General features: G+C 48.1%; 402 protein-coding genes, 3 tRNA genes, 10 rRNA genes, 1 other RNA gene and 2 pseudogenes (2 of these 418 running past the window's edge). 226 read left to right on the top strand and 192 right to left on the bottom strand.

Annotated elements, in window-relative coordinates:
* A pseudogene (locus tag K0H59_RS20470) lies at window positions 1–122 on the top strand (IS5 family transposase) (it extends 675 nt beyond the left edge of the window).
* 84 nt (window positions 123–206) lie between these two features.
* Here the strand turns inward: K0H59_RS20470 and K0H59_RS20465 are convergent.
* From K0H59_RS20465 to K0H59_RS20455, 3 genes are all read right to left on the bottom strand, one after another.
* On the bottom strand, window positions 207–722 hold the full coding sequence (locus tag K0H59_RS20465; RefSeq protein ID WP_220054224.1) for a tyrosine-type recombinase/integrase: 516 nt from the start codon (window positions 720–722) through the stop codon (window positions 207–209).
* Window positions 723–881: 159 nt separating this feature from the next.
* Window positions 882–2,297, bottom strand: coding sequence for a DEAD/DEAH box helicase (locus K0H59_RS20460; protein WP_220054223.1), 1,416 nt, complete (start codon window positions 2,295–2,297; stop codon window positions 882–884).
* A gap of 4 nt (window positions 2,298–2,301) precedes the next feature.
* Window positions 2,302–2,841, bottom strand: coding sequence for a response regulator (locus K0H59_RS20455; protein ID WP_220054222.1), 540 nt, complete (start codon window positions 2,839–2,841; stop codon window positions 2,302–2,304).
* Window positions 2,842–2,973: 132 nt separating this feature from the next.
* On the opposite strand from K0H59_RS20455, the gene K0H59_RS20450 reads away from it, so the two are divergent.
* The 4 genes from K0H59_RS20450 to K0H59_RS20435 all read left to right on the top strand — a co-directional run bounded on the left by K0H59_RS20450 (window position 2,974) and on the right by K0H59_RS20435 (window position 6,885).
* Entirely contained in the window at window positions 2,974–3,180 is a 207-nt protein-coding gene (locus K0H59_RS20450; protein ID WP_220054221.1) for a helix-turn-helix domain-containing protein, read from the top strand.
* Between the two features lie 1,659 nt (window positions 3,181–4,839).
* Window positions 4,840–5,241, top strand: a complete 402-nt coding sequence (locus tag K0H59_RS20445) for a hypothetical protein (protein WP_220054220.1) — start codon at window positions 4,840–4,842, stop codon at window positions 5,239–5,241.
* 240 nt (window positions 5,242–5,481) lie between these two features.
* Window positions 5,482–5,679: a hypothetical protein gene (locus K0H59_RS20440; protein WP_220054219.1), complete on the top strand. Its 198-nt coding sequence runs from the start codon at window positions 5,482–5,484 to the stop codon at window positions 5,677–5,679.
* An 861-nt stretch (window positions 5,680–6,540) separates the two neighbouring features.
* A complete protein-coding gene (locus tag K0H59_RS20435) occupies window positions 6,541–6,885 on the top strand; it encodes a hypothetical protein (RefSeq protein ID WP_258405867.1) in 345 nt (114 codons plus the stop codon).
* 716 nt (window positions 6,886–7,601) lie between these two features.
* Here K0H59_RS20435 and K0H59_RS20430 read toward each other — a convergent pair.
* From K0H59_RS20430 to K0H59_RS20390, 9 genes are all read right to left on the bottom strand, one after another.
* Window positions 7,602–8,414: a hypothetical protein gene (locus K0H59_RS20430; RefSeq protein ID WP_220054218.1), complete on the bottom strand. Its 813-nt coding sequence runs from the start codon at window positions 8,412–8,414 to the stop codon at window positions 7,602–7,604.
* Window positions 8,404–8,892: a hypothetical protein gene (locus K0H59_RS20425; protein ID WP_220054217.1), complete on the bottom strand. Its 489-nt coding sequence runs from the start codon at window positions 8,890–8,892 to the stop codon at window positions 8,404–8,406. Before K0H59_RS20425 ends, K0H59_RS20430 begins: the two co-directional genes overlap by 11 nt.
* A 68-nt stretch (window positions 8,893–8,960) precedes the next feature.
* Entirely contained in the window at window positions 8,961–9,179 is a 219-nt protein-coding gene (locus K0H59_RS20420; protein WP_220054216.1) for a hypothetical protein, read from the bottom strand.
* Window positions 9,180–9,192: 13 nt separating this feature from the next.
* Entirely contained in the window at window positions 9,193–9,819 is a 627-nt protein-coding gene (locus tag K0H59_RS20415) for a recombinase family protein (RefSeq protein ID WP_220054215.1), read from the bottom strand.
* Window positions 9,820–9,827: 8 nt separating this feature from the next.
* Window positions 9,828–10,217 carry a hypothetical protein gene (locus K0H59_RS20410; RefSeq protein ID WP_220054214.1) on the bottom strand — a complete coding sequence of 130 codons (390 nt, stop codon included), beginning with the start codon at window positions 10,215–10,217 and terminating at the stop codon, window positions 9,828–9,830.
* Window positions 10,218–10,230: 13 nt separating this feature from the next.
* A complete protein-coding gene (locus K0H59_RS20405) occupies window positions 10,231–10,449 on the bottom strand; it encodes a hypothetical protein (protein WP_220054213.1) in 219 nt (72 codons plus the stop codon).
* Between the two features lie 43 nt (window positions 10,450–10,492).
* A complete protein-coding gene (locus tag K0H59_RS20400) occupies window positions 10,493–10,690 on the bottom strand; it encodes a hypothetical protein (RefSeq protein ID WP_220054212.1) in 198 nt (65 codons plus the stop codon).
* 10 nt (window positions 10,691–10,700) lie between these two features.
* A complete protein-coding gene (locus K0H59_RS20395; RefSeq protein ID WP_220054211.1) occupies window positions 10,701–10,865 on the bottom strand; it encodes a hypothetical protein in 165 nt (54 codons plus the stop codon).
* A 23-nt stretch (window positions 10,866–10,888) separates the two neighbouring features.
* Window positions 10,889–11,212, bottom strand: a complete 324-nt coding sequence (locus K0H59_RS20390) for a hypothetical protein (protein ID WP_220054210.1) — start codon at window positions 11,210–11,212, stop codon at window positions 10,889–10,891.
* 482 nt (window positions 11,213–11,694) lie between these two features.
* Here K0H59_RS20390 and tenpIN point away from each other — a divergent pair, with 482 nt between their 5' ends.
* Window positions 11,695–12,135 carry a type III toxin-antitoxin system TenpIN family toxin gene (gene tenpIN, locus K0H59_RS20385; RefSeq protein ID WP_220054209.1) on the top strand — a complete coding sequence of 147 codons (441 nt, stop codon included), beginning with the start codon at window positions 11,695–11,697 and terminating at the stop codon, window positions 12,133–12,135.
* 502 nt (window positions 12,136–12,637) lie between these two features.
* On the opposite strand, the gene K0H59_RS20380 is transcribed toward tenpIN, so the two are convergent.
* The gene (locus K0H59_RS20380; RefSeq protein WP_220054208.1) at window positions 12,638–13,075 is read right to left on the bottom strand and encodes a PACE efflux transporter; all 438 of its coding nucleotides are present in this window, start codon (window positions 13,073–13,075) and stop codon (window positions 12,638–12,640) included.
* Between the two features lie 129 nt (window positions 13,076–13,204).
* On the opposite strand from K0H59_RS20380, the gene K0H59_RS20375 reads away from it, so the two are divergent.
* Window positions 13,205–14,086: a LysR family transcriptional regulator gene (locus K0H59_RS20375; protein ID WP_220054207.1), complete on the top strand. Its 882-nt coding sequence runs from the start codon at window positions 13,205–13,207 to the stop codon at window positions 14,084–14,086.
* Between the two features lie 103 nt (window positions 14,087–14,189).
* Here the strand turns inward: K0H59_RS20375 and rarD (K0H59_RS20370) are convergent, their stop codons facing one another.
* Window positions 14,190–15,089, bottom strand: coding sequence for an EamA family transporter RarD (gene rarD, locus K0H59_RS20370; RefSeq protein ID WP_220054206.1), 900 nt, complete (start codon window positions 15,087–15,089; stop codon window positions 14,190–14,192).
* 109 nt (window positions 15,090–15,198) lie between these two features.
* Here rarD (K0H59_RS20370) and K0H59_RS20365 point away from each other — a divergent pair, with 109 nt between their 5' ends.
* Both K0H59_RS20365 and K0H59_RS20360 read left to right on the top strand, forming a co-directional pair.
* The gene (locus K0H59_RS20365) at window positions 15,199–15,651 is read left to right on the top strand and encodes an Lrp/AsnC family transcriptional regulator (RefSeq protein ID WP_220054205.1); all 453 of its coding nucleotides are present in this window, start codon (window positions 15,199–15,201) and stop codon (window positions 15,649–15,651) included.
* 344 nt (window positions 15,652–15,995) lie between these two features.
* Complete coding sequence (locus K0H59_RS20360) at window positions 15,996–16,613, top strand: HAD family phosphatase (protein ID WP_220054204.1); 618 nt, start codon at window positions 15,996–15,998, stop codon at window positions 16,611–16,613.
* Window positions 16,614–16,715: 102 nt separating this feature from the next.
* Here K0H59_RS20360 and K0H59_RS20355 read toward each other — a convergent pair whose 3' ends face one another.
* Window positions 16,716–17,318, bottom strand: coding sequence for a helix-turn-helix transcriptional regulator (locus tag K0H59_RS20355; RefSeq protein WP_220054203.1), 603 nt, complete (start codon window positions 17,316–17,318; stop codon window positions 16,716–16,718).
* A 45-nt stretch (window positions 17,319–17,363) separates the two neighbouring features.
* Here K0H59_RS20355 and K0H59_RS20350 point away from each other — a divergent pair, with 45 nt between their 5' ends.
* From K0H59_RS20350 to K0H59_RS20335, 4 genes are read left to right on the top strand one after another with little or no spacing between them, the layout of a single operon-like run.
* The gene (locus K0H59_RS20350) at window positions 17,364–18,068 is read left to right on the top strand and encodes a B3/4 domain-containing protein (protein ID WP_220054202.1); all 705 of its coding nucleotides are present in this window, start codon (window positions 17,364–17,366) and stop codon (window positions 18,066–18,068) included.
* A 1-nt stretch (window position 18,069) separates the two neighbouring features.
* On the top strand, window positions 18,070–18,696 hold the full coding sequence (locus tag K0H59_RS20345) for a LysE/ArgO family amino acid transporter (RefSeq protein ID WP_258405866.1): 627 nt from the start codon (window positions 18,070–18,072) through the stop codon (window positions 18,694–18,696).
* Between the two features lie 56 nt (window positions 18,697–18,752).
* Window positions 18,753–19,646: a dihydrodipicolinate synthase family protein gene (locus tag K0H59_RS20340; protein ID WP_220054201.1), complete on the top strand. Its 894-nt coding sequence runs from the start codon at window positions 18,753–18,755 to the stop codon at window positions 19,644–19,646.
* Between the two features lie 58 nt (window positions 19,647–19,704).
* Window positions 19,705–20,331 carry a LysE family translocator gene (locus K0H59_RS20335; RefSeq protein WP_220054200.1) on the top strand — a complete coding sequence of 209 codons (627 nt, stop codon included), beginning with the start codon at window positions 19,705–19,707 and terminating at the stop codon, window positions 20,329–20,331.
* 612 nt (window positions 20,332–20,943) lie between these two features.
* Here K0H59_RS20335 and K0H59_RS20330 read toward each other — a convergent pair.
* The 4 genes from K0H59_RS20330 to K0H59_RS20315 form a co-directional block, all read right to left on the bottom strand.
* Window positions 20,944–22,065 carry a porin gene (locus K0H59_RS20330; protein ID WP_220054199.1) on the bottom strand — a complete coding sequence of 374 codons (1,122 nt, stop codon included), beginning with the start codon at window positions 22,063–22,065 and terminating at the stop codon, window positions 20,944–20,946.
* 72 nt (window positions 22,066–22,137) lie between these two features.
* Window positions 22,138–23,673 carry an ammonia-forming cytochrome c nitrite reductase subunit c552 gene (locus K0H59_RS20325; protein ID WP_220054198.1) on the bottom strand — a complete coding sequence of 512 codons (1,536 nt, stop codon included), beginning with the start codon at window positions 23,671–23,673 and terminating at the stop codon, window positions 22,138–22,140.
* Between the two features lie 821 nt (window positions 23,674–24,494).
* On the bottom strand, window positions 24,495–25,835 hold the full coding sequence (locus K0H59_RS20320) for a sigma-54 dependent transcriptional regulator (protein ID WP_220054197.1): 1,341 nt from the start codon (window positions 25,833–25,835) through the stop codon (window positions 24,495–24,497).
* The gene (locus K0H59_RS20315; protein WP_220054196.1) at window positions 25,825–27,843 is read right to left on the bottom strand and encodes an ATP-binding protein; all 2,019 of its coding nucleotides are present in this window, start codon (window positions 27,841–27,843) and stop codon (window positions 25,825–25,827) included. Before K0H59_RS20315 ends, K0H59_RS20320 begins: the two co-directional genes overlap by 11 nt.
* Before the next feature lie 367 nt (window positions 27,844–28,210).
* On the opposite strand from K0H59_RS20315, the gene K0H59_RS20310 reads away from it, so the two are divergent.
* The 6 genes from K0H59_RS20310 (at window position 28,211) to K0H59_RS20285 (ending at window position 34,486) form a co-directional block, all read left to right on the top strand.
* Complete coding sequence (locus tag K0H59_RS20310) at window positions 28,211–29,470, top strand: alpha-hydroxy-acid oxidizing protein (RefSeq protein WP_220054195.1); 1,260 nt, start codon at window positions 28,211–28,213, stop codon at window positions 29,468–29,470.
* Window positions 29,470–29,793, top strand: a complete 324-nt coding sequence (locus K0H59_RS20305) for a c(7)-type cytochrome triheme domain-containing protein (protein WP_220054194.1) — start codon at window positions 29,470–29,472, stop codon at window positions 29,791–29,793. The genes K0H59_RS20310 and K0H59_RS20305 overlap by 1 nt, the downstream gene beginning before the upstream one ends.
* A 57-nt stretch (window positions 29,794–29,850) precedes the next feature.
* A complete protein-coding gene (locus K0H59_RS20300) occupies window positions 29,851–30,435 on the top strand; it encodes a DUF1080 domain-containing protein (RefSeq protein WP_220054193.1) in 585 nt (194 codons plus the stop codon).
* 400 nt (window positions 30,436–30,835) lie between these two features.
* Complete coding sequence (locus K0H59_RS20295) at window positions 30,836–31,309, top strand: hypothetical protein (RefSeq protein WP_258405865.1); 474 nt, start codon at window positions 30,836–30,838, stop codon at window positions 31,307–31,309.
* 1,426 nt (window positions 31,310–32,735) lie between these two features.
* Window positions 32,736–33,959, top strand: a complete 1,224-nt coding sequence (locus K0H59_RS20290) for a polymorphic toxin type 44 domain-containing protein (RefSeq protein ID WP_220054191.1) — start codon at window positions 32,736–32,738, stop codon at window positions 33,957–33,959.
* A gap of 5 nt (window positions 33,960–33,964) precedes the next feature.
* Window positions 33,965–34,486 (top strand): hypothetical protein, encoded by a 522-nt coding sequence (locus tag K0H59_RS20285; RefSeq protein WP_220054190.1) that lies wholly within the window; start codon window positions 33,965–33,967, stop codon window positions 34,484–34,486.
* Window positions 34,487–34,681: 195 nt separating this feature from the next.
* On the opposite strand, the gene K0H59_RS20280 is transcribed toward K0H59_RS20285, so the two are convergent.
* From K0H59_RS20280 to gmtY, 5 genes are all read right to left on the bottom strand, one after another.
* Window positions 34,682–34,960 (bottom strand): hypothetical protein, encoded by a 279-nt coding sequence (locus K0H59_RS20280; RefSeq protein ID WP_220054189.1) that lies wholly within the window; start codon window positions 34,958–34,960, stop codon window positions 34,682–34,684.
* A gap of 100 nt (window positions 34,961–35,060) precedes the next feature.
* A complete protein-coding gene (gene greB / locus K0H59_RS20275) occupies window positions 35,061–35,531 on the bottom strand; it encodes a transcription elongation factor GreB (RefSeq protein ID WP_220054188.1) in 471 nt (156 codons plus the stop codon).
* Window positions 35,532–35,551: 20 nt separating this feature from the next.
* Complete coding sequence (gmtX, locus tag K0H59_RS20270) at window positions 35,552–36,172, bottom strand: gamma-mobile-trio protein GmtX (RefSeq protein WP_220054187.1); 621 nt, start codon at window positions 36,170–36,172, stop codon at window positions 35,552–35,554.
* Between the two features lies 1 nt (window position 36,173).
* Entirely contained in the window at window positions 36,174–40,667 is a 4,494-nt protein-coding gene (locus K0H59_RS20265; RefSeq protein WP_220054186.1) for a VPA1269 family protein, read from the bottom strand.
* Between the two features lie 155 nt (window positions 40,668–40,822).
* Window positions 40,823–42,124: a gamma-mobile-trio recombinase GmtY gene (gmtY, locus tag K0H59_RS20260; protein WP_220054185.1), complete on the bottom strand. Its 1,302-nt coding sequence runs from the start codon at window positions 42,122–42,124 to the stop codon at window positions 40,823–40,825.
* Window positions 42,125–42,261: 137 nt separating this feature from the next.
* Here gmtY and K0H59_RS20255 point away from each other — a divergent pair.
* From K0H59_RS20255 to K0H59_RS20245, 3 genes and pseudogenes are all read left to right on the top strand, one after another.
* Window positions 42,262–42,624: pseudogene (locus K0H59_RS20255) on the top strand (GreA/GreB family elongation factor); the annotation flags it as partial.
* A gap of 129 nt (window positions 42,625–42,753) precedes the next feature.
* Window positions 42,754–45,093: a Tex family protein gene (locus tag K0H59_RS20250; RefSeq protein ID WP_220054184.1), complete on the top strand. Its 2,340-nt coding sequence runs from the start codon at window positions 42,754–42,756 to the stop codon at window positions 45,091–45,093.
* A 218-nt stretch (window positions 45,094–45,311) separates the two neighbouring features.
* Complete coding sequence (locus tag K0H59_RS20245) at window positions 45,312–47,276, top strand: LTA synthase family protein (RefSeq protein ID WP_220054183.1); 1,965 nt, start codon at window positions 45,312–45,314, stop codon at window positions 47,274–47,276.
* Between the two features lie 66 nt (window positions 47,277–47,342).
* On the opposite strand, the gene K0H59_RS20240 is transcribed toward K0H59_RS20245, so the two are convergent.
* Both K0H59_RS20240 and bioH read right to left on the bottom strand, forming a co-directional pair.
* The gene (locus tag K0H59_RS20240) at window positions 47,343–47,897 is read right to left on the bottom strand and encodes a hypothetical protein (RefSeq protein WP_220054182.1); all 555 of its coding nucleotides are present in this window, start codon (window positions 47,895–47,897) and stop codon (window positions 47,343–47,345) included.
* Between the two features lie 61 nt (window positions 47,898–47,958).
* Window positions 47,959–48,753 carry a pimeloyl-ACP methyl ester esterase BioH gene (bioH, locus tag K0H59_RS20235; RefSeq protein ID WP_220054181.1) on the bottom strand — a complete coding sequence of 265 codons (795 nt, stop codon included), beginning with the start codon at window positions 48,751–48,753 and terminating at the stop codon, window positions 47,959–47,961.
* Window positions 48,754–48,778: 25 nt separating this feature from the next.
* Between bioH and K0H59_RS20230 the strand changes: the two genes are divergently transcribed.
* The 7 genes from K0H59_RS20230 (at window position 48,779) to nfuA (ending at window position 55,985) form a co-directional block, all read left to right on the top strand.
* On the top strand, window positions 48,779–49,567 hold the full coding sequence (locus K0H59_RS20230; protein WP_220054180.1) for a ComF family protein: 789 nt from the start codon (window positions 48,779–48,781) through the stop codon (window positions 49,565–49,567).
* Window positions 49,568–49,734: 167 nt separating this feature from the next.
* Entirely contained in the window at window positions 49,735–50,481 is a 747-nt protein-coding gene (locus tag K0H59_RS20225) for a helix-turn-helix transcriptional regulator (RefSeq protein WP_220054179.1), read from the top strand.
* A 2-nt stretch (window positions 50,482–50,483) separates the two neighbouring features.
* The gene (locus K0H59_RS20220; RefSeq protein ID WP_220054178.1) at window positions 50,484–51,161 is read left to right on the top strand and encodes a response regulator transcription factor; all 678 of its coding nucleotides are present in this window, start codon (window positions 50,484–50,486) and stop codon (window positions 51,159–51,161) included.
* Entirely contained in the window at window positions 51,148–52,389 is a 1,242-nt protein-coding gene (locus K0H59_RS20215) for a HAMP domain-containing sensor histidine kinase (protein ID WP_220054177.1), read from the top strand. The genes K0H59_RS20220 and K0H59_RS20215 overlap by 14 nt, the downstream gene beginning before the upstream one ends.
* 187 nt (window positions 52,390–52,576) lie before the next feature.
* Window positions 52,577–53,341: an outer membrane protein OmpK gene (locus K0H59_RS20210; RefSeq protein WP_011718721.1), complete on the top strand. Its 765-nt coding sequence runs from the start codon at window positions 52,577–52,579 to the stop codon at window positions 53,339–53,341.
* Between the two features lie 89 nt (window positions 53,342–53,430).
* Window positions 53,431–55,179 (top strand): urocanate reductase, encoded by a 1,749-nt coding sequence (gene urdA / locus K0H59_RS20205; RefSeq protein ID WP_220054176.1) that lies wholly within the window; start codon window positions 53,431–53,433, stop codon window positions 55,177–55,179.
* 227 nt (window positions 55,180–55,406) lie between these two features.
* Window positions 55,407–55,985 (top strand): Fe-S biogenesis protein NfuA, encoded by a 579-nt coding sequence (nfuA, locus tag K0H59_RS20200; RefSeq protein ID WP_011624525.1) that lies wholly within the window; start codon window positions 55,407–55,409, stop codon window positions 55,983–55,985.
* 64 nt (window positions 55,986–56,049) lie between these two features.
* Here the strand turns inward: nfuA and K0H59_RS20195 are convergent, their stop codons facing one another.
* Together K0H59_RS20195 and K0H59_RS20190 are read right to left on the bottom strand one after the other, a co-directional pair.
* Window positions 56,050–57,987 carry a S9 family peptidase gene (locus K0H59_RS20195; protein WP_220054175.1) on the bottom strand — a complete coding sequence of 646 codons (1,938 nt, stop codon included), beginning with the start codon at window positions 57,985–57,987 and terminating at the stop codon, window positions 56,050–56,052.
* Window positions 57,988–58,064: 77 nt separating this feature from the next.
* Window positions 58,065–59,432: an MATE family efflux transporter gene (locus tag K0H59_RS20190; protein WP_220054174.1), complete on the bottom strand. Its 1,368-nt coding sequence runs from the start codon at window positions 59,430–59,432 to the stop codon at window positions 58,065–58,067.
* A gap of 21 nt (window positions 59,433–59,453) precedes the next feature.
* On the opposite strand from K0H59_RS20190, the gene K0H59_RS20185 reads away from it, so the two are divergent.
* The gene (locus tag K0H59_RS20185; protein ID WP_088212508.1) at window positions 59,454–60,500 is read left to right on the top strand and encodes a polysaccharide deacetylase family protein; all 1,047 of its coding nucleotides are present in this window, start codon (window positions 59,454–59,456) and stop codon (window positions 60,498–60,500) included.
* Between the two features lie 14 nt (window positions 60,501–60,514).
* Here the strand turns inward: K0H59_RS20185 and K0H59_RS20180 are convergent, their stop codons facing one another.
* From K0H59_RS20180 to K0H59_RS20160, 5 genes are all read right to left on the bottom strand, one after another.
* Window positions 60,515–61,144: an SCO family protein gene (locus tag K0H59_RS20180; RefSeq protein ID WP_220055643.1), complete on the bottom strand. Its 630-nt coding sequence runs from the start codon at window positions 61,142–61,144 to the stop codon at window positions 60,515–60,517.
* A 54-nt stretch (window positions 61,145–61,198) separates the two neighbouring features.
* Window positions 61,199–62,101 (bottom strand): heme o synthase, encoded by a 903-nt coding sequence (gene cyoE, locus K0H59_RS20175; protein ID WP_133181680.1) that lies wholly within the window; start codon window positions 62,099–62,101, stop codon window positions 61,199–61,201.
* A gap of 17 nt (window positions 62,102–62,118) precedes the next feature.
* Window positions 62,119–63,177: a heme A synthase gene (locus tag K0H59_RS20170; RefSeq protein ID WP_220054173.1), complete on the bottom strand. Its 1,059-nt coding sequence runs from the start codon at window positions 63,175–63,177 to the stop codon at window positions 62,119–62,121.
* Window positions 63,177–63,722 (bottom strand): hypothetical protein, encoded by a 546-nt coding sequence (locus K0H59_RS20165; RefSeq protein WP_011718714.1) that lies wholly within the window; start codon window positions 63,720–63,722, stop codon window positions 63,177–63,179. The genes K0H59_RS20170 and K0H59_RS20165 overlap by 1 nt, the downstream gene beginning before the upstream one ends.
* 67 nt (window positions 63,723–63,789) lie before the next feature.
* On the bottom strand, window positions 63,790–64,701 hold the full coding sequence (locus K0H59_RS20160; protein ID WP_220054172.1) for an SURF1 family protein: 912 nt from the start codon (window positions 64,699–64,701) through the stop codon (window positions 63,790–63,792).
* Here K0H59_RS20160 and K0H59_RS20155 point away from each other — a divergent pair.
* A complete protein-coding gene (locus tag K0H59_RS20155; RefSeq protein ID WP_088212503.1) occupies window positions 64,646–64,876 on the top strand; it encodes a DUF2909 family protein in 231 nt (76 codons plus the stop codon). The genes K0H59_RS20160 and K0H59_RS20155 overlap by 56 nt on opposite strands.
* Before the next feature lie 28 nt (window positions 64,877–64,904).
* Here K0H59_RS20155 and K0H59_RS20150 read toward each other — a convergent pair whose 3' ends face one another.
* From K0H59_RS20150 to lexA, 6 genes are all read right to left on the bottom strand, one after another.
* The gene (locus K0H59_RS20150) at window positions 64,905–65,780 is read right to left on the bottom strand and encodes a cytochrome c oxidase subunit 3 (protein WP_133181674.1); all 876 of its coding nucleotides are present in this window, start codon (window positions 65,778–65,780) and stop codon (window positions 64,905–64,907) included.
* A complete protein-coding gene (locus K0H59_RS20145) occupies window positions 65,777–66,358 on the bottom strand; it encodes a cytochrome c oxidase assembly protein (RefSeq protein ID WP_188870788.1) in 582 nt (193 codons plus the stop codon). The genes K0H59_RS20150 and K0H59_RS20145 overlap by 4 nt, the downstream gene beginning before the upstream one ends.
* A gap of 1 nt (window position 66,359) precedes the next feature.
* The gene (gene ctaD / locus K0H59_RS20140) at window positions 66,360–67,952 is read right to left on the bottom strand and encodes a cytochrome c oxidase subunit I (RefSeq protein WP_011627583.1); all 1,593 of its coding nucleotides are present in this window, start codon (window positions 67,950–67,952) and stop codon (window positions 66,360–66,362) included.
* A 9-nt stretch (window positions 67,953–67,961) separates the two neighbouring features.
* Window positions 67,962–69,503 carry a cytochrome c oxidase subunit II gene (gene coxB / locus K0H59_RS20135; RefSeq protein WP_220054171.1) on the bottom strand — a complete coding sequence of 514 codons (1,542 nt, stop codon included), beginning with the start codon at window positions 69,501–69,503 and terminating at the stop codon, window positions 67,962–67,964.
* Window positions 69,504–69,910: 407 nt separating this feature from the next.
* Complete coding sequence (locus K0H59_RS20130; protein ID WP_011718708.1) at window positions 69,911–70,423, bottom strand: cell division inhibitor SulA; 513 nt, start codon at window positions 70,421–70,423, stop codon at window positions 69,911–69,913.
* Entirely contained in the window at window positions 70,420–71,040 is a 621-nt protein-coding gene (gene lexA / locus K0H59_RS20125; RefSeq protein ID WP_011624510.1) for a transcriptional repressor LexA, read from the bottom strand. Before lexA ends, K0H59_RS20130 begins: the two co-directional genes overlap by 4 nt.
* Before the next feature lie 161 nt (window positions 71,041–71,201).
* Between lexA and plsB the strand changes: the two genes are divergently transcribed.
* From plsB to K0H59_RS20110, 3 genes are all read left to right on the top strand, one after another.
* Complete coding sequence (plsB, locus tag K0H59_RS20120; protein WP_220054170.1) at window positions 71,202–73,625, top strand: glycerol-3-phosphate 1-O-acyltransferase PlsB; 2,424 nt, start codon at window positions 71,202–71,204, stop codon at window positions 73,623–73,625.
* On the top strand, window positions 73,625–74,881 hold the full coding sequence (gene mtr / locus K0H59_RS20115) for a tryptophan permease (RefSeq protein WP_220054169.1): 1,257 nt from the start codon (window positions 73,625–73,627) through the stop codon (window positions 74,879–74,881). Before plsB ends, mtr begins: the two co-directional genes overlap by 1 nt.
* Window positions 74,882–75,013: 132 nt before the next feature.
* The gene (locus K0H59_RS20110) at window positions 75,014–75,790 is read left to right on the top strand and encodes a VOC family protein (protein WP_220054168.1); all 777 of its coding nucleotides are present in this window, start codon (window positions 75,014–75,016) and stop codon (window positions 75,788–75,790) included.
* Between the two features lie 112 nt (window positions 75,791–75,902).
* Here the strand turns inward: K0H59_RS20110 and K0H59_RS20105 are convergent, their stop codons facing one another.
* Together K0H59_RS20105 and K0H59_RS20100 are read right to left on the bottom strand one after the other, a co-directional pair.
* Window positions 75,903–77,864: a methyl-accepting chemotaxis protein gene (locus K0H59_RS20105; RefSeq protein WP_220054167.1), complete on the bottom strand. Its 1,962-nt coding sequence runs from the start codon at window positions 77,862–77,864 to the stop codon at window positions 75,903–75,905.
* Between the two features lie 222 nt (window positions 77,865–78,086).
* On the bottom strand, window positions 78,087–79,244 hold the full coding sequence (locus K0H59_RS20100) for a ribonuclease T2 (RefSeq protein WP_220054166.1): 1,158 nt from the start codon (window positions 79,242–79,244) through the stop codon (window positions 78,087–78,089).
* 307 nt (window positions 79,245–79,551) lie between these two features.
* On the opposite strand from K0H59_RS20100, the gene trpS (K0H59_RS20095) reads away from it, so the two are divergent.
* Window positions 79,552–80,583 (top strand): tryptophan--tRNA ligase, encoded by a 1,032-nt coding sequence (gene trpS / locus K0H59_RS20095; RefSeq protein WP_220054165.1) that lies wholly within the window; start codon window positions 79,552–79,554, stop codon window positions 80,581–80,583.
* 67 nt (window positions 80,584–80,650) lie between these two features.
* Here trpS (K0H59_RS20095) and K0H59_RS20090 read toward each other — a convergent pair whose 3' ends face one another.
* The 6 genes from K0H59_RS20090 to K0H59_RS20065 form a co-directional block, all read right to left on the bottom strand.
* Window positions 80,651–83,788, bottom strand: coding sequence for an efflux RND transporter permease subunit (locus K0H59_RS20090; protein ID WP_220054164.1), 3,138 nt, complete (start codon window positions 83,786–83,788; stop codon window positions 80,651–80,653).
* A gap of 9 nt (window positions 83,789–83,797) precedes the next feature.
* Window positions 83,798–85,300 carry an efflux RND transporter periplasmic adaptor subunit gene (locus K0H59_RS20085; protein WP_220054163.1) on the bottom strand — a complete coding sequence of 501 codons (1,503 nt, stop codon included), beginning with the start codon at window positions 85,298–85,300 and terminating at the stop codon, window positions 83,798–83,800.
* Between the two features lie 21 nt (window positions 85,301–85,321).
* Window positions 85,322–85,582: a heavy metal-binding domain-containing protein gene (locus tag K0H59_RS20080; protein ID WP_088212491.1), complete on the bottom strand. Its 261-nt coding sequence runs from the start codon at window positions 85,580–85,582 to the stop codon at window positions 85,322–85,324.
* A 222-nt stretch (window positions 85,583–85,804) separates the two neighbouring features.
* Entirely contained in the window at window positions 85,805–86,245 is a 441-nt protein-coding gene (locus tag K0H59_RS20075; RefSeq protein ID WP_254915806.1) for a hypothetical protein, read from the bottom strand.
* Window positions 86,246–86,352: 107 nt separating this feature from the next.
* Window positions 86,353–86,811: a DUF2057 family protein gene (locus K0H59_RS20070; protein WP_088212489.1), complete on the bottom strand. Its 459-nt coding sequence runs from the start codon at window positions 86,809–86,811 to the stop codon at window positions 86,353–86,355.
* A 95-nt stretch (window positions 86,812–86,906) separates the two neighbouring features.
* On the bottom strand, window positions 86,907–87,284 hold the full coding sequence (locus tag K0H59_RS20065; protein WP_088212488.1) for a hypothetical protein: 378 nt from the start codon (window positions 87,282–87,284) through the stop codon (window positions 86,907–86,909).
* Between the two features lie 432 nt (window positions 87,285–87,716).
* Here K0H59_RS20065 and cymA point away from each other — a divergent pair, with 432 nt between their 5' ends.
* Window positions 87,717–88,280: a NapC/NirT family cytochrome c CymA gene (cymA, locus tag K0H59_RS20060; RefSeq protein WP_011718695.1), complete on the top strand. Its 564-nt coding sequence runs from the start codon at window positions 87,717–87,719 to the stop codon at window positions 88,278–88,280.
* Window positions 88,281–88,349: 69 nt separating this feature from the next.
* Here the strand turns inward: cymA and K0H59_RS20055 are convergent, their stop codons facing one another.
* Entirely contained in the window at window positions 88,350–88,886 is a 537-nt protein-coding gene (locus K0H59_RS20055) for a cysteine hydrolase family protein (protein WP_220054162.1), read from the bottom strand.
* A 97-nt stretch (window positions 88,887–88,983) separates the two neighbouring features.
* Between K0H59_RS20055 and K0H59_RS20050 the strand changes: the two genes are divergently transcribed.
* Window positions 88,984–89,985: a GlxA family transcriptional regulator gene (locus K0H59_RS20050; protein WP_258405929.1), complete on the top strand. Its 1,002-nt coding sequence runs from the start codon at window positions 88,984–88,986 to the stop codon at window positions 89,983–89,985.
* Here the strand turns inward: K0H59_RS20050 and K0H59_RS20045 are convergent.
* Together K0H59_RS20045 and rsmD are read right to left on the bottom strand one after the other, a co-directional pair.
* A complete protein-coding gene (locus tag K0H59_RS20045) occupies window positions 89,942–90,214 on the bottom strand; it encodes a DUF1145 domain-containing protein (RefSeq protein ID WP_047537927.1) in 273 nt (90 codons plus the stop codon). The two genes, K0H59_RS20050 and K0H59_RS20045, sit on opposite strands and share 44 nt — an antisense overlap.
* 1 nt (window position 90,215) lies before the next feature.
* Window positions 90,216–90,863, bottom strand: a complete 648-nt coding sequence (gene rsmD, locus K0H59_RS20040) for a 16S rRNA (guanine(966)-N(2))-methyltransferase RsmD (RefSeq protein ID WP_220054160.1) — start codon at window positions 90,861–90,863, stop codon at window positions 90,216–90,218.
* A gap of 213 nt (window positions 90,864–91,076) precedes the next feature.
* On the opposite strand from rsmD, the gene ftsY reads away from it, so the two are divergent.
* From ftsY to rpoH, 4 genes are all read left to right on the top strand, one after another.
* The gene (ftsY, locus tag K0H59_RS20035) at window positions 91,077–92,801 is read left to right on the top strand and encodes a signal recognition particle-docking protein FtsY (protein ID WP_220054159.1); all 1,725 of its coding nucleotides are present in this window, start codon (window positions 91,077–91,079) and stop codon (window positions 92,799–92,801) included.
* A gap of 3 nt (window positions 92,802–92,804) precedes the next feature.
* A complete protein-coding gene (gene ftsE, locus K0H59_RS20030) occupies window positions 92,805–93,506 on the top strand; it encodes a cell division ATP-binding protein FtsE (protein ID WP_011718689.1) in 702 nt (233 codons plus the stop codon).
* On the top strand, window positions 93,503–94,468 hold the full coding sequence (ftsX, locus tag K0H59_RS20025) for a permease-like cell division protein FtsX (protein ID WP_088212483.1): 966 nt from the start codon (window positions 93,503–93,505) through the stop codon (window positions 94,466–94,468). Before ftsE ends, ftsX begins: the two co-directional genes overlap by 4 nt.
* A gap of 230 nt (window positions 94,469–94,698) precedes the next feature.
* Window positions 94,699–95,556, top strand: coding sequence for an RNA polymerase sigma factor RpoH (gene rpoH, locus K0H59_RS20020; protein WP_011624492.1), 858 nt, complete (start codon window positions 94,699–94,701; stop codon window positions 95,554–95,556).
* Between the two features lie 58 nt (window positions 95,557–95,614).
* On the opposite strand, the gene menE is transcribed toward rpoH, so the two are convergent.
* The 5 genes from menE to K0H59_RS19995 all read right to left on the bottom strand — a co-directional run bounded on the left by menE (window position 95,615) and on the right by K0H59_RS19995 (window position 101,826).
* Window positions 95,615–97,078: an o-succinylbenzoate--CoA ligase gene (gene menE / locus K0H59_RS20015; RefSeq protein ID WP_220054158.1), complete on the bottom strand. Its 1,464-nt coding sequence runs from the start codon at window positions 97,076–97,078 to the stop codon at window positions 95,615–95,617.
* Between the two features lie 6 nt (window positions 97,079–97,084).
* Window positions 97,085–98,134 carry an o-succinylbenzoate synthase gene (gene menC, locus K0H59_RS20010; protein WP_220054157.1) on the bottom strand — a complete coding sequence of 350 codons (1,050 nt, stop codon included), beginning with the start codon at window positions 98,132–98,134 and terminating at the stop codon, window positions 97,085–97,087.
* 22 nt (window positions 98,135–98,156) lie between these two features.
* The gene (gene menH / locus K0H59_RS20005; RefSeq protein WP_220054156.1) at window positions 98,157–98,960 is read right to left on the bottom strand and encodes a 2-succinyl-6-hydroxy-2,4-cyclohexadiene-1-carboxylate synthase; all 804 of its coding nucleotides are present in this window, start codon (window positions 98,958–98,960) and stop codon (window positions 98,157–98,159) included.
* Window positions 98,960–100,681, bottom strand: coding sequence for a 2-succinyl-5-enolpyruvyl-6-hydroxy-3-cyclohexene-1-carboxylic-acid synthase (gene menD, locus K0H59_RS20000; RefSeq protein WP_220054155.1), 1,722 nt, complete (start codon window positions 100,679–100,681; stop codon window positions 98,960–98,962). Before menD ends, menH begins: the two co-directional genes overlap by 1 nt.
* A gap of 176 nt (window positions 100,682–100,857) precedes the next feature.
* Window positions 100,858–101,826, bottom strand: coding sequence for a LysR family transcriptional regulator (locus tag K0H59_RS19995; RefSeq protein ID WP_088212478.1), 969 nt, complete (start codon window positions 101,824–101,826; stop codon window positions 100,858–100,860).
* Window positions 101,827–102,239: 413 nt separating this feature from the next.
* Here K0H59_RS19995 and K0H59_RS19990 point away from each other — a divergent pair, with 413 nt between their 5' ends.
* The 4 genes from K0H59_RS19990 to nrfD all read left to right on the top strand — a co-directional run bounded on the left by K0H59_RS19990 (window position 102,240) and on the right by nrfD (window position 104,884).
* Window positions 102,240–102,713 carry a DUF2726 domain-containing protein gene (locus K0H59_RS19990; protein ID WP_088212527.1) on the top strand — a complete coding sequence of 158 codons (474 nt, stop codon included), beginning with the start codon at window positions 102,240–102,242 and terminating at the stop codon, window positions 102,711–102,713.
* A 77-nt stretch (window positions 102,714–102,790) separates the two neighbouring features.
* On the top strand, window positions 102,791–103,255 hold the full coding sequence (locus K0H59_RS19985; protein ID WP_088212477.1) for a nitrite reductase: 465 nt from the start codon (window positions 102,791–102,793) through the stop codon (window positions 103,253–103,255).
* 4 nt (window positions 103,256–103,259) lie between these two features.
* On the top strand, window positions 103,260–103,946 hold the full coding sequence (locus K0H59_RS19980) for a 4Fe-4S dicluster domain-containing protein (RefSeq protein WP_220054154.1): 687 nt from the start codon (window positions 103,260–103,262) through the stop codon (window positions 103,944–103,946).
* Complete coding sequence (gene nrfD, locus K0H59_RS19975) at window positions 103,943–104,884, top strand: cytochrome c nitrite reductase subunit NrfD (RefSeq protein ID WP_088212475.1); 942 nt, start codon at window positions 103,943–103,945, stop codon at window positions 104,882–104,884. The genes K0H59_RS19980 and nrfD overlap by 4 nt, the downstream gene beginning before the upstream one ends.
* 270 nt (window positions 104,885–105,154) lie before the next feature.
* Here the strand turns inward: nrfD and K0H59_RS19970 are convergent, their stop codons facing one another.
* Window positions 105,155–105,586: an Lrp/AsnC family transcriptional regulator gene (locus K0H59_RS19970; RefSeq protein ID WP_011624482.1), complete on the bottom strand. Its 432-nt coding sequence runs from the start codon at window positions 105,584–105,586 to the stop codon at window positions 105,155–105,157.
* Window positions 105,587–105,812: 226 nt separating this feature from the next.
* Here K0H59_RS19970 and yjeH point away from each other — a divergent pair, with 226 nt between their 5' ends.
* Complete coding sequence (gene yjeH / locus K0H59_RS19965; RefSeq protein ID WP_220054153.1) at window positions 105,813–107,081, top strand: L-methionine/branched-chain amino acid transporter; 1,269 nt, start codon at window positions 105,813–105,815, stop codon at window positions 107,079–107,081.
* A gap of 61 nt (window positions 107,082–107,142) precedes the next feature.
* On the opposite strand, the gene K0H59_RS19960 is transcribed toward yjeH, so the two are convergent.
* Window positions 107,143–107,754, bottom strand: coding sequence for an energy transducer TonB (locus K0H59_RS19960; RefSeq protein ID WP_220054152.1), 612 nt, complete (start codon window positions 107,752–107,754; stop codon window positions 107,143–107,145).
* Window positions 107,755–108,049: 295 nt separating this feature from the next.
* Between K0H59_RS19960 and K0H59_RS19955 the strand changes: the two genes are divergently transcribed.
* Window positions 108,050–108,874 carry an HDOD domain-containing protein gene (locus K0H59_RS19955; RefSeq protein ID WP_011718676.1) on the top strand — a complete coding sequence of 275 codons (825 nt, stop codon included), beginning with the start codon at window positions 108,050–108,052 and terminating at the stop codon, window positions 108,872–108,874.
* 90 nt (window positions 108,875–108,964) lie between these two features.
* Here K0H59_RS19955 and K0H59_RS19950 read toward each other — a convergent pair whose 3' ends face one another.
* Both K0H59_RS19950 and K0H59_RS19945 read right to left on the bottom strand, forming a co-directional pair.
* The gene (locus K0H59_RS19950) at window positions 108,965–109,426 is read right to left on the bottom strand and encodes a TerB family tellurite resistance protein (protein WP_220054151.1); all 462 of its coding nucleotides are present in this window, start codon (window positions 109,424–109,426) and stop codon (window positions 108,965–108,967) included.
* Window positions 109,427–109,522: 96 nt separating this feature from the next.
* On the bottom strand, window positions 109,523–110,050 hold the full coding sequence (locus K0H59_RS19945) for a DUF2780 domain-containing protein (RefSeq protein WP_011624477.1): 528 nt from the start codon (window positions 110,048–110,050) through the stop codon (window positions 109,523–109,525).
* Between the two features lie 190 nt (window positions 110,051–110,240).
* Here K0H59_RS19945 and K0H59_RS19940 point away from each other — a divergent pair, with 190 nt between their 5' ends.
* Window positions 110,241–110,948 (top strand): hypothetical protein, encoded by a 708-nt coding sequence (locus tag K0H59_RS19940; RefSeq protein WP_011718673.1) that lies wholly within the window; start codon window positions 110,241–110,243, stop codon window positions 110,946–110,948.
* A 36-nt stretch (window positions 110,949–110,984) separates the two neighbouring features.
* Window positions 110,985–112,442, top strand: coding sequence for a DUF4145 domain-containing protein (locus K0H59_RS19935; RefSeq protein ID WP_220054150.1), 1,458 nt, complete (start codon window positions 110,985–110,987; stop codon window positions 112,440–112,442).
* A 2-nt stretch (window positions 112,443–112,444) separates the two neighbouring features.
* On the opposite strand, the gene K0H59_RS19930 is transcribed toward K0H59_RS19935, so the two are convergent.
* Window positions 112,445–112,780 carry a hypothetical protein gene (locus tag K0H59_RS19930; RefSeq protein WP_011718671.1) on the bottom strand — a complete coding sequence of 112 codons (336 nt, stop codon included), beginning with the start codon at window positions 112,778–112,780 and terminating at the stop codon, window positions 112,445–112,447.
* A 433-nt stretch (window positions 112,781–113,213) separates the two neighbouring features.
* Between K0H59_RS19930 and K0H59_RS19925 the strand changes: the two genes are divergently transcribed.
* Window positions 113,214–115,085 (top strand): methyl-accepting chemotaxis protein, encoded by a 1,872-nt coding sequence (locus K0H59_RS19925; protein ID WP_220054149.1) that lies wholly within the window; start codon window positions 113,214–113,216, stop codon window positions 115,083–115,085.
* A 61-nt stretch (window positions 115,086–115,146) separates the two neighbouring features.
* Here the strand turns inward: K0H59_RS19925 and K0H59_RS19920 are convergent, their stop codons facing one another.
* Entirely contained in the window at window positions 115,147–116,106 is a 960-nt protein-coding gene (locus K0H59_RS19920) for a LysR family transcriptional regulator (RefSeq protein WP_220054148.1), read from the bottom strand.
* Between the two features lie 115 nt (window positions 116,107–116,221).
* Between K0H59_RS19920 and K0H59_RS19915 the strand changes: the two genes are divergently transcribed.
* On the top strand, window positions 116,222–117,430 hold the full coding sequence (locus tag K0H59_RS19915; RefSeq protein WP_220054147.1) for a multidrug effflux MFS transporter: 1,209 nt from the start codon (window positions 116,222–116,224) through the stop codon (window positions 117,428–117,430).
* A 72-nt stretch (window positions 117,431–117,502) separates the two neighbouring features.
* Here the strand turns inward: K0H59_RS19915 and K0H59_RS19910 are convergent, their stop codons facing one another.
* Window positions 117,503–118,336, bottom strand: a complete 834-nt coding sequence (locus K0H59_RS19910) for a putative porin (RefSeq protein WP_220054146.1) — start codon at window positions 118,334–118,336, stop codon at window positions 117,503–117,505.
* Window positions 118,337–118,539: 203 nt separating this feature from the next.
* Between K0H59_RS19910 and K0H59_RS19905 the strand changes: the two genes are divergently transcribed.
* A complete protein-coding gene (locus tag K0H59_RS19905; protein WP_220054145.1) occupies window positions 118,540–119,142 on the top strand; it encodes a tRNA-uridine aminocarboxypropyltransferase in 603 nt (200 codons plus the stop codon).
* Window positions 119,143–119,408: 266 nt separating this feature from the next.
* Here K0H59_RS19905 and K0H59_RS19900 read toward each other — a convergent pair whose 3' ends face one another.
* Complete coding sequence (locus tag K0H59_RS19900; RefSeq protein ID WP_220054144.1) at window positions 119,409–121,529, bottom strand: bifunctional diguanylate cyclase/phosphodiesterase; 2,121 nt, start codon at window positions 121,527–121,529, stop codon at window positions 119,409–119,411.
* A 293-nt stretch (window positions 121,530–121,822) separates the two neighbouring features.
* On the opposite strand from K0H59_RS19900, the gene K0H59_RS19895 reads away from it, so the two are divergent.
* Together K0H59_RS19895 and K0H59_RS19890 are read left to right on the top strand one after the other, a co-directional pair.
* Window positions 121,823–122,176 carry a hypothetical protein gene (locus K0H59_RS19895; RefSeq protein ID WP_220054143.1) on the top strand — a complete coding sequence of 118 codons (354 nt, stop codon included), beginning with the start codon at window positions 121,823–121,825 and terminating at the stop codon, window positions 122,174–122,176.
* A 58-nt stretch (window positions 122,177–122,234) separates the two neighbouring features.
* The gene (locus K0H59_RS19890) at window positions 122,235–122,873 is read left to right on the top strand and encodes a class I SAM-dependent methyltransferase (protein ID WP_220054142.1); all 639 of its coding nucleotides are present in this window, start codon (window positions 122,235–122,237) and stop codon (window positions 122,871–122,873) included.
* A gap of 16 nt (window positions 122,874–122,889) precedes the next feature.
* Here K0H59_RS19890 and ftsZ (K0H59_RS19885) read toward each other — a convergent pair whose 3' ends face one another.
* Together ftsZ (K0H59_RS19885) and K0H59_RS19880 are read right to left on the bottom strand one after the other, a co-directional pair.
* Complete coding sequence (gene ftsZ, locus K0H59_RS19885; RefSeq protein WP_220054141.1) at window positions 122,890–124,026, bottom strand: cell division protein FtsZ; 1,137 nt, start codon at window positions 124,024–124,026, stop codon at window positions 122,890–122,892.
* Between the two features lie 82 nt (window positions 124,027–124,108).
* Complete coding sequence (locus K0H59_RS19880) at window positions 124,109–125,104, bottom strand: YafY family protein (protein WP_220054140.1); 996 nt, start codon at window positions 125,102–125,104, stop codon at window positions 124,109–124,111.
* Window positions 125,105–125,423: 319 nt separating this feature from the next.
* On the opposite strand from K0H59_RS19880, the gene K0H59_RS19875 reads away from it, so the two are divergent.
* The 3 genes from K0H59_RS19875 to K0H59_RS19865 all read left to right on the top strand — a co-directional run bounded on the left by K0H59_RS19875 (window position 125,424) and on the right by K0H59_RS19865 (window position 129,765).
* Window positions 125,424–126,836, top strand: coding sequence for an amidohydrolase (locus K0H59_RS19875; protein ID WP_220054139.1), 1,413 nt, complete (start codon window positions 125,424–125,426; stop codon window positions 126,834–126,836).
* 137 nt (window positions 126,837–126,973) lie between these two features.
* Complete coding sequence (locus K0H59_RS19870; RefSeq protein WP_011627539.1) at window positions 126,974–128,305, top strand: pitrilysin family protein; 1,332 nt, start codon at window positions 126,974–126,976, stop codon at window positions 128,303–128,305.
* The gene (locus K0H59_RS19865) at window positions 128,302–129,765 is read left to right on the top strand and encodes a pitrilysin family protein (protein ID WP_220054138.1); all 1,464 of its coding nucleotides are present in this window, start codon (window positions 128,302–128,304) and stop codon (window positions 129,763–129,765) included. The genes K0H59_RS19870 and K0H59_RS19865 overlap by 4 nt, the downstream gene beginning before the upstream one ends.
* Before the next feature lie 80 nt (window positions 129,766–129,845).
* Here the strand turns inward: K0H59_RS19865 and K0H59_RS19860 are convergent, their stop codons facing one another.
* Window positions 129,846–131,873, bottom strand: a complete 2,028-nt coding sequence (locus K0H59_RS19860; protein ID WP_220054137.1) for a S9 family peptidase — start codon at window positions 131,871–131,873, stop codon at window positions 129,846–129,848.
* Window positions 131,874–132,117: 244 nt separating this feature from the next.
* On the opposite strand from K0H59_RS19860, the gene K0H59_RS19855 reads away from it, so the two are divergent.
* Entirely contained in the window at window positions 132,118–132,672 is a 555-nt protein-coding gene (locus tag K0H59_RS19855) for a hypothetical protein (protein ID WP_220054136.1), read from the top strand.
* 394 nt (window positions 132,673–133,066) lie between these two features.
* Here the strand turns inward: K0H59_RS19855 and K0H59_RS19850 are convergent, their stop codons facing one another.
* The 3 genes from K0H59_RS19850 to trmL form a co-directional block, all read right to left on the bottom strand.
* The gene (locus K0H59_RS19850; protein ID WP_220054135.1) at window positions 133,067–133,867 is read right to left on the bottom strand and encodes an AraC family transcriptional regulator; all 801 of its coding nucleotides are present in this window, start codon (window positions 133,865–133,867) and stop codon (window positions 133,067–133,069) included.
* A 1-nt stretch (window position 133,868) separates the two neighbouring features.
* A complete protein-coding gene (locus K0H59_RS19845; RefSeq protein ID WP_220054134.1) occupies window positions 133,869–134,900 on the bottom strand; it encodes an aldehyde reductase in 1,032 nt (343 codons plus the stop codon).
* 576 nt (window positions 134,901–135,476) lie between these two features.
* Entirely contained in the window at window positions 135,477–135,941 is a 465-nt protein-coding gene (gene trmL, locus K0H59_RS19840; RefSeq protein ID WP_088212461.1) for a tRNA (uridine(34)/cytosine(34)/5-carboxymethylaminomethyluridine(34)-2'-O)-methyltransferase TrmL, read from the bottom strand.
* A 197-nt stretch (window positions 135,942–136,138) separates the two neighbouring features.
* Here trmL and K0H59_RS19835 point away from each other — a divergent pair, with 197 nt between their 5' ends.
* Both K0H59_RS19835 and K0H59_RS19830 read left to right on the top strand, forming a co-directional pair.
* Complete coding sequence (locus K0H59_RS19835) at window positions 136,139–136,993, top strand: DMT family transporter (RefSeq protein WP_220054133.1); 855 nt, start codon at window positions 136,139–136,141, stop codon at window positions 136,991–136,993.
* Window positions 136,994–137,929 carry a LysR family transcriptional regulator gene (locus tag K0H59_RS19830; RefSeq protein ID WP_220054132.1) on the top strand — a complete coding sequence of 312 codons (936 nt, stop codon included), beginning with the start codon at window positions 136,994–136,996 and terminating at the stop codon, window positions 137,927–137,929. It abuts the gene before it with no gap.
* Here K0H59_RS19830 and K0H59_RS19825 read toward each other — a convergent pair.
* Together K0H59_RS19825 and K0H59_RS19820 are read right to left on the bottom strand one after the other, a co-directional pair.
* Window positions 137,922–138,794 carry a patatin family protein gene (locus tag K0H59_RS19825; RefSeq protein ID WP_088212458.1) on the bottom strand — a complete coding sequence of 291 codons (873 nt, stop codon included), beginning with the start codon at window positions 138,792–138,794 and terminating at the stop codon, window positions 137,922–137,924. The genes K0H59_RS19830 and K0H59_RS19825 overlap by 8 nt on opposite strands.
* A gap of 79 nt (window positions 138,795–138,873) precedes the next feature.
* Window positions 138,874–139,836, bottom strand: coding sequence for a LysR family transcriptional regulator (locus tag K0H59_RS19820; RefSeq protein ID WP_220054131.1), 963 nt, complete (start codon window positions 139,834–139,836; stop codon window positions 138,874–138,876).
* Between the two features lie 121 nt (window positions 139,837–139,957).
* Here K0H59_RS19820 and K0H59_RS19815 point away from each other — a divergent pair, with 121 nt between their 5' ends.
* The gene (locus K0H59_RS19815; protein ID WP_220054130.1) at window positions 139,958–141,949 is read left to right on the top strand and encodes a ligand-gated channel protein; all 1,992 of its coding nucleotides are present in this window, start codon (window positions 139,958–139,960) and stop codon (window positions 141,947–141,949) included.
* Window positions 141,950–142,006: 57 nt separating this feature from the next.
* Here the strand turns inward: K0H59_RS19815 and K0H59_RS19810 are convergent, their stop codons facing one another.
* From K0H59_RS19810 to K0H59_RS19800, 3 genes are all read right to left on the bottom strand, one after another.
* A complete protein-coding gene (locus K0H59_RS19810) occupies window positions 142,007–142,948 on the bottom strand; it encodes a DUF4424 domain-containing protein (RefSeq protein ID WP_220054129.1) in 942 nt (313 codons plus the stop codon).
* A 27-nt stretch (window positions 142,949–142,975) separates the two neighbouring features.
* A complete protein-coding gene (locus tag K0H59_RS19805; protein WP_011718648.1) occupies window positions 142,976–143,209 on the bottom strand; it encodes a hypothetical protein in 234 nt (77 codons plus the stop codon).
* A 115-nt stretch (window positions 143,210–143,324) separates the two neighbouring features.
* Window positions 143,325–144,662 carry a coproporphyrinogen III oxidase family protein gene (locus K0H59_RS19800; RefSeq protein ID WP_088212454.1) on the bottom strand — a complete coding sequence of 446 codons (1,338 nt, stop codon included), beginning with the start codon at window positions 144,660–144,662 and terminating at the stop codon, window positions 143,325–143,327.
* A 386-nt stretch (window positions 144,663–145,048) separates the two neighbouring features.
* Here K0H59_RS19800 and K0H59_RS19795 point away from each other — a divergent pair, with 386 nt between their 5' ends.
* Together K0H59_RS19795 and K0H59_RS19790 are read left to right on the top strand one after the other, a co-directional pair.
* Complete coding sequence (locus K0H59_RS19795; RefSeq protein ID WP_220054128.1) at window positions 145,049–145,984, top strand: bile acid:sodium symporter family protein; 936 nt, start codon at window positions 145,049–145,051, stop codon at window positions 145,982–145,984.
* A 257-nt stretch (window positions 145,985–146,241) separates the two neighbouring features.
* Window positions 146,242–148,212, top strand: coding sequence for a hypothetical protein (locus K0H59_RS19790; protein WP_220054127.1), 1,971 nt, complete (start codon window positions 146,242–146,244; stop codon window positions 148,210–148,212).
* A gap of 179 nt (window positions 148,213–148,391) precedes the next feature.
* Here K0H59_RS19790 and K0H59_RS19785 read toward each other — a convergent pair whose 3' ends face one another.
* From K0H59_RS19785 to K0H59_RS19725, 13 genes are all read right to left on the bottom strand, one after another.
* Window positions 148,392–149,975 (bottom strand): methyl-accepting chemotaxis protein, encoded by a 1,584-nt coding sequence (locus K0H59_RS19785; protein ID WP_220054126.1) that lies wholly within the window; start codon window positions 149,973–149,975, stop codon window positions 148,392–148,394.
* Between the two features lie 409 nt (window positions 149,976–150,384).
* Complete coding sequence (locus K0H59_RS19780) at window positions 150,385–151,368, bottom strand: formate dehydrogenase subunit gamma (protein WP_011624447.1); 984 nt, start codon at window positions 151,366–151,368, stop codon at window positions 150,385–150,387.
* A 76-nt stretch (window positions 151,369–151,444) separates the two neighbouring features.
* Window positions 151,445–152,014 carry a formate dehydrogenase FDH3 subunit beta gene (fdh3B, locus tag K0H59_RS19775; protein ID WP_011627524.1) on the bottom strand — a complete coding sequence of 190 codons (570 nt, stop codon included), beginning with the start codon at window positions 152,012–152,014 and terminating at the stop codon, window positions 151,445–151,447.
* A gap of 29 nt (window positions 152,015–152,043) precedes the next feature.
* The gene (locus K0H59_RS19770) at window positions 152,044–154,896 is read right to left on the bottom strand and encodes a molybdopterin-dependent oxidoreductase (protein ID WP_220054125.1); all 2,853 of its coding nucleotides are present in this window, start codon (window positions 154,894–154,896) and stop codon (window positions 152,044–152,046) included.
* Window positions 154,897–154,913: 17 nt separating this feature from the next.
* Window positions 154,914–155,114 (bottom strand): twin-arginine translocation signal domain-containing protein, encoded by a 201-nt coding sequence (locus K0H59_RS19765; protein ID WP_011624444.1) that lies wholly within the window; start codon window positions 155,112–155,114, stop codon window positions 154,914–154,916.
* Window positions 155,115–155,494: 380 nt separating this feature from the next.
* A complete protein-coding gene (locus K0H59_RS19760) occupies window positions 155,495–156,523 on the bottom strand; it encodes a formate dehydrogenase subunit gamma (RefSeq protein ID WP_220054124.1) in 1,029 nt (342 codons plus the stop codon).
* Window positions 156,524–156,572: 49 nt separating this feature from the next.
* Window positions 156,573–157,169 (bottom strand): formate dehydrogenase FDH3 subunit beta, encoded by a 597-nt coding sequence (gene fdh3B, locus K0H59_RS19755; RefSeq protein ID WP_007651894.1) that lies wholly within the window; start codon window positions 157,167–157,169, stop codon window positions 156,573–156,575.
* 26 nt (window positions 157,170–157,195) lie between these two features.
* Window positions 157,196–160,048 carry a molybdopterin-dependent oxidoreductase gene (locus K0H59_RS19750; RefSeq protein WP_220055642.1) on the bottom strand — a complete coding sequence of 951 codons (2,853 nt, stop codon included), beginning with the start codon at window positions 160,046–160,048 and terminating at the stop codon, window positions 157,196–157,198.
* 17 nt (window positions 160,049–160,065) lie between these two features.
* Complete coding sequence (locus K0H59_RS19745; protein WP_011074127.1) at window positions 160,066–160,263, bottom strand: twin-arginine translocation signal domain-containing protein; 198 nt, start codon at window positions 160,261–160,263, stop codon at window positions 160,066–160,068.
* Between the two features lie 167 nt (window positions 160,264–160,430).
* A complete protein-coding gene (locus K0H59_RS19740) occupies window positions 160,431–161,108 on the bottom strand; it encodes a molecular chaperone (RefSeq protein ID WP_088212448.1) in 678 nt (225 codons plus the stop codon).
* Between the two features lie 10 nt (window positions 161,109–161,118).
* Window positions 161,119–162,780 (bottom strand): 4Fe-4S binding protein, encoded by a 1,662-nt coding sequence (locus tag K0H59_RS19735; RefSeq protein WP_220055641.1) that lies wholly within the window; start codon window positions 162,778–162,780, stop codon window positions 161,119–161,121.
* A gap of 186 nt (window positions 162,781–162,966) precedes the next feature.
* A complete protein-coding gene (locus K0H59_RS19730; RefSeq protein ID WP_220054123.1) occupies window positions 162,967–163,635 on the bottom strand; it encodes a DUF3306 domain-containing protein in 669 nt (222 codons plus the stop codon).
* Entirely contained in the window at window positions 163,635–164,099 is a 465-nt protein-coding gene (locus tag K0H59_RS19725; protein WP_011718638.1) for a DUF3305 domain-containing protein, read from the bottom strand. Before K0H59_RS19725 ends, K0H59_RS19730 begins: the two co-directional genes overlap by 1 nt.
* A gap of 296 nt (window positions 164,100–164,395) precedes the next feature.
* Here K0H59_RS19725 and K0H59_RS19720 point away from each other — a divergent pair, with 296 nt between their 5' ends.
* From K0H59_RS19720 to K0H59_RS19695, 6 genes are all read left to right on the top strand, one after another.
* A complete protein-coding gene (locus K0H59_RS19720; RefSeq protein ID WP_011718637.1) occupies window positions 164,396–165,292 on the top strand; it encodes a formate dehydrogenase accessory sulfurtransferase FdhD in 897 nt (298 codons plus the stop codon).
* 56 nt (window positions 165,293–165,348) lie between these two features.
* Window positions 165,349–166,254, top strand: coding sequence for a helix-turn-helix transcriptional regulator (locus tag K0H59_RS19715; protein ID WP_011718636.1), 906 nt, complete (start codon window positions 165,349–165,351; stop codon window positions 166,252–166,254).
* 719 nt (window positions 166,255–166,973) lie between these two features.
* Window positions 166,974–168,516: ribosomal RNA gene (locus K0H59_RS19710) — 16S ribosomal RNA — on the top strand.
* 309 nt (window positions 168,517–168,825) lie between these two features.
* Window positions 168,826–171,718, top strand: a 23S ribosomal RNA gene (locus K0H59_RS19705).
* Window positions 171,719–171,848: 130 nt separating this feature from the next.
* Window positions 171,849–171,964: ribosomal RNA gene (gene rrf, locus K0H59_RS19700) — 5S ribosomal RNA — on the top strand.
* The 16S, 23S and 5S rRNA genes sit together here, the layout of an rRNA operon.
* A gap of 270 nt (window positions 171,965–172,234) precedes the next feature.
* The gene (locus tag K0H59_RS19695) at window positions 172,235–173,509 is read left to right on the top strand and encodes a CinA family nicotinamide mononucleotide deamidase-related protein (protein ID WP_041412847.1); all 1,275 of its coding nucleotides are present in this window, start codon (window positions 172,235–172,237) and stop codon (window positions 173,507–173,509) included.
* A 97-nt stretch (window positions 173,510–173,606) separates the two neighbouring features.
* On the opposite strand, the gene K0H59_RS19690 is transcribed toward K0H59_RS19695, so the two are convergent.
* Both K0H59_RS19690 and ppc read right to left on the bottom strand, forming a co-directional pair.
* Window positions 173,607–174,152, bottom strand: coding sequence for a DUF1439 domain-containing protein (locus tag K0H59_RS19690; protein ID WP_220054122.1), 546 nt, complete (start codon window positions 174,150–174,152; stop codon window positions 173,607–173,609).
* A complete protein-coding gene (ppc, locus tag K0H59_RS19685; protein WP_220054121.1) occupies window positions 174,152–176,821 on the bottom strand; it encodes a phosphoenolpyruvate carboxylase in 2,670 nt (889 codons plus the stop codon). The genes K0H59_RS19690 and ppc overlap by 1 nt, the downstream gene beginning before the upstream one ends.
* 670 nt (window positions 176,822–177,491) lie before the next feature.
* Between ppc and argC the strand changes: the two genes are divergently transcribed.
* The 5 genes from argC to argH all read left to right on the top strand — a co-directional run bounded on the left by argC (window position 177,492) and on the right by argH (window position 182,948).
* The gene (gene argC, locus K0H59_RS19680; RefSeq protein ID WP_220054120.1) at window positions 177,492–178,472 is read left to right on the top strand and encodes an N-acetyl-gamma-glutamyl-phosphate reductase; all 981 of its coding nucleotides are present in this window, start codon (window positions 177,492–177,494) and stop codon (window positions 178,470–178,472) included.
* Window positions 178,473–178,503: 31 nt separating this feature from the next.
* The gene (gene argB, locus K0H59_RS19675; protein WP_055647085.1) at window positions 178,504–179,286 is read left to right on the top strand and encodes an acetylglutamate kinase; all 783 of its coding nucleotides are present in this window, start codon (window positions 178,504–178,506) and stop codon (window positions 179,284–179,286) included.
* A gap of 12 nt (window positions 179,287–179,298) precedes the next feature.
* A complete protein-coding gene (locus K0H59_RS19670; protein ID WP_011624429.1) occupies window positions 179,299–180,204 on the top strand; it encodes an ornithine carbamoyltransferase in 906 nt (301 codons plus the stop codon).
* A gap of 60 nt (window positions 180,205–180,264) precedes the next feature.
* Window positions 180,265–181,488, top strand: a complete 1,224-nt coding sequence (locus K0H59_RS19665; protein WP_220054119.1) for an argininosuccinate synthase — start codon at window positions 180,265–180,267, stop codon at window positions 181,486–181,488.
* Between the two features lie 92 nt (window positions 181,489–181,580).
* Window positions 181,581–182,948, top strand: coding sequence for an argininosuccinate lyase (gene argH / locus K0H59_RS19660; protein ID WP_220054118.1), 1,368 nt, complete (start codon window positions 181,581–181,583; stop codon window positions 182,946–182,948).
* Window positions 182,949–183,012: 64 nt separating this feature from the next.
* On the opposite strand, the gene K0H59_RS19655 is transcribed toward argH, so the two are convergent.
* Entirely contained in the window at window positions 183,013–185,532 is a 2,520-nt protein-coding gene (locus K0H59_RS19655) for a penicillin-binding protein 1A (protein WP_220054117.1), read from the bottom strand.
* A 191-nt stretch (window positions 185,533–185,723) separates the two neighbouring features.
* On the opposite strand from K0H59_RS19655, the gene K0H59_RS19650 reads away from it, so the two are divergent.
* The 9 genes from K0H59_RS19650 to K0H59_RS19610 all read left to right on the top strand — a co-directional run bounded on the left by K0H59_RS19650 (window position 185,724) and on the right by K0H59_RS19610 (window position 194,725).
* Window positions 185,724–186,803, top strand: coding sequence for a pilus assembly protein PilM (locus tag K0H59_RS19650; RefSeq protein ID WP_011718628.1), 1,080 nt, complete (start codon window positions 185,724–185,726; stop codon window positions 186,801–186,803).
* Entirely contained in the window at window positions 186,791–187,375 is a 585-nt protein-coding gene (locus tag K0H59_RS19645; RefSeq protein WP_220054116.1) for a PilN domain-containing protein, read from the top strand. The genes K0H59_RS19650 and K0H59_RS19645 overlap by 13 nt, the downstream gene beginning before the upstream one ends.
* Window positions 187,372–187,998, top strand: a complete 627-nt coding sequence (locus K0H59_RS19640) for a type 4a pilus biogenesis protein PilO (RefSeq protein ID WP_220054115.1) — start codon at window positions 187,372–187,374, stop codon at window positions 187,996–187,998. The genes K0H59_RS19645 and K0H59_RS19640 overlap by 4 nt, the downstream gene beginning before the upstream one ends.
* Window positions 187,998–188,513 carry a pilus assembly protein PilP gene (locus tag K0H59_RS19635; protein ID WP_220054114.1) on the top strand — a complete coding sequence of 172 codons (516 nt, stop codon included), beginning with the start codon at window positions 187,998–188,000 and terminating at the stop codon, window positions 188,511–188,513. Before K0H59_RS19640 ends, K0H59_RS19635 begins: the two co-directional genes overlap by 1 nt.
* Window positions 188,514–188,534: 21 nt before the next feature.
* A complete protein-coding gene (locus K0H59_RS19630) occupies window positions 188,535–190,589 on the top strand; it encodes a type IV pilus secretin PilQ (protein ID WP_220054113.1) in 2,055 nt (684 codons plus the stop codon).
* A gap of 219 nt (window positions 190,590–190,808) precedes the next feature.
* Entirely contained in the window at window positions 190,809–191,324 is a 516-nt protein-coding gene (gene aroK, locus K0H59_RS19625; RefSeq protein ID WP_011718623.1) for a shikimate kinase AroK, read from the top strand.
* 5 nt (window positions 191,325–191,329) lie between these two features.
* Entirely contained in the window at window positions 191,330–192,409 is a 1,080-nt protein-coding gene (aroB, locus tag K0H59_RS19620; protein WP_220054112.1) for a 3-dehydroquinate synthase, read from the top strand.
* An 18-nt stretch (window positions 192,410–192,427) separates the two neighbouring features.
* Window positions 192,428–193,837, top strand: a complete 1,410-nt coding sequence (locus tag K0H59_RS19615; protein ID WP_220054111.1) for an AAA family ATPase — start codon at window positions 192,428–192,430, stop codon at window positions 193,835–193,837.
* 48 nt (window positions 193,838–193,885) lie between these two features.
* Window positions 193,886–194,725, top strand: a complete 840-nt coding sequence (locus K0H59_RS19610; protein ID WP_011718620.1) for a Dam family site-specific DNA-(adenine-N6)-methyltransferase — start codon at window positions 193,886–193,888, stop codon at window positions 194,723–194,725.
* A gap of 24 nt (window positions 194,726–194,749) precedes the next feature.
* On the opposite strand, the gene K0H59_RS19605 is transcribed toward K0H59_RS19610, so the two are convergent.
* Window positions 194,750–194,935 carry a DUF2970 domain-containing protein gene (locus K0H59_RS19605; RefSeq protein WP_011718619.1) on the bottom strand — a complete coding sequence of 62 codons (186 nt, stop codon included), beginning with the start codon at window positions 194,933–194,935 and terminating at the stop codon, window positions 194,750–194,752.
* On the bottom strand, window positions 194,935–195,300 hold the full coding sequence (locus tag K0H59_RS19600) for a hypothetical protein (RefSeq protein ID WP_011718618.1): 366 nt from the start codon (window positions 195,298–195,300) through the stop codon (window positions 194,935–194,937). The genes K0H59_RS19605 and K0H59_RS19600 overlap by 1 nt, the downstream gene beginning before the upstream one ends.
* A 262-nt stretch (window positions 195,301–195,562) precedes the next feature.
* Here K0H59_RS19600 and rpe point away from each other — a divergent pair, with 262 nt between their 5' ends.
* Genes rpe through trpS (K0H59_RS19585) form a run of 3 tightly spaced genes read left to right on the top strand, consistent with a single transcriptional unit; the run spans window position 195,563 to window position 197,958 of the window.
* Window positions 195,563–196,240, top strand: a complete 678-nt coding sequence (gene rpe / locus K0H59_RS19595) for a ribulose-phosphate 3-epimerase (protein ID WP_220054110.1) — start codon at window positions 195,563–195,565, stop codon at window positions 196,238–196,240.
* Window positions 196,240–196,923 carry a phosphoglycolate phosphatase gene (locus K0H59_RS19590; RefSeq protein WP_220054109.1) on the top strand — a complete coding sequence of 228 codons (684 nt, stop codon included), beginning with the start codon at window positions 196,240–196,242 and terminating at the stop codon, window positions 196,921–196,923. The genes rpe and K0H59_RS19590 overlap by 1 nt, the downstream gene beginning before the upstream one ends.
* Window positions 196,924–196,959: 36 nt before the next feature.
* Window positions 196,960–197,958, top strand: a complete 999-nt coding sequence (gene trpS, locus K0H59_RS19585) for a tryptophan--tRNA ligase (protein ID WP_011718615.1) — start codon at window positions 196,960–196,962, stop codon at window positions 197,956–197,958.
* 96 nt (window positions 197,959–198,054) lie between these two features.
* Here the strand turns inward: trpS (K0H59_RS19585) and K0H59_RS19580 are convergent, their stop codons facing one another.
* Window positions 198,055–198,927: a LysR substrate-binding domain-containing protein gene (locus K0H59_RS19580; protein ID WP_220054108.1), complete on the bottom strand. Its 873-nt coding sequence runs from the start codon at window positions 198,925–198,927 to the stop codon at window positions 198,055–198,057.
* Window positions 198,928–199,047: 120 nt separating this feature from the next.
* Between K0H59_RS19580 and K0H59_RS19575 the strand changes: the two genes are divergently transcribed.
* Window positions 199,048–199,968 carry a DMT family transporter gene (locus K0H59_RS19575; protein ID WP_220054107.1) on the top strand — a complete coding sequence of 307 codons (921 nt, stop codon included), beginning with the start codon at window positions 199,048–199,050 and terminating at the stop codon, window positions 199,966–199,968.
* A gap of 18 nt (window positions 199,969–199,986) precedes the next feature.
* Here the strand turns inward: K0H59_RS19575 and dolP are convergent, their stop codons facing one another.
* The 4 genes from dolP to K0H59_RS19555 form a co-directional block, all read right to left on the bottom strand.
* Window positions 199,987–200,553 (bottom strand): division/outer membrane stress-associated lipid-binding lipoprotein, encoded by a 567-nt coding sequence (gene dolP / locus K0H59_RS19570; protein ID WP_011624409.1) that lies wholly within the window; start codon window positions 200,551–200,553, stop codon window positions 199,987–199,989.
* Window positions 200,550–201,143: a phosphoheptose isomerase gene (locus tag K0H59_RS19565; RefSeq protein WP_011070670.1), complete on the bottom strand. Its 594-nt coding sequence runs from the start codon at window positions 201,141–201,143 to the stop codon at window positions 200,550–200,552. Before K0H59_RS19565 ends, dolP begins: the two co-directional genes overlap by 4 nt.
* Before the next feature lie 106 nt (window positions 201,144–201,249).
* Window positions 201,250–201,576, bottom strand: a complete 327-nt coding sequence (locus K0H59_RS19560; RefSeq protein ID WP_023266395.1) for a YraN family protein — start codon at window positions 201,574–201,576, stop codon at window positions 201,250–201,252.
* Window positions 201,573–203,456 (bottom strand): penicillin-binding protein activator, encoded by a 1,884-nt coding sequence (locus K0H59_RS19555; RefSeq protein ID WP_220054106.1) that lies wholly within the window; start codon window positions 203,454–203,456, stop codon window positions 201,573–201,575. The genes K0H59_RS19560 and K0H59_RS19555 overlap by 4 nt, the downstream gene beginning before the upstream one ends.
* Window positions 203,457–203,544: 88 nt before the next feature.
* Here K0H59_RS19555 and rsmI point away from each other — a divergent pair, with 88 nt between their 5' ends.
* The 3 genes from rsmI (at window position 203,545) to K0H59_RS19540 (ending at window position 206,282) form a co-directional block, all read left to right on the top strand.
* Window positions 203,545–204,390 carry a 16S rRNA (cytidine(1402)-2'-O)-methyltransferase gene (rsmI, locus tag K0H59_RS19550; protein WP_208661135.1) on the top strand — a complete coding sequence of 282 codons (846 nt, stop codon included), beginning with the start codon at window positions 203,545–203,547 and terminating at the stop codon, window positions 204,388–204,390.
* A 75-nt stretch (window positions 204,391–204,465) separates the two neighbouring features.
* Window positions 204,466–204,819: RNase P RNA component class A (gene rnpB / locus K0H59_RS19545), an RNA gene on the top strand.
* Window positions 204,820–204,857: 38 nt separating this feature from the next.
* Window positions 204,858–206,282, top strand: coding sequence for a tyrosine-type recombinase/integrase (locus K0H59_RS19540; protein ID WP_309304153.1), 1,425 nt, complete (start codon window positions 204,858–204,860; stop codon window positions 206,280–206,282).
* A 23-nt stretch (window positions 206,283–206,305) separates the two neighbouring features.
* On the opposite strand, the gene K0H59_RS19535 is transcribed toward K0H59_RS19540, so the two are convergent.
* Window positions 206,306–206,830 (bottom strand): hypothetical protein, encoded by a 525-nt coding sequence (locus K0H59_RS19535; protein WP_220054104.1) that lies wholly within the window; start codon window positions 206,828–206,830, stop codon window positions 206,306–206,308.
* A gap of 226 nt (window positions 206,831–207,056) precedes the next feature.
* Window positions 207,057–207,818, bottom strand: a complete 762-nt coding sequence (locus tag K0H59_RS19530) for a TIGR04255 family protein (protein WP_220054103.1) — start codon at window positions 207,816–207,818, stop codon at window positions 207,057–207,059.
* Between the two features lie 187 nt (window positions 207,819–208,005).
* Between K0H59_RS19530 and K0H59_RS19525 the strand changes: the two genes are divergently transcribed.
* The 6 genes from K0H59_RS19525 (at window position 208,006) to K0H59_RS19500 (ending at window position 211,360) form a co-directional block, all read left to right on the top strand.
* On the top strand, window positions 208,006–208,656 hold the full coding sequence (locus K0H59_RS19525) for a recombinase family protein (protein ID WP_258405864.1): 651 nt from the start codon (window positions 208,006–208,008) through the stop codon (window positions 208,654–208,656).
* Between the two features lie 184 nt (window positions 208,657–208,840).
* Complete coding sequence (locus K0H59_RS19520) at window positions 208,841–209,158, top strand: hypothetical protein (RefSeq protein WP_169548304.1); 318 nt, start codon at window positions 208,841–208,843, stop codon at window positions 209,156–209,158.
* Window positions 209,148–209,483: a hypothetical protein gene (locus K0H59_RS19515; protein WP_169548303.1), complete on the top strand. Its 336-nt coding sequence runs from the start codon at window positions 209,148–209,150 to the stop codon at window positions 209,481–209,483. The genes K0H59_RS19520 and K0H59_RS19515 overlap by 11 nt, the downstream gene beginning before the upstream one ends.
* Window position 209,484: 1 nt before the next feature.
* The gene (locus K0H59_RS19510) at window positions 209,485–209,664 is read left to right on the top strand and encodes a hypothetical protein (RefSeq protein ID WP_220054101.1); all 180 of its coding nucleotides are present in this window, start codon (window positions 209,485–209,487) and stop codon (window positions 209,662–209,664) included.
* Entirely contained in the window at window positions 209,657–210,178 is a 522-nt protein-coding gene (locus tag K0H59_RS19505; protein ID WP_220054100.1) for a helix-turn-helix domain containing protein, read from the top strand. The genes K0H59_RS19510 and K0H59_RS19505 overlap by 8 nt, the downstream gene beginning before the upstream one ends.
* A 78-nt stretch (window positions 210,179–210,256) precedes the next feature.
* The gene (locus tag K0H59_RS19500; protein ID WP_220054099.1) at window positions 210,257–211,360 is read left to right on the top strand and encodes a hypothetical protein; all 1,104 of its coding nucleotides are present in this window, start codon (window positions 210,257–210,259) and stop codon (window positions 211,358–211,360) included.
* Window positions 211,361–211,673: 313 nt separating this feature from the next.
* Here K0H59_RS19500 and K0H59_RS19495 read toward each other — a convergent pair whose 3' ends face one another.
* From K0H59_RS19495 to K0H59_RS19455, 9 genes are all read right to left on the bottom strand, one after another.
* On the bottom strand, window positions 211,674–212,123 hold the full coding sequence (locus K0H59_RS19495; protein WP_220054098.1) for a hypothetical protein: 450 nt from the start codon (window positions 212,121–212,123) through the stop codon (window positions 211,674–211,676).
* A gap of 30 nt (window positions 212,124–212,153) precedes the next feature.
* The gene (locus tag K0H59_RS19490; RefSeq protein ID WP_088212238.1) at window positions 212,154–212,819 is read right to left on the bottom strand and encodes a molecular chaperone; all 666 of its coding nucleotides are present in this window, start codon (window positions 212,817–212,819) and stop codon (window positions 212,154–212,156) included.
* Between the two features lie 64 nt (window positions 212,820–212,883).
* Window positions 212,884–213,543, bottom strand: a complete 660-nt coding sequence (locus tag K0H59_RS19485; protein ID WP_088212239.1) for a DMSO/selenate family reductase complex B subunit — start codon at window positions 213,541–213,543, stop codon at window positions 212,884–212,886.
* A gap of 13 nt (window positions 213,544–213,556) precedes the next feature.
* Complete coding sequence (locus K0H59_RS19480) at window positions 213,557–216,073, bottom strand: DMSO/selenate family reductase complex A subunit (protein WP_220054097.1); 2,517 nt, start codon at window positions 216,071–216,073, stop codon at window positions 213,557–213,559.
* A gap of 19 nt (window positions 216,074–216,092) precedes the next feature.
* Complete coding sequence (locus K0H59_RS19475) at window positions 216,093–218,096, bottom strand: MtrB/PioB family decaheme-associated outer membrane protein (protein ID WP_220054096.1); 2,004 nt, start codon at window positions 218,094–218,096, stop codon at window positions 216,093–216,095.
* Between the two features lie 14 nt (window positions 218,097–218,110).
* Entirely contained in the window at window positions 218,111–219,055 is a 945-nt protein-coding gene (locus K0H59_RS19470) for a DmsE family decaheme c-type cytochrome (protein ID WP_220054095.1), read from the bottom strand.
* A 528-nt stretch (window positions 219,056–219,583) separates the two neighbouring features.
* Entirely contained in the window at window positions 219,584–220,078 is a 495-nt protein-coding gene (locus K0H59_RS19465) for a hypothetical protein (RefSeq protein ID WP_220054094.1), read from the bottom strand.
* 132 nt (window positions 220,079–220,210) lie between these two features.
* Entirely contained in the window at window positions 220,211–221,851 is a 1,641-nt protein-coding gene (locus K0H59_RS19460) for a ShlB/FhaC/HecB family hemolysin secretion/activation protein (protein ID WP_088212243.1), read from the bottom strand.
* A gap of 175 nt (window positions 221,852–222,026) precedes the next feature.
* Window positions 222,027–223,247 carry a threonine/serine exporter ThrE family protein gene (locus K0H59_RS19455; RefSeq protein WP_011718608.1) on the bottom strand — a complete coding sequence of 407 codons (1,221 nt, stop codon included), beginning with the start codon at window positions 223,245–223,247 and terminating at the stop codon, window positions 222,027–222,029.
* Between the two features lie 155 nt (window positions 223,248–223,402).
* Here K0H59_RS19455 and K0H59_RS19450 point away from each other — a divergent pair, with 155 nt between their 5' ends.
* Both K0H59_RS19450 and K0H59_RS19445 read left to right on the top strand, forming a co-directional pair.
* Window positions 223,403–223,801: an MAPEG family protein gene (locus K0H59_RS19450; protein WP_088212244.1), complete on the top strand. Its 399-nt coding sequence runs from the start codon at window positions 223,403–223,405 to the stop codon at window positions 223,799–223,801.
* A 212-nt stretch (window positions 223,802–224,013) separates the two neighbouring features.
* Window positions 224,014–226,359, top strand: a complete 2,346-nt coding sequence (locus tag K0H59_RS19445) for a YgiQ family radical SAM protein (protein ID WP_220054093.1) — start codon at window positions 224,014–224,016, stop codon at window positions 226,357–226,359.
* 203 nt (window positions 226,360–226,562) lie between these two features.
* Here the strand turns inward: K0H59_RS19445 and K0H59_RS19440 are convergent, their stop codons facing one another.
* The 4 genes from K0H59_RS19440 to speFL form a co-directional block, all read right to left on the bottom strand.
* Window positions 226,563–227,717 carry a porin gene (locus K0H59_RS19440; protein ID WP_039977503.1) on the bottom strand — a complete coding sequence of 385 codons (1,155 nt, stop codon included), beginning with the start codon at window positions 227,715–227,717 and terminating at the stop codon, window positions 226,563–226,565.
* 124 nt (window positions 227,718–227,841) lie between these two features.
* On the bottom strand, window positions 227,842–229,161 hold the full coding sequence (gene potE / locus K0H59_RS19435) for a putrescine-ornithine antiporter (protein ID WP_086904100.1): 1,320 nt from the start codon (window positions 229,159–229,161) through the stop codon (window positions 227,842–227,844).
* Window positions 229,162–229,246: 85 nt separating this feature from the next.
* On the bottom strand, window positions 229,247–231,409 hold the full coding sequence (gene speF / locus K0H59_RS19430) for an ornithine decarboxylase SpeF (protein ID WP_220054092.1): 2,163 nt from the start codon (window positions 231,407–231,409) through the stop codon (window positions 229,247–229,249).
* A gap of 312 nt (window positions 231,410–231,721) precedes the next feature.
* Window positions 231,722–231,805 carry a leader peptide SpeFL gene (gene speFL, locus K0H59_RS21390; RefSeq protein WP_227499260.1) on the bottom strand — a complete coding sequence of 28 codons (84 nt, stop codon included), beginning with the start codon at window positions 231,803–231,805 and terminating at the stop codon, window positions 231,722–231,724.
* 502 nt (window positions 231,806–232,307) lie between these two features.
* Here speFL and K0H59_RS19420 point away from each other — a divergent pair.
* The 6 genes from K0H59_RS19420 (at window position 232,308) to K0H59_RS19395 (ending at window position 237,318) form a co-directional block, all read left to right on the top strand.
* Entirely contained in the window at window positions 232,308–232,856 is a 549-nt protein-coding gene (locus tag K0H59_RS19420) for a YbhB/YbcL family Raf kinase inhibitor-like protein (RefSeq protein WP_220054091.1), read from the top strand.
* 17 nt (window positions 232,857–232,873) lie between these two features.
* A complete protein-coding gene (locus K0H59_RS19415; protein WP_220054090.1) occupies window positions 232,874–233,632 on the top strand; it encodes a helix-turn-helix transcriptional regulator in 759 nt (252 codons plus the stop codon).
* A gap of 31 nt (window positions 233,633–233,663) precedes the next feature.
* Complete coding sequence (locus K0H59_RS19410) at window positions 233,664–234,014, top strand: YkvA family protein (protein WP_011718601.1); 351 nt, start codon at window positions 233,664–233,666, stop codon at window positions 234,012–234,014.
* A 178-nt stretch (window positions 234,015–234,192) separates the two neighbouring features.
* A complete protein-coding gene (locus K0H59_RS19405) occupies window positions 234,193–235,590 on the top strand; it encodes a hypothetical protein (protein ID WP_220054089.1) in 1,398 nt (465 codons plus the stop codon).
* A 1-nt stretch (window position 235,591) separates the two neighbouring features.
* A complete protein-coding gene (locus K0H59_RS19400) occupies window positions 235,592–236,629 on the top strand; it encodes an acyltransferase (protein WP_220054088.1) in 1,038 nt (345 codons plus the stop codon).
* An 86-nt stretch (window positions 236,630–236,715) separates the two neighbouring features.
* Entirely contained in the window at window positions 236,716–237,318 is a 603-nt protein-coding gene (locus K0H59_RS19395) for a hypothetical protein (protein WP_408733567.1), read from the top strand.
* A gap of 77 nt (window positions 237,319–237,395) precedes the next feature.
* On the opposite strand, the gene K0H59_RS19390 is transcribed toward K0H59_RS19395, so the two are convergent.
* The 4 genes from K0H59_RS19390 to K0H59_RS19375 form a co-directional block, all read right to left on the bottom strand.
* On the bottom strand, window positions 237,396–237,977 hold the full coding sequence (locus K0H59_RS19390) for a lipid-binding SYLF domain-containing protein (protein ID WP_011624854.1): 582 nt from the start codon (window positions 237,975–237,977) through the stop codon (window positions 237,396–237,398).
* Between the two features lie 138 nt (window positions 237,978–238,115).
* A complete protein-coding gene (locus K0H59_RS19385) occupies window positions 238,116–239,048 on the bottom strand; it encodes a hypothetical protein (RefSeq protein WP_220054086.1) in 933 nt (310 codons plus the stop codon).
* Between the two features lie 55 nt (window positions 239,049–239,103).
* On the bottom strand, window positions 239,104–239,505 hold the full coding sequence (locus K0H59_RS19380; RefSeq protein ID WP_011718580.1) for a nitrous oxide-stimulated promoter family protein: 402 nt from the start codon (window positions 239,503–239,505) through the stop codon (window positions 239,104–239,106).
* Between the two features lie 104 nt (window positions 239,506–239,609).
* The gene (locus K0H59_RS19375) at window positions 239,610–239,969 is read right to left on the bottom strand and encodes a DsrE/DsrF/TusD sulfur relay family protein (protein WP_086903021.1); all 360 of its coding nucleotides are present in this window, start codon (window positions 239,967–239,969) and stop codon (window positions 239,610–239,612) included.
* A 252-nt stretch (window positions 239,970–240,221) separates the two neighbouring features.
* Between K0H59_RS19375 and K0H59_RS19370 the strand changes: the two genes are divergently transcribed.
* The 7 genes from K0H59_RS19370 to K0H59_RS19340 all read left to right on the top strand — a co-directional run bounded on the left by K0H59_RS19370 (window position 240,222) and on the right by K0H59_RS19340 (window position 245,901).
* Window positions 240,222–241,139, top strand: coding sequence for a hypothetical protein (locus K0H59_RS19370; protein WP_086903022.1), 918 nt, complete (start codon window positions 240,222–240,224; stop codon window positions 241,137–241,139).
* Between the two features lie 217 nt (window positions 241,140–241,356).
* Window positions 241,357–241,668 (top strand): hypothetical protein, encoded by a 312-nt coding sequence (locus K0H59_RS19365; protein WP_176370303.1) that lies wholly within the window; start codon window positions 241,357–241,359, stop codon window positions 241,666–241,668.
* A gap of 11 nt (window positions 241,669–241,679) precedes the next feature.
* Window positions 241,680–243,134 carry a YdiU family protein gene (locus K0H59_RS19360; protein ID WP_220054085.1) on the top strand — a complete coding sequence of 485 codons (1,455 nt, stop codon included), beginning with the start codon at window positions 241,680–241,682 and terminating at the stop codon, window positions 243,132–243,134.
* A gap of 11 nt (window positions 243,135–243,145) precedes the next feature.
* On the top strand, window positions 243,146–243,439 hold the full coding sequence (locus K0H59_RS19355) for a DUF3630 family protein (protein WP_086017278.1): 294 nt from the start codon (window positions 243,146–243,148) through the stop codon (window positions 243,437–243,439).
* 10 nt (window positions 243,440–243,449) lie between these two features.
* Window positions 243,450–244,487, top strand: coding sequence for a serine/threonine protein kinase (locus tag K0H59_RS19350; protein ID WP_220054084.1), 1,038 nt, complete (start codon window positions 243,450–243,452; stop codon window positions 244,485–244,487).
* A gap of 127 nt (window positions 244,488–244,614) precedes the next feature.
* Window positions 244,615–245,226 carry a thiol:disulfide interchange protein DsbA/DsbL gene (locus K0H59_RS19345; RefSeq protein WP_086903027.1) on the top strand — a complete coding sequence of 204 codons (612 nt, stop codon included), beginning with the start codon at window positions 244,615–244,617 and terminating at the stop codon, window positions 245,224–245,226.
* Window positions 245,227–245,688: 462 nt separating this feature from the next.
* Window positions 245,689–245,901, top strand: coding sequence for a DUF1107 domain-containing protein (locus K0H59_RS19340; protein WP_011624366.1), 213 nt, complete (start codon window positions 245,689–245,691; stop codon window positions 245,899–245,901).
* Here K0H59_RS19340 and K0H59_RS19335 read toward each other — a convergent pair.
* Entirely contained in the window at window positions 245,898–246,119 is a 222-nt protein-coding gene (locus K0H59_RS19335) for a cell division protein ZapB (RefSeq protein WP_086903028.1), read from the bottom strand. The two genes, K0H59_RS19340 and K0H59_RS19335, sit on opposite strands and share 4 nt — an antisense overlap.
* Before the next feature lie 179 nt (window positions 246,120–246,298).
* On the opposite strand from K0H59_RS19335, the gene K0H59_RS19330 reads away from it, so the two are divergent.
* Window positions 246,299–247,804 carry a Na+/H+ antiporter NhaC family protein gene (locus K0H59_RS19330; RefSeq protein WP_220054083.1) on the top strand — a complete coding sequence of 502 codons (1,506 nt, stop codon included), beginning with the start codon at window positions 246,299–246,301 and terminating at the stop codon, window positions 247,802–247,804.
* Between the two features lie 57 nt (window positions 247,805–247,861).
* Entirely contained in the window at window positions 247,862–248,218 is a 357-nt protein-coding gene (locus K0H59_RS19325; protein ID WP_220054082.1) for a RidA family protein, read from the top strand.
* 160 nt (window positions 248,219–248,378) lie between these two features.
* Here the strand turns inward: K0H59_RS19325 and K0H59_RS19320 are convergent, their stop codons facing one another.
* Together K0H59_RS19320 and K0H59_RS19315 are read right to left on the bottom strand one after the other, a co-directional pair.
* Window positions 248,379–248,714 (bottom strand): hypothetical protein, encoded by a 336-nt coding sequence (locus K0H59_RS19320; RefSeq protein ID WP_220054081.1) that lies wholly within the window; start codon window positions 248,712–248,714, stop codon window positions 248,379–248,381.
* Window positions 248,715–248,731: 17 nt separating this feature from the next.
* Window positions 248,732–248,998: a Rho-binding antiterminator gene (locus K0H59_RS19315; RefSeq protein WP_011624863.1), complete on the bottom strand. Its 267-nt coding sequence runs from the start codon at window positions 248,996–248,998 to the stop codon at window positions 248,732–248,734.
* Window positions 248,999–249,068: 70 nt separating this feature from the next.
* Between K0H59_RS19315 and K0H59_RS19310 the strand changes: the two genes are divergently transcribed.
* Together K0H59_RS19310 and K0H59_RS19305 are read left to right on the top strand one after the other, a co-directional pair.
* On the top strand, window positions 249,069–249,884 hold the full coding sequence (locus tag K0H59_RS19310) for a DUF1223 domain-containing protein (RefSeq protein WP_258405863.1): 816 nt from the start codon (window positions 249,069–249,071) through the stop codon (window positions 249,882–249,884).
* A 156-nt stretch (window positions 249,885–250,040) separates the two neighbouring features.
* Window positions 250,041–251,132, top strand: coding sequence for a branched-chain amino acid aminotransferase (locus K0H59_RS19305; protein ID WP_011624359.1), 1,092 nt, complete (start codon window positions 250,041–250,043; stop codon window positions 251,130–251,132).
* A gap of 58 nt (window positions 251,133–251,190) precedes the next feature.
* Here K0H59_RS19305 and K0H59_RS19300 read toward each other — a convergent pair whose 3' ends face one another.
* The 6 genes from K0H59_RS19300 to K0H59_RS19275 form a co-directional block, all read right to left on the bottom strand.
* Window positions 251,191–255,708 carry an EAL domain-containing protein gene (locus K0H59_RS19300; protein WP_220054079.1) on the bottom strand — a complete coding sequence of 1,506 codons (4,518 nt, stop codon included), beginning with the start codon at window positions 255,706–255,708 and terminating at the stop codon, window positions 251,191–251,193.
* A 278-nt stretch (window positions 255,709–255,986) separates the two neighbouring features.
* Complete coding sequence (prpF, locus tag K0H59_RS19295) at window positions 255,987–257,180, bottom strand: 2-methylaconitate cis-trans isomerase PrpF (RefSeq protein WP_220054078.1); 1,194 nt, start codon at window positions 257,178–257,180, stop codon at window positions 255,987–255,989.
* A 129-nt stretch (window positions 257,181–257,309) separates the two neighbouring features.
* On the bottom strand, window positions 257,310–259,913 hold the full coding sequence (gene acnD, locus K0H59_RS19290) for a Fe/S-dependent 2-methylisocitrate dehydratase AcnD (RefSeq protein WP_220054077.1): 2,604 nt from the start codon (window positions 259,911–259,913) through the stop codon (window positions 257,310–257,312).
* Between the two features lie 126 nt (window positions 259,914–260,039).
* The gene (gene prpC / locus K0H59_RS19285; protein WP_220054076.1) at window positions 260,040–261,167 is read right to left on the bottom strand and encodes a 2-methylcitrate synthase; all 1,128 of its coding nucleotides are present in this window, start codon (window positions 261,165–261,167) and stop codon (window positions 260,040–260,042) included.
* Window positions 261,168–261,400: 233 nt separating this feature from the next.
* Window positions 261,401–262,279, bottom strand: a complete 879-nt coding sequence (gene prpB, locus K0H59_RS19280; RefSeq protein WP_089066750.1) for a methylisocitrate lyase — start codon at window positions 262,277–262,279, stop codon at window positions 261,401–261,403.
* 66 nt (window positions 262,280–262,345) lie between these two features.
* On the bottom strand, window positions 262,346–263,134 hold the full coding sequence (locus K0H59_RS19275; protein ID WP_109287226.1) for a GntR family transcriptional regulator: 789 nt from the start codon (window positions 263,132–263,134) through the stop codon (window positions 262,346–262,348).
* 348 nt (window positions 263,135–263,482) lie between these two features.
* On the opposite strand from K0H59_RS19275, the gene K0H59_RS19270 reads away from it, so the two are divergent.
* Window positions 263,483–263,956 (top strand): DUF523 domain-containing protein, encoded by a 474-nt coding sequence (locus tag K0H59_RS19270; RefSeq protein ID WP_220054075.1) that lies wholly within the window; start codon window positions 263,483–263,485, stop codon window positions 263,954–263,956.
* 60 nt (window positions 263,957–264,016) lie between these two features.
* On the opposite strand, the gene K0H59_RS19265 is transcribed toward K0H59_RS19270, so the two are convergent.
* The 3 genes from K0H59_RS19265 to K0H59_RS19255 form a co-directional block, all read right to left on the bottom strand.
* Window positions 264,017–264,958, bottom strand: a complete 942-nt coding sequence (locus tag K0H59_RS19265) for an acyltransferase (protein WP_220054074.1) — start codon at window positions 264,956–264,958, stop codon at window positions 264,017–264,019.
* Between the two features lie 7 nt (window positions 264,959–264,965).
* Window positions 264,966–265,868 (bottom strand): acyltransferase, encoded by a 903-nt coding sequence (locus K0H59_RS19260; RefSeq protein ID WP_088212274.1) that lies wholly within the window; start codon window positions 265,866–265,868, stop codon window positions 264,966–264,968.
* A 100-nt stretch (window positions 265,869–265,968) separates the two neighbouring features.
* Complete coding sequence (locus tag K0H59_RS19255; protein ID WP_088212275.1) at window positions 265,969–267,495, bottom strand: YifB family Mg chelatase-like AAA ATPase; 1,527 nt, start codon at window positions 267,493–267,495, stop codon at window positions 265,969–265,971.
* Between the two features lie 216 nt (window positions 267,496–267,711).
* On the opposite strand from K0H59_RS19255, the gene K0H59_RS19250 reads away from it, so the two are divergent.
* Window positions 267,712–268,827 (top strand): DUF1963 domain-containing protein, encoded by a 1,116-nt coding sequence (locus tag K0H59_RS19250; protein ID WP_220054073.1) that lies wholly within the window; start codon window positions 267,712–267,714, stop codon window positions 268,825–268,827.
* A 5-nt stretch (window positions 268,828–268,832) separates the two neighbouring features.
* Here K0H59_RS19250 and K0H59_RS19245 read toward each other — a convergent pair whose 3' ends face one another.
* The 9 genes from K0H59_RS19245 to gmk all read right to left on the bottom strand — a co-directional run bounded on the left by K0H59_RS19245 (window position 268,833) and on the right by gmk (window position 277,994).
* The gene (locus K0H59_RS19245; RefSeq protein ID WP_088212277.1) at window positions 268,833–269,429 is read right to left on the bottom strand and encodes a DNA-binding response regulator; all 597 of its coding nucleotides are present in this window, start codon (window positions 269,427–269,429) and stop codon (window positions 268,833–268,835) included.
* Window positions 269,429–270,508 (bottom strand): sensor histidine kinase, encoded by a 1,080-nt coding sequence (locus tag K0H59_RS19240; RefSeq protein ID WP_220054072.1) that lies wholly within the window; start codon window positions 270,506–270,508, stop codon window positions 269,429–269,431. Before K0H59_RS19240 ends, K0H59_RS19245 begins: the two co-directional genes overlap by 1 nt.
* Before the next feature lie 83 nt (window positions 270,509–270,591).
* A complete protein-coding gene (locus K0H59_RS19235) occupies window positions 270,592–271,296 on the bottom strand; it encodes a hypothetical protein (RefSeq protein ID WP_220054071.1) in 705 nt (234 codons plus the stop codon).
* Window positions 271,297–271,472: 176 nt separating this feature from the next.
* The gene (locus tag K0H59_RS19230) at window positions 271,473–272,423 is read right to left on the bottom strand and encodes a calcium/sodium antiporter (protein ID WP_220054070.1); all 951 of its coding nucleotides are present in this window, start codon (window positions 272,421–272,423) and stop codon (window positions 271,473–271,475) included.
* A 161-nt stretch (window positions 272,424–272,584) separates the two neighbouring features.
* A complete protein-coding gene (locus tag K0H59_RS19225; protein ID WP_220054069.1) occupies window positions 272,585–274,249 on the bottom strand; it encodes an AMP-binding protein in 1,665 nt (554 codons plus the stop codon).
* A 232-nt stretch (window positions 274,250–274,481) separates the two neighbouring features.
* Window positions 274,482–274,865 carry a RidA family protein gene (locus K0H59_RS19220; protein WP_220054068.1) on the bottom strand — a complete coding sequence of 128 codons (384 nt, stop codon included), beginning with the start codon at window positions 274,863–274,865 and terminating at the stop codon, window positions 274,482–274,484.
* A gap of 22 nt (window positions 274,866–274,887) precedes the next feature.
* Entirely contained in the window at window positions 274,888–276,990 is a 2,103-nt protein-coding gene (gene spoT / locus K0H59_RS19215; protein WP_011624879.1) for a bifunctional GTP diphosphokinase/guanosine-3',5'-bis pyrophosphate 3'-pyrophosphohydrolase, read from the bottom strand.
* A 43-nt stretch (window positions 276,991–277,033) separates the two neighbouring features.
* Window positions 277,034–277,312 (bottom strand): DNA-directed RNA polymerase subunit omega, encoded by a 279-nt coding sequence (rpoZ, locus tag K0H59_RS19210; RefSeq protein WP_011624339.1) that lies wholly within the window; start codon window positions 277,310–277,312, stop codon window positions 277,034–277,036.
* A 58-nt stretch (window positions 277,313–277,370) separates the two neighbouring features.
* Window positions 277,371–277,994: a guanylate kinase gene (gmk, locus tag K0H59_RS19205; protein ID WP_086903081.1), complete on the bottom strand. Its 624-nt coding sequence runs from the start codon at window positions 277,992–277,994 to the stop codon at window positions 277,371–277,373.
* A 376-nt stretch (window positions 277,995–278,370) separates the two neighbouring features.
* Here gmk and K0H59_RS19200 point away from each other — a divergent pair, with 376 nt between their 5' ends.
* The 4 genes from K0H59_RS19200 (at window position 278,371) to K0H59_RS19185 (ending at window position 283,482) form a co-directional block, all read left to right on the top strand.
* The gene (locus tag K0H59_RS19200) at window positions 278,371–279,867 is read left to right on the top strand and encodes a hypothetical protein (RefSeq protein ID WP_220054067.1); all 1,497 of its coding nucleotides are present in this window, start codon (window positions 278,371–278,373) and stop codon (window positions 279,865–279,867) included.
* A gap of 145 nt (window positions 279,868–280,012) precedes the next feature.
* The gene (locus K0H59_RS19195) at window positions 280,013–280,885 is read left to right on the top strand and encodes an NTP transferase domain-containing protein (protein WP_220054066.1); all 873 of its coding nucleotides are present in this window, start codon (window positions 280,013–280,015) and stop codon (window positions 280,883–280,885) included.
* Complete coding sequence (locus K0H59_RS19190; protein WP_220054065.1) at window positions 280,878–281,942, top strand: phosphotransferase enzyme family protein; 1,065 nt, start codon at window positions 280,878–280,880, stop codon at window positions 281,940–281,942. Before K0H59_RS19195 ends, K0H59_RS19190 begins: the two co-directional genes overlap by 8 nt.
* Before the next feature lie 115 nt (window positions 281,943–282,057).
* Window positions 282,058–283,482, top strand: coding sequence for an MFS transporter (locus tag K0H59_RS19185; protein WP_220054064.1), 1,425 nt, complete (start codon window positions 282,058–282,060; stop codon window positions 283,480–283,482).
* Between the two features lie 19 nt (window positions 283,483–283,501).
* Here the strand turns inward: K0H59_RS19185 and K0H59_RS19180 are convergent, their stop codons facing one another.
* Complete coding sequence (locus tag K0H59_RS19180; RefSeq protein ID WP_220054063.1) at window positions 283,502–284,320, bottom strand: sulfotransferase family protein; 819 nt, start codon at window positions 284,318–284,320, stop codon at window positions 283,502–283,504.
* Between the two features lie 304 nt (window positions 284,321–284,624).
* On the opposite strand from K0H59_RS19180, the gene K0H59_RS19175 reads away from it, so the two are divergent.
* From K0H59_RS19175 to K0H59_RS19165, 3 genes are all read left to right on the top strand, one after another.
* Window positions 284,625–285,740, top strand: a complete 1,116-nt coding sequence (locus K0H59_RS19175; protein ID WP_220054062.1) for a Fic family protein — start codon at window positions 284,625–284,627, stop codon at window positions 285,738–285,740.
* Window positions 285,741–285,900: 160 nt separating this feature from the next.
* Window positions 285,901–286,131, top strand: a complete 231-nt coding sequence (locus K0H59_RS19170; protein WP_011624886.1) for a helix-turn-helix domain-containing protein — start codon at window positions 285,901–285,903, stop codon at window positions 286,129–286,131.
* A complete protein-coding gene (locus tag K0H59_RS19165; RefSeq protein WP_220054061.1) occupies window positions 286,128–288,083 on the top strand; it encodes a DUF2075 domain-containing protein in 1,956 nt (651 codons plus the stop codon). Before K0H59_RS19170 ends, K0H59_RS19165 begins: the two co-directional genes overlap by 4 nt.
* Before the next feature lie 35 nt (window positions 288,084–288,118).
* Here the strand turns inward: K0H59_RS19165 and K0H59_RS19160 are convergent, their stop codons facing one another.
* Entirely contained in the window at window positions 288,119–288,595 is a 477-nt protein-coding gene (locus K0H59_RS19160) for a PD-(D/E)XK nuclease superfamily protein (protein WP_086903054.1), read from the bottom strand.
* Between the two features lie 103 nt (window positions 288,596–288,698).
* The gene (locus tag K0H59_RS19155; protein WP_220054060.1) at window positions 288,699–289,595 is read right to left on the bottom strand and encodes a LysR family transcriptional regulator; all 897 of its coding nucleotides are present in this window, start codon (window positions 289,593–289,595) and stop codon (window positions 288,699–288,701) included.
* 245 nt (window positions 289,596–289,840) lie between these two features.
* On the opposite strand from K0H59_RS19155, the gene K0H59_RS19150 reads away from it, so the two are divergent.
* The 3 genes from K0H59_RS19150 (at window position 289,841) to yjjG (ending at window position 291,710) form a co-directional block, all read left to right on the top strand.
* The gene (locus K0H59_RS19150; protein ID WP_220054059.1) at window positions 289,841–290,332 is read left to right on the top strand and encodes a DMT family transporter; all 492 of its coding nucleotides are present in this window, start codon (window positions 289,841–289,843) and stop codon (window positions 290,330–290,332) included.
* 22 nt (window positions 290,333–290,354) lie between these two features.
* Window positions 290,355–290,816 (top strand): DMT family transporter, encoded by a 462-nt coding sequence (locus K0H59_RS19145; RefSeq protein WP_220054058.1) that lies wholly within the window; start codon window positions 290,355–290,357, stop codon window positions 290,814–290,816.
* Window positions 290,817–290,993: 177 nt separating this feature from the next.
* Window positions 290,994–291,710 (top strand): pyrimidine 5'-nucleotidase, encoded by a 717-nt coding sequence (gene yjjG / locus K0H59_RS19140; protein ID WP_220054057.1) that lies wholly within the window; start codon window positions 290,994–290,996, stop codon window positions 291,708–291,710.
* Between the two features lie 59 nt (window positions 291,711–291,769).
* On the opposite strand, the gene K0H59_RS19135 is transcribed toward yjjG, so the two are convergent.
* Window positions 291,770–292,633: a YicC/YloC family endoribonuclease gene (locus K0H59_RS19135; protein ID WP_220054056.1), complete on the bottom strand. Its 864-nt coding sequence runs from the start codon at window positions 292,631–292,633 to the stop codon at window positions 291,770–291,772.
* A gap of 214 nt (window positions 292,634–292,847) precedes the next feature.
* Here K0H59_RS19135 and rph point away from each other — a divergent pair, with 214 nt between their 5' ends.
* Window positions 292,848–293,561, top strand: a complete 714-nt coding sequence (gene rph, locus K0H59_RS19130; protein WP_011624329.1) for a ribonuclease PH — start codon at window positions 292,848–292,850, stop codon at window positions 293,559–293,561.
* Window positions 293,562–293,657: 96 nt separating this feature from the next.
* Complete coding sequence (gene pyrE / locus K0H59_RS19125) at window positions 293,658–294,305, top strand: orotate phosphoribosyltransferase (RefSeq protein WP_220054055.1); 648 nt, start codon at window positions 293,658–293,660, stop codon at window positions 294,303–294,305.
* A gap of 94 nt (window positions 294,306–294,399) precedes the next feature.
* Here the strand turns inward: pyrE and folE are convergent, their stop codons facing one another.
* The 5 genes from folE to coaBC all read right to left on the bottom strand — a co-directional run bounded on the left by folE (window position 294,400) and on the right by coaBC (window position 300,035).
* Window positions 294,400–295,050 (bottom strand): GTP cyclohydrolase I FolE, encoded by a 651-nt coding sequence (gene folE, locus K0H59_RS19120; protein ID WP_011624327.1) that lies wholly within the window; start codon window positions 295,048–295,050, stop codon window positions 294,400–294,402.
* Between the two features lie 548 nt (window positions 295,051–295,598).
* Window positions 295,599–297,587, bottom strand: a complete 1,989-nt coding sequence (locus K0H59_RS19115; protein ID WP_220054054.1) for a S9 family peptidase — start codon at window positions 297,585–297,587, stop codon at window positions 295,599–295,601.
* 135 nt (window positions 297,588–297,722) lie between these two features.
* On the bottom strand, window positions 297,723–298,316 hold the full coding sequence (slmA, locus tag K0H59_RS19110) for a nucleoid occlusion factor SlmA (protein ID WP_011624325.1): 594 nt from the start codon (window positions 298,314–298,316) through the stop codon (window positions 297,723–297,725).
* A 30-nt stretch (window positions 298,317–298,346) separates the two neighbouring features.
* On the bottom strand, window positions 298,347–298,805 hold the full coding sequence (dut, locus tag K0H59_RS19105) for a dUTP diphosphatase (protein ID WP_011624324.1): 459 nt from the start codon (window positions 298,803–298,805) through the stop codon (window positions 298,347–298,349).
* Window positions 298,806–300,035, bottom strand: coding sequence for a bifunctional phosphopantothenoylcysteine decarboxylase/phosphopantothenate--cysteine ligase CoaBC (gene coaBC / locus K0H59_RS19100; protein ID WP_088212311.1), 1,230 nt, complete (start codon window positions 300,033–300,035; stop codon window positions 298,806–298,808).
* Between the two features lie 121 nt (window positions 300,036–300,156).
* On the opposite strand from coaBC, the gene radC reads away from it, so the two are divergent.
* The 5 genes from radC to K0H59_RS19075 all read left to right on the top strand — a co-directional run bounded on the left by radC (window position 300,157) and on the right by K0H59_RS19075 (window position 303,638).
* Complete coding sequence (gene radC / locus K0H59_RS19095; protein ID WP_011624904.1) at window positions 300,157–300,834, top strand: DNA repair protein RadC; 678 nt, start codon at window positions 300,157–300,159, stop codon at window positions 300,832–300,834.
* A 122-nt stretch (window positions 300,835–300,956) separates the two neighbouring features.
* Window positions 300,957–301,193: a 50S ribosomal protein L28 gene (gene rpmB / locus K0H59_RS19090; RefSeq protein ID WP_006079870.1), complete on the top strand. Its 237-nt coding sequence runs from the start codon at window positions 300,957–300,959 to the stop codon at window positions 301,191–301,193.
* A gap of 6 nt (window positions 301,194–301,199) precedes the next feature.
* Window positions 301,200–301,373, top strand: a complete 174-nt coding sequence (gene rpmG / locus K0H59_RS19085; RefSeq protein WP_006079871.1) for a 50S ribosomal protein L33 — start codon at window positions 301,200–301,202, stop codon at window positions 301,371–301,373.
* Window positions 301,374–301,696: 323 nt separating this feature from the next.
* Window positions 301,697–303,016: an amino-acid N-acetyltransferase gene (argA, locus tag K0H59_RS19080; RefSeq protein ID WP_041412827.1), complete on the top strand. Its 1,320-nt coding sequence runs from the start codon at window positions 301,697–301,699 to the stop codon at window positions 303,014–303,016.
* 103 nt (window positions 303,017–303,119) lie between these two features.
* Window positions 303,120–303,638, top strand: coding sequence for a PH domain-containing protein (locus K0H59_RS19075; protein ID WP_220054053.1), 519 nt, complete (start codon window positions 303,120–303,122; stop codon window positions 303,636–303,638).
* 58 nt (window positions 303,639–303,696) lie between these two features.
* Here the strand turns inward: K0H59_RS19075 and rarD (K0H59_RS19070) are convergent, their stop codons facing one another.
* Complete coding sequence (gene rarD, locus K0H59_RS19070) at window positions 303,697–304,584, bottom strand: EamA family transporter RarD (protein ID WP_220054052.1); 888 nt, start codon at window positions 304,582–304,584, stop codon at window positions 303,697–303,699.
* Between the two features lie 215 nt (window positions 304,585–304,799).
* Window positions 304,800–305,264 (bottom strand): thioesterase family protein, encoded by a 465-nt coding sequence (locus K0H59_RS19065; protein ID WP_220054051.1) that lies wholly within the window; start codon window positions 305,262–305,264, stop codon window positions 304,800–304,802.
* A 276-nt stretch (window positions 305,265–305,540) separates the two neighbouring features.
* On the opposite strand from K0H59_RS19065, the gene recQ reads away from it, so the two are divergent.
* Window positions 305,541–307,364 (top strand): DNA helicase RecQ, encoded by a 1,824-nt coding sequence (gene recQ, locus K0H59_RS19060; RefSeq protein ID WP_220054050.1) that lies wholly within the window; start codon window positions 305,541–305,543, stop codon window positions 307,362–307,364.
* Here recQ and K0H59_RS19055 read toward each other — a convergent pair.
* Window positions 307,346–309,124 (bottom strand): diguanylate cyclase domain-containing protein, encoded by a 1,779-nt coding sequence (locus tag K0H59_RS19055; protein ID WP_220054049.1) that lies wholly within the window; start codon window positions 309,122–309,124, stop codon window positions 307,346–307,348. The genes recQ and K0H59_RS19055 overlap by 19 nt on opposite strands.
* Before the next feature lie 496 nt (window positions 309,125–309,620).
* On the opposite strand from K0H59_RS19055, the gene leuA reads away from it, so the two are divergent.
* The 6 genes from leuA to glpK all read left to right on the top strand — a co-directional run bounded on the left by leuA (window position 309,621) and on the right by glpK (window position 317,938).
* A complete protein-coding gene (gene leuA, locus K0H59_RS19050; RefSeq protein WP_011718510.1) occupies window positions 309,621–311,189 on the top strand; it encodes a 2-isopropylmalate synthase in 1,569 nt (522 codons plus the stop codon).
* A gap of 51 nt (window positions 311,190–311,240) precedes the next feature.
* Window positions 311,241–312,335 (top strand): 3-isopropylmalate dehydrogenase, encoded by a 1,095-nt coding sequence (gene leuB / locus K0H59_RS19045; RefSeq protein WP_220054048.1) that lies wholly within the window; start codon window positions 311,241–311,243, stop codon window positions 312,333–312,335.
* Window positions 312,335–313,759, top strand: a complete 1,425-nt coding sequence (gene leuC / locus K0H59_RS19040; protein WP_220054047.1) for a 3-isopropylmalate dehydratase large subunit — start codon at window positions 312,335–312,337, stop codon at window positions 313,757–313,759. Before leuB ends, leuC begins: the two co-directional genes overlap by 1 nt.
* Window positions 313,760–313,783: 24 nt before the next feature.
* Window positions 313,784–314,389, top strand: a complete 606-nt coding sequence (leuD, locus tag K0H59_RS19035; protein ID WP_220054046.1) for a 3-isopropylmalate dehydratase small subunit — start codon at window positions 313,784–313,786, stop codon at window positions 314,387–314,389.
* A gap of 527 nt (window positions 314,390–314,916) precedes the next feature.
* The gene (locus tag K0H59_RS19030; protein ID WP_220054045.1) at window positions 314,917–316,266 is read left to right on the top strand and encodes an outer membrane protein transport protein; all 1,350 of its coding nucleotides are present in this window, start codon (window positions 314,917–314,919) and stop codon (window positions 316,264–316,266) included.
* A gap of 187 nt (window positions 316,267–316,453) precedes the next feature.
* Window positions 316,454–317,938, top strand: coding sequence for a glycerol kinase GlpK (gene glpK, locus K0H59_RS19025; RefSeq protein WP_220054044.1), 1,485 nt, complete (start codon window positions 316,454–316,456; stop codon window positions 317,936–317,938).
* A 67-nt stretch (window positions 317,939–318,005) separates the two neighbouring features.
* On the opposite strand, the gene K0H59_RS19020 is transcribed toward glpK, so the two are convergent.
* From K0H59_RS19020 to K0H59_RS19010, 3 genes are all read right to left on the bottom strand, one after another.
* Window positions 318,006–318,326: a hypothetical protein gene (locus tag K0H59_RS19020; protein WP_220054043.1), complete on the bottom strand. Its 321-nt coding sequence runs from the start codon at window positions 318,324–318,326 to the stop codon at window positions 318,006–318,008.
* Window positions 318,327–318,422: 96 nt separating this feature from the next.
* Window positions 318,423–319,502 carry a PepSY domain-containing protein gene (locus tag K0H59_RS19015; RefSeq protein WP_220054042.1) on the bottom strand — a complete coding sequence of 360 codons (1,080 nt, stop codon included), beginning with the start codon at window positions 319,500–319,502 and terminating at the stop codon, window positions 318,423–318,425.
* Window positions 319,499–320,203 (bottom strand): peptidase, encoded by a 705-nt coding sequence (locus tag K0H59_RS19010; protein WP_220054041.1) that lies wholly within the window; start codon window positions 320,201–320,203, stop codon window positions 319,499–319,501. Before K0H59_RS19010 ends, K0H59_RS19015 begins: the two co-directional genes overlap by 4 nt.
* A 517-nt stretch (window positions 320,204–320,720) precedes the next feature.
* On the opposite strand from K0H59_RS19010, the gene mraZ reads away from it, so the two are divergent.
* The 15 genes from mraZ to lpxC all read left to right on the top strand — a co-directional run bounded on the left by mraZ (window position 320,721) and on the right by lpxC (window position 337,700).
* The gene (mraZ, locus tag K0H59_RS19005; RefSeq protein ID WP_011624306.1) at window positions 320,721–321,179 is read left to right on the top strand and encodes a division/cell wall cluster transcriptional repressor MraZ; all 459 of its coding nucleotides are present in this window, start codon (window positions 320,721–320,723) and stop codon (window positions 321,177–321,179) included.
* A 30-nt stretch (window positions 321,180–321,209) separates the two neighbouring features.
* Window positions 321,210–322,151 (top strand): 16S rRNA (cytosine(1402)-N(4))-methyltransferase RsmH, encoded by a 942-nt coding sequence (gene rsmH, locus K0H59_RS19000; protein WP_011624305.1) that lies wholly within the window; start codon window positions 321,210–321,212, stop codon window positions 322,149–322,151.
* 12 nt (window positions 322,152–322,163) lie between these two features.
* A complete protein-coding gene (ftsL, locus tag K0H59_RS18995) occupies window positions 322,164–322,478 on the top strand; it encodes a cell division protein FtsL (RefSeq protein WP_011624304.1) in 315 nt (104 codons plus the stop codon).
* Between the two features lie 13 nt (window positions 322,479–322,491).
* On the top strand, window positions 322,492–324,243 hold the full coding sequence (locus K0H59_RS18990; RefSeq protein WP_220054040.1) for a penicillin-binding protein 2: 1,752 nt from the start codon (window positions 322,492–322,494) through the stop codon (window positions 324,241–324,243).
* Window positions 324,240–325,721: a UDP-N-acetylmuramoyl-L-alanyl-D-glutamate--2,6-diaminopimelate ligase gene (gene murE / locus K0H59_RS18985; protein ID WP_220054039.1), complete on the top strand. Its 1,482-nt coding sequence runs from the start codon at window positions 324,240–324,242 to the stop codon at window positions 325,719–325,721. The genes K0H59_RS18990 and murE overlap by 4 nt, the downstream gene beginning before the upstream one ends.
* Entirely contained in the window at window positions 325,718–327,100 is a 1,383-nt protein-coding gene (gene murF / locus K0H59_RS18980) for a UDP-N-acetylmuramoyl-tripeptide--D-alanyl-D-alanine ligase (protein WP_089066797.1), read from the top strand. Before murE ends, murF begins: the two co-directional genes overlap by 4 nt.
* Entirely contained in the window at window positions 327,101–328,183 is a 1,083-nt protein-coding gene (gene mraY, locus K0H59_RS18975; RefSeq protein WP_011624300.1) for a phospho-N-acetylmuramoyl-pentapeptide-transferase, read from the top strand.
* A 6-nt stretch (window positions 328,184–328,189) separates the two neighbouring features.
* On the top strand, window positions 328,190–329,509 hold the full coding sequence (gene murD / locus K0H59_RS18970) for a UDP-N-acetylmuramoyl-L-alanine--D-glutamate ligase (RefSeq protein WP_220054038.1): 1,320 nt from the start codon (window positions 328,190–328,192) through the stop codon (window positions 329,507–329,509).
* Entirely contained in the window at window positions 329,499–330,710 is a 1,212-nt protein-coding gene (ftsW, locus tag K0H59_RS18965) for a cell division protein FtsW (RefSeq protein WP_011624927.1), read from the top strand. Before murD ends, ftsW begins: the two co-directional genes overlap by 11 nt.
* Window positions 330,710–331,798, top strand: a complete 1,089-nt coding sequence (gene murG, locus K0H59_RS18960) for an undecaprenyldiphospho-muramoylpentapeptide beta-N-acetylglucosaminyltransferase (RefSeq protein ID WP_011624928.1) — start codon at window positions 330,710–330,712, stop codon at window positions 331,796–331,798. The genes ftsW and murG overlap by 1 nt, the downstream gene beginning before the upstream one ends.
* Window positions 331,799–331,800: 2 nt before the next feature.
* Complete coding sequence (gene murC / locus K0H59_RS18955) at window positions 331,801–333,267, top strand: UDP-N-acetylmuramate--L-alanine ligase (protein ID WP_011718496.1); 1,467 nt, start codon at window positions 331,801–331,803, stop codon at window positions 333,265–333,267.
* Window positions 333,268–333,418: 151 nt separating this feature from the next.
* Window positions 333,419–334,168, top strand: a complete 750-nt coding sequence (locus K0H59_RS18950) for a cell division protein FtsQ/DivIB (RefSeq protein WP_011718495.1) — start codon at window positions 333,419–333,421, stop codon at window positions 334,166–334,168.
* Window positions 334,149–335,384, top strand: a complete 1,236-nt coding sequence (gene ftsA / locus K0H59_RS18945; protein ID WP_011718494.1) for a cell division protein FtsA — start codon at window positions 334,149–334,151, stop codon at window positions 335,382–335,384. The genes K0H59_RS18950 and ftsA overlap by 20 nt, the downstream gene beginning before the upstream one ends.
* Window positions 335,385–335,411: 27 nt before the next feature.
* Window positions 335,412–336,599, top strand: a complete 1,188-nt coding sequence (gene ftsZ, locus K0H59_RS18940) for a cell division protein FtsZ (RefSeq protein WP_086903078.1) — start codon at window positions 335,412–335,414, stop codon at window positions 336,597–336,599.
* A 180-nt stretch (window positions 336,600–336,779) separates the two neighbouring features.
* Window positions 336,780–337,700, top strand: a complete 921-nt coding sequence (gene lpxC / locus K0H59_RS18935; protein WP_011624293.1) for a UDP-3-O-acyl-N-acetylglucosamine deacetylase — start codon at window positions 336,780–336,782, stop codon at window positions 337,698–337,700.
* Window positions 337,701–337,713: 13 nt separating this feature from the next.
* Here lpxC and K0H59_RS18930 read toward each other — a convergent pair whose 3' ends face one another.
* On the bottom strand, window positions 337,714–338,160 hold the full coding sequence (locus K0H59_RS18930) for a DUF721 domain-containing protein (RefSeq protein ID WP_011718492.1): 447 nt from the start codon (window positions 338,158–338,160) through the stop codon (window positions 337,714–337,716).
* 27 nt (window positions 338,161–338,187) lie between these two features.
* On the opposite strand from K0H59_RS18930, the gene K0H59_RS18925 reads away from it, so the two are divergent.
* The 12 genes from K0H59_RS18925 to rrf (K0H59_RS18870) all read left to right on the top strand — a co-directional run bounded on the left by K0H59_RS18925 (window position 338,188) and on the right by rrf (K0H59_RS18870) (window position 354,019).
* A complete protein-coding gene (locus tag K0H59_RS18925; RefSeq protein WP_011624932.1) occupies window positions 338,188–339,087 on the top strand; it encodes a M23 family metallopeptidase in 900 nt (299 codons plus the stop codon).
* A 60-nt stretch (window positions 339,088–339,147) separates the two neighbouring features.
* Window positions 339,148–341,874: a preprotein translocase subunit SecA gene (gene secA / locus K0H59_RS18920; RefSeq protein ID WP_011718491.1), complete on the top strand. Its 2,727-nt coding sequence runs from the start codon at window positions 339,148–339,150 to the stop codon at window positions 341,872–341,874.
* Between the two features lie 657 nt (window positions 341,875–342,531).
* Window positions 342,532–344,074 (top strand): 16S ribosomal RNA (locus K0H59_RS18915).
* Window positions 344,075–344,144: 70 nt separating this feature from the next.
* Window positions 344,145–344,221 (top strand) — tRNA-Ile (locus K0H59_RS18910).
* Window positions 344,222–344,265: 44 nt separating this feature from the next.
* Window positions 344,266–344,341 (top strand) — tRNA-Ala (locus K0H59_RS18905).
* Between the two features lie 272 nt (window positions 344,342–344,613).
* Window positions 344,614–347,506, top strand: a 23S ribosomal RNA gene (locus K0H59_RS18900).
* Between the two features lie 130 nt (window positions 347,507–347,636).
* A 5S ribosomal RNA gene (gene rrf, locus K0H59_RS18895) occupies window positions 347,637–347,752 on the top strand.
* A gap of 33 nt (window positions 347,753–347,785) precedes the next feature.
* A tRNA-Thr gene (locus tag K0H59_RS18890) sits at window positions 347,786–347,861 on the top strand.
* A 34-nt stretch (window positions 347,862–347,895) separates the two neighbouring features.
* Window positions 347,896–348,011 (top strand): 5S ribosomal RNA (gene rrf / locus K0H59_RS18885).
* 1,017 nt (window positions 348,012–349,028) lie between these two features.
* Window positions 349,029–350,571 (top strand): 16S ribosomal RNA (locus K0H59_RS18880).
* Window positions 350,572–350,880: 309 nt separating this feature from the next.
* A 23S ribosomal RNA gene (locus K0H59_RS18875) occupies window positions 350,881–353,773 on the top strand.
* A gap of 130 nt (window positions 353,774–353,903) precedes the next feature.
* Window positions 353,904–354,019: ribosomal RNA gene (gene rrf, locus K0H59_RS18870) — 5S ribosomal RNA — on the top strand.
* Between the two features lie 228 nt (window positions 354,020–354,247).
* Here rrf (K0H59_RS18870) and hemB read toward each other — a convergent pair.
* From hemB to rraA, 12 genes are all read right to left on the bottom strand, one after another.
* Window positions 354,248–355,258, bottom strand: coding sequence for a porphobilinogen synthase (hemB, locus tag K0H59_RS18865; protein ID WP_011624289.1), 1,011 nt, complete (start codon window positions 355,256–355,258; stop codon window positions 354,248–354,250).
* A gap of 9 nt (window positions 355,259–355,267) precedes the next feature.
* Window positions 355,268–357,154, bottom strand: a complete 1,887-nt coding sequence (locus K0H59_RS18860; protein WP_220054037.1) for a diguanylate cyclase — start codon at window positions 357,152–357,154, stop codon at window positions 355,268–355,270.
* A complete protein-coding gene (locus K0H59_RS18855) occupies window positions 357,147–357,950 on the bottom strand; it encodes a TatD family hydrolase (RefSeq protein ID WP_220054036.1) in 804 nt (267 codons plus the stop codon). Before K0H59_RS18855 ends, K0H59_RS18860 begins: the two co-directional genes overlap by 8 nt.
* A complete protein-coding gene (locus K0H59_RS18850; RefSeq protein ID WP_220054035.1) occupies window positions 357,950–358,486 on the bottom strand; it encodes a hypothetical protein in 537 nt (178 codons plus the stop codon). Before K0H59_RS18850 ends, K0H59_RS18855 begins: the two co-directional genes overlap by 1 nt.
* A gap of 44 nt (window positions 358,487–358,530) precedes the next feature.
* Window positions 358,531–359,280 carry a twin-arginine translocase subunit TatC gene (gene tatC, locus K0H59_RS18845; protein ID WP_011718487.1) on the bottom strand — a complete coding sequence of 250 codons (750 nt, stop codon included), beginning with the start codon at window positions 359,278–359,280 and terminating at the stop codon, window positions 358,531–358,533.
* Between the two features lie 3 nt (window positions 359,281–359,283).
* Window positions 359,284–359,727 carry a Sec-independent protein translocase protein TatB gene (gene tatB / locus K0H59_RS18840; protein WP_220054034.1) on the bottom strand — a complete coding sequence of 148 codons (444 nt, stop codon included), beginning with the start codon at window positions 359,725–359,727 and terminating at the stop codon, window positions 359,284–359,286.
* A 6-nt stretch (window positions 359,728–359,733) separates the two neighbouring features.
* The gene (gene tatA, locus K0H59_RS18835; protein ID WP_086902290.1) at window positions 359,734–359,991 is read right to left on the bottom strand and encodes a Sec-independent protein translocase subunit TatA; all 258 of its coding nucleotides are present in this window, start codon (window positions 359,989–359,991) and stop codon (window positions 359,734–359,736) included.
* Window positions 359,992–360,050: 59 nt separating this feature from the next.
* Window positions 360,051–361,700, bottom strand: a complete 1,650-nt coding sequence (ubiB, locus tag K0H59_RS18830; RefSeq protein WP_011718484.1) for a ubiquinone biosynthesis regulatory protein kinase UbiB — start codon at window positions 361,698–361,700, stop codon at window positions 360,051–360,053.
* Window positions 361,697–362,317 (bottom strand): SCP2 domain-containing protein, encoded by a 621-nt coding sequence (locus tag K0H59_RS18825; RefSeq protein ID WP_220054033.1) that lies wholly within the window; start codon window positions 362,315–362,317, stop codon window positions 361,697–361,699. Before K0H59_RS18825 ends, ubiB begins: the two co-directional genes overlap by 4 nt.
* Complete coding sequence (ubiE, locus tag K0H59_RS18820) at window positions 362,317–363,072, bottom strand: bifunctional demethylmenaquinone methyltransferase/2-methoxy-6-polyprenyl-1,4-benzoquinol methylase UbiE (RefSeq protein WP_011624280.1); 756 nt, start codon at window positions 363,070–363,072, stop codon at window positions 362,317–362,319. Before ubiE ends, K0H59_RS18825 begins: the two co-directional genes overlap by 1 nt.
* Window positions 363,073–363,313: 241 nt before the next feature.
* Window positions 363,314–364,366: a formimidoylglutamase gene (locus tag K0H59_RS18815; RefSeq protein ID WP_220054032.1), complete on the bottom strand. Its 1,053-nt coding sequence runs from the start codon at window positions 364,364–364,366 to the stop codon at window positions 363,314–363,316.
* Window positions 364,367–364,496: 130 nt separating this feature from the next.
* Window positions 364,497–364,982 carry a ribonuclease E activity regulator RraA gene (gene rraA, locus K0H59_RS18810; RefSeq protein WP_011624278.1) on the bottom strand — a complete coding sequence of 162 codons (486 nt, stop codon included), beginning with the start codon at window positions 364,980–364,982 and terminating at the stop codon, window positions 364,497–364,499.
* Between the two features lie 323 nt (window positions 364,983–365,305).
* Here rraA and K0H59_RS18805 point away from each other — a divergent pair, with 323 nt between their 5' ends.
* The 4 genes from K0H59_RS18805 (at window position 365,306) to K0H59_RS18790 (ending at window position 369,238) form a co-directional block, all read left to right on the top strand.
* Window positions 365,306–365,554 (top strand): YgjV family protein, encoded by a 249-nt coding sequence (locus K0H59_RS18805; protein ID WP_011073879.1) that lies wholly within the window; start codon window positions 365,306–365,308, stop codon window positions 365,552–365,554.
* Window positions 365,555–365,909: 355 nt separating this feature from the next.
* Window positions 365,910–366,422, top strand: a complete 513-nt coding sequence (locus K0H59_RS18800) for a phosphatase PAP2 family protein (protein ID WP_220054031.1) — start codon at window positions 365,910–365,912, stop codon at window positions 366,420–366,422.
* 73 nt (window positions 366,423–366,495) lie between these two features.
* Window positions 366,496–367,536, top strand: a complete 1,041-nt coding sequence (locus tag K0H59_RS18795; RefSeq protein WP_220054030.1) for an MJ1255/VC2487 family glycosyltransferase — start codon at window positions 366,496–366,498, stop codon at window positions 367,534–367,536.
* Between the two features lie 139 nt (window positions 367,537–367,675).
* Complete coding sequence (locus K0H59_RS18790; RefSeq protein ID WP_220054029.1) at window positions 367,676–369,238, top strand: thioesterase; 1,563 nt, start codon at window positions 367,676–367,678, stop codon at window positions 369,236–369,238.
* A gap of 15 nt (window positions 369,239–369,253) precedes the next feature.
* Here the strand turns inward: K0H59_RS18790 and K0H59_RS18785 are convergent, their stop codons facing one another.
* From K0H59_RS18785 to K0H59_RS18770, 4 genes are all read right to left on the bottom strand, one after another.
* Window positions 369,254–369,865: a DedA family protein gene (locus tag K0H59_RS18785; protein WP_220054028.1), complete on the bottom strand. Its 612-nt coding sequence runs from the start codon at window positions 369,863–369,865 to the stop codon at window positions 369,254–369,256.
* Between the two features lie 168 nt (window positions 369,866–370,033).
* Entirely contained in the window at window positions 370,034–370,954 is a 921-nt protein-coding gene (locus tag K0H59_RS18780; RefSeq protein ID WP_011624271.1) for a manganese-dependent inorganic pyrophosphatase, read from the bottom strand.
* 143 nt (window positions 370,955–371,097) lie between these two features.
* On the bottom strand, window positions 371,098–371,559 hold the full coding sequence (locus K0H59_RS18775) for a YhcH/YjgK/YiaL family protein (RefSeq protein WP_220054027.1): 462 nt from the start codon (window positions 371,557–371,559) through the stop codon (window positions 371,098–371,100).
* A 127-nt stretch (window positions 371,560–371,686) separates the two neighbouring features.
* A complete protein-coding gene (locus K0H59_RS18770) occupies window positions 371,687–374,080 on the bottom strand; it encodes a TonB-dependent siderophore receptor (protein ID WP_220054026.1) in 2,394 nt (797 codons plus the stop codon).
* Between the two features lie 573 nt (window positions 374,081–374,653).
* On the opposite strand from K0H59_RS18770, the gene K0H59_RS18765 reads away from it, so the two are divergent.
* The 4 genes from K0H59_RS18765 to K0H59_RS18750 all read left to right on the top strand — a co-directional run bounded on the left by K0H59_RS18765 (window position 374,654) and on the right by K0H59_RS18750 (window position 377,911).
* On the top strand, window positions 374,654–375,709 hold the full coding sequence (locus K0H59_RS18765; protein WP_220054025.1) for an alpha/beta hydrolase: 1,056 nt from the start codon (window positions 374,654–374,656) through the stop codon (window positions 375,707–375,709).
* 143 nt (window positions 375,710–375,852) lie between these two features.
* Window positions 375,853–376,428 (top strand): LON peptidase substrate-binding domain-containing protein, encoded by a 576-nt coding sequence (locus K0H59_RS18760; protein ID WP_011718472.1) that lies wholly within the window; start codon window positions 375,853–375,855, stop codon window positions 376,426–376,428.
* Between the two features lie 52 nt (window positions 376,429–376,480).
* Window positions 376,481–377,398 (top strand): pseudouridine synthase, encoded by a 918-nt coding sequence (locus tag K0H59_RS18755; RefSeq protein WP_220054024.1) that lies wholly within the window; start codon window positions 376,481–376,483, stop codon window positions 377,396–377,398.
* 147 nt (window positions 377,399–377,545) lie between these two features.
* Complete coding sequence (locus K0H59_RS18750; RefSeq protein WP_220054023.1) at window positions 377,546–377,911, top strand: hypothetical protein; 366 nt, start codon at window positions 377,546–377,548, stop codon at window positions 377,909–377,911.
* 1 nt (window position 377,912) lies between these two features.
* Here K0H59_RS18750 and K0H59_RS18745 read toward each other — a convergent pair whose 3' ends face one another.
* A complete protein-coding gene (locus K0H59_RS18745) occupies window positions 377,913–379,760 on the bottom strand; it encodes an alkaline phosphatase D family protein (protein WP_220055640.1) in 1,848 nt (615 codons plus the stop codon).
* 180 nt (window positions 379,761–379,940) lie between these two features.
* Between K0H59_RS18745 and K0H59_RS18740 the strand changes: the two genes are divergently transcribed.
* The 4 genes from K0H59_RS18740 to K0H59_RS18725 are packed head-to-tail and all read left to right on the top strand — an operon-like array spanning window position 379,941 to window position 383,208.
* Window positions 379,941–380,870, top strand: a complete 930-nt coding sequence (locus K0H59_RS18740; protein ID WP_220054022.1) for an SDR family oxidoreductase — start codon at window positions 379,941–379,943, stop codon at window positions 380,868–380,870.
* Complete coding sequence (locus K0H59_RS18735) at window positions 380,863–382,152, top strand: ATP-binding protein (RefSeq protein ID WP_220054021.1); 1,290 nt, start codon at window positions 380,863–380,865, stop codon at window positions 382,150–382,152. The genes K0H59_RS18740 and K0H59_RS18735 overlap by 8 nt, the downstream gene beginning before the upstream one ends.
* Window positions 382,149–382,700, top strand: a complete 552-nt coding sequence (locus K0H59_RS18730; protein ID WP_133182261.1) for a response regulator transcription factor — start codon at window positions 382,149–382,151, stop codon at window positions 382,698–382,700. The genes K0H59_RS18735 and K0H59_RS18730 overlap by 4 nt, the downstream gene beginning before the upstream one ends.
* A 31-nt stretch (window positions 382,701–382,731) precedes the next feature.
* Window positions 382,732–383,208 carry a hypothetical protein gene (locus tag K0H59_RS18725; RefSeq protein WP_220054020.1) on the top strand — a complete coding sequence of 159 codons (477 nt, stop codon included), beginning with the start codon at window positions 382,732–382,734 and terminating at the stop codon, window positions 383,206–383,208.
* 28 nt (window positions 383,209–383,236) lie between these two features.
* Here the strand turns inward: K0H59_RS18725 and K0H59_RS18720 are convergent, their stop codons facing one another.
* Entirely contained in the window at window positions 383,237–383,947 is a 711-nt protein-coding gene (locus K0H59_RS18720; protein WP_220054019.1) for an SDR family oxidoreductase, read from the bottom strand.
* Window positions 383,948–383,973: 26 nt separating this feature from the next.
* Window positions 383,974–385,539: a cryptochrome/photolyase family protein gene (locus K0H59_RS18715; RefSeq protein WP_220054018.1), complete on the bottom strand. Its 1,566-nt coding sequence runs from the start codon at window positions 385,537–385,539 to the stop codon at window positions 383,974–383,976.
* A 710-nt stretch (window positions 385,540–386,249) separates the two neighbouring features.
* Between K0H59_RS18715 and K0H59_RS18710 the strand changes: the two genes are divergently transcribed.
* Window positions 386,250–386,900: a DarT ssDNA thymidine ADP-ribosyltransferase family protein gene (locus tag K0H59_RS18710; RefSeq protein ID WP_220054017.1), complete on the top strand. Its 651-nt coding sequence runs from the start codon at window positions 386,250–386,252 to the stop codon at window positions 386,898–386,900.
* The gene (locus K0H59_RS18705; RefSeq protein WP_220054016.1) at window positions 386,893–387,585 is read left to right on the top strand and encodes a DUF6977 family protein; all 693 of its coding nucleotides are present in this window, start codon (window positions 386,893–386,895) and stop codon (window positions 387,583–387,585) included. Before K0H59_RS18710 ends, K0H59_RS18705 begins: the two co-directional genes overlap by 8 nt.
* 411 nt (window positions 387,586–387,996) lie before the next feature.
* Here K0H59_RS18705 and K0H59_RS18700 read toward each other — a convergent pair whose 3' ends face one another.
* The 6 genes from K0H59_RS18700 to K0H59_RS18675 all read right to left on the bottom strand — a co-directional run bounded on the left by K0H59_RS18700 (window position 387,997) and on the right by K0H59_RS18675 (window position 393,116).
* Complete coding sequence (locus K0H59_RS18700) at window positions 387,997–388,584, bottom strand: DMP19 family protein (RefSeq protein ID WP_220054015.1); 588 nt, start codon at window positions 388,582–388,584, stop codon at window positions 387,997–387,999.
* Between the two features lie 377 nt (window positions 388,585–388,961).
* On the bottom strand, window positions 388,962–389,348 hold the full coding sequence (locus K0H59_RS18695) for a gamma-butyrobetaine hydroxylase-like domain-containing protein (RefSeq protein ID WP_220054014.1): 387 nt from the start codon (window positions 389,346–389,348) through the stop codon (window positions 388,962–388,964).
* A 145-nt stretch (window positions 389,349–389,493) separates the two neighbouring features.
* Entirely contained in the window at window positions 389,494–390,822 is a 1,329-nt protein-coding gene (hslU, locus tag K0H59_RS18690; protein ID WP_088210006.1) for an ATP-dependent protease ATPase subunit HslU, read from the bottom strand.
* A gap of 18 nt (window positions 390,823–390,840) precedes the next feature.
* Window positions 390,841–391,365, bottom strand: a complete 525-nt coding sequence (gene hslV, locus K0H59_RS18685; protein WP_011073856.1) for an ATP-dependent protease subunit HslV — start codon at window positions 391,363–391,365, stop codon at window positions 390,841–390,843.
* Between the two features lie 144 nt (window positions 391,366–391,509).
* Complete coding sequence (locus tag K0H59_RS18680; RefSeq protein WP_220054013.1) at window positions 391,510–392,088, bottom strand: type II secretion system protein; 579 nt, start codon at window positions 392,086–392,088, stop codon at window positions 391,510–391,512.
* Window positions 392,089–392,510: 422 nt separating this feature from the next.
* Window positions 392,511–393,116: a response regulator transcription factor gene (locus K0H59_RS18675; RefSeq protein ID WP_220054012.1), complete on the bottom strand. Its 606-nt coding sequence runs from the start codon at window positions 393,114–393,116 to the stop codon at window positions 392,511–392,513.
* A 207-nt stretch (window positions 393,117–393,323) separates the two neighbouring features.
* On the opposite strand from K0H59_RS18675, the gene K0H59_RS18670 reads away from it, so the two are divergent.
* Entirely contained in the window at window positions 393,324–395,129 is a 1,806-nt protein-coding gene (locus K0H59_RS18670) for a PhnD/SsuA/transferrin family substrate-binding protein (protein WP_258405862.1), read from the top strand.
* A 60-nt stretch (window positions 395,130–395,189) separates the two neighbouring features.
* Here K0H59_RS18670 and K0H59_RS18665 read toward each other — a convergent pair whose 3' ends face one another.
* On the bottom strand, window positions 395,190–396,101 hold the full coding sequence (locus tag K0H59_RS18665; RefSeq protein ID WP_220054011.1) for a LysR family transcriptional regulator: 912 nt from the start codon (window positions 396,099–396,101) through the stop codon (window positions 395,190–395,192).
* 110 nt (window positions 396,102–396,211) lie between these two features.
* Between K0H59_RS18665 and K0H59_RS18660 the strand changes: the two genes are divergently transcribed.
* From K0H59_RS18660 to K0H59_RS18650, 3 genes are read left to right on the top strand one after another with little or no spacing between them, the layout of a single operon-like run.
* Complete coding sequence (locus tag K0H59_RS18660) at window positions 396,212–397,348, top strand: alkene reductase (protein ID WP_220054010.1); 1,137 nt, start codon at window positions 396,212–396,214, stop codon at window positions 397,346–397,348.
* Window positions 397,348–397,992, top strand: a complete 645-nt coding sequence (locus K0H59_RS18655) for an ester cyclase (protein ID WP_220054009.1) — start codon at window positions 397,348–397,350, stop codon at window positions 397,990–397,992. The genes K0H59_RS18660 and K0H59_RS18655 overlap by 1 nt, the downstream gene beginning before the upstream one ends.
* Complete coding sequence (locus tag K0H59_RS18650) at window positions 397,989–398,993, top strand: polysaccharide deacetylase family protein (protein ID WP_220054008.1); 1,005 nt, start codon at window positions 397,989–397,991, stop codon at window positions 398,991–398,993. Before K0H59_RS18655 ends, K0H59_RS18650 begins: the two co-directional genes overlap by 4 nt.
* 60 nt (window positions 398,994–399,053) lie before the next feature.
* On the opposite strand, the gene K0H59_RS18645 is transcribed toward K0H59_RS18650, so the two are convergent.
* The 5 genes from K0H59_RS18645 to K0H59_RS18625 form a co-directional block, all read right to left on the bottom strand.
* On the bottom strand, window positions 399,054–400,214 hold the full coding sequence (locus K0H59_RS18645) for a putative sulfate/molybdate transporter (protein WP_220055638.1): 1,161 nt from the start codon (window positions 400,212–400,214) through the stop codon (window positions 399,054–399,056).
* A 278-nt stretch (window positions 400,215–400,492) separates the two neighbouring features.
* Window positions 400,493–401,881 (bottom strand): tetrathionate reductase family octaheme c-type cytochrome, encoded by a 1,389-nt coding sequence (locus tag K0H59_RS18640; protein ID WP_220054007.1) that lies wholly within the window; start codon window positions 401,879–401,881, stop codon window positions 400,493–400,495.
* Between the two features lie 47 nt (window positions 401,882–401,928).
* Window positions 401,929–403,659: a DUF3373 domain-containing protein gene (locus tag K0H59_RS18635; RefSeq protein WP_220054006.1), complete on the bottom strand. Its 1,731-nt coding sequence runs from the start codon at window positions 403,657–403,659 to the stop codon at window positions 401,929–401,931.
* A gap of 177 nt (window positions 403,660–403,836) precedes the next feature.
* Window positions 403,837–404,166 (bottom strand): c-type cytochrome, encoded by a 330-nt coding sequence (locus K0H59_RS18630; protein ID WP_220054005.1) that lies wholly within the window; start codon window positions 404,164–404,166, stop codon window positions 403,837–403,839.
* Window positions 404,167–404,672: 506 nt separating this feature from the next.
* The gene (locus tag K0H59_RS18625; protein ID WP_220054004.1) at window positions 404,673–405,404 is read right to left on the bottom strand and encodes an SDR family oxidoreductase; all 732 of its coding nucleotides are present in this window, start codon (window positions 405,402–405,404) and stop codon (window positions 404,673–404,675) included.
* 161 nt (window positions 405,405–405,565) lie between these two features.
* Here K0H59_RS18625 and K0H59_RS18620 point away from each other — a divergent pair, with 161 nt between their 5' ends.
* Entirely contained in the window at window positions 405,566–406,405 is an 840-nt protein-coding gene (locus tag K0H59_RS18620) for a LysR family transcriptional regulator (protein ID WP_011718450.1), read from the top strand.
* 63 nt (window positions 406,406–406,468) lie between these two features.
* Here the strand turns inward: K0H59_RS18620 and K0H59_RS18615 are convergent, their stop codons facing one another.
* Window positions 406,469–408,007: a tetratricopeptide repeat protein gene (locus tag K0H59_RS18615; protein ID WP_220054003.1), complete on the bottom strand. Its 1,539-nt coding sequence runs from the start codon at window positions 408,005–408,007 to the stop codon at window positions 406,469–406,471.
* A 117-nt stretch (window positions 408,008–408,124) separates the two neighbouring features.
* The gene (locus tag K0H59_RS18610; RefSeq protein WP_220054002.1) at window positions 408,125–408,961 is read right to left on the bottom strand and encodes a mechanosensitive ion channel family protein; all 837 of its coding nucleotides are present in this window, start codon (window positions 408,959–408,961) and stop codon (window positions 408,125–408,127) included.
* A 168-nt stretch (window positions 408,962–409,129) separates the two neighbouring features.
* Here K0H59_RS18610 and K0H59_RS18605 point away from each other — a divergent pair, with 168 nt between their 5' ends.
* Both K0H59_RS18605 and K0H59_RS18600 read left to right on the top strand, forming a co-directional pair.
* Window positions 409,130–409,609 (top strand): hypothetical protein, encoded by a 480-nt coding sequence (locus K0H59_RS18605; protein ID WP_220054001.1) that lies wholly within the window; start codon window positions 409,130–409,132, stop codon window positions 409,607–409,609.
* A gap of 427 nt (window positions 409,610–410,036) precedes the next feature.
* On the top strand, window positions 410,037–411,212 hold the full coding sequence (locus K0H59_RS18600) for a type III PLP-dependent enzyme (RefSeq protein WP_220054000.1): 1,176 nt from the start codon (window positions 410,037–410,039) through the stop codon (window positions 411,210–411,212).
* 59 nt (window positions 411,213–411,271) lie between these two features.
* Here K0H59_RS18600 and K0H59_RS18595 read toward each other — a convergent pair whose 3' ends face one another.
* Window positions 411,272–411,484 (bottom strand): YdcH family protein, encoded by a 213-nt coding sequence (locus K0H59_RS18595; RefSeq protein WP_011624237.1) that lies wholly within the window; start codon window positions 411,482–411,484, stop codon window positions 411,272–411,274.
* 412 nt (window positions 411,485–411,896) lie between these two features.
* On the opposite strand from K0H59_RS18595, the gene udp reads away from it, so the two are divergent.
* Window positions 411,897–412,655 (top strand): uridine phosphorylase, encoded by a 759-nt coding sequence (gene udp / locus K0H59_RS18590; RefSeq protein WP_011624236.1) that lies wholly within the window; start codon window positions 411,897–411,899, stop codon window positions 412,653–412,655.
* A 109-nt stretch (window positions 412,656–412,764) separates the two neighbouring features.
* Here the strand turns inward: udp and K0H59_RS18585 are convergent, their stop codons facing one another.
* Window positions 412,765–413,517: an outer membrane protein OmpK gene (locus K0H59_RS18585; RefSeq protein ID WP_220053999.1), complete on the bottom strand. Its 753-nt coding sequence runs from the start codon at window positions 413,515–413,517 to the stop codon at window positions 412,765–412,767.
* A gap of 487 nt (window positions 413,518–414,004) precedes the next feature.
* On the opposite strand from K0H59_RS18585, the gene K0H59_RS18580 reads away from it, so the two are divergent.
* From K0H59_RS18580 to K0H59_RS18570, 3 genes are read left to right on the top strand one after another with little or no spacing between them, the layout of a single operon-like run.
* Entirely contained in the window at window positions 414,005–414,475 is a 471-nt protein-coding gene (locus K0H59_RS18580) for an NfeD family protein (RefSeq protein WP_220053998.1), read from the top strand.
* Window positions 414,476–414,486: 11 nt separating this feature from the next.
* Window positions 414,487–415,422 carry a slipin family protein gene (locus K0H59_RS18575; protein ID WP_011624233.1) on the top strand — a complete coding sequence of 312 codons (936 nt, stop codon included), beginning with the start codon at window positions 414,487–414,489 and terminating at the stop codon, window positions 415,420–415,422.
* Window positions 415,422–416,354 (top strand): SPFH domain-containing protein, encoded by a 933-nt coding sequence (locus tag K0H59_RS18570; RefSeq protein WP_088210025.1) that lies wholly within the window; start codon window positions 415,422–415,424, stop codon window positions 416,352–416,354. The genes K0H59_RS18575 and K0H59_RS18570 overlap by 1 nt, the downstream gene beginning before the upstream one ends.
* 206 nt (window positions 416,355–416,560) lie before the next feature.
* On the opposite strand, the gene K0H59_RS18565 is transcribed toward K0H59_RS18570, so the two are convergent.
* The 4 genes from K0H59_RS18565 to priA form a co-directional block, all read right to left on the bottom strand.
* Entirely contained in the window at window positions 416,561–416,785 is a 225-nt protein-coding gene (locus K0H59_RS18565) for a hypothetical protein (protein WP_011624229.1), read from the bottom strand.
* A gap of 303 nt (window positions 416,786–417,088) precedes the next feature.
* Complete coding sequence (locus K0H59_RS18560; protein WP_220053997.1) at window positions 417,089–417,784, bottom strand: SPOR domain-containing protein; 696 nt, start codon at window positions 417,782–417,784, stop codon at window positions 417,089–417,091.
* 3 nt (window positions 417,785–417,787) lie between these two features.
* Window positions 417,788–419,533 (bottom strand): arginine--tRNA ligase, encoded by a 1,746-nt coding sequence (gene argS / locus K0H59_RS18555; RefSeq protein ID WP_220053996.1) that lies wholly within the window; start codon window positions 419,531–419,533, stop codon window positions 417,788–417,790.
* Between the two features lie 111 nt (window positions 419,534–419,644).
* Window positions 419,645–421,855 (bottom strand): primosomal protein N', encoded by a 2,211-nt coding sequence (gene priA, locus K0H59_RS18550; protein ID WP_220053995.1) that lies wholly within the window; start codon window positions 421,853–421,855, stop codon window positions 419,645–419,647.
* A 103-nt stretch (window positions 421,856–421,958) separates the two neighbouring features.
* Between priA and K0H59_RS18545 the strand changes: the two genes are divergently transcribed.
* From K0H59_RS18545 to K0H59_RS18385, 33 genes are all read left to right on the top strand, one after another.
* Window positions 421,959–423,134: a FimV/HubP family polar landmark protein gene (locus tag K0H59_RS18545; RefSeq protein ID WP_220053994.1), complete on the top strand. Its 1,176-nt coding sequence runs from the start codon at window positions 421,959–421,961 to the stop codon at window positions 423,132–423,134.
* A gap of 165 nt (window positions 423,135–423,299) precedes the next feature.
* The gene (gene rpmE / locus K0H59_RS18540; protein ID WP_011624224.1) at window positions 423,300–423,512 is read left to right on the top strand and encodes a 50S ribosomal protein L31; all 213 of its coding nucleotides are present in this window, start codon (window positions 423,300–423,302) and stop codon (window positions 423,510–423,512) included.
* A gap of 511 nt (window positions 423,513–424,023) precedes the next feature.
* The gene (locus K0H59_RS18535; protein WP_220053993.1) at window positions 424,024–425,268 is read left to right on the top strand and encodes a malic enzyme-like NAD(P)-binding protein; all 1,245 of its coding nucleotides are present in this window, start codon (window positions 424,024–424,026) and stop codon (window positions 425,266–425,268) included.
* 213 nt (window positions 425,269–425,481) lie between these two features.
* Window positions 425,482–427,392: an RNase E specificity factor CsrD gene (gene csrD / locus K0H59_RS18530; RefSeq protein ID WP_086902250.1), complete on the top strand. Its 1,911-nt coding sequence runs from the start codon at window positions 425,482–425,484 to the stop codon at window positions 427,390–427,392.
* A 238-nt stretch (window positions 427,393–427,630) separates the two neighbouring features.
* Entirely contained in the window at window positions 427,631–428,509 is an 879-nt protein-coding gene (locus K0H59_RS18525) for an MSHA biogenesis protein MshI (RefSeq protein ID WP_220053992.1), read from the top strand.
* Window positions 428,506–429,108, top strand: a complete 603-nt coding sequence (locus K0H59_RS18520) for a DUF2681 domain-containing protein (protein WP_220053991.1) — start codon at window positions 428,506–428,508, stop codon at window positions 429,106–429,108. The genes K0H59_RS18525 and K0H59_RS18520 overlap by 4 nt, the downstream gene beginning before the upstream one ends.
* On the top strand, window positions 429,105–429,755 hold the full coding sequence (locus K0H59_RS18515; RefSeq protein WP_220053990.1) for a type 4a pilus biogenesis protein PilO: 651 nt from the start codon (window positions 429,105–429,107) through the stop codon (window positions 429,753–429,755). The genes K0H59_RS18520 and K0H59_RS18515 overlap by 4 nt, the downstream gene beginning before the upstream one ends.
* Window positions 429,742–430,059, top strand: coding sequence for an MSHA biogenesis protein MshK (locus tag K0H59_RS18510; RefSeq protein ID WP_088210033.1), 318 nt, complete (start codon window positions 429,742–429,744; stop codon window positions 430,057–430,059). Before K0H59_RS18515 ends, K0H59_RS18510 begins: the two co-directional genes overlap by 14 nt.
* 14 nt (window positions 430,060–430,073) lie before the next feature.
* Window positions 430,074–431,759, top strand: coding sequence for a pilus (MSHA type) biogenesis protein MshL (mshL, locus tag K0H59_RS18505; protein ID WP_220053989.1), 1,686 nt, complete (start codon window positions 430,074–430,076; stop codon window positions 431,757–431,759).
* A 6-nt stretch (window positions 431,760–431,765) separates the two neighbouring features.
* Window positions 431,766–432,695, top strand: coding sequence for an ExeA family protein (locus tag K0H59_RS18500; RefSeq protein WP_220053988.1), 930 nt, complete (start codon window positions 431,766–431,768; stop codon window positions 432,693–432,695).
* Complete coding sequence (locus K0H59_RS18495; RefSeq protein WP_220053987.1) at window positions 432,692–434,032, top strand: tetratricopeptide repeat protein; 1,341 nt, start codon at window positions 432,692–432,694, stop codon at window positions 434,030–434,032. Before K0H59_RS18500 ends, K0H59_RS18495 begins: the two co-directional genes overlap by 4 nt.
* Complete coding sequence (locus tag K0H59_RS18490) at window positions 434,029–435,789, top strand: GspE/PulE family protein (protein WP_011624214.1); 1,761 nt, start codon at window positions 434,029–434,031, stop codon at window positions 435,787–435,789. The genes K0H59_RS18495 and K0H59_RS18490 overlap by 4 nt, the downstream gene beginning before the upstream one ends.
* A gap of 2 nt (window positions 435,790–435,791) precedes the next feature.
* Window positions 435,792–437,012, top strand: coding sequence for a type II secretion system F family protein (locus K0H59_RS18485; protein ID WP_220053986.1), 1,221 nt, complete (start codon window positions 435,792–435,794; stop codon window positions 437,010–437,012).
* A gap of 38 nt (window positions 437,013–437,050) precedes the next feature.
* Window positions 437,051–437,545 carry an MSHA biogenesis protein MshF gene (locus K0H59_RS18480; protein WP_220053985.1) on the top strand — a complete coding sequence of 165 codons (495 nt, stop codon included), beginning with the start codon at window positions 437,051–437,053 and terminating at the stop codon, window positions 437,543–437,545.
* 76 nt (window positions 437,546–437,621) lie between these two features.
* Window positions 437,622–438,239, top strand: coding sequence for a prepilin-type N-terminal cleavage/methylation domain-containing protein (locus K0H59_RS18475; protein ID WP_126512030.1), 618 nt, complete (start codon window positions 437,622–437,624; stop codon window positions 438,237–438,239).
* 100 nt (window positions 438,240–438,339) lie between these two features.
* On the top strand, window positions 438,340–438,861 hold the full coding sequence (locus K0H59_RS18470; RefSeq protein ID WP_220053984.1) for a type II secretion system protein: 522 nt from the start codon (window positions 438,340–438,342) through the stop codon (window positions 438,859–438,861).
* 292 nt (window positions 438,862–439,153) lie between these two features.
* On the top strand, window positions 439,154–439,642 hold the full coding sequence (locus K0H59_RS18465) for a prepilin-type N-terminal cleavage/methylation domain-containing protein (protein WP_220053983.1): 489 nt from the start codon (window positions 439,154–439,156) through the stop codon (window positions 439,640–439,642).
* On the top strand, window positions 439,632–440,183 hold the full coding sequence (locus K0H59_RS18460) for a prepilin-type N-terminal cleavage/methylation domain-containing protein (RefSeq protein WP_220053982.1): 552 nt from the start codon (window positions 439,632–439,634) through the stop codon (window positions 440,181–440,183). The genes K0H59_RS18465 and K0H59_RS18460 overlap by 11 nt, the downstream gene beginning before the upstream one ends.
* Window positions 440,183–441,031 (top strand): PilW family protein, encoded by an 849-nt coding sequence (locus tag K0H59_RS18455; RefSeq protein ID WP_220053981.1) that lies wholly within the window; start codon window positions 440,183–440,185, stop codon window positions 441,029–441,031. The genes K0H59_RS18460 and K0H59_RS18455 overlap by 1 nt, the downstream gene beginning before the upstream one ends.
* On the top strand, window positions 441,021–441,479 hold the full coding sequence (locus K0H59_RS18450; protein WP_220053980.1) for an MSHA biogenesis protein MshP: 459 nt from the start codon (window positions 441,021–441,023) through the stop codon (window positions 441,477–441,479). Before K0H59_RS18455 ends, K0H59_RS18450 begins: the two co-directional genes overlap by 11 nt.
* Before the next feature lie 52 nt (window positions 441,480–441,531).
* On the top strand, window positions 441,532–445,236 hold the full coding sequence (locus K0H59_RS18445; protein WP_220053979.1) for a DUF6701 domain-containing protein: 3,705 nt from the start codon (window positions 441,532–441,534) through the stop codon (window positions 445,234–445,236).
* A 343-nt stretch (window positions 445,237–445,579) separates the two neighbouring features.
* Window positions 445,580–446,629, top strand: coding sequence for a rod shape-determining protein (locus K0H59_RS18440; RefSeq protein WP_011624203.1), 1,050 nt, complete (start codon window positions 445,580–445,582; stop codon window positions 446,627–446,629).
* A gap of 44 nt (window positions 446,630–446,673) precedes the next feature.
* Window positions 446,674–447,735: a rod shape-determining protein MreC gene (mreC, locus tag K0H59_RS18435; RefSeq protein ID WP_220053978.1), complete on the top strand. Its 1,062-nt coding sequence runs from the start codon at window positions 446,674–446,676 to the stop codon at window positions 447,733–447,735.
* On the top strand, window positions 447,735–448,223 hold the full coding sequence (gene mreD, locus K0H59_RS18430; protein WP_011718418.1) for a rod shape-determining protein MreD: 489 nt from the start codon (window positions 447,735–447,737) through the stop codon (window positions 448,221–448,223). Before mreC ends, mreD begins: the two co-directional genes overlap by 1 nt.
* Window positions 448,224–448,225: 2 nt before the next feature.
* Window positions 448,226–448,810, top strand: coding sequence for a nucleoside triphosphate pyrophosphatase (locus tag K0H59_RS18425; RefSeq protein ID WP_220053977.1), 585 nt, complete (start codon window positions 448,226–448,228; stop codon window positions 448,808–448,810).
* Between the two features lie 177 nt (window positions 448,811–448,987).
* Window positions 448,988–450,454 (top strand): ribonuclease G, encoded by a 1,467-nt coding sequence (gene rng, locus K0H59_RS18420; protein ID WP_049764552.1) that lies wholly within the window; start codon window positions 448,988–448,990, stop codon window positions 450,452–450,454.
* Entirely contained in the window at window positions 450,454–454,707 is a 4,254-nt protein-coding gene (locus K0H59_RS18415; protein ID WP_220053976.1) for a YhdP family protein, read from the top strand. Before rng ends, K0H59_RS18415 begins: the two co-directional genes overlap by 1 nt.
* Window positions 454,631–455,479, top strand: a complete 849-nt coding sequence (locus tag K0H59_RS18410; RefSeq protein ID WP_220053975.1) for a carbon-nitrogen hydrolase family protein — start codon at window positions 454,631–454,633, stop codon at window positions 455,477–455,479. The genes K0H59_RS18415 and K0H59_RS18410 overlap by 77 nt, the downstream gene beginning before the upstream one ends.
* A gap of 109 nt (window positions 455,480–455,588) precedes the next feature.
* Window positions 455,589–457,037, top strand: a complete 1,449-nt coding sequence (gene tldD / locus K0H59_RS18405; RefSeq protein ID WP_041408898.1) for a metalloprotease TldD — start codon at window positions 455,589–455,591, stop codon at window positions 457,035–457,037.
* A gap of 110 nt (window positions 457,038–457,147) precedes the next feature.
* Window positions 457,148–458,569, top strand: a complete 1,422-nt coding sequence (locus K0H59_RS18400) for a TolC family protein (RefSeq protein ID WP_220053974.1) — start codon at window positions 457,148–457,150, stop codon at window positions 458,567–458,569.
* Complete coding sequence (locus K0H59_RS18395) at window positions 458,559–459,533, top strand: HlyD family secretion protein (RefSeq protein WP_055648022.1); 975 nt, start codon at window positions 458,559–458,561, stop codon at window positions 459,531–459,533. Before K0H59_RS18400 ends, K0H59_RS18395 begins: the two co-directional genes overlap by 11 nt.
* 53 nt (window positions 459,534–459,586) lie before the next feature.
* Window positions 459,587–460,834: an ABC transporter permease gene (locus K0H59_RS18390; RefSeq protein ID WP_220055637.1), complete on the top strand. Its 1,248-nt coding sequence runs from the start codon at window positions 459,587–459,589 to the stop codon at window positions 460,832–460,834.
* Between the two features lies 1 nt (window position 460,835).
* Window positions 460,836–461,373 carry the start of an ABC transporter permease gene (locus K0H59_RS18385; RefSeq protein WP_220053973.1) on the top strand. The gene runs 614 nt beyond the window's last position, so only the first 538 of its 1,152 coding nucleotides appear in the window; the start codon lies at window positions 460,836–460,838; its stop codon lies beyond the right edge, outside the window.

Below are 461,373 nucleotides of genomic sequence, written 5' to 3'. Positions count from 1 at the left end.
TGTTAAGTGGCAGATTAAGCCTATGGAATTATAACAGTCAGCTAGGAGAAACCTACGCAATGATAAAGGCGTTGAACAAGCTTGCAGGGTTAGACATGCCCGAAACTCACTATGTAGTTTGAGCTTTAAACAATTATTAGGGGCTTTGTTCGCTGAATCGATTTAGGAAACAAAGCCCTAATATTTTTGAAGAAAATCTTGTCCATCTAGTTTTCTAAATTATGACGTTGATTGCTTTTTGATAAATAATGTGGGGTCATTAGAAGGCTGGTAAAACCAAGTAATTTTACTATTGAGTCAGATGACATTCCATCTTGAACAAATGAGTTTATTGCGGCTACTCTCAACGAAGCTAGAGAGAATGATTCTGATAGACCAATCATTTTGGCTGCGGTATTAAATGCCTCTATCGCTCCATCTCTTGTGACCATATTTTCTGGGAAGTAGCGATCAGGTGCTCCATGAGTAGCACGAAATTCATTTAAAAGTTTAAATGTTTCCTGTGGTAAGACAATGTTACGTGGTCCTCTTGTTGGAGAGATGGTTATAGCTTTATGAGCATCATCTGGATTATCACTGAATACTTTCAAGTTTATTGCTTCCTGTGTATTGAGTGCAGTTGAAAAAATCAGTTGAAATAAGACTTTATAAGGTACTTCTGAAGTGTGTTCTATCAACTGGATGGCTTGGGTTTTTGAAAGAGGCTCATGTATGGTTGTCATGAATGCATTTCCTTAATAAAAAATGAATATGATAGCGATGTAATTTGAGCAGCTTCTTTGATACAACGATATTTTAGTCTAATTATCTCCGAAACAGCTTAGAGTTTATTTTCCGCAATCTGAATTCAGGATTTACTACACAGATGAAGAATTTTGACTTTAAAACGGTGAGTTAAAAGTTGAGACAACTTTTTCTCTATAAGCACCTAAAAGTTCAAATGATAAGGATGTTGGTATACCTAAAATATGCCGCGATGAAAGATCTAAAGAATACGATTGTGTCTGTTTATCGATAGACCGCCTGCCATTATTGATAATAATGCTGTTAGTAGGTGGCAACGTTTTCACTGCCATATCATGGAGCTCCGGTAACTCTTGTTTGAGCTTTATCTCGTATGGCTCGCTAAATATCACTGGGATATCAGGTATTTCCTCTTCTATACGACTGGCAAATTCTACAAGTTTTGGTTCAGCAAAGGTGTATAGCCAAGCTTGCTGATTAAGCGAATCATTAGTGCGTAAAATACGACCTAGAACCTGTCTAAAGTACAGCTCAGTTTTTACTCGACTAAGGTGGCAACAAACCTGCAGGCGAGGGATATCAGTCCCCTCACTTATCATTCCTACACTCACGATCCAGTTAGTTGTGCTGTTTCTGAATTCATTAATCTTGGCAGATGGATCATCCTCTTTGTAGGTAACTATCTGAGCTGTTTCATTAAACTCTTTTTTGAGAGTGTTTAAGATATTTGCTGCGTGTGATACAGATGATGCGACAATAAGTCCGGCTGCATTAGGGTTGGACTGTTTTATGGCTTTTAACTTATTTGTTGCTAACGTTAAGATATAATGAATCGCCTCATGATTCTCGATAATAGACTGATAAGAGATTGATGAACGTTTCAATAACTCATCTAAAGAGCCATAAGTCTTTGTTTCGTTTTCTTCGTCTGTAACTGAAATTTTGTCGTTATCAATTAGCACAATGTAAGGGCTACGGCATACACCATCTGCAACGGCTTCCTTAAGGCCATAGACATAGTCACATTGAATCTGGTTATTTGGGTCTGTGTATCGAGATAAAACAATTGGTGCTTGGTCAGAGCGCCAAGGCGTGCCTGTTAATGCTAGAGTGTACTGCGCTTGGGCCTGAATGTTGAGTAGAATCTCTTCCCCCCATGCGTTTGCATCTTCAAGAGAGCTCCCAGCGCAATGATGGATCTCATCAAAGATGACGAGAACTCGATTTTTTCTCAATAATTGCCAAAAATCCTCTTTAAAAGCCAACATTCCTTGGTAAGTATAAGAACAACCAACTGAACCTATCACACCATCAAATCTGCACTCCAGACGATTGGAAAATGTCTGTTTCAACCCCTGAGAGATATTTACTGATGGAGAAAAGCACAACACAAAATCGATTAGAGCATCCTCAAATAGTTTCGCTGCAAGTTCCGCGGCCATGATTGATTTGCCTGCACCAGGTGTTGCTAAGCAAAGAAAATGCTTATGAGCACCATAAAAGTGCCTTAGAGCGCGTTCGACACACTCAGATTGCCATTGTCTAAGTTGCATTGAGTTACTTTTGTTGATGGGTAATAGCTGATTTAATGGCTTTTATTTGACCAAGCAATTTTGAGCTCGTTTCGCGAGCCAACAAATACTGTGATTCGAGATGAGCCTTCATTTCAGGGAAGGATTGGTATAAACGCATATACTCTTCCGACTCACCAATACTCGTTAGTAAATCGATTTCGGACTGCTTGAGCCGTTCTTCTAATTGTTTAATAGTATTATGCTTTTGCTTACTTGCGAGTGTTGCCCCTACGGATTCAGATTTTTTCGGATCTTGTAGGATGAAATTCGCTTGGAAAAAAATCGTTGTCTTTTGATAAGTCGTTTCGTTCGATTGTTGGTCCACATTTTTATCTAAGAGCCCCTTTTTCACGAGTCTGTGGACCTGTTGATAAATGAAGTTGTAAGTTTTACTGACAGTTATATAGCTAGTTGAAGCTGCAAGATAAGCGTCGCGTAAACTTTTAATTTGAAAATTGTTGAAGCTCTCGTCCTGGAGAATGGTATGCAAAGTCGGGCATATTTTGATTGAGGCTTTAGACATGACGTACTCGCAAGAGGCTGTTTAGTGCTCCAACTAGGCATTAGAAGAGCATTGATTGCACAAATGAGGATTATAATCCGTGGTAATATAAGCCGCAACTTTGGATAGTCTTTCTCTTTAACGAGATGAAAAATGAAAGACTTAGCAATCCAATTTGGGGCTAAATTACGAGAAGAGCGTAAACGGCGAGGCATTTCCCAAGAAAAAATTGCGCTACTAACAGAGATAGACCGCAGTTACATGGGGCGAATAGAGCGTGGAGAGGTAAACATCACGCTAGAAAAGGCATATCAGTTGGCAGAAGCCTTAGGCTGTGACATAAAGGCACTCTTACCATAGGTGCATCTTTATTGCACTTTCCAAGTGAGATTTCAGTCTTGCTTCAAGTTGGACTCTGGTGTGCCTTGTAATCTTTTGAGCGAGCTGTCCTCGTTTTCTTTTAGGTTCTGGTTCGATTGGCTTAATAATCTCCTTTTAACTTATTGCATAAAATTTGGTCGCTAAATCAAGTTAAACGAATGTGTTTAATTGTCAGATTATTTAGGGTTTGACTATTATAATTTTTCTCTACTAATACAGGTTGAACTAATGGACTTTTGCCCCAAAGCTTGTTTCGCATGACTTAACTAGCTCTGCTTGGTACTAGCTTGTTGACCTAATTTTTGTAATGCTAGAAAGTGACGACTGAAACTGTGGCGATTCACTTCGTCAAGTTGTTTTGTGGACCAACACGCACCATCAGGAGCGCTAAACGCTCCCCAAAAAAGTCAGAAGATAGTAAAGCACAAATTTTTCAAGCAATTAGTCTTCAATCGGTTAAAGAACCCCCTACCGTAAAAAGCAAATTCCTATAGCATGATTAATACCAAATAATACGGATGTGGCAGCGGCCAAGTCCAACAATCGATTGATGCCCAGCAAACAGCACAGGGCATCAATACTAATACGTTAGAGGTTGCAATGTTTTCCTGCCCGAGTTGCGATAAAAAGGGAATCGGTTTTTGGTCAAAATTATGGTCAGGGTCAGACACACCTTCTAAATGCAAGTTTTGTGATGCATTAGGTTGTGTTCATTCGAAGTATCGATTTGGGTGGCAAAGCGCCTGGCCAACAGTCGTAAAATTAGTCGGAGCAGGGTTATGTTTTTACCTGTTAAACATATTTGACAATCCATATTATTTGTTATTGTTTCCCGTAATTTGGGTAGCTTGTTCAGTTTGGGAATTAGCAATTTTACCAATGGTATTAATTACAGAGCAGCAGTCTTTGGAAGCTAATAAATTTGGAAACTGGTTTGTTTTGGGGATTTTATCTCTACTTTTGGTGCTGTATGTCACGAGCAACCTCTAACAAATTAAATCATCGTAAAACCACTCGCTGTTTAAAGCGTTAGAGGTATTCAAGGATGAGTCGATCTAAACTAAATAAAGTCACATTCTCAGAAAGGTTAATTAGTGTTTTTGCGTCACTTTTCTTTTCTGTACCTACATGTTTGTTGTTAAGTTTAAAGATCAGCCAAAACATTCTAGCGTTACAGCTTGATTTCACCGTTGGTGGAAAAGGTTTTTTATTATTGGTAACTATTGTTTCGTTAATAGCATTTTTCTTTCCTAGGTTTGTTCCCAACCTATTAGGTGGGATCTGGAATATATTTATAAAACATTAAATAGTATTGTATGTTTCAATACCTCTAACAAATAAGGATAGGCCGCGCTAAAGTGCGCCGCTTAGCTTTGCGTTAGTCCATAGAAATTTTAATCCGAAACTGACGAGTTAGAGTTAAGGATTTAACTCGGAAATGTTCCTGGCTGGGATTGGGGGGAATTTTTAACACGACGATGCCCCATTGTGTGTCAGAGAAGCCTTCCGCCGCCCATATGGCACAAGTCTGTTGACCAAATTATAGTAATGATTAAAGTGTTCAAGATTAACGGTGAAGAATAAAAAATGAAATTGCCGCAAAGCGGGGCGTTAGTAAAACACATGGAGTTTTAGATATTGAACATCGCGATACTTAGAGTTTGTGGAAAGTGTGAGGACTTGGAAAGATTAAGGGAAAACTATAAATTCGAAGTATATAGCCAGTGGAAAAAAGGGGCCCCTTTATCTAAGACTAAATCGTTCTCTGAATCAGGTTTTAAGGTGTCGATCCCTGATGGGAACTCTCCGAGTGATATGATAGAAATTTTGTCATCTCTACTATTAGATTTATCCATAAAAGGGATTAATTTTAAAGATTTTGATGTGACAGCTACGATAGACATTGGGTTTAGTATTGGTGAAGAAAATCAGTTTGCTGCAATATATGATTTGTCTCTGGGGTTCCTTGAGTTAGCTGTACAATGCGGCGTATCGATTAGTCTTTCTGGTTATCCTGTCGATGAAGACGATGAAGACTGAATGCCACTGCTAGGCAGACAGTGTTTTAATTCGATTGGAGTGGACCTTGATTTTTAACTTGGAGATAGCCTTTGCGATGGATTCGACTGGACCTATTTCGACGATGCCCCATTGTGAGTTTCGGACTTAGCTGGCTGACAGCCGAGCATGTATACCATTGACCAAATTTTAGTAATGCTACAGAGTGACTAGAGAACAGGTGGGGATTATCAATAAGTTGCCATAAAGGGTGGCAGAGTAATGACCCCTTTCACTTCTCTACGAATATTAGCTGATTCACAGTCATTGACGAATTCTCAGGCTAAAGCTACAAACGCTGAGTTAAAATCAGGTGCTGGGTATGGTGTTGACTCTTCAGCTGGAATGAATGCAGCGTCAAAAATTAGTACAGATCATGATAAGCAAACTCAGACAAAACCTGTAACTTTAATGGTATAAATGATGAGCTCAATAAAAATCTCGGATGCTAAATCTCCAACAGGAAGAATCATACGACTCATTTGCCACACTATAAATGCATCAATTATAATTGTATCCTTACTAAGGCTTTTTGACGTCATTCCCCGGTACTTCGGTCTGGATCCTAATATGCCAGGGAGACTACAAGATCCACTGTTGATGTCATTTTCCTTTGGAGCAATCTTTTTGATTATGTCTCTTATAATCTGTATTTTGATGTTTATCCTAAGTAGGCTATTTGTGCTATTTAAAATATGACTGTAAATAACCTGATATCGGTTTAATGAGCCATAACTTAATAGGACCCGAAACGCTTGGATTTTGTTCTTTCGTCGCCAAATTTAGCCAAGCTTTACTTGCGGTTTATTGCGGTGTTAAACCATAGCAATTTTTATCCGAAACGGACGAGTTAGAATAAGAATTTAACTCGAAATGTCTCTAGCAGAGTTGACTCATTCTAATAAGACGCACTCCCCATTACGTGTTTGGGCTCGTTGGCTCAATAGAAAACTCCTACTCTTATTGCCATACAAAATCGCATCCATTTACCTAATGTTTAGACCTAACGTAAAGCGACTAATAATGTATGGGTATACAGTCGTATTTAAATTTAGGTATTTTGGTATGATTTTTAGACAAAATCAGTGCGCACTAATTCCATCCGAAATAAATAAAACTCTATAAAATCAGGTGAATATAGTAACTGAATTTTAGTTAATAGGTTTGGAAAACGCGCATGCGCGTTTTTCCAGATGGTGTATTTGGCAGAAAGCTGATAAGTTCTTTTCATACAAATAGTTAACTGTGCGCGTTTTCACTGGTCCTACGAGGTAAACGCGCATGCGCACGAATAAAATGTTAAGTGTCATTATGAAATCAAGCATCGGTGGAGCAGTCATAGTTTTCTTAGTAGCCTTGGGTATATGGTTATCAGATATTGCCGAGGATCGAAGTATGTCTGTGAAAGTAACCGAGTCTGTTGCTGCGTACGATGATTGGGAATGTGGTAATCAGTATCAACTGGATTGCAAAGTGGTATTTGAAGCGGTAATTAACCAAAGTTATTCCGTTCAACGAATTCGGTATGGTAAAGACTTTATGGCAATTAAGGTTACTCAAGCTGGCATTAGTGGCTGGATATATGCTGGTAAAGGGGTTCAAGTCAGTGCAGAACCAAACACTTAACAAGGCAAGTCAGCATCGCACCTTCGGTGCTGGACTCGCTAACGCTCGCCGCTGCTTGCGGCGTTAGCTTAGCCATACAAATATTAATCTTAAACTCACTTTGTAGAGTTAAAATCCTAACTCAGAAATGTCCCGAAGTGAGCTACAACGAGTATGATACTTTAATCCTCAGTTGTAGTTTGATTCGGACTTGGTGGGAGCAATTAGTATCAATCTTTATTTTGGGACATGTTTAGTCTTAAACGGTTCGAGCAGGGTTGCTTGACTGTATAGTATGAAACTTAACCTTGGCCATTGCTGCGTCTTAAATTATGACGATAGTGCCACAGCCCAAGAAAAACTGGTTCCAGAGTTTAAGAACTACTAATCATATTACTCGTCATATTCGTTTGCATTCGGATGTCAAAAAGCTGCCCAAGTCATAACAAGTAGGGCTTCGCTCACTACCCAATAGCGATTAACTAACTAATATATATAATATTAACACTATAATTAAAATCATATTCTTTGGTTAAAAACACCAAGGTTAGCGCATCAACAGAAAACACCAAAGATAGAAACTTTATTCCTCTCCTACACTTAGACACGCTTTTAGCGCGTGGAGGTGATGTGCTTTGCTCTCGATGCCGGTGTTAAAATCATTCTCTGGCCTGTGCTGTTCCAGGGATGATTTTAGTGCTGTGGCCATTGCTGGACTTCAGCTTTTGTTAGCAGTTTTAATAGGGGAAAGTGATAGTTTCAGCATCACTTGGTAGCGGTTTTGAAAAAATGAAATCTATATGTGGTATTTCAACTTCATTTTTGTCTATGCAACACGCTCCAAATGTTTCCCCACTTTTACAAGGACACATATGATCTTTTGAAACTCTACTGAATCGTTCAATAGGGAATTTCATTTTTGTCCTACTAAGGTTCCAGTCTTCAAACGCATCATCTAAATTGCTCACTAAACTTTCTATAAGCGTAAAATCAAGCGTTGAATCATCATGCATTACTGAGTACTTTTGAACGGGCTTAGTAACTAAGGATATCCCAAGCATCTCCATTTCATGTACTTCATGAAGACACAATTCACCATTATATAGCATCCCCTTCTTATGCTCGCACCGAGATCTTGGCCTAACTTTATGACCACAAATGCTACAAGAATAATAACCCACTTTAAATTCAGGACTGCAAAACAAACAGTATGGATAAAGAGATTGAAACTTTACAACTTTATCTTGAATGAAATTTAATCTTGATGTATTTAAAAACTCTTGAGTTGAGTTTTTACTAATAAATAAATATTTGATTTCGCATTGTTCAAACTCAATCCATGCCTGTCTATAACATTTTGATTTTAAATTATTAAACGCCTGAATAAATAGAATATTTAACTCTAAACCCTCAAGCTCTCGCCAGCATTGATTGGCCTTATCTTCGTTACCGTTTCTGGCAGCCGCTTGCTTTTCTGATTTAAGTAACTCTATAGCTCGTTTTATCTGCTCACTTTTAGTGTCATCAACGGTAACTAACTTAATTTCCATCACTCAACCCCTTAACGGCATCGATAGCTTTGCTTAAATGTTCAACTTTTCCGTTGAACTCTACAGCAGTTGTTTTTCCTTCTTTATTTTCAACCATGAATTTCAATGCAATATTATCATCTTTTTTTGCCTTTAATTTATCGTAGATATATGAAGAAATTACATTGCAAAAAATTGGTACAACAACGCTTGAAATTAGAAATGAGCCAAGCCAAATATCCGCCCCATGTAAAGAAAGCTCTTTGTATTCATCATCAGATGCATAGACATCCGTTTTAATTCCTTTTTCATTTAAGAAGTCTAGAGTATCTAATGTCCCCGCATAAAATACATCTTCATATCCATGTGAAGGAAGAATTACTACACTTATTTCATTTAGGGTGCCAGTAACATTTTTAGAGGCATCATTAATTAATTTCTCAAGTGTTACACTAGATTCTTCAACTCTAAATATTTCTTTTTTTAACATTATATTCATGACAATTTCCTATTGATGATGTTTGTAGTCCATAAGAAGTGTCCACGTAAAAGCGCGGGTATCGCTAATTAAAAACCTGTTAGCTCTTGTTCTCTCAGACAAAACGCCGTGTTGATCGATTCGAGATTAGCAAACTTTTCTCGAGATGATAAGGATTGATTATGCAAGATTTTTCTTTCTGCACCAGACACTTGTATGTCCAGCGTATCGAGGCATTTACTCGCTTTAAATTTACGAAGCCAATCAAAATCCAATTCACTTAGCGAGGCAGGGTCTATAAAATTCATATAATTTAACTTCCTACTTACCTAAACTCTTCTTTTTAAACTGGCGCCATACCCGCTTTACTGTAGCTTCACTGCACTTAGCTTTTATCGCAGTGTCACTAATAGATTCACCCGATTTTCTCAACGCAATAATTAAATTGTGAGTATCTTCATTAGCTTGTCGGCCTTTGTATCGCCCTGCGACTTTGGCTAGTTCAATCCCCTGCTTCTGGCGCTCCCTGCGATCTTCATAATCATCCCTCGCAGACTGTAGGGCGAGCTTCAAAAGCATTGCTTGAACTGACTCCAAAACTATCCGCGCCATACCATCAGAATTATTTACTAAATCAGACAAATCCATAACGCCAGGTATGCACAATTTAGCGCCGGTATCTTTTATTGTTTGGATAAGACTCTCAGCTTCTTGGAGCGGCAACCGGCTAATTCTGTCTAATTTCTCAGATATAACGACTTCATCAGGTTGTAGGTCACTAATCAGGCGCAAAAGTTCTGGACGGTCTGCTCGAGCGCCTGAGGCTTTCTCTCTATAAATCCCCGCAATGTAATAGCCCTCGGCCTTGGCGTTAGTAACTAGCTGCTCTTGCCGTTCTAGGTCTTGGGTTTCAGAGCTAACCCGCATATAGATTCGAGCTACTTTCATAATACAGCCTAAATGACTTCTTCTTCGGTGAAGAAATATGTCATAAATCCCGTATCATCCTCGGTGTAAGCAACAACTTTCTCAATCGTTAATAATGAAAGCCGAAATGACATTGCCTCCTGATCAGTAATAGGCATCATGCCGAGGAATTCTTCTTCATCTATGACTGTATGAATTGTATTGTTACCTTCGGTAGCTACAAGATAGATCTTACCTCGAGTAAGGGATTTGAATATTTCAATATATTTAGACTCACTTTGAATGTACTCAATCAAGCGAGGCCGAACTAAATCAATTACTTTTTCGTTTGGCGCTAAGCCATATGCTTTAGAGTTAGAAATCTTTGACTTTTTTCTAGCTTGTCGGCGTTTGCTGTTTGCTGCACGTTTTACTGACATATAGAATCCCTACCTAGTCATTTAATTTTTCACGGATGAATTTTCGCCCCTGTGAAAACCACATTCTTGCTTCATCATGGTTGCCATGATCAATAGCACCAATGACATGGCCAAGCCCTGCAATAATGGCCTGTTTTGACACTAGCCCATTTTTATAATCATCAATAATCGCACCTATAAAGGCATCCATTTTGTCATGATCATTATTTGTTAGCTGATCTCTTTTCTGCATATCCAACTCCTACAAATTACCTTCTATCCAACTGATTTAAATGCTAATTTGGTTTACACCAAGTATTACCAAAGCTCAAATCACTAAGTTTTAGATCCCATGCTGTTAACATAACATCGGCAACGTCAGTCGAGAGTTTGTCCTTGTCTGCATCACTCAGCTCATAACGCCTTAAAAGAATTTCTACTTGCTGTTTAACCATTAATGCTTGTTGTTTTTTTTCTTCTAACTTATTAGACACTTGATTTCCCCTACTTATCATCTTTAAAGCCGACAGAACCAAGATTCACAGCGGCTAATATTAAACACAAAAATGTTAACCATAACGCAGCTTGAGTCTGTTCAAAACAAAAGGCAAAAACAACTGATCCACCCAAAAGTAAAAAACATAGGAAAAATATCTTAATGTTTTTCATACTGTTTTCTTAACCATTTCTGTTTAGTAACAAAACTCAGTATAGACTTCCGAGTCTGATCCAACCGTCGAATAACAAGTAAGGTCATGGAAGTTACGCTGTTCATCATAAAATCCGTTTGGTGCCGTTACTGCGATTTTCTGACTCGACAGCTCTTTTAAGTAATCAATGCTATTTTGCGTAAAAAAACCTCCAGCATTATAAATTTCTTCTTTCGCTTCAAGGGATAGTGATTTGTGTATCTGTTGTATATCCAGATACGCCTCCAAGTTTTTTAAATCCCAAGGGATATAACTTGGTTGCTGAAAAAGAACGAATGGATCTTGTACGGCTATAATTTCTTTCATAGTGAGATACTCTAATCACAAGTGATAAGTGAGGTTCCTTTGAGTATACCTATAAGAACCATTCATTATAACTAGGTTCATTAAAATACTAAGCAATATAAATGAGCTACATCAAATAAACCATTCAAATGAGCCACCTCCGCCCATTTTTAATGGGGGGAGAGCTTTTGAAGTCTACAGAAGTCCCCATGCGGTAAGGGATAATCTCCACTTTTACTTACATTGTTGACAGATGGGCTATATTATTAAGTTGTAGCTTGTGGAGGTAGGAAAATCCCCACGTAAAATAACCCCAAATTCCTGTATTATTGTGGAGGTAGGAAAATCCCCACGTAAAATAACTCCCAAATTCCCGTATTAGCTACCTTGAACCCCAGTTCTTTAACTGGGGTTTTTCGTATGGAGTAATTGTGCTTTTAAAGAAACTATCCACGTTGTTTTACGAAGATAACCAAACTCTAATTTAAGCTTTAGATTTTGATATGAAACTTGGCCAATGGATGCAAGGCACAGTCCCAGGAATGCTCGCTAAAGTCCGTGGCCATGGCATAGTGAAAATATCTTTAGGCGGTTTAACATTTGCAATCCCTGTTCATTCGAATATCAAGCACCGTGCTTGTTTGATCCTTCATCGAATCAAGAATCCAGCAAACCCTCAGATTAAAGGCATGGGGCTCGATTACTCAAAAGCAATGCTTATCAGAGATCAAGCCCACATATCAGATGAAGTTTTCGGACTTAAGCCAAGAGCAGCCTTCCAGCAACTTAAAGGCAAAGAAGCCGAAATTTTAGAGCAATTTACGGCCTACGTTGATAAATACATCCATGCAAGAAATTCCAGTGATAAGAATATCCTTAATAGTATGGAATATAGGCATACTACACTGGTTAATTACCACGCAGAGTTAGGATTATTGTGGTAGAGGAATAAAGTCTCTATCCTTGGTGTTTTCTGTTGATGTACTAACCTTGGTGTTTAAATCAAAGAATATGATTTGAATTATAGGTGTAATTTTATACTTATTAGTTAGTTATTCGATTTTTGATAGTTGGCGAAGCCCCACTTGTTATGACTTGGGCAGCTTTTTGACATCCGAATGCAAACGTATATGACGAGTAATATGATTACTGCTTCTTTTACGCTGGAACCCGTCTTTCGTGGGCTGTGGCACTATCGTCATAATTTAAGACGCAGCAATGGCCAAGGTTAAGTTTGATACTAAGTAATAAAGATTCATACTGAGTATTAAAGTATCATACTAGAGTGGCGGCGCTCACATAGGTACGCTGCCATTTCTAAATCCCTTATGCCCCAAAGCGAGTTTCGAGCAGCCTTGCGTACCGAGAAACGTCGCTCTTTTTGACCAAATTTTAGTAATGCAACACAGATTTCAGTATTAGTGGATTAAGCATTCGGTTTAATACCTAATGTGACATAGCCTCAGGTATTTCTCGAGGAATAGGAAATATCTTGTCGTAAACCCAGTTGTAAACAAAAGCATAGACTATATAAAATGCCACGAACCCCAGATCCAGCAATAGAGCTTCCAGCAAGCTAATGTTCAGCCACCAGGACATAACAGGAAGTGCCACCAAAAGCAGTCCCGCTTCAAAACCAAAAGTGTGCACCACTCTTTGATTCAAACTTTTATGACTGTAGCCTTGATTTTTGATCAAAAAATGGTCAAACCCAATGTTATAGACATAATTCCAGACCGTTGCCAACAGCGATAAGAACAGCGCTAATAAGCCCATGTGATTCAGTTCAACTCCTGCGATCCAGCTTGCCAACGGGGTGACAATCAATAATCCAATAAATTCGAAGCCAATAGCATGGCGCAGGCGATCATTTCGGGTACGCATAACAGATTTTCTCAATCAGGTTTGATCAAAGTAAAGCCAAATGTATAGGTATTTCTTGATATAAACACGTTGGTATCTATCGTTAAAACAGATAGATTTAATCCAGATAGTTCAATCCAAGGGGAATAAATGAATCCGACACTGGAATCTCTCAGGATATTAGTAGCCGCAGCTGAAACGGGTTCCTTTTCGGCGGCTGCACGCAAGCTAGGCAAGGCGCAATCAGTGGTTAGCACTGCTATCTCCAATCTGGAAATCGATCTTGCTCTGACCTTGTTCGAAAGATCTGGTCGTTATCCGCAACTGACACATGCTGGTGTTCGGATGGTACAGGAGGCAGAGACATTGCTAGCGCAGAGTGAGCGTTTACAGGCGGTTGCAGGTGAATTGGCTTCAGGTATTGAGTCGCGTCTGACACTTGCTATCGATGATGACTCCCACTTGCCATGGCTCGGTGGTTTATTGGAGCATTTTGCCACACGTTTTCCAATGGTAGAGCTTGAGTTACTTTTTCCATTGATGGAGGACGTCACTGATTTACTGCTCTCAGGCCGTGCCCAGCTTGGGATAAGTTATAAAAACGAAAATCCGCAGCGCGAGATTGTCTCTTGCTCACTAGGTGAAGTGGCTATGCCGATCGTGGTTTCTACTGAACATCCGCTGGCTCGAAAGCAGCCACTGGAAGAGATTGACTTGCAAGGCTCGCGACAGTTACTGGTTACTGGACGACGGGAAGGTAGCGAACGTCAGCGCTTTCGACTCTCTGCGCAGGTATGGTGGGTAGAGGGGGATCTTGGAGTGATGGAACTAGTGAAGCGGGGTTTGGGTTGGGCTTCAATTCCTGCTTTTTTAATCAAAGAGCCGCTGGCACGTCAAGAAATTGTGGTTCTGGAATCAAACTTGATAAGCAGTCATGCCCTAACGTTAGAGCTACAATGGCACCGCGCTCGGGCACTGGGACAAGCAGGTCGATGGCTCAAAGAAACACTGCAGGCGAGAAAGCCATTTTGAAGGCTACAATGAGATTTCTGTATTGCCCAATTGCGGTTTGACGTTATTAGCTAAGTGCTGATAACTGGTTAGTATCTATCCTAATTTGGCAGAGGAGCAACACCTAGACATTTCTTGATTTAAACATGTTAAGCGCACCCTCTAACATCAATACAATAACGGCTGACCAAATGCCTATATAAGTAGGCCATTCACTTGGGCTAATTGTCTCGCCAAGCATGATAGCAACGATCAGTAACAGTAAGGGCTCAACATAGATAAGTAGCCCGAAAAGGCTCAGATTCAAGTGGGGAGCTGATAATGATTGTAACCCAAGAGCTAAGGCACTGATTGCACCTAAGCCAATCACTAACCAAAGTGATTGGCTACTGTCACTATAACTTTCAATTACATAGCCACCATTTAAGATGAAGTAAATGCAGAACGGGACACTGAGCATCATATCAAACCAGACACCTCCAATGTTATTGGTGTCAGTTTTATGCCTTAGCCAGAAGTAGATTGGGTATCCTAAGCAGATAGCCAAGGTCGGCCAAGTTAAGGTTTGAGAAATAGCAACCTGGTTCACTACACCAAGTAAAGCAAACAGACATGCAATCCATTGCATTGTTGACATCTTGTCCTTAAAGGCAAATCGACCAACCACTACCATCGTGATAGGCATTATAAAATATCCTAGTGATACTGCTAAGCCATACCCATTACCGGGAGCCCACATGAATAACCAAAGTTGAATACCGATTAAAAAGCTGGATGCGATTCGAGTTAGCCAAAAGTTTTTTTCATGGATTAATCGGTGATAAATTGTGATGACTTGCGACCAATAACCCCGAACGATAATGAAGATGGTTAAAAGGGGAATAGTGAAGAAGATGCGCCAACCATATATTTCTTCTCCACTGAGAGCTTCCAATAAGGCCGTGTAAGCAAACATTAATGCAAAGAGTGCAGAGGCGGTCACATTAAGACTGACACCGAGCAAGGTATTGGGAGCTGATTTCATAACGTCCAAACGCAAATGAGCAATTGAGTTGTATTTTATTGTGTTCTCTTTGGGAAAAGATCTCTAAATTAATGCTATTTTCGATAAAATTTCTCACTTGGATATCATTATGTCGCTCGATAAATACGATCATGCGCTTCTCGCCTTGTTGCAAGTGAACTGTCAAACTCCACTGCGAGAGTTGGCTGAAGCTGTTCACTTGTCGACGGCTTCTGTTCAGCGTCGTATTCAAAAGCTGAAGGACAGCGGCTACATCCAATCGACAGTGGCAATTTTAGATCCCGATAAACTGAAAAAAGTCATCACTATCTTTGTTGAAGTTCAGGTTGAAAAAACCGATATCAATGCACTCAGACAATTGAAACTGGACTTTTCTGGTCCAGAAGTACAGCAATGTTACTACGTAACTGGGGATGCGGATTTTATGCTGGTTCTGCTTGTACCGCACATGCAACGTTTCCAAGAGCTTTGTGATCAAATGTTCCATAATAACGCGAATGTTAAATGGTTCAGAACAATTGTGGCTTTAGACCGAGTTAAGACGACTTTAGATGTGTTGTAGTATAACGCTGCATCAGCGGAGAGAGGTAATTCATTCCTAATTTGAAGATACCCCATTACGGGCTCTTCACTGATAGTATTTGGAGTTCTGGATATCAAGGAAAATAGTGAAAATTTTTGCGCGATCGTACAGATGCAATTGTATTGCTCATTATATCAATGACTTATTGGTTTTTATTTGATGTGATAGATTTGAAAAAAGCGCAAATAGGCGTAATTGAAGATGGTGTATTTGGCGGGAAGCTGATAAGTTTTTACATAAAGATAGTTAACAGTGTCACTAGTCCAACGAGGTAAACACATGCATGCTGAAGTAAAAATGTTATGTGAACAGGAGACTCCTTCATGAAGTCCAATAACATTAAAAATGTTATTTTTGATATTGGTAATGTCTTCGTTCGTTGGTCTCCGATAGAAATATGCAGACTCACATTCGGTGACAATGTTGAACTATCTGCTACAGCTAGTTCCATTTTCAATTCAGACATTTGGCTAGATTTAAATAAGGGCTTTTTCTCTGAGTCCAAAGCTAAGCAACACTTTATTAGAGCTTTTAACTTCACTGAAAATGACATTGAAGCTTTATTCTTTTACGTTAAAGAAAGTTTGATCCCTATTTATGGCACTCAATCTTTATTAGAACGAGTGAAATCATCTGGCTATAATGTATTTGCATTAACAGATAACGTCACTGAAATAATTGAACACCTTCAGTCCCGTTACACCTTCTGGCCTGCTTTTGATGGTGTTGTCACTTCTTGCGAACTGGGTGTCTTGAAACCTAATCCGGAGATTTATCAGCATTTATTTAACAAGTTTGGTTTGGAGCCAGCAGAATGCGTTTTCCTTGATGATATGCAGCATAACATTCAAGGCGCTAAAGCCGTGGGTATGCATGGCATTCAATTTTTAAATGCAACTCAATGTGAAGATGAACTAATCACTCTTGGATTAACGTTTTAACGTTCACTTAGCAGAACTTGGTGTGGGATTGCTTCACAATCCCACAAGTAAAAGTTTGGCGCTTTTGAGCTCAATCCGACAGCACACCCCGGATTGGAAAGCTTACCTATGCAACTCTGCAACACTCATCGTAAAAACCAAGTCAGAGTCAGCATGATTTGAGTAGCTGTGAGGGACATCCGTTTTAGCTATAGCTGATTGACCTTCAAATAGTTCTATTATTTGACCATCGATATTCAAAGTGAGTATTCCTGACTCAACATGAAAAAGTTCAAACGTGCCTTGTGGATGAGCTGAGGATTCAAACGTTTCTGATGGTTTCATATCCCAGCGCCAAAGTTCAATCATATCGGGACCGCTAGTTCCTGCCAGAAGTTTTGCGCTACCACCGTACTCGCCAGTCCAAAGCGTTGGAATGTCCTCTTTATCAATGACGTTGACGGTTGGACTACTCGCAACATTCACAATATCGGCAACAGAAATCCCAAGAGCAGCAGACAGTTTACATAACGTTGCAATGCTAGGGTTGGCGGCACCTTTTTCTACTTCTACTAACATACCTTTACTGATGCCAGCTCTTATTGACAGGGCATCCAGTGACAGTTTGAGATGTTTTCTATGTTCCTTGATCCTTGCTGCTACAGCTTGATTTATGAAATCAGCATCAGCACCATCAATGGTCGTTATATTGACTTTTTTAGTCATTTCAATGTATCTTGCATAAAAATGAAACACTGAAGGAATTATCTAATGGTTGTTATAGTCCCGTCAATCGATGCTCGAATTTCCCACATTGCACCGGAATTCAAAGCATTGAGCATATCCGTTAAAGGAACGGAAGTTCGAAACCCAGAGTACGCAAAACAGGTTCTGCAAGAAGCCTGTTCTTCCGTTATTGAGAATGACTATTCATGGGCAGAATCTCACATCAATGCGTGGGGAGACGTTTTTCGTCAATTTGGTTCTAAGCCAAATCGAACCCCTTGCTCTGCTTCGACACTTCGAAAACGAGTATTAAAAGATGGCGTGATGCAGAGCATTGACCCTATTGTAGATATTTATAATGCCATCAGTATTCGATACGCCATACCTGTTGGTGGTGAAGATATGGATAGTTATCAAGGAATTCCAACACTTACTATTGCAGATGGCACTGAATCCTTTGACACCATGAAAAATGGTGAGGCTTTAATTGAAAACCCTGAAGTTGGGGAAGTTATTTGGCGCGATGATATAGGTGTAACTTGTCGTCGTTGGAACTGGAGACAAGGTGTCAGAACCCGGATAGAACCTAATACTCGCAACATGTGGTTTATTCTAGAAAGCTTGCCGGAAATGCCACTAGAACACCTACAGGAAGCAGGAGATGAAATGATCAAACATTTGCAAGTGATCATGCCTGGTTCTGTGATAGAGCAATCGTTGGTGTTTGCTTCTAACTCAATTGAGGATTGATGTGATAATTACTTTGCTAACGGGTGCAGTTGTTTCTGGAAGTTTAATTGTCGCAATCGGTAGCCAAAATGCGTTTCTATTAAAGTGCGGATTAAAAAAGCAATATGCACTTTCTGTTGCCACTATCTGTTTCCTTGGCGACATTCTACTCATCAGTACAGGTGTACTGGGTATAGGAAACTTGTTCTATGAAGCACCATTATGGAAAGACATTTTGACTCTTGGCGGAGTCATATTTCTTTTCTGGTATGGCTACCAATCTGCAAAATCAGCCTGGAAAGGTTCAAGTCACCTTGCATTGGAAAAATCGGACATTGACCAAAGTTGGTTAAAAGCCATTTTGATGGCGATGGCTATCACTTTTTTAAATCCACATGTATATCTGGATACATTGGTGATACTTGGTGGTGTGACTGCTCAAATGACACCTGATGAAAAACTATTGTTTGTTATAGGGGCACTGGTTGCATCAGGGGTATGGTTTTATGGCTTGGTGTATTTGGCTAACAAGTTGATCCCACTCTTTAGTAAGCCAAGAACATGGCGAATGTTAGATTCAGTGATTTCATGCATCATGTTTGGTATTGCATTAAAGCTGGCAACACCTTTGTTAAGCCAATACACATAGAACGTCGCTATAACGCAATTTTTCAACAAGTTAATTCTATTTAGAAGGTGAATTTTATGTTTGTAGGGCTATCTGCATTTCCATTAACACCAATGTACGAAGATTCTATTGATGAAAAAGCTTTTATAGGGCTTATTCAGCGCTTGGTTAATGCTGAAGTGGATTCTATTGGGGTATTGGGTTCGACTGGCAATTATGCGTACTTCACAAGAGAAGAACGAAAAAGAGTCGCACAGATTGCGGTTCAACACGCAGAAAAAATACCTATCATGGTTGGTATTAGCGCCTTGAACCTAAGAGATGTACTCCAAAATGCTGAAGATGCGCAAATAGCAGGTGCGAATGCTGTGTTATTAGCGCCAATGTCATATCAAAAGTTGACTGAAATTGAAGTGTACAAGTTATATGAAGTTGTCACTTCCAAGCTATCTATTCCCCTGTGTGTCTATGATAACCCAGGAACAACACATTTTAATTTCAGTGATGAACTGCATGGGCGTATTGCTCAGTTACCCAATGTCAGATCAATAAAAATCCCTGGTGTGCCAATGGAACCTCAAGCAGCTTTAGATCGAGTAAACCGCCTCCGTGCTTTAATTCCGGAGCATGTATCAATAGGTATCAGTGGGGATTCATGTGCTGCAACAGGATTAAATGCAGGATGTGAAGTTTGGTATTCAGTCATTGGAGGCTTATATCCTGAAGTGGCTAAATCACTCACCACAGCTGCGCAAAAAGGGGATATAAATGAAGCTTTGCGCCTGTCAAAACGCTTAGATCCGATGTGGGAACTATTCCAACGTAATGGAGGAAGTCTCCGTGTTGTGGCTGCTGCGGCAGAGATTCAAACCTTAGTTAAGTCTCCTTGTTTACCGTTGCCAATTAGGGCATTAGAAGGTGACGCAAGAAAAGAGTTAGCAACATTACTTGAAAGTTTAGAGTTGTCATAGTTATAAATGTGGTGGGTAAGTTTTTGAATTCAAGGAGATGTAATTAAGGGATGTCGCTATGGAAGATATTAATTACCCACTAATTTTGGTCTCAGCATTGGCTGCAATATCAAGCCCTGGACCAGCAACACTAGCCATTGCTAGTGCATCGATGAGTAGTGGTCGTATTTACGGCTTAACCTTGGCATGTGGTGTTCTAACTGGTTCACTGTTCTGGTCTTGTAGTGCTGCATTTGGTTTGGCCGCACTACTAAATTCAAATATTTGGCTATTAGAATTTATGCGGTACTGTGGAGCTGCCTATCTGATTTATTTGTCACTTAAATCATTACGTTCTGCTTTTGGAACATCCACACTAACCCTATCTCAGAGTCATTCAGCAACGCTGTCCAATATCTATTTCAAAGGGCTACTTATTCACCTCGCTAATCCTAAAGCTATATTGTTTTTTATCTCTCTTTTTTCCATTGGTGTTCCTGCAACAGCAAAGACATCGGACTTGATATCAGTGATTTTATCGGTTGGATTATTGAGTTCTAGTGTCTTTCTTGGTTATGCACTTCTTTTCTCTAATCATAGAGCAAGATATATCTATCTAAAATCTAAAGTTATCTTTGAATGTACGTTTGCTGCATTTTTTGGTTTTGCTGGTATTAAAATTTTGACTGCAGGTATTGTTAAATAGTAGTAGTGTATTGGTACACTCATGGAGAGGTCACCATGCCGATAATGGTTTTCTCCCGATTATCCGCTTACTAGTAAACTGCTGCTGTTAGTGACAGACTTAGAAAGAGTACAACAGCTTATGGTGACGGCAATGAACGCCAACATTTCTGTATCTCTGCTCAGGTCAGGTGGGATGAGGGGGACTTAGATTGGGCATCTTTTACCAGCCATTCTGATCCAGCTGCCATTGGTACGTGTGGAAGTTCAAACACTGAAATCTGATTTATATCAACAGTAAAGCATTGACACTAGGGCTTCAATGGCATCGTGCAAGTGCGATTTTGCCTTAAAGGGGAATAACTGCCTCTAGCTCTTATGAAAGTGTTAGCAGCTTTTCTGACAAGGAGTATGAAAGAGTTACTTAAAATGGTAAAGAGCTATAATGGGACAGTAATTGATAGGGAAAGTGTAAAAATACTATTGCTGAGCTATTTTTAAAAATTAATAATACTCTGAGAGCTGACAATAATTATATCTCAAAAAATATTGATGCTTCAGCTCTAAACTGACTTCTAAATGTTATGTTTATGGAAAGTTTGGAGCTGAGCATTAAATTGTTTAATGTGTAATTTTAAAAGAAGAAGTTAATTCCTAAAGCTATTCCATTTAAGTCCCCAGAGTTCACGCCGTCAATATCGCTAAGGTCAATTTTATTTTCAACAAAAAAAACCGTGTCTTCACTAAATTTATAATGTAGTCCAATCATTAAAAACTCTTGGTTGAATTCTCCAGTGAAAAAATTGTCTTTGGTTGGTTCTAATTCTAGATGAGACAAAAGAGCCAATGGGATTAATCCATTGTCTAAATGGTATGCAATCATCAACTCATATCCCTTTGAATCAAATAGCTCTCCTTCATAAAGCTCATTTTTATCGCTGATATGAAAATTACCGCCTATATAAAGCCCATTTGCTTGGCGACCCTCGGAATAATGATAATACTTACCGTATGAAAATCCAAAGCCATATATTTGACTCGTTTCTTCATTGTATTTGTTATTGGTAGAATTAATTTTATATCTATTGAATCCTGCTACTAGTTTGAATTCATTAGTAAGATAATAGCTTCCACTCGCTCCATAGCTATCAGACAATTTTATATTGGCATCATTACTTTCTTCTACAACTATATTCTTATGATTATTGGCTTCATACTGTATGATAATACTCAATCCTCCCCAGCTATTACTGTATTGGAGAGCTGAATCAGCTCTTCCTGTGCCAGTTAGTCCACCATCTCCAAAGGTGTAAACTCCAACGCCATATCCTGTGTAAATATTGGGTAAGTCAGTTGTTTCTGCTACAGAGTAATATGCTCCCCATTGTTTACCAAAACTCAGCTTTCCCCATTTATCATTCTTTAAACCAATATAGCCTAATCTGTTGTATAAAAAATCATCATCCTTCTCATTGCTAAATTTCCCATTGTAAAATGTAGCATTATTCCCTCCATCTACTAAATTAATTCCCCACTCTGTAACTGCAAAGCTTGTCCAGCCATTATTTTCAGTTCTTTCAAATGAGAAGTTTATTCTTGATGAGTTATCTATAATCTCAGTATCTAACTCATCCCGTAGTGCAACACCCAGCCATCCATTTAAATTAAGGGTGTTAATTTCATCTTGATAAAGTGGAGTTGCATTTGATACACATGAAAACAAGGTAAAAATAATGCTTAATAGTATTTTTCTCATGATTATCTCAAAAGTATAATTTCATTAGATGCCACTACGTAAATGTAGTGGCACTTTTATATGGGGAATTATTTAGAGGTTTTTACACTCTTTATCAAAGGCACTTTTCATATCAATTGGATAAATTATGTTTTTGTCATAACTCTCTGTGCTGCTCGCCTTTTCAATCCACTCTTTACGAAGGTTTTTAATGAAATCACATTTACCTTTCATGTATTCAGGACGGTCCTGAAGGTTAAGGATTGCAAATGCTTTCTCTTTTGTATCAAATTCAGGTATTTTGAAATTTTTAACTCCATATTTATTGAAGATATTTTTCAAAGTATCTCTTGCTCGTTTCGCTTTGAATACTGCATCCTGAATTGCTTTAACTGTTTCTCTTGGTGCGTGCACATAAGCAGCCCTTGGGACAGAATTTAATTTCCAATATGAGCTTCTGATGTCTGCCAATACTGGAGCCATGTCAATATCTGTTGCTCCAGCTCTCCAAGCCTCTCCCGCCTCAAGATGAGCTTTGGCTAGATTATCTAAAGCATCAGCAGCCATTTCATCTCTATATTTTTTCTTTCCTGAAACCATAGATTTCATATCACTTTCATTTTTTTTATGACAGCGAATACAACTTTGTTCTATTGTCTCAAGTGGACTTCCAATTCTATGGTTACTAAAGGTCGCACTGTCATTAGAGGTTTTAGGCATGTGACAGTCAGGACAAGATAGCCCAACTTTTCCATGAATATCTGATTTTAGTAATTCAAAATCTGGATGTTCTGGCATTATAATAGGTGTTTTTGAAATTGGGTTTATAAAATCAAAATAAGGCTTCCCTGATGGAAAATTATCTCCATTATCATAAAACTTTTCCATATCATCTAATGAAAGGCCATTTTTCCATGGAGTTCTAGTAACTGTAGCAACTCTCTTTTCTCCATTTTTATCGACCCAATCAACTTGCTCGGTATATGCTTCAAAATGGCATTGAGCACAGACAAGAATCTTTTTATCTTTTTTTGATGAACTCGAAAAATCAGGTAGACCTGCTTTTTTCAACATTTCATCAAGCCAAGTAGGAACTACTCGAAGTTCGGCAGTTTTAGGATCATGACAATTAGCACATCCAATAGGGTTTAATGCTTCACTTCCATATTTTGTCCAAGAACTTGATAGGAACTCCATTTCACCATCTCGCTTAATTAACTCAGGTGAATTAGATGTGTGACATAAAAGGCAACGTGAGGTTGTGTCATCACTTCCATGTGCTCTCGGGGTTCCACCATCAGGTGCAAATGAAAAGTCGATTATTGAGTAGAAATGCCCTCTAAGCCCTTGATACACTGGGCCTGTAATATCACTTGTTCCAGCTCTAATTATAGCCTGAGCTGGATGAGTATTTATTGTATCCTCCCATTCAGATATTTCTTTAGTTTTTAACCACGATTCATATTGATTCGGGTATTTTTCACGCCAATTTGAGCTGTTTTCTGGATGAGCTATATCAGTCACGGCTACATTAGTTTTTTTGACACTATCAATATCATTCCCGGCATAACAAACTATCGATACAACGAATAGTGGTATGGAAAATACTTTTACTACTTTTTGTTTCATCATTCACTCCCAGTTTTAGAGGAACTTACGACATTTAGTTGCAAATCCCAGTCAGTATATTGGTTATTGTTGATCATTATACCGACCGACGTAACTGTTGAATGATGGTAAATTGAACTAGATCCCATATCTAACCCATTATTGCTATTGATCAAAAAGTTTAGTCACCAGAGCACATACTATTTCCATATCATCTTGAATAGAAAGGTTTTTATGGTAGTTGTTAATTAGGTTGACTAAATGTGTCTAGATACGGTAGGAGAGTAATAAGGTCTCTATCCTTGGTGTTTTCAATCAAAGAATAAGACTTGAAATATAGGTGTAATCTTAAATTTATTAGTCCGTTAATAGCATTTTAGTTGTGAGTGAAGCCCCATTAATTCTGATTTGGGCAGCTTTTAACACGCGAATGAAAGCGAATATGACGAGAAATATGATTAGTGGTTCTTTAACACAGGAGCCAGTCCTTCGTGGTCAGTTGCACTAACCTCATAATTTAAGGCACAGCACTTGCCATGGTTAAGATTGACACTAAGTAATAAAGAATCATACTGAAAGACACCGATCACATCGGTGTACTGCCTTTTCTAAAACATTTATGCCCCATTCCTTGTTTCGCATGACTTGACTAGCTCTGCTTGGTACTGGATTGTTGGCCTAATTTTTGTAATGCTGGAAAGTGGCTTCGATTTAAGTGGCGATTCAATATTTCACCCACACTATTGTTCAGAAGTTAGTTGGTTATAACGTTCGATAGTTGCGTCTCGTTTCTGCTCATATTTAATTGCTCAACAATACTGCGAATGATTCTTGAGCGATGGTCATTCATGTTTGCTTAATCGTCGACTTAAAGCACTTTGGGTGATCCCAAGTAATTTAGCCGCCGCGCTTTGGTTGTTATTGGTGCGGATAAGCGCCTCATGGATCAACTGCTGCGTTGTTTCGCTGATCGTAGGCAGAATAGCTGGGAAGGTCATCCGCTCTATTGGGGGCGTGAGTTGCGGTTGTTCTAACACCCTAAAAAAGGGCGCGAGTGCGAGTTCTTGGCCATGACTTATCCCAACGGCGGTAAAGGTGAGCGCTCTTAATTCGGCAATATTACCGGGGAAAGGGTAAGTTTCTAAGCGCCGGGCCAGGTCATGGGGCAGGGCGAGGTAGTCTTTACCCAACTCTTGGCAGGCTTGTTCGGTAAAATGCTGTAATAACAGGCCTATATCGGTAGTGCGCTCGCGAAGCGGCGGCAACTTTAGCCGCTGCGGTAGCAGGCAATAAAGTAAGCCGTGGGAAAATCCTTGCTGCTCTAGCTGTTCCAATGAGCTTGTGGTGCTAAACAGCAAACGGCATTTCAGGGCGGTTTCTCGCAGTGAACCTTGGGGAAAATAGCGTTTGCGTTGGCACAGTTGGCTGAGCAACCTTTGGACTTCGAAGCTTGCGAGCTCAAGATTATCCAGCAATAAAAAGCCCGTGCCTGCCATATCCAGTAGTCCCACTTGATTGGCGCTGCCAAACAGTTTTTGCTCCAGCATTTGCATCGATAAATCGGCGAGTGACACTTCTGGCAATGGTAGTTCAGGGCTCACCAGTTGTTGCAGCGCATGGGCAAATACGTGTTTGCCCGTGCCCATTTCTCCTTCGAGTAATATCGGCTCGCGACTGTCTTGCAAGGTCGCGGCGAAGTTAAAGCAGTCGTGCATTTTGATATCCGTGGTGAGTATCTGATTGAATGCACTGAGATCCATACGGTTAAAGAAACCGTCCTTAACTTGATGATAGCGCCGCTCCAGCCCAATGACTTCCATGGCGCGCCTTACACAGAGCAGTAGCTGGTCGGTGGAGCTGGTCTTAGTGATAAAATCGTAAGCACCTTGTTTCATGCACTCGACGGCTATTTCGGTCTCATTGAGGCCCGTGAGGATAATGACCCTGACATAGGGAGCTTGCTCGCGGATGTCCCTTAGCAGCTGCCGACCATCGAGTACGGGCATATTCAGGTCGAGCAGCACTAGCGCGATATCTAGATCATTGATCAATTGCAGTGCCTGACGGCTGTTCTCGCAGGTGTAGGTCTTGGCCTCGGGAATATGCCGATTAAGTAGCATATCTATGGTGCGTAACCAGCGGGTTTCGTCATCGACGAGCAGTATATTGCGACTAAGCTTCATTGCTCATTCCTAAGAGAATTTTCATTTCGGTGCCGATATTGGGCTGGGAGTGGATAAGCCACTGGGCGCCGTGTTCGACCAGAATTTTGTTGGTGGTTGAGAGTCCAAGCCCTGTGCCGCCCTGTTCGCGCCGAGTGGTGAAAAACGGTTCGCGGATCCGCGACTGAATATGGGGCTGCATACCGCAACCATTATCAATCACCTTAAGGTAGACTTGTCCCGCTTCCACTCCGGTTTCGATGGTCAGCAGTCTCTCGGGTTTATCCATCGCCAGACAGGCATTTTGAATAAGATTGATCAGCACCAACTGCAGCTGCAGTTCATCGCCCTTAATTGCAGGTAGATTAGGCGCAAGCGCGAGCTGTAAGGACAAGCGTTTGACATTGTTATGAGTTAAGCGCAGCGCCGTTTCAACAATTTGATTGAGCGCGAGTGGTTTGACATTGCTAAGCCCGTGGCGGGAGAAATGCTTAAGATCGTGGATAATACTGCCGATGCGCTCGGCAGATTCCTGCACCGATTGGCTGGTGAAATTTAGTTCCTCCAATCCCTGTTGTAGCTGCTGCGTGCTGGCAGCGAGCGATGCCCGCTTAAGATCGTCGATAATATCCTGCATTAGGCTTATGGATTGGGTGATTAACCCGACGGGATTGTTGATCTCATGGGCAATTCCCGTTGTGAGTTCCCCAAGGGAGGCTAGGCGGGTCGATAACTCACTTGCCTGTTTAAGTTCGAAGGATTCGGTAAAATCTTCTACAAACAGGGCGAGCATATTGTCTGAAATTAAATGCAGGCTGAATTTCCAGCGTTTATGGTCGAGGGAAAATTCGACCTGCTGTGAGTCTTCGCCGCTAAATCCCGAGGAAATTAATTGTGTGAGATCCACCTTTGGATGGGCCTTCGCGAGTGTATCGGGCTTTAATATCCAATGATATTTGCCGTTTTGCCAAAGGGTCTGTTGCTGTTTATCCAATAACATTACGCCGTAGGGCAGGCCATCAAGCACCGAATGAAACTGCGCCGACACGCGGCTAATTTCGGCTTCGGCCCGCTTACGTTGCAACAGTTCTTGCCTCAATGACTTGGTTTTTTGCCTAAGCACTAGGCTGATGTAAAGGGTAATGAGTAGCCCAATGCTGGAGATAATTGCTGCGATCAACGTGCCTTGAAACAAGTCTTTACGTACTTGTCCTAGCTCAATTTTTTCTTTACCAAAGCCGACCCATTTGTAGAGTAAATCATCGAAATAACCGCCGTGATAACGCTGCTTTAAGACCTCAGTAACCGCTTTGGCAAATATGGGGTCTTTATCTGACATGATTAAATAAAACTGACTAAAGAGTAATGGATTACCCGCGGTTTTGGTCATAGGGAACAGCGGTAATAGCCGCCGTGCGCAGTAAAATTCGGCCAGTACAAAATCCACCTTCCCTGCAGATAACTGCTCAAATCCCTGCTCATTGGTGACAACGGGGACGAGGATAAAATCCTGCGGATTGGCCTTAAGATACATATCCATCGACGAGCCTTGTTTCACGGCAACGCGTTTTTTTTTAAGCGCCAGCCACGAGTCAGCATTGCCTTCGGTGCGGCGATTGTAGGCACTGATATAAGTCGGCAGCAGCGGCAGGGCGCGATTGAGGTCAAGGTTTGTCCCAGCGGGCACATCGATTACGGCGAGCTGTCTTGCTTGTTGCGTTACGCTTTGCAGGGTTTTATCTAGGGTTTGACGTTTTATCGTGAGGTCATATTGCAGCTTTTGTGCGATCTGTCGCGCCAATTCGATGTTAAAGCCAGTTTCTTCTCCGGCCTCGTTTTGCCATTCAAACGGTGGTGTGTTGCTGTGGACATTAAAGGTGAATTCCTGCGGCGCAGGTTGAGGCGTGCTGATGTTTTCAGCTGCGCTTTGAACCACAACACTCGGGGTCAAGACTTGGGCTAAGAGTAAACCTATTCCCAATCCCCATGTCCGTAAATATTGCCAATCATTCACCAAAATTATCACCATCCCGCCTTGTCTTTGGCGCTAACCATAAGCCCAGTTTGCGCGCATTGGCAGTTTGTAGGCATTTTTCTGCTAATCATTTCACATTTAATTTGTTGATAGATTTCTATCGAGAGTTTTTATTGTATTGAAAATTAATGTGAATTTTGGTTTTTGGCGGCTAAATAATCCGCGATTATGCAAAAATGCATAATCGGGCGTGCGTGCATCAAACATTTTTAGACGAAGGGACCTATCGCTAAATTTTGGCTTTGCATGTTACCCCTTAGGAAATAGCGCGGCGTAAATTGATTCCCGTGAGCAAAACAACTGAGCACTCTAACAATCGAGTAGCATAAAAATCATCAGTAGGAACGTAGGGGACATCAAGATGGATAAACACTTAGACCAAAATCGCCGTGAATTTTTAACCAAGGGCGCCGTACTGGCCGCTGCTGCGGGCACCTTAGCGATGTCGGCATCATCTTCTGCCAATGCGGCGAACGCCTCTGTGGTTGCCGCAGCGGCAACTACCACAGAAGCGCCAAAAGCCGTTGCGGGTTACATTAAAGATCCTAAAAACTTAAAAGATGTGCTCAGTAATGCCCGCAAAATTTTAGATACCTGCGCTGCGTGTGACTTAGCGGGCGCTGGCCGCTGTAACGGTAAAGGCCCTTGCGGTGAGTCGGTTCCGGGTATGGGCGGCATGCGCCAAAGTTTCGTGCGTAACATCGAAGCGTTTGAGGGCATGAGCCTAAATATGCGCAGCCTGCACAATGTCACAAAACCGAAAATGGAAACCGAATTACTGGGCGTGAAATTAGCCATGCCAATCCTGACCGGGATCACCGGCGGCTTAACCTACAACATGGGCGCCGCCAACAAGTTAGCCTTCGATGGCGAAGTGATGACCGAGGAAAAATACGCCCGCGGCATTATTGAAGGCGCGGCCAAGGCGGGCTGTTTAGGCTGGGCGGCGGACGGTATTGGTGATCCATTAGAAACCTACAAACGCCGTTTAGAAGTGGTCAAAGAATTTAAAGGCCGCGCGATTGCGCAAATTAAACCCCGTACTCAACAGGAAATCTTCGAGCGTATCGATGCGGTACAAGAAGCGGGCGCGCCTTTCTTTGCCATCGATATCGACTCTGCAGGCCGCGCCGCGCGTGCACTGCCGGGCAAAACCGTTGAGCCAAAAGATTTAGCCAAACTCAAAGAAATCGTCAAATACGCCAAGATCCCGTTTATGGCCAAGGGCGTGATGACAGTGGAAGAAGCGCTGATGTGCGCCGAAGCGGGCTGCGGCGCGATTGTGGTTTCAAACCACGGCGGCCGCGTACTGAGCTCAACGCCTGCGACTATGCATGCGTTGCCAGCGATTGTGAAAGCGGTACGCGAGCGCGGCCATAAGATGGCAATCCTCGTCGATTCTGGTGTCCGTGATGGTGGTGATGTGCTCAAGGCGCTGGCGCTGGGCGCTCAAGCGGTATTAGTCGGTCGTCCTATGCTGCGCGCAAGTTTAGGCGGCGGCGCGGCTGGGGTTGAGATGCTGTTCAAACGCTTCCAAGGCGAGCTTGAATCTAGCATGGTACTGACTGGCACTGCGGATGTGAACAACGTCGACCCATCCATCCTTATTCGGGAGGTTTAATGAATATCACCACAGCATTTCGATTCGGTTTAGCCGCTGTGGTTGCCTCAATGTGGGTGTTACCGCAAGTACAGGCAACGCCCTCGGAGCAGGACAGGCACTATGGCGGTGGTGGTAAGGGCGCGGTGGTGTTCTCCTACGAGACCCATGCTCGAGGCGGCTTTTATACCTGTCAGGACTGCCACAGTACGGTAGATGGCAAGGCCCTGTTCGAGACGCAGCGTTACAGCTTTACCATGAAAGACCACAACAGCGGTCAATTCTGCTGGGCTTGCCACGATGGCAAAACCGCCGAGCGTGAATGTAAGACTTGCCACTATTAAGTTATACCCATCAAGTAAAGGGAAGTCACTGTGGCTTCCCTTTAATGAGGAGCTTAAATGAAATCTTGTGTAACTATGTTATTTGCCGCCCTCGGATTAAGTGCGAGCGTGCAAGCAACCGAGCAAACCTTTGCGCTGCCTGCCGAGTCAGGATTAACCGCACTCAAATTGGTTGAAGTGACCCCAGGTACCTCATGGGCACAAAAAGATGGCGTACTCATCAGCCAAGGTGAAGGCGAAAGTTATCTGGTGACCCAAGCCGATTACGGTAACTTTGTGTTAGAAATGGATTTTAAACCGAGCGATGAGATTAATGCTGGCGTGTATATGCGCTGCGCTGACATCACTAAAATCAAAGCCAATACCTGTTACGAAGCAAATATTTGGGATAAGAGCAAAAAGGAACAATTTCGTACAGGTGGGATAGTTGACCGTCAAGCAGTGACAAATGTGCAAGACACCATCAATCAATGGAACCACTATAAGTTGACTCTAAACGGCGACATCATTGAAGTCGAGCTCAACGGCAAAGTAACATCTACTTTAAAAGACAGCCAACTCTCACAAGGGTTTATCGGCTTTCAACATAAAGGACAAGGTAGAATAGAAATTAAAAATATTCAACTTACTAATATAAAGTAAGGGATTGAACATATCTCAATGTGGTTTAGAAAAACATAAAGTCCATAAGTATTTTGGACTTTATGCTTTCTGTATCATTATCATCTCATCCGACAGTCCAGTCTTTTTGTTCACTTAAAGATGAAGTAGATATCTCAAATTAATTGCCCCTGAATCTCCACCGCTTTTGTAGTTTGAATTAGGGCTCGAAGCTGTGCAGTCAGTTGATGAATTTGGCATGCCCATTCGGAGTTTCGTATGAGTGAGCAACGTCTACTTGCTACTAACTCGTTGACCAAATTTTAGTAATGATACAGAGTGCCTACTACTAATGGATGGAATATCATACAGTGGCCAAGCGCATCAACACTAAGAAGTAAGGCATTCTCGCATGTACAAATTTACATATTATAGAAATCTAATGTTAGCTGCTGTTTGCTTATTTTTTGGCGTATCTATTATGTATGTGCAATTAACTCAAGTAAACGGTGGCTTTCCATATAAAGAGGATTTGGCTGTACATGAAGGCTATATTGATTGGGTTCAAAAACATGATTACGGTATTCGCTTTGCGTTTGTAAATGATAAATATAATTTCAACTACCCATCCAAATCTAATGGTCAAGGTATTGTTTATGACTCTTTAATTAACTCCAAAGGTGTTCAAGTCAAAGTGCTATTTGAGCCAAGAGACGGAACTAAACCAATATATACCGTTAAAGAGTTCCACGATGTCTTCGAAATTAAGGTGGGAGAGAATATTGTTCGTTCTTATGCAGAATCTGAAAAGGATTGGAAATCAGACAATTTACTAATGCCTTTCATAGTAGTGCTCTTTTTATTTGGTGGACCATATATATGGTGGAAAACCAAAAAAGAGTTTAAGAATGCCTAACAAACGCTTTATGATGGGAAGCAAAAAGCTTGGCTTGCGCTCCTTCGTCGCTAATTTTAGCCAAGCTTTTCGCACCCCATAAGCGGGCATCATCTCCATAAAATTTTAATCCGAAACTCCAAAATTAGAGTTGGGGATCTAACACGCTTTTGTCCCGAAGTGAGCTACAACGAGTATGATACTTTAATACTCGGTTGTGGCTCGGTTCGGACTAATTTGTGGCAATTAGTATGAATCTTTATTTTTGGTATATTTAATCTAGAACCGTACGAGCAGGGAGTCGTGGTTGTTCAGTATGGAACTTTATTCCTCTCCAGCATTTTCAACCCAAACGGTGCTAGCAAGTCAAACTATACAAAAATCTTGAGCAAAGCCTTTGGTGTAGCAAACACAAAAAATGAACCAGAATAGTCAGTAAAGCTGACTTAGGCTTAATAAATCTTGAAGTTAGGCATGATGAGTATATTTTTATTTTTCCTAGGGCTTTTTGAGCTAGATTTTGGTTGCTGATATAAAGGCTTAGCTCCACTCAATACATGCTCAGCATAAACCAATTGTCGCCTCTTTTTTTCCTCTACTAGCTTGTCATATCCCACATACATACATCTACCTACTTAAAAGCCTATGCTGTTAAGCATAGACTAGCTCTTGTATGTAGAAATTACACTATAAAAATGGTTATGGTTTACGATCTATCGAGTGGAGTTGCTCTTTGAGCTAAGATCATAACACTGAGTTCATGGAGCAAGCATTGACATGAGATCTCTCAAGGTATGAGATGGTAGCTTTAATCTTGCCATTCATGTTAGGGATGCGAAAAGCTTTAATAGGCTTGCTGCAAAAGATGAGTCTGAATCGCTAACAATTCTGTAGACTGGATTTAAAAGCATGTAAAGTGGAACACAGATTAGGTCTAAAGTCCCCTTCAGCCACGAAGGGACTTAATCTTTATTTCGACGATGCCTCATTTCTTGTTTCTTATGACTGAACCAGCGTTGATTGGCACTGTTCTGTTGACTTGATTTTAGTAATTCTACAAAGTGTCTATGGTAGTCAGTGGAGATTCAGGCTTGATTGTATTGTTTCCAATTAGTTGTTATAGGGCGAGGTTGAGGTTCGATTGGTTGGTCTGAAAATGATGCTAGTCTCATCATTGGTTTAAAATTAACTCAACCTATTTTAAAAAAACAAGATCCAACTAATATACTTGCTTGATAAATAAGATTTATCAGTTAATAGATCTTATTACCACGGAACAACTCAATTACCGTTAATTAATTCAATTAACACCAATGTTGCATTTTTGTTGATATTAAACAAAAGTGAAACAATTGGTGTGAGTAGATAAATGTTGCAACAAACAAACAAGTGTCATAACATCTTTTCTAGATTGTAACGATCAAATTTCTTAAATGGACTTAATTACATGAAAAAATACCTTGCAGCAACAATAATAAGTTTTATTTCTTTTAACCTATATGCAAACACAGAAAACTGTGCATTAATTGAACCTAACAGTACTATGGAACTCACCATAAAAAGAGATAACAATTTCACGAATTGTTTCAAGGTAGGCTCAACAAATGAAGCAAATGAAATACAGATAACTGTACTTTCAACAGAGAAAATAAAGAACAACGTCACTCTTTTTTCAATAAATCCAGATTCTACCGCTGAATATGTAGCTGAGTATTTATCAGATGATGATTCGACAAATGCTATTGGCCTAAAGACTTACAATAGAGAGATTGGTTTTGAGATAAAACCTAAGACTTACACTCAACTTGACAAAAATATTAGAATAACCCACTTAACATATGAAAATACATCTCAATTGGTTATAGAGATAAATAATGTTGCAACACCGCCGAAAAAACCTAATCCAGATGATGGAACATGCCGTCAAGTTGGGGGGAAATGGGTGTGTAGGGCTCCAAAGGTTATTCAGCCCCCACAATTATTTGCTCAGGGACTAGCTGCAAATACGTGTTCAGCAGATCAAAAACCGCCTCAAGATAAAAATAAAAACTTTGATATTAACAAACACCTATCTCAATTTACTAAAGCTGGTAAAGCAGCATCTAGATTACCTGCTGGAGGATTAGGTGCTCGAGTAGCAATAATGACTTCAATGTTCTACTCAGGGCGTAAGTATGATTTGAAGAACAATCCTGGCACTGATTATAAATCAGGCCAAAATTTCGGGAATTGGTTTTATGGAGCCGCAGCACATGAGCTAGGTTTTTCGGAAAGCGACGCATTAAAAGCCGGGGCTATAGTTCAACAGTATCAAAACTACAACTATAAAAATAACCCAAACTACAATGATATAGGCGCTCTCGTTACTAATTTGACAGATGCATTAATAACTGGAAATGGTGATAATCCAGATGACCCTGGCGTTATCAGCGGTGGCTACAGTTATGCTCAAAATATTTATTCAAAAGATCCCAAAAAAGATAGTAACTCTGATTCATGCAATTCAAACAGTGTCGGTACAGGCACTGCATCTAATGGTGATACAGCATACGGAGGAGGATGGTCAACAGGTGTATTTATTGGTACAGGAACATGCTATGGTAATTGTGGATATGGAGCTTCAGGCTCTGTGACAATAATAGATTTCCCATATCCTAGAGATCAAAACTAATTACTATGAAACATACTTTAATAAGCTTAATAATATTACTCCTTTATATGTTGTTATCTTTAAGCGATTACAGCTTTTCCTGGAGCCACCTTAAAGATGGTCATTTTTATGATACATTATCTTTATCAATTTTTATTACGCTATTTATTGTATGTCTTTATGTGGATAAAATAAAAATCAGATGGTTTTTAAGCACAACTATTACGTTAGTTTTTGTTGTTTTTACAATCATAGGTTGGCAGTTTAAATTGCCAATCTATGAACAAAGAACCTCTTTAGACAAAGATATTGATTTGCTGCTTGAAAAGCATAGCGGAGGCGCGCTATCAAATGGGTTTTTAAATGTTTCGATTTTAGAGGGTAAATATTTTCTATTTGAAAAGCACACAGTGATAAAAAGTTATGACAATATCAATACAGGAGTTGTAATAACTGATAAAAACTATGTGTATCTAACCTTGATATCTTATGATGGGCGCGAGTCAACTGATAGGTTAAATATAAATGAAATTAGTAATATGTACTGACAAACTGACAAACTGACAAACTGACAAACTGACAAACTGACAAACTGACAAACTGACAAACTGACAAACTGACAAACTGACAAACTGACAAACTGATCAATATTAAATTTTTTAAACATTCCATCAAGATTCCATTACTTACAAACTTTGAACATAGGTCATAACCTACGCACAGATTGTTGGATAAATATAGACTCAATACGAATAATCTAGGATCAGTCTTTTGAACATGTGACTGCCTGGGTAAAGTGGGAACGACTCACCTGCTTGCCTTAACACTCCAGATTTTAACCATGCACCAATGATTTCTTTATAAATAGGGGGCAATTGTTCTATTGACGTACTGTCAGCGGTTCCCATTCCAGCATAATAACCTAAATGTAAGGTGCTATCTTCCTGGGAAATTAACAAGTAAGGAGTGCTAATCTCTTTGTTAGTCCAACTTTTAATGTTATCAATTTCAATTTGACTCATAGAGAACTTATCCAACTAAAATACAATAAAATGTACAAACATTTTAATTGTGTGATCAGAAAAACGGATTAACGCCTAGAAACCTAATATTTTTCTAGCATCATTTGTATTGTATTGAGTTTATGTACCATATTTGATCACCAACGGGAGTATGAACAGTAACCTCATCATCGACTTCTTTCTTTAACAATGCTCTCGCCATAGGTGCATCTATCGAAATATAGTCATTTCTACCATAGATCTCGTCAGGGCCAACTATACGGAACCTCTTTGTATTACCTGCGTCATTTTCGATTTGAACCCAAGCTCCGAAGAATACTTTTCCATCTTGTTGAGGGGAATATTCGACAACCTTAACCGCTTCAATGCGTTTTCTAAGGTAACGTACACGCGAATCAATTTGCCTAAGTAATCTCTTGTTTTCCTTGTAATCAGCATTCTCTGAGCGATCACCAAGACTCGCTGCCCATGCCACCTTTTTGGTGATTTCAGGCCTGTATTCACGCCAAAGATGGTTAAGTTCTGCATTCAGCTTTTCGAAACCTTCACGGGTGATCAAGTTAGTTTTCAAGGTTCTTCCTACAGATTTATCTAGAGGTACTGTAAAGCCTTTTTTATAGCATCTATCGTTGCAACGGGTAAAAAGGGCTCGTTATCATTGCCAGATACTATACTGCCATGCTGCCCTACCTCCAATTGATTCCGCCGTCTAAATTCATCAGACAACAGATACTCAAGAGCTTCTCGCTCAAGGCTTGTTAGCCTTTTTGTGAGAATATCAGACGATCTTCCATCAAAAATCTCTATAACTTGGTTAATAGGAGCTATTTCAGCGACTGCACGCTCGGCAACAATTTTTTGTGAATACAAGATCCTTGCCTGTAGTTTAACAACAGGATCTTTAAGTTCATCTATCCAAGCATAACTTTTGCCATAGCTTAGTTTGTTACTCTTTGGGGTGTTTGAGGATTGCTTGGCAAAGCTTGAAATTAAAGTGCGATAGACTTCACCTGTTTTATTTCGAATACTTTGTGCAGCGGGGACTCCTCTGCCTTTACCGAGACGGGCAATAGTCGCGTAGCTAAATTCATTTAGCCCCCGTTGTTGCTGCTCAGTACAAATTTGATATATAGCTTGCAGAGATTGACGGACTCGCTCTGAAACCTGTGATTTCAGTTGTTCTAAGACGATATCGGGAGAGGTTTCAGGCATATTAATCGACCAGCTTGAGCGGGGTCGCCCCCATAAATAGTTGTTTCAATTCATTCTTAGAAATTCGTTCACTATCATCGAAGTCATTCAACACCAAGTCTCCATCGATAAGGCGGTCGATTTTTTCCCAGCTTTTTAGCCTTGTTAACATCAACTGAGTCATTTGGTTACCCACTATGAGTTGTTCAGTTTCGTTTAGATGCAAAAATTGGGGACCAATACCATTTTTCATCAGCATTTTATCGAGTGATTGGCTCCTTCTTATTACCGCTTGCTCATCAGTGCAGCTGTGGTAAAGCTCTGCGTTTTCACATACTTCAGATAGTTGCTGAAAAGCGCTTGCTTCGCTGATTTCAAAATTCACAGAAAAGTCCCTAGGGACAATCAGTTGCAGCTTTGATTCTTCAGATGACAGGTCTTGGTTGATGATCGACTGACAGTTAAATAAGTGTTTATGGAGGGCGTTCATATCACTCATGTACAAATCCATTTTTTTCGCTTTGACTTCAATTTCTGAGTTCAGTTTTCTTCGTTCAGATTGAAGTTTAAGTTTTTCACCTTCCAAAATTGAAGTGTGAGTGCTTTGTGATTTCTGCTGATATATTTGATGTGAGAGTACATCTATCTTGGTTACAGTATCGTCGAGCTCTTTTTCTAAAAGACTGTAGCGTTGCGATTGGGTATTAATCGCTAAACACAATTCGTTAAATAAAGCAGCCAATCCCATCATAAATGCAGGGCCTGTAACAAAAAACCTGCATTGAACGCAGTTTTGCTCGCCAAGATAGCCCGCCGTCACAGGATGGTAAATATTGGCTTTCATCGCGACAGCAGCACCCCCTTCATTGCAAAATCCTCCGCCAACTGGGCATATGCCAAAGTCTCTGAAAAGATAACTCGATGCTGGTCTAGCGTTGTCGATTGTCGATAGAAACTCAGCATTGTTAGCGACAAGTTGGTTCTTACATTGTTCAATTCGTTGAGATTCAATAAAACTTTTTAGAGTATCTGTCGTTTTATTTATTGCCTGCTTCTCGCCAAGAGCAATTTTCTCGCGGATGTTGGCTCCCGTCTTGTCGCTCTTAATGTAGTAAATTGACATGATGATTGAAGAGTGACCAACCAGCTTCATAATAACTTCTATAGGCATGCCAAATTCATAAGCGTAGGCATTGATTAAGCTAACCCTCATAGCGTGTGGCGTGTAAGCTGATTTAAATGGTGCAAGGGCAATCGATTGCTGTTGCTTGAGTTGAGATGCACACTCGTGATGGTTTTGTCCTGCGTAGGAAGCAGAAACGAGCTGGTCGTCAGATGAAAAAAATAACGCCGCAGCAAGTCTAGATGCTAATCTTCCTGCGAATGTACCGGGTTCAATTTCCTGAAAATCACGAAATAAGAAGCAGTTTCTGCCTTTTTGTTTCCTTTGAAGTTCGTTCAAATTAGTTCTTGTGCATTCTAGCCATTCAGTCGGTTTCTCAATGGGGTTGTATTTTTCTTGCCATTTTCTTAATTTTATAAGCCAATACGCTAACTCAATCGGCATAAATGGAATGGCGTATCCTTTGCCGTCGAAGCTCGTTTTGTTGGAGGTGTAGTAAACACCGAAATCACCATCCCTAGTCTTATTTATCATGCTCTGTCTGGTGGTTAAGCCTGCCAATTTGCTTCTATTTGGTGACCAGGTTATTTTACCCGTCTGAAAATTTGGAACTTCGGCGTCCGCCTCCCCTGAGTCGCAATAGACAATTTGCCTTCCCCTTGCTGGCAATTGCATTAATGCATAGGTATAGGTCCAATAGATAGGAAGCCAAAGATATGTTTTCCCCCCTTCAACTTTGGTAACGCAGTCAGGATCTGATGGGTCAATTTCAATAGACTCATCTATTGGGACCCAATCTGCTTGGAATTTATGTAGATGAAGAAGTTCTGAATAGCTGGCTTTTTCAAATTGTGTTTGGGGAAAAATCCACTCGCGTGCGCTTTTTACAAATTGATAAGGCAATGCCAATTTATTGGTTTCATTAAGTGAAACTGGTATTTGTTCATCATCAAAATTGATGTGAGAAAATGGGTTTTTTGCTCCCTTTATACGAGAAACTTCACCTGTATCTTCATCTTCGATGGTCAAGAATTTTACGATGAGCCAATCCAAAAATTCATTGATGGAAAACAGCCATTTTTTCTTTCGAGTAATAGGCACTAATTCAAATAGTTCGAGCATGGGTTGAATATTTGTTTTGCCACGAGTGAGGTAATCAAGTGGAGATATTTCGAACTTATTGGGTTCAATATATTCTCGGACAAATTCACACAAGTCTTTGACTTTTGTATCTCCCCCTTTGGCTGTTTTCAAAAACTCGGTTATCAAATCGCCCCATGGCTTCCACTCTGGTTCAAAATATTGGACTTGATACGGTCTTTTGACTCCGAAGAAGTCAAAAGTGTTGGTCCAGCCTTTATCTTTATAATAATCAATCGGAGATGCTGGCATTTTGGGGTCGTTCAGTGTGCTGCGTAATTTTTTATAATTAGCTAGAGATGTACATTTATGAGAATGGACAATTTTTTTTAGCTTATGAAGTTCATATGGTTTGGGAATTTCTAGTAAATCATACCAATCGATCCAGTCTTTGAATTTTTTATCTGGTTTCGAAGGGAGTTGCGCATAGTCCTTTTGGATTTGACGGTATTGAAGAGAGTCTCGGATTCCAAGCACTTTGCATGCGTTCTTTAGTATCCCAAGTGTATCTATCCTATTTGGCAGTAAAAATTGAGGCCAGGATTGCCAGTCGGCGGCATAGATTACATGCGGGCTACTGGGTAAGCGCGGGTCTTCACGGTAGCGTTGCTGGTACTCTTCACTTGATGTGATATCGAGGGCTTGGGTGGCCTGTTGGGCTTCAGCGAGAGTGGCGTAGAACATATCTGCAGTCCCTAAAAACTGGGGCCAAGATTGCCAGTCGGCGGCATAGATTCTATGCGGGTTACTGGGCAAGCGTGGGGCTTCACGGTAGCGTTGCTTGTACTCTCGTAGTGTCGTGATGCCGAGGGCTTGGGTGGCCTGCTGGGCTTCAGCGAGAGTGGCGTAGAACATATCTGCAGTCCCTAAAAACTGGGGCCAAGATTGCCAATCGGCGGCATAGATTCTATGCGGGTTACAGGGTAAGCGCGGGTCTTCACGGTAGCGTTGCTTGTACTCTCGTTGTGTCGTGATGCCGAGGGCTTGGGTGGCCTGCTGGGCTTTGGCGAGAGTGGCGTAGAAATTTTTTTCCTCCTTGCCGAGGAAGTGGGGCCAAGATTGCCAGTCGGCGGCGTAGGGGCCATGCGGGCTACTGGGTAAGCGCGGGTCTTCACGGTAGCGTTGCAGGTACTCTTCACTTGATGTGATATCGAGGGCTTGGGTGGCCTGTTGGGCTTCGGCGAGAGTGGCGTAGAAATTTTTTTCCTCCTTGCCGAGGAAGTGGGGCCAAGATTGCCAATCGGCGGCATAGATTCTATGCGGGTTACTGGGTAAGCGCGGGGCTTCACGGTAGCATTGCAGGTACTCTTCCCTTGATGTGATGCCGAGGGCTTGGGTGGCCTGCTGGGCTTCGGCGAGAGTGGCGTAGAAATTTTTTTCCTCCTTGCCGAGGAAGTGGGGCCAAGATTGCCAGTCGGCGGCGTAGGGGCCATGCGGGCTACTGGGTAAGCGCGGGTCTTCACGGTAGCGTTGCAGGTACTCTTCACTTGATGTGATATCGAGGGCTTGGGTGGCCTGTTGGGCTTCGGCGAGAGTGGCGTAGAAATTTTTTTCCTCCTTGCCGAGGAAGTGGGGCCAAGATTGCCAATCGGCGGCATAGATTCTATGCGGGTTACTGGGTAAGCGCGGGGCTTCACGGTAGCGTTGCAGGTACTCTTCACTTGATGTGATATCGAGGGCTTGGGTGGCCTGCTGGGCTTCGGCGAGAGTGGCGTAGAAATTTTTTTCCTCCTTGCCGAGGAAGTGGGGCCAAGATTGCCAGTCGGCGGCGTAGGGGCCATGCGGGCTACTGGGTAAGCGCGGGTCTTCACGGTAGCGTTGCAGGTACTCTTCACTTGATGTGATATCGAGGGCTTGGGTGGCCTGTTGGGCTTCGGCGAGAGTGGCGTAGAAATTTTTTTCCTCCTTGCCGAGGAAGTGGGGCCAAGATTGCCAGTTTGCGGCATAGATTAAATGCGGGCTACTGGGCAAGCGCGGGGCTTCACGGTAGCGTTGCTTGTACTCTTGTTGTGTCGTGATGCCGAGGGCTTGGGTGGCCTGCTGGGCTTCGGCGAGAGTGGCGTAGAAAATTTTTTCTTCCTTGCCGAGGAAGTGGAGCCAAGATTGCCAATCGGCGGCATAGATTCTATGCGGGTTACTGGGTAAGCGCGGGGCTTCACGGTAGCGTTGCTTGTACTCTCGTTGTGTCGTGATGCCGAGGGCTAGGGTGGCCTGCTGGGCTTCAGCGAGAGTGGCGTAAAAACATATTTTCATAGATCTAACACCCTCGCATTTTTTCTAATTTCTTTTATATACCAAACAGCTATCAGGGTCTTCACGGTAGCACTGTTGGTACTCTTCCCTCGATGTGATGCCGAGGGCTTGGGTGGCCTGCCGGGCTTCGGCGACAGTGGCATAAAAAATTTTTTTCATAGACTTAACTCCCTCGCTTTTTCTCTAATTTCATCGTCTTGTGGTTTTATATATACCAAACAGCTATCAGGGTTTTTATGGTGCATGGCCTTTTGGATTTCTAACTGATTGAATCCCGAAGTCGCGAGCCTATAACCATACGAGTGTCTGTGGGAGTGCGGACTGGTTCCCTGATGCTTATTTGAAACTAGTCCGATACGTTCAATTGCTTTTTGATATTTTTTTATAAAATTTTTCTTGGATTCGGGTTGCCCTTTGCTGTTAGTAAATAGAAACGGATGATCACCATTAATTCTTGATGTCAGATAGTCTCTAAGCAGATGAGTAAATTCGATGGCTTTAATGTGGGGGAAAATCATGACATTGAAAGAAAGGTTGCGGACAGTAAGAAGTGCTCCTTTCCAACCTGCATAAAGTCTGTGTGAGCGTGGATATTCATTTCGGGGCTTAAGATGAAACTGTAGATTTAAAAAATCGCGGCGATTAGTAAAATTAGGTGATGGGCTTGCCCCATCACTGGGATGAAATACAGATATGTGCGCTGCACCAGTTTTACTATCAATCGCAACATCATGAGTATAGATGTGGAAGCATTCGGATAATCTTAGGCCGCCGTAGTGCATAAGCATCACGATGAGTATGCTGCATAAATCGAATTCCCCAGCTTGATTGGTAAATCCATATTGTAAAAAACGTTCAAAATGTTCATCTGGAAATCGGGAAACGCATTCAACTGAAAGTACATGTGCGCTTGGCGCTTGTACCCTTCGACTCATTGAAAATTTGTTTGGAGATGGGTGATTTAGGTGATTTATAAAGCAGTTCGATTGACGTTTGTAGTAGGCACACCATCGGATTCTTTCTTCTGCTTTAGTGGCTCTTCTTAGGGGATTTAAGTTGGGTAATTCGTGTCCATAAATTCCATCAATGTAATCACAATACAAGTTGATATGACTTAGCAGGGTATTAACATCTGCAACTCGTCGAGGGAACCAATAGAGGTTCAATTCATCAATCTGTTGGCTGTCTAAAGTTCCAAAGTTTAGGGCATCAACGAAAGATTGGAGCAACTCAGTTGCAGACATGTCTGAATGTTGATGTGCATCTATGAACTTCAAAAGTAGCTGAATTGCAAACGTATTCCGTTCAATCCAAGATTGGGATTTATTTCGTTTTGAGAAAAGAAATCTTAAATGAGAAATGAGCAAGCCATTTTCAGTGAAAAGAGCAGGAAGTTTTATCGCTGTAGTTGCATGAGAGGCGGTAAATGCAACATTGCGCTTTAGAACTGAAGGCATTTTTATACCAACAAATTAATAGTATAAAGTATATAGTTGGGGATTCTAATTTTGTCAAAGTGATAAAGATTAGGAAGAAAAATGATCTCATTGAGAAGATAACGATGTATTTAGTATAATGTTGTTAGGGGTACTAATACACTTACAATAAAAGGCTTCTACGTCAAATAGATAGCCGGGTTAGATATCTGGTCAAACGCCTCGAAGAACTCAAAATCGTCGACTATTCTCCCCAGCAGGAAGGCAAAATTTACTTTGGCGCTTGGTTCGAGCTCGAAAACGAAGCAGGCGAGTGCGTGCGTTATCGTATTGTCGGCAAGGATGAGCTCGACACTAAACTCGGCTACATAACCATAGACTCTCCCATGGCGCGGGCACTGATCGGCAAACAGGTCGATGATGAAGTGGTCGTGCAAACCCCCTCGGGTCCGAAGGAATGGTATATCAACGATATCCGCTATACCCCATTCGAGGCGCCGCTTGAGGGCGAGCCAGAATAACCTTTAGTAGATCAAACTCTCGTCGATTTTCATGCTGAAATCGACAGCATCATATGAAATAACGACTGCGCCTGTGGTATCTTGGGCGCAATTAGGATCAATCAAACCCTTAGGCACGATACTTTATTTATGCAGACTATTGCCCAAATTATTGCTCAGGAACTGAATGTTCAGGAGCATCAAGTCACTGCCACCATAGATTTGCTCGACAATGGTGCCACAGTTCCCTTCGTCGCCCGTTACCGTAAAGAAGCGACCGGTGGTTTAGATGACACCCAATTACGTACACTGCACACCCGTTTAGGCTATTTGCGTGAGCTGAATGACAGACGTCAGGTCATTTTATCCAGCGTTCAAACTCAGGGTAAGTTAACGCCTGAATTACAAAGGGAAATCGAAGGTGCCGACAGTAAGACCCGCCTCGAGGATCTGTATCTTCCCTTCAAGCCTAAGCGCCGCACTAAGGGGCAAATTGCGATTGAAGCGGGATTAGAGCCGCTTGTTGAAGCTGTGCTTGCCGATCGCAAGGCGGATATTGAAGCATTGGCCGCGGGTTATCTAAATCTTGAAGCTGGTTTTGCCGATACCAAAGCCGTGCTGGAAGGCGCCCGTTATATTCTGATGGAGCGTTACGCCGAAGATGCGGAATTACTGCGTAAAGTTCGTGAACACTTAAGCCAAAACAGTGTGTTAGAAAGCCGTGTTATCGCAGGCAAAGAGAAGGAAGGCGCGAAGTTTCGCGACTATTTCGAGCACAATGAACCTCTGGCGAAAGTGCCGTCCCACCGCGCCTTGGCGATGCTGCGTGGCCGCAATGAGGGCTTCCTCTCCTTATCGATGAATGCCGATCCTGCTGCCGAAGCGGGTCAGGGCAGTTACTGCGAAGTCATTATTAGCGAACACTTAGGCTTAAAACTTGGCGAGAGCAGTGTTGACCAATGGCTTAAGACCGTCGTGACCGCCACATGGCGGATTAAAATTGCCCTGCAGATGGAAACCGAGTTTATCTCGCAAATGCGTGAGCGCGCCGAAGCAGAAGCCATTAAAGTGTTTGCCCGTAACTTAGGCGACTTGTTAATGGCCGCGCCAGCGGGCGCCAAGGCAACTATGGGGCTAGACCCAGGTCTACGCACGGGCGTTAAAGTGGCTATAGTGGATAACACGGGTAAGTTAGTGGCACACACGACTATCTTCCCCCATGCGCCGCAGAATTTGTGGGACAAGTCGATTCGCACCCTCGCCAACCTAGCGCAAATGCATAAGGTGGAATTAATCGCGATTGGTAACGGCACCGCATCCCGCGAAACAGACAAGTTAGCGGGTGAATTGATTGCCAGCCTTAAGGATAGCCAACCGCAACTGACCAAGGTGATGGTGAGTGAAGCGGGCGCTTCCGTCTATTCCGCCTCTGAACTCGCCGCTCTGGAGTTCCCAGAGCTAGATGTGTCTATCCGTGGCGCCGTTTCGATTGCTCGCCGTTTACAGGATCCCTTAGCGGAACTGGTGAAGATTGAGCCTAAGTCCATCGGTGTGGGTCAATATCAGCACGATGTGAGTCAAAGTCAGCTGTCTAGCTCACTCGAAGCCGTGGTCGAAGACTGCGTAAACGGTGTGGGTGTGGATTTAAACATGGCATCGGTGCCTTTGCTGTCGCAAGTTGCTGGTTTAAACAAAACCTTAGCGAAAAACGTGGTCGACTACCGCGATGCTAATGGCGCCTTCAAAAACCGTAAAGAGCTGTTAAAAGTACCACGCTTAGGCCCTAAAGCCTTTGAACAAGCCGCGGGCTTTTTGCGGATCCGTGATGGCGACAATCCCTTGGATATGTCGGCGGTTCACCCCGAAGCCTATGCACTGGTCGAAACCATTGCTAAGACCAAGCAAGTGGAGTTGGCGAGCCTTATCGGTAATTCCGAGCTGCTACGTAATATCAAGCCGCAGGAGTTTACGACCCCTGAGTTTGGTTTACCGACAGTGACCGACATCCTAAGCGAGCTGGATAAACCGGGCCGTGACCCCCGTGGTGAGTTTAAAACCGCCAAATTTAAGGATGGGGTTGAGGAGCTTAAGGATCTGAAACCTGAGATGATCCTCGAAGGTGTTGTCACTAACGTGACTAACTTTGGTGCCTTTGTGGATATCGGCGTGCATCAAGATGGTTTAGTGCATATCTCGTCATTAACCGACAAGTTTATTACCGATCCCCATACCGTGGTGAAAGCGGGTGATGTAGTGAAAGTGAAGGTGATGGAGGTCGATGTCGAGCGTCGTCGTATTGGCTTGAGTATGCGTCTGGACGAGGCTATCGATCAGAGCAAGAGTCAATCACGCGGTCCATCTCAAGGTAAGCCACAGGCTCATAAGGGCAATGCCCAGCATAAGTCTGCGCGTCCTGCGCCAAAAGCGGCACCTGTCAACGCGGCCATGGGCAATGCCTTTGCCGACGCCTTCGCTAAGCTGAAAAAGTAATCTGACTCAGGTCGGCTCGAATATACACTTGTGTGCGAGCCGACATTTTTTTACTTGTTAGCCACAAAATTGTTGCATATATGCTGTCCTAGGTAATATAAAGTCGGCATTTAATGCAACGTTAAGCAAAATCGGTTGTCATAACACAACTTTTTCACCGATTTTTCTCAAATTGACACTCCAAAGCTGAGTGGAAGTTTACTGTTTTGGGGTTATACATGCAGTCAGGTTTATCCGCTCGTGGACGTCAGCCCGCCCATGGGCCGTTTCGCGTCATTCTTATTTTCAGTCTGTTAGTACTCGCTATTGCTACGGCAAGCCGCATTGGCTTAGGCCTGTGGCAGGGCGAACGTGTGGCCGCCGTTGACGGTTGGTCGCATCTGTTACTGCAAGGTATTCGTGTCGATATCGCAACCCTATGTTGGTTATGGGGCGTCGCAGCCTTGGGTACGGCGTTGTTTTCGGGCGATCATCTGCTTGGCCGCATTTGGCAATGGGTGCTGCGCCTATGGCTAACCTTAGGTCTGTGGGCCATTGTATTCCTTGAGGTTTCAACGCCAGCCTTTATTGAAGAATACGGCATTCGCCCGAACCGCTTGTATGTGGAGTATTTGATTTACCCCAAAGAAGTGCTGTCGATGCTGTGGGCGGGACGCAAGCTGGAGCTGATTTTCTCTGTGTTGCTCACCCTCGCGACGCTGTGGGGCGGTTGGACTCTCAGTGGTAAGTTGACTAAGAATCTGCGTTTCCCCCGTTGGTATTGGCGTCCTGTGCTCGCTGTCATGGTAATAGTCGTGACTCTATTGGGCGCGCGCTCAACTTTAGGCCATCGTCCAATCAACCCCGCGATGGTGGCATTTGCCGACGATCCATTAGTGAACTCTTTGGTGATTAACTCCGCTTATTCGCTGGTGTTTGCGATTAAGCAAATGGGCAGCGAAGAAGACGCTTCTAAGGTGTATGGCTCATTAGACAGAGATGAGATCATCAAGACCATCAGGCAAGAGAGTGGCCGCCCTGAGAGTGCCTTTACCTCGAGCGACATCCCCTCATTAAGCTTTAACCAAGCCAGTTACAACGGTAAACCGAAAAATCTCGTGATCCTGTTGCAGGAGAGCTTAGGCGCCCGTTTTGTGGGGAGCTTAGGCGGTATGCCTTTAACGCCGAATATCGATGCGCTCTCACAGGAAGGTTGGTATTTCGATAATCTCTACGCCACTGGCACACGTTCAGTGCGCGGAATCGAAGCGGTGACGACAGGTTTTACCCCAACACCGGCCCGTGCCGTGGTGAAACTTGGTAAGAGCCAGACGGGCTTTTTCACCCTCGCCGAATTGCTGAAAAACCACGGCTATACCACCCAATTTATCTACGGTGGTGAGAGCCATTTCGACAACATGCGCAGCTTCTTCCTCGGTAATGGATTTAGCGACATTATCGACCAGAAGGATTATCAGTCCCCGGTCTTTGTTGGCTCTTGGGGCGCATCCGACGAAGATTTAATGCGTAAGGCGAACAGTGAGTTTGAGCGTCTTCACAGTGAAGGTAAGCCATTCTTTAGTTTGGTCTTTAGCTCGAGTAACCACGATCCATTCGAATTCCCCGATGGCCGTATTGAGCTGTATGAACAACCTAAGCAAACCCGTAATAACGCGGCTAAATATGCCGATTATGCGATTGGTGAGTTCTTCAAACTGGCGAAAAATGCTGACTACTGGAAGGACACTATCTTCATCGTGGTCGCCGACCACGATAGCCGTGTCGGTGGGGCCGATCTGGTGCCAGTATCGCGCTTCCGTATTCCGGGGCTAATTATTGGGGATAATGTTGCGCCAAAACGAGATCACCGTGTCGTGAGTCAAATCGACTTGCCGCCAACCCTACTATCTTTGATTGGTATTTCAGACACTTACCCTATGTTAGGTCGTGACTTAACTCAGGTCAGTGACGATTGGCCGGGGCGCGCGCTGATGCAATACGATAAAAACTTTGCCCTGATGGAAGGTAAAGATGTAGTTATCCTGCAGCCTGAGAAAGAGGCGCAGGGCTTCCTGTACGATGAAAAGACCGAGCACTTAACCCCTTATGCCCCAGCGGCGCAGGCGTTGGAGAAAAAGGCCTTAGGTTGGGCCCTGTGGGGCAGCCTAGCCTACCAGCAAGAGCTGTATCGCTCGGGTAAATAACCGAATTAAAAATGCCGCTGATTAGCGGCATTTTTATTTTGAAACTTATCTTTAAACCAGCAGATCTTAAATCCAAGCCGACATAGCAGGTTCGGCTTCGGGCTGAGTCTGCTGCGCATAATATTGCCCAATACGCTGGCCAACCTGTTGATAAAACTGAGGAGACTCCCCTTGCATCGGCTGACGCGTCGTCGCTGTCGTGGTTTTCGCCGTGGTATTGGCGGGGCGAGGAGTGTTTTGACCGACCTTTAGTCGAATATCTTTACGCTGCAGCGCCGCTGGGCCACGCACTGGCACTTTAAGAGTTTTGGGGAGCGCCCGATCGGCAGCAACTATCGGAGCTTGCTTCTCTTGCTGTTGCTGACTCTGTTGCTGTGAAGACTGCTGCTGTTGCTGTTTGTCTTGAACTTGTTGCTGATTTTGCTCGAGCAAACGTGCCTGTTGCTGAGTTTGATCTGCGGTACGTTCATTTTGCGGATTAAAGGCGCGCTCTTCATGGTCCTTAGTCGCGGCCTGCGGCGGGATAACCACGGGTTTGAGCTGATTGTCGACCCGAGCCGAGTCCGTCGCGACATTGGTCGTCGCTATCGGAACTTGGGGGTAGTTACTGACAAGCAGCATGAAAAATTCCTTGTGGCCTTAATGGTTAAATACTAGCCACTTATTGCACAAAGATAAAGCACTAGTCCTTGAATTGCGCCAGCCAAGGTGTGATTGCCTGCACGAATTCTTCCCTGTGGGACACAAACGGTGCGTGGGATGCCTTGGCGAGCATCACATCTGTGATGTGGCTTGCTGTGGGCATCTTAGGTTGAACACGTTTAGGCACGAGTCCATCGAGTCGACCCCAGATCCGCAGCCAAGGTTGCTGTATCGCCGATAATTGCGGCCTAAGATCGATTTGATTCAACATATCAAGACCTTGCGTTAAGGTAGCCGCATCGGGTAGCGGGCGCGCTAGCACTAAATCCCGCAGCTGCTTGATATCGTCTTTGGCGGTTTCGCTGCCCATGGCCTGAATTGCTAAAAAGCGCTCAATCGTCTTTGGTAAATTTTGTCCAAGCTGCTCGCCAAACATGCTAAGCACCTGCGGTGGAATGCCAGGCCATGCTTTTTCCTCCCTCGCCATAAAACAGGGCGAGGAGGCGATAGTGATTAATCCTCTGACATGGGATGGATAGCTTATGGCTGCTTGGGTGGCCACTAATCCACCCAGTGACCAGCCGGCCCAAATCGCATTGGCGGGTAAGGCATGGATTAAGGCATCCACCCAAGTCGATAAATTGCCTGCGATAGGCTGACTTAAGCCAAAGCCCGGCAGATCGACATAGTGGACTCTATACTCAGAAAGCTGCTCATGGAGCGGCGTAAAGACGGCGCTATTAACGCCCCAACCGTGGAGCATTACCAGATCCGGCCCTTGGCCTCGGGTGTCGATATGCAGTTGGGGATGATGGGCTGGCGTCGCAGAGTTCACTAAAATACCTCTAATAGGAAGTTGTATGTCGGGCGATAGCAAATGGACTTGGTCGCAACAGGGGGCGAAGCTGTTACGCATAGTTTCGCATTTGGGGCAGCGTTACTTGGCGGGCAGTTTACCTAACCGCTGCTTACTCTGCCACCAATCCCTCAATGCAAAGGAAGCAGGATTTTGCCAGGTATGCCTGCAAACGGGTTTGTATCACAGCCCAATTTGCTTAGGTTGTGGCAAATCCATGCCACTTGAACTCGAATATTGCGGAGAGTGCCAACGGCATCAGCCGCGAAAAGTCATCGCACCTTGTAGTTATCATCAAGGCTTTGGTCCTTGGATAGCGGCCATTAAATATCAGGGGCAACTCGCCGCCTTACCCATTCTGTGCCAAGCCTTAGTGGCGCGCATTGGTCAGCTTGAACAGCAAGAATTCATCACGCTGCCGCAGGCCATAGTGCCAGTCCCTTTACACCCAAATCGGCTGCGCCAACGTGGATTTAATCAAGCATGGTTAATTGCCCATGAATTATCGAAGCAGTTCTCGCTGCCACTGGTCAGTGACGGATTAACTCGGCGGCAGGATACCCGCCCACAAGCCGGACTCAATGGTACGCAGCGACGACGAAATCTACAGGATGCTTTTGAGTTAAATGCTGATTTTGCCTATCAACGGATTGCGCTTGTGGATGATGTGGTCACCACAGGTACCACTGTGGCAGAAATCGCTCGTTTGTTCGAGGCGCGATATATACAGGTGCAAATATGGTGTCTCGCCAGAGCCGAAGCACCAGGGTTGTTGGAAGCGTTCGAGGAGTAGGCAAACGGCAATGCATTTTACCTTTGCTTACGTCAAAACAATGTCAAAAAAACGGGAAATAAAAAATAAGTTTTATTTTTGGGATCAGATGTAAGTATATGTATCAATAGATTTTGTTTGTTTTTTGTATTGAGGTAATTTACTTATTATTTGGTTTGGGGGTATTTATGGATGCTAAACAGGCGCTATCAAATGCCAGTACAGTATCGACGTTAAAAGATGTTATTCAGGGGATTAGTACTTCATTGAAACTGCACGGTTTTAGTGGTTTCTGGTTTCAAGGGATCCCACACTGCGCCTATGAAAACTATCATTTTCCGGAAGATACTAGTCTATTTTCCCCAATAGCACTGCGTAAACCGATCGCTAGCGTAGCTTCTTCACCCATCGTTGCTCAATTGCAGCGTTTTTATTTAAATCAGGTGGCAGCGAATGACACTAATTTTGGGTTTTCACTCGATACATCAAAACCCTATGTATATAGACTGATAAATGAAAAAGATACTAAGGCCAGTGTGCTGTTTCAGAAACATAATATTCAAACAGTCTTGAGTTGGCCGATTGTGTGTCACGACCAATGTCGTTGGACTGGCCGCTTTATGCTGTTGAGTCAACAAAGTTACTCAGAAATTGTGTTAGACGGATTGGCCGATGTATTGAAGGAGGCTCAGTACAAACTGTTTGAATGCAACAAGCCAATGTTTAACCCATTTCTACAAAGTTCCCTGCTAAAAGAAAATGCCAGAGATATTTTGCAAATGGTCGCCAATGGTCTGCAAAACGATGAAATTTCTACTCAGCTCCCGATAAGTGTTAGGGGGGTTGAATATCATATGGAATCCATGCGAAAAAAATTTGGTGCAGCTAATCGAGCAAACTTGATTCATTTGGCACATCAATATGAGTTGATTTAAATATGTTGGTCTTACTGGTTGAGGATAATCGACTTTTATCAAATAACATCATTCAATACCTTGAGTTAAGTGGCATCGAATGTGATTACGCATTTAACTTGGCGCAAGCTGATATGCTTATTAGTCAGCAACAATTCGACGTAGTTATTCTTGACCTGAATTTACCGGATGGTGATGGAATAAAAGCCTGTGAACGATGGAAAGCGCAGTGCATTACTTCACCAATTATTATGTTAACTGCACGCAGTAGCTTGAGGGAACGTTTGGATGGATTCGCCGTTGGTGCTGACGATTATTTAGTAAAACCCTTCGCGATGGAAGAGTTAGTCGCACGGTTGAAAGTCGTTGCCCAACGTCGACCTGCACCTCAACGTTTAGTTATTGGCGATCTAGAAATAGATTTTGGAAATCATTTAGTTTATCGACAAGATCAACTGCTTACCTTATCTAAAACGAGTTGGCAGATCTTAGCTTTATTAGCGCGACGCAGCCCTGAAACCGTCAGTCGAGAAGAAATCGAGCGAGCCATTTGGCCCGATACTATTCCTGATAGTGATAGCCTACGTAGTCATATTCATCTTCTACGAAGAGTGATCGATAGACCCTTCAAAAGCCAATTATTGCATACGATTCGTGGGGTCGGATTAAGCCTTAGGGACGATTTTGATGCAAATGCCTAAGCTCAGTCTAAAACGAAGTTATCAAGTTTGGGGTGTTATTTTTCTATTAATAACATTAGCAGTTAATAGTTTTATCCCTCTATGCATGATGTGCGCTGGGATGATTTCTATGCATGAAGTCACTATCCATAATGTTGGGCAAGCAGCTGAAGTGCTATTGAAAACGAGTCCGCATATTCAATCACAGCAAGCGATTAATCCGCCAATTCTAAAAACTGATCACTTAACCGTATATCTTCATTGGTTAGATATTCCGGCTCAAATTAGAGAGTTAAGTAATAATGAGGTCTTAACAGATGCGAACAAAATTTTGTATGAGCATGCCGAAGGTCCTTTTGTTGATGCATTAAGTGTGTACTACACGCAAGCAGGTCAACCCCTCTATATTTGGCTGAACTACAGTGTTACACATGATTTGCAATTTGCGCCAAAAAACATGACGGCCATCTTGTTACTTGTACTGATAACCTTTTGTGCAAGTGCAAGCCTTGCATTTTATATGCAGAGCAAAGTGATTAAACCAGTTCATCAAATTAGTCATGCGATTAAACAGCATGATTGGGAGGTGAGGGGCAGACTTAGTTTGCCAAAACAAGAATATGCTGAATTAAAGGCAATTGTTGATGCATTAGATCATTCTATATTACAACTCCAAGAAGCTCAGCAGCGAGAGCTGAATTTCTTACGTTTTGCTAGTCACGAATTACGTACGCCAGTTGCAATATGTCAGTCTTCATTCGAAATCCTCGAGTTGCAGCAAGGTGAGCTGACTGGTGCGACTTTACATGCTTCGCAAGCAACGAGACAAATGAAGTCACTCATTGAAACATTACTCTGGCTAACAAATAAGGAGTGCTCTGTCATGGAAAAGGAGATGGTGGCCATTTCTCCTTTACTTGTTGGTATTGTAGAGGAGCAAAAGTGGGTGCATGGATTGGACCGCAATATACAGTTAGTGACAGATAATACTCGACTCTTAGTTCAGCTCCATCCGTTGCGGATTATTATCAGTAATTTGTTAAGAAATAGTATTGAGCATGGCAGTGTAGATATATTTATCACTCAAGAGGGTTGCACAATAGAGATTGTTAACTCGTATAGCGATCAAGATCATAGTGGTTTTGGCTTAGGTTTATTATTAGTCAGACGGTTAGCGCAGCAATTAGGATGGATTTTTTATACATCATCAAAAAACAATCTATTTATAGCAAGATTAGAAATAATGTAAGCCGATTAAATTATGCATTTACTGCATAAAACCACACACATTCAAAACTCCAAAAAAATTTAAATCATAGATCACATAGCCATTTTAACTATTGTTGTAAAAATATCCATAAATGGTTTCTATATCGATAAATCTATTGTCGGTAAGGGAACTACCTTCTAGTAATATATAAGGGTATGGAGGATTTATGTTGAATAAAAGCATAGTGGCTGCTTTGTTAAGTACAGTGTTTATTAGTACTTCAATCTATGCCGATGTGGCTAAAACTAGTGTCGATCTTGGTTATAAGTTTTATACCAATAGTACAGAAGATGATAACCCAGGAGTATTTAATCAACCATTTGTTAAGTTAAATCATTTGGGAATTGCGGATTGGGGTACCTATTTTGCGAATGTAAAATTAGAAAACCCTGCTGAACTGGCGGAGAATCAGAAGAATCAAGATGGAAAAACAACACTTAAGTCATTAATGATACTGGAAAATAAAATTGGTGAATCAAATTTCAATTTTTGGACGCAAAACTTTGTATCAGCAAGTGAAACCTTAGTTGAAGATAATCTTTATTTCGGCTTTACACATAATGCAAAAATTAAGGCGCTATCACTAAATTACGGCGTTGGCTTCAATTATACCTTTGGTAACTTTTCTCCTACATCAGAGAAATTCAACGATTTATCCGGCTACGCAGTTGTATTGAATGCAAAATATCCGTTTGAGCTATTAGGACTTAAACATAGTTTTAGTCTAAATTACGAGGCTCAAATTGATCGGGATAAAGCGCATCAGGAACTTTTTTCTTATGATAGTTATGGTCATCAAATCATAACCACTTTGCAAACATTATTAACCGACTCAATATACACCAAACTACATCTTACCCATTATGATAGTTGGGGATCACAATATAATGATGGTATTGAATATGGTGTGTCTATTGGTTACCAGTTTTAAATGATTGTATAACTTGCTAAATATTTTAAATAAGCCTTTTACTTCTAATTCATATTAATTTTTAAAATTTTTTATACAGAGGGACTGTAATGCATTATAAACAATCCATCATAGGTCTTGCTATTACTGCACTCATTGTGGTTGCGGGCTGTCAAGTGACACATCAAATAGTCAAAAGCCAAGGTACGGCTCAGGGTAAACATGGCGAGGTGCAGGTTGAAACGACATTTGAAGACGGGCATATCGTTGCGATTGATGTACTCAAGCAAAAGGAAAATAAAGTTCTTGCGGGAGCAGTATTTCGTGATGTGAAGCAAGCGATTATTGATAACAACTCTGTTGATGTTGACGGTATTACTGGGGCGACAGTGACTTCAAATGCACTTAAAGAAGCCGTCAGTAAAAGTATTGAAGCCGCTGGCGTCACATTGGCTGCCGTTGCTGCCGCGAAAAAAACGGAAGCTGTAACACCGACTGAATATACCTACGACGTAGTTGTGATTGGTTCGGGTGGGGCTGGCTTTAGTGCAGGTTTAGAGGCTATGGCGGCTGGTCGAACGGCTGTTATTATTGAAAAAATGCCGATCGTTGGTGGTAACTCATTGATTTCAGGCGCTGAGATGAATGTGGCCGGAAGCTGGGTACAGAAAAACATGGGTATAACTGATAGCAAAGAGCTGTTTATTAGCGACACGCTAAAAGGTGGCGATTTCAAAGGTGACCCTGAAATGGTTAAGACCATGGCTGACAATGCTGTCGAGGCCGCAGAGTGGTTAAGGGATTATGTAAAAGTTGAGTTTTATCCCGATCAATTATTCCAGTTTGGTGGGCATAGCGTTAAACGGGCTTTAATCCCTAAAGGTCACACTGGCGCTGAAGTGATCAGCAAGTTTTCTATCAAGGCTGAAGAAGTCGGTTTGCCTGTCCACACCAACACCAAAGCGGAGCGATTACTTCAAGATCAAACCGGTCGGGTTGTTGGGGTCGAGGCGACTCACAATGGTAAAACCATCACTTATCATGCAAAACGCGGAGTGATTGTTGCCACTGGTGGCTTCTCATCGAATATGGAAATGCGTAAGAAATACAATCCTGAGTTAGATGAACGCTATGGCAGTACGGGTCATTCAGGTGGTACTGGTGATGGGATTGTTATGGCGGAGAAGATTCACGCTGCGGCTAAAAATATGGGCTATATCCAGTCATATCCTATCTGTAGCCCAACCTCAGGTGCGATTGCTTTAATTGCCGATGCGCGTTTTTTTGGTGCAGTGTTAATTAACCAGAAGGGTGAGCGTTTTGTGGAAGAATTAGAGCGTCGTGACGTGATTTCACAAGCTATTCTGGGCCAACCTGGTCGTTATACCTATGTGTTGTGGAATCAAGCTATCGAGGACGTTGCCCATACGGTTGAAATGCACCAAGGCGAACTTAAAGAATTTACCAAAGATGGGCTAATGCACAAGGTTGACACCTTAGAAGAAGCAGCCAAAGTCTTTAATATTCCTGAAGATAAGCTATTAGCAACAATTAAAGACGTTAATCACTATGCCGCAACTGGCAAGGATGAAGCCTTTAATCATCGCTCTGGTTTAGTCGATTTAAGCAAAGGACCATATTGGATTTTAAAAGCGACCCCTTCAGTGCATCACACTATGGGTGGCCTAGTGGTTGATACTCACACTCGTGTGTTAGATGAAAAAGGAAATATCATTCCAGGCTTATTTGCCGCAGGTGAAGTGACAGGCTTAACCCACGGTACAAACCGACTGGGTGGAAATGCGTACACAGATATTATTGTGTTTGGTCGAATCGCAGGCCAAGAAGCCGCTAAGTAGAGTATTGTTTGTCCCAAGTAAAAGCGGCCTTTCGGTCGCTTTTTTGCTTTTAAAGAAGGGTATTTTACTCATTTATTTGAGCTCTTTATCTGATCGTGAAAGCGTGATGGATTTTGCAAAATTCCAGAACTTGCTACCCTAGGGACTACAAAGCGCGTGTGAGTAGGAGTATCATACGCCTAATTCTTACTAAAACACTCAGGTATCCCCTGACGGAGCTGGTTTCCATGATTACTATTTCCGATGCGGCTCAGGCCCATTTTGTAAAGTTGTTAGCCGATCAACCTGAAGGCACTCATATTCGCGTATTTGTGATCAGTCCAGGTACCGCACAAGCCGAGTGTGGCGTGTCTTACTGCCCGCCTGACGCCGTTGAAAGCGATGATATTGAATTAGAATTCAATGGCTTTAGCGCTATGGTTGATGAGAAGAGTGCGCCTTTCTTAGAAGAAGCCTCAATCGACTTCGTAACCGATCAATTAGGTTCGCAATTAACCCTTAAAGCCCCGAACGCTAAAATGCGTAAAGTGGCTTCCGATGCGCCTTTAGCAGAGCGTGTTGAATATGTGATCCAATCTGAAATCAACCCACAACTGGCAAGCCATGGTGGTAACATCATGTTGGTTGAAATCACCCAAGAAGGCGTAGCAGTACTGCAGTTTGGTGGCGGTTGTAACGGTTGTTCACAGGTCGATATCACTTTAAAAGATGGTATCGAGAAGCAACTATTAGATATGTTCCCAGGTGAACTCTCTGGTGTGAGCGATGTGACCGATCACCAACACGGCGCGCATTCTTACGCTTAAGCTGTTGTTGAACGGAATAAAAAAACGCGACCTATGAGTCGCGTTTTTTTATGGTACTTTGTTGTTACAGTTGGGTTTTCAGGTTGTCGGCTAAAAACTTATCGAGCGCCTTAAAGGTGGTTAACCTATGGTCATTGTTACTTAAATAATGGTCGCCATTTTCGAGCTCAATATATTCGACGTTTTTCTTACGTGATTTGAGTTCGTCGAACATTTCGCGACTATGTTGCACCTTAACCACTCGGTCCTTATCGCCATGCAGTAGTAATACCGGGATGGTGATCTTATCGGCTTTACTAACGGGTGAGCGCTCATAGAGGGCGCTAAAATCATCGCCAATTTGTTCTTTAACGACTTCATAATTGGTAAAACGGCGACTGGATTTTACTAGGTAAGCCACATCTGTTACTCCAGCCACACTGACCGCGCAGCGGTACAGGTCGGGTGTCATCGCCGCGCCCATTAAGGCGGCATAACCACCATAACTCGCGCCGACGATACAGATACGCTGTGGATCGCTAATCCCTTGATTGATTAGGTAACGTGTACCATCTTCCACATCGTTTTGCATTTCGAGCCCCCAGCTTTTGAGGCCGGCCTTCATAAACTCATAGCCGTAGCCCGCCGAGCCCCTAAAGTTCATTCGAAATACCGCGTAGCCACGGTTAGCGAAAAACTGCGCCCAATAATCGAAGTCGTTACTGTCGTAACTTATGGGGCCGCCGTGGGGGAAGATAATGGTGGGGAGTTGCTTGGCCTCCAACCCCTTTGGCACTGTTAGGTAAGCATCGATTTTCAGTTTATCCCGCGCTTCGTAGCTCAAATATTGAGTGTCGGCGAGTTGCTCGCTGCTTAGCTGGCTATATCTATCGGCAATCGGAAATAACGCCTTTTCATCCCTATCGCCGAAGTAATAGGTTCCAGGTTGAGTCGAACTGGTGGAGTAGACGATATAGCGGCGTTCATCCGCGCTAAATTGGGTAATGTAGTTATGGGCATTGGGCAATACTGCTTTTAGTCCATTTTGCAGACCCGCATATTCAGGATCCCAGAAGGTATACTCTTCGCCGTCGCCTTCACTGATCCCAATGACTTTTTTCTTGAGTTCTGAATAGATGAGATTGCCTTCAACATCGGTATCTTTGTTGGCGTACACCAGCTCCTTCGTGAGCTTAGGATCGGTTAAATTCACCTTGAAGATAGCTTCAAAGCCTTGGTGGTAGGCGCGTACGAACAAGATGTTGGGATCGGCATCGAAGCCCAGTGGCCAGACACTCTCATCGGAGAAGGCTTTAAAGGTCCAGAGTAAGCGTGGCTCCGTTTTTTGTTCCGGCTGCTCATAGATCCGGTACTCAGTGTCATCGTTATAGATGGAGATACGAACCTTGTGCTGCCTGTCAGTAATCCAGCCGATGATTTTACGTTTAGAGTTTTGAATAAATGCGGATTTTCCCTGAGAGAGATTGACTCTCAGCACGCTGTCTTCACCCACTTCTTCGCCCATACCGTCGAGGGAGAGCAAGATATTATCGGGATCATCCGGCATCATATCGATAATCTGTCCTTGATGTTGGGGGATCCAACTGAGTCGGTCGATGACGCTACGGGCGAGTACGCTAGTGGATTTTCGCGTAGTTAAATCGTACTTCACCAAGCGAGTTTCGGTCGTCGGCGTACCGTAGCGGTTTGCCGGAAACTTAGCGCTGATCAGCAAAGTGTTGTCATTTGCCCACTGTAATGACAGCAGAACAAACTTCTGGTTATCGGTGTGAATCGCGTAATCTTTGTTGCCCGTTTCTAAATCGAGAATACTGACCACAGTGCCCTTTAGTTTGGGCTGGTCGACGCGAACGATAGAGGCAATTTTTTTGCCATCGGGCGACAGTTGCACTGAGCTGACATCGGGAATACTAGCAAAGGCCTCGACGGGAAGCTGGGGAACGGTTTGGGCAAGCAGTGGCAGACTTAGCCACAGGAGTAACAAAGGTAAAATCCTTTTCATAGCGCGTCACAATTTTATTACAATAATGACGCGTATCTTAATGGGATAACCTTAAGTAAGCTACTGTCTTTACAACACTAATTAAGAATAAATGCCTTGCTAAAGCGGTAATGTGTCGCTAGGGTGAGGCTGCGCGTTAGCATAAAGGCCGTCATGGCCGCCCACTGTGCATGGTTAGCCTGCTCGGGAGGCAACAGCGACTGCAGCAAATACCATGTCGGGAAGAAGGCGCCAAATGTGGCGATAATCATGCTGTTACGCATCACTTTGCCCTTAGCGGCGCCAATATAGACCCCATCGAAAAGGTAAGAACCAAAAGACCAAAGCGGCAGTAATATCAGCCAAGGCAAATAAATTAGCGCTGTGGTTCTCACTTCATCAATGCTGGTTAGCAGCCCGATGATATGGTCTCCAAAAAGATAAAATATTAGGCTGAAACCCAATGCAGAGATGGCGGACCAACACCAAGCCAGGAGTACTGCTTCGCGCAGTGGTTGTGTGCGTTTTTGTCCGTAGGCTTTGCCCACTTCCGCCTCGGCATAATAGGCAATGCCATCGAGGGCGTAGGCGATTAATAACAGTAAATTCAATAACACCGCATTGGCTGCGACCGTATTATCCCCAAGGCCCGCACCATGAAAGGTCATAAAGGCGAAGGCGGCTTGCAAGCATAGGCTGCGGATAAAAATATCGGTATTGAGCCTAAGCAGTTTGCTATAACCGGCAAAAGTTAGATGGACACGCAAGTGGTCAAATGTAAATTGAGACGACAGCTTAAGCTGTTGTAATACCATGTAGAGCGCAACGCTAAAGGCGGTGATATCCGCACATACTGAGGCGAGTGCCGCTCCTTTAACGTCCCAGCCAAATCCTATTACAAACAGTACATCGAGGATAATATTAGCTAAGTTGGCGAAGATGAGCTGCCACATGGCGGCCTTAGGTTGCTGTCTGCCAAGGAGCCAGCCGAGCATAACTAAATTGAGCAGGGCGAATGGCGTCGACCAAACGCGGACTTGAAAATATTCTCGGCAATAACGCTCTACTTCCACACTTGCCTCGGAGAGGCTAAGCGCTAAATTCAATATCGGGATCTGCAATAGGATCACCGCGATACCCAGCCCTGTCGCCAACATGGCGCCTTGGACTAGCAATTTTAATTGGGCGTTAACATCATTTGCGCCATAGGCCTGTGCGACCAATCCCGTGGTCGCCATCCGTAAAAAGCCTAATAACCAAATGATTAATGTGATAATCGTTGACCCGAGTGCAACGCCCCCTAAATAATAGGCGTCACTTAAATGCCCGATGACAGCCGTATCGACTAATCCCAACAGCGGAACCGTGATATTGGAGAGGATCATCGGCAGGGCAAGCGCGAGCAGCTGGCGATTCTTGGTGCCATTCAACAGGAGCGCGAGTGCGGTGGATTTTGCGGTAGTCATTGATTCAGAGGTATTCACATTATGGTTAAACGTGCGTTATTGGCACTCTTAGGGCTGATGACCTTCTCGGCCCATGCTGTGGTCATTTTACAGTATCACCATGTGTCAGAAACCACGCCGGCGGCGACGAGCGTCACGCCTGCACAATTTCGTGAGCAAATGCAGTTTCTGGCGGACGATGGTTTTAAGGTAATCCCCTTGTCGCAGGTGGTTGAGGCGATCAAAAACAAGCAAGATTTACCCGCAAAAACGGTGGCGATCACCTTCGATGATGGTTATCGCAGCATTGCGACCACAGCGCACCCTATCCTAAAGGAATTTGGTTTTCCCTACACCCTATTTGTGGCAATTGAGCCGATTAAACAAAAGTTTACCGAGATGATGACCTGGGAAGAGCTGATTAAGCTCTCCAAGGAAGGGGCTGACATTGCGAACCACAGCTGGGCCCATGAGCATTTGATCCGCAAACTCGATAATGAATCCCAAAGCCAATGGTTAGCGCGAATTAAAGCCAATATTCAGGACACCGAAAACGCGATTCGTGAGGCGACGGGGCAGAACTTTAAAATGCTGGCCTATCCCTATGGCGAATACAATCAGGCGATTCAGGATATGTTGAGCGACAATGGCTTTGTCGCCTTTGGCCAGCAGTCTGGTGCGGCGGGGCCTTATTCGCCACTCACGGCGCTGCCGCGTTTCCCTGTGGCGGGGCAATATGCGGATCTAAAGAGCCTAAAAGCCAAGTTATACAGCCTCAATATGCCAGTACTTGAGCAAACGCCTAGCGATCCTGAGCTCAAGGGCGGGCATTGGCGCCCCGAGCTTAAGGTTAAGCTCGATATGAGCGACATTTCGGCCAAGCAGGTCATGTGTTATATCCAAGGGCAAGGCGCTAAAACGCCGACTTGGAGCAGCGACAATGAGTTTAGTATTCAAGCCGATTTAGCCCTGCCAGCGGGTCGCTCACGCTACAATTGTACGGCGCCAAGCAAGACGCGCAATGGCTATTACTGGTTTTCGCAGGCATGGGTGAGACCCAAAGACGACGGCACTTGGGTTAAAGAGTAACACTTCTGCGGTGGTTATTTAGGTTTGTAGCTTTTAACGATTTTATCGAAGTCGCTAATCAAGGCTTGGTTGAGTACTTGAGGGGCTTTACCTAAGGCTGCCGTGGGTTTAAACACCGCGACCCGCGTGCCTTGGGGAGAAACCAGTACATAACCCGCACTATGATCGACTTGATAATTATCCCCTTCGCCGACCATGGCATAGGTTAGGCCTAGGCTGCGGGTGAGGGGGAATATTTGGGTTTGCTCACCCGTCACGGCCTTAAACTCAGGATTAAAGAAATTCACATAGGTGAGGAGTTTCTCTGGGGTATCCCGCTTCGGATCTACGGATAAAAACACGATTTGAATGGGCGCAATTTTTTTCAGCTCAGGATAGGCGGCAGCGATCTTGTTTAAGGTGGTCGGACAGACATCGGGGCAATAGGTAAAGCCGATAAAGAATAGGCTCCATTGGTCCTTCAAATTCGCATTGGTAAAGGGTTTCTGCTGTTGATCGACAAGTTCAAAGGGCGCTAGCTCGAACGCCTCGGGAAACAAAAAACCACTCTCTAACTCAACGGGCTTAGGTGGATTGAACTTCACTGCAAATAGTCCGCCCAATCCTATTAGTAGAATCGCTATCACTAAGATCTTGTTGGAGATTCTTGTTTGCATATTTTGTCCTTTGACCATGCTCGCCCCATCGCTCGTTGCACATTAAGCCCAAAGATAGTGATCGAGCAGTAATGCCATGAATAACAACATTAAATGATAAATCGAAAAACGAAACACCTGCATCGCCAGCCCTTCGCTATCCTGATACTTTAACTGCCACGCTTTATAAATAAATCCCGTGCTGAGCAAGCTTGAACACACAAAGTAGAGCGGTCCGCTCATCCCGACTAATACGGGCAATAGACAAGCAATCGCCAGCAAAATCGTATAGAGCAAGATACAAGTCTTAGTAAATTCTACCCCATGGGTCACGGGCAGCATGGGAATATCCACTTTGGCATATTCTGCGCGTCTGTGAATCGCCAGTGCCCAAAAATGCGGCGGCGTCCACAGGAATATGATGATGACGAGCAATAGTGCATGACCATGGAATTGATTCGTCACCGCCGTCCAGCCCAAGAGCGGCGGCATTGCGCCCGCTAAACCGCCAATGACAATGTTTTGTGGCGTGGCCCGTTTTAAATAGGCGGTATAAATCAAGGCGTAACCAATCAAACTGGCAAAGGTGAGCCAAGCGGTGAGCGGATTAGTAAAAACATACAGGATCACAAAACCTAGGCTGCCTAAGAGTGCCGCGAACAGCAGCGCCCTCGTCGCCGAGACCCGACCCTTGGGCAGTGGTCGGTTATAGGTGCGTGCCATCATGCCGTCGATTCGCCTGTCTATTAGATGGTTTAAGGCTGCGGCCGACCCCGCCATCATGGCGATGCCGAGCAAGCCTGCCACTAAAGGTTTAACGGGCAATATGGTGGGCATGGCTAAACACATGCCGACTAAGACGGTGAGCAGCATTAAGGCCACTACCTTAGGTTTGGTCATCTCGAAATAGGCACGCCAAGCCAAGTGAACACTGGGGTGACTGCTGATAGAGAGTGGTTTTGCCATGATAAATCCCCCGATGATTAAGGTGCCCTGCGCCAAAGGAAATAGTTAATCGCGACTATGGTGAGTAGTAACAGCGCCGCGCCGCCGTTGTGGGAAACGGCAATCCCCAGTGGTAAATGCATCACCACGTTTGAAATCCCTAAACTGACCTGCAGTATCACTAAGGCGACCAACAATAGGCTCAGGGCCTTGAGCTGGGTGCTGAAAAATAACCGATAGGCGAGCAACAACAATAGACTGGCGGTAATGATGGCGCCAACACGGTGGGCGATATGAATGGTCATGCGGGCATGGTAATCCAATACGCCAAATTCAAAGCTTGGGTGTTGCCCTTGGAAAGGGGAAAACGCATCGGCAATGGCGAGGTTTTCCATCCAATTACCTTCACAAATCGGCAAAGCCGTGCAGGCTAGGGCCGCATAGTTGGAGGAGGTCCAAGCGCCGAGCATGATCTGACCTATCAGCACCACCAGACTCAGCAACGCCAGTTTCGGTAAGTGTTTACTCTGGCCGAGAAATTTAAGGCTTGTGCCTATCCGCGAACCATGGGCGCCATTAAATCCTGCGCTCGCAACACGCTGACTGTGAATATCAGCGGTTTCGAAAATCCGCCTCGGACGTGTTCGCAGATACAGCAAGAGCAGGAGCGAGAGCAAGCTAAAGCCGCCAATTAAATGGGACATCACGACAATCGGCATTAATTTCATCGTCACAGTCCACATCCCCAACGCCGCCTGAAAGATGATGAGTAACACTATGGCAAAGGGGAGCTTTTTGGGGGCTTGGGATGTTTTCAAGCAAAGGATCAAAATCAGTAACACCAGTATGCCCAAGGCGCCTGCGATGTACCTGTGGATCATCTCGAGCCAGGCTTTTTCGGGATGGATATCGTGGTCTGGAAACAGGGTTTGGGCATGGGAGATCTCATGGTCGTGGGTGGGCACTTTGATATGGCCGTAGCAACCGGGCCAATCTGGGCAGCCAAGTCCCGCGTCCGAGAGCCGAGTGTAAGCCCCCATTAAAATCACTAACAGAGTAAAAACTATGGTGACGCGTAGGAGCCAAGTCAGTTGCATTAGTCTACCCTCGAGAGTTTCAATAACTTACGGAGATCCGCGACCAAGGCCTTACCCTGAGCTAAATGCGCCGCCTTGCCTTGCACTTGGGGGTAACGCAGCACGAGTGCGCCGAGTGGATCGACAATAATCAGCTGCTGTTGGTCAAGCCAATGGCTGAGGCTTTGACTGGCGGGCTGAGTGTTGAAGTTAAAGCTGCTTAATGCGCTTAAGTCACTGTCTGGATTCACCAGAATAAGCGGTTCGACACGAGCCTGATCTGGCCCTAAGGCGGTATGGCTCTGACGCAGGATATACAAGCGCTCGCGGCAAGCTTCATCGCACTTTGCGGGCAATAAATACAGCAGTTGCCATTCCTTAGGCTGAGGATTGTTAAGGCCAAGACTGGTATAACTGGTTTCTGGGCTGATGAGCTCACCGTGGTTGGTGGAGCCGCCTTGATACCAATGCATGCTCAGCACTAACTTAGCGATGACCACAGGCGCGATAAAGGCCAGTAGCAATAACCCCAATGCGCGGTATTTGGCTGTTTGTTGGGAGTCCATATTTGCTCCTCTTATTGTCCCTAATGCTTTGTTTTATTGTTTTTTATTAAAATCTTGCAGGTATCTGTTACTCGGTCTTAGTCGCTTCCTTATCGGCTTGATGCCGTTGTCGTGATTTTTTGAGGTATTTCGCTCCTTGCCAACCCATCAGCCCCGCAAACACAGTTGCCATGGCAAACCATTGCAATGCATAACCCCAATGCTTTTGTGCCGAGAGCGGGAAAGGTTGCCAAGGGTGGGGCAAGGCCTGCGCTGATTGTAATTGGGGTAAGGCATCGGGTTGTAACACCGCGGGCAGGATGGGATGCCCTAACATCTGTGCCATCTCGGGCAGATTGAGATTTTGAAACCGAATCCGTTCACCTTGTTCCGTGGTGGAGGGTTCTGCCAATAAATGATGACTCAAAGGATTAATCTGTTTTTGATAGAGGCGGCCTGTAAGAGTCAATTCACCAACTATGGGGCTGACTTCGGGCAAGGTATCTCGGTGTGATTTAGCAGCAATAAAGCCGAGTTCGAGTAACAGCCAAGGTTGCTCGCGATTATCTGTATGACTTTCTGACGTTATTTGCAGTAATTGAAAGGCGAGATAGCCCACTTGCCCTTGATAGACCTGATTGTCGAGTAACCAGATTTGTGGATTAACGGGGCTGGCTTGAACCTCAAGGCGATAGCCAGTAACGCCACCTTTAGCTAATTCAGCTATGAGCTGTTCAGGATTGAGTGCGGCCGCGGATTGTCTTGCTTCCATTTGTGCGAGTAGTTCGGTTTTTTCAGCGGCCCTGTCCATTTGCCACAAACCCAGCTTGACCAAAATCACGAATACCACCACAGTCAATATCAGCAGTAACAACATTCCCCTATGCAGCCAAATATATCTGGGCAACCCCATTAATTTTGTCAGCAAAACATAAGGATAGCGTATGAACATTCCGTTCATTTTTAAGTGTGTTTTAGTACTGCTGTTACTGTTTATCATTTTTAACCTAGGCAGAGCCTTAATCATTATGGTTAAAGGTGACGATCAAACCGCTGATCACCCTGTGCCTATGAGCCGCTATTTGGGCCGTAGGGTGATGTTTTCTGTACTAGTGATCCTGCTCTTGCTGGTGGCTTTGGGGACTGGAATGCTTGGTCTCAATCCCACGCCGTAAGCTTTCAACTTATTGTTTCAATGAATCTTTAAAGCACATAAACAAAGATAAACAGGCAGAGCCAGACTACGTCGACAAAGTGCCAGTACCAACTGCCCGCTTGGAAGGCAAAATGCTTATCCGCACTAAAGTGGCCTTTTAACACTCTGAAAAACAAGACTAATAGAAATATAGTGCCCAAAGTGACATGCATGCCGTGGAAACCCGTCAGCAGGAAAAAGGTGTTGCCATACACGCCAGAGGTGAGCGTTAGCCCCATCTCATGGTAGGCATGGCTATATTCCTCGGCCTGCAAAGCAAGGAAGCTAATTCCGAGCAAAATCGTGAGTCCCAGCCAGAGGGTGATGGCCGAACGCTTACCCTTTTCTAAGCTGGTATGGGCGAAATGCAGCGTGACAGAGGAGGTTAGCAGCACAATGGTGTTGACTAACGGTAGTCCATTCCATGGCATGGCTTCGGTTTTGGTGCCATCAGGCGTGGTGAGGAGTGGCCAAACGGCCTCGAAGTGTGGCCACAGGACTTCATGGGTCATGGCATTATTGGACGCGCCGCCGAGCCAAGGCACTGCGACCATGCGGGCGTAAAATAAGGCGCCGAAGAAGGCGGCGAAGAACATCACCTCGGAGAAGATAAACCAGCTCATGCCTTGGCGAAACGATCTATCCATTTGATGGGAATAGAGGCCCGTCATCGATTCTTGGATCACGGTTCTAAACCAGCCTACCAGCATAAACAGGATGACGGCTATGCCTGCCAGTAGAATATAGCCACCACCCGAAGCGCCAGATTTGAGTTGATGAACAAAATGTCCTGCCCCAAAGGCAATTAAAAACAAGCCGATAGCACCAACAATCGGCCAAGCACTCTGGGCGGGGACGTAGTAAGTCTCATGTTTAGTGGTCATTTTGCAGCTCCTTGCTCTATGGCAGACGCTAACTGCTTGTCGGTAATGTCGTAGAGGGTGTAAGAGAGGGTTAAAGTGTGGATAGACTCGGGTAATTGAGGATCCACGAAGAAGATCAACGGAAGTTCGGCGCGACTCGCCGCGGCTAAGTGTTGTTGGTTAAAACAAAAACATTCGGTTTTATTGAAATAAGCCGCACCTTGTCCGGGCGAAATAGAGGGAATCGCCTGGCCCACAGTCGCTCTATTCGAGACGTTTTGCGCCAGAAATGCCGTGTGGATAAGTTCTCCCGGATGCACTTCGAGCCGTTTCGTTTGTGGCTCAAATTTCCACGGCATCCCCGTCTGCACCTGCGAGATAAACTCGACCGTTACCACGCGGTTTTTATCCACAGTGATCGCCTGATAACTGCTGGCAGTATTGGAGGTTTTGCCATTAATGCCCAGTTTTTCGCACAGTACATCGTAGAGCGGCACTAAGGCGAACCCAAAGCCAAACATCGCAAGGCAACCTAGCACCAGCAGGCTGATAAGCTTACGGTTGGACTTGATGTTGGGCTGATGGGGTTGGCCTTGCATGTTATTTCACCTCGGGTGGCGTGGTGAAAGAGTGGTAGGGGGCGGGACTTGGTAGGGTCCACTCTAAGCCTTCACTGCCTTCCCAAGGTTTGGCGGGCGCCTTTTCACCGCCCCGAATGCACTTAATCACCAGCACGAGGAAGATAAGCTGAGATAGACCGAAGGCAAAACCTCCAATCGACACGATTTGATTCACATCGGCAAATTGAATCGAGTAATCGGGAATACGCCTTGGCATACCCGCAAGACCTAAGAAATGCATCGGGAAAAACAACACGTTGACCGAAATCACCGAACACCAAAAATGCCACTGGCCGAGCTTTTCGCTGTACATATGGCCAGTCCATTTAGGTAGCCAGTAATAGGCCGCTGCCATGATGGAGAAAATCGCACCCGTGACCAACACATAGTGGAAGTGAGCCACCACAAAGTAGGTATCGTGGTATTGGAAGTCGGCTGGCGTGATGGCGAGCATCAAACCAGAGAAGCCGCCAATAGTGAACAGTATAATAAAGGCCACCGCGAACAACATAGGGGTTTCAAAACTCAGTGAGCCGCGCCACATGGTCGCTACCCAGTTAAACACTTTTACCCCAGTCGGCACGGCAATCAGCATAGTGCAGTACATAAAAAACAACTCGGCAAACACAGGCATACCGGTTGTGAACATATGGTGCGCCCACACGAGGAAGGACAGAATCGCAATACTCGCCGTGGCATACACCATGGATGAATAGCCGAACAATTTCTTGCGACTAAAGGCCGGAACTATGGCGGAGATAATGCCGAAGGATGGCAAAATCATGATGTAGACTTCGGGGTGACCGAAGAACCAGAAGATATGCTGGAACATCACAGGGTCGCCGCCGCCTGCCGCCTCGAAGAAGCTAGTACCGAAAAACTTATCGGTTAACACCATAGTCACGGCGCCAGCGAGTACGGGCATGACGGCGATCAGCAAGAAGGCGGTAATCAGCCAAGTCCAGACAAACAGCGGTAACTTCATCCATGTCATGCCGGGAGCGCGTAGGTTGACTATGGTTACGATCACGTTGATGGCGCCCATGATCGAACTTATTCCCATGATATGAATCGAGAATACAAATAATGCTGTGCTGTCAGGGCTATAAGTGGTCGAGAGTGGTGCGTAGAAGGTCCAACCGAAGTTAGGGCCGCCGCCTTCCATAAACAATGAGCTCAACAATATGGCAAAGGCGAAGGGGAGGATCCAAAAACTCCAGTTATTCATCCTTGGAAGCGCCATATCGGGCGCACCAATCATCATCGGGATCAGCCAGTTAGCCAGTCCTGTAAAGGCTGGCATCACGGCGCCGAATACCATGATTAACCCATGCACTGTGGTCATTTGGTTGAAGAAGTTAGGTTCAACGAGTTGTAATCCGGGCTGAAAGAGTTCGGCGCGGATCACCATGGCCATTGCACCACCGGTTAAAAACATTATGAAACTAAACCATAGGTACAGGGTGCCAATGTCCTTGTGGTTGGTGGTGAGTAACCAGCGCATGATGCCTTTAGGTGCACCGTGATGGTGTTCATCATGGGCGGCAATTTGATCTTGAGTCAGTGTGCTCATCTTAATCCCCTACTGTCCATGGCGAGCAATATCAGCGGGTTGCACTGTATCGCCAGTATTATTGCCCCACGCATTGCGCTCATAGGTAATTATGGCGGCAAGCTGTTGTGGCGTGAGTTGTGTGCCAAATGCCTGCATCGCCGTGCCCGGTTTACCGTGTATCACTATGTCGATGTGATTGGCGACAGGACCCGTTGCGATAGCGCTACCAGCAAGGGCGGGGAAGGCGGGAGGCATACCTGCACCCGTTAGCTGGTGGCAGGCGGCGCAAATCGTGGCATAGGTTTTTTCCCCTTCGGCCATTAGTTCATCATGGCTAAGCGTGGGGAGACTCGCGGGATCGACGCTGGCGGTAGGTTCTGTCGCCGCTTTGGGGGCATCGGTGGTTGCGGGAGGTGGAGTCGTTGCTACTGGTTCGCTACTCGTGCCACCGGATTTATGGGCATCAACGTCTTTGGCTTGCACCGCATCACCCGTGTTATTGCCCCACGCATTACGCTCATAGGTAATCACGGCGGCAATTTCTTGGGTCGTTAATTGTTTGCCAAAGGCTTGCATGGCCGTACCCGCTTTACCATTGAGCACGATTTCAAGATGGCCACTCAGTGGTCCTGTCGCAATGGTGCTGCCTTTGAGGTGTGGGAATACTCCTTGTAAACCTTCACCATTAGGTTGGTGACAGGCCGCGCAGTGACCGAGGTAAACTTGCTCACCCTGAGCCATCAACTCTTCTTTCGTCAGTGTTTGCGATAACGCGGCTTGTGCGGCTTGGGCTGCGGCATTGGCGGCTTGCTTTTGCTCTTCAACCCAAGCATCGAACTCTGCTTCGGGTAATGCCTGCACCACTATCGGCATAAAACCATGGTCTTTACCGCAAAGCTCGGCACATTGGCCACGGTAAATACCGGGTTTGTCGATACGGGTCCACGCCTCGTTGATAAAACCTGGGTTAGCGTCTTTTTTAACGGCAAAGGCGGGCATCCACCATGAGTGGATGACATCCTCTGAGGTCATCAAGAAACGGATTTTGCGATTGATGGGTAATACTAGGGGTTTGTCGACCTCGAGTAAGTAGTGCTCACCCTTGGCTTCACTACCTTCGATTTGAGGTCTTGGGGTTGCGAGAATGCTGTAAAAATCAATGTCTTGATCGAAGTAACTATAATGCCATTTCCATTGAGAGCCCGTAACTTTTACCGTGAGATCGGCATTGCTGGGATCTTCCATGGCAATCAGAGTTTTCGTGGCGGGAATTGCCATTAAGATCAGAATGACAAAAGGAATAATCGTCCACGCGATTTCGACTTTTGTACTCTCATGGAAGTGAGACGCGACCGCGCCCTTGGATTTTCTGTGGTTGATCATGGCATAAATCATCACGCCAAAAACCACTAGGCCTATTGCGCAGCAGATATACAGAATCGTCATGTGAAGGTGATATACCTTGCCACTGATTTCTGTTACGCCAGGGGTCATGTTGAACCGCATGTCCGCTGCGGCCAACGGTGGGGCGAATAGCACCACGAGTAAACAATACAACCATTGCTTCACAAGACTTCTCCTCTGCCAATTGCGAATAGCAACTACAAAGAAGAGCAACACAGTAAGTCTCAACTCTATGCAAACTCTTCAGTTCCCAAAAAAGCTTCTCTGACTTCAACGTGCGTTGGCGGCTTACTTTTGATTAAGTATTGTTACTGCTGGTATTAGCCACACTGGCACATACTGCTGAATAAAACCCATTATTCTCGATTTTTGTGGGCAAGAGATATTCGATAAATCGTCGATATTTTTTGCCTAAACGGGCGATATATTATGCTCGTCTGAATCAAACATACTTGCTGTTTAAAAATTGATCAAGATCACTTCTTTTTCTAATTGTCTGAAAAATTGCCAAAAAAAAGCCCCACATTCACAGGTGAGGCGGCTTTCAAGGCTAAATACGCAGTGCAAAAATTTTAATGAACAGAGCTAAAAAAACTACCTTGGGCAAAGTGAGCGGGTTGCTTGAGTGTCGCGTCCGTAGTCGAGTGATTTACAACACCTTCGAGCACGATTCCCATGGCGCGGGCACTCTTGGCCACAATTTGCAAACGACGATTGTCGCGGGCATCGAGTGAGTGGATCCAAGTAATTACTGCGCTTGAAGTGCCACTGGTTAAGGCTTTTTCCATTGCCCACAGGGTTTCGACTTCATCTTTCGCATGGACTAAGAGAACGCGATCCATACGCACGCCAGCGCTGGCCAGTAACTGTTTGTAGCCAATACTAGGAGGGTTGATGAGCACAACCCAGCGGCCTTGTTGGCTCAGTTGTGCTAACTGCTTGCTAAGCTGCATCAGCTCTTGGCGCCCTTGGCTCTCTGTAGGCATAGTGATGATAGGCGTATGCTGCCAGTCAGTATCGGTTTCGCGTACCGCATCGAGCCATAAACCGGGGTGACGCGGGGCATTACCTAGTAGTTTGTTCATAGCCAATCTCCATTGCGGATCACCCCTACGGCGAGCCCTTCTATTGTTAGACTTTGGAAACTTAAATCGACTTTAATTGGGGAGTAATCTTCATTCTCCGCATGTAGATAAACTAGATTCCCTTTCTTTTCAAAGCGTTTAACTGTTACATCATCGTCAACGCGAGCAACAACTACTTGGCCATTGCGCGCTTGCTGTACTTTATGAACGGCGAGCAGATCCCCCTCGAGGATACCGATGTTCTTCATACTGTCGCCTCTGACACGCAGTAAGAAATCGGCGGCAGGGTGGAACATGCTAGGGTCGACTTGGTAATACTGTTCGACATGCTCTTGGGCGAGGATAGGTTCGCCAGCAGCCACTTGGCCAATCAGTGGTAAGCCTGATTCGCTGTTATCTTCTTCCTCAACTGGGAGGCGGATCCCGCGGGAAGTACCAGGCATGATCTCGATGCAGCCTTTTTTCGCCAATGCCTTAAGGTGTTCCTCGGCGGCATTTGCACTTTTAAAACCCAAACGGGTGGCGATTTCGGCCCGGGTGGGTGGCATGCCAGTCTCGGCAATATTACGTTTAATCAGCTCTAAAATTTCGGCTTGGCGTGGCGTCAACGGTCTCATGTTCTTTCCTGTTTTTCTATACAGTTACTGTTAGTATATACAGTATTATTCGTAGTGCAAGTATTAACCACTTTTTAACGCGATTGGAGAGTATTAGCGAATGTTCCCTAGAATCTGGTATTCTATGGGGCTAATGAACGTACTTACATTGCATAAGAATAATGCCTAAACAAGACTCTCTTTGGTTGAAATCATTACGCTGGATCCAAAAACACTTAGTGCACACTATTGTTGTGCCGCAGGATCCCTTTGCCGATCTGAATCTGGACGCCTCCAGACCGCTTGCTTATGTAATGAAAACAGAATCCCTGAGTGATATTGCTGCGTTAAGCGAAATCACCACTAAGCTGGGTTTGCCAAGCCCTTACGAGCCGCTCGTGGTAAATGGCGTTGTTGCGCCCCGCGTAGTTTGCCTCGAAGGGCGTAAGCCTTTGTTTGGCGAACGTGCTAGTAATGAGCCATTCCTCGAATGTTTTATGCGTTTGTTGGCCGTACATAAAGAAAAGCCTGAGTTAGATATTCAGCTGGTGCCTGTGAGCCTGTATTGGGGCCGTACTCCGGGTAAAGAAGACGACACCATGAAGGCGGCTGTACTTGAGCGTGAAAACCCAACTTGGTTACGTAAGTGCCTGATGATCCTATTTTTAGGCCGCCACAACTTTGTTCAGTTTTCTAATGCCGTATCGCTGCGTTACATGGCCGACGAACACGGCACCGATATGGGGATTGCCCATAAGTTAGCGCGGGTGGCGAGAGTGCATTTCCGCCGCCAGCGCAAGGTGATGACAGGACCTGTGCTGCCTAATCGTCAGGCGATGTTCCACTCCCTGTTGAAATCCGAATCCTTACGCAAGGCGATTCAAGAAGAAGCGGCGAGTAAGAAGATTTCCGAAACCCAAGCTCGTGAAACAGCAATTGAATATCTTGATGAAATTGCAGCGAATTATTCCGATAGCTTAGTGCGTATTGCCGAGCGTTTCTTAACTTGGTTATGGAACAAGCTCTACAGCGGTATCAATATCAAAGGTGCTGAGCAAATCCGCCAGCTTCACCATGATGGTCACGAGATTGTGTATGTACCTTGCCATCGCAGCCATATGGATTACCTGCTGTTATCCTACATTTTGTATTACCAAGGCATGGTGCCACCGCATATTGCGGCGGGGATTAACCTAAACTTCTGGCCAGCTGGGCCGCTGTTCCGCCGTGGCGGTGCTTTCTTTATTCGCCGTAGTTTTAACGGCAATAAACTCTATACGGCCGTGTTCCGTGAATACCTCGATCAGCTGTTTGCTAAGGGATATTCGGTGGAGTATTTCTCTGAGGGTGGTCGTTCTCGTACCGGTCGTTTGTTGGCGCCTAAAACGGGCATGATCGCCATGACGATCAACAGTGTGCTGCGTGGCATCGAACGCCCTGTCACCTTAGTGCCTGTGTATTTAGGTTATGATCACGTGATGGAAGTGGCGACTTATCACAAAGAGTTGAGTGGTAAGAAAAAACAGAAAGAATCTGTATGGCAAGTCTTTGGTGCTATTCGTAAATTAGGTAATTTTGGCCAAGGTTATGTCAACTTTGGTGAGCCGATTACACTGCAAAACTTCTTGAATGAAACAGCGCCTAACTGGCGCACTGAAGTGGCCGACGATCCCGAACAAAAACCGACTTGGTTAACCCCAGCGGTCAACGTGTTAGCGAATCGTGTGATGACCCGCATTAACGATGCCGCCGCCGCCAGTTCTATCACCTTGACCAGCTTAGTGCTGCTGGCGTCGGAACAAAATGCCCTAGAGCGTTGCTTGCTCGAGCGTCAGTTAGATTTGTATCTAACTCTGCTTAAGCGTGTGCCTTACACTTCGTTTACGTCGGTGGCCGAAGGTGATGGCAAGCACTTAGTGCAGCAAGGATTAGAGCTGAATAAGTTCTCCATCCACGCCGATCCTCTGGGTGAGATAGTCTCTATTGATGCGAATCAAGCGATTTCAATGACTTACTATCGTAACAATATCATCCACTTGTTTATCATTCCGTCGTTGATTGCCAGCTGCTTAACCAACAATAAGCAGATTTCAAGAGCCCATATCCTAGGGATTGTGAGTGACTTTTATCCGCTACTGAAGGCGGAGTTATTCATGGGTATCAAGGACCTCCCAAGTTATGTGAATCAAGTGCTGGATCTGTTTATTGAACAGGGCTTAGTGCAGGAAAGCGATACGCTGTCGGTGGTGACCGAGCACACTAGCCAAATGTTGTTGCTGGCCGGAAGCGTTAGCGAGACTTTGCAACGCTATGCGATTATCTTCAATCTGCTGGCCCACAGACCTAAGATGGAGCGTTCGGAGCTGGAGTCTGAAAGCCATCTGCTTGCCCAACGTTTAGGGGCGCTGCATGGAATTACTGCACCAGAATTCTACGACAAGAAACTCTATAACACCTTGAGTGTTAAGCTTAAAGAGTTGGGTTATTTCTCCGAGAAGGAAGATAAATCCGACGTTGAGCGCATTCGCGATCAAGCCAATAGCTTACTTCGAGCCTCAGTGAGACAAACCATAGTGGCGAGTGTGACCGCGGAGCATATCGTTTAATGGCTAACCATATGAATGCGGCGAAGAATAAGCCGGTGGGCAAGTCTTTGCTCGGTGGTGCCATGATTATTGCTGGCACCACAGTTGGGGCGGGGATGTTTTCTTTGCCCGTTGTGGGTGCTGGCATGTGGTTTGGCTACTCGGTACTGATGTTACTCGGTATTTGGTTCTGCATGTTGATGTCGGGACTGTTACTGCTCGAAACCAACCTGCATTTCGAGCCGGGAGCGAGTTTCGATACCCTGACCAAGGAAACCCTAGGCCAGTTTTGGCGGATCGTGAATGGGGTATCGATTGCCTTCGTGCTTTACATCTTAACCTACGCCTACATCAGTGGCGGCGGCTCGATTGTTAACCATAGCCTACAGGGTATGGGGATTGAGCTACCCCAGAGTGTTGCCGGATTAGTATTTGCGGTTGTGCTCGCCTGTATCGTGTTGATCAGCACCAAGGCGGTGGACCGTATTACGACCATAATGCTCGGCGGGATGATCATCACTTTCTTCCTCGCGATTGGTAATTTACTGATCGAGATTGATGTGACTAAGTTGCTCGAGCCGGATGGAAGTCAAAGCTTTATGCCTTATCTGTGGGCGGCTTTGCCCTTTGGTCTGGCAAGTTTTGGCTACCATGGCAACGTGCCGAGTCTGGTGAAGTATTATGGCAAAGATTCATCGACCATCATCAAAGCGATTTTCGTTGGCACTTTCATCGCGCTGATCATTTATGCCTGCTGGTTAGTCGCCACTATGGGCAACATTCCACGCAGCCAGTTTAGTGAGATTATTGCCCAGGGTGGCAATATGGGTGTGTTAGTCGGTGCCTTGTCGAAAGTGATGGAAAGCAGCTGGTTAAACAGCATGTTAACCCTGTTTGCTAACTTAGCTGTGGCGTCTTCTTTCCTCGGTGTGACCTTAGGTTTATTCGATTATTTGGCCGATTTATTCGGGTTCGACGATACGCGTTCGGGGCGGATGAAAACGGCGGTAGTCACCTTTGTGCCGCCGACCATTTTAGGTTTGTTATTCCCCGATGGCTTTTTGATTGCCATAGGTTTTGCTGCCTTAGCGGCAACCGTGTGGGCCGTAATAGTGCCTGCACTGATGGCTTATAAATCGAGACAGCAGTTCCCTAATCATCAAGGTTTTAGAGTCTTTGGTGGCACGCCCTTAATTATCCTTGTGGTGTTATACGGCGTGGTGACTGGGGCTTGTCATCTACTCGCGATGGCGAATTTATTGCCGCAGTTCTCCTAAGTATTTCGCCTACGAATCAAGCCCTCAAACTGAGGGCTTTTTCTTTATATTCATCTTTTTATCGCCAAAACTGGACAGTTGCTCAAACTCCAGCTTAACTCGAACACATTATCTGTTTGATTGGAGTCTGCAATGAGGATTACTCAGTACGCGCAGGGACAGGCCTGTTGGGTCGAACTGGCGAGCCATGACTGGCAGGGTGCACAGGCGTTTTACCACGCGCTGTTTGGGTGGAATGCGGTGGAAATGGCGATTCCTAATGGCCATTTCTCGCTGTTCAACCTCGACGGTGATGACTTAGGTGCCATGTATCAAATCCCTGAGTCGGAACCACAGATCCCTAGCCATTGGCGGATTTATTTTGCGGTTAAGGATATCGAAGCCACGGTTGCCGCCATCCTTGCTGCGGGTGGGCACTTACATATGGGACCGCATGTGGTGGGTGATGCGGGCGTGATGGCGCAGGTGAGTGATCCCGAAGGCGCGCGCTTTGCCCTGTGGCAGGCGAAAAACCACCCTGGCTCACGTCGCCAAGGGGAAGAAAATACCCTGTGTTGGGTGGAGCTGGCCTGCCGCGAACCTAGCGCCGAAGCACGTTTTTACACTCAAGTGTTTCCTTGGACCACGCTCCCCAGTCATGTACCCGGCATCGATTACACCGAGTGGCAAATTAACGGTCAGTCTATAGGGGGCATGATGAAAATGATGCCGGAATGGGGCGAGATCCCCGCCCATTGGATGCCTTATTTTGTAGTTGCGGATTGTGATGCCTTGGCCGCTAAGGCGCAGGGGCTAGGCGCACAGTTATGCGTGCCGCCCAGTGATATCCCAGATGTGGGACGTTTTGCGGTGATTGCCGACGCGCAAGGGGCAACCTTCGCGGTCATCAAATTAAATGAGCTATCTTAAGCTGGCGAGATGACACTTCAGCATAAGCGATCATAAAACCTAGGTTTATTGAGTCATACCTAGGTTTTATATGGTCTTATGTCGATACGCTTATTTCTTTAACCGCTATTGGTTACACCTTAAACTCACTCACTAAACCATCCAGCTGTTGACCTATCCCCAGTAAGCCATTGGCAGAGCTTGCCGCCTGTTTCACCCCCGTCAGAGTACGGTTAGCACTGTCATTGACGCTGTTGATCGACATATTAATTTCTTCCACCACGGTCGACTGCTGCTCGGCAGCGTGGGCCATTTGCGAGACCGAGTGGGTGATCGACATGACCATTTCGGTAATAGTCGAGAGGGCCGATTCCACTTGGGTCACTTGCTCAACCGTGCTGTTGGTGGCTTCTCGGCTTTGTCCCATCATGGTCGCTGCTGAGCTGGATCTATCCTGCAGTGTTTGGATGATTTGTTGGATTTGCTTGGTCGATTCTTGCGTGCGGCTGGCAAGTGAGCGTACTTCATCGGCTACTACCGCAAAGCCACGTCCTTGCTCGCCCGCCCGAGCCGCTTCAATCGCCGCGTTGAGCGCCAACAGATTGGTTTGCTCGGCAATGGCGCGGATCACATCCAGCACGGCACCAATCTTATCGCTGTCGTTACGTAACTGCTCTATGGTGGTGGCTGAGGCTTCGACTTTGCTCGCCAGTTCCTTCATCGAATGAGTGGCGCGGGTGACTGTCTCGCGGCCGAGGAGGGCTTGTGCTTTGGCATCCTCCGAGAGCTTATTGGCGGTATCGGCACTGGCAGCGACTTCGACGGCACTGGCGGCCATTTCGGTAATGGCCGAGGCGACCAGTTGGGTTTCATTCTGCTGCGAACTCATGTCTTGGGTCGCGCTGTGAGTCACACTGTTGAGCTGGGTTGATGCGCTAACCATTTGAACTGTCGTGTCTTTGACTTCGGCCACTAATTGCTGGATCCGCAATACAAAGCGGTTAAAGTTTTTGGCTAGTTGAGTCAGTTCGTCATGGCCATTCTCGGGCAGTCGCTGGGTGAGATCGGCCTCGCCATCGGCGATTTCATTCAGCAGTGCCACCACTTCGCGTATGGTACGCAGCAGGTTTTGGGTCACTATCACTGTGATTAAGGCGGAAAACAAAATTGCGATCAGCAGGATGATGTTGATAAAGGTGATTTTTTGGCTGACCTCCTTAGCAGCTTTATCGCCCGCTTCAGACAGCGACTTCATCGTATTATCTTGCAAATCAGAGGTCATCTGCGCCATTTCGATGCCAATATTATCCAGCTGCACTATGGCTTGATTGCGGTTATTGATTGCCGTGACGACGCTGTTTGCCGCTTGCTCATATTCAGTTAACAGCCCTGCTGCTTGTTTTACCTGAGACTGATAGGTCAGATTATCGAGCGCCGCGGCAAGCTCATCCATAGTGGTGTGAGTATTGACGATTTCATCCCGAAAACGCTGCGCCTGATCGGCTTGGTTATCGAGGAGAAACTTGCTGACATAGAGGCGAGCCAAGAGCAGTTCACGCAGATTTTTACCGGCGTAGAAGGCGCCTTGCACATCGCCATCGGTAAAGGAGTACTGCATGATCTGGGATATTATTTTCTCTATTTCAGGCCCTTTTACATCAAGTATGCCAGTGACTAGCTTGGCTCTTTGTTGTTGATTGGGGACGACTTGCTGATTAAAGATATCCACATAGTCTTTTTCATGCTCAATGATCCGTTGGAGCATTTGGCTGCGCTCCTGATTATCTATATGAGCCTTAGCTTTAGCTAATATGTCGCGGGTTTTACTGTCTTGGGCGCTAAATTCGGCTGCCGTTTCGCTGGAACCAGTTTTGACATAGGTTTTGACCGTCAGGCGCAAGCGATAAATTTCCTGAAGCAGGCTACTGGTGAGATCGCTTTCTGGAGCAAGATCTTCAGTCACGGTGCGCATCCGATTATCAATGTCGGTCAGGGCGAAGTAGCTTAATACCCCTAAAGTGATCAGCATGGCAACGAGAAAGACAGGAACGATAGCAAGCTTTTTAGTGAGCGTTAACTGATTGATAGAAAACATAGTTACCTCAGAGTGAACTTGTCTTCCATGGCTTGGGTTAAAGCGCTAGCTCCTGTACTAGGCACGGCTTGTTTGAGTATAGGAGACTTATTTCGAGGTAAGAGAAAGCTTAAATGAAGTTTCGTTAATATTGGGGCTCATTTGCGAGGGATAACTACATTTAGCTCCTTGGTTTGTAAGAGCAGGCCAGTGGCGATATACCTCGCCACTGGCCGTATGCGGTTAGTTTGGATTGTCGATTAACAGTGTGGCTGGGCAATTAGTCTTTTTCGCCTTCGGCGCCTTCGCGAGCAGACTCGGTAAAGAGTCGGAGCTGTTGATGACCTGAGGCAGGCTGATGCGGATTTCACTCAAGAGTCCTTTGGCACAGTCTAGGGTGACCTTAGTGTGTGCACCTTGGCCAAAGCTGGCATCAAAGCTTTGATTTAGCTCTTGTTGAGTCACTTTTTTACCAATTCTTTCATGGATAAATTGTTGTACCCATGCCGAGGCATTCACTTCCTGCGTCAGCTGAGTCGCCAGTAAGAAGTAGTCATTAGGGTCTTGGTTGCGACAGGTGCCATGTTTCCACCATTCATGGCGCTCTAAACAGCTGCCGTAGCGGGCACTTGGCATCACTTCCTCGAGATTTTTTTGGACAGAGGCATTCAGCGGCACCTCGGGATAATCACAAAAATCACTCGGTTGTTGTTTCACGCTGCTGCAAAAGCCGTAACGGGTGCCACATTGCTGGCGATTCGGCCACAGGCCATGCAGACTAAAGTGTTGCCACTGAGGCGCATCACTCGTTTGGCTTAAGGCGCGGCACTCGGGTTTACGACTGCCATAGAGTTCGCAAAAGGTGCTCTGCCAACTTAGGGCTAGCACATTGGAGTCGTAGTTATCCTCGATTTGGCACACATTGCCTTGGCGCTTCTCTGGCGTGCCACGTTCTTGCGGGTTTTCACTCTTAACCGCCGTGCTCTCACTAGTGAGGTTTGTTTGCGCGGGCTCGACATTCGCTGTGGGCTGAGCGGTCGCTATGGATTCGGCGGGCGCTGTAGCTGCGGCATTGTATTGTCCGCAATCACCTTTTATCCAACGCAGTGGCGAACTGGTAGCATTGGTGCGCACCCTGAGCCAATCGGGGTTGGCACTGTTACCTAAAATTTCGGCAACGGGATAACGCTCGCCAATATTGCTCTGCCAATCATCGGGATTGGTTTGTTTATTTTTAGACTGAAACAGTTCGCAGCGCTTGTTAGCGACAAACTCTCCCGAGGCGGGCGCCGCCTGAAGGGCTATGGGCGTTAAAGCAATCAACAACAGCCCCAGCAAGCCAAAACTATGGCGACAAATACCTGCGCGGTTGTGGAGGGGAAGAGAAAATAAAGCTGTCATTCGCTGGCGTCCTTTCTGCTATAGCGGTGGCACAAACACATGGCGTTGCAAGCTGCTATTGTGCAGTGAAATTGTAGAATGTGCTAATGGGATAGCTACTCGATGTTTGCAAAATCTTCGAGTTCTGGTTAAGGTGCCATGATGAAAAAATATTCTATTGCTTTTCTTACATTTACTTTCGTAACCACTTGGTGGCGCTCAGTCATATAGAGCGGCGCTAGGCTTTTTACATTCACTAGCTGCCGGATGGCAACGAGTGAATATCTATCAGTGTGTCTCCGGTCGGCTAATTTTTTGGAGATATACCATGCAACAACATTCATCACTATCCATTCCTGCCCAACCAGATAAAGTGCTGACTGGCGATAGAGCCACAGGGCCTTTGCATTTAGGTCATTATGTTGGTTCGCTGAAGCAACGAATTGAGTTACAGCATAGATTTGAGCAGACTATTCTCGTCGCCGATATGCAAGGATTGACGGATAACGGTCATCAGCCACAAAAAGTGGCTGCAAATATCTTAAATGTGGTTGCCGACTATCTCGCAGTGGGCATAGATCCTGCGAAAACAACTATTTGCTTGCAATCTTCTATCCCCGCGTTAGCTGAGTTGACTATGTACTATGCAAACTTGGTTTCGATTGCCAGATTAGAACGTAATCCCACTGTTAAAAATGAAATCAATAGCAAGGCCTTTGGGCGTTCGATTCCCGCAGGATTTTTGACTTATCCAATTAGCCAAGCGGCGGATATCACAGCGTTCAAAGCCACATTGATTCCTGTCGGGGATGATCAGTTGCCAATGTTGGAACAGACTAATGAAATTGTCAGAAAACTGAACCAGATTGCGCAGGATGAGGTGCTGGTTGAATGTCGACCGCTGTTAAGTCATATGACACGTCTACCGAGTGTGGATGGAAAAAGTAAGATGTCAAAAACGATCGGCAATACCATTATGCTTGGATCGAGTGAACAAGATATTTCGAAGGCTGTGAAGGCTATGTATACCGATCCCACGCATATAAATATAAACGATCCCGGTCGAGTCGAAGGCAACGTTGTATTTACCTATCTCGACGCTTTTCATCCTGATCTTCAATATGTTGCTGAACTAAAGTCCCATTATCGTGCAGGTGGATTAGGGGATGGAAAAACGAAAGCGATTTTAGAGGAATGCTTACAAAGCTTACTTGCCCCCATTCGTAAGCGTCGCGCTTTGCTCTTAGCCGATAAGGCTCAGTTAGTGTCGATTCTTAAGGAGGGAACCGCTAAGGCTCGCGAAGAGTCGGATGGGGTTTTAAGACGAGTCAAAACTGCCTTTGGTTTAAATCTATTTTGAAATGACCTAAAAAACATAACCCCTAGCGTTAATCACGCTAGGGGTTACGCTGAATTAAAGCAAAGGATTACTCTGCTTTATTGATTTGGCGCGCGTAGATCAACAGATACAGTGCTGGCAGCACAAACAGCGACAATATCGGTGCTGTGACCATACCGCCGACCATAGGTGCGGCGATTTTTTGCATCACATCGTTACCCGAACCTGCGCCCCACATAATGGGTAATAGGCCGAAGAAGATGGTTGCGACTGTCATTGCTTTAGGGCGAATACGCATGACCGCACCTTCAATCAAGGCTTCTTTTAAGTCCTCGACTGTGTGGTAAGTGTTTTTCTCCTGCCGATGTTTAATGGCGTTATTGAGGTACACCAACATCACCACCCCGAATTCGGCTGCGACCCCAGCAAGGGCGATCATCCCCACTGCGACGGCGACCGAGATGTTGTAGTCGAGCAGATACAATAACCAAGTGCTACCCACGAGGGCGAAGGGGAGGCTGAGCATAATAATGCTGGCCTGCATGGTCGAGCCAAAGGTCATCATCAGCAGGATAAAGATCACCCCGAGTGCCATAGGGATCACTTGCTTAAGCTTGGCATCGACCCGCTGCATATACTCGTACTGACCCGCAAAACTATAGCTGTAACGGGGCGGCACAACGAGTTCTTCATCTAAAGCAGTTTTTGCTGCGGCGATATATTCACCAATCGAAGTGCCTTCGATATCGATAAATACCCACGAAATTAACCGGCCGTTCTCACTCTTAAGCATTGGCGCGCCATCGTTAATTTCGATATCGGCCAAGTTACGCAGCGGCAAATAATGCCCTGATTTAGTGATCACCGGCAGTTCGCGCAGTTTCTCGATATTGTCACGCAGTTCACGTGGGTAGCGCAGGTTAATGGGGTAACGCTCCGCGCCTTGAACCGACTCACCAATGTCCATACCGCCAATCGCGTAACGTACTACATCTTGGATATCCTGTAGCGTCATGCCGTAGCGGGCGGCCACATCGAGTTTAGGGCTGATATCGATATAGCGACCGCCACCACTGCGTTCGGCGTAGGCCGATTTAGTGTGTGGCACTTTACTCAAGATGGCCTCAATCTTAGCACCTAGGGTTTGTAGCTCATTGACATCGGCGCCAGTGATCTTAATCCCTACGGGGGTTTTAATCCCCGTCGACAGCATATCGATACGAGTTTTAATCGGTTGCACCCAAGCGTTGGTTAGGCCGGGCACTTTTACCGTTTGTTGCAGCTGATTGATGATGCCGTCTAAGGTCATGCCCTCACGCCACTCTTCGTGGGGTTTAAGCATAATCGTGGTTTCGAGCATAGTCAGTGGCGCAGGATCGGTCGCGGTTTCGGCGCGGCCGACCTTACCAAATACGCGGGCTACCTCAGGGACGGTTTTAATCAAACGGTCGGTCTGTTGCAGCACTTCGGCGGCTTTACTGGCGCTGATCCCTGGCAGTGCCGTTGGCATATAGAGTAAATCCCCCTCTTCTAGGGCGGGCATAAACTCACTGCCCATACGCGTCATAGGATACCAAGCGCTCGCCAATGCCACTAAGGCAAGCAGAATGGTGATTTTAGGGAACTTAAGCACCAGCTTTAATGCCGGTTGATACAGGGCAATCAACACGCGGCTGATAGGGTTACTGCGCTCGCTTGGGATTTTCCCACGGATAAAGTAACCCATGAGAATCGGCACTAAGGTGATAGATAAAAATGCGGCCGCCGCCATGGCAAAGGTTTTGGTGTAGGCGAGCGGTGCGAATAAGCGTCCTTCCTGCGCCTCTAGCGCGAAGACCGGTACAAAGCTTAAGGTGATGATAATCAGTGAGAAAAACAGCGCGGGGCCGACTTCAATCGAGGCTTCAGTCACAATGCGCCAATGCTCTTTTACCGAAGGCTCACGGTCGTGCTTGGCTTTAAAATGCTCCAAATGTTTGTGCAGGTTTTCGATCATCACGATGGCGCCGTCAACCACAGCACCGATAGCGATGGCGATCCCGCCAAGGCTCATGATGTTGGCATTCACGCCCATTTTATTCATCACGATAAAGGCGATAAGAATCGACAGCGGCAAGGTGATAACGGCCACTAAGGTTGAGCGCGCATGCAGCAAAAACAGCAGACACACTAAGCCCACGACCAGCATTTCTTCGACCACTTTGCTGAACAGGTTATCCACGGACTTTTGGATCAGTTGCGAGCGGTCATAGGTTGGAATGATTTCCACGCCGTCAGGCAGACCGGTTTTTAACTCTTCAAGTTTGACTTTAACCGCATCGATAGTTGCTAGGGCGTTTTCACCGTAACGCATGACCACAATGCCGCCCACGACTTCGCCTTCGCCATCTAGCTCGGCAATACCACGGCGAGAAGCCGGGCCTTTACGGACGGTGGCAACATCCTTGAGCAACAAACCTGTGCCTGATGGGCTAGTGATCCCTAAAGGAATTTCGCGAAAATCCTCTAAGGTTTGGCGATAACCCTTAGCGCGCACCATGTACTCTGCTTCGGCCATTTCGACCACAGAACCACCGGCCTCGCTATTGGCTTTATCTATCGCTTGCTTAACGGCGGCGATATCGAGCTTGTAAATCGCCATTTTGTCCGGCTCAAGCACGATTTGATAGGTTTGCTCCATGCCGCCGACGGTCGCAACTTCGGAGACACCAGCAACACTTTGTAGCTCAAGTTTGAGATACCAATCCTGTAAGCTTTTCAGTTGCGACAGGTCTAAGTTGCCGGAGCGATCGACCAGTGCGTACTCAAACACCCAACCCACACCTGAGGCATCGGGGCCGAGCGAGGGTTGCACCCCTTGGGGTAAGCGACTGCTGATCTGACTTAAATACTCCAACACTCGTGAGCGTGCCCAATAGATGTCGGTGCCATCTTCGAAGATCACATAGACATAGGAATCACCAAACATCGAATAACCCCGCACGGTTTTCGCACCGGGCACGGCTAACATGGCGGTTGAGAGTGGGTAAGTCACTTGTTCTTCAACCAATTTTGGCGCTTGACCCGGATAAGGAGTCTTAATAATCACCTGCACGTCGGATAAATCCGGCAAAGCATCGAGCGGCGTTTTACGCAGCTCCTGTATCCCCCAGACAGTGATCATCATGGCGATAATCAACACCATGAGCCTTTGTCTGATCGAGGACTCGATAATATATTTCAACATAATCCGCTCCTAGTGCTGATGGCCGCTGCTTAAACGCATTAAGCTGCCCTTGAGGCTAGCCTCGGAGTCGAGTAGGAATTGTCCCGATGTCACCACGCGTTCACCTTCGCTCAGGCCTGAGACTATTTCGGCCTTACCTTGGCTCATCATGCCGACCGTCACGGCCTTAGCGGTGAAGCTGTCATCAGCCTGTTTTACTATCACGCGGTTTTCTTTACCCGTTTGGATCAGGGCTTCCTGCGGGATCACTAACACATCTTTATTCGGGCCGCCGAAGAGCGAGACCTTGGCGAGTGTCTTAGGTCTTAGGGATATGTCGGTATTATTCAGTACCACGCGTACTCTTAAGCTGCGGGTGACGGGGTCAAGCTCTGGGTAGATATAGTCAATCGTGCCTTCGATACCGCTGATATTCATCGCGGGTACCGAGACTTCGGCTTTTTGCCCTAGGGCAATCCAGCTTTGCTCATTTTCAAACACGTCGGCGATGACCCAGACTTTAGAGAGGTCGACGATAGACATCACTTCTGTTGATGGCTGGATATACATGCCATCGCGCACAGCTAACTCTTTAACAATACCATCTTGCAGGGCATAGAAAGGCACCCGGTATTGGGTTTTGCGTGAGTCAGCAAGTTGTTGGATTTGTTTTTCATTCATGCCAAGCAACGATAAACGCAGCCCAGCTTTGCGGACTAGATCCTGATAACGGCCACTGTTACCCGCAGATTTGGCGGTATCGAGTGCTAACAGATAATCATCCTGGGCGTTAATCAGATCGGGTGAATAGATCTCGTATAGTAACTGGCCTTTTTTAACTGAGTCGCCCACAGATTTGATCATCAGCTTCTCAATCCAGCCAGTTACACGGGCGTGCACATGGTTGATTTGGCTCTCGTCGTAGTCAATTTGGCCGACGGTTTCGACAAATTTCCACAGGGTATCGCGTTTTGCCTCTGCGACTTTCAGCGCAAGCGCCTGTTGCATGCTGCCAGAGACATTAATGTTGATTTCCTGAGTATTGCCGCCAGTTTCAACCTTTTCTAAATTCATGCCGCAGATAGGGCAAGTGCCTGGCACATCACTAATAATGTGGGCGTGCATAGGGCAGACATATTTAATGGTCGCACCCGAGCTTTGGCTTTTAACTAAGCTATTCGCTTTGGGTGTTGGTGTATCAAAGACTTGCGCCGCATTTTGGCTTGCCGCTTGATGCTCTGCATGTTGGGCGGCAGTGCTGGTTTCTTCCTCTTCTTCTTTTTCAACGAGGAACATATTGCACTTAGGGCAACGACCGGGTTCGTGGCTTTCGACCTCGGGGTGCATAGGGCAAGTGTAGGTTTTGACTTGATTTGCACTGTGAGTATCGTGCGCATGCTCGTGGCCTGCCTCTGCTTGAGTGGCTGGATTCGCGAGCTGGGCCTGGGTTAACCAAGGCGTACCCATCAGTAAACTACTGAGTATCAATACTGCCTTAGGGCCCGGCTTTTTTACTTTGTGAAATTGGTTCATATGCCTCATCTCCAGCCTAGCTTAGTGGTGCGCGTGATCTTTGTGCATTGCACCGTCAGCCATTTTTTCTTCCGTCGCTTTTGGCTCTAAGTTCATGCCACATTTAGGGCAAGTATCGCCTTTGTTGCCTGTCACTTCGGGGTGCATAGGGCAAATATAGGTCTGAGCTTGTTCCTGTGGCGCTGCATTGTCATGGTGGTGCTCATGGGGTGTTGCCGTGGCAAACACACTGGTGCTGGTCATTAAAAATGCAACTAAGGCAAGATTAGTTAAGGTTTTCATATTGTTCACTCCATCGGGTTTTACAGCCGAATATGAGTGCATAAAACGTGACTGCGAGATTCTGGCGCTTTGAGGCGCGAGAAAGGGTCGACACAGTGGCCTGTGTGCTCAGTACAACGCTTTTGCTTTACTCTGGGTGCTTAGATGTTGGCGCACCACAATAAACGGCGAAATAAATTGTTTTGTTAGCTTGGTTTGCCCTGAAAAAAGGGCGCAATGAGGCTAGGCTATCGGCGGTTTGAAGGCCGAGGACAAAGAGATAGAGTGGAAATGAGGCATAGGAGTGGCCACTGGGGTATCGCTCAGACTCACACTCGGCCAGAGGTGTGGGCTGAAAAGAGTGCCAGCAACTGAAATCATTAAACAATGTCCACAGTCGTTGAGACAGGATGTGGTGCCATCACAGCAGTGCTGCTTCGCGCCGGGAAGCATTTGATCGTTACAGCAATCTGTATTGGCCATTGTACTTGAGTCAGAGCGGTTTTCTGTGTTCATCTGCATCATGGCTGCATGGTCCATCCCTTGGCTGGAAGGGTTATGAACCATAGCGCTCATCTCCATAGAGCGCATCACCATCGCGTGACCATTAGACGCAACACTTTGCCCGACGAGTGCGAGTAAAGTGAAAATGACTAATAGTGAACGACCCAGTGTGTGATGCATATGTATTCCAAATAATGAACGACCCGATTTTAGCATAGAGGCATTATCCTGCAATGCGTTAACTCACATTTCAGTTAATGCCCCTGCTTGTAAACTCCTAAGGTTTATTATTTAGAAGGGTGGCTTTCCAGCATATCCGCCATTAATTGGCTGTGGTTTTGCAGTGGTAGTTGCTGCGGAGCGGCGCCATCCACGCTTAACTGAATACTAGGGTTTTTAATAAAACGTTTAGCATCGGCTTCGCTGACTAATTTAGTTGGGGTGTTGATTTGGTAATTAGACTCAGGCGCGACATTTAAGGTAAAGAATAAAGGCTCTGATTTGACCCAAGTGCCGCTATCATCGGCGCGATAGCTAAACAGATCTTGATATTTAACTTCGACCAGCACTTTACCTTCTGGCAATTGCACAGGTTTAAAGGCTTTAGTGGCTTGGCCATTAATACTGACCACATTGAGGGTATCAGTGCCTTTTAAGGTTGCCGCAGTTGCAGTCACGCTAATCGCCAGAGTGCTCATGATTAAAGTAGCGCCAACGAATGCTTTATTTAATAAAGTGGTTTTCATAATAAACTCCAAAAATTTGCTGTATCGCGAGGGTGCGCAATCGTGGTGGCACAGTCGCAGAATATTGAATCGATTTAATCGTTAAAAAAGATCGGTTACAGCAAAGCGGAGTTGGGAGGAGGCGTGGTTAACCCGAGGTCGGCCGTTTGAATCGCCCAACCTTGGACCGCAATACGCTTACTTGCATGATTCATCAAGGCAAGTTGAGGCTGTGAGGCGGTAAGATAAAGTTGTGCGAGACAATGGGTTTTACAATGGTTGGTGAGGGAGTCTTGGCAATGCAGCATGCATTCGTCTGGAGGACAATCAGGCATAGCACAATTCATTTTGCCATCGGCCATTTGCATGCTAGTCATTTGCACATTGTGAGCATCATACAAGTCATTCATCGCTGACGTTGGCATAGCATTCACCATCGCCGATTGGGCGATAAGTGAAAATAACAATGCTATGGTGATCCAAAACTTAGCCATAAAAACTCGATTAATGTGTACCTGTTCCTAAAGACCAATAAAAGTCCGAAAAAGTTTCATCCAAAATTCATTTTTTTCTTTTTTATCGGAAAAAACACCTTAAAAGAAAGCTATAAACGGGGTAAATGTCGCGTGGATCACATTTTTGTATTCTAAAAATGATTTCATTGTCTTAGCTTCTTAAGGTAGTACTTAATCATTGATCGCTTAGCATAATGATTAATGTATTAGTGAGAGTTGAAGTACCACATGGCTCTGCTAAGCTGGTTTGAGCGAGTTGTCGTATTAAGAGTTAGACCTAAGTCTCATTTTGCACTTTTAAGTTTAAATTAATCGGCATTTTTAGGCTTAGAATCAAATTTCTAATAAATGAAAAAATATAAAATAGTCTTATAAAAACTAATTTTGACAATATTTTTTGGAGATAGAGTGATGAACTGGCGTGCACTATTTAAACCAAGCGCAAAATATTCCATCCTGGCGCTGATCGTCGTCGGTATTGTTATCGGTGTTGTCGGCTATTTTGCAACCCAACAAACCTTACATGCGACAAGCGAAGACGCATTCTGTATGAGCTGCCATAGCAACCACTCATTGAAAGATGAAGTGTTAGCTTCTGCCCACGGCGGTGGTCGTGCTGGTGTGACTGTACAATGTCAAGACTGCCACTTACCACACGGTCCTGTGGATTACTTGATCAAGAAGATCATCGTATCTAAAGACTTATATGGTTTCTTAACGATCGATGGGTTTAACACTCAAGCTTGGTTAGACGAAAACCGCAAAGAGCAAGCAGACAAAGCTTTAGCTTACTTCCGTGGTAATGACTCTGCGAACTGCCAACACTGCCATACTCGTATTTATGAAAATCAACCTGATACTATGAAGCCAATGGCTGTAAGAATGCACAGCAACAACTTCAAGAAAGATCCTGAAGCGAGAAAGACCTGTGTGGATTGTCACAAAGGTGTCGCTCACCCCTATCCAAAAGGATAAGGTTTAGCGCTTCAATAGCTTGATATTCAAATAAAAAGCCCTCGTAAGAGGGCTTTTTGCTTTCTAACCTTATAAGTCTTGGCTATTGATTAATGCCACTCTGCGGGACAAGGCGCTTAGCGCAATGTGATGCACCATTTGCGTAGGGGCTGTGCAGGCATCGGCAATAACTTGTACTGAATAGGCCTGTGCCGCGGGCGATAGCGCCGTATGGGTCACGCAGTTTTGCGTCATGATGCCGCATAACAGTAAATGCTTGATCTGCATATCTTGGAGTAGATTGGCCAGCTCTGTGCCATCGAAACTGTCGGCAAATTGTTTTACCACAATAGGGGCATTGGGCAGCTCTGCTAAAAGCACTGGATGGATTTCAACTCCTTGGGTGTTTGGGTTAAAAAAGGGCGCCTCACCCTGAGTCGTATCGGCGATATGCTGCACGAGAATAATAGGTATCGCCTGTTGCTGGGCTCGCTGCACTGAGTGTAAGGTGCGCGCTAATGCCTCATCGACTTGCCATTGTGGGTAAGCCCCATGGGCAAAGTAGTCATTCTGCACATCAATAATCACTAAGGCGCTGTTCGCTGGGATCTTGTTTAAGCTCGACATATTTCTCTCCTATTCGTTTTCTCTTGCAAAAGATGTCTTCGAAGGAGAGTTTGCGGTAGATTCATGCCTATTAAGAGTGGCAGAAATGACATCTATGGTGCTTAAATTGACAAATTTTGCCGAACCATCTCCATTAAAAGTGGCGATATTAGTCATACCCGGTTGTTTAACTTCGGCCGTATTTGGCTTAGAAGAGATGTTGCTGGTGGCTAACAAGCTGATGTTAGCTGACGAACATAAATCCCTAGGCTCAAGCAGTTTTGCAGTGACTCGGTTATCCCTAGAGGAGATGAGTCTCGAAGAGTGCTATCAATTAGTGATTATCCCGCCGAGCATAGAAACTGAGTTTTACTTCAATGCGGCGCCTTCATTGCGATTATGGTTACAGCAGCAACATGCCCAAGGCGCTATCCTCTGCTCCGCCTGTGCGGGAGCATTTGTGCTGGCCGCTGCGGGTTTACTCGATGGCCGCAAGGCGACAACCCATTGGGGATTAGTGGAAACATTTGAGACTCAATATCCGCAGGTAAAACTCGATATCGAGAAAATCATGGTCAACGAGGGCGATATCATCACAGCTGCTGGCATGATGTCTTGGCTCGACTTGGGGCTAGAGTTAGTGGCGCAGTTTTGCCATGTGAAAGTCATGCGCCAACTGGGAAAGTACCTCGTTATCGACACCGGCGGACGTGAACAACGTTATTACCAACAGTTTTTACCTAAGCGAGATCATGGGGATACTGTTATCTTAGGTCTGCAAAATCGCCTACAGACTGACTATGGTCAGCCGACGAGTGTTGCGGCTTTGGCGCAGCAGTGCTGCATGGGCGAGCGAACTTTTTTGCGACGTTTTGTAAAAGCGACAGGGCATAAGCCTAATGAATACCTGCAAAAACTCAGGATCCAAAAGGCTTGTGACTTACTCGAAAATAGTCCACTGAATTTCAAGACCATAGCGCACCAAGTGGGCTATGAGGATGTGAGCGCCTGTCGCAAAGCGTTTACCCGTATTACCGGCTTAACACCGAGTGCGTTTCGGCAGCGGTTTAGTGCGCTTACGCCTGCGCCAACACCTGTCGACGATAGCTCAATAAACTAAATACGCCGAAGATAAACACTTGCAGATAATCTTGCTTGCGTAGCGTCAGTAGGTTTTTAAACAGCATATGGAAGATGGCAACTTGGAAGCAATGCATCAAGCAAGTAATGCCAAGCAAGATATTGAGAATAATGCCGATATTGCCTGCAAAAGGCATAACAAGGTTATAAGCCATCATCAACCACGCGATTAAAGTGATGGCTTTGCCCATATTGATCAGTAGCGACATGCTATTCCTCGGTGTTAGCCGAAGAGTCTTCGGCTTGGTATTGATATAAGCGATAGCTAACTTGCCCTGCGGTCTTGTCTTTGAGCGGTTGCCAAGTCGCAGGGACTGCCATTTGGGTTAATTCCGACTCAATCTCCACATAAATTAGCGCGCCATCATTAAGCCAACCTTTGCTATCCAATAGTTGAATGGTTTTTTCTGCCAAGCCTTTACGGAAAGGTGGATCGATAAACACCACATCAAACCCTTGCTCGCAGCCATTTTGTAGCACGACTAAGGTGTCGGCGTTGAGTACCTCTGCATTGTCGCACTTGAGGGTATTGAGATTCGCTTTAAGTTGCATGGCGGCAGGACGTTGCAACTCGATAATCTTGGCGTAACTGGCGTAGCGCGAGAGAGACTCAAGCGCCAAAGCACCACTGCCACCGAAGCAGTCGAGCACCCTTGCATGGGCAATATCATTGGCGAGCCAGTTAAATAGGGTTTCGCGGACTCTATCAGTGGTCGGCCGCAGGCCGTCTAAATCGTGGATGGGGAGTTTGCGCGAACGCCATTGCCCGGCAATGATCCGCACTTGGCCGCTACCGGCTTTCTTATTGGCCGTTTGACTCTTGGTCACTTGCTTGTTGTTTGCACGATTATTAGCCAAAGTGCCCCCGTGATTTTGCCTGAAGAAAGAAAGTGGTAGACTATGCCACCTTTATAAAGGCCACTATTTTATATCAAACTCCTCGTAAAAGGTGAGAAGGCTGATAGAGCAGAACTAATTGCCGACTTTTTGGGCGTAATTGCCGCGGTAATCTGGTATAACGGCAGGGTCTTATTTTAAATTCAACACTGAAGTAGAGCGCTGGAATTACACATGGCAAAGAAAGGTTTTTTCTCCTGGTTTCGTAAAGATAAATCACAAGATGAGGTTGTCGAGCAAACCCCAGTCTCTACTCCATCGCAAACCGAGCAAGCCGAAGCATTAGCAAAGCAGCAAGCTGAAGAAGCCCGTCTCGCGGCTGAAAAAGCGGCAGCCGAGCAGGCGCTAGCCGACAAATTAGCGGCCGAAAAAGCCGAAGCGGAAAGAATTGCTGCGGAACAAGCCGCAAAAGCTCAAGCTGAAGCGCAGCGTGTTGCTGAAGAGCAAGCTGCTCGTTTAGCCGAACAACAGGCAGCAGAAGCCGCGCGTTTAGCGGCGGAGCAAGCGCAAGCTGAGCAGTTAGCTGCTGAAAAAGCCGAAGCGGAAAGAATTGCTGCAGAGCAAGCCGCAAAAGCCCAAGCCCAAGCCCAAGCAGAAGCAGAAGCAGAAGCGCAGCGTGTCGCCGAAGAACAAGCCGCACGTTTAGTCGAACAACAGGCCACCGAAGCCGCGCGTTTAGCGGCGGAGCAAGCACAGGCAGAACAGTTAGCTGCAGAAAAAGCCGAAGCGGAAAGAGTTGCTGCGGAACAAGCCGCACGTTTAGCCGAACAACAAGCGGCCGAAGCTGCACGTTTAGCGGCGGAGCAAGCTCAGGCAGAACAGTTAGCCGCTGAAAAAGCCGAAGCGGAAAGAGTTGCCGCGCAGCAGGCCGCAGCAGCCCAAGCTGAAGCTGAGCGAATTGCCGCTGCACAGATCCAAGCTGAACAACCCCTTGAGCAACAACCCGAACCTCAGGCAAAGCCCGCTAAAGAAAGCTTTTTCGCGCGTCTAAAGCGTGGCCTGATGCGCACCAGCGAAAATATTGGTAGCGGTTTCATCGGGTTATTCCGTGGTAAAAAAATTGATGATGATCTGTTTGAAGAGCTGGAAGAGCAGCTATTAATCGCCGACGTGGGTGTCGAAACCACTTCACGCCTTATCCAGAGCCTGACCGAACACGCGTCTCGCAAGCAATTAAAGGATGCCGAAGCACTCTACGATCTGCTGCGTGATGAAATGCAGAAGACGCTCGATCCTGTTGCTATCCCTTTAGTGCCTGAAAATGCTAACGGCCCCTATGTGATTTTAATGGTTGGCGTTAACGGCGTGGGTAAAACCACCACAATCGGCAAACTGGCGAAGCAATATCAGCGTCAGGGTAAGTCTGTGATGTTAGCGGCTGGCGATACCTTCCGTGCAGCAGCCGTCGAGCAATTACAGGTTTGGGGTCAACGCAATAATATTCCCGTGGTGGCTCAGCATACGGGCGCAGACAGTGCCTCGGTACTCTTCGATGCGCTGCAAGCGGCCAAGGCCCGTAAGATTGATATCTTGATTGCCGACACCGCGGGTCGTCTGCAAAACAAGTCGCACCTAATGGAAGAGCTTAAGAAAGTGGTGCGGGTGATGAAGAAACTCGACCCAGAGGCGCCGCATGAAGTCATGCTGACCTTAGATGCGAGCACTGGCCAAAATGCCATTAGCCAAGCGCAGCTATTCCAAGAGGCTGTGGGCGTCACCGGCATGACCATCAGCAAGCTCGACGGTACCGCCAAGGGCGGCGTGGTGTTTGCGATTGCCGACAAGTTTAAAATCCCGCTGCGCTATATTGGCGTAGGTGAGCAAATTGATGATTTGCGTACCTTTAATTCTAAAGAATTTATTGATGCCTTGTTCACTCAAGAAAAAGCGGATAGCTAATTTATGATTGATTTTCAGCAGGTCAGTAAGATTTATCCTGGTGGCCAAATGGCACTGGAAGAGGTGAATTTTCATCTACAAAAAGGTGAAATGGCATTCTTAACCGGCCATTCGGGCGCGGGTAAGAGTACCCTGTTGAAATTAATCACAGTGATCGAGCGCGCAACCACTGGTCGCGTGGCGATTAATGGCCATGATATTGCCAAAATCAGCCCTAAACACGTGCCCTATTTGCGCCGCAATATTGGGATGATTTTCCAAAACCATCATCTATTGATGGATAGAAGCGTATTCGACAACGTCGCCTTACCATTAGTGATTGAAGGTTTCTCCCACGGCGAGATCCGCAAGCGTGTCGCTGGCGCGCTGGATATGGTGGGTTTATATGGCAAAGAGCGCCATAACCCCATTATGTTATCCGGTGGTGAGCAGCAACGTGTCGGTATTGCCCGCGCCATTGTGAATAAACCGCCACTATTGCTGGCCGACGAGCCAACGGGCAACTTGGATCCTAAGTTGTCGATGGATATCTTGCGCTTATTCGAAACCTTTAACGATGCAGGCACGAGCGTGCTTATCGCTACCCACGATTTGGGACTGATCGCGCGGATGAAGTACCGCACTTTCACCCTGAAACAGGGTCGTATGCTTGGCGCACAGGAATTACACCATGGACACGCGACTGCTCGAGGTGATGGGCTATGAGTGATAATGCCAAACTAACGCGCAGCAAGTTGCCCATCTCGGGGCGTATCGTGATGTTTTTTATTCGTCATGTGCAGCAAGCCATGGCGAGTATGGGTGAGTTGTGGCGCAGCCCGGTTTCTTCTCTGATGACCATGGCGGTTCTCGGGGTGAGTTTAAGCTTACCTGCGGCGCTGCAAGTATTAGTTAAAAATGCTGAGACTATTACCAGCTCTTGGAACAGCGCGGCGGAGATTTCATTGTTTATCGATGAGAATCGCAGCGAGCAGACGATCCAAAGCTTGCTGACCCGCATCCGAGCCTATGCCGAAGTGGAAAAGGTGCAGTATATCGACCGTAATCAAGCGCTCGAAGAGTTTCAGCGCCTGTCGGGGTTTGGTGAGGCGTTAGCCTATCTCGATAAAAACCCGCTACCAGCGGTGATTACTGTAACGCCGACTCAGCGTTATTCCACCCCCGTGGGTGCCCGTGAGTTGTTATCTAAGCTGGAGCGCGAGCCTGAAATCAGTTTTGGTCGCTTAGATATCGAATGGCTAGAGCGCCTGCAAGCCGTGGTGCGCTTGCTCGAACGTACCGTGATGGCGATTGCAGCCTTATTAGTGCTCGCCGTGGTGTTGGTAATAGGTAACACCATTCGCTTGGCGATTATGAACCGTCGCACCGAAATTGAAGTGATGAAGCTGGTTGGCGCGACAGAGTCCTTTATTCAGCGCCCTTTCCTTTATACCGGCATTTGGTACGGAGTGATTGGCGGCGTATTGGCTTGGCTTATCATTAACATATTGGTTTGGTATCTGGATTCTGCCTTAGCTGAGCTGCTCGGTTTGTACGGCAGTCAGTTAGAGATGAAATCTCTGACCTTTACCGAACTGCTACAATTAGTGGGCTTAGCCTCCTTCTTAGGTTGGCTGGGCTCTTACCTTTCGGTAAGGCAACATTTAAGAGCGATTGAACCCTCTTAATGATCAATCGTTTATCGTTTAAAAATACGAGTAGATAAGGCAAGCGATGAACTTTTGTTCACTTGCAATGTCTATTCAACGGGGTTAAAAGTAACACCCCAGACGAGCGAAGGTTGACATACTCTGTCAATTAGCCGATAGTTCGTCAGCTCATCCTTAAGGTGTTTTGAGTTAAACCACGGGATGAAATCGACTTATATTTGATAAGTAGTAAGAGAGTAGGAGCGCGAATGACCTTTCAAACGCAATCAATGGCACTAACAGTCCCTCAGGGCAGCAGTAGTTTAGAAGCTTATATCCATTCAGTGACTAGCATGACAATGTTAGACGCTGAGACTGAGTATGAGTTAGCCAAGCGTTTGCAGGAAACGGGTGATCTGCAAGCGGCGAAGCAACTGATTATGTCGCACTTACGTTTTGTGGTGCACGTTGCTAAGGGCTACTCAGGTTACGGTCTGCCACAGGCGGATTTGATCCAAGAAGGCAACATCGGTCTGATGAAAGCGGTTAAGCGCTTCGATCCCGATGTGGGTGTCCGTCTAGTGTCTTTTGCTGTGCACTGGATTAAAGCTGAAATTCACGAATATGTGCTGAAAAACTGGCGCATTGTTAAAGTCGCAACCACCAAAGCACAACGTAAGTTGTTCTTTAATATCCGCAAAGCGAAAACTCGCCTCGGTTGGTTTAGCGATGATGAAGTCGCAATGGTGGCAGAAAACTTAGGTGTATCTAAGGCCGATGTGACTGAGATGGAATCACGTATGGCGGCGCAGGATCCTGCGTTTGACCTGAGCAGTGATAACGATGATGAGCAGGATTTTGCCCCTGTACATTATCTCGAAGATCATTCATCGGATTTAGCCGAAAACATCGAAAACGATAACTGGGAATCCAATGCCCAAGGTCGTTTATTATCGGCCATCAAAACCTTAGACGAGCGTAGCCAGCATATTCTGCGTGCCCGTTGGTTAGACGATGATAAAACCACACTGCAAGAATTGGCAGAAACCTATCAAGTCTCGGCTGAGCGCATTCGCCAGTTAGAGAAAAACGCCATGAACAAGCTTAAGGCTTGTATGGAAGCCTAATTCGGCTCGGCGTGAGACATAGAAAAACCTGCTACGGCAGGTTTTTTTATGTTTGAAATTAACAGGATTCGGATTGAATCGCGGCAATAAGCTGCTTGCGATTCACTTTTAAACCCGTTTGTTCGGTATTTTCTGGCCAAGGGTAATAGCGGCGCGGTCGTTTAAAGCGGGCGATTTTGTCGGCGAGAAAGATTTCAAGCTCAGCCTCTATCGCACTTATCTCTTGGCTTGTGCTGCCGAGAATAATGTCGCCACGAATAATGGCGGCGGGGAGTTGACCGAAGGTGACATCAGGTTGAGGGAAGACGATCGCCTCATCAATTAGCGGATGCAGTTTGAGCGCCGCTTCAATTTCCTCTGGCTGAATGTTCTCGCCGCCACTGATAAACATATTATCGACGCGGCCTAGTATCTTTAGATTACCGTTAGCATCCCACTCGCCCCTGTCTTTGGTATAAAACCAACCCTCGGCATCGAGTGGTTTTTCGATCCCCTTATCCGTGAGATAGCCCATAAATAAGCAATCTCCCCGCACCCAAATCACCCCATCGACAATTTTGAGCTCACGTCCTGGGAGTAATTTGCCACTGGTGCCATCGCTTAGCGCTGGGCCTGTGGTAATTTGCGAGCCCATCTCGGTCATGCCGTAACTGGTAAAGCTGGCAATATGCCGCTGTTCGAGCTGTTTAAGCAAATCGACAGAAATTGCGCCGCCGCCGAGTAGCAGGGCTTTAATACTCTTGAGTGAAGCCTGTTTGTCGGCGAGTAGATTGAGTAACTGTGTCGGCACGAGGGAAGCATGGGTTAAGCCGTCGCGCTCGATTTGTGCCTGCAGCGGGAGAGTCGGATCCGGCAGCACTACCGTCGCCGCCACTAAGGCGCAGCGGTTGAGAATGGCGAGGCCGCCAATATGAAACAGGGGTAACGACAACAACCAAGCATCACCTGTGACCAGCGGGATCAGGCTGCGGGCGCCCTCGGCATTGGCAATGTGATTCGCAAGATGGTGCACGGCCGCCTTAGGAAAACCGCTGGAGCCAGAGGTTAAAATCACATTGCTCGGGCGATAAAGATCAAAGGCTGTCGCGGCTTGCTCACTGGCTGGACTCACGTCGAGGCTAAAATCCAACGTGAGTGGATGACTGCCTGACAAGGCCAACTCAGTTTCGCTCCAATAGAAAGGGATTTGGTGGCTATCGATAAGCCCTTGAACTTGCGCTAGAGGAAAACGCGGCGAGATAGGAAAGAAGATTGCGCCAATATCCACACAGGCCCAATACAGGCAAATCATCTCTAAATTATTGCGGCTGATACACGCCAGAGGTTGCCCTTGGCCAACACCTATGCGCGTGAGCTGTTCACCCAAGCCCAGCACCATATGGCTTAAGCGGGCGTAGCTGATGTCATGACCATTACACTTAACCGCCGTTTGTGTGGGCGAGGTGAGCGCAGCGCTATGTAATGGCGAGATACCTTGCGGTGAAATGGATTGGGATGATGCCAATGTTTGAGATTCGGACATTGGCAATTAATCCTGCTGTGTATTGGCGACAAGTTTAAGTTGATGAAGCTTCAAGCATTGAGACTTGCCGCTTGGTACGATTAAATCTTGGCTAAAGGCGCTCAAAGTATCGAGCCCTGGAATTTCATCGGGCGTCAGTATGGCGGCTAAGTGAGCCAAGTCATTGATGCCTAAGCTGGACTCAAGACTTGAGCTTAAGATGCAGCGCACGCCATGGCTGTGGGCCTCGTCGATAAGGCACTGAATTTTTTCAATACTGCCAAGTAGCATGGGTTTGATGATGAGTGCCGTGAGTCCCTCATGCATCACAAATTGATAATCCGGATCATTGAGGGATTCATCTAAGGCGTAGGGCAGAGGAATGGCGCGATACAGAGTTTGATTATCCTGCGGATGCTGACAAGGTTCCTCAATATATTCAATGCTCTCTAGCGGTAAACAGGCGGCAAAATCGAGGGCTTGTTCTAAGCTAAAGCCACGGTTGGCATCTAAGCGCAACTTGAGATCGGATCTCTGGCCTAAGATGCCATAAATCAGGCCCAACTCATCTTCCATTGAGGTTTGTGCGACTTTCACTTTGACTGAGCGCACGCCGCTATCGAGACTCGCAATGTTAGCGATCAATTCGGTTTTGGGCGCATCCGCCGGCTGATAGATGAGCGGTACTGTGCTGGTAACTGGGCGCACCGATTCGAGTTTTCCGTTAAGTTTGGCGTGCAATAGGCTCAAGCCAAAGGCAATGGATGGAAAGGGACTCGCTTCGGCCTGCTCGAGCAAGCAATCGATAGGCTGGTTTTGCAGCTTGGGCAATAACGCCACTAAGGCCTGCTGTACTTCATCTAGGCTCTCGCGGCTAAAGCCGGACAATGGCTGTTGGTCGATATCAAACCCTGAGAGCGGCGCGATTTCAACCAGTCGCTCGCTTTCTTCGCCCTCTGCTTGTGCCTTTGCCTGCAACACTAAGCCCGTTCTGTGGTCGATGCGCTGTTTCCCCACGGGCAAAAAGCGGTCTAAGGGCAGGCGATATAAGTACAAGCTGAGCGAAGTTAAGATCATATTTTCCCTAAATTTATCTGTATCAAGTCATCGATTTTTTAAGCTTTAGTGCGCTTAAGCAGGCGACTAATGCCGCGGGATTGGCTTGATGTATGTTATGCCCAGCCTGTTCAATCTGATGCAAGATGATGGGTTGTTGCGCTTGCCAAGCCTTTGCTATTGCGGTGAATTTCGCATCTTGGCTGCCCGCAAAAAAATGGCATTCGCAGTCAAGGCTTGCAGGTACATCCCAGAGAGAGGCTTGGCGAGCCAGTGATGTGGCTAAAAAAATCTGTTTTAGCGTTTGCTTGGGATGTTGGTCGAGCAGCGCCGCACGCTTGGCTATCAAGGCATGCCGCGCCTTGTCCGACATATCGGCAAACACTGCCTGTTGATACCAAAGCTGTAAAAAATCTCGGCTGCTTAAGCTGTGCAAACGCTTGGCCCACAGGTTGTCGTTTTTGCTGCGTGCGGCTGGCTCTGCGGTATCGGTTAGCCCTGGATGACAGGACTCTAGCCATAAGCTCAAAATGCGCTGCGGATACGTCTTGGCAAGATGTAAGGCAATCCGGCCACCGAGGGAGTAACCGTAAAGAAAAAAGGATCCAATACCCAGGCGGTCGAGGCGGTTGATAATGTCTTGGACACAATAGTCGAAACCATTGGTGAGCGTCGATGACGGCTCTTGCTGATTATCACCGTGTCCGGGTAAATCGAGGCAGATACAATGGAAATGCTGGCTCAGTGCGGTGATAAGCGGCAGCCAATCGGCCTTAGTCCCTAAAAAGCCGTGAAGCAGGACTAAGTTTGGCTGCGAGACTTCCCCGTAACGGGCCACGGTTGGCATTAGCTTTGTTTCACCCATAAATTAAGCGCGGCAATCTGCTCGCTGGCTTGATGTTGGCTCACACTGACTTCGATCACTGAAGCGCCCTGATAATCGAGGGCTTCGTGATAACAACTTTGGAAATCGGCTAAATTATCCACTTGATTATAGGGCAGATTAAACATGGCAGCCGCGTAACCAAACTCTAGACCATGGCTTAAGCGGTAGTAATCACTGCGCAGCTCCTCGTTGGGAACGGGCAAGAGATTAAAGATATTGCCGCCATCGTTGTTGAGAATAATGATCACCAGCGGACTGGTTAAGCTGCGGGCAATGGCAAAAGAGTTGAGATCATGCAGCTGGGATAAGTCCCCAATAATCAAGCTCGTGGGCTTACCTTGGTGCGCGGCAATGCCGTAGGCGGTGGCCAGTAAGCCATCGATCCCCGATGCGCCGCGGTTAGTGTAAGTGGTGGCCGTGCAACAACTCACTGGGGCGTACATATCGTATAAGCGCACGGGCAGACTATTGCCGATAAACAATTGCTGTTCTAACGGCCGCGTATTGGCAATGGCGCGGATAACCTGCGCCTCACCAAACTCACCTTGATCGATATTACGCACAAATAAACTATGCAATTCATCGTTGTAGGAGACTAAGGTGTTGGCCCAATTGGCCGAAGAAGAACGATACCAATTAAGTTGAGCAAATTGCGCGGCGTTGGCGTGCCAAATGTGTTTGGCATTATGGCTTGGGTCGAGCCTGTCCTGCTGTGGCAGCACTTGCCAGTAACTGTGCCAGTTTTGCTCGGCAAGGTAAGCAATCAAACGCTTAGACAATAAACGCCCGCCAAACACCAGCACGCGATCCGCTTCTTGTAACAGATTGCGCGCCTTGGGGTGTTGCAGTAGTTGGTCAATATTGCCAATCGCCGCCGGATGTTGTCGCAGTTGCGACTGTGCATCGGTCAGCAATGGCCAACCAATTTTTTGTGAGAGGGTGATAAGCTGCTGTGGATCTTGCTCCGGCGTGAGCGTACCCGCAATGATGACGCCCTTGCCGTGGACGAAACGCATAATGGCGTCATCGCTCGGGCTGCTGAGTTGTTCACTCTTACCATATTGAGTGTAGGGTCTGGCGTGTTGTAACCAAGTTTGCAGTGGCCTCAGATAAGGCGATTCGCTATCGAGAATGCTGTCACTCATCTCACTCGGATATAAAGGTTCACGGTACATGCAGTTGATATGCACTGGGCGTGTTTGGTTTGCCACCGCCTCATCGAGCGTTGTGAGCAACATCTGCGGCGCAATGTGCGCATCCGGCGTGGGCAGGTTTACCTGCTGGGCATAATTGGCAAAAATCGCCGGTTGCACTATGGCTTGATTGGCGCCACAGCCGAGTAATTCTGGCGGTCTGTCACCGCTTAAGACAATCAAAGGCACATGGGTGAGCCAAGCTTCGACTATCGCAGGATAAAGGTTGGCGACGGCCGTGCCTGAGGTGGTGATAATTGCCACCGGAGCGCAGCTGGCTTTGGCTAATCCGAGGGCCATAAAACCTAAGCCACGCTCATCGAAATGCAAGTGACGTTTAAGCTTAGTTTGCTGAGCCGCGGCTAAGGTTAGCGGCGTTGAGCGAGATCCCGGTGCCATGCAGACATGCTGCACACCAAGACGTGCTAATTCTTCCAGAATAAGTGCGCCCCACATCAGGTTCAGTGTGGCTGTGTTTTCGGTTCGCATAGCAAGATCTATCAGGATAAAGATGGGCTTAGTGTAACGTGTTTGGCGGCTAAGATGTATGTCTGGCTTAACAAAACTTGGGGTTGTGCGTAGGAGGGTGAGGTGGAGCCTAAGCTAAGGCGCAGGTTGCCTATCACCTCGTATAACAAGATGGAAAATGAACAGTCATTTAGTGGTTAGATAATATTATCGACGATTTTCTTTATCTGCCCGCTTAGCCAGAGCAAGTCTTCATTCACTTTATTCGGTTGGTTTTTTTGCACGAGGAAAATCGTCGGCGCCTCGGTATGGGCGTACAAACGTTCGGCCTCAAGTTGCGATAACTGGCAGGTGTGTAACTCGGGAATATCGCTCACCATTTCATAAACTACCCGATAGGGCAGTAAGGAAATCGTCTGACTCTCGCCGAGATATTCAAACAGACTCGAAATACTGGTAATGGTAATTTCAGTATTGAGTTTTATGCCATGTTTAATACAGAACTCTTGGTACGGACTGAGCCGAGTGCTGGGATTACCGAGGTCCGTGTTGACATAAGGATATTCGGCAATGCTCTCAAGCGTGATTTCGCGCTTAAAAATCGGATGATTACGACTGGCGATGAGATAAACCTTGTCCATGTGTTGCAGCGTCGTGGTTTGCAACTTATCACCAAAAGCCGCCACATCGGCGGTGCTCTTATTGCAGCAAATGCCTAAGGACACATCGCCATTGATGATGTCCTGTGTCGTGTGCAGCGACCAGGGGGTGATATTAATCTGCATGGGCTTTTGTTCATCCTTAATGGCCTGCATCAAGGCTTTAGGAAACGCATAGGCAATAAGGCCCGGCGCTGCAATTTCAACATGGGTTTTGACTTGGCTTGCATTTGCCGCGCGCACCTTTTGAAATTTATCCGAGCATTCTATGGTTTGTTTCGCAATGGGATATAAATGAGTGACAAACTCATTGGGAAATAAGCCGTATTTTTTTCGAATGAAAAGTTCATCACCAAATGTCTCCCGCAGGTTTTTAAGGCTACGACTTATTTTTGGGGCAGGAATGTCCAGCGCCTTTGATACATAGGTTGCGGATTTGTTCTCATATAATGAAACAAGTATTTTTAAACTCAAAATATCGAGGTTGTCCATGTTATTAATATGCATTTTTAATATTCCTTAATATTGAGTTAACGCTATGAATAACACCTGATTATGATGTTATTTATTAGATTTAATGTGAAACCCGTCCCAAGTTTTGCACCTTTGATTTATCTATGTGTAACAGAAAGTTTAGATTTATATTTTTTATTTTTCAAAAAATATTTTTAATTTAATTTGAAATTTTACTTTCTGGTATTTGATTATTTGAATTTCAATTTTTCAATTAACTATTATCAATATATGCATTTAAGATTTATGTTAAACAGTAATGTGCTCAGCATCTTAACTTATTGTTTATGTTTAATTTGCCATTTTTAAATGTGACGAAGATCAAAAAAATAATTCGGATTAACAATAATACTGAAGCTGCTTTAAAAGGAGATAACAAAAATATAATTGTGTTATTGGAGGCGTATATGAACACTTCAGTCATTCTCAGCTATGCGTTTATGTACTTTGTACTATTCGTCGCAGTGCCATTCGTGTTTGTAATGTTTGTCATGACCTGCATTAAGTTTTTTAGAGCAGATCCTGATGAAGCACATCATGAAATGAAACTGAAACCAGTGTTATTTGATGAAGAGAGTTTTAACTTTTTTAAATCACTCAAAACTGTCGTAGAAGGTAAATACGATGTCTGCTGCAATGTGCCATTAGACACAGTATTTGATATGGACCAGCATGATGCTGATTTAAATCATGAATGCCGTCTAGACTATGTGTTGATTGACCATGACTCATCTGAAGTCAAAATGGTGATCAGTGATGCTGGTAAGCAAATCAACTCACCCATGAAAAAGCTGTTCGGTAAATTCAATATTGGTTTTATTGAAATGAACCAGCATAAGCAGTGGGATCCCCAAAGCCTTAAGCAAGCTTTAGCCGTCTGACCACGACTGTCGGGTTCGGAGCCTTCCGAACCCTGCTTCCTCTTTGCCTTCCCAATCTATCGATATGAGGACTCGCTATGTCTACACGACAATGGCTGTGGTCATTACGCTTGGGTGCCGTGGCTTTGCTACTCAGCTTTTCTGCAACGAGTGCCGAACCCGCTCAGCAAATCAACAGTGATGCTTGCATGAAGTGTCATAAGCGTAATGGTCAAATGTTAGGGCATCACGGCCAGGATGCCATGAAAATGACCTGTTCAAGTTGTCATGGTGAAAAGGGTGATCACCCTAAGAAACCGAATGATTTAGTGGTATTTGGATTAGAAGATGCGTCCGATACCGCAGCCCAGTTGAAAGTATGCCGAAAATGCCATACTCCCGCCAAGCTCAGTGCCCAAGAGTGGACGCATAATGTGCATGCGCAAAAAGTGGCTTGTGCCGCTTGCCATAAATTACATAGCCCCACCGATCCTATGGCAGAGATGACGCCTAAGGTTCGCAGTGAGCTGTGCCGTAATTGTCATACAGGCCAGCAGGAGTAAGGTTATGGAAAATTCAAAAAGAAGATTTCTCAAAGGGACATGCGCCCTGTTGGCCGGCGCTTCGGGAGCGACTCTGCTCGCGACTGTCAGTGCTTCGAATGAGGCGAAGGCCGAACCCAGCGTGAAGTATGCGCTGATCCACGATGAGACTAAGTGCATAGGTTGCAAGGCCTGTGAGGTTGCATGCCGTGAAACCAACCAGGTGCCAGAGGGAGTTTCTCGGCTGAAGATAGAACAAACCGGACCTTACGGAGAATATCCAAACCAGTTTTATCACTTTAGTCGTAAGTCTTGTCAGCACTGTGAAGACGCGCCCTGTGTCAATGTCTGCCCGACCGGTGCCGCTTTTATCGATAAAGAAACGGGAATCGTGTCGGTGGATGCGTGGAAGTGTGTGGGCTGTCAGTATTGTATTGCGGCTTGTCCCTACAAAATTCGCTTTATCAATCCCGTTACCCATGCCGCGGACAAGTGTGATTTTTGCCGTGAAACTAATCTGGCCCAAGGTAAACAGCCCGCCTGCGTCGCGGCTTGTCCAACTAAGGCATTGGTGTTTGGCAACTTAAAGGATCCCAGTTCACAGGTGGTACAAGTGCTGAAGGCTAACCCGACCCAAAGGGCTAAGGTTGACCTAGGTACGCGGCCAAAACTGTTCCGTATCGTGGCCAAATCAGGGGAGGTAGCAATATGAGCGCCCTACATTTTGATACGCTAGTGTGGCATTGGCCGATCGCGATTTACCTGTTTTTAGCGGGCGCATCGGCCGGCGCCATGTTCTTTGCGGTGTTACTCAAACATTTTGTGTTAAAGCATAACGCCTACCAGTCTGGCTTTGTACAAGCGGCCTGTATTGTGGCGCCCGTGGCTGTGATGGCGGGTTTGGGCATCTTAGTCTTGGACTTAACTAAGCCCTTCGATTTTTGGAAGATCTTAGTCTTCTATAATCCCAAGTCAGTGATGTCGATGGGGGTGCTGATTCTGCTGATTTACCAAGTCTTTATGTTTATGTGGATTGGCTTGCTATTCCGTAAACCTATCGATGCTTGGTGTGAGAATCGCTTCCCCATAGTGCTGAAGTTCACCGCCTGGCTGAGCCGTTTCGAGGCAACGATTACTGGTTTATTGGTGATCTTCTCCCTCGCGCTTGGGGCTTATACCGGCTTTTTGCTGTCGGCTTTACCCGGTTATCCGATGTTGAAAAATCCCGTGTTGCCGCTGCTGTTTTTGGCTTCGGGGCTTTCATCGGGCGCCGCATCCTCTCTACTGGGTGGTGTGCTGCTTAATGCGAATCCTAATGCCAAGGAAGTGCACTTTATCCACAAGGTTGAGATCCCACTGATTTTGGTGGAGATAGTGCTGATTTTCACTTTCTTTATGGGGCTGGTCTTGTCTGGAGGTCAGAGTAAGTTTGCAGCCTTCAATGCGATAGGTTACGGCTTCTGGGGATGGATCTTCTGGATTGGCATTGTCGGGCTGGGATTGTCTGGCCCATTGGCGATGAACCTGTTTATGACGGCCACTTCAAAACGTAAGTGGGCCTATGTTGCAGGCACAGCATGCTTAAGTCTCATTGGTGTGTTACTGCTGCGTAACTTTATTCTCTACACGGGGCAAATGACGGTCGTTTAATTGGGCACGGTTCGCCCAAGGTTATAGATAATAAGGAATTACGGTGAATGGCGAAGCGGTGTTTAAGGAATGCACCGTGAGCCAACCCCTTTAATGACGCTGGCTGAGTGATTAAAGGAGTGTTGTCTTGTCGCGATTTGCTGTCACAGGGAGGTTATTGGGAAGGGAAGCCATATTTTTACATTTAGGTATTGTTTGCCCTGCCTCCACAAGGGCCTCGCCACCTTTATTCCTTAGGGGTGGCGTTTCTTGTTTGGGGGCAAAGCATGTTTATTCACCAGCGTTATTTATCCACTCACTCATCACCACATGGGTTTTAATTTTAATGATGTCCGTGTGGGTATCGATATATTCACGAATTTCATGCAAGCGGCGCATCGAAGGGGCATGCACATACACCAGTAAATCCATATCGCCAGAGATACCACGGCAAGTGATCACCTCGGGGATGGCATGAAAAACATGCACCACATCGGCGCAGCGCGGGCATTTATGCTGGATTTCGAAATAAGCCGATACTCCTTCCTTTTGCGATTCGCTCAGTAAAACCTGATAGCCGCGGATCACCCCAGTTTGCTCGAGTTTTTTAATCCGCTCGGCAACGGCGCTGCGGGAAAGATTCACCTGCTCGGCAATACTGGAGACACTCTGGCGAGCATCTTGGCGCAGGCTGTGGATGATGGCGGTATCAAACTTATCCAACTTGAGCTCCGATAAAACGGGTTGTAAAAAAGCACGAGGCACATTGCCAAGGCAAGCTAATATCAGTTAAGCACCTTGTGCTAGGGCTGTGTCGTCATTTTGGCGGAAATATGCATTTTTGCCGTCATTTTGCCGGTATTTGCCACGAAGAACACTGAGATTGACGGCAGATTGCGGCGTAGAATCTCACTATACTGACGGCTTCAAAACCACTGAATTTTAACAGATGAACTCACATAGCGGAACTATAGGACGTTGGCAAGGTGCAGGCTTAATGGCCACCACTTTGCTGGGCACAGGGGTGTTTATTCTCCCGCAAATGACAATCGACAAAGCCCAGGCCGGCGCGCTTATCGCCTGGTCACTCCTGACCTTAGCCATTATTCCAGTGGCATTGATTTTTGGTCGACTGGCGAGCGTCTTTCCCCATGCTGCGGGTCCTGCATATTTTGTGGAAAAGGCCTTTGGTCGCACTGCTGGCCGTACTATTGGGCTGATTTTTTTGCTGGTGGTGCCCATGGGCGCGCCGGCCGCGATTTTGATGACCTTCCAGTTTGTTAATGCACTCATTCCCCTCGATGGCTGGCCTAAGGTTGGCGCCGAGGTATTAGTGATTTTCGGTTTATTCCTGCTTAATCTGCGTGGCATTCAAATCTCGGCCAAACTGCAATTTGGCTTAACCCTTTGTATTGTTGCGATTGTGGTGCTGTTATTTGGGGCGAGCAGTGTGCAACCTGGGCACTTAACCTCATTAGCTAGCTATGGCACGCCAGAAATCCCCACCATTATGATTGCCGCAGGTATCGCTTTTTGGAGCTTTTTGGGGATTGAGGCCATGACTCACCTCGCCGATGATTTTCGCCGTCCACAGCAGGATATGATCCCCGCGATGATGATGGGCACTGTGCTGGTGGGTATTATTTATGTGGCCTGTACCTTGATTTTACTGTTAGTGCCGACCGATAAAAGCGTGGCCATGATCGGCGTGTTCGATGCGCTCTTGGGCGGCTATGGTGCACAAGTGATTGGTGTGCTGGGGATTGCCAGCGGTCTTGCCACGGTTAACGTGTATGCCGCCAGTGCCGCGCGTCTTATCTGGAGCTTTAGTAACGAAGGTATTTTGCCGCGCTGCTTTGCGGTAAAAAATCGTCACGGTGTGCCAATCCGTGCCTTGGCGGCGTTACTCAGCGTGATGGCGAGTGTAATAGTGCTGACCCACACAACGGGCCAAGAGCTCGAACATTTAATTGCTTGGAGTAATGGGGTGTTCGTGGTGATCTACTTAATGGCCATGTTAGCCGCGGCGAAGTTATTGCCCCGCAGTAACTTACCCTTAGTGATACTAGGTTGTTGCTTCTGTTTGGCCTTAGGTATCGCGCTTGGGGCAAGTATGGCCTACGTGCTGGTGTTGATCTTGTTCGTGGCACCATTCCTGTGGTGGCAGAAGACGCATATCAGTCGCAAACAGAGCTTAGCGGTAAATAAAGTGTCCTAGTGGCCGATATCACTGAATGACAGACCAGAACGCCAACCAGCGTGCGTTCTGGCCTCTTACCTTAAATCTTCTGATCCAGTTTAAAGTCGAGCTGCACCTGTTGATTCATCTGTGGCACGGCCTTGCCCGAATCAAACTTAGGTTTGTATTTCCAGTTTTGCACCGCTGACAGCGCGGCCTTATCAAACACCCGCTTCGGATTGGCATCGAGCACGCGCACATTGCTAACAGTACCATCTGCCGTAATATCAAATCCCACGACCACATAACCTTCCTTGCCATTTTGCGCCGCATCAATGGGATAGCGAGGGGACACTTGCACCACTGGTAAGGCTTCTGCCGTCATTGCCGATTGGGTAAAGAGTGTAGTTTGGGTTGGTATTTCGGGGGTAAAAGTCTGAGTGTTGAAATCGACGAGCTGATTGCTCTCTCCCGGAGCGGTAACGCGCTCCCTTGCCGGAATGGGTTTAGGTGGCTCAGGTTTACGGCTTTCCTTCGGCGGAATTGGCGTTCGCTCCGTCATCAAAATATTGATCTGCGGCGCATCGCTCGCTTGTCCGCTCAAGGGCTGCGGATTATGGATAAGTTGCGCCATAAACACGAACAAACCTAAGGTGATCAGTGCGCTAACAAGGATAATACCTGTGCGATTAACGAGTGCATTTTGGCCCATAGTGCTTCCTTACAATGGATGAACAAGATTTAATCTATATCACTCATTACTAAAATTTAGAAACATTTATTTACAAATAAGCATAATTGTTGAACGATTTTTCAGGGACTGGAATGGCATAAAGTACGAGCCCATTGTGTTATCGAACGGATTTGTGGGGGATTGCTGTCTGTTTTAAAAGCCGTTTGAAGGCAGACGAAAGTTGCAGACGCCATTGATATACGGCGATATCTTTGCAAGCGAGGCGAAGTTCTGTGTTCTATATTTTGATCATTCACGTCGAAGGAGAATAAATATGGATTCTGCTGCGCTACTGAGTCGAGTCGATGACTTACCCCGTTTACCTAAAGCCATCAGTGAACTGCTTGAAGTGGTTAACGATGATAATGCCACGGTCAAAAATATTGCGACTAAGGTGTCCCACGATCCCTTGATCAGCGCAAAGGTGCTGAGACTAGCCAATTGCGCCCACTATGGCCACAGCCGTGAGGTGGGCAGTATTGACGAAGCCGTAGTACGCCTTGGCATGCAGACGCTGCGGACGTTAGTCCTAGCGTCGGCGGTGATGGGATCAGTGCCTAAATGCCAAGGGGTCGACCTCGCGCAGTTTTGGGGGCAGACCTTTGAAATTGCACTCTATTGCCAAGAGATGGCCAAACGTTGTGGAGTGCAGCCCGATGAGGCCTTTACCTGCGGTATCCTTCACCGGATTGGTGACTTACTGATCGCGGCGATTTCCCCCGAAGATGCCGAGAAGATTACCGAAGCGGTGGCTCAGGGCAAAGATAAACATGCGTTTGAGCGTGAACTGCTCGGCTATGACTCGCCCGATATTGGCGCTTTGTTGGCTAAAAACTGGAAATTCACCCCCGCGTTGGTGCAGGGCATCCTTTATCAGGATCATCCCAAGGATTCGAACCCTTTCTCTAAATTGGCCGCCTTGCTGTGCCTCGCCTATAAAGTGCTGGAGGAGTGGGACAGCATCGACGATGACGATAAAACCAGTTGGTTATCGCAATTAGCGACCAAGAAGGGCTTAAAGATGGAAATGGGAGGATTGCGAGCCAAGTTAACTGAGCTTAGAGGCGCAGGATTCGAAATCGGTAAGGCGCTCGCCTAAGCCTGCTGGAACAGTAAACGGCAATCTACAGCCTTGATTCAAAAGCATGAATGGCAACGCTGCGATTCATGCTTTTTTTATGTAGTGCTTTTAGCGTGCTGCTTGGGTAGTTTCGATAGCCTGATTACGCATCTGGATAAGTTCGCTGTGCTTGAGGTACAGCAAATCGGCGGTGCGGCGAATGATTTGATCTTCGTACTGGGAGAGTTGTCCATCGGCATAGGCTAATTGCCACATAGCTAACAGCAATTGTTGTTTTTGCTCCAAGCTAAATTCGGCATTGATGGTATTGGTAAACTCAAAGAGCGAGGTAGCATTACCTTGGGCTTTTTTCGCTTCTTCAATCAGTTCATTGGCTTCCTGCGCTGGCATCGACAGTGTTTCCGTCAGCAAGGTCGGCAGTAACGCCATTTCTTCTGCCGCGAGGGTTTCATCGGCAAATACCACTTCGAGTAACATACTCGCCGACGCCAACTTGAGCTGGTGGGCTTTCTCCTCGGGGGAGATGGCCTGGGTGTGGGATTGAAGGAATCGTTTCAGCTTAGCAATCATAAAAGGGCACTGCTCTGGCAAGAAGGGATAACTAAATAGAGTGATTTACGGCGCTAAAGTTCACCCTAAACCATGGGCTTAGGGTGAAAGCGAGGATTACAGCAGGGAATTTAGGCCCTTCATCAGGAGATCTGAGCTGCCTTCGGCGCCATTTGTCTCAAGGTAAGACTTGGCGATATTGATCATCGGCATGGCCAAATCTTTAGAAATACCCAATTTTTCAAAGGCATCTAACACCATAGCACTGCCTTGAAGGGAAGAGCCAATATTACCCGCCTTAGACAATAAGCCTGAAACGCCCGAGTTAGCGTCAAGCTTTGGCGCTGCGGCTAATAGGCTGTCGGCATTCGGGATGCTGGCGGCTAATTTGGTGTAATCATTCGAACCTAGGCTAGACTGGGCTAGGCCTAATAGGCTGCCTAAACCGCCTTCGGCTTGGTTTTGGCTTAAACCGAGTTGCGACATCACGCTACCGACTAACTCGTTGGATTGAGTCGCGGTGCCTGTGGCTACTTTTTCCGTTTTTGCTTGTGTTCCTGCGAGGTTATCTAACCAGCCTGCACTGGCGGGAGCCGCTAAAAGCGTGGCGCTGATCAGGATTGAGAGAGTGAGAGTGTGTTTCATGAGTGGCATCCTTTGAGGGTTTGCGCGCAATAAAGGGCCACAGTGTAACGGCTTTGCGACTTTTGTTGCAGTCCTTTTCTGTGATTTACGGTTCACTCAAGTGATTTGTGTTGTGCATTGGGGCGGGATTTTGGGTATCCTTAGCGGCAATTCACGGTGTTAATTTACTTCAATTATTTTGGAAAGGCGCATGTCACTATCCGCAATTTTGACCGAAGCTTATAACTTTTTCCGTAATCATCTCACTCAGCTTGCCATGCTGACAGTGCCATTGCTGTTAGTGCAGGTGGGGATCCAGCTGTGGCTAGGCACAGAGATGAGCAAAGTCGATCTGGAAAACCCGCAGTTTGGCGCGCCGCATATGATCGCCATGATGCTACTGCTGCTGATTTTTTCGGTGCTGATCGCCGCATTAACGCTGTTTTTAGAGCTGAGATCCCAAGGGCATAATCCCTCGACGGGAATGGTATTGAAGGCCAGCTTACCCTTTGTACCACCCCTGCTGCTGGCGGGTGTGTTTTCGGGACTGGCGATTTTAGCGCCTGTAATGCTATTTGCTGCGTTTGGCCCACTGTGGTTAGTCGGCCTCGTCATCAGTTTCTATCTATTTGCGCGACTCGCCTATGTGAACTTTATGGTGGTAGTTGAACGTCTAACACCGCTGGAAGCCATTAAGGCAAGCTTTAGCTTTAGTGGTCCTATCGTACTGAAAACCATCGCCTTATTGATGCTTTATCTGCCGCTTTCTGTCGTGGGTGCTCAGCTCTCTGGCGCAGCTTCTCTTGGCGGCCTGCCAGTGCAAATGCTGGCGGATACCTTGATGGCATTTATCGGTTTATTCGTGAATTTAGCGCTGTTCCGCCTGTATATGGTGACTAAACAGCCTACCGCGGAATAATATCAACCGAGTACATTCGAGCTGAGGTAAGGATTTATGGGAACAGGGGCTGAGTTACTGGATAGCGAATTTATCCAAGGTTTTTCGGCCTCTCTTCTCGATGATTATCTCAATGCCAAAAACTATGTGCAGGATGTGCCCACCCAGTCACTGTTGCATATCCGCAGTTTTACCCACAGGCTGACCGAACTGCTCGGTCAGGATAAAGCCGTCAGCTTCGCTAGTCCTAATCTCTATGACCGTATCGAGCTGTTAAACCAAAAGCGGTTGATCGATGTGAAGACGACACGAGCCTTACATCGTCTGCGTGGTGATGGCAACCGTGGCGCCCACCCTGAAAAATACCATTTAACTCAAGAGCAATTGCTCGCCTTGGCCCAAAAGGCCATCAAGGATGTGTTGGCCTTAATTGAGCACTTGTATCCTAAGGTGATTGGGCGTGCGGCTCCCGCTTATCGTTACCAAGCCAGTGACGCCGTTACCATCAAAGACCTCTGTTACCGTGCGGTGATGGAAGACGACCCTAAGGCGCAATACCTTGTGGGGATCTCTTTTAAAACCAAAGCATTAATGCTTAAAGAGCAAGAGCTTGCCTTAGTCGATCAATCCTATGGTAATGAAGATGAAAATGGCCCAGCGGTAAAGGAAGTGGCGCAAAAAGCCAGTGATACCTTTGCTAAAGCCGCCTATTGGTTTGCCCTTGCGGCGCCAAATCATTCCGATGCCCTCTATGAACATGGGGTTGGGCTTATCCATGGCTATCAAGGACGGGCCGATGCCATTCACGGCGAAGCTGCGATTGCCAAGGCCGCTGAGGCGGGTGTCGTCAATGCAATGGCGTTATTGGGGTATTTTTATCTGGTGGGCAGTGAGTCATTTAAGCCGGATTTAGCGCAGGCGAAGCACTATTTACAACTGGCGGCCGAGGGTGAACAGACCGAAGCCATGGCGAATTTAGGTGTGCTCTATTATCAGACCAAAGATCTGACCCAAGCCTATCATTTTATTAATAAAGCGGCGCAAGCGGGTTATCCCCATGCCCAGTACCATTTAGCCTTAATGCTCGCCAACGGCGATGGTTGTCAGCGCGATCCTATCGTGAGTGAGTATTGGATGGCCGAAGCGGCCGAGCAAGGTCAGCTGGATGCCATGCTTACCCGCGCGCAGCACATGCTAAACGATGAAAGTGGTTTGGGTGGCGATGTGAGTCAGGCGGAGCGTTATCTACGTGAAGTAATTAAATACGGTCACAGTGTGCCAGCCATGATTGAACTGAGCATGGCACTCGCGGACGGTATTTTAGGGCGTATCGATGTGGTGGGCTCTGCGGCGCTGCTCAACCTGGCGCGCCGTCATGCTAATGCCAAAGAGGCCGAGATCATCGAGCCCCTGTGGCAATCACTCGCATTGCAAGTTGATACTGTGCTGGAGATGACCCAAGATCCCGGCGAGATTCAAACCCTTAAGCGCGCAAAAACCTTACTAAGCGCTTAGTATTATTTCTCATCCTGTTGATGTTCAAAGGTGCGGCCGCGATATTGCTCTGCATGGATTTCACGCACCACATTGGTGGAACGATAAAACTCAGTCTCTTGGCTCGCCGCTTCCTGCGCTTGTGCCTGGGCACGATTAAACTTACTCACTTGGCGCGCCACGTAAATGCGGCTAAATAACACTAAGCAGCCGAGCGCAATGGCGCCAAATAAAAGCACAAAAGGCAATAAAAACAGTGATAAACAGATTAGGCTGACACTCACGGCCATGGCTAACCAAGCCCGTGCTCCTGAAATGCGTGGCTGAAATGGGCTCTGTTGAAATTGTTGATAGATCATAAGAACTCCTAATCAAAATGGGGCGAGGCGTAAGGTAAATCATCTAAGGATTTGCCAACTTGGCGTTATCGAGAGGCCTCTTTCCCAATGCTATGGAGAGTCAGTGTGCAATAAATAAACGGATTGGGTCACGTTAATTTGGGTTAATTTACGTTGTTTTACGTCTAGGAGCTCAAATTGTTGTTTAATCTGAGGTGTCTGTGATCTTTTGGTTATCATTAGGTTTTTAATGATTTGGTTAAAGTTATCTTTATGTTTTTGCTTAATTATTTATTAATTTGATGATAAGTGATTCTTTGTTTGTTGTGCAAGATGTGCGAAAATTTAACCGATATTTTGATTGGTTATGGCTAAATCTGTAAATTTATTACATTGAGTGATGACCATTCGTCCAATACCTTCCTTCAGTGCTGTGTAAATCGTAGATACCAAAATGAACTCATATTCACTTAAACAAAAGATCCTGATTTCGGTCGTGATCGCCTTGTCCCTCGTGATCAGCTTGCTGTCTTGGCAAAGCTACTCCAGTCAAAAATCATTGTTATTGCAAAATAGCCTAGAGCAGGTGCAACGCTTAGGTGAACAACAGGCCGAGCGCATTCAAGAATGGCTGGCTGGACGCCAAGATATCGTAGGCGCATTGGCCTCTAAGGTGGAAGGTAACAGTTTAAGTGCATTGCAACAGGCGCAGGCCTCAGGGCGATTTCAGCTAACTTATTATGGTACCGAGACAGGACAGATGTTGGACTCAGATCCAAGTATTGACCGTACCGGTTACGATCCGAGAACGCGTCCTTGGTATAAACAGGCGATGAATGAGCGCGGTTTAATCCTGACTAAACCCTATGTCGACGTGGCCTATAACGTGTTAGTGGTCACTATGGCGCAGGCCACTTCTCAAGGTGTGGTAGGTGGCGATCTCTCGATTGCGAGCCTAGTCGAGAGCGTGAATCGCATGACGCTCCCCGCCAATGGCTATGCGATCATGATGCACAAAGACGGCACTGTGATTGCTTACAAAGATGCCTCTAAGGCGATGAAGCCTGTCGGCCAAATCGACAACGATCTGAATCATGATTTACCCCAGCAGAGCCGCCAAGCGGGAGCCTTGCTGCCCATGTATTTTGAGAATGAGGGCCGTGATAAGTTAGTCTGGGGTGTCGATATTCCCAATACCGATTGGGAGCTGGTGATAGTGCTGGATAAGGAGACCCTAGAGGCACCTCTGACCGATCTTCTGCTGACGCAATTTGGACTTTCTGCCGTAGTGTTATTGCTGAGTGTATTGGCGATTTCCTGGTTGGTGAATCTACTATTAGGTCCACTAGGGCGCGTGTCACAGGCACTGGCACGCATTGCCGACGGCAATGGCGATTTTACTCAACGAATAGAGGTCGATACTCAGGATGAAGTAGGCGTGTTGGCCGATAGCTTTAACCGTTTTGTCGGCAGCCAGCATCAATTGATCAGCCATATTCGTCAGTTAGCCAGCGAGCTAGATACGGATGCAGAGCGCAGCCTTAAAACCAACCATATTGCGGTGGCGGAGCTGCAACGTCAGCAGCAGGAAGTGGCCATGGTGGCAACTGCGGTGACCGAAATGGCGAGCGCGACCAATGAAATTGCCGCTAATGCGGAAAACACTGCGACAGCGGCGCAGCAGTCGGCCGCGAGCAGTTTCCAAGGCAAAGAGTTGGTCAATAAAACCCGCAGTTCGATCAATTCCCTCGCCGATGAAGTCGCTCAGGCAACGGACGTGATTGAAGATTTAAGTCGCCATGCTCAGTCGATTTCTAGCATTTTAGCGACTATTCAAGGGATTGCGGAGCAGACTAACCTATTAGCGCTCAACGCAGCGATTGAAGCCGCCCGCGCGGGTGAGCAGGGCCGTGGTTTTGCCGTGGTCGCCGATGAGGTGCGGGTATTGTCGCGTCGGACGCAGGATTCGACCCAAGAAGTACATGCAACCATTGAAACCTTGCAACGCACCACAGCAAAAGCCGTGAGTTTGATGGAAAGCAGTCAAATGCTTGCGGGCAACAGCGTGGAAGATGCAAATGCTGCCGTGAAGGCGCTGGAGGAAATCACCCAAGCCGTGAATGTGATTTCGGATATGGCGGGGCAAATTGCCACTGCCGCCGAAGAGCAAACCCAAGTTACGGGGGAGATCACCCAAAATACGGTGGCGATCAAAGACGTGACCGACGAAATCACCGAGGCCGCGAAATCGGATCTGACCCAAGCCCAAGCATTAAAGGCGCGTGCGAACGATCTCAATGCTCAGGTAGCGACCTTTATTCTGTAAGTGTGTTGAGTTTAATCGGCCCTGGATACGCTTGTGTCCTGGGCTTTTTATGGCTTTTCCCCTAGGGTTGCATAAGCTTTTCAACACTTTGGCAGATGGTATCGCGCATCCATTTATGCCCTTGGTCTTCATCGTTGCGCTGATGCCAGATCAGCACATAGGCCATAGGAATAAATTCAAAGGGCAGAGGAAACAGCCTTAATGGATAGAGTTTACAAGCGTGCAATGCAAAGCTCGATGGTAAGGTAAAAATCAAATCACTGTGGGCGCAGATGCTAGCCGCGCCATAAAAATCGGGCACAGTCGTGCTGATTTTGCGCCTGTGGCCAAGGTCGGCCAGAAAGTAATCTAGCGCCCACCAATCACTCCCTTCACAGCGCACCTGCACATGCGCCATATCCAAATACAAATTTAAATCCCACTGGGGTGAGGTGAGAGCGGTCATCAAAGGATGATCTTGGCGAACCAAACACACTTGCCTGTCGGTAAACAGGGTTTGGCAGCTAATGCCATCTGGGAGTCTGTCCGTTTGCGAGTCTGAAAGCGGGTGTAGATCCCGCCCCGAGATCCCAAAGTCAATTTGCCCCTGCTGCAAATCGTGCATCGATTTCTCGGTCCACACATAGGAGTCGAGCTTCAGGTTCGGCGCAGTGCTTAACAATGGGCCGATAAAATAGGGGATTAAGGTTTCGTAGGCACTTTCAACCATGGCAAAGGAAAACTGCCTGTTACTGCTGGCCGGTGTAAACGTCGGCGGCTGAGTGAGTTGATATAAGTCTTGCAAAATATTTGGCAACTTGAGCCCAATATTGAGCGCATGGGCCGTGGGTTTAAGGCCATGGGCAGTGCGTTGGAACAGGGGATCATCTAAGGTTTCTCGCAGGCGATTCAAGCTCTTGCTCAATGCCGATTGGCTAATATGTAATCGACTCGCTGCGCGGGTGACACTCTGTTCTTCGAGCAAAACCTTCAATATCACCAGTAGGTTGAGATCGATTCTGGCTAAGTTGTCGAGATTCATAGATATTCCTCAGAGGAAATTCACTTTGGAAATTATACCATTTCTGTTCATACCTTGAGTTATTTAAAATAGCGCCCACTGAAATACCTTTTACTGTTTAACCGAGATAAGTTTTATGCGGCGCAATCTGTTACCTATTTTGATGTCTTTGGTGCTACTCAGCCCATTGGCGATTGATATTTATCTACCTTCTATGCCAACCATGGCGGCAGAGTTCGCCGTGTCTGCCAGTGAAGTACAGTCCACATTAGTACTGTTTTTATTTGCTATGGGTGTGGGCCAAATTTTGATTGGCCCCTTAGCCGACCGTTACGGACGTCGACCCGTGGCACTCTTTGGTGTGTTGCTCTACGGCGCGAGTAGTTTACTTGCCGCCGCTGCGATTGAATTCCATTGGTTACAACTTGCCCGCGTGTTGCAAGGGTTAGCGGCCTGTTCAACCTCGATTGTAGTCTTTAGCGCGGTGCGTGACTGTTATTCGCCCAAGGAAGGCGCCCGTATCTACAGCTACTTAAATGGGGCTATCTGCGTGATCCCCGCACTGGCGCCCACCCTTGGCGGACTATTAGCCATGCAATTTGGCTGGCGTTCGACCTTTGTGTTTATGACCCTATACGCGATTTTGATGATGCTCTTGGTGGGCTATCGTTTACCCGAAACCCGTCCAGCCAATACGGTTAGCACAGGTCCTCTGTACCGCTGGAGTCGTTATAAACCTGTGCTGAGCAATACCCATTTCTTGTTCTATGCCTTTGCCTGTATGTCGGCGATGGCGGCGATTTTAAGTTATGTGTCTTACTCTCCCGTGTGGCTTATCGGCCATTTAGGGGTGTCAGAGTTGGCTTTTAGTGGGTTGTTTGGCTTGAATGCCTTGGTCAATATTGTGGCCTGTTTTGCCGCGCCAGTGGTGATCCGCAAGTTAGGCAACCGTCCAACCGCCATCCTTGCCTTAGTGTTACTGGTGCTCTCGGCGGTATTGATTATTGCAGCTCAAGCATTTGGCCCAAGTGTGGGTATGGCTGCCGCTTTTGCCTTTATGTTGCCTATGATGTTGTTGTGTATTGGTTTTGCTTTCTTATTAGGCCCAGCGACCAGTATGGCACTGTCAGCCTTTGGCGAGCGCGCAGGCACCGCAACGGCGATGTTAGGTTTTATTCAGATGAGTGGCGCGTCAGTCATAGCAGGCCTAGTACAGCAAACAAATCTGACAGCCCCCTATGCGGTGGCGTTAGTGATGGGCGTATTTTCTGTCGGATTACTCTCGATGATGGCATTAAGCCGCTTCGACCACTGGCACCAAGAACAGTTAGCCGCCGAGCATTAATACACCCTAAACGGCTAATCAAAGAAACACCCTTTGCCCGTAGCTTATTTGACCATAGCTACGGGCATTTTTTTAGAAGCGACCGTTGATACCTAATGCTAAGAAGACATCATCTGCATCTGAATCAATGAATTTTGAGATACTTGTCTGAGCGGAGATAAAATCAGTAATACGCCAGTAATAAGAAGTATAAATGGTTGAGGGATCATCCTCATCCTGGATTGTATGACTTGCTCCCACGGCCCAAGATTTGTTGATAAACCAACGTGCACCGAGGTTTAAAGATGTGTCATTACTCGTATAACGGTACTGGGTGTCTATGTTGTAAGTTGATGAGCTCTCACGGTGCGAGTAGCTTAAGTCTGCGTACAGGTCAACGCCTGCTGTTGATTCTAATGGAATAAAACTACGAATACCAAGACCCACACTGTCGACGTCAATTTCACCTTTGTAATATGTCCCATAGGCAAGATCAGTATTGTCAGTAGAATATTTCAGGTAAACGGCCGAATTGTCGTTAAAGTAATAACCAAGTTTGGCACCGTAGTTATTCGTATCCTGATAATCACTATCTACCACACCATAACTGAGTCCAATAAACCATTTAGAATCAAAAACATATTCCCCATCAATGAGATAGAAGTCGGAATGGTCACTAACGTTATAACCAACACGGATATTAGATGATTGTGCTAAAAAGCCGCTAAGTGCATAGGGAACAGTATCTTGGCTAACAGGCGTAAAGTAATAGCGGTAATCCGCATCCCAAGAACCATCGCTAAACTCGTCAGTTGAACTGGCGTATACCAAGTTCACATCATGCTGGTAAGTGTTATCTGTCACGGCGAGGGTTGTGGTACTGGTTAGGGCGAGTAAGAGTGCGAGGTTAAGTCGATTAATGAGCATTGCAGTTCCTTTTATTATTAATGACGAATAACAGCCTCAAGATGGGGAGAAGCGTTATCGGCCGTAGCGTCCTAGTGAGCGGAAGATACATTTTGTAAACAAAATGTCAATAATGTTTAACATTCATGCACTAAACGGGGTGCCATACTAATTTTGAGGTGAACTGCTATACTGCAGGATAAACGTTTTATAGAGATTTTGTTTTGAGCCGCCACTATTGCCCTCATTGTCGTTATCCCCTTACAGCTTGCCTCTGTGCCCATGTGCAACTCATACAGCCGCAAACGCAGCTAGTGGTATTGCAACATCCCTCCGAAGTCGAGCATAAAAAGAATAGCGTCAAGATGTTAAGTCTAGTTATCCCTAACACCCAAGTGTATGTGGGCGAGACGGAAGCGGACTTTGCCTTATTGCGTGAACAATTGATGGATTGTGGGCGCTCTGTCTATCTTGTGTATCCCTCTGAGCAGAGTGTGAGTGTCGAACAACAGAGGCTTAACACCGATTGTGTACTGTTGTTGATCGATGGCACCTGGCGAAAAGCCTTTAAAATCTTGCAACTCAATCCATGGTTGGCTCAATTGCCAGCGGTGCACTTGGCCGAAGGTTATGCTTCGAGATACAAGATCCGCAAATCGAGCCGCAGTGATAGTTTGTCAACCTTAGAAGCGAGTGCTTATATGCTAAAAGCCCTCGAGCCGGATTTAGACGTGTCACCTTTACTGAATGCCTTCGATGCCATGGTGGAGCTGCGCATTCGGGCCATGCCAGCTCAGGTTAGGCTGCGTTATCAGAACGGAGAGTAAGTGATTTTAAATTCTTACGTTTTTGAGACCCCGTACGAATTAAAATAGTTAAAATCTTATTCAGATCACGCTAACGTAACGTAAAACAAGGTTTAATAATGAGGATTCATTTGCGCTGCAAATGATGAGATAGCTTTGCCAGCCAATTGCTTTGCAGGGGAGTGATTCCATACTTATGGTGTGCTGGCAGGGCTATCGAGCCAATGATTCACCTTGAAACATCCACTCGATAAACCAATCAATTCTTACTGCGTTGCCGCTCAACCTTAAGCGATACACCTTTCGGCTAAAAAGGCTTGGGTAAACTGCTCAACCGAACTGGGATAGCCAAACAAAAAGCCTTGCGCAAAACCTTGTCCCATATGGGTAATGATGTCTTTTTGCTGCTGCGTTTCAATGCCTTCTGCCACAAAGTGAATATCGAGAGCCTGTGCTAATTGCACTATGGCATGGCAAAGTTTTTGCCCGGAGGCATCGTGTAAACGCAGGGCAAATTCAGCATCAATTTTCACGCTGTCTATTGGTAAAGTGCCTAAGCGACTCAGTGATGAGAGGCCCGTGCCAAAGTCATCAATCGCGATACCGACACCTAAGGCTTTAATGCGCTCAAGGGTCTGGCGAGCCAACTCGGGTTGACGTAACAATGCAGACTCGGTGATTTCTAAAATCAGTGCTTCAGCGGGCAGGGCGACCATTTCTAGGGCGCTAATTACTTGACCGACAAAATCCACATGCTCCAGCTGCAAGGGAGACACATTGACCGACACTTTAAAATCAGGCTGATAACTTGCGCGCCATATGGCCGCTTGTTTACAGGCTTGCTCAAGTGCCCATTGCCCAATGGTGATGATGAGCCCGGTTTCCTCGAGTAAAGGGACGAACTCGGCCGCTTCATAATGCTCATTTGGGGATTTTTGCCAGCGCAACAGCGCCTCGGCACCTATGGGCTTATTGGTATGTAAATCCACAATCGCCTGATAGGCAAGATTGAACTGCTTTAGGCTATGAGCATGCCTTAGGTTGTTGATAAGCTTTAATTTAAGCTCGGCAGCTTGGCTCATCGCCTTGTCATAAAAGACTAAGTGCGGTTGGTTTTTCTTAGCGCTGTACATAGCGGTATCGGCCAAGCTAATCAGCTGTCCCGCTTGATCACTGTGGGTTGGGAACAGCGCGATACCAATACTGGTACCGAGGAAGAACTTTTGCCCTTCGATTTCAAATGGACTGTCGAATAGACTCAGTATTTGCTCGGCAAATAATTGAATTTCTTCCTTACAGCTGCATTCCTGTAGTACTAGGGTAAACTCATCGCCCCCCATACGGGCGATATCAGCCTTCTCAATGCAGCCCGCTTCTAAACGCGCGGCCACCAGTTGCAATACCCTGTCCCCCATGGAATGACCAAAGCTGTCATTGATGTTCTTAAAACCATTGAGATCTAAAAACATCAGTGCGCCGAGGGCGGAAGGATCATCCTTCAGTTTGTCGAGGGCGCTATTGAGTATTTGCTTGAGATGATAACGGTTCGGCAGCCCTGTGAGTGTGTCGTACATGGCGCGGGTAGTGAGCTGCGTTTCGAGCAGCTTTTTGGTGCTGATATCGCTGAAAATATTCACATGATACAGGGCATTATCATCGGTCTCGATTCGGCGACTGCTTTGCCATGCGGGAAAGTGACTCCCGTCAGAACGCTGTTTAAGTGTCTCACCGTGCCAAAATCCCCGTTGTTTGATGGCGGCTTGGCAATCGGTTTCTTGCCCTGGTGGAAGGAGTTTTGCCTCTAAAAACTCAGGGGTTTTACCGATCAATTGCTCGGCACTGTAACCACAGATACGGCACATTGCCTTGTTCACTGCCAAGATGCGATTGTCAGCATCTGTGATGTAAACGGCCTCAGCACTCTCTTCGAGCGTGGTCGCCATAATTTCCCGAGGGATATGGGCAAAGCCATCGGAGATCGACGGCCGAACTTGAGTGCGACGGTTGAGTGCTTGCAGCTCAACAAGCACCACGGCCTGTTGCTGCAAATAACAAGGGTAGAGTCTAACCTTGGTGGGGAGTTCTTTACCCTGTTGGCTTAGGTGGAGCCAGCTAAATTCGACATGGTTCCCCGATGCAGCCTCAATAATCATTTCCCGAGCAAATTCAACGCTATTACGCCCAGAAGATTGGATCCTCGGTGAAAAGTCATAGGGCGTGGTATTCACTAAGGCACCGTATTCGGTGCCAAAGTAATCGAGGGTGGCGCTATTTGCGCTAATAAAGCTAAAGCCTTGGATCAGGGCGAGGGGAGTCTGGTGCGGATCGGCTTGCCAGCATGACAGCTTGTCTTGCAATACAGGGTCATCTGTACTGAGTTTATTGAGCAAGTGTTGCCATCTGATCATTTAGGATACTCCCTTGTGACGCAAATTAAGGTCACATCCTACAGCCTAGGTACTTCGTTTATAACGAAATTAATTCAAATAGTACATCATTCCATTGAGGTTAAAAATAAACCTAATCGAGGTTTTGTTTAAATCACAACTAAAAACTGACAGTTTAAGATAGCTGATTTTCAGTGTTATACACGAAAATTCTCCTAACTCATCACTGCAAAATACGGTTTTATGCTATGTTTTGCCCTGAATGTTCAGTTTGCCGTGCCAATCAGCCGAAGAAGGACTCTAAGGAACATAGGATGCAAAAACTTATCCCCACCATCGTATTAAGTGTCGTTGTCGGTCTGGTATTGCCTATCGCGCAAGCGGCTGAACAGCCAAAGCCACGGCTGACCTTAGAACAAAGGGCCGATAAGGCGCGCATCGATTCAGAAAGAATCGAGCAAGCGCAGCTTGAAAAGGCCCGCCGAGCCGCCCAAGAGACCTCGGCACGGGAAGAAAAAATCCGCCAACAGTCCAATCCGCAGGATTGGGAAGCCCAACAAAAGCTTAAGGCTCAAAAGCAGTTCGATGAAAGGGAAAGCCGCGAGCAAAAATATCTGCAAGAAGCCAAGGAAGCGGCCGCCAAAGAGCGTAAAATCCCCAAACCTTAATCTTTTTAGTCAAAGGCAATATCCGTCGTTTGCCTTACGATGTCTCTAGGAACCGTCGTTGAACATCTGTCCCCTTTGCCACAGTACCGAATTAGTGGCCTACCACCAAGATAAACGCCGTCGTTACCAACAGTGCCAGCAGTGTGCCTTGGTGAGTGTACCTACCGAATTTTATCTAAGCCCTGAAGCCGAAAAGGCCGAATACGATAAGCACGAAAATCACCCGCAGGATCTCGGTTATCAGCAGTTTCTAGACAGAACCCTCGCTCCTTTGTTGGCTCGCGTTTCCCCTTCGGCTGCTGGGCTCGATTTTGGTTGTGGCGAGGGAAAAGCATTAAGTCTGCTGGCGCAAACGCGGGGGTATCGAGTCGAGAACTATGATCTCTATTACGCCAACCACCCAGAGTTACTCACGCGGCAATATGATTTCATTACCCTGACGGAGGTCATTGAGCATGTGAGTGATGCCGATGCGTTACTAACCTTATTAAACACCTTGCTCAAGCCCAAGGGTATTTTGGCCGTGATGACCAAGCGAGTACTCAACCCCACGGCATTTAGCACTTGGCATTATAAAAATGATCCTACCCATATTAACTTTTACTCCGAAGCCACCTTTCAATGGCTCGCCGAGCATTACGGCTGGCGGCTGGAAATCATCAACAAAGATGTGGTGTTTTTGCATCAAGCTAATTAACCTGAACTTAGGTTAATTAATGCGCTTGGGGCTTTTGCTGCCGCAGATAAGTTGGGATCTGTAAGTTTTCTAAATCGAACTTGGATGGTGCGGAGTCTGCGATGGATATCGCCTGACGCTTAATAAAATCATGCACATTGATATAGTTGTCATTAACTGCCTGGATAGGATCTTGAATTTCCGGCTGCGCAAATCCAATCCCCGTTGCTATCACCATGATTTCGAGCTCCGATTCGAGCTCAGGGTCGATAGTGAGCCCAATAATCACTAGGGCATCCCGCGGTAATTGCTCGTGTACAGTTGCGCCGATTTGGTTGTATTGACTGAGCTCTATCGTGTCTTTTGCGACAACGCTGACAATTGCCGCTTGCGCTTGATTGAGTTCGATATTATCGAGCAAGGGATGTTGCATGGCGCGTTTAACCGCCGAGATAAGATCCTCATCGCCCTGGAGGCAACTTACGCCCATTGCGGCGCGACCTTGGCGGCTGATGACGGAAATAAAGTCATTTAAATCAATATTGATAAGCCCAGCTTGGCTGATGGTATTGGCAAGCCCCAATAACACATCCTGTAAAATTTTATTGCTCTCTTTGAAGGCATTGAGCAGGGTCACTTTGGCCCCAAGCACCTCGGCAAGCTTATCGTTGGGGAGAACGATAACGGCATTGGCGCTCTCCAATAATTCTTGCAGTCCGGCTTCGGCATTGGCCTTTCTGTGCTGGCCTTCAAAGCTAAAAGGCATGGTCACAACGGCGATAACGGGTTTGGTTAACTCTCGAGCGAGCTTTGCCACCTGTGGTAGCGCGCCCGTACCTGTGCCGCCGCCTAATCCCGCCGTGAGAAACACTATATCGCTATGCTGCATTTGTTCAGTTAATGCCTGCGCCGACTCAATCGCTGCCGCGCAGCCGACATCGGGCTTGGCGCCTGCGCCTAAGCCTTTCGTCGTTTGTGGACCAATTTGAATACGGTAATGGCTGCTGGTGGCAGCCATGGCTTGTGCATCGGTATTGACGGAAATTAATTCTACGCTGGATGGCAGATTGACTTGGCTGAGTTGATTAATGGTATTACAACCACAGCCTCCAACACCGAATACCGTTAATTTGGGCATGGCGCCAGTGGCGGTTTCATGAATAAGTTCAAACATAGCGACTCTCACAGTTAGCAATGGTAAAGCAAGACTAACCTTGAGTTGCGACTCAGCTTGTCGCATCAATGCGATAAACGGTTTAACGGTATTTCGCCGCCATTTTTTGGCTGAGTGCGGCAAAGTGCTCCCGCAGTTTTACCGGTGCCAGTACCTCCACGGTATCGGCCATTTCCCACAATGATGTGCGCAGTTTTGGGGTATCAGTGACCTCCGCTACCACATAAAAGCGGCCATCTTCACGTAATTGCATGGTCTGATTATCACTAAACTTGGCTTCACGCATGATAAAACTCGCCTTATCGGAGAGCAGCAGTTCGAGACGCATCTTCTCGCCACGCGAGCCCTGTGCGGTTTTATTGATATCAAAATCGGCACTCTTAACCGCCGCGCTAGACAATAGCTGTGCGTTACGCAGTAAGCCTATCGGTTTGTGATGGCGGCGCTTATCAAAGCTGCCAATGGTAAAGGCGAGTAGCGCCACCCCATCGCGAATTAAAATTCCTTGTGGATTAATGGGGTTGTAATGCAGCCAATGCATTTTGCCATTGATCCATTTTTTGATATCGCAGCGAATTTGTTTCTTATCCAAAATAGCTTGCTGTATGACTTCTAAAGATTGAGGTTGGTGCTGGGGTAGGATAAAGGGGTAAGGCTCGGGAAGCTGTGCGACTCTGCACGCCCAATAGAGCCAAGGATTTTCTGGATCGCTAGCCAGCACCTGATCGGCCCTGTCGAAGTAGGGCTGTAGTTGTTGCAAGCTTTGTGGTGGCATCAACTGACTGGCACTGCGCTTTAAGGTGGTTAACGCCAGCGCCATATGTTGGTCCATTAGCTCTAGGTTCAACCCGCGCCAGCAGGACTCAATAGACCAACCATAGGGCTTGTTTCTATCATCGAGGCGTAAGCCAAAGGTGCCCATTTCATACATGGCCTTTAAATCCCTTTGCACCGAACGCTTACTGATATCCTGCGTGCGGTTTGCCAGTCGTTCGACTAATTCGTTTACCGAGATTTTACGTGGCGCCCGCGGGATTAAGCTCAGTAGTGTCACTTGGCGTTGAAAGTTAGGCTGCATAGTAGATTTTTCGATGTTTAGCGGAATAACAGTATATTAATCAAAGACTGCGACAAAAGCTGTCGCAGGTTTTGTATGGTGTGTGAAAATCTATCAAAATCCCGACTGACTCACCTTATGCGAGTAATCGCTTTGCCTCGTCTTTTGATTTCAGAAGGCCATCAACAATGGGTTTTCGGCATATTTTGCAAGCCGCGTGATTTACACTGAGTGCACTAAAGCATCCTTGCGCAATGTCTCCTTACTATTAAATCTATTAACAATTTCTCAATGTCCGTGTAGTTTAGATAGCTTATAAAAACAACAATAGGTTATCGCTATGACTGTATCCTCGGTATCGCGCGCTTTATCAACATCCTCTGTAGCCACATCCTTTGCACCTTATGTGAGTTCACTCGGTGTGAGTCCATCAAGATTCACCAAGAGCTTAATCGCCTCTGCTCTAACTTTGAGTTTGCTGGGGGCTGGGTTAAGTTCTGCCTATGCGGCGCAGCCCGACGCGGCTAAGTTGGCGGCGGGTGTGGAGCAAAAGGTGATCGACTGGCGCCGTGATTTACACCAGCATCCTGAGTTATCTAACCGCGAGTTTCGCACTAGCAAGATTATTGAAAAGCATCTGAAATCCCTCGGGTTAGAAGTACAAACGGGTATCGCCCATACTGGGGTTGTTGCTATCTTGAAAGGCGGAAAGTTAAAGGGCGGTAAACCCGGTCCCTTGATTGCGATCCGCGCGGATATGGATGCTTTGCCCGTGACCGAAGTCGTCGATGTGCCCTTTGCCTCTAAAGCGACGGATACCTATCGCGGTCAAACCGTAGGGGTGATGCATGCCTGCGGCCATGATACCCATGTGGCTATGTTAATGGGCGTGGCCGAGAGTTTAGTGAAAGTGAAAGATAGCCTTGCTGGCGACGTGATGTTTATCTTCCAACCCGCCGAAGAAGGTGCGCCCGATGGCGAAGAGGGCGGCGCGGAATTAATGCTAAAACAAGGGCTGTTTGCCAAGCGTAAGCCGGACCAAGTGTTTGGTATGCATGTGACCTCGAGTATGCCAAGCGGCATGATTGGGGTGCGTAGTGGCCCTGCTATGGCGAGTGAAGATTCCTTTACTATCAAAGTGAAAGGCCGCCAAACCCATGGCTCGCGCCCTTGGAATGGCGTCGACCCTATCGTCGCCGCGGCGCAAATTATTACCAATGTGCAAACTATTGTGAGTCGTCAGGTGGATATTACCAAAGCGCCCGCTGTGGTGAGTTTTGGCGCGGTAAATGGTGGTATTCGCTCGAATATTATTCCCGATGAAGTGGAACTGATTGGCACCATCCGCACCTTTGACCAACCTATGCGTGCCGATATTAAGGTGCGCTTGGCCGAAATCGCCGAGTTATCGGCAAAAACCTTAGGCGCTACTGCGACAACCGAAATCCATCAAGGTTACCCTGTGGTGGTGAACAATCCTGAATTGGTCGCCAGTATGCGCCCCGTGCTTGCTAGCGTGGTCGGCGATAAGATGCTGATAGAGCCTGGATTGATCACAGGCGCCGAGGACTTTTCCTTCTATGCCTTAGAGTCACCTGGGATGTTTTTCTTCCTTGGGGTGACGCCGAAGGGCACAGATCCTGAAACGGCGGCCAGTAACCATTCTCCCGCCTTCTATGTGGATGAAAGTGCGTTAAAAGTTGGCGTTGAAGCCATGACCAAGGTTGCCCTTACGGCACTTAAGGTGCAATAAATCGCTTAAGCCCTATTCCGTCAGCTTTTCGGTATAACTTGAGCTTACAAAAAATCGGCGCGGGAAGGCCTTCCCGCGCTTGATTTGCTAGGCAATTTGCCTTCATATGTGGATTTTTACAGCAAGGAGCGAACAAGATGAAGCGCACGCTATCGGCGCTGGTGTTGGCGATGGGACTCTTTAATCCCTTGAGCCAAGCACAGGCCACAACGGCAGAAGACATCAAGAGTTTTACGCTAGCCAACGGCATGAAAATCATGGTGCTAGAGGACTCTTCTATTCCCAATGCCAACATGTATCTGTTTTGGAAAGTCGGTTCCCGCAACGAAGTCCCGGGGATTACCGGTATCTCACACTTTTTCGAGCATATGATGTTTAACGGCTCGAAAAAATACGGCCCTAAGATGTTCGACCGTACCATGGAAGCCGCGGGTGGGGCTAACAATGCTTACACCACTGAAGATATGACGGTCTACACCGACTGGTTCCCAGCTAATGCGCTAGAGACCATGTTCGACCTCGAGGCTGACCGTATCGCCAATTTAGATATCAATCCCGATATGGTGGAAAGCGAGCGTGGCGTAGTGCAGTCGGAGCGTTCGACTGGGCTTGAAAACTCCAACTGGAATACCCTCGAAGGCGAAGTTAAAGGCGTGGCCTTTTTAGCGCATCCCTATTCTTGGTCCGTGATTGGCCATGAGTCGGATATTGCCGCTTGGACGCTAGAAGATTTAGTGCAATACCATAAAACCTACTATGCGCCGAACAATGCGGTCGTGGTGATTGCCGGTGATGTAAAGTTGGCTCAAGTTAAGGCTTTGGCGGATAAGTATTTTGCGCCCATTCCTGCGCAAACACCGCCTAAGGCCGTGCGTACCGTCGAGCCTTTGCAAAAGGGTGAGCGCCGTACCTTCGTTCAAAAAGCCTCGGTCAGTACACCTAACGTGATGTTGGCGTACCATGTGCCAGCGGCGACCCATGCCGATTATTATGCCTTGGATCTGCTTAGTTCTATCCTAAGCCAAGGTAATAGCTCGCGTTTATATCAAGCGCTGGTGGATAAACAAGTCGCGCTCGAAGCCGAGACCTATATGCCGATGTCGGTCGACCCTAACCTGTTCTATGTGATGGGTGTCGCCACGCCTGAAGTGAATGCTAACACCTTAGAGCGCGCGCTGATCGAACAAATCAATAGCATCGCGACTAATGGTGTGACCCAGCAAGAGCTAGATAAAGTCAAAAATATCAAGTTGATGGACTTTTATCGTGCGATGGAAACCATCAATGGTAAGGCCAACACCATAGGCACCTACGAAATGTATTTTGGTAGCTACGATAAATTATTTAATGCACCAGAGGCCTATAACAAGGTAACGCCTGCGGATATCCAACGTGTTGCCCAAACCTATTTACGCAAATCGAATCGCACTGTTGCGGTGCTGGCGGCAAACGAGGAGTCGGATCAATGAAACTCTCCTTTGTAAAATCATCCTTTATAACATCATCTCTGCAGCCGACTAAGTTAATGGTCGCATTAGCCCTAGGCACTAGCTTAGCCTTATCCGGCTGCGCCTCCACCACGGCACCCAAACGCGTCGATACTGGCAGCTTTGCCATGCCAAGTTACGACAAGTTAGTGCTAGATAACGGTCTAACAGTGTATTTAATGCCGCAGCGCGAAGTGCCGTTGATCACCTTAAACGCGGTAGTGCGTGCCGGGGCGGTTAACGACACCACAGCGGGTATTGCCCAAATGACCGCCGAAGGTTTACTCCTTGGCGCGGCGGGTAAATCCAAGGCAGAGATTGAGCAGCAAGTGGATTTTCTCGGCGCTAGTTTAGGGGCCGAAGCCGACAAAGAAGGCAGTTATCTGGCCGCCGATTTTATGGCAAAAGATACCGATGTGATGCTCGGCCTATTCAGCGCCGCGCTATTAAGCCCCGACTTTGATTCGGCCGAGTTCGACAAACTTAAGCAGCGTGCCATTGCGGGTTTACAGCAGGATAAAGAAAGCCCGCGCGCCGTGATTGGTCGCTACTTCGATAAACTGGTGTTCGGTGCTCATCCCTACGGTAATGCCTCATCGGGTAATCGCGAGTCACTTGAGCAAGTCACAGTGTCGCAGCTGCGCGCCTTCCATAAGAGCTACTATCAACCCGCCAATACCGCATTAACTGTAGTGGGGGATTTTGATGTGGCGGCGATGAAGGCCAAGCTAACTCAGACTTTTGGCCAGTGGAAAGGCAGCGAAAAACTCGTTCAGCCCGACTTAAACCAAGGTTTGCCTAAGTTAACTGAGGCCAAAGTGCTGCTGGTGGATAAGCCAGATGCGATGGAAACCACCTTTGTTATCGGTGGTTTAGGCATTAGCCGTGATAACCCTGACTATGTGGGGCTAACGGTAGTGAACACCATTTTAGGTGGCCGCTTTACCTCTTGGCTGAACGATGAGCTGCGAGTGAATGCGGGGCTAACCTATGGTGCGCGCTCCGGTTTTAGTCCTTATACCGACGCTGGCGTGTTTACCATTAGCACCTTCACTAAGACGGAAACCACCCAAGAAGCGATTGATTTAGCGCTGAAAACCTATGCTCGTTTATGGGAAAAAGGCGTCGACCAAGCGACTCTTGATTCGGCTAAGGCCTATGTTAAAGGTCAGTTCCCGCCTAAGTTTGAAACCTCGGGCCAATTGGCTGGACTCTTATCAGGCATGTATCTCTACGGCTTCGATGATAAGTTTATCAACGAGTTCCAAGCCAAAGTGGATGGCTTAACCTTAGAAGAAACCCAAAGGTTAGTGAAAACTTACTTCCCGCAAAAGGACTTACAGTTTGTGCTGATTGGTAATGCTAGCAAGATAGCGCCTATCGCGGCCAAGTATGGCCAAGTGCAAACCGTCGATATTAATGCGGTGGGTTTTGGTCAATAACCACTGGCGTTAGTTATTTCGTCCAATAAAAAGGTCTGCATAACGCAGACCTTTTGTTTTTATCTGTGAGTCGCTAAGCCTTATTGGGCACCGGGCTTGGCATAGTGGGTCATCCAATCCTTCACTTGGTTATACCAATAGATGGAGTTGTTGGGTTTCATGATCCAATGGTTTTCATCGGGGAAATAGATCATCCGCGATTCGACATTACGGGTTTGCAGAGTACGGAACAGCTCAAAACCTTGGCCGACGGGCACACGGTAATCGAGTTGACCATGGCTGACTAAGGTTGGAGTATTAAAGTTGGCGGCAAAGTAGTGGGGTGAAATAGCTTTATACAGCTCAGGATTATCCCAGTAGTTACCAAAGCGGGTGCTGTGGACGGCAAAGTCCGCCGACATTTGTGAGTACATGTCGTACACCGCCGCGTGGATCAGCAGCGCCTTGAAGGGATGCGGCTGGCCTAAAATAATCGAGGTTAAGTAGCCACCATAGCTGGCGCCGCCGGCGACCATACGATCACTATCGATCCAACGTTGTTGCTTAAACCAGTCTGCGGCTTTGAGCACATCTTCGAGGGATTTGTTTTTCCAATCCGGGTTAATGGCGTCGGCAAACTCTTGTCCGAAGCCGCTAGAGCCGTGGAAGTTTGGCCACGCGGTGACATAACCCCAAGAGGCAAAGGTTTGCGCATTCCAGCGGAAGTGGAAACCATCGCTAATGGCGTTGTGTGGGCCGCCGTGGATTAACATAAACAGCGGGTATTTTTTGCTGCGATCGAACCCTGGTGGATAGTGCACCCACATTTGAATGTCTTGGCCCTGATAACCTTTGTAGGTGACCGACTCATAGCTGCCTAAATCGACATCTTTTAAAATCTCGTCGTTAAACTGCTCTAAACGCTCGGTTTTTCCATTGCGAGGGTTGATGCTGACTAAACGCGCGGGATACAAAAAGCTCTGATTGGTCGCAATCAACTGGCCATCTTTAGCGATAGCAGGCTGGCTAAAGTCGGTCGCTTGGGTGATGGCCTTGGCCTTACCGCTCTTAGCATCGATATGATAAATACGGTTTGTCGCCGCATCATCAATGCTGGCATAGAAGCCCTTGCTGTCGGGTGTCCACTCGAATTGAGACACTGAGCGATCCCACTCCGCGGTGAGCGTGGTGAGTTTGCGACTGCTCACATCCAGCAGCATCAGCCTTGCGGTATCGGCATAAAATCCGGGGATTTTTTGCCGAGTAAAGGCGAGGGTTTTACCGTTAGGGCTAAATGTGGGGTTCAGATCCGGCGCTGGGTTATCTGGAGTGACGTTGTCGGCTTTGCTGCCGCCAATGGTGGCGAGGAACAAGTCTAACTTAGGGTCGACGCGATTATCCGAACCATAGGCGCTGAAGGCGATTAAGCGTTCATCGGGGGAAATATCGTAACTTGAGCTGCTTTGGCTTGAGCGAGGCAGTTCATGGCCTAAAGGCTGAGTCACGGCTTCAACCGCGCCGCCTGTCGCTGGGATCCTAAACACGTGGGCCTGACGGCGCTCATCTAACCAATGATCGAACTGCGAATAGGGCAGCGCGTTCCACTGGCGGGCGGAGACTTTATTATCTTTATCAGTCTTGAGCTGGGCCTTCATTTGCTCCCAGTTCTGCTCAGGGAAGATATTGCTGATAAAATACAAATGCTTGCCAACCCACTTGATACCATTGACGCCGGTGGGGATATCCGTGAGTTTGCTGGCTTCACCCGGGTCGTCCATAGGTAACAGGTAAATTTGGCCCGCGTCGTCATCGTTACGTTCGCTGATAAAGGCTAAGGTTTTGCCGTCTGGCGAGAACACTGGCTCGCTGACTTTTAAGCCTTTGGCGGTAATCGCACGGTTATGTTTACCTTCACCGTCGAAGCGCCACAGTTGGGTTGAGCCTTTGTCTTCCTTAAGGTCGTATTCAGTCACTGGCGCAATAATGTGCTCGCCCGTGGAGGACACCACTGGGCTACCTATGCGCTTGAGTTGCCAAAGTAATTCGACTGAGAGTGGTTTGCTGGCTTCTGCAAATGCCGTGCTGAGGGGCATTAGCAGACTCAGCAGTATAATTCCTGCCTTCTTCACTAGATGTCTCCTTATCATTCAGAGTGTTATCGTTATTTTTCCCATTAAACCCCAAAGTATAAAAACCGAGCATGAAATCAAGCTGAGTCTGTGAAGGTTGAGGCGGACTTTTATGTAAGTAACTGTAACCACTGGCCACATTTTGGTGACTAGGCATAACTGGCATGGCGCAAACTGTCGTAGCGTATTTGTGGCTAAGGGGTTTTAACGCTAATGTATTGGAAGATTGAAATAGGACTCGAATATGGCGTTAATCATCCCGCAAAGACTGGGCAAGCTATTGATAAAAAATGTATTGATACTCGCCTTGGGCAGCTTGGCTCTCTTTCCAGCGCAAGCCGCTAAGATCAGTTTTAAAGCCTTTTGCCCGCAAATGGTGGGGCAGTGGCAGGGCAATGCCGCTAAGGTGGGGGAGATCCCTAAGCAAGTTATCGTCAACGGTTTTTGCTCCCATGATCAGCGCCAGTTGATCCTTTCCGTGAGTGTCGGTACGCGCGCTCCCTACAGCGAGACTTGGTGGTTTCGGGAGCAAGGCGAGCAAGTGCTGTTAACCTATTACGACGGTGTTTCGCAGGAAAAGCAGCAACTCTTTAGTTTATATCAACAAAATGGCGATTATTCCCTGCTGGGCGAGGGAGTCGTGAATGCGCGCGCCGCCTTAATCCAACTGTTATTCGAGGCTAAATCGCCCCAGGGCGCATGGCAGTGGACGCAAAATATCCAATATTTAGACGATGATATCGACCGCTATCAGCTCTTTCGTGGGATAGAGATGGCGCCTGTCGCACCATCGCATTAAGCAGACTTATTCATACTCGACAATACGCAACTCACTTTGGGACAAAAGCGTGTTAGGTCATTAGCCATTGCATATGAATTTCGCATAAAAGTCTCTATGGATAACACGCAGCGGGTAATTTTTTCGTAGTTAGCAAATTGTTAGCCACAAACCGATAACCTCGATCCATTCAGATATGTACAGATACATGCTGTTGAATTCGTTTGGAAGGATAATTTGATTATGTTTGATGAAATTACGAGACTTTTCGAGCTTTTCTATTCTCTGTTTTAGCCAATGCAGTGATGGCATAGAGTGTTCAACGAAACCGGGATTTGTTATTACTAAAAATTTACATTACCTACTGAGGATGGACTTCCAGAAGTGAGAGTTTGCATTAATCCATATCGGTTAATCAAAATATCTTTTCATTCATCAGTTGGCTTGGGTTATACCCAAAGCGTTTTTTAAATGAAAAAGAAAAATGTGAAAGGTTTTCAAAGCCGAGTTCAAGATATATATCTGAAGGTTTCTGTTGTTTCTGTTCAATTAAAAAGTGCGCTTCATCCAACCGTTTTGCGGTTAACCAAGCAGCCGGTGACTGCTGAAATATTTGTTTAAAATCGCGTTTAAACGCCGACAAACTACGACCGCTTAAATAAGCAAAACGCTCAAGGCTGACGTTAAACTTATAGTTTTGTTGCATAAAGGCTTTCAGAACGAGCCTACCGGGTTGCCGGAAATCAAACAGAATTCGGGCTAAATCCGGCTGTTGTTGTAGCAAAATAAGCAGCAGTTCTTCACGTTTTAAATCCGCAAAACGCTGGTCGATATTGCCAGCACCCTGATAGTAAGGCGCCAATGACTGAATAAAGCTTTGTAACAACGAACTTAGTGGAATGCCTACATAAGCTTGCTGCGGTGCTGGGTGCTCTAGATTAATCGGATACTTATCCGCAAAACCCTGCAAAAAAGACTGCTCAAAGATCACCACCACCTTTTCAAAGTGCCCGTCAGTAGGTTGCTTGTTGTAACGTGCCAGATGATTTTTACGCGCTAAACAGCACTGCCCTGCGCGTAATTGATGACGATTTTTACCATCAAAACCGGTTAATACACCCTGCGCCAAAAATATAAACATATGCTCAGGCACAAACTGCTCGGGGGAAATCTCCGGCCCTAAGTAACAAGACTTAATTTCGTTCAGTTTCATCATGTTAAATTAGCTTGTAGTGAACCAGTGACTGAGCGGCGGCCAGCATGGCCTGTTCATTTGAGCGCGGTTGCCAGCCCAACAAAGTACGAGCCTTTTGGTTAGACGCCTGTCGATAAACTCCCACCAAAGGTTTAATCGCTCGCGCTTTGGGATTAAATAATGCCACGATTTTTAATAACCAGGTAGGCAGCGCTTTAGTCGAAATATTAGCACTATGTTGCGGCATGGCTTTTTTCAAATAATGGGCAATATCGATCAATGACATCGTCCCTCCTGCCAGCGCCAAAAAACGCTCCCCCGCCGCCTGTGGTGACAGCATGGCACGTATATGCAAATCCGCCACGTCGCGCACATCTACTATGCCCATGTTAATATCGGGCAACCTTTGCATTTCGCCGCTCATTAGCTGACGCAGCAAGCTATGTCCAGCAGATAGACGTTGATTAATTAAAGGACCAAAGATCCCCATTGGGTTGATAACGGACAACTCCAACCCTTGCCCGTCACTATGGATATAGTCCCATGCGGCGCGCTCCGCCAGCACTTTGGATTTATTATACACAGACAAACCCTTTTGCTTGGGGTTAGTCCAGCTTTGTTCCGTGATCACTTGGCTGGTATCGGTGTTGCTGTAGCCCACAGCACCAAAATTGGATGTCATTACCACGCGTTTAACCCCCGCCTTTTTGGCAAAAGTTAACACTCTAAGTGTGCCCTCAACCGCAGGTTTAATCACATCATCTTCATTTTTGGGATCGCCCATCGGCAGCGGTGAGGCAACATGCAGCACATAATCACAACCTTGCATTGCAGTTAACCAATTAGTGTCATTTAACAAGTCAGCCTCAATAAGCTGCACGTTATCTTGGCTTGCTTGCATACCGGCACTTTTCAATGTTTCAAACAATTGGCTTTGACTACTCAAACTACGCACTGTGGTGTTGACCCGATAGCCCTGCTGCAACAATTGCACTATCACATGTGTTGCGACAAATCCGGTACCACCGGTGACTAATACTGTTTGTTGTTGCATGCTGACCTCATTCATATTCAATATTTGCCAGACCAAATAACCAAGCCTGCGTGGATATTGGCATTATAGAGGCACTCAATAATTTGATGGTTTATTCAAAAGCTCAGCTTTGTTTTGTTGATTGGCTCAGTGTATGCAGAAAAACTCTGTCAGTGAATCGCCAACATCGCAGTAGCTTTTTAGCCGGATGAACAGTTAAATGGTCGTTAGAACTGTCATTGTTGCAACAGTGACCGTTGGTGGCATGACCGCTCTTTCACATCTGACCCATAGGGATATGGGAAATGCCACTATGATGTTGGGAACATCATTGGCCATGTGAACGCGGCATTTACACTTCCGTGTGCTGCAGATGCCGCCGTCGAGCCTATAGGGATACTTCTTGTAAAATAAAAGGACGGCGTGTCACAGGGGAAACAATGACAATTGATACAGTGCACCTAGCGGCAAAGTTATCTGGCTTTGGTGTGAATTGAGTTAAAGAAATCTTTTAGAGCTGATGGCTGAATGATTTGGCTGAGTAATTGGAATATTGGCTGGTTCAGCCCAGCCAATTCAAATCAGTATTCCTACCTATTAAATAGCGCCTTCAAACCCAAGCTGACGCCAGGCTTCGTAGCTGATAATCGCCACGGCATTGGAGAGGTTGAGGCTGCGACTGGTGGCCGCCATCGGAATGCGTAATCGCTGCTCAGTTGGGATTGACTCGATAATCGACATAGGTAGCCCACGGGTTTCAGGGCCAAATAACAGCACGTCATCCTTGGCAAAACTGAGTTCAGTATGAGGGCGACTGCCCTTAGTGGTACAGGCCATAATGCGTTTTCCTGCCATGGCTTCGAGGAAGGCATCGAAGTTTTTATGGCGAGTCACATTGGTTAAATCGGCATAGTCTAGGCCCGCGCGACGCAGTTTTTTCTCTTCAAAATCAAACCCTAGTGGCTCAATTAGATGAAGTTGGCTGCCGTTGTTTGCACAAAGGCGAATGATATTACCCGTGTTGGGTGCGATTTCTGGCTCATAGAGTGCGATATGGAACATGCTTGCCCGCCTATAAAAAATGACGCCCGATTATACGGCAAACAAGGCATAAGCACAGCTCTGCTTGCGCATATCTAAAGCGGCATAAACGCGGGTCCATTTTTCTTTTCTCCCTATTAACCTTATTTCAGCACTTGCCTGTTTTATTCTCTCAAAGTAATATATCTCAACATCAAGATACTTTTTAAGAAGTCATTATGCCGTTTGTGATTGCGTTACTCGCCCCGGTGTTTTGGGGGACCACCTATGCATTGGTGAGTCTTTACTTACAGGATATGTCGCCCTACTGGGTGGCGGTTTGGCGCGCGCTGCCTGCCGGTATATTGCTGCTGATGCTGCGGCCGCGTTTGCCGACGCTGGCATGGTCTAAATTAAGCTTGCTGGCGTTTTGTAATATTGGCGCCTTCTTTGCGCTGCTGTTTATTGGCGCCTATCGGCTACCCGGCGCCGTTGCGGGTACGCTGGGGGCGACATTGCCATTAATCTTTTTGATCCTCGCTTGGCTGATTGATAAAAAACGCCCGGGAATGAAGTGGCTACTGCTCGGCTTAATGGGCCTCGGTGGCGTGATTTTATTGCTTAATCCCTCGGCGGATCTCGACCCGATTGGTGTCCTGTGTATGCTGAGTGCGACGACGCTGATTGCCTTTGCTTCCCGCTGGATGCAGCGCTGGGATGTGGGCGACTTTTTAGTGCTCACCGCCTGGCAATTACTCTTGGGGGGCTTGATGTTAATCCCGCTGGCGTGGTTTATGGCGGGGCCGCCACAGATCCCGAGTATGGATGTGGTTCCCTCGTTAATTTGGCTAGTTACCGCCAATACCGCGGTGGCCTATTGGGCTTGGCTCTGGTCAATGCGAAATTTAGGACCAGAAATCATGGGGATGGTGGCTTTAGTCAATCCCGTGGTTGCCGTATCATTAGGCGTATTGATTGTGGGTGAAGCCTTAGATATGCGCCAGTGGGCAGGGATTTTAGTGATTTTACTGTCGCTACTGCTGATGAAGTTGCCGCAAAACTTGAGGTGGAATCCCTTAAAAGCGAGGGGTTAAATGCTAAAACACTTAGACTTGAACTTACTGCCCGTACTGGAAATTCTCCTTGAGGAGCAGAGTGTCACGGCCGCGGCGGCGCGGCTGCATTTAAGTCAGTCGGCGGTGAGCAAGCAATTGACTCGCCTGCGCGAAGTGTTTGATGACCCCTTATTCGAACGTACCGCCTACGGCCTCAAACCGACGCCCAAGGCGCTGTCGCTGGCGCCCGACTTGCGCCAATGCTTACAGCAATTAGCGCAATTTACTCGGCCAGATAGTTTTGAGCCCGCCCTAAGCCAACGTCAGTTTCGGATGCATCTGGTCGAAACCACCTATTCACTGACGTTCCCACACTTTATGCCTTCGCTTTTAGCGCAGGCGCCCGGTGTGAGCATTAATTGCCAAACCTGGCGGCTGGATACCATGGAAAGATTGATGCGCTGCGATATCGATCTCGCCATAGGTTGCCGCGAATGGGATGAACGTTCGCCCATGCATGTAAACCATATCCCGGATGATATCCATTATGTTGAATTGGTTCAGGATTACACTGTATGCCTGATGCGCCGTGACCATCCAGCCCTTTCGCAGGAATGGAATCTCGACACCTTTTTAAGCTATCGCCAGTTACAGGTTGCCTTTGGTGGCTTGGAGCATTGGTTATTAGACGATGTGCTGCAAATCCAAGGGCGTAAACGGGATATTGCGGTGAATATGACGGACTTTCAGAGCGCGCTGGCCCTGTGCGAGCAGAGCGATTTGATCCTCTGTGCCCCTTCCCGTTACGCCTTAGCTGTGATGAAGTCGTTTGATCTTATGTATTTACCCTCACCGATTAAGCTGATCCCCGGTGCGTATCTGCTGATGTGGCATAAGCATTTCGAACACGATCTCAGCCATAAATGGCTGCGGGAACTGATTATCGACAAGGTCCGCGCCTCGCTCCCTAACTAACTTCTGCCCCAGTGTTTAGCCAAGCCTGTAACTTGGGCAAAATCGCCTGTCCATCGGCTAGGCCTTGGTGATACACGGCGGTCACTTTATCGATATTGCGGTCAAGCCGCGAAAGATTAAGCGGCGCAGCAGGGCGGATCACAAAGATATTGCCACTGGCAACACTCTGGGCGAGTTCCTCTAGGGATTGGTTATAACGTTGGTGACGCACTTTGAGCGCGGCGGCTACCGCCGGATAAGCTTGATAACGCTTGCGCGCTAACCAATTGAACTTCATTGGTGATTTTCGATAGTTTGCATCCTGAGTCAGGATCACCACCTGGCGTTTATAGCCCTCTTGCTGCGCCTGCGCGACCGGAATAGGCGCAGCGATGCCGCCATCGAGGTAGGTTTGGTGGTTTATCGGATAGGGATTGGCCATAAAAGGCAGGCTAGAGGAGGCGATAAGCACGTCGAGCAATTTGTCGTGCTCCTGAAAATCGGCCATGCCAAAGTAATCGGTTTGTCCTGTCTGGCAGTTAAATGCCCCGACCTTAAACTCAGTTCCGCTGGTTAAAAAGGTTTTAAAATCAAAAGGCAGTAACTCATAGGCCATGCGCTTATAGGTAAAATCGGTATTGACGTAATTACCCGTGGCTAACCAGTGGCGCAGCCCCATGTAGCGCTTATCCCGCAGATATTGCTGCTGAATTTGTAAATTGCGGCCAAATTGGCGTGAAACATAAGAAGCGGGATAAATCGCCCCCGCCGATACACCAATCACATAGGGGAAGTGCAATTGTTGCTGCAAAAAGGCATCTAACACGCCGGCGGTATAAATTGCCCTCAGGCCGCCGCCCTCTAACACTAAGGCCACATCTTGCATTGAGTTACTACTGTTTAATCGAATGGATAGAACAGCATACTCTAACTCCACTGAGAAATGAAACGCCTGCCAACAAGGGTTAGGCGGGGATGGCAAATCTTGGCGTGAGCTCGCAGGCGTTGGGCTGAACCAGTGACGCTGGGGTCGGGCTAAAATCCATCTGGCTAAAATATTGACTGAGTGCCGCTATGGCTTCTTTCACTTTAGCGGGCTGTTTGTCCCGCGCGGAGGTCACGCTGTAAACGCTGTAGGTGCGTAGCGACCACTCTGGTAAAAGTGTCACTAGTTGGCCAGATGCAAGATATTGATGCACTTCGGGCTCTGGCAACACAGCAAAGCCTAATCCATCGAGGGTGAGTTGGATTAGCGTCTGCATATTATTGACGTTGATGCGCTGGGCAGGGAGTTCTATTCGCTCTTGAGTCTGTAAATGGGTTAAGAACTCGGGCTTAGCATAGCTGTGGCTAATACGGTTGAACCCTTGTAAGTCGTCAGGGTGTTGCAGGCTCTGATGCTGGGGAATATAGCTCGGAGCGGCACACAGCAACATGCGCCAATCCGCCAAGGGGCGAGCGATAAGGTTCGAATCCGATAGGGGACCGATGCAAATCGCCAGATCGATTCCTTCGTTAACTATATCGATTGGGCCGTCCTGCAACTGCAGATTGAGGCTGATCTGCGGATGAGCCGCCAACAGGTGCGCTAATGGCTGGCTGAGTAAACCACCACCGAAACCGACTGGGGCGGCGATTTTAAGCTCCCCCGAAGGTGTGCCCTTTAATGCGTGCAGCTGATGTTCGGCGCTTTCTACTATTTTTATGATTTTAATGCAGTTTTCATAAAATAATGCCCCCGCCTCTGTGAGTGTAAGATGGCGGGTATTACGGTGAAACAGACTAATTCCCATATCCATTTCAAGTTTTGCGACTTGTTGGCTCACCGCCGATGAACTCAGATTAAGCTGTGTTGCCGCAGCACTCATCGAACCTTTTTCCGCGATGGCGGCAAACACGATCATGCCCTTGACCATATTTCTATTCATTCTTAAGCAACTCTTACAAGTGATTACTCAAAGTCTAACTTGAGCCGATTGTAACATAGGGATACATTGCCGTATTGAAAATTATTATCATTTACAAAGGATCGAGGGAGATTCGTTGGTTATGTTGTTACGTCGTAAAAAGATCCTCGCACAGCTAGTTTCTGCCGCATTATTGCTACCCGCCACTCAGGTTTTGGCGGATGCCGCACCCGATCAAGACAAGATGATGGAAAGGATTGTCGTCACCGCATCGGGTTTCGAGCAGCAAGTGCGTGACGCGCCCGCTTCTATCAGCGTGATCACCCGTGAGGATCTCGATACACGTTTTTACCGTGACTTAACCGATGCTATGTTAGAAGTGCCCGGCGTGGTGGTGACTGGCGGTGCCGACCGTCGGGACATTAGTCTGCGGGGTATGGGCAGCCAATACACGCTGATCCTCGTCGATGGTAAACGCCAGTCTTCCCGCGAGACCCGCACCAACAGCGACGGTCCTGGTGTTGAAGGCGCTTGGACGCCGCCGCTCGCCGCAATCGATAGGATTGAAATTGTCCGCGGACCCATGTCATCCCTTTATGGCTCCGATGCTATCGGTGGGGTGATCAACATAATCACCCGTAAAGTGCCGAATGAGTGGCAGGGGGAATTGCGCCTCGATACTACGCTGCAGGAGAAGTCGTCCTCGGGCAATGTGTATCAGGGCAACTTTTTTGTGAACGGTGGCTTGATTAAAGATCTGCTCGGCGTGCAGTTATACGGCCAATATACCCAGCGTGAAGAAGATAGTATCTACGGCGGTTACCGAGGTCGCGATGCGGATAATCTCACCGCCAGATTTGCCCTCACGCCTAACCAAGACCATGACATCATGTTAGAGGTCGGCATCGCCAACCAAGAGTTGGATAGCACCTTAGGGAAAACCGTTGCGCCATTGGCGCCGGGCGCCAGTTGTGGCCGCAGTGGTTGCCCAGCTTCGTCGACAACCGAATATGAAAACAGCACCATTTCCCTATCACACACCGGGCGTTGGGACTTTGGCACCTCGGATACTTATATCAAGCACGAAGTATTTGATAACAAGTCCCGCAAGATGAAGATCAAGAATACCGATGCTCAAACTAGCCTGATCGCCACCTTGGGGGAAAGCCATACCGCCACCTTCGGTGCGGCCTTCAATAAGCAAGATCTTACCGATGAAACCGGCAATCAGGTCAGTGACTTAACCGATATTAGTCGCCGCCAATGGTCGGTGTTCTCAGAGGATGAATGGCGTATCGTCGATAATTTTGCTTTAACCTTGGGCCTGCGTTTAGACGATGATGAAAACTTTGGCGACCACCTCAGCCCGCGGATTTACGGTGTATGGGGGCTGACCGAACATACTACCTTAAAAGGCGGTGTGTCGACCGGCTTTAGGGCGCCGAGCCTGAGGCAAACTGTGCCCGATTGGGGGCAGGTAAGCCGAGGCGGCAATATGTACGGTAACCCAGATTTACAACCCGAAACCTCTGTAAACTATGAGCTAGGCATTTACACCGATCTCACCGATTCCATCACCACCAGTGCTGGCGTGTTTTATAACGAGTTTGAGGACAAGATCACCCGTGTCGCTTGCCCTGCGACTCAATGTACCGATGGGCCGAATCAGTTTGGCTCTGACCCGACTACCTATGTGAATATCGATGAGGCAGTCACCCAAGGGGTTGAGTTTAGTATCGACTATAAAATCTTGAGCAACTTGGCATTGACGGGTAACTACACTTATACCGACTCGGAGCAAAAGACGGGCGCATATAAAGGTAGTCCATTGAATCAATTGCCTAAACATCTGGTGCAATTGTCGGTTAACTATGAGCCGATAGATAAATTAAGTACTTGGCTGCGGGTTAACTATCGTGGTGAAGAGAGCCAGCCAACCACTGGGCCTTCCTCGAGCAGCTTGATTGCGCCTTCCTATACGCTGTTAGATTTAGGGGCCAACTATCGCGTTAATGACAGCATTAAATTCAGCGCGGGTATTTATAACGCTTTCGATAAGGAAATCACTCAAGAAGAATATGGCTACATCGAAGATGGACGCCGTTACTGGTTAGGTATGACCTATAGCTTTTAACCGTGTTTAAAAATAGTCGCTTAATACAAAAAGCCAGCATTTAGCTGGCTTTTTTGATTATTCAAAATCCGGTTTACGGATAAATAGGATGCTGAGATCCTGCGTTGGCGTGAACTGCTTTTGCTGGAACTCAAAGGTGAGTGGATCGGTTTTTTTAAGCTCGCCATCAAAACACAGGCTAATGAGATCTGTGGGCTGGGATTTTTTCAGCGTCAGTTTGAAGTCCTTAATCGCCCCTTGCCAGTTATTGGCCGTCACCAAAATATAGCTAAGATGGCTCCACTCGACGCCAATCTCCTGATCTTCACCTTCTTGTTTAACGATAAGGTTTCGCTTACGAATCCCTTGCTTGGCGCTTTCATCTAAACAGGCAAGTCCAGTGTAAGTATCGATAATACTATTGGCAGTATCGGGGATGCCCGTTGAGAGGCTCGGTGTATAACTGTGGCTGATAGAGACAGATTGGCCCGCGGGAAAGGTTTGTTCCCACACAAAGTAATCGCTTAGGGTAAAGGCGATTTGTTGCTCCTCATCTAACCATTGGCTGGGGAGTGCGGGTTTGCCCTTGGGGACTTTGGCATATTCGGCAAAGTAAGCGACTTCATCTATCCCCCAACCAAGCTGTTTCAGCTCGGCAGTAATATCGGTTTTATCGGCAAGTTGGGCGACGAGCCTATGCTGAGTTGGCTGGGTTTTACCATTCACTTTAAGGGTGAAGTTATCGATACTGCTGTGATCGGCGGAGCCAAAAAACATCGGCGGCATGGGGAAGGCAATGGGGACGATAAGATCCTGCGAACTGGTGTTGGTAAACAGATAATCGACCCTAACTTCGGCCTCGCTGATAAAGAGCGACTCCTTGTCCATACTGATATGCGGCTGATATTTAAGGGTGATAGAGCCATTAGCATCACCAAAACTGCTGTCATTGGCAAAGGTTGCTGTGCTCACGAGCAGCGCGAGTAAACTGCCCATTAAGGCGCGAATATGGATTGGCATAAACATCTCTAAAAATAGCAATAAAGATTAGGCGCGGCGGGCAAGCTCAATGGCAGCGGCAATAGCATTGCGTGCCTGTGGGCTGTTCTTCCAGCAAGTGGTGCGTAACATGCTGGCGACTAGGTTGGCGATATCTTCGACCTCATGCTCGGCTAACTGCGCGAGTGAGCTAATGCCGATTTCTTCAAAGCGTTTAATGACAGTCGGGCCAACGCCTTTAACGGCGAGTAGTGCTTGTTTTTCTTGCTCATTAAAACCCATAACGAATACTCCTTTATTACTGGGTGACAGACTCATGCGTGAGTGGTGGCAAGCGTAGCCTGAAATGGCGCTAACAAAAAGGCCCATCATGGGCCTTTTGTGGTGTAACTGATATTTACATATCGCAGGGCTTGAGTGGTTTACGCAATTGGGCGCGTACGTTATCCATGCCAGCGTAGAACTCTTTCATCATTAATAGGCCCATCATCTTGCCGTTATCTGTGATGATCAGATTATCGGGATCGGTGGGGTCGTTCTTGATGGCGCCAATCAGCTTCATCGAGGTCATTTCCTTAAACAGGGCTGTGTCTAAGTTAACCCCAAAGGTCTCGCGGAAATATTTGCGCGATAGACGGCCAGAGAACATCCCCAGCAGGAAGCGATACTGCATCACATCCTTTTTACTGTAGTTTTTCTGTTGCTCGACGCCCATCTTGCCAGCGGCGATTCGTTCTTGGTATTTACGCAGCGAGAAAGTGTTAACGTATAAAGTGTCGTTCAGGAAGCTAAATGAGCCAGAACCCACCCCTAAATACTCATCGTAGTCGATTACATATTCGTCGAAGCCTTCGTCATTCGCCTTACCAAAGGCCCATGCAGACAACTGATTATATTGACCATTTAAACTGTTTAAGATTTGGCGATATTGGTTGGCCATATCCGCCTGTGGCGCGGCGAGCTTGCCCTTAACACTCTTACGCGTTTGATGCGTGATCATCAGCGGATAGGTGGTGATCTGTCTTGGGTCGAGGCGCGAGGCCATGTCTAAGTCGTGCTGGATCACTTCATCGGTTTGACCGCGGAAGCCAAAAATCAGGTCGACGTTGATAATGGGGAACAGCTCTTTGGCCGCCATGATCTTGTCGAAGGTTTGCTGACCCGTGCCGAATTTTTCGAGGCGGTCGGTCATTTTTAAAATATCGTCGTTAAAGCTTTGTACGCCGATGGACATGCGGTCCACTAAGCCCTTAAGTTGCTTAAAGCCTGGGCTGTCTAAATGCTGTGGATCCGACTCGCAGGACACTTCTTTAATGCTTGGGAAGAGGGTCTTGGCATGCTCAATGGTGCGGGCGAGTTCGTCTTCTAATACTGTGGTGGTGCCGCCGCCAATGTACATAGATTCAAAGTCATAGCCTAAGGCTTTGACCATCTCCATCTCTTTACGCAGAGAGATAAAGTAAGCGCGCGCCTTGTCTTCCTTAAACATAAAACGGTGGAAGGTACAGTAAGAACACAAGGTATGGCAGAAGGGCACATGGGCATAAAGCATGTACTTTTTACCTTCGACCGGGGCGGGCATGATGTCGGCGGAGAGCGTATCGAGGCGAAGATTCTTATCGACATAATACTGCATGACTCGTTCCATCGAGCTGAGCATCCAGTTAGGGACGGTAATATTCGCTTGATAAGGCGTTGCGATCGCGCCATTGAGCGTTTGAATAACTGAAGACATAACGATTCCTATCTGAGAGTGCTAACCGTAAACACCGAAATTGCTTTAGGTAATTCACGACCACCTAGCGCAATTAGACTACCTCGTATGGAGTAAGCAAAACGTGAACTGGTTATAAGTTACGGTTTCCTAACAAGGAAATCACTGGCTTTTTGTTAAGCGGATCATGTTTTAGTAATTGTAGATGCATATTTACTGAGGTTTTTGGACCTTTGTTATTGAATTTGAGCGATTAACTTTAGTGCTCAATCGAAAGACTGAAATGATAAAAAGTTGAGCTTCTTACTTGTGGGTATTTTGACTTGTACTGAGGGTATCTGGCTGTCATTATCCCTGCGGTCATGGCTTAATCTCCCCAAACTGCCTGAAATCTCGGAGGATCTCCATTGGTTAATATCAACCGCTTTTTTCCGCTATTTGCCTTAGTCGGGGCGGGTACGGCGTATTTGATGCCCGCGTGGTTTAGCGAATTGAAAACCAGCATAGTGCCGCTGCTGGTGGTGATTATGTTATCCATGGGATTGACCTTAGATGTGCGGGATTTTGCCAATGCATTCAAGCAGAAGCGCGCCGTTATCACCGGCTTAATCTTACAATTTACCCTAATGCCCTTAAGTGCCTTGGCCATTAGTTTGCTGTTAGGGCTCAATCGGGAATTGACCATAGGCATGGTGCTGGTGGGGAGCGTGGCGGGCGGCACGGCATCGAACGTGATCTGCTATTTGGCCAAGGGCGATGTCGCCTTATCTATCACTATGACGGCGTTATCCACCTTAGCGGGGGTGGTGCTCACGCCGTTGATTATTCAGCTATTAATCGGTGAGATGGTCGCAATTCCTTTAATGGATATGCTAGTCAGCCTTGTTAAAATCGTGCTTATCCCAGTGACTGTGGGTGTAGTGTTGAATCACTTCTTTAAACCGCAGGTGGCTAAACTTGCCCCTGCATTACCCATCATTTCTATCGTGGCGATTGTACTGGCCATCAGCATTATTGTGGCCTTAAATGCGGGCCAATTTACGCAGGTAGGGCCTGTGATTTTACTCGCGGTGTTTCTACATAATGGCTTGGGACTCGCCTTGGGTTATACCTGCTGCCGCTTGCTCGGCTTTGACCATACAGTGTGTAAAACCATTTCGATTGAGGTGGGGCTGCAAAACTCAGGCCTTGCGACCGCATTATGCATCAAGTTTTTTAGCCCGCTCTCCGCCGTCCCTAGCGCGATTTTCTCGATTTGGCATAATTTATCGGGCGCTATGCTGGCAGGATATTGGGCGAGCTTAGAGCAAGATCCAGATGGGGTGAAAACCATCACCAAATAGTGGGAAACGATAGCAGCTTATTAATAGGTTGAAGCAACGTATATCTTAATGTCGTAGATGAAATATATGAGTGTTTTATTGATAAGTGAATATGTTGTCACTCACTCATAAATGCACATCACTTAATTAGCATCAACTTATACCAGCAGATTAACTTGTTGTTAAATTATAGATACTTGTTGTTAACTTTAATTAATTCGGTAAAGTAGCAGGCAAATTAAAAATATGATCTGTTTTTGCTAGTTTAGGGAACGAATATGACCGCAAAAGGAATCTGTCTATTACTAGGCAGCACACTAGTCTTATCTGCTTGTGGCGGGGGAGGTGGCGACTCTACAACGCCCACATCACCGACCAATCCTCCTCCGACAACAACTTTTAAAGTTGCTGATTACCCAACGGAAGTTGCTGTCACTTCGCTATCGCTAGCGGAGAGTGTTTTGCAAGTTGGTTTTTTTGCTAATGACATCTTAGGCAGCTTCGATATCGAGGCTAATGGCGCTGAAAAGTCGTGCTCTAACGGCGGTTTAGCGACGATTGAGTTGATTGATAAGGATGACTCAAAAGGCATTTCTGTCGGCGATAGTCTTAATATGTCTTACCGTGATTGTTACATTCAAGCACTCGACAGTACAGTGAATGGCGAAGGTTCATTAACGCTATCAGAATATCAACAGGGCACTAAGGCAAAGGGGTCGATTGATATTTCTAATCTGCAGGTTAATGGAGATGATAACTTCAATTTGGTTGGTCAAATGTTGTTCGAAAATAACATTTCACCGCTGCAAAGACAGTTGAACATTCAAAGCAAAAGCACTGTTAAATTAGTTGTAAATAGTAATTCGGCGTTAAGTTTTACTAATCTCTCTTTAACGAGAGTGGAAAACTTTTCCGATGCAACTTATGCGATTAGTGGTAAAGGCCAGATTTCGGTCGCACAATTTAATAATGGCTTTGGTTTTGAGTTTACTAAACCATTGAAAGGACATTTTAACGAATTTCCCCATGAAGGCTCGATTGTCGCCAGTACATCAGCTCAGGACTCAGTTCAAATGACGAGTAACTTCGTTACTGACTCTAAAATGCTCAATGTGAATACTGCTAAAGAAGCTTACATGGTTTATTGGAGTCAAATTGTTGAGGGAAGTTTGTGGCATCTTGAAGGTGGAAAATCTAACTCATCATTTGAGTTTCGCTCTGACAACTTTAACTATGTAGGCATGATTGAAGACCAGGATTTACAAGCATTTCCTGTGTCCGGCGGGACGATTCGATTACTCATGTCACGCCCTATCAAAGACCAAGTTTACGAAAGTTCTTTTGATGAGGATTCATGGCCATACAGAAAAGTTGCAGCCAAAATTAGCGTGAATGGTGCGATATTAAACATCACGCCAGAGACAGATTTAAAGGCAAATACGGTATATCGCTTTAATGGGGTTTTGCTTGAAAGCAAATTTGGTGCAGTGGCGAATACCATGTGGTCTGAACGTTTTAAAACCAGCGATGCAATCATTATCGATGTGGCTGCAAGTAGCTATTTATATAAAGCCAACGACACGCCAAAGCTCGATGCTTCACAAACCGTCATGAATAAAGGTAGTGCGCTGACATTTAAGTGGGTAGATGTGAATAATGTCGGTATTGTTTTTTCAAATCCAACCAGTGCCAAGACAGGTTTTACCGTTCCAAATGAAGTGACATCTGATGTCGAGATAAAGTTAGAAGTGTCCAATGGACAGGGATACCAAGTATTCCGAACTTTAACGATTCACTATTACGCTGGCAGTGACACATTCATGCACTATGTGAGCCCGCAAGGCGACTACATTGGTGGTGGGAAAACAGTGATTATGGATTCGAGCAGTGCAGTGTTCACTCCAACGAATTACGACAACAGCTTAAATGCAATCACCTTATCTATTGACGGAAATACTTGGTGGAGCTTTGATATTGCTGCACCCGCTGGCGAAAACCTGCAAGTGAAGAAATATATCAATGCTACTCGTTATCCGTTTCAAGGCCCCCTGACGGCAGGTTTGTCATTTACGGGTGATGGCCGTGGCTGCAATCAAAGTATCGGAGATTTTGAGGTGCTTGAGTTGAGTTATAATGCTGATAAATCCGTTAAATCTCTAGCAGTTAACTTTAATCAGCGTTGTGAAAATTCCATGCCGCCTTTAAATGGTGTGATTCGTTATCACTCTTCGGTGGGAATTAACCACTAATCGATTATGAAGGCACCTTAGGGTGCCTTTATTTTTTTGATGTATTTAATGGCTCATTATGAATGAAGTGTACGAGTGCAGAGATTGTGATGTTGTCATTAATATCTGTTCAGCCCTTAATCGAAAATGGCCTAACATCTTGCGATATTAGGCCATGGTAACGACTTAGCTGACTCGAGTTAGAGTCTAAAATGCGAGACTACGCCTGTTAACTGTTCTTTAGTGGCGGCCAAAGAGGTCGCGCTATTGAGGGTCGCTTTACCACTTTGATTTAACTCTTCAACCATTTCGCGAATGGTATTCAAGTTACGATTAATCTCTTCACTCACTGCGCTTTGTTCTTCGGCGGCGGTTGCGATTTGATTGCTCAATCCATTGATATCAAATACATAGGTGGTCAATGTCTCAAGGCTTTCGGTGACCAGCGTGGTGGTGTCCGCTGCGTCTTGGCAACTCTGTTTAGTCTCATCCATCGCATTCACGGCGCTGTTAGCACCCGTGCGCAGGCGTTCTAACATTTGATTGATTTCGGCCGTGCTCGCCTGAGTGCGAGCGGCGAGGGCGCGTACTTCGTCGGCGACGACGGCAAAGCCTCGGCCCTGTTCTCCGGCGCGTGCGGCTTCGATGGCGGCGTTAAGGGCGAGTAAGTTGGTTTGGTCGGCGATATCTCCAATCACATCTAAGATGGTGGCGATATGGCGGGTGTTTTCATTCATTTCCGCGATGGTGTGAGCGGCAGTGTCGACCTTACCAACCAAGGCGACGACGGTGTTTGCAGCCTGTTCGACAGCCTTTTTCGACTTATCAGCCTGTTCATTCGCCTGTTGGGTAAAGCGTGCGGCGGAGGCGGCATCACCGGCAACGTTATGGGCGGTGGCACTCATTTCGGTCATGGCCGTAACCACTTGGTCGGTTTCTACCGCGTGGGTTTGCAGTGCGTGGCTATTGGCATTGGACTGCACATTCAGCTGACCAATTTGATCTGACATATGTTCAGAGGCCTGGGCAATATCGGAAATCATATGGCGCAAGTGGTCAATTACCCGGTCAAGATCGGCGCCAAGCGCACAGAGTTCGTTTTGACCACTGATTTGAGTCTTCTGGGTGAGATCGCCATCGGCAAGGTGCTCTACAACACGCTTGATTTGATTAACGATATTGACCAAACGTCTGCTCATAAACAGGGCGCTTAGTAAAGAAGCGACTATGGCGATCAGGATTAAACCAAGGAGCAAAGCCTCGGTGGCATTGACTTTGTCTTCGGCCTGTTTGCCTAGTTCATGGTTGCGTTGGGTGATCAATTTGACTAATTGATTGATCTCATTGCTCACTTTGGGCCCAAGTGCACCACGTTCTGACGTGAGTTCAGGTTCGGTGCCCGTTTGTTTGGCGAAGGCTAACTCCTGCTGATAGAGACGCACATATTGCTCGATTTGTGGCAATAGCGTGCGGATCGTTCTGGCATCTTGCCCCATAAAATCGGTGTTAAATTCTGCGAGTTGCTCGACAAGCTGCCGCACATTGCGTTGCTGCAAGCTGATGGCGTCGCTGTTATGGACTAAGGTGGCTAAGCGCAACTCGAAGAAGGCTTCACGCACATTGGTGAAGGTTTCGGCGAGCTTGGTATTGTTGACGAGTCGACTGCTTGTGTTATTGAGTTCAGCAAAGCCCCGATAGGAGGAAATGCCGATAATGATCAATAAAATACTCGCAAACACTGATGGCAGCGCCGTCAATGTGCTGGTTTTTGCATTGTTAAACATGGTGGCCTACTGGGGTATCAATCAAGAAGGGGTGTAATTAAATTACACATTGAGGCCATTTTAACGCTTGGATTTCACTGGTCGCAAGGCGATATTTTGAACGTAATATCCATAACGCTATGTTTTTAAATATGTTGTTTTTAGTGTGTTAACTGTGGATGGCGTACTGGTTGCAAGGTGTTATGTAAGTTAAATTCATTATATTTGCAGGTGATTGATTTTATTGTGAAAGCGGTTTTGCGAGCGAGTGCTCTTCTACAGTGAATTAACAGACCAAACAGCCATTGTGAAGCGGATCGCAAAAGTCACAAATGTTTTAAGTTGTATCGTTAACATTTGTCTGTGCGTTCAAAATAAAACACCCCAGCAGAGTCGCCCTGCTAGGGTGTTTAATCAGTCAGCGAATCGCTTACTCTTTATATTTGAGTGTGCCGTTGGCCTTGATTTCGTCGTACCACAGGTTGTGGTGTTGGGTTGCCCAGTTTTCGTCACAATAACCAGACACCATACACTCCATACCGCCTTCAGACATTACCGTTGCCATGAAGATATGCACGATAGAGAAGGCGCAGATCACGATGGCACTTACTGAGTGCAATACCAGCGCGATTAAGCTTAAGGTGCGGCTTGGTTCGAAAAGATTTGGGAACAGTAACAACATGCCTGAGGCTGAAATCACTAATCCAAACAGGGCAAAGGCCCAGAACCACATTTTCTCACCAGCGTTAGCAAAACCTGCATCAGGGTGCTTACCTTTGAAGGGGCCGAAGTTGATGTAACCACCAACAACGAGGAACCATTTCACGTCGTACATTTTTGGCAGCTGGTTCTTCGCCCATAACACTGTCATCAATGCCCAGCCGATCATGAACGGAATCGCCATCACATCGTGGATTTGCTTCGCGCCATAGACTATGGCTTCCCAGATGCCTTCGCCCAACCAAGGTTGGAAGAAGAAACGACCCGCTAACAAAGTTAAGCCCGTTAGAATCAACATTAAGCACGGGATCGCACCTAACCAGTGGATTGAAACGTCAAACTTTGACCAGCGATGCACTAGCTTGCCCGAAAAACCATGGTGTAGCTTGGAGATGCCGTTCACCTTGATAAATAAGACAAAGATAATGATCATGCCGAATAACGCCGCCATTAAGGCCGGTGCTAACCAGTCGCTACGCAGCTCCAGTACACGCAGATCATAGGTATTGATCGGTTGTGCGTGGAACTCGCTTTGGGAGGTAGTGTATCCCGTGGCGCCGTCCTTCAGCTGTGCCCAAATTTGGGCATCAGAGGCTTGAGGTTGGAGCGCCTGTTCATCACCACCATTGGCTAGACACACGGCACTAAACAGCAGTGCTATGGCTAAACCTATGTGTTTGAACCATTTGTTCATCATACATCCTCTCTCGCTTAGTGGCGCCTGCTAGCAGGCGCCAAGCTAAGTCTGTGGACAGATCCTGTGACCTGAATTAATTCCAAGCCGCGTTTTTAGCGCCACGGTAAGCCACACGCTCACGGAAGATGCTAGAAACCACTTCTGCATCACCCGCTAACAGGGCCTTAGTCGCACATAGTTCTGCGCACATTGGCAGTTTGCCTTCGGCAATACGGTTTGAACCGTACTTCTGGCGCTCTGCCTCTGAGTGGTTTTCTTCTGGGCCACCGGCACAGAAGGTACATTTATCCATCTTACCGCGGCTACCAAAGGCACCTTTTTTCGGGAACTGTGGTGCGCCAAATGGGCAGGCGTACAAGCAGTAACCGCAACCAATACAGGCATCTTTGTTGTGTAGCACAATGCCGTCTTCGGTTCTGTAGAAGCAGTTTGCTGGGCAAACCGCCATACATGGCGCGTCTGAGCAATGCATACAGGCGACAGAGATTGAAGCTTCACCGGGTTGACCATCGTTGATAGTCACGACGCGGCGGCGTTGGATACCCCACTCGAGAGCGGAATCGTTTTCGTTTTTACATGCGGTGACACAGCCGTTACATTCGATGCAGCGCTTGGTGTCACACAAAAATTTCATTGTAGCCATAGTGGCAATTCTCCTAGCTTAAGCTGCACTTACGCTTTAACGATCTGACAGAGCGACGCTTTGGTTTCCTGCATTTGAGTCACAGGGTCATAACCATAGGTCAGTGCCGTGTTAGCGGATTCACCGATAACGTAAGGCACAGTGCCCTCAGGGTAGTTAGGCGCTAAGCTTTCACCGTGCATCACACCCGCAAAGTGGTATGGCATAAAGGTCACACCTGGTTTAACGCGTGGCGTTACCAGAGCTTGTACTTTAATGCGGCCACCTTCGGCGCCCTCTAACCACACAAACTCACCGTTGCGGATACCGCGATCGGCTGCGTCACTTGGGTTGATTTCAACAAACATTTCCTGTTGAAGCTCAGCCAGCCATGGGTTAGAACGAGATTCTTCACCACCACCTTCGTATTCCACTAAACGACCAGAGGTCAGTACCAGTGGGTACTTGCCGCTGAAGTCTTTCTCTTGGATTGACTTGTACAGTGTTGGCAGACGATGAACTTGCATATCGTCGTAGGTTGGGTATTTAGCCACTAAGTCACGGCGTGCTGTGTATAACGGCTCGCGGTGAACTGGCACTTGGTCTGGGAAAGTCCAAACAATACAACGGGCTTTAGCGTTACCAAATGGAATACAACCGTGCTTTATAGCTACGCGCACGATACCGCCTGATAAGTCGGTCTTCCAGTTGCGGCCTTCTGCTTCGGCTTTTTCTTCCGCAGTCAGGTCATCCCACCAACCGAGTTGCTTCAGCAGCTTATCGGTAAATTCTGGGTAACCGTCTTGGATCTCGGCACCTTTAGAGAAAGAGCCTTCGGCCAGCAGGTTTTTACCATTGTATTCAACGCCATAACGAGCACGGAAGTTACCGCCGCCGTCTTTAACGTGTTTGGATTGGTTATACAGAATTTGGGTACCAGGGTGTTTAGCTTCTGGTGTGCCCCAACATGGCCAAGGTAAACCGTAGGTTTCGCCCTTCGCTGGGCCGCCAGCGGCTTCGAGCGTTTTGTTGCTGAAAGTGCCCCAGTTTTGGGTGTGCAGCTTGATACGCTCAGGGCTTTGACCTGTCATACCGATGGTCCACATGCCGCGGTTGATTTCGCGGGTGATCTCTTCGATAACAGGTAAGCCGTTTTCTTTGGCGATGCGTTTAGTGTATTGCTCGGCGATACCGAGTTTTTGCGCTAAACGGTACATGATTTCGATGTCGGTTTTTGACTCGAATAAAGGTTGGATAACCTGCTCACGCCATTGGATAGAACGGCCTGAGTTAGACACTGAACCTTGAGTTTCAAACTGAGTCGCAGCAGGTAACAGATACACGCCATTCTTACGACGGTGCATAACACCCGCCATGGTTGGGAATGGATCGACAACCACGACTGTGTCCATCTTGTCTAAGGCATCACGCACTTCACGTTGACGGGTTTCAGTGTTGACCGATTGACCCCAGAAGAAGGCCATACGGATGTTGTCTTTCTGTGCCAGCTTGCTCTTGTCTTCTAACACGCCATCGTGCCAGCGAGAACAAGGAATACCTGGGGTGGTCATTGGATCTTTGCCTAAATAGGCGTTTTGATCGAAGCGGCTCTTCACCCACTCCATATCCAGATCCCACACATGGGTCCAGTGAGTCCAAGCGGCTGAGGTTAAACCGTAATAACCTGGCAAGTTGTCGAACAGCAGACCTAAGTCAGTCGCGCCTTGTACGTTGTCGTGGCCACGGAAAATGTTAGTACCGCCGCCAGAAACGCCCATGTTGCCTAAGGCTAATTGCAGAATACAGTAAGCACGGGTGTTAGCGTTACCGACGTGGTGCTGAGTACCACCCATACACCAAATCACAGTACCTGGACGGTTTTCTGCCATCAGTTTTGCGGCTTGATAAACCACTTCTTCGCTCACGCCAGTGATATCCGCCACTTCTTTAGGTGGGAACTTTTTCACTTCTTCGCGGATGGTTTCCATCTCGAATACGCGTTGTTGGATAAAGGTTTTATCTTCCCAACCGTTTTCGAAAATGTGCCATAACATACCGTAGATAAAGGGAATGTCGGTACCTGGACGAATCGCGCAGTGCAGATCTGAGTGCGCGGCAGTGCGAGAGAAACGTGGGTCAACAACGATGATTTTCGCGTTGTTTTTCTCTTTGGCGATCAGAATATGCTGCATCGATACTGGATGCGCTTCCGCTGGGTTTGCCCCGATCAGGAAGATGGCATTGGCATTCTGAATGTCGTTGAAAGAGTTAGTTTGCGCACCGTAACCCCAAGTGTTAGCAACACCGGCTACCGTGGTAGAGTGACAAATACGAGCAGAGTGGTCGACGTTGTTTGTGCCCCACATGGCCGCGAGTTTGCGGTACATATAGCAGCCTTCGTTAGAGAACTTAGCGCTACCCATGAAGTACACAGAGTCTGGGCCAGATTCTTTACGAATGTTGAGCATTTGGTCGCCCACTTCGTTAATCGCATCTTCCCAAGAGATTTTTTTCCACTTGCCATCAACCAATTTCATTGGGTATTTCAGGCGTTTTTCACCGTGGCCATGCTCACGCAGTGCAGCACCTTTGGCGCAGTGACCGCCAGCATTGAATGGGTGATCGAATGCGGGCTCTTGACCTGTCCACACACCATTTTGCACTTCGGCATACAGACCACAACCCACAGCACAGGCACTACAAATCGTACGTTTAACTTCGATCGGCGCGTCGTGTGGCACATCTTTGGCTTCTGCGCGGCGCATCATGCCAGTACCCAAGAGAGAAGCGGCTGCGATACCACCGGTAGTAATACCTGCTTGCTTCATAAATTGACGACGGCTAATGCCTAACGTCGGTTTGTCGGCCACTTGGGCGACATCGGACTTGCGAGTTAACTTCATCGCTGACTTCTCCTAGATTAGCTACGCAGGCTATCGTAATAGCTGATAATGTGCGCAGTTTCGTGGTAACCCTTAGGCTCTTTGGTTGTTACCTTGCTGCTCTCGCTGGCTTGGGCTGCGCTCATGCCGGTAGCGGCAATTGCGGCGCCGGCAACGCTGCCAACGGTGAGTGCTTTAAGCAAAGAACGGCGAGATAAATCGCTAGGTTGTTGCTTCATGCTGACTCCTGAATGAGGGGTTATGGTTCTTGGATGGCGCGACTTTTCGAGGGGTTTAACTTGTTATCAAAAAGTGAAGATTAGAGGTGGAAAAGATAATGAAATCATCTTGCTTGCCGTTAATCATCGCGCGTGAGGGCAATATAGTAGGAAAAGATTGAGTAGGATTTGATCTAGAACAGTTTGCAGCCGGACAGGCAGGCGCGCTGATGCAAAAGCGTTAACTCGCTCATGGTTTCAGCACTTGTGTGAGCGCGAAAAAATGGGTCGATTTTCGGATGAAAATGAAACGCTTGTTAATGGTTTGTTGTTTGAGCTTTAGGTAAAAAAACACCCCGCAGTGCGAGGTGTTTTTATTGGGGTAAAGCATTAGGCTTTAGTTAGTCTTTATAACGCAGACTGCCGTTGGCTTTGATTTCGTCATACCATAAATTGTGGTGCTGGATGGCCCAGTTTTCATCACAATAGCCTGACTTCATACACTCCATACCGCCTTCACTGAGTACGGTCGCCATCCAGATATGCACTATGGTAAAGGCAATCAGGATAACGGCACTGATCGAGTGGATCAGCAGCGCGCCCATCGAGGCTTCACGGGGTAGATCTAAGCCGGGTAATACCAACATGATGCCAGACACACTGATAAACAGCCCGAATAGGGTCAGTGTCCAGAACCACATTTTTTCACCAGCGTTAGCAAAACCACTGTCAGGGTGTTTGCCTTTGAATGGGCCAAAGTTGATATAGCCACCGACCACTAAGAACCATTTAAGATCGTACATCTTAAAGGTTTGTAGCGGCATCCATTTCACCACGCAGACAATCCACGCCATGATAAAGATGGGACCAGCCCAGTCGTGCACGGTTTTACTGCCGTAGATTAGCGGTGCCCAGATGTCCGGCCCTAGCAGCTCTTGCACAACATGCTTACCGAGCATAATGGTTAAGCCGGTAAACATCAGCGTGAGACAGCTAATTGCCATGATCCAGTGGATCCACAGATCCGCCTTAGACCAACGTGCCACCATCTTGCCTGAAAAGCCGTGGCTGAGTCTTGAAGGACCATTCACCAGATAAAACAGTAAGAAAGCGCCAAACACACCCGTTACAGCTAAGGCCATAATCGGGGTGATGTATTGGTTTCTCAGTTCTTTACCTTGGTTGCCGGCAACGTTAATCAACACCCCAGTTTCGACCCCTTTAGCCGTGGTATAGCCAGTTTCACCCGACTTTACCGCGCGCCACAGATCGGCTTCGCTGGTTTGCGCTTTCGCCTGTTGTTGACTCGATTGCTGATCACTTGCCTGTACTGGGCTTACGCTCATTACTGAACCTAGGCCCAATCCCATCACGAGTACCATCAGAGCAAACAGACTGCGCAGTGATTTGTTTAACTGTTTGTTTAACATTTTCACTCCTTGCCAGAGGTTAGGGATGACTCCCTAACCTTCACTCTGCTTAGTTAATCTCACCGGTCTTTGGGTTGTAACCCCAAATCACGTTAGGATTGCCTCGAGAGGCCATACGTTGACGGTAGATGTTTGATACCACTTCCGCATCACCCGCAAGCAGCGCTTTGGTTGAACAAAGCTCAGCACACATAGGTAGCTTGCCTTCAGCAATACGGTTTGCACCGTACTTTTTATGCTCGGCTTCAGAGAAGGTTTCTTCTGGGCCACCGGCACAGAAAGTACACTTGTCCATTTTACCGCGGCTACCGAAGGCGGTTTTCTTCGGAAATTGTGGTGCACCAAACGGACAGGCATAGAAGCAGTAGCCACAACCGATACAGGTATCTTTGTTGTGTAGCACAATGCCATCGTCGGTTCGGTAGAAACAATCTGCCGGACATACGGCCATGCAAGGTGCGTCGGTACAGTGCATACATGCGACTGAAATCGATGCTTCACCCGGTTGACCATCGTTAATCGTCACCACGCGGCGACGTTGAATACCCCACTCAAGCGCGGAGTCGTTTTCGTTTTTACATGCTGTGACGCAGCCGTTACACTCGATGCAGCGTTTGGTGTCACACAAAAATTTCATGACTGCCATAATGGCTTATCTCCTCATCAAGTAGGTTAGGCTTTGCTAACTTGGCAAAGGCTGGACTTAGTTTCTTGCATCTGAGTCACAACGTCATAGCCGTAAGTTAAAATGGTGTTTGCCGATTCACCTTGTACATAAGGTACTGTACCTTCTGGGTAATTCTTCGCGAGGTTTTCACCTTCGAAGATACCGGCGAAGTGGTATGGCATAAAACATTCACCCGGAACAACCCGTGGTGTCACCATTGCCTTCACTGTGATCTTGGCGCCTTCAGGGCTATGAACAAAGACATTGTCACCGTCACGGATACCACGGTCAGCAGCGTCTGCCGGGTTCATTTCGATAAACATTTCTTGTTGTAGCTCGGCCAACCAAGGGTTAGAACGAGATTCTTCACCACCACCTTCGTATTCCACTAAACGACCCGAGGTCAGTGTCAGTGGGAAGCCTTGGGTAAAGTCCTTATCCTGAATTGACTTATACAGGGTCGGTAGACGAGCAACCATACGGTCTTCGTAGGTTGGGTACTTAGCGACTAAGTCACGACGAGGAGTGTAGAGTGGCTCGCGGTGCAGCGGGATATCGTCTGGGAAAGTCCACACGATACAACGTGCCTTCGCGTTACCGAAAGGAATACAGCCGTGCTTGATAGCAACACGTTGGATACCGCCAGACAGGTCTGTCTTCCAGTTTTTGCCTTCGGCCAGTTTCTTCTCGTCTTCGGTTAAGTCATCCCACCAACCCAATTGCTTGAGCATGTCGGCGGTAAACTCAGGATAACCATCTTGAATTTCACTGCCTTTAGAGAATGAACCGTTGGCAAGAATGCTGACGCCATTGTGTTCAACACCATAACGGGCACGGAAATTACCGCCACCGTCTTTCACTTCTTTAGATTGATCGTAAAGAATTTGGGTACCAGGGTGTTTCATTTCTGGTGTACCCCAGCATGGCCAAGGTAAGCCGTAAACTTCACCTTTAGCTGGGCCGCCCGGTGCGGTCAGGCTGTTTACATCGAAGGTGCCCCAGTTTTCTTGGTGCATTTTCAAACGTTCAGGGCTTTGACCTGTGTAACCGACGGTCCACATACCTTTGTTGAACTCGCGAGTCACATCTTCAATCAATGGCTCTTCGCCATTGACTTGGATGTGCTTACAGAATTCTTTTTCGATACCCAGCTTTTTCGCCAGTTTATACATGATCACGTGGTCAGGCAGAGACTCAAACAGTGGCTCGATGACTTTAGAGCGCCATTGAATCGAACGGTTAGTGGCAGACACTGAGCCGTAGGTTTCAAATTGGGTCGCCGCTGGGAGCAGATATACCCCATCTTTACGCTGGTGCATAACACCGGCCATCGTTGGGATTGGGTCGACAACGACCACAGTATCTAACTTGTTCAGCGCTTCACGCACTTCACGGCCACGGGTTTCGGTGTTAACTGATTGACCCCAGAAGAACGCCAGACGGATATTGTCCTTCTGCGCGATCTTGGTTTTATCTTCTAGTACACCGTCGTGCCAGCGAGAGCAGGGGATACCCGTTGAGGTTTGTGGCGTTTGACCTAAGTATTCGCCTTGGTCGAAACGGCCAGCAACCCATTTTGGATCTAAGTCCCAAACGCCAGACCAGTGAGCCCAAGCGCCAGAGGTTAAACCGTAGTAACCGGGTAAGTTGTCGAATAACAGACCAAAGTCTGTTGCACCTTGCACGTTATCGTGACCACGGAAAATGTTGGTACCGCCGCCAGATACGCCCATGTTGCCCAGCGCTAACTGTAAAATACAGTATGAACGGGTGTTGGCGTTACCGACGTGGTGCTGAGTACCGCCCATACACCATACGATGGTGCCTGGTTTGGTTTCGGCTAACATTTTTGCGATACGATACATTTGCGCCTTAGGCACGCCTGCAACGTTTTCGACTTCCTCAGGGGTATATTTTTTCACTTCATCGCGAATACGTTCCATGCCGTAAACACGTTGATTGATGAACTCTTTATCTTCCCAGCCGTTTTCAAAAATGTGCCATAACAGACCATAGATGAAGGGGATATCGGTACCTGGGCGGATATGCACGTATTCGTCAGACTTGGCTGCAGTACGGGTGAAACGGGGGTCAACAACGATAATCTTAGCGCCGCGCTCTTTTGCCACCAGAATGTGTTGCATGGCGACAGGGTGTGCTTCACTTGGGTTTGAACCCACGAACATGATGCACTTAGAGTTGCGGATATCGTTTAACGAGTTGGTTTGCGCACCGTAGCCCCAAGTGTTAGCAACACCGGCTACCGTGGTAGAGTGACAAATACGGGCTGAGTGGTCGACGTTGTTTGTGCCCCACAGTGCCGCGAGTTTGCGATATAAGTAAGCCTGTTCGTTAGAGAACTTAGCACTACCCATAAAGTAGATAGAGTCTGGACCCGATTCTTGACGAATCGCCGTCATTTTATCGCCCACTTCATTGATAGCTTGATCCCAAGAGATCTTCTTCCACTTACCGCCTTCTAACTTCATTGGGTATTTCAGGCGTTTTTCACCGTGGCCGTGTTCACGCAGTGCAGCCCCTTTCGCGCAGTGGCCGCCTTGGTTAAATGGATGATCGAACGCGGGTTCTTGACCTGTCCACACACCGTTTTGCACTTCGGCATAGATACCACAACCCACAGCGCAGTGAGAGCAGATGGTACGCTTGACTTCAGTCGGTGCATTATGGGGGATATGTTCCTGCGCCTGTGCTTTACGCATCATACCTGTGCCAAGCATAGACGCGGCGGCAATACCACCAGTGGCAAGACCTGCAGATTTTAAGAATTGGCGACGATTAAGACCGAGGGCGGGCACTTTGGGCTCGACGACTTGGTCTGTTTTGCGGGTTAATCGCATCACACACACTCCTCTGGTTAGTTGTTCAACGACGCATAGTAGTTACGGATATGGTCGGTTTCGCGATAGTTGTCACTCTTAGGTTCGCTTGGGGCAACTGTTGGGGTGGCAGCCAGAGCTTGGCTACTGACAGTCGCAACCGCGCCAGCCGCACTGCCGAGTGCCAATGCTTTGAGCAATTGACGACGGCCCATGTCGGAAGCTTGCTTCTTCATAGTGTCTCCTTGTGTTACTGGATGAGGTGATGCATACCACGACCACCTCGGTTACTGTGGAAGCCTAAGCTTCCTTTTTGTGGCAAAGGTGAACCTTAAGTCCACCTTTGCCTATCAAACTAAAACGCGATAGGCACTGAATCTGCGTATCGCCAACCGTTTTAAGTTTAGTTCATTAATTCCACTTGTTTTTCTAAATCGCTGGCGGCGGGTTGTAGCTCCGCACTGCCGGGGCAATTGACGGGAATGTCTAAACTCAGTTGTTCAAATTCGGTGGCTTCCATCTCGAAAAATGCCTTCGCAAGATGGGCGACCGTGGCATAAAACGCCGCGCTTGGGGCTTTGCTGACGGCGTCGCAGAAGCGTTGAATCCAACTGCCGATGTGGCGTTGATAGAATGCCAATTGACGGTAGCCTGGCGCTTCAAGGATCAAGATGCCCATGACTTCGCACAGCGCGGCCACATGATCCTCGGGTTCTTTGACGTTTTCTTCACGTTCAAAACCGAGTTGCATTAAGTCGTTACGCAATAATGCCAGCGGTTTATCCATCAGTGAGCCTGTCATAAACCAGCTGCCATAGGGTAGGATTTCGCCGCAACCCACACCGAGGAACAGGGCAAAATACTCATCTTCTAATTGTTCACTGCTGAACTGCTGGGCGGCTAATTGCAGGGATAACCAAGCCTTGGTCATCTCATTGTCTTCATTGGCATCGATTTCAAGATTGGCCAAAAATTGCAGCAATTCAGGGCTTGGATGGCGACGCAACAGGGCGGCCAACAGTTGATAGATATCGGCTCTCAACTGATCGTTTTCTGATACTTGTCTTACTGATTCGGTCATAGCGGATCTCTTATCGCAGTTGCTTTTCAGGATCTTGAAGAATGTCTTCAAACATGTCTTTTACCCGGCAATCGCCACACATTTTCAGTCGTTCAATATTGGCTGAGAATGCGCTGTGCGCGCCGACCATATCCAGCATCCGATGCACCATAGATTGGGTCGCAAAAGGAGAGCCGCAGCGAATACATTCGAATGGGGCTTCTTCTTTCAGGGTTTGTAATTGCTGACGAGCAGCTTTATCAAAGTTAATTTGTGGCGTCAGGCTGATGACCTTTTCAGGACACGCCGCCTCACATAAGCCACATTGAACACAGTTTTGCTCAATAAAGTGTAGTGCAGGTTTGTCGCCACCATCTTGCAATGCCATGGTGGGGCAAATCGCCACGCAGGACATACACAGAGTACATTTCTCGACATTGACGCTGACTTTGCCGTAGGGGACGTTGTTGATACTTAAACTACTGTTGATTTCACCTGCCTGGCTGTTCAGATGGTCAATCGCGTCAAACAAGGTGTTACGTTTGGTGGTCGATGCAAAAGCGCCCGGCACAATCACCGGCCAATCGAGGCTGATATCGAGCAGCGGCTCTAAATTCGTTAGCATGCTTGGGTCGATAAGGCTCAGGCGCTGCGGTTGGCCGATTTCATCTAACATGCTGTTGGCTAAAGCGAGTTCACCTTTCAACATTTGCGTGAGTGTGGGAGCTGTCGCCTCGGTATTGAGGATTAACACTTGGCGTGCGCCCCAAGCCAAAGCCGCTAACCAATGGTCAATGCTGGCAACGGTGATTTCTTCGAGGGCAACGGGGAGCACATCCCCGGCTAAGTCGTCACCTATCAAGCTAGCGCCAACCGCGTTGTCGTGGAATAGGATCACGGGGGCGGTTTGGGCTTGCTCACGGTAACGGTTGATAATCTTATTCAGGTAAGAATGCAGTGCCTGTGGCGTCGGTAAGTCGTAACCAATCGCACCCGTCGGGCAGGCGCTCGCACAGCTGCCAGCGCCGTGGCAGAGGTAAGGGTCGACCTCAATTTTCTTCGCAACACTGCTAATCGCATCGGCGGGGCAGAAATTGAGGCAACGGTTACAACCGTTGATGCCATTACGATCATGGGCGCACAGATCGGCATTAATTTTAACGTAACGGGGTTTATCAAACTGGCCCACCAGTTCGGGCAGTTGCTCCAGCGCATCGGCCAGTTTGGCTTGGTCTTGACCGACATAGAAATAGCCCGGCGGCAGCATTTCTAAATTCAAGCAAGGTGTGCAGCTTAAATCGAGGATCAAATCAAAATGAGGTTTACGAATGGCGACAACACTCAATTCAGCCGCGCCATTTTGATGCTCGACGCTGACTTGGAATTGACCTAAAAATCCTTTAATGCCAATGAGTTTGTTGTAGTAGCTTTCGACATCCGTCGACGCAGCCATCACCTGTTCAAGGTGGGTTTCATCTTGGCTGGTAATCGCTTCGTTAGCCAAAATCACACGGCTCGCCATAGTGGACAATTTGTCCGCCGCGAGGCGTGCCAGATCCTCAGGGCCAATAATTAGCACAGTGCCTTCAGTGGTGTAGCTCACTGTTGGCGGGATCAGATTCTGTAAAATCTGCGTTTGGGCTAACACATTTTGCCGCGCTTGTTTTAGCGCAAGCTGGGTTTGATTGGTCATCAAATGAGTGCTCACATTGCGTTCCTGAACAGTACTTTGGCTGCTCTTTTATAGCTGTTTTGCTGCAGATTTAGGCGGTAATTTGAGACTAAGTCCTTGCCTTTTCTGCTTTTATCTAAGTTTTTATCCCTTAGTACAGCAATTCACATACCAAAGTTATGGACATAAAAATTAGCTAAACTGACATTAAACAACAGGCTTTTGCATCTGAGCGACTGGCTCTGGTGCATTTTGGGGTAGGTCATCAGTCTCCCCATCCAAATTGTCCGTGATCTGAGTGTTTGCTAATTCGGTTTCGACATCACTGTTTTTTGATTCCATTGCATTTTCTGTATTCACCACCGCATCGCTGGGGATTGAGGTCGGATCTTCGTCTGACTCTTCATTCTCTTTGGTGATAAAACGGAATACTTTTTGGGCTAACTCGGCGGACACCTCTGGCGTCAGCTTGGGCTGATTACTGTAGTCGAGCGCATATTCCAAGAGACCATCTATCTCATTGAAATGGGGCTGTTTCCACAAGGCTCGTAGCGCCGCCGTTTTGGCCGCTGGGTCAACATTGGCTCCCATAAACTTAGCAAAGCTGCCGCCAATCTCAATTTCTTCGGGATTGGGCAACTCTTCCGCGGTGAGGAGGCGGTTGGGATCCTCATCGGTTTGTGGGAGGGTATCCTGAGGTTCAGAAGTCGGCGCGGCAGGCTCAACCACGGTGGGCTCAGTTGTGGTATTTAAGTTTGCTTCCGCGGTTTTTTCGGCCGTTTGAGCTGCAAGTGCGGCTTCTTCGGCGGCGACCTGCTCACGGCGCTGGCTCCAACGGCTAAAAAAGCCGTTAGCCTTTGGGGTTGAGTCAGCCATTAGTCCCTCCGCAATGGGTCGCGGCTAGGGCCTTGGTTTTTACGGTGGTCGACATGCTTGCGGCGATATGCGGCGATTTCAACTTCGCCGTATTGGGTGATAAAGGCTTCAATCCAGCAGGCGATCGCCTCTGGCATCAGCATGTTGATAACGGGGGTGTTGCCTTCAAGGCAGCCTGCCGCCACGTTTTGATCCGCCGAGAGTAGCGCGGGTACCCAAGTGCCGTCTGCCATTTCATCGCAGACCAAGTACAGCATGGCATTATCCATGTCGAGGTTGATGCGATAACTGGCGCGCTCGTCTTTGTGCAGTTCTAGCAGTACTAAGGTTGCGCCTTCGGGAGCTTCGTGGGTGGCGGGCAGTAGATGATCGATTTCCCATTGTACTGAGGTCCAACGACCCATTTGTTTCTCTACTTTTTTGAGCGAAACGTACATTGGCCAAACACTAGTGGTATGTTGCATTGTCTCTCCGTTTCAGCCGAGAGGGGCGAACCTGAGCGAACGGTTCTCTTTCCCCTACTGATTGCGATAAAAGGTCACTGCAATATTAATGCCATTAAACAGGGGGTATTTGTTTGAGGTGGATCATCAAAATAAGGGTAAATTTAGGACATTTTGTCTAATGGGTCATTTTGTCTGGGACATTTACGCCCACTGGAATATTCATAATTGCGACGGATCACGCATTTAGCCCAGAGTTTCATACCTAGGTATAAATATTGCTATGCTGATGCCATCACACGTAAAGCGGTAACATTATGATTTCTGATAATAGTTCTAATATTGCTCAGCAAGCACAGCCCAATGACCACCCATCGCCAGCGAAACCAGCCTTCACTTTTGTGAAAACCCAGGCTGAAGTGCCGTTAACGATTGCCGTCAAAGCCGTAGACGAATCGGGTGAAGTGATCGATAAGCATGTTGCCTGTGAGCGACCTTTAACGGTTTACCTGAACTGGCGTCCGATTGTGACCTTAATGACCTTAGGGGCTAAACCCGAGTCGCTTGCGTTAGGCTATCTTAAAAATCAAGGCTTTATTTCCGATGTTAGCCAGTTGGACTCAGTGATTGTCGATTGGGATGTGAACTCCGCCGCCGTGTTAACCCGCGAGCAAACTGCCGATATCGAGCAAAAATTATCAGAAAAAACCGTGACTTCAGGCTGTGGCCAAGGAACAGTTTATGGCAGTTTTATGCAGGATTTAGATGATATCCAGCTGCCCACACCAAGCCTGAAGCAAAGTACGCTCTACAGTTTGCTTAAAAATATCAATGAATATAATGACACTTATAAGAATGCCGGCGCCGTTCATGGCTGTGGTGTCTGCGAGAACGACCAAATTCTTGCCTTCGTAGAAGATGTCGGGCGCCACAATGCTGTGGACACCTTAGCGGGCGATATGTGGTTGGCTCAGGATCGGGGCGATAACAAGATTTTCTATACCACGGGGCGACTCACCTCGGAGATGGTGATCAAGGTTGCCAAGATGGGGATCCCCGTTTTGCTATCGCGCAGTGGCGTGACGCAAATGGGGCTAGAGCTTGCGCAGCAGCTGGGCATCACCATTATTGCCCGAGCGAAAGGGCGCCACTTTTTGATCTATCACGGTAGTGAAAACATCGAATTTGATGCGAATACCACTGTAGGCAAATAAGCTGCTAATGATGGTATCGGTTGAATTTAGAAGAGATAGGACGACAAGGATATAAGATGACATCCGCCAGTGAATTGATTTACATGAGCGCGAAGCAGGTTGCTGAGTATTTAGATCTGAACGAGAAGAAAGTCTACGCTATGGCGAATGACCGAATTCTGCCTGCAACGAAAATCACCGGTAAATGGTTATTCCCTAAGGTTCTAATTGACCGCTGGGTGATGGACTCCTGCCACAGCGGTATGTTAACCGACCGGCTCTTGATCACTGGCAGCGATGATCCTCTGCTTTCTATGTTAGTGGCGCGCTTGATGGCACAGGTAGGGAGCCGTGAACTGATCAGTTACAGCGCAACGGGCTCGCGCCTCGGGTTAGAGCTATTAGCAAAGGGCTATGCCGACGTTTGTACCCTGCACTGGGGTAGCATGGAGGATAGGAATATCCGTCATCCAGCCTTACTTAAAGGTTATCAAAACCACCAACAATGGATCATGGTGCATGGTTATTCCCGCCAGCAAGGCTTGATCATGCGTACCGATATGCACCACAGATGCCAAGAAGAGGATAAGGTACTCACCTTACCCTGGCGTTGGGTCAGTCGCCAAGGTGGCGCTGGTAGTCAGCAACATCTAGAACAATGGCTATTAAAGCAAGGGGCACGTTTAGATCAACTCAATGTGGTGCTAACGGCCTATAGCGAACGTGAACTTGCAGGATATATCGCGCGGGGTGATGCCGACATTGGTTTCGGTTGCCAATCCGTTGCCCTAGAGAGCGGCTTAAGCTTCGTGCCTCTCGTCAAAGAGTCCTTCGACTTTGTGATGCCCCAAAGCATTTACTTCCGCAGACAACTGCAACAGCTCTTTACTATGTTAAGTAGCGGGCATACGCGCCAAATGGCTTCGTTATTAGGTGGGTACGATCTTACCGATTGCGGCCAGTTACTGTGGAGTGCTAACTAACACCACAAGTAAGCGCGCGTTGCGCGACCTTATACTTTATATAGCTATAATAAGTATAAGGTCGCGACTTCCTCTATTTACCTTTTCTATCCTCATTGCCGAATTTCATCTTTATTCCTTCTTTAATATTGCAACCACGCGTCTGTATTGAGTGATAAATTGTTTCACTTAGCGATTTTGAGCTGCACTTAGTGGTGATAAATACAGCGGCTGTGGATAACTATGGGTATAACTCGTGGGTAGCTTGTGCCTAATTTGGGTGTAAAAAGGCATTTGAAAAATAATGCAAAAAACTTCAAAAAAGCCCTTGCGCAAAAAGTTCTGCTGCCTATAATGCGCATCCACTGACACGGCAGACAGCGAAAGCGAACGCGGTATCAGTGAGAATCGAATGCAAAATGTGCAGTTGATTCGAAAGCATCAAGAAGTTTGCAAAAACGCCTTGACGCGACACGGGAAATGCGTAGAATACGCAGCCCTGACCCGCTGAGCGGTAACGCGAAAGCTGAGGTCAAATGCTCTTTAACAATCTAAACAAGAAATCTGTGTGGACACTCACAGGTGTTGAGTTAATCGAAATTACTCTGCCGTTTGGCGAGTAATCAAAATTTAAATCAATGAATGAGTGTTCATAGCAATATGTACAGTTTGTTTTGACTTTCGGGTTGAAACGACAAATCAGAATTCATTGAGCCGAACCTTAGGGTTCACAAAACTTTTAATTGAAGAGTTTGATCATGGCTCAGATTGAACGCTGGCGGCAGGCCTAACACATGCAAGTCGAGCGGCAGCACAAGGGAGTTTACTCCTGAGGTGGCGAGCGGCGGACGGGTGAGTAATGCCTAGGGATCTGCCCAGTCGTGGGGGATAACAGTTGGAAACGACTGCTAATACCGCATACGCCCTACGGGGGAAAGGAGGGGACCTTCGGGCCTTCCGCGATTGGATGAACCTAGGTGGGATTAGCTAGTTGGTGAGGTAATGGCTCACCAAGGCGACGATCCCTAGCTGTTCTGAGAGGATGATCAGCCACACTGGGACTGAGACACGGCCCAGACTCCTACGGGAGGCAGCAGTGGGGAATATTGCACAATGGGGGAAACCCTGATGCAGCCATGCCGCGTGTGTGAAGAAGGCCTTCGGGTTGTAAAGCACTTTCAGTAGGGAGGAAAGGTTGTAAGTTAATACCTTGCAGCTGTGACGTTACCTACAGAAGAAGGACCGGCTAACTCCGTGCCAGCAGCCGCGGTAATACGGAGGGTCCAAGCGTTAATCGGAATTACTGGGCGTAAAGCGTGCGCAGGCGGTTTGTTAAGCGAGATGTGAAAGCCCCGGGCTCAACCTGGGAATTGCATTTCGAACTGGCAAACTAGAGTCTTGTAGAGGGGGGTAGAATTCCAGGTGTAGCGGTGAAATGCGTAGAGATCTGGAGGAATACCGGTGGCGAAGGCGGCCCCCTGGACAAAGACTGACGCTCAGGCACGAAAGCGTGGGGAGCAAACAGGATTAGATACCCTGGTAGTCCACGCCGTAAACGATGTCTACTCGGAGTTTGGTGTCTTGAACACTGGGCTCTCAAGCTAACGCATTAAGTAGACCGCCTGGGGAGTACGGCCGCAAGGTTAAAACTCAAATGAATTGACGGGGGCCCGCACAAGCGGTGGAGCATGTGGTTTAATTCGATGCAACGCGAAGAACCTTACCTACTCTTGACATCCAGAGAATTCGCTAGAGATAGCTTAGTGCCTTCGGGAACTCTGAGACAGGTGCTGCATGGCTGTCGTCAGCTCGTGTTGTGAAATGTTGGGTTAAGTCCCGCAACGAGCGCAACCCCTATCCTTATTTGCCAGCGCGTAATGGCGGGAACTCTAGGGAGACTGCCGGTGATAAACCGGAGGAAGGTGGGGACGACGTCAAGTCATCATGGCCCTTACGAGTAGGGCTACACACGTGCTACAATGGCGAGTACAGAGGGTTGCAAAGCCGCGAGGTGGAGCTAATCTCACAAAGCTCGTCGTAGTCCGGATTGGAGTCTGCAACTCGACTCCATGAAGTCGGAATCGCTAGTAATCGTGGATCAGAATGCCACGGTGAATACGTTCCCGGGCCTTGTACACACCGCCCGTCACACCATGGGAGTGGGCTGCAAAAGAAGTGGGTAGCTTAACCTTCGGGAGGGCGCTCACCACTTTGTGGTTCATGACTGGGGTGAAGTCGTAACAAGGTAGCCCTAGGGGAACCTGGGGCTGGATCACCTCCTTACCTATACGACTAACTCGATGTTTGTTGAGTGTTCACACAGATGGCTTGTTGAACTTCTCGAAAGAGGAGGGAGAGCGAAATGCACCGCTTGCCGGTAAGCATTGTTCTTTAACAATTTGGAAAGCTGATAGTAATTAATGCAATGATGTCTGTCGTTGTGTTAATACGAAAAAATTGAGTTCTTAAAACACTTTTTAAGTGTCTTGAATATTCAAGTCTAAGGCGAGTCCATTTCCTTGGTCGGAAATGAGACAAGTAAAACCAGCTGGTCGCAACGACCTAGGTGAGTGAAACTCATTTGGGTTGTATGGTTAAGCGACTAAGCGTATACGGTGGATGCCTTGGCAGTCAGAGGCGATGAAGGACGTAGTAACTTGCGAAAAGCGTTGGCGAGCTAGTAACAAGCATTTGAGCTAACGATGTCCGAATGGGGGAACCCAGCAGCATAAGCTGTTATCGTAACGTGAATACATAGCGTTGCGAGGCAAACGAGGGGAACTGAAACATCTAAGTACCCTTAGGAAAAGAAATCAACCGAGATTCCCCTAGTAGCGGCGAGCGAACGGGGATTAGCCCTTAAGTCAGAGGGGTGTTAGTGGAATGGTCTGGAAAGTCCAGCGGCACAGGGTGATAGCCCCGTACACGAAAACTAACCTTTGATGAAAACGAGTAAGGCGGGACACGTGATATCCTGTTTGAATATGGGGGGACCATCCTCCAAGGCTAAATACTCCTGACTGACCGATAGTGAACCAGTACCGTGAGGGAAAGGCGAAAAGAACCCCTGTGAGGGGAGTGAAATAGAACCTGAAACCGTATACGTACAAGCAGTGGGAGCGGTTCTTGAGACCGTGACTGCGTACCTTTTGTATAATGGGTCAGCGACTTACGTTTTGTAGCGAGGTTAAGCGAATAGCGGAGCCGTAGGGAAACCGAGTGTTAACTGCGCGTTTAGTTGCAAGGCGTAGACCCGAAACCCGGTGATCTAGCCATGGGCAGGTTGAAGGTTGAGTAACATCAACTGGAGGACCGAACCGACTAATGTTGAAAAATTAGCGGATGACTTGTGGCTGGGGGTGAAAGGCCAATCAAACCGGGAGATATCTGGTTCTCCTCGAAAGCTATTTAGGTAGCGCCTCGGACGAACACCTTTGGGGGTAGAGCACTGTTAAGGCTAGGGGGTCATCCCGACTTACCAACCCTTTGCAAACTCCGAATACCAAAGAGTGCTATCCGGGAGACAGACGGCGGGTGCTAACGTCCGTCGTCAAAAGGGAAACAACCCAGACCGTCAGCTAAGGTCCCAAAGTGTATGTTAAGTGGGAAACGATGTGGGAAGGCTTAGACAGCTAGGATGTTGGCTTAGAAGCAGCCATCATTTAAAGAAAGCGTAATAGCTCACTAGTCGAGTCGGCCTGCGCGGAAGATGTAACGGGGCTAAACATACCACCGAAGCTACGGGTGCAATCCTTTAGGGTTGCGCGGTAGAGGAGCGTTCTGTAAGCCGTTGAAGGTGAAGGGGTAACCCACGCTGGAGGTATCAGAAGTGCGAATGCTGACATGAGTAACGATAAAGGGGGTGAAAAACCCCCTCGCCGAAAGACCAAGGGTTCCTGTCCAACGTTAATCGGGGCAGGGTGAGTCGACCCCTAAGGCGAGGCCGAAAGGCGTAGTCGATGGGAAACAGATTAATATTTCTGTACTTCCGCTAACTGCGATGGAGAGACGGAGAAGGCTAGGCTAGCGCGGCGTTGGTAGTCCGCGTTTAAGGTGGTAGGTGGGTGACTTAGGCAAATCCGGGTCACTATACACTGAGAGCTGATGACGAGTCCCCAAGGGGATGAAGTAGTTGATGCCATGCTTCCAGGAAAATCTTCTAAGCTTCAGGTTAGCGGGAATCGTACCCCAAACCGACACAGGTGGTCGGGTAGAGAATACCAAGGCGCTTGAGAGAACTCGGCTGAAGGAACTAGGCAAAATGGTACCGTAACTTCGGGAGAAGGTACGCTGCTGTTGGTGATGGGACTTGCTCCCTAAGCTGACGGCAGTCGCAGATACCAGGTGGCTGCAACTGTTTATCAAAAACACAGCACTGTGCAAAATCGCAAGATGACGTATACGGTGTGACGCCTGCCCGGTGCCGGAAGGTTAATTGATTGGGTTATCGCAAGAGAAGCTCATGATCGAAGCCCCGGTAAACGGCGGCCGTAACTATAACGGTCCTAAGGTAGCGAAATTCCTTGTCGGGTAAGTTCCGACCTGCACGAATGGCGTAATGATGGCCACGCTGTCTCCAGCCGAGACTCAGTGAAGTTGAAATTGCGGTGAAGATGCCGTATACCCGCGGCTAGACGGAAAGACCCCGTGAACCTTTACTATAGCTTGGCACTGAACATTGACCCTACATGTGTAGGATAGGTGGGAGACTTTGAAGTTGGAACGCTAGTTCTGATGGAGTCGTCCTTGAAATACCACCCTTGTAGTGTTGATGTTCTAACTTGGGCCCCTAATCGGGGTTAAGGACAGTGCCTGGTGGGTAGTTTGACTGGGGCGGTCTCCTCCCAAAGAGTAACGGAGGAGCACGAAGGTTGGCTAAGTACGGTCGGACATCGTACGGTTAGTGCAATGGCATAAGCCAGCTTAACTGCGAGACAGACACGTCGAGCAGGTACGAAAGTAGGTCATAGTGATCCGGTGGTTCTGAATGGAAGGGCCATCGCTCAACGGATAAAAGGTACTCCGGGGATAACAGGCTGATACCGCCCAAGAGTTCATATCGACGGCGGTGTTTGGCACCTCGATGTCGGCTCATCACATCCTGGGGCTGAAGTCGGTCCCAAGGGTATGGCTGTTCGCCATTTAAAGTGGTACGCGAGCTGGGTTCAGAACGTCGTGAGACAGTTCGGTCCCTATCTGCCGTGGGCGTTGGATGATTGAGGGGAGTTGCTCCTAGTACGAGAGGACCGGAGTGAACGAACCGCTGGTGTTCGGGTTGTCATGCCAATGGCATTGCCCGGTAGCTATGTTCGGAATCGATAACCGCTGAAAGCATCTAAGCGGGAAGCGAGCCCCAAGATGAGTCATCCCTTGGACTATAAGTCCACTAAAGAGCCGTTCGAGACTAGGACGTTGATAGGTCAGGTGTGTAAGCGTTGTGAGGCGTTGAGCTAACTGATACTAATGACTCGAGAGGCTTAACCATACAACCCAGATGGGTTTTGCTAAGAGTACTTAGCTTGAATACAAACACTTAAGAAGTGCAACTCAAACCAGCTTTCCGAATTTAATTTACTGTCTGCATGAGATAAGACGGGTAGTAAATAACAAATTTGCTTGGTGACAATAGCATTGTGGTCCCACCTGATCCCATCCCGAACTCAGAAGTGAAACGCAATCGCGCCGATGGTAGTGTGGGGTCTCCCCATGTGAGAGTAGGTCATCGCCAAGCGCCTAATTTTCTCGTGAAGAGAGCATGAAGCCAGCTGAATAAGCTGGCTTTTTGTTTTTGGCGTTTGCCATTTTTAGATTGTGATTTTGAAATCATTCATTCCAATTTTCAGCCTCTTTAACTCGCACACTCCTAATGTTCGCTAAATCGCGACTTACAGCCTTATTTTCTTCACACTACGGAACCCTACCAGCCGATAGCGGCTCTTGCTATTACTTCAGAGGTTACTTACCTTATGCAGTAATTTATTGGGGTAGCTAAGGATCTATGATGAAGTTAGAGATGATTTGTACTGGGGAAGAGGTGCTGTCGGGTCAGATTGTTGATACTAACGCGGCCTGGTTTGCCAGCACTATGATGGAACATGGCATTGAGATCCAACGACGAGTGACTGTGGGGGATCGCCTCGAGGATTTAATTGCGGTTTTCCAAGAGCGTAGCTTGCATGCCGATGTCATCTTAGTAAATGGCGGCTTGGGGCCTACCAGTGATGATATGTCTGCCGAAGCAATGGCTAAGGCTAAGGGAGAGTCTCTGGTTGAGAATCGCGAATGGCGTCAGCATTTAGAAGATTGGTTTACACGCAATAACCGTGAGATGCCCGTCAGTAATTTGAAGCAGGCGATGTTGCCTGAGTCCGCAGTGATGGTGGATAACCCCGTCGGCACGGCCTGTGGATTTAGAGTGAAGTTGAATCGGGCCTGGTTGTTCTTCACCCCTGGCGTGCCATTTGAACTCAAGCATATGGTAAAGGAGCAATTTATTCCTTTTATCCGTGAAGAGTTTGACCTCGACGCTAAGGTGGCATTGAAGAAGTTGCTGACCATAGGCCATGGCGAGTCTTCCCTTGCCGACAAAATTGAGCCATTGGAGTTGCCTGAGGGGATTACCATTGGTTATCGCTCCTCCATGCCGCATATTGAAATCAAGATCTTTGCCCGCGGTGAGAAGGCGATAGCTTTGCTACCACGAGTGACTGGGCACATCAAAATGGTGTTGGGTACTGCGGTTGTCGCCGAAGATAAAGCAACGCTTGCCGAGGAAATCCATACTAAGTTACTGAATTCTGGCTTGACCTTGAGTGTTGCCGAGTCTTGTACGGGTGGTATGATTACCAGTCAGTTAGTGGACTTCCCGGGCAGTTCTTCCTATTTGCAACATGGTCTGGTGACTTACAGTAATGAATCTAAGGTACGAGTGTTAGGGGTTAATCCGGCGACCTTAGATGATCACGGCGCTGTTTCTATTCCCACGGTCGAAGAAATGGCCAAGGGTGCGCGTGCTATCTTAGACAGTGATTTTGCCTTAGCGACCAGTGGGATAGCGGGACCTGATGGCGGAACCGAAGAGAAGCCCGTAGGGACAGTTGCAATTGCCTTGGCAACCCGCAGTGGCGTTTACAGCCAAATGATTAAACTGCCGCGACGTTCACGGGATTTAGTGCGTAGCTTAAGTGCGGCGGTGGCGTACGATATGTTAAGACGTGAATTACTCACCGAAGCTGTGATTGTGGATTACCAGTCTATAGGGCGTTTCAGCAAGTAACTTTTGCGGACTAACGGGGTTTAGTCAGTCTAACTGGATTAACAAAAATGCTCCCGAGGGAGCATTTTTTATGGCGAATGGTTGGCAGCACAAGCCGTTATTTAGTGAATTTAAGGACTAATTTGCCAGGAGCCACTTGAATGCTCTCGGTCATCTTCGCCATCAGCGCCTGATTACTGTCCTTCGTATCGAGTACATAAACGGGCTGATTCTCGAGGAAATGCCTTAAGTAGCCCATAACCTGTGGCGTTGCGCTACTGATGGCTTTCTCGATATCCTTAGGCGTTGATTCGACTTTCACCAATTCAAGCTGGCGTAGGTAGACACTGTGGGTGGCACTGTCATACCAAGGCTTAGCCTCAAAGGTGGTTGAAAGTTGCGCTTTCAACGGAAAAATAGGATTAGTGATGGACACTTGAGTGGCCGCACTTACGCTCATAGTGTCAGGCTTTTCGCCGAGTCTGACACTGATGTCGTTAATGCGCACTTGCGCGCCCACCAGTTGATTACCTTGTTTCACCTCAAAATGGATCTCTTTGCTGAGATACTGCTCCATTTCATGCTCGCTGATACTGTACTGCGTGACGCAGCCGCCAAGCAGTACAGATAATCCCATGCAAAGGCTAAGCGTGAGTTTTTTCATTAACCTGTGTTTCTCATGCCCGCCGCGACACCGGCAATCGTCAGCATTAAGGCGAGTTGCACGTGTTCGGAAGCGGGAGCTTCGGTTGTTTCCTTGCGGGTACGAGCCAATAACTCGGTCTGCAGGAAGTTTAATGGATCGATATAGGGATTGCGCAGTTTGACTGATTCGCGATTCCACGGTGTATGCGCCATTAAGGTATCCGATTTAGTTAGCTCCAGCACCACTTTAATGCCGAGATCTAAACGCTGGCGTAAAGTTTCGCCTAAGTGATGTAGATTGGTCGGTACTAAGCAGGTTTCATAGTAACGCGCCAAGTTAGGTTCCGCCTTGGCGTATACCATCTCCAGCATGGAAATCCGTGTGCTAAAGAAAGGCCATTCGCGCTCCATATCTTGTAGTAAGCCCATTTCGCCACGTTGGCAGGCAGCCTGTAATGCTTCACCGGCGCCGAGCCATGCTGGCAACATTAAGCGGTTTTGTGACCAAGCAAAAATCCAAGGAATGGCACGTAAGCTCTCGATACCGCCATCGACACGGCGTTTGGCTGGGCGACTGCCTAATGGTAGTTTGCCCAGTTCAACTTCCGGTGTGGCTGCACGGAAATAAGGCACAAAATCCGGCTCTTCACGGACAATACCGCGGTAAGCACTCACTGACTCCTCAGCAATACGCTCCATACAATTGCGCCATTCCTGCTTAGGCTCGGGCGGTGGAAGCAAGGTCGCTTCTAACACTGCTGAGGTGTACAGGGCTAAGCTTTGCACCGCCAATTTAGGCAGGCCGAACTTAAAGCGGATCATCTCACCTTGCTCGGTGACGCGAATACGACCATCAACTGAGCCGGGCGGTTGTGACAGAATCGCTTTGTGAGCAGGGCCGCCGCCGCGACCAATACTGCCACCACGACCATGGAACAGCGTCAGCTTAACGCCAGCCTGTTTACAGACGGCGACTAACTGTTCCTGTGCACGGTATTGTGCCCAAGCGGCTGCCATTACACCTGCGTCTTTGGCCGAGTCAGAATAGCCGATCATCACCTCTTGCATGCCTTTGGTGTAACCACGATACCAGTCGATATCGAGCAGTGCGGTAATACACTCGGCGGCATTATTTAAGTCGCTTAAGGTTTCAAATAGCGGCACAACTCGCATAGGGTGAGTGCAGCCGGTTTCTTTGAGCAGTAATAATACGGTTAATACATCTGAAGGCTTGCTCGCCATCGAGATCACATAGGAGCCCAAGGCCTTAGCAGGATGTTTAGCAATTAAGCGGCAAGTGTTAAGCACTTCGGCTACGTCGGCGGAAGGTTGCCAGTTGCTTGGGATCAGCGGACGACGGTTACTGAGTTCACGCAGTAAGAAGGCTTGTTTTTCAGTTTCATCCCAATGATTAAAGTCACCCATACCTAGATAGCGGGTTAACTCTGCAAGGACATCGCAGTGACGGCCGGCGTCTTGGCGGATGTCGAGCCTTAACATATGGATGCCAAAACAAGCGAGGCGGCGCAGAATGTCGAGTAGTAAACCGTTAGCTATCAAACGCATGCCGCAGTCACATAGACTCTTGTACAGCATCTCTAGCGGCGCTTTCAGGTCGCTTTCTTGCCAAATCAGCGTCGATTTATCCACTTCTGGATTGTGGCCTTCGATGCGGGCGTTTAAGTAATCTATGGTGTCGCGCAGTTTTTGTCTTAGTGAGCGCAGCACAAAACGATAGGGTTCGCAGCTATTGTTGGTATACGCCATCAGCTCGCTGTTGGCTTCTTCCATCGATAACTCGCCAACCAGCAACACTATATCCTTGAGGAATAAACGGGCGGCGGCATGGCGATTACGATCTAGCACTTCTTGGGTGACTTTAGCGGTCACAAAGGGGTTGCCGTCGCGATCGCCACCCATCCAGCTTGAGAAGCGTACTGGCGCGATATCGATAGGCAATTGCTGGCCAGTGCGATCTTGTACTTGATCGTTGAGTTGCCTTAAAAAGTCGGGAACAGCATGCCAGAGGGATTCTTCAATCGTCGATAACCCCCAGCGGGCTTCATCCACTGGTGTTGGGCGTTCACGGCGAATTTCATTGGTGTGCCAGATTTGGGCGATTAACTGGCGCAGACGCAGATTAATTTGGCGGCGCTCTCTGTCGGACAGTTGATTGTTTTCTTGCTCGGCGAGGCAATCCACAATCGCAGCATATTTTTGGATCAGTGTGCGGCGAGAGATTTCCGTTGGATGCGCGGTGAGGACTAAGTCGATATCCAGCGTCTTTAAGCAATCCAACATCTTGGTTTGATCGATGCGGCCATTAAGCATGCGGCCAAGCAACTGTTCGACCGGATCCGGTACGCAAACCAGTTCATCGCAGTTACGGCTAATAGTATGAAATTGTTCGGATAAGTTTGCTAAGTTGAGGAATTGGTTGAAGGCTTTGGCAAAAGGCACTAACTCTTCATCGGGGAGTGCGGTGAGCAGTTCTAGCATTTGCTCCCGTGCTGCTTCATCGCCACGGCGGGAGTCTTTTGCGAGTTTACGAATTTGCTCAACCTTCTCGAGGAAAGAATCGCCGAGGTGGGTGCGCATCGTATCGCCCAGGATCTGCCCTAACATACTCACGTTCGATCTTAACGACGCATACATGTCGGTCACATTGTCTGCCACATTACCTGCCATAGTTACTCCGAATTGAAAAATATAAAAATCCGCAATATACCCAAATAACCTGTAGGTGATGAAACTCGTCTCTTCAGGTCGCTTGGGTATATAGCCCGCTAGCACAATACCCACCACTGAGGGCAATGGTCAACAGCAGAACTTATAACTTATACGACTGGCTTATCTTATATGCAACTAATCGCGATAATTGTTGAGGAATATTCAATATAAATGCGAGCTAACGCAATATTTTATTATGTTTAGTGGAAGTGAATATGAACTGCATCATTTTCGGTTTTGCGGGTATGTGTATTCGGTGTTAATAAAAAGGACTGATTTTTCAGTCTTTCATCCATAGATAACTGAGTTATTAAGCAGTTAGTGAAGTATGGTGTTATTTGCTCAGCGTGCTTGAATGCAGATAAAAGGCAAAATTTAATAAAAATATATATTCACATATATTGCATAAATAGATCTTTGTGGTAGTCTAGCCAGCAGTTGAGATGAGTCACCCCTTGTGACCTGTAGAGTAAATATCATGATGTATAGCGTTAAGCCGTCAGTGAATAAAATAACGACCCATTACAATTTCCTACGACGATAGTCTTGTCATCATAGATATACGCTGGTGCGTGTACGCTATTCATCTATTCTTTAAGTCTCTTTGATTCGGTTTATAAAAATACATATGAAAAACATCGCCATTATCGGTGCCAGTGGTTACACAGGCGCACAACTAACAGCTTTAGTCCATGCGGAGTCTGAATTATCGATTCAAGGTCTGTATGTCTCTGAAAATAGTTTAGATAAAGGTAGAGCTTTAGCAGATTTGTACCCTGTCTACTGCCACATTGACTTAGCGCTGTCACCACTGACTGAAGAGGCGAAGGCGAAGATCGTCGCCGAGGCGGATGCCGTAGTGTTAGCGACCGAGCACTCGGTGAGTTTGCATTTAGCGGCTTGGTTCTATAACCAAGGTTTAGCCGTGTTTGACTTGAGCGGTGCCTATCGTTTCAGCGATGTGGCGCAGTACCCCAAGTGGTACGGTTTTGAGCATGAATATCCCGAAGTGTTGGCCAAGGCTGTCTATGGTCTAGCCGAGTGGAATGCCAAAGAAGTCGCCGCGACTAAAATGATTGCTGTGCCAGGTTGTTACCCAACAGCATCATTAACAGCATTGAAACCATTAAAGAATTTACTGTCGTCAGCCTATCCAGTGATCAATGCGGTCAGCGGTGTGACGGGTGCGGGTCGTAAGGCGCAACTGCATACCAGTTTTTGCGAAGTGAGCCTCACACCCTACGGCGTATTAGGCCACAGACATCAACCCGAAATTGCCACTCAACTGGGACAAGAGGTGATCTTCACGCCGCACCTTGGCAACTTCAAGCGCGGCATTTTAGCGACCATAACGGTACAGCTAAAACCAGGCACTACCACCGCCGATGTGGCTGCGGCATACAGTGTGTATGACCAAGCTGCGCTGGTAACGGTGAAACAGAACCAGTTCCCGAAAGTGGATGATGTGGTGCTGACTCCGAATTGCCACTTAGGTTGGAAGTTTGATGAGAACAGTGGCTACTTAGTGGTTGCCAGTGCCATCGACAATTTGATGAAAGGCGCGGCGAGCCAAGCCCTGCAATGCATAAAGATTCACTTTAACCTTTAACCGTTCATCCTTATTTAAGAGAGTCGTCAAGATGTCTACTAACAACTCAGTATTAGTTCTTAAAGTCGGCGGCGCCCTGCTGCAGTGTGAAATGGGGATGGCGCGTTTAATGGATACCGCGGCAGCAATGATCGCCAATGGCCAGCAAGTGCTGATGGTGCATGGCGGCGGCTGTTTGGTCGACGAGCAATTAGCCGCAAACGGCATGGAAACCGTCAAGTTAGAAGGCCTGCGGGTGACCCCGCCGGAGCAAATGCCGATCATTGCCGGTGCACTGGCCGGAACATCAAACAAGATCCTCCAAGGCGCAGCGACAAAGGCTGGGATTGTGAGCGTTGGCATGAGCTTAGCCGATGGCAACACAGTATCGGCCAAGATCAAAGACGAGCGTTTAGGCTTAGTGGGCGAGGTTTCTCCTAAAGACGCCACTTACCTCAAGTTTATTCTGTCCCAAGGCTGGATGCCGATTTGTAGCTCGATTGCCATGATGGACGATGGCCAAATGCTGAACGTGAACGCCGACCAAGCGGCGACGGTATTAGCTAAGTTGGTCGGTGGCAAGTTGGTGCTGCTATCGGATGTGTCTGGCGTGCTCGACGGTAAAGGTCAATTAATCCCTTCACTGAATGGTAAGCAGATTGCGGATTTGGTGAAGCAAGGCGTGATCGAAAAGGGAATGAAGGTAAAAGTAGAAGCTGCGCTCGAAGTGGCGCAGTGGATGGGGCAGGCGGTTCAAGTTGCCTCATGGCGTGATGCAAGCCAATTAGTCGCATTAGCAAAAGGTGAGGCCGTGGGCACACAAATCCAACCATAAGCGGAGTAGGTTATGAAGCATTTACTATCGATAAAAGAGTTAACCCAGCAACAGTTGCTGGATCTGATTACCTTAGCCAAGACGATTAAAGCGAATCCCGCTGAGTATCGTCATGCGCTGGACGGTAAGAGTGTGGTGATGTTATTTGAAAAGCCATCCCTGCGTACTCGTGTTAGCTTCGATATCGGTATTAACAAGCTCGGCGGCCACTGTTTATACCTAGACCAACAAAATGGTGCCTTAGGTAAGCGGGAATCGGTCGCTGACTTTGCTTCTAACCTGTCCTGTTGGGCCGATGCCATTGTGGCGAGAACTTTCTCCCACAAGACCATCGAACAATTGGCCGAGTTTGGCACTGTGCCTGTGATAAATGCGCTTTCGGATTTATACCATCCCTGCCAAGCGCTGGCCGATTTCTTAACCTTGGCCGAGCATTTTGAAAATATCAGTGATGTTAAGTTAGCGTACGTAGGTGACGGTAATAACGTGACGAATTCATTGATGTATTGCGCGGCCATTCTCGGTGCCACCATGACAGTGATCTGCCCAGCGGGTCACTTTCCTGATGGCTACGTCGTGGCCGAAGTGCAAGAACTTGCCAGCCGATATGGCGGCAAGGTTGTACTGACTTCAGATATTGGTGCTATCGAAGGTCACGATGCTATCTATACTGATACTTGGATTTCCATGGGTGATCCAACACCGTTAGCGGAAATTAAGGATAAGTTTGCACCTTATCAGGTCAATAAGGGCTTGATGGCGAAAGCGGGTGCTCACTTCTTTATGCACTGCTTACCCGCTCACCGCGGTGTTGAAGTGACCGATGAAGTGATGGATGGCGAAGGCTCCTTGATCCTGCAACAAGCAGAGAATCGGATGCACGCCCAAAACGCAGTACTAGTAACCCTATTTAGTTAATTTAACCCTGTTTAGCAGCCTACTTTCTCCAAGGTGAGAAACGAGTTATAGGAATTTAAGATGTCTATCGAGAACAAAAACACTGGCGTGAAAAAAGTCGTTTTAGCCTATTCGGGTGGTCTAGATACTTCGGCCATTATTCCTTGGTTAAAAGAAACCTACGACAACTGTGAAATCATCGCCTTTTGCGCTGACGTAGGTCAGGGTGAAGAAGAGTTAGTGGGTCTGACTGAAAAGGCATTGGCTTCTGGCGCATCAGAATGCCATATCGTCGATCTGAAAGAAGAATTCGTTAAAGACTATATCTACCCAACCATGGCAACGGGTGCGATCTACGAAGGGACTTACCTGTTAGGTACTTCAATGGCGCGTCCAATCATTGCTAAGGCGCAGGTTGAAGTGGCACGTAAAGTGGGTGCCGATGCCCTGTGTCACGGTTGTACTGGTAAAGGTAACGACCAAGTGCGTTTCGAAGGTTGCTTTGCGGCATTAGCGCCTGATTTAAAAGTGATTGCACCATGGCGTGAATGGACCATGCAGAGCCGTGAAGATCTACTGGCTTACTTAGCTGAGCGTAATATCAAAACGTCGGCTTCTGCCACTAAGATCTACAGCCGTGATGCTAACGCATTCCACATTTCCCACGAAGGTGGTGAGTTGGAAGATCCATGGAACGAGCCAAGCAAAGGTGTGTGGACCTTGACTGCCGATCCAGAAGATGCGCCAAACCAAGCTGAATATGTGTCACTCGAAGTTGAAAACGGCCGTGTGACTAAAGTAAATGGCGAAGCTTTAACACCTTACGCTGCACTGATGAAGCTGAACGCTATCGCTGCACCACATGGCGTGGGTCGTATTGATATCACCGAAAACCGTTTAGTGGGCATGAAGTCTCGTGGTTGTTACGAAACCCCAGGCGGCACTGTGATGTTTGCCGCACTGCGCGCGATTGAAGAGTTAGTGCTGGATAAAACCAGCCGTACTTGGCGTGAGCAAGTGGGTGCCCAAATGGCACACTTAGTGTACGACGGTCGTTGGTTTACACCTCTGTGTAAGTCGCTGCTGGCGGCATCTGAGTCATTAGCCGAGTCTGTTAACGGTGAAGTTGTGGTTAAGCTCTACAAAGGTCACGCGATTGCCGTTAAGAAGCGTTCGCCAAACAGCTTGTACTCTGAAGCCTTTGCCACCTTCGGTGAAGACCAAGTGTACGACCAAAAACACGCTGAAGGCTTTATCCGTCTGTACTCGTTAGCAAGCCGCATCCGCGCGCTCAACGCTAAGTAATAGGCTGACTGAAAGGGCGCCTAGCGCCCTTTTTTATATCTTAAGTTTTAATGGCTTTAACGTATTCAAAGCAGTGACCGAGGGGATTGAGTATGGCTTTATGGGGTGGAAGATTTCAGGGCGAAACCAGCGCGCTATTTAAATTATTCAACGATTCACTGCCAGTGGATTACCGCTTGTTTGAGCAGGATGTGGTCGGCTCTATCGCGTGGGCCGATGCGATTGCTAGCGTCGGCATTATCACTGCCACCGAGTGCAGCGACTTGAAGAAAGCACTGAACGAGCTGCTGGTGGAAGTGAAGGGCGATCCTGCGATTATTCTCGCCTCGGGCGCGGAAGATATTCACAGCTTCGTGGAGTCGGCGCTGATCGCTAAAGTTGGCGATCTCGGTAAAAAACTCCATACGGGCCGTAGCCGTAACGACCAAGTCGCAACCGATTTAAAACTCTGGTGCCAATCCGAAGGTGCGGCATTAGTGGCTCGCCTGCAAACCTTACGCAGCGAACTTATTGCGCTTGCTGAGCGTGAGTTCGACGCTGTGATGCCAGGTTATACTCACTTGCAACGTGCTCAGCCTGTGACCTTCGGCCACTGGTGTTTGGCCTATGTGGAGATGATTGAGCGTGATCTTAGCCGCTTAACCGATGCCTTAAAGCGCGCCAATACCTGTCCGCTCGGTTCAGGAGCTTTGGCGGGCACAGCCTATCAAATGGATAGACATGCGCTGGCTGCGGCACTGAACTTTGCATCGCCAACCTTAAACAGTTTGGACAGTGTGTCGGATCGCGACCATGTGGTTGAGCTGTGTTCAACTGCCTCAATCAGCATGATGCATTTAAGCCGCATGGCCGAAGATTTGATTTTCTTCAACTCGGGTGAAGCGGGCTTTATCTCATTAAGTGATGAAGTGACTTCGGGATCATCTTTGATGCCACAAAAGAAAAACCCCGATGCGCTGGAGCTGATTCGCGGTAAAACGGGCCGTGTGTACGGCAGCTTAGTGGGCATTCTCACCACCATGAAAGCCCTACCTCTCGCCTACAACAAAGACATGCAGGAAGACAAAGAAGGCTTGTTCGATATGGTCGACAGCTGGGCAATCTGCTTGGATATGGCGGCGTTAGTGTTATCTGGCTTAGTAGTGAATCGCCCGAATGCCTTGTTAGCCGCGCAGCAAGGTTATGCCAACGCGACCGAATTGGCGGATTATCTGGTTTCTAAAGGCATGCCATTCCGCGAAGCACACCATGTAGTCGGTGTGGCTGTGGTTGCGGCGATCGCCAAGAAGATCCCGTTAGAAGGTTTTACGCTGGCCGAGTTTAAAACCTTTGCCGAGATTATCGAAGATGACGTCTATCCCAACCTCACCATCGAAGCCTGTTTGGCAAAACGTGATGTCCTCGGCGGCACGGCGCTGACTCAGGTGAAGCAAGCCATCGCGGCGAAGCAAGCGGGCTAATGCTTTAATCGGGTAATAAAAAACGCGACTCTAGGGTCGCGTTTTTTGTTTCTGTCACAGAGGCCTATTGGAATAAATCGTCTGTCGGCGCATCGATGAACAGATTGTTTTCATCTTGGCTTTCACTGATGTATTCCTTAGGTTCAGTGCCCGAGATAAAGTATTCAAATGCGCTGGTGTAATCTGTTTTGCGAGTCAGCTTGCCAGTCGCCAGATCGATCCGCACCGAGATAATCCCTTCGGGCGGAATCGCTGTGGTTTCAGGTACGCCCTTCAGCACGTTATTCATGAACTCGTTCCAGCCAGGGCCTGCGGTCTTTGCGCCGGCCTCGGTCCCTGTGATCTGATCCTTCTCGCCGTTGGAGTTCCATGCAGTCCTGCCTAACTGGCGACCGTGGTCATCAAACCCTACCCAGAAGGTGCTGGTTAGTGTCGGACCAAAACCACTGAACCAAGTGTCGCGTGATTCGTTGGTTGTACCCGTTTTACCCGCAATATCATGACGTTTGATTAACTGCGCCGCACGCCACGCTGTACCTTGCCAGCCAGTGCCTTTACTCCAATCGCCGCCACCCCAGATCACGCTCTTCAGTGCTTCGGTGATCAGGAATGCCGTTTGTTCAGAGATAATTTGCGGAGCATAACGGCCTGTTTGCTCAAAACAATGAGCGACAGGTTCATCGGTTTGAGTCGTTGGCTCACCAAAACTCATTGGATCGCTGCTAGGCTGCATTGAGCCGTTGTTAGGCTTACAGGCTAAGGTCGGATTGGCCTTCTCAATCACATTACCGAAGGAGTCTTCTACTCGTTCGATATAGTATGGTTCCACCAAGAAGCCGCCGTTTGCGAACACGTTGAAAGCGGTCGCCACTTGCAGCGGGGTGACCGAAGGAGAACCTAAGGCTAACGACTCGTTACGAGGTAAGTCGTTAGGATCGAAGCCAAACTTAGTCAGCTCGGCGATGGCCGCATCTAAACCAATATGGCGCATGGCGCGAACCGACATTACGTTGATCGATTGCGCTAAGCCCACACGTAGGCGTGTTGGACCGCCATAGATATCGGGCGAGTTTTTAGGGCGCCACGCCGTACCTTGGCTAATATCGGGTTTGTTAATCGGCGCGTTGTTAATCAGGGTCGCGAGGGTAAAGCCTTTCTCTAATGCCGCAGCATAGATGAAAGGTTTTATATTCGAACCTAATTGACGTTTCGCTTGGGTCACGCGGTTGTATTGGCTTTGGCTGAAGCTGTAGCCGCCCACTAAGGTACGGATTGCACCATTTGTAGGATCGAGCGCAACAGTAGCGCTGGCCACTTCAGGCACTTGCGATAATTGTAAGTACTGACCGTTATCGCGGATCCAAATACGCTCACCGACTTTTAGCATATCCGAGGCCGATTTTGGCACCGAGCCTTGGCGTTTATCGGTGATAAATTTGCGCGCCCATTTTAGGCCATCCCACTTAATGACTTTGGTTTCGCCCTTGGCGGTTAATACGCTGGCTTGCTGACCATCGATGTTTAATACCGCAGCAGGTTGCAACTCTTGCACAGGCGTAATTTTTGCGAGCTCAGCTTTGATTTGTGCATCGTCCGGTTTGGCATCGGTCCAGAGAACTGCCGCAGGACCGCGGTAACCGTGGCGCTCATCATAGGCATAGACGTTATTGCGTAATGCTTGCTGTGCTAGTAGTTGCTGCTCTGATGAAATCGTGGTGTAGACGTTATAGCCATTGGTGTAGGCTTCTTCTTCACCGTATTTCTGCACCATATAATCCCGAGCCATTTCAGAGATATAAGGGGCGTAAAGATCGATTTCAGCGCCATGGTATTTGGCGACGAGCGGTTCTTGCACAGCAGCTTGGTATTCAGCCTTGCTGATGTAACCCACTTCGTTCATCCGCATCAATACCACGTTGCGGCGAGCGAGTGCACGTGAAGGGGAGGTGATAGGGTTTAGCGTCGACGGTGCTTTAGGCAGACCCGCGATCATGCTCATTTCGGAAAGCGTCAGATCTTGAACGTTTTTACCAAAATACACTTGAGCGGCTGCGCCGACACCATAGGCTCTCTGACCTAAATAAATACGGTTAACGTAGAGCTCTAAAATCTCATCTTTAGTTAACAATTGCTCGATGTGGTAGGAAATAAAAATTTCCTTCACTTTACGAATAATGGTCTTGTCGCGGGTCAGGAAGAAGTTACGCGCCACCTGCATGGTGATCGTACTCGCGCCTTGTTTCTTTTCACCCGTGGTGAGCATGACGATTGCGGCACGCATCACCCCAACAGGATCGATGCCGCCATGCTCATAAAAGCGCGCATCTTCGGTGGCGAGGAAGGCTTGCAGCAGCGGTTTAGGCACTTCTTCGAGTTTCAGCGGAATACGGCGCTTCTCACCAAATTGAGAGATGAGTTTGCCGTCGCTACTGTAAATGCGCAAAGGTGTTTGTAATTGCACATTTTTTAGTGTCGATACATCCGGCAGATCCGGCAAAACATAAAAGTATGCTGCAACAATGGCGCCCACGCCCAAAAGGGCTAGACTGAATAGAGCTATAACAATACGTTTTAACCACTTCACCTAAATTGATCCTAATGTTCAGTTAAGTGCGACAGTATATAAGGCGCGCACGTTTGGGTGAAGCAAAAACGTGACGGCCCTAAAATAGCGTTTGTAAAATCTTGAAACATTCTATACAAATACGTATAACGGGTTGATTTTGTGCTAATCTCTTTTACTACTGAATACAAATAATAAAGTGACAACGGACTATGCTTTCAAATTTATGGAAGCGTCAGGCTCCGCAAATGGTCGGGATTGATATTGGTTCCCATGAAGTAAAGGCTATTCTGCTGAGTAAGACTGCTGATGGATATAAAATACTAAGTCATGCAGCGGTTCCCGTAAAAAAGGGGGCTATTAACGATCATGATATTCGTGATGCCGATGCCGTTGTTGAATGTCTCAAACAGATTAAGCGTATTTTACCTAAATCGGTTAAATATGCAGCGGTCGCGGTCTCAGGTTCTGCGGTGATGACTAAGGTTATCTACATGGATGCCTCGCTGAGCGAGGAGGAAATGGAAGCGCAAATTGAGATTGAAGCCGATAACCTGATCCCATACTCCCTCGATGAAGTTAGCATTGATTTTGAAACCTTAAATGTTAATAGCACCGATCCTTCTAAGGTCGACGTGCTACTGAGCGCATGCCGCACTGACAATATTGATGCTAGAGTCGATGCGCTCGATGAAGTCGAGCTCGAAACCAAAGTTGTTGATGTGGAAGGTTATGCTCTGGGCCGAGCCGTTGAGTTGGTGCTAGGGCAGTTACCCGAAGGCGCTCGGCAGAAGGCGGTGGCCATGGTTGATATTGGCGCCAACATGACGACCTTCTGCGTGGTGGAATCGGGTGAAACGACCTTTATTCGTGAGCAGGCCTTTGGCGGCGAGTTATTTACTCAGTCGATTCTGTCGTTTTATGGCATGTCCTACGAACAAGCAGAGAAAGCCAAAATTGAAGGCGATTTGCCGCGTAATTATATGTTCGAAGTGCTATCACCCTTCCAAACGCAATTACTGCAACAAATTAAACGAACGTTGCAAATTTATTGTACTTCGAGCGGCAAAGATAAAGTCGATTATCTCGTATTATGCGGTGGAACATCTAAACTGGAAGGCATGGCTAACTTATTAACGAATGAGTTAGGCGTCCACACTATTATTGCTGATCCTTTCCAAGGGTGTCTGCACGCAGATGAATCCGTTAAAAATATACTGCAACCTAGCATTAGCAAATATATGGTTGCTTGTGGCTTAGCGCTGAGGAGCTACGGTCAATGGCGAACATAAACCTGCTTCCCTGGCGTGAAGAAGCGAGAGAAAAGCAGAAGCGCGATTATTTTGGCATATTGGCCGCGGTATTTTTAGGCTCAGCGATTTTAGTCTATGTGGCTCTGTCTTTACTCGACATGATGACCGATGAACAGCGTGGTCGGAATGCTTATTTGCAGCAAGAAATTCAGCAACTCGATGCACAAATCGCCGAGATTAAAAAGATCACCGAGCGTAAGAAAGATATTGAGCGTCGCACCGAGATCATTTTGAACCTTCAGCAATCCCGTAATTTGCCGACACACGTATTAGATGAGCTGGTGCGTATCGTGCCGCCCGGAATATATCTATCTAGCCTAGAGAAAAAGGGCAGTCTATTACTGATTGAAGGCCGCAGTGAATCGAACAACAACGTGGCAAATATGATGCGTAAGGTGAAGGCGTCCGAATGGTTAACCGATCCCAATATGCAATCTATCGTGTCTCAAGATGATGAGCTAAGACAATTACAACGCTTTAGCTTAAGAGTGAGCATTAAAGGTGCCATGGCTGATGAGCCTATTAAAACGGCAAAAGGAGCGAGTAAATGAAGCTCGATCTAAGTCAGTTTAATGATATTGATTTTGAAAATATCGGCGGTTGGCCAAATCAAGTCAAAGTGTTTTTCGCTGTGCTATTGGCACTCTGTGTATTTGCTGCGGGTTATTTTCTCGTGGTTTCGGATGCTATTGATGTGTATAACGCGGAGCAAACAAAGGAAGAGCAACTCAGAGAAGATTTTAAAACCAAATATCAGCTTGCCGCTAACCTTAAATTGTACCGTGAACAGTTAGCTGTGATGGAGGAGCAATTTGCCGAGTTACTCAAAATGCTGCCCTCTGAAAATGAAATGCCAGGGCTGCTCGATGACTTAACCTTTGTGGCCACTGACGCTGGATTACGGATTAACAGCTTAAATTGGGAACCTGAGATTCAACGGGATTTCTATATTGAGTTCCCGATTAAAATGTCGGTTACAGGTGATTATCATCAAATAGGCAATATGGTCAGCGGCGTGGCTAAACTGCCTCGTATCGTCAGCTTGCACGATTTTACGATTAAGCGCGATGAGAGCGGTAATCTGGCCATGGATATTCTGGCGAAAACCTATCGCTTTAAAGAGGGCGCTGAATTACCTCCCGAAAAACCAGCCAATAACAAGGGGAAGAAATAATGAAACTCTTACCTCTGTTAGCATTAAGTATTTTTTTAATGGGTTGTGTTGGCGATCGTAGTGATTTAGAGCTATTTGTTACTACTACCAAGGCACAGCATGTGGCGCATATTCCACCCTTAAAAGAGCCACCTAAGTTTGAGCATTTTGCGTATCAAGCCGAATTAATGCGTAGCCCCTTTGTTCCTCCTTCTCGAGAGTTAACGGAAGAAGTGGTTGATACCAGCAAAAACTGCTTACAGCCGGATTTAAAACGTCGTAAAGGCCGTTTAGAAACCTATGCTTTAGACAATCTAAAAATGCGCGGTACTTTAAGTGAAGGTAATTCAATTTGGGCGCTTATTGAAACTAATGATGGCAGTGTATATCGGATGGGCGTGGGTGAGTATCTTGGATTGTTTAATGGCCATATAGCGAAAGTGACTTCTCAGAATGTGGAAGTTGTAGAATTAATTCCCGATGGTTCTGGTTGTTGGTCTGAACGCACAAACAACATCGAACTTTCTGGAAAATAACAAGCGAAGGATGAGGGAATAATGAAATCTTCTGCCGCGATAAAAATCCCGTTATCGTTTTTATCTTCAGGCTTAGCCAAGTCTGTTATTGGGATCGCATTAGTATTTGGGTTTTTGCCATCGAGTTTTGCGGCAAATAGGTTGATGGATGTTAAATACCATGCTCTTGTCGATCATCAATTAGAAGTCGAGTTAGTTTTTGAGGAGGCGATTAGCGCGCCCACAATTGACTCTAATGCTTCTCCTGCTCAGTTGGTATTAACCTTCGATGACAGTATTTCGGGTCTTTCTAAGGACCGTCTGCCGATTAACCAAGTCGGTGTGAAGGACATAGTGACAACGCAGCAAGATGCCCATCTAATGGTGACGTTGGGCTTATCTAAGGTTAAACCGTATCAAGGCAGTGTCGTTGGTAATTCTTACCGTTTAACCATTAACGACGAAGTTGCGGGCTCACAAGCGGGTAATAATCCGTTCGTTAATAGTGTTAAAAATATCGATTTTCGTCGCAACGCGAATGGTGGTGGTGATTTATTAGTCTATTTAAATAATCGCTCAGTTGCAGCTAACGTTGAACAAATCGGTGCCAAACTTGAGGTTCAGCTCTACAACACTGATATTAACAGTGATTTGTTATATGTGATGGATGTGCAGGATTTCTCCACCCCCGTAAAGCATTTTGAAACCTTTAAAGACGATTTAACGACCCGGATTTTAGTCGATGTCTCGGGCAATTATGAGTTCAATTACAAACAGGAAGACAATCTCTTTAGGCTCTCAATCAACAAAGTAGAGCGCGTTGCGGCGACCAAAGAGGTGAAGAAATATAACGGTAAAACCCTTTCGTTAAATTTCCAGAATATTTCAGTCCGTACTGTGTTGCAGATTATTGCCGACTACAACAACTTCAACTTAGTCACCAGTGACACGGTTGAAGGTGATATCACTTTAAGACTTGATGACGTGCCTTGGGACCAAGCATTGGACTTGATCCTGCAAACCAAAGGACTCGATAAGCGTATCGAAGGTAACATTCTGATGGTGGCGCCAAGTGAAGAGCTGGCGATTCGCGAAAGCCAAAACCTCAAGAATAAGCAGGAAGTGAAAGAGCTGGCGCCACTCTACTCTGAGTATCTGCAAATCAACTATGCCAAGGCGACTGATATTGCTGAGTTACTCAAAGGGGCGGATTCTAGCTTATTGTCACCACGTGGATCTGTGGCTGTCGATGAGCGTACCAATACCGTGTTAGTGAAAGATACCGCTGAAATCATCGAGAATATTCATCGTTTGGTCGAAGTGCTCGATATTCCTATCCGCCAAGTGTTGATAGAATCTCGCATGGTCACGGTAAAAGACGACGTGTCTGAAGATTTAGGTATCCGTTGGGGCGTAACTGACCAACAGGGGAGTAAAGGGACATCAGGAACGCTTGAAGGGGCTGGAAGCATTGCTAATGGTGTGGTTCCATCTCTAGACAATCGTTTGAACGTGAATTTACCTGCGGCGGTGACAAACCCAACCAGCATCGCTTTCCATGTGGCCAAGCTTGCCGATGGCACTATTTTAGATTTAGAGCTGAGTGCGCTTGAGCAGGAAAACAAAGGTGAAATTATCGCGAGCCCTCGTATCACCACCTCTAACCAAAAGGCGGCGTATATCGAGCAGGGTGTGGAAATCCCTTATGTGCAATCCACTTCCAGCGGCGCCACATCGGTGACCTTTAAGAAGGCTGTATTGTCATTAAGAGTGACACCACAAATTACGCCTGATAACCGTGTAATTCTGGATCTTGAAATCACTCAAGACTCTCAGGGTAAAACGGTGGACACTCCTACAGGTCCGGCAGTCGCTATCGATACTCAACGTATTGGTACGCAAGTGTTAGTGGATAATGGGGAAACCATTGTGCTCGGTGGTATCTATCAACAGAACTTGATCAGCCGCGTGAGCAAGGTGCCTATCCTGGGTGACATTCCTTTAGTCGGCTTCTTATTCCGTAATACTACCGACAAGAATGAGCGCCAAGAGCTGTTGATTTTCGTGACGCCTAAAATCGTGAACGAGAAACTCTAATCTTTTGTTACGAGTCGAATAAAGCCAGCATTCCTTGCTGGCTTTATTGTGTCTGAAATACAATTCTTATCATAAATAGCGTGCATCACTTGCCAGACTAGACATGAAACTGAGATAATCCTCGGTCAAGTCTCATTAGAGCAAGGTAACATACAGTAGGTCGGCTTGTTCATGAGTCGACATAGGCATACTTTTCATTAAGATTCAGACGTACAAGAAATGGCTGAAAAACGTAATATTTTTCTGGTAGGCCCAATGGGCGCAGGTAAAAGCACAATTGGTCGCCATCTGGCGCAAATGCTGCATTTAGAATTCCACGATTCAGATCAAGAGATTGAGCAACGCACAGGCGCTGATATTGCTTGGGTGTTTGACGTTGAAGGCGAAGAAGGTTTCCGTCGTCGCGAAGCTCAGGTTATTGCTGATCTGTCTGAAAAACAAGGTATTGTCCTTGCCACTGGTGGTGGTTCAGTTCAGAGCAAAGATATCCGTAATCATTTATCTGCTCGCGGTATCGTGGTGTATCTCGAAACCACTATCGACAAACAGGTTGCGCGCACTCAAAGAGACAAGCGTCGCCCATTACTGCAAGTAGATGATCCGCGAGAAGTATTAGAAAACCTCGCAGAAATCCGTAACCCTCTGTACGAAGAAATTGCTGATGTGATCGTTAAGACCGACGATCAAAGTGCAAAGGTTGTTGCGAATCAAATCATTGAGCAATTAGGTTTCTAGGCAGAATGACAAAACAAATTCAGGTTGATTTAGGTGAACGCAGTTATCCCATTTATATTGGCCAGAGTTTGATGAGTGATGGCGAGACCCTGTCTCGCTACCTGCTGAAAAAACGTATCCTTATCGTCACCAATGAAACTGTCGCGCCCTTGTATCTTAAGCAGATCCAAGACACGATGGCTTCGTTTGGTGAGGTAACCAGCGTCATCCTTCCCGATGGCGAACAATTCAAAGATTTAACGCATTTAGATTCTATTTTTACGGCTTTGCTGCAACGCAATTATGGCCGTGATTCAGTGCTGGTGGCCCTCGGTGGTGGGGTGATTGGTGATATGACGGGTTTTGCCGCAGCCTGTTACCAACGTGGTGTCGATTTTATTCAAATTCCAACCACGCTACTATCGCAAGTTGATTCTTCCGTTGGCGGAAAAACCGCAGTTAATCATCCGCTTGGCAAAAATATGATCGGGGCTTTTTACCAGCCACAGACCGTCATTATCGATACTGAATGCTTACAGACCTTGCCCGCGCGTGAATTCGCGGCTGGGATGGCAGAAGTTATTAAGTATGGCATCATGTGGGATGCTGAATTTTTTCAATGGCTTGAGAACAATGTTCAAGCATTGAAAAGCCTAGATACTCAAGCTTTGGTCTATGCGATTTCTCGCTGCTGTGAGATTAAAGCCGATGTCGTGAGTCAGGATGAGACCGAGCAGGGCGTCCGCGCGCTATTAAACCTTGGGCACACCTTTGGTCATGCGATCGAAGCCGAGATGGGTTATGGTAATTGGCTGCATGGTGAAGCGGTTGCGGCTGGCACAGTCCTTGCTGCACAAACGGCTAAGTCTATGGGATTGATTGATGAGTCAATTGTTCGTCGTATTGTGCAATTGTTCCATGCTTTCGATCTGCCAGTAACAGCGCCGGAATCTATGGATTTCGATAGTTTTATTAAACACATGCGTCGCGATAAGAAAGTCTTAGGTGGTCAGATCCGGCTGGTACTCCCGACGGCCATTGGTCGAGCTGATGTCTTTAGCCAAGTCCCGGAATCGACCCTAGAACAGGTTATCTGCTGCGCATAAACCTTGTGTGGTGGATGAGTGACGTTTCAGGGGCAAGTCTTGCTTCCTTCACAGGAAGCCCTCGTAGAAAGATTGCATCATGTGGCCAGTTATAGCGACCAGCTACTGGTGCTTGTGGGTGCCCACGGCTCGGGTAAGACGACACTGCTGACTGCGTTAGCCACAGATTTTGATGAGTCGAATGCAGCGTTAGTCATTTGTCCTATGCACGCCGACAATGCTGAAATTCGTCGCAAGATTTTAGTGCAATTGGTGTCATCTCCGATTTTTGATGACGAAATCTCCCTCGCTGAAACCATACTGCGTGTCGCGCCAAAACAAAGTAAGCCGCTGCACATCATTATCGATGACGCCCATTTACTCTCTAAAGAATTGTGGGCCGAGTGCATCATACTCAATCAAGTGCAATGTGCGGGTCAGCGTATTGCCGTGACGTTAGCGGTTCCGCCTGCATTTTTAGCCGACTTACTCCCCCAATTACCTGAGTCATTAAGACGACAGATCCTCCCGGTCAGCATTGATCCCTTAAGCCTGCCTGAGCGTGAGGCGCTGTATCAAACCTTGCTGCGCTATAGTGACCAAAATCCGTTTACGCCAAGAGACATAGTGCGTGCTCAGCTCGAGAAGCAAATTGGCACTCCTCAGGAGGTGGTTGCCTTACTGGAGCTGGCTCTACACGGTCAGGGTGAGAAAAAATCAGTATGGACACAATACAAAGTCGCGCTTCTTGGGTTTGCCAGTGTGCTGATTGCCCTCGTGATTTGGCTTGGTTTGGCGAAACCCTTTTCAAGTGAACCAATTCCCGAGGTCGTGACTTATCCTGCTGTGGATTCCGCAGAGTTTCTTGCCCATGGCAAACAGCTGTTAGCGCCGTATTTTAAACTGCGAGCCGAGTCGTTAACGCAGGCATTATTAGCGGAAGCGGTGGAGCAAGCGGACCCATTGGCGAAGTTCCATGGGGAAGAACCTCAAGTAGAAGAAGAGGCTGGCATAGAACCGCCTGTCGATGAAGCGACAAGTAAGGGCGACAGTGCCGCCACAGAGGTTGATGACGCAGCGCCTGCGCCTACAGAGCAAGCGAAAGATGATGCTGCTACTCAGGTGGTGCATGTAACTCCTGCGCCTGTATCAGCCGTATCGGTGCGGCCAAAAACGGGTTATGCCATCCAAATTGCCACAGTCTCTCAGCGTGAAACTGTGCAGTCACTTCTTAAGAAATTGCATAATGTGCCAGAGGTGCGAGTTGCCAAGTACAAACAGTTTTGGGTGGTGTTGGTAGGGCAGTTTAACGACAGTCAATCGGCACAGCAGGCGGCCGCAGAATTGGTCAAAGAGTATCATCTTAGCCAACCCCTGATAAAAAAATGGGCAGAACTCGGCGGTTATCAACTACAAGAAACGCGCTCAAGCGGTGAAATTTCAGAATAAACAGAGTACAATCATGGCCTTTATTTTTGTCGGCATTCATCAAGTTAAATGATCAAAAAACATAGAGCCTTCCTGAAATGGGCCGGCGGAAAATTTAAATTGGTGGATGAGCTCGCGAACTACTTACCAACAGGTGAGCGTTTAGTTGAGCCCTTTGTCGGCGCAGGTTCAGTCTTTTTAAATACTGACTATCCCAGCTATTTACTCTGCGACATCAATCAAGATCTGATCAATCTCTACAACATAGTGAAAGAAAGGCCTGCCGAGTACATTGCTGCTGCCAAGAAGCTATTCGTCGATGAGATGAATCAAAAGGATGCCTACTACCGTGTGCGTACAGACTTTAATAAATCTCGCGATCCTTTTTTGCGCTCGGTTTATTTTCTGTACTTGAATCGCCATGGTTTTAATGGTCTGTGCCGTTATAACCGCAAAGGGGGCTTTAATGTGCCTTTTGGCTCCTACAAAAAGCCTTATTTCCCAGAGAAGGAAATCTTAGCATTTTCAAAGAAAGCGCAGCGCGCCGAGTTTAAGTGCATCGGCTATGAAAAAGCCTTCGAGCAAATCCGCACTGGCGATGTGATCTATTGCGATCCGCCCTATGCGCCGCTATCGACCACCGCGAGTTTCACCACTTATGTTGGTGCGGGTTTTAGTTTGGATGATCAGGCGCTGCTGGCGCGTTACTCGCGGCATATGGCCTTAGAGCAGCGCATTCCTGTTGTGATCAGTAACCATGATATTCCGCTGACACGTGAGTTGTATCGCGGTGCCCACCTTGCCAAGATCCAAGTGCAACGCAACATTAGTCAAAATGGCAGTGGTCGCAATAAAGTCGACGAGCTGATTGCGTTGTACGACGAGAATTATGACCCGCAGGATGATTGATACTAAGTTGTAGTATCGAGTGACTTAGCCAACGACTTGGCTAACAAGCAGAATCAGGCTGGCGACTAAGGCTATCGCTAGCACTATCCCCATAAAAATGTACGGTAATGGCGAGTTGGTCTGGAAGTCTTTTTGACGATTTCTATCTGACTGCACCCCAAAGAAGGCGGCTATCGTACTGTGAAAGACTTGCCAGATCCGGCTTAGCATCAATAGGACTGTTGTGAATTAGCAGGCTTCAGGTCATCGATAGGTTTGTCTTGATGACCATGGAGTAATTCAAGCAAGTCGACAAAATGGAACTGGCTAGAGCGATTTTTGCCAGTGAGCCAAGTCTTCCAGCTTAAGGTTTGTGCCTGTTCGGCACAGCGGTTATTTGGATGGCTGCTAGGTAAACTGTTGTTGTAGCGAGTATCGCTGCTGCAAGCGCAGGCTGAGGTATCGTTACTTGCGGTGAGTTTTTCCACGCCAAAGGCTAAGGAGGCGACTACCACTGCGGTAAATGCCAACATTATCGATGACTTAAATGTCACCGAGCCCAAAATGTGTGAAAACTGTGTTAACCGCCCCTTCATGATACTTCCTTTGAAACCACTAAATGATCCACGTTAGCGACCCGAGTATAACAAACTCGCTTAGTTTATGAACAATAATTTATCAATCTTCACTAAAAACTTTCTAACGCTTCAGCATCTCCTTGAGTTTACCGTACGTTATGAGTACTCCAATTGTGTTTCTATTGGGTTTCAATCGCGATAAATGTGGCATTTGCTATAGAGGCATGGCCTAGCTAAGGGTAAAATAAGGCACTTTTTGTTCAATAGCAGCGAGTGTCCTATGCGCCCATTTTTAATTGCTCCATCGATTTTATCCGCCGATTTCGCCCGTTTAGGGGATGACGTTAAAGCCGTGTTAGATGCAGGGGCTGACGTAGTACATTTTGATGTGATGGATAACCACTATGTGCCCAACTTAACCATTGGCCCTATGGTGTGCAAAGCGTTACGCGACTATGGCATCACGGCCGATATCGATGTGCATTTAATGGTTAAGCCTGTTGACCGTATCGTGCCTGATTTTGCCAAGGCGGGTGCGTCTATTATTACTTTCCACCCAGAGGCCTCTGAGCATATCGACCGCACTCTGCAACTGATTAAAGAATCGGGTTGTAAAGCGGGTTTAGTGTTTAATCCAGCAACGCCGCTGCACTATCTTGACCATGTAATGGATAAGTTAGATGTGATTCTGCTGATGTCAGTCAACCCAGGTTTTGGCGGCCAATCCTTTATTCCTTCGACTTTAGATAAATTACGCCAAGTGCGTGAGCGTATCGATGCCAGCGGGTTCGATATTCGTTTAGAAGTCGATGGTGGCGTTAAAGTGGATAACATTGCTGAAATCGCCGCCGCAGGCGCCGATATGTTTGTCGCCGGCTCTGCCATTTTCGGTAAACCAGACTATAAAGCCGTCGTCGACGAGATGCACGCCGAGTTAGCGAAAGTAGAGGTCAAATAATGCGGGAACAGATTAAAGCGATTGCCTTTGATCTCGACGGCACACTGATTGACAGTGTGCCCGATCTTGCGGTCGCGACTCAGGCGGCACTCGCCGAATTAGGTTTAGCAAGGTGTACCGAGGCACAGGTGAGAACTTGGGTGGGCAATGGCGCTGAGATGCTGATGCGCCGCGCCATGAGCTACGCTTTAGGCACAGATGTTGAGCAAACGGCATTGGATGCGGCTATGCCCATCTTTATGCATCACTATCAAGAAAATCTTGAGAAGCACAGTGCACTCTATGCCGATGTGCACCAAGTGCTGCAAATCCTGTTTGATGCAGGATTTAAGCTGGCGGTGGTGACCAATAAGCCTTATCGCTTTACCTTGCCCCTGCTTGAAGCCTTTAAGATTAATGACTTCTTTAGCTTGGTACTTGGCGGCGATTCGCTGGCGAAGATGAAACCCGATCCATTACCGCTACAGCATCTATTAGCCGAATGGCAACTCGATAAAAGTGAGTTGTTGATGGTGGGCGATTCTAAAAATGACATTTTAGCGGCGAAAGCGGCGGGTGTTGCATCAATCGGCTTGACCTATGGCTACAACTACGGTGAAGATATTGGGCTCACTGGCCCTGACGCTGTATGCGAGCAGTTTGTCGAGATCCTGCGCTGGCTAAATCTCGCTCAGCCAGTTTAATCGAATCTTTTTATCTTTATTTGGAGCAATGACGTAATGACCAAACCCATAGTACTCAGCGGTGCACAGCCGTCCGGCGAATTAACCATAGGTAACTACATGGGTGCATTGCGTCAATGGGTTGCCATGCAAGATAGCCACGACTGCCTATATTGCGTGGTGGATTTGCATGCCATTACCGTGCGCCAAGACCCTCAAGCATTGCGTGAAGCCTGTTTAGATACGCTCGCGCTGTATTTAGCCTGCGGTGTCGATCCAAAGAAGAGCACAGTGTTTATCCAATCCCAAGTGCCACAGCATACCCAGTTGGGTTGGGCGTTAAATTGCTACACCCAAATGGGTGAATTGAGCCGTATGACGCAGTTTAAGGATAAGTCACAAAAGCACGCCAACAATATTAACGTCGGTTTGTTTGGTTATCCGGTACTGATGGCGGCGGATATTCTGCTGTATCAAGCAAATGAAATCCCCGTTGGCCAAGATCAGAAACAACATCTTGAATTAACTCGTGATATCGCCACTCGCTTTAACAACGCGTACGGCGAGACGTTTACCATTCCTGAGCCTTTTATCCCTGAGCATGGCGCTAAGGTGATGTCGCTTCAGGATCCGCTGAAGAAGATGTCTAAGTCGGACGACAACCGTAACAACGTGATTGGCCTGCTTGAAGATCCAAAAGCGGTTATGAAAAAGCTGAAAAAAGCCATGACCGACAGTGATGAGCCGCCAGTCGTGCGTTTCGATATGGAAAACAAGCCAGGCGTGTCTAACCTGCTGAGCTTAATGTCGGGTATCACAGGCCAAAGCATTGCCAGCCTCGAAGCCGAGTTTGAAGGCAAGATGTATGGTCACTTAAAAGGTGCAGCGGGTGAAGCAGTAGTGGGCATGTTAGAGCCGCTGCAAGAGCGTTACCGTGCGCTGCGTGCCGACCGTGCTTACCTCGATCAAGTGATGAGAGCGGGCGCTGAAAATGCTCAAGCTCGCGCCGAAGTGACGCTTAAAAAGGTGTACGAGAAGATTGGTTTGTTAGTGTAATTTGACCTAAAAAGCGCATTACACAACACTCGATTAAGCCGACCCATTCTTAGGTCGGCTTTTTTATGTCTGTTATTCATTGGGCTGGTTAAGCGTTTAGGCCTGTGACTTTAGCCAAGAGGAAAATGCGGCGATGGCAGGCTCTGTGAGACGGCGCTGCTTACAGATAAAGCTAAACTCAAAGCCCGTATGAACATCGGGTAGGTTAACCGCAACCAGTCTGCTGGTGCTGATATCACCCGCCACCATAAAATCGGGGGCGAGGGCGAGGCCTTGGCCTGCAATCGCGGCCTCAATTGCCATTACGATATGGCTAAAAATATGTTGCTGCTCGTTATTCAGCGGGATCTGATGGGCCGATGACCATTTGTGCCAATCGAGTCCCAGCGGCCCCTCATCCACAATCAGCAATGCCTGTTGTTGGAAATTGCTCAAGTTAATATCACGCCACTTGGGGTAAAAACTCGGGCTGCATACAGGGATGAGCCGCTCCTTATGCAATAACTGTTGCCAATAGCCCCGTTGGTTAAGTTTGCCCGCGATAAAGATATCGGCCGTGCTGGTGCTGAGATCGGGGTCTTGAGTGATCATCTCGAGGCGAATTTTAACGCTGGGATACTGGCGTCTAAAATCCGCTAATCTCGGGATCAACCATTTCACCGCAAAAGAGCTGTACACCGCCAAACAGAGTTGTTGGTTTGGGGTGTCGCGGATCTTGAGATTTAGATCGCTTAACTCATTAAAAATCCTTTCTAACTCAATAAATAAGCTTTGGCCTTTAGGCGTGAGTTGCAATTTTCGTCCCTGACGGTCGAAAAGCTGCTCGCCAAAATATTCCTCTAATACACGCACTTGGTGTGAAACCGCGCTTTGGGTAATGCAAAGTTCGGCGGCAGCCTTGGAAAAATGCTGTTGTCTAGCGGCGGTCTCAAAGACTTGTAGTGCGCGTAATGGAGGCAGCTTTCTCATGATTTTCAACGCCTAAAAGATTTAGTATGAATTTAATTCATCTAGCATGAGAAAGCATCATTTCAGCTTAAGTTTTGTGGGGATTATCATGCCAGCATTGAGATTTGCGGATGGTAAAAAATGCAGCGCCCTGTAGTTATCGGTTTGATTTTATTGATAGTGGGTAATCTATTTAGTGCTTTTTACGATGTATCGATCAAATGGTTGCCAGAAGATGCAAATGCGGCCACTTTTCTACTCGTGAGACAAATCACCTCAGTATTGATGTTACTCCCCATTTGGTTGTACTCGCAGCGACCTAAGACGGAACATATTTCGGTCCACCTTTGGCGTGCCAACATAGGCTCGGTTGGCGCGCTTTTTTTAATTATTGGCCTAATGGCTTTGCCTTTAGCGACGGTTAGCTCCCTGTTTTACTCGGCGCCGCTGATGATTATTCTGATGGGCTATTGGTTTTTAAAGGAGCGGATCACCACAGGGCAAGTGGTATGTACATTACTCGGGTTTGTCGGGATCTTAATTATCCTCAGACCGAGTGAGATGAACTGGTTTGGATTGGCAGTGTTATTTTCGGCATTTACCTTTGCGGTCAATCAGTTGACCCTGAAAAAAGTCCCAAATACTGAGCATCCAGTATTAACCTTGATGTTGTATAACCTGCTGGGTATTCCTGCGACCTTAATCATCGCGGCATTTCAGGGGCTTGAGGGCCTGAGTTGGGGATTGTTAGCCGTAGCGCTGCTCAGTAATGCCTTCTTACTGATATATCACTGGTTCTGCGTGCTGGCCTATCGTCGCGCACAGGCGAGCGATATTGCGATTGCCGAATATACTGGCCTGTTATTTATCGTCTTTTTGGGCTGGCTGTTATTCGATGAATGGTTAGATAGCCTAAGTTGGCTGGGCGCCGCATTGATTGTGTTGCCGTCACTGTTTTTACCTTGGATTGGCATGTGGGTGGCTAAGTCACCCAAGGTTATGGATAACATCCAAGTAAAAGCGTTAGGGCTGGAAGCGGTAGAAGGCGAGCCTAAACCCTAAGAGCTTAGGCTCAATCGGTTATTCGATGTATTCGAATACTTTAACGACTTTACGCACACCGGCGGTGTTACGCGCGATATCGACGGCCATATCGGCTTGAGAGCGGTGAATGAGTCCGAGTAGGAAGACTTCACCGTTTTCAGTGATGACCTTAATGCGGGTGACATCCAACTCTTTCTCGTTGAGCATGCGTCCCTTCACTTTCGTTGTCACCCAAGTGTCATTGCTACGGGTGGTGAAAGAGGTCGGGTTACCGATGCGGATCTGATTGTGGATTTTACCGCCAAGCTTAAGATCTTGTACGACCTTAATCGCCTTATCCCTCAACATAGAGTTGGGGGCTTGACCAATCATCAGCACATTACCGTTAACCGAAACACCCGTGATATTCGTTTGTTTCTTCAGATCTTCATGCTCTAGCAGGGCACTGGTGATCTTAAAATCGGTATTGGTATCGTCGAGCTGAGTCTTCACCGAACGCTCATCGTTGGCCATCATGGCGCCACTGACTGCGCCCACCATAACGGCACCGGCGCAACCTTGCAGCAGCATGCAAACCATTAACAGTGGGGCAGCATATCTCATTGCTGTTCGTCCTGCGGGAAGAGCGTGCGATCGATATTGTCACAGAGACAGTGGATAACCAGTAAGTGCACTTCTTGAATGCGTGCCGTCACGTTAGAAGGTACACGGATTTCCACGTCGCCGACGCTCAGTAATCCCGCCATCGCGCCACCGTCTTTACCGGTTAAGGCAACGATAGTCATATCGCGGCTCAGGGCGGCTTCCATGGCTTTAATCACGTTGCCTGAGTTACCGCTGGTGGAAATCGCCAGCAGAATGTCACCGGGCTGACCTAAGGCTAAGATTTGTTTTGAGAAAATCTCATCATAGCTGTAGTCGTTGGCAATCGCAGTGATGGTTGAAGTGTCGGTTGACAGCGCAATCGCGGGCAATGGTGGACGTTCAATTTCGTAGCGATTTAATAGCTCGGCCGAGAAGTGTTGAGCATCACCGGCACTGCCGCCGTTACCGCAGGCAAGAATTTTATTGCCGCCCAAAAGACATTGCACCATCATCTCGGCCGCTTTGGCGATGGATTCTGGCAGTGCTTCGGCTGCATCGATTTTGGTCTGGATAGATTCAGTAAAGCTGTCTTTAATGCGTTCTAACATGGATACATCCTTTCAGGATAAAGTGTGGCTATGATGCCATATTTCCACGGTGGAGTTGAGGCATAAGCGTTAAAAATTATTCGATTAGCTGAGTCGAAGGCCTCGTTTAAAAGGCATCGACTAGCCAGTGGATTTGCGCGTCCTCGATGGCGACAACGTCGAATCGGCACGGCACATCCAGTTTATGCGTCTGTAAATAGTGGCTGGCCGCCATGCGGATCCTGCCGATTTGTGCTTTGCTAAGTGCTTGTATTGCGCCGCCAAATTGATTTGCTGAGCGATATTTTACTTCAACAAATACCCAGTGGTGTTTATGGCGCATGACGAGGTCTATTTCACCAAAGGGATAGCGGACATTGCGCTCGACAAAGGTTAAACCTTGCTGTTCGAGGTAACCTTGAGCGAGCGACTCTGCCTGCTGTCCGAGTGTCATAGTTGACGGAAACTGCCTCTTTGATAGCGTCCCCAGCTTAATTGGCGGTTAATCACGCCGTCTGGATTGACGGATAACACGCCGCTACGTCCATTGAACTGGTAACCTGTGAATGAGCGCATCTGCGCCAGTTTGCTGATCAAATCCATGGCATCATAACCCATCACGAACAGGCGTTTCTGGCCGTTATTCCAGCCCGACCATAGTGTGTTAACCATCAGGTTTTCTTCACTGTTTTGCATTAGCCAAGGAGCATCGCTCATGGTCAGGTTATTTAAATCCTGCGCCGTTTGGCTCGATTCGTTGTCGATGCGGCTGCGGCTTGAGGTGTACAGCGGCACTGGTTGAGTAAAGACGCTGAAGTTCACATCGATAAAGGCCTTGAGCAAGGTTAAATCCTGCGGCGTCGAGATCATATAGATCGCATCGATATCTTGGCGTGAGCGAAAATCGGCCTGTACCGAATTGCCGAGCAGCTCCTTTATCCGCGCGATACGCGCTTGGCTATCACGGACACCGAGTGCATCCTGCACTGTGGTTTTCATCTTGTCGCCACCATCGTAGTAATAGACTTCGATAGGGGTGTCGCTTTTCTTTTTCCAGGCTTGGATAAAGCTTTCTGCCATGCGTTTACCGATGGCGTCGTTGCTCGCAAGCAGTAGTGGCATAGTCACGCCATCTTGATACATGCGCGTTGCGGCATCGGCGGCTTCTTGGGCTGGTGACAGCGCAAAGTAGAACTTATTGATATCGGGCACAAACTTATCGGTTTGGTTTAAAAACAACTGCGGGATAGGTGCTATCGGAGTCGTAGGCGCAGCGGGTGCTGCTCCCGATGGCGTGCTGGTTGCGGGGGCTGTGTTATTCAGTGCCAGTAATTGATCGATTTCATTTGGCAGTAAGGGGCCAATAATAAACTCAGCGCCTGCGTTTACCGCTTGCTGATAGGCGGCGACGGCATCATTGGCGGTATCGTAAAAATTGACCGCAACTTGCTTATTGGGTTTGGCTAAATAGCTGGCCAAAATCCCTTGGCGAATCGCGTTGGCTGCACTGGCGCGTTGACCTGTGAGCGGCAACAAGACGGCGATATTCTTCGGCATAAAAGGCTTGGCATTGAGCGCCCGATCCAAATCGGTCGGCAATTTGGCTGCCGCAGGATGATAAGGATTCTGCTTTTGCCAGTCGCCTAAGTAACGAACCAGTTGATTAGGGTCGACCGCATAATGTTTGGCGATATAGGCGAGCTGCAACCAACCAGCAAATACTGGGTTGTTGGCATCGCGGATAAAGGTTTGCAAGGTTTGCTCATGCATTGGCTGCAACACTTGCCAGATCTGGTTATTGACTTCACTCGCCTCGGCGGGCGGTAAATAGGTGGTCAATAAACTCAGCTCGCGCACTTGTTCGACAGGTTGCTTATTCAACTGGAATAAATGCGCTCTAAATTGATGATACGCGGCCATTTGCCAGCCGGGTAACACCCAAGTGCTTGGATAGCTCAGGGTCTTGAGCGCCTCGACATAGGTCGATGTATGCTCTAATACCCGCGCCGTCAGGTATTTATGCTCGGCCACCAGAGTGGGAGTCTGGGTCAGGCTTGGCTGCATCGACTTCAGCAGTTTCTGCGCCGCCGCATAGTCATTGGCATTGATATAGGCATGCGCCGCCAGCAGCAGGCTAGTGTCGCGCTGCTGCGGATCTTTGCTATTCGCGGCCTGTGCTAAATACACATTGGGCGCCAATGGAGCAGAGGCTAAAGAGGTGGCCACTGTGGGGGCAGTACCGGTTGAGCTGGGCGCTTGGCTGCCGCAACCCGCCAACACTGCGGATAAAATGGCCACGGAAACGAACTTAGTTGTATTCAGGCTTTTTAACACTGGGCTTCACTCTGGTAAGATGCTGCCTCTAGTTTAACCTTCTCTTGCGCTTGACGAAAGTCTTGGCACTGTCATTACCGAGGTATATATGGACCAAAGCGTCGCACTCTACATTGTTCCCACTCCCATTGGTAACCTGGGGGACATGAGCCCACGTGCTATCGAAGTGCTCACTCAGGTCGCATTGATTGCCTGTGAAGATACGCGCCACAGCGGCAAGTTATTGAGTCATTTTGGTATTTCCACTAAAACGATCGCACTGCATGATCATAATGAGCGCGCCCGAGCCCAATGGATTGTGGAGCAGTTAGCCGCCGGGCAATCGATTGCGCTGATTTCCGATGCAGGTACACCGCTGATTTCAGACCCCGGCTATCACTTAGTCTCCCATGTGCGCCAATCGGGTTTTAGCGTGATCCCATTACCCGGCCCTTGCGCGGCGATTACTGCATTAAGCGCGTCGGGTTTACCGTCGGATCGTTTCTCCTTCGAGGGTTTCTTACCTTCTAAAGAGAAGGCGCGTGCCGATAAGCTGCTCGAGCTTAAGGAAGATTCTCGCACGCTGATTTTTTATGAATCTCCGCACCGCATCGAGCATAGCCTGACGACCATGGTTGAAGTGTTAGGCGGCGAGCGGCAAGTGGTGATGGCGCGGGAAGTCACTAAAACCTTCGAGACCTTCCTCTCAGGCCCTGTGGCCGAGGTGCTGGCTACGGTCAGCAGCGATCCTAACCAGCAAAAAGGCGAGATAGTGCTGATGGTACATGGTCACCGCGCCGCGGAGGATGATGACGCCATTCCGACTGTCGCCATCAACACCCTGAAATTACTCTGTGAAGAATTGCCCCTCAAAAAGGCCGCTGCAATTGCCGCGCAAATTCACGGCCTTAAAAAGAATGCTCTGTATAAGTTCGGTTTAGAGTCGGATTTATAAGCGGATCTTTGAGATAGACACACATGGGCGGGATTAACAGTGGTACGCGCAGATTGCTTAGGCTATAATCCGCGCCGAGTTGGCCAGACAGTCGCTGCGCTCGCAAGAGCGGGGAGGAAAGTCCGGGCTTCAAAGAGCGGGGTGCCAGGTAACGCCTGGGCGGTGCGAACCGACGACAAGTGCAACAGAGAGGAGACCGCCATCATAGCTTCGGCTAAGGTGGTAAGGGTGAAAGGGTGCGGTAAGAGCGCACCGTGCGGCTAGCAATAGTCCGTAGCAAGGTAAACTCCACCCGAAGCAAGACCAAATAGGGTTCCGTATGGCGTGGCTCGCGTTGGAACCGGGTAGGTCGCTTGAGCCTGCGAGCGATTGCAGGCCTAGATGAATGACTGTCCAAGACAGGACCCGGCTTATCGGCCAGCTCAACCTTCTTGTAAACAGAGGCCTCGCAGCTATGCGAGGCCTTTGTGCTACAAGATGTGCTACAAACTGAGACACGAAAAATTCCCCATACCTATCTACGGAATGGGATCTATTACTTGCGGTATCGAGTACCGAGAGTAGTCCAAGATATGACCGGATTACCTGCCGTCTTAAGGCAGAGTTTAAATACAAGATCGCCAGATGTTGCTTTGGAATTCACTAGGATAGTTGTATCTAAAATTTGTGAATTAAAAGGTGTTGTAATGGCTCGAAATCTTGAAACCTCTCTGAAAATGCATTTCTCCATGATAAAAACAATCTACGGTGATGTAGTAATTCATGATGAAAATGACGCTGTGGAGGCTCGAAAAGTCCGCACTTTTATGGTGGAGAATGATGATATAATTGTTAAAAATCATTCTGTTATACCGAATGCTCAAGCCTGCCCTCCTAATGTTGATGTATCATTGTCTGAAGCAATTTGCCAGTACATGTCTTGGCGTGGAAATCGCAGAAATAAAGATGGTTCACTGGGGTTAACTGTTTCTGCTAAAAATGCTCGAATGCGGAACTTTGACCTTTTACTCCTGATACTTGGTGATATCAGTATTTATGAGGTTACGAAATTTAAACTTCGTGATTTGTTAGACTGTATTTCGAATATGCCGAGACGTAACAAAAGGCCTTACTGTGGCTGGACTCTCAAAGAAACGGTTGAAGCCGCAAGAGAAAGAAGTGTTCCCGAAGAAGATTTGGTTGCATCTAAGCAAGCTAAAGAAGCATTGAAAGATTATCAGTCATTGTTCTCGCGATATCTGACAGATGAAATGGGCTGGTTAAAGGTTGCACCTACGGCAGGAGTTCGTGTCGAGTTTGAATCACGTTCATACGCTTCATTTTCTCATACTCAAATTAGTCAGGTAGTCGATTACTGGAACTCGCAGCCGTGTTCTGACTACAAATGGATTATGTTGCTTGGATTGTATACTGGAGCTAGGCGTGGAGATCTTTTCAATCTAAAGATTTCATCGGTTCGTTTTGATAAGAGTTGTGACAGATTATTCTTGCTCATTGAAAAGGGAAAAAATGAGAATGCTGAACGTATGATTCCGCTACATAAGTCACTGGTTGAAAAGGGTTTTATTAAATTTTATAAGGCTAAGAAGTCTTCTCTGGACATAGGGGGAAAACTTTTTGGAGATGTGAAAGTTGATAATTACATTACCTCAAAGTTTAGGCTTAGTCTGGATACGATCGGCATACCCAAAACGACGCAGAAAAAGAGGCGTTATTCATTCCACAGTTTGAGACATACGGTAGTGACCAAAGCCAGAGGTCAGGATATTAGTCTCGCTAAAATACAAACTGTAATTGGTCATGAACTTTCAGAAGGTGGCACTACTGATATTTATACAGGTGAGTTTGAGCTAAAGGATTTGCTCTGCGTAATTGATTGTATTGATTGGTAAGATGTAATGTAAAACCTAGCAGATCAACTGCTAGGTATTGACTCTTCATTAGGTAAACCAATTCTCGATAAGTAGCTAGTAAATCTCTGTGAAATTAACTCCCTATAAAGAGGGTTAATTCCACAGATTCTATTTTCCATATTAGTCTCTAGCCAATTTAAAGAAACTGAAAAGTAATGTTTGAAATCGATTGCAGAGTCAGGAATGATAACATCGTTGCCAAATTCAATATAATGATATCTTGGATTGCTATTTTGCTTGATTGGTCTTTTTAAGCTGGAATTAAGGACTTGAGTTTCTATACCTATAGCTTCTAGATGCTTTCCGCTGGTTAAGTGTTCAAAGTTATATAGGGGAGCAACAATTACAGAAACTAAGTGTTTATCATTGGTTATTTTGGGTGAGTTTTCCTCAATTTGTTGTCGAGCATTCTTGTTTTGCTCTAAATCACAGTCTTGAGTAATGACAACCACATATGGAAACTCATACATGGTGAGTGCGAACTCTCCATTTTCTTCGGTATATGACTCATAAAAGGGGACATTCATAAAAACATCTCCTTGTCTGACTCGAGCTACGTTATCCTTATTACTCTGATGGAGAGTCATTTTTTAATGCGCCCCTTATGATAATCTTTCTTACCTTGTTAGTTGCTTGAGGTATAGAAGTTATTATTTCTTTTTCTCTTGCAAACTCAGGTTCGTTTGTTGTTGAACCATATGATTCTGAAGTGTTTATCTCCACTTCGTAGTTGTTTTTAATCATGACAGTTATTTAAGTCGATAAAATACGTTTGAGATTTTCTGTTATACAACTTTCAAAGTGCATTTGTACTTTTTGATGTAGGTCATCAAGATAGGTATCTATCTCATTAAATGCATGAGGTGTATCTACATAAGCATCGAGATCTACAATGAAATCAAGTTTTTTTATTTTTGCTGGGTAATCAGGGTTATAAATCCCAGTTTGCATCCGAAGCTTAATTTCATTGTGAAGGTATTCGGTGATTAAAAAACTTCTAGAGCAATTGCTTTCATTGTCTAAATTGGAAATAGGCGAAGCAATCATGGGCGAGAAGTAAGTATCGACATCTTGTCTCGTGTTTAACACATCATCAAAAATATTAATGAATCTTAGCCCTGTTCTAGCTATATACGCGGTAGATTCACAGGCAACGATTGATTTTATAGGCTCAAAAACATCGAGTTTAAATTCTTTCCAGTCTATATATTTTTTCAGTGAGACTGTAATGGAGTCTTTATTGATGGTGATACTCTTTTCTCTTTCTGAACCACTGAAAGTCCACTGATAATACTCTTCGTTTTGAGATTTAACTCCATGTTCCGAAATTTCAAATCCTTGACGAACTCCTTTATTCGATTCATGTATTGCATATCTTTTTGTAATTATGTCTCTTACTGCTTTTGGAAGTACTGGAGTAGATAAACTCTCTGCAGGGGTTGCAAAATCAATACGTGCTACTACCTCAACTAGGTAGTTTTTATTGTAGCAAATTGGTTCTAATGAATGGTTCATGTTCATCTCAATGGGTTACAGCATACTTCTCAATACTATCACATTAATAAAATTCTTAGACAAGATGTAAAATTTTCACACTTTATTGGTCACCATGTATACTTCAATGAATACATTTGGTATAACGTAAGAATGCGGCTTTCAGAGCCAAATGAATACACCTAAATGTAATGACTTGAGACACCACATGCTGAATACACCTAATCTTACCATTCGTGCCTACCTTCGAGCTTCAACCAAAGATCAAGACAGCTTACGCGCCAAACCGGAGTTAATCGACTTCGCTAAAGCTCACCACGTAAAGATTACGACCTTTTATCAAGAAAACGTATCAGGAAACGACCCTGACCGCCCAGAGCTAAATCGGCTTATTGAGGAAGCATCCGAGGGGGACATTCTGCTCATTGAGAAGATGGATCGCTTGAGCCGCTTACCTTGGGAAACTTGGCAGAGTTTAAAGAGCAAGATTGCGAGTAAAGGGATCATCATTGTGATAGCCGACCAACCTCAAACACATTCAGCACTAACAGCAAACGATGTGAATTCCGGTTTCATCCAAAAGGCTCTCACTAACTTTATGATTGACCTTGCTGCGGGTATGGCTCGGGACGATTACGAAACGAGAAGGGTTAGACAAGCCCAAGGCATTGCCAAAGCCAAAGCAGAAGGGAAAACATGGGGAGGCCAAAACAAGGATGAAAAGCTTCACCAAGCAATTCAGACTCACCTGCAAACCATGAGTATTCGTAAAACTGCTGAGATGCTCGGGTGTTCAGTTTCAACAGTCCAAAGGGTAAAAAAGCAAAACTCGATCAAATTAGAAGCGATCGAACTATAAGAGCAAAATATTTTGCTGGCACTAACCCGCTGATAAAGATCTACTTTTCTACATATCCACTGATTATGCACAGCTTACAAACAGTTGATGTAGCTATGTGATGTAGCTACATTTCTTCATTGTGTGTATAATGCAGGTGTCTGAATCATAAAGATTTATCCTTATAGAGAGTAAAAGAAAATTTATGAGAAATAACATATCTAAAACGCTAGATATCTTAATTCTGGATCTCCAAGAGCAAGGTTTAGAATTAAGCTATTTAAATCAACTTTCAGAGTACGAGATTTATCGACTAGCTAATAAATACAAGCAGAATGAACCCCAAAAAATCTCATTCGAGGAGCAAGAACTAATCAATCAACAGTCCAAGCAAAAAGAAGCGCAGAGGAAACAGAGACAGTTAGAGCAGGAGGTCAAGGAAACCTCTAAATATCAACACTTAGGTGGTTTATACCGAATCAGCGCTTCTTTAGCTAAACAAGGACTTAATAATGTTAGATAGAATCCACTTTTGTTCAGATCTCGTTTCTACAGCCATTAACGCCATTGAGACGAATGACCAAACCTCGGCACTTGCAAACCTTAATGCACTCAAGAATGTCATCAACGGCCTAAAGTTTGGTGATCAAGTCACAGCGAAAGCAATCAAGCAGGTCGCAAAGAACACTGGCCTTGATGATATTAAAGCGTTGGAAGCCTTGGTGCTCACTGGTTGCACTACTTTTGGGCGTGGTCACGGCCTACAACAATCCACATTGGCAGACTTCTTACTTCGTGAAGCTAATATTGCTAAAAACGTAACCTTGCCGATCTTGGGGGTGAAGTAATATGAGCATCAACACAAGCCACCCTATTCGTATACGTAAAGAGCTGAATGAAATCATCATTGGGCTTGCTGAGCACTCCGATATGGAGTATCGGGATTTGGTTGCGTATCTGATAGCTGAAGGCTTAAACACTCTAAGATTACGGTCAAACCTGAACGAAGAAGGAGAAGTTATTGGCTAAGACTCCGCCCCATATCGAAGGCGAAGTTTTAGCGATGATTGCGGCAGGTTACTCACTTGCCGCTGTATCAAGCCAGTTCGGCCTTTCGTATCACACCGTCAGAGGCATTCAGAAGCGAGCAGGTATCAAATCCGGTGAAATTAAGAAGCAAGTTATCCTCAAATATCAAAATGCCCTGAAAGACTCCCTAGCTAGTGATTTCATAAGAGATAAGGCATCTGCCCTGCTTATGGATGATCTAGCTTTGTCGTCAAAGCTACGCTGTAAATTACATGTACTTTTGGATGAACTACCGGACTCACCAAGGGACACCAAAGAGGCGGTACTTATTGCACGTTCCCTGTCAGCAATAGCCACCAGCTTAAAGCTTTCAAATGACACCCTAAGAGCAAGCTTTAAGTTAGGTGAAGAACCTGAGATCAACGAAGACCTACCGGAGCTGATAGTTAGAGAAATGCTAGAGGTTGAAATTCTCGATGTAAAAGGGAAATTCACTACCGTAGAAGCTTCCTAATGCAGCCTTATCTGATGCCTCTCTCTCGAGAGGCAATTTTTTATTAGAACATCACTGAGTTTATAAGAGCAAACCGCTATGAAATCTAACTTCGAAACCAATCACTCTAGCCTAGAAAGTGTGCAATTTTTGTCCGAGAAAAATGGTAATGAAAATACGATTTTGGATTTCGAAAATTTAACTTCGGAAAATACCCGTATCCCAGCTGTGTTGCGGGCTATAGAGTATGCAAAAGCAGCTGGAATGGACGATAGTCCAGTAGGTAGTAATATCCATTACTATAACTTACTAGATAGAGAGCAAGAGACAACTGAGCTAGAAGAACAAGAATTAGATGATTGCTTAATACAGGATGAGGCTGAAGAGTTAGAAACTCCGAAAGCAGAAGTCAAAGGTAAGGGATCACATCTCAATAGCTATCACTACAAGCCCCTAGTTAGCATCGATAGAAAAGAGAAAAAAAGAGCACGAGAAACAAAGCTCTGTCTTACCAATAGTGGCGAGATTAGATTTTTCTCCAGAGAACTAGAAAACGCATTCTTGGCGATGAAAGACCTCATTATTAAGCGAATCGTTACAGGTCGCTTAGTGTTAGCCACGGTATACTTTTCTCACAAAGCCAAGGCTAAGAATCTTTCAGCTCATGCTTACGGTAAGAAGTTAAGAGAAAGAGGTTGGGGATTGCCAACCATAATTGTTTTAGAACACGGGAAAGCCTCTAAAAAGCTCTCACACGCCCATATCATCACAATCAGTGAGGAGTCTGCCTCAAATCGATTTCCTGCGCTGAGAGAGCTTCTCAAGAAGGATGCTAACCATTATGACAGTGCTATTAAGATTCAAGATAGCTACATAACAAAGTTTCGGTATACAGATTTAACCGCTCTAGAGGAAGAACAGAGTGGGAATGTGATTCCTCCAATCGAGGAGCACAATTCTGAATATTGGATGAATACGTGGCGTCCTGAAGGCTCCAATTATATCCATAGAAGATTGCCTATAGACGTCGGCATTGCAGATTACTTGTCAAAGCAACTTACCGATGAGAACGATAACCAACGACTTAATTTCATTAACTTCGGAACTATGATTAGCGACAAAAAGAGAGAGCTAGTGAAGTTATCTAGAGAGTTCAGAAAGAAATATAAGACCCCACCAGCTTCTAAGGCCTCAAAGTCCTAGAAAAAACGCGTTTCCCTAAAGCCACCCGTTTCATTGTTTTTGGGGTATTTTTTGAAAATTCACCCCAAAAGCACACCAGCTAAATACTCGTTTGCAAAATTCTGACTATCCGGTAGTCTGGTTTTAGTGTGCTACATTTTGTGTCTCAAACTGAGACACAAAAGATTGTAAAGCGCCTTTAACCCTTACCATTACTGAACAGATTCCGCTGCGAGGAGTCGGCTTATCGGCCAACTCATTAAATTCAGTAAAAAGCCCGTTTATCTATTAGGTAAACGGGCTTTTTATTTGGGTTCAATTCTAGGTTATGTGCCTAGCAACGCCCCATATTTGAGTGCTGACGGCGTAATTGCGTTCTTTGCTTTACTAGCTTTTCCATCGCCGAGAGTATGATATGACTCTTGCTCTGAACCTCTGCATCCACTTCGCTCTGTTGTGATGCCTGCTGGGCGATAAGCTCTGTCAGTGAGACGATAAGCTGTTCAGCCTGAGTGAGGCTTTGGTGTTGTACCTCTTTCACATAGAGCAGCAAAAAACGTTGCAATAAGACGTTGAGCAGCAAAGGTAAGGTGATATTGAAGTTGCCTTCCTCTGATTTGGGGGGCAATTCTCCCATCGCCGCAATCAAGTGGCATACTGTTTGGCAGCCAGTCGCGCCGATAAAGAGTCGCATCGCATCTCGATTCGATGCAATATACCGTTCCAGTTGATGGGCAAATTCTGCCTTATCCCATTGATGGGCAATAGAGTGGATAACGCTCATACTGTTGACTCATCACCTTTCTATCCGTTGTTAACGAAAGAGCATGGATTGCTGCTTTATGATCCCGAGCTGTTGAGATACATGCTCGAGATAGACTCGGCTCAAGATAGCAATGCCTCTATAAAATTCGCTGTCGGCATGTTGCTCCGCTAATTCGAGGCAGCGATCCGCCCAGGGCTGTAGATGCTGTTGTAATAGTAGCGTGCAGGTTCCGAGGACATTTTTGTCTTCGGGCGTGGCCGCAAGTTGGTTACATAAATATTCTAATGTCAGTAAAATCAAACCAATATGATCTATCGGCTCGTTTCTCTCTAATGTGAATTCGATATTATGTGCCTTATAGAAGGCCATGAGTTTTTGCGTCGAATCACCATTTAATGACTGTTCTTCCCCGGTATACACTGACCCCCAAGGTGCAGCCTTAGGGTCGCTTGGGCCAAAAAACAATTGTCCGTAATCCACTTTTAACTCGGTCAGTTGCGCCTCAGTGCTTTGCCAGTGGCTTAAATAATTGCCTAGATAGGTTCGCCCCTGTTTTTCATATTCAGAATCCACAAGCTGCGGCCAGTTGATGTGGAGTTCATCCTGCTTAAAATTGTCGATTAAGGGAGCTTCTGGGTAGGTATATAAAATATTATGCAGAACCTTAGCGATAGCTCCCCATGTCAGGTAATCATCCGCTTTTATCTTTGACATAACTCTTCTCTTATCTCGAGACGGAACCAATGAGGGGCGCCATGCCCCTCATTAATCCGATGACTTAAATTTCAGACCAATTAAGCACTTGCCCACCTGATTGCGCATTTGGGTTCTTTTTGACAATCAGATTGGGAGAGGTAATAGATGACGATGGCAATGGTGCAATGTGCCCGTCACCTTCACCATATTTGGCTTTTAGGTTCTCCATGGTGTCAAAGTCGAGTGCCCGTAATGGGCAAGCATTGACACAAATCGGTTTTTTGCCATCGACGAGTCGGTCATAACAGCCATCACACTTAGTCATGACTTTACGCTGAGTATCTAATTGTGGCGCGTCATAGGGACAAGCTCTTGCGCAGCTACCACAACCAATACAGATGGATGACTCCACCAACACTAAGCCGTTATCTTGGCGTTTATGCATGGCACCCGTCGGGCAGGCTTTTACGCACACAGGCTCGCTGCAGTGGTTACAGCCTATAGATGTGTAGTATGCAAATACGTTTTGCTCGAAACTACCATCGGCATTTTGGCCCCAGTTACCACCACCGTACTCAGTCACGCGGCGCCACAGCACTCCAGGAAGATTGGCAACGCTACCATTGCCGTCATTTGCGCGGATAAGACCGGTCATTCTGTCTTTACAGGCGATATGGCACGCCTTACATCCAGTGCATTTGCTGCTGTCAAAGTAAAAACCATATTGTGTTTCTTGAGTCATTTGTATTTACCTCTTAAGCCTTAGCAATCTGCACGCGGTTAGTGTGTTGTGGGTTACCTTTTGCTGCAGGGCTAGGTTGGTAGCGAGTAAGCGTGTTAATGCAGCCCCCAATATCAATTACATGGCCGGATGGGCCGACTCGGCCCGATGGATCTGGGGTATACCAAGCGCCTTGACCCAGGGCCGCCACGCCTGGCGCAACCCTTGGGGTAATGCGAACAGGAACTTCAATGGTGCCACGCTGGCTCCATACATGAACGGTATCTCCCTGCGCTAAGCCACGAGCATTGGCATCCATCGGGTTCATCCACACTGCGTCTTCAACGGCTTCACGTAGCCAAGCCACGTTGTGATAGCTGGAGTGGGTGCGGCCCTTGGTGTGATAACCCATTAATTGCAGTGGGTAGGTCTCTATAGTGTCGGCATCCTCATAGCCTTCCCAAGTTGGTTGGTATTTGGGTAATGCGGTGATGTAGTTGCCTTTGACGCTTGCATCAAACTCCCATTCGGCCGCTTTTTGCGCAAAATCGAGTGAGTAGAATTCGACTTTACCAGTAGGTGTGCCGAGAGCTTTACCGCCATTGATATAGCTATCTAAGGCGATACGTTTGGTGCCATTGAAGGCGCGGAAAACCCCAATTTTTTGAGCTTCTTCATAGGTGCTTGGTAATGCTGGAATGGCGTTCGCGCTTGAAGGTGCTGTCAAAGTGCCAGCATAGAGTTGATTTAACCATGCAGCTTCATCTTTACCTTCAGAGTACTGTTGATAAACGCCCATTTTTTCTGCAATGAGGCCGCACATGTCATACATGGACTTGCATTCCCACATTGGCTTCACTGCCGCCTTCATCGCAACTAAGTAGCCCATAAGACCCGTGGCATAGCTGCCATCGACTAGGTCATTCGACTCTAACCAACTGGTATCTGGCAGGAGGATATCGGCGTATCGTGCTGAAGGTGTCATCCAGCAATCGGCCACCACGATTAGTTCACACTTAGTATCGTCCTCCAAAATCTTCGAAGTCCCGTTAGAGTCGGCATGTTGGTTGACGAGTGAGTTAGAGTTAATGGCGAAAATGGCTTTAATATTCTGCCCCAATGGCGTATCTAAATCGGCCATACCTCTTACACCATCTTTACGGGCGGTCATTTCTGCGCCGCGCTCAATGGCTTCAGAGAAGGTGAAGAAGGAAATGGATTCTTTAATCGGATTAGACAAGCCCGATAGACTTGATTTGCTCATGCTGCCTTGTACTGGTAAGGCGCCATTGTTGACACCTGCTTGCCCCACTTTGCCAGTTAAGAAGGGCAGCATATAGCAAGCGCGCATCGCCTGTTCGCCGTTCGCATGGCGGTTAACACCTGCACCTATGATGATATAAGGTGCCTTGGCATTCATGATCTTCTGGGCGATAGCTTTGATATTGGCTTCCGAAATCCCACAAACGGTTGCCGCCCACGCGGGTGTTTTGGCCTTGGTGAATTTACCCACGCCGAGGATGTAATCGCGGTAGTTTTCTTCGACATCGATAAACTTGGCGTATTCCAGTTTTGTCGCATCACCCGATGCTTCGAATTCGGCTTTGGTTTGTTCCAGTGAGGCCTTGTCATAACCAACGCAATATTTATCTAAGAAGGCTTTAGAGTTGGCATCGACCCAGCCTGAAGAAATCATTTCATAGGCAATGGCTTCCGCAAATGCGGCATCTGTGCCAGGGCGGATCGGATACCAGTGGTCTTCTTTACCCGCCATGGAGTCTGTATATCGTGGGTCGACCATGATGACTTCAATGCTTGGGTTATTTTGAATGGCTTGCAGGTAATCGTAACCTTCGCCCGAACCGCTTTGGCGCATTTCGCTAGGGTTATAACCAATGCCTAAAAACAGATCGCTGTCGGCAACACAGACCATAGAGCTGCCGTTAGTAGAGCTGCCACCCCAAGTGGCGGCGGCTGCTTCAATTTGTTGTGCCCAAGAATAGTTACCATAAATATTCAGGAAGCCACCGTTGAGATTCAGCAGGCGGTTGAAGCAGTTTGAGCTAGAGAAACCGTAATAAGCACCTGAACCGTATAGTTTTAAAATTGAACGGTTGGTGTATTCGGCGGTAATACGTTGCAGTTCACTGGCAATCGTTGATGCCGCTTCATCCCAAGTAATGGGGACAAATTTACCTTCACCGCGCTTACCAACACGCTTCATGGGTGTCTTTAAGCGATCCGCAGCATAGGTGCGTTGTCTGAGTGAGCGTCCACGCGCACAAGCACGGATCTGGTGGTTGTAGCCATATTCGTCAGTAGTCTCATTGTCGGCTTCTACGCGCGTGATCACACCATCTTTAGTAAATACCTTGATTGGGCAGTTAGAGCCACAGTTAACAAGGCAGGATGACCAGGTTTGGACCTCACCATCGGTTACCGGAGGCGTTGGTGGTACCACATCGACATCTTTCGAGCTGGAGTCACAACCTGTGACGGCCGCCGCTGCACTCAGTGCGGCACTCATCTTTAAAAAACTTCTACGTTCCATTCTCTTCACCTCTGTTAAATCAAGGCAGCATGTAGCTGAAGGTCAACATCAGCAGATGCGCGTTGTAGTTATGATTAAGCTCACCCAAGGTCACTAATCCTGGGACGGCATAGGGGCTGACCTCGGCGTAGTCAGTGTCGTAGTAACGTTCGAACTGGTAGCTCAGCTTGAGTCCCATGCGCTCGTTCAGGGCATAACGGCCATACAGCTCAAGGTTGTGGCTGTAGGAGTAGTAATCGCCGTAAGGTTGGTCTGTGGTTGTGGTGATTAGGGTGTCACTTGCGGAGTTCGCAAATTGGTAATTCCCCCCAATGCTTAAGCGGTCATCCATCAGTCCGTCGTAGGTAAAACCAATGTTGAGGTCGATAAACTCATCGTCGACATTGGTGTACCAATCTGGGGAGGAATAGGCTTGGCTTCCTGCCATGTCAGACTCAATCCACTGTTGCCCTGCGCTAGCAAAAACGTTGAGTCTGTTGGATAGCTGGGCACTGAGTTGTACGTTGTACCCGTAGTCCTTCACCCCCGTTAAACCAATAAGGGTGCTGTCGTAGTCGTCGTTGTTGTAATGGGCATCGAAATCAACCGTTAGCCATTGCAGGGGAGTATGATTAACCCTGAGTTCGAGCCCATTACGGTTTCTATCAGCAAGGTAAAACTTGCGTAGCAGTGTATTTTCTTCGATTGAGGTGGCTTCTAGACTGTCGTAGGTTGAGCCGTCACGGGTTTCGTAACTGGCTTTCAGGTCAACCACGGTTTTAGGGATGACGCGGATATTCAGCTTAGCCCATAGCGCGCTGTCTTCGGTCTTTTCACGCTCGGTATAGTTACGCTCAACCGCTTTGTAATCAAAACCGCCGAGTAAGCGATAGTCGCTGTTGAAACGGTAACTACTCTGCAGTTTGAAGTTGGTGCGTTGAATATCCATCGCCACGTTTTGCTTAAAAGCACCACTGACGTTGTCGACTTCAAATTGGGCAAAATCCCAGGTAGAGCTTTTATTGTCACGGTCGCTGTAATCCAGTTGACCGTTCAGGCGCCAGCGGGGGCTTAACATACTGCTGAAGCCGATACGCGCGTCCAAGGTCTCCACTTCGCCGTCCCAGCTTTGCAGCGGATTACCGCTGACTTGGATGAGATTGTCATCCTGGATCATTCGGCCTGTGGCAAGACGGCCGTTAATCACACTGCTGCCAAGCAAATATTGGCCTGTCAACGAGACTTGATGGGCGTCGTTATCCGGCGTGGCGGCATACACATTGTCAGCATAGGGCAGACTTAAGTGATTAATGTGATTGCGGTAGTAACTGCCGTTATAGGCCAGTTCACTCTGCCATTGGTGTTGGTCGATGCTGATACCTGCATTGATATTTTGAGTGGTTGCATCCACGGGTAAGGCGAAGTTTATTGGGCCAGAGTTGGCTAATAAACTGCTGCGACGATTTCCCGTTTTATCCTCGTGGTCATAGTTGATATAACCCTTAAGGCCGTTAAGCAGTGCATCTAACTCGCCCTCAAGGCCGATACCGACTTTTTCACGTTGTAATTCGAGGTCAAGGGAACGAGTGTGGCTATCGGGTAGCAGCAATCCATTGTTATGCCATAGTTGGGTTTGGGCCGTGGCGTCATAACGGGTCAGTAGGCTGTAATCGAGTTGGATGCCGCCCAGATTGTTTTTGCCTGCTTCCAAATGCAAATAACCGTTGTCCGAACCGAGTTCATCGGCTTGCATCGCTGCGTGGTATTCACCTTGTCGATAACTTACATCCCCACCGACACTGCCGCGCCAGCCCGCATCACTGTCACCAAAGTTATTACCTGAGTGGATATCGTCACTGCTTGCCCAGCCAACATTGGCGTTAACTTCGCCCTGGTAGCCCTGCTTTACGGTACAGGACTTACATTGATAGGCGTTGGTGTTGACCTTGCTGGTATTGGCTTGCTTAACCGAAAAGTCTGCTGCGTTAACGCTTGCAGAGACGGCAAGCAGTCCAATGGTGATTAAATTCAAGTTAAATTTCATCTCAGACTCCTTAATCAACGCGCAAAATTGCTGCCAGCAGGGTGGTTGGAGCCGTGGATTTGGCTATGGCAATTCAAACAACCCATACCCGCCCCAAAAGCATTGGTACTCGGTTGGCTAACCACGCGGCTCGCATGGCCATCGTCGGCATGACATTGTTGGCATAACTGCGGCACACGTTGTTTAACTAGGGCCTCGTTCACGCTGCCGTGAGGGTTATGGCAGGTTGAGCAGTTTTCGGTGACGGGCGCATGCTCCCATAGGAAGGGGCCGCGCTTTTCGGCATGACAGCTATAACAAGTGTCATTTACCGTGGCTTTTTTGAGGGCGCTCTCATTCGATGAACCGTGGGGAGCATGGCAATCGATACACGTCATCTGGTTCCACTTCAACGGATGGGATGAGCGTTTGCTCATGTCCGCTTTTTCGCGGGTATGACATGAGGTACAGGTCTGATTAATTTGTTGTTTGTCTAAGATTGGATCTTTAGCTGCATGCACCTGATGGCAGGAGGCACAGGCGATTTCCTCCAGATTATGCAAGCTATTATGCCAACCCGTTTTCGCAGTATTTTGGTGGCAACCCAAACACACAGTATTTTGCGTCGGCGCGGATAACTTACTGGCTTGACCAAAGGTGATCATTGGCTCTTTGCCACCTTTGTTATGGTTACCGAGAGGGCCGTGACAAGATTCGCACTGCAATCCCGCCATTGGGGAATTTGAGTTGCTCATGTCACCATGCTTGCCCTCAAAAATAGCCATGACTTTGCCATTTTTCTTATGACACATTAGGCAGGTGTCAGCACCTTTTGAAGAATATTGACCCGCGGTGAATTTTTGTTCTAATAGCTTTTCAAGTTGCTCACTGCTCTGGGTCTTTTCTGCTATTACTGAGGGAGATAATAAAAGTAATGCACTAACTCCTATTATCCAGCGTTTTATTTTATGCCATCTCATATTAGCTGCCTTTTATTTACTGTTTTTACGGTTGGAATTATTAATTCCTGTAAATGTTACCTTCGAGGCGGCGCTTAATTAAGGCATATGAAAGGCTTGTTTTAAAAACTGGATTTGGCACATAAAACGTATGGTTATATAGGGTCTGTCACAGTAAAGAGTAACTGATTCTCAATTGAGTGATATTATTTTCCTTTAAATACAGCCTAATGCGTTTCAGATTTGAATGGGGTGTATTTTGGGTTAAATGAAGGTTGCAATAATGATTTTTACAGTTATTGTTGGCCGGATATTGAAATTGTTCGATGTCACAAAAATAAGAATTACTTATCTTGTTCTTGATTTTTAAATCTCGAAATTACGAGTTTAAAGGTTGTAAATTGAAATTGTTATATCGTTTATTAATTAGATATTTTTAAGTGGAGACTGATATTGGTAAGAATTTGGGGGGGGTAATTAAAATGATTGCCATAAATTAATCATCTTAATTAGGATTGGTTAAAATACAGCAAAGCATTGTTGAACGGATTATTGTACTGCTTGCATTGTGTTATTTGAGGGCTGGCTCGCAAGCACTTGCGCAATATTAATAAGATTCTGAGCGAGTTCTTTTGCTTGCTCCTCGGGGAATTTGGTCGCCAGTGAGGCTTGCAGCTTTTCCTGCAGGTTTGCTAATAGGGTTTGCTTATCGATATCGGCGACTGTCTGTTTGAGGTTGGTGACTCCACTGGCGAGGGCCTGTAGTTCTGGGAACAACTGCGCGTTCTTTAACGGGGCTAAAAGTGCTACGTCCTTTAAATTTGCGTCGTCGACTTTATTGTCTAAGGTGAGAAGCAGATTATCGACTTTGTCGAAGGTCTGTTCGCTGCGACTAATTAAAGGCGCGATGGCGGCGTCTTCTATGAGTCCGGTGAATTTATCGACGGTGGCGTATAACAATCCTGCGACGATAATCAGCGGCAGCATGATCCCCGTGAATAATCCCACCCAAAAGTTGTTAAGCCCAGCGGCGAAGTTTTTCATCTTAGTCCCTTATTCCCGTTAAACGCTTAAGTTACGCTATGCGCTTTGTCGATGGCTGACAAGCGGTTACTGCTAAAACTGCGTGCTCAGCGATAAAACGAGGCGCATATCCGATGCGCGCTAAACCATGGATTAGAAACTGCGCTTCACTAAGAATCGCCATTCCCAACTGTTGACCGAATCGCCCCCAGTGTAGGGCACTGAGAGGTCAATATGGGCGACGTTGCCGTAACTGGAGCGTGAGGAATAAATCCGCGCGCCAATACCTATACTGGCAAGCGGGCCACTCACTTCGTTATTGGCCGCTAACGGACCGCCCGAGGCTTGGCCGACATCGGCAAATACCGCCCAACCGAGTTCGGCCAATTGGTATAGGTTGATATTGGGATAATTACGGATTTCGGCGGTGAGTAACCATTGGTTATCGCCCTGTTGATATTCGTTGGGATAACCGCGTACCCCGGTTTCATCGCCAAGCCCTTCGGTGAGATCAAGGTAAGTATTATTTGATACACTCGCCCACGCCTTGCCATAGGCTATCCATTTAGGATTGATTTGATAGAAGTACTCGGCCTGAACATTGGCTTGATAGGTATCTTTTTGGGTGGTGCCTAAGGTGCTGGTGGCGCCCATTTCGAGTAACCATAAATGCTCATCAAACTTATATCCACGGGTGGTTTGCCATTTGAAGTGGTAGCCCACTGGGTTATTGTCGCCTATATCATTGGTCTCGATACCCAATTGAATATAGTGGTGCCAACCTAAGTTAAAGTCTTCGTTATTACGAATAAGGTGCACGTTATTGAGTACCTGAAAGTCATCCTGAATAAACTCATAGGCGACCCAGGGATACATAAAGTCTCTGTCCTGGGGTAACTCGGAAGTGGGGTACACCTCTGAATTGGCAAACTCGTGCTTATCTTGGGTAAAACCAGTGATAAAGCGCGATAAGTGTTCGTTATTCTTATTGATTAGCCAGCCATATTGCAGATTGAGATAGTCGACAGTGTGCTCAAACTCGTTCACCTCTTGGCCGTTTTGCCGCAAGATATCGGTGCGGCTATCATCTAAAAACTCCGCCGAGTACATGGTCTCAGTATTCAATGAATAGAAGGGCTTACTGACATACACATGCTTAGCTTGGCCGTCGCTATTATCGTAAAACTCGGCGGCAACAATACCGTGGTCGATGATGCTAATGGGCGCCTCGAAGGCGAACTTATAGCCAGTACGGGATTCATCGGATTGATATTTTAAGCGGGTGCGTATGCCTGTTCCGAAGAGGTTGTCTTCTTTCACACCAAAGGAGTAGCGGGTGTCACCGCCTGAGCTACTAAAGCTGGCCGTGGGGAGCAGTGACCAGTTATCCCAGGTTTCGATAACAATCGACTCATCATCGGGATGGGCATCTGCCTCAGGGTCTTTCTCGCTGACATAGACTTTTGCATCGCGGATATAGGGTTCGGCACGCAGCAAACGTTGGGATTCGTCGAGGTCTTTTTGGGTAACAGTATCGTTTTCACCAAAGGTCAGCCTATCCTTAACCACATATTCCTTAGTGTTGATATGCAGATAGTTTGCCCAGCGGTGGATGAAAAATGTATCGGGATCGGATTCATCGAAAATCGGGTTGCTCACCACGACAATCTTACTCACCTTTTTCGGGGCCTCGGCGGTTGCAGTTTTGGGCACGACCTCATCCGCTCTGGCTAGGCTGACTAGACCACAGAGGCAACAAGGTAGAATCGATGCATACAGGGTAAACTTCTGCATAAAACCACTCCCGTAAACTGGATGGCGACAGCTTAAGATTCTGCTGTGCTTCACAATTTAATAACACACGGGAAGTGGCGATTAGTCAAGGAAACATTTTAATAAGATTATGATTTTACTTAAGGTTACTTTAAGAATCGGGCTGGAGTTGGCGCCAGCCCTGAGAGAGGGGATGTTACAGCGTACGTCTTGGTGGTACCACGACGTTGGCAAAAATCAGTCCGGCGATAAGCGACATAAAGATCAAAAAGATCTGCGATCCAATATGGGATTGGTTAAGCATAGTTTCGCCGGAGATCAGCGCGTTCAGCCCTATGTAGGTTTTACTGCCGGGCACTAAGATCACGATACCTTGCAGCAATGCAATCGAGGCGGGCGCCTTCATCCAACGGGCGAAGAGATTGGAATACACTCCAACCGCCAAGGCGCCGAAGAAGATCCCCACAGAATCGCCAAAAAAGTGCCCGCCTAACATGGCGGAGAAGAATGCCACTATCCCCGCTAGTACGCCCCAAGGTGAATCTTGCATCCGCGCCTTAAAGATAAACACCAGCGCCATCGAGAGAATCGGCACCGCCGACCAAATTGCCCAGCGCGGTAATCCCTCAGGCTCGATATGAATGGCTTCACCGAAGAAGGCTTTACCAATTGCCATCCCCAGCACTGCGCCAAAGTACAGCTTAAACAACAACATACTGGCATCCATAATCCGCGCTGTGCCCGAGATCAGGTCGCGTGCCGCCAGTTCCGCCAGCCCTAAGGTTAGGGCTAAGCCGGGAATGAAGATAATGATGGAGGAGAGGATCACCACGGGAATATTAATATTGGGGTCAATGCGGGCAATGGCGCAGGCGGCAATGGCGCAAACAATCGTCGCAAAGGGCTCTAAGACTTCCGCCATGCGCGTCGAGCGCTCGGCGCGGTACACAAAGCCATAGACCAGTAAGCCTAACAAACCTGACCAAAAGACATCGTTCCAACCCGTGCCCATCAACATGGCAAAGGCGGCCGCCGAGGTGCCAAAGGAGAAACAGGTTAATGCTGGGCCGTAGGGGTTGGGTTTATTGGCGATTTCCTCTAGCCTGTCTAAGGCTTCGGTGAGTGTGCGTTTACCCGAGGTGAGTTCATCCACCAGTTCATCGGTGCGGGCGAGGGAGCCTAAATCCAATTCGCCGGGTTTAACCCGCGCGACATGGTTATATTCTTGATCGGTATCGTGTTGTAATACGAAGGTCATGGAGGTCGGCGAGATTAAAAAATAACCTTCGATTCCGAGCGTCCGTGAGACGGTTTGCAAATGGGTTTCAAGACGGTAAGCGGGTGTGCCAAACTTATGTAAAGCCTTGCCTAGCTTAATGATAAATTTACGCTTTTCGAGAAACTGTTCGTTATCCAATCGGGCTATTCACTGTATAAAAAGTTGTAAGAGATCACGCGCGCATATTAACCTATCTTGTCGCTAAAAGGTTAATGGCTTTTAAGCTTAATACAAATAAATTGCTGAATTTTTGCGGAAAATGCCGCGGTGGTGTTAATTAAAAGGGAATCGCTATGCCGTTGATGGTAACAGGGTTTTACGCCAGCTTGACTGGGTTGTTGATAATAGCGCTGGCTTATCGAGTGGTGAAATTAAGACGAAGCCAAAAAATCGGACTCGGCGATGGCGGCAACAATGCCTTGACGCTGGCGGGCAGGGTGCATGCGAATCTGATTGAGAATGCGCCCATCGTATTGATTTTAATGCTGGTGGCCGAGGCGGGTGGCTTAGCGCATTTCTATTTGCATTGTTTTGGTACTGTGTGGATTGTGGCGCGCTTGCTCCATGCAATAGGGTTAACTCAGGGGAAAGGCGGCTATCATTTCGGCCGTTTTTGGGGCGTGTTGCTCACTTGGTTAGTGACTATCAGCCTAGCCTTGGTCAACTTAGTGCATTTTGCCCAAAGTCTGTAATTGCTGAGATAGGGTAATGGCCGTCTAGGCCATATCCCTAGCCACTTTAGGGGTATTGAGCACATTGGTGCAAATACCCCGAAAAACACCTCGGCTGCTGTTTTTTTAATCGCACTTATCCCTGTTTGCCTGCTATACTCCGCGTCCCTAAATCGGTGCGGCCCGTTTTTGCCTGCACCTTTGTTTGACATTACGCTTTTGGGTCAAAATCGATGCAAGTTGAATCCACACTGTTTAGCCATCCCAAGTATTGGGCCGAGTGCTTTGGCACAGCGCCTTTTTTACCTATGTCTCGCAAGGAGATGGAGAAATTAGGCTGGGACAGCTGTGACATTATTATTGTCACTGGTGACGCCTATGTGGATCATCCAAGCTTTGGCATGGCGGTCATTGGCCGGATGTTAGAAGCCCAAGGCTACCGCGTTGGGATTATTTCTCAGCCCGATTGGTCGAGCAAAGATGCCTTTATGCAGCTTGGTCGCCCGAATCTGTTTTTTGGTGTCACCGCTGGCAACATGGATTCGATGATCAACCGTTACACCGCCGATCGTCGCATTCGTAGCGATGATGCCTATACTCCTGGCGATGTGGGTGGTAAGCGCCCCGACCGTGCCGTGACCGTTTATACCCAACGTTGTAAAGAAGCCTTTAAAGATGTGCCAGTGATCATTGGCGGCATCGAGGCGAGTCTGCGCCGTATTGCGCACTACGATTATTGGTCAGACAAAGTCCGTCGCAGCGTGATTTTCGATGCTAAGGCCGACATCTTGATGTACGGCAACGCTGAGCGTCCGCTGGTTGAAGTGGCGCGTCGTTTAGCCGCAGGTGAAGCGATTGCGGATATCCAGGATGTGCGCGGCACAGCGGTTATCCGTAAAGAGCCTATGCCCGAGTGGCGTGGTATGGATTCGCGCAAGATCGACCAACTGCATAAGATCGATCCTATCCCGAACCCCTATGGCGCCGACGATGTGGGCTGCGCCAACTTATCTGGCCCATCGGATGTTAAAATTTTCGATAACGATGCGCCGAAACCCATCAGTGTGCAGCCTGCACGCCCTAAGCCTTGGGATAAAACCTATGTGCTGTTGCCTGCCTTTGAAAAGGTCTCTGAGGACAAATATTTATACGCCCATGCCTCGCGGATTTTGCACCAAGAGCAAAACCCGGGGTGCGCGCGAGCGCTGTTCCAGCCCCACGGTGACCGTGGCGTGTGGGTGAACCCGCCTGCTTGGCCTCTCAATACCGACGAGATGGATGCCGTTTTCGATTTACCCTATAAACGGGTGCCGCATCCTGCCTACGGTAAGGACAAAATCCCCGCCTATGACATGATCAAGACGTCGATCAACATCATGCGCGGTTGCTTTGGCGGCTGTTCATTCTGCTCGATTACCGAGCACGAAGGCCGAATTATCCAGAGTCGTTCGCAAGAATCGATTATCAAAGAAATCAAAGATATTCAGGATAAGGTGCCCGGTTTTACTGGGGTGATTTCCGACTTAGGCGGCCCAACTGCCAACATGTATCGCCTCGGCTGTACCAGTGAAAAAGCGGAGAAAACCTGTCGCCGTTTATCCTGTGTGTATCCATCGATTTGCGGCCACTTAGGCACAGATCATAAACACACTATCGACTTATACCGCGCCGCTCGCGCCGTGCCCGGCATTAAGAAAATCTTGATTGCTTCGGGTGTGCGTTACGACTTAGCGATTGAAGATCCGGCCTATGTCAAAGAGTTGGTCCAGCACCATGTAGGCGGCTATTTGAAAATCGCCCCTGAGCATACCGAAGAAGGGCCGCTCAGCAAGATGATGAAACCCGGCATGGGCGCCTACGATAAGTTTAAAGAGCTGTTCGACAAGTATTCTAAGGAAGCGGGTAAAGAACAGTTCCTGATCCCTTATTTTATTTCGGCGCATCCGGGCACGACCGACGAGGATATGCTCAACCTCGCGCTCTGGTTGAAGGAGCGTAAGTTTAAGCTCGACCAAGTACAAAACTTCTATCCATCGCCAATGGCAAACGCAACGACCATTTATCACACTGAGTTGAACTCGTTGAAAAACGTGAAGCACACAAGTGAAGTGGTGCCTGTGCCGAAGAAGGGCCGCCAACGCCGCCTGCATAAGGCGCTGCTGCGCTACCACGACCCAGCAGGTTGGCCGATTATCCGCGAAGGTTTGATTGCCATGGGACGCGAAGATTTGATTGGTAACAGTCCGAATCACCTCGTTCCACCAGAAGGGCGCAACGAACGTGGCCCGAAATGGATGAAGGATGCTAACCAAGGCCAAAAAGCCCTGACGCGTTTCTCGGGCAATCAGTTCGATGAGCGTAAGGGCAAAGGCGATGCCAAGGGCAAACCGAGCACAAGCAAGCCTAAGGGGCCTAAGTCTGGGGCGAATGCAACGCAAAGTCAGCAACCTAATAGCAGCCGTCCGGGAGCTAAGGCTCCTTTTGGTCAGTCGGGTTTTAAGGGAAAATCTGAGCAGGGTAAAGCTAGGCACCAAGGCCGCGGAAATAAGGCCTCTTCAGGCCGTCAGCACGCTAAGTAACGGCGAAAAAAAGCCACTCCAGTAAACCTATTTGGAGTGGCGCAGAGATGATGGTAAACCAGCGGTACCATCCAATGAGTGTGTGGCGAGCGTTTGTAGACGGAACGTGCGCCGCACCTCAGTCTCAAATGGGCCCACGGATATGAGGAACGTGAGCCACTATCCCTCAATGTACGGGAGAGCCTGATGAAGACTTTCCATTCCTAAAAGAAGTAGTTAATCCCTACCGCAAAGCCATTATCTTCCTGCGCTTCGAGTGCTGGATCATCCATGTCGCTGAAATCTAACTTCATTTCGGCAAACATCACAGTGTCGTTACTGTAACGGTAGTGCAGGCCAAGCATAGCGAATTGGCGGGTCCATTTGCCTTGGATGGGTGTGCTGGCATCTGTATCTAAGTCCAAATAGCTGAGGACAATCATAGGCACAAAGCCATTATCGAATTGGTAGGCCGTCATCAACTCGGCACCAGTGGCATCGTAGAGATCGCCGCCGACCAGCTCATTGTTCTTACTCTGATGGGCGTTAAAGCCGACGTAGAGACCGCTTGCTTCGCGGTTATCGGCATAGTGGTAATAGTCACCATACATGGCGCCGATACCGACGATTTCGTTGGTTTCATCGACTTGGGTGTTACCTAGGTGGCCTTCAAAGTCGCCACGGTTAAAGCCGGCGAGCAGTTTAAATTTGTCGGTGAGTGAGTAGGTCAAGCTGGCACCGTAACTGCTGTCGAAATCGAGCTCAGAGTTAGCCATTTCGCTGCCGTCATCGTTTTTTAAGGTGACATTACCGTTGGTTTTGGCGGCGTATTGTAGGGCAATTTGCACTGGGCCAAAGCTATTTCGATAGATAAACGCGGAGTCGGCGCGGCCTGTTCCTGTTAGCCCGCCATCGCTAAAGGCGTAGGCGCCGACACTATATCCGGCGAAGACGTTCGGTAAATCCGTTGTGCCTGCGACATCGTAGTAAGCGCCCCATTGCTTACCAAAGCTGAGGCTACCCCATTCATCGTGGGACATACCGACATAACCTAAACGGTTATAGAGGAAGTCTTCGGTTTTTTCGGCGGCCAGTTTGCCACCTTGCATCACTAAACTGTCATCGCTGGACACCATGTTGATGCCCCATTCCGTGGTGGCAAAGGCGGTCCAGCCATTTCTCTCGCTGCGTTCAAAGCTAAATCGTACTCGGGAGGAGTCATCAATGACTGAGGTATCGTGGCTGTCGTTGAGTGCCGCGAAGCCTAACCAACCACTTAAATCTAATGAGTTTTTTTGATCGTTATAGAGTTCAACCGCTTGGCTGCTGGTGGCGGCCAACAGCATAGGTAGCATTAGAGCGATGCATGTTTTTTTCATAGTTCCACCGAAATTAGGCAAGTTTTGTCTGGGGACCTTAGGCACTGTGGCTTAAGGTCCCTGAAGACGGATTGGTGTTATGTTTCTTATCTAGTAATGGGTGAGAATCGCAGGGGAGACGTGCTCACGCTGCTTTGATCTCAGCTGTGGGTGTTTTATTGGAAATCACCCCGTAGATAGTCCAACCGAAGAAGGTCGCGATAGCGCCTAACATCACTGCGGTTTCACCAGAGCTATAGAGGGCGTAGAAGCTATACAGGGCGCCGATAACCGCAATCACGTTGGCAACACGGGCCTTGTTCGCTGGTACTTTGAGTTGTTTTTGCATCACACCTAGGGCTGCCATCGATAGTATGTAAGGCACAATGTTAGTCACCACGGCGAGGTTTACTAGGGCTTCAAACTGTTTGCTCAGTGATGGACTGATAGTCATCAAAGACAGCAGGGTTTGAATCGAAACGATGATAGTCATACCCCAAATTGGCGCATCGGCTTTGCTGACTTTCGAGAACACTTTAGGGAAGAAACCTTCATCGGCAGAGGCCTTAAACACTTGCGCGATAGTGAACTGCCAACCCAACAGTGAGCCAGTACAGGAGATAATGGCGCAGGCCATCACGATTTTACCGACCACAGGGTTAAACATTTGCGCGAAGGCGAGACCGAAAGGTGCGTTTGAGTTAGCAAGGTCGGCGTTAGGCACAATACCGGCAATCACGTTGGTTGAAACAATATAGATAAGCGCTGCACCTAAGGTACCACCCATGACGGCGATAGGAACGTTTTTCTCTGGGTTATCAACTGTCTCTGAGTTAGCACAAGCCGATTCTAAGCCAAGGAATGCCCATAGAGTCATCGCAATTGAACCGCCTAAGGCTTTAAAGAAAGGCAGTTCATGTGGGTTCCAAGCGCCTTTGTAGAGGTCAATGTCGAACCAGAACCAACCGATTAACGACACGCCAATTACAGGCAGAATAATCCCCCACACGGTGACGCTACTCACGCGACCCGTAATGCGGGCGCCACCAAAGTTAGCCACTGTGGCTAACCAAAGCACGCCAATGGTGGCAAGACAGATAGCCATTGGGCTTAAGTTCACTTCGAGTAGCACCGCGGCATAACCCACTGCAGAGATAGCGATGGCGACGTTAGCGATTAAAAGCGATACCGCATAGGTGTAGTTCGCCATAAAGTTACCGCTGCGGCCGAAGGCATATTCGGCATAACCGCCCATACCACCGGATTTTTTACTGAACATACCGCATTTGGCAAAGGCATAGGCAAGCGCCGTAGACCCCGCCGCCGTGACTAACCAAGAAAGGATAGAAATAGTACCTACTTGGGCTAATTGGGTAGGCAACATGATAATACCTGAACCCATCATATTGACTATGGTGATAATAGTTAATTGGACGACACCAATTTTATTTGCTGATTTACTCATAATAATGACCTAATAATGTTATTCATTATAGAAGTTTGAAATTGACTGCAGAGCGGGGTTAATTAACTCTGCAGTCGGCTTTCAATTATTTATTTAATACATAACCTAGGGCTTGGATTTTTCCGTCTGGGGTGTTTTCGAGGTAAACACCTTGTAATTCAGGGGAGAATCCGGGTAATAAGTTGATGCCTTCTTCAAGGGCTAAGAAATAACGTTGTACCGCGCCGCCCCATATTTCACCTGGGACCACACATAACACCCCTGGTGGGTAAGGCAATGCACCTTCTGCGGCAATGCGTCCCTCAATTTGTGACAGTGGCACTAACTCCACTTTGCCACGGATAAACTCGAGGTTGGCTTCCTGTGGATCCATCACTTTGGTTGGGAAATGCGCCTGACGGAACATTTCTTTTTGCAGTTGTTTTACGTCATGGTTGACATAAAGGTTATGCATTTCTTGGCACAATTGACGAATGGTATAGTCTTTATAACGGGCTTTATTGGCGTTATAGACGTTAGGTAATACTTCAGATAATGGCGCATCTTCGTCGACTAATTTCTCGAAGCGAGATATTTGCGACACTAAGTGCTGCATCTTTGCCATATCTTCCGCAGGCGTCATCAGGAATAAAATCGAATTTAAGTCGCACTTCTCGGGAATAATATTATTTTCACGTAAGAAGTTAGCCAAAATAGTCGCTGGAATACCAAACTCAGTATATTTACCGGTTTCGGCATCGATACCAGGCGTGGTTAATAGGAACTTACAAGGGTCAACGAAATATTGGCCTTTTTCGTAACCATCGAAGGAGTGCCATTTTTGTCCGGGTTCAAACTCGAAGAAACGTAAATCATCAGCCATTTGTTCCGTTTGATAATCCTGCCATGGGCGTCCCTCGATCATACTAGGGATAAATGGCTTGATATATTTACATTTTTTGAGCAGTAACTTGCGAGCTTCGATACCGGCTTTGACCGCTTCACGCCACAGATAACGGCCGCTGGCGCCTTCGTGCATCTTAGCGTTCACATCCAATGCGGCAAACAGCGGATAGAAGGGGCTGGTAGAGGCATGCATCATAAAGGCGTTGTTGAAGCGTTTATGGTTGCAATATCTGGCTTGGCCTTTGATATGTGAGTCTTTTTTGTGAATTTGCGAGGTTTGTGAGAAGCCAGCCTGCTGTTTATGCACTGACTGAGTCACGATAATACCGGGATCTTCAGGTGTCAGTTCGAGCAGCAGAGGCGAGCAGTCATTCATCATAGGAATAAACTGCTCATAACCAACCCAAGCTGAGTCAAACAGGATGTAATCACATAGATGACCAATACGATCAACGACTTGGCGAGCGTTGTAGATAGTGCCGTCGTAGGTGCCCAGCTGGATAATGGCTAAACGGAATGGACGTTGTTCATCGGCACGCTCAGGCGCAACGGTGCGGATCTGCTCTCTTAAATAAGACTCTTGGAAACAGTGGGCGTCGATACCACCAATAAAGCCGAAGGGGTTACGGGCGGTTTCTAAATAAATCGGTGTTGCACCGGCTTGAATTAACGCGCCATGGTGGTTGGATTTATGGTTGTTACGGTCGAATAATACCAGGTCGCCCTTCGCCAGCAGTGCGTTGGTCGCCACTTTGTTTGAAGAAGAAGTGCCGTTGAGCACAAAGTAGGTTTTATCGGCGTTAAAGACCTTAGCCGCGTATTTTTGTGCATCCAGCGGCGCGCCTTCGTGGATTAATAGATCGCCGAGTTTAACGTCGGCATTACACATATCTGAGCGGAAAATGGTTTCGCCAAAGAAATCGAAAAATTGGCGACCCACAGGATGTTTACGGAAGAATTGACCGCCCTGATGGCCTGGGCAGGCGAAGGTGGAGTTGCCCATTTCCACGTATTTTTTCAGTGTGCCAAAGAAAGGCGGTAATAGGGCTTGCTCATATTTTTGGACGGCGGTTTCGACCTGTTTGCCATAGAAATCGGTATTGCTACCGCAGAGTTCAAATACCCCGGTAATAGAAGAGCAAATATCATCTGGGAAGGTTTCTTCACAACAAACTGATACGAAAATAGGCAGTTTCAATCCGGTATTTTTAATTTTCTCAACAATACCATTTCTAACATCATCAACAGAGACTACAGCCGCGCCCACATCGCAAAAATCTGTGGTTAATACATTGACGACTTCTCTGTCTATTTCAAAACATGATCTAACAGATAAGCTGGCGGCAACTTTTAATGATTTCATCGTTAATTTCCCTTTTACTTTAAAAAGTTTTGGATACAACTTGGCCTATACCTAATTAAAAAATATTAATGGCATTAAATTAGATATGGCTATTCCGTGTGCAGATATGATGAGGCTATAAATCGTCCAAGAATAAAATAGAGATATTTATTCCGAGAGAATTATTTGGCCGCAGCTTGGCTGCACTGACTAAAGAATGCTTTGATTTAGATGCGAGATAATAAACCTGCAAAAACAGTACGATAAGTGTATGCGCTTACAAGGGTAATACCACTTTAGACCTGTTAATTGGCCTACTATCCTACGCGAAGATTAGCGAAGGAAGATGTATGAATGGTCGAAATAGTCGCGTTGGCTAGGCATCATGATATGTCTAGTGCGCCGGATATGTGCCATGATTTTTGATTTCCTCTTCATATACAACTCCATTATGAGATTAGAGAAAATGATTGATACGTTTTATTACGGTATGGAGTTTATCTATGTGTTATCAATAAAAATATGATCTGTGTCTTATTTTTAATTAACTGTAATTATTTATTTCACTATTTTCTATCTATTTAAATACAGTCAATCATCCTTAAGTATCATTATCTAAATAACGAAAGTAAATGTTGTCAAATTAATTTAAGAATCAAAAACTGCATAAATTAATAAAGGGTAAATATCTAATTTCGCTCTAATCACTGTATTAATTCATTTGGTGTTTTATAAAGTACGGCATATTTGAATAAAAATGCAGATAAAGTCTTTACAAAATCACTTGAGTGCTTAAAGATGACAAAAAGTCGACACTTTTTCTCAATTTTGAGCATTTAGGGAAGAAACTTGGCGTTTTGAGGCAGGTTTATCACTTAAGACTGACGTAAATTAGCCCTGTTACCTAAAGGAGATAAAGATGATGTATTTACATAAGTGGATAGTCGGAGTTGGGTTATTAACGGCGGCATTCGGCTCGGCGCAGGCCATGACCTTATCGAGTAAAGATATTGGTGAAGGTCAGCAATTATCGAATCAATTTGTTTTTAATGGGTTTGGCTGTAATGGTGAGAATCTTTCTCCCGAACTCACTTGGAGCGACGCCCCCAAGGGCACAAAAGCCTATGCGGTGACAGCCTATGATCCCGATGCGCCTACAGGCAGTGGTTGGTGGCACTGGGCCGTTTACAATATTAACGGCGATCAACAACAGCTAGCCCAAGGTGCGGGCTCTAAAGCCAATGCATTACCTAAAGGAGCGATTGCGCTAAAGAATGACTTTGGCACCACCGAATTTGGTGGCGCTTGCCCGCCGCAGGGGCATGGCATGCACAGATATATATTTACTGTGTGGGCGCTAGCCTCGCCATTAGCGTTACCTAAAGAGGCATCTCCTGCGCTATTAGGCTTTATGCTCAATGCGCAGGCCTTAGGCAGCGCTAAGCTGACCGCTGTGTATCAGCGTTAATAGTGCAGGGCTGATGCATGATCCGCATGTTTGAATACGACTCTAAACTGGCGCAGTCACTTTCGCGGGTGCCAGTGCATCAGCCCTCGATTATCCGCGTGATCCAAGGCGAGAAGTCGCTGCTCTGGCAAGATGATGCCCTCGCCGTGAATGCTGAGCAGCTATTATTGCTACCCGCCGGAAGCCATATTAGCTTCGTCAATCGGCCGATGAGTGGACGCTACCGAGCGGTGCAACTCCTCTTGCCCTATGAGTTGCCCTCGGGCGTTATGCTGGCGGCGACCGACAGGCAGATACCTAAACCCACGCAAACGATTTCCCGCTCGGTCGATTTTGCCTGGAATGCGCTATTGCACAGCCTGACCTTGGCGCTACCCACGTCGGTGCAGATGCATTATTTAGCCGCCTTGCTACTCAGTCTGCCGCAGCAAGCGAGCGTTAATTGGCTCTACAGTCATAAACCTGCGAATGTGAGCCAAGCTGTGCTGGGCTTATTGGGGCAACATCCTTCAGCCCCATGGCAGCAAGAGGAAATCGCCGACAAGTTGTATATGAGCAGTGCCAGTTTAAGACGTAAACTGGCGCAGGAAAACACTAGTTTTAGGCAATTGCTCGCCGAAGTGCGTTTGTGTCAGGGCTTAACGCTGTTGCAAAACTCTACGGATTCCGTGCTGCAAATCGCACTGGCCTGCGGCTATTTATCGGCAGAAAAATTCTCGGCGCGCTTTAAACAGGCCTTTGGCCTGACACCCGCCGCGTATCGCCGTACACTGTGAGCTACGTTAATCGTCATTACAAGGAGTCGACATGGCAGAAGAACAATTCACTGAGACTGGTTTTTGGAACAAAATTAAACTGTTTGGTCGCCAAGCTGGGCGTGAAGTGGTTGAGCGTGCCCTGTGGCTTTATTATGCGGCGCAAAAGCCCAATACGCCTAAGTGGGCCAAGTCGGTGATTTTTGGGGCCTTGGCTTACTTTATCTCGCCCTTGGATGCGATCCCGGATTTGACACCTTTGGTGGGCTTTACCGATGACTTGGGCGCCTTAGCGGCGGCGCTCACTATGGTTATGCTCTATATTGATGATGAAGTGAAATCCCAAGCGGCGGATAAGTTGGCGCTGTGGTTTGGTGATGAGCCCGCTGAGCCTAAGCCTTAGTCGCGAAAATGGTGGCATCTTTTAGGCTAAAAATATGATTTTATTAGTGGTTAATGAATAGGCTTTACCCACGTTTTTTAAGGGTAAAAATATTTTTTGTGAAACGTTTCACTATTGGTTAATTGCGCTATATGCTAGCGCTGTTTTGTGAACCCATTGTGTGTGTTTAGGCAATTAAATGAAAAATATTATGGCGGTGATCCTGTGGTTTTTAGGAGTCTCTGCCGCCACCCCCGTGTTCGCCGATAAGGCCTCGCCAGAACAACTCGCCCGCCTGTACCTCGATTTTATGGCTCAGACCAGTCGCCAGAGTGAAGCCCTGTGGCCAGGATTTCGTCTCGACGATAAAGTGCATCTCTTCAGCTATGCAGGCAATGTGTGGTTACGCCAACCCGGCGGTGAAATTATCCAAGACAACAGCGTGTTAGAGTCGGTTAACTTGCACTCTGGGTTGTCGATTAACTTTGGTTTCCCGCAATATCAAGGGCAAGCGGGTGTGCTTATCCAGCTCGAGTCGCCCACGATTCAATTCGATAGCACGACTAAAACCGCCGATTTACCTTTTGTGATTTGGGCTGGCAACAGTGTGCACGAGGCGTTTCATTTTTATGCCCAATCCGAGTGGCGAGTGTTAGAGGATGCGCGTCGATATGAAGGCGAGGTTTATCCACTTAACCTAGATGCTCGCTATTACCGTTTACAACTGTTTAATGCCTTGATGGCGGCCTTAAAACAACCCGAGCAGCAGGCGCAGTATTTAGGCTATGCCGCATACTGGCTACAAGTGTGGCGGCAAACGGCGCTTAACGAAGATAAAGTCAGTTATGTAAATGACTTAGTCGAAGGCAGCGCGCGCTATGTCGAGTTAATCGCAGGTGCGCGCTTCTTAAGTCAAAACCAGTCCTACCTCGGCTATCAGCAAATCCTGTTGCAGTACGTGCAGGATTATTATCAACAACAGCAAATGCTTGGCGGCTGGACCGCCGAGGCTGAGAATATTGGCGCGCTGGCTGGAATATTGCTCGATAGCACTCAAGATGCCTATGTGTGGAAAGAGTCAGTGATGTCGGGCATGTTGCCCGTGGATTTACTGCTGAGCCGAATCAAGCCGATTGCTCCGCCCGTTGCCCAGAATATGGCGCAGAAGAAACGGCTGCAGGACATGCTGGCCTACTATCCGGCGACGGAGCAAAAACTGACCCAGTTACTTAAGGATGTGCAAGACCCGAAAGTGCCGTTATTGGTGATGCCGAGTGTGAGCGATAGCAGCAGTTTTATCGACGTGGGTGAGGTGCGTTCTGGGTTTTATGTGGTGCCCTATCAAGAAGAAATGACCCAAGCCTATTTAGGTATGAGTTCACAATTCAGTAACTTAAATGTGAGTGGTAGTCCGTTGTTGGATGTGCCATTACAGAATTATTGTGAGGGCATTGAAGCCGCAACTCTGTTACCTTTGGGGTTCACCTTTCAGCGCGAAGGTCAGTATTTGGTGTTCAATGAGCCGGAAATCCATGGCACCATCCGGGTTTCTGCAAGTGTTGTTGAGGGAAGAACCCTCTACTGTGCGATGAATTAATATGAGAAAAAATCAGCTCGAATTTACCTACATGCGCGGCATCGCGATTATTTTTATCGTGCTTGGCCACAGTATTTATAACTCTGGGGAAGGGTTTCCGTTATTGCTGGAAAATTTACTCAGGGGGGGCACGGCGTTGTTCGTGTTTATCTCTGGCTATTTTTTCCATCGGATTTTTTATAAGGACTTCGATTACGGCAAGTTTATGAAGAATAAAGTGCAAAACGTACTTTATCCCTTTTTGGTCGTCTCTGCCGTTGGCTTGTTCTTCTTGTGTTTACGTTGGTTTTTCTTGGAACATCAGTCGCTTGATAAGCTACTGTTGAGCGTTTTCTACACCGTGCGTAACGGCTATATCCTGTATCCGCACTGGTATATCCCTTTTATCATGGCGGTGTTTTTATTCTCGCCAGTGTTTTTGTGGTTTATCCGCTGCTCGCAGCAGATGCGTTGGACCCTATTCGTGCTGAGTTGTGTGGTGGCGATTCTGCTCCACCGACCCATAGGTAACGTCAACTTTATCCACTCGGTGGTGTATTTTATGCCTTTCTATTTGATTGGTATTTTATATTCCCAAGATGAACATATTGTGACGCGCTATGGCTCGATTTTCAGTGCGTTAGCAGTGATCTTCCTGATTGTGAGTCTGGTCGAGCAAAGCTACATAGTGCAGCACATTGGTAACTACCATAAGGCGCCGTTTGAATATAACGGTATCGACTGGCAGTTTATCCAAAAGCTGAGTCTGTGTGTGCTAGTGCTTAACTTCTGTGATTGGTTGTCGAAACGCAGCCGCATTCCTTGGTTAGTGGAAACCGCCGAGATGAGCTTTGCAATTTTCTTCATCCACCCGTTATTCGACATGTTGTTTAATACGGTCGCCACTGTGTTGCGTTATCGCTTACCGCCAGGGTCTTGGGTCACCAGCATCCTGTTCTCGGCGGCGATTTTTACCTTCCTGATGGTGGGCAGTATTATCACGGCTCGCTTTATCAAAAAACGTTTAGGCAACCGTTCACGCCTGTATATCGGTTGGTAACGCCTCTAAGCTAAACAGGGGAATTAAGTTTAAATTTATTCCCCTGTGTTAGCGTGTTTTTCATCGAATTTTCCATGGAAAACATAATGAAAACTATCACCCTATCACGCCTTGGAATCGTCGGCCTTATGCTGGCGACGCCAGTATTTGCCAATGCGGCAACCGAACCTACACTTGCCATGGTGCAAGAGACTTTCTTCAATCAATTAGCATCCCATTGCGGTAAAGCCTTTGCGGGTAAAGTAGTGTCAACGGACAGTGCAGATGCGGCTTTTCGTGATAAAGCACTGGTGATGCATGTGCGCGAATGCAGTGATACTGAGCTGAAAATCCCGTTCCATGTGGGTGATGACCACTCCCGTACTTGGGTGATCACGAAAACGACTCAAGGTTTAAGGTTAAAGCATGATCACCGCCATCAAGACGGAACGGAAGATAAAGTGACTATGTATGGCGGCGATACGGCGAGTGTCGGCAGCAGCCAAAAACAGTCATTCCCTATCGATCAGGCATCGATTGATAACTTTATGCAGAACGGCCTGACCCAGTCAGTCACCAATGTGTGGCATATGGAGGTTACGCCTAGTACCTTCAGCTACCTGCTGACCCGCGAGAATCGTCATTTCCAAGTGGATTTTGATTTGAGCCAACCGCAGCCGTTGCCGCCAGCCCCTTGGGGACATGAGTAAGCGCAATCGAGGATAAAAGAAAACCTCCTAACCCTGTGGGATTGGAGGTTTTTTTATGGGGACGACACGACTAAAGCTTAGTTGCCTCTGGGCTCGAAGGAGAAGGATTGTCCCGCCAGCGCCGCTTCAAACATTAATCCACCCTTGGCAACGGTAAATACCGCCATACCATTGATATAGGCGGCAGTTGCCGATTGATTACCACCCGCTTGGCCTGCGCCTGCCGAGTTGCCTGTGGTGCCTGCTTTAGCATTTGCGCCCATGTTAATCGCAACAGCCGAGGCCTGTGCATCGAACTCGAAACTGCCACTGGTGAACTCGTTGTAGGATTTGGCATCCTTAAAGAAGATGATTTCGCTATAGGCTTGTCCGCCTAGCTGAAAACCAATGGAGAGCTGGGTCAGGCTAGAGTCTCCCATATATTGACCTGCTTGAAAGACGCGACCTTTGCCGTAGGCTGCACCAATACCAATTCCGCCTTTACCGACCGTAGGGAAGAGGGCATAACCATAGGCGGTATCAAAAAATTTGCGGGTTTCCTTTGCTTGGTGAAAATTATTTAAAGCCTCGGTGTAGCTATCGTCGGCCTGAGCTGCGGGTGCCATAAAGCTGGCAATCAGACAGGTTGATGCGACGATAAGGGATAAAAATGATTTCATGGCGTTCCTCCTTAATGCTTAGGTTCCATCAGACTACCTTTTGTTTTAACAAATGACAGCCTAAAGCTGCATTTGTGTCAGCTCGGGTTCAGTTTATTCAGTGTGGCATATTGCCAGTTTTGATTACTCAGTGCTGATTTAGTTCTGTGGCTTTGGGGGCGTATCGGTCGATTTTTCTTTGTTATCGGTCGATTCCTGCTGCAGTTGTTGCAGGAATTCAAACTCTTCGGGCGTGAGTATTTCAGAAGATTGAGGCTCTGCCTTTGGCTGTGGGGCCGACATATGTCCTCTTAGATAGGCGGTGCGGGTGATCTGCTTGAGGCCATAAGCTGCCAGCAGGTAAAAACTTAACAGCAGGCTTAAGCGTGGCAGCGCGTGGGATAGGGTCGAGAGTGAATCCCCAAGATAAAAGGGGAGCACTACCACAAATACCCTTAACAACCAGTTAAATAGCATGGCTAAGGTCAGGCCGAACAACCAGCGGAAACGGATCAGCTTTAAGGTTTGCTGCGGTGCATCGTTATTCTGTTGCTGGCGCAGTTTATGCCGTTGGAACAGTCGCCAAAGCGCAACAAAATAGGTTGCCGTTTGGATAAACAGCAGTAGCGGTAAGGCCAGACTCCAGTGGCTGAAATCGATATCTTGCCGATATTTAAAGAATTCCGCCTGAAACCAAATCGCATTTTTGTGTAGATTCAACCGCACCGCGATATCAATCATGGCCAAGCATAAGGTGACTAGTGCTGGCCAATAATGCCGCGAAAAGCCAATGGGTGAGGTGTTTTGCTCTAGACTGCGTTTGCAGTAGAGGTATAGCAGCGGCATGAGTAAGAAGTAAATCGGGGTGATCAGGTTAAATAACACATGGATAGGGATCGGCGTGTTATCGCGGTTGAGCATGCCCGTCAGGAAGTACAAGCCGATAAGACTCAAGAAGCCAGCAAGCAGTTTTTGGTTATTGTTTGAGTGGTAGAAGTAGCGAATATAAATAGCTAGCGCGAGGCAATGTAAGCCACCAAATAAGGATAACCACCAATAGGCTTGAGCAAAAAACGTATTAAATTCGTTCATTTTAAGCACCTCGACGCCTTGTTATAACAGGGAATTTCGAGGTGCAAAAGTGTTACTAAAGGTTTTTCTGTGAAATTGCGATGCGTTGATGGCGATTAGATGCCGCCTCGGGTACAGATGCGGGTACTGGCTGACGCTCTGCCAGTAAGTGTTTGATTGCGCGAATGGGATGCGGTAACAGCATTCGTGGGCCAGCGAAAATCATGATCTCTTTGACCTGCGCCTTTTGCGCCGGTTTATAGCAGTGCACTGGGCACTTATTGCAGGTGGGTTTATCTTGTCCGTAGGGGCAACGATCGAGGCGAACGGCGGCATACTCTAGCAGCGCTAAACACTCTTCACACAGGCCGGATGCCGTTTGGCCTTGGTGCTTAGCTTTGCAATAAATCTTCGCCATCGCGCTAATGGTTTCATGTTCGTAGCGCAGTTTACCTGTGAGTAGTGCCGCTGAGTCCATGGGAATACCTTAGTCTGTTACTCGGATAATCCCATCATAAGCAGCGGCGCGGGCTTGTTCAAAATTGAAGTGTCAATTTATGAAGGTGCGCACAAAATGAGACTTTAAATATGCATCACCTTATCGGCGGCCAGCGTCCAGCGAGTGAGATCCTGTAAAGTGCCAATTTCGGCACCTTCGAGCAACATCTCGGGGTTAACACCCCGCGCTTGGGCGCAGGTTTTACAGAGTAAAATCGGGACTTGCTGAGCGCTTAGGATCTCAAACATCTGTTGTAGGTTGTAACTGAGGTCTGGAGTCGTTTGATGCTTAAGGGCGCCAAACACCGCATCTGACATTAAAAAGATTTTTAAATCAACTTGTTGCTCGGTTTGGTCCTTCAGCGCCAACGCGATACGTAGGCTATTGAAGAGCTTTTCAGTGCCATAGGGGCTAGCGTGGGCAACGATCAGAATGTTTTGCATTAGGCTTTCCTTAATTTTTGCAAATGGTCATAAACCCTAACAGTCTAGCCGAATTGCGCCTATCGATTTGCGTGCAAGATCTGATAAAACGGCATAAATACTTGATTTACACAGACACTATGGACTTTAATAGCGGTTAATCTCTGCTCAACTTTTGGACAGAATCCCTTGTCAGCTTCAGGTTATTGAGTCGCCCTGGCAAGCCAACTGCAATCGCTTCTGATGGGAAGCAGCCATTAAAGGTGAAGAAGAATGAAGGTCGTTGTCGTTTTTATACTGATCGCTATCGGAGTGTTTTTATTTCGTCGTGCCCAGCGCTTGGCGAAGGAAGAACAAGAAGCAATGATGGCGAAGAAATCAACCGAAAAGACAAGGGATACAAGCGCTTCGCCCGATGAGGCTGAACCTACGCCTGACATTGCTCCTGCTGCGGCGAACGAGTCAGCAGCTGCTTCTGAGGCTAAAGCACCCGAAGTTGAATTAATGCCAAGGGACGTTGAGCCGGCGAGTCGGGTCGAGATAAGCGAAGATATTATCGATGTCGACCTCCCAGCCGCTAGTAATGAAAAGAGTGTGATTATCCTTGCCGATGTCCATTCTGCCGATGCCGATAAAGACTCTGCAATCCCTAAGGATGAAGCTCCGGTCACCCAGGCGAGTGAGGCCCAAGAAGAGCCGGTAGTCGTCGACACCCCAGTTAAGGCTAAAGAAAGCGCCGAGAGTTCGCCTGAGGTGGCAAGCACTCGTTTGGCAAAAGACGAACCACTTGCAGCACTAAGTTCATGGGCGAATGTGACCCTGCAACGCGCAGTAGAAGAATACCAAAGTGCAGAGACGGCGCAGGCGCGCTATAACGCGTTACAAAACGTGATTGCCGAGTGCTACAAGCAGCGAAAATCGCCCGAATATTTAACCTATGGTGCAGCGCTGCATGGGTTGTATCTTGCGTTATTCCACAGTGTGAATGCCGAAAAGTCCAAAGATCTTGAGCTTAAAACCCCTGGTTTTATGCAGCTTGCGACCTTGTTAAACGATACCCAAGACTTTGATAAAGCGATTGCACTCTGCCAAGAGGCGATCAAATTTGGTTTAACCGATGGCACAGTCACGGGATTTGAAGGGCGAATTAGCCGTATAGAGAAGGCGCAGGCGAAAGCGGCAACGGCCTAAGGTCGTTGTCTGCTTGCGATTGTAGGATTCTAGCCTTTGGCGCTCCAACGCGATTAACACTGCGCTTGAGATACCCTTAGCCGAAAAGCGGTTATTTAACCGAGTAAAGCCGTGTAGAATCTTGATACTTACCGCGCAAAAGGCGAACTAAGGTTCGCTTTTTTTATGGGCTATTTTTATGAAGTGTGTTGCGAGCTGTTTTAACCGAATCGGCAAAATGAAATTATCCTTGGCCATCTTGTTTGCCAGCCTCAGCCTTGGCTTGAGTGGTTGCACTAAAACCCCAGAATGGACGTTATTCTATTATCCTACGGCGACCTCACTGCCAACGACGCCATTACAAACCGATGATATCAATGGTTATTACGACACTCTCGAACAATGCCAACGCAAAGCCCAAGGGTTACAACGCTTAACGGGATCGGGAGTGAGCGGCTTCGAGGCCAGCGGCGCCGGCGTCTATCAATGCGGCCTGCAGTGCGAGTTTAACGACAAGTCCGTGCTCATGTGTAAGCAGCTCGTTCAATAGGGAAAGCATTGATGAAGTTTAAACAGGATTTTTTTACCCAGTTGCCTGAGTTTTACGCTCAAGTCTATCCACAGGGGATAAGCAATCCCCATTGGCTGGCGTGGAGCGAGGATGCCGCCAAGTTAATCGACTTACAGCAGCCGACGGATGCCTTATTGCAGGGATTATCGGGTAACGCGGCCGTTGAGGGCGCAAGTTATTATGCGCAGGTGTACAGTGGCCATCAGTTTGGTGGCTATACGCCTAGATTAGGCGATGGTCGCTCGATTATTTTGGGTGAGGCATTAGGTCCCCAAGGCGCTTGGGATGTAGCACTCAAAGGCGGCGGGCCGACGCCCTATTCTCGCCATGGCGATGGCAGAGCCGTGATGCGCTCTGCGGTGCGGGAGTTCCTTGTCTCCGAAGCACTGCATCATTTAGGTGTGCCGACGACTCGAGCCCTGGCGGTAATCGGCTCTGATATGCCCGTCTGGCGTGAGAGCCAAGAAACCGCAGCCATTACCGTACGTTTGGCGCGCAGCCATATCCGTTTTGGTCATTTCGAATTTTTCTGCCATAGCGAGCGTGGCCAAGCCGATAAGCTCACGCAGTTACTCAACTTTACCTTGAGGCAGCATTATCCACATTTGAGCTGCGATCTGGCGGGCTATAAAGCCTGGTTTTTGCAGGTGGTGCAAGATACCGCTAAGCTCATCGCCCATTGGCAGGCTATCGGCTTTGCCCACGGGGTGATGAATACCGACAATATGTCGATTCTGGGAGACAGTTTCGATTTTGGCCCGTTTGCCTTCCTCGATACCTTTCAAGAAGACTTTATTTGCAATCATTCCGATCCAGAAGGGCGTTACGCCTTTGGTCAGCAGCCCGGCATTGGCCTGTGGAACCTGCAACGTTTAGCGCAGGCGTTGACGCCTGTGATCCCATCCGATGATCTAATTGCCGCCTTGAATCAATATCAACATGCTCTAGTGCAGCATTATTTGATGCTGATGCGCGCTAAGTTAGGGCTCGCTGCACGAGCGGATTCGACAGCCGAGCAGGATCAGCTGGACTTAGAACTGATTGGCCGCTTTACCGTGCTGATGGAGAAAAATCAGCTGGATTACAGCAACACGTGGCGCCGCTTCGGTCAGCTTGACCCTAGCAGTGTGCACTCTTCGCTGCGGGATGATTTTATCGACCTCAAGGACTTTGATGCTTGGTATCAGACCTATCAGGCGCGGCTGGGTAAAGTTGCCGATGTTGAGGCATGGCAACAGGCGCGTAATAGCGTCAATCCCAAGTACATTCTGCGCAACTATTTGGCTCAAGAGGCCATTATTGCCGTGGAGGAGGGAAATCTTGCGCCGCTAGAGCGTTTGCATCAAGTATTGCGCCAGCCGTTTGCCGAACAAGTTGAGCATGAAGATCTGGCCAAACGTCCACCCGATTGGGGACAAGGGCTGATTATGTCGTGCAGCAGTTGATGGAAGTAAAGATGAAATTAGAAGCCATTCAGTTAGATAGAGCCGCGTTAAGCTTAAGTGTGAGCGGCGATATCGATTTTGACCATTTCGAGGCCTTTGCCGAACCATTAGCCCATGCCTTAGACTGCCGAGTGCGCGAGCGCCAATGGGGCGCTGATCGCCATCAATGGCTATTGGAGTTTGAGGGCACCTCGCTTTGGCTCAATTATGAGTTTTACGGCAATATCTGTTGGCTGAGTGTGGAACGTGAGGCCGATTTTGAGGTGCTGGAATACCTTGCCACACTGTTAAAGTCCTATGTATGAGAGAGTCGCAATGAGCCAAGATAAGTTAGCCCCATCTCAGGGTGTCGTTGATGATGCGCATTCGGGCGCAGCCTTTGACTTTCAAGCCTTAACGCCGGATTTGATTTTAGATGCGATCGAGAGTCTTGGGGTGTATCCAGAGACAGGCCTACTCGCGCTCAATAGCTACGAAAACCGCGTGTATCAATTTCGCAGCGATGAAGGGCAACGCTATGTGGTGAAGTTTTATCGCCCCGATCGTTGGACCGATGCACAGATCCAAGAAGAACACGACTATGCCATCGCGCTTGCCGAGCAGGAAATCCCAATGGCGGTGCCCGCATCTGTGCAAGGGCAGACCTTACATCATTTCCATGGCTTTCGGTTTGCACTGTTTCCCTCCATCGGCGGTCGTCCCTTCGAGGTGGATAATTTAGAGCAGTTGGAATTTGTCGGGCGTTTTATCGGTCGTATACACCAGTACGGTGTTCAGTCGACGTTTAAGGCCCGTGAGCCACTGAATCCCCAGATCTTAGGCGATGAACCTTTAGCCTGGTTAAAGCAGTCAGACTTAGTGCCAAGCACACTGCGCCCCGCGTTTTTTACCGTGGTGGAGCAAGTGTTGGCTAAGGTGAATCAGCTTTGGGCGCAGCAATCTTTTACGCCCATTCGTCTGCATGGGGATTTACACCCGGGGAATATTCTTTGGACACCCGATGGGCCTGGGTTTGTGGATTTAGACGATGCCCGCATGGGACCGGCTATTCAAGATTTATGGATGATGCTGACGGGCGATAGAGCGCAGCAGCAACTGCAACTCGAGGTATTACTCGAGGCCTATGAAGAGTTTTGTGAGTTCGATACTCGGCAGTTGGCGTTGATTGAACCCCTACGCGCATTACGGATGGTGCACTATAACGCTTGGATTGGCAGGCGTTGGCAGGATCCTGCTTTCCCTATGCATTTCCCCTGGTTTGGGGATGAAAAGTATTGGGAGCAGCAGATCTTGGCTTTTAAGGAGCAACTCGCGGCACTCGATGAACCGCCGCTGAGCCTGATCCCCTACTAAATGTGTGAACAGGGTGGAATTACGCACCTCTTAGCCCAAACCGATTGAACTCTCGGCTTGAGTTACACTCAAAAAATGAAATATGTTAGGCTCCAGCTAGTTTTGAAAATTGATTTAAGGAAAATTCATGAAAAAAGCATTACTTATGGTGGCAGCGCTGTTATTGGCTCCATTAACTGTATCGGCAGTTGAGTACAAAGAAGGCGTACACTACACAGTGATTAATGACGGCCCAGCGACAGCTAAGCCTGAAATCACCGAGTTTTTCTCTTTCTATTGCCCACATTGCTTCAACTTCTCTAAAACTGTGGTGCCTAAAATTTTGGCTGAGAAGCCAGAAGGTGTGGCATTCAATCAAGCACACGTAGACTTTATCGGTAAGGAAATGGGCGTAGAAATGTCACGCGCCTTTGCCGTTGCACACCAATTGAATGTGGACGAGAAAATGGATGCGGCTCTATTTTCTGCCATCCATGAGAAGAAACAACACTTCACTAACCGTGATGACGTGCGCGCCTTGTTCGTGGCTAACGGCGTAGACGGCAAGGCCTTCGATGCGGCGGCTGACTCTTTTATGGTGAAAGCGCAAATGGCGAAGATGAAGCGTGATACCGAAAACGCGAAGATTTCTGGTGTGCCTGCCTTGGTGGTGAATGGCAAGTACCGCGTCGAAACCGGTGCAATCAAGTCTTACGATGAACTGTTAGATATCGCTTACTACTTAGCCAAGAAACAGTAATGATCACCAGATTGCCGTCGTTTTATCATCATTTTGTAATCTAACTGATTGATACTGCGAGCATAAAATTAAAGGAGCCTAGCGCTCCTTTTTTATTGGCTGAAGCTTGAGCCCTTGGTAGTGACAGTTAAACTCGCCGCTTGCGGACTTAGGTGTTTGGCAAAAAAGAGTAAAAAAAAACCGTACTTCCGATAATCGGAAAGTACGGACTTGAGCCAGAGGGCTCATTTTTACCCTGAGTAACCTGGCTAATCTAACGATGCGTCAAAATAATGTCAATAGTCAATTTTTTGACTATTGTTTATTGTGAAATAAACTGAACTGATTATTTAATTAAATCATTTGGTTAAGCTGTTTGAATTGTAAATCTTGAAAAAAATCTATCAGAGATGAAACTCAATAGGTAATGCTTCTGTCAAACAACTGTAATCAATAACAACAAGAATGCATGTAGGGGGTTGTATGAGAGTTTTCCCTGTATACGCACCGAAGCTTATTGCAAAGCATGCGCGTATTTTTCTCACTGGCGTGATATGGGTTAAAGACTTAGGTCGATTAGAATTTGAAAAGGGGCGTTTTTTATTGCCAAGAAAAAGCCTGCCAAAAGTGAAGCAGGCTATCTTAGAGCTGAACGAACTGATTGAATCGCAGAATCATCAAACTAAAACAGCTTAGATTTCACTGTTGAGCAGGCCAACAAGTCCAGTGACTTTGTCGTTCCAAGAAGCGAGTTCTTGTTGCAGTTGTTGGTTTTGCTCAGATAATTGTTGATTTTGCTCATTCAAGGTCGACGTCTTTTGCTTCTCTTCCTCTAGCTCCATTTTTAGAAGCTCGATAGTTTCGAGTGTAGCCTGGATCTTGGTTTCCAGTTTGGACAGTAATTCAAGGCTCATCTGGAGAGTCCTATAGTTTCTGGATGGGACTGTGATTCTAGCAGTGCCAAGAGCATAAGGAATAGCAGTCTTTTTCGTTTGGTCAAAAAATACCCGATAACCGCGTGCGAATTTAAGTTTTTTTGCATTTGTTACTAACTCGTTAGTATTCTTGGGTTTATTTATTATCGGAAAGGCCCATGTCGCCGAATCTGCTTGCGATACTTCCCCTGTTATTAACCCTAGTGTTAGCCCTTTGGCTGCGGCGTACCTTAGTGGCGCTGGGTGTCGGTATCATCTCGGGCGCTTTAATCATTGCCAAGTTCGATATCCTGCAAAGCTTGGGCTATCTCTTGGAAATAGGCGCTAAGCAGTTTTACAGCCAAGACGCTTGGCAGTGGTGGCATTTAAACGTGCTGACGGCCATGTTACTGCTGGGCAGCATGACGCAGCTCCTCGCCAGAAGCGGTGCGGTCGAGCAATTTGGTGATTGGCTATATCGACGTATTCGCACGGGGCGACAGGCGCGTATTGGTGTGGTGCTGTTGGGTTGGTTGGTCTTTATCGACGGTATTTTTAGTTGCCTCGCTGTGGGGCATGTGTGCCAACCTTTGAGCCAGCGTTATGGTATCCGGCAGACGCAGCTGGCCTATTTAGTCGACTCTAATGCGTCGCCGCTCTGTTCACTCTTGCCTTTTTCTAGCTGGGGTCCCTATGTGATGGCGCTGCTGGCGGGACTCAGCATTTTACCCGTTTCTGCCCTTGAAGCCTTTATCGACGTCGCCCTATCCAATTTTTATGCGATAACCACCTTAGGCTTGTCGCTGATTGTGGCTTGGTTTGGGATAGGATTTCGCCCCATCGAGAAGGCGCTATTGGCGGCTGAGCCCGTTGAGCCAAGTTTATCGCCTTCAAAGGGGAATCCTTGGCTGCTTGCGATCCCTATGCTGACCTTACTGGGCGCCTCAGTCGGTTTAACTCTCTGGTCTGGCGCGCAGCAGGTGCCATCATGGGATATTTCGGCCTGGTTAGCCAAGGCCGATATTGGCGCGGCGATGCGCGATGCTTGTCTGTTATCGACCTTAGTGACGCTAGTGTTGTTGATGTTGTCGGGCCGAAGCATAGGGAAACTGCTGGGGGACTTGGCGCATGGGGTGCGGATGATCGCCTTTGCCATCGCGATTTTACTCTGTACTTGGATGATAGGCGCGGTGATCCAAGATCTGGGCGTGGCGAGCTTGTTGGCGGCTTGGGCTAAATTGTATTTATCCCCGAGTCTGCTGGTGGCGGGGATGTTCCTGCTCTGCGCTATCATGGCCTTTGCCACTGGCTCAAGCTGGGGCACCTTCGCGATTATGATCCCCATCGGCGGGGAAATTGCCCATAACATGGATGCTAGCTTGCTGTTACCTGTATTGAGTGCGGTGATGGCGGGCTCGGTATTTGGCGATCATTGCTCACCGATTTCCGATACTAGCGTGCTGAGCGCGACGAGCTCAGGCTGCTTACCCCATGACCATGTGGTGACTCAACTGCCCTTTGCGTTAATTGGGGCGGGTGCGGCATTAGTGGGATTTCAGTTAGTTAACTTATCGGTTGCAACCCTATTAGTGTGGTGCGGGGTTATAGGTACTGCGCTTGGGTTATTGGCCTTAATGACACGCTTTTATCCACCTTGGGTGAGCGCACGTTCGCAGACAAACTGAGCCTTTCGGGGTAGAATGCCCGCCAGAATTAACCATTTGATTTAAGAGATTATCCCTATGAGCATTACCCGTTTAGATGTTGGTACACGTATGAGCAGCATAGTGATCCACCAAGGCACAGTGTACTTATGTGGCCAAGTGGCAAAGGACAAGTATCAAAACATCACCGAACAAACGACGACTATGCTAGAGGAAGTCGACACCCTGTTAGCGCAGGCGGGCAGTTCTCGGGAGCACTTGTTGTCAGCCACTATCTATTTAAAAGATATGAATGACTACGATGCCATGAATGCCGTTTGGGATGCTTGGGTGCCACAGGGTCATGCGCCAGCCCGTGCCTGTGTGCAGGCGGCGATTGCCGAGCCAGAATACCTGGTTGAAATTTCTGTGATTGCCGCAGTCGCTAAGGCGTAACTCGCTATCTTATCTCAGTAAGTAGTAAAGCTAAGTTGAACTTGGCTTTACTCGTCCTCAACCATTGCAGCCTCAAATGATGCTGCACATCTATCGTGACAAAGTGACGCAACGCAACCTTCAATTAGAACGCGATCTTTAGTTATAACAATCGCTTCAGTTAGAAATAGCGGGCTAAGTTTGCCGGAATATTGGGGCTGTGCGAGGGATACTGCGCCAGCAAGCCTTGGGAAATGGCCTCAATATCCAGCGTTGGTAAACTTTGCTCTATGATGCTCGCAGCCCAAGGTGCGTGGAGCTTGAGTTGATGATAATCCTCAGTTTCGACAAACCGTTCCAACGAATAACGGCTGCCGCCTAATCCGTGTCCCCAACCTTCGCTGACGTCAAAGGGGGAATCGAGTCGCTTGCTATCAAACTCCACCAAGTAGGGGGATTGGCCGTGGTGACCACCAGTCCAATCGCCTAAGTCCAATAACAGAATCATCCTTGCCATTGAGTTATGCTCCTTTGCTACTGGCTGGCAATCATAACACGGCCAAAACTGGCATGGGGATCCGTGGGGGTGATGGCGATAATGCTATCTAGCCGCAGTGTCTGCTGGCCCGCTTGATGTTCGACGACCAGCCATTCGGTCTTATCGGCGTGGGTCTGGGTTGTGATTGCCCGTGCTTGGCAAAGGCTGCCGTCCTGCAGCTCAATGTCGAGGCGATAGCCGTGCATACAAGCTAGCTCAAGGTAGTCGTAGTGGGCACAGGGGATCATTTTGTAGTCAGACATCATCTTTCCTCTGGTGTGAATGATTTGGATGCGATTCAAGGTCTTCTTCTCTATTAAGGGAGGAGAAATAATGAAACGCATCCTATTAGCGAGCATCTTGTTCTGGCAGCTGTTGCAACCCGTGCTTGCTCAAACCTTGGCACCTTTTGAAGTGCAAAGTGCCGTGACCCGCCCCTATATTATCGAACTTTATACGTCACAGGGCTGCAGTAGTTGTCCGCCCGCCGAAGCTTGGTTAGCTGAGCAATTTAATAAGACCGACCTATGGCAGAAATATTTTCCATTAGCCTTTCATGTCACCTATTGGGATTACCTAGGGTGGAAGGATATTTTTGGCCAAAGGGCTTTCAGTGATCGCCAATATCAGCATTTAAACCAAAAGCATACGCGGCAAGTGTATACACCACAGTTTGTGATTAATGCTAAGGAGTGGCGTGGTTGGTTCTCGGGTGAGTTAAACGGGATATTTGCTATGCCTCAGCCTGAGGTCGGTGTGCTTAAGGTGCGCATCGCCAATCAGCAACTTGAGGCGAGTTTTGCACCGCAGCCCAGTTGGTCGCAGGATAAAGACTTACATCAAGCGCGTTTGCACTTGGCCTTGGTCGGTTCGGGGTTTACGACTGAGATAAAGCGCGGCGAGAATCGCCATAAACAATTACCCCATGATTTTGTGGTGCTGAGTTTGCAATCTCTGCCCGAGACGGCTGTGTTTGCGGGCGCAATTGAGCCTACGCTGCAGTTTTCTCAACCCCTCAATGCCATTCCCGCATCAGCGTTTAACGCGCCCCGTCTGGCGTGGGTGGTCTGGTTAACGCTAAATGAAGAACCCATACAAGCCGTGGGCGGCTGGCTTGAGGCGCAGCAGGGCGAAATCCAAAGTCAATAAGCGAGTATGAATGAGGCTATTTGCCCTAACGGCAAGTTGTTAAGACATCTTTTTAACAGCTTATTTTATCGGCTAAGACTTTTAGATGAATCTCACCTATTGACTTTATTCCTGCCGCTACCTAGTCTGCTTGTTCAGTAATCAAGGTGGTATGCGATGGAAATAAAATACGATTTAAAACCTGCGTCCGAACGCCGTACTGAGCAATTCAAGCCCGAAGGAAATGTGGGCTTCGGTAGCCTCAGAACCGATCATATGTTTTTAATGGATTATCGCGATGGTGAATGGCGCGATCCACGTATTGTGCCCTACGGTCCGTTTGAAATGGCACCGGGCGCGATGGCCCTGCATTATGGTCAGTCAATCTTCGAAGGCGCCAAGGCCTTTATGCATGAAGATGGTGAAATTTACACTTTCCGTATCAACAAAAACGCTGAGCGTATGAATCGCTCTGCGGATATTGTCTGTATTCCTAATATCGATGAGCAGATGCAAATCGATGCGATCAACGCCTTGATCGACGTAGACCGTCTCTGGTTCCCGATGCAAGAAGGTGCCTGTTTATACATTCGCCCCTTTATTTTTGCGACCGAAGATCGTCTGTCTGTGAGTCCTAGTACGCGCTACACATTCTGCGTGGTGTTAAGCCCTAGTGGTGCTTACTACGCGGCGGGTGTGAATAAAGGCATTCGTCTGCTGATCAGCAAGACTTACCATCGCGCCGTGTCGGGTGGTACTGGTGCCTCTAAAGCGGCGGGTAACTATGCCGCCTCATTACGTGCCGGTAAAGCTGCCGCGCAGTTTGGTGCTTCGCAGGTGCTGTATTTAGATGCCAACAACCAACAGATTGAAGAAGCGGGCGCCATGAACCACTTCCACATTCTGAAAGACGGCACAGTGATTATTCCAACCTTCACCGATACCATCTTAAAATCCATTACCTCGCAATCCATTATGGAGCTGGGTGAGTTACTCGGCTGCGAAGTGCGCCAAGAGACTGTTATGCTGGATAAGTTTATCGCCGATATCGAGTCCGGTGAGATTATCGAAGCAGGTGGTTTTGGTACGGCCGCCGTAGTGTCTGCTGTCGGTTCCTATATTTTTGAAGATGGTCGAGTGGTGACCGTGGGCAACGGTGAAGTGGGTGAGCATATTCAGCGCATCTATAAGCTGTATACCGATATCCAAAAAGGCCATATCCAGGGCCCGGATGGCTGGGTGAAACGTGTTGAGCGTGTAGCACCTTAATCGTCAGATTAATCAATAAAATAAGGCTCCTTTAGGGAGCCTTATTTTTTATCTGGTTTTATTTTATCCGTTGTTGCAACAGCGCTAAGCAATCTTGGGCACTGAGCGGTTTACTCAGCAGGAAGCCCTGTACCTGATCGCAACCTTGCAGCGCTAAGAAGTTCAGCTGCTCTTGGGTTTCTACCCCTTCCGCCACCACATTTAACTCTAGGCTGTGGGCGAGGGCGATAATCGCACTGGTAATGGCCGCATCGTCGGGGTCATTGGTAATGTCGCGCACAAACTCACGGTCAATCTTTAAGGTATCGATGGGAAAACGTTTTAGATAACTCAAGCTTGAGTAACCGGTACCGAAATCATCCACGGCGATGGTCAAACCTAACGCCTTGAGTTTAGAGAGGATATTCACCGACTCCTGCGGATTACCCATGATCATCGACTCGGTTAATTCCAGCTCGAGCGCCTTGGCGGGCAGGCCCGATACCGCAAGGGCGACTTCGATGGTTGAGATAATATCGGCCTTCAATTGCCGCGCTGACAGGTTCACTGCCATGCTGATATCGCCAAAGCCTAACTCACTCCACTCGGCAAGCTGTTGGCAGGCGTGGTTGATCACCCAATGGCCAATCTGGTTAATAATGCCGGTTTCCTCCGCCAGCGGAATAAATTCGGCGGGTGAGATGGGGCCTAATTCGGAATGGTGCCAGCGTAGCAGCGCCTCGAGTCCGGTCAGAGAACCTTTGCGCAGGCAGAATTTGGGCTGATAGACCAAGCTTAACTCGTTGCGAGAAATAGCCTGTTTAAGCCCCGCCTCGAGTTGCACATGGCGTGTTGCCATCTCATTGAGTTTATTGGTGTAAAACTGGAAGTTATTCCGCCCGAGCGCCTTAGCGTGGTACATGGCAGTGTCGGCAAACTTAATCAGCGAATCCACATCTTCTGCATCGTTGGGATAGAGGCTGATACCAATCGAGGTCGAAATGGTCAGTGACTTATCATCGAGTAAGAAGGGCGCTTGGAAGGCTTTGAGCACTTTCTCGGAGATCAGCGTCGCCGCTTTGGTTTTCGCCACGCCTTCTAAAATAATAGTAAATTCATCGCCACCTAAGCGGGCCACAGTGTCCCCTTCGCGGACGGCATTTTGCAGTCTGTGGGCCACGGCTTTGAGGAGCAGATCGCCAATATGGTGCCCCATGGAGTCATTGATATGCTTAAAGCGGTCGAGATCTAAAAACAGCAGTGCGACGATATTATTCGACCTATGGGCTTGAGATATGGCGTGGTTGAGCCTGTCCTGGAATAAGGTGCGATTCGGCAGTCCAGTCAAGGTGTCGAAACTGGCAAGGAAGCGGAGATCCTCTTCGGCCTTTTTACGCTCTGTGATATCGGTAAACACCGCCACAAAGTGGCTAGTTTCGCCTTTTACATCGATCACTTGGTTGATCTCAAGCCACACCAGAATCGCCTTACGCGCCCTGTTGCGGATCCAAATTTCACCCGCCCAATGTTTATGGCGTAGCAGTTGCTGCTCAATACTGTTGAACAGATCTCGCTGCTGCCGGCTGTAGGCTAAGTGAATTAAATATTTATCACTGATTTGCCGCTCCGAATATCCGGTAATCGCGCTAAAGGCGGGGTTTACCGAGCGGATACGATAGTCTAAACCTGCTACCACAACGGCTTCGTTCATGCTGTTAAGCACTTGGGAGGAGAGCACCAGCTCATTCTCGATCAGCTTGCGGGAGGTGATATTACGGGTGGTGCCCGTCATCCGCATGGGCTGTTCCTGGTTATTGGTCTCAACCACTTTGCCGCGCTCGAGGATCCACAGCCAGTTGCCCGGTGAGTGCTCGATGCGATATTCCATTTCAAAAAACGGTGTGCGCCCTTGTAAATGGTCGGTCAAGACTTGTTTAAAGCGCTCTCTATCCTCTGGGTGAGCATTGTCGTGCAGCAGCGTGTGGCTGCTCCACTGGGAAACCGGAATATCCGTATGAGTACGATAGACCTGCTGTTCTTGGATATTCCAGTCCCACATGCCATCGCCCGAGGCCCACAGTGCCAGTTTGAGTCGTTCTTCTGAGGCACGGATGCTGGTTTCAAACTCTTGTTGCTGTTCGCGCTTCTGTTTACGCCACAACACTATCCAGCCCAGTAGCCCAAGTGCTAGCAGGACATAGAGTGCATAGGCAATTTGCGAGCGATAGAAGGGCGCTTTGACCGTTAAATTGACCAGCAGCGCATAGCTGCCCTCGCTGTTGTACTCCAAAGAATGGCGAACATGGAGCACATAGTGGCCGGGGTTGATATTGGTAAAGGTGATTTCATTCCCCGAGGGCAGATCATGCCATTGGTTATCAAACCCTTCGAGATAATAACTAAAGCGATTTTTCCCCGTGTAACTGAAATCGAGGGAAGTGACCTCAAAGCTGACGAGCTGGTCGTCATAGTTCATCAGGATTTTAGGCGGATGGCTAAGATCGAGGATAGTGTGCCTCTTACCCGCAATTTTATAGGCCGTTAGGGCGACTTTGGCTTCGCTTCTTTGGTCGGGTATCGCCTTAGGATTAAAGCGGTTGATGCCGTTAATGCCACCAAACCAGAGGTCGCCATCGCTGTCTTTGAGTTTGACGCCGCCGTTAAACTCCAACGCCTGCAAACCTTCTTGCTCGTTGAAGTTGATGATTTTGCCATTGGTGGGATTCAACTTGCCGATGCCCGCATTGCTGCTGAACCAAATATGGTGCTCATCGTCTTCGAGCAGGGCGTAAATCGTGTCGCTCGGCAGGCCTTGTTCGCGGGTGTAATCCCTAAAAACCATATCCTCGGCTTGAGCCGATAGCCTGCTAATACCGCCGTGGGTCGCGAACCAGACGTCGCCATTGCTTGCGACTAAAACGTCTCGAATCCGATTGTTAATAATGGTGTTTTTATTTTCTGGGTCATGGTAAAAGGCTTGGCCTTGACCCGTTTGCATATCGAGTTTAACTAAACCATTGAGTGAACCAATCCACAGAGTATTGCCGTCGGTTCTAAGTATCAGCAGTAGGTTTTGTGTGGGATGAAAATTCTCAATATCTGTGAGTGGGACAGAGGTAAACTCATCCTTTTCAAGCGCCTTTCGGTACAAGGCGTGGGAAGTTGCGACCCAGAGTTGGCCCTGAGCATCCAGCTCTAAGCTACGAATATAGTTCGCTTCTGAGGCTGGATCTTGGCTTTGAGTAAGCTTAAGCAGACTAAATTCACCGCTCGGAGTTAAGCGCCCTAAGCCATAATTGCTGGCAAACCAGAGCACGCCTTGCCTGTCTTGGGTGATCGCACGCAGGACAAGATTTAAATGGCGCGTTTCTTTACCGAGTGCCTTAGCAAAAGCCGAAGTGTAATGTTCATATTGTTTAGCATTGAAGGCTAAGCGCTTGAGGCCCGCGCCCTCGGTACCTATCCACAGTGCTTTATCCTGACTACGAAAAATGGTGCGGATATTATTGCTCTGCTGAGGTAATTCGGTTGTATATTCAAATAGATGTTGGAAGTACTGCCGACGGGTGTTGATCTTATTCAAGCCAGAATAACTTCCCCCGAGCCAGAGATTGCCGAAGGTGTCTTGCAATAAACAGAGGATATTATTGTCGCTGATACTGTTGGGACGCTGCATATCGTATTTATGGTAAGCCGCAACGAAACGCCCCGCCTCACGCTCTAGCTGGATAAGACCCGCTTCGGGACCGACCACCCAAAACTGTCCTTGGGGTGTTTGAATAAAATCCTTGAGGTAAGGAATATCGTCCTCTGCCTGCCAGAGAATACTTCCTTGGTGTGAAACCAAATCGTAATGCCATAGCTGATTGCCCAACGCTAAGGTGATGGCGCGAGTCGAATTCGCTTTAATCTGGTAGGCAGTCAGATCCTGCGGCACATTCAGCCTAGTGATGGCATTTGAACTCAGCGCAAAGGTGCCACTGGCCCTTGTTCCCGCTAGTAGATAGGTGTTTTCAACATTGGCGAGGCTAGTGATATGTGGCTCGACGCTGTTGCCGAGGGAGACTTGCGTGATCCGCTGAGTTTTAATCGACAGTGAAAACAACCCGCCTTGGGTACCAATCCACAGCGTATTGCCGACAATATTGAGCTTGGTCACTCTAGGATCGGTTAGGCCCTGTTCAAGGCCAAAGCGCTCAAAGGTCCCCGTATTGAGATCGAGCCGATTAACCCCTTGGCTAAAGGTGCCAATCCACAGATAACCTTCCGCATCTTGAATAATGTCGGAAATAAAGCTTTCTGAAATGCTGCTGGGATTATTTGGCGAATGAATAAAGAGATTGAAATTATAGCCATTGTAACTATGTAGGCCGTCCTGAGTTCCAATCCAAAGCATACCCGCACTGTCCATAAACAGGCTGGTAATTGTATTCTGATTTAAGCCTTCTTCGCTGCGGATATGTTCAAATTTCAGCTGTGTGTTAGCCGCATTTAAAGGTAATGCTGAGCCTGTGAGCGGCGCCCCGCACAAGCTTAGTAAGCAGAGCGCGCCGAAGAAAAGTTTAAGGACTGGATGGCTCAAAATTACCCCTATCAAAACCCATTAACCCATTACTGGGAGGTATTATGCATTTACCTTGGGGATGCCGCGTGTAGTGCAACGAAAGACGCAGCTCAGTTAAATTTCAAAATTAATAATCAGTATATTCACGGATTTATAGGACGCAAAATGCTTGTTGTTATTATTTGCTGTCGGGGGGATTTTAGCAGTTTTTACCGTATGTCGACACAAGCTGATAACACGATGAGACAAATAAAAAAAGACCTTGCCGGAAGGGGGAGAAGCAAGGTCTTTGGTTGAACTCTTTTCTTGGCTTAAGCCGTAGGTACGCGAACAAAGCCTTCCATTAGCACGCGCGCACTGCGGCTCATTATGGCTTTAACCACAGTCCATTCACCGTTTGCTTGCATGGCCTGGGCACCCACTCGTAAGGTGCCCGATGGGTGACCAAAGCGCACCGCTTCTTTTTCACCACCGCCAGCCGCGAGATTCACTAAAGTGCCGGGAATCGCCGCAGCCGTGCCAATCGCTACGGCTGCTGTGCCCATCATCGCATGGTGTAATTTCCCCATGGAAAGGGCGCGAACCAGCAGGTCGATTTCCTCTGCTGCGACAGCCTTACCACTTGATGACACATAGCTGCTGGGTTTCGCCACAAAGGCCACTTTGGGCGTATGTTGGCGTGATGCGGCCTCATCAATATGCTTGATAAGTCCCATACGCACCGCGCCGTGGGCACGAATGGTTTCAAATTTGGCAAGGGCGGCGTTATCGCTGTTGATATCGTCTTGCAGCTCAGTGCCCGTGTAGCCTAAGTCTTCGGCATTGATAAAGATGGTCGGGATGCCTGCATTAATCATGGTCGCATTAAAGCTGCCAATGCCCGGCACTTCTAACACATCCACTAAGTTGCCCGTGGGGAACATGCTGCCACCGTCTCCGTCTTCATCGGCGGCGGGATTCATAAATTCGATTTGCACTTCGGCTGCGGGGAAGGTCACGCCATCGAGCTCAAAATCACCGGTCTCTTGCACCATGCCATCGGTAATAGGCACGTGGGCAATAATGGTTTTACCAATATTGGCCTGCCAAATGCGTACGGTGCAGATACCGTTTTGTGGAATACGATCAGCATCAATCAGACCATTGCTAATGGCAAAGGCGCCGACGGCGGCGGTTAAGTTGCCACAATTTCCGCTCCAATCCACAAAGGGTTTGTCGATAGACACTTGGCCGAACAGATAGTCAACATCGTGGTCGGCTTGAGTACTTTTAGACAGGATCACCGTTTTGCTGGTGCTTGAGGTGGCGCCGCCCATACCGTCAATTTGTTTACCATAGGGATCTGGGCTGCCAATCACGCGAAGCAGCAGCGCATCGCGCGCAGGGCCTGGCACTTGGGCTGCCTCGGGTAAATCCAATAGATTGAAAAACACCCCTTTACTGGTGCCGCCGCGCATATAAGTTGCGGCCACTTTAATCTGAGGCGGGAAAAGATGATTACTCATGCTATTAACTCCAAGGGGAATAGCGATTTGTTAAACGCTGCGTTAGTCGCAAAGCGCGGCGTCTCAGTGTCGAGTTGCCGCCCCTTGTGCGATGTTAGTTGTTTTGCGGGTGTTATTTGTTTGCGAAAGTTACTTCAGATTTGACTCTAAAAAGTCCTGCGCAAAACGCTGTAGCACGCCGCCAGCCGAGTAGATAGACACTTCTTCTGCGGTATCTAAACGACAGGTCACGGGCACTTCGACACGCTCACCGTTTTTACGGGTGATGATAACGGTCAGATCTGCACGTGGCGCGATGTCACCATAAACGTCAAACACCTCGGTACCATCGATGCCGTAGGTCGCGCGATTCTCGCCCGCTTTAAATTCCAGCGGTAATACGCCCATACCCACTAAGTTAGTGCGGTGAATACGCTCGAAGCCTTCGGCAACAATCGCCTCAACCCCTGCTAAACGCACGCCCTTAGCGGCCCAGTCACGGGAAGAACCTTGACCGTAGTCTGCGCCGGCGATGATGATCAATGGCTGTTTGCGATCCATATAGGTTTCAATGGCTTCCCACATGCGGGTCACTTGGCCTTCCGGTTCGATACGCGCCAGTGAGCCTTGCTTCACCTTGCCATCGACAATCGCCATCTCGTTTTTGAGTTTAGGGTTGGCAAAGGTCGCGCGCTGCGCCGTTAGGTGGTCGCCCCTGTGGGTGGCATAGGAGTTAAAGTCTTCCTCTGGCAGGCCCATCTTATGCAGATATTCGCCCGCCGCGCTGTCCATCATGATCGCGTTCGATGGCGATAAATGGTCGGTGGTGATGTTGTCGCCTAATACCGCGAGTGGACGCATACCCTTGAGGGTACGCTCGCCCGCTAATGCGCCTTCCCAGTAGGGTGGGCGGCGGATATAGGTCGATTGTGGGCGCCAGTCATACAGTGGCGTAACCTTATCGCCGTAGTCGACGCTTAAATCAAACATGGGCTCGTAGACTTTACGGAACTGCTCAGGCTTAACGCTTTTCGCAATCACGGCATCGATTTCGGCATCGCTTGGCCAAATGTCGATAAGGCGAACTGGGTTGCCGTCTTTATCGTGGCCTAACACATCCTTCTCGATATCGAAGCGGATGGTGCCCGCAATCGCATAGGCCACCACTAATGGCGGTGATGCGAGGAAGGCTTGCTTAGCATAAGGGTGAATACGGCCGTCGAAGTTACGGTTACCGGATAATACGGCGGTGGCGTAAAGGTCGCGATCGATCACTTCCTGTTGGATAACAGGGTCTAAGGCGCCGCTCATGCCGTTACAAGTAGTACAGGCAAAACCAACGATTCCGAAGCCTAGAGATTCAAGCTCGGGTAAAAGATTGGCTTCTTCTAAATACAGTTGCACTGCCTTAGAGCCGGGAGCGAGTGAGGTTTTCACCCACGGTTTACGGCTTAAGCCCTTGGTATTAGCGTTACGTGCCAGCAGGCCCGCCGCAATCACGTTGCGTGGATTACTGGTGTTGGTGCAGCTGGTGATGGCGGCAATAATCACGGCGCCATCTGGCATTAAGCCGGGCTCGTTTTCAACTACGCCGCTAATGCCGCGCGCGGCAAGTTCAGAGGTTGGCACGCGGGCATGTGGGTTAGACGGACCCGCGATAGTGCGCACAACCGATGACAGATCAAAGTGCAGGGTACGTGGGTATTCTGCATGTTTAAGGTCATCGCTCCACAAACCTGTGGTCTTAGCATAGGTTTCAACCAGCTTAACTTGCTCGTCGCTACGGCCCGTGAGGGTTAAGTAGTCCAGCGTCTGTTGGTCGATATAGAACATGGCGGCGGTGGCGCCAAATTCTGGGGTCATGTTAGAGATGGTTGCGCGATCACCAAGAGTTAAGGCCTCTGCGCCTTCGCCGAAGAACTCTAAGTAGGATGAAACCACTTTTTCCTTACGCAGGAATTCGGTCAGGGCCAATACGATATCGGTAGCGGTAATGCCAGGCTGCGGTTTGCCCGTTAACTCAACGCCGATAATGTCTGGCAGACGCATATAAGAGGCGCGGCCTAACATCACGCTCTCGGCCTCAAGGCCACCCACACCAATAGCGATAACACCTAGTGCATCTACGTGTGGCGTGTGGCTGTCGGTGCCCACTAAGGTATCTGGGAAGGCAACGCCATCGCGTGCATGCACCACGGGTGACATACGCTCTAGGTTGATCTGGTGCATGATGCCGTTACCCTGAGGGATCACATCGATGTTTTTAAAGGCTTTTTGCGTCCAGTTGATAAAGTGGAATCTGTCTTCGTTACGTCTGTCTTCGATGGCGCGGTTTTTCGCAAACGCGTCCTTATCGAAGCCGCCGTATTCCACCGCCAGCGAGTGGTCAACAATCAGCTGGGTTGGCACCACAGGGTTAACCTGCGCAGGATCGCCACCCTTAGCGGCAATCGCATCGCGCAGACCCGCTAAGTCAACCAGTGCGGTTTGGCCCAAAATATCGTGGCACACGACGCGGGCAGGGAACCAAGGGAAATCCAATTCTTGTTTTGATTCAATAATTTGTTTTAGTGAGGCGGTTAGCGCCTCTGGCTCGCAGCGACGGACTAAGTTTTCAGCCAGTACACGAGAGGTGTAGGGCAGTTTCGCGTAGGCGCCTGGGCTGATGGCTTCAACGGCTTCACGGGTATCGAAATAGTCGAGTGCAGTGCCTGGTAAGGGCTTGCGATATAAGGTATTCATGGCTGTGGTCATAACCTAACCTATTCTTATTACATCAGTTCTCATTACATCAGTGCATAAACATTTGAGTTTGCACATTATTCACACTGGGTTCTGTTGGCAAAACTGACGCCTAAGCGCCAGTTTCTGTTGTGCCGATTAACGATCCGAAATCGGCACGACTTTACGTAACGCAACACCCACATAGTCGGCACTTGGGCGAATGATGCGGTTGTTTGAACGTTGTTCCATCACGTGCGCCGTCCAACCCGTTACCCGTGAACATACGAAGATTGGGGTAAATAGCTTGGTTGGAATGCCCATGAAGTGGTAAGCACTGGCGTGGAAGAAGTCGGCGTTACAGAAGAGTTTCTTCTGTTCCCACATCAGGGCTTCACAGGCGACCGATACGCGGTAGAGGCGATCGTCACCGTAATCGGCGGCCAGCTTTTCAGACCATTCTTTGATGATGGCGTTACGTGGGTCTGACTCACGGTAGATGGCGTGACCAAAGCCCATGATCTTCTCTTTACGCTCGAGTTTACCCATCAACACATCGCGGGCATCGGCTTCGTCTTTCATATCTTGGATCAGTTCCATCGCCGCTTCGTTAGCGCCGCCATGTAGCGGACCACGTAGCGAACCGATAGCACCTGTGACGCAGGAATGCATATCCGACAGGGTCGATGCACACACACGGGCGGTAAAGGTTGAAGCGTTAAACTCATGCTCTGCATACAGAATTAAGGATACGTCCATCACCTTAGCGTGCAGCGCCGATGGGGCTTTGCCGTGTAGCAGGTGCAGGAAGTGGGCACCGATTTGCTCATCATTAGTTTCGGTTTCGATGCGCACGCCATCGTGGCTAAAGCGATACCAGTAGCAGATGATCGATGGGAAGGCCGCCAGTAAACGGTCGGCAATTTGGCTTTGCTCGCTAAAGCTGTGCTCGGCTTCGAGGTTACCCAGCATAGAACAACCGGTACGCATCACATCCATTGGATGAGCGTCGGCAGGAATGCGCTCTAACACTTCTTTTAATGCCTGTGGCAGGCCGCGCATGCCTTTAAGTTTGGTTTTATAGGCATCGAGTTGTGCTGTGGTTGGCAACTCACCGTAGAGGATGAGGTGGGCGACTTCTTCAAAAGTCGCGTTTTCGGCCAGATCTTTCACATCGTAACCGCGGTAGGTCAGGCCACTGCCCGATACACCTACGGTACTTAATGCGGTTTCACCCGCGCTCTGGCCACGTAATCCTGCACCACTTAATTTTTTTGCGTCTGACATAATCCTTCCCTTCCGTTAACGCTATGGTTATTGCAGACAGGCTCAAAATTGGCCGTCTACCTTTTTGGTTAAAGCTGCATAATGTTGGCGAAATACTCGTTTCGGCCTTATGTAGGGTTGCAGCGTGTCGGTGATGCATGAGCCGTTATTTGAGGTCACGGCTCACGCATCTGGGTATCAGTAACAACGCGAAGCCAAAGCTTCTACTGACGTCCATGGTCTGTACTTATCTTTTACTTATCTTGGCTAAACAATTGGTCTAACTTGTCTTCAAAGGCGTGGTAGCCCAAGTACTTATACAGATCCGCTCGGGTCTGCATAGTGTCTAAGACATTGCGTTGATGACCATCATTCATCAGCGCTTGCATCACTTTCAGTGCGGCTTGGTTAGCGGCGCGGAAAGTGCCTAGTGGGTAAAGCACCATGTCGGCGCCCGCTTCGGCAAGTTCTTCTTTATTGAACAATTGGGTTTGGCCAAATTCGGTCATGTTCGCCAGGATTGGCGCGTTAACCTGAGCCTTGAAGTGACGGTATTGGTCGAGCTCAGTTAAGGCTTCGGCGAAAATCATATCGGCACCGGCGGCGATATAGGCTTTTGCACGTTCGATACCCGCTTCTAAACCTTCAACGGCAACCGCATCGGTACGCGCCATGATCACAAAGTTAGGATCGGTGCGGGCATCGACAGCGGCCTTGATACGGTCAACCATTTCTTCTGTGCTTACCACGGCCTTGTTGGGTCTGTGGCCACAACGTTTTTGCGATACTTGGTCTTCCATGTGCACGGCGGCAACACCAGCTTTTTCAAATTCTTTAATGGTGCGGGCGATGTTGAAAGCGCCGCCCCAACCTGTGTCGATATCGACCAGCAGTGGCAGCTTGGTTGCAGAGGTGATACGACCGGCGTCGATCAGCACGTCATTCATCGAGGTCATGCCTAAATCCGGTAAACCGTAGGAGGCGTTCGCTACACCCGCGCCCGACAGATACAGGGCTTGGAAACCCGTTTGCTCCGCCATCAGGGCGAAATAGGCATTGGTGGTGCCGACGATTTGCAGCGGTTTTGAGTTAGCAAGAGCTTGGCGAAAACGTAATCCTGCGCTTTGGGTCATGGTCTTGTCCTTATCCTGTTTAGGGTACTGAGTGTTCAGCATTGGATGCTTATGGGCCGCAACGCCTTAGTTAATATTGGCTAAGGTTTCTTTCGCGGCGGCGTTAGCTTGTAATTCAATCAAGCGTAATTCGGTATTTTTACGGCCTTGCTCAATATGGCGACGCATCAACAGGCTGGCGAGTTCGCCATCACGTTGTGCAATGGCCTCGACGATACGTCTATGTTCGGCAATGGCTTTTACTGGGCGATTCTTATTGGTGCACTGATAGCGATACATCCGCAGCAGGTGGTAGAGCCCGCCAATTAAGGTTTCTTGCAGATGCTTATTGCCGCTGGCTTGGATAATTTGATAGTGGAAGTCGACATCGCCTTCCTCTTGGAAATAGGTATCGCCATTGGCCAGCGCGGTTTCTTGCACGGCGAGCAGGTCTTGCAACTTCGCAAGCTGCTCTGGGGTAATACGGCTGGCGGCGAGTTCGCAGGCCATGCCTTCGAGCACGCTACGTAATTGATATAAATCGTTTAACTCGCTCACAGTCAGTTGAGCAACACGGGCACCGACATGGGGGGCGCGGACAACGAGACGTTGTCTCTCTAAGGTTTGCAGCGCCTCACGGGTCGGGCCACGACTGATGCCATATTTTTCGGCGAGGGCTTGCTCGTTGATCTTACTGCCCGCAGGCAGTTCGCCCTTGATGATGCTGGTTTGTATTTGCACCAAAATTTGATCAGCTAAGGTGGTCGACGATTTTTCGCTGGCGAGGGATTTCACCTTATTCGTTGGGCTCGTCGCGGCATGGGCCACTGAGCTTGGGGTGTCATCTGTTGGGAATATGGTCTCTTGCTTCAACATACTTCGAATCACTCGTTGATTGCTGGATTGTCGACAATGGGTAAAAAATAGTCCCGATAAAGGTTATTGTCAACAATGTGTTTACTTAGACGTAAGTCTATATATTTGGCTTAAATAATGCTAATCGATGTATTTATTGATTATTTTGTGTGTTTGTTGATTTTGATTATTTTTTCTTCTTTATTTTGTAATTGATAATTGTCGACAATTTTGGTGTTGAGTGATGTCTGATAGTGCGATAAAACGCAGCTTTTACCCCATTGCGACTTATTGAGTACAATGCTGAGAAGGTATCGGTTGGCACTCACAGGGTTAAGGCTCTCGGGGTTAAGGCATTAGGGGGACAGGATGGAGAAAATCCTCATTAGCAGTTGTTTGCTCGGGCAGGCGGTACGTTATGACGGCGGTCATAATCTGCTGCAAGACGAGTGGATGCTGCGATGGCAGCGAGAAGGCCGCATAGTGGCGTTTTGTCCTGAATGTGCGGGCGGATTACCCACACCAAGGCCTGCGGCCGAACGTGTCGGTGAGCTAGTGCTAACGGCGGAGGGGGAGGATGTAACAGCGGCCTTTAGGCTGGGGGCACAAAAGGCACTTATTCTGATTCAGGATCAAGGTATTAAGATTGCGATTTTAAAGGCGCGTAGTCCTTCCTGTGGCAATCAACATATTTATGATGGCACCTTCAGTAAACGTTTAATCGCAGGACGGGGAATGACGGCGGAATTACTGCAGGCGGCGGGTGTGAGCGTGTTTAATGAAACCGAATTAGCGCAAGTGGCAACGAGGCTGGCACAGCTTGAGGCGGAATCAGCGGGCTAGGTAAGCCTAACCCGCTATCGACTCACTTTACGTCAGTGAAGCTGTATTCGTAAATCTGTATTAGGGAAGCTGTGTGTGGGTGCTGGTGGCGCTATCCGTGAGTTGTCGATGTTGCAGTAATAGCGCATCGATTTGCTCGTCCTTCTCGACCCAAATTTGGTTTAACCAACGCTGAAACTCGACGCGGTACTCGGATTCGGCAAAGTAACGAGTCGCATCGACTTGCGGCACTGGTAAGGCGCGAACTCGCACCACAATCTTACGCACTTTGCCGTTCATCACGCCGAATAACACATCATCCGGGGCATCGGGATACACTAAGGTTACATCCAACAAATTGGTAAATTGCTCACCCATGGCCGACAGAGTAAAGGCAATTCCGCCAGCCTTGGGACGGAGTAAATTGCGGTAAGGTGAATCCTGACGCTGGCGTTTGTCTTCGGTAAAACGGCTGCCCTCAACATAGTTAATGATCGAGGTGGGCATATTTTTAAACTTCTCACAGGCGCGGCGAGTAGTGGCTAAATCTTTACCCTTAAGCTTTGGATTTTTCTTGAGTTTTGCCGGGCTAGTTCTGTCCATAAAGGGCATGTCGAGCGCCCAGCAACCTAGGCCCATAATAGGGACATAGATCAGCTCTTTCTTGAGGAAGAACTTCAGCATAGGGATATGGTTACGCAGCAGATAGGTCTGCGCGGCAATATCAAAGCCACTGAGGTGGTTACTGATTAACAAGTACCAGCCGTTTTTATCCAATCCTTCGAGGCCTTGGACATCCCACTCGATTTTGGCAATCAAATATAAAATGCCACCATTGCAGCTCGCCCATGCCCACATAAAACGGTTCATCAGTGCTGTTACGGCGTTGCGTGCACTTGGCACTGGCATCAGCATTTTCACTACACCACCGAGGCAAACCAAGGTTCCCCAAAGGGCGGTGTTAATGATCAGCAGGCTCAGACTGAGAATAAACAGCACTGGGCCGGGAAGGAAATTCAACATAGAGGTTTTACCTTACTTCTTGGTCCGCTTGGCCAGCCAGTTGGCTGAGCACTTGATCTTTAGCGAGCCAAATGTCGTTCAATTGTTCTTGGAAGCCAATTTTGAAATCACGGTCATTCATGTAGTCGCCACGCATGTCCGGCGCAATATCACTCACTTTGATGTGTACTTTAACCTTTGGCAGCTTGCCTGTCAGGTAGTCCCAAAAGCTAGGGACTGGGCCTGGGTAGTAAATCGCAACATCCACTAACTTGTGGATCTGTTCTCCCATCGCCGATAGCGCGAAGGCCATGCCACCCGCTTTAGGTTTTAACAGATGTTGGAACTGTGAGTTTTGCTTTTTATGTTTAGCCTTAGTAAAGCGCGTACCCTCGACAAAGTTCATCACACTGACGGGTTTTGTCTTAAATTTCGCGCAGGCTTTACGTGTAATTTCAATATCTTTGCCCTTAAGCTTTGGATTTTTCTTCAGCTGTGCCGTGCTATAGCGGCGCATAAAGGGAAAGTCTAATGCCCACCACGCCAGTCCTAATACTGGTACATAAAGCAGTTCCTGTTTGAGGAAGAACTTCAGGAAAGGAATGCGGCGGTTAAACACCCGTTGTAGGATTAAAATATCGACCCAAGACTGATGGTTAGCAATCACCATATACCATTCTTTGGTCGAGAATTGGGTGTCACCCGTGAGTTCGACGTCGACTGGGTGCAGCACTCGCTCAATCACGCCATTGACGCTGATCCAGGCACTCGCGCAAAAGTCGAGAAAGTAGCTGATGGCCGTTCTCAGTGGCGGCAGAGGGATAAGCTTTATCAGGCTGCCGAGCACTATAGGTATCACCCAAAACAAGGTATTCACGACATAGCCTAAGAAGGCAATGCAGCCTTTTAATTGTGAAAACAGCGTCCCCATTAGTGCCTCCTGATAAAAATTGGAGGCCTATGTTACTCGGTGTCGGCGTTTGGCTCAATCTTACGGCAGCTGGTCGGGGCATTTGTTAACATTTGGAGCCTCAATACTGCTGGGATAAGCGAGCTAATAGTTTGTCCATGGCGCGATAACCTAAGGCTTGGGCGAGGTGGCGCCGTTCGGTATTGGGGGCTTGCTCCAGATCGGCAATGGTGCGGGCAACACGTTGAATGCGATGGAAGCTGCGAACGGATAACCCGAGCTTGACGACACTCTGCTCTAAAAAGCCTAAGTCGGCGTCGCTGAGGCCACCGAATTGTTTTAGCTGTTTTCCCGAGAGTTCACTGTTGAGCATGCCAGCTCGCGCCAGTTGACTATCGCGGGCGCGTTTGACTCGCTTGGCTATTTCATCACTGGTTTCGCTGGCACTTGTTGGTTGTGTGAGTGTGCCCGCGGGGAGTTTTGGGACTTCGATGGTGAGGTCGAACCTATCTAAGAAAGGCCCCGAGAGTCTGGCGAGATAACGCTGAACCTGATCGGGTGTGGCGCGGTTCGCCCCTTCAATATCGCCGCTGGGACTGGGATTCATGGCGGCGATCAACTGAAAGCGGCTCAAAAAGGTTAACTTAGCGGCGGCGCGGGAGATCACTACTTCACCCGTTTCCATGGGTTCACGCAGGCAATCGAGCACCTTACGGGGGAACTCGGCGACTTCATCCAAAAACAACACCCCGCGATGGGCTAGGGAGATTTCCCCAGGTTTAGGAATGCTGCCACCGCCGACCAAGGAGATGGACGAACTGGTATGGTGCGGCGCGCGAAATGGCCGCTTCAAAAAATCCTGCGGTTTGATATTAATGCCCGCCACCGAATGAATGGCGGCGACCTCTAATGCCTCTTCGTAATTGAGTATGGGCAATAAGGCCATAATTCGGCTGGCTAACATGGTTTTGCCTGTGCCCGGCGGGCCGAGCATCAGTAAGTTATGGTTTCCGGCCGCAGCGATTTCGAGGGCTTGTTTGGCTTGATACTGGCCTATAACGTCGCTTAGACAAGGCTGGGTGGTTGGCGCCTCGTCGCTAATCCACTCGAGCTGTTGCTCGAGCATAGGCAGTGGCGCCTGTCCGTGGAGAAACGCGGCTAAGCTTTGCAAATGGGAAGCAAAATAGACGCCGTGATAGCCCACAAGCTCGGCATCGTGGCGATTCTCTAAGGGAAGAATTAACTGATTATTATGGCGTTTAGCCGCAATGATGGCGGGCAGTAACCCTTGGCAATGGCGTATCTGCCCTGAGAGCGCGAGCTCGCCAACAAATTCGGTATTTTTAAGGCTGCTGGCGGGGATTTGCTCCGAAGCCGCCAGAATGCCTATGGCGATGGGCAAATCGTAACGGCCCCCTTGTTTAGGCAAGTCCGCCGGCGCGAGATTAACCGTTATCCTGCGCATGGGGAATTCAAATCCCGCATTGATCAAAGCGCTGCGTACACGCTCGCGCGCTTCTTTGACCGAGGCTTCGGGTAAGCCCACCAGATTAAAGGCGGGTAGACCATTACTGAGATGCACTTCCACTATGACTTCTGGAGCCTCAACACCGCAACTGGCTCGGGTATGCACGCAGGCTATCGCCATAAACAAATCCTTTTGTTGATCTTTTTGCGCAGAATTTGAGTTTAGCAGTAATTTGCCTAAGGGTTTTCAATTCACTTGGCCGCTGTCCGCCAGAGTCGTAAGCGGCTGACTCAGGCGGTAGCGTTAGCGTGACAGCATTGGCAGCTTGAACGGTTAAGCGATAGCAAATATTTGATAGAAATGATAAAAAGCCAATATTGGAGCAGTGAGGTAAATATGGATATGTTGTTAGCAGAAAATTCCCCCATTCGTCAGCAGCTACTCGAGCAAAAGCTGGCACAGTTTAAAGACCCCAAGCTTGCCAACGTCCTTTCGGCGTTTATTCGCAGTAGTGTCGACCTCTATCCCTGTGCAAATGAAGACTATGCCCAGTTAGGTAACAGCCGACTAGGTGGATTGCCGGATTTGCCTGTCGGCATGGATTATCCGGTGACTCTGGTTGGAAGGGAGGAGATGCTGGATGCTTACGCTGAGGAATTCGACCACACTCGCGAGTATATCGAGGAGCATTATTGCTGGTCGCAGGATTGGGACTGGGACGAGGCGGCGCAGGCCTTTCGTGTGCCCATGCAATTTATCGCACAGCTCAACTGTAGCGAACTGAAGGCGTTTCAATCTTACTTGCCTCGAGAAGGGCGATTGTTGTTCTTTTTGGAGCGCTGGCGATTCTCGGAAATGCTTCGCGGCCATGTTTATTATGTCGCTGAAGATCAGCAACTGAACTCTGGGAAAGCGATTGCCGAACCTAAGTTCGACGATGCTGTATGTGCAAATTATGAGTATGAGGCGGCTTATCAACTTCAGGGGATTGCCAGCATTAAGATGATAGCCCCTGACATGATTAATAGTGACAACCCGCATTTAGTAAAGATAGCCAAGGCACGTTTACAAGCGCTACCAGAACCGCAACAAGCCATGGTGCTGGAAGCCCTTGAGGTTGTGGATGATGAATTGGTACCAGAGTGGCAAGATCAGCTCAAGGGCTATGAGCTGATACAATTGAATGAGCACGGGTTTATCCCTGGTCAGATTCTCACTCAATCGCAATGGGCTAATACCGACTGGCAGTCATCCAACTTGCAGGCATTGCTCGTCCCCGAGCAGCCGCTGCCGTATTACAATGGTATCGCCAGCATTAATGGACATGGTGATAGCCGCTATAAAGCCCCGGAGCTCCACGCCGCGACTGAGTTAGGCGGTAATGCCGAAGATTATCTGGTGCTGTTCAAAGCCGTCTATAGTGAGCACTCAATGCAGTTGAATTTTATTATCCACCAAGCGGATTTAGCGTTAGGCAAATTCGATCGCATTTACTGCATTTATGACAACTAGCAGAGCTATAACCAACCTTTTTGCTTGGCGATGCGGGCGGCATCGATTCGGTTGCTCGCATTGAGTTTGGCAATGGCTTCGGATAAATAGTTACGTACCGTGCCTTCGGCAATAAACAGCATCTCGGCTATCTCGGCGGTGGACTTGCCTTCACTGGCAAAACGTAGGGCGCGGCGCTCTTTATCATTGAGGGGATCGATATCGCCAATCGCCATGATTGCCAGCTCAGGATCGATAACCCGCTTACCCGCGATCACCTGTTGGATGGCGTTGACTAAGGTTTCCGAGGGCGCATCTTTCAGTAAAAAACCACCCACGCCCGCTTCAATGGCGCGTTTGATGTAACCTGCGCGGCCAAAGGTAGTGATAACTACGACCTTGGTATGGCTATGTTGTTCTTTCAACCAAGACGCTAATTCTAGGCCGGTGCGACCTGGCATTTCGATATCCGTCAGCAATAGGTCGAAATGTTGTTGTTTCAGCAGGCTTAAGGCTTCATCGCCATTGCTGGCTTGGGTGATGGTAAAACCACCCGCTAGGGTTAACAGTGCTGCGAGCGCACCGCGTACCATAGCCTGATCTTCCGCGAGAAGAATGTGCATTAATCTGTTGCTCCCTGCAAAGGTAAGCTGACGCTAAAGGCGTATCCCTGTTCAAGATCATAGCTTAAATGTCCCCCAAGGCTAGCGAGCCGCTCGCGGATCCCTGTTAGGCCGTTACCCTCGATAATAGGGCTTGTTGGGGCGTTATCTTGCACATCGACGATAAGGCTATCGGCCTGCTCGCGAAACTGAATGCGACATTGGCTGGCGCTGCTGTGGCGCAGAATATTATTCACCAGCTCGGTTAACACTAAACCGAGCTGACTCTCTGCTCTGGCGGATAATTTGGGTAACTCGCCTAGTAGCTCCACCACGATGCCCTTGTCCCTCAGGGTGTTACATAATTGAGTGACGCAGCTAGCCAACCCTTTATGTTTATAATCTGAGACCGTATGCCTTATTTGGCTCAAGCTCTCCCGAGCGATTTGTCCTAGCTCTTGCAACTGAGTGGTCGCTAATTGATATTCGTGTTTGGCGAGCAGTTTTTCCGCCAGTTCAGCCTTTAGGGCAATCGATGACAGACTGTGCCCCATGATATCGTGCAAGTCTCTGGCGATGCGCTCCCGTTCAACCATGGTCGCTAAGGTGCTGATCTCCTGCGCGCTTTGTCGCTCCTTCAATCTATGCTGATAACGTTTTTGCTCGGCAATCCCCAGCATGCCAACGCCGAAAACTAACGCTGAGCCATACACTGGGAAATACAAATTGTTGAACTGGCTAAAGTGGTTGAGTAGGAACAGTAAAACCAAAATCCCAAGCCAACTTAACAGGCTAACTCTGAGCGGATAGAAGAAGCCAATAAAGAAACTGGCAAAGGTAAAGAGAGAAATAGAGCCAGGATTGATGGGTGTGATGGCAATGGCCAGTAATAGCATGACGCTGATGGGTCGATAAGCCACTCGAGTATGGCAGCGATAGGCCCAAAAGTAGCTGTAAATAAAGGGAATAAGTACGGCTAAAATGAGTCCTATCTGCCAGCTCGGATAGGGCGTGACAAACAGCGGGATCAGATAAAACGCCAGGTTAATCAGGTAAACCCATGCGATTTTTTGTTCTATTTGCACTGAATGTTGAGTCATGACGCTTCGCCTAAGGCCAATAGCTGGCTACCGATGGCAGGATTGGCCGCAAACGTCAGCCAATCCTTTTGCCTGTTCAGGGGTTATTTTGCACTTATTTGCTGATTTTGTTGAAGTAAAAACTTAGCCCAACCATAATCTTTTTCCACTTGCAGCGCCTGTTGCCAATCTTTGATCGCCCCTTGGGCGTCACCTAACTCCTGTTTTGCGAGTCCGCGCCAAGTGTAAGCTTCGGCCTCACCCCAGCAAATGTCCTCGCAAGGTTGATTAAACCGCTCAATGGCGCTGCTGGCGAGGGTCTTTGCATGCAGCATGCTGCCACCAAACATGGCGGGCGTATTATAGGCGGCAATCGCTTTCACTAATGCGACTCGCGGATTAAGCGGTGCCAGCTGTTCGGCTTGGGCGATGGCATTGGCGGATCTAATCCCAAGTTCGGCACCTTTACTGTTATCCAAGGCGATTTGCATGCCGTAGACGGACGATAATAGCGCGAGGGACTCGGCATCGGCTTGGGTATTATTGAGGGTTTCTAAGCTGGTTTGAGCTGAGGCTAAGGCATTTTCTGCAATTGTTTTTTGTCCCATCACATTAGCGCTAATGGCTAAGCGGTAGTTGGCATAAGCCGCTTCGTAATCCTGCGTTGTTGTGCTGAGCTGTTGCAATTTTTCGATATTCAAGGTGCTTGCCGCTTTGTCGACTTCTGCGATATTGAGGCTCGAGTTGGAAGCCGCGAATACCGGCGTGCAGGCGAGGGCAAGGCTCGATAATAGTAAGAGTGTTTTCATGGTATTTCCTTATTGAAGTGATAACCCATTGCTTGGGGACGGCTTCATTATCAGAAATACCTTGGCCTGAGTGCAGACACAAAGGTCATCAATTGGGCATGACAAATGTCATGTCTTAAGCCTAAAAGCAAAACACCGGAGAGGCTCCGGTGTTTTGTAAGATGAGGCGCTGCGCGTTATACGACGGCTTGAGTGCTGGCTTGGTTGACTAGGTAAACCATGTAGCCTAAGTAAGCGACAAGCAGCGTGGCACCTTCACGGCGACCGATACGCAGACCTGACCAAGCGAAGGGTAAAATCACTACGGCTAAGGCGAGCATCACGATAAAGTCGAAGGATTGGAAACCTAGGGCCGATACCGGGTGCACAATCGCAGTCACACCTAAAATACCTAAAATGTTGAATAGGTTAGAGCCAACCACGTTACCGATAGCGATATCGCTCTCACCTTTGAGCGCCGCTAAAACAGAGGTCACTAACTCGGGCATACTGGTGCCGATAGCGACAATGGTTAAGCCGATAATGACTTCGCTCACGCCAAATACCTTGGCTAAATCGACCGCGCCATTCACAAATAAAATCCCGCCACCGACTAACATGCCGATGCCTACCACAATAAATGCTACTGATAGTAATGGGTTTTTAGGGCCTTCTTCGATGATTTCGCCGTCGGCATCTGTGGTGTTTTTCGAGCTGAAATAGCTGAATACTAGGTAGCCAACAAGCAGTGATAATAAAATCACGCCGTCAATCAGGCTGAGTTCGCCATCAAATAACAATCCCCAAAACAGCATAGAGGCGAGGATCATCAAGGGGATATCCCGTCTTACCATTTGTGACTGTACTTGAATCGGGCGAATAAGCGCAGTTATCGCCAAAATCAAACCAATGTTAGCAATGTTCGAGCCAATCACGTTACCCAGTGCAATGCCGCTATTGCCCGCCAGAGCTGACTTAACACTCACCGCAAGTTCGGGCGCGCTGGTACCAAAGGCCACAATGGTTAAGCCGATGATGAGGGGCGTGATGCCAAGACGTAGGGCGATCGAGCTCGCGCCACGGACTAAGGCTTCTGCGCCTAAGGTTAAAATGATAAAGCCGCCGATAATTGAAAGTGCAATGAGCATTTTAGACTCTGTTAAACCTGATTGAGTGAATTGATTTAAGGTGTATCAGCTTATGCTGACAGGCGCACATGATACGTGTTTTTCAACCGTTTTGACAGAATATGTCATAAAAAAGCACACCGAAAAGGTGTGCTTTAGAGGTGAGTTAAGGATTCGATGGGTTATTTTGCAGATAACTCATCTTCCCAGCGCACTTGCGCGCCGCGAATACCGTCGACACGTTCACTAAACGCCTTCTCGAGCACATGGCGTTTGATCTTCAGTGTCGGAGTTAACACATCGTTTTCGATGGTCCAAGGTTCGTTCACGACCACAATCGCATCCACATGCTCATGGGACTCTAAATGTGGGTTCACGCTATCGAGTGTCGCTTTTAAAGATGCACGAACTTCTTCGCGGGCTTGTAAGGTCGCGCCCTCGGAAAGTTGCACTAACGCGACGGGATGCGGCAGGCCGGAACCAATGACGCAAATCAGCTCCACATGGGGATCCTGCGCGAGCTTACGTTCAATGGGTACTGGGGCGACATATTTACCCTTGGCGGTTTTAAAGTTGTCCTTCACCCGACCGGTAATAGTCACGCAACCATCGGCATCGATGGCACAGAGATCGCCAGTATGGAAGAAACCATCGGGATCGAAGGCCGCCGCTGTCGCTTCGGGTTGCAGATAATAGGCTGTCATCAGGCCGGGACTCTTCAGCAGCAGTTCGCCGTCTTCACCTTGGCGGATTTGGCAATCCTGCACAGGTTTACCCACAGTGCCAATTTTACGCGCATCGAAGGGGTAGTTGATGATGGAGTAAGCACAGTTTTCCGTCATGCCCCAGGCTTCACAAATATCCAAGCCAATGCTGTGGTACCAATGAATGAGTGAAGGCGGAATAGGCGCCGAGCCAGAGCCGAGTAAGCGGCAATGGTTGAGTCCTAACCCTTTGTGGATCTTGTGTTTTACTAGGCTACTAATCAGTGGGATCTTAAGCAGTAGATTGAGTTTGCCAACACCAATCTTGTCGATAATGTTCTTCTGGAACAGGCTCCATAGCCGTGGAACCGAGAAAAACACCGTCGGTTTAGCGCGCTGCACATCGGCAACGAAGGAGTCTAAGCTTTCGACGAAGGCAACTGTGCTGCCGGAATAAAAAGATGAGCCTTCGATCGCCACACGCTCGGTAATATGCGCTAACGGTAAGTAGGACAATAATCTGTCGTTACCATTGGTACGTAGATCGCGCACCACGGCTTGGCAAGTCCAGCCATAGCTGGCAAACGTCTGAATCGCACCCTTAGGTTGGCCCGTTGAGCCCGAGGTGTAAATCAGGGTCATGGTCTGATCTGGCTCAGGTAACGGCGCTTCAATCAAAGGGTTGCCCATCTTGAGCAGTTGTTCCCATTGATATTGAGCCGGCATGGTTTCATAGGGCATGGCAAGGCGGAGTAATTCGCCGCCGACGCCGGCTTCTTGATCGGCCCAGTGGTCGAGCTTGCCGAGGAAAATCGCTTTGGCACCACTATGTTGAAGCACATAGCGGATAGTATCTGTATTGGCGGTTGGGTAGATGGGAACGCTGATATAGCCGCCGTGCATCAGGGCGAGGTCGGTAATAAACCATTCGGCGCAGTTTTTAGAGAGCACGGCAATCTTATCGCCCGGCTCTAGGCCTAAATGGCGCAGTGCACCCGCGAGTTGCTGCACTTTTTCTTGCACTTCATTCCACGTGAAATCAAGGTATTGACCCTTGATGGGCTGGCGCAAATAGATTTCATCCCCACGCGTATTCGCCCAGTGCGCCAACATTTCGATTGGCGTCTTAATCGCATTATCCATAGGCAATTCCCTGTTCTTTATTGTTATTTTAACCCCAACATAGGTGCCCAGTATGGCGAGTTTTGTGAGGCCACGCAAATAGTTTGCAAGATTGTAAAATCTTAAAATTGACGGACTAGCCTATCGTTTGAGTATGAAATGAAAATGAACTTAATCACAGGTCAGAGCAGGAGCCGCGGGCGCATTAGGCAATAAAAAAGGCGCCTCAGCGCCTCTTAACATCGGTGGAAGCTTACAGCTCCATCACGCCGTCCATTTCGACTTGAGCATCCTTAGGCAGTTGCTTCACACCGATAGCGGCGCGAGCTGGGTAAGGTTGGCTAAAGTAACGGCTCATGATTTCATTCACTTTCGCGAAGTGGCTTAAGTCCGTCAGGAAGATATTGAGCTTAACGATATCGTTGATCGTGCCGCCAACTGCGGTACAAACGGCGGTTAAGTTTTCAAACACTTGCACTACCTGCGCCTCAAAATCATCGCTCACGATTTGCATTGTGCTTGGCACCAGTGGGATTTGGCCGGATAAATACACTGTATTGCCGACTTTAACCGCTTGAGAATAAGTGCCAATTGCCGCAGGGGCGTTTTCGGTCGCGATAATGATTTTTTCTGCCATGACGCTCTCTCTAAAGTAATGATTAACGATTACGGGATGTACGCAACACCTCGGGGAGTACCCGGATACGGCGCATCACGTTAGCTAAATGGATCCTGTCCTTCACCGAAATCCGCAGGTTAATCAAGTAAACGCGGCCATCGCGCTCTTCGGTGCTAAGGTTGTGAATGTTCGAGCCTTCGGCGGCGATAATCGAGGTGATCTTCGCCAGCGCGCCTTGGTGGTTAACAATTTCCACCCGCAGATTGGCTTGATACTCGACGCCTTCGACATTGTCCCACTGTACGGGAATGTATTTATCTGGCTCGCCCTGGTAACCGCGAATGTTAGCGCAGTTTTCCATGTGGACGACTAAGCCTTTACCTTGGCTCACGTGGGCTATCACCGCATCACCTGGAATAGGGCGGCAGCAGTTGGCGAAGGTTACTAACATGCCTTCGGCGCCACGGATTGGCATCAGGTGAGAATCGCGGCTCTCTTGATTCTCTAAATTATCGCCAATCAAACGTTGGGCGATGACGATGCTCATGGCATTGCCAAGGCCTATGTCGGCGAGTAAGGAATTTAAATTGGCGTGCTTGGTATCGCGCACGACTTTATCAATCTGCTCGGCTGGAATGCTATCGAGTTTGGTTTTACCCAGCGCATGGTTAAGCAAGCGGCGGCCAAGGGCGATAGCATCATCTGCTTTTAGGCTCTTGAGCACTTGGCGGATTTTGGCGCGGGCTTTACCCGTCACCACAAAGTTAAGCCAAGCGGCATTCGGACGCGCGCCTTTAGCAGTAATGATCTCAACGGTTTGACCGGAGATTAATGGCTGGCTTAACGGATAAGCTTGGCGGTTAACACGGGCGCCGACACAGGTATTGCCCACATCTGTGTGGACTTCATAGGCAAAGTCGACGGCGGTGGCGTTAACCGGTAATTCTAAAATGCGACCTTCGGGGGTAAAGACGTAAATCTCTTCGGGGAAGAGTTCAGTTTTAACGTTTTCCACGAATTCGAAGGAAGTGCTGGCGCTCTGTTGCAGTTCCAGCAAACTTTGCATCCACTTGCGGGCACGCACTTGCGTGGTGGTGCCTTGACCATCGGCGCCGCCTTTGTAAGCCCAGTGGGCAGCAACCCCTTTGTCGGCCATTTGGTCCATATCTTCGGTACGAATTTGGATCTCGACGGGTACGCCGTGGGGACCGAATAACGAGGTATGTAGCGACTGATAACCGTTGGCTTTGGGGATAGCGATATAATCTTTAAAGCGACCCGGACGCGGTTTATACAGGCCGTGCATGGCACCGAGCACGCGGTAACAGGTATCGATGGAGTCGACGATGACGCGAAAGGCGTAGATATCCATCACCTCTTGGAACTGCAGTTCCTTGCTCTGCATTTTGTTATAGATGGAGTAGAGGTTTTTCTCGCGACCTTTAACTTTGCCTTTAATGCCCGCATCGTTTAGGCGGGTGAGTACCGCAGCCTCAATGCCTTGAATGAGCTCTTTACGGTTGCCACGGGCAGCTTTAACCACTTCCTTTAACACCCTATAGCGCATGGGATAATAGGCTTGGAAGCCTAAATCCTCTAACTCCGTCTTGATATTGTGAATACCGAGTCGGTTGGCAATCGGCGCGTAAATCTCTAAGGTTTCGCGGGCAATGCGGCGGCGTTTATCGGGGCGCAACGCACCTAAGGTACGCATGTTGTGGGTGCGGTCGGCAAGCTTGATGAGAATAACGCGGATATCCTGCGTCATCGCCATCATCATTTTGCGAAAGTTTTCCGCTTGGGCTTCTTTTTTGTCGCGAAATTTCAGCTTGTCGAGCTTAGACACCCCTTCAACCAACTCTGCCACGGCTTCGCCAAATTGTTCGGCCAAGTCCTCTTTGGTGACATAGGTATCTTCGATGGTGTCGTGCAACAAGGCCGCCATCAGCGTCTCGTGATCGAGACGCATCTCGGCGAGGATGCGGGCAACCGCAACCGGATGGGTAATATAAGGTTCGCCGCTGGTGCGCATTTGCCCTTCATGGGCATCACGCGCAACTTGGTACGCCTGCTTGAGCAATTCTACCTGTTCGGGTTCTAAGTAACCGGAAGCAGACTCCTTTAGACCTTCAAACAGATACAAGTGGCAGCTCTCCTTTACCCAAACAGGTGTGACTCAATTAGACTTATAGTGAACGGCCTTCAGCGATGGCGGCAACAGCTGCGATTTCAGCTGCTTCACGCTCACGCACTGATTGACGCTCGTCAGCATCTAAAGTGTGAGCATTCACTAAACCTAGTTCGATTTCACGCAGGGCGATAACCGTTGGCTTGTCGTTCATCTCTTCAACCATAGGGTCTTTACCCTGCACGGCGATTTGGCGAGCACGACGCGCCGCAACCAGGATCATATCAAAACGGTTGCCGATTTGTTCTACGGCGTCTTCTACAGTTACGCGAGCCATGTGTTGAAACTCCAGTTTATCTAGGGAAAAAATGACGCAAAATTGTACACTAAGGCAGTTAGCCTGCCAACAGATCGTTAAGCATATCATTTTGCGCGTGGATCTGACTAGCACCCGTTAAGCGTTGGCTGCGAATGATCGCCCGCAGATCGGCCAGTGCTGTGTCAAAATCGTCATTGACGATAATAAAATCATATTCTTTATAGTGCGACATTTCAGAAACCGCCTGTGCCATACGGCTAGCGATCACATCAGCACTGTCTTGGCCGCGGCCTGTGAGTCGTCGTTCTAGCTCATCCCTTGAGGGCGGTAGAATAAACACGCCAACGGCCTCAGGCATCACGGCTTTAACCTGCTGGGCACCTTGCCAGTCGATATCGAGGAAGACATCGATGCCTTGAGTCAAAGTGTGCTCAATGACGTGGCGTGACGTGCCATAGTAGTTACCGAACACTTCAGCCCACTCGAAAAAGGCATTTTGCGCGATCAGCGCTTTAAATTCTTCAACATTAACAAAATGGTAGTGCTGACCATTCACTTCGCCGGGGCGAGGCGCGCGGGTAGTGTGCGACACTGAAACCTGCATGTCGGCGGGTTTGTCTTTCAGCAGCGCCGAAATCAGCGAGGATTTACCAGCACCACTCGGGGCTGAAACAATAAATAAATTTCCGCGTGCGGTCATGAGCAAAATATCCAGTTGGTTAACGCAAGAAGGGCCCAGAAAGCCGAGTATTATACAGATTTTGACCTTAAAAACGCTAGGGCTAGTTAGTCGGCAATTGTAGTCTATGGCGGTTTTTATTGAAGGACGTTGTCCCGATTGGCGAATTTCACTCTTCACCGTTACTGCGTGGGCCAAGGTTTGAAATCGCAGTGCTTAGACACAGAGCCGTTGACCTGAGATTTAAGCCTGATTTAGTTTTAGATAGATATTATCGGCATTTTTATCCGTCTAGCGCCTTATTGCACTGACAATTGCGGCTAAATTCGTTACGCTCGTGCATATGCGACATTGAGAGTCGTGTGCGCTAGGATAATTTCACTATAAAGGAAGGGTCGTGCTGTTAAAATCTCTTTTCTGCCTTCATGGGCGTGATTCCCGTCCCCGCTTTGTGGCCATCAGTGTTGGTGTGTATTTGGGCATATCACTGGCTGTCGCCGCGTTTGGGCCGAACTTTTTAATGTATCTTTTAGCGCTAGTGGGCTTACCTTTGCTCGCTCTTACGGCGCTGCGCCGTTTAAATGATGCGGCTAAGCCTAAGGCCTTGGTTGCGGTATTTATTCTGCCGCTACTAATTTTACTGGCGCTGTATATAGTGGCTGCGCCGCCCGTAGTCGCCATTCTAGGGCTGGTCTTGGGCGCTGGTGCGACCTTTTGGGGCACGCGTTTAACCTCTCCCACGTTAGTGGAATACCGTTTGGGCTATTATGGCCCTGCATTAGATACCCCTACCTCGCAGGCCATTCCTCGTCGCCGAGTCGAACCCGTATTAACACCAAAGGCTGCTGCGGCACAGAATGCCACAGTCTCCCATGCTGCGCCGGATATTCCGGTATCGACAGAGACCGAAACCTATTCTCATACTGAGCCTACGAGTGCTTCTCCAGTTGTGGACGCCGAGTTGGATGCCTTGCGTCAAGATGAGCTGCGTTTCGATGCGTTAACGAAAATGACGCAAAATCCAGCTGACTTTGTCGTGCAAGATGCGTTACTAGAGGGCCACGCCGATTTTCGCCCTGCTAATCAGAGCCGAGTAGAGCAAACTCGTATCGACATCGCCGATGTGGATTTAGCCCAAGTCGATTTACAGGGCGCGGAGTTTAAGCGCGCACCGCTCGACCCTGCCGAGCATAGTGATGAGCCAGTATGGCGTTTCGACCCCGATGAAGATACCGCGGCCTTTAACGATACTGAGCATGCTGAAGAAGTGCGCCGTCGCCGCGCCGAGGCGAAAGAGTCGGGCTCGATGACAGAGCTGTTTAGAGGTGTGGCTGAGTTTTTTGCCCCCTATAGACGTTTTATTAAGTTACCTTCTTTACCCAAGCTTGAGCGCCGTTATTGGTTGCCAGTCGGCGGCGGTGTGGGGGCGGTATTGTTAGTGCTGTTAGTGTGGGGATTATGGCCCAATAGCGATGAGTCTCAGGCTGACGAGGCTGTTCCTGTCGTGCCCTCGGCGCCTATTGCTGCAAGCGATCGTGTGACCTTAGATATGCCCGATGGTTTTTCGGTAGCGTTAGAGCAAGATGTGTTAATTATTCGCTGGTTAGGTGAACGTGGTAAGCCGCAAAACCTTTGGTCGATTGCCACTGCCAAGGGCGATAAGAGTTGTAGTGCGTTGGTATTTAATAATGGCACTGAGTATCGCACTATCAGCGTAGACTTGCTGGATGATTCTGCAACGGAGGCGCGTTTCACGCCGCTGGATACCGCCAGCATTATCACTGATCTGGCTCGCCGTGGCAGCATTGGTTTGTGTGGTTACAAGTTCAGCCTCAAGGGCAGCCAAGCGGTTTTAGAGCCTAATCGCAATTTTGGTAATTATTTAGCCCGTTAAATCGATAAAATTCTAGTCAGGACTAGAGGGGTAGATTACACTTTTGCTCCTCTTTTTCTCCAATCTTGTTTTAAATGTGCTCGCAAAGCCGATTGCGGCGAGGTTCGGGAAAATATCTTTAATACGAACTGAACACTAATCCCACATGAATACAGATTTGACCTTAGTCATTATGGCGGCAGGGCTAGGTAGTCGTTTTGGCGGCGATAAGCAATTGGCCTCCCTCGGTCCTGCGGGCGAACCCATGTTGGTGTTATCGATACAGTCGGCGATCCGCAGCGGGTTTAAGCGTGCCGTGCTGGTGATCCGCCCCGAATTAGAAGCGGAACTCCACGAACTGTTGATACGCTTTTTACCAGCTCACTTTGAGTATCACTTTTGTTATCAGTCGCTCACCGATTTGCCCGCCGAAGCGCAACTTGCAGATGTGAGCCATCGTTTAAAGCCCTGGGGAACGGCTCATGCCCTGTGGTGCGCCCGTGATAGTGTCAATGGGCCAATGGCGGTGATCAATGCCGATGATTTTTATGGCGACAGCGCCTTTGCTTCTTTAGCGAAGGGATTAACCGCAAGACCTAACGATTGGATGATGGTGGCTTATCCGATTGAGCTGACGTTATCTGAGCACGGTGGCGTGAATCGTGGCTTATGCCAAGTGGAGCAGGGGCAACTGCGTTCAGTCGCCGAATGGTTGAATATTCAAGCTCAAGATCATGGTTTTATCGGCGAAGGCCCTGAGGGATTGACACCGCTTCCTTCACAGTCGCTGGTCTCAATGACCTGTTGGGGCTTCTCGCCAAGCATATTTGATGTTATTAAACGTGAATTAACGGTATTTATCGAACAACAAGGCCAATTGCCTAAATCTGAATGCTATTTGCCCGCCGTGGTTCAGGCGGGAATTGAGCAAGGTGTGCCCGTGTTTGTTGATGTGGCCAGCGAACCTTGGCTCGGTGTGACCTATCCGCAGGATACTGTCTGGGTAAAGCAAAAATTAATGGAGTTATTGAGTGATTAAACTCATCAGGCAGTCAGTGTTGCCTCATTTTGGAATTGAAGCCGACGAAGCAAAAATCTCAGCGTTAGGGAATGGTCATATTAACGATACCTTGTTAGTGCGTTGGCCTACGGGTGAGTTAGTGCTGCAACGTATTAATACCCAAGTATTTAAGACGCCGCAGGCATTGGTGAGTAATGCCGATAAAATTAGCCATCATTTGTGTGCTAAGGCATTACAACAGCAATATGGCTTGCAGGTTGTGAGCCCTTGTCTCACTCAAGACGGCGAGCTGGCGATCGACTTGGGTGAGCAGGGATTTTGGCGCGCCATCAGTTATTTGCCTCACAGTCTAAGTATCGAAGTGGTCAAGTCTGAAGCCGAAGCCGAAATGGCGGCTAAGGCCTTTGGTCATTTTGCCTGTGCCTTGAGTGATTTCGACGCCACTCAGCTTGAGGATGTTATCCCGCAGTTCCATCATTTGCCGGGACGGATGGAAATGCTGCGCCAAGCGGTGCAGCAGGATAAAGCTAAGCGGTTAGACTCATGCCGTAACTGGGTCGATTACGCCCTGTCACAGCAGAATTTATTGGATGAGCTGGCTGAGATTTCGCCACAGCTCCCGCTGCGTATTTGCCATAACGACACTAAAATCAACAACATGCTGTTTGATAAGCGCGACATGTCGAGTATGGCAATTATCGATCTCGATACCTGCATGAAAGGGCATCTGATGTATGACTTTGGCGATATGGTGCGTACCTTCTGCTCGCCTGAAGCCGAAGATTCGACCGCCCTTGAGAATGTTAAAGTGCGCCAATCCATCTTTGCCGCCATTTGCCGTGGTTATTTAAGTGAGCTGGGTGAAGTGTTAACTGAGGTCGAAAAACGTAGCCTCTGGCTCGGGGCGCGAGTGATTTGCTTGATGATTGGCGTGCGTTTTTTAACGGACTATCTGAATGGTGACGTGTATTTCCATGTGCACCGTGAGGGCCATAATTTGGATAGGGCTGCGAATCAATTTACCTTGTATCAAAGCCTGTTAGATCAAGAAGCCGAGTTACAGGCTTACTTCTAACCCTGAAACGTCAACACGCCCTAATCAAACGCCCCATTTGGGGCGTTTTGTTTTTTGCTTATATACGACATAATTGCAACATTAAAACCCTAGTCTCATATGGATTTGGCTTGGAATGGGCACCCTCGAAGCTCCCACTGCATTAACGTGTTCGCGCCGTAGCGCTAGAAATCTCTGGTTAAGATGCACTCTGCGCCGCTCGCAGCAGGAGGCGGTTGCATCGTCGATGATGACGGCGACGAGCGATAACTTTTTCAATGCTTACGCGATTTTTCTCGGTGCTAGTCTTGCGCAAATGGGTTTTGTTACTGGTTTGCCGCAGCTCTTCGGGGCGATGTCGCAGTTGGTTTCGGTATGGTTAGCGAGTCATTTTTCCCGCCGTAGTTTTATTGTCTACTGCGCAGCTTTGCAGGCGTTGGTGGTATTGGGCATGGGCGCGTTAGCGGCCTTTCGCCCCGATCATGCTGTGTGGATATTTATCGGGCTCGCCGTGGGATACCATGGGTTTATCAATCTTATTCAACCCCATTGGCGCGCCTGGATGGGGTCTATCGTGCCCGAGCGTCGCCGTGGCGCCTTTTTTGCGGCGCGCACCCGCTTAACCATGGGCGCATCCTTAAGCGTATTCTTTATTGGCGGTGGGATTCTTACCTTTACCGATTCGCTGCAAATGGCCTGGTTAGGCTTTACTTTACTGTTTTCGATAGCGGCCATGGGGCGTTTTGTCTCTGCTTGGTTGTTATTGCAAATGCACGACCCGGATCCGCGCGAAGCCAAGCAGCGGGGCGTATTTATCCAAACTATCCGTAATTTTCGCGGAGCATGGAAGGATAAAACCTTTCGCCAATACAGCCTATTTGTGGCCAGTATGCAGGCGATGGTGGCCATCTCGGCGCCGTTTTTCGCCGTGTATATGTTGGAAGACTTGAAGTTTAGCTACATCGAATTTGTACTCGCCAGCGTGGCATCGATAGCCACTCAGTTTGTGACGCTGAGGTTTTGGGGGCGATTTAGCGATCAATTCGGCAATCGTTTGGTGATGATTATCACCAGCTGCATGATCCCAAGCTTACCGCTGCTGTGGTTGTTCTCGGATAACTATCTCTATATTCTGGCGATTCAGGCATTTTCGGGTCTAGCTTGGAGCGGCTTTACCCTAAGCACCGCCAATTATCTTTATGATATTCGTCCCTTTCGCAGTGACTTTGCCACCTATGCGGCGCTGCAGGCGTCACTCAGCGCGGGATTGGTGTTTGTGGGGGCCATGGTCGGCGGCACGATAGCTTCCCATGCGGCAGACTTTTTAGTCTGGTCAGGTTGGAATACTTGGCTCAGTAGCTCGATTTTTGTGGTGTTTTTGGTGTCGACCATACTGCGTGCATTCGTGACGCTATGGTTTATTCCGCGTTCGGTCGAGCCTAAAGTCAGGCCTCGGCCACAGTTACTGCAACTTATCTTCCGTATCCGCGGCTTTAATGCGATTTCGGGCGTGAGTCTCGACTGGTTAACTGTGGTAAAGCGCCGAAATACCCCTGACTAGCTTTCCCTATCATTGAGTTTTAAAGTTTATAATCAAAGAACTTACGTTTGTCTGGCCCTGAGGCATTAGCGCTGATCTTATTCGGATGTTTATATTCATCCCAACTGGCGACGTTGCGGCCGACATTAAGTTTAGGAAAGTTCTGTTGGTTTTCGGCGCTGGCTAATCCCATAAGTGATAATAGCTGGCCGAGGGCGCCTTGGCGGCTGACATCGATACTGAGGAAGTCGTGTCTACCCGCAAAGTAGTTAACCACTTCTGTTTTATGGCGTTGATAACAATCGATAAGATGTTGTTCATCCTGTGGATTTTCAACTAAACCGACACCAAAGCTATGGCGAAAACTGCGCTTCATGATTGGGTGGAATCGACCTGTTTTGGCATCCAAATGTGGCAGCATTCGACTCAGTAACATCTGCATCGACGCTACCCAAGAGTCTAACTCGCGGTCAAGATAAACAAACTTGGCTTTGGGGAATAATCCATCCAACTGTTTGAAATCACTAAAACAAGGTGCATCGGAAATCGCATCCGCCTGCATAAAGGCCTCTTTGGTAAACGCCATATGCGCCACTTTTAAACCTTGTTCCAATAACGCCACACTCACGCTCGTCGTCCCAGTTCGGGGCAAGCCGATAAAAATAACCTTCTGTTTTTGCTCGGCAGCCACCGACTCATGCTTAACTGCACTCGGCTCGATCGCGCTTGGCTTAATTGCATTTGGCCTGATGTCGTTTGGTTTAGTCGAATCGCACTGTGGCTGATTGAGCTGCACATCTGCACTATGGTTATGCCCTTGAGAATCGGGAAGGGTGGCAATAGTTGGGTTATCAGGCATGGATTGGGCTCAGCATTCTTGTCAGCGTGGTCGCGATGGGTGTGTAAATGGGGTTTTAACATTAGCGATTTATCAACGTTGGCAGTATATCGCAGCCAGCGGGTTTTGGCTGCGTAAAGCTGGCGTTGCGTTGGTATTGCTTTGTAGAGGCAATCAACAGCATAAATCCCTTTATGCTAGAAGCATTTGGGCAAGATGAGGCGATTACTTGTATTATTTGCCTCGTCTTGTGAGGCAAATAGGTTTGTTAATTGACTCATTGTGTGAGTAGAATAGGCTTGTTATTTGACTCATGGGGTAGGATATGTGGATTTGGCAGCAAGCCGATTGGCCTAAATTTCATTGGAATATCAGCAGAGTTGATGCCCTGCTACGTCAGGTATATTTCAATCAGGGCCAACTGTTAGGCAAGCAAATGCTAAGTGACGACGACAGCCAGTTAACCTCAGCGGCGGCACTCGACACCTTACTCGCTAACATTATCCACTCCAGTGCCATTGAAGGTGAAAAGCTCAATGCAGCTTCGGTGCGCTCATCCTTGGCTAAAAAACTCGGCGTGTCCGAAGACAAACCGTATCCGACCACGGCACAAACCGATGGTTTGGCCGACATTATGCTCGATGCCTTAAAAAATTTAGATACAGAGTTAACCCTTGAGCGGATATTAGGTTGGCATAAACAGTTATTTCCCCAGGGTTATACGCTGTTTAACCCCGTTATTGGTGGAGCGCTACGTGGCGATACGCCTATGCAAGTTGTCTCAGGCCGGATTGATAAACCAACGGTGCATTTTGAGGCCCCCTCTCGAGCGACTTTGGACGCTGAACTCTCGCAGTTTATTGAATGGTTTAATGCATCAAGGCAAGATCTGGGTTTAGATCCGCTTATCCGCGCGGCGATAACTCACCTATGGTTTGTCACTCTACACCCCCTTGATGATGGAAATGGACGCATCACGCGTTTATTGACTGATTTAGCTTTGGCGCAAGCGGAAAAACGCTCAATTCGCTTTTACGCTATGTCGGTCAGTATTCTGGCCCGTCGCCAAGCCTACTATGACATTTTAGAGTCCACCCAAAGGGGTAATGTCGATATTACTCCTTGGTTAGTATGGTTTTTTGAAACCCTTAATGATTGCTTACTCAATGCGATGGGAGAGGTGAACAAGACTCTTCGAAAAACGCAGTATTGGCAAAATCTCGATCAATCCTTATTGAGTCAAGAGCAAGCCAAAGTGCTCAATCGGATGTTAGATGGCGATTTTGAATTAGGAATGAATAGTAGCCAGTATCAAAAGGTCGCTAAGGTGAGCCGCGCTACCGCCACCCGTCACCTTGCGCAAATGGTCGAGCAAGGCTTCTTAGTAAAAGCCAACGCCGGCGGCCGAAGTACGAGGTACTTATTGCCGAGTGGGAAGTAGATGGATTCAGCGCCAATAATCATTTTGCATTTTGTGAGTGATTACCCTGTGTGATCTTATGCCAAAATCATTATGTGCTAGATATTGAATGTGACTTATAGTCCGTAGACGTATTGTCTACAAGTAAAGATCATCATGAAAACTCTTAGCAGGATTATTCATGGAAGATCATTTGCTTACCTCATTTGGTACTCATCTAAAAAGTTTGCGACTTGAGAGATCGTTTTCGCAGGAGCAGCTCGCATTAAAAGCTGACATGGACAGAACCTATGTCAGCGGCATTGAACGTGGTCAGCGTAATGTGAGTTTGATTAATATATTCAAGCTCGCTAAAGCCTTAGATATTCCCGCGAAACAACTTCTAGATTTTACCGTTGAGGGATCATTATGACTCAACGAGCATTTTATTCGGCGAGTTTTAAAGATTTTCTATCAGCAGAGCCCTATGCGATTACCGGACAGATATCACGTTTCCATACTCAGCATTTATTGTATTCACAAACTCGCGCTTGGTTGACTGAAATTGAAGTTCTCAAACGCTCCTTGACCGAGAGTGTTGAGCAAGAAGGGCATATTTTCATTGAGTTTATGATCCCACGAATGGGACGACGTGCTGATGTCGTGATGATATTTAAAGGGATTGTTTTTGTAGTAGAGTTTAAAATTGGCGCAACAGTATTTACCGCTGCAGATATGAGGCAAACTCATGGATATGCTTTAGATTTAAAGAACTTTCATCTAGGTAGCCATGATAAATATCTAGTCCCTCTGCTGGTCGCCACCAAAGCGACCAGCCAATCGAAAGATCCAATATTCGCAGGCGATAATGTTGCTTCGACCTTGTGCATTTCTCCCGATGAATTGTTTTCAAGAATGCGCCTAATTGCTGAACAGTTGAATCAACCTACTTTTGATCCCAATTTGTGGGCTGATTCTGGTTATTTACCGACGCCAACCATTATCGAAGCGGCACAAGCTCTGTATGCGTCGCACAATGTTGAAGATATTGCTCGTAGTGAAGCGGATACTCAAAATCTTGGGCAAACGAGCCTGCAATTACTTCAGTTGATTCACAATGCTCGGATCAATAAGCGAAAAATAATTTGTTTCGTTACCGGCGTTCCGGGGGCGGGTAAAACCCTTGTGGGGCTTAATATTGCGAGTATTCACGCAAACAGGGAAGAGAATGAGTATTCTGTTTTCCTCAGTGGTAATGGCCCCTTGGTGGCGGTACTACAGGAAGCCTTAGCTAGGGATAGATCGTCCAGAACTGGTGATTCTATCAGTGCAACCAGAAAGGAGACTGAATCATTTATTCAAAATATCCATCGCTTTAGGGATGAATACCTGCATGGTGGCGTGCCGCCTGAAAAAGTGGCCATATTTGATGAGGCTCAACGGGCGTGGGATAAAGAGCAGGCAAGCGATTTTATGCGCCGTAAGCGAGGTATTGTCGACTTTGATAAATCAGAGCCTGAATTTCTCATCGAAGTAATGGACCGTCGTCAAGACTGGGCGTTTATTATTGCGCTAGTAGGTGGTGGACAGGAGATTAATAAAGGTGAGGCAGGACTAGCAGGTTGGTTGGATGCGCTTAAGGCCAAGTTCTTAGATTGGGATGTCTATTTTTCCACAGCTTTATTGTCAGGTGAGTATGTTTCGCTAGGCGTAGATCTGAATGCGGTTTCAAGGGCGAATGTCTTACCTAACTTACATCTTGCCACATCAATGCGATCTTTCCGTGCTGAAAAGTTGTCCAGTTTTATTCATTACTTGGTTGCTGGGCAATGCGGGCTTGCTGTTAGCATTTATAAAGATCTAGAGCATGTCTACCCTATCAAAGTCACTCGGGATATAGCTAAAGCCAAAGCTTGGGTTAATCTTCACAAACGAGCCAATGAGTCTATGGGGCTGCTTGCTTCTTCTAACGGCATTAGGCTTAAAGCTGAGGGTATTTTCGTTAAGAACGAGATAGACCCCGCTAAGTGGTTTTTAAGTGGTGCTGAAGATATTCGTTCTGCCGAATTTTTAGAGGATGTTGCTACTGAATTTGATGTACAAGGGCTAGAGCTAGACTGGTGTGTTGTGGCTTGGGATGCAGATTACCGTTTCAATGCTCACGCATTTGAGCATTGGCAGTTTGTAGGAACCAAATGGCAAAAACGAAGCCAATTAGTTCGGCAAAAATACCTTGAAAATGCTTATCGCGTATTGTTGACTCGAGCTCGTCAGGGCATGGTGATATTCGTTCCTAAAGGCGATAAATCAGATGAGACTCGAGATCCCAATTTTTATGATCATACTTATAAGTATTTGATAGATTGTGGGATTGGTGAGATTTAGTAAAAGAAAGGGTCGGAATTGTTCGACCCTTTTGGTTATTTTGAAACGAAAAAACTAATAAATTCATCAAGGTCACTAAAGACCTTGATTTGTTTGTCTTGAATATTTCTTGCAGCAGTTTTTATCCAGTCAAAAGCTTTTTGTTTATAGCCTTTCCCACCCAGTAAAATGACTAAATTGTGTTCTGGCGCGAGGCGAAGAGACTCTAGGAAAAAAGGAAATTTTTGATCGACAGAACCGCTTTGCTCTTGCTTGTGAGCTTCAATTCGGACTGCTCCTAGTGTTTGATGCTGTACTAAGAATGCTGCCTTTCGAATTCCACCATACATATCTGTATAAGGCGCACTTTTAAGGAACTCGTTTTGAGATGGAACACCTTGTACTTCACGGAAGCCTAGCGCTACAAGGGATTGTTCTACTTGATCACAAAATTTCTGATTGGATAACATGCTCGCTTCATATTTACCTGAGTCTACTTCAGGTAAATCTTCAAAAAGTGATTCTTGGTTCATTCTCCATCCTTGGTTATTAAATCGCCCTTTAATGTAGCATTGAGAGTGGCTGATTTTCAATCAGTTAGACCAGCTACTCAAAATTGTTCTATCACTTTGAAATTTATCCAAACTTGCCACTCGCCAATTTCTCCATCAAAAACTCAATCAATACCGTTACTTTGGTTGGGAGGTATTTTCGCTGTGGATACACGGCGTAAATGCCGTGTTCGGGTAGCGGATAGTCTGTAAGTAACGCCTGTAAACGCCCAGCCTGTAGATCGGACTCTACGATAAAGCGCGGTAGGTTGGCGATGCCAAGGCCATCGAGACAGGCTTGGTGGATAGCATCGCTATTATTCACCTGATAGTTGCCTTTGGGTTGAACACGTTGCGCGCCATCGGGACTGTGGAAACTCCATTCCACACCATCTTGAAAGTAACTGTAAAACAAACAGTTGTGCTGAGTTAACTCGCTAGGAGTCATGGGTGAACCGTGCTGCGCGAGATAGGCTGTCGACGCGCAAATCACGCTCAAACAAGGGGCTATTTTGCGGGCGATAAGGCTGGAGTCGGGCAGTTCACCGATACGAATGGCTAAATCAAAACCGCCTGCGATTAAATCTGTGGTCTTGTCATCCATTTGCATTTGTAGCTGAATATCGGGGTAACGTTTTAAAAACTCAGCGATTAAAGGCGCAATATACAAGCGGCCAAACACCATAGGCACGGAAATTCGCAGATTGCCTTTAGGAACTTGCTGCAATTCGGAGATGGCATCCAATCCTTCTTGGGTGAGCTGTACCGCCGGGCGAATATATTCGAAATAGCGCGCGCCAGCATCCGTTAGGCTCAAACTGCGAGTGGTGCGTTGTAACAGTTGAATCCCTAAGTGTTGCTCCAACTGTGTGATTCGTTTGCTGATGGCTGATTTACTCAGCCCAAGTTTTTGTCCCGCAGCGGAAAAGCTACCGCATTCCACCACAGTGACGAAAATGGGCAGGGCGGAAAAATGTTCCATGCAGGGCTTCCTTTATCAAACGATGATGTAACAGCCGAGACTTGGCTGTAGGTCTTGTTTATATCACGTTAAGCTGAGTATGAGGGGATTTAGGGCCTCACTTGCATCTCGCTTTTCGCTTAAAGCGGAAATCATCAACATTAATTGTCAGCTAAAGCTCAACAATAAGTTTCTATAACGGTGGATTATAAGGCCTAAACTATCACTGTAGACTATTTTGCAACAAAAATGGATGGACTGTTTTGATGCAAACGTCAAACAAACTGACCTTATTTATGTCCTTTGTGGCGCTCTGCTCCGGCGTTTTACTGGCATTAATGATTAAGCTCAATAGCCAGCTTGCTATGTATAGCTCACCGCTTTTGGCATCTTGGATGGCTCATGGTATTGGCGCAATAACAGTATTGTTGATGCTGTTTTTACTGAGAAAAAGGCTGGTGGGTAAAGAAGCCAAGTTGGCTTTGAATGCCGATGCGAGTCGATCACTGTTACCTTGGTGGGCGTATTTAGGTGGCGTTCCTGGTGCTGCGACGGTTGTGTTGGCCGCTGTCACAGTCAACAGTGAATTAGCCTTGGCTGGCACCTTAGCGTTAATGCTTGTGGGGCAGTTAATCTTGAGCTGTATATTTGACTGTTGCGGTTATTTCGGTGTCGTTAAGCGGCGCATTCGATTCACAGAAGTCATTGCTATGGTAATGATTTTGTTGGGAGCCTTGTTAGTGATTTATTCACACTAGCTGGCGTAGCAGGGGAAATTGAATGGAATTGATGGTACTTATCGCACTGCTTAATGGCGGTTTAATTGCCTTAAGCCGAACCTTTAATGGTGCCTTGGCAAAACATAGCCATGCGTTAATCGCATCTTGCTGTAATCATATTGTGGGCTTTGTAGTCTTGAGTGCATGGATAATCTGCCTAGAGAGTGGTGCAAATCAGCTACAAGGGCAGCCGCCAATGTATTTGTACCTTGGTGGAGTCATTGGCGCTTTATTTGTCGTGCTAAATAGTTGGGCATTGCCATCGTTAGGGGTGATGCGTTGTACTTTGCTCGTAATATGTGGGCAGATGCTGACAGGCGTTGTGCTGGATATAATATCTCGCGCCAACGGTATGCATTGGGCGTCGCTCGTTGGAGTATGTTTGATGTTAGCGGGTGTCGTGTTCCTTAATCGGGTGAAGCAACCTACGCCGAAGGTAAAGCATGCGAATTGCTCGTTGTGATATGGCGTTAATTGCCGTTCAACCTCATCATATCGTAGCGAACGGGTTGCTTTGTGATTCTCGGGTATGTGAAAACCGAGCCAAGTTGGGGTTGGCTGTTGTGTTGATTATTTTTAGGGTTGTCGCATCGTTTTTCATGCTTAGCATTTGATTTTTTTGTTTGTTATTAGGAGTGTTATGTCGTTCTCAAGCCAGACTAATTCTTCGGCCGCACCTTACTCTTGGGTGCTTTTCGATGCCGATGAAACCCTCTTTTATTTCGATGCTTTTGAAGGACTGAAGCGGATGTTTTCAGGCTTTGGCATCGATTTTACTCGGGCCGATTTCGATGAATATCAAAGTGTAAATAAGCCGCTGTGGGTTGAGTATCAGGATGGCAAGATCAGCGCCGCCGAACTGCAAACCATACGCTTCGAGCCTTGGGCGGCAAAGCTTACTGTGAACCCACAAACCCTAAACAGTGCATTTTTAACGGCTATGGCCGAGATTTGTGCGCCCTTGCCCGGCGCCCGTGAATTGTTGGCCGCGCTGCAGGGAAAAGCCAAAATGGGGATCATCACCAATGGTTTTACCGAGTTGCAGACAGTGCGTTTAGAGCGTACTGGTTTACAGCATCATTTTGATATTTTAGTTATTTCAGAAAAAGTGGGCATCGCAAAACCCGATGTCGGTATCTTTGAATACGCTCTCGAGTTGATGGGCCAGCCTGCGCGCGAACAAGTGTTGATGGTGGGCGATAACCCACATTCAGACATTCAAGGCGGCATCAATGCGGGATTCCACACCTGTTGGTATAACGTCCATGGACACGCAGCACCCGCAGGTATTCGCCCGCACTTTCAAGTCGCCTCCCACCATGAGTTACAGCAGAAGCTAATCTCATTACTCGGCTAGCTTTCAAAAAACCAAAAGCCCTAAAAAAGGGCTTTTGGTTTTAGATAACACAAATAACACTATTCCACGTTTTGGATCTGTTCGCGCATTTGCTCTATTAAAACTTTAAGTTCTACTGCTGCAGCGGTGATTTCTGTGCTGATGGATTTTGAGGCGAGGGTGTTAGATTCGCGGTTAAATTCCTGCATCATAAAATCTAAGCGACGGCCTTCGCTGCCGCCTTTTTTGAGGATGCGGCGCGCTTCGGTGACATGGGCTTCGAGTCTGTCCATCTCTTCGGCCACATCTTGTTTTTGCGCTAACAGGATCATCTCCTGCTCTATGCGGGCGGGATCGAGTTCACCTTTGATTTCAGCGAGGCGATTGGTGAGTTTATCGCGCTGATATTCCATCACTTTAGGCATGTGCTCGCGCACGATAGCAATTTGCTCTTCGACGCCTTCTAAACGGCTTAACAACATTTCTTTAATCGCTGCACCTTCGCGGCCACGGGCTTCGATAAACTGGTCTATTGCTAAATCGAAAGCCGTTAATAGCTCGGCGCCAATGGCATCCATATCTTGCTCTGAGCTTGAGAGCACACCAGGCCAGCGCAAAATGTCAGTCAGGCTCACTTCGCCTTGGCCGGCTTCTTGTTTTAACCAGCTGGCAGCGTCGAGCAACTGCTTGGCTAGCCCTTGGTTTAATTTGAGTTCGCTGTTGCTGTTATCGGCTAACTCATAGCGTAAATTGACCTCGACTTTACCGCGGCTTAAACGTTTACGCAGACGGTCGCGCAGTACGGGTTCGAAGCTGCGGAATTGTTCTGGTAGACGTAGGTAAGTTTCGAGATAACGCTGGTTGACTGAGCGAATTTCCCAAGAGGCGGTGCCCCATTGTGCTTTGTGCTCGATGCGAGCGTAGGCTGTCATGCTTTGGATCATGGGATTGTCCTAATGGTTGAATCGTCATATTGATAGGCGATTATAGAGTCAATGGCTTTAGGATTAAAGGCATACAATATACTGCTAGGGGTTAAGCTAGCATTTAAAGATGGGGAGTTTGTCAGAGAATGGCCCTAGGCATGGCATCCTCAGGCACAAATCCCTATAATATGCAGCCAAAATCGGTCAATGACTCAGAATACAGGAATCTCGCATGCGTCCAAGTAACAGAACGCCAGCACAAACACGTCCCATCACTATCACTCGCCAGTTTACGGCCCACGCCGAAGGTTCTGTGTTAGTGGAGTTTGGCGAAACCAAAGTACTTTGTACCGCCAGTTTTACTGAGGGTGTGCCACGTTTCCTAAAAGGTCAGGGACAAGGCTGGGTGACGGCAGAATACGGTATGTTGCCACGTTCAACCCACAGCCGTATGGACCGTGAAGCGGCTCGCGGCAAGCAATCTGGCCGTACTCAAGAGATCCAACGTCTGATTGGTCGTGCACTGCGTGCTTGCGTCGATATGAAAGCCCTTGGTGAAAACACTATCGTTATCGATTGCGATGTGATCCAAGCCGATGGCGGTACTCGCACCGCGTCTATCACAGGTGCCTGTGTGGCTTTAGTTGATGCGCTGAACTGGGCCCGTGGTAAGGGCATTATCAAGTCTAACCCGCTGAAGTTTTTGATTGCTGCGGTCAGCGTTGGTATCTACAACGGCGAAGCGATCAGCGATCTCGAATATGTGGAAGACAGCGCTGCCGAAACCGATATGAACGTAGTTATGACGGAAACCGGTAAGATTATTGAAATTCAAGGTACGGCCGAAGGTGAGCCGTTTAGCCATGAAGAATTGATTGAGCTACTCGGGTTGGCGAAGAACAGTATTCGTGAAATCGTCGATGTGCAGAAAGCCGCATTGAATTAATTGTTGTTGATAAGAAGCCCCGTTATGGGGCTTTTTATTAAATCAATATTGCTATAACCCAATAAAAATAGAACGTTAAAGTCGTAAGGAGAGATTGTGAAAGCCTATCAACGTGAGTTTATTGAATTTGCCCTAGAGCGTCAGGTACTGCGATTCGGTGAGTTTACCCTTAAATCGGGCCGTATCAGTCCTTATTTCTTTAATGCGGGTTTATTCAATACTGGACGAGACCTTGCGCGTTTAGGACGTTTTTATGCGGCGGCGTTAGTGGATTCAGGCATAGAGTATGATCTGTTGTTTGGCCCTGCCTACAAAGGTATTCCGATTGCGACCACGACGGTGGTGGCCTTGTGCGAACACCATGATATCGATATTCCCTACTGCTTTAACCGTAAAGAGAAAAAAGATCACGGTGAAGGCGGCAGCTTAGTCGGTAGCGAGCTTAAAGGTCGGGTAATGTTGGTGGACGATGTGATCACCGCAGGTACGGCAATTCGTGAGTCGATGGAAATCATCGAGGCCCATCAGGCGCAGCTGGCTGGCGTATTAATCGCGCTGGATAGACAAGAGAAGGGCAAGGGCGAACTGTCGGCCATCCAAGAGGTTGAGCGTGATTTTGGCTGCGGTATTGTGGCGATCATCAAGCTTGCGGATCTGATCAGCTACCTGTCAGAAAAACCGGGTATGGAAGCGCAACTGGCTGCGGTAAGCCAGTACCGTGAGCAATATGGCATTGAGGCCTAATAAGGCTTAAGCCTGTGATAAACTGCTAAAACAAAAACGCTGCGATTCGATAAGAATGGCAGCGTTTTTTTATGCCCTGATTAAATCCAACAGCTTATTTGGATTGATTTAAAAACTCGGCACGGGTGGCGGGGTTAGATTTAAAAATGCCCCCTAAGGCGGTGGTTGTGGTGGAGCTGGTGGAGTCCATCACGCCGCGGGATTTGACGCAGTAATGCACCGCATCCATTTTCACGGCCACGTCTTTGGTTTCGAGCAGGGTTTGCAAGGCTACTAACACTTGCTGAGTTAAGCGCTCTTGTACCTGTGGACGCTGGGAGAAGAAACGCACTATGCGGTTAATCTTTGATAAACCGATAATTTTCTTACGAGGAATATAAGCGATCGTCGCTGTGCCATCGATAGTGACTAAGTGATGCTCACAGGTACTGGTCAGGCTGATATCCTGCACGCGCACCATCTCATCGAAGCCCATTTTGTTATCAATGACAGTGATCTTCGGGAAGTTCTCATAGTCTAAGCCGGAGAAAATTTCGTCGACATACATTTTGGCGATGCGGCGTGGAGTATCGGCAAGACTGTCGTCGGAAAGATCCAGTGACATTAGCGTCAGGATTTCCTTCATATGGAATTCAATCTTGTCCTTACGCTCTTCAGGCGTAAACACATTGGGGAGCATGGGGGTTTCAAGTCCGCGTTCTTGTAGGGCGGCTTGTACTTTTACTGCTGCTTCACTTAATGCCATCTTATCCTCCACTACTGCAGTAGCGGCTATCACTAAAAACCTAGCACCCTAAACTGAGTTTGTACAATGGGTGAACTCAGGTACAAATCGACTCGTTCTTATCTGGGTAAGAACAAGGTGGGGGAGAATAGCGCGAATTGCGGATAATTCATACCAAAAAACGCTCACGCTGAAGATGAAAAAGCCGATAGTCCTTATCGATTATCGGCTCCTTGAGGCGCTAAAACATCATTATCTTGATGAAGATAATAGGGCGTGTTGACGTTTCAGGGTTATTTTTGCGGCAATGTGGCTGGCTTTTATGCAAGGCAAAGTTCGTGCAGTGTAGTTATTCTACATAAACGGACGATAACGCGGCAGAAAAACCAGCCCAATGCTGCCCGAAGGGTTCGTCTGGCAAGCCCTTGCTCTGACTTTCTGTCATAAGAGCCGCTCGTCATTTGAGTAGAATAACTACACATCATTCCTCGTTTCGCGAGCACGTGCTTGCCAGAACGAACAAAATTTAATCTCGAAACGTCAACACGCCCTAGTTATTTTAGTGAGTGCTAAAGTTTTAAGTTGGTTTTTAAGAAGCTCAGCATCTGATCGTAATACTTGGCTCTATGCTCATCGTTATAAAAACCATGGCCTTCGTTATTCATCACCAGTTTTTGGTAGGGATAATTATGGGCTTTGAGAGCTTTTTCGAGTGATTCGAGTTGTTCAATCGGCGCTCGCTCATCGTCACCACCGTGCACCAGTAAGAGGTTTGCTTTCAATTTAGCAACGTTTTCTGAGGGAGACATGGCTTTTAGGGTGGCTTTGTCTTGGCCGAGTACGTCCTTAAGATAACTTGTTCCTGAGCGTGTTCTGGCGACGTCACCTTCATCAAACATCAACTCCAGATCATACACACCGGCAAACCCAACCGCGCATTTAAACATATCGGGCGCTAATACGGCGCTTTGTAGTGCGCTATAGCCGCCAAAGCTACCGCCTGCGATACACACTCGTTCCTTATCGGCAAAGCCTTGACCAATCACATATTGAGTTGCATCGATAATATCGTGCTGAATATCTGATCCCCACTTTTGATAGCCTGCTTGCTCGAAACGCTCGCCATAACCACCTGAGCCACGGAAGTTAACCTGCAACACCGCCATACCATTTTGAGCAAGTAGTTGGTTTTGTGGGTCAAAACCCCACCAGTCACGAATGCCATGGGGACCACCATGGGGATTCACGACCAAGGGTAAATTTTTGGCTTCTTTGCCGAAGGGTAAGGTTAAGTAGCCATGGATTTTCTGGCCATCACGGTTGGTGAAACTAATAGGTTTAACCTCCGCCATTTTTTCGGGGTCGAGCCATTTGCGGGCCGCAGTTAGATACTCTAGCTTGAGCTTTTTCGTATCAAACAAATAGTAATCACCGGGATTGCGATCGTTAAATGCAATCACCACTAATTGTTCGCCATTACGGGTTTCGCTGACGATCTGCACCTGATGCCCCGGCAAGGCCGCGAGTAAATCCTTAAGCAGTTTGGCATGGTTATCGTTGTTATCGACAAAGGCATAACTGGGGTAGCCATTTTCAAACTCAACGGCATACAGCTGCTTATTGGTGCCGTTGATCCAGAAGTTGCTCGGATCGACCGCTTCATCTTGAATAATCTCAGCCTTCTCGCCCGTTTCGAGATTGATGCGATATACGCCTAAGGTTTCGTTACCCACTCGGCCTGCGGCGTAAATACTATTTTTATTATCGGCGAAGGAGATAGGCTTGAAATCGCTTAAGCCAAGGTTGAGTTTGTCGGTGTTTACCCATTCGCCATCTTTGCGGTAAAAGACTTTAGTGATGTTTTTGCCATCTTCCCCAGCCACAAAGCGGACTTCACCCTCATGGTCTGTCATAAAGCGAGCTTGGCCAATGGGAGAACCTGTAATGCGCTTACGCGTGCCGTTAAATAGGTCTACGCGGTAGACATCCTGCAGCAATTCAAAGTTTAAGTTCGATTCATTATTCCAAGGAATCGCATTGACCAGCATATAACGCTCGTCATCAGGCAGAGGGTCGAGAATAAAGGCGGTGGCGCGCATTGGGGTGTTTTTCTTGATATTCGAGCCAGTTTGTTGCTCGCCGCTGTTATAGCCGAATAGGTACGCCTTGCGAGAACCATCGGCGTTGACCGCCATTAATTCACCGTAGTATTGGGGCACATCGGTCCAGCCCTTAAGGTATTCTTTTGCCAGTACAATGCGCTCGCTATTGGCCCATTCATAGGTGCCTACCTGCGCGTTGCTCGGGAAGCGAATTGCATTAAGCATTTTTTTGGTTTTAGCATCGAGTACTAAAAGTACATTCTTGCCTTCGACACTGGTGATTGCACTTAAGTATTTGCCGGTAGGCGAGATCTTGACGTTAGAGTACTCGTTACCGCGACTGAATAATTGGGATTGTGACAGGGCATTTGTCGCCGAGGTTTCGGCCGCGAATGTACTGAAAGACATAATAGGCAAGCAAATTACGGCCAATGCAGCAAATGGCAAAGATTTCATCTGACATCCTTGTAATATTATTGTGTTTTTTGTTTTGAAAATGTTTACTTGAGATTAAAATAAAAGAAATACCGATACAAGGCGTGGGGGATAAAAGAAAGGACGGTGATTACCGTCCTTTGTATTGAAAAATCATTAGCTTTGCAACAGCTGATGCTGAATAAAGCGCCACTGTTCATCGAAGTGCTGCGTTGGTTTGAGTTTAAACTCGCTGCGCACAAATTGGGCGATTCGCCCTTCGGCGAAGGCTAACAGCAAATTAGCTAAAATAGCCTCATCTAAATTAAAGCCTTTCCCTTCACGTAGGGTTTTTTCCCGCAGAATTTGCTTGAGTTGGGTTTCAATTTTGGCAAATAGGGTGCTGATACGACTGCGTAGACGCTCGTTTTCACCTAAGAGTGCATCGCCATTGAGTACCCGAGAGATCCCAGGGTTGCGCTCGGCGAAAATCAACAGCAGTTGTAGCACCAATTGGCAACGTCTCATGGTGTCTTTTTCATCGTCCATGATGATGTTGATGCGGGAGAGTAGTGACTCTTCAATAAACTCAATTAACCCTTCAAACATCCGCGCCTTACTCGGAAAGTGGCGATAGAGTGCCGCTTCCGATACACCGACCTCAGAGGCGAGTTTAGCGGTGGTAATACGTTGTCCTGGGCTGGTTTCTAGCATTTGCGCTAGGCATTGCAGTATGTGTTCACGACGATTAATTTTTGGGCTTACAGCCATTGCAGTATCCTTGCTCAATATCGATGCTGGTTATTTAGTGCCAGAATGGCCAAATCCACCTTCACCACGATCTGAGCTGTCGAACTCATCAACGAGTTTGAATTGTGCTTGTACCACTGGAACAAACACGAGTTGTGCGAGACGATCACCAATTTCTAAAGTGAATGGGGTATCGCTGCGGTTCCAGCAAGAAACCATCAAGGGACCTTGATAATCTGAATCGATAAGCCCAACCAGATTGCCGAGTACGATACCGTGCTTATGGCCAAGGCCTGAACGGGGCAGGATCACGGCGGCAAGGCCTGGGTCTGCCACGTGGATGGCGATGCCCGTAGGGATTAACTGAGTCTCACCTGGGGCTATCGTCATTGTGGTATCTATCATGGCGCGAAGATCCATTCCCGCGCTGCCAGGCGTGGCATAGGCGGGCAGAGGGAATTCAGAACCAATACGGGAATCGAGGATCTTTAATTCAATCGGTGTTTTCATTTATTTTGTTTTTTCTTTCACTATCAACGAAAGTAATTGCCGAGCCAACGTGAGTTTATCGGTAGCAGGCAAATCTTGACTACCCTGCGGCCAGAATACACGCAGGGCATTGGCATCGGCATTAAAGCCAAGGCCAGCAACGGATACATCGTTTGCGGCGATCATATTCAAGTTTTTGCGTTTGAGTTTATCGCGGGCGTAGGTTTCTACATCATGGGTTTCGGCGGCAAATCCCACCACAAAAGGACGGTTTGCCAAGCTTGCGACCGTCGCTAAGATATCAGGATTCCTCACCAGCGCAAGTTGCATTTCTTCGGCGGACTTTTTGATCTTACAGTCCGCAATATCGCTGACGCGATAGTCGGCAACCGCCGCGCAGCCAATGAAAATATCTTTTTTATCAACATTATCCATCACAGCGTCGAGCATGTTTTGCGCGGATTCGACATTGATTCGCGTCACCCCCTCAGGGGTTGCTAAATTTACTGGACCTGAGACCAAGGTCACAGCGGCGCCCATGTCGGCGGCGGCTTTTGCTAAGGCGAATCCCATCTTGCCTGAGCTGTGATTAGAGATATAACGCACCGGATCGATGGCTTCGCGGGTTGGTCCTGCGGTAATGAGCACCGACTGGCCCGCTAGCGGCTGAGTTTCCTGTTCAGCATAGACATCTTTTGTTGCAAAAAAGCGACTGGCTAATTCTGCGATTTCTAACGGTTCGAGCATACGACCAGGGCCTACTTCGCCACAGGCTTGGCTGCCGCTGGCGGGGCCCCACAGGGTATAACCTCGGCCTTGTAAACTCGCTAAATTGGCTTGGGTGGCTGCATTGCGATACATCTGCTGATTCATCGCGGGACACAGGGCTATCGGCGCTTCGGTCGCAAGACAAGTGGTGGTGATAAGCTCATCCGCCATGCCCGCATTGATACGGGCCAGTAAATTCGCGGTGGCGGGGGCGATAATCACTAAATCCGCCCAGCGCGCGAGCTCGATATGACCCATTGCCGCTTCGGCAGCGGGATCGAGTAAACTTGATGCCACGGGATGGCCTGATAAGGCTTGCAGAGTGAGAGGGGTAATAAATTCCATGGCGCTCTGGCTCATCACCACTCGCACATCAAAGCCGCGTTCTTTTAAGCGGCGCACTAAATCCGCACTTTTGTAGGCCGCTATGCCGCCACCAATACCCAGTAGGACGTTTTTCGTTATCAGGCTCACAGACATCATCCGAGATTGAAATAATGTCGCCAACCATACCACAAAGCGACTAATTGGCGTGACTGTCCCAGTTCAAAAAATCTCGTCCATACTTGTCTAAAGTGAAAATTCGCGCTGACAGGGAGGTCGTATGGCGATTAAGGATTGGCCCGAGGGCGAAGGCCCGCGGGATAAATTATTAGTAAAAGGCGCCGCCCATCTCTCGGATGCAGAATTACTGGCCGTTTTACTGCGAAATGGGCTGAGCGGATTGAATGCGGTCGATCTTGCACGCTCACTCATTCATGAATTTGGTGGATTAAGAAGCTTACTTTGCGCACCAAAGCATCAGGTGTGTCGACTTCCGGGCGTGGGACCTGTAAAATACGCCCAGCTTCAAGCCGCGGCTGAATTAGCGAGGCGTGTGGCACAAGAAAACCTGCAGAGAGGTCAGGTTTTGACAAATCCCGATTTAACTCGGGATTATTTAATGAGACAATTAGCTGACCGCTCCTATGAAGTGTTCGCAATTTTGCTGCTGGATAGCCAGCATAGAGTGATTCAATTCGTCGAATTATTCCGCGGAACAATAGATTCAGCTTCGGTGTATCCACGTGAAGTGGTGAGCCTAGTGCTGGAGAAAAAGGCTGCTGCCGTCATAGTGTGTCACAATCATCCGTCTGGTATTGCCGAGCCCAGTCAGGCTGACAGACGAATAACTGAGCGATTAAAAAATGCGTTAGCAACCATAGACGTATCCTTACTGGACCATATGGTTGTTGGTGATCGAGAGATAGTTTCCTTCGCGGAACGAGGCTGGATTAATTAATCTAACGCTTGATCTTACCTCTATGATCGTGTATAAAATGCGCCCTCTTTGTGCCTCGGGCGACGGCCATACGAGGTACATTAATGCTCGAGCGTTAAAATTGTTTTTTGGAGAAGACTGACATGTCAAGAGTATGCCAAGTTACTGGCAAGAAGCCGATGGTTGGTAACAACCGTTCGCACGCAAAAAACGCGACCCGTCGTCGTTTTTTACCTAACCTGCAAAACCACCGTTTCTGGTTAGAAGAAGAAAAACGTTTCGTACAGTTACGTGTATCTACTAAAGGTATCCGTCTGATCGATAAGAAAGGTATTGAAGTTGTTGTTGCTGAACTTCGTGCCCGTGGCGAGAAGGTGTAATAGATCATGGCTAAAGCTAAAGGTAATCGTGAGAAGATCAAATTAGTTTCTACAGCTAAAACTGGTCACTTCTACACAACTGAAAAAAACAAGCGTAACATGCCAGAAAAAATGGAAATCAAAAAATTTGATCCAGTTATTCGTCAGCACGTTATCTACAAAGAAGCAAAAATCAAGTAATCCTTGTTTAGTGTTTCGAGAAAAGCCCCTTATCTAAGGGGCTTTTTTTTGGGCTTTTTTTGGCTTCTGGTCATCAAGTTGAGATAAATCTGCCCCATACTTGGCCAGTGCAGCTAAATCACATCGAGTTAAAAAAATGTGATCATTTATCAAAAATGCAATTTTTTGAAAATATAAGCACTTTATTGTATTAAAACTGCATTTTAATGAGAATAAATTCTTTATTGGTGAATTAAAATGCAATACTATACGCGTGTTTTAGTCATTCACTCCTGGTGTGTCATGTTGGCATTGCCAGCTCTAATATGAGGTGTAAACAACGCGTGCGTACCACTGAACTGGTTGATGGATTTCGTCATTCTGCCCCTTACGTCAATGCCCATAGAGGGAAAACCTTTGTGGTGATGTTGGGTGGCGAGGCTTTAGCACAAAATCAATTTCGCGGCATTTTAAATGACGTGGCCCTGTTGCACAGTTTAGGCATTAAAGTGGTGTTGGTGTATGGCGCGAGGCCGCAAATCGATGCGGCGTTGGCAGCCAATGGGATTGAACCCGCCTACCACGAAGGTGTACGTATCACCGATGAAGACTCGCTTAAAGTGATCAAGCAGGTCGCGGGCGCATTGCAGTTTGATATCACCGCGCGTTTATCGATGAGCCTAAGTAATACGCCGATGCAAGGCGCGCAAATCAACTTAGTCAGCGGTAACTTTGTGATCGCCCAGCCTCTGGGGGTCGATAATGGCGTGGATTTTTGTTTAAGCGGCAAAGTGCGCCGTATCGATACTCAAGGGCTTAAGCGTCAGCTCGATAACCACTGTATCGTGTTGATGGGGCCGATTGCTGCATCCGTCACTGGCGAAAGCTTTAACCTCACCGCCGAAGAGATTGCCACTCAAGTCGCGATCAAGCTGAAGGCCGACAAGATGATTGGCTTTAGTTCGCAAAACGGTATCCTCGATCGCAATGGCGATGTGATTGCCGAATTAATGCCAAATGATGCGCAAAACATTCTGACTAAGCTCGCTGAGCAAGGTTCAGCCTGTGTTGGCACTATGGCTTTTCTCAAGGCGAGTATTGATGCGTGCCGCAATGGTGTGCCCCGTTGTCATTTGGTCAGTTATCTCGATGACGGTGCTTTGCTGCAGGAGTTATTCTCCCGTGAAGGGATAGGTACGCAAATCGTAACAGAAAGCGCTGAGCGTCTGCGCCGCGCGTCGATTAGCGATATTGGCGGCGTACTAAACTTAATTCGTCCCTTGGAAGAGCAAGGCATTTTGGTGCGCCGCAGTCGTGAGCAGCTTGAGATTGAGATCGAGCAGTTTATGTTGATTGAGCGTGATGGCTTAGTGATTGGCTGTGCGGCCCTGTATCCCTTCGAGGAGGATAATGCCGGGGAGTTTGCTTGTTTGGTAGTACACCCAGATTATCGCGATGCAGATAGGGGCAGTTTGCTGCTGAAAAACATCATAGGTCAGGCGCGTAGCCGCGGCTATTCCCGTTTGTTTGCCTTGACTACCCGCAGCATTCACTGGTTCTTAGAGCATGGCTTTGTGATTGAAGATGTGGAAGCCTTACCGCAGAAGAAAAAGCAGCTGTATAACTACCAGCGCCGCTCTAAAATTCTCGCCCTCGATCTGTAAGCTTTTCACGCTTGATAAGATGCCAGCCTAGCGCTGGCATTTTTATTGACATAATATGTCTTTGTTGGCAGATTAAGCTTTTCTTCCTTAAGGACTGTCCACCATGGTGACTCAGTTTTTCTCCCTCGCGCCTCTGACTCAAACCTCCATTTTAAGCTTTATTATCTTGCTGCTAGGTTTGGCTGGTGTGCTGTGGATGTTGTGGGTTAAACCTATGCCGAAAGTGGCGAAATCGGCGAGCTTAGGTATTTTGTTAGTGATGATTGGCGGATTTGCTTGGGTGTTTTATCAATCCCATAATGCTGAAATCGCGCTAACCGACACCGAGCTAAAACTCGATATTCCCTTCTATAAAGTGCAGTTAGCACGCTCCGAGCTGCTGGTCGAGCAGGCGCGCATTATCGATTTGAAGCAGGAGGCGGATTTAGCACCTAGCTTTAAAACCAATGGTATCGGTATGCCAGGATTTCAACTCGGCTGGTTTAATCTAAAAGGGAAGGGTAAGGCATTTGTGGCTGTGACGGATAAATCCGAACTAGTGCTAGTGCCAACGACGCGAGGCTACAATCTGCTTTTGTCTGTGCCCGAGGGCGAAAGGTTTATTACCCAGCTACAAAAATAGCTGTTAAGTACATGCTCACTTAACCACTATTTTTGCAACTGTCGGCTGCGGCGTGATGTTATTGCGCCGTTTTGCGTTTATAGGCCATATCGAATGTGAACACCAACAGGGCGCTCCAGATAAAACCAAAGGTGATGCTCTTCTCGGCATCGAAGGGTTCATTGAATAAGGTTACCGCGAGGATAAACATAATACTCGGGCCGATATATTGGAAAAAGCCGAGCATAGACAATGGAATACGTACCGCCGCACCGGCAAAACACAATAGTGGAATTGTGGTGACAATCCCCGCCGCCATCAATAACAAATTAAGGTGCCAATCGTTGGTGAGCATATTCGCCGTGGCGCTATCTAAAGTCGCGACCAGATAAACCAATGCGACCGGTAGCAGAATGGCGGTTTCGACTAGCAGACCCGATTTTGCATCCACGTTGACCTTTTTACGCAGCAGCGCATACACCCCGAAGGTGCCCGCCAAGGCGAGGGAGACAATGGGAATAGAACCGAATGAGACTAACTGAATAAGCACGCCTGCACTCGCCAGCGCGACGGCAAACCATTGCAACTTACGTAATCTTTCTCCTAAAAACAGCATGCCGAGCAGCACATTCAGTAGGGGATTAATAAAGTAACCTAAGCTGGCATCGAGCATATGATCGTTGTTCACGGCCCAGATAAAAATCAACCAGTTGGCGGCAATCAGCAGGGAGGTGATGGTGAGCACGAGTAGCTGCTTTGGCTGTTTAAACAGTTGGCGCAGCTTTCCAAAGCCACCGATAAACAGCATGATGATCACCATAAACACAAATGACCAGATCACCCGATGCAGTAAAATTTCGGTCGCCGAAACATGGTGGAGTAGTTTGAAATATAAGGGCGCAAATCCCCACATACAGTAAGCACTGACGGCAAGTAGGATCCCTTTGCGGTATTCAGTATCAGGCATGAGACATCTTCGAAGGACAACAGGACGGCGATTGTAGGAGGCTATGGGAATTGACTCAAGGTGTGTGCGCCCGCCTTTTTCGTTACAGGATGTCTCTAATAACCAATGCTTAGCAAAAAGCAGAGGGAAACACCTGAATAATCAAGGTGTTTTCCTTTAACTTATCGATGATGAATGCGGTAAAAAATTTCTAAAAAACGATGTGTGACAACGGACTAGCCAACCATATAAGTGCCAGTGCCGAAGGCTATATGGGTTCCTTGCTCGTTATGAAGCTCCATGCGACATACCGAGACGCGATTGCCGGCACGGATCACGCTGCCCGTGCCAGTGAAAACCTGTCCACGCCCGGGGCGCAGGTAATCGACGCGCATATCGATAGTGCCTAAGGTTTGCAACCGTTGTTGTAACTCCTCCACAGTCCAATCATCACGACTAGCGACGAGCCCTGCAAAGGCGGTGAGCCCTCCGACCACATCGAGCACAGTAGCCGTGACCCCACCGTGGAGAATTTGTTGGTGAATATTGCCAATGAGTTCTGGCTTCATATTAATCACCACTTCGACGCCATCGATGTCGTAGCGTTTGATATCTAGACCCAATAAATTATGAAACGGTACGTGCAGATCAAACACTTCGGCAACACGTTTGAGTACTTCGGCTTGAATTGGGTTTGTCATGCTGTTCGTCCTTGTAGGCTGTAGGGCTTCTTAGAATAGGGTCGAAGCGTGCGCAATGGCGTTCGACTTAGAGCAATTAATCTACAGCCAAGCCTATGCCTAATGCAACTTAAGCCTTTGTGCGGGGAAATCGTTTGGGGTGTTGTGATAAGCCGTGGAAGTAGGCTAAGCCTATCCCATAGTTGTTCGCGCGGGGGCTGTTTGGGCAAGATGGCGCAAGACAGGAGCGATTCTGTCCATTAGAATAGGCGCCCTTACTTTTTAGCTAGAAGATCCATGGAAACTCAGTTACTCGACATACATGATGATCCGCTGTCGCAACGCCTCGCGCAGGTGTTTGGCTACCGTGACTTTAGGGACGGTCAGCGCGAGGTTATCGAACGTGTATGCAGTGGTGAGGACTGCCTTGTGATCATGCCCACTGGTGGCGGTAAGAGTCTGTGTTACCAGTTGCCCGCACTGTTGATGCCTGGCATCACTATCGTGGTATCACCGCTGATTTCATTGATGAAAGATCAGGTCGACAGCCTGTTGCAGACGGGTGTCAATGCCGCCTATTTAAACTCCTCGCAGCCGCGGGAGCAGAGTGTAGAGGTGCTGAGGCAGTTGCATCGAGGCGAGCTAAAACTGCTTTATGTGTCTCCTGAACGGTTACTTACTGGCGATTTTATCGAGCGCATGCGCTCCCTGCCGTTATCGATGTTTGCCATTGATGAGGCGCACTGCATCAGTCAATGGGGACACGATTTTCGTCCCGAATATGCCGCCCTTGGCCAGTTAAAGCAGCTCTTCCCCCATGTGCCCATGATGGCGCTCACCGCCACAGCGGATCAAGCGACGCGGCAAAATATTTGCGAGCGCCTAGGGATTAATCCCTTTAGGTTACTATCGAGTTTCGATCGGCCTAATATTCGCTATACGGTTGCCGAAAAACTCAATGCCGCGAATCAATTACGACAGTTTTTACTGCAACAGAATGGCAGTAGCGGCATTGTCTATTGCAGCAGTCGTCGCCGTGTGGATGAGGTGGCTGAACGGCTCACCCTACAAGGGTTTCACGCTAAGGCATACCACGCGGGTATGACGCCACAGGAGCGCGGTGAAGTACAAGATAGCTTCCTTAAAGATCAAATTGATATCGTGGTTGCGACCGTTGCCTTTGGCATGGGGATTAACAAATCTAACGTGCGCTTTGTGGTGCATTACGATATCCCTAAGAGCATCGAAGCCTATTATCAAGAAACCGGTCGAGCGGGGCGCGATGGACTCGAGGCCGAAGCCTTTATGCTGTTCGATCCTGCCGATATTGGGCGAGTGCGCCATCTTATCGAGCAGTCGGAGCCAGGGCCGCAGCAGCAGGTCGATTTCCATAAGCTCAATACCATGGCTGCATTTGCAGAGGCACAAACTTGTCGTCGCCAAGTGTTGCTGCATTACTTCGATGAGAGCGCGTTAGAGCCCTGCGGCAACTGCGATATTTGTCTCGACCCGCCTAAACGTTATAACGGCACCGAGGATGCGCAGAAGGTGCTGTCTTGCATCTATCGTCTTGGGCAACGCTTTGGTATCAATCACTTGATTGAAGTCTTGCGTGGCTCCAAGGGCGCTGCGATTGTGGATAGAGGGCACGATAAACTCAGCACTTGGGGCATAGGCAAAGACAAAAGCCATGAATATTGGTTGAGCGTGATCCGTCAGCTGATTCACTTAGGGCTTGCGAGCCAAGATATTACGCGGGGCTCGTCCATCACCTTAAACCCTTCGGCAAGGCCGATCCTTAAGGGCGAGGTGGCGCTAATGTTGGCGGAACCACGGATTCAACTGACTAACATTAAGCGCAAAGTCACTCAATCGCGGGCACCGCTGAATTACGACCGCAAACTGTTTGCGAGGCTAAAAGCCCTACGTCGTACTATTGCCGAGGAGCAGGATGTGCCACCCTATCTGGTGTTTAACGATGCGACCCTAGCGGAAATGGCGGCCATGATGCCTACCAGTCCCGGTGAAATGCTGGCGGTTAACGGAGTCGGTGAGCGTAAACTCAGCCGATTTGGCGACGATTTCCTCGATGAAATTGCCGCCTATTTAGCAGGGGAATAATCGCTTTGTGGGTCGCTCCCTTTGAGTTTACCTAATTGATTGATGCTCGCGCGCTTAACCAAAGAATCCAAAGTATCAAACTGTTGCATCACAGCAACGCCAATATTTACCTTACTTGTTCCTTGTAAGGTTTGGATGGTGGGGGTGATTTGACCGACGACTTTTTGCGCGCCCACGGCTGAGGTATAGGGTAGCACTATGACTATCTCGTCTATCGAATAGCGTAATAGTTTGTCCTGCTCACGTAGCTTGTCTTGTAACTTATCCATTAGCGCGGGCAGATCGACTTGGCGAATTTGGCTGGCATTGAGCAGCAACAGCGACAATGGATAATCGCCTTGCTTAGCGCTGTGAAGTGTCAACTCGAGTAGTTGCTGTGGTGGCAGATTTTGGCTGTCTGATTCAGCTGACGGTGCACGATTATTTTGTTTATCAATGAAATACCAAATGGCACCACCTAAAAAAGCCATGGCGACTAAAAATAACGTGCTATAGGCCCAATCGATATTGAGCTCTTTCAGTACCGAGTTGTGAGTTGGCTGATTCTCCTTGCTCGCCAGTTGTAGTCCTTGCTGATTTAATCTGGCCTTAAATTGCAGGATACGGGTGTTATTCATCGACTCGTTAGCAAGTTCTGTCGCATCGAAACGTTTTTGCAAATACTCGTAGGCAAGTTTGTAGTTGTCGTGGGTTTGATAATAATCACTCAAAATGCCATAAAACCATTTTAGATCAGAGTATTGCTTTAATGACTCGCCCTGTTCTATGGCGGAGTTCATAAGGGCTAACGCCGCTTCATCTCTATGTTGAGCAAACCGGATCTGTGCCAATAAACGGGTGGAGCGCATCATAGCTGCCCGTTGGTTTTGCAGCTTAAAAGTGTTCATGGCAATGGAGATGTATTCTTCGGCAGTGTCCATTCGTCCCTTATCGAGGGCGATTGAAGCCAAAACGGCATAACTATAGGCCAGTTCTAAGGGAGAGCCGATTTCAGGTAACAAGGCTTTTGCCTGTTTCTCCAGTTGGTCGCTGTATTCTCTATCTTGATTATCTAACGCGAGACGCGATGCGTTTAGTAGTAACACATGCCGTGCCTTCCCCTTAGCATCGGGACTGTTGAGTGCCAGATTGGTGTAATACATGGCTTGGGGTAAATCATGGGTTGCGTAGAGCAAACTGCCCATAGCGGCATAGACATAGGCCTGCGGCGGCCACACCCAATTTTGTGTCTGGGTATGAATATCGGGATAAATGTCGATAGCGATGCGTAAATCTTCGATGGCGGAGGAGAAGTTATCCGTGTTGGTATCCAGTTGCCCCCTTAACCGCAGTGCATCGATTAAGGCTTGAGGTTGCTGATAGCGTCTCGCGAGGGTAATCGCGGAATCGAGCAAAGGTAGGGCATCTTGGACATTATCATAATTGAGATAGGCATCGGCCTGACAATTCAAAAAGTAGGGACGTGCCTGATCGAGTTTTAGCTGTTTGGCACTGGCCTCGCCCATCTGGGCAAGGTTGATTGCCGCTTCATTTTCCCCTAATTGCAACAAGTTTTGGCACTTGAGCATACTGAGGCGAAGCCTATCAATATCACTAGAGTTATCAGCGGTTTGTTGTTTCTCTAGTGCGCTAATTTGCGTCAAAGCCTTGGTCGGATACTGATACATCAGTTCTGCAAGCACATCGAGTTGGTCGTTAGCACTGACCCCAAAAGGGAATAGCCATAACAACAGGCTAAGCGCTAAGACGCGAAAATCCATTTTTTGCTCCATACCATGCATTAATTCTAACATCCGTAACCGCGGGCGAGGATTATAACGTGTCTCAAGGCTTTTTTGCATAAAAAATGATTTTTTTGTTCAAATTTTGACTTGAGCCATTTTGTGGATTTTTCTCTACTGACAAGGGATTAACGAGAGTCTTGTCGAGTGAATATGGGTAAATTTTGCTATTTTGCAGCAAATAACTCGAAGAACATGAAAAAAATTGGGGTTGACACACTTAAGCAAGCGAGTTAAATATTAACCGTCCTTATTTTGAGTCAATAGAATAAATATTTAATTTAAATGAATAGAATTAGCAGCAAACTCGACCTCCTTCTTCTCTCTCTCGCGCCACAAACGCGGAGGTCTTAGTGTTGCTCGCTCGATAGATAGGCAAAACACTCATAAACCCCGCACCAATGTTGCGGGGTTTTTTGTATCTGAATACGGCAAAAGTTAAATAATGAACGGTGACGTTCCATGGAGAAGCGAGATGTCTAACAGAGTAATTATATTTGATACCACCTTACGTGATGGCGAGCAGGCGTTAGCGGCAAGCCTGTCGGTCAAAGAAAAGTTACAGATCGCCATGGCGTTAGAACGTCTCGGTGTAGATGTAATGGAAGTCGGGTTTCCCGTGTCTTCCCCCGGTGATTTTGAGTCGGTGCAGACCATTGCCCGTACCATCAAAAATAGCCGTGTGTGCGCCTTATCCCGCGCCTTGGAAAAAGATATCGATGCCGCAGCCCAAGCATTATCGGTTGCCGAACAGTTCCGTATTCATACCTTTATTTCTACCTCGACTATCCATGTGGAGAGCAAGTTAAAGCGCTCATTCGAGCAAGTGTTGGAGATGGCGGTAGGCGCAGTGAAGTATGCCCGCAGGTTTACCGATGATGTGGAATTTTCCTGCGAAGATGCGGGGCGCACGCCAATCGACAACCTGTGCCGTATGGTAGAAGCGGCGATTCACGCAGGGGCTCGCACCATCAATATCCCCGATACCGTGGGTTACACAGTGCCAAGCGAGTTTGGGGGGATTATTCAAACCTTGTTTAATCGCGTACCGAATATCGATCAAGCCATTATCTCCGTTCACTGCCATGACGACTTAGGTATGTCGGTGGCTAATTCGATCACCGCCGTGCAGCATGGTGCTCGCCAAATTGAATGTACCATGAACGGTATTGGTGAGCGTGCGGGTAACTGCTCCCTAGAAGAAATCGCCATGATCTTAGCGACGCGTAAGAATCTGCTGGGAGTTGAAACTGGGATCAATGCTAAAGAGATCCACCGCACGTCGAATCTGGTCAGCCAGTTGTGCAATATGCCGATTCAGTCTAATAAGGCAATTGTGGGCGCGAATGCCTTTACCCACTCTTCGGGGATCCACCAAGATGGCATGTTAAAGGCACAAAACACCTATGAAATCATGACGCCAGAGAGCATCGGCCTAAACCGTAACAACCTGAATATGACCTCGCGCTCAGGCCGCCATGTGATTAAGCATCGTATGGAGGAGATGGGCTACAGCGAGCAGGATTTCAATCTGGATGCCCTGTACGAACAGTTTTTACATTTGGCCGATAAAAAGGGTCAAGTCTTCGATTACGACTTAGAAGCCTTAGCCTTTATGGAAGCGCAAGCGGCGGAAGATAACTTCTATCAATTACAGCAGTTAGTGGTGCAGTCCGACTCCACAGAAGGTGTTGCCACGGCTACTGTACGCATCGATGTCGGCGGTGAAATTAAAACCGAAGCCGCGACCGGTAATGGTCCCGTTGATGCCGCATATAACGCCATTGCCCGTGCGACGGACCGTCGTATCGATATCATCAGCTACAAATTGGGCGCTAAGGGCGAGGGGCAAAATGCCCTGGGCCAGGTTGACATTACCGCGGTTTACCATGAACAAAATTTTCACGGTGTCGGCTTAGCGACCGACGTGGTTGAGGCATCAGCCCGTGCGTTAGTGCACGTGATGAACCTGACTTGCCGCGCCGATAAGGTCGCAGATTACAAACAGAATATGCATAAAAACAGAGAGCTGGGTGGCGTATAACCCAAGCAATATCGAGCATAAAGTTTTCACATTGAAGGAGTGAGCGGGCGTATGAGTTATCAAATTGCAGTATTAGCCGGGGATGGTATTGGGCCAGAAGTGATGGCCGAGGCGCGTAAGGTGTTAAAGGCGGTTGAGGCACGTTTTGGTCTTAACATTGAATACTCTGAATATGATGTCGGCGGTATCGCCATCGACAATCACGGTTGTCCATTGCCTGAGGCAACACTGAAAGGTTGTGAAGCGGCTGATGCCATTCTATTCGGTTCAGTCGGTGGTCCTAAATGGGAAAAACTGCCGCCGAATGAGCAACCAGAGCGTGGTGCATTATTGCCATTACGGGGTCACTTCGAACTGTTTTGTAACCTGCGCCCGGCGAAATTGCATGATGGTTTAGAGCATATGTCACCGCTGCGCAGCGATATTTCTGCTAGAGGTTTCGATGTTCTCTGTGTGCGTGAGTTAACGGGTGGGATCTATTTTGGTAAACCTAAGGGGCGCCAAGGTGAAGGTGAGAGCGAAGAAGCCTTCGATACCATGCGTTACAGCCGCCGCGAGATTGCCCGTATCGCACGCATTGCCTTCGAAGCCGCCCGCGGTCGCCGTAAAAAAGTCACTTCGGTCGACAAGGCAAACGTCTTAGCTTGCTCGGTATTGTGGCGCCAAGTGGTAGAAGAAGTGGCGGTGGACTTCCCCGATGTTGAACTGGAACACATCTATATCGACAACGCGACCATGCAGTTGCTACGCCGCCCCGATGAGTTTGACGTCATGCTGTGCTCTAACTTGTTTGGCGACATTTTATCGGACGAAATCGCTATGTTGACCGGCTCCATGGGCTTGTTGTCTTCGGCGAGCATGAATAGCACAGGCTTTGGTTTGTTTGAGCCCGCTGGTGGTAGTGCGCCGGATATCGCCGGAAAGGGTATTGCTAACCCGATTGCACAAATTCTGTCGGCCGCGCTGATGCTGCGTCACAGCTTAAAGCAAGAAGAGGCGGCAAGTGCGATTGAACGTGCAGTGAGTAAGGCGCTGAATTCTGGCTATTTAACCGGTGAGCTATTAAGTAGCGACCAACGCCATAAGGCCAAATCGACAGTCGAAATGGGCGACTTTATCGCCGATGCAGTTAAGGCAGGTGTGTAATGACGACTCCTTCAACATCAATTGCTCCGAAAACCCTGTATCAAAAGGTGTGGGATGCCCACGTTGTGGCAACCCCAGAGGGCGAAGCGCCGATCATTTATGTCGACAGACATTTGGTTCACGAAGTGACATCGCCCCAAGCCTTTAGTGGCTTAAAAGTGGCTGGGCGTAAGTTACGCGCTCCAGAGAAAACCTTCGCGACCATGGATCACAACACTTCGACGCGCAGTGCTAGCCTAGATGCTTTAAGCCCTATGGCACGCACTCAGGTCGAGACCTTGGCGCAAAACTGTAAAGACTTCGGCGTGCGCTTATATGACATTCACCATCCTAATCAGGGGATTGTGCATGTGATGGGGCCTGAGCTTGGCATTACCTTACCCGGCACTGTCATTGTGTGTGGCGATTCCCATACGGCGACTCACGGTGCCTTTGGCGCCTTGGCTTTCGGTATTGGCACTTCCGAAGTGGAGCATGTGCTGGCGACGCAAACCCTGCGCCAATTAAAAGCCAAGACCATGAAAATCGAAGTACGTGGTCAGGTTACCGATGGCGTCACCGCTAAAGATATCGTACTGGCGATTATCGGTAAGATAGGTATGGATGGCGGCACTGGCTATGTGGTTGAGTTTTGTGGTGAGGCCATTGAAGCGCTGTCGATGGAAGGGCGCATGACAGTCTGCAATATGGCGATTGAAATGGGCGCTAAGGCGGGCATGGTCGCGCCGGATCAAACCACGTTCGATTACCTAGAAGGCCGTGAGTTTGCACCAAAGGGTGAGGATTGGGCAGAGGCCGTCGCCGCCTGGAAGGCGCTGAAAACCGATGTTGGCGCTGAGTTTGATGCCACTGTAGTGTTAGATGCGGCCGATATTGCGCCGCAGTTGACTTGGGGCACAAACCCTGGACAAGTGGTTGCCATCGATGCACCCGTGCCGAATCCTGCCGACGAGGCAAATCCGACGATTCGCGCTAGCATGGAAAAAGCCTTGGACTATATCGGCTTAACCGCTGGCACGCCGATGACAGACGTTGCGATTAACAAAGTCTTTATTGGTTCTTGCACTAACTCGCGGATTGAAGATTTGCGCAGCGCGGCGAAACAGGCCAAAGGGCGTAAAGTGGCTTCGGGCGTTACGGCAATCGTAGTGCCGGGTTCAGGCTTGGTGAAGGCGCAGGCAGAGGCTGAAGGTCTAGATAAAATTTTTATCGAAGCAGGGTTTGAGTGGCGTTTACCGGGTTGTTCTATGTGTTTGGCGATGAACGATGACAGATTAGAAGCGGGCGATCGCTGCGCCTCGACCAGCAACCGCAACTTCGAAGGGCGCCAAGGTCGTGGTAGCCGTACCCATTTGGTGAGTCCTGCGATGGCGGCAGCGGCGGCGATCGCGGGGCATTTTGTCGATATCCGTAAACCTTACTAACCGTAATCCCAAGAGGAGAAGTTAATGCAACCTTTTACTAGCCATACCGGGCTTGCGGTCATGATCGACAGCGCCAATATCGATACCGATCAAATTATCCCGAAGCAATTTTTATCTAAGGTGACACGGGATGGATTCGGTGTGCATTTATTCCACGACTGGCGTTATCTCGATGATGCCGGGGATGTGCCTAATCCTGATTTTACTCTAAACAAACCTCGCTATAGCGGTGCGTCGATTCTGCTGGCACAGGAAAACTTTGGCTGTGGCTCCAGCCGTGAACACGCACCATGGGCGCTGGCGGATTTTGGCCTGCGCGCCATTATTGCCCCGAGCTTTGCCGATATTTTTTATGGAAACTCCATCAATAACGGTTTGTTGCCGGTGAAGCTGAGCGCGAATGAAGTGCGTCAGTTAATGGATGAGGTGGCGAGCGAAGAAGGCGCACAAATCACCGTGGACTTAACGACTTGTAAGGTGATATCGCCTTCGGGAGCTGAGTTTAGCTTTACACTGGCCGAGTCGGCGCGGCATAAATTGTTGAATGGTTTAGATGCCATTGGCTTGACCTTGTCCCACGGAGTGCAGATAGGCGAGTACGAATCACAAATCCCAAGCTGGCGATGCTAAGCATTCGGCGAACACTTGTACCTTAATGGATGTTAATCTTAAACGCCTAGTTCGAAAACTAGGCGTTTTTATTATCTACGCTTAAGCACTTAAATCTAATTTATTGTATTTATTGATTTAAAATGAGTGCCGTCTTTCCTGTGTTGCAATCAAAATGAGTGCTAGTGATTTATGCTGAATTTTAATGGGTAAAATGGCTTACATGTGTTTATAAGCTTTGTGTGTATTAATTTGTTGTTTTTAAACAAGTTTAATCGTGTGTGTAGTAGCTTTAAAAATGTTTTCAGCAAATGATGCTTCGCATTTTCACTTGTTATTCTTGTTTTAAAAGTGATTTATCTCACTAAAAATATTGAATGTCTTTTGATGGCTAGTTTTTTTGTCTGTTTTATTCCCGCTTGTTGCAAACATCTTCTGCATCGGTAAACTGCCTCGCATTCAATCTGGAGTGTTTGCTCTATTTTGTGTGAACGCCATTGTGACCAAGTTACTGGCACAGATAACAATAATATTTTCTGAGAATAACAATGCAAAAACGTCTTCTGACTTTGGCTGTGACTGCGGCCTTATTAAGCGCAACGACTCAAGTCCATGCAGCGGGTTTCCAACTGGCTGAATACTCAGCGACTGGCTTAGGCCGCGCCTTTGCCGGTGAAGCCGCAATTGCCGATAACGCTTCAGTACAAGGCCGCAACCCAGCGATGCTGACCTATTTAGAAGGCCGTCAGCTGTCTGCTGGTGGTATCTATGTGATGCCTAACGTGGATGTTAAAGGTGATGTGAGCTTAAGCTCGCCATTACTGGGCCCAAATCCCGTTGAAATGAAAGGCGGCGATGCCTTAGATGTGGCCGATGATGCGTTAGTGCCTAACTTCTATTATTCCAATCAGTTAAATGACCAATGGACTTGGGGTCTGGCGGTTAACTCTAACTATGGTCTGTCAACCGAGTTACCTAAAACCCACGCTGCGGCGATCTTCGGTAATAAAACTGCGGTGACCACTGTTGAGTTTAACCCTAACATCGCTTACCGCGTAAATGATGCTGTCAGTGTCGGTGGTGGTGTACGTATCGTTTACGGTGAAGGTGAAATCGGTGCCTCGTTACCGGGTTGGGTCGATGGCATTAAGCCCGCACTACCAGCACAAGTGTCTGCCATGCTACCACCGGGTGGCACTGAGCTGAAAAGCATGAAAGGCGACGACATTGGCTACGGCTGGCAACTAGGTACGAGCTGGCAGATTAATCCTGCACACCGTGTCGGTCTGGCCTATCACAGCGGTGTAAAGCTTGATTTAGAAGGTCATGCATCAGGTGTGATTTACGATGGCGGCCAAAATCTGTCGATTGAAGGTTACATTCCGCTCGAACTGCCTGCATTTGCCGAGCTGTCGTCTTATCACCAATTAACCGATAACTGGGCAATGCATGCCAGCGTTAACTGGACCGATTGGAGCGTATTCGATCAGTTAGTGGCTTACTTCCCTGGTGAAGTTAAACCAAAGGGTGACTTAGAGTCTGACTTAGTCAAAGAAGAGCACTTTGAAGACAACTGGCGCTTTGCCTTAGGTACCACCTATCAAGTCAGCAACGAATGGTTAGTGCGTGCGGGTGTGGCCTTAGATAAAACGGCGGCCACTAATGAATGGCGTACTACGACTATCCCTGACTCAGACCGTCTGTGGTTCTCTGTTGGTGCGGGCTATCAGGCAACTAAAAACCTGAATGTTGATTTTGCACTGACCTATATCCGTGCCACGGGTGATGCGCCAATCAACGAACAGCAAAATCTGCTTAACCTTGCTACAGTGAGTTTCAATGGTGAAGCGAGTGGTGATGTTTGGTTAGCCGGTATCCAAATGAGCTACAAGATGTAATCATCTAGCTGATGAAAAAGCCCTGAATCTTCAGGGCTTTTTTGTGCCTAAAATAACGTGGCTTGATGCGCATTTGCCAGATGTTGGCTGGTCATGGCCGCCAATTGCGAATATATTCAGAGCATAATCAATGAGTCATTAAGAATCTGCCGATTTGAATATGGCAGAGGACAAATAGGATAGTCGTGTGCAGAAAAAATACGTAGTGGCGTTAGATCAAGGCACAACCAGCTCAAGGGCGATTGTGTTTGACCACGATGCCAATATTGTCAGCGTCTCGCAGCGGGAGTTTACTCAGCTTTATCCAAACCCCGGCTGGGTGGAGCATGATCCCATGGAGATCTGGGCGAGCCAAAGTTCGGTGTTGATCGAATCCCTTGCCAGAGCGGGCATTCACAGCGATGAAGTGGCAGCCATTGGTATCACCAATCAGCGGGAAACCACTATTATCTGGGAAAAGGCCACTGGCAAACCCGTCTACAATGCCATTGTGTGGCAGTGTCGCCGCAGCTCTGAGATCTGCGAGCAACTCAAGGCCCAAGGTTTAGAAGATTATGTACGGGATAATACGGGACTCCTGCTCGACCCTTATTTTTCAGGCACTAAGATCAAATGGATCCTCGATAATGTGCCGGATGCGCGTGCGAAAGCCAAACGAGGCGAGCTCTTATTCGGCACGGTCGATACTTGGTTGCTGTGGAAACTCACCGAAGGCAAAGTGCATGTGACCGATCCCACCAATGCTGCCCGTACGCTGCTGTTTAATATCCATAGCCTGAGTTGGGATACTAAACTGCTCGAGGCGCTCGATATTCCTGCGGCCATGCTGCCCGAAGTGAAACCCTCCTGCAGTGTCTATGGCACAACTCGTATTGCCGGTGAGGGCAGCGAAATTCCACTCGCGGGGATCGCGGGCGACCAACAGGCGGCACTCTTTGGCCAGCTTTGTGTCGAGCCGGGAATGGCTAAAAACACTTATGGCACTGGCTGCTTTTTATTAATGAATACAGGTAATAAAGCCGTGCGCTCATCCCATGGGTTATTAACCACAGTGGCGGTCGGTGCTCAAGGTGAAGTGAATTATGCCCTTGAAGGCTCAGTATTTATGGGCGGCGCGACCATACAATGGTTGCGCGATGAGCTGGGGCTTATTCGCGATGCCAGCGATACCGAATATTTTGCCTCTAAAGTTGCGGATACCAATGGCGTGTATTTAGTGCCTGCCTTTGTCGGGCTTGGCGCTCCCTATTGGGATCCTAATGCCCGTGGCGCACTGTTTGGGTTAACGCGTGGCGCTAATCGCAATCATATTATCCGCGCGGCATTAGAGTCGATTGCTTACCAGAGTAAGGATTTGCTCGATGCCATGATTAAAGACAGCGGTGAGCGGCTTAAATCCCTTAAGGTGGATGGCGGCGCGGTTGCTAATGACTTCCTCATGCAATTTCAGGCGGATATCACCGACGTCGAAGTCTTAAGGCCAAGCGTGTGCGAGACCACTGCACTTGGCGCCGCCTTTTTAGCGGGACTGGCGGTTGGCTTTTGGACATCAGTGACCGAACTTAAGCATAAGGCCTGTATCGATAAACACTTCAAACCGAATATTGATGCGAGTCAAAGAGAGCGGTTATATGCGGGCTGGCAAGATGCGGTGGCCAGAACCCGGTCTTAGTTTCTTTTAGACTTGAAACACATAAGGCGCACCTTGAGGTTGCGCCTTATTCATTTACCGCAGTAAGTTAAACTTCGATATCGATGATGTGCTTACTGGGCGATTGTGCTGTGTCAGCGGTATCGTCAGTGACTTCGAGCACCACACCCTCTTTTAAGTCTTGTTGTTTGTCCGATGCGCGGCGTTTTTTATTGCGACTGGCGTTGTCGTTTTTGCGTCTTTCCCTGACTTTCACATCTAAGGTGGGCGGTAATTGCGACTGCGGGGTTTCATGGCTATCGGGCGCATTGGCGGTCGCACCGCTAACCTGATCGACGACCCGTTTGGGGGTAAATACGGGTTTTGCTGGCTGTGCCAGCATAGCGTAAAGACTGTCCAATCCACTCATAGCGCCTCCTTAATTGATAACCTCTTAGCTGCTTATCGGCCGGAGTTGCTTAATATTTAGACTATACGCCGATTTAAGCCTGTAGGCGACACTCCTTTACTGTTCTGACTGTGGCCAATATCTGTGTTGGGCTTTAGTGACTAATTCAAGTTTGCCAGGATGTGCCTCGTGTTGGCAGCTTAGGCGAATACCTTGTGCTAGCTCTGTGGCGGTGAGTTTATCCAGATCATAATCATTGGGGCTGGGCGGCTGCTCGACAAACCTGAGTTTACACAGGCCGCAGCGTCCGCCACCGCCGCATTGGGTTCTCAATCTTTCACGCCCTCGATTAATGCTCTCTAAATAAGTGCCATTGAGATCGGTGAATTCGGCGAGAGGCTGAGCGTCTTGAGTAAAAAGTGCCAGTTTTCCTATGGAGTTTTTGCGCCTCAAGAATGGCAGGGATAACTGACCTTGATGGAATTTATGCCCAAGGATGTAAATCCCCGAAAGACCTAACAACAGCGCGGCAATGCTGACAACTTGTACCAATAAGTGATTAAAACCAATGCCATTATCGGGAGCATAATCCATAAAATGCAGCATAAAGAGCAGATCCTTGAGATCCGATTGGCGATTTTGGTGAGCAAGAACCGTACCCGAGGCGGTATCGATATAAATCCGCGTTTCAACTTCATCTGCGGCTGTGAGCATGGCTACTGGGCCACTGGCGTCGAATGGCGTTTCGCGGGTGAGGATTTGCGGTGTGCTGAGTTCACCTGAGCCCGAGTAGCTCTGTTTGGCAATCGCGACTATCTCAGCATCGTTCAAGGATAGCGGCTTGAGTGATTCCGCCCAAAACCAGCGAGTTTGCTGAGTTGTAGTGAGCGCATACACGGCGCGTTCGAGCACTGAGGTTAGCTTAAGTTCGATAATGCCTTCTGCTTGATATTGTTGCAGTAGGTTTTCCGTGGGGGCGAGTGCAGTAGCGGGACTCGCGGTTTTATGAGTAGTGCGATATGGGTTAGCGTCCAAAAACCTCTCGTCAATTAGGTTAAAGGCAAGTCCTGTCACGACCCAAATCAATAATTGCAGGCCAACGATAAGTCCGAGCCATTTATGTAAGGTTTGTAGCAGCAAGCTAATAGGAAGCTTGCTGCCAGCGGTGCTGGTATGGCTCAGAGTCGAGAAGCTCATACAGCCTCCTCTGGGTTTTGGTTTCGAAAACTGATATAGGTCAAGGCGATACCAAAGAGTGCGGTCAACAGGGCGAGGCTTGTCATTAGCGTAAGTAACGGATTATGCACATTCTCCCGCGTCTCGTAGTCCATTATGTGCAGCATCCACATCACATCGAATAGTCGCCAATAATCATGGCGCGCGCTGACCACTTGTCCAGTGACTGCCGAGATATAGAGTGTCGAGTGCATGGTATCGTCTAACGTCAGTTGCCAAACGGGGAGTGCGCGGGCAGGGATTTCACTCGGAGCGTTCTGCTCAATGAATGTCGAGCCGATAAATTTAGCCTGACCCGTATAGACTCGCTGCGCAGCCTCGAGCGCCTGCTGTTTATCAAGCAGTGGTAATACTTCGCCAGTCTCACTGCTAAAGCGCTGTAATTTCCCAGCTATTTTAGCGCTGTACCAAAGTGAGTCTTGATAGGCATACAGGCTGATATCCGTCGCATCGGGATGCGCATTAGTAAAGTCCGCAAAGCTATAGGCGGGAGCATCCACTTGGAATATCGCCGTACTTGCCTTATCTACCAATAGTTTTCCGCGAATAAACTCTATATCCATCAGCACCATGTAGGCACCCGTTCCTAGCCAGATCAGCAATTGAATGGCGGTTATCAGTGCAAACCACTTGTGGCAGGTACGGATCTGAGTCGCTGTCATAACGTTATTCTTTGAGTTTATCCCGCGGGAGTTTTGATCTTCCTCGCAATCGTGAAATAAAAGCCTTCCTAAATTGCAGAATAAATCCGCAATCAAAAATAATATTTCAGCGATTTATGCTAGAAATTGACGCTCTATAAGCTTATGCGAATGTAAAAATTGAGTCTATTTTGTTGTGCTTTGTGAGTCTAGCGTGATTTGTCTAACGGGAAAATCCCACATTTAGCGAAACTCTATGGCAAATATTGCATTGCAACTGCCTGAAAGCAAAAGGCTGCTGCTTTTTTGCTCGCATTTTATTCCTGCGCTTTCCATCGTTTAGCTGATTTTTCGCTGATCTTTTTGTCAAAACTTTGTCGCTAAGTTATGGGCTCAACATGCTGCTAACCCGCTTGCCGACTGGCTTTATAAAAGGATCCCATCCCTTGACAATGCTTGTCTACTATCCCTAAACTTAGCATTTGTGGGAAATAGTGGATATTTGTGGATCAAAAATCAAAGGATAGGATGAATTAGCGTGTTTCGTGGAGCCAGTGCTATCAACTTAGATACAAAGGGACGGATCGCTATTCCAGTGCGATACCGCGAACCTTTGCAGCTAGAGCACCAAGGCCGCATCGTCATCACAGTCGATATTCAATCTGCTTGTTTACTCCTTTATCCCATCCACGAGTGGGAATTGATCGAAGCTAAGCTACTCAAGCTTTCAGATACCGACAAAACCCAACGATCCCTTAAGCGCATGTTGCTGGGTTATGCCCATGAGGTCGAACTCGATGGCAACGGGCGCATATTACTGCCACCGCCGCTAAGGCAATACGCCAATTTAGATAAGCGCATCATGCTGGTGGGACAGTTAAACAAGTTTGAGCTGTGGGATGAGCAAGCTTGGCTGCAGCAAATTGATGAGTGTCAGGAAACGATTCGAAGCGAGGAGCTCGCGAATAACGAGCGTCTGGCGGATTTTTCACTCTAACGAGTCGCATAACTAAATAAGAAGAGAGTAATGAGTCAAGAATTTGCCCATTTATCCGTTCTGCTCGAAGAAACGGTCGGCGGTTTGAACATCAAAGACGATGGCATCTATATCGATGGCACGTTCGGCCGCGGTGGTCATTCAAGACAAGTACTGCAAAGACTGGGTGAAAACGGACGTCTGATTGCGATCGATCGTGACCCTCAGGCCATTGAAGCTGCAAAACAATTCGCCGATGATCCCCGTTTTCAAATCGTACATGGTGGTTTTGGCCAGCTAGCCGATTACGTCGAAGAGCTTGGTCTCGTTGGCAAGATTGATGGCGTGTTACTCGACTTAGGTGTGTCTTCACCGCAGCTCGATGATGCCGAACGTGGTTTTAGCTTTTTGCGTGATGGCCCGCTCGATATGCGCATGGATAACAGCCAAGGCGAAACGGCGGCCCAGTGGTTAGCGCGCGCCGAAATTGAAGATATGGCCTGGGTATTTAAAACCTATGGCGAAGAGAAAAATGCTCGCCATATTGCCCGCTGTATTGCGGCTGACCGCGATAAAACCCCGTTTTTACGTACCAAAGATTTAGCCGATTTGATTGCGCGGATCACTAAAAATAAAGAGCGTAATAAACACCCTGCAACTCGGGTGTTTCAGGCGATCCGTATCTATATCAACAGTGAATTAGATCAAATTGATCAAGCGCTTGAAGGTGCATTAACCGTACTCGCGCCGCAGGGACGTTTATCGATTATCAGCTTCCACTCTCTGGAAGATCGCATCGTAAAACGTTTTATTCGTCGCCATAGCCAAGGTGAGAGCGTGCCACACGGTCTGCCAATCACCGAAGATCAAATTAACAAGTCGCGTAAATTGCGCGCCATAGGTAAGGCGATTATGCCTTCCGATGAGGAAATTGAACGCAATGCCAGAGCGCGCAGCTCTGTGTTACGCATTGCCGAGCGATTAGATTACTAGAGGGCAAACAAAGTGAGTAAGCCCTCATTAAATCTGCCACGGATTGTGTTAAACGACCTGTGGCAACACAAATGGATCTTGTTACTCGCACTGCTCGTGCTCAGTAATGCTGTGGCAGTGGTGTATACCAGCCATGTGAGCCGTAAGCTCACTACCCAATGGGATCAGCTGCTGCAGGAGCGTGACAGATTAGATATCGAGTGGCGCAATTTATTATTGGAAGAGCAATCCCAGACCGAGCACAGCCGGATCACGCGGATTGCATCAAAGGATCTCAACATGAGTCGACCCTTACCCAGCGAAGAAGTTGTGGTAAAGGTGCCGTGAACATAGGGAAGATATGACTAGGCAAGCAAAAACCAAACAGGCCAGCAAAAAGCAAAAGCCACAACTGATCCACTGGCGTTTATACGTCGTGGTTGGCTTTGTATTTGCGATGTTTTCGAGCCTTGTGGGTCGTGCTGCTTATATTCAAATTATCGAGCCCGATAAACTGCGTCACGAGAGCGACATGCGTACCTTGCGTACCACCAGTCGTGAGGTGCAGCGTGGTTTAATCACTGACCGTAACGGCGATATGCTGGCGGTGAGTGTGCCAGTGCGTGCCGTGTGGGCCGACCCTAAACAAGTCAATGATAACAATGGTTTTACCGATATGCGCCGCTGGCAAGCGTTGGCGGACGTATTGCACGAACCCGTGGAAGATGTGCTCGAAAAGGTGCGCAGTAATCCAACCAAACGTTTTACCTATCTGAAACGCCAAGTCACGCCTGCGGTGGCAGACTACATCACTCAGCTTAAATTGCCTGGGGTGTTTTTAAAGTCCGAGTCACGCCGCTACTATCCCGGTGGTGAGATCACCGCCCAGCTAATCGGCATTACCAATATCGACGATGTCGGTATTGAAGGGGTCGAAAACGCCTACAACAGTTGGCTTACTGGTACACCATCTAAACAAAAAGTGCGTAAATCCCGCGATGGTCATGTGGTTGAGCGTCTCGATATCGTTCAGGAAGGCGAGAGTCCAAATGATTTAGTGTTGAGTATCGATCAACGTATTCAACAGCTTGCCTACCGTGAGTTAAAGCGCGCTACCGAGATGAACCAAGCGACCTCTGGCTCGATTGTGGTGCTCGATATCCACACGGGCGAAGTCTTGGCTATGGTGAATACGCCATCCTACAACCCTAATTCGCGCGACAATCTGCAAACCTTCAGAATGCGTAACCGCGCGATGACGGATACCTTTGAGCCAGGCTCGACCATTAAACCTTTTGTGGTGGCCGCGGCGTTAGAAGCGGGCACGGTTAAGTCTACTGATGTGATCCCAACTTCTCCTGGCTGGATGCGTTTAGGTGGCCGCCAAGTTCGTGATGCAACTAACTATGGCGATATGACGCTGGCACGTATTCTGGCGAAATCCAGTAACGTGGGGATCAGTAAACTCGCCCTGTCGATTCCTGTGCAGCAGTTATTAGGCACCTATCAATCCATGGGCTTAGGCAGCTTCTCGGGGATTAACCTCACGGGTGAAAGCGCGGGTTTGATCCAAGACCGCCACCGCTGGTCTGATTTTGAGCGCGCGACCTTATCTTTCGGCTACGGCCTAACAGCGACCACGCTGCAACTGGCGCGGATGTACGCCACTTTAGGTAATGGCGGCACTTTATATCCAGTATCGATTTTAAAACTGAAAAAGCCGCCCGAAGGTGAGCGCGTGATCTCACAAGAGGTCGCTCACGATGTGCTGCAAATGATGGTAGGTGTGACCGAAAAAGGCGGTACAGGTACGCTTGCGCATATCGATGGTTATCCCGTTGCGGGTAAGTCGGGCACCAGCCGTAAGGCGGTAGCCGGCGGTTATGGTGATGATTATGTTGCGTTATTTGCTGGCGTCGCGCCCGTCAATAATCCCAAACTCGCGATTGTTGTGGTGGTGAACGAGCCGAAAGGCGATCTCTATTATGGTGGTTCAGTGGCAGGGCCGGCATTCGCTAAGGTGATGTCTGGCGCACTGCAAATGTTAAATGTCGAACCCATTTCCGATAAAGAGCAGGTGCAATTGGCGGGACTCGCCGGGAGAACTGAATGATGTTGTTAAGGGATCTATTAGCGCCTTGGTTCCCCTACGCGGGCGAACAAACCTTCTTAGATTTGACTTTAGATAGCCGCGCAATACGTCGCGGCGATGTGTTTTTAGCGCTGCCTGGGCATAAGGTCGATGGTCGTCAATTTATCGATAAGGCCTTAGCCCAAGGTGCGACTGCGGTATTAGTGCATACGGATAGTATTGAAGAGCAGGGCAAAGTTATTGCGACTGAGCAAGGCGTGCAGATTTATTTTTATCAGTTAGCTAAGCAAGTGTCTGTGGTCGCCGCAGTGCGCTATCCCGTTGTCCAGGGCCAGTCTATGGGCATTGTGGGAATTACCGGCACCAACGGCAAAACCTCGACCAGTCAGCTCTGCGCGCAATTAGTGACGCTACTTGAGGGTAAAGCGGCGGTGATGGGCACGCTCGGTAATGGTCTGTGGGGCGAGTTAGTCGATAGCGGTAATACGACCGCCGATGCCATTACTCTGATGCGCCAACTGCATGAGTTTGCAGATAAAGGTGTTAATACCTGCGCGATGGAAGTCTCAAGTCATGGTTTAGTGCAAGGCCGAGTCGATGCCGTGCCCTTCGATGTGGCGGTATTCACTAACTTGACCCGTGATCACTTGGACTACCACGGCGATATGGAAAACTATGCCGCGGCCAAGCAAATGCTGTTTCGCTTTGACGCTTTGCGCCACGGCTTAGTAAATCTTGATGACCCCGTTGGCGCTGCTTGGTTATCCGAGCTGGCAAATGCTCCCGCGAAGATGTGGGGCTTTAGCATTGAAGCGCATACCGAGGCGGCGTTTTACACTAAGAATGCCCAATTTAACGATCAAGGCGTGCAGGCGACATTAGTCTGGCCCGAGGGCGAAATTGACATTCGCTCTCCTTTATTAGGCGCCTTTAACCTCTCGAATTTACTCGCTGCTTTATCCGCCTTGTATTTACAGGGCATGGATATGCGTGCACTGGCTGCCAAGGTGCCTTATTTGTTGCCCGTGGCTGGCCGCATGGAACGTTTCACCACCGCAGATAACATCACCTTAGTCGTCGATTATGCCCACACCCCAGATGCGATTGAACAGGCGTTGAATGCCCTGCGCCGCCACTGCGCTGGCGAGTTGTGGTGCGTGTTTGGCTGTGGCGGCGACCGTGATAAGGGCAAACGCCCACTGATGGGACAAGCGGCGGAGCAATTTGCCGACCGCATTATGGTGACTAGCGATAATGCCCGTAGCGAAGATCCTAATCAAATTATTACCGATATTATCCAAGGGCTGACTCACCCAGAGCGAGCGCTGACCGAAGTTGACCGTGTGGCTGCGATTAAAAGCGTCGTTGTACAGGCTAAACCTGGGGATGTGATTCTGCTTGCGGGCAAAGGCCATGAAACTTACCAAGAGGCGGCAGGTGTGCGTCATGACTATGATGAACGCGCCCTGGCACGTCAGTTATCGGAGCAAAGCCAATGATCCCAATTTCCCTCGAGGCACTAAGCCAACACTTAAGTGCGCATCGAGTCGGTGACGATGTCACCATCCAAGCATTAAGCAGCGATAGCCGTAAAATCGGCCCTGCGACCCTGTTTGTCGCCTTAAAGGGCGAGCGTTTCGATGGCCATGATTTTGCGGCCACGGCAATTGAAAATGGTGCTGTTGCACTGTTGGTTGAACGTGAATTGGCCTTCGATGTGCCACAGCTTATTGTTGCCGATTGCCAAAAGGCCATGGGCGCGATTGGCGCTTATGTACGTGACCAAGTGGACCCCATTTGTGTGGCCTTAACCGGCTCCAATGGCAAAACCAGCGTGAAAGAAATGATCGCCACAATTTTATCGGCGAAGCATCAAGTGCTTTACACCGCTGGCAATTTTAATAATGAAATCGGAGTGCCACTCACCTTACTGCGCTTAACGCCTGAGGATAAATACGGGGTGTTTGAGCTTGGCGCTAACCATAAAGGTGAGATTGATTACACCTCGAGTTTGGTGCGTCCACACGTCGCCTTAGTCAATAACGTTGGCAGCGCCCACTTAGAAGGCTTTGGTTCACAGGCGGGTGTCGCCCAGGCCAAATCGGAAATCTACAACCATCTGCAACCCGGTGGCACGGCGATTATCAATGCCGATGATGCCTTTGCCGATGTGATGCGGGTGAAAGCGAAACAATATAAGCAATTGAGCTTCTCCCAACAGGAAGGCGCGGCTAAACGTCAAATCGATGTGATTGCGACTGGCCACAAAGCCAATAGTGAAGGTTGCTATCGTTTTATCCTTAATTATGCGGGAGAGTCCTGCGAAGTGACCTTACCTTTAGCGGGTCGTCACCAAGTCAGCAACGCGCTAGCTGCGGCAAGTGTTTGTATTGCTTTGGGATTGAGCCTGAAGGAAATCGCTGAAGGCTTGAGCCAGTTGACCCCTGTAAAGGGACGCATGCAACCCACTCAATTAGGACGTGTTCGCTTAATCGATGATAGCTATAATGCCAATCCCGTGTCAGTGGGGGCGGCTATCGCTTGGTTAAAGGAAATTTCTGAAAATCGCTGTTTGGTACTGGGAGATTTGGGCGAATTAGGCGACAATGCGCCCCTTTTACACGCTGAATTGGGACAACTGGCTAAGCAACAGGGAATCGATGCTCTGTTCTGTACCGGTACCTTAACTCAGCACACTAGCCAAGCTTTCGGGGCGGAGCACCATGACAGTGTGGCGACGTTAGTAGAAAAACTCATAAAACACATCAACCAGTTGCCGGGACAGGTGACGGTTTTAGTTAAAGGTTCACGTAGTGCCGCAATGGAGCGGGTCGTGGATGGCCTAACAGTAGCCTTCGGGCGTGGGGAGTTAGTGTAGATGCTGGTGTATCTGGCCGAGTATTTAACCCGTTTTCATACTGGGTTTAACGTATTTTCCTATGTGACATTTCGAGCCATTTTAGGCTTGTTAACCGCATTAATGTTTAGTTTATGGTGGGGTCCTAAACTGATTGAGCGTTTGCAATTAATGCAGATTGGCCAAGTTGTGCGTAACGACGGGCCAGAGTCGCATTTCAGTAAACGCGGTACGCCGACTATGGGCGGCCTGATGATTTTAGGCGCCATCTTTATCAGTGTACTGTTGTGGGGCGATCTCGGTAGCCGTTATGTGTGGGTGATGCTGTTTGTATTGGGCAGCTTCGGCATGATCGGTTTTATTGATGATTACCGCAAAGTCGTGCGCAAAGATACTAAGGGACTGATCGCGCGTTGGAAGTATATTCTGCAATCCTTAGCGGCGTTGATCATTGCTTTTTTCCTCTACACCACAGCGTCTAACCCAGGGGAAACCCAGTTAGTCGTGCCTTTCTTTAAGGACGTGATGCCACAGCTTGGCGCTGTGTTTATCGTATTGGCGTATTTCACTATTGTTGGCTCGAGCAACGCGGTAAACCTAACCGATGGCCTCGACGGTTTGGCGATTATGCCAACTGTGATGGTGGCCGCGGCATTCGCCTTGATTGCTTATCTGTCTGGCCATGCTCAGTTTGCTAATTACCTGCACATTCCGCATTTACCCGGTTCGGGTGAGTTAGTGATCGTCTGTACTGCGATTGTGGGCGCAGGCTTAGGCTTTTTATGGTTTAACACTTATCCAGCACAGGTCTTCATGGGCGATGTGGGCTCGCTGTCTTTAGGGGCAGCCTTAGGCGCGATTGCGGTACTGGTTCGCCAAGAGATCCTATTAGTGATTATGGGCGGTGTGTTTGTGATGGAAACTGTGTCTGTGATCCTGCAGGTTGGTTCTTACAAGTTACGTGGCCAGCGCATTTTCCGCATGGCGCCTATCCATCATCACTATGAGTTAAAAGGTTGGCCTGAACCACGCGTGATTGTCCGCTTTTGGATTATCTCGATTTTCTTAGTGTTACTCGGCTTAGCCACGTTGAAGTTAAGGTAATCGCTCATGCAAAGTCAGTATTCACACATAGTGTTAGGTTTGGGTGCCACCGGGCTCTCGGTAGTGCGCTATTTGTGTGGAAAAGGCATTACGCCCTTAGTGATGGATAGCCGTCGCCAACCTCCCGGTGCGGACACCCTTGCCAGCGTATTCCCTGAGGTGCAGCTGATTGCCGGCGGATTCGATTGCCGTTACTTAGTGCAAGCGACGCAAATCATTATCAGCCCTGGCATTGCGATTGATACACCCGAGGTGCGCGCTGCACTGGATATGGGGATTGAAGTCATTGGCGATGTGGAGCTATTTGCCCGTGAGATTGCCGACCGTAAACCTTGTGTGATTGGAATTACTGGCTCAAACGGCAAGTCGACCGTCACCACCTTAGTGGGTGAGATGCTGCGTGAAGCCGGCATGGCAGTGGCCGTGGGGGGCAACATTGGCATTCCGGCGCTCGATCTGCTGACGGAAAATGCCGATATTTTTGTGCTTGAGCTGTCGAGCTTCCAGCTCGAAACCACCCACAGCTTAAACTGCGTGGCGTCGACCTGTTTGAACGTGACCGAAGATCATATGGACAGATACAGCGATATGGATGCCTATCGCAAGGCCAAGTTGCGTCTGTACCATCAAAGCCGCTCCATCATCTTTAACCGTGATGATGCGCTGACTATCCCGACTGAGCCGATGAACCAAAACAGCTTTGGTTTAGCGCCGCCAGAGGGCGACGAGTGGGGCATTTGTGATAGCAAGATTTACCACGGTCACAGTGAAATTATGCCGATCACCGAAGTATCGCTGATTGGTAGTCATAACCATGCCAACTTACTCGCTGCTATGGCGCTGGTGTATGCCGTGGGCGTCGATAAGCAAGTCATGGCTAAAGTGGCTCGTACCTTTACTGGCCTTTCTCATCGCTGTGAAGTGGTCGGTGTGAAAGCGGGCGTGACCTATGTGAACGACTCTAAGGCGACCAATGTTGGCGCCACAGTCGCGGCGCTCGATGGGTTAAGCGATCACTTAGGTGACATTATTTTAATTGCCGGTGGTGATGGTAAGGGCGCGGATTTCAGTCCGTTGGTCGAACCGTTAACGAAAGTGACACACCTCATCACCTTAGGCCGCGATGGTAATAAGATTGCCGCATTGAAGGAAGGGGCCATCAAGGTGGACTCTATGGCTGCTGCAGTGGCTAAGGCCGCCGAGTTAGCCACTTCGGGCGATATCGTACTCCTATCGCCAGCCTGTGCGAGCCTAGATATGTACAGCAACTTTATGGCTCGTGGGGATGATTTTAGAAGCCAAGTGGAGCAACTCGATGGCGAGTGATGCAAGACAGCTCAGCCTGTTTGGGCGAGTGCTGAACGCACTGCCTAACTGGCAACGTGATAACGAGGTGCCGGGCGTGCAATTGTACGACCGGGCTTTGCTCACGGCCGTGCTGTCTTTAATTGGCTTTGGTTTTGTCATGGTAATGTCGGCCTCTATGCCTGAGGCGCAAACGCTGACGGGTAATCCCTTCCACTTTATGACCCGCCATGTGGGCTATCTGTTGGGATGCTTAGTGATTGCCGCTTTTGTGCTGAGGGTCGAGATGCAAACTTGGCAGCGGATGAGCCCCATCATGTTGCTAGGCGTATTTTTGATGTTGCTGGCGGTGCTGGTTGTCGGTACCACTGTAAACGGTGCGACCCGTTGGTTATCCATAGGTCCCATTCGTATTCAGGTGGCCGAGGTCGCTAAGTTTGCGTTCTCTGTGTATATGGCGGGTTATCTGGTACGTCGGCATCAGGAAGTGCGTGAAAATGCGAAGGGCTTCTATAAGCCGATTGCGGTATTTGCGATCTACGCGATTTTGATTTTGATGCAGCCCGACTTAGGTACCGTGGTGGTGTTATTCGTCGGTACTGTGGGGCTGTTGTTCCTCGCGGGGGCGCGTCTGCTGGACTTCTTCGCGCTGATTTTTGCCGGGGTGTTGGCTTTCGTGGCGCTGGTTCTGCTCGAGCCATACCGTATGCGCCGGGTGACCTCGTTTTTAGATCCTTGGCAAGATCCGTTCGGTAGTGGCTATCAGTTAACGCAATCGCTGATGGCCTATGGTCGGGGCGATTGGTTTGGTCAGGGCCTAGGTAACAGTATTCAAAAGTTGGAGTACCTCCCCGAGGCGCATACCGACTTTATCTTTGCCGTGATCGGTGAAGAGTTAGGTTTTATCGGCATTATCGCAGTGTTATCTGTGCTGCTGTTTGTGGCATTGAGGGCCATTCGCCTCGGCAATTTATGTTTGGCGATGGACAAAGCCTTCGAAGGTTATCTGGCCTATGCCATCGGGATTTGGATCTGTTTCCAGACCGTCGTTAATGTGGGCGCAAGCATTGGTATGTTACCTACTAAAGGGTTAACACTGCCCTTTGTGAGTTACGGCGGTAGTAGTCTATGGGTCATGACGGCGGCGGCAATGACATTGCTGCGCATCGATTATGAGCGGCGCATGAGTTTAGTTCAGGCCGTGCAAGGGAGATTGAAGTAATGACCGACGCGGGTAAACGTATCTTAGTCATGGCAGGCGGCACGGGCGGACATGTGTTCCCGGCGCTCGCGGTGGCAAAATATTTAGCGCAGCAAGGTTGGCAAGTGCGTTGGTTAGGCACCGCTGACCGTATGGAGGCGCGTTTAGTGCCTCAGTATGGCTTCGATATCGATTTTATCGACATAAAGGGCGTGCGTGGCAATGGTTTAGTACGTAAATTGGCTGCACCTTTTAAAGTGGTGCGCTCGATTCTACAAGCCAAGGCCGTGATTGCCGAGTTCAAGCCCGATGTGGTGTTGGGCATGGGCGGATTTGCCAGTGGCCCGGGCGGTGTGGCGGCGAAATTGGCGGGCGTGCCCTTAGTGCTGCATGAGCAAAACGCCATTCCGGGAATGACTAACAAGTTACTCTCGCGAATTGCTAATCAAGTACTGTGCGCCTTTAAAAATACCTTCACTCAGGTGAAGGCCAAGGTGGTGGGTAACCCCATTCGTCGCGAGCTTATCGCCTTAGGTGCCGAGCCTAAGCAAGCCGCGGATGATGCCTTAAAAGTCTTAGTGGTGGGCGGCAGTTTAGGCGCCAAAGTCTTTAACGACTTAATGCCTGAAGTGGTGGCCGCGCTGAGTAAGCAGCAGTCGATTACGGTTTGGCATCAAGTGGGTAAGGATAATCTGACGGGCGTTAAGTCGGCTTATCAACAGCAAGGACAAGAGGGCGGCGTTAACGTTGCCGAATTTATTGATGACATGGAAGCCGCCTATCGCTGGGCGGATGTGGTATTGTGCCGTGCCGGCGCGCTGACGGTATCCGAGTTAGCGGCGGTGGGACTACCGAGTATTCTGGTGCCTTATCCCCATGCCGTGGATGATCATCAGACCCGTAACGCCCAAGTATTGGTTGAGGCTGGCGCCGCTTTCCTATTGCCGCAGGCCATTTTGGACGTGAATAAGCTGGTGAGTAAATTACAGTTACTCGCCAATGACAGAGCAGAATTAGCCCAAATGGGCCAAAGAGCTAGAGATGTTGCCGTATTGGATGCGACCGAGCAGGTGGCCCAAGTGTGTATTGCTCTTGCCGAGAAAGGATAGGTATGACTAAGACAGAAAGATACTTACAGCTAAGAAGTATGATCCCAGAAATGCGCCGGATTAAGCGTATTCATTTCGTCGGCATTGGCGGCGCGGGCATGGGTGGGATCGCTGAAGTATTAGTAAACGAAGGTTATGTCGTCAGTGGTTCAGACATTGCACAAAACGCCGTGACTGACAGACTCTGCCTGCTGGGCGCGAAAATTCATATCGGCCATGGCGCCGATAACGTGCAGCAAGCCGATGTGGTTGTGGTCTCGACCGCGATTAATCCTGAGAACCCAGAGATTATTGCGGCGAAGGAATTGCGTATTCCAATCGTGCGCCGTGCCGAGATGTTGGCCGAGTTGATGCGTTATCGCCATGGTGTGGCGATTGCGGGGACTCACGGTAAAACCACAACCACCAGTTTGATTGCCAGTTTGTATGGTCAAGCGGGTCGCGATCCGACTTTTGTGATCGGTGGCCTGCTAAACAGTGCTGGTACTAATGCTCGTTTAGGCACGAGTCGTTATCTTATCGCCGAAGCCGACGAGAGTGATGCCAGCTTCCTGCACCTGCAACCTATGGTCAGCGTGGTGACGAATATCGAAGCCGACCACATGGACACCTACGGTGGGGATTTTGAAAAGCTCAAATCGACCTTCGTGGACTTTTTGCATAACCTGCCATTCTATGGCGTGGCGGTAGTGTGTATCGACGACGCTGTAGTGCGCGAGATTATGCCGCGTATTGGTCGTCACATGATCACCTATGGCTTCAGTGATGATGCCGACGTGCAGGCGCTGAACTTCCATCAGCAGGGTCACCAATGCCGCTTTACCGTCAGACGTAAAGGTAAAGAAGATTTAGATCTGCTACTTAACCTGCCGGGTCAGCACAATGTATTAAATGCGCTCGCGGCGATTGCCGTGGCGACAGAAGATGAAATCGATGATAGCGCCATCATTCAAGCCTTGGCTGAATTCCAGGGTATTGGCCGTCGTTTCCAACACTTAGGTAAGTTCGCGACGCCAAAGGGCGAAGTGATGTTAGTGGACGATTATGGTCATCACCCCAGCGAAGTGGCGGCGACCATTAAAGCGGCGCGCGCAGGCTGGCCGGATAAACGCTTAGTCATGGCCTATCAGCCACACAGATACACTCGTACCCGTGACTTGTACGAAGACTTTATTGAAGTGTTATCTCAAGTGGATTGCTTGCTGTTACTCGAGGTGTATAGCGCGGGTGAAGCGCCGATCCCCGGTGCCGATGGCCGTGCACTGTGCCGCTCGATTCGTTTGCGCGGACAGTTAGACCCCATCTTTATCGCCAGCCCAGATCAGTTAGCCGAAGTGCTACCCGATGTGTTGCAGGAGGGGGATTTATTGTTGACCCAAGGTGCGGGTAATATAGGCGCCCTGTCGCGCCAGCTAGCCGCCTCTGAATTGGGCTTTAGCATTGCCGCGACAACCGAGGTAAAACCTTGATGTATTGCGGAACAACTCGGGTTTAAAGGAAATTTTGACCCGAGGCTTTAGCTCTATATAATGGCCGATTTTCTGTGGTTTTTAGTAGTGTCGTTGAAAGGTGGAAACAAACGTGTCTTGGAGTGATAAGAGGCGACACTGGTGGGCGAGGATGTCACGGGTTAATTGGTACCTGTGGAGCGGAATTGGTTTTTTATGGTTAGTTATTGGGAGTTTTGTCTTTGGTGGCTACCAACTGCATAAGTTTTTAAATGATGCCAGCACGCTGCCCATTGAGGCTGTGGCCATCAAAGGTGAACGGACTTACACCACAGATAGAGATATACAAATTGCACTACAGGATTTAATGCAGCGGAGTTTTTTCAGCGCAGACATCACCTTAGTGCAACAGGCGTTAGAAGCCTTACCTTGGGTGTATCGCGCGTCAGTAAGGCGTGAATGGCCAGCAAAACTCAGGGTGTATTTACAGGAGCAGCAACCGGTCGCCCATTGGAATGGCACCGCTTGGCTCAATGTGCATGGTGAAGTGTTTGAAGCGCCATCGCATCCTGAGCTAGAGCATTTGCCTTATTTATCTGGACCAGATGATATGGGGACCGAAGTGTTAACCGCCTACGCGCAGGTTAACTCGCTACTGAAGATTAATGGCTTTACCTTGGCCAATTTGAGTTTAACGCCACGTCATGCGTGGCACGCGACACTGGGTAACGGTATTGTTTTAGACCTAGGTCGAGAAGATAAAATGGCAAGGATACAAAGGTTTATCACTGTTTATCCGTTACTGGCGAAACAAGATAAACCGATTGCCAGAGTGGATTTGCGCTACGACACAGGGTTGGCCGTAGGCTGGGGCGATGCACAAACAAGAGAGCCGATAATTAATGACCAAAAACCAAGATAGAAATCTGATCGTCGGATTGGACATAGGAACCTCTAAAGTCGCAGTGATCATAGGCGAAGTTCTGCCCGATGGCGAAATCAGCATAGTCGGCCTTGGTAACCACCCTTCAAGGGGCATGGATAAGGGTGGCGTTAACGATTTAGACTCCATCGTGCGCAGTGTGCAACGCGCGCTCGATCAAGCGGAATTAATGGCAGACTGCCAAGTATCATCGGTTTACCTGAGCATTTCCGGTAAACATATCGCCTGCCAAAACGAAAATGGCATGGTGTCGATTAACGATGAAGAAGTGACACAGGAAGACGTCGACAACGTGATCCACACCGCGCGCTCGGTGAAGATCCCAACGGAACGTCGCATTCTGCATGTGTTACCACAGGAATATGCGATTGACGTACAAGACGGCATTCGCAGCCCTATCGGCATGTCAGGCATGCGGATGGAAGCCAAGGTACACATAGTGACCTGCGCCAATGATATGGCGAAGAACATCACTAAGAGTGTTGAACGCTGTGGCTTGAAGGTCGATGACTTAGTGTTTTCCGGCATTGCGTCGGCGGATGCGGTATTAACCTTCGATGAAAAAGACTTAGGTGTGTGTATCGTCGATATCGGCGGTGGTACGACGGATATCGCAGTGTACACCAATGGTGCGCTGCGCCATTGCGCGGTTGTGCCGGTTGCGGGCAACCAAGTGACCAATGATATCGCGAAGATTTTCCGCACACCTTCGTCACATGCTGAACAAATTAAAGTGCAGTTCGCCTGTGCGCGCAGCTCCATGGTGAGCCGCGAAGACAGTATCGAAGTGCCATCGGTCGGTGGTCGCCCATCGCGTAGCATGTCGCGCCATACTTTGGCCGAAGTGGTAGAGCCGAGATATCAAGAGCTGTTTGAGTTAGTGCTCAAGGAGCTGAAAGACAGTGGTTTAGAAGATCAAATCGCCGCAGGTATCGTGCTCACAGGCGGTACAGCGTCGATCCAAGGCGTGGTGGACATCGCGGAGGCAACCTTTGGGATGCCGGTTCGCGTCGCCTCACCATTGCCGATTAAAGGGTTATACGAATACGTGGATCAGTCTATTTACTCCACTGGGGTTGGATTGCTTCATTACGGTGCAAGACGGGTGCTTGAGCGTCAATTCGAGCGTCCTGAGCGTCAAGGGGTTACCAGTGCTTGGAATCGGGTCCAAAGCTGGTTTAAGGGTGAATTTTAATAACGCAGGCAACACGGAGATCAGACAATGTTTGAGATCATGGACACTCACTCAGACGACGCGGTGATTAAAGTCATCGGCGTTGGCGGCGGCGGCGGTAATGCTGTCGAACATATGGTCAAACACAACATTGAAGGTGTTGAGTTTGTCGTTACCAACACAGACGCACAGGCGCTACGTAAATCAGGCGCTGGCTCAACGATTCAATTAGGTCGCGATGTCACTAAAGGTCTTGGCGCTGGCGCCAACCCAGAAGTAGGTCGTGCCGCAGCGGAAGAAGACCGCGAAAACATTCGTGCGGCGATCAAAGGCTCAGACATGATTTTTATCGCCGCCGGTATGGGCGGTGGTACGGGTACAGGTGCTGCGCCAGTTGTGGCTCAAATCGCTCGCGAAGAAGGCATCTTAACAGTTGCCGTCGTGACAAAGCCTTTCCCTTTCGAAGGCAAGAAGCGTATGGCTTATGCCGAGCAAGGTATTAGCGAACTGGCCAAGCACGTGGATTCGTTAATCACTATCCCTAACGAAAAATTATTAAAAGTATTGGGCCGTGGTACGTCATTACTCGATGCGTTTGCCGCAGCGAATAACGTGTTACTCGGTGCAGTACAAGGTATTGCCGAGCTGATCACTCGCCCAGGTCTGATTAACGTCGACTTTGCGGACGTGAAAACCGTTATGTCCGAAATGGGTAATGCCATGATGGGTACCGGTGTTGCGCGTGGTGAAGACCGTGCGGAAGAAGCGGCCGAAGCGGCAGTTGCCAGCCCATTGTTAGAAGACATCGACTTAGCCGGTGCCCGTGGTGTGTTAGTTAACATTACCGCAGGTATGGACATGAGCATCGAAGAATTCGAAACCGTAGGTAACCATGTTAAAGCTTACGCTTCTGACAACGCGACTGTGGTCGTCGGTGCGGTGATCGACCCAGAAATGAGCGACGAGCTGCGTGTTACTGTGGTTGCAACGGGTATCGGTGCTGAAAAGCGTCCTGATATTCAACTGGTTTCTAAACCAGCACCACGTCCAGAGCCAGTGGTTGTGGAACCAAAAGTCGAAGCCTATGTCGAAGAAGCAACTCATGTGAGCTATGCGGCGCCAAAGGGTAACGTGTTACCGGCATCGCCAGCACCGGCTCCAGCGCCAGCACCTTCAACAAAGCATGAATTGGATTACTTAGATATCCCAGCGTTTTTGCGTAAGCAAGCTGACTAAAACAGGTATTTGAGTCCAGCGTGTCGGGTGGTGCCTCTCTCTGTGAGGCTGTACCACCCAATGACTACATTTGTATGACATGGTCAACTTATGTTACCATGTAGCACCTATGTGGTCGTTTTGCCGCCGCTGTGTGTGCAAATATTAGGCTTAATTATAGAAATCTAAACGGGTAACTGAATGATATTTCAAAGAACTGTTCAAAAAATGGTGAAGGCTACTGGAGTCGGTTTGCACTCTGGGAATAAGGTCACCTTGAGCATTATGCCCGCACCAGTCAATACAGGGATCGTACTCGTGCGTACCGACATGAATCCTGCCGTTGCTATTCCAGCAAAGGCGGAACAAGTTCGCGAAACCACTATGTGCACGGCACTTGTCAATGACGAAGGTATTCGTATTTCGACTATTGAGCATTTATTTGCAGCCTTAGCGGGTTTAGGCATTGATAACGCCGTAATCGAAGTGGACGCGCCTGAAATCCCAATCATGGATGGTAGTGCGAGCCCATTTGTCTTCTTACTTCAGTCTGCGGGTATCAAAGAGCAGGCTGCGCCTAAGAAGTACTTAAAGATTAAACGCCCTGTGCGTGTTGAAGACGGTGATAAGTGGGCTGAGCTGAAGCCATTCAAAGGCTTTAGAGTCAACTTCAAAATTGACTTTGCTCACCCTGAAATTGCCCGTAGTCAACAGCATGTGGTGATGGACTTCTCTACTTCTGCTTTTGTTAAAGACATTAGCCGTGCCCGTACTTTTGGTTTTATGCGTGATATTGAGTATCTGCGTGCGAACAACCTAGCATTAGGTGGCAGCATGGAAAACGCGGTTGTACTTGATGAATATCGCGTCCTCAACCCCGACGGCCTGCGTTATGAGGATGAGTTCGTTAAGCACAAAATTTTAGATGCGTTTGGTGATCTCTACGTGGCAGGACACGCCATTCTTGGTGAGTTTACTGCCTATAAAACGGGTCATGCACTGAATAACCAATTAGTGCGAGCCTTATTGGCGCAGCAGGATGCGTGGGAGCTGGTGAGCTTTGAGAAAGAAGCCGATGTTCCCGTCAGCTTTACTGTACCAGGTGGCGCGGTTTACGCTTAATAGCGCTTGATGTTTACTTATTACGGCTGGCCAATGTGGCCAGCCGTTTTAGTTTTTCGCCTAGTGTTCCGCTCACATTTTCTGCAAGCGCAGCAATATGTTCTGCCGCGGCTGGACTGAGTTGCTTGTGCGCCTGTTTCGGCTTTGCGTCATACAATGCTAATCTCGGGTTGACTTTAACTTCAATTGCGGTAAGGATTGGGAGCGTTTCTGCTTGAAGCTGCGCTAGTAGTTTCGGCTTTTGGAAATTAATTCGTGCAGCCCATGCTGCCGAAGTGGTTTCAACCACAAGAACACCCTGGCGGAAATTGGCGACTTTCAGCTGCTCCGCAACAGGACCTGCGACAATCTGCTTCACGTGCTGATCCAGATATAAAAGTAGTTCCGCTTTCTCAGCTATATCGGGCAATGTGCCTGACTGGTGTAGTAATTGGCTGAGATCCTGAGGGGGCTTTTTCATATGATAATAAGATGGCTGAATTAGGCTATGAGTGTAACAGTATTTATTCAAGGTCGGAATGGCGTCACGCGCTGGCAACCCAGTAAACGCTGGTTGCTCCTTCCCATGCTATTGTTGGCGACTGGTGCCGGTATTTATCAACACAACTCAGCTAAATTTGAAAACCAGCAAGCCAGTGTCGATAACGATCGTATCCAACGCGAACAACAAAAGAAGCAAGTCTTAGAATTAAAGAGTGCCACAGAGTCACAGCTAGCCATGCTGGCGACCCATGTTGCGCGTATGCAAGCTAAAATCACCCGTCTCGAGGCCTTAGGTCAACAAGTCGCTAAACAAAACAAATTGGATGAAGACTTTGATTTTTCCTCTGAAGTGGGTGTCGGTGGCTTGAGCGAATTAGGCTCGAATATCGAACTTGGTCAGCTTATCGATGATATGGATAAACTGGCGTCACGAATTGACAACAATAATGTTCAACTATCACTACTTGAAACAGTGTCATCTAACCACCATATAGATGCTGAACGTTATGTATCAGGGCTCCCACTCGATAAAGGTTGGTTATCGTCGCCCTACGGATTACGTAATGACCCTTTTAACGGTCGTCGAACCATGCATAAAGGGATCGATTTTACCGGTCGAGAAGGGGCTAAAGTTGTCGCGACTGCTGCAGGCGTGGTGACTTGGGCTGGGAATATGTTTGGCTATGGCGAATTGGTCGAAATCGATCATGGTAACGGCTTACGTACTCGCTATGGCCATAATAAAGCTTTGTCAGTAGCTGTAGGTGATGTGGTCGCGAAAGGCGAAACCATCGCCAGTATGGGAAGCACTGGGCGCTCAACAGGGGCTCATGTGCATTATGAAGTGTTGCGTGGCGGACAGCAGATAGATCCACAGAAGTTTGTCTACCGCAAGGCAGGTTAATTGAAACATTGGCTTCTAGTTTCCATCATGGACTTGGCCTACAGAAAATAAGTGATTCAGATGTTTGGTAAATTACTGACAAAAGTATTTGGTAGTCGCAACGACCGTACCCTCAAAGGGTTACAAAAAGTAGTTAATAAGATTAATGCGCTTGAAGCCGATTATGAAAAATTAACCGATGAACAGCTTAAGGCGAAAACCGCCGAGTTTCGCGAGCGTTTAGCGGCCGGAGCGTCGTTAGAGAGCATTATGGCGGAAGCCTTCGCGACAGTGCGTGAAGCATCGAAGCGTGTTTTCGAGATGCGCCACTTCGACGTGCAATTACTCGGTGGTATGGTGCTCGACAGTAATCGCATCGCCGAAATGCGTACCGGTGAAGGTAAAACCTTAACCGCGACCCTACCAGCCTATCTAAATGCCTTAACCGGTAAAGGCGTTCACGTTATTACCGTCAACGATTACTTAGCCCGTCGTGACGCGGAAAACAACCGCCCACTGTTCGAATTCTTAGGCTTAACGGTCGGCATTAACGTCGCAGGTTTGGGTCAGCAGGCGAAAAAAGACGCCTACAACGCCGACATCACTTACGGTACCAACAACGAATTTGGTTTCGACTATCTGCGCGACAACATGGCGTTCTCGCCACAAGAGCGTGTACAACGTCCATTGCACTATGCACTGATCGACGAAGTCGACTCAATCCTTATCGACGAAGCTCGCACGCCACTGATTATCTCTGGTGCTGCGGAAGACAGCTCTGAGCTATACATCAAGATCAACACCTTAATCCCAAGTCTTATCCGTCAAGATAAAGAAGACTCAGAAGAGTATGTGGGTGAGGGTGACTACAGCATCGATGAAAAAGCCAAACAAGTGCACTTCACCGAACGTGGTCAAGAGAAGGTTGAGAACCTGTTGATTGAGCGCGGCATGTTAGCCGAAGGCGACTCACTCTATTCAGCGGCAAACATTTCTCTGCTGCACCATGTGAACGCGGCGCTTCGTGCGCATACCCTGTTTGAGCGTGACGTTGACTATATCGTTCAAGATGGCGAAGTGATCATCGTTGACGAACACACTGGCCGAACTATGCCAGGTCGTCGCTGGTCTGAAGGTTTACATCAAGCCGTTGAAGCCAAAGAAGGCGTTCGTATTCAAAACGAAAACCAAACCCTGGCATCGATTACCTTCCAAAACTACTTCCGTTTATATGAGAAGTTAGCGGGTATGACAGGTACGGCCGATACCGAAGCGTTTGAGTTCCAGCACATCTATGGTCTAGATACTGTGGTTGTGCCGACCAACCGTCCTATGGTACGTAAGGATATGGCGGATCTGGTTTACCTCACCGCTAATGAAAAATATCAAGCGATCATTAAAGACATCAAAGATTGCCGTGAACGTGGCCAACCTGTATTGGTGGGTACCGTCTCTATTGAACAGTCTGAACTGTTAGCGCGCTTAATGGTGAAGGAGAAGATCCCGCACCAAGTGCTTAACGCTAAGTTCCACGAAAAAGAAGCCGAAATTGTTGCCCAAGCGGGTCGTACTGGCGCTGTGACTATTGCTACTAACATGGCGGGTCGTGGTACCGACATCGTGTTAGGCGGCAACTGGAATATGGAAATCGAAGCCCTCGAGAATCCAACTGCTGAGCAAAAAGCCAAAATCAAGGCCGACTGGCAAGAGCGCCACGATGCCGTTGTCGCCGCCGGTGGTTTACATATTTTAGGTACTGAGCGCCACGAATCTCGCCGTATCGACAACCAGTTACGTGGTCGTGCGGGTCGTCAAGGTGACGCGGGTTCTTCACGTTTCTACCTTTCTATGGAAGATAGCTTAATGCGCATCTTCGCCTCGGATCGTGTCTCAGGCATGATGAAGAAACTGGGGATGGAAGAAGGCGAAGCTATTGAACATCCATGGGTTTCCCGTGCGATTGAAAACGCACAGCGTAAAGTGGAAGCGCGTAACTTCGATATTCGTAAGCAACTGCTCGAATTTGACGATGTCGCAAACGACCAGCGTCAAGTGGTTTACGCACAGCGTAACGAGTTGATGGATGCCGAAAGTATCGAAGACACCATCAAAAACATCCAAGACGATGTGATCAGTGCGGTGATCGATCAATACATTCCGCCACAATCAGTGGAAGAGTTATGGGATGTGCCTGGTTTAGAGCAACGTTTACAGCAAGAATTTATGCTGAAACTGCCAATCCAAGAATGGCTAGATAAAGAAGACGACTTACACGAAGAAACATTGCGTGAGCGTATCATCACTTCTTGGTCTGATGCGTATAAAGCAAAAGAAGAAATGGTCGGTGCGCCAGTACTACGCCAGTTCGAAAAAGCTGTCATGCTGCAAACCCTCGATGGTCTGTGGAAAGAACACTTAGCGGCGATGGATCACTTACGCCAAGGTATCCACTTACGTGGTTACGCGCAGAAGAATCCAAAGCAAGAATATAAGCGCGAGTCGTTCGAACTGTTCCAACAATTACTGTCGACCTTAAAGCATGATGTCATTAGCGTGCTATCTAAGGTACAAGTACAAGCACAGTCAGACGTAGAAGAGATGGAAGCGCGTCGTCGTGAAGAAGATGCCAAGATCCAACGCGACTATCAGCATGCAGCAGCCGAAGCCTTAGTCGGTGGGGATGATGGTAGCGACGAGATGATGGCCCACACGCCAATGATCCGCGACGGCGATAAAGTGGGCCGTAACGATCCTTGTCCTTGTGGCTCAGGCCGTAAGTATAAGCAGTGCCACGGCAAGCTAAGCTAATAAACACGTAAACTCAATTTAAAAGGCGACTGAAATAGTCGCCTTTTTCATGCCTGCTTCTTTATAGGTGCTTTAACTCTCTACCGACTATAAAACCCTTCGTCTATAAATCGTAATCAGTATTGCTGCACTAAAATTAACCGCTTTTATCTGTTTTGTGGATAAGTTTGAGGATAAATAGTGGGTATTTTGTGACTAACTGAAACTATTGAAAAAAGATCAAAAAAACCGAAAAAAGCCCTTGCGTAAAAAGTTCTGCTGCCTATAATGCGCATCCACTGACACGGCAGACAGCGATACGCAGTTTCAAGTGCCAGTTCATCGAGCGATTCACTCCTCGATGAGCGAAAAGAAAGTTGCAAAAACTACTTGACGCAAAAACGGGAATGCGTAGAATACGCAGCCCTGACCCGCTGAAATCACTTGCGATAAGGCGATGGTCAACGCTCTTTAACAATTTATCAAGCAAATCTGTGTGGACACTCACAGGTGTTGAGTTAATCGAAATTACTCTGCCGTTTGGCGAGTAATCAAAATTTAAATCAATGAATGAGTGTTCATAGCAATATGTACAAAGTTTTGGTTTCGCTTTTTTAAAAGCGGAAACAAACGACAGAATTCATTGAGTCGTTTAACGCGAGTTAAACAAAAAACTTTTAATTGAAGAGTTTGATCATGGCTCAGATTGAACGCTGGCGGCAGGCCTAACACATGCAAGTCGAGCGGCAGCACAAGTAAGTTTACTTATGAGGTGGCGAGCGGCGGACGGGTGAGTAATGCCTAGGGATCTGCCCAGTCGTGGGGGATAACAGTTGGAAACGACTGCTAATACCGCATACGCCCTACGGGGGAAAGGAGGGGACCTTCGGGCCTTCCGCGATTGGATGAACCTAGGTGGGATTAGCTAGTTGGTGAGGTAATGGCTCACCAAGGCGACGATCCCTAGCTGTTCTGAGAGGATGATCAGCCACACTGGGACTGAGACACGGCCCAGACTCCTACGGGAGGCAGCAGTGGGGAATATTGCACAATGGGGGAAACCCTGATGCAGCCATGCCGCGTGTGTGAAGAAGGCCTTCGGGTTGTAAAGCACTTTCAGTAGGGAGGAAAGGTTGTAAGTTAATACCTTGCAGCTGTGACGTTACCTACAGAAGAAGGACCGGCTAACTCCGTGCCAGCAGCCGCGGTAATACGGAGGGTCCAAGCGTTAATCGGAATTACTGGGCGTAAAGCGTGCGCAGGCGGTTTGTTAAGCGAGATGTGAAAGCCCCGGGCTCAACCTGGGAATTGCATTTCGAACTGGCAAACTAGAGTCTTGTAGAGGGGGGTAGAATTCCAGGTGTAGCGGTGAAATGCGTAGAGATCTGGAGGAATACCGGTGGCGAAGGCGGCCCCCTGGACAAAGACTGACGCTCAGGCACGAAAGCGTGGGGAGCAAACAGGATTAGATACCCTGGTAGTCCACGCCGTAAACGATGTCTACTCGGAGTTTGGTGTCTTGAACACTGGGCTCTCAAGCTAACGCATTAAGTAGACCGCCTGGGGAGTACGGCCGCAAGGTTAAAACTCAAATGAATTGACGGGGGCCCGCACAAGCGGTGGAGCATGTGGTTTAATTCGATGCAACGCGAAGAACCTTACCTACTCTTGACATCCAGAGAATTCGCTAGAGATAGCTTAGTGCCTTCGGGAACTCTGAGACAGGTGCTGCATGGCTGTCGTCAGCTCGTGTTGTGAAATGTTGGGTTAAGTCCCGCAACGAGCGCAACCCCTATCCTTATTTGCCAGCGCGTAATGGCGGGAACTCTAGGGAGACTGCCGGTGATAAACCGGAGGAAGGTGGGGACGACGTCAAGTCATCATGGCCCTTACGAGTAGGGCTACACACGTGCTACAATGGCGAGTACAGAGGGTTGCAAAGCCGCGAGGTGGAGCTAATCTCACAAAGCTCGTCGTAGTCCGGATTGGAGTCTGCAACTCGACTCCATGAAGTCGGAATCGCTAGTAATCGTGGATCAGAATGCCACGGTGAATACGTTCCCGGGCCTTGTACACACCGCCCGTCACACCATGGGAGTGGGCTGCAAAAGAAGTGGGTAGCTTAACCTTCGGGAGGGCGCTCACCACTTTGTGGTTCATGACTGGGGTGAAGTCGTAACAAGGTAGCCCTAGGGGAACCTGGGGCTGGATCACCTCCTTACCTATACGACTAACTCGATGTTTGTTGAGTGTTCACACAGATTTGCTTGATAGAAGATAGAGTAAAAGATGGGTCTGTAGCTCAGCTGGTTAGAGCGCACCCCTGATAAGGGTGAGGTCGGTGGTTCAAGTCCACTCTGACCCACCAATCCTTTGAGGGTTGGACATCTGATACTCGCACTGCATGTAAATGGGGCTATAGCTCAGCTGGGAGAGCGCCTGCCTTGCACGCAGGAGGTCTGCGGTTCGATCCCGCATAGCTCCACCATTTACTGCAATCTGGTTAGAGATGCCAAAGATAAACTGAAAAATTATCTTTGGCTTTTTTAAGCCCGCTCTTTAACAATTTGGAAAGCTGATAGTAATTAATGCAATGATGTCTGTCGTTGTGTTAATACGAAAAAATTGAGTTCTTAAAACACTTTTTAAGTGTCTTGAATATTCAAGTCTAAGGCGAGTCCATTTCCTTGGTCGGAAATGAGACAAGTAAAACCAGCTGGTCGCAACGACCTAGGTGAGTGAAACTCATTTGGGTTGTATGGTTAAGCGACTAAGCGTATACGGTGGATGCCTTGGCAGTCAGAGGCGATGAAGGACGTAGTAACTTGCGAAAAGCGTTGGCGAGCTAGTAACAAGCATTTGAGCTAACGATGTCCGAATGGGGGAACCCAGCAGCATAAGCTGTTATCGTAACGTGAATACATAGCGTTGCGAGGCAAACGAGGGGAACTGAAACATCTAAGTACCCTTAGGAAAAGAAATCAACCGAGATTCCCCTAGTAGCGGCGAGCGAACGGGGATTAGCCCTTAAGTCAGAGGGGTGTTAGTGGAATGGTCTGGAAAGTCCAGCGGCACAGGGTGATAGCCCCGTACACGAAAACTAACCTTTGATGAAAACGAGTAAGGCGGGACACGTGATATCCTGTTTGAATATGGGGGGACCATCCTCCAAGGCTAAATACTCCTGACTGACCGATAGTGAACCAGTACCGTGAGGGAAAGGCGAAAAGAACCCCTGTGAGGGGAGTGAAATAGAACCTGAAACCGTATACGTACAAGCAGTGGGAGCGGTTCTTGAGACCGTGACTGCGTACCTTTTGTATAATGGGTCAGCGACTTACGTTTTGTAGCGAGGTTAAGCGAATAGCGGAGCCGTAGGGAAACCGAGTGTTAACTGCGCGTTTAGTTGCAAGGCGTAGACCCGAAACCCGGTGATCTAGCCATGGGCAGGTTGAAGGTTGAGTAACATCAACTGGAGGACCGAACCGACTAATGTTGAAAAATTAGCGGATGACTTGTGGCTGGGGGTGAAAGGCCAATCAAACCGGGAGATATCTGGTTCTCCTCGAAAGCTATTTAGGTAGCGCCTCGGACGAACACCTTTGGGGGTAGAGCACTGTTAAGGCTAGGGGGTCATCCCGACTTACCAACCCTTTGCAAACTCCGAATACCAAAGAGTGCTATCCGGGAGACAGACGGCGGGTGCTAACGTCCGTCGTCAAAAGGGAAACAACCCAGACCGTCAGCTAAGGTCCCAAAGTGTATGTTAAGTGGGAAACGATGTGGGAAGGCTTAGACAGCTAGGATGTTGGCTTAGAAGCAGCCATCATTTAAAGAAAGCGTAATAGCTCACTAGTCGAGTCGGCCTGCGCGGAAGATGTAACGGGGCTAAACATACCACCGAAGCTACGGGTGCAATCCTTTAGGGTTGCGCGGTAGAGGAGCGTTCTGTAAGCCGTTGAAGGTGAAGGGGTAACCCACGCTGGAGGTATCAGAAGTGCGAATGCTGACATGAGTAACGATAAAGGGGGTGAAAAACCCCCTCGCCGAAAGACCAAGGGTTCCTGTCCAACGTTAATCGGGGCAGGGTGAGTCGACCCCTAAGGCGAGGCCGAAAGGCGTAGTCGATGGGAAACAGATTAATATTTCTGTACTTCCGCTAACTGCGATGGAGAGACGGAGAAGGCTAGGCTAGCGCGGCGTTGGTAGTCCGCGTTTAAGGTGGTAGGTGGGTGACTTAGGCAAATCCGGGTCACTATACACTGAGAGCTGATGACGAGTCCCCAAGGGGATGAAGTAGTTGATGCCATGCTTCCAGGAAAATCTTCTAAGCTTCAGGTTAGCGGGAATCGTACCCCAAACCGACACAGGTGGTCGGGTAGAGAATACCAAGGCGCTTGAGAGAACTCGGCTGAAGGAACTAGGCAAAATGGTACCGTAACTTCGGGAGAAGGTACGCTGCTGTTGGTGATGGGACTTGCTCCCTAAGCTGACGGCAGTCGCAGATACCAGGTGGCTGCAACTGTTTATCAAAAACACAGCACTGTGCAAAATCGCAAGATGACGTATACGGTGTGACGCCTGCCCGGTGCCGGAAGGTTAATTGATTGGGTTATCGCAAGAGAAGCTCATGATCGAAGCCCCGGTAAACGGCGGCCGTAACTATAACGGTCCTAAGGTAGCGAAATTCCTTGTCGGGTAAGTTCCGACCTGCACGAATGGCGTAATGATGGCCACGCTGTCTCCAGCCGAGACTCAGTGAAGTTGAAATTGCGGTGAAGATGCCGTATACCCGCGGCTAGACGGAAAGACCCCGTGAACCTTTACTATAGCTTGGCACTGAACATTGACCCTACATGTGTAGGATAGGTGGGAGACTTTGAAGTTGGAACGCTAGTTCTGATGGAGTCGTCCTTGAAATACCACCCTTGTAGTGTTGATGTTCTAACTTGGGCCCCTAATCGGGGTTAAGGACAGTGCCTGGTGGGTAGTTTGACTGGGGCGGTCTCCTCCCAAAGAGTAACGGAGGAGCACGAAGGTTGGCTAAGTACGGTCGGACATCGTACGGTTAGTGCAATGGCATAAGCCAGCTTAACTGCGAGACAGACACGTCGAGCAGGTACGAAAGTAGGTCATAGTGATCCGGTGGTTCTGAATGGAAGGGCCATCGCTCAACGGATAAAAGGTACTCCGGGGATAACAGGCTGATACCGCCCAAGAGTTCATATCGACGGCGGTGTTTGGCACCTCGATGTCGGCTCATCACATCCTGGGGCTGAAGTCGGTCCCAAGGGTATGGCTGTTCGCCATTTAAAGTGGTACGCGAGCTGGGTTCAGAACGTCGTGAGACAGTTCGGTCCCTATCTGCCGTGGGCGTTGGATGATTGAGGGGAGTTGCTCCTAGTACGAGAGGACCGGAGTGAACGAACCGCTGGTGTTCGGGTTGTCATGCCAATGGCATTGCCCGGTAGCTATGTTCGGAATCGATAACCGCTGAAAGCATCTAAGCGGGAAGCGAGCCCCAAGATGAGTCATCCCTTGGACTATAAGTCCACTAAAGAGCCGTTCGAGACTAGGACGTTGATAGGTCAGGTGTGTAAGCGTTGTGAGGCGTTGAGCTAACTGATACTAATGACTCGAGAGGCTTAACCATACAACCCAGATGGGTTTTGCTAAGAGTACTTAGCTTGAATACAAACACTTAAGAAGTGCAACTCAAACCAGCTTTCCGAATTTAATTTACTGTCTGCATGAGATAAGACGGGTAGTAAATAACAAATTTGCTTGGTGACAATAGCATTGTGGTCCCACCTGATCCCATCCCGAACTCAGAAGTGAAACGCAATCGCGCCGATGGTAGTGTGGGGTCTCCCCATGTGAGAGTAGGTCATCGCCAAGCGCCTAATTTAATCATCATTGATGATAAAGAATTGCTGATATGGCTCAGTCGGTAGAGCGCATCCTTGGTAAGGATGAGGTCCCCAGTTCGATTCTGGGTATCAGCACCATATAATCTAGTGTGTTGTCCTAGAGCAAAATTTGTTTGGTGACAATAGCATTGTGGTCCCACCTGATCCCATCCCGAACTCAGAAGTGAAACGCAATCGCGCCGATGGTAGTGTGGGGTCTCCCCATGTGAGAGTAGGTCATCGCCAAACGCTAAATTAAGAGAGGCCACCTAATAAGGTGGCCTTTTTGCTTTCCTAGAGTTTATTTCCATAGTTTGCTCATCTCCTCCAGCTAGATATGCCGTGTAATAAGCCTTGGTTAGCTAAGCAATCAATATAGTTCTATTTCTACGATTCTTTCCTATTCACTATTACTTCCTCAGATAAGCGTTATTAGCGCCTGGATGTGCATTAAGCCGCTTATCAATAATTATTGAGTGAACATCCAAATTGTGTTTTCAATTCTCCTACCCTCTCTAAGTCATTCGTTACCCTACATCTCGACTACGACAAATTAAGTGAGGGCGCTTATTTTGTAGGTTTTGAAATTACTAATTTCTTAATGATAACTATCAACTTATTTAAATCATTGCGTCGAATAAATCGCTGATACAAGGTGCTACGACTAAAACTATTCGTAGAATACCGTAACCAACGAACTTTAACGCACTAAACCGCGGGTGATTAAAAGGCGACGATGATTAGGAAATCTGGTGCAATGTGGATAACTCTGGGTATAACTCGTGGGTAGCTTGTGCCTAGATTGGGTGTAAAAAGGCATTTGAAAAATAATGCAAAAAACTTCAAAAAAGCCCTTGCACAAAAAGTTTCGGTGCCTATAATGCGCATCCACTGACACGGCAGACAGCGAAAGCGAATGCGGTATCAGTGTGAATCGAATGCAAAATGTGCACTTGGTTCGAAAGCCTCAAGAAGTTTGCAAAAACGCCTTGACGCGACTGGGGAAATGCGTAGAATACGCAGCCCTGACCCGCTGAGCGGTAACGCGAAAGCTGAGGTCAAATGCTCTTTAACAATCTAAACAAGAAATCTGTGTGGACACTCACAGGTGTTGAGTTAATCGAAATTACTCTGCCGTTTGGCGAGTAATCAAAATTTACATCAATGAATGAGTGTTCATAGCAATATGTACAGTTTGTTTTGACTTTCGGGTTGAAACGACAAATCAGAATTCATTGAGCCGAACCTTCGGGTTCACAAAACTTTTAATTGAAGAGTTTGATCATGGCTCAGATTGAACGCTGGCGGCAGGCCTAACACATGCAAGTCGAGCGGCAGCACAAGGGAGTTTACTCCTGAGGTGGCGAGCGGCGGACGGGTGAGTAATGCCTAGGGATCTGCCCAGTCGTGGGGGATAACAGTTGGAAACGACTGCTAATACCGCATACGCCCTACGGGGGAAAGGAGGGGACCTTCGGGCCTTCCGCGATTGGATGAACCTAGGTGGGATTAGCTAGTTGGTGAGGTAATGGCTCACCAAGGCGACGATCCCTAGCTGTTCTGAGAGGATGATCAGCCACACTGGGACTGAGACACGGCCCAGACTCCTACGGGAGGCAGCAGTGGGGAATATTGCACAATGGGGGAAACCCTGATGCAGCCATGCCGCGTGTGTGAAGAAGGCCTTCGGGTTGTAAAGCACTTTCAGTAGGGAGGAAAGGTTGTAAGTTAATACCTTGCAGCTGTGACGTTACCTACAGAAGAAGGACCGGCTAACTCCGTGCCAGCAGCCGCGGTAATACGGAGGGTCCAAGCGTTAATCGGAATTACTGGGCGTAAAGCGTGCGCAGGCGGTTTGTTAAGCGAGATGTGAAAGCCCCGGGCTCAACCTGGGAATTGCATTTCGAACTGGCAAACTAGAGTCTTGTAGAGGGGGGTAGAATTCCAGGTGTAGCGGTGAAATGCGTAGAGATCTGGAGGAATACCGGTGGCGAAGGCGGCCCCCTGGACAAAGACTGACGCTCAGGCACGAAAGCGTGGGGAGCAAACAGGATTAGATACCCTGGTAGTCCACGCCGTAAACGATGTCTACTCGGAGTTTGGTGTCTTGAACACTGGGCTCTCAAGCTAACGCATTAAGTAGACCGCCTGGGGAGTACGGCCGCAAGGTTAAAACTCAAATGAATTGACGGGGGCCCGCACAAGCGGTGGAGCATGTGGTTTAATTCGATGCAACGCGAAGAACCTTACCTACTCTTGACATCCAGAGAATTCGCTAGAGATAGCTTAGTGCCTTCGGGAACTCTGAGACAGGTGCTGCATGGCTGTCGTCAGCTCGTGTTGTGAAATGTTGGGTTAAGTCCCGCAACGAGCGCAACCCCTATCCTTATTTGCCAGCGCGTAATGGCGGGAACTCTAGGGAGACTGCCGGTGATAAACCGGAGGAAGGTGGGGACGACGTCAAGTCATCATGGCCCTTACGAGTAGGGCTACACACGTGCTACAATGGCGAGTACAGAGGGTTGCAAAGCCGCGAGGTGGAGCTAATCTCACAAAGCTCGTCGTAGTCCGGATTGGAGTCTGCAACTCGACTCCATGAAGTCGGAATCGCTAGTAATCGTGGATCAGAATGCCACGGTGAATACGTTCCCGGGCCTTGTACACACCGCCCGTCACACCATGGGAGTGGGCTGCAAAAGAAGTGGGTAGCTTAACCTTCGGGAGGGCGCTCACCACTTTGTGGTTCATGACTGGGGTGAAGTCGTAACAAGGTAGCCCTAGGGGAACCTGGGGCTGGATCACCTCCTTACCTATACGACTAACTCGATGTTTGTTGAGTGTTCACACAGATGGCTTGTTGAACTTCTCGAAAGAGGAGGGAGAGCGAAATGCACCGCTTGCCGGTAAGCATTGTTCTTTAACAATTTGGAAAGCTGATAGTAATTAATGCAATGATGTCTGTCGTTGTGTTAATACGAAAAAATTGAGTTCTTAAAACACTTTTTAAGTGTCTTGAATATTCAAGTCTAAGGCGAGTCCATTTCCTTGGTCGGAAATGAGACAAGTAAAACCAGCTGGTCGCAACGACCTAGGTGAGTGAAACTCATTTGGGTTGTATGGTTAAGCGACTAAGCGTATACGGTGGATGCCTTGGCAGTCAGAGGCGATGAAGGACGTAGTAACTTGCGAAAAGCGTTGGCGAGCTAGTAACAAGCATTTGAGCTAACGATGTCCGAATGGGGGAACCCAGCAGCATAAGCTGTTATCGTAACGTGAATACATAGCGTTGCGAGGCAAACGAGGGGAACTGAAACATCTAAGTACCCTTAGGAAAAGAAATCAACCGAGATTCCCCTAGTAGCGGCGAGCGAACGGGGATTAGCCCTTAAGTCAGAGGGGTGTTAGTGGAATGGTCTGGAAAGTCCAGCGGCACAGGGTGATAGCCCCGTACACGAAAACTAACCTTTGATGAAAACGAGTAAGGCGGGACACGTGATATCCTGTTTGAATATGGGGGGACCATCCTCCAAGGCTAAATACTCCTGACTGACCGATAGTGAACCAGTACCGTGAGGGAAAGGCGAAAAGAACCCCTGTGAGGGGAGTGAAATAGAACCTGAAACCGTATACGTACAAGCAGTGGGAGCGGTTCTTGAGACCGTGACTGCGTACCTTTTGTATAATGGGTCAGCGACTTACGTTTTGTAGCGAGGTTAAGCGAATAGCGGAGCCGTAGGGAAACCGAGTGTTAACTGCGCGTTTAGTTGCAAGGCGTAGACCCGAAACCCGGTGATCTAGCCATGGGCAGGTTGAAGGTTGAGTAACATCAACTGGAGGACCGAACCGACTAATGTTGAAAAATTAGCGGATGACTTGTGGCTGGGGGTGAAAGGCCAATCAAACCGGGAGATATCTGGTTCTCCTCGAAAGCTATTTAGGTAGCGCCTCGGACGAACACCTTTGGGGGTAGAGCACTGTTAAGGCTAGGGGGTCATCCCGACTTACCAACCCTTTGCAAACTCCGAATACCAAAGAGTGCTATCCGGGAGACAGACGGCGGGTGCTAACGTCCGTCGTCAAAAGGGAAACAACCCAGACCGTCAGCTAAGGTCCCAAAGTGTATGTTAAGTGGGAAACGATGTGGGAAGGCTTAGACAGCTAGGATGTTGGCTTAGAAGCAGCCATCATTTAAAGAAAGCGTAATAGCTCACTAGTCGAGTCGGCCTGCGCGGAAGATGTAACGGGGCTAAACATACCACCGAAGCTACGGGTGCAATCCTTTAGGGTTGCGCGGTAGAGGAGCGTTCTGTAAGCCGTTGAAGGTGAAGGGGTAACCCACGCTGGAGGTATCAGAAGTGCGAATGCTGACATGAGTAACGATAAAGGGGGTGAAAAACCCCCTCGCCGAAAGACCAAGGGTTCCTGTCCAACGTTAATCGGGGCAGGGTGAGTCGACCCCTAAGGCGAGGCCGAAAGGCGTAGTCGATGGGAAACAGATTAATATTTCTGTACTTCCGCTAACTGCGATGGAGAGACGGAGAAGGCTAGGCTAGCGCGGCGTTGGTAGTCCGCGTTTAAGGTGGTAGGTGGGTGACTTAGGCAAATCCGGGTCACTATACACTGAGAGCTGATGACGAGTCCCCAAGGGGATGAAGTAGTTGATGCCATGCTTCCAGGAAAATCTTCTAAGCTTCAGGTTAGCGGGAATCGTACCCCAAACCGACACAGGTGGTCGGGTAGAGAATACCAAGGCGCTTGAGAGAACTCGGCTGAAGGAACTAGGCAAAATGGTACCGTAACTTCGGGAGAAGGTACGCTGCTGTTGGTGATGGGACTTGCTCCCTAAGCTGACGGCAGTCGCAGATACCAGGTGGCTGCAACTGTTTATCAAAAACACAGCACTGTGCAAAATCGCAAGATGACGTATACGGTGTGACGCCTGCCCGGTGCCGGAAGGTTAATTGATTGGGTTATCGCAAGAGAAGCTCATGATCGAAGCCCCGGTAAACGGCGGCCGTAACTATAACGGTCCTAAGGTAGCGAAATTCCTTGTCGGGTAAGTTCCGACCTGCACGAATGGCGTAATGATGGCCACGCTGTCTCCAGCCGAGACTCAGTGAAGTTGAAATTGCGGTGAAGATGCCGTATACCCGCGGCTAGACGGAAAGACCCCGTGAACCTTTACTATAGCTTGGCACTGAACATTGACCCTACATGTGTAGGATAGGTGGGAGACTTTGAAGTTGGAACGCTAGTTCTGATGGAGTCGTCCTTGAAATACCACCCTTGTAGTGTTGATGTTCTAACTTGGGCCCCTAATCGGGGTTAAGGACAGTGCCTGGTGGGTAGTTTGACTGGGGCGGTCTCCTCCCAAAGAGTAACGGAGGAGCACGAAGGTTGGCTAAGTACGGTCGGACATCGTACGGTTAGTGCAATGGCATAAGCCAGCTTAACTGCGAGACAGACACGTCGAGCAGGTACGAAAGTAGGTCATAGTGATCCGGTGGTTCTGAATGGAAGGGCCATCGCTCAACGGATAAAAGGTACTCCGGGGATAACAGGCTGATACCGCCCAAGAGTTCATATCGACGGCGGTGTTTGGCACCTCGATGTCGGCTCATCACATCCTGGGGCTGAAGTCGGTCCCAAGGGTATGGCTGTTCGCCATTTAAAGTGGTACGCGAGCTGGGTTCAGAACGTCGTGAGACAGTTCGGTCCCTATCTGCCGTGGGCGTTGGATGATTGAGGGGAGTTGCTCCTAGTACGAGAGGACCGGAGTGAACGAACCGCTGGTGTTCGGGTTGTCATGCCAATGGCATTGCCCGGTAGCTATGTTCGGAATCGATAACCGCTGAAAGCATCTAAGCGGGAAGCGAGCCCCAAGATGAGTCATCCCTTGGACTATAAGTCCACTAAAGAGCCGTTCGAGACTAGGACGTTGATAGGTCAGGTGTGTAAGCGTTGTGAGGCGTTGAGCTAACTGATACTAATGACTCGAGAGGCTTAACCATACAACCCAGATGGGTTTTGCTAAGAGTACTTAGCTTGAATACAAACACTTAAGAAGTGCAACTCAAACCAGCTTTCCGAATTTAATTTACTGTCTGCATGAGATAAGACGGGTAGTAAATAACAAATTTGCTTGGTGACAATAGCATTGTGGTCCCACCTGATCCCATCCCGAACTCAGAAGTGAAACGCAATCGCGCCGATGGTAGTGTGGGGTCTCCCCATGTGAGAGTAGGTCATCGCCAAGCGCCTAATTTTCTCGTGAAGAGAGCATGAAGCCAGCTGAATAAGCTGGCTTTTTTGTTTTTGGCTTTTTCAATTTCTTCTATTCTTCCTTTTATTCGCCTCTGCGAAAACTATACTCATTGCCTGCTTATCGATTTGAACGATAAAGAGTCGTTCCAAGAGCTTTGTTCGAGCCAATAAAAAGGGCAGCGTATGGCTGCCCTATGCTTAGAATTGTTTTCTAAACCCGATTATTTAGCTTCTTTTAGCCACTGTGCTGCACGTTTGGCAAAGTAGGTTAGGATGCCATCTGCGCCAGCGCGTTTGAAGCATAGCAGCGATTCCATGACGATGGCCTTTTCCGCTAACCAACCATTTTGAATGGCCGCCATATGCATGGCATATTCGCCACTCACTTGGTATGCGAAAGTGGGCACTGCTAATTCGGTTTTTACGCGGTGAACGATATCTAGGTAAGGCATACCAGGCTTCACCATCACCATGTCTGCGCCTTCTTGGATGTCTAGCGCAACTTCATGCAGCGCTTCATCGCTGTTGGCCGGATCCATTTGGTAGCTATGTTTATTGCCACCTTTTAGGTTGCCTGCTGAGCCGACGGCATCACGGAAGGGACCATAGTAGCTTGAGGAGTATTTGGCTGAATAGGCCATGATTTGGGTGTTTACATGGCCTGCAGCTTCCAGGGCTTGGCGAATCGCACCAATACGACCATCCATCATGTCCGATGGCGCAACAATGTCTGCACCCGCTTCGGCATGGGATAATGCTTGTTTCACTAAGATCTCAGTAGTGATGTCATTCAGGATATAGCCTGTTTCATCGATAATGCCGTCTTGACCGTGGGTTGTAAAAGGATCTAAAGCCACGTCAGTCATGATACCCAGCTGTGGGAAGGCCTTTTTCAGTTCACGCACGGCGCGTTGCACTAAAGCGTCGGCATTGTAGGCTTCTTCTGCCATCAGCGATTTCTTCTCTGCTGGCGTAACTGGGAACAGGGCAATTAACGGAATACCGAGTTCGACTAGCTCTTCGGCTTCTTTTAACAGTAAGTCGATAGAGTAGCGCTCAACCCCTGGCATTGAAGCAACTTTTTCACTGCGATTAGTGCCTTCGAGCACAAACATGGGATAGATCAAGTCATTGACTGTTAGATGGTTTTCAGCCATCAGGCGACGGCTAAAGTCATGTTTACGCATGCGGCGCATTCTGCGCTGAGGGAAGGCACTGGTAATGATGTTCACATTAGACTCCTAAGTAGGTTCTGTTTGTGCTGGCGCATACAATTTGACTTGATTGCGTCCGCTATTTTTTGCCTGATAGAGCGCCTTGTCGGCTTGCTCTAATAATTCGGTACTGTGTTGGTCGTTACTGATCACGTCGGCACTGACACCGATACTCACGGTCAAGGGAATGGGCTTTCCTTCCCATGCTAGGCCGATGCTAGTCACTGCATCTCTTATGCTTTCAGCGACTTGAATGGCGCCGTCCGCAGTCGTATTGGGGAGAATAATAGCAAACTCTTCACCACCAAAACGTGATACTAGATCGGTTGGTCGTTTTAAATGTTGCTGCAAGGTTGTTGCAATCACTTTTAAGGCCTGATCCCCTGCTAGGTGGCCGAATTGATCGTTAATCGATTTAAAGCGGTCGATATCAAGCATCAGTAAGGCGATGGGGGTTTCTTGGCGACGGCTGATCCGGCTCTCGGCGAGTAGTCGTTTATCAAAGGCGCTGCGGTTTTTCACGCCGGTTAAGCTATCGATAGTGCTCTGCTCGGTAAGCTTTTGGTTAACCTCATGTAATTCGCGCAGGGTGATCTCAAGTTCTAATGTGCGCTCCTGCACCATCTGTTCGAGTCTTTCATTGGTTTCCGCTTCCACTTTTAAGGCTTCCTCGCGCGCACTACGGATCTTTTGCGCTTGCTTGAGGGCCTCCTGTTGAATGCGGAGCTTAGATTTACGCTCATCGTTATAGCGGATAGCGAGGACCAGCGACATAAAGATGATTTCGAAGGTGAGCCCAAGCATCACTGGCGTTTGCGGCTTGATATTGAACTCGATAACACTCAAATAGAGTAGGCTGCTGATGCAGGCGCCGGTAAGCATACTCACCCAGCCGATGGTATAGAGCTTTGCCAGCTTTTGACCGTTAATGGCTTGTATGATGGCGAGTATCATCATGATGATGCTGAGTATCGCGACCGAGATTATCTCGATATACAGCACGGTTCCGTAGCGAAAAAAGGGGACTAAAAGCACAACAAGAATAATGTAGACCGCGCTGTAGCGGCACATTAATAACATCCGACGGTTATAGTATTTCAGTTGCAGGATTTTCTCGGTGAACATTAAAGCAAAGGCCATCACCAGAGGTAACAGCACGGGAACCATCAGTTGCTGTAACGCTGGCCAATTGGGCCAGAGAAAACGGAATGCATAACCATTGATCGTGGCCACTAATAGCGTCATGCACAGGACATAACCTGAGTAATAGCTATAGCTGAATGAACCAGAGGCCAAGGCGATAAACAGACTGAAAATCCCTATCGCGGCAAGCACGCCGAGCTGAAAGCCATGCTCAACGGCAGTCGATTCGGCAATTTGGGCTAAATCATTGGCTGACCAAAGGCTGAGAGGTACTGCCGCACTGCCTTCGGTAACGATATGCAGATAGAAGGTGTGTTGCTCATTGCTGCTCAGTTTAAAAGGGTACAGAAAGATATTGCTCGGCAGTGGGCGGTTCTTATAGAGCAGTGTATCCCCCATCTCAGTGGTGTTGATGAGTTGGTTATTCACCAAATGGAAGATGGTCACTCTATCCAATAACGGATTATCGAGGGCGAGAATGCGTGCAAGACTCTCATCACCACTGGTAATGTTTACTCTCAGCCAAAAATCATGTTGGCTAAGGCGTTGAATATCATCACTGGTAAACTTGTGCCATTGCGACTTGGGTAAAGCCTGAATATCGCCTAGCTGAGGGTTAGCATTGGAGTGCGTCACCATCAACCACGGGGTTAGGTTTAGTGGTGTAGGCGTGTGCTCATTTATGCTCATTGTATTGGCAAAGCTGCCAAATGATATGAGCATACCGAGTAACAAAACCAATAGGACCAATAGGCTGCCGAACTTAGCCATTCGCTTGACTCAAATTAAAAAAGGTTAGGCTATTTTGATAGCACTGTTTGGCAAATTCGGCCGCATTTTCACCCCGCAGATTGGCAATATATTGCGCGATGTAGGGCAAGTACTCGGGTTTATTTTTACTGGACTTAGGTTTGGGCCGCATACTGCGTGGTAGCAGGTAAGGGCTGTCCGTCTCAATCAATAAACGCTCTTTCGGAATAAACGGGACGAGCTCGGCAAGTTCCTGGCCGCGCCTCTCATCACATACCCATCCAGTAATGCCTAGATGTAGATCGAGCTCAATATAGGCTTCCATTTGAGCCTGGGTGCCAGTAAAGCAGTGCAGTAATGCGCCGCTGAGATGGGGGCGGTATTCTTTAACAATACTCAAAAAATCAGCGTGGGCATCTCGTTCATGCATGAGTACCGGCTTTTTGAGTTCAACCGCGAGTTCGAGCTGGTCGATAAACGCTTGGCGCTGGGCCGGGCGAGGGGAGAAGTCCCGGTTGTAGTCTAGTCCGCATTCGCCGACGGCAACGACTTGTGGCGCTTGGCAAAGCTGGGTTTGTAACTGTTTGGAGTCTGCTTGCCATTCGCGAGCATGGTGGGGATGTACGCCTGCGGTGCAGTAAAGCTGGTTGGGATACTGTTGGCATAATTGAATGGCGGCGGCGCTTTCGGTTAAATCGCTGCCAATAACAATTAACGGCGAAACCCCTTGGTCCGCCGCTGCTTGTACGATTTGCGCTATGTCTGGTTCGAGTGCGCTGCCAAGCAAGTTGACAGCGATATCTATATAAGATGACATTATTTTAGGCGCTTTACCCTCACCTTAGCATTACGACTTTCAGTGCCCATTAAGAAAGAGCCAAGCGCGGCTTTTTCGATAAATACCTTTTCACCGACTTTTAAGTTGAATTTACGGTTTTCGGTTTGTTTCCAAATTTGGCCATTGGTAAAGGTAACTTTCAAAGCGCCGTAGGCATCTTCTGCAATTGACTCCACATTGAGATAAATTTTGTCGGTCGTATTTTCTTGGACGCGTTTAACTTCCATACCGAAATTATCTTCGACATTGGTCGCGGCAGCTGCAACTGCAACAGGAGCAGCAGTCGCCACAGCTGCAGGGGCTGCTGCGGGTGTGACAACTGGGGCGACCGCTATCGGTGCTGTAGTGTTATTGGTCACTGTGGTGACTTGAATGCTCGCTGCGAGGTTGTCATAACATACCAAGCGCTCGAGCTTGTCTGTTATCCCTGCACATTGAGTTAATTGCTGCTCAATCGCGGCATTAGCCTGTGCAGATACCAGTAACACTGCACCAGTCAGTAGAGTAAAACGCATCCCAGTTTCCTTATTATTATTTTCCTCTAATGCCGATTAAGGCATTAGTCGTTCGTTGATTCTTCTTCGTCGGACTCGTCATCAGCTTTACTGTAAAAACGAGCCGCAAATAATCCGCCTTCGAACAATAACAGCATTGGTACGGCAAGCATAGTCTGGGAGATAACATCCGGTGGCGTTAACAGCATGCCCACCACGAATGCGCCGACAATGATATAAGGGCGTTTTTGTTTGAGATCTTCAGGCGTGGTGACACCCGCCCAGCAAAGCAGGACTACGGCAACCGGGATTTCAAAGGATAGGCCAAATGCAAAAAACAATTTCAGCACAAAGTCGAGATAGCTGCTGATATCGGTTGCTACTTGCACACCCTCGGGGGCCGTGTTGGCAAAGAAGCCAAATACCACAGGGAATACAACGAAATACGCAAAGGCGATCCCTAAGTAAAACAGCACTGTGCTACTGAAGAGTAGCGGCATGACTAAGCGTTTTTCATGCTTATACAAACCGGGCGCCACGAAGGACCAAATTTGATAGAGCACGTAGGGTACTGCCACAAAAAAAGACAGGACTAACGTCAGTTTGAAAGGGGCGAAGAAAGGTGCGGCGACATCGGTCGCAATCATGCTGCCACCTAAGGGCAAAGACTGCATTAAAGGGATTGCCATGTAGTGGTAAATATCATTTGCCCAATACACGCTACAAATGAACACGATTAACACACTGGCAATGGATTTAAGCAGCTTGGACCTGAGTTCAAGCAAATGGCTGATAAGTGGCTGCTGTTGCGACATGAATTATCCGTTAGCTTTCGGGTTGGAACGGGTATCCTCGCCCTGATTGGATTCGCTAGTGGGGGCGGAGGAAGCCGTAGGACTCGCCTCTGTAGAAACACTCTGGCTCGCAGGGTTGTGGATCTGGTTTTCCGGTGCGGGAACATCTTGCACTTGGTAAGGGCGATTCACTGACTGTGCTGCTTGCTTTAACTGGTCGATCGACTCTTGCAGTTCGGGTGAGAGGTTAGATAGACCTTTACTCTCTGCTTTTTTGAGGTCGGCGTGCAACTGCTCGATCTTTAGCTCTTGCTCAAGTTCTTCTTTGACTGAGTTGGCCATGCGTTTCATCGCGCGGATCCAACCTGTTACTGAACGTACTGCAACCGGTAGACGTTCGGGGCCAAGTACCACAAGCCCCAGAACACCGATCAGCAGCAGCTCCATAAAGCCGATACCGTCAAACATAAAGAGTTACGCCTGTTCTTTGTTAGACTCAGGTTTCTTTTCAGTCGCCTGTTGGGTTGGTTGTGCAGATTGTGCTGTTTGCACGGATTTTGCTGCTTCAGCATCTTCTAACGCTTTTTTATCTTCGTCTGAAGACATAGCGTTTTTAAAGCCCTTAACAGCACCACCTAAATCACCACCCAAAGAGCGTAATTTCTTTGTTCCAAACAATAAGACAACGATTAACGCGATGATAAGAAGTTGCCAAATACTAATGCCACCCATGAAGGTATCCTCTTAATTGATATCGGTTCTATTATGAACCTCTGATTAATTAGTGCTAGCTAAAATTTACGATTCTTTGGCCTAGATCGCCATCCGATAATCCACAACACCGCGCCTGAAATCAGACACACGTAAGGGCTCCACAGTGTAGCGTCTTGGTTGAACAATAACGTGCCGCAGATCAATAAAATTGCAGAAGTGATGAGCAAGTAATTACTCTTGTGTGCTTGCTGCTGATATTTCAGATACTTATCTAGCATTTGTTGCTGAGAACTCAGCAATTTCCTGCCTAATTTAAGGTTATCGTAAATTAGCTCAGGGAATTCCGGAAGCTTATCAGACCAATATGGCAGTTTTGTGGATACCTTTTTAAACATTGCCTTAGGGCCCACTTGCTCGGCCATCCACTGTTCTAAAAAGGGTTTCGCCGTTTGCCAGAGATCCAGCTGCGGATAGAGCTGACGTCCTAAGCCTTCGATATAGAGTAATGTCTTCTCGAGCAGCACGAGTTGAGGCTGCACGACGATATCGAAGTGGCGTGCGGTGCGGAATAGTTCTAATAACACATGGCCGAAGGAGATTTCATCTAAGGGCTTGTTAAACATAGGTTCACAAACGACTTTGATGGCTTGTTCGAAGGCTTGTAGATCGGTTTTTTCCGATACCCAACCCGACTCGATATACAGCTGCGCGATACGGTGGTAATCACGATTGAAAAACGCGAGGAAATTTTCCGCTAAATAGCGCTTATCGACTTCGCTGAGAGTGCCCATAATGCCGCAATCAAGGCCGATATAATAAGGATTCTCGGGATGTTCGCGGGAGATAAAAATATTCCCTGGATGCATATCGGCATGGAAAAAGTTATCGCGGAACACTTGGGTGAAAAACAGCTCCACGCCACGCTCGGCCAAGAGTTTAAAGTTAGTGCCCTGTGCCTTCAGCGCGGCGATATCCGACACCGGAATACCGTAAATGCGCTCCATCACCATTAAACGTGGATAGCAAAACTCTTCGTAAACATACGGAATATAGAGCGCGTCTGAGTCGAGGAAGTTATTGCGCAGCTTAATGGCATTGAGTGCTTCAAGCTTAAGATTGAGCTCACCTAAAATAGTCACGCGGTAATCTTCAATCACCTCAGAGGGGCGCAGGCGATTCCCTTCACCGAGGAGATAATCGATGACCTTAGCCGTTTGCGACATCAACAATAAGTCGGCTTGGATTTTAGTTTCTACATTCGGGCGCAGCACTTTTAATACCACGGCCTTGCCGTTGGATTTAAGCGTGGCGGTATGCACTTGGGAAATCGAGGCTGAGGCTAATGGTGTTTCGTCAAAGTCGTCGAAGTAGCTCTCGATGGGGGCTTTAAGTTCGGCTTCAATCGCTTGACGCGCCAAAGCGCCATCGAAGGGCGGAACTTTATCCTGCAACATGGCAAGCTCATTGGCCCACTCATCGCTGAGTAAGTCACGGCGGGTTGACAGCATTTGCCCGAGCTTAATATACACGGGGCCAAGCTCTTGCATCGCCAGCTTTAAACGCTCGCCACCGGATTTGCCTTTGTGCTTATTGCGGATCCAAAAAAGGCTGTTGCGTGCGAGTTTAAAGTACCAAGGGGTCATCTTTGGCGGTAATACGTCATCTAACCCATATTGCAGTAGGGTTTTAATGACATGATAACCGCGGCGGATACTGGCAAGGGTCATGGCTTAATTTGGTCTCTTAATTTGGCAATCCGTTGTTCGAGCGCACGAGTATCGTCAACTAAGTCATCCATTTGATCGCAAAAATGAATGAGTTCAATCCGGTGTGGCGCAAGGCGATATTCTTCGATAGCAAGTTGCCCCAAATGCGAGCGGGTCTTACGCAGTACCTCAAGTGCTAAGGTTTTAGCCTGCAGTCCCGTGCTCAGCAGTTTATGGGTCGGCCCATCGCCTAAATAGCGCGACAGTGGCTCGGCAAAATCAAACTCTATGCTACGCAGATAATGGCTGAAGCTTTGTAACAGATTGAGGTCACCTTCGAGGCTGAGCTTATCTTGCTTGATGAGTTCGGTGAGGTTAGCACCCTCTGTCACGCGGTAGAGCGTCGTGGCATCGGCATGCAGACTGACATCCACATCGCCTTCATAGCGACTCAGCACTTGGATTTCTTTAGCGAAGACCAAGTAAATTGGCCAACTGAGTTGTGATAATTGAATGCGAAAGACTTTGCCATGTAACTGACGCTGACGAGCATAGGCGTCGCCAACTTGGGTCTGAAGTTGCTTCAGACCCGTCTCAATGGCGGCGCAGGCAAGTAACACCACTTCTTGCGGCATCATTAGAATTTATAACCGCGGTGCAGGGCAACAATGCCGTCGGTCATGTTGGTGTAATCGACCTGTTCAAAGCCCGCATCGACCATCATTTGCTTGAGGGTCTCTTGGTCTGGGTGCATACGAATCGACTCGGCTAAATACTCATAGCTGTCCGCGTCTTTAGTAATGATTTCACCCATTTTCGGCAGCACTTTAAAGCTGTATAAGTCATAGACTTTACGCATCAACTCGTGCTGTGGCTTAGAAAACTCTAACACTAATAACTTACCGCCAGGCTTAAGCACGCGGTTCATTGAACGCAGCGCCGCGTCTTTATCGGTCACGTTACGCAGACCAAAGGCGATCGTGATGATATCGAAGTGGTTATCGGGGAAAGGCAGCGCTTCGGCGTTGGCTTGCACATAGCTCACATTGCCAACGATGCCGCGGTCACGCAGTTTAGTGCGGCCCACTTTCAGCATAGAATCGTTGATATCCGCTAATACCACTTCACCTTTTTCGCCCACTAAATGGGAGAACTTAGCGGTTAAATCGCCAGTACCACCCGCAAGGTCGAGTACTTTCATGCCAGGACGCGCGCCAGAGACTTCAATGGTGTAACGCTTCCAAAAACGGTGAATACCGAAGGACATAACGTCATTCATGATATCGTACTTGGCGGCAACCGAATGAAACACGCCGGCAACGAGATCGGCTTTTTTATCCGCCTCTACGGTTTTATAACCAAAGTGGGTATTTTTAGATTCGCCCTCAGACATCAATGTATTCCTATTGTTTTGCAAAGTATTAGTGGCGAGTGTAAGCCATCGCCTGCATTTGCTGAATCTTTGATCTATCACTCTGTGATCGAGTTAGTAAACTCTCCTCAAGGCGTTGGCTTGAGGCGTTTGGCATTGGCCAATGTTGAGTGCGCCGACCCGATAAAATGGATTGGCATTAGACCACAATATCAGGATTTGGTGAATAGCTTAGCGCCCACAAGGGCGCAAGCTTAACATGCTATTGGGCTAAAAAATGACGCCTTGCCTGCACATAGGCATAGATTAACTCGCTGATACTCTGGCCGACATCCCTAAATCCGGCTTCAATTCCCGCCTCATGGCAGCTCGGCGCGGCTTCGGCTAAGTGCAAATAAGCACAGGGACAATGGCTGGCGATGTAACTGATATAGTGCGCGGCATCGAGCAGCGGAATGCCCGCCGCCGTTGAGGCGCTGCTGGGCATTTTTGCTATGGCATCGACATCGAGCTCTAATCCAACGGGCAGGGCGGTGTGATTGAGTTTGCCGGCAATCTCCTGTAGCGCCTCAGCGAGGCTCACTTCGCGACGAATCCAAATCTGTTGCAGGCTATGCCAAGTGCCACCAAAGTCAGACAGTTGCTGTAAATTTGCCTCGCTGTTTTTGAGCTCGTGTAAACCGAGCACATGGTAATAACCCAGCGCGCCGCGATCGGCTGCATAACTAAAGCCATTACCGCTGTGGCGCCCTTCGAGTAGACGGAAATCACTGTGCGGATCTAAATTCACCGCGGCAACTTGGCGTTGATAATGGGCCGAAGTCGCCATTAACAGACCGTAGGCATTGTTGTGACCGCCGCCAATCAGTATGGGTTCAAGTCCAGCCGCTTGTATGGCGCTAACGATGCTAATCACCCGTTCATCGAGTTGCTCAACCGCCTGGCGTAGATGGGGTAGGCTTGCGCCTTCGCCATCCTGCGCCTGTAATTGCAGATCCGCCGTATGAACTTGCCCTAAAATCAGGCATTCGGCGCCCGAAAGAAAACGATTCGATTGTAAATTCAACCATTGGCGCATGCTGGTGGTAAAGGCATCGGTGGCGCCGCCTCGACCTAGGTTAGCTCGAGGGCCGATATCTTCCCCAACACCTAAAATGGCAAATTGCGCCCCGTGGGCTTTGGCTGTGGCGAGTATCGCCTCGAGCGGATGTTCGTGATTGGCCAAATGCACACATTGGCCAATTTTGGTTTCACCCGCTCTTGGGCTCACTAAGCTGGCGACATCGGCTTGAGTAAATGGAATAAATTCAGACATGGATTCGTATTCTTATCGGTAGGGACTGGGATATTGTGGCGTACCCAAGGACGAATATTCAATGGGACTTAGCGAAAAACAGCCAATAAAAAAGCCAGCTTAGCTGGCTTTCTTGATAAGCAATTTGTCATTACTCAATGTCGAGTGGTTCTGGCGACAGGATAATGCCAGTATTATCGGCATAGATATGATCGCCTGGGAGGAAGGTTACGCCGCCAAAGTTGACCGGAATTTCCACTTCGCCCACAGAATTGCCATCGGCACCCACTGGAATTGAGGCCAGGGCTTGAATGCCGATATCTAACTCTTCCAGTGCATCCACATCGCGTACTGAACCGTAAACGATAATGCCTTCCCAGTTGTTGTTGACTGCGATTTCAGCGATAGAAGCATCGATCAGGGCGCGGCGTAATGAGCCACCACCGTCAACCAGTAAGACTTTACCTTGGCCATCTTCTTGTAAGACCTCGGTGATTAGGCCGTTGTCTTCAAAGCACTTAATTGTGCTGATAGAACCGCCAAAAGAGCTACAACCACCGTAGTTACTGAACATGGGCTCGACTACATCTACGACATCTAAGTACATGTCACATAGTTCTGAGGTGTTGTATTCCATATTTACACTCCTATTGATCCGCGTTGCGTACAGTTTAGCGAGTTTACGCCAGTATAAAAGGGATTACTGAAAAGAAAAGTGTTATCAATCACGGTATTGTTGCACTTGGGGGTTAACACTTCTGTTGTAAACTTTCGTCACTTAACAGGGGTTTGTCCTCAAAACTTGATATCGGTCATTAAATAACGGTTTTTTATTACAACTCTGTTGCGTGTTTTGGTATTATATCCCAAGTTTAAATTAACTTACTTAACTTAATTTGCTTTAGGGGCAAGGACCCCCCGGTACGCTTATGGACGGTAGAGGGCCTTCGAGAGGTGCCTATGGAAGCTGTAAACACAATTGAAATTATTGGTTATTTTGCCTCAGTGATGGTGGCAATTTCACTTATGATGAAGAACATCATCTGGTTAAGATGGTTAAACTTTGTCGGTTGTACCCTGTTTGTTATCTACGGCGTATTTATTTCAGCCTGGCCAGTTGCAGGTATGAACGCTTTCGTAGCTTGTATCAATATCTATCATCTGACGAAAATTTATCGCGCCAAAGCGTTGGAACAAGCCGTCGCTTGAAGGTTTTCCGACAGTGTTGCCCGAGCTTAGCATCAGGGCAGCACTATATCTCCCTGCACGTTTTCCTATCTTTGTCGTCATTACTTCATCCCTTGCGATTCATTTCCTCTGCGCGAATGTCATAAAACTTTAGGCCGGATGTCACTTTGCCGTCATCGGCAGTTCTTAGTCTCACCTTAACACTGAGTACTTAAGCAATATCTGTTTAAGTCGCCATAGGGTTTAGCGTGGGGTTCTATCGTGAAATAGTCGTCTGACAGGGCGTTAAAACATGCAGACGCTAACGGCTGTCGAGAGAATGCACTCATTAACATCGCCATGATACTCGCTGGCATGCCAGCAAGGAGCCTGTTTTATGTTGAGTTACATTACAGACTTAGATAAGCGCATGTTTTATCGCATTGTGGGTTTGAGCCAACGTCACGGTGTTTATGATTGGGCGAAGCGGATATCGGCAACTGGAGATGGGCATGTGTATCTGTACCTTGCCGTCGGGTTGATGCTGACACACTCCCAAGGACAGAGCCTGTTCAATCTGCTGTTGGCGAGTTTTTTGGTTGAATTACCGCTGTACTTATTACTCAAAAATAGCATTCGCCGCACTCGGCCCTGTCACGCCTTGGTTGGGTTTGAGAAGGGATTCGAACCTTCAGACAGATTCAGCCTACCTTCGGGCCACACGGCGGCCGCCTTTGTGATGGCCACGAGTGTGGCGCAGGTGTATCCCGTGGCTGCGCCTCTTGCTTACCTGTGGGCGCTCTGTATTGGTGCCTCACGCATTGTACTTGGGGTGCATTACCCTTCAGATATTGTTGCCGGCGCCCTGTTAGGCACAGGGGCTGTGCTGCTGGTACATCCCGTGATTTAACCCAAATCAGGCGCTTATTCGTTGGATATCTCCTTGATTCACCACTCTTTCATTCACAATTAAAGGATAAGTAATGCGAATACTCTACGGAGTTCAAGGCACAGGGAATGGCCACCTAAGTCGTGCTCGAGTGATGGCAAAAGCCTTAATTGAGCACAATATTCAAGTCGACTTTTTGTTTTCGGGGCGTAAGCCTGAGCAATTTTTCGATATGGAGTGTTTTGGGGAGTATCGCGTACAGGCGGGAATGACCTTTGCAACCCACTCTGGGCGGGTGAATGTGCCACAAACGGTAAGACAGAATTGCTCTTTATCATTGCTTAAGGATATCCAAGCATTGGATTTGAGTTGCTACGACCTAGTACTGAATGATTTTGAACCCGTATCTGCATGGGCGGCGAGGCGCCAAGGCGTCCCTTCTATTGGGATAAGTCATCAAGCGGCCTTGACGCATCCTGTGCCTAAGTTGGGAAGCACTTGGTTTAATGAGTTACTACTCAACTACTTTGCGCCGGTCGATGTGGCACTGGGGTGTCATTGGCATCATTTTGGTTTTCCGATCCTACCTCCCTTTGTTGAAGTCGATGCCAGCCCGATTGAACATACCCATCAAATTCTGGTGTATTTACCCTTCGAAGAGGCGGATGCGATCGCCGCATTTTTTAAGCCTTTTACGGATTATCAATTCTTGGTGTATCACGCTAAGCAGCCGACAGCATCGCTTGCCGACCATATTCAATGGCATGGTTTTAACCGTGACGGATTTAAACAGCACTTAGCGAGCTGCGGTGGGGTGATTGGTAATGCGGGATTTGAGTTGGCGAGCGAGGCGCTGACCTTAGGTAAGAAGTTGTTGGTCAAGCCGCTGATTGGTCAATTTGAACAGTTGTCGAATGTGGCCGCGCTCCAATTATTGGGCGCGGGTGACAGTATGATGAGTCTGGATACGGGCGTGGTCAAACGTTGGCTCAAGGCGGCATCGCCAAGTCCAATCGCCTATCCACAGGTAGGCGATGCCTTAGTGAAATGGATTTGCGGCGGTCAGTGGCAACATACCGCGTCATTGTGCGATGACCTTTGGAGCCAAGTGAAGCTGCCCGACACCTGGCGCTAACTCGAGTAAGCATGATGATAAAAGGCGTCGTCGGCTCTAGCTGGAAATTTGGGGTTAGCGTATAATTTGGCCAATTTTGCTGTTAGCCCCAGCAGCGTGTCTATATTGGCCTAGTCTGGCCACAATTTAGTTGTCATAAATGAGCCTTAAGAAGTTTACGCAGTACAAGCTACTGTTTTTAATGTTGTTGTCCCTCGGTATTTTGCTTCCTTTTATTCCTGACCAAGCCTATCACATTCCCGGCCCTGATATTGCTACGCAAAATCTGCATGTGATTGAATTTAACGATCAAGGTCAGCCACACAACGATGGACAATGGCAAGGGCTCAAGGCGCGGATTTTACAACCCAATAATGGCACGGCTCCCGAACTGCTGATATTTGTCCACGGCTGGCACCACAGCGCAAATCCGACGGACGAAAACTTTGTCGCGTTCGAGCAGTTTTATCAGCAGATGGCGGCATCCGACTCCCAGCGTAACCTATTGGGTTTATACATAGGCTGGCGAGGCGACAAGCTGGACCCCTTTTGGCTCGATGGCTCAGAGGATGCCACCAGTTGGATTGAGCCGCTGGATTTTCCGACCATTTTACAGCGTAAAGCCGTGGCCAAACGCATAGGGCAAACCGGGCTATCGCAATTGCTGGATAAGCTGGATGGGTTAGTGGCTGAACATCAATTACTGCGTTATACCGTGATTGGTCACAGCCTTGGCGGCTTAGTGGTGCTGCACGCCAGTAAAGATAGAATCAAGGCAGCCATCGATAATGAGCAGGATAATCCTAATCTTTTCTTACTGTTAAACCCCGCCGCGCCGGCGCAGGATTTTAAACCACTTGATACTCTGATGAGCTTAGATGGGCAAAAACCGAGTATGGTGGTGCTGCAATCTAAGGGCGATTTTGCGGTAAAAGAGGCCTTTAATTACATCAAGGACGGCGAGCGGGCGCTGGGCAACTCTTGGGCAATTACCCACGACATCGATAAATGTTCCGGCGGTAATTGTTCGACCCCGATGAAGATGCCTTCGGCATTAATGGCTCACGATCAAATTCCAGGTTGTATGATGACCTTGCCGCATTCGGGCTGGAAAATCCGTGCTCGCCTGCAGGCGCGGCGCAGCGTGCAAACCTGTCCCGACGCCAATATGCAGGCAGTATGGGTGCTGGCCGTGTCCGATGAAATTGTTTCTGGGCATAATGGGATCTTAACGCCTGACCACGCCAAGGCGCTATCCGAAGTCATGGGTATGATTGATTTATATCGAAATCAACTGCCTAAACATGCGGTCGAAAGCCCTGCTAATGAAGATTTAGCCACGTTGGCGCCCGATTCGGAAGCGGCTAGCACTTCGGATACGCAAACAAGTGCCCCAGCAGAACCCATGGTGCTAGTCGAGCCGCTACCTGAAGGCGAACAACCTAAGCCACAAGATTCAACAGATTCACAAGAGGCGCCAGAGAAGCAAACACTGATTGAGGAGCATTCCCCTGTAGTGCCGCCACAAGCCGATGAACAAACACAGCCGCAAGCGACGGAGGGTAAACCGAGTGAAGTTGGTGATAAGACCAAACAAGAGGTAACAGAGTCCACGGACAAGCAATCAATAATCAATGCCGAACCTCAACTTCAGAAAAATACTGCTAACGAGACTCCGTCGAATGAGCCGACTCAGCCTCAACCTAAGGTCAAGACTGAGTAAAGGATCGTATTCGCCTTACTGATGTTTAACCTGCCATTTACGCCAACTAAAATGAAGTAAAAGGACTAAAAGCAGGCTAACGATCGCCCATGTAGGGTATTTATGTTGATGATAAAACGCGAGTATTGGGGCGATTTCATCGCGGATGAATACTGGACCTAAGCCAAAAAGCGTTACCCAAATGCTGGTGGCGAGTAGGTTTCCCATCACGAATTGCTTAAAGGGCATTTTGGCTAGCCCACAGCCAATAAACATAAACTGCTTAAGCCCTTCGACAAAGCGGCTGAGCACTAATGCTGCAATGCCATATTGGCCAATCACACAGTGGATCTTGTCCTCAAGCTGCGGCTTTATCCAACCTTTTCGCAGCAATACCTCGCCGAAGCGGCGACCAATAAAATAGCCTAAACTGTTGCCACTTAGAGCAGCGGCGCAGGCAACGATGAGGACTAATGGCAGCGACATTTGCCCCGTCGCGGCCAATAAACTGGCAACAATCAGTAAGGATTGTCCCGGTGCTGGAATTCCAAATCCCTCGACGGCAATGGCCACAAAGAGCAGTAGATAACCGTATTGCTGCAACCAAGGTGTCATTTCGGTGATTAGGTGTTGTAAGGCTTCTGGCATGATTAAAACAGAGTGCGAGAATGAATCATCCCATCTTACTCGGCGTAGCCAAATTTAGGATAGCTTTATGAGTAAAGTTTCATGCTGATTTTATGGTGGTGACTAAATCGAAGGCACAAAAAAGCCGAACTGAGTTCGGCTTTTTATGTATTACAACTAAATGGTTGCTTAAGCGAAAGCGGCCTGCAGTTGTGGCACAACTTGTTTCTTACGGCTTAATACGCCGTCTAACCATACTTTGCCATCGACTGGGGTTTTACCGTAGGCACGGTTAACCAGATCGGCATCGTCAGAAACCACTAACAGCTCTGAGCCTTCTTTCATAATATCGGTCAGCAGTAATAATACGCTGTGACGGTTGCCTTCAACCTTCAGGGCTTTGATATCGGCTTCCAGCTCGGCTTTGATTGAATCAAATACTGACAGATCAATCACTTCTAACTGGCCGATACCCACTAAGTTACCGTTCATGTTGAAGTCTTTAAAGTCGCGCATCACGAGATCGCGTGCTGGCGTGCCTTCAACGGCAGATTTCACTTTGAACATTTCCATGCCCAGGGCTTTAAAGTCTTCAACGCCAGCGATTTCGGCCAAGGCTTCAACGCAGCGAATGTCAGCTGTGGTGCAAGTAGGTGATTTGAAGATCACTGTGTCGCTCAGGATGGCGCACATCATGATGCCAGCGATATTTTTAGGGATGGCAACTTGGTGGAAGTCGTACATCATCTTGATCACTGTGTTGCTGCAACCTACTGGGCGGATCCAGCACTCTAAAGGCGTATCAGTCGTCAGATCGCCTAATTTGTGGTGATCAACGATACCTACGATAGTCGCTTGAGCGATATCGTCCGGTGCTTGAGTTAGTTCTGAGTGGTCAACAATGTAGACCTGCTCGCCAGCATAGCTGGTTTTGTATTCTGGTGCTTCAAAGCCAAAACGCTCCAGAATGAAAGCGGTTTCGGGTGATAATTCACCTAAACGTGCGGCAACGGCTTCTTCACCGATTTGGTTTTTTAAATAAGCTAACGCGATAGCACCGCAGATTGAATCAGAATCGGGGATCTTGTGACCGACAACGTACATAGGCATTTCAGGGACTCTCCTTTAAATTTGTGGCAATTTTAACAATATTTCGCCCGATTCGGAAATAGCCAAAGCGCATATCACTGCGCCCTTAAGTCGCTATTCCACTAAAAACCGACCGCTGGCTGTGGTCATTATTCACACAGCTGTTAGATCTTCACTTTAATCACAACTTTACGCACCGCTGTCGGTGTATCACTCGTGCCGGGCATATGCATATCGCCGGGGAAAAATAATGCGAACATACCCGCCTTTAGTTGAATGTAGGAGGCGTTGGCTTTATTCGACTCGTAATCGAACTCGGCGTAATCGTGCTTTTCGAAATAAGGTTTTGAGGGTGTCTGGTCGGCCAATGGTAGATAGCCAAACTCTTCTTCGCCGCTGACCACATACTGCACATCGATGTATTTTTGATGTACTTCAAAGGGTTCGGTCGATTGTGGCTTGGTGTGGTAATCGTTGACTATTACGAAAATATCCTCGCCATCGAGGGGATAATTGCCAACAGGCAATTGGCTAAAGTCAGTGCTGGCAAGATGTGCTAATGCCGTGGCAATGCGTGGGCTGAGTGATTGATAAATATGGCCATTAGCTAAGGTATCGACAATCATGGGGTACTCGATATGGCGTAAGTAAATGAGTGAATTGTAAAGATTATAATCAGTTCACCGCCGTTAGAACATAAGCGATAGACATAAAAAAACAGGCCATAAATGGCCTGTTTTCATTGTTTGCGGCTTAATAAGTGTACTTGGCCTCGAGGAAGTAGTATCCCCCATTAAATCCAAACGGTGTGTTGGTTAATGGATAGACGAAAATACCATTGAAGTTATTGTCATCAGGGCGTTTTTCAGGATACACATCAAACAAGTTTTGTACGCCAGCAGTGAAGCTTAAGGCATCGGTTGCGGCGTAGCGCACGGATAAATCCATCACCCATTGGTCGCTGTAATTCACATCACCCGTTGAGTAACCCACAGTGTAATCGCCGAAATAGCTGAGGCGAATGTTCGTCTTAAAGTCACCTAATTCATGGGTCAGACCTAGGTTACCCGTATTGTGCGGCGTGGCCGAGGTCATGCGGGTTTGTTCGATATTATCGAAGAGTTTAGGGCCGAGTCCGTCCAAAATTTCAGGGAAATGAATATCTTGGATTTCAGTTTTGTTATAGGCGTATGCCAGGTTGGCGCGTAAATCGCCCCAGTTGCCGAGATCAAAATCTTGGCTCACCACTAAATCAACACCGCGAGTACGAGTATCGACGGCGTTAATAAAGAAGCGCGCCGATTCTGCATTGGTATTGGCTAGCGCCGCCGCAACAGCCGGTGAGTCGTTTGGCGTCACTGAGCTTGAGAGGATAATCCTGTCATCGATTGAAATCTGATAGGCATCCAAGGTTAGGGCTAGGCCCGTATCATTGGTGTACACCAAGCCTAAGCTGAAGGATTGCGACAGCTCTGGGTCGAGCTCGTTAATGCCTAGCGCCTTAGTCACTGGCGATAAGGTGTTGAAAGTGCCTGATTCTGTTGGCACTAACTGGCCCGTAGTCGGATCAGGATTAAACAGGGTCGAGATATTGCTGAAGTACAGTTGTTGTACGCTCGGCGCTCTAAAGCCTGTGTTCACTGTGCCGCGCAGGGCTAAATGGTCGGTGAAGTCGTAACGGCCTGCGAGCTTCCAGCTGGTGTTGCCGCCAAAGTCAGAATAGTTTTCGTAACGCAGCGCCGCCGCCCAATAAAACTCTGTGGTTAATTGGTTTTCAAGCTCAACATAAACACCGGTATTGTCGCGAGTTTCATCGACTTCTGATTCAGGCGTAAAGCCAGTGAAGCCTTGGCTGCCTGCTGCACGGTTATCATAACCGCCATTGATATAAGAACCCGGTTCGCCCGCCTCAATCTGATAACCGTTTTGGCGCCAAGAGACACCCGTTGCCACTAAGATCTCTGAATCATTGGCAAAGTTATAGTAGCGCGAGGCATCGATATTCAGGTTTGCTTCGCTGGTGGACAGTGTGCCCGCATCGAATTCCGTCGGGCTATCTGGGCCGAGTGATGCGTTTAGGGTGTTTACAATGTTGTATTCGAAAGAGTTTCCGCCATAGCCCGCTGAGGTATCGATATTCCATTCACCGAGGGTGAACTCATAGCCTAGGACTAAGGATGAATCGATGATCTTAGGATTGATCTGCGGTAAAAAGCCGTCGGGATACAGCTCGGTCAAGTTACGGGCATCGAGCGCGCGGCGATAAAATGCGCCGGATTTGGTTTCACGCTGGCTAATGCCACCAAAGGCATAGAGTTTGCTGTCGTTTGAGAAAGGCTGCGCCGCGTTGATAAATAAGCCTAAGTTATCGTATTCGGCGTCGCCCACTTGGTGACTCTTGCGGTTGAATGTTGCTTCGCGCGGATCATCCGAACCGTCTGGCAGCTTAGGATATTGTTGGCGAGGATCTAAGCCTGCGCGGTTGGTGCTGTCTTTATGGTGAGCTTCGACGCCAATATTCACAAAACCGTCGTTGTTTAGGCTGATCCCGTGGTTAACACCAACGCGCCATTGTTCACCGTCACCCAGATAGGTTTGGCCCGCTTGAGCCGATACACTACCGCCTTGGTCGTTATCTTTTAAGACTACGTTGATAACGCCAGCAATCGCATCTGAGCCGTATTGCGCCGAGGCGCCATCACGCAGGATTTCAATGCGTTTAATCGATGTCATCGGGATCGCGTTCAAATCGACGTTAGATGAGCCCTTGCCGACAGTGCCGCTTAAATGTACCAGCGCCGAACCATGGCGGCGTTTACCGTTTACCAGTACTAGTGTGTGGTCTGGCGACAGGCCGCGTAAGCTAGCAGGGCGCACCGCATCTGAGCCATCGGTTACCGATGAGAAGGGGAAGCTGTAACTTGGCGCGGCAAATTGTAGCGCCTTAGCCGTTTCGGTCATACCGGTTGATTCGAGTTGCTCCGCGGTAATGATATCGACGGGGGCAACGCTGTCGGTTGCGGTGCGCAGGGCGATCCGCGAGCCGACGACTTCAATTTTCTCAAAGCTGCTGGCCTGTTCTTCTGCGTGTACGACAGGAAAAACCAAAGTTGAAGATACTGCTAATGCGATAACGGCTGGACGCATAAAACCTCTCAATGTGGAGTAACCTTTAGGCTGGAACGAAAACATTGAACCAACGAAAGTAACAATTCGATAGGGTGAAGGTTATCACTGTAACAATTGTTACATCTAGACAGAAAAGTACTAACTCAGAGCTTACTGTTCTAGATAATTCTTTAAAGCCAGTCGAATATGTCGCCACTTTGAATGTGATGGGCTAAGTGAATAAAATCATCTAGATTCACTAGGGCGTGTTGACGTTTCGAGATTAGATTTTGTTCGTTCTGGCAAGCACGTGCTCGCGAAACGAGGAATGATGTGTAGTTATTCTACTCAAATGACGAGTGACAAAGAGCAAGTGCTTGCCAGACGAACCCTTCGGGCAGCATTTGGCTGATGTTTCTGCTGCGTTATCGTCCGTTTATGTAGAATAACTACACAGCACGGACTTTGCCTTGCATAAACGCCAGCCAAATTGCTGCAAAAATAACCCTGAAACGTCAACACGCCCTAGGCATGTTGAAGGTTTATCGCGCTTGGCGACTGTGTTTTAATGGCGTTAAACCTCAGGTTTGAGGCTCTTTAAGGAGTTAAGTTTTGCCCGCATTACGCTTTCTCGCAGGTCCTACGGCCTTTAACATTATCAGGAAACAAGGTCTGCATTCCGATGCTTTTACACAACTATTGGCTGCATCCGGTGGACCCAAATGGTTAGGGATTGCGGGTCTTGATAAGTATCTCTTCACCGAATTCTTTAAGCAGCGCAAGACACCGCTTTATACCTTAGGGGCGTCGTCGGGGGCGTGGCGATTAGCCTGTTTGGCGCAGCAGGATCCACTACAAGCCTACGGACGTTTAGAGGATTACTATATTGGCCAGCGGTATGAAACTATACCGACACCGCAGGAAGTGAGCGAGCAGGTGAAGGGCATAGTTCAAGGCATTCTCGGCGAGACGGGCGGGCGCGAGATAGTGAATCATCCCTTTATTCACAGTCACTTGATTGCATGCCGGGCTAAACATATCAATCGCCTTAGCCATAAATTGCCCTTGGCAGCAGGGCTAGCGATGACGGCCGCGACCAACCTCATTAGCCGCACAACCTTGGGTTGGCATTTCGAGCGAGTGGTTTTTAGTCAGCAAGTGGCATCATCGCCCTTTAAGCAACTTGCGGATTTACCCAGCCAGCAGGCAAAGCTCACCGAAACCAATATGAATTCAGTGATGTTAGCGACGGGATCGATTCCCCTAGTGCTCGCACCTGTGTCTCAAATTGAGGGCGTTGCTACAGGGCAATACTATGATGGTGGCATCACCGACTACCACTTCGATTTGCCCTTATCCCATGCCACGGGGCTGACCTTGTATCCGCATTTTTATCCCCATATGAGCCCTGGATGGTTCGATAAATCCTTAACCTGGCGCCGTGCACGCACCAATTACCATAATGCTTTGATACTGGCGCCTTCGGCGGAATTTGTGGCTTCGCTACCCTTTGGTAAAGTGCCCGACCGTGAAGACTTTAAGCAATTGGATACGGCGCAGCGGATGCAGTATTGGCGCCGCTCTGTTGCCTTGAGCGAGCGCTTAGCCGATGAATTTGCCGAGGTGTATGAAAAAGGAAATATCACCGAACACTTAGCGCCGCTGTAAGGCGAGAGTGGCAAGCAAGCCTAAATTCTTTTTTGCTGTCAGCGACTTTAGGAAGGAAATTATTTCTCCTGCTACACTCTAAACTAATAAGGGATGCGGCTAGTTTTTGAGCGCTTCCTTCTATGAGTGGGCAGGAGGTTGCTATGCAAACACGAGAAATGGCGTTAATTATGCGCGATGCCTTGTTGCTGCCACAGGGAAGGATTGAGGTTCGCGTGGTAGAGCCGGGTCAATTACGCATGGTCGCGGATGTGTTAAAAGGCAAATACGATTTGGCCTTTGCGGCGATGAAACCCAGTGGGACTCCGCCCTGTTATCCCACTGCCACTCAGTGTGACATCATCGATTTTAATCAGCTGGAAGATGACTCCCTCAGCATAGTGTTAGAGGGGCGCCAAAGAGTCAGTATTCTCTCGGCGGCACAGACGAAAGATAAGCTGTGGATGTCCCGCACTTTGCCCTGCCAAAATTGGCAAGAAGAGCCGATAGAAGGGGAGTTCGAGCTGATTAGTGCCGCCCTAGAGCAATTCTACGAGGTCAATCCTGACTTGCTGGAGCTGTATTCCCAAGTGCATTTAGAGGATGCGGCTTGGGTGAGCCAACGTTGGTTAGAAGTGTTGCCCATGTATAATCGCGATAAGCTAGTGTTGGTGAATCAACCCGACTGCCACAAAACCATGGATTTTGTCCTGCAACTCATCAAGTCCCATGTGGACTGAAAAACCACACAGAGGCTAAAATAGCGGCTCATTATCGCCGCTAGTTGTTTCTATGACTCAAACCGCCCGTGCCGCCCAACCTTCCTTTGTAGTGCTTCCCTTAGAAGTGGTTGATAAACCAACCGTATTTGCTTTTTTGATCGAGCATTATGCCCATATTGGCGAAGCTGTTTGGCGCCAGCGGATCCTCGATGGCAAAGTGCATTGGCAAGACGGCAGCTTAATTGGGTTGGATACTCCCTATCGCCCGACGGCGAGGGCCTATTACTACCGTGAAGTCCCAGTCGAAGCCCAAGTCCCCTTCGCGTCGCCGATTTTGTTTCAAGATGACAATCTTATCTTGGCCTACAAACCGCATTTTTTACCCGTTACCCCGAGCGGCGATTATGTCAATGAGTGCCTAGTACACAGGTTGCGCTTAAGTACTGGGATAGACACTATCGCCCCTGCCCATAGGTTAGACCGGGAAACCGCAGGCGTTATCCTGATGACGACTCGCCCCGAGACGCGGCATATTTATCATCAGCTATTTATCGATGATGCGATCCGTAAAGATTATCAAGCGATTGCCAAACTCACCCCAGAGATTATGGCGCAATATGTCAGTGGCGAATTAACCTTGCCACTGCATTGGACGGTGAAAAATCGCATGCAACGCAGTGAGCCCAGTTTCACCATGAAGATAGTCGAAGGTGAGGCAAATACGCACTCTGAAATCAGCTTAGTGGCGATTCATGGGGAGTTTGGTTTATTCGAGTTAAGCCCGATTACGGGTAAGACGCACCAGCTGCGGGTCCATATGCAAAGCCTTGGTATGCCATTGTTAAATGACCGCTTTTATCCGACCTTATACCCTAAAGGGCCGGATGATTTTAGCAAGCCGCTACAACTTTTGGCGCAGCGATTACGTTTTATCGATCCAATCAGTAATCGCTCGCACGATATTGAATGTGATGGATTAACGCTTTAATCAGCGGAAAGCATTATTGCCACAGTGGAAAACCTAGGGTGCTGCTAGATGATTGTGTGAGTTCCTCCTCAATGGTAAGAATACAGACTCTGTTATGCTCATGAGCTGTAAGGAGTCTGACACTGATTGTTTGAGGAACTCAATAGAATGACCAAATCTGCAATCGTTTCAATTTTACTCTGTGCCGCGGTGTTGCTGGGCGCCATGTATTTTGGCGGCTGGACTAAGCATCCCTATGTGCAAGAGCTGACGACGGAAATCCGTAAAGCCAGCGCGGTGATCGAGCCGAAGAAACCGAGTGCTGAGGCGATGCAGGATGCTGACAATCAAACCGATGTGTCGTTACAGCCCAAGGGCGTTTGGGACCAGATGCGTGATGATGCAACGCCGCAAAAACGCCTTGAGTCCCAGCTATTTAAACAGAGCTTGCCTAACCAAGAAGCCACCGCTAAACCAGCGGATTCAGGTGCGGGTGCAACTAGCGCTGAAGCGGCAAAACACAACCCAGTTTAAGCTATTCCTGCCTCGGTGGTTCGAACCGAGTCTCGGTCATATCCCCATGTAAAACCGCAATTTTTGTCGGTTCGCCATCTTCAGCTAACGCCAATATTCCTATCCCACTTTGGTTGACTAAACGTTTGCTACGCTCGCCATTAGGGCGCCGACCGCGCAGCGACATGCGCTTACGTTTAGTGAAGAGGTTTAACGGCGAGAAGTGGCCGTAAAGCCAGCCATTGAGCTTATCGAAAAACGGCAGTAGTTTTTCGGGGAACTGGTTTTTAATCCCGCTACAGGTAATTTGATAAATATTCGGGCTGCTACGACGAAAGCGAATGCTGATGTCATAGGCGAAGGAGTAGTGCACATCCCCCGAGAGGATCACAAATTGCTCCGGAGTCTTGCGGTGCATAAAGATACTCAGCAGGGCATTGGCGGCGCCCGGATGTGCCATCCAGTTTTCGGCATCGACCAGCAGCGAGGCACCCATTAGCGTCGCCATGCGTTGCACGGCTTCAATCACCTTGACCCCAAACATGGGCGCAGGGGAGACGATAATCACCTTAGATTGGCCGAGTAGCGCTTGTTGTAAATCCATCAAGGCCTCCCAATCCATTAACCCCGAGGGTTTAGCGAGATTGGATTCACTGCGCCAGCGGCGGGTGCGGGTATCTAACACGACCAGCTTAGGCGAAGTGTCTAAGGTGTAATGCCATTGCTCAAATCTGAGTAATAGATCGATTAATTCATCTTGAGTGTCTGGCGCAGCTCGAGTGAAAAAGCCATCTAACAACGGCCGAACCTCGGCATCAAACTGGCTCGGTGCGTTGCCTAAACCTTGGAATAAGGTATAGGCAATCAAGGCATTACCAATAATGCGCTTCGAAAAGGCATGGCCGTAGGCCGCCTGCTCCCACTTGGCGGTAAGGTTCCAATCGTCGGTGATATCATGGTCATCGAACATCATATACACGGGAATATGCGCCATCAGGCGCCTAACCTGTTTGAGCCCCGCCTTAAAGGCTAATAGATTTTGCCATTCGCGCTGCCAACGTAACTGATTCGCCGCCGAGAGTCCCTCAACCTCATTGGGTAAGTCGATAAGCTCCCATAATTCGGGTGACCAAGTCAGCAAATACAGGGCTATCATCTCATTGAGACTGACTAAATGGTTTTCGGCAATCGATGAAGTAAAAATCGGATGATTGATATACCAGCGCCAGAGCGCGGTTTTGGCGGGATATTCGGTGCGTGGCAGCAGATTCTTATGGCGTAAATATAAATGCTCTGGCCGATAACTTAATACTTCGCTTCCCGCAATATTGGCGCCCTGAAAGGCTTCATGGTGCAAACCCAGTTTTTCAATCACTTGACCTATGGCGCATAGCATGGGGCCTGCCACATCATCCACATAGACCTGATCGCCGCTGAGCATCAATAGTGCTGGGCGCTCATTCGCACCTTTATCGATAAGCTGGGCGAGTTTGGTATCGGCGGCGACTAAAGCATCCTCACTGTGGTGATGGGGATTGCGGCATGAGCCATGCCATACCTGTGTCAGTGTTTGGCTAAGGTAAAGATGGGGCGAGTTAGCATCGCCATAACTCAACGCTTTGACGTTATTAAATAGGTCATCAATCCCCTTGGCCGAGACGCGATATTGGGTAACCGTTTGGGGCGTAAGCAGTTTGGGGCGCGACAGGCGAAGTAAATACTGGAAGGCATGCTGACCGAGTGGCACACAGTGCACTTCTTCCTCTGCTAACGGGTAACTTTGCTCTCCTAAAGTGAGCTGTAATTCACTTAACGGCTCGCGGCTCACAAACCAGAGGGTAAAGTGTGAGGCGTCGCAGTGGCGCAGCATGGGGCCTGCAAGAATGAGGGGAAGTGCTTGAGTCAAATTCAGCCTTTTGGTCGTTAATCGGGTTAAGTGGTACAAACTCGATGCGGTTAAGCACAGGCAAATAAGAGTAAACAAGTGCGTTGAATATGAAAAGCTTTTAGAATTATGAGCCAAATGAATGGCTAAGGATCGCGGGGCAATATGGCAAACATTATGGTAACGGGCGCAACCGGATTACTCGGCAGGGCGGTCGTCAAACAGTTAACCGCTGCGGGTCATAGGGTGATTGCCACAGGTTTTAGCCGCGCCGAGGCGGGGACTCATCGGCTCGATCTAACCCAAGCCGCGGAGGTTGAAGCTTTTATTGCCCGTGAGCAGCCCGAGGTGATAGTACACTGCGCCGCCGAGCGTCGCCCCGATGTGTCCGAGCGCTCGCCTGAGCACGCTTTAGCGCTGAATCTCAGCGCCAGCCAAACCTTAGCCGAGGTCGCCAAGGCGCAGCAAGCTTGGTTGCTGTATATTTCTACCGACTATGTGTTTGATGGCACAACGCCGCCCTATGCCGAAGATGCCGTGCCCAATCCGGTCAACTTTTATGGCGAGTCTAAACTGCAGGGCGAAACCAGTGTGCTGAACGCCGACAGCGGTTTTGCGGTATTACGCTTACCTATCCTCTACGGTGAAGTGACTCAACTGAGCGAGTCTGCGGTATTGGTACTCATCAATCAATTGTTGGATAGCAGGCCACAGCGGGTCGACCATTGGGCCATTCGTGCGCCAACATCGACGGCGGATATTGCCAATGCCATTGCTAAGCTCATTCAGCGGCAGTTACATGCTGCCGATGTGTCAGGGATTTACCATTTTAGTGCCACGCAAACCATGACTAAATACCAAATGCTGCTCAGCTTAGGTGAACTGCTAGGGATAGATAGCGCGCATTTACTTCCTGAGCAAACCCCCATGGATAGCGCTAAAAGGCCGCAAAATTGCACCTTAAGTTGTGGACGTTTAGCGGCGCAGGGGATTTACTCTGAGCTTGATTTTAAGGCTGGGCTTAGTCAGGCGCTTAGCCAATCCTGCGCGGCATTGGCGGCGGTAGGCTGTCGTTTAAGGAATCACCATGGTTAAGATTTTAGGCACAAATTTGCAAGCCGCCGACCAAGTGGCGCTGCTTAGAACCTTAGGCTTATTGCTGCAAATCGGTTTGACGTTATTTGCCGCCGACACCTTTGGCCTGAGTTTGCAAATGGAGCCCCTAGTGCATGTGTTTGTACTGGAGGTGTTGTATTTGTCGCTCACCTTGGCATTACGTAAGCCCTTGTTTGCGAAAGAGCGCGGCCTGTTTATTGCCTTAAGTCTCGATACCTTGTTTTGGATCTCTTGGCTGTATTTTTCGGGCGGGGCGACCAATGCGTTTATCTCCTTACTGCTATTACCCATAGCGCTCGCCGCCGTGACTCTGCCGATTTGGGCGCCTTGGAGCCTAACGGCGATCTCTACGCTTGCCTATAGCCTGATGATTTTTACCGTGCCTGAGTCGCAAATGCATCACCACGGTATGGATATGAGCTCCCACTACCTCGGCATGTGGTTTAACTTTGTGATTTCGGCGCTGGTGTTGACCACGAGTGTGGCGTTAATTGCCAAGCGCATGCGGCGTCAGGATGCGCAGCTTGCCTATATGCGCGAAGGACAACTGCGGCAGGAGCAATTGTTGGCGCTCGGCACCGTTTCTGCGCAAATGGCCCATCAATTGGCGACGCCGCTATCGACACTGCGATTATTGCTCGACGAATTAAGGGACGAACAACCCGAACCTTCGATTACTGTTGTTGAAATGGAGACCGCATTAGGTCGCTGTGAACATACCTTAACCGAGCTTCGGCTGGCGACTGAGTCGATTCGCGACCGCCGTCAGCGGCCACAAAAGATCACCGAGCTGGTGGCCGGATTAAAGCAGAAAACCCAGTTGTTGATGCCGCAGACCGAACTCAATTGGTTGATCACCTGCGCCCCTAAGCAGTTGGAAGAGCAACAGATCTTAACCGATATGAGCCTAACCCCAGCCATTATGGCCTTGATTGAAAATGCCGCCCGCGCCAGCGCCGAAACCTTGGGCGTCGCCCAAGTGGATATCAGCCTAGATAGCGCGCCGAGCGAAGGGCAGATCTATTTGCAGATCCGTGATTATGGCGCGGGTATCGCTCCCTCATTATTGCCACAATTGGGGACCTTATTAATCGAGAGCCCCAAAGGCTTAGGCGTGGCCTTGCTGCTGAGCCATGCCAGCCTCGAGCGTTTGGGGGCGGAGTTGATCCTCGCTAATCATCCTCAAGGGGGCACAGTGGCGCAAATTCGTTTTACTCTCTTGCAGCCTAATGCATCGACCACGACGACGGAGGCGCTATGAAACGGCTATTGATTATTGAAGATGATCAAGCGCTTGCGGGAGTATTAGCGCGGCGATTGACTCGCCATGGTTTCGAATGTCGCTTAAGTCACGATGCCAGTAATGCGCTGCTGGTGGCGCGGGAATTTTGCCCAACCCATATCCTGCTGGATATGAAACTGGCCGAGGCCAATGGCCTGAGCTTAATCGTGCCCCTGCGTAACCTATTGCCTAAGGTGATTATGGTGTTGCTAACGGGCTACGCCAGCATTGCTACCGCGGTAGAGGCGATTCGCCTCGGCGCCGATAACTATCTTGCTAAACCCGTCGATACCCAAACCTTGTTGGCGGCCTTCGAGGTCAATAGTCAGGCGAGCGCACTGCCAGAAGATGAAATCGATGACTCGCCGCTCAGCCCTAAACGGCTAGAATGGGAGCATATTCAGCAAGTGCTTAATGCCAATCAAGGCAATGTGTCGGCTACCGCCCGCCAACTGGGGATGCACCGTCGCACCCTGCAACGTAAATTATTAAAGAAACCTGTGAGTGAAACCGGGCCGCTTAAGTAAACGAGAATTCGCCCAAGGAAGGAGTCGTCGCATGCATGAGTATGATGGTATTGAAGTGCGTTATCGCAGGCCCGATGCCGATTTAGCCAAAAGCTTGCAAGTGATTGAAAACCTATTGGGCTTTGCCCCCGATCCGCAGCAGTTAGACTTTGATTTATCCTTTTGGGCAGGTGGTGCTGGGGTGCTTGATAAGCTAGCGATCTCTTGCAATGTTTCGCCCGAGCAGTGGCAAAGACTCAAGCAAAAGCTGGACTTCTATTCCCCTGAAGAGATGGTTGCTAGGGAAGATTGTCGCGAAGACTTTATTTGGTTAGTTGCCGACGATGAGGAATGCAGTGATATTTTGGTGGCTTCGGTACAATTTATTAATGACAACAAGGCGCCTTTTCAAGAATCATGCGATATATCGCAGTCAATCCACTTTGGCTATATGAGCGATGTGAATACTTGGACGGCTGTATGGGGGCAAGGCAGCCGAATCAATTATGCCTATTTTTGCCAAGGTTAATCCGTATCTGTGCTAAGCGCTTGTATCGCTACCAAGGCAGCTCAGTACCATCGTAGGCCAAAAAGCTGCCCGTTTGTGCTGGTGTGGCATTGGCGATAATACTCACCAAACATTGGGCGACGTACTCTGGTGTAAACAGCTTTTGTTTGGGTACGTTCTGCTGAAAAGGTTTGGATAATGGCGTATCCGTAGTGCCGGGATGCAATGCTAGCACCACGCAGTGTTTCATCGTTCTTTGCCATTCAATCGATAGCGTTTTAAGGAGCATATTCAGCGCCGCTTTCGAGGCTCGATAGCTGTGCCAACCACCTAATCTGTTATCACTAATGCTGCCGACTTTGGCCGATACCACGGCAAACCTTGCCGACGCACTGCGTTTTAACATCGGTTCAAAGTGTTTTGCCAGCATCATACTCGGCAGCGTATTAAGCTTGATATTGTGCAGGAAAAAATTCCCATCGACTGCCTGCACGCTTTTTTCTGGCCCCTTATCCTCGGTGTGCAGCATCCCAATACAGTTGATTAGCCAATCTAACTGGGGAATGTTTTGACTCAGTTGCTTAATCTCCTCCTCAAAGGTGATATCCAGCTGATGCCAGATAACGCCATCGTCTCGCCCTGTATCTGGCTGATGATGTCTATAGGTCGCATGAATTATGGCCTCAGGATAGGTTTCGCGCAGCGTATTCACTATGGCGTGACCTATGCCGCCGCTACCGCCTAACACTAAAATATTCATCGCGTTTCTCCCATGCGAATAAGCCTTTATAGGCGTTCAAGTTGCGCGAGATGCTGTTCGGCCGTTGCCAGAATGGCCTGCCTTGTCGCCTCATCGGTTTTATCCCAAGTGCGGTACAGCATGGCGATGCGTGGATTATGGGTGAGTTGTGCGCGGTGTTTATCCATAAAGCGCCAATACAGGCTATTTAATGGGCAGGCGAGGGCGCCGCTACGTTCTTTTATCTTGTAATGACAACTGCCACAGTAATCACTCATTTTATTGATATAACTGCCGCTTGCGGCATAGGGTTTAGTGCCGACGATGCCGCCATCGGCGAATAGCGCCATGCCGCGAGTGTTGGGCATTTCGACCCACTCAATCGCATCCACATATACGCCTAAGTACCATTTATCCACCTCATCGGGGGCGATTTCGGTTAATAGACAAAAGTTGCCAATCACCATTAAGCGTTGAATATGATGGGCATAGGCGTAATCGAGCGACTGAGATAAAGCATGGCGCAGGCAATTCATTCGAGTCTTGCCATGCCAAAAATAGTCGGGCAGCTTGCGCGTGGCCTCTAGGGCATTAATGTTGGCGTAGTTGGGCATATTCGCCCAATAGATACCGCGCACATACTCACGCCAGCCGAGGATTTGCCGAACAAAGCCTTCGACCTGGGCTATCTCAATAAAAGGATTGGCATGATAGTGCTCAATCACCGCATTGATTACTTCTAATGGGCTGATAAGTTTAGCATTTAGGCTAAAGGACAGCCGACTATGGTACAGGCTCCACTGCGCCGGATGTTGCTGGGTCATCGCATCTTGAAAGCGGCCAAAGGCTGGTAGGCAGTACTCACAAAAATACTGTAGTAATTCGAGGCTTTGTGTGCGGTTTATCGGCCAGAGTAAACGCGTATCCGCCTTGCCCATAGTATTAATCCCATGGCGTTGAAGGCGCTCGAGAATATCTTGCACATTGTGGCCAAACATCAAGGGTGTTGGGAGCGATTTGATATCTTGGGATTTGAGCTTTTGCCTGTTGCTTGTATCAAAATTCCACTGTCCACCAACGGGCTTTCCATCCGCTATTAAGATATTGAATCTTTTGCGCATGCGCCGGTAAAAATGCTCCATCAGCCTGTGTTGCCCTTGGGGAAACTCCCTATCAATTTCGTCAAAGGGGAATAAAAAGTGCTCGGTATCGACGCTATTCACTACGGCATTGGCAAACTTCAACTGGCTTAATTGCGCGAGGAGTCGATATTCGTCAGGTCGTTGATATTCAAACTTAATCGCGCCGGTTTCGGCGACATAGTGTTGGAGCAATGCATTGAGATCGGCAAAGTCTTGGGTATCGTCGAGGGTGAGGTAACGCACTTGATGCCCCGCAGCACCAAGCTCGCTGGCAAACTGCGCCATGGCACTAAAGAACGCGCAAATCTTTTGCACATGATGCGTCACATAGGTGTTTTCTTGATGCAATTCTGCAATTAAATACAGCACCTCGGGATCGACTTGCTGATACCAAGTATGCTGGGCGTTTAGCTGATCGCCTAAAATCAGCCTAACCGTATGGAAGTGCTGTAATTGCTGCCGTAATTGCATTAGCTGGACTCTGGTGAATGACTGTCGCGGTTACACATTTCGCGATGGGATATTGCTGAACATTACGGATTTGGGAACTGTGAGGATCACAAGGTAGGGTATTTGTCGAGATTTCCAATGAGGTTTATCTAAGCTCGGTTTGATTGCTTTTTAAAAGCAACGTCAAAGTCAAAGTCGTGGGGCTTCACCCCACACCCGACCAAGAGAGGATCAACAGCAATTCCCTCTTGCCTCTTTATTAACAAGAGTGCTTGCCGAACAACGTCCATGTTTAACTGCCAGTTCGCCATCCATGGCTCTCGTTCGTATCGCTGCGTTGCAGCACTCACCCTAGCGAAGTTACATGCATTGGTTAGTGGCTTCGTGCTTATTCGAAAATCGCTAACGCTTCCGATGGTTCCGCTTTACATCCATGTAAAGTATTCCAGTTCGGCAGTCCCTGCCTCTCGCTCATAAGCTCGAAAATCACCGATTTTCATTCGCCCCTTCCCCGAAAGCTACACAGACGTCCTGACTGCGTCACGCGCTATCCTTTTTATAAAGAGTCTTCAACGTCCTTCAGCAACTTCGAAGGGTAGGTGAACTTCTGTAGTCTCGGTATAGGCTGTTAATGCCGATCTTATCTTTCACTATTATCTTTTAACTTATTGATTGTAAAGGTTTGATGTACTATCTTGTTAGCTTAAGATGCATGGTTGGAGCTTGTTGTTATGGATAGAGAAGAAGAGATTAGAAGGATACTTACCGAACGTGGGATTGAGATTCTTTTGCATTTTACCCAATTAGACAATTTGCAGAGTATCTTAATGCATGGACTAAGGCCACGAGATGAATTGGACGAAACAGCTAGGTGTAATGATGAACATAGGTTAGATAGACACACTGATACTGTGTCTATGTCTGTCCATCACCCAAATGATGCTATGTTCTTTAAATACCGTAACAAGCTAAGAAGAGAAAATCCTCTAGGAGGCTGGTGTGTTTTGGCTGTGACTGCGACGGTATTGTTGGAGCAAGATGCCTTATTTTGCCTGACGAACGCAGCTTCTAGTGTGATAACGCGTATGACTGAAGATGCGCTCCGCACACCAGCATCTTTTAGAGCAATGTTTGAACAGATTCCGGGGCATGCGTCTCGGGAAGACCAACACTTAAATTTAAATGATCCTACAGACGTACAGGGTGAAATACTTGTCAGAGGTACAATTCCCCCTGATAGAATATTTGGAATCGTTTTCACCTCTGAGGCGGCGCAAGCACAGTATCAAACTGTTGTTGGTAACAGACAAACTTGGGTGCATGCTGAAAACCAGATATACCTGTCTAGAAGAGATTATCAACGGATACATTACAATGGCTAAAAGACCCGTATTCATAGCTTTACATGATCGAGTAGGGGTTCGAGAAAGTCTTATTGATTTCAAGTGGCACTCAGGCTTTGCTGTCTCGCAGAAGCAAAAGTCAATTCAATCTCTTCATAGAGAGGCTATGCATCATGGTTACGAGAATCTTTTAGAAATATCTAGTAAATCAGAATGTGACCTTGGTGTGGCGTTAAGTGCTTTCAATCTGAAGATCACTACTAAAAAGCATAAGAGGACATTCACAGTAGAATCTGCGTTTCAAGGGAGTAAAGTTTTTGAGAGAGGTGGGCCGTACGTTGAACTTTTCTTACAAGACTCCCTATCAGCAAAGAGAGATATAAGACTGAAAGAATCTGGAAATTTAGTAAAATTCCAATTCTTTGGGATTGACTATCCAAACGAACCTAGAACCTTTTTCTATGATTGGTTGTACATAAATGCTCTTGTTCAAAATTCAGTTCTGAGCGAGCAAGTTAGAAGTTTTGATGGTTTTACAGATATTGAGTTTAACCCAGAAAAATCCATCAACTGCCAAGCACACTCTGTTGCTCTCTATCAAAGCTTGGTTGCAAATGGTGTTTTAGAAGAAGCTCTGAAGTCACCAAAAGATTTTTTAAAATTGACGAGAGAGCACTATGCTAATCAAGCAAGAACCGTGACGGTACAGGATAAGATGTTCTAGTTTGTGGTTATGTGTAGTAACAGCAAAACTTGACTTATATGATCACTTCGGGGGTTAGCAACTAAGTTTATCTAGACATCCATTGTTAAATTTTGCAATACCGATGACTCTCTTGGTATTTGCAGCCAACACAGAAGTTACAGCAGTTACAGGAGTTCACCATCCCCTCGGAGTTGCCGCAGGGCGAATAGACAAATTGCGTGAGTCTCGCCATGGATGGCGAGCTAGCTTTCGCAGGTGCATGGACGCATCCTTCGGAAGCGATAGCAAATTTGGCTATGAGCACAAGGGGCTTTCAACTCCGTGAGGGGCGTCATGGAGCATCCAAGGAGGATAGGACGAGCAGTTCTCCTTGGTCGGGTGTGGGGTGAAGCCCCACGACGTTAAGTGTTATTGCGATAAATAGAATATTTATCGGCTCGATACTACCAATCCAGTTTGTATTGCATAGCTCTCTAGCTTGATATCAAGATTATCCAAGTCTTTATAAAACTCATCATCGAGTTGATTTAGTCGGGCTTCGGCTACTGGATTATCGGTTGCGGCGAGGCGTTGGTCTCTGTCAGTTGGGACGGGATGATCGCCAAATACCGCCTGTTTAGCCTGTTGTAGTAGGGCTAACGAGTGCACAGCGCCAATTTGCTGAAGGCCGCGCTCGGCAACAGCATAATGCTCGCCCGATGAGTTATCGAAATACTGGATAAAGCCACCGTTGTAGACTTCGCCTGAGAGACAATTGACTGCGTAATAGTGCTGCGCCGCTTCGCTTAGCGTGTGAAAGCCCTGTTTATCGTCGTGCACCCGCACCACTATTTCTCGCCACAGGGCTCTAAAAGGGCAGGTTTTATCTAATTCCCGCTCCTTTTGGTAATAGGCTTTTGCCTGTTCGATATTTTCACGATTGCCATTTTTGCAGGGCATACATAAGCCCGCATTGCGCTCAGCGGTGCTGGGCATGATTAAGGTTTGGCAGGCTGTGCAGGGGACTTTTTCCGACATTATCTTTCCTTAGATACTCAGGTCAGCAAGAGAAGTAACAGATTCATAAACTACCCATGGAATGAATCGAGACACCCATTGTTAAATTTTGCAATACCGATGACTCTCTTGAGGTTAACGGCCAACACCGAAGTTACAGAATTCACTTCCCCCTCGGAGTTGCCGCAGGGCGAATAGACAAATTGCGTGAGTCTCGCCATGGATGGCGAGCTAGCTTTCGCAGGTGCAGGGACGCATCCTTCGGAAGCGATAGCAAATTTGGCAATGAGCCCAAGGGGCTTTCAACTCCGTTGGGGCGTCTTGGAGCATCCAAGGAGGATAGGACGAGCAGTCCTCCTTGGTCGGGTGTGGGGTGAAGCCCCACGACTTTAATTCGATTAGTTGTACTTTATATTCATTGCGATCAGCGGTTCGCGTGAGGCCTTTTCGGCTCGCAGGCGAGCTAAGTACTTTTCCCATAGTTCCACTTGGTGGGTGGCGAGGTCGTAAAGCACTTGCCAGGAGAACAGCCCAGTATCGTGGCCATCGTCGAAGACGATTTTAACTGCGTAGTTACCTACGGGTTCGATGCTGCTTATATTCACATTTTTCTTGTGGGTGACCAGCTTAGGGTTACCGTGACCATGCACTTCGGCGGAGGGGGAGTAGACACGTAACATCTCACAGCTGAGTTGATACTGCTCGCCGTTATCGAAGCTGATTTCTAAAATGCGCGATTTACGCTTGAGCTTAAGAGCGGTGACATTGGGTGTGCTAGTGGTCATAGGTAGTGCCAAGAAAATACGGGGAATGGACAAGCTGTAACATAACAATTTGTGGCTAAGGTTACAAAGTGTAAGCCTTAGCCACAGCCACAATTTTGCACTCAATGTTCGGAACGAACATTGCGGGCTTGGATAACAGCCCTAGTTACAGGATAAAGCGGCTTAAGTCTTCGTCTTGAACCAGATTATCTAAGTGAGCACTCACATAATCGGCATCAATCACAAATGAACTGCCAGACTTGTCGGAAGCCTCATAGGAGATATCTTCCATCAGCTTTTCCATTACGGTATGTAGACGACGGGCACCAATGTTTTCGGTGCGCTCGTTCACTTGCCATGCCGCCTTGGCAATGCTCTCGATGCCCGACTCGGCAAACTCAATGGTCACGCCTTCGGTGGCCATCAGCGCGATATATTGCTCGGTCAGTGAGGCGTGTGGCTCAGTTAAAATGCGTTTAAAATCATCGGCTGATAACGCATCTAGCTCAACGCGGATCGGTAAACGGCCTTGTAGCTCGGGGATTAAATCCGAGGGTTTTGCCATTTGGAACGCGCCCGAAGCGATAAACAGAATATGGTCGGTTTTCACCATGCCGTGTTTAGTAGTGACAGTGCAGCCTTCAACTAAAGGCAACAGGTCGCGCTGTACGCCTTCGCGGGATACGTCTGGGCCTGAGGTTTCGCCACGCTTACAGATCTTGTCGATTTCGTCGAGGAACACGATACCGTGCTGCTCAACCAATTCAATGGCTTGCTCTTTTAAATCTTCCTGATTAACCAGCTTGGCCGCTTCTTCTTCGATCAACAGCTTAAAGGCTTCTTTGATCTTCATTTTGCGACGTTTGGCCGGGGCTTGGCCCATGTTTTTAAACAGGCTTTGCAGTTGGTTGGTCATTTCTTCCATGCCGGGTGGCGACATGATTTCGATACCTACTTGTGGCTGGGCCACATCGATATCGATTTCTTTGTCATCTAACTGGCCTTCGCGCAGCTTTTTGCGGAAGATTTGACGGGTATTGGAGCTGGTATCGCTGTCGGTGTTGTCCCACTCGTTTTTCGGCTTGGGCAGCAGGGCATCGAGAATACGCTCTTCGGCATGTTCTTCGGCGCGTTGGCGGCATTTGCCCATTTGCTGCTCGCGGGTCAGCTTGATGGCGATGTCGGTTAAATCACGGATGATTTGCTCGACTTCTTTACCCACATAACCCACTTCGGTGAACTTAGTGGCTTCAACCTTGATGAACGGCGCGTTGGCAAGCTTTGCCAAACGACGGGCGATTTCGGTTTTACCTACGCCGGTTGGGCCAATCATCAGAATGTTTTTTGGGGTGACTTCTTGACGGAAATCAGCATCCAATTGCATGCGGCGCCAGCGGTTACGCAGGGCGACGGCGACGGAACGTTTGGCCTTTTTCTGGCCGATAATATGGGCATCCAGCTCGTGGACAATCTCACGGGGGGTCATTTCAGACATAATATTCCTCACGGGCTGTTAGTAGTTAAGTTCTTCAATTGTCTTGAATTGATTGGTGAATACGCAGATATCGCCTGCAATAGTCAACGACTTTTCTGCAATTTCCAGCGCCGATAATTCGGTATTTTGTAGCAGGGCTAACGCCGCCGCTTGGGCATAGTTACCGCCCGAGCCAATGGCGACTAAATCATGTTCAGGCTGCACTACGTCACCATTACCTGTGATGATCAGTGACGCTTCGGCATCGGCGACCACAAGCATTGCCTCGAGTTTGCGCAGCATGCGGTCGGTACGCCAATCTTTGGCCAGTTCAACGGCCGATCGTAATAGATGGCCTTGGTGCATCTCTAGTTTGGACTCGAAACGCTCAAATAGGGTAAAAGCGTCGGCCGTGCCGCCAGCAAAACCTGCCAACACTTTGTTGTGATATAAGCGACGCACTTTCTTGGCGTTACCTTTCATGACGGTATTGCCTAGGGAGACTTGGCCATCGCCGGCGATGACAACTTGGTTATTACGGCGTACTGATACGATAGTGGTCACTTTTGAATCCTCTTCTCTTGCCCGCAATGAAAATCCTGCGGTGGATGATGGAATAGATATGGGGATGGATGGTCAGATTTCAAGTGAAAGCGGAAAAAGCCACAGGGCGTTAGGGATTTTATGCCCTGTGGCTGATGTAGGGTATTACTGCGATAAGGTCGAGCGGCCGACAACCGTGCGGCCATCGAGGGGATAGTATTTTAGTTCCCAATTCTCGCTGCCAAGGCGGCGATCATCCGACACATAGTTAAAGTAACAATAAGTGTTAGAGTCAGTTATCGCGCCGCCGCTATACCAATAGACGATATCGACATTGGGGGTTGCTTGCCAATCGAAGTGAGTGGCGAGGACGGCGTCCGGATTATCGAGTAAGGATTGCCACAGCTCACCGCAGAAAGCGCCTTGTAATTGCGTGCCTTGGTTGCTGCTTTGGGCTGTGTCTTTTCCGAGGGGAAAGCCGGTAGTGGTGGAGTCAACTGTGCCATCACCATAGCAAGCAAGATCTTGGGTATAACCCGAGTGCCCGCCCGCAAGCCAGCAACTGTGATACAGCTTTACGCCAGAGGTAAAAGCGGCGAAGGCGGCTTTGGCTCGCGCATCGTGGGCGTCTTGGCTCAGATTCATAAAACGAGGGGCCGCGACCACGGCAAGAATCCCTAAGATGATGATAACGACCACCAGTTCGATTAGGGTAAATCCCTTAAATGTGTGTAGACGGCTCATACTGCTTACCTGTTGCTAAGATGGCGATATTCTAACGCATCTTTGATAGATGATCATTAAGCTATTGATAGTATTTAAATTAGCAACATAAGGTTTACATTAGCCTCAGGCTAAATCTTTCGTCGTATTCTTTGATTGAGCAATGACTTAACGGGAATATGAACAGAATGGGGAAATAAAAAAGCCCCGAGAACACTGGCCGTTCTCGGGGGAAGGTTCTAAAGCAGTGGATCTTTAATGCCTACGGGACATAAAGGAGAGAACCTAAGCCGAGTGTGGCAGTTTATTGCTTAAGCGACAAAGCCAAAGTGACAAACTGCGACAGCTTGTCGCAGGGGGCTGTTTTGTGTCTCTTTAGCTAAGGAAAAGATGATTTATCGAGTGCTACAGTCGGTAAGTCAGGCTTACGAGGTTCGTTGTGGCTAGGGCAATAGGGCATTGAGGTGTGCTAAATGCTGTACCAGTTCTGCCATATTGCTAACTTCGAGCTTTTTCATAATCTTAGCGCGATGGACTTCGATGGTTCTTAGGGATAAGTACATGGCTTCGGAGATCTGTTTATTGGTCATGCCTTGAACCACATGGGCTAATACTTGTTGTTCGCGCTCGGTCAGTTGGGCAAATTTTTGCTGCAGATGCTGTTGCTCAAAATTGGCTTGGCTTTCTTTATGTGCTTTTTCAATCGCTTGAACTAAAGCTTTGCCGGACACGGGTTTTTGAAAAAAGTCGCAGGCACCTTTGCGGAAGGCGCTTAATGCCATAGGTAAATCCCCATGGCCCGTGAGAAAGATCACCCCTAGCGGACTTTGGGTCTCGAGCAATTTTTGTTGGACTTCTTGGCCAGTGATCTCCGGCATTCGACTATCTAAAATCACGCAGCCCGCCTGGGTTAATTGACATTGGGCTAAAAAATCCCGACCACTGCTAAAGGTTTGTACTTGATAGCCAAATTGTCCGAGCATAAAGCCTAAGGAATCGAGAATCGCCTCATCATCATCGACTAAATACAGTGGCAGCTTGGTGGACATGGTTTCCCTTGCGGTGGTTTGTTACTCCATTAGCTTAAGTCTGCCGGAGGGCTGGCTCAATTTTAAGCCGAGGTCTTGGGAGGTGTATCACTAAATTAGCCGAATCCCATGGGCTGGAGCCGAGAGTTTGGCGTTATTCACAGCTTAATTTTTGCCGAGCTTATAGAGTGTCCCGAAGACAAAGGCATATAAGACAAGGCAATAGCAATGGTAACTTGGTGTAGGGCGCTAGTATTGAGTTGCATCTTGAGTCTAATGGGGCTCAATTTGTCCTATGCCGATGAGGACATTACCCTCAATGAATTTAAAGTGGGGGTGCTGGCCAATCATGGCGTGTTACAGGCGAAACAACGCTGGCAGCCAATGATGGATTATCTCAGCGAAAAAGTCCCTAATAGCCGTTTCGAAGTGGTGCCAGTGGATTTTAATGGCATGCGTAGCCAGTTACTTAGCCACGACTTGCAATTTATTGTGACTAACCCTGGCCAGTATCTGCACTTGAGTAATAACTTTCCGCTCTCGTGGTTGGCGACCATGAAGAGTCGTAAGCATCAGGGCAGCACTTTTACCATTGGCGCGACCATTATTGTGCGTGCCGATAGTCCAATCCGCAGTTTGCAGGATTTACGGGGTAAGAATGTAGTCGCCAGCGATCCGCAGGCACTTGGTGGCTATCAGGCGGCGATGGGACTGCTGCATAAAATGGGTTATCTGCCGGAGCAGTTTTTCGGTGATGTGCGATTCTTAGGCTTTCCCCTCGAGCCGTTAATCTACCAGGTGCGCGATGGCAATGCCGACGCTGCCATTGCGCCTTTTTGTACCTTAGAGGAGATGATTGAAACTGGACTTATCAATCAGGCCGATTATCGGGTTATTCATCCAACCAATCCCCCCGGTTATGACTGCGAGGTGAGTACCCAGCTTTATCCTAATTGGTCGTTTGCGGCGGCGGATACCGTATCGCCGCGCATTACCATGCAAATTACCCGCGCTCTGTTTGACTTGCCCGCCGACCATGTGGCGGCGATTACCGCCGACACCTTAGGTTGGACCGCGCCGGTGAGTCAGCTAAAGGTGATTGAATTATTTAAAGAATTGCAGCTGCAAGGCGCAGCCCCACCTCTCTATCAAACCGTCTATAAATGGATGGAGAAAAATAAAGAGTGGGGTGGGGTATTGCTGCTGATCTTTATCGTATCGACCATTTATCACCTGTGGCTCGAGTATAAATTTCGCCAAAAGAGTGAGTTTTTGGTCAGCACCGAGCGGCAGTTAAAGGATAAAGCCTTGCAACTAGAGCGGTTGCAGAGTGCGGCGATTCTCGGGGAGATTGGCGCAGGGTTGGCCCATGAGTTAAATCAACCCATAGCCGCCATTACTCAATACAGTGAAGGCGCCATGATACAGCTAGAAAGGCTGGGGCAGGATAATCCTGAACTTTACGATATTTTGGGTAAAATCAACGCGCAATCGATACGGGCCGGAGCGGTTGTGCACCGTATTCGCGGTTTGCTTAAGCGCCGTCAGGCCAAGGCTGAATCGCTGAATGTCACCTTAGTAGTCAAAGAAGCCCTCGCTCTGCTACGACGTGAGTTAGACCGCGCCGAGGTACAAGTGACACTACAAGTCGAAGGTCATCCCTTTGAGTTGATGGGCGACAGTGTTGGCCTCAGCCAAATGTGGGTCAACCTAGTGAAAAACAGTCTCGATGCGCTGGAGGCCTGCAAGGATAACCGTGCACGGCAGCTAAGGATTGAGATCTATTATCACTCTAGTGAAATCAAAGTATTAGTCATAGATAATGGCGAAGGTTTACAGCGCCAAGCCAGCGAGTTAATGGTCTCATTTGCCTCCACCAAAGATGCGGGACTCGGTTTGGGCTTAGCGATTTGTAAGGATGTCGTTAGCCGCCACCATGGCAGTATTCAAATTGAAAATTGTCAGCAATCGACACATGCCAGATTGCCTTGGCAACAGGGTTGTGTGGTAACTGTGGTGCTGCCTAAAGGCTAGTATTTCCCTTTAATAACCTGAACGATTGAGTCGCTGTGGTTGTAATCAGCCAAGTTGCCTCTAAGGTGCGGGATATTCCAAGCTAAATTGCTGCAGCTTTTGCGCTAAAAACTCAATAGTGCGGCGTATTTTATGGCTCGGGTAGTCGGTTTGCAGGTAGACCAATTGCAGTGGCACCGCAGGCGCGAGTTTATCGGCTAAGATAAGCTTTAGCCTGCCTTCGGTGACATCCTGCGCCACATCGAGCCAGCTCTTATAGGCGATACCTCGCCCCGCCAGCGCCCAATCGCGTACTACGGCGCCATCGTTACAAAAGCGTTTTCCTCTCACTTCAATCTCTACGGCTTCACCATTATGGCTAAATTTCCACTTCTGCCACGGTTCACCGCCACGATTTAAAATCAACACTTGGTGCTGACTCAGTTCGTTCAGTGTTTGCGGCTCACCATGTTGAGCAAGATAAGCGGGGGAGGCAACGAGCACTCTTGGCGTCATCGACAGTTGGCGACGCTTTAAATTGGAATCTTCAAGCTGACCATAGCGCAGGGCTAAATGGATATTTTGATCGATAAGATCCGCCATATGGTCGCCAAAATAGAGTTGGATCGACAGATCTGGCGCGCTATCCATCAGTTCATCTAACCAACCGCGGATCCGGCTGCGACCTATATCAGAGGGCAGGGCAATGCGTACTTCACCTTTCAGCTCGCCCCTATGTTCGGCCAAATTGGCGGAAGCAGTTTCGAGTAAGACCAGAGCAGGTTTAGCGGCATCGAGAAAAATCCGCCCTTCTTCCGTGAGCTGCAATCGCCGTGTCGAGCGCGCAAACAGCTGACAACCTAGCTTTTTTTCCAGCCGTTGTAGGGCGGCGCTGGCGGCGGCGGGCGTCATACCAACCTCTTTACTGGCGGCGGACAGGCTTTCGAGCGCCGCGATACGCAGGGCGAGTTGCAGATCGTTTATATGGTACATATCAAATTATTTTTGAAAATGATTTAAATATTTAGCTGATTATCAATATATATTAATTAATGCACTATTGCACTCAGATATTCAAACTTCATTTATGGTTCGGAGTGCATATGAGTTTATTTACAGCCTATGAGTCAGCGGCACTGACACTGCAAAATCGTATCGTGATGGCGCCGATGACACGGGCGCGTACCACGCAGCCTGGGAATATTCCCAACGACTTAATGGCGCAATATTACGCCCAGCGTGCGTCGGCAGGTCTGATCATCACCGAAGCGACCCAAATTTCGGACGACAGCCAAGGCTACTCTTTTACCCCCGGCGTTTATACCGAGGCACAAATTGACGGCTGGCAAAAAGTCACTGCGGCGGTTCATCAAGCGGGTGGCAAAATCTTTAATCAAATCTGGCATGTGGGCCGAGTGTCCCATCCGATTTTTCAGCAGGGCGGGGCGCCTATTGCGCCTTCGGCGATTACCCCTGTAGGCACTAAGGTGTGGATTGTTGATGAGCAGCATCCAGAGGGACAAATGGTGGACTGCCCCGAGCCGAGGGAAATGACCCAAGCGGATATCGACCGCGTGGTCGCCGACTTTGCTAACGCAGGGGCAAATGCCGTTGCCGCGGGTTTCGATGGTATCGAAATCCACGGTGGTAATGGTTACCTCATCGACCAATTTCTGCGAACGAATTCTAACTATAGAACCGATGCCTATGGCGGCACGCCTGAAAAACGTATTCGCTTTTTATTGGAAGTGGTTGAAGCAGTCAGTGCCAAGATTGGCGCCGATAAAGTAGGCGTTCGCCTCGCACCCTATGTGACTTTTAAGGATATGGCTTGCCCTGAGATAGTCGATACTATCCTGTTAGCCGCTAAGCATTTATCGGCGTTGGGCGTAGCGTATTTGCACTTGTCGGAAGCCGATTGGGACGATGCGCCGCAAGTGCCTGAGTCCTTCAGAATCGAGCTACGCAAAGTGTTTAAAGGCAGCATTATTGTGGCGGGTCGTTACGATGTCGAGCGTGCCAATGAGGTTATCGAAAAAGGTTATGCCGACTTAGTGGCCTTTGGTCGCCCCTTTATCGCTAACCCCGATCTGCCCTATCGATTAGCCAATCAATTACCCCTATCACCCTTCGATAAGGGGCCATTATTTGGTGGCAATGCGGCTGGATATACGGATTATCCAAGTTATCAAGCGGCGCTACGAGCTGTGGTCCGCTCTAGCGATGATGAGGTGGCATAATGCAGTATCGTACTTATTGCGCCGTTGCGCCTTGGATAAAAGTCGGTTTATGGAGCTCAGGATTACTCGGTTTAGCTATTTTTGGCTTTGCGCTTGCAAGTCTTAGCTTGGCGGCGTTTGCCGCTCAAGGAGGTTCTACCCAAGCCAGTGTTGATGTCAAAGCAGCCCTTACTCCTAAGGTGACGGCAATGGAGCGGATCAGCGATGGTTCGCCACAGGCTGAATCTATTGCCCACGCCGCCTTGTTATACGCTAGTTTTTGGGATACCGGCGACCCAACATTTGCCCGCTGGGCATTAGCGACCGGTTTTATTGATCGCACCTTGCCAGAAGGTCGTGCACAGGGGATTACTGGTCCGCTCGAGGCCTCTAAAACCTTTAGGACGGCGGTGCCCGATCTCTCTGTAACCGTTGAGCATCTGCTGGTGGTTGGTGACCGTGCGGTTGTAAGGCTACGCTTTAATGGCCATTTTACCGGTGTCTTTGGTGAACAGCGTGGACAAGGGCAAAAAATTGATTTTCGCGCCGTAGATATGTACCGAGTTCGTGAGGGTTTTATCACAGATAACTGGCACCTTGAGGATTATCAAACGCTATTTAGCCAGCTTGCCGCTAAAGCTGTGGCCACAGGAGTCAAGTCATGAACCCACGTCGACAATTTTTAAAGACCAGTTTACAGGCGGGCGGTGCCTTGATTGCAGGTGTAGGGCTAAGTCAGTCAGCCTTTTCAATCGGAGTTCCGGGCTTAGCGGCGGTCGATGAGCAAACACAAACTTCTGTTGGAGGGAGTATGGATAAGCGTTTTTGGCCTAATGGCGAACAACTGGTGATCTCTATATCCATGCAGTTTGAGGCTGGCGCGCAGGATAAAAACGCCGAAGGTCCGTTTCCACCAATGGAGCAGGGTTATCCAGATACTATTACCCCCAGTTGGTACGACTACGGGATGAATGAGGGAATACCGCGTTTGCTACGTTTATGGCGTAAGCACAATATTCAGGTGACATCCCACATGGTGGGCCGCGCCGCCGAATTACATCCATTGCTGACAAAACAAGTGGCGGATGAAGGCCATGAGATTTCAGGCCATGGGCAGACCTGGACGCCACAATACAGTATGTCGCCAGCGCAGGAGCGTGATTCTTACATCCAGAGTATCAATACCTTAGAAAAAATCACCGGCCAGCGTCCCATAGGCTTTAATGCGTTTTGGATGCGTCACAGCACCCAAACCTTAAATATCCTGCAGGATCTAGGCTTTATTTATCATATTGATGATTTATCAAGGGATGAGCCTTCGATTATTCTTGTGCAGGGTAAACCGTTTGCCGTGGTGCCTTATACCTTACGTAACAATGATATAGGTCGCTTTGGTGGCAATACTGCGATGACGGCTGCCGCCTTCTTACAGGAGCTTAAAGATGAATTCGATATGCTCTATCAGGAAGGCGCATCCCAGCGGCGAATGATGTCGATTAGTGTGCACGACCGTATCGGGGGGACGCCTGGTCTTGCCAATGCCTTAGACAAGTTTATTCAATATGCTAAGGAACACGCAAAAGTAGGTTTTATGCGTAAGGATGTAATAGCGAAATGGGCGCTGGCACAAAAGGATACGCCCACCAATCCTGCAAGAACATTTTAAGAGATAAAAACACAGCACAGGGAGGTGCTGTGTTTTTTACTTTCTTGGATATATCGGTGCTTAACGCATGGCGAGCATGGCCCAAGTGCGGCGACCCTGCTCGAGAAGAATCCCAACAGCCAGCCCTGCGGCGGCGTTGACAGCCAAGCAAGTGACTGCGGTTGCGAGGATCACAGAGATACAGAAGGGTTTACCATCGATAAGGCGTTTTGACCACGCCAGTTGCAAACCACCGATGGACAGCAAACTGCCGAGAATCGCCACAGGGATAAGCCCTAGCAACCACGCAATTTGGCTATCCCAAAACAGGGCAATAACCAAACAAGTACCACCGAAGATTAATGGCGCGAGGTGAGTGCGTGCGCCAAAGTGGTATTGCACCGCAAGGCCTCCCGCGCCATGGCACATGGCCGCCGCCCCAAAAGGCGCGAGTAACAAATTGGCAAGTCCAGAGCTAATGGCCAAGTTTTTGGGCGTGAGTTTGGCGGCGTCTTCGGGGAATTTTTCCTGCGCCATGGCCGAGGTAGCTATCACCGCATTGGTTAAGGTGAGGGCGAGCTGCGGCAACACCAGTAAAATCGCCGCCGAGCTCCACTCATTGAGGCTAGGCCAAGCCAAATGTAGCGAGGCACTCAAGGCGGGAATAGTCAGGCTGCTAGTTATTTCGGTTTGGTTATTGGCTTGCCACAACATGCCCGCTGCGATCACCAGTGGCATAGCAAGGTAACGTAACGGTAAGAATTTACTCACAAATAGCAAGGCAAACGCGCCGAGTCCGAGCAGCCAAAAGTCGCTCATCATCTTAGTGCCCATCCACATCAATTGCAGACCAATGGCAAGCTGGATACCGACACTCACGGCTTGGGATAATTGTTTGGCAAGCCAAGTAATGGCGCCACTAAACGCCAAAATTAACAGTATGATACCCATCAGCATGGCACTGGCTTGCAGCATCCCGGGCGTTAAGCCTTGGGCGATCACGAGGGCGGCGATGACCTTCATGGGTTGGACGGGAATTGGGCGGCGATAAAATAAGGCGCTTAAGATCGCGAATAAGCCAAAGCCTAAAAATATCCCTTGGGGCGAAAATTGGTTTAGGGCAATTAAGCCCAAGACTAAAGGTAAAAAAGTGCCTAGGTCGGCGAATGCACCGCTGGTTTCACCGAGTAAACGGTTAAGCGGTTGAGTCGGGTGCTGTGTTGGGGTTTTGCCCGCGGTCATAGAGGTTGCCACAATTGAACATTGCCTGATTAGGCAAAATAAATGCCATAAAAATCAGTTAATTTGACTTATAAACAGAGCCAAACTCCTTTTCACGCCTGTAGGTTGAGACAAACTGGGACAGTGTTATTTTTTAACTGCGGCGATTTGTCTTTGTTGGCAGAGTATAGCTGATAAAAAAGAGAGCTTAGCCAGCGGGTACTAAGCTCTCAAAGGTTTGCAGGGGAGCGATACTCGCTATGCCTTAAGTTCGGTTAGGCGATAGCGAGTGGAACAGCTTATGGTTGTTTATGCTTAGGGCCTTGCTTGTTTTTCATTGGGTCGCCTTGATAGCCCAAGGCTTGCCAATCGAGGCGAGTGCCTTTGTTGTGGCAGTCATTACAGTTAAGCGCTTGTTCCTTCGGTGACACCATGTGGTTGATACGCCACCACATTTCAGTGGCAGCAAAATCATATTCACCACTGTATTTGATGCCTTTTTCTAACATGGTAGTGTTTGCTTCCATACCCAGTTTCGCCGCTAAATTCCAATCAAACTCGCTCCAATATCCGCCCTTGCCATAGGTTTTTGGGGTGATAAAGATATTGAGTTTCTTGTCGTAAATCTGCTTACCTGTATGCACCTTAAAGGGATAAATCTTGGCTTTAGCGTCGTTAATGTCGCCCATGGGGTAGGTCAGCTTAGTGACGACATTCGGGTCCATCTTGTCCCCCGCCATATAAGCGTTAGCCGTGCCGTTGTACCAAGCGTACTGGGGCTTGACCATTTTCTCCCACACAAAGTCACCCTTTTTCTTCTGATAGGTGTGTTTGCCATATTGATCTACGGTCTCAGGTTTATCATCACCCGCAGTTGACCAATCCCAGTGCATCTTGGTGGGTTCATTCTTAGCGAAGAAGGGAATATGGCAGGTTTGGCAGGCCACGGTTGCGGCATGGGTATTGAGCTTTTTGTTGCTATGCGGCGCGCTCTCGTGGCAGTTCTCACAACCTATATGGTCGATACCGCCAGGGGAGACCCCCATTGCATTACCCGAGATTTGATGTTTTTCAGTGGTATGACAGTTTTGGCATTGGAAGTTATTGCCGTCGCTGTCCATGTGTACATCGGTGGCTTTATCGGGATAGGCCATGGAGGAGTCGAGGTCCCCGTGCTTGACCGCATCACCACCGCCACCATAGAAGTGGCAGCTACCGCAGTTATCCCGCACGGGTTCACCCACGTTTTGCGCGATCTTAGCCAGATCGAGTTTTGCCATGGGCTCGCCTGCACCGGCGGGGTCTTTTACATAGGTGCCTGTGGTGTCGTGGCAGACTAGGCAGTCCACTTTGGTTTTATCTTTAAAATCAAAGTTACTGTCCTTCCAGCCATAACCAGCGTGGCAGCTGGTGCAGCGAGGCTCGTTGCTGGAAATCGACACACAGAAGTTATTGATACTGTTTTTCTTACCGCGTAATACGGTTCTATCGGGGAGCTTTTGTTCTAACTCCCATGTCCAGTGGGAGGTTTTCATCATGTCTGTGGCTTGTTCTTCGTGGCAGGTTAAACACTGAGTTGTGACCTCAGAACCTGTGGCGAAGGGGCCTTTGAGAACGTCTTTATGGGGATTGGCAGCCTGCGCTTGCAACGCCATACCCGCTAAGGCAATAACAATGAGTTTTTTCATTCTGTACTCCCGCCCTCGGCGATACCGAGGGCTGAATGGCATTTAGGTTAGAAGTTAATGGTCAGCGAGGCGTTCACATCGAAGGCCTTATCGACCACTGGCAGCATTGAATAGGCTGAGCCCGCTAACACCTCATCGATTTTTTGTGGTGCGCCCACAGGCGTGCCGCTACCTGTGTATTCGTAGTCGTAGTAGAGCCCTGCCAGTTTGATAAACATTTTGGGATTGATATCAAAGATGTAATAGGCTTCGCCGACGTGGCCACGGGTGGCTAACTTGCTACCGATTGGGTCATCTTGGGCTTGAGTGAAAGGCGTCCAATATTTAGAACCGTAGTTATATTCCAAGCCAAACTTGCCGTAGGGCGCTGGGATTTGAATACCTACATAGATGCCATAACCATCTTTGGTATCGGCATCATCGCTGGTTTTCGGCACCATAATGATTTCGGTGCCTGTGCTGTTGAGCTCTGCTTCGAACACCGCATCGGATAACATGCCGCCGAACATGCCGGCATTGCCATTTGGCTCTGCGCGCGTCCAGCCTAGTGAGGCAAACCATTTGATATCGTTAGCTTCTTCCCGTGCAAAGCCAATACCGCCGAGGTACATATCACCAATGACGCCGCTAGGTTGCACTCGGGTGACAAAGTTAAAGTTGTCGAACTTTTGCATATCTTGATACATGGTCGGGGCAAAAATGCCTGCCAGTTGGGTCGGGAAGGCCATAGTGCCTTTAAAGCCGTCGTTGATGTCTTTGGCACCAAACAGGGTAAATTGCAGGAAGTTAGTGCCGTCATTGATGGCATCGATATTAAAGCCGCCGAGGTGGGTATCCTTGGTGACTATGTCGCCAAACATTTCGCCATTACCCCATTGGGATTCAAAGCCTTGGCCATAACAGAAGCGAACCACTTGCCCTTCAACCCCGGTGATTTCCCCTAGGTTGTAGCCCAAGGTGGCGCCATCAAAGTTAAAGTTGACTAAATGGCCTGAAGGCGTGCCGCCACGCAGTTCGTTTTCACGGTAGTGGCTTGGTGGGCCATAGGTGGATGGGCGGCGGCCAATCGAGAGGTAAAACTCGGAGCCATTGATTTTTTTCCAGTCGAAATAGGCGCGCTCTACCCTTAGCCAGTCACCGCTGGTGTTACCGCTGCTGGTGCCATCCATAGTGAATGAGCGCCAGGAGTCGAACACTTGTACGCCTGTGGAGTCGCCCCAGTTTTTGTACATGCTCAGACGACCGGCAAAGCTGACGTTATCCCATACCTTGGCCTTAAGATTTAACCGCAGGCGAGTGGTGTAAAAAATATCGTTATCAATATCTTGGATATGTTGCTGTGCGAGGACGTAGGGCATGACGCCCTGTAACATGCCATTTTGAAAGGCGGCGGCCAGATCGGGATTGGCTTGCATCATCTGTCCGAGAGGCGAGTTAGGATCGTTTGGCATCCCAAAGGCGCCGGACATGGCCTTGGCGCCAAAGTCATTAAAGTTCACCTTAATGGCGGGGTTCCAAACGACATCGCGGTAATGCAGTGAGTGAGCCTTGGTTCTAAAGTCGCCAGTGATTTCAAGGCGGTCTAACGAGGTGTGGCGTTCGGTTTTATCGACACGGCTATTGAGTTCATCGAGCTGTTCGGTGATATCGGCCAGCTGTTGTTTCAGCTCGGCCATTTTTTGGGTGTCGGCTGGCGTTTCATTGGCTGCGGCAAAGGTTTGGCCTGACATAAACAGCGCATTTGCAACCAATATCGAAATGAGTGTAGGTGTACGCATAGGGTTTCTCCCTGAGTGTTCCGCTGGCACTGGCTCAAGGCCCTGTGCCAAATTTACCCAACAGGAGGCCCTGAGGTGTGCTCCCCATTTTTCTCTTATTGGGCTTGGTTTTATTTCAATGGGTTAACTTACAGTTGCAGGCCTGTGGTTATCCCTTTGATTTAGGCTCGGCAGCGATTAACCGCAGGTTTGCGGTTGCTCCGAGTCGGCGGCATGGTCATACAGGAATTGCTGTATATCTTTGAGATCTTGCTCGGTGAGGCCGTTGAATACCTCAGGTTTGAGTTTGTGTTTATCTTTGTCGAAGAAGCGATCCCACTGGCTCATGGTTTTGCTCATTGGGGTTAGCTCGCCACCTTCACTACCTTGGCTATGGCAGGCCTTACATTCTTTTTTATAGAGGTGTTTCCCCTTTTTGGGATTGCCTCCCTCGGCGGCGTAGGCTTGAAGTCCCAAACTGCTGATTAGCGCGACGGCGATTGCGATCTTAGTTGAAGTTTTCATCATCTCATCCTTTCTTAATTGTCATTCACATGACTTTGTTGGTGGAATGTGGCTATTGCTTCCACCTTGTGAATAAATTTATCAAAGGTGATGGGATGTTTATTTGAGGTGTATCACTTCCATTAAAAAAATCTAATTGATAAAGATTTCATTGATAAAAATCTAATTGACTGGTGGTGGATTGATTTGGGTGGGAATTTACATTTTCAAAAACAACGATTTGTTTTTATTGCTAAATTAGCTTGTTGTGTCGCAGCTAGGGTTTTAAGTCGTAGTGGACGAAAAAATGAGAGTGATCGAGTTAACACTTTGTAAAATTTACGATCGCTAAAGTAGTCGTTCGGAATGATTTCGCCCGAAATCCACTTTGCTTAAGTGTGAATCTAGCGTAATTCGGTACAGTGGCTAGGGTTGAGGACGCTCGGTCGATTTTTATATTTTTTAACGCAGCGGCACTCGCACACTGCGTTTCACCCATGATTCCGGCGAGGTCGCGCTAAGCAAGTCGCTTAAGGTTGTTGGCGTGTTGGGGCTAACACTATCTCACGCACACAGACATTTTGTGGTTGTTGCCAAGCAAATAATGCAGCAGCGGCCACGTTTTCGGGGGCAATCACGCCGCCCATTTGAACTTTCCAATCTTGATAGCCAGCTTTGATAGCATCATCCGTGGTGTGGCTTAAGAGTTCTGTCTCGACCGCTCCCGGTGCAATGGTGATTAGGCGTACATCGTCCATTGCGACTTCTTCGCGGATATTTTCGGTTAAGGCATGCACGGCAAATTTAGTCGCGCAATAAGCCGCATGGTTGGGGAAGGTCTTACGTCCCGCCACTGAGCTGATATTGATAATGGTGCCGTTTTTGCGCGCCTTCATTCCGGCTAAAACCGCATGGATACCATTGAGCACGCCCATCACATTGATATTGAGCATGCGGCTCCATTCGTTGGGATCTTGGGTATCGATTTGCCCAAGCAGCATGACGCCCGCGTTGTTGATAAGGCAACCGACTGGGCCAAACTGTGCTTCCGCTTGGTTAATGGCGGCCTTGATGGCGTCTGTGTCTGTCACATCGACACCTATGGACAGGCTATTGGGTAACTCAAGGGCTTGCATTGGCTCTACACGGCGTGCCAGCAGTAATAGTGGGTGTCCTGCGGCGCTAAATTGTTTAGCGATGGCGGCACCTATGCCCGATGAGGCGCCAGTGATCACAACGAGGGACTGAGTGGTTTTTGTCATTTGTCATTCCTATCTTTAGACGCGGTAAATAAGGTGGATTGATAGATCTCTAACTTGGGAGTCAGTATAAGTAGCGGTTTCTAGACTGAAAAATACTTATTTCCACTGAATATGATAGGCTTTGCCTATGACAGAATGTTGGGTTGATAGGGTGACGTTAGATGGTGGATTTACGCTTATTGCGCTTTTTTATCGCGATTTATGAAGAAAACAATATTACGGCGGCGGCAACGCGCTGTTATGTCAGCCAGCCCTCGCTCTCGGCTGGGCTTAAACAGTTAGAGGAAGAGCTTGGCGGCGCCTTATTCGAGCGCAGTAAAAAAGGCGTAAAAGCCCTAGATAGCGCCCACTATCTGTATCCGCTGGCGGTTAAGTTGGTGGAGGAAGCCAGTAAATTACCCGCTCTATTTATGGCAAAAGCGAGTCGGCAAAAGCTGCGCTTAGCCGTGATGCCCGATCTGAGTCAGCGTCGCCTTGCTGGGCTATTAACTCAAATCAATCAGGCGATTAGCCATTTAGATTTAGAGCTGGTGGATTATCAAAGTCCTGCGGATTGCCGATTAACCTTAGACAGTTTACGCCATGAGGATGAAGTGTTTTTTCCGCTGTGGGAGGAGGACTATGTGCTATGTGTGCCAAGGGAGCATTCACTGGCCCAAGTTAGCAGTATTCGCCCCGAAGAGTTAAGTCAGTACGATTTTATTGAGTGCCCACCCTGCGAGGCGCACCAGCAAACCATAGGCTTACTCGCCTGCAGCAATTTGTCGCTCAATTTGGTGGCGAAGGCAGAATCTAAGTCTTTGGTGATGTCACTGGTACTGGCGGGATTTGGGGTGAGTTTTCTCCCCGATGGATTAATCGAAGATGAGCCTAGGCTTAAACAGATTAAATTCGATGGGCCTCGGATGTTTCGCCGTATCGGTTTGTGTTATCCATCCCATCAAACCGTTGCACCTACGTTGGCAACATTGCTACGGCATTTGAGCAAAACCACGGCTTAAGCCGTGGTTTTAAGTGCAGGGATTAGCCAAGCGGCTAACCCCTAGCAATCAGCTGCTTATCCCTTATTCGTTGCTCTGTAGGTAAGGTGCTAGCTGGGTTTCAATCCTCTCGATTTCATCTTGGGCATACAACAGCTCGGACTCCGTTAAGCGGGATAGGGCCTGTTGTTGATACAATAGTTGATCGCTATTCATCCCGTATTGACCAAAGTTGCGCAGTAATATGCTCGACCAAATATATGTTTGTACTGGTTTATCAATCGACTCATGACGGTTGATGTCAACGAGGGCCTGCATGCCATCTTGGCTGCCCAAGTCAGCGGCTTTGCGGTACCAAGTTTCTGCGGTTTGCAGCGCTTCGCGGCTCGGATGCTCACCCTTGCGGCAGGTTTCTGCTTGGTTAAGATGGTAATAAGCCTGCTGTTCATCGGGGATAGGGTGTTGATGCAGAAAGTTATTACACAGACTCTGGGCTTCACGGAGCTCTAAGGTGCCCAAGCGCTTACTGAGCTTCTCATATGCGTCTTGATAGTCACTGATATGGCTCATGGCCGCCAGTTGGTAATACATTAAGGCTTTAATCGGTTGGCGAGAGACGCCTAAGCCTTCCTCGTAGATTTTACCTAGGCCGAAGAGGGCTTCTTCTTGCCACTGGGACGCCAGAGTCTCGAATTCTGTTCTTGCCTGCTGGTAGTCATCATCCGTTTGTGGGTCGAGTAGTTTAAGGTGTGCCAGCGCTAACTTGGCAAAAACATTGTCAGCGGCGCAGGATTTTTCTAACCAATAGCGAGCCTTGCCGTAGTCGACGGCAAAATCTTCACCATAGAGGAAACGTTTGCCTAGGTAATACTGGCGAAAATCATTTTCTGCGGCATATTCGCTGAGTAGGGCTTCGGCACGGACGAGATCCTTAGGGCCACCTTGGCCTGCGGCCAGCATATGGCCTAAGTTATCTTTTGCGTGTTCATCACCGGCGGCGACTGCTTTCTCAAAGTATTCCCGCGCTTTGCTATAGTCTGGCGTGACACGTTCATCGTGCCAATACAGGGTACCTAAGTGGTAATAGGCATCTTGATTTCCTTGAGCGGCTGTCTTTTCGAACCAATAAATGGCTTGGCTAGCATCGGGATCGAGAAAGGGTTGTCTGAGATACAAATAGGCGAGCTCATATTGAAACTCGACTTGCCCCGCATCAGCACTGGCTTTGAGTTGTTCTACCTGTTCGCGTAACTGCTCGGGTGTTTGCGCCTCAGAGGCGACCAAGCTAGTCAGGGTGAGCATGGGTAAATACTGCGGATCGATCTCGGCGGCTTTTCGATACCAATATTCAGATGCCTTGGGATCGGCGGGGACTTGGGGGAATCGACCCGAATACAGCTCGGCCATGGCAATGGCGGCCACGGCGAAGCCTTTATCAACGGCCTGCTGAATATAGTCTAGGCCTGAGTTGACTTCGCCCTGATTGATTAATGTCAATCCATGATTGAGTAGCGCCGAGGGTTCACCCGCGGCAAGCGCTTCGGCTTGTATCTTCTTTTTTTGGTATTTGGCAAAAAAAATAAACAGAACGACAAAGGCTATAATGATAAGTATCAACGACATAGTATTCCATCACTATCGATATTTGGGCTGCACAGTAAACGCGTATCCCGACAAAATTGCAAGTTAACTGTGTCAGATGAGGCGGATGTTTGAAGTCATTCGCCTCGATGGATGCGCTTACTTTTCTTGCAAATGAATTTCTCGCACTGGGCAAGCCATTTCGATTCCAGCCTGTTTGAGGGCGTTGTAAATCGCTAGATTTATCTTGTATTTATGCTGGAAGTAACTTTGGGTCGGTACCCAGTAACGCACACCAATCTCGATGCCGATGGCATTAAAACCATTGATACCAATATTTGGCGTAGTGTCCTGACTGACATTGGGGTTTTGGCTCAGCAGCTCAGTGATGAGGCTTATCGCCGCCTCGGGGTCGTTGTTATAACTCAGGTTAAATTGGGTTTCGACCAGCTTATTGCTGAAGGAGTTATGTAAGATCTCGCCGACGATGTGCTTGTTAGGAATGCTAATTTGCTCGCCTTCCTCATTGGTTAAAATCGTCATCCCCAAATTAATCCGCGTGACGACACCACTTTCACCTTTGATTTCGATGGTATTTCCGACCACAAAAGGGCGAGTCACAATAATAGTGACCCCTGCGGCATAGTTCGACAGCATGCCCTGTAGGGCTAAACCAGCGCCGAGAGAGGCCGCACCAATGGCTGCCACCATGGGGGTGACGCTAATGCCTATCTTGCCGAGAGCGATAATCGCCACCATGACAATGATCAGGATACGGATCAGATTGCTGACAAAGTTACTGAGGGTGATGTCGATTTGGTGTTTTTCACACTGTTTGGCCACTAAGCGCGAGACTTTGCTGGCGACCCACAGACCCAACAAAAAGACCAGCGCGGCACCGAGTAATTGGAAACTATAATTGACTAAAAACTCGGTGATCAGCTGGTAAACGCCCTGCAGTTGTTGCAATTCTTGATCGAGTCCTGGTGTTATCATTATGATATCCTTGCAATAAATTTAACCGCCCTAGTATAACGCACAATTGCTTTGAAAGGAGTATTCGTCATGCATTGTGAAGCGTATCATGTAATGGTTCGGATTAAATGAGCCGATTGCGAGACTCGGGTATGCTATTGCCCGTATCAAAAATGGAGTTAAGTGTTTATGAGAAAGCTGTTGTTGTGCCTGTCCTTCCTTTTCACTCCCATGATGGCCTTGGCGGCAAGCTATGTTGCTGGGGATGCGATTAATCCTATTTCATTACAGGATCAAAACGAGCAAGCGGTCAGTGTGACTGACGACACCAAAGTGGTGCTCTTTAGCCGCAGTATGAAAGGCGGCGATATTATTAAAGAAACCCTGACGCCATTGGCGGGAGATAAGTTTCCGCAGCATTTAGTTTATGTGGCGGATATCAGTGGTATGCCATCACTGATCGCCAAATTTGTCGCCGTGCCGCAAATGCAGGAGTTGCCCTTTGCCATTGGGTTAGACAGAGAGGGCGAGATCAGCCGCCTGTTACCCGATACTAAAGATATGGCGACGATGATTTTACTGGATCACCGCAATATTCAGGACATCGCCTACTTCGAGTCGAGTGAAGCCTTAAGCCAAGCTCTAGCGAAATTAAACGAGTCGCAATAGTCCGTTCTTTGTGGTCAATGTTGAGGGGCTATGTTGAAGGGCTCACCCCTCAACTTATTTCATCTCGTTTAGAGTGGTGATTCTGGGCTCGTGTGGATTGAGCTTGAATCGCTCATCGGCCGACGAGTGTTACTCAGTATTTTTCCTTAGATCATCCTCAGCTGCATAAGCTTGGATTGTCGTCGTAAAAAATTCATTTTTCCTACCTCAAAAACGTCAAAATTCTCTGTTGTGCTCTTGTGCATAATCATCTGTTTTGATGGCAGTTTTTTTACGTTTGATATCGCTTAAAATCTCACGGAATAAAAAGTTAGTTATTAAGCATAAAAATTCGTTGCGTAAAATAAAAAAATAGCGTTTACTGCGCACGTTTTTAAGACAGATAACCCAATTTTTTACCATTTGACCCAAAGGAGACTCTGGCCCAATGAGCCAATTTCAATCTATTGATGTTGCTGACTATTATGATGCTCAAACCTTCAAGCGTATCGAAGAGTTTGCTAAAGATAAAGCGACCCCGTTCGTGGTGATTGATACCAGTATCATTGCGAAACAATACGATGACATGGTTAATAGTTTTCCTTATGCCGATGTTTATTATGCAGTTAAGGCAAACCCTGCGGCTGAGATCCTGACGTTACTGAAAAACAAAGGGTCAAACTTCGATATTGCGTCGATTTATGAATTAGATATGGTCACTAACGTGGGCGTAACGCCTGACCGCGTGAGCTATGGCAATACCATCAAAAAGCGTCAAGATGTGCGTGCGTTTTATGAGCGTGGTGTGCGTATGTATGCATCGGATTCTGAAGCCGATTTACGTATGATCGCCGAAGAAGCGCCGAGTTCACGCATCTATGTGCGCATCCTGACCGAAGGTACAGACACCGCCGATTGGCCACTGTCTCGTAAGTTTGGTTGCCAAAATGAGATGGCTTATGAGCTGCTAGTTCTGGCGAAGGAGTTAGGCTTAGAGCCCTTTGGTATTTCATTCCACGTGGGTTCACAGCAACGTGATATCGGTGCTTGGGATTCGGCGATTGGTAAAGTGAAGAGCATCTTCGACCGTCTGCGCGATGAGCACAATATCGTCCTGAAGATGATCAACATGGGTGGCGGTTTCCCTGCTAACTATATAGACAAAACCAATCAACTCGGTGTGTATGCTGAGCAAATCACTCACTTCCTGAAGGAAGATTTTGGTGACGATTTGCCACAGATCATTCTGGAGCCAGGTCGCTCGCTGATCTCTAACGCTGGGGTATTGGTGTCTGAGGTGGTGCTGATCAGTAAGAAATCCTACACTGCATTAGAGCGTTGGGTATTTACCGATGTGGGTAAGTTCTCTGGTCTAATCGAAACCATGGATGAAGCAATCAAATTCCCAATCTTCACCCATAAACAAGGTGAGTTGGATAAATGTGTTATCGCCGGCCCGACTTGCGATAGTGCCGACATCATGTACGAGCACTACAGCTATGGTCTGCCGAATGACCTCGCGATTGGAGACCGTATGTACTGGTTAACTGCCGGTGCTTACACCACCACTTATTCAGCGGTGTGCTTTAACGGTTTCCCACCTCTGAAGGATTACTACCTGTAATCTTGACCGCAAGGCAACAAAAAGGGCGCTTAGGCGCCCTTCGTTTTTGGCGTCACCACTTAATTGTGGGATTTGAGAATTTGATAGATCTCTTCTTTTAAATGCAGTTTTTTGCTTTTGAGTTCTTTCACTGTGGGATTGAAATCACTGCCAACGCGTTTTTCCAGTTGTTTGATTTCTTCATCTAATTGATTGTGCTCGTTGAATTTGCGTTGAAAATGAGCATCTTGAGTCTTTAAGGTGGTAATGAGATCTCGATATTCTGGAAACATTGGCGTTCTCCTTGTCGTCTTTTATCGTGCTTTGGTCTCGTCTTAACCCTAACCTTAGGCACGATGATGAAACGTGATATGGATCAATATTTGTCCTCCTACAGATTAATACTAAAGGGTGATTTCAGCAAACTAGCTATAAATCAATAACCTATATCTTTTATATTGCTCTGTGTGGCGAGTGAGTCAGATCTGGCTCACACTTACTTTCACCTGATTGGCGAGTGCCCACAGAAACATCACAGATTTGCTATCTTTGTGATCAAGCTGTAATAGGTTTGGTAATTACATTACGAATGAACAATTCTTCTTGCCGATAATTCTGTGATCAAGTTAACCTTCACCGCTTCGATACTAGGTTAAAGTCGATTCAATAAGAATTTTATTATCAAAAATGAAAGGGGTTTTCACGATGGCTGATGTATTTCACTTAGGTTTGACCAAAGCGATGCTCGATGGTGCCACTTTGGCGATTGTGCCGGGCGATCCAGAGCGTGTAAAACGTATTGCCGAGTTAATGGATAATGCCACATTCCTCGCAAGCCACCGCGAGTACACCAGCTACTTAGCGTATGCTGACGGTAAGCCTGTGGTGATTTGCTCTACCGGTATCGGTGGTCCATCGACTTCTATCGCAGTAGAAGAGTTAGCGCAATTAGGCGTGAATACCTTCCTGCGTGTGGGTACCACAGGTGCGATTCAACCCCATGTAAATGTGGGTGATGTGATTGTGACTCAAGCGTCAGTGCGTTTAGATGGCGCGAGCTTGCATTTTGCACCTATGGAGTTCCCAGCGGTTGCTAACTTCGAATGTACCACAGCTATGGTTGCTGCGTGCCGCGATGCGGGCGTAGAGCCTCATATCGGTGTTACTGCATCTTCTGATACCTTCTACCCAGGTCAAGAGCGCTATGACACTGTGACTGGCCGTGTGACCCGTCGTTTTGCTGGCTCAATGAAAGAGTGGCAGGATATGGGCGTGCTGAACTATGAAATGGAATCAGCGACCCTATTCACTATGTGTGCGACTCAAGGTTGGCGTGCGGCGTGTGTGGCTGGCGTTATCGTAAACCGCACTCAACAGGAAATCCCGAACGAAGCGACAATGAAGCAAACTGAAGTCAGTGCTGTTTCTATCGTTGTGGCTGCGGCTAAGAAGCTTCTGGCTTAATTCGCCGACACGCTCCCCTGCAAAGCGAGTGTTGCGTGCGTAATAAAAAAGGTGCCCAAGGCACCTTTTTTATTCGCTGTATCCGCTAAGGCGGGCAGTATCACTTAGATTAGAAGTGGTACTGAGCAATCACAGAATAAGTGTCTTGGTCGACACCCTTCACGCCGTATTTGTTGGTCCACAGATCGTACTCAATACCCACAAGCAATTTATTTGCCTTATGGTCACCAAATAGGCTCTTACCTAAATCGTATTTCAGCTGCGGGTTGAAGTGGAAGTTTTCTTCGTAGCCACTGTTATCCGTTGCAAATACCCAATCGATAAAGCCATCGAGCACGATGTTGGCAGAACCCACAGGGATATCGATTCTGAAGACTGGGGTGAACTGCCAGCCATCACTGATATTGCCTGAACTCATCGCATCGCGGCGATAGGTGTTGAAGTTAAGGTAGGTAAAGTAAGGTACGGCAACATCGACCCCTAAGCCATAGAGCAAGCTATGCACAGGGCCTTCACCTTCTTCGTAGGTGAGGGCTAATGAAAGATCGGTAATTGGGCCGAACGCAATTTTTTCGCCGAGGATTTTACTCGCGCTAAAGCGAGGTGAAATCTCTCCGTAGGTGGTGCTATCCATGCCCGTGTGGTTGCCTTTGAAGTAGATAAAATCTTGGAAGGCAAACCAATCACCGTATTTCCATGCACCAGCGGTTTCGAGTGTGACTGTCGCTTGCTTGTCCGAAGGAGCCAAGTCGTAGTCTTCGCCATAAAGAGCGGTTGCACTGAAATCCCACCACTGTACTAAGTCACCAGCAAATGCTTGAGGTGAAAGCATTAATGCTAGACATAGGCATGTCTTTTTCATTGTTATTTCCTGTTGTAGGGGTAGAAGCTAAATAAAGTTGTACTCAGTTCCTGCTCCGAGGGCAGAACCTACAAACGGCTAGGATGGAGCGGCTTGTATGGGTGCTGGCAGAGAGCAAGGTAAAAAGTGCGGGCAATATATGCAAAAATTTACAATTATTCAAAGTTTTTTATCGAATGTTGTTGTGAAAATCACATAATCAAATTGTGGATTTTGATGTGTTTAATCTATTGATTTTTAGTGGTTATTTTATTTGTTGATACGTTTTTGATGATATTTCGAGCTAACTTTTTGAATTGATTGTGCTTAATTTTAGAACAGCTCGAGTCGATATTTTGCCGCGAGTCAATTCATCCCCTCATTTTCCCAAGTTAATTGTCTTGCCGTGCTTTTTAAATCGGCGTATAAATTTATGACATATTATGTCGCATATCAGTCACTCTGCTGCTATAGTGCTGCACAGGATGCTCTCATTTCAGGGGGGAATATGGAGTTTTCGAATCTGATTTTAGTTTGGTCTATTATCGGGATTATCTTGATGTTAGCCGAGCTGGTGATACCTGGAGGTATTGTCGTGCTACTCGGCGCCGCCTGCTTAGTGGTGGCTGGCGCCTTAGGGATTGGCCTAGTGGAAGGTGTGGTTCAGAGCCTGACATTGTGGTTTATTTCCGCCATCGTCTTATTACTCGCCTTTCGGCAAGTCACTCAAAAATTGGTTGGTGGAGATTCCCATGTGGATAACACCGATGAAGAACTTGATATCTACAATCAAATCGCCCGTGTTAAGCAAACCATAGGTCCAGGACAAACGACGGGAAGAGTCGAGTTCCAAGGGAGCGAATGGCCCGCATTGGGGGATGGTAGTATCATTGCTGCGGGCACTGAGGTCAGGATTATCTGCCGTGAAAACATTGCCCTAGTGGTTGAGCCTGTTGAGCAGGCAACGTCTCAAAACTAAAGGATGAGTCTATGTTTGTGTTTACCTTAGTCATTTTATTTGTCTTGTTTATTCTCTATAAGCTGATGCTAATAGTGCCGATGCGTGAGGTGCATGTCATCGAGCGTTTGGGGAAATTCCGTACCGTACTGCAACCGGGATTCCACTTCTTAATTCCTTTCTTCGATCGCGTCGCATATAAACACGATACCCGTGAGCAAGTGCTCGACGTGCCGCCACAAAGTTGTATCTCAAAGGACAACACTCAGCTTGAAGTGGACGGTTTAGTATATCTCAAGGTCATGGACGGCAAATTAGCGAGCTACGGTATTGAAAACTATCGCAAAGCTGCCGTGAATCTGGCACAGACCACTATGCGTTCTGAAATCGGTAAGCTCACGCTCAGCGAGACCTTTTCCGAGCGTGACCGCTTAAATGAATCCATAGTGCGCGAGATTGATAAGGCGTCAGAGCCTTGGGGGATCAAAGTCCTACGTTATGAGATCCGCAATATCACGCCATCGCGCCATGTGATCCATACCCTCGAAAAACAAATGGAAGCCGAGCGTCGTAAGCGCGCCGAAATCACCTTGGCCAATGCCGAAAAGGCCGCGATGATCAATATGTCAGAGGGTGAACGCCAAGAGGCGATTAACATTTCTGAAGGCCAAAAACAGAAGCGTATCAACGAAGCTAAAGGTACGGGACAAGAAATTGCCATTATCGCTAAGGCCAAGTCTGAAGGCATGGCGATGATTTCCCAAGCGTTAGCGGTCAATGGCGGTAACGATGCGATGAATATGCTGCTAAAAGAGCAGTTTATTGCTCAAGTCGGTAAGATCCTCAACGATTCGCAAGTGTCAGTTGTCCCCGCAGAGATGGCAAAACTCGAAGGATTCTTCGAAGGAATGGAACAAGTCACCCAAACCGTGGGTGGCCATAATGCAACTAGCAAAGGAGCACGCTAATGCAAATCCCATTGAATACTGATGTCGCAGTAATGGTTATTTGGGGATTAATTTTCGCCATATTTGTGATTAAGCTGTTCCAATCCATCCGCTTAGTTCCGACTAAATCGGCTTATATTGTTGAGCGTTTAGGTAAGTACCACTCGACGTTAGATGCGGGTTTCCACACCTTAATTCCTTTTGTCGATAAAGTGGCTTATATCCATGACTTAAAAGAGGAAACTATCGACGTACCACCACAGGAGTGCTTCTCCAGTGACGAAGTGAATGTAGAAGTCGACGGGGTGATTTATATCTCTGTTACCGATCCTGTGAAGGCCAGCTATGGCATCACAGACTATCGTTATGCAGCGATTCAATTAGCGCAAACCACCACGCGCTCAGTGATCGGCACCTTAGATCTCGACCGCACCTTCGAAGAGAGGGATGTGATTTCCGCCAAGGTAGTGGAAGTGCTCGACCAAGCGGGCGCCATGTGGGGTATTCGCGTACACCGCTATGAGATTAAGAACATCACGCCGCCCGAGACAGTGAAAAACGCCATGGAAATGCAAGTGAATGCCGAGCGTGAGCGCCGTGCATTACTAGCAAAGAGTGAGGGTGATAAGCAGAGTAAGATCAATCGCTCCGAAGGGATTAAAGCGGAAACCGTAAACCGCTCTGAAGGTGAAATGCAGCGCCGTATCAACGAGGCCGAAGGTAAAGCGGAGGAGATTTTAACCTTGTCGCGAGCCACTGCGGAATCGATTGAACGTTTAGCGACTGTAATTGCCGCGCCTGGTGGTCATAACGCACTGCGGATGCAACTTGGTGAGCAGTACTTTAAGCAGCTCGATGGCTTAAGCCAGAAGTCCAGCCGTGTGGTGCTGCCCGGTAATATGGTCGATTTCGATTACTGGATGAATAGCATAGGCTTAAAAGAGAAAGCTTAATGCGCATAAACCATTCTGCGGCTTAAATATTAATCAGCTTAAGCCCCATAAACCTAAGGCCAAATAGTGATATTTGGCCTTATTTTTTGCGGTTTTGCATGGGGTTAAGGATCGAAAAAGCGAGTTAAAATATCAGTTAACTGGCGCGGCGAATGGGGAACTCAATGCAGCCGTCCATTGGCGTATCGCGTCATCTTCAGCCGTGATTAATAGGCCAGACGCTCGGAAATTTCAGAGTGGGAATGGGTTTCGATAAGACGCGCTATGGTGTCTTGTTCGAGCACCGCTAAGGCCGAAATCTCGTTGTAAATCTTATCCTGCACATCTAGAGGCATGTGCACATGCTCCATATACATCCGGATGCTTAAGGCGTCACCGCTTTTGAACAGTTGGCTGAATTCAGAGGCTTCAATCTCGATTAATGCATTCATAATACTTCACCCTGAGGTTGGATTTTTGATGAGTAGACAACAGGTATTGCTGTTACCTAAGAGATACGCCTAAGTTTGATCTAGGTCAATTAAACGCCATATTAATCTTTCTTAATAAACAAATTTACTCTTTAAAAATAAATGGTTATAAATTTCATAAAATGAAATTGTGACTTGGCTCAATGTTTGAAACGGGGCGAAAGAGGGGCGTTGTGAGCGGACTTCAGTTGGCGAGAAGATAAAAAAATCGCGGCGCGTGATGGGTCACGCGCCGCGATGTTCAGACTGATTTTGCGAGCAGAATTACTTCGGAACGGCTAACAGCTGGCAGCCATTGATCCCCGCATTTTGCAAGGTGTGGCGTTTACGCTCGGCATCGCGCCTACGTTCGTAGGGGCCGAGGATAACCTTGTACCACGTGCCTGAGGTGCCTTCAATTTGTCTGACCTGCGCCTCTAATCCTTGGAACGCAATCACAGCCTTCATCTGGTTCGCCTGAGACTCTTGACGGAATGAGGCGCACTGCAATTGATATTGCTGTGGTGTGCGCGTCGATACGACATCGGGAATATCCACTTCGACGTTTTTATTCTCAAGCTCGTCCAGATAGGTCCATTCTTCCTTAGGCTTAGGTGGCAAGGCGTTCGGATCTTTCTTTGGCGCTTCAACGACCGGCTTTTCTTCCTCCGGCGCAGTCACGACCACGGCTTGGCGCTCGGCCTCTTTCACCTTAGGCGTCAGAATCGTTGCCGGTTCTTTTGCCTTCGTCGGCTTCTCGGTTTTCACCTCGACAGGCGCTTCCTGCTTGGCGGTATCTTTAATGCTAAACAGAAAATAGCCAAAACTGCCAACGGCAATAAAGGCGAACAGGATCAAAGGGATCGGGAGCTTACGGCGAGGCGCAGCCTTTTTAGCCGCAGGCCTCGCTCGTGTTGCGCGCATGGGGCGCTGTTTCGCGCCCGCTTGCGGTCTTCTGTTGGCGTAGTCACGATTGCTCATGGCTTACATCCGTTCTAGGGTTTCGATACCTAGTAGATTTAGGCCTTTTTGCAGCGTGTTGGCCGTCAGTTGTGACAGCAGTAAACGGCTATGCTTTTGCTCGTCGTTATCGGCGGCAAGTACTGGGCAGGCCTCATAAAAGCTAGAGAAGGCCCCCGCTAATTCATAGAGGTAACCGCAAAGTACATGTGGTTGGCCCTTGTCGACCACGCGGCTGAGGATTTCACCAAACTGTGCCAGTTTGTTACCTAAATCTTTCTCTTTTTCATGTTCGAGTACGATCTTGGCTTGGCTCAAGTCAATATCGGTCGCACGTTTGAAGATACCTGCAACGCGGGTGTAGGCGTAAAGCAGGTAAGGCGCGGTATTGCCTTCAAAGCTCAGCATTTGCTCGAAGCTGAAGATGTAATCGCTGGTACGGTTTTTCGACAGATCGGCGTATTTGACTGCGCTGATACCCACAACACGGGCAATTTCAGCTAAGGTCGTTTCATCCATATCTGGGTTTTTGCTGCGAACCAGCTCAAGTGCGCGAGTATTGGCTTCATCCAGCAGATCCACCAGTTTGACCACGCCACCGGTACGGGTCTTGAACGGACGACCATCTTCGCCATTCATGGTACCGAAGCCTAAGTGCTCCAGTGACATATCGTTACGGACAAACTTGGCCAGCTTGGCAAGGCTAAACACTTGTTGGAAGTGCAGCGCTTGGCGTAAATCGACAAAGTAGAGTACGCGGTCGGCTTTTAGCACGCTTGAACGGTAACGCATTGCGGCTAAGTCGGTGGTGGCATAGAGGTAACCACCATCAGCTTTTTGAATGATAACTGGCAGCGCTTCGCCTTCTTTATTACGGAATTCTTCTTGGAAGACCACTTTGGCGCCGTTGCTTTGGGTCAGTAAACCTTGGGCATCTAAATCTTTGACTACTTGCTCTAAGTCGGCGTTATAGGCGCTTTCACCGTGCACGTCGGCGCGGGTTAAGCTCACCCCTAAACGCTCGTACACTTCGTGGCAGTGGCTTAAAGAAATGTCGTTAAATTCACGCCACAGTTTGTTGCAGTATTCGTCGCCTGATTGCAGTTCAACCACAAGTTGACGGGCACGGGTCGCGAACTCTGCCGATTCGTCAAAACGCAGTTTGGCGGCACGATAGAAGGTTTCGAGATCCGATAATTCTAATTGGGCTTGTTCGCCATTTTGCGCGCGCAATTCTTCCATGTAAGCCAGCAGCATACCAAATTGGGTGCCCCAGTCGCCTACGTGGTTTTGGCGGATCACTTTATGGCCTAAAAACTCGAGGGTACGCACCACGCTGTCACCAATGATGGTCGAACGCAGGTGGCCGACGTGCATCTCTTTGGCGAGGTTAGGTGAAGAGTAGTCCACGACAATAGTTTGTGGCGTTGGTAGCTTAATCCCTAAATGCTCATCACTTATTGCAGCCTGTAATTGGTTCGCTAAGGCGCTGTCATCAATGAAGAAGTTGATAAAACCAGGGCCTGCGATTTCAACTTTCGCCACATAGGCTGAGGCGGGTAGGTTGTCGATGATCAGCTGCGCCAATTCGCGGGGATTTTTACCCGCCGCTTTGGTTAGCATCATGGCTAAGTTGGTTGCCAGATCGCCATGGCTCTTATCCTTGGTTCGATCTACTTGAATTCGCGCCTCAAAATCAGCAGGCAAAATACCTTGTTGTTTAAAGGATTCGATAGTTTGTTCAAGTAATGATTGGATATGTGATTTCATGGATTAATTAGCTACTAACTTTAAGAATGAATACAGGGAATAACCGCGTATTTTAGCCGTTTGTGGTGACTAATTGCTATCTTCCCGATGATTTTTTATCAAATTATTGAATCACAACAGATCCTGCGGATCCCTGTCTAGGCTCCAGCGGCAACGTTTGGCCTCTGGCAGCTGTTCGACGAGGGGATAAATTCGCTCAAACTCCTGCTGTAATCTATGTCTGTGCTTGGCTTGAAACATCAATTGACGGCGAAACTTGCCGGCTTTTCTGTCGAGTGGCGCAGGCATTGGGCCGATGATTTCAAACTCTTTATCTTGGGGCAGCAGCGCTGCAAACGCATTAAGAAAGTTATCGGCATCCACGGCGGAGTGGGCTTCAGCCCGCACCAGCACCATGTGCCAAGCGGGAGGCAGCAGCGCCATTTGCCGCTCCTTTAATTGGCTGCGGGCAAACTCGCCATAACCTCGGTGGAGCAAATCCCTCAGTATCGGGTTATCACTCTGGTGAGTTTGCAGCAATACAGTACCGGCTTTGTTGGCGCGACCAGCACGGCCAGCGACCTGTGTATAGAGCTGGCCGAAGCGCTCTGGCGCCCTAAAGTCGGCGCTAAAGAGCGCGCCATCGACATCCAGTAATCCCACTAAGGTCACATCTGGAAAGTGGTGTCCCTTGGCAAGCATTTGAGTGCCGACCAAGATTTTGTATTCGCCCTTATGAATAGCGCTTAAGTGGCTCTCGAGCGAGCCTTTTAGGCGGGTGGTATCGCGATCGATTCGTACCACGGGATATTTAGGGAACTCCTGCTGGAGTGCTTCGGCGAGTTGTTCTGTGCCGATACCTTGGCCCATCAACATGGTGCTGCCGCAATTGTGGCACTGCCTTGGAATGGCATATTGGTTGCCACAGTGGTGGCAGCGGATTTCTCCAAGGGATTGATGTACCGTAAAAAAGGCATCGCAGCGATCACACTCGTGTAAGTGCCCACACTCGTGGCACAGCAGTGCTGGTGCAAAGCCACGGCGGTTCAAAAACAGTAATACCTGATTCCCAGCCTCTAAATGGCTGCGGATTTCGTTGATGAGTGGCGCCGACATTCCCGCCTTGAGGGGCAGGTTTTTGATATCGATAATCCCTTGGCGCACTTTTTTTGCATTACCCGCTCGTTCCCCGAGTTGCAGGTGATGATATCGACCGCTGAGGGCATTTTGCAGGGTTTCTAACGAGGGCGTTGCCGAACCTAAAATCACTGGGATCGATTCTAAATGTCCACGCATCACTGCGAGGTCTCGGGCGTGGTAGCCAACGCCTTCCTGCTGTTTAAAGCTGCTGTCGTGCTCTTCGTCGAGGATAATTACACCGGGAAAAGCCATGGGCGTAAACAGGGCGGAGCGAGTACCAATGATGATGGCGGCTTGGCCGCAGCGGGTCTGTCGCCAAGCTTCGAGGCGCTGGTTATCGGTCAACCCCGAATGCAGCACGGCCACATTGACTTTAAAGCGGCGCTTAAAACGATTAATGGTTTGCGGTGTTAGGCCAATCTCAGGTACGAGGATCAGCGCTTGCTTACCTTGCTTAAGGATATGTTCGAGTACGGCTAAATAGACCTCGGTTTTACCCGAACCGGTAATGCCCTCGAGCAGGGTGCAGTGGTATCCTTGCTGTTGGGTGAGCAGGGTGACGGCAACTGCTTGTTCCTTATTGAGTTTATGGGGGGCTTCATCGAGTTCTAGTTGACTGCGCCAATCGAGATTGAGCTCGGCGAGTTTCTCGTGTCTGGCAATCCAGCCCTTATCCTCTAAGGTTTTGAGCGCGGCTTTATTCAGTTCTAAACTGATGACGTCTTCCTGCGTCAGGCTGGTTTGCTGTAAGCGTTCGAGTAAGCGTTTTTGAGCCGGAGCGCGTTTTAATGTCTCAGGCGCAATATTGCTGCCGAGCTCTGTGATTTGCCAGTACTGAATTTTTTGCGGCGCGGCATCGAGCCCTTTACGCAGCGCCACGGGGAGCGCTTGTGTCAGCATTTGCCCTTGGCTGCAAAAGTAATATCTTGCGGCCCAGAGGGTTAATTTATAAAGCGATTCTGGCAATAAGGGCGCGTCATCAATAAACTCTATGACAGATTTGAGTTGCGTAGGTGCTAGATCGCAGCTGTCGGTGATGGCGGTGACAAGGCCAATCAGTTGCTGGCGCCCAAAGGGGACTTTTACTCTTATACCAATCTGAGGCTGTTGTGCGCTTTCCTCACCTTGCTCTGCGGTATCGACTCGATAGGTAAAGTTTTGCCGCATAGGCACAGGTAACGCAACTTCAACAAACAGTGACATATGCAGGTCGAGTCTTAAGGGAAATGAGGTTTAGTGTACTCAGCACGGCTAGCGAGGGCTAGTCCTAATGACAGTTTATCCAAGGATAGTTGAGAGTAAGTAAATGACTAAAATAGCGAAATCATTAGGACTATTCGCCTTAGTGTGTAGCGCATGTGTGCAGGCGCAAGTTTCCCATGTGAGTATCAATAGCCGCATGTTTGAATTGGGGGCTTACCCCAAAATGCGCGTCAATGTGATCACCGATAATCAGGATATGACCCGGCTTGAATTTTCGGTGCTGCAGTCAGGCGGTGAAGAAAAACTCATGGCCGAGCAGCTTAACCGTTTCTTGGTTTTGCTCACGGGCGTGGAAGATGTAACGGATCCTAAAGCTCGGCTGTTAGTACGAGAATACCGTGTCGATCGTTGGTATGAAGTGAAAAACCTACCGCTGTTTGATAATACTTCCTCTGCGACGTCTTCAGTATCGCAAGCAAAAACGGCGGTTGTGAAATCGAGTAAAACGGCCACAGCCGAGACAAGTCAGCTGGTGGCAAGCTCTGCTAAAAGTGACAAAACCCCAGTTAAATCGACTAAGGTGGTGCAAGAGGTGAATTTAGTTACCGCTGAATCTGAAGTTGCTCCCGTTGCGCCCATTGTTGTGGCTGCGGTGACTACAGAAGTCGCTGCGACGCCTCGCGCCTCTGGATTTACCTTCCCAGAGGATAAGACTGATGTAAAAGCATCCTCCACCTCGAGTTCGTCCGTAGTGACATCTGATGAAGCTAAACCTAAGGCTGCTAAATCAGAAGTGACTAACTCTGATCCATCTAAATCTGAGCCATCTAAAGCTGATATGCTTACACCTGAGCCGTCGACAGCAGAAGTCGCGAGTGAGCAGGCCGTTGCAGAAGTGCCAGCTGATGTACCAAAAGTCGATAAGAGTACGACTACCATTGGTTCGCCCGAAGCTAAGGCTGCCGAAGCAACTAACGCAGAGGCTAAGATCGTGAGCTCGATAAATGCTAATGCAACAAACTCGGGTGACTGTATGTTGGATTATCACAACGAGACGTTGTGGCGTATTGCCAATCGCTATGCCCCTGAATGGAAAGTGAATGTTTATGGCGCCATGTTGGCGATTCACGATGCCAACCCTAAGGCATTTTCGAAGAATCGGATTAACGCGTTGAAGAAAGATGCCACGCTCTATTGCCCATCGGCTGAGATACTTGCGCGTTATCCCGAAGCGCAGGCTGCAAGGACGAGTTTCGAAGATCGGGAAGCGGGGAGATAACTGTCAGCGAACGAGTAGATTATCGTGAAAATGCTCAGATAATCTACTTGTGTCTGCGTGGGTGATACTGTAGTATTCTGCGCCCTAACATATCGTTATTAACTGCATGTGGTGTCCGACTTCGGGTTGGAAGAGCGACATGGCCTTACATTTGAGGTAATCCCAATGAAACCAGGTATCCACCCAGAATATGCAGTAATCACTGCAAACTGTACTTGTGGCAACGTAATCAAAGTAAACTCTACTGCTGGTAAAGACCTGCACTTAGACGTTTGTGGTGCATGTCACCCATTCTACACAGGTACACAAAAAGTTGTTGATACAGGCGGTCGTATCGACAAGTTCAACAAGCGTTTCGGTATGCTTGGCAAGAAATAATTGCATTCGCAATGTTTCTAAAAGAGGCGCCTATGGCGCCTTTTTGCTTTCTGGTCTTCTGGCACAAAATCGCTACTTATCTGCCTTTCTGGTACGACTTCACTTAAAAAAGCATCAAAGTCACTTTATAGGGGCTTAAAGTCGCCTAAATCGACTTATTTATAGCAATTAACTATAAGATAACTGAGTTACTTATCTCTATTGTAATTTAATCAACATTTTTCGCTTCATTAGGCATTTTTTCATTGCTTTAGTGGGTTATGTTCGTTTGTTTCCTACAAATTTAAACAGATAATCATCCTTTATTGGCAGAGATAAGTTTATAAAACTTGGCTTAGAGAGATAAATCTGTCGCAAAGGCGAAATTTCTCAATATCTTATTTAAAAATTAACCCAATTGGCGTATCTTACCCCGACCTGCCACACTGTTTAAATCGCCCGTAAATGAGGTGATCTTGGGTTGGTCGGCCTTACTTCCATACTTATAAATGTCGCATTTCAGGATGTTAAAATGTCAGATATTCGTCAACAAGCACTCGATTATCATGAATTCCCCGTTCCCGGTAAAACCGCAGTCTGTCTCACTAAACCTGCTGAAACCAGCCATGATCTCGCACTAGCCTATAGCCCTGGTGTTGCTGAACCGGTACGTGAAATTGCTGCTAATCCTGACAATGCATATCGTTACACCAACAAAGGTAACACAGTCGCTGTTATCACCAACGGCACAGCGATTCTGGGTTTAGGTAACTTAGGCCCATTGGCGTCCAAACCGGTGATGGAAGGTAAGGCTCTGTTGTTTAAACACTTTGCAAATATCGACTCGACCGATATCGAAGTGACCCACAACACTACTGAAGAATTTATTAATACAGTTGCGGCTATCGCTGGCACCTTTGGTGGGATTAACCTCGAAGACATCAAGGCGCCAGAGTGCTTTGTTATCGAGCGCGAATTGATTGAGCGTTGTAATGTGCCTGTGTTCCACGATGACCAGCACGGTACCGCCATTGTGACCGCTGCGGGTATGATCAACGCCTTAGAGATCCAAGGTAAACTGATTAGCGATGCGACCTTTGTGTGTATGGGTGCTGGCGCAGCGGCTATCGCCTGTATGACCATGTTGGTTAAGTGTGGTGCAAACCGTGCCAACATCTATATGTTAGATACCAAAGGCGTTATCCATGCGGGTCGTACCGATCTGAATGAATATAAAGCCCTGTTTGCAAACGATACCGACAAGCGCACCTTGCAAGATGTGATTAAAGGTGCCGACGTATTCTTAGGTTTATCTGGCCCGAACGTGATTGGCGCCGAAGAAGTGGCCATGATGGCGGATAAGCCAGTCATTTTTGCCTGTTCAAACCCAGATCCTGAAATCAAACCTGAGCTTGCTCACGCGACGCGCAGCGATTTAATCATGGGTACTGGCCGCAGCGATTATCCAAACCAAGTGAACAACGTACTGTGTTTCCCATTCATTTTCCGTGGTGCCTTGGATGTACGTGCATCTTGCATTAACGATGAGATGAAAGTGGCCGCGGTTCATGCGATTGCTGCCTTAGCAAAAGAAGAAGTCCCCGCGAGTGTATTGAAGGCCTATCCAAAGGTGAGTTCATTAAGTTTTGGCCCTGAATATGTGCTGCCAAAACCAATGGATCCACGCTTGTTACCTCGTGTTGCCCGTGCGGTTGCACAGGCTGCGATTGATTCGGGTGTTGCGGCAATCACTACGCTGCCACAATATGCGGATTAAGCGCTAAGTTGATTAACAAAAAAGAGGCTAATTAGCCTCTTTTTTGTTTTAACCTCGGATGAAATTTCTGCGATCAGAATTAGGTTTAGAGGCGTTGAAAACCAATCCTTAGTTGCCTTTTAGCGTATGCTACTGAATAATCTTGGCAGCATTTGTTGAACTCGTGTTAAGAGTGCACCGATAATTATAATAATCCAGCAGGATAGCGGATCGATGAAATTCACTCGAATGTTAACTACAAAATTAACCAGTTTTTGGTTAATGTCTTTGGCCGCTATCGCCTTCGTCTTTTTACTCAGCGCCATGATGAGCTTTGTGCAGTTGACCTATAAGTTTCAACAGCAGAAAGTGTCTGAGCTTGAATCCCTACTTATTGAACATTATCAAACGCAGCCCGATTGGGAATTAGAGTCTTGGTTGCCGCCGATGCTGCTTGCGTACAATGCCGTCGAATTCCGTTTGACCATGAAGAGCGAAGTGCTTTTTGCCTATCAGGGCAATGTGCAGACGCAAAATGCCATGGTCTATACCCATTTGCTCGATCCCAAGTCGGGACTGAATATGACCCTCACGCTGCCGCAGCCCTTTGAGCATTACAGCGTCAGTTGGTATGAGCTGCTTATTTTAGGCGTGGGCTTGCTGGCAGTTATTGCGCTAGTGCGTTTTGGCCATGTGTGGTTTTCGCAGCAGTTGGATGGTATTGAAGAACTTGCCCAGCGTAGCCGACTGATTTTGCAAGGCAAGCACGAGCAAGCACTCGCGACACCGGGCAATGGTAAACCTAGGCTGATCAACCGAGCCTTAACTAAGCTGCTCGAAGAATTGCAGGACGCCCACAAAGAACGTGGCCGTTTCGATAAGTTTATTCGTTCCAACACCTTTTTAGATGCACAAACCCGTATCGGTAATCGACTGTTTCTAAACAACCGTCTGGATGCCTTGAGTCATGATCAAGGCATGGTGGCCCATGGGGTGATTTATCTGTTGGAAATGGACGACCTTGATTTACTGCAACAGGCGAAAGGGGAGAGCGCGGTTAAAGAGTTGCTCCATGCGACAGTCAACAGCATTAACTCTATTTTACAGACCTTACCCAACAGCATCTTTGCACGCCGCTCCCACAATCAATTTGCGATTGTCGTGCCCCATGTGTCTTTGATTGAGGCCGACCAACTTGCCAGTAAATTACTCAAAGTCTGTCTGAGTCAACCTCTGCCCGATGATGTGGAGAATCAAGACAACTTTTATCACTTGGGCTGCGCTTACTTTACCGCCGGAGATAATGTTAATCAGCTGCTCGATGAAGCCGATATGGCACTACGCGCCGCGCAATTACAAGGTAACAGTAATTGGTTTATGTATGATAAGGGCGCGATTGATGAGGAGTTTGCCAAAGGCTCAGTGCGTTGGCGTAGCTTCTTGGAGAATGCCTTAGTCCAGCGGCGTTTTTATCCCTTTAGTCAGCCAGTGATGGATTCTGACGGCGTTGAGCATCACAAGGAAATCTTTACCCGGGCACGGGATAATCAAGGCGCCTTAGTTCGGGCGACACTCTTTATCCCTATGGCAAACAAATGCGGTTTGATGCCTCAGGTAGAGCGGCAGATGATTGAGCGAGTGCTGGGTCTATTGGCGCAGGAACAACATAAAAATCAAGTTTATAGTGTGAATCTCAGCCTAGATACCTTAATGAGCCGTGCCTTTACTCAGTGGCTTAAAACCACTCTGCTCGAATATCGCCATTTGACGCCACAACTGATTTTTGAGGTGTCTGAGGACATCGTTATCCAACACCAAGATAAGCTTAAGCCTAAGCTGGATATGATCCGTAAGATGGGCGCGCGACTGTGCGTCGACCATGTGGGCCAGCAGGTGGTGGGCACTTACTATATTCGTGAATGCCATTTCGACATGATTAAACTGCATAGATCGATTGTGCGTCATATTCATTTACGCCCAGAAAATCAATTGTTTATCCGTAGTCTTATCGGTGGTTTATATCGCACCGAAGTGCAAGTCTGTGCCGAGGGCATCGAAGTCTTTGAGGAATGGCAAACCCTACAAATTCTCGGTGTGGGTATGGCGCAGGGCATGTATTTTAGTGAGCCGATTGAGGTGCAATAGCGGGGAATTATTTCCACAACGTATGTGATCGCTGTGGAAGAATAGGGCCAAAATGTCGGATTTCTCTATAAAATTCACTGATTAGCGGCTAAACTAGCCTGTGCCAAAATTATGACGCTGGATATGATGGGTTTCACATTTTGCAGGTGATGCGCATTATCCTTATTTCAGTTTTGGACGTTTGTTATTCGCGCTCTTATGACTCAAGCTTTAACTTTATCGGAAGACAGGCATTTTTATGGATAAAGGACTTTTTGCTCGGTTGGCCTTTTGGCGAGCCAAACAGGCTGGTTCGGCGCTCGGTGTCTATGTCTGTGCCGATAAGCTGTGGGTCTATGCTCCCGCGACTGAAAGTCTTGCAGAACAATGGGTTTCCTATGAGCTGCAACAGGACCAATGGCAACAGGCCTTTGCCAAACTTGCCAATACCTTTCCCCACGCTTCCTTACAAATAGTCCTCGGTAGTGGCCGCTATCAATTGCTCGTGGCCGATAAACCGAATGTTGATAGTGACGAATTATCCCAAGCTTTACTCTGGTCTATCAAAGACATGGTGAATATCCCTGTGCCGCAAATTCACTTGGATTACTTTGAGTCGCCCCTGCCGAGCAATAAGCTCAGCGTGGTTGTGGTCGATAAAGAAAAGTTGCGCGCTATGGTGCAGGCCATCAGCGATCAAGGTTTAAGTGTGCTAGGCATTAGCATCGAAGAATTAGCCATGACCAACCTGTTTGATGAGGATAATCAGGCGAGATTGGTCGTGAGCCATCATACAGGGCAAGAGTTATTGCTGACTGTGGTCAAGCAAGGTCAGCTCTATATGCAGCGCCGAGTGCGGGGCTTTACCGAGCTGGATAAGGCCGAAGTCGATGAGCTTAATTACGGACTGGCGGATAACTTAAGCCTAGAAATTCAGCGTTCTATGGATTACTTTGAAAGCCAATTGCGCCAGCCTCCGGTCGCCTCAATTGAATTATTTGCCGACGGCGCAGTGGATGCCTTGGCTAAGTTGGTCTCGGCTAACTTTAACCAAGCCGTTAATGTCGTGAATAAGCGTGCCGTGGGCGCGAGCATGGCGGGGTTAGCCTTTAGTGAACTTTCACGAGGTGCCGAGTGATAAAATCGAGAGTCAATCTATATTCTGCGGCATTATTACCCCCAAAGCAGAGCCTAACCTTTTCTAAATTAATGAGTTATACCTTAGGCTTGGTACTGGTCTGCGCCATACTCGCGGCCTTTAGCTACTGGCAATTAACCGAGTCTCAGCGGGCGCTAAGCCAAGCCTCTACGCAAAAACAGCAATTCGATCAGCAAAAGGCAGAGCTTGAAGCACAAATCGCCGCCCGTAAACCCGATCCTGAGTTAGTCGCGCGGGTCGAGCTAGAGTCACAGCAGCTCGAGTTAAAACAATTATTGATGAGCGAATTAGCTTTGCGTTCGTCCTTAACCAGCCGAGGTTTTGCGCCTGTGCTGAAGGATTTAGCTATGGTGGCCGATGCGAGTGTCTGGCTGAATCATATTGTGATCAATGAGCAGCACTTTATGTTTGAAGGCTTTGCCGATCATCCGCAGAGCATTCCGCAATGGGTGGGCAAGTTAAAGACAACCAACACCTTAAAAGGTCAGGCTTTTTCGTCTATGACTATGGATCGCGGTGAGGATAAACCGCTGGCTTTCACGCTGACGAGTGAGACCCCAGAGGAGCAAGCGCGATGAAAGCCCAATTTGAACAGTTAGCGCAAAAGTTTGATGCTCTCAGCCAGCGCGAGCGCGGGCTTATCGCTCTCGCCGTATTAGTGCTAGTCGCCATGTCGGCCTATATGCCTATCGAGTCGCTGTGGAAACAACAGTATTCGACGGCGCAACAAGTGAAGGCGTTAGAGCAAGAAAACAAGATTTCGATGCAACAGATTGATTTATATCAGCAGCGATTGGCTATGGATCCTAACCAGGACTATCGTCAGCGTTTAAACTTGTTGCAGCAACAGAATCAAGAGATTGATGCTCAGCTTAATGAGCAGATGGTGGACATGGTGCCCGCCGATTACATGCCTGAGCTATTAGGCAATCTGCTTGGGCAGGTTCAAGGTATTAAATTACTTAAGTTTACCTCGGTTACGCCCGTGCCACTCCTTGCCGTGGGCGAAGAGAAAAAGCTAAATCTCTATAGCCATGGAATACGCATGAGCTTGGAGGGGGATTATTTTTCTGTGCTGCGCTTTGTTGAAGCGGTAGAGGCCATGCCCGACAAACTTTACTGGAAACGACTCGACTATAAAGTGGCCGATTACCCTAAGGGGAAAATCGATATTGAGCTTTATACCTTGAGTATCAATAAGGACTTTATCAGTGTCGCTAAATAAGCCTTATATTTTCATCGCATTATTGGGATTGTCGGCCCAAGTCTCGGCCGAAGCCTTAAGGGATCCGACCTTGCCAGGCAAAGGCTACTCGGCCGCCGGCGCCGTGACTCAGAACCAAAATCAAGCCCTAGTGCTCAACAGCATTGTCAGCTCGGGCAACACGGCCTATGCCGTGATCAACAATAAGATTGTGTCCGTGGGAGATAGCATCCAAGGGGTCAAAGTGGTGCGTATCACCCCCTCGTCGGTCTCCTTGTCTGACGGACGGAAATTAGCATTATTTCAAGCAATAATAGAGAGATAGGGAATAACACTCAGATGACAGCCATTAAATATATTACGCCTCTACTCTCACTTTGCCTTATGGCCTGCCAAACCACGGATAGACCGCAGCCCGTCGCCTCAAAAGAAGCGCTGGCCACCTCGATGCAAACCGCGAGTCAACCAACGCCTCCACCACCGGCCACTATGCCCGATGCGGTGCAGCGTGAGCTGAACGCCAATGCCATGATGGGCGGGTTAACTCCGCCAATGGAGACTGAGCGTCGTATCGATGTGTCTGCCCATGATGTGGATGCGAGGGTGTTTTTCCCCAGTTTAGTGCAGGGCACGCCTTTTAGCGTGGCTGTGCATCCCGAGGTGCAGGGCACGATTTCATTGTCACTCAAAGGCGTGACCCTGAGTGAAGCTATTCAAGTGGTGGAAGATATTTATGGCTATGAGGTGAGCCGTGAAGGGCGCATCCTACGCGTATTCCCTGCGGGCATGCGGACTGAGACTTTCCCATTAAATTACTTATATATGGAGCGCGATGGTCTATCGCTGACCTCTGTAAGTTCGGGCCGGATCTCCGACAATAACAACTCGAATAACAATAACTCCAATAACAACAATTCGAACAACGGCAACTTTGGCAATAACAGCAACAATAACAATTCCAACAACGGTAATTACGGCAACAATAACAGTAGCGATAGTACCAACGGCACCTTTATTCGCTCGCGCACTAAGACCGATTTTTGGGGCGAATTAAAAGAAACTTTGAGCGCCATTATTGGTGACACTGGCGGTGGTCGTCAGGTGGTGGTGACGCCACAGGCGGGATTAGTGACGATTCGTGCTTATCCTAATGAGCTGCGCCAGGTACGTGCCTTTTTAAATTCCGCCGAAAGTCATTTGCAACGCCAAGTGATCCTCGAAGCGAAGATCCTCGAAGTCACTTTGTCTGATGGTTATCAGCAAGGTATTCAATGGGATAACGTATTGGGCCACGTAGGTAATACCAATATTAATTTTGGCACCTCTGCGGGCGCAGGTTTGAGCGATAAAATCACCGCTTCCCTCGGTGGCGTGACGTCCTTAAGCATTAAGGGCTCGGATTTCAATACCATGATTAGCCTGCTCGACACCCAAGGCGATGTGGATGTGTTGTCCAGCCCAAGGGTGACAGCTTCGAACAACCAAAAGGCGGTCATTAAAGTCGGTACCGATGAGTACTTTGTTACCGACGTGTCATCGACCACAGTGGCGGGCACCACGCCTGTGACCACCCCTCAGGTAGAGTTAACGCCGTTCTTCTCGGGCATCGCATTGGATGTGACGCCACAAATCGACAAAGACGGCAATGTGTTACTGCATGTGCATCCTTCGGTTATCGATGTTAAAGAACAAACCAAGGACATTAAGGTCAGCAGCGAATCCTTAGAACTGCCGCTGGCACAGAGCGAGATCCGTGAATCCGATACCGTTATCCGCGCGGCTTCAGGTGACGTGGTAGTGATCGGTGGTTTGATGAAGAGCGAAAATACCGAGGTGGTTTCTCAGGTGCCGCTGCTCGGTGATATTCCGCTCGTCGGCGAATTGTTTAAAAACCGCAGCAAGCAGAAGAAGAAAACCGAGTTGATTATCATGTTAAAGCCGACCGTAGTAGGCAGTGATACTTGGAAAAACGAGTTAGAGCGTTCTAAGACCTTACTCGACCGTTGGTATCCAGAAAATAAGTAAGCTTTCATGTATTTGAAGCACTTTGGACTCAGCCAAACGCCATTTTCGTTAACACCTAATACCGGATTTTTTTTCGGGTTATCCCCGCACGTAGAGGCGCTGCAAGTATTGCAGACTGCCCTACAAACCGGGGAAGGTTTTATCAAAGTCACCGGCGAAGTGGGCACGGGCAAAACCTTAATCTGCCGTAAGTTGATTAACGAGCTGCCGCAGGGCTTCCATTGTGCGTATCTTCCTAATCCTTATCTCACCCCCGCCGAGCTGCGCTGGGCGGTGGCTAATGAGCTTGGGTTAAAGTACACCAGCGAAATCGATCAGCAGCAACTCACCGGACTTATCCAGCAACAATTACTCGCCCTGAGCGCCCATGGTCACGCCATTGTATTAGTGCTGGACGAAGCGCAGGCCTTGCCCGATGAGAGCCTCGAAGCACTGCGACTGTTTACCAATCTTGAAACCGAGAGCCGTAAGCTGTTGCAAGTGGTGCTCTTTGGCCAGCCTGAGTTGGATGAGCGATTAAAACGCCAAGCCTTTAGGCAACTGCGGCAGCGCATCACCTTTAGCTACAGTCTGCGGCCGTTAACCTGGGATGAAACCGATGCCTACATTCGCTATCGCTTAGCGGTGGCTGGCTATGCGGGACAGGCGTTATTCAGCGCTAAATTGACCCGTAAGATTGCCGAGGCGTCACGTGGCATTCCAAGATTGATCAACATTTTAGCCCATAAGGCCCTGATGCTCAGTTTTGGCGAAGGCGCAACGCAAGTGCGTATGGCCCACATTAAGGACGCGATACAGGATACCGAAGATGCCAGTCGCGGCTCGCAAAGGTGGCCAGCGTATATGGCGATCGCACTGATAGTATGTGCTGCGGCGATTGGGGCATTATTGGTCTCTGGCGTTAACCTGCAACAGTTGTGGGGAGGCGCCGCATGAGTGTGATCAACAAGATGCTGCAGGATCTCGATAAGCGCCAGCAGGGTCATGCGCTCAGCAATGTCGCTGTGCATCAGGCACAGTATTTAGGGCGCCCCAATTCATCGCGCAAATGGTTAGTCATCAGTTTAGTGTCACTGCTGGTGGGCGGATTATCGGTATATGCTTTTCAGGCGACCTACGGTGCAAGAAGTGTCGCAGATAACAGTGCAAATCCTGTAGCGAGTGCGCAAACTCAGCCGGATAATGCCAGCCCACAGATGGATACGAGTCCTCTGGAAACAGAAACGACTACAGCAAATGAGCCAATTGCAGAGATGGTGAAAGTGAGTCCGTCGTCGACAGAGGCTCCTGCAAAGGAGATGTCTGCGTCAGCAGAATCTACCTCAAGTGTGGCTCAATCTCCCCGTGTAAATACGGTGCCCTTAGAACCAAGGAGTGAGCAGACAAGGAGTGAACAGGCAATAGCGTCAGTTGCAGCAAACATCTCAAGCGATACGCCTAGCAAGACGGAATTAACCCAATACTCTGTGCAAGCACAAGCTGAGTCACAACTGGTTACAGCTAAAGCAAATCAAGCAGACGTTACCGCAAACCAGAGCGAAGTGAAAATAACTCAAACTGAGGCTAAGGCGAATGATCCGGTCGTGCCTGCTGCGGCTCAAGTTTCGAGCAAAGCTTCGAGCCAAGCTTCGGCTCAAGCTTCAAGCCAAGCTCAGTCAACGGGGCAAATGGCGATTCGAGAAGTGAAGTTGTCCCCAAGCCAACTCGCGCAAAAGCAGTTAGTGTTGGCGGCGGATGCCGAAAAGCAGGGGCAGCTGGTTAAGGCGATGGATTACTACGCTAAAGCACTCAAGCTCGACCCAAGTTTGCACGAATCGCGCAAACAACTGGCGGCGTTGCATTATGGTCAAGGTGAGCTGGCGCAAGCCGCCGAAGTGTTGGCGCAGGGACGATTGCTTTATCCGCAAGAGTTTGAATTTGCTTTGCTATTGGCAAGGGTGCAACATGCTATGGGCGAGACAGATTCGGCTCTTGCTAGCCTTGCTCAAATTCCCGATAGCCATAGCTTGGCGAGGCAAAAGTGGTTAGCGCAAACGGATTTGGCCCAAAAACAAGGGCAATATCTGTTAGTTGAACAGGCTTACCGCAAGTTATTGCAGCAGGAGCCACAGCAGGGGAAATGGTGGATGGGATTAGCTTATGCCCTCGATTCACAGCAGCAATTCGGCCCCGCCAGTCAGGCCTATCGCACCGCCTTAAGTTATTCAGGCCTGTCGACCCAAGCCACGGCTTTTATTGAACAACGTTTACAACAACTAGGAGATAGCCAATGAAACCCAGATTAAAGATGCGTTTGGGCGATCTGTTAGTTCAAGAATCGATTATTACCGAAGAGCAGCTACAACAAGCTTTGGGAGAGCAGCGCAAGACTGGGCATAAGCTCGGCCGCACCCTGATTGAGCTGCGCTCTATTACCGAAACCCAACTACTGCAATTTTTGTCGCAGCAGCTCAATCTGCCGCTGCTGGATATCAGTAAACGCCCCATCCCCGCCGAAGTGGTGAGCCTTATTCCCGAGGTGCAAGCGAGGCGTTTTCGCGCCCTCGCGGTGGAAGATCGGGGGGATACGGTATTAGTGGCCATGAGCGACCCGGCGGACTTGCAGGCGCTCGACCATTTAGAAATTTTAATCGCACCGAAAAAGCTCAGTGTTGCGGTCGCCCCCGAGCAGCAATTACTGCAAGCCTTCGATAACCTGTATCGTCGCACCGATCAAATCGCGCAAATCGCTGGTAAGCTCGAAGAGGAATATGCCGCAGACCAAATGTTTGATCTGGCGAGCCTAACCTCAAGCGATAGCGATAATGAAACCACAGTCGTTAAGTTATTGCAGTCGATTTTTGAAGATGCGGTGCAAATGCGCGCCTCGGATATTCATATTGAGCCTGGCGAAAAAGCCCTGCGGATCCGCCAACGTATCGATGGCCAGTTACACGAGACCATTCTAAACGAAGTCAATATCGCGGCGGCCCTAGTCTTGCGCCTTAAGCTTATGGCTGGGCTAGATATTTCTGAAAAACGTCTGCCGCAGGATGGGCGTTTCCATATGGAAATTAAGGGCCACAAGATTGACGTGCGTATGTCGACTATGCCGATTTACCACGGCGAATCTGTGGTAATGCGTCTACTCGACCAATCCGCAGGCCTGTTGACCTTAAATGAGACAGGGATGCCACCGCATATTTTGGCGCGTATCCGTAAGCAGATTAAACGTCCCCACGGCATGTTGCTGGTGACAGGGCCTACGGGTAGCGGTAAAACCACCACCTTGTATGGCATCTTAAGTGAGCTCAATACTGCAGATCGCAAAATTATCACGGTAGAAGATCCGGTCGAATACCAATTGCCAAGGATCAACCAAGTTCAAGTTAACCATAAGATTGGACTCGATTTTTCGAACGTGCTGCGCACCACTTTGCGTCAAGACCCTGACATTATCATGGTCGGTGAGATGCGTGACCAAGAAACGGTGGAGATTGGTCTTCGGGGCGCACTTACGGGTCACTTTGTGTTGTCCACCTTGCACACTAACGATGCGGTGACCAGCGCGCTACGTTTGCTCGATATGGGCGCCGCCAGTTACTTAGTGGCGAGCGCGCTGAGGGTGATTATTGCCCAGCGTCTAGTGCGCCGCGTGTGCCATAACTGTGGCGTGGAATATCAGCCTACGGCGCAGGAAAAAGCCTGGCTGAATAGTGTGAGTCGTCAGGACTTTTCATCGGCTAAGTTCCGCATTGGCACTGGCTGCCAAAGCTGTAACGGCAGTGGTTATCGCGGCCGTATCGGTATTTTTGAGATCCTTGAATTGGATGAGAAGATGATCGATGCGATGCGTACCGGTAATCCACAGGATTTTGCCCGTGCAGCCCTGCAAAGCCCGAATTTTACCCCGCTGGCCGAGTCGGCATTGCAATATTTGAGCGAGGGCATGACGACCATTGAAGAGGTGGCTAAGCTTGTTGAGGATGTGAGTGAGTCACAGGTGCCACTCTCGCGGGATATTATCAGTCAGCAAGGCGTTGAGGCGTAATTATGCCGGTTTATCAATACCGTGGACGCAGTGGACAAGGTCAGGCCGTAACGGGTCAGCTCGATGCTGCCTCCGAGGGGGCGGCGGCCGATATGCTGTTAGCCCGCGGCATTATCCCGTTAGAAGTCAAAGTCGCGAAGGAAGCTAAGTCCTTTACCTTGGCACAGCTATTTAAGCGCAAAGTCGGTTTGGATGAATTACAGATTTTTACCCGGCAAATGTACTCGTTAACGCGCTCGGGGATCCCAATTCTGCGCGCCATTGCTGGCTTATCCGAAACCGCCCACTCCCAACGGATGAAAGATGCGCTGAATGATATTTCAGAGCAGTTAACTGCGGGGCGCCCACTGTCATCGGCCATGAACCAACATCCAGATGTGTTTGATTCTCTGTTTGTTTCAATGGTTCATGTGGGCGAAAACACCGGTAAGTTAGAGGATGCTTTTATTCAGCTCTCGGGTTATATCGAGCGTGAGCAGGAAACCCGCCGGCGGATTAAAGCCGCGATGCGTTATCCCATATTTGTATTGATTGCCATCGCGCTGGCGATGGTGATTTTAAATATCATGGTGATCCCGAAATTCGCTGAGATGTTTGCCCGCTTCGGTGCCGACTTGCCTTGGGCGACTAAAGTGTTGATCGGCACATCAAACTTGTTTGTCAACTACTGGCCCTTGATGCTGATAATACTGCTCGGAACCATTATTGGGATCCGCTACTGGCACCATACGGAAAAAGGCGAAAAACAATGGGACCAGTGGAAGTTACACATTCCTGCCGTGGGATCGATTATTGAACGCTCGACCCTCTCCCGTTATTGCCGCAGTTTTTCGATGATGTTGAGCGCGGGTGTGCCGATGACGCAGGCGCTCAGTCTAGTAGCCGATGCGGTTGATAATGCCTATATGCACGACAAAATTGTCGGGATGCGCCGCGGCATTGAGTCCGGCGAATCTATGCTGAGGGTGTCGAACCAGAGTAAATTGTTTACGCCACTGGTGTTGCAAATGGTCGCGGTAGGCGAAGAAACCGGACAAATTGATCAACTGTTAAACGATGCCGCCGATTTTTATGAAGGTGAGGTCGATTACGATCTTAAAAATCTCACCGCTAAGTTAGAGCCGATTTTGATCGGGATCGTCGCTGTGATTGTATTGATTTTAGCGCTGGGTATTTACCTGCCGATGTGGGACATGCTCAACGTGGTTAAAGGCGGAAAGTAATGCCGAGTCGAGAATTTAACTCAATTAGGATCAAATAGATGCAGAGCCAGCAGAAGGCCGAAAGCGATCTATTACGTGTGTATGGGCGGCTCGTTAGCTTGACCTTGATCTTGATTATTCTCGCGGTGATTGGCGTTAAATATTTTGCGACTATGCCACAACTTGCCGCTCGCAGTGTGGAGCTAGAACATACGCGCTTCTTAAATGTGTTGGCTATGGTGCGTTCCCAATGGTTATCCCTTGGCAAACCACAACAAATGCGACTAGATTGGGAAGTGTTTAACGAGCAAAGCGTAAATAATGATCAAACTTCTGTGCTTATGAGTGTGCAGGGTTGGCCACAACCGAGTCATCTTGATGACCAAAGTTGTCAGGTGTTATGGCAACAACTAATGGGTCAAGAGGCTGGGGATGAATCCCTTACCGGCTCGTATTTTGCTAAGGATAATAGCTGCCGTTATCGTTCAAAAAATGGGGACAGTATCGGCTACCAACTAAACTCTGGCAGGGTCATTTTTTTGACGTCTTCCTAAAATATTGTTAAGTAACGGGCTTTTTTAAACTGATTTAGCTGTTAGAATGGACTTTCATCAAGATAGGGAGAGACGAATGAAGACTAAGCAAGATGGTTTTTCATTGATTGAACTGGTCATAGTGATCGTAATTTTAGGTCTGTTGGCCGCCACCGCGATCCCTCGTTTTTTAAATGTTACCGATGATGCTGAAGATGCCAGTGTGGACGGAGTCGCGGGTGGCTTATCCACCGCAGTGAGTTTTGTGCGTTCACAATGGGAAGTCGATGGTCGTCAAAATAGCAGTGTGATCTTAGATGGTACTTCAGTGTCCCTCGATCCGCGTTTTGGTTATCCAACGGGCACCTCTGGTACCGATGCGACGGCGATGACCGATGCAAGCTGTCAACAGGTATTCAATACTGTGTTGCAAAGTGCGCCGCGTAACGTGCTCTATTCGCAAGATGCGCGTAATCAACGTTATACAGTGCGCGTTATCGATGGTGCCGGCGGTAGTTCAAATTCGATTAGCGGAACAGCCGTAACGGGTCTCGATTTATGTGTTTATCACCAAGTGGCTTCACTGGTGCTAAACCAAACCACAGGTGTACCGACTCCTGCGCCAGATTTATCAACTACGGGTGCAAAAGGGGTGGTTTATAACCCTGGTACGGGTAAAGTATTAAGTTTCACTCAAACACCATTTACGCCTTAATTTAATGTTTTAATTGGTTTATCTTTTAAGTAGTTTATCTTTTAAGTAGTTTATTTTTAACTGACTAAGTTACTTGGTTCTCAAAGAAGGGTAGTTTTATATGAAAAGACAACAAGGTTTTACCTTAATCGAATTAGTTGTAGTGATCATTATCTTAGGTATTCTTGCTGTCACAGCGGCACCTAAGTTTATTAATCTGCAGTCAGATGCTCGGGCGTCTGCAATTCAAGGAATGAAAGGGGCAATTCAAGGTGCTAATAGCCTAGTTTATTCAAAAGCGGCGTTAGCAGGAAAAGAGAAAGAAGCAACTTATACACTAGATATTGCTGGTACATCAGCTACAACTGATGATGTTGCTATCGTTTATGGCTATATGGATGCAACTAAAGCAGCTTTAGAAGCGGGTATGGACGTTAAATTTGATGCAGGTACTTCACCAACAGCAACTGGTTCAAATGATTGGATTATTAATGTTTCTGGTAGCTCTGCAACTATCTGGCAACGTGGCGCTCCTGCTGATGTAACTACAACTGGTTCTGAAGCAAGCTGTAAGATTGTTTACACTGCAGCAGCTAGCGCAGGTGCTTTGCCAACGATTACCCTTACAGATAATGGTTGTTAATTTGAATTACGGAAAAAGGCCTGCCTAGCAGGCCTTTTTTTTAGGTCAGCAATCAATCGGAGTGTTGGCTGTAATAAAATGAATTTGCTAATTATTTCTTTTGTTTAGGCGAAATATTTGCCTTACGAATCAAGTTGGCAGAAACTGAACCTAGAACCTAGAACCTAGAACCTAGAACCTAGAACCTAGAACCTAGAACCTAGAACCTAGAACCTAGAACCTAGAACCTAGAACCTAGAACCTAGAACCTAGAACCTAGAACCTAGAACCTAGCATCACGGCAAAGCGGACAATGCGTAGATTTTCCAGCGGCAGACAGTTTGGGTTTACCTTAGTCGAACTCGTGACCACTATTATCCTGATTGGGATACTATCGGTGACGGTATTGCCGCGCTTATTTAGCCAGTCATCCTACAGCGCCTTTAGCCTGCGCAATGAATTTATGGCCGAGCTGCGCCAGGTTCAGCAAAAAGCTTTGAATAATACCGATAGATGTTACCGGGTTGTCGTATCGGCGACGGGTTACCAAGTGAGTCAGTTTGCCAGTCGGGATAGCACTGGTTGTACGGGCTCGCCATTGTCTCCTAACCCTTTATCCAGCCAAGCTTTTCAAGGTGGGGCGCAGTTAGTGCTTATCAGTAACAATGCCAAGAGCTTTTACCTTGATTTTGATATCAATGGTCGAGCATCGCTTGCGTGTAATGGGCCATGTATCAATGTGATTGCCAATTACACTGTGGCGATTAATATCTCCAGCGAGGGCTATATTTATGCGAATTAGTCCTCGGTTGTTTTCGATAATCACATCAGTAAAAGCATCCTCAAAAGCTAAACAACAGGGGTTTACCTTAATCGAATTAGTGGTTGGCATGTTAGTCATTGCCATCGCTATTGTGATGCTCAGTAGCATGTTATTTCCGCAGGCGGATCGCGCCGCTAAGACCTTGCATCGAGTCAAGAGTGCCGAACTTGCCCACTCGGTGATTAATGAGATTTGGGGCAAGCGTTATGATCAAAATACCAATGCCAATGGCGGTGTGCCTGCTTGCGGGAGTCCATTAGGCAGTAGTTGCTCGGCCGTATTAGGGCCTGAAGCTGGCGAAGGGCGTAACGATTTTAACGATGTGGATGACTATCACGGCTTAACTCAAAACGCCACTATGCTCAATTCCAGCCAAACTTATGCGCAGGCGTATCCTAACTATCAATTAAGTGTCATTGTCGCCTATGGAACAGCGCCCAATACCAAGTTAGTGACCATTAATGTGACCACCCCAGATAACGAAGTGATCACTTACAATCTGGTGAGGAGCAATTACTAATGGCCGCTTTCTCCAGCACGCGTATGCCGCGTTCAGCATTGGGTTTTACCTTAGTCGAGATGGTCACAGTGATCCTTATCTTAGGTATTCTGGTGGTGGGCGTGAGTAGCTTTATTATTTTCGGCACGCGGATTTTTGTGGAGTCGAGCTCGGTTGATCAAGTGCTAAGCCAGAGTCGTTTTGCGGTCGAGCGTATGACTCGTGAGGTGCGCAGTGCCGTGCCTAACAGTGTGCGGCTCAATGGTAATGGCTTAACCTATCAGTGCGTTGAATTTGTCCCTATTGAGGCGAGTACCACTTATTTAGCTATGCCGATTGCGCCGAGTGCCGCAGCTCTCACTGGAACTGTGATTTTAGACAATGTGACTAGTAAGATTGCGGCTAACCAATATGTGTGGGTTTACCCCTTAACCGACCGTGATGTGTATGACAGCACTAAGCTAAAACGCGCGCAGATTAACAGCATTAGCAGCGCCGCAAACCAAGTGACTTTAACCTTTACGGCCAATGCGAGATTTGCTGAAGCGTCCCCGCGGCAAAGGATCTATTTTGGTTCGAGTCCTGTGAGTTATTGTTTTGAAAAAGCGCCATCCAGCAATGAGTTAACTCTTAAGCGTTATACTGGCTATGGGGTGAATGCCAGCCAGCCAACGCCTGCGGATATGGGTTCGGGCGTGCTAATGGCGCAGGATGTGGCCAATGATTTGAGTAATAACGCCGATTTACCGCTGATCTTAACGCCATCGAGTCTAGTCAATAATGCGATGGTGCATTTACAACCGCGATTTAATGTCAACGGCGAGACATTCCAATATCGACATCAAGTGCAGGTGATTAATGTCCCCTAACTTATTTAGCCTCTCGCGCTCAGCATATTGTCAGTGTGCGGCTCATCGCCAAGGTGGCAGCGCCTTGGTCATCGGTATTTTTGTTATTACCGTGATGTTTTTATTGGCCGCCGCCTTAATCAACATAGTCGAAGATGCCGATACCGGATTAACTCAAGAAGTGTGGGGAACTCGCGCCTTAGCGGCGGCGAACAGTGGTGCCGATGCGGCACTGGCGCAATTATTCCCATTAAACGCCCTCGCCAATGCGACGGCGACCTGTACCAGTGTTGCAAACTCTTGGACGCCGCCCAATGTAGTAGGTTTCCATGCCTGTAGCGTGAGTTTAAGTTGTGCATCCTATTCCGTCGGCACTGTCACCCAGTTTCGCATTAATAGCAAAGCGATATGCGAGAGTGGCGATACCCGTGTAAGCCGTCAAGTAGAGGTAGAAGCCCGTGGCAATTAGGTCTTATGTCTATCGATTTTTGACAAATGTTATTTCATTAAGTCTTTATCTGATGGTAAGTGTTTCACTGTTGGGCTTTTCTGTTAAAGCAGACTGGAGCAGTACATTTAATCAAGGAGTTAATAACTACAGTACTAACGGGGCAATCGTTTTTGATACTTCTTATTTATACAACGCCCCAAGCTCCGCGGCATTACCAACATACAATTACTATCAATATGGTGACTCCACAGCTAGATTATGTGTGCGTTCAAATGGTACTACGCGCAAATGTACTGCGGGTAATTACCTTGCAGAACTGCCCTCAACTCGAATTGATTTTGCCCAGTGCCAATCAACTAGCACTGTCAATGTTGGTCCTCCAACATGGAATAATAAACAAATTGATATTGTGGCAGGTGATTATAATAGTGTTCTGTTGGATGGTGGCTCCGATAAAACGATTCGTTTTATTAGTAACAATGGCATATACAAAATAAAGTCTCTTACTGCCTCATCTGGTCGAATCGAACTTGCGGCAGGGCAATATTGGATTGAGACCCTGTCTATTAACGATGGTGTAACTTTGGTATTTCCTTCAACAGGTACAGTGTCATTTTTTATTAAAAACAATTACCGGCACTATAATCTAAATACTGTTGGGCAACCTGAAAATTTCCTCATTTATAGTTACTCAAACTTTACCCTTAATGGTGGCGCTTCACTCAAATCTTACGTTGTAGCAGAAGGGAATGCGGTACTTGATGGCAGTTCATATTTAGAAGGCGCACTTACGGCGAGAAATATCAGCTTAGCCGGAAACAGTAGTATTAGATTTGATGGTAATGCTTCCAATATCGATGTTGTTCCAAATTGTAATCCTGCCCCAGTTTTGCAGTGTTTTAATGATAATTTCTCCCAGAGTGCCTTAAGTAACGATTGGGTGGTTTCCCGCAGTAGCGGTACTTTTACTCCTGCCATTGTTAGCGGTCGTATGCGCTTAACCGAGGCAAAATCCAATCAATCTACAGCCTCGACCTATCAAAGATTATTCCCCGCTGCCAATAACTTAGTTGAGATCCAATTTGATCACTATGCCTATGGTGGCAATGGCGCCGATGGTATCGCGCTGGTGTTATCAGATGCAGCTATCACGCCACAGCCAGGCGCCTTTGGTGGGCCTTTAGGCTATGGCTTTAAACCCGGCATCAACGGTTTTGCTGGGGGGTGGTTGGGTATCGGGATCGATGAATTTGGTAACTTCTCCGGGGAAGGTGGAAGGGTTAATCTTTCAGGGCAACGTCGTCAGTCGGTTGCGGTACGAGGCTCCGGTGTCGGCACATCAGGGTATAATTATTTACGCGGCACTTGTAATAACGGCACCAGCAATACCAGTGGTAACTGTTTATCTCCCACGGTCGATGGCAATAATGTCTCACCTGCGCACCGTTATAAAATCACTATCGACTCGCAGGTATCCGGTCAGTCGATAGTGAAGGTTGAGCGTAATACGGGTTCTGGATTTGTTACCTTAATCCCTGCCTTTGATGCCATCAATGAACAAGGACAAGCGGCGATACCCAGTGATTTCTTGTTGTCGCTTACCGGGTCAACCGGGGGCTCGAATAACAATCATGAAATTGATAACGTTCAAATTTGTGCCTTGAGGTCGAATCCCGTTGGCGCACAAATCGATCATTTTGAGTTTGACCATACGGGGCAGGGATTAACCTGTAATCCCGAAACGGTGACGATTCGAGCCTGCGCCAACACCAGTTGTAGCCAGCTTTTTACCGATCCTTTAGCTGCGACCTTGTTACCCGAATCCGCCTCCGAAGGCATCTGGATTGGCGGCAATCAGGTGAGCTTTAGCAATGGCAGTACCCAATTGCAGCTAAGACGTAACACCCCGGGCGTTGTGACCTTGGGGGTGAAAGGGTCGAGCCCGACAACCAAGCCTTTAAGTAAAACCCTTTGCCGTATTGGGAATGGGGGCCTGAGTGAAAACAATTGTTCACTTACCTTCGCTGACAGTGGTTTTGTTTTCGATGTGCCCGATAAGCGTGCAAATCGTCCCGAGCAAGTGTTAGTCAAAGCGGTGAAAAAATCCGATGTGACTCAGCAGTGTGTTCCAAGCTTCCAGAGCCAGACTAAGACCTTGAATTTCTGGAGCAGTTATCACACCCCGAGTGCGCCTATCTCGCCAAAAGCCGTCACAATCAATAATACAGCCATTGGTAGTTCAAGCGCCTCGCCAACGGCGTTGAATCTGGTGTTTGATACTAATGGGCAGGCAAGCATTTCAGTGAATTATCCCGATGCGGGCAAATTACAACTCGACGCCCAATATATCGGCAGTGGCAACGAGCAAGGCTTAGTGATGACGGGCTCGGACCAATTTGTCAGTGTGCCTGCGGGGTTGTGCGTCAAACCCGTGGACGCCAGCGCCAGTTGCCCAAGTGCAGATATGAGCTGTAATGCCTACCGTAAAGCGGGGCAGAATTTCGGTATGACGGTCCAAGCTATGGCTTGGGAAAAGGACGGCGATACGGACTTTTGTTCGGGGAACGTATCTACGCCTAACTTTAGCGACCAAGCCATGACACTAACCAGTAAGGTTGTTGCGCCAAACATGGCCAGTGGCGGCCATGATGGCGCATTAGGTGTGGCATCCTATAGTCATGCAATCCAAGCCAATAACCTTAATAGCATCACTAATCAAACGATTAGCGAAGTGGGGGTGTTCCAAATCGCGGCGCAGGCGAGCCCAAATTATCTCGGGGCGGCCAGCAGCTTAAATATTCCGATTGGCTATTCAACTAATATTGGCCGCTTTGTGCCCGACAGATTTTTAGTGGGCGATATTTCCGTCTTACCCGCCTGCGGCAGTTTTAGCTATATGGATCAACCCTTCCCTATGTCGATGAGCCTCAAAGCCTTAAATATCGGCGGCGCGGTGACGCAGAACTATTTCCCACCATTTTCCCTCGCGACCGCGAAATTGGTGGGAGAGAACAATAACAATGGTATCGACTTACAGAGTCGCTTAAGTGCCTTGCCCGTCAACGCGGCGAGTTGGGTTCAAGGTGTGGCGACGGTCGATGGCGCTTACCGCGCTGTTTTAAACCGAGTAACCCCGAATGTGACGACGAATCTGTATCAAGACGGTCCCTTCGAGCTGTTCGATATTGGCGTGCAGTTGATGGATAACGATCCTCGGCCAAATGGACTTTTTAGCTATGTGGCATCGCCTGATATGGATGCGGCAACCACGGGCAATTGCGCTAACTGTAATGCCAAGAAAATCTCCACACAGATCCTGCGCCACGGCAGGGTGGTGATGGACAATACCTATGGTCCAGAGACCGAAATCCTCAGGATGCCGACCCGAGCCGAATATTGGAATGGGGCTAATTGGGTATTAAATGGCGATGATAGCTGTACGATTGCTACCTATGGCCTTGCGTCGCAGGTGGATAATGCAGCCTTAGGCTATCACTTTGACCCGGATTTGACCACAGGGCAGAGCATTAATCGCTCCGGCGCTTCATCGGCTTTTCAAGCGGGACAATTTGATTTGCTGTGGCGAGCGATCACCTCGAGTGGCAATTTATATCGCGGCCAAGTCACCGCGCCTTTAGATGTACCGACCTGGTTAGAATGGTATTGGAACTGGAATGGGGTCTCCCCAACCAACTTATCCGATCCACGTGCGAGTGCATTTTTTGGTCGTTACCGTGGCCATGACAGAATCATCTACTGGCGAGAAGTCAATTAAGGCAGTTTTCAGTTTGATTTTGCTGAATTGGAATGAGTCAGTGGTGATTTATCGCTGCTGACTTATTTTACTCACTAGGTTGTGATGCAGCACTCGAGGGCAAAAATGCAAGTAACAGGTTTTACTAATGTTGCAAACTTGTATTGAGAGTGGTTTTTAACTGTTGGATTTTTCACCGATAAAGCGCTTTTTTCGATTAAATAGTGTTTTTGAGCGGCACATTTGAAAAAAAATCACTCCATTAGCGATTGTTAACCTCAACGGTCTTGTGGAATCAGGGTGGCATTGATAAAGTTAGCTGATTTTTCTTTTCTTCTGACTCCACAGAATACAGGCTAGTTACATGTTCAAGAAGCTGCGTGGCATTTTTTCTAATGATCTATCGATCGATTTGGGTACAGCTAACACCTTAATTTATGTTCGTGATGAAGGCATAGTCCTCAATGAGCCTTCTGTTGTTGCTATACGTGGTGAACGTAGTAGTTCTGGTCAGAAGTCTGTTGCTGCTGTCGGTACAGAAGCCAAACAAATGTTAGGCCGTACCCCAGGCAATATCCAAGCAATCCGTCCGATGAAAGACGGTGTGATTGCCGACTTTTATGTGACAGAGAAAATGTTGCAGCACTTTATTAAGCAAGTGCATAACAACAGCTTTTTTCGTCCAAGCCCACGCGTTTTAGTCTGTGTTCCTGTTGGCGCAACCCAAGTTGAACGCCGTGCGATTCGTGAGTCAGCCATGGGTGCAGGTGCCCGTGAAGTCTATTTGATTGAAGAGCCAATGGCCGCAGCAATTGGTGCGGGTTTACCTGTATCTGAAGCCACAGGTTCTATGGTTGTGGACATCGGTGGTGGTACCACTGAAGTGGCCATTATCTCCTTGAACGGTGTGGTGTATTCCTCTTCTGTACGTATCGGCGGTGACAAGTTTGATGATGCCATCATCAACTATGTACGTCGTAACTACGGCAGCTTGATTGGTGAAGCAACGGCTGAGCGCATCAAGCACACTATCGGTACTGCTTACCCTGGCGATGAAGTATTAGAGATTGAAGTCCGTGGTCGTAACTTGGCCGAAGGTGTACCTCGTAGCTTCACGCTGAACAGCAACGAAATTTTAGAAGCACTGCAAGAGCCATTGTCTGGCATTGTGAGTGCTGTCATGGTGGCATTAGAGCAATCGCCACCGGAATTAGCGTCTGATATCTCTGAGCGCGGCATGGTATTAACCGGTGGTGGTGCTTTACTGCGTGATTTAGACCGTTTATTGATGCAAGAAACTGGAATTCCAGTCATGGTGGCGGACGATCCTCTGACCTGCGTAGCGCGTGGTGGTGGTAAAGCCCTCGAAATGATTGATATGCACGGCGGCGATCTGTTCTCCGAAGAAACCTAATCTAACTTCGGTGTGGGGCGGTTAATCACCGCCTTAGCTTTCCTATGAAGCCTATTTTTGTTCGTGGTATTTCGAACCAGTTCCGTTTAACACTGGCAATTATCTTGTCAGTGATTTTGCTCGCCGCAAATCACCGTCTCGATCCTGCCCGTGAATCCCTTTCATCTGCCTTAAGCCCCATCCAATACCTTGCGAGTGTGCCCAGTGCGATCCTCGATTGGTCATCGGAGAGTTTTGCTACCCGCAATATGCTGGCGTTGCAAAATAAAGAGCTGTTAAGGCAACAGTTATTAATGAGTGAGCGTCTGCAGCGCTTCGAACACCTACGTCAAGAAAACGAGCGTTTACGCGCTCTGTTGGGGTCGCCTGCCTATCAGGATTCCCGCAAGATGGTGGCCGAAGTGATGGAGGTGGCTAGCGATCCTTCCCACCATTATGTGGTACTCAATCACGGCTCGCGCAGTGGGGTGTTTGTTGGTCAACCCGTTGTTGATGCCCAGGGCGTCGTCGGCCAAGTTGTACAGGTCAGTGAGATGACTAGCCGCGTGCTCTTGCTCTCCGATGTGTCCCACGGTTTACCCGTGCGAATCACCCGTAACGATGTGCGTTTAGTCGCTAACGGTACTGGTGAACTCGATGAGATAGAACTGCGCCATGTGGCCAAGAGTACTGATATTCGGGTGGGCGATTTATTAGTGACTTCAGGCCTTGGCAATCGCTTCCCCGAAGGTTATCCGGTGGCGCGGGTCATGGAAGTCTTAACCGAAGACGGTCAGAGTTATGCGCGTGTCACGGCTCAACCGTTAGCGGCGCTCGATAGGATTCGTTATCTGCTGTTGATTTGGCCATCCCCAGATTCTGGCGTGACTTTGCCAAATCAAATTCCTGTGCCAGCTGCGGATCATCCTGCGGAAGAGGCTAAACCCGATGCGGGTAATGGCAATGCGAATCCTCAAGGCACGACTTCTAATGCAACCGTGCCTAGTACCGCAGCACCTAATAGCACTGTACCTAATACGACCGCGCCGAACGCCGCTGCGGCGCCAAGCAATGCCAATGGTGCATCGAACGCTGCTACCACTCAACCGCCAGCCGAGGTGCACTAATGAGTTTACAAGCTGCAAATGGCAGACTCGTAGTATGGCTGACCCTATTTGTCGGGCTGTTAAGTCAGATTATGCCGCTGCCTTCGATTGTCGAAGCTTGGCGCCCTGACTGGTTATTGATGATCCTGATCTACTGGTCGATTGCGTTGCCCCACAGATATAACATTCTCACGGCTTGGCTGATGGGATTGGCCCTCGATATTCTGCTTGGCGCCACCTTAGGTGTGCGTTCGCTCGCCATGTCGTTAGTGATTTATATGGCGATTTTGCACTGCCAGCGTTTGCGTAACTTCCCTAAGTGGCAACAGGCGCTGGTAGTGATGGTGCTGATCGTTATCTATCACCTGATTATCTATTGGGTCGAGTTTGTGATGGATGGCGCTAAGTTCCATACGGATCTGTTTTTACCCGCGTTATCGGGCCTAGTGTTTTGGCCGTGGATTTTTTGGATTTTGCGTCGAATTCGACGTCATTATAAGGTGCGTTAGTCGTGAATTTAGTCTTAGCCTCAACCTCGCCGCGCCGTAAAGAGTTATTGACTCATATTGGTTTAGGCCGCGCCGAGTTTCGTTTTACTCAAGTGGCGCCGGATATCGACGAAACCCCGAGGGCTGCTGAGTTACCACGCGACTATGTACAGCGCCTCGCAGCCGAAAAAGCCCAGGCAGGGCTTGCATTATGCTCAGGCATGTCACAGCCTGCTGTATTAGGTTCTGATACTATCGTGGTGCTTGAAAACGAAATATTAGGTAAGCCTGTAGATGAGGCCGATGCCAAGCGGGTACTGCGGGCACTTTCTGGCAAGGCGCACACAGTGATGACAGCAGTTGCCTTAGCCAAGACAGAGCATACCTCAGTGCGTTTGGTAGAAACCTTAGTGCGTTTTTGCGCACTGTCGGACGCGGATATCGATGCCTACGTTGCCTCAAAGGAGCCAATGGATAAGGCGGGCAGCTATGGGATCCAAGGTTTGGGCGGTTGTTTTGTCGAATCTATTGAAGGGAGTTACTCCTGCGTTGTGGGCTTGCCCTTAGTGGAGACACGTGAGCTGTTATCCGAGGCTGGAATACGCTAATCGGAGGATTGAGCGGCTCGCTAACGGGAGCAATACTAGGCCTTAGTTGAGTATCCGCAAGACAAACATCTGTGATATTGGTTTTCAGGCTTCAAACATACTGAGATTAATTTAATTTCCCTAATGGGGTGAGTCGTGAATACCGGTCGCTTAAATCCGAATAAAGTTCAGCGCAAGATGGGTTCAGAATTACTGATTAACGTAACCCCATCTGAGGCACGTGTGGCTCTGGTTGAGCATGGCGTGCTGCAAGAAGTCCATATCGAAAGGCGCATGAAGCGCGGTCTGGTGGGCAATATTTACAAGGGCAAAATCAGCCGTGTGTTGCCCGGCATGCAAGCCGCTTTTGTGGATATTGGCTTAGATAAAGCCGCGTTTTTACATGCCTCCGACATAGTGCCGCACACCGAATGCGTAGCCGATGTGGAAAAAGGCCATTTTGTGGTCCGTGATATCGCCGAGTTGGTTCGCCAAGGGCAAGATATTATGGTGCAGGTGGTAAAAGATCCGCTCGGCACTAAAGGTGCGCGCCTGACCACTGATATCACCTTGCCTTCCCGTTATCTGGTGTTTATGCCTGGCTCAAGCCATGTCGGGGTATCCCAGCGGATTGAGCAGGAAGAAGAGCGCAGTCGTCTTAAGAAAATCACTCTGCCTTTCGTCGATGAAGACGGCGGCTTTATTATTCGCACCGCCGCCGAAGGCGTGGGTGAAGATGAGCTTGCTCAGGATGCGGCCTTTCTGCGCAGGGTGTGGTCTAAGGTCTCCGAGCGGCGTCAGCGCCGTGGCGTGGCACTCTTGTATCAAGACCTCGCCCTGCCAGTGCGCATTGTGCGCGACTTTGTCGGAACCGAATTAGATAGAATTCAAGTCGATTCGCGCCGCACCTTTGCCGAGCTGCAAGCCTTCGCCCAAGAGTTTATGCCGGAAATCGCCGACAAGATTGAGCACTATTCCGGTCCTGCACCGATTTTCGACCTCTATGATGTGGAGAATGAAATCCAGCGCGCCCTGGGTCGCAAGGTCGAACTCAAATCGGGTGGCTATCTGATTATTGATCAGACCGAGGCCATGACCACGGTCGATATCAACACTGGTGCCTTTGTCGGCCACCGTAATCTTGAAGAAACCATCTTCAACACTAACCTCGAAGCTACCCAAGCGATTGCGCGGCAGCTGCGGCTACGTAACCTCGGCGGCATCATCATTATCGACTTTATCGATATGCTGAGCGACGAGCATAAAACTCGGGTACTCAATAGCTTAAATAGCGCACTCGCCAAGGACAGAGTTAAGACGAATGTCAGTGGCTTCTCGGGTCTTGGCTTAGTCGAAATGACCCGTAAGCGCACCCGCGAAAGCTTAGAGCATGTGCTGTGCGGCGAATGCCCAGCCTGTCAGAGCACGGGCAGCATGAAGACGGTTGAAACGGTTTCTTATGAAATCTTCCGTGAAATCATTCGCTTGAATCGAGCCTATGATGCCGATGAATTTTTGCTTTACTGCTCGCCCGCTGTGTATAACAGCCTAAGTGGCGATGAAAGTCATCTGGTCGCCGAGCTTGAGGTCTACATAGGTAAACGCATTCGCCTGCAAAATGAGCCCATGTATTCCCAGCACAAATACGACGTGGTGATGATGTAGTGGCAACGCTTTTTACTGCGAAAAAACTCAGCCGTTTTTGCTGGCAATTACTGGCGCTGATCTTAGTCTTGTTCGCCCTGACGGTAAGCTTGATCCGCGGATTATTGCCCCAAGTCGACGGCGTGCGTCAGCAGTTAGTTGAGTATGTAAAAAGCGAATATCAAATTGATGTGCAGGTCGGTGAGTTATCCGCCCAGTGGCAGGCCTTTGGCCCAGCCGTGACGGTCGATAATCTGGTGATCCCACCGCAGGAAAAACTCCCCGTTACCGTGCTGGTTAAGAACGTCCAAATTAAATTGGATTTTTGGCAATCGCTGCTAACGACCAGCCCGCGCATCGAAGATGTGAATTTTGATGGCGTTCATATTGCCCTCGATATCGATAAATTGTCGGGCACTCCAGCGCAGGGCGCGACCAATCAAACGGCGCAAACCGATTGGCTATATAAATTACTGTTAAAGCAGCTCGAACGTTTCTCGCTGACGGATGCCTCGGTGCAACTGTTGAGCTTGCAGCATGAATATCGACCCATCCATATTCGCCACCTTAACTGGCGTAATAGTGGTGAGCGCCACCGCGGTGCGGGGGAAATTTACCTCGATAACAATGCTTCGGTAAATGAGTCCCTCAGTTTGCAGCTCGATATTCAGGGCGACGCAACTGCGCCAGATACCCTGAAAGGTCAAATCTATCTCGCGGCTCAGTCCTTAGATTTGGGGGAATGGGCATCGCGCCAACCTAATCCCTATGATCCTAGCCAAAAGTTACCCTTAGAAGGGGTGGTCAATCTTAAGGCGTGGTTTGATTTTGCCCACCGCAGTTTAAGCGCTGGACAGGTGCAGTTCGAACCCAGTTGGTTGCAGTGGTCGATGGAAGATGCACCGCAAAAGTTCGAAATCCAGTCTGGCAGTATTAGTTGGTTACCTAAGGATACGGGCTGGGAAATCAGCAGCACCGATCTTAACTTTGTCACCAATGGGGAGCATTGGCCCGATCTTAAGCTTGCGGCCAAGCAGCAAGATGATGCCTTTTATGCCTATGTGAGCCGCTTGGATTTACCGACCTTATTTCCAATCTTACCATTATTTCCGGGTGTCGATTTAGCCGTACTTGAGCAATGGTTCCATCTCGCGCCCGAAGGCAGTGTTGGGCCGATCCGTCTCTATCAAAGCGCTAAGCAACCCTTGCTCGCCAGTACGCATATCAAGCAATTACATTGGCAGAAAGTTGAAGGCATACCTAACACAAATCCATTAGATTTAGCATTGCAGTGGCAGAATGACAGCTTAGTGTTTTCGCTGCCTGAACAGACCTATACCCTCGATTTTGGCGATCAGTTCTCAGCGCCCTTAGTGCTGCATGGCGCTCAGTTAACCGGCGCCTTCGATACTCAAAGGGCGACCTTATCTGTGCCTGAGGTTCAGCTCGAAAACGACGATATTGGCGTGTCTGCCGCCCTAAAACTGGATTTTAGTGCCGAAGCCAGTATGTCACTTGCCGCCAATGTGGCCGTTAAAAATGCCGCCAATGCGGACAGATACTTCCCCGTCAAAGCCATGGGCGAGGCGCTGGTGGAGTATTTGGATGGCGCTATCAAGGCGGGCCAGAGCCAAAATGCCCAAGTGTTATGGCAGGGCGCCCTAGCGCATTTTCCCTTTGAGGATAATAGTGGGGTCTTCCAAGCGGCCTTTACCTTAGACAACGCCGAGTACCAATTTCAACCCGATTGGCCTGCGGTGACTGAGCTTTCCCTCGATGCCTTGTTTGAAAATGCTCGCATGGATATCTGGGTTAACCAAGGCAAATTGATGAATGTGGTGGCCGATGGCGCCCATGTATTTATCCCCGAATTAGGCGAGCATTCGCTGTTAAAAATTCAGGCCGATCTCGCCACCAATGATAGCGCCGCCACCCAAGTGCTACAGGCATCACCGCTCGCCGATACTGTGGGCAAGACCTTAAGTGTCGTGCAAGTGCAGGGCGCGGTGACGGGGAATTTAGATATCAGCATCCCATTGTACGAGGGTGAGGCCGAGGATATTCGTGGTCAAATTGCGTTTGATAACACGCCCGTCTTTATTGCCCAACCAGGCTTACAGCTCAAGGCCGTGACGGGCACAGTGCAGTTTGCGAATGAGATTGTTGAAGGCAAAGGCATTAAATCCCGCCTATTTGATCAGCCCTTCGAATTTAGTTTTGCGACTAAACCCGAGGGCAAAGACTTTGCGCTCAATGTGGATATGAAGAGCCGCTGGGATCTCAGCCGTTTACCACAAGAGTTGCAAAATCCCTTGAGTGATTTTTACCAAGGTAAAGTCGCTTGGGGTGGTAACTTGAATATGGTGTTCGACGATCAAGGCTATCAAATTCAAGCTAATGTGGGCTCGGATCTGGTTGGTGCCACCTTGAAATTACCGGGCGCCTTTGCCAAACCCGAAGATGAACCTAGACCCTTAATGGCGGAGTTTTCTGGCGATCAGCAAACGGCAACGCTAAGGGTAAAACTGGATAAACAGGCCGAGTTTATCGGTGGCTTCGAGGCCGAAAAGGGCACTCAATTTAGCTATTTTGACTTGTTATTGGGCCGACTCTTCGATGCGGCCGAGGTGCCTAATACCGAGCTTGGGCATATCAAGATTGATGTGACCAGTGGCAAGCTCGCCAATTGGCTGCCTGTGATTAATGCCTTTGTCGGCGCTGACAACAAGCCCACCCGCACTGGTATTTTAGTTGAAGAGGCGAGCCACTCGGCCTTGTTCCCCTCGGTGGTTGGGATAGATGCCAATATCGGCAAGTTTGATTTATTAGGCCAAGGACTGACCGAGCTTAGATTGAGCGCTAAGCCGAACGAACATGGCTGGCGCTTCGATGCCAAGGCCAGCGAGTTTGAAGGCTGGGTCGATTTTTATCCCAACTGGATGACCCAAGGATTAAAAGTTAACGCCAGCAAGTTCTATTTCTCCCCCGAAGTGAAACCCGAAGGGGAAGCGGATTTCGCCGCGGATCAGGTGCTCACTAATTTACCGCCGGTTGCCGTGAATGTGGAAGATTTTCGCTTTTTCGACAAAGCCTTCGGTAAGTTGGTATTGCAGGCGAGCCCGCAACCTTTGGGCTATCGTATTCAGACCCTATCGTTAACGACGCCAGAGGTGTCCTTACAGGGCAACGGCATTTGGCAGCAGCAGAATGGTCAAAACCAAACAGAATTAACGGTGAGTTTAAACGCCAGTCAGTTCAATTATTTGAGTCAGCAATTGGGCATCGACCCAGGTGTGAATGAGGCGCCTTTGAAGGTGAATGCCGAGCTTAAGTGGCAAGGTGCGCCCTATGCTTTCTCCCTCAATACCTTAAACGGCAAAGTAAAGTTTGAGCTGGGTAAGGGGCATTTATCCCAGGTGAGCGATAAGGGCGCGCGGATTTTCTCCCTGTTCAGCCTCGACTCATTAGTGCGTAAGTTATCCTTAGATTTCAGTGATGTATTTGGCCAGGGCATGTACTTCAACTCCTTTAGCGGCAATCTGCAAATCGATAATGGCGTGGTTAAAACCACGGATACCGAAATGGATGCGATTGCGGGCAATATGAAGGTGCGCGGCTATACGGACCTCACCAGCGAAAGCCTAAATTACGATATCCGTTTTGTGCCGCAGTTGGCGTCGAGTGTGCCGACCGTGGTACTGCTCAGTACCAGTGCGTGGACGCTGGGGCTTGGCGCGTTTGCACTGACCAAAGTACTCGAGCCTGTGATTGAGGTGATTTCGGAAATCCGCTTCCGAGTGACTGGCACTATGTCCGATCCTGTGGTGGAAGAGCTCGAGCGTAAGAGTAAAGAGATTGAAATCCCCGAGTCGATTCTGCCTATGGTGGGGGGCGAATTGCCTGTGCCCACCGAGGGCGCTGAGCCTAAGACCGATGCAGTGCCCGTCAAGAATAGCGCCCCGACTAAGAAAGACGCTACGCCACCCGTCGAGCCTGAAAAAAACAATGAGCAGCCTGCGCCAGATGCTGATAAACCTAAAGAGGAACCAGCAAAAGTGGTCGAGGAAGAAGTGTTGCCCCAAGCGCCGACGCTCCCCAAGGTAGAGCCAGTGGAGCCGCCCCAAGTCGAACCTGAACAGCCTAAGCCTGTGAGCCCCAAGGTGGCATTGTCGATAAACACAATTCAAGGAGATAGTCATGCGCATCAGCCTGTTGCAATGTCAGAGCAGTCGCGACGTCAGCGCGAATCTGTTGTTTATCGAATCGCAGCTTGAGGAATTAACCCGTGAGCGCCAGCAATGGGACAAAGATGCCCCGCATTTAGTGGTGCTGCCAGAATGCAGCCTGCTGTTTGGTGGGCATGAGAGTCAACAACTCGCCTATGCGGGCGACAGTCATCTTAGCCCGTTAAAATCCGCCTTAAGTGCCTTAGCCGCCCGTTACTGCGTGTATATGGTGGCGGGAACCATCCCCGCGCTGGCGGAGGATGGACGCGTCTACAGCCGTTGTTATCTGTTTGATGATAAAGGTGATACCTTAGGGCAATACGATAAACTGCATCTGTTTGATGTGGATGTCGCCGACGGCACTAAGCAATACCGCGAGAGTGAAACCTTCTGCCCCGGCAATCATATCAGCGTCATCGACACCCCTTTTGGCAAAATTGGCTTGACCATCTGTTATGATTTACGCTTTCCGGACTTATTCAGGGCGCTACGCCTCGCGGGAGCCGAGATTATTACCGTGCCTTCGGCCTTTACTAAGGTCACGGGAGAAGCCCATTGGCAGGTGTTATTACAGGCCAGAGCCATTGAAACCCAGTGCTTTATTTTAGCCGCCGCCCAATGGGGCGCCCATAACGAAGGCAGTCGCGAGACTTGGGGGCAGAGCATGGTAATAGGTCCTTGGGGCGAGGTGATTGCCGAGCAGAAAACCGGTACAGGTTGGGTGCATGCCGATATCGATGTGGCCGAGGTGCACAGCATTCGCAGTAAAATGCCCGTGGCGCAACATAATCGCTTTACTGCACCGAACCTTAAGCCTTGAACAGATTAAGCCTTCAACAGTTTTAGATGAAATAGACTCACAGCGAATTTAAGTGATTTTAAAAATGAGTGAGTTGCCAATTTTAGCCAAGCTTTCAGAGAGAACCGCGATGCCTTTTTTAGCACAAGTAGAGCAAAGTTTATTAAAGGGTGGCTTAGCCCTAGATGGGTTACAGAGTTATTTAAACACCATACATCAACATAAAGTCGATTTTTCCGATCTCTATTTCCAAGGCAGTCGCCACGAATCTTGGGTGCTCGAAGATGGCATTATTAAAGATGGTAGCTTCCATATCGAACGTGGTGTCGGTGTGCGTGCCATCAGCGGCGAGAAAACGGGTTTTGCCTATGCCGATGATATTACGCCAGCGGCTTTAAGCGCTGCGGCCGAGGCGGCGCGCGGTATTGCTGGGGCGGGTGAGCAGGCCAAGGTGCAGGCTTTCAAACGTCAACAAGCCTTGGCACTGTACGATAGTCTCGACCCTATCGCCGCCATGGAAGAAGTGAAAAAAATCAACCTGCTGAAAGAGGCCGATGCCTATATCCGCAGCCTCGACAGCCGCATTATCCAAGTGGTGATTAGCCTAGCGGGCGTGCATGAAGAAATTCTGGTTGCCGCCAGTGACGGTACTTTGGCCGCCGATATTCGCCCGTTAGTGCGCTTTAATTGCAGCGTTATTTTAGAAGAAAATGGCAAGCGTGAGCGTGGCAGCGCCGGTGGCGGTGGTCGTCACGATTACAGCGTGTTTATGGTGACGGATGAAACCGGTTTACCTATGTGTTTTGCCTTCGCCCGTGAAGCGGTGCGTCAGGCGCAAGTCAACCTCAATGCCATCGATGCGCCAGCCGGAGAGATGCCTGTGGTGCTCGGTAATGGTTGGCCGGGTGTGTTACTGCACGAGGCCGTAGGTCATGGTCTGGAAGGTGACTTTAACCGCAAGGGCAGCAGCGCCTTTAGTGGCATGGTCGGCGAGCAAGTGGCTTCGAAGCTCGTGACTGTGGTGGACGATGGCACGCTTGCGAATCGCCGTGGCTCACTGAGCATTGATGATGAAGGCGTACAAACCCAGAGAACCGTGTTAATCGAAGACGGTATTCTTAAAGGCTATATGCAGGATAAATTAAATGCGCGCCTGATGGGTGTGGCGCCGACGGGGAATGGTCGCCGTGAATCCTATGCGCATCTGCCTATGCCTCGCATGACCAACACTTATATGACAGCGGGCGAGTCAGATCCGAGCGAGATCATCAAGTCGGTGAAGAAGGGCATTTATGCGCCTAACTTTGGTGGCGGTCAGGTGGATATCACCTCGGGCAAGTTTGTGTTCTCCGCTTCTGAAGCCTATCTGATTGAAAATGGTGAAGTGACTCAAGCAATTAAGGGCGCTACCCTGATTGGTAATGGCCCAGAAGCCATGAGCCAGATTTCCATGGTGGGTAACGACATGGCGCTAGATAAGGGCGTTGGTGTGTGTGGTAAGGATGGTCAAAGCGTGCCTGTGGGTGTCGGTCAACCGACCCTCAAACTTGACCGTTTAACCGTCGGGGGCACGGCATAACCCGCTTGTTTACTGTCTAGGCTGCACTTAAGGCGGTGGGTTCTAGCCGCCTTCCATGATGGATGTTATCATTTGCAAAGGAAATTAGAGTAACTACTCTAGAGGTGTTAATGAAACTATCACGTTTGGCATGGCTGTGTTTATTGCCTTTGCCCTCGCTATTGCCGTTAGCGGCTAGTGCCCAGCCCAGTAGCTTTACTGAGGCTTGGCAGCAAGTGCTTAAGGTGAGCGATAAACTCCAGGCCCAATCCCAAGAGGTTAATCGCGCCAAGGGCGAGCAAGAGGCAGGAGAGAGTTTAAATCTGCCGTCCCTCAGCCTGAATGGCAGTTATACCCACCTCGAAAAACCAATTGAATTAGATTTAAGGGATCTCAATCCCTTAGCCTCGCTTGACCCCGCGACTTTGCCACCTGCACTCGGCGGCGCCTTGGCGAGTATTCCGGGTTCATTATTTGTCACTCCCTTTACCGAGCAAGATATTTTCCGCGCCAGCTTACAGGCTATGTGGCCGATTTATACCGGCGGCCAGATCACCGCGGCTCAAGGCATTCATGCCGCCATGGTGGCCGAGAAGCAACAGGAATTACAGTTAGCGACCCGCGACTTATTCACTCAGTTGGTCGATAGGTACTATGCCGTCGATGTGACTCAATCCCTCGTCAGCACCCAAACCGAGCTGGTGGCCTCCTTAACTAAGCACGTTGATCACGCGTTAGCGTTGGAGCGCGAAGGGCAAATCGCTAAGGTCGAGCGCCTTAATGCTCAAGTTGCCTTAGATAACGCTAAGGTCAATTTAGGCAGCGCCCGCCGCCAACATGAAATGGCTGTGATCGCCCTGTCGCGCATGTTGCAGCTGAGCGATGTCAGTACTAACTCGCCACTGTTTGTGTTACCACAGGCGCCTTCATTGGGGGATTTGACCCAAGTGACCCTGAGTCAGCATCCCGCACTTAAACTGCTCGAGGCTAAAGAGGCGCAGGCGAATGGCTTGGTTTCCTTAGAGAAAGGCAAATACCACCCAACGGTTTTCCTCTTTGGTAATTACACCTTATATGAAGATGACAGCTTGTTTTCTAAGGTGGAGCCGGACTGGATGGTCGGTGTCGGCGTAAAAGTGCCCTTGCTGAGCCGCGATGGCCGCAGCGGTAAAGTGGAAGCGGCTAAGAGTGCCTTGCTGCAAGCCCGTTACACTAAGGCGCAGACCCGCCAAGACTTAAGTTTGTTGCTCGACCAAAGCTATCGCCAGTTATTGCAGGCCGAGGAAGAGGTTAAGGCATTGAATACCTCACTCGAACTGGCCAGCGAAAACCTGCGTTTAAGGGAAATCGCCTTTAACCAAGGGCTTTCGACTTCTATCGACAGGGTCGATGCCGAATTAAAACTGAGCGCTGTTAAAACCCAGCAGCTCGGTGCCAGTTATCGCTATGTGCAAGCCTATGCCAGATTAATGGCCATCAGTGGTCAATTAGATGAATTTATCGGTCGCAGTGCCACAGGCGCTCAATCGCAGGAGACTATCAATGCGCGCTAACAGAATCCTTGCCCTAACGGCGTTGGTCGCATTAGGCCTTATCTTAGCCTATGGGCTCAAACTGGCTTACAGCCCGCAGCCGAGCTTGTTGCAGGGGCAAATTGAAGCCCGTGAATATAACGTATCCTCTAAGGTACCTGGACGGGTAGAGCAAGTGCTTGTGCGCCGTGGCGATAGCGTCAGCGAAGGTGATTTATTATTTGCCATTCATAGTCCTGAATTGGATGCCAAGTTGATGCAGGCCGAAGGCGGCCGAGATGCGGCTAAGGCGTTGCAACAGGAGGCGAATAACGGCGCCCGCACCCAAGAGGTGATGGCGGCTAAGGAACAATGGCTCAAGGCGCAAGCGGCGGCAACGCTGGCGAAAACCACTTATACCCGAGTGGAAAATCTCTTCAACGAAGGAGTCGCGGCAAGACAAAAACGCGATGAAGCCTTTACCCAATGGCAAGCGGCCAAGTACACAGAACAAGCCGCATTAGCCATGTATCAAATGGCCGAAGAAGGCGCGCGGGTCGAAACCAAAGCCGCAGCGGCGGGTAACGCTCGTATGGCCGAAGGGGCGGTGAAAGAAGTCAGCGCCATTATGGCCGACAGCCAAATGCGCGCACCTAAGTCTGGGGAAATCAGCGAAGTATTGTTGCAAGCGGGAGAGCTAGCCCCGAGCGGCTTCCCAGTGGTAAGCCTTATCGACATGCAGGACGCTTGGGCGGTATTCCAAGTGCGTGAAGATCAGCTAAAACGCTTTAAAAAGGGCGACAAACTGCCATTAACCATTCCCGCGCTAGATAAAACCGTGGAGTTCACTGTCTCTCATATCAGTGTGATGGGCGACTTTGCGACTTGGCGTTCAACCGAAAGTGGCCACGATTTTGATATGCGCACCTTCGAGGTGGAACTGCGCCCAACTGCGCCGATCCCCGATCTGCGTGTCGGTATGTCTGTGCTACTCAGTGCTGAGTAACCATTGTGGCCAAGTTACCGAGTGAGCAAACGCATTTGAGCGAGCCTAAGTCATTGAATGAGGCTCAGAATGCGGCGCAGCCTGCATCTTCAGGCATCATTGCATTAGTGCGGCGCGAGCTTAGGGCGCTATGGCGCGATCCTTGGCAACTGGCCCTTATCAGTTATATCCCGCTGCTGGGCATCTTGTGTCTCTGGTGGTTATTTAGTGCTGGGCTACCACGGCAATTACCCGTGGCGATTGTTGACCAAGACCATAGCCAGCTGAGCCGAATGTTGACCCGTCAACTCAAAGCCAACCCTGTGACTGAGCCGCGCAGTTTTACCGATCTCCCTTCGGCCGTTGCGGCCATGCAGCAGGCGCAGGTTTATGCCGTGGTGGTATTTCCCCATGATATGAAAAAGGATTTACTCACTGGCCATAAACCAACAATCGACGTGCGTTACAACAGCCAGTTTTTGCTGGTGGGTAAGCTGCTGTCGAGTCAAATTCAGTTGAGTCTAGGCGATGGACTGTTACAGGTCGCAGGCCTTAAGCAACTGATGACGGGCACGCCAAAATCCCAAGTGGCGGTGAATTTAAGCCCAGTAAAGAGCCAAACGACCGCGCTGTTTAACCGTAATAACAACTACATAGGTTTTTTAGTGCCGCCGGTATTGGTCGCGTTGTGGCAGTTATTATCTATGTTGGTGATGGCCAACAGCTTAAATCGCGAGTTGCACCTTAATGCCGCGCAGTCAGAGGATGGGATCTCCAATCGATTGACCGAGCATTTTTGGCCTAAGGTGTTGGCTAAAATCCTGCTGTTTACCCCGATATTGATGCTGCAAGGCGGGTTTATCCTCGCTTGGTTGTATCTGTATCTGGCTTTGCCTTTTGCGGGCAGTTTAGCGCTGCTGCTGTTTGCCCAGTTGATTATGTTGCTGGCGGTGTGGAGCCTAGTGTTGTTTATCTTTGTGCTGATGCGCGATAGCGCGCGGGTCATCAGTTTTTGTACTGCGCTGTTTGCGCCAGCCTTCGCCTTTATGGGGATCACTTTCCCCACCCATGAAATGCCGCAACTCGCCCAGTGGTGGCGACTCATTATGCCATCGAGCCATTATATCGAGTCCCATGTGAGCGTGGTGAGCTATGGCGCGACTTGGTCGACCTTGGCGCAGCAACTCAGTAGTTATTGGGGGTTTGTCGGTTTATTGCCGCTGATTTATTTCTTGGCGATTAAATTACTGCCGATGACGGTAAAAGCTCAGGCTGAAGCGGCGGAATACCACGCGGCGCCTCTGCCTGCCAAGGGGCAATAACATGAATTTATGGCAGTTAGTGCTGACAGAATTAAAGGCGATTGTGAGTGACAAGGCGATTGCCGTGACCCTATTCGGCGGAGTGCTGTTTTATTCTGTGCTCTATCCCTTACCTTACTTGCACCAAGTCCCAACAGAACAACAGCTTATCGTGGTGGATTTAGATCATTCCTCCCTGAGCCGTCAACTTATTCGCCATGCGGATGCCAGTGCTAAAATCCAGGTCATAGGCCAAGTCGGTTCCATCACCGAGGCGAAGCGTTTTATCGAAACCGGTAAGGCCCATGGCTTATTGGTGATCCCTGAAGGATTTCGCCGCAACTTACTGCTGGGCAAGGGCGTGACCTTAAGCTACGGCGGCGATGCCAGTTACTTCTTGATTTATTCGGCGGTGGCCGAGGGGCTTGTCAGTGCGGGGATGGATGCGGGCAAACAAGTGCAATTGATTGGGATGCTCGCGCAGGGGAAAAATCCGAAAGAAGCCGAGCAAAACCTGAATTCGCTGCACTTAAACAGCGTGCCAGCCTTTAACCCTAGTC

Source organism: Shewanella sp. FJAT-51649 (assembly GCF_019457435.1).
Classification (GTDB): Bacteria; Pseudomonadota; Gammaproteobacteria; order Enterobacterales; family Shewanellaceae; genus Shewanella; species Shewanella mangrovisoli.
This window is presented reverse-complemented; position numbering and strand designations above follow the sequence as displayed.

What these genes read in the sequence shown, in the direction of transcription:
- K0H59_RS19880 (WP_220054140.1), bottom strand. Translation starts at nt 125,104, where the DNA reads ATGCAGCCTAACTTTCAACGCCAAGTGACACTACTGAGCTTAATCCCG.
- K0H59_RS19810 (WP_220054129.1), bottom strand. Translation starts at nt 142,948, where the DNA reads ATGCCAATCCATATTCGCGCCTTAATGGGCAGTTTACTCGCGCTGCTC.
- K0H59_RS20195 (WP_220054175.1), bottom strand. Translation starts at nt 57,987, where the DNA reads ATGAAAAGGATTTTACCTTTGTTACTCCTGTGGCTAAGTCTGCCACTG.
- ftsZ (WP_220054141.1), bottom strand. Translation starts at nt 124,026, where the DNA reads ATGTTTGAACTTATTCATGAAACCGCCACTGGCGCCATGCCCAAATTA.
- leuA (WP_011718510.1), top strand. Translation starts at nt 309,621, where the DNA reads ATGTCTAACAGAGTAATTATATTTGATACCACCTTACGTGATGGCGAG.
- murG (WP_011624928.1), top strand. Translation starts at nt 330,710, where the DNA reads ATGACCGACGCGGGTAAACGTATCTTAGTCATGGCAGGCGGCACGGGC.
- K0H59_RS19165 (WP_220054061.1), top strand. Translation starts at nt 286,128, where the DNA reads ATGACTCAACGAGCATTTTATTCGGCGAGTTTTAAAGATTTTCTATCA.
- K0H59_RS20090 (WP_220054164.1), bottom strand. Translation starts at nt 83,788, where the DNA reads ATGTTGAAATATATTATCGAGTCCTCGATCAGACAAAGGCTCATGGTG.
- aroK (WP_011718623.1), top strand. Translation starts at nt 190,809, where the DNA reads ATGGCTGAAAAACGTAATATTTTTCTGGTAGGCCCAATGGGCGCAGGT.
- K0H59_RS18495 (WP_220053987.1), top strand. Translation starts at nt 432,692, where the DNA reads ATGAGTGTGATCAACAAGATGCTGCAGGATCTCGATAAGCGCCAGCAG.
- K0H59_RS18950 (WP_011718495.1), top strand. Translation starts at nt 333,419, where the DNA reads ATGTCACGGGTTAATTGGTACCTGTGGAGCGGAATTGGTTTTTTATGG.
- K0H59_RS18610 (WP_220054002.1), bottom strand. Translation starts at nt 408,961, where the DNA reads ATGATAACACCAGGACTCGATCAAGAATTGCAACAACTGCAGGGCGTT.
- K0H59_RS19580 (WP_220054108.1), bottom strand. Translation starts at nt 198,927, where the DNA reads ATGAGAAAGCTGCCTCCATTACGCGCACTACAAGTCTTTGAGACCGCC.
- K0H59_RS20185 (WP_088212508.1), top strand. Translation starts at nt 59,454, where the DNA reads ATGGTTAAACGTGCGTTATTGGCACTCTTAGGGCTGATGACCTTCTCG.
- K0H59_RS18500 (WP_220053988.1), top strand. Translation starts at nt 431,766, where the DNA reads ATGTATTTGAAGCACTTTGGACTCAGCCAAACGCCATTTTCGTTAACA.
- K0H59_RS20285 (WP_220054190.1), top strand. Translation starts at nt 33,965, where the DNA reads ATGAAACATACTTTAATAAGCTTAATAATATTACTCCTTTATATGTTG.
- K0H59_RS19915 (WP_220054147.1), top strand. Translation starts at nt 116,222, where the DNA reads ATGCGGCGCAATCTGTTACCTATTTTGATGTCTTTGGTGCTACTCAGC.
- K0H59_RS19395 (WP_408733567.1), top strand. Translation starts at nt 236,716, where the DNA reads ATGAAAACTATCACCCTATCACGCCTTGGAATCGTCGGCCTTATGCTG.
- udp (WP_011624236.1), top strand. Translation starts at nt 411,897, where the DNA reads ATGGCTGATGTATTTCACTTAGGTTTGACCAAAGCGATGCTCGATGGT.
- ftsA (WP_011718494.1), top strand. Translation starts at nt 334,149, where the DNA reads ATGACCAAAAACCAAGATAGAAATCTGATCGTCGGATTGGACATAGGA.
- fdh3B (WP_011627524.1), bottom strand. Translation starts at nt 152,014, where the DNA reads ATGGCTACAATGAAATTTTTGTGTGACACCAAGCGCTGCATCGAATGT.
- K0H59_RS19495 (WP_220054098.1), bottom strand. Translation starts at nt 212,123, where the DNA reads ATGAGCGTTATCCACTCTATTGCCCATCAATGGGATAAGGCAGAATTT.
- urdA (WP_220054176.1), top strand. Translation starts at nt 53,431, where the DNA reads ATGCATTATAAACAATCCATCATAGGTCTTGCTATTACTGCACTCATT.
- K0H59_RS19725 (WP_011718638.1), bottom strand. Translation starts at nt 164,099, where the DNA reads ATGCAACATACCACTAGTGTTTGGCCAATGTACGTTTCGCTCAAAAAA.
- menC (WP_220054157.1), bottom strand. Translation starts at nt 98,134, where the DNA reads ATGATCTTAACTTCGCTCAGCTTGTACTTATATCGCCTGCCCTTAGAC.
- K0H59_RS18570 (WP_088210025.1), top strand. Translation starts at nt 415,422, where the DNA reads ATGCAAATCCCATTGAATACTGATGTCGCAGTAATGGTTATTTGGGGA.
- K0H59_RS20420 (WP_220054216.1), bottom strand. Translation starts at nt 9,179, where the DNA reads ATGAATTTTATAGACCCTGCCTCGCTAAGTGAATTGGATTTTGATTGG.
- K0H59_RS18795 (WP_220054030.1), top strand. Translation starts at nt 366,496, where the DNA reads ATGCGAATACTCTACGGAGTTCAAGGCACAGGGAATGGCCACCTAAGT.
- K0H59_RS20395 (WP_220054211.1), bottom strand. Translation starts at nt 10,865, where the DNA reads ATGAAAAACATTAAGATATTTTTCCTATGTTTTTTACTTTTGGGTGGA.
- K0H59_RS20210 (WP_011718721.1), top strand. Translation starts at nt 52,577, where the DNA reads ATGTTGAATAAAAGCATAGTGGCTGCTTTGTTAAGTACAGTGTTTATT.
- leuB (WP_220054048.1), top strand. Translation starts at nt 311,241, where the DNA reads ATGAGTTATCAAATTGCAGTATTAGCCGGGGATGGTATTGGGCCAGAA.
- K0H59_RS19330 (WP_220054083.1), top strand. Translation starts at nt 246,299, where the DNA reads ATGTCGCCGAATCTGCTTGCGATACTTCCCCTGTTATTAACCCTAGTG.
- tenpIN (WP_220054209.1), top strand. Translation starts at nt 11,695, where the DNA reads ATGAAACTTGGCCAATGGATGCAAGGCACAGTCCCAGGAATGCTCGCT.
- tatC (WP_011718487.1), bottom strand. Translation starts at nt 359,280, where the DNA reads ATGTCGCAACAGCAGCCACTTATCAGCCATTTGCTTGAACTCAGGTCC.
- K0H59_RS19340 (WP_011624366.1), top strand. Translation starts at nt 245,689, where the DNA reads ATGAGAGTTTTCCCTGTATACGCACCGAAGCTTATTGCAAAGCATGCG.
- K0H59_RS19780 (WP_011624447.1), bottom strand. Translation starts at nt 151,368, where the DNA reads ATGAACAAATGGTTCAAACACATAGGTTTAGCCATAGCACTGCTGTTT.
- K0H59_RS20350 (WP_220054202.1), top strand. Translation starts at nt 17,364, where the DNA reads ATGGTTGTTATAGTCCCGTCAATCGATGCTCGAATTTCCCACATTGCA.
- K0H59_RS19345 (WP_086903027.1), top strand. Translation starts at nt 244,615, where the DNA reads ATGAAAAAAGCATTACTTATGGTGGCAGCGCTGTTATTGGCTCCATTA.
- K0H59_RS19610 (WP_011718620.1), top strand. Translation starts at nt 193,886, where the DNA reads ATGATCAAAAAACATAGAGCCTTCCTGAAATGGGCCGGCGGAAAATTT.
- K0H59_RS19115 (WP_220054054.1), bottom strand. Translation starts at nt 297,587, where the DNA reads ATGAAATCTTTGCCATTTGCTGCATTGGCCGTAATTTGCTTGCCTATT.
- ppc (WP_220054121.1), bottom strand. Translation starts at nt 176,821, where the DNA reads ATGGCAGGTAATGTGGCAGACAATGTGACCGACATGTATGCGTCGTTA.
- K0H59_RS20130 (WP_011718708.1), bottom strand. Translation starts at nt 70,423, where the DNA reads ATGAACAAACTACTAGGTAATGCCCCGCGTCACCCCGGTTTATGGCTC.
- K0H59_RS18580 (WP_220053998.1), top strand. Translation starts at nt 414,005, where the DNA reads ATGGAGTTTTCGAATCTGATTTTAGTTTGGTCTATTATCGGGATTATC.
- K0H59_RS19635 (WP_220054114.1), top strand. Translation starts at nt 187,998, where the DNA reads ATGAAACTCTTACCTCTGTTAGCATTAAGTATTTTTTTAATGGGTTGT.
- K0H59_RS19770 (WP_220054125.1), bottom strand. Translation starts at nt 154,896, where the DNA reads ATGAAGTTAACTCGCAAGTCCGATGTCGCCCAAGTGGCCGACAAACCG.
- K0H59_RS18475 (WP_126512030.1), top strand. Translation starts at nt 437,622, where the DNA reads ATGAAGACTAAGCAAGATGGTTTTTCATTGATTGAACTGGTCATAGTG.
- K0H59_RS18650 (WP_220054008.1), top strand. Translation starts at nt 397,989, where the DNA reads ATGAACCCACGTCGACAATTTTTAAAGACCAGTTTACAGGCGGGCGGT.
- K0H59_RS19525 (WP_258405864.1), top strand. Translation starts at nt 208,006, where the DNA reads ATGCTGAATACACCTAATCTTACCATTCGTGCCTACCTTCGAGCTTCA.
- K0H59_RS19980 (WP_220054154.1), top strand. Translation starts at nt 103,260, where the DNA reads ATGGAAAATTCAAAAAGAAGATTTCTCAAAGGGACATGCGCCCTGTTG.
- K0H59_RS18725 (WP_220054020.1), top strand. Translation starts at nt 382,732, where the DNA reads ATGCATGAGTATGATGGTATTGAAGTGCGTTATCGCAGGCCCGATGCC.
- K0H59_RS19935 (WP_220054150.1), top strand. Translation starts at nt 110,985, where the DNA reads ATGGGAACAGGGGCTGAGTTACTGGATAGCGAATTTATCCAAGGTTTT.
- K0H59_RS19900 (WP_220054144.1), bottom strand. Translation starts at nt 121,529, where the DNA reads ATGATCAGATGGCAACACTTGCTCAATAAACTCAGTACAGATGACCCT.
- K0H59_RS19985 (WP_088212477.1), top strand. Translation starts at nt 102,791, where the DNA reads ATGTCTACACGACAATGGCTGTGGTCATTACGCTTGGGTGCCGTGGCT.
- K0H59_RS18575 (WP_011624233.1), top strand. Translation starts at nt 414,487, where the DNA reads ATGTTTGTGTTTACCTTAGTCATTTTATTTGTCTTGTTTATTCTCTAT.
- K0H59_RS18625 (WP_220054004.1), bottom strand. Translation starts at nt 405,404, where the DNA reads ATGACAAAAACCACTCAGTCCCTCGTTGTGATCACTGGCGCCTCATCG.
- K0H59_RS19380 (WP_011718580.1), bottom strand. Translation starts at nt 239,505, where the DNA reads ATGGACTCAGCGGCACTACTCACAGGTAAACTGCGCTACGAACATGAA.
- K0H59_RS20075 (WP_254915806.1), bottom strand. Translation starts at nt 86,245, where the DNA reads ATGCATCACACACTGGGTCGTTCACTATTAGTCATTTTCACTTTACTC.
- K0H59_RS19260 (WP_088212274.1), bottom strand. Translation starts at nt 265,868, where the DNA reads ATGGGGACGCTGTTTTCACAATTAAAAGGCTGCATTGCCTTCTTAGGC.
- K0H59_RS18480 (WP_220053985.1), top strand. Translation starts at nt 437,051, where the DNA reads ATGCAGAGCCAGCAGAAGGCCGAAAGCGATCTATTACGTGTGTATGGG.
- K0H59_RS18735 (WP_220054021.1), top strand. Translation starts at nt 380,863, where the DNA reads ATGGTTAAGATTTTAGGCACAAATTTGCAAGCCGCCGACCAAGTGGCG.
- cyoE (WP_133181680.1), bottom strand. Translation starts at nt 62,101, where the DNA reads ATGGCAAAACCACTCTCTATCAGCAGTCACCCCAGTGTTCACTTGGCT.
- K0H59_RS19370 (WP_086903022.1), top strand. Translation starts at nt 240,222, where the DNA reads ATGAAGGTCGTTGTCGTTTTTATACTGATCGCTATCGGAGTGTTTTTA.
- K0H59_RS19800 (WP_088212454.1), bottom strand. Translation starts at nt 144,662, where the DNA reads ATGTCTTCAGTTATTCAAACGCTCAATGGCGCGATCGCAACGCCTTAT.
- K0H59_RS20065 (WP_088212488.1), bottom strand. Translation starts at nt 87,284, where the DNA reads ATGGCTAAGTTTTGGATCACCATAGCATTGTTATTTTCACTTATCGCC.
- K0H59_RS20425 (WP_220054217.1), bottom strand. Translation starts at nt 8,892, where the DNA reads ATGAATATAATGTTAAAAAAAGAAATATTTAGAGTTGAAGAATCTAGT.
- K0H59_RS19945 (WP_011624477.1), bottom strand. Translation starts at nt 110,050, where the DNA reads ATGAAACACACTCTCACTCTCTCAATCCTGATCAGCGCCACGCTTTTA.
- K0H59_RS19460 (WP_088212243.1), bottom strand. Translation starts at nt 221,851, where the DNA reads ATGCAGAAGTTTACCCTGTATGCATCGATTCTACCTTGTTGCCTCTGT.
- K0H59_RS18440 (WP_011624203.1), top strand. Translation starts at nt 445,580, where the DNA reads ATGTTCAAGAAGCTGCGTGGCATTTTTTCTAATGATCTATCGATCGAT.
- K0H59_RS18790 (WP_220054029.1), top strand. Translation starts at nt 367,676, where the DNA reads ATGAGCCTTAAGAAGTTTACGCAGTACAAGCTACTGTTTTTAATGTTG.
- K0H59_RS19440 (WP_039977503.1), bottom strand. Translation starts at nt 227,717, where the DNA reads ATGAAAAAAACATGCATCGCTCTAATGCTACCTATGCTGTTGGCCGCC.
- nfuA (WP_011624525.1), top strand. Translation starts at nt 55,407, where the DNA reads ATGATTACTATTTCCGATGCGGCTCAGGCCCATTTTGTAAAGTTGTTA.
- K0H59_RS19940 (WP_011718673.1), top strand. Translation starts at nt 110,241, where the DNA reads ATGTCACTATCCGCAATTTTGACCGAAGCTTATAACTTTTTCCGTAAT.
- K0H59_RS19355 (WP_086017278.1), top strand. Translation starts at nt 243,146, where the DNA reads ATGAAATTAGAAGCCATTCAGTTAGATAGAGCCGCGTTAAGCTTAAGT.
- K0H59_RS19910 (WP_220054146.1), bottom strand. Translation starts at nt 118,336, where the DNA reads ATGCTCATTAATCGACTTAACCTCGCACTCTTACTCGCCCTAACCAGT.
- K0H59_RS18815 (WP_220054032.1), bottom strand. Translation starts at nt 364,366, where the DNA reads ATGTCTGAATTTATTCCATTTACTCAAGCCGATGTCGCCAGCTTAGTG.
- dut (WP_011624324.1), bottom strand. Translation starts at nt 298,805, where the DNA reads ATGAAAACACCGATTGAATTAAAGATCCTCGATTCCCGTATTGGTTCT.
- K0H59_RS20300 (WP_220054193.1), top strand. Translation starts at nt 29,851, where the DNA reads ATGAAATCTTGTGTAACTATGTTATTTGCCGCCCTCGGATTAAGTGCG.
- ftsE (WP_011718689.1), top strand. Translation starts at nt 92,805, where the DNA reads ATGATTGATTTTCAGCAGGTCAGTAAGATTTATCCTGGTGGCCAAATG.
- K0H59_RS19690 (WP_220054122.1), bottom strand. Translation starts at nt 174,152, where the DNA reads ATGAAAAAACTCACGCTTAGCCTTTGCATGGGATTATCTGTACTGCTT.
- K0H59_RS18925 (WP_011624932.1), top strand. Translation starts at nt 338,188, where the DNA reads ATGAGTGTAACAGTATTTATTCAAGGTCGGAATGGCGTCACGCGCTGG.
- fdh3B (WP_007651894.1), bottom strand. Translation starts at nt 157,169, where the DNA reads ATGGCAGTCATGAAATTTTTGTGTGACACCAAACGCTGCATCGAGTGT.
- K0H59_RS18720 (WP_220054019.1), bottom strand. Translation starts at nt 383,947, where the DNA reads ATGAATATTTTAGTGTTAGGCGGTAGCGGCGGCATAGGTCACGCCATA.
- K0H59_RS19930 (WP_011718671.1), bottom strand. Translation starts at nt 112,780, where the DNA reads ATGATCTATCAACAATTTCAACAGAGCCCATTTCAGCCACGCATTTCA.
- K0H59_RS18670 (WP_258405862.1), top strand. Translation starts at nt 393,324, where the DNA reads ATGGTAACTTGGTGTAGGGCGCTAGTATTGAGTTGCATCTTGAGTCTA.
- K0H59_RS19745 (WP_011074127.1), bottom strand. Translation starts at nt 160,263, where the DNA reads ATGAAGAAGCAAGCTTCCGACATGGGCCGTCGTCAATTGCTCAAAGCA.
- K0H59_RS19875 (WP_220054139.1), top strand. Translation starts at nt 125,424, where the DNA reads ATGACTGTATCCTCGGTATCGCGCGCTTTATCAACATCCTCTGTAGCC.
- K0H59_RS20460 (WP_220054223.1), bottom strand. Translation starts at nt 2,297, where the DNA reads ATGCAACTTAGACAATGGCAATCTGAGTGTGTCGAACGCGCTCTAAGG.
- rpmG (WP_006079871.1), top strand. Translation starts at nt 301,200, where the DNA reads ATGGCTAAAGCTAAAGGTAATCGTGAGAAGATCAAATTAGTTTCTACA.
- K0H59_RS20405 (WP_220054213.1), bottom strand. Translation starts at nt 10,449, where the DNA reads ATGCAGAAAAGAGATCAGCTAACAAATAATGATCATGACAAAATGGAT.
- K0H59_RS20375 (WP_220054207.1), top strand. Translation starts at nt 13,205, where the DNA reads ATGAATCCGACACTGGAATCTCTCAGGATATTAGTAGCCGCAGCTGAA.
- murF (WP_089066797.1), top strand. Translation starts at nt 325,718, where the DNA reads ATGATCCCAATTTCCCTCGAGGCACTAAGCCAACACTTAAGTGCGCAT.
- K0H59_RS18715 (WP_220054018.1), bottom strand. Translation starts at nt 385,539, where the DNA reads ATGCAATTACGGCAGCAATTACAGCACTTCCATACGGTTAGGCTGATT.
- argS (WP_220053996.1), bottom strand. Translation starts at nt 419,533, where the DNA reads ATGAAATCACATATCCAATCATTACTTGAACAAACTATCGAATCCTTT.
- rarD (WP_220054206.1), bottom strand. Translation starts at nt 15,089, where the DNA reads ATGAAATCAGCTCCCAATACCTTGCTCGGTGTCAGTCTTAATGTGACC.
- slmA (WP_011624325.1), bottom strand. Translation starts at nt 298,316, where the DNA reads ATGGCTGTAAGCCCAAAAATTAATCGTCGTGAACACATACTGCAATGC.
- rpe (WP_220054110.1), top strand. Translation starts at nt 195,563, where the DNA reads ATGCGCCCATTTTTAATTGCTCCATCGATTTTATCCGCCGATTTCGCC.
- nrfD (WP_088212475.1), top strand. Translation starts at nt 103,943, where the DNA reads ATGAGCGCCCTACATTTTGATACGCTAGTGTGGCATTGGCCGATCGCG.
- hslU (WP_088210006.1), bottom strand. Translation starts at nt 390,822, where the DNA reads ATGTCTGAAATGACCCCCCGTGAGATTGTCCACGAGCTGGATGCCCAT.
- K0H59_RS19730 (WP_220054123.1), bottom strand. Translation starts at nt 163,635, where the DNA reads ATGGCTGACTCAACCCCAAAGGCTAACGGCTTTTTTAGCCGTTGGAGC.
- K0H59_RS19160 (WP_086903054.1), bottom strand. Translation starts at nt 288,595, where the DNA reads ATGAACCAAGAATCACTTTTTGAAGATTTACCTGAAGTAGACTCAGGT.
- K0H59_RS19575 (WP_220054107.1), top strand. Translation starts at nt 199,048, where the DNA reads ATGCAGCGCCCTGTAGTTATCGGTTTGATTTTATTGATAGTGGGTAAT.
- K0H59_RS20080 (WP_088212491.1), bottom strand. Translation starts at nt 85,582, where the DNA reads ATGAAAACCTTAACTAATCTTGCCTTAGTTGCATTTTTAATGACCAGC.
- K0H59_RS19020 (WP_220054043.1), bottom strand. Translation starts at nt 318,326, where the DNA reads ATGAGTGGATTGGACAGTCTTTACGCTATGCTGGCACAGCCAGCAAAA.
- K0H59_RS18755 (WP_220054024.1), top strand. Translation starts at nt 376,481, where the DNA reads ATGACTCAAACCGCCCGTGCCGCCCAACCTTCCTTTGTAGTGCTTCCC.
- K0H59_RS18730 (WP_133182261.1), top strand. Translation starts at nt 382,149, where the DNA reads ATGAAACGGCTATTGATTATTGAAGATGATCAAGCGCTTGCGGGAGTA.
- K0H59_RS19490 (WP_088212238.1), bottom strand. Translation starts at nt 212,819, where the DNA reads ATGTCAAAGATAAAAGCGGATGATTACCTGACATGGGGAGCTATCGCT.
- prpF (WP_220054078.1), bottom strand. Translation starts at nt 257,180, where the DNA reads ATGAGTAATCATCTTTTCCCGCCTCAGATTAAAGTGGCCGCAACTTAT.
- K0H59_RS19560 (WP_023266395.1), bottom strand. Translation starts at nt 201,576, where the DNA reads ATGACACTCGGACAGCAGGCAGAGTCGCTCGCTCAAGGTTACCTCGAA.
- K0H59_RS20355 (WP_220054203.1), bottom strand. Translation starts at nt 17,318, where the DNA reads ATGACTAAAAAAGTCAATATAACGACCATTGATGGTGCTGATGCTGAT.
- rph (WP_011624329.1), top strand. Translation starts at nt 292,848, where the DNA reads ATGCGTCCAAGTAACAGAACGCCAGCACAAACACGTCCCATCACTATC.
- yjeH (WP_220054153.1), top strand. Translation starts at nt 105,813, where the DNA reads ATGAACTCACATAGCGGAACTATAGGACGTTGGCAAGGTGCAGGCTTA.
- rpoH (WP_011624492.1), top strand. Translation starts at nt 94,699, where the DNA reads ATGACCTTTCAAACGCAATCAATGGCACTAACAGTCCCTCAGGGCAGC.
- rraA (WP_011624278.1), bottom strand. Translation starts at nt 364,982, where the DNA reads ATGGAATACAACACCTCAGAACTATGTGACATGTACTTAGATGTCGTA.
- K0H59_RS20280 (WP_220054189.1), bottom strand. Translation starts at nt 34,960, where the DNA reads ATGAGTCAAATTGAAATTGATAACATTAAAAGTTGGACTAACAAAGAG.
- K0H59_RS19135 (WP_220054056.1), bottom strand. Translation starts at nt 292,633, where the DNA reads ATGATCCAAAGCATGACAGCCTACGCTCGCATCGAGCACAAAGCACAA.
- mtr (WP_220054169.1), top strand. Translation starts at nt 73,625, where the DNA reads ATGGCTAACCATATGAATGCGGCGAAGAATAAGCCGGTGGGCAAGTCT.
- argB (WP_055647085.1), top strand. Translation starts at nt 178,504, where the DNA reads ATGTCTACTAACAACTCAGTATTAGTTCTTAAAGTCGGCGGCGCCCTG.
- K0H59_RS18640 (WP_220054007.1), bottom strand. Translation starts at nt 401,881, where the DNA reads ATGAAAAAACTCATTGTTATTGCCTTAGCGGGTATGGCGTTGCAAGCG.
- K0H59_RS19305 (WP_011624359.1), top strand. Translation starts at nt 250,041, where the DNA reads ATGGAAATAAAATACGATTTAAAACCTGCGTCCGAACGCCGTACTGAG.
- K0H59_RS18395 (WP_055648022.1), top strand. Translation starts at nt 458,559, where the DNA reads ATGCGCGCTAACAGAATCCTTGCCCTAACGGCGTTGGTCGCATTAGGC.
- K0H59_RS18990 (WP_220054040.1), top strand. Translation starts at nt 322,492, where the DNA reads ATGACTAGGCAAGCAAAAACCAAACAGGCCAGCAAAAAGCAAAAGCCA.
- yjjG (WP_220054057.1), top strand. Translation starts at nt 290,994, where the DNA reads ATGTCGTTCTCAAGCCAGACTAATTCTTCGGCCGCACCTTACTCTTGG.
- K0H59_RS19645 (WP_220054116.1), top strand. Translation starts at nt 186,791, where the DNA reads ATGGCGAACATAAACCTGCTTCCCTGGCGTGAAGAAGCGAGAGAAAAG.
- K0H59_RS20430 (WP_220054218.1), bottom strand. Translation starts at nt 8,414, where the DNA reads ATGGAAATTAAGTTAGTTACCGTTGATGACACTAAAAGTGAGCAGATA.
- K0H59_RS18760 (WP_011718472.1), top strand. Translation starts at nt 375,853, where the DNA reads ATGCAAACACGAGAAATGGCGTTAATTATGCGCGATGCCTTGTTGCTG.
- rng (WP_049764552.1), top strand. Translation starts at nt 448,988, where the DNA reads ATGGGTTCAGAATTACTGATTAACGTAACCCCATCTGAGGCACGTGTG.
- trpS (WP_220054165.1), top strand. Translation starts at nt 79,552, where the DNA reads ATGCAACAACATTCATCACTATCCATTCCTGCCCAACCAGATAAAGTG.
- folE (WP_011624327.1), bottom strand. Translation starts at nt 295,050, where the DNA reads ATGGCATTAAGTGAAGCAGCAGTAAAAGTACAAGCCGCCCTACAAGAA.
- leuC (WP_220054047.1), top strand. Translation starts at nt 312,335, where the DNA reads ATGACGACTCCTTCAACATCAATTGCTCCGAAAACCCTGTATCAAAAG.
- K0H59_RS18680 (WP_220054013.1), bottom strand. Translation starts at nt 392,088, where the DNA reads ATGAGCCGTCTACACACATTTAAGGGATTTACCCTAATCGAACTGGTG.
- K0H59_RS20305 (WP_220054194.1), top strand. Translation starts at nt 29,470, where the DNA reads ATGAATATCACCACAGCATTTCGATTCGGTTTAGCCGCTGTGGTTGCC.
- K0H59_RS20310 (WP_220054195.1), top strand. Translation starts at nt 28,211, where the DNA reads ATGGATAAACACTTAGACCAAAATCGCCGTGAATTTTTAACCAAGGGC.
- K0H59_RS18600 (WP_220054000.1), top strand. Translation starts at nt 410,037, where the DNA reads ATGAGCCAATTTCAATCTATTGATGTTGCTGACTATTATGATGCTCAA.
- K0H59_RS20145 (WP_188870788.1), bottom strand. Translation starts at nt 66,358, where the DNA reads ATGCAAGGCCAACCCCATCAGCCCAACATCAAGTCCAACCGTAAGCTT.
- K0H59_RS19075 (WP_220054053.1), top strand. Translation starts at nt 303,120, where the DNA reads ATGGTGACTCAGTTTTTCTCCCTCGCGCCTCTGACTCAAACCTCCATT.
- K0H59_RS18775 (WP_220054027.1), bottom strand. Translation starts at nt 371,559, where the DNA reads ATGATTGTCGATACCTTAGCTAATGGCCATATTTATCAATCACTCAGC.
- murD (WP_220054038.1), top strand. Translation starts at nt 328,190, where the DNA reads ATGCAAAGTCAGTATTCACACATAGTGTTAGGTTTGGGTGCCACCGGG.
- coaBC (WP_088212311.1), bottom strand. Translation starts at nt 300,035, where the DNA reads ATGATGTCTGTGAGCCTGATAACGAAAAACGTCCTACTGGGTATTGGT.
- K0H59_RS19605 (WP_011718619.1), bottom strand. Translation starts at nt 194,935, where the DNA reads ATGCTAAGCCGGATCTGGCAAGTCTTTCACAGTACGATAGCCGCCTTC.
- rsmH (WP_011624305.1), top strand. Translation starts at nt 321,210, where the DNA reads ATGAGTCAAGAATTTGCCCATTTATCCGTTCTGCTCGAAGAAACGGTC.
- K0H59_RS18705 (WP_220054016.1), top strand. Translation starts at nt 386,893, where the DNA reads ATGGCTAAAAGACCCGTATTCATAGCTTTACATGATCGAGTAGGGGTT.
- K0H59_RS18605 (WP_220054001.1), top strand. Translation starts at nt 409,130, where the DNA reads ATGAGAAAGCTGTTGTTGTGCCTGTCCTTCCTTTTCACTCCCATGATG.
- K0H59_RS19530 (WP_220054103.1), bottom strand. Translation starts at nt 207,818, where the DNA reads ATGAACCATTCATTAGAACCAATTTGCTACAATAAAAACTACCTAGTT.
- K0H59_RS19740 (WP_088212448.1), bottom strand. Translation starts at nt 161,108, where the DNA reads ATGACCGAATCAGTAAGACAAGTATCAGAAAACGATCAGTTGAGAGCC.
- aroB (WP_220054112.1), top strand. Translation starts at nt 191,330, where the DNA reads ATGACAAAACAAATTCAGGTTGATTTAGGTGAACGCAGTTATCCCATT.
- K0H59_RS20465 (WP_220054224.1), bottom strand. Translation starts at nt 722, where the DNA reads ATGACAACCATACATGAGCCTCTTTCAAAAACCCAAGCCATCCAGTTG.
- K0H59_RS19270 (WP_220054075.1), top strand. Translation starts at nt 263,483, where the DNA reads ATGGAGAAAATCCTCATTAGCAGTTGTTTGCTCGGGCAGGCGGTACGT.
- K0H59_RS19405 (WP_220054089.1), top strand. Translation starts at nt 234,193, where the DNA reads ATGAAAAATATTATGGCGGTGATCCTGTGGTTTTTAGGAGTCTCTGCC.
- K0H59_RS18485 (WP_220053986.1), top strand. Translation starts at nt 435,792, where the DNA reads ATGCCGGTTTATCAATACCGTGGACGCAGTGGACAAGGTCAGGCCGTA.
- K0H59_RS18805 (WP_011073879.1), top strand. Translation starts at nt 365,306, where the DNA reads ATGGAAGCTGTAAACACAATTGAAATTATTGGTTATTTTGCCTCAGTG.
- speFL (WP_227499260.1), bottom strand. Translation starts at nt 231,805, where the DNA reads ATGGCACATATCCGGCGCACTAGACATATCATGATGCCTAGCCAACGC.
- dolP (WP_011624409.1), bottom strand. Translation starts at nt 200,553, where the DNA reads ATGAGATATGCTGCCCCACTGTTAATGGTTTGCATGCTGCTGCAAGGT.
- K0H59_RS20325 (WP_220054198.1), bottom strand. Translation starts at nt 23,673, where the DNA reads ATGAAACAAAAAGTAGTAAAAGTATTTTCCATACCACTATTCGTTGTA.
- K0H59_RS19535 (WP_220054104.1), bottom strand. Translation starts at nt 206,830, where the DNA reads ATGAATGTCCCCTTTTATGAGTCATATACCGAAGAAAATGGAGAGTTC.
- trmL (WP_088212461.1), bottom strand. Translation starts at nt 135,941, where the DNA reads ATGTTCCATATCGCACTCTATGAGCCAGAAATCGCACCCAACACGGGT.
- K0H59_RS20455 (WP_220054222.1), bottom strand. Translation starts at nt 2,841, where the DNA reads ATGTCTAAAGCCTCAATCAAAATATGCCCGACTTTGCATACCATTCTC.
- K0H59_RS20265 (WP_220054186.1), bottom strand. Translation starts at nt 40,667, where the DNA reads ATGAAAATATGTTTTTACGCCACTCTCGCTGAAGCCCAGCAGGCCACC.
- K0H59_RS19920 (WP_220054148.1), bottom strand. Translation starts at nt 116,106, where the DNA reads ATGAATCTCGACAACTTAGCCAGAATCGATCTCAACCTACTGGTGATA.
- K0H59_RS18410 (WP_220053975.1), top strand. Translation starts at nt 454,631, where the DNA reads ATGCGCATCAGCCTGTTGCAATGTCAGAGCAGTCGCGACGTCAGCGCG.
- K0H59_RS18445 (WP_220053979.1), top strand. Translation starts at nt 441,532, where the DNA reads ATGGTAAGTGTTTCACTGTTGGGCTTTTCTGTTAAAGCAGACTGGAGC.
- K0H59_RS18665 (WP_220054011.1), bottom strand. Translation starts at nt 396,101, where the DNA reads ATGTACCATATAAACGATCTGCAACTCGCCCTGCGTATCGCGGCGCTC.
- K0H59_RS19235 (WP_220054071.1), bottom strand. Translation starts at nt 271,296, where the DNA reads ATGAAAACACTCTTACTATTATCGAGCCTTGCCCTCGCCTGCACGCCG.
- K0H59_RS19590 (WP_220054109.1), top strand. Translation starts at nt 196,240, where the DNA reads ATGCGGGAACAGATTAAAGCGATTGCCTTTGATCTCGACGGCACACTG.
- K0H59_RS19335 (WP_086903028.1), bottom strand. Translation starts at nt 246,119, where the DNA reads ATGAGCCTTGAATTACTGTCCAAACTGGAAACCAAGATCCAGGCTACA.
- K0H59_RS18660 (WP_220054010.1), top strand. Translation starts at nt 396,212, where the DNA reads ATGAGTTTATTTACAGCCTATGAGTCAGCGGCACTGACACTGCAAAAT.
- menH (WP_220054156.1), bottom strand. Translation starts at nt 98,960, where the DNA reads ATGCCAACCGTGGCCCGTTACGGGGAAGTCTCGCAGCCAAACTTAGTC.
- K0H59_RS20170 (WP_220054173.1), bottom strand. Translation starts at nt 63,177, where the DNA reads ATGCAACTGACTTGGCTCCTACGCGTCACCATAGTTTTTACTCTGTTA.
- acnD (WP_220054077.1), bottom strand. Translation starts at nt 259,913, where the DNA reads ATGACCACAGCCATGAATACCTTATATCGCAAGCCCTTACCAGGCACT.
- K0H59_RS20230 (WP_220054180.1), top strand. Translation starts at nt 48,779, where the DNA reads ATGTCGGGCGATAGCAAATGGACTTGGTCGCAACAGGGGGCGAAGCTG.
- K0H59_RS19360 (WP_220054085.1), top strand. Translation starts at nt 241,680, where the DNA reads ATGAAGTTTAAACAGGATTTTTTTACCCAGTTGCCTGAGTTTTACGCT.
- K0H59_RS19565 (WP_011070670.1), bottom strand. Translation starts at nt 201,143, where the DNA reads ATGTTAGAACGCATTAAAGACAGCTTTACTGAATCTATCCAGACCAAA.
- K0H59_RS19175 (WP_220054062.1), top strand. Translation starts at nt 284,625, where the DNA reads ATGTGGATTTGGCAGCAAGCCGATTGGCCTAAATTTCATTGGAATATC.
- mreD (WP_011718418.1), top strand. Translation starts at nt 447,735, where the DNA reads ATGAGTTTACAAGCTGCAAATGGCAGACTCGTAGTATGGCTGACCCTA.
- K0H59_RS19785 (WP_220054126.1), bottom strand. Translation starts at nt 149,975, where the DNA reads ATGTTTAACAATGCAAAAACCAGCACATTGACGGCGCTGCCATCAGTG.
- rsmI (WP_208661135.1), top strand. Translation starts at nt 203,545, where the DNA reads ATGGACCAAAGCGTCGCACTCTACATTGTTCCCACTCCCATTGGTAAC.
- rpoZ (WP_011624339.1), bottom strand. Translation starts at nt 277,312, where the DNA reads ATGGCTCGCGTAACTGTAGAAGACGCCGTAGAACAAATCGGCAACCGT.
- K0H59_RS18615 (WP_220054003.1), bottom strand. Translation starts at nt 408,007, where the DNA reads ATGTCGTTGATACTTATCATTATAGCCTTTGTCGTTCTGTTTATTTTT.
- K0H59_RS19865 (WP_220054138.1), top strand. Translation starts at nt 128,302, where the DNA reads ATGAAACTCTCCTTTGTAAAATCATCCTTTATAACATCATCTCTGCAG.
- K0H59_RS18585 (WP_220053999.1), bottom strand. Translation starts at nt 413,517, where the DNA reads ATGAAAAAGACATGCCTATGTCTAGCATTAATGCTTTCACCTCAAGCA.
- K0H59_RS20045 (WP_047537927.1), bottom strand. Translation starts at nt 90,214, where the DNA reads ATGTCGCTACTGATCAATATGGGCAAAGCCATCACTTTAATCGCGTGG.
- tldD (WP_041408898.1), top strand. Translation starts at nt 455,589, where the DNA reads ATGCCTTTTTTAGCACAAGTAGAGCAAAGTTTATTAAAGGGTGGCTTA.
- K0H59_RS20365 (WP_220054205.1), top strand. Translation starts at nt 15,199, where the DNA reads ATGTCGCTCGATAAATACGATCATGCGCTTCTCGCCTTGTTGCAAGTG.
- K0H59_RS20150 (WP_133181674.1), bottom strand. Translation starts at nt 65,780, where the DNA reads ATGACCACTAAACATGAGACTTACTACGTCCCCGCCCAGAGTGCTTGG.
- K0H59_RS20315 (WP_220054196.1), bottom strand. Translation starts at nt 27,843, where the DNA reads ATGGTGATAATTTTGGTGAATGATTGGCAATATTTACGGACATGGGGA.
- K0H59_RS20105 (WP_220054167.1), bottom strand. Translation starts at nt 77,864, where the DNA reads ATGTTTTCTATCAATCAGTTAACGCTCACTAAAAAGCTTGCTATCGTT.
- K0H59_RS19450 (WP_088212244.1), top strand. Translation starts at nt 223,403, where the DNA reads ATGCCGTTGATGGTAACAGGGTTTTACGCCAGCTTGACTGGGTTGTTG.
- K0H59_RS19245 (WP_088212277.1), bottom strand. Translation starts at nt 269,429, where the DNA reads ATGCACATTCTTCTCGCGGAAGATCAGGCTATGGTACGCGGTGCGCTC.
- ftsY (WP_220054159.1), top strand. Translation starts at nt 91,077, where the DNA reads ATGGCAAAGAAAGGTTTTTTCTCCTGGTTTCGTAAAGATAAATCACAA.
- K0H59_RS19630 (WP_220054113.1), top strand. Translation starts at nt 188,535, where the DNA reads ATGAAATCTTCTGCCGCGATAAAAATCCCGTTATCGTTTTTATCTTCA.
- ftsZ (WP_086903078.1), top strand. Translation starts at nt 335,412, where the DNA reads ATGTTTGAGATCATGGACACTCACTCAGACGACGCGGTGATTAAAGTC.
- menD (WP_220054155.1), bottom strand. Translation starts at nt 100,681, where the DNA reads ATGCGAACCGAAAACACAGCCACACTGAACCTGATGTGGGGCGCACTT.
- K0H59_RS19470 (WP_220054095.1), bottom strand. Translation starts at nt 219,055, where the DNA reads ATGAGATGGCATAAAATAAAACGCTGGATAATAGGAGTTAGTGCATTA.
- K0H59_RS20190 (WP_220054174.1), bottom strand. Translation starts at nt 59,432, where the DNA reads ATGACTACCGCAAAATCCACCGCACTCGCGCTCCTGTTGAATGGCACC.
- K0H59_RS19960 (WP_220054152.1), bottom strand. Translation starts at nt 107,754, where the DNA reads ATGGGCCAAAATGCACTCGTTAATCGCACAGGTATTATCCTTGTTAGC.
- K0H59_RS18710 (WP_220054017.1), top strand. Translation starts at nt 386,250, where the DNA reads ATGGATAGAGAAGAAGAGATTAGAAGGATACTTACCGAACGTGGGATT.
- K0H59_RS18535 (WP_220053993.1), top strand. Translation starts at nt 424,024, where the DNA reads ATGTCAGATATTCGTCAACAAGCACTCGATTATCATGAATTCCCCGTT.
- K0H59_RS18785 (WP_220054028.1), bottom strand. Translation starts at nt 369,865, where the DNA reads ATGCCAGAAGCCTTACAACACCTAATCACCGAAATGACACCTTGGTTG.
- K0H59_RS20340 (WP_220054201.1), top strand. Translation starts at nt 18,753, where the DNA reads ATGTTTGTAGGGCTATCTGCATTTCCATTAACACCAATGTACGAAGAT.
- murE (WP_220054039.1), top strand. Translation starts at nt 324,240, where the DNA reads ATGATGTTGTTAAGGGATCTATTAGCGCCTTGGTTCCCCTACGCGGGC.
- K0H59_RS20085 (WP_220054163.1), bottom strand. Translation starts at nt 85,300, where the DNA reads ATGAACCAATTTCACAAAGTAAAAAAGCCGGGCCCTAAGGCAGTATTG.
- K0H59_RS18745 (WP_220055640.1), bottom strand. Translation starts at nt 379,760, where the DNA reads ATGCTGCGCCACTGCGACGCCTCACACTTTACCCTCTGGTTTGTGAGC.
- ctaD (WP_011627583.1), bottom strand. Translation starts at nt 67,952, where the DNA reads ATGAGCACACTGACTCAAGATCAAATTGCCGCCCATGATGAACACCAT.
- K0H59_RS18850 (WP_220054035.1), bottom strand. Translation starts at nt 358,486, where the DNA reads ATGCGTTTTACTCTACTGACTGGTGCAGTGTTACTGGTATCTGCACAG.
- K0H59_RS18780 (WP_011624271.1), bottom strand. Translation starts at nt 370,954, where the DNA reads ATGCCTATGTACGTTGTCGGTCACAAGATCCCCGATTCTGATTCAATC.
- K0H59_RS19255 (WP_088212275.1), bottom strand. Translation starts at nt 267,495, where the DNA reads ATGGCGATAGCCTGCGTGCATACCCGAGCCAGTTGCGGTGTTGAGGCT.
- K0H59_RS20070 (WP_088212489.1), bottom strand. Translation starts at nt 86,811, where the DNA reads ATGAAAACCACTTTATTAAATAAAGCATTCGTTGGCGCTACTTTAATC.
- K0H59_RS20330 (WP_220054199.1), bottom strand. Translation starts at nt 22,065, where the DNA reads ATGAGAAAAATACTATTAAGCATTATTTTTACCTTGTTTTCATGTGTA.
- K0H59_RS19015 (WP_220054042.1), bottom strand. Translation starts at nt 319,502, where the DNA reads ATGAGCTTCTCGACTCTGAGCCATACCAGCACCGCTGGCAGCAAGCTT.
- priA (WP_220053995.1), bottom strand. Translation starts at nt 421,855, where the DNA reads ATGTCACTGTTTGTTGAAGTTGCGTTACCTGTGCCTATGCGGCAAAAC.
- K0H59_RS20220 (WP_220054178.1), top strand. Translation starts at nt 50,484, where the DNA reads ATGTTGGTCTTACTGGTTGAGGATAATCGACTTTTATCAAATAACATC.
- K0H59_RS18645 (WP_220055638.1), bottom strand. Translation starts at nt 400,214, where the DNA reads ATGACCGCGGGCAAAACCCCAACACAGCACCCGACTCAACCGCTTAAC.
- csrD (WP_086902250.1), top strand. Translation starts at nt 425,482, where the DNA reads ATGAAATTCACTCGAATGTTAACTACAAAATTAACCAGTTTTTGGTTA.
- leuD (WP_220054046.1), top strand. Translation starts at nt 313,784, where the DNA reads ATGCAACCTTTTACTAGCCATACCGGGCTTGCGGTCATGATCGACAGC.
- radC (WP_011624904.1), top strand. Translation starts at nt 300,157, where the DNA reads ATGGCGATTAAGGATTGGCCCGAGGGCGAAGGCCCGCGGGATAAATTA.
- K0H59_RS19315 (WP_011624863.1), bottom strand. Translation starts at nt 248,998, where the DNA reads ATGTCTGACTACAAAATGATCCCCTGTGCCCACTACGACTACCTTGAG.
- K0H59_RS19385 (WP_220054086.1), bottom strand. Translation starts at nt 239,048, where the DNA reads ATGAACGAATTTAATACGTTTTTTGCTCAAGCCTATTGGTGGTTATCC.
- K0H59_RS19815 (WP_220054130.1), top strand. Translation starts at nt 139,958, where the DNA reads ATGTTGTTACGTCGTAAAAAGATCCTCGCACAGCTAGTTTCTGCCGCA.
- tatA (WP_086902290.1), bottom strand. Translation starts at nt 359,991, where the DNA reads ATGGGTGGCATTAGTATTTGGCAACTTCTTATCATCGCGTTAATCGTT.
- K0H59_RS20225 (WP_220054179.1), top strand. Translation starts at nt 49,735, where the DNA reads ATGGATGCTAAACAGGCGCTATCAAATGCCAGTACAGTATCGACGTTA.
- K0H59_RS18700 (WP_220054015.1), bottom strand. Translation starts at nt 388,584, where the DNA reads ATGTCGGAAAAAGTCCCCTGCACAGCCTGCCAAACCTTAATCATGCCC.
- K0H59_RS18855 (WP_220054036.1), bottom strand. Translation starts at nt 357,950, where the DNA reads ATGTCATCTTATATAGATATCGCTGTCAACTTGCTTGGCAGCGCACTC.
- K0H59_RS20335 (WP_220054200.1), top strand. Translation starts at nt 19,705, where the DNA reads ATGGAAGATATTAATTACCCACTAATTTTGGTCTCAGCATTGGCTGCA.
- K0H59_RS18400 (WP_220053974.1), top strand. Translation starts at nt 457,148, where the DNA reads ATGAAACTATCACGTTTGGCATGGCTGTGTTTATTGCCTTTGCCCTCG.
- K0H59_RS19895 (WP_220054143.1), top strand. Translation starts at nt 121,823, where the DNA reads ATGCAAAAACTTATCCCCACCATCGTATTAAGTGTCGTTGTCGGTCTG.
- K0H59_RS18750 (WP_220054023.1), top strand. Translation starts at nt 377,546, where the DNA reads ATGACCAAATCTGCAATCGTTTCAATTTTACTCTGTGCCGCGGTGTTG.
- K0H59_RS18515 (WP_220053990.1), top strand. Translation starts at nt 429,105, where the DNA reads ATGAAAGCCCAATTTGAACAGTTAGCGCAAAAGTTTGATGCTCTCAGC.
- K0H59_RS19805 (WP_011718648.1), bottom strand. Translation starts at nt 143,209, where the DNA reads ATGGGTTTTAATGAGCAAGAAAAACAAGCACTACTCGCCGTTAAAGGC.
- K0H59_RS19220 (WP_220054068.1), bottom strand. Translation starts at nt 274,865, where the DNA reads ATGGCAGAAAAAATCATTATCGCGACCGAAAACGCCCCTGCGGCAATT.
- K0H59_RS19375 (WP_086903021.1), bottom strand. Translation starts at nt 239,969, where the DNA reads ATGCAAAACATTCTGATCGTTGCCCACGCTAGCCCCTATGGCACTGAA.
- K0H59_RS19230 (WP_220054070.1), bottom strand. Translation starts at nt 272,423, where the DNA reads ATGCTCATTGCACTTTCAATTATCGGCGGCTTTATCATTTTAACCTTA.
- K0H59_RS18455 (WP_220053981.1), top strand. Translation starts at nt 440,183, where the DNA reads ATGGCCGCTTTCTCCAGCACGCGTATGCCGCGTTCAGCATTGGGTTTT.
- menE (WP_220054158.1), bottom strand. Translation starts at nt 97,078, where the DNA reads ATGTCCGAATCTCAAACATTGGCATCATCCCAATCCATTTCACCGCAA.
- K0H59_RS19870 (WP_011627539.1), top strand. Translation starts at nt 126,974, where the DNA reads ATGAAGCGCACGCTATCGGCGCTGGTGTTGGCGATGGGACTCTTTAAT.
- K0H59_RS19665 (WP_220054119.1), top strand. Translation starts at nt 180,265, where the DNA reads ATGTCTATCGAGAACAAAAACACTGGCGTGAAAAAAGTCGTTTTAGCC.
- K0H59_RS20380 (WP_220054208.1), bottom strand. Translation starts at nt 13,075, where the DNA reads ATGCGTACCCGAAATGATCGCCTGCGCCATGCTATTGGCTTCGAATTT.
- prpB (WP_089066750.1), bottom strand. Translation starts at nt 262,279, where the DNA reads ATGACCCAAAGCGCAGGATTACGTTTTCGCCAAGCTCTTGCTAACTCA.
- K0H59_RS19600 (WP_011718618.1), bottom strand. Translation starts at nt 195,300, where the DNA reads ATGAAGGGGCGGTTAACACAGTTTTCACACATTTTGGGCTCGGTGACA.
- K0H59_RS20245 (WP_220054183.1), top strand. Translation starts at nt 45,312, where the DNA reads ATGCAGTCAGGTTTATCCGCTCGTGGACGTCAGCCCGCCCATGGGCCG.
- K0H59_RS20295 (WP_258405865.1), top strand. Translation starts at nt 30,836, where the DNA reads ATGTTAGCTGCTGTTTGCTTATTTTTTGGCGTATCTATTATGTATGTG.
- K0H59_RS20320 (WP_220054197.1), bottom strand. Translation starts at nt 25,835, where the DNA reads ATGAAGCTTAGTCGCAATATACTGCTCGTCGATGACGAAACCCGCTGG.
- K0H59_RS20160 (WP_220054172.1), bottom strand. Translation starts at nt 64,701, where the DNA reads ATGATAAACAGTAACAGCAGTACTAAAACACACTTAAAAATGAACGGA.
- K0H59_RS20360 (WP_220054204.1), top strand. Translation starts at nt 15,996, where the DNA reads ATGAAGTCCAATAACATTAAAAATGTTATTTTTGATATTGGTAATGTC.
- mraY (WP_011624300.1), top strand. Translation starts at nt 327,101, where the DNA reads ATGCTGGTGTATCTGGCCGAGTATTTAACCCGTTTTCATACTGGGTTT.
- K0H59_RS19475 (WP_220054096.1), bottom strand. Translation starts at nt 218,096, where the DNA reads ATGAAATTTAACTTGAATTTAATCACCATTGGACTGCTTGCCGTCTCT.
- rpmE (WP_011624224.1), top strand. Translation starts at nt 423,300, where the DNA reads ATGAAACCAGGTATCCACCCAGAATATGCAGTAATCACTGCAAACTGT.
- murC (WP_011718496.1), top strand. Translation starts at nt 331,801, where the DNA reads ATGACTAAGACAGAAAGATACTTACAGCTAAGAAGTATGATCCCAGAA.
- secA (WP_011718491.1), top strand. Translation starts at nt 339,148, where the DNA reads ATGTTTGGTAAATTACTGACAAAAGTATTTGGTAGTCGCAACGACCGT.
- K0H59_RS19825 (WP_088212458.1), bottom strand. Translation starts at nt 138,794, where the DNA reads ATGCAAGATGTGGCCTTAGTGTTAGAGGGCGGCGGCCTGAGGGCAATT.
- trpS (WP_011718615.1), top strand. Translation starts at nt 196,960, where the DNA reads ATGACCAAACCCATAGTACTCAGCGGTGCACAGCCGTCCGGCGAATTA.
- K0H59_RS19845 (WP_220054134.1), bottom strand. Translation starts at nt 134,900, where the DNA reads ATGCAACAACAAACAGTATTAGTCACCGGTGGTACCGGATTTGTCGCA.
- K0H59_RS19950 (WP_220054151.1), bottom strand. Translation starts at nt 109,426, where the DNA reads ATGATTGCTAAGCTGAAACGATTCCTTCAATCCCACACCCAGGCCATC.
- K0H59_RS19500 (WP_220054099.1), top strand. Translation starts at nt 210,257, where the DNA reads ATGAAATCTAACTTCGAAACCAATCACTCTAGCCTAGAAAGTGTGCAA.
- K0H59_RS20100 (WP_220054166.1), bottom strand. Translation starts at nt 79,244, where the DNA reads ATGACAGCTTTATTTTCTCTTCCCCTCCACAACCGCGCAGGTATTTGT.
- K0H59_RS18470 (WP_220053984.1), top strand. Translation starts at nt 438,340, where the DNA reads ATGAAAAGACAACAAGGTTTTACCTTAATCGAATTAGTTGTAGTGATC.
- K0H59_RS19715 (WP_011718636.1), top strand. Translation starts at nt 165,349, where the DNA reads ATGACATCCGCCAGTGAATTGATTTACATGAGCGCGAAGCAGGTTGCT.
- K0H59_RS18655 (WP_220054009.1), top strand. Translation starts at nt 397,348, where the DNA reads ATGCAGTATCGTACTTATTGCGCCGTTGCGCCTTGGATAAAAGTCGGT.
- speF (WP_220054092.1), bottom strand. Translation starts at nt 231,409, where the DNA reads ATGAAATCATTAAAAGTTGCCGCCAGCTTATCTGTTAGATCATGTTTT.
- recQ (WP_220054050.1), top strand. Translation starts at nt 305,541, where the DNA reads ATGGAAACTCAGTTACTCGACATACATGATGATCCGCTGTCGCAACGC.
- K0H59_RS19760 (WP_220054124.1), bottom strand. Translation starts at nt 156,523, where the DNA reads ATGTTAAACAAACAGTTAAACAAATCACTGCGCAGTCTGTTTGCTCTG.
- K0H59_RS19485 (WP_088212239.1), bottom strand. Translation starts at nt 213,543, where the DNA reads ATGACTCAAGAAACACAATATGGTTTTTACTTTGACAGCAGCAAATGC.
- K0H59_RS18675 (WP_220054012.1), bottom strand. Translation starts at nt 393,116, where the DNA reads ATGTCCACCAAGCTGCCACTGTATTTAGTCGATGATGATGAGGCGATT.
- K0H59_RS18630 (WP_220054005.1), bottom strand. Translation starts at nt 404,166, where the DNA reads ATGATGAAAACTTCAACTAAGATCGCAATCGCCGTCGCGCTAATCAGC.
- K0H59_RS20440 (WP_220054219.1), top strand. Translation starts at nt 5,482, where the DNA reads ATGACCCCTTTCACTTCTCTACGAATATTAGCTGATTCACAGTCATTG.
- K0H59_RS19640 (WP_220054115.1), top strand. Translation starts at nt 187,372, where the DNA reads ATGAAGCTCGATCTAAGTCAGTTTAATGATATTGATTTTGAAAATATC.
- K0H59_RS18620 (WP_011718450.1), top strand. Translation starts at nt 405,566, where the DNA reads ATGGTGGATTTACGCTTATTGCGCTTTTTTATCGCGATTTATGAAGAA.
- K0H59_RS19055 (WP_220054049.1), bottom strand. Translation starts at nt 309,124, where the DNA reads ATGGATTTTCGCGTCTTAGCGCTTAGCCTGTTGTTATGGCTATTCCCT.
- K0H59_RS19030 (WP_220054045.1), top strand. Translation starts at nt 314,917, where the DNA reads ATGCAAAAACGTCTTCTGACTTTGGCTGTGACTGCGGCCTTATTAAGC.
- K0H59_RS19480 (WP_220054097.1), bottom strand. Translation starts at nt 216,073, where the DNA reads ATGGAACGTAGAAGTTTTTTAAAGATGAGTGCCGCACTGAGTGCAGCG.
- rarD (WP_220054052.1), bottom strand. Translation starts at nt 304,584, where the DNA reads ATGCCTGATACTGAATACCGCAAAGGGATCCTACTTGCCGTCAGTGCT.
- K0H59_RS19820 (WP_220054131.1), bottom strand. Translation starts at nt 139,836, where the DNA reads ATGAATAGAAATATGGTCAAGGGCATGATCGTGTTTGCCGCCATCGCG.
- K0H59_RS19695 (WP_041412847.1), top strand. Translation starts at nt 172,235, where the DNA reads ATGAAGTTAGAGATGATTTGTACTGGGGAAGAGGTGCTGTCGGGTCAG.
- K0H59_RS20155 (WP_088212503.1), top strand. Translation starts at nt 64,646, where the DNA reads ATGAACATTCCGTTCATTTTTAAGTGTGTTTTAGTACTGCTGTTACTG.
- K0H59_RS19990 (WP_088212527.1), top strand. Translation starts at nt 102,240, where the DNA reads ATGAACACTTCAGTCATTCTCAGCTATGCGTTTATGTACTTTGTACTA.
- K0H59_RS19415 (WP_220054090.1), top strand. Translation starts at nt 232,874, where the DNA reads ATGATCCGCATGTTTGAATACGACTCTAAACTGGCGCAGTCACTTTCG.
- K0H59_RS18930 (WP_011718492.1), bottom strand. Translation starts at nt 338,160, where the DNA reads ATGAAAAAGCCCCCTCAGGATCTCAGCCAATTACTACACCAGTCAGGC.
- K0H59_RS19155 (WP_220054060.1), bottom strand. Translation starts at nt 289,595, where the DNA reads ATGGAACATTTTTCCGCCCTGCCCATTTTCGTCACTGTGGTGGAATGC.
- K0H59_RS20250 (WP_220054184.1), top strand. Translation starts at nt 42,754, where the DNA reads ATGCAGACTATTGCCCAAATTATTGCTCAGGAACTGAATGTTCAGGAG.
- K0H59_RS19750 (WP_220055642.1), bottom strand. Translation starts at nt 160,048, where the DNA reads ATGCGATTAACCCGCAAAACAGACCAAGTCGTCGAGCCCAAAGTGCCC.
- K0H59_RS19310 (WP_258405863.1), top strand. Translation starts at nt 249,069, where the DNA reads ATGAAACGCATCCTATTAGCGAGCATCTTGTTCTGGCAGCTGTTGCAA.
- K0H59_RS19195 (WP_220054066.1), top strand. Translation starts at nt 280,013, where the DNA reads ATGAATACAGATTTGACCTTAGTCATTATGGCGGCAGGGCTAGGTAGT.
- K0H59_RS19350 (WP_220054084.1), top strand. Translation starts at nt 243,450, where the DNA reads ATGAGCCAAGATAAGTTAGCCCCATCTCAGGGTGTCGTTGATGATGCG.
- K0H59_RS19180 (WP_220054063.1), bottom strand. Translation starts at nt 284,320, where the DNA reads ATGCCTGATAACCCAACTATTGCCACCCTTCCCGATTCTCAAGGGCAT.
- K0H59_RS19790 (WP_220054127.1), top strand. Translation starts at nt 146,242, where the DNA reads ATGACCGCAAAAGGAATCTGTCTATTACTAGGCAGCACACTAGTCTTA.
- K0H59_RS18465 (WP_220053983.1), top strand. Translation starts at nt 439,154, where the DNA reads ATGCGTAGATTTTCCAGCGGCAGACAGTTTGGGTTTACCTTAGTCGAA.
- K0H59_RS19145 (WP_220054058.1), top strand. Translation starts at nt 290,355, where the DNA reads ATGGAATTGATGGTACTTATCGCACTGCTTAATGGCGGTTTAATTGCC.
- K0H59_RS19510 (WP_220054101.1), top strand. Translation starts at nt 209,485, where the DNA reads ATGAGCATCAACACAAGCCACCCTATTCGTATACGTAAAGAGCTGAAT.
- ubiB (WP_011718484.1), bottom strand. Translation starts at nt 361,700, where the DNA reads ATGACCCTTGCCAGTATCCGCCGCGGTTATCATGTCATTAAAACCCTA.
- K0H59_RS19855 (WP_220054136.1), top strand. Translation starts at nt 132,118, where the DNA reads ATGGCGTTAATCATCCCGCAAAGACTGGGCAAGCTATTGATAAAAAAT.
- K0H59_RS19325 (WP_220054082.1), top strand. Translation starts at nt 247,862, where the DNA reads ATGAGCATTACCCGTTTAGATGTTGGTACACGTATGAGCAGCATAGTG.
- K0H59_RS19320 (WP_220054081.1), bottom strand. Translation starts at nt 248,714, where the DNA reads ATGGCAAGGATGATTCTGTTATTGGACTTAGGCGATTGGACTGGTGGT.
- K0H59_RS19720 (WP_011718637.1), top strand. Translation starts at nt 164,396, where the DNA reads ATGATTTCTGATAATAGTTCTAATATTGCTCAGCAAGCACAGCCCAAT.
- K0H59_RS19185 (WP_220054064.1), top strand. Translation starts at nt 282,058, where the DNA reads ATGGGCACCCTCGAAGCTCCCACTGCATTAACGTGTTCGCGCCGTAGC.
- K0H59_RS18450 (WP_220053980.1), top strand. Translation starts at nt 441,021, where the DNA reads ATGTCCCCTAACTTATTTAGCCTCTCGCGCTCAGCATATTGTCAGTGT.
- K0H59_RS19170 (WP_011624886.1), top strand. Translation starts at nt 285,901, where the DNA reads ATGGAAGATCATTTGCTTACCTCATTTGGTACTCATCTAAAAAGTTTG.
- K0H59_RS18825 (WP_220054033.1), bottom strand. Translation starts at nt 362,317, where the DNA reads ATGATGCCGCAAGAAGTGGTGTTACTTGCCTGCGCCGCCATTGAGACG.
- K0H59_RS18560 (WP_220053997.1), bottom strand. Translation starts at nt 417,784, where the DNA reads ATGAGCAATCGTGACTACGCCAACAGAAGACCGCAAGCGGGCGCGAAA.
- K0H59_RS18770 (WP_220054026.1), bottom strand. Translation starts at nt 374,080, where the DNA reads ATGCGTCCAGCCGTTATCGCATTAGCAGTATCTTCAACTTTGGTTTTT.
- K0H59_RS19650 (WP_011718628.1), top strand. Translation starts at nt 185,724, where the DNA reads ATGCTTTCAAATTTATGGAAGCGTCAGGCTCCGCAAATGGTCGGGATT.
- potE (WP_086904100.1), bottom strand. Translation starts at nt 229,161, where the DNA reads ATGAGTAAATCAGCAAATAAAATTGGTGTCGTCCAATTAACTATTATC.
- rpmB (WP_006079870.1), top strand. Translation starts at nt 300,957, where the DNA reads ATGTCAAGAGTATGCCAAGTTACTGGCAAGAAGCCGATGGTTGGTAAC.
- K0H59_RS20450 (WP_220054221.1), top strand. Translation starts at nt 2,974, where the DNA reads ATGAAAGACTTAGCAATCCAATTTGGGGCTAAATTACGAGAAGAGCGT.
- K0H59_RS18525 (WP_220053992.1), top strand. Translation starts at nt 427,631, where the DNA reads ATGGATAAAGGACTTTTTGCTCGGTTGGCCTTTTGGCGAGCCAAACAG.
- gmtY (WP_220054185.1), bottom strand. Translation starts at nt 42,124, where the DNA reads ATGCCTTCAGTTCTAAAGCGCAATGTTGCATTTACCGCCTCTCATGCA.
- K0H59_RS18565 (WP_011624229.1), bottom strand. Translation starts at nt 416,785, where the DNA reads ATGAATGCATTAATCGAGATTGAAGCCTCTGAATTCAGCCAACTGTTC.
- ftsW (WP_011624927.1), top strand. Translation starts at nt 329,499, where the DNA reads ATGGCGAGTGATGCAAGACAGCTCAGCCTGTTTGGGCGAGTGCTGAAC.
- K0H59_RS19445 (WP_220054093.1), top strand. Translation starts at nt 224,014, where the DNA reads ATGCAAGTTGAATCCACACTGTTTAGCCATCCCAAGTATTGGGCCGAG.
- K0H59_RS18545 (WP_220053994.1), top strand. Translation starts at nt 421,959, where the DNA reads ATGACTAAAATAGCGAAATCATTAGGACTATTCGCCTTAGTGTGTAGC.
- K0H59_RS18635 (WP_220054006.1), bottom strand. Translation starts at nt 403,659, where the DNA reads ATGCGTACACCTACACTCATTTCGATATTGGTTGCAAATGCGCTGTTT.
- K0H59_RS20415 (WP_220054215.1), bottom strand. Translation starts at nt 9,819, where the DNA reads ATGAAAGTAGCTCGAATCTATATGCGGGTTAGCTCTGAAACCCAAGAC.
- K0H59_RS19265 (WP_220054074.1), bottom strand. Translation starts at nt 264,958, where the DNA reads ATGTTGAATTTCCTTCCCGGCCCAGTGCTGTTTATTCTCAGTCTGAGC.
- K0H59_RS20215 (WP_220054177.1), top strand. Translation starts at nt 51,148, where the DNA reads ATGCAAATGCCTAAGCTCAGTCTAAAACGAAGTTATCAAGTTTGGGGT.
- K0H59_RS19995 (WP_088212478.1), bottom strand. Translation starts at nt 101,826, where the DNA reads ATGCATATTAATAACATGGACAACCTCGATATTTTGAGTTTAAAAATA.
- lpxC (WP_011624293.1), top strand. Translation starts at nt 336,780, where the DNA reads ATGATATTTCAAAGAACTGTTCAAAAAATGGTGAAGGCTACTGGAGTC.
- K0H59_RS20435 (WP_258405867.1), top strand. Translation starts at nt 6,541, where the DNA reads ATGCGCACGAATAAAATGTTAAGTGTCATTATGAAATCAAGCATCGGT.
- K0H59_RS19735 (WP_220055641.1), bottom strand. Translation starts at nt 162,780, where the DNA reads ATGACCAATCAAACCCAGCTTGCGCTAAAACAAGCGCGGCAAAATGTG.
- K0H59_RS20290 (WP_220054191.1), top strand. Translation starts at nt 32,736, where the DNA reads ATGAAAAAATACCTTGCAGCAACAATAATAAGTTTTATTTCTTTTAAC.
- K0H59_RS20240 (WP_220054182.1), bottom strand. Translation starts at nt 47,897, where the DNA reads ATGCTGCTTGTCAGTAACTACCCCCAAGTTCCGATAGCGACGACCAAT.
- K0H59_RS19065 (WP_220054051.1), bottom strand. Translation starts at nt 305,264, where the DNA reads ATGACAAACCCAATTCAAGCCGAAGTACTCAAACGTGTTGCCGAAGTG.
- K0H59_RS19275 (WP_109287226.1), bottom strand. Translation starts at nt 263,134, where the DNA reads ATGTTGAAGCAAGAGACCATATTCCCAACAGATGACACCCCAAGCTCA.
- argH (WP_220054118.1), top strand. Translation starts at nt 181,581, where the DNA reads ATGGCTTTATGGGGTGGAAGATTTCAGGGCGAAACCAGCGCGCTATTT.
- K0H59_RS19765 (WP_011624444.1), bottom strand. Translation starts at nt 155,114, where the DNA reads ATGAAGCAACAACCTAGCGATTTATCTCGCCGTTCTTTGCTTAAAGCA.
- K0H59_RS20390 (WP_220054210.1), bottom strand. Translation starts at nt 11,212, where the DNA reads ATGAAAGAAATTATAGCCGTACAAGATCCATTCGTTCTTTTTCAGCAA.
- K0H59_RS19240 (WP_220054072.1), bottom strand. Translation starts at nt 270,508, where the DNA reads ATGACTCAACATTCAGTGCAAATAGAACAAAAAATCGCATGGGTTTAC.
- K0H59_RS19010 (WP_220054041.1), bottom strand. Translation starts at nt 320,203, where the DNA reads ATGACAGCGACTCAGATCCGTACCTGCCACAAGTGGTTTGCACTGATA.
- K0H59_RS19830 (WP_220054132.1), top strand. Translation starts at nt 136,994, where the DNA reads ATGCTAAAACACTTAGACTTGAACTTACTGCCCGTACTGGAAATTCTC.
- ubiE (WP_011624280.1), bottom strand. Translation starts at nt 363,072, where the DNA reads ATGTCTGAGGGCGAATCTAAAAATACCCACTTTGGTTATAAAACCGTA.
- mreC (WP_220053978.1), top strand. Translation starts at nt 446,674, where the DNA reads ATGAAGCCTATTTTTGTTCGTGGTATTTCGAACCAGTTCCGTTTAACA.
- K0H59_RS20110 (WP_220054168.1), top strand. Translation starts at nt 75,014, where the DNA reads ATGAGGATTACTCAGTACGCGCAGGGACAGGCCTGTTGGGTCGAACTG.
- lexA (WP_011624510.1), bottom strand. Translation starts at nt 71,040, where the DNA reads ATGAGACCGTTGACGCCACGCCAAGCCGAAATTTTAGAGCTGATTAAA.
- mshL (WP_220053989.1), top strand. Translation starts at nt 430,074, where the DNA reads ATGACAGCCATTAAATATATTACGCCTCTACTCTCACTTTGCCTTATG.
- prpC (WP_220054076.1), bottom strand. Translation starts at nt 261,167, where the DNA reads ATGTCAGACGCAAAAAAATTAAGTGGTGCAGGATTACGTGGCCAGAGC.
- tatB (WP_220054034.1), bottom strand. Translation starts at nt 359,727, where the DNA reads ATGTTTGACGGTATCGGCTTTATGGAGCTGCTGCTGATCGGTGTTCTG.
- K0H59_RS19835 (WP_220054133.1), top strand. Translation starts at nt 136,139, where the DNA reads ATGCCGTTTGTGATTGCGTTACTCGCCCCGGTGTTTTGGGGGACCACC.
- K0H59_RS19410 (WP_011718601.1), top strand. Translation starts at nt 233,664, where the DNA reads ATGGCAGAAGAACAATTCACTGAGACTGGTTTTTGGAACAAAATTAAA.
- plsB (WP_220054170.1), top strand. Translation starts at nt 71,202, where the DNA reads ATGCCTAAACAAGACTCTCTTTGGTTGAAATCATTACGCTGGATCCAA.
- K0H59_RS20165 (WP_011718714.1), bottom strand. Translation starts at nt 63,722, where the DNA reads ATGGACTCCCAACAAACAGCCAAATACCGCGCATTGGGGTTATTGCTA.
- K0H59_RS19465 (WP_220054094.1), bottom strand. Translation starts at nt 220,078, where the DNA reads ATGAAAAACTTCGCCGCTGGGCTTAACAACTTTTGGGTGGGATTATTC.
- K0H59_RS19225 (WP_220054069.1), bottom strand. Translation starts at nt 274,249, where the DNA reads ATGGATAATGCGATTAAGACGCCAATCGAAATGTTGGCGCACTGGGCG.
- K0H59_RS19390 (WP_011624854.1), bottom strand. Translation starts at nt 237,977, where the DNA reads ATGAAATCATTTTTATCCCTTATCGTCGCATCAACCTGTCTGATTGCC.
- K0H59_RS18490 (WP_011624214.1), top strand. Translation starts at nt 434,029, where the DNA reads ATGAAACCCAGATTAAAGATGCGTTTGGGCGATCTGTTAGTTCAAGAA.
- K0H59_RS18460 (WP_220053982.1), top strand. Translation starts at nt 439,632, where the DNA reads ATGCGAATTAGTCCTCGGTTGTTTTCGATAATCACATCAGTAAAAGCA.
- argC (WP_220054120.1), top strand. Translation starts at nt 177,492, where the DNA reads ATGAAAAACATCGCCATTATCGGTGCCAGTGGTTACACAGGCGCACAA.
- ftsX (WP_088212483.1), top strand. Translation starts at nt 93,503, where the DNA reads ATGAGTGATAATGCCAAACTAACGCGCAGCAAGTTGCCCATCTCGGGG.
- K0H59_RS18800 (WP_220054031.1), top strand. Translation starts at nt 365,910, where the DNA reads ATGTTGAGTTACATTACAGACTTAGATAAGCGCATGTTTTATCGCATT.
- K0H59_RS19400 (WP_220054088.1), top strand. Translation starts at nt 235,592, where the DNA reads ATGAGAAAAAATCAGCTCGAATTTACCTACATGCGCGGCATCGCGATT.
- K0H59_RS18740 (WP_220054022.1), top strand. Translation starts at nt 379,941, where the DNA reads ATGGCAAACATTATGGTAACGGGCGCAACCGGATTACTCGGCAGGGCG.
- K0H59_RS19420 (WP_220054091.1), top strand. Translation starts at nt 232,308, where the DNA reads ATGATGTATTTACATAAGTGGATAGTCGGAGTTGGGTTATTAACGGCG.
- gmk (WP_086903081.1), bottom strand. Translation starts at nt 277,994, where the DNA reads ATGACCGCACGCGGAAATTTATTTATTGTTTCAGCCCCGAGTGGTGCT.
- gmtX (WP_220054187.1), bottom strand. Translation starts at nt 36,172, where the DNA reads ATGCCTGAAACCTCTCCCGATATCGTCTTAGAACAACTGAAATCACAG.
- K0H59_RS20410 (WP_220054214.1), bottom strand. Translation starts at nt 10,217, where the DNA reads ATGTCAGTAAAACGTGCAGCAAACAGCAAACGCCGACAAGCTAGAAAA.
- K0H59_RS19850 (WP_220054135.1), bottom strand. Translation starts at nt 133,867, where the DNA reads ATGATGAAACTGAACGAAATTAAGTCTTGTTACTTAGGGCCGGAGATT.
- K0H59_RS18695 (WP_220054014.1), bottom strand. Translation starts at nt 389,348, where the DNA reads ATGACCACTAGCACACCCAATGTCACCGCTCTTAAGCTCAAGCGTAAA.
- K0H59_RS19250 (WP_220054073.1), top strand. Translation starts at nt 267,712, where the DNA reads ATGGATATGTTGTTAGCAGAAAATTCCCCCATTCGTCAGCAGCTACTC.
- cymA (WP_011718695.1), top strand. Translation starts at nt 87,717, where the DNA reads ATGAACTGGCGTGCACTATTTAAACCAAGCGCAAAATATTCCATCCTG.
- K0H59_RS19520 (WP_169548304.1), top strand. Translation starts at nt 208,841, where the DNA reads ATGAGAAATAACATATCTAAAACGCTAGATATCTTAATTCTGGATCTC.
- K0H59_RS19955 (WP_011718676.1), top strand. Translation starts at nt 108,050, where the DNA reads ATGGATTCTGCTGCGCTACTGAGTCGAGTCGATGACTTACCCCGTTTA.
- K0H59_RS19150 (WP_220054059.1), top strand. Translation starts at nt 289,841, where the DNA reads ATGCAAACGTCAAACAAACTGACCTTATTTATGTCCTTTGTGGCGCTC.
- K0H59_RS19515 (WP_169548303.1), top strand. Translation starts at nt 209,148, where the DNA reads ATGTTAGATAGAATCCACTTTTGTTCAGATCTCGTTTCTACAGCCATT.
- K0H59_RS19365 (WP_176370303.1), top strand. Translation starts at nt 241,357, where the DNA reads ATGAAATTATCCTTGGCCATCTTGTTTGCCAGCCTCAGCCTTGGCTTG.
- K0H59_RS18860 (WP_220054037.1), bottom strand. Translation starts at nt 357,154, where the DNA reads ATGGCTAAGTTCGGCAGCCTATTGGTCCTATTGGTTTTGTTACTCGGT.
- K0H59_RS19925 (WP_220054149.1), top strand. Translation starts at nt 113,214, where the DNA reads ATGAACTCATATTCACTTAAACAAAAGATCCTGATTTCGGTCGTGATC.
- K0H59_RS18595 (WP_011624237.1), bottom strand. Translation starts at nt 411,484, where the DNA reads ATGTTTCCAGAATATCGAGATCTCATTACCACCTTAAAGACTCAAGAT.
- K0H59_RS19670 (WP_011624429.1), top strand. Translation starts at nt 179,299, where the DNA reads ATGAAGCATTTACTATCGATAAAAGAGTTAACCCAGCAACAGTTGCTG.
- K0H59_RS20055 (WP_220054162.1), bottom strand. Translation starts at nt 88,886, where the DNA reads ATGTCGAGCTTAAACAAGATCCCAGCGAACAGCGCCTTAGTGATTATT.